This window comes from Natrinema sp. CRL1, from assembly GCF_059162405.1.
Genome location: NZ_JBLVOY010000003.1, coordinates 277150 through 666793, shown reverse-complemented (window position 1 = coordinate 666793; position 389644 = coordinate 277150). Strand labels below are relative to the sequence as shown.

Sequence of the window (389644 nt, the reverse complement as noted above, 5' to 3'; positions counted from 1 at the left end):
CGCCGGCGATGAGGTCGGGTCTCCGGAGATCGGCCATCGACCGGAACGAGACGGCATTAGCCGAGCGGTAATTCATGTCATCGTTCACTTGCGGACACCGGGTCTTTCCCGACCGAGATCGCCCGTGAAGCGTCGCGTGTTCCTCGGCACGGTCGGGTCGGCGGCCTCGCTCACCACGCTGGCGTACGCGACCCGCCACCCGACCGAGACGCTCGCGGTCCGGATCTGGTTCTCGGAGCGGGCCGCGGCCTACGACGGGATCGGCGACCGCGTCCGCGAGTATCTCGGGGCGACGTTCGCCCTCGAGCACTGGGAACTCGACGTCTCCCTCGGCGGTTCCGTCTCGGTCTCGACCGAGGACGCTGCGCGGCTCACCGCCCGCGGCGAGTGGCCGACAGCCGTCGCGGCGGGCGCGCTCGGCCGCCGGGACCTCGAGCCGGTAGCGGATGCGAACCTGCTGGTGACCGACGGGGGGATGGAACGGGCACCGACCGGCTACGGGATCCCCCACATCGCCTCGGTCGGCGGGGCCCGACACATCGCCGCCCTCGAGCCGTTCGACGAACTGGTCGGCGACGACGCGCGCTCGATCGTTCCGTACGCGACGCCGACGCGGTCGATTCAGGTGCTCGTCCACGAAATCGGGCACGCACTCGGGCTGGAACACGACCACGGCATGGCGTTTCGCGACGGCGAGGCTGTCGTCGCGACGCCGATGCTCGGCAGTTACGTGTGGGACCCCGAATACGATACCGACCGCCCACATTGCGGGGCCGCGATTCCGAACACGGAGAACAGAACACGGAAACTCAGCCTCGCCTTTTCGTCGTGTGCCCGCCGCGAACTCGCGGCCTACGAAGGCGGACTCTTCTCGGATGGTACCCTACAGAGAGTCAAGCCGACGGCTCCCGGCGGCGCGGACCGAGACGCAGCGCCGAACGACCGGCAACGGGATCGGAACGGACTCGAGTAGTGCGCGTCGTTACTCGTCGGTGTCGTCGTCCTCGCCGCGTGCGAAGCTAGCCTGTGGCTCGCCCTCCTGGTCCGTGCCGGCGTTCGGCCCTTCGATAAGCGCTTCGAAGTCGTCGACCTCGTCGTACTGGTCTCGGTACACCAGCGCGGCCTTCCCCGCGGAGGTGATCTCGTAGAGCCCGGACCGTTCGGCGGGACCGATCTTGGTGACGAGCCCGTAGTCTTCGAGCACCGGCAGTCTGGTGTTGATATTCTTCCGGCTCTTGCCCGTGTGAGCAGCCAGATTCGTTGCGACATTTCGTCCCTTGTCCTCGAGCGACTCGAGGATCAGGAAATCAGTTGGTTGGCGGAGTTTCACTCTCGTTCACTCTCGTACCGCACTATATTTCCAGTGGTAACTAATACTTTCGGCTCGAGACCCGATGTTTTCGTCGGTTATTTCCATCCGTACTATTAAGTTGCCGTCCAACGTAGCCCTCGAGTGGGTGGGTCGAGCAACTCGCGACGGATCCCCCATCGTCGCACCCGAACCGAGTCCGGTTCACGACCCGTTGCTCCCCGGTATCGGGCTCGACCGCCACCTGCCCCCACTCGGCTCCCACCCCTCTCCCCCCATTGTCCTCCGTTTGTCGGGTATTACAGCAGAGCATCAACAGTACGGGCACCGGCGGAACCGTGGCCGGAATCGCGTCGCCACTCCCGGTCACCGGTATCAGTCGGCGGTCACGGCCGGCGATTCGTCGGCGGCAGTCAGTTCGGCCCCGGTCGAGCCGAGCCAGGAGAGAAACGACGCGACCTCGGCGGGGGACTCGACCCGATAGGAGGCATTCGAGGGACCGGCGCCGCCGACGCGGATCCCGATCCCGTCCGGCTCGACCGCCCGAAACGCCGATTCGTCGGTGACGTCGTCCCCGATGTAGACGACGGTCGTCGCCGGCGGCTCGTCGGCGGCGATCAACTCGACGGCGTTTCCTTTGCCCCACGGGAAGTCCGGCCCGATCTCGAGGATCCGTTTCCCGGTCGAAATCTCGACGGCATCGCCGCCGAAGCGATCGACGACTGCGCGCGTGATCCGGCGCACGGTCGGTTCGGCGGCCGGCGGCACGGATCGGAAGTGAACCGTGCCCGTCAGGCGCTTGTTCTCGATCCGGCAGTTCGGGACCGACGAGAGGGCAGTCTCGAGGATCGAGCAGAGGCGATCGATCCGGGCGGCGCGCTTGCGCGCGACCGGGTGGACGGCGATTGACCCGTTGCGGGCGAGTTCGAGCCCGTGGTTGCCGGCGTAGATCGCCGGGCCGTCGACGCGCTCGCGGACGTCCGTCAGCGCGCGGCCGCTGACGACCGCCGTCGTTATCCCCGGCATCGCCGCGAGGGTTGCCACCGCGTTCCGATTGCGCTCGATCGGTACCGCGGCGTCGGGATCCTCGACGATCGGCGCGAGCGTCCCGTCGAAATCCAGACAGACGAGGAGGCCGCCGGCATCCGCGAGACGGTCCCGAACTCGGGCCCGTCGCTCTGCGAGCGGCTGTGGCTGTGACTCGGTTTCAGTCATCGATTACGCTGGGGGCGTCGGTTCTTTCGAGTCTGAATCCGAATCTGTATCCGAGCCGGGGTCGGATCCAGCGCTGTTTTCCGCGCTCCCGTCGCCGGTCCGGCGGTCGCCGTGGACGCGTCTGATCCAGTCGAACTGCGTGTCCATCCACGCCTCGATGTCGCCGTTGAACACGCGCTGGCGAAGCGTGTTCATCCGCCGCCGGCGTTCGTACGGCGGCATCGAAAGCGCGTGCTCGAGCTGGGACGCGAATCCGTCGACATCGGTCGGATCGATCGTCAGGGCGTGGGAGCCGAACCGATCGTGTGCGCCGGTTCGATCGCTCAGCAGCAACGTCCCGTCGCCATCGACGCTGGCGGCGATGTACTCCTGTGCTACCAAGTTCATGCCGTCGATTAGCGGGCTCACGATCATCGTATCCGCGCGCCGGTAGAGTGCATAGAGGTCCTCCTCGGGTAGCACGTCCTCGGTGTAGACGATCGGTTGCCAATCGTCGGTCTCGAAGCGGCGGTTGATCCGCGTTACTTCGCTGCGGACGAGTTCGCCGTACTCCTCGTAGGTATCGATCTCAGTACGCGACGGCGTCGCCTTCTGGAGGAACGTGAACCCGCCGCGCCAGTCCGGGTTCCGCTCGAAGAAGCGCTCGAGAGCCGCAAGCCGCTCCGGAATCCCCTTGCTGTAATCGAGGCGATCGAGCCCCAACCCGAGCATGGTGTCCTGGTCAATCCCGTACTCGTCGAACAGGTCGGAAAGCCGGTTGGGATCGGTCGATCGCGCTCCCCGGTCGTACGATTCGGCGTCGACGCCCATCGGCGTCGCGACGACCCGGGTCGTCGTCCCCTCGTATCGGACCGTTCGGTGAGCGTAATCGACGGCGGCTGCGGGCAGGAATCGGTCGACACAATCCAGGAACTGATCGGCGTACCGCTCGACGTGGAAGCCGAGCAGATCGTTGCCGAGCAGTCCCTCGAGGACCGGAACGCCGACCGAGCAGTGCCGAAACGTCGACGCCGACGGCCACGGGATGTGCCAGAACTGCGCGACGGTCGCGCCGGCCGGAACCGATTCCCTGATCATCCGCGGCGCGAGCGCGAGATGGTAGTCCTGCAGCCAGATCACCGAGTCGTCGGTCGCGTGGTCGGCGACCGCCTCGGCAAACCGCTCGTTGACTGTCTGGTACCACTCGAAGTCGTTCGCTCGATCCTCAATCAGGGCGGGAAAGTCGTGACAGAGCGGCCAGAGAACCCGATTGCTGAAGCCGTAGTAGTAGGAGTCGACGGCTTCCTCGGAGAGATCGAGGCGGCGCAGCGTGTATGCTTCCTCCTCCGGCGGGACGGCAACGCAGTTCCGCTCGTCGGTCACGTCGAAGTCGGCCTCGCCGTCGCCCCACGCGATCCACGTGCCGTTGGTCCGTTTGACGACGGGATCGAGGCCCGCCGTCAGGCCGCCGGTCGGTTCGTCGACCGTAATCGATCGCGCGTCGGCCGTCGAACGAGTGCCACCGTTGGCCCCCGTCGGCGGGGAGTCGTCACCGCTCGCGGAATCGGCGTCCGCCGCCGGAGCGTCGTCTTCGTACTCGTGACGATACGGTTGCCGGTTCGAGACCACGATCAACGAACCGGGACAGCTCGGACCGCTCGAGCCGGATGCTTCGTCCGTTCGGCCGCGGCCGTCGGCCCGCCGCTGTCGTTTGCGTACAGTCGTCGACGACAACCGCTCGGTAACTCGCATTCGCTGAAATAGCACAGCCTCCCGACGGGTTGCCTCGCGGCCTGCGATCGCCGGGGGGTTAATACGTTCCTGTTACCAACCGGGCTATCCGGACTGTTCGGCCTGCGTGAAAGTCACCGAGCTAGTATTCCATAATCACCTTCCAACCAAACGTTGATTTTCCGCTCGATCGAACTCTCCCCCATGGAATCCCCGTTCGAGCGCCGGATCGCGGCCTGTCAGCGCCGACTCGAGCGCGACGGAGCCGATCTGGTCGTCTGCTTTCCGAGTCCGAACCTGACCTATCTGACCGGCTTCGAGGAGTCGCCGTCCGAACGGCACCTGTTGCTGTTCGTTCCCGACACCGGCGACCCCGCGCTGGTCGCGCCGGCGATGTACGAAGAACAACTGTCCGAGCTTTCGGTTTCGGATCTCCGACTGCACTGTTGGACCGACGCGGACGACCCGCTCGAGGTCACCGAAGACGTACTGACGGCCTATTCGCTCGGGGGGACGGGCCCGGCGACCGTCCTCGTCGACGACCGGATGTGGGCGACGTTCACGCAGGATCTCCGGGAGCTGCTGCCCGACGCCGAGTTCGGTCTCGCGAGTACCGCTCTCGAGCCGCTGCGAATTCGCAAGGACGACGTCGAACTCGCGGCGCTCCGGCGCGCTGGCGACCTCGCGGACCGCATCTCGGTCGAGATCCGCGCACGCGGGAACGATCTACTCGGGATGACCGAATCGGAACTGGCGAGTGAGATCGACCGACTGCTCGCTGCGGCCGGTGGCGAGGAGCCAGCCTTCGAGACGATCGTCGCTGCCGGCCCGAACGGTGCCCGGCCCCACCACCACGGCGGCTCGCGGGAGATCGAGGCCGGCGATCCGATCGTCTTGGACTTCGGCGCGTTCGTCGAGGCCGATCTCGAGGCCGGGACGGCGCGCTATCCCGGCGACCAGACGCGGACGATCGTCGTCGGCGAGCCGCCCGCCGAGTACGAACGGGTCCACGACACCGTCAGGGAGGCCCAGCAGGCCGCGATCGACGCGATCGAGCCGGGTGTTACGGCCGGCTCGATCGACCGCGCGGCCAGAGCGGTCATCGAGGACGCCGGCTACGGCGACGCCTTCGTCCACCGAACCGGCCACGGCGTCGGCCTCGAGGTCCACGAACCGCCATACATCGTCGCGGGCAACGACCGCGAACTCGAGCCCGGCATGGTCTTTAGCGTCGAACCCGGGATCTACCTCGAGGGCCAGTTCGGTGTCCGAATCGAGGACTTGATTGCGGTGACCGAGGACGGTGCCGAGCGACTGAACGACACGCCACGCGGGTGGGAGACCGGCCGCTGAGCGAGGTACCATCGCTGAGTAGGGAGCCACCGCTGAACGTGATGACGTATCGATCGCTCGAGTTGGCAAGCGACCCGGGACACCGTGTTTCCGGTGAAATGTCGGCTCGTTGCCCACTGAACGGTGCTAATAACGTCGAAATGACTCGGCAGTTTCTGGCGTGGCTCGGCGGTTCGTGGCGCTAGGACTCGTCGGTCTCGATGAGGACCTTTCGAACGACCTCCGGATCCTCGAGCAACTGGTGTTCGGTGTAACTCCCCTCGGCGCTGCCGCCGCTCCGGCGGGCCTGCTCCAGGATGTCGAGGAACGCGTGCTCTTTCAGCAGGTCGCGCACCCGTCGGAGCGAGAGCGGCTCGGAGCGCTCCTGTCGGCAGATTTCCTCGTAGACGTCGTAGATCTTCGTCGTCCGGAACCCGTCCTCTTCGGTCGCGTTGAGCGAGAGCACCGCGAGCGCCTGCAGGACGTACCGAGAGTGGGGGGTCGAACCGCGGATGAGTTCGCGGAAGCGATCGGTTTCGGCCCGCTCGCGGGCCTGCACGACGAATTCCTCGCGAACGGTCTCGCTGCCCTTCGACTGAGCGATCTCGCCGGCGTAGCGGAGGATGTCGATCGCTTTCCGCGCGTCGCCGTGTTCGCGGGCCGCGAGTGCGGCCGCCCGTGGGATGACGGAAGGCTCGAGGACGCCGTCCTTGAACGCGTCGCTGCGGGCCTGCATGATGTCCCTGAGTTGGTTTGCGTCGTAGGGCGGGAAGACGAACTCGCGCTCACAGAGGCTGGATTTGACCCGCTCGTCCAGTCGATCCTTGTACTTGATCTTGTTACTGATGCCGATCACCCCGATCTTGCACGACTCGAGCTTGCCGGCTTCGCCCGCACGCGAGAGTTGCATGAGAATGTCATCGTCGTCGAGTTTGTCGACCTCGTCGAGAATCACGAGGACGACGTCGTACTGGGAGTCGAGTACGTTCCAGAGACGCTTGTAGTACGTCGAGGTGCTGAGTCCCTTATCGGGGATTCGCACGTCGGTGCGTGCCGGTTCGTTCAGCGCGTGGGCGATTGTCTGGACGGCTTGGGTCTCCGTGTTGTCCTGGGCGCAGTCCACGTAGGCGAACGCCGAGGTGACGTCCTCGTCGCCCGCGACGCGGACGGCCCGTTCCGAGATATACTTCGCACAGAGGGACTTTCCCGTCCCCGTCTTGCCGTAGATGAGAAGGTTGCTCGGGCTCTGGCCGAAGATCGCGGGGTTGACCGCGTTCGCGAGCTCCGAAATCTCGTCGTCCCGGCCGACGATCCGCCCCTCCGCGGGGAGGTGATTGATCTCGAGTAGCTCCTTGTTCTCGAAGATCGGGTCGTCGCGCGTAAACAGGTCGTCACCGGAACTCGACATGGTCGAACACCGGGTTTCCGGTGAAATAGTGTTTCCGTTTGGGAGCGCGGACTCGAGTCCGAACGGAGACGTAGCGCAGGAGTTCTGAAACGCGTAGAATCGGCTGCTCAATTCTCATTTGATCGGCTCGGTTGGATCCCGTGCGTTGACTGCCTCCGGTTATCGACCGGGTGTGGACACACACCGTGTTTCCGGTGAAACGGGAAAATGGCGGGTGAGAGGTGCAGTTGAAACGGAGGTTTCCAAGTCACAAACCGAGAGAATAGGAGACGAAAGCACCGGTAGAGGCGGGAATCACCGATTACGACTAGTGGCGAATGCGACTATCGACTCGAGTGGACGGTTACTCTGACTACTATCTAAATAGAATTCTGATTCACTTAATGAACTATACACACAACATATTCATATATGTACCTATGTCGGATCGAAATCGGACCGTCATTCGCGGATACCGGCTGAGGCGGAGTTGACCAGAGAGTGGAGTTGATTCAGTCGAGTTCTCACCACCAGTATGCTGCTCACGACGGAGGTTCCCTTTGGCGACTTTCACCGGAAACCCGGTGTGTGGCCGCTGAACCCTCCGCCGAACGACGCGGTGTGGCATTTCGGTTCCACTACACGCCGTATCCCCTTTCACTGCGCCTTCCGATTTCTCCGGTTCTATTTTGCCCCACCCACTGCTATTGTCCGACCCGCTTCGTGCCGTTTCACCGGAAACACGGTGTGCGTGCAGTCGCCACAAACGATTCGCTCAGGGATCGTTCGCTCGAGGCTCGATTCGCTCCCCCCGATCACCGAAAGCCGGATTCACCGGAAACCCGGTGTGTCCGCCCGCGATTGACTCGTCCGTCGAGAACACGTTCTCCAGTGACGGGAATACACCGGAAAGACGGTGTCCGTGCAACTGGTTCTGTTCTCCGCCACCCACGGTCTTGACTATCGAAACCGATCGCCGCACAACTTTCACCGGAAACCTGGTGTGTTGCACTGTCATGGCCTTGCTGGCTCTTCCGTCCCGATCCGCGTAATTTTCACCGGAAACACGGTGTGGGCCTCAATGCGGCCGATGCGGAGATCTCTTCGGATGGAGTAACGACTCGCGATACCGTTCACCGATCGATCGGTGATCGGCCGGAGTTCGCGCTCACCGGCCGAATCTGCCGCATAGTGTTCGTTCGGCGGTGCCTACTGGACCGCAGCCCAGTCCCGGTTTCCCGGGTCGTTCAATAGTAATAGAGCTCGAGTTCGTGACCGCAGTTCCGACACTGGGTTTCCTTCCCCAGCAGTCGGTTCGAGTCGCTCTCCGCGTGGATCCCCGGTCCCGGGGGAACGGACGCGTCGACTGTTGCGTCACACTCCGGACAGCCGATATGCATATCTGCGTGACCTGTGCGAGACATCGCTCGAGCGTATGCCGTGATCCCGGATAGTTATCGGAGCCGTACGGAATCGCTGGCGCTCCCTTCCGATCGTTCGCGCGCTATAGCATCGGATTTACGCCCCACACGCCGGAGCCGAGTAGCCGCTCCTTTCGGCCGTTCCCTGGCCGTTCGAATCCATCCGTAGATCGTTTCTGACTGAAAGCCGGTGTTTCCGGGATCGAAATCGACCGCCGCGGCGCGACGACTCGGAGTGTGGCGCGGCTACACGGTGTACGTGATGTCTTCGAACTCGAAAAAGGCCGTCTCGTAGCCGTCGTGGCGGGAAACCTGCGGCGGCGCGTCGACGGTCACCGTCACGCGGTCCCCGGTCGCGAGGTCGTCGACCGCAAGCCCGTAGTGATACCCCACCTCGTCGTCGAGCGCCTGCGAAAGCGGACCTTCGCCGACCACCGTCCCGTCGCGTTCGATAGTCGCGGACAGCGAGGTAAGCGGGAGGAGCACGTTGTTGTACGGCGTTCTGGGAGACACTGCCAGATACGAGCCGCCGTCAGCGAACCGATCGGCGTCGGTCGCGAGCGCGGCGAACGCCGCGTCGCCGCTGCGCTCGGTACCCAGCGACTGGCCGGCGAGGTCCTCGAGCGCGGGGGCCTGTCCCATCGGTGGCGGACCGAGTTCGCCGTCGGCGTGTCCGCCACCGTTGCCGTGCCCGGACTCGTGATCGCTGCTATTGCCGTCGCCGCCGTCACCGCCGTCGCCGTGGTCCATCAGCGACAGCGCACCCTCCTCACCCCACCGATCCTCGTCGATCGTCTGAAACGAGAGGCCGTTGATGTCCGAGCGGGCGTACTCGAAGTCGACCTCGAGCGATCCCTGCGATTCCAGTCGGCCCTCGAAGCTACCGGTTCGCTCGAGGCTGCCCCCGACCGGACCGGCTCGAACGCGGACCGTGTACTCGCCCTCGCCGGGCAGTTGGACGTTGTCACCGTAGTGAAAGCCCATCCGCTGGGAGATCATGGGCCACGGCGAGGAGATGCCGTCGTCAATCGGGGAGCCGTCCCGTCGGATCTCGAGTTGCATGTCCGTCGGCAGGACGGTTCGCGTTTCGCGGTCCCAGACGGTGACCATGAGGTGCAGAGTGTCGTCGGTGCCGACCTCGACGAGTTCCGTTTCGTCGCCGTTGACGAGCCAAAAGCGGTGCGGGAAGGTATACGAGAGCGCGACCGCGTAGTCGCCGTCGGCGGCCATGCCGTAGCTCCGCATCTCCTCGCGTGAAGAGGGGAGATAGACCGCGTCGGGTCGGTTCTCCACGAGCGGCGGGTTCGCCCACGCGGACTCTTCTTCGAAGCCGAGTCGCTCGAGACAGCCGGCGAGCCCGACGGTTCCGACGGCACCGATCCCGGCTGCCCCACGGAGGAAACCCCGACGATTCATTAGCGGTCGTTGGGCACCGGCGACAAAACGCCTGTTGGTTCACCGCTCGAACGGGCACAACGCCGCCGTCCTCATTGGCCGACAAACGATTCAGTCTCTCAGAGATACAGTCTCGATGACTGTTCCTCCTTCGTGAATCGAACCAATGAACCTTTGATTCGGCGCTCCTTGGCTCCATACATGGACCGGCGGACATATCTCGGCGGGGCCGCGATAACGGGGCTTACCAGCATTGCCGGCTGTCTCGGCCAGACGCTCGGCGGAGACGGGGGAGACGAGGGACATCCCGATGCTGTACTTGCCCCTCCGGAACAGGACTTGAGCGAAGCGTCGCATCCGAGCTACGGCGACGAATATCCGGCGACGACGCTTCCAGATCCGCTGTCCGGAGAGACGATCTCGACCGATCAGTTCGAGGGCGACCGCACCGTCTTGATGACCTTTCTCTATACGAGCTGTCCGGACGGAATGTGCCCTGCACTGGCCCTACGTCTGCGACGCGCACAGGAAGTCGCGGCCGAGAACGGGTATGGGGACGAGGCCGCGTTCCTCGCGATGACGTTCGATCCCGAGCGGGACACCGAGGAGACGCTTCGGACATTCGCCGAGGAACGCAGCGTCGACTTAGAGGCCGGTAACTGGCACTTCCTGCGACCGGATCGGTACGAGAAAGCACGATCGGTTATCGACGAGACGTACGGACTACCGAAGGAATCGCTAAAGAAGAACTACGACAACCCCTACGACGACCTCGAATACACCTTCCCGCATCTCCCCTACATCTTCCTCGTAAACGAGAAGGGGATCGTCGAACGCGTCTACGTGAAAGGGCACACGGTGGATATCCAACAGCTCGTCGACGACTTCGAAACGGTGGTGACGGGGTAGATGCGTCGGCGCGACGTCCTCGCCGGAGTCGGGAGCCTCGCCGTGATCGGTAGCGGAGGCGCAGTGGCGATACACGGACTGCCGTCGCTCGACGGGGCAGACGACGAGAAACCGGTCGCCGAGCCGCAGACGGTCGAGACAATCGACGCTCCGGGCAGCGACGCCGGCGACGTACGCGTCCCGGCAACCGATCGAGCGACGTTCGTCGACTTTTTCGGAACGTGGTGTGAACCCTGTTCGAAGCAGATGCCGGCTCTGATCGAGGCCCACGAGCGTCTCGGTGACGACGTGTTGTTCATGTCCGTCACGAACGAGGATGTCGGAGGATCGGTGACGAAAGACGAAGTCGTCGACTGGTGGGAAGAGCACAACGGGAATTGGACGCTCGGCATCGATCCGATCGCCGAACTGAGCGCCGCGTACTCCATCGGCGGGGTCCCCTACGCGGTCGCGATCGACGCTGACGGACGGATCCAGTGGTCGGACGGCGGTCGGAAGTCCGCGGACGAATTAGTCACCGGTATCGAACGAGCGCTCGAGGACAGGGACGAATAGCATGATCGATTCGGCACTCGTGACGTCGCTCTCGTTCGGATTGATATCCGGTGTTGCGACCTTTTTCTCACCGTGTTCCTATCCGCTCCTCCCGGGGTACGTCGGCTTCTATGTCAGCCAGACCGAGGGCGATCGGGCGTCGCTGAGCGGTGCGCTGAGTCGCGGATTGGTCGCCGGTCTCGGCGTGCTCGTCACCTTCGGCGTCCTGCTCGGGGCGACGTTCTGGATCGGACACGAGACGCTGTCGGCCGTTACGTGGTTCGAACTCGTCGCCGGAATCGTCCTGATCGCGTTCGGACTTCTGGTCGTCGTCGGCCGTGCGCCGTCGCCGTCGATCGCGCTTCCGAAGCGCCGCTCGAGCGTCCTCGGATTCGCGATCTTCGGCGTCGGCTACGCGCTGGCGGCGGCGGGCTGTGTCGCACCGGTTTTCTTCGGCGTAGTCACCCGTTCGTTATCGCTCCCGACGACTCCGGCGGCGATCCTCCTCGGAACGTACGTCGGAAGTTTCGTCGTGCTCATGGTCTCGCTGACCGTCGCGACGGGAATGGGGCTCGTCGCCAGTGCCGGCCGGCTCGCGGCCTACACCGGCACGCTCAAACGCATCGCGGGCGCGGTCATGATCGTCGCCGGCGTCGGGCAACTGTATCTCGCCATCGTCGTTCTCGACGTGCTCTGACCGCGACCGCGCGAGGCTCCCCACGGCCGCGTTTACCGACCGTCGCCCGAACCCGTCCCCAGTGAATGTGATCGCTGGGACGGTTTTGAAACGAATGTGTGTTTTGCTTAATCCAAAGTGAGAGGGCAAGCTCTTTATTTCCGATCGTCCCCAGTATTCGGCTCGTGAGCCGATATCGGTGTCCCGAATGTCTCGAGGAGGCGGCCGCTGAGGTTGACCGAGCGGTGACGGACGCCGGATTGAAACGGTGCTTCGAGTGTCGGAACTGCGAACACGCGTGGGACGTCGTCTTCTAACGAGCGAACGGGACCTCGGCAGGCAACGGCAGGTCAGGAACCTATCCCGCCGTCTCCCGAACGAGTACGCAAGCGATGTATCAGGATTTGCTGCTCGCGACGGACGGGAGCGACGCCGCCGACCGAGCGACCGATCACGCGATCGAACTGGCGAGCCAACTCGACGCGACCCTGCACGTCCTGTCCGTCTCCGAGGACGGGCCACAGGCCGCGAACAAGGAGGATAAGCTGCGTTCGGACCCGGAAAACGAAGCCGAGCGGGCCGCCGAACGCGCCAGAGACGCGGCGTCGCAAAACGGCGTCGAGGTGACCGGGGACATCCGCCACGGCGTCCCACAGGAGCAGGTCGTCGACTTCGCAGAGACGAACCCGACCGATATGATCATCGTCGGGACGGCCGGCCGGTCGGGGCTCGATCACCTGATCTCGGGGAGCGTCGCCGAGGAAATCGTCCGGAACGCGCCGGTGCCGGTCCTCACCGTTCGCGAACGACCCTGACCGTCGCCGTCCGATAGCGTGACCGAACCGGTGGTTCGGACTCAACCTTCCGTGTTATACGCGAGTACGAAACAGATACTTAATCGGCGTGAGAGCGACGGGAGCGCTATCGTGGTCGCTCGTCTCGCAAGCGCGCCCGTCGACTCGCAGATCCGGATCCGGCGCATTCGGCTGGAGCGACAATCCGAGGTGTGCTCCCCGTGAGCGACAGCACCGCGACCGTCGTCGGCGACGCGCTGTGTGTACTCGTCGCCGGCGACTCCGACCCGGCCGACGACGCGATGGCCGCACTCGCCGCGCGGTTCGACGGCGTCTCGCTGCTCAGGGAGCGAACGCTTGCGGGGGCCCGCGAGCGACTCGCCGAGCGGGAGGTCCACTGCGTCGTCTGTCCGTTCGGGGCGACCGACGACGGACCGGCGGCTGCCGGCGCGACCCTCGAGCGGCTCGCGGCCCGGGCCGACGACCGGCCGATCATCGCCGTCACAGCCGCAGAAGCCGCCGACCGGGCGCTCGAGGCCGGCGCGAGCGATGTCGTCGAGCCCGACGAGTCCCCGGCGGTACTCGCCGCGCGCGTCGGGAACGCCGCCGAGCGAGAGCGGTATCGGCTGGCCACCGAGAAATCCGACCGCCGCCACCGGGCGATCCTCGAGCACGCCGCGGCGGCGGTCTGGATTTGCGACGCCGAGGGAGAGATCGAGTACGCGAGCCCGGCGGTCGAGTCGCGGATGGGGTACACACCGTCCGAACTCGAGCGGACGGCGATCACCCGGCTGGTCCACCCGGACGATCGCGAGGCGGTCCGGGAGACGATCGCGTCCGCCGCGGCGGCCCCGATCGGGACGACCGACCAGGTTACGTGCCGGCTGGGCCACGCCGACGGCACGTGGCACGTCGCGGACCTGGTCTGTACGAACCGGCTCGCTGATCCGGCTCTCGAGGGCGTCGTCATCACCCGATCCGGCCCCGGAACGGCGACCGACGCGACGGCCGACAGTGACGACGCTCGAGCGGGACTCGAGCGGTTCGAAGATGCGTTTTTCACCCTGGGCCCGCGGGGCGAGATCCGGTATGCAAACCGAGCGGCCGGCCGACTGCTCGCCGACATCGCGGACCGATCGATCGACGGCGATATGCAGACGGGAACGGTCGTCTGGGAACTGCTGCCCGATCGGTTCGGTACGACGCTCGCCGATCGGGTCCGCGAAGCCGAAACGACGGACTCGGTCGTCGAGTTTGAGACGAGCGACTCTGAACTCGAGGCCGATCTCTTCGTCGCCGTCCATCCCGGCGACGACGGCGTCTCGGTCTACGTGCGAGAGGTGTCACCCGATGCCGCGTCCGACGCGGCTGCGACTGACCAGGACCGTCTCGCGCTCTTCGAGTCGGTCGTCGACGCGTTAGACGAGGGAATCGCCGTCCTCGAGGGCTCGACGGTTCGGCTGGCGAACCCAGCCCTGCTGGACCTCGCGGGGACGGACTCGCTCGTCGGCCGGGACCTCGAGGCGGTGTTCGACGACGATCTCGCGGCGACGATCCGGGAACGTGCCCGCTCGCCGGTCGTCAGGTGGATGGACCCCGTGACGGGTGAACTCGCGACCGACGCGACCGCCTCGGTCGACGTCTTCGTCGCGCCCTTGCCCGATCCCGAGCGAACGCTCTGTGTCGTCCGCGACAGGCGGGATTCCCGCGCCGCCGCGCTGTCGACGATCCGGCGGACCGTCGCGACGCTTCGCCGCGCCGAAACGCCGGCCGCCGTTCGAGAAACCGTCACCGACGCCGTCCGCGAGTGTGCCGATGCCGACGCGGCCGTCTGGTACCGCGCCGACGACGACCGCCTCCGACCGGCAACAGTGACGACGAGAGAGACGGCGACGAAACGGCCTCCCAGCGGCGACCGGCCGACGCTCGAGCCGCCGCCGATCGATCCCGACGACACGCCGCTCGCGGGGCTCCTCGAGAACGGCGAACCGACCGTCTACGACCGCGCGGAATTCGGCGACGCGCTCTCCCGGGCCGGCCTCCGCGCCGAGCGGATTCTCGCCGTGCCGGTCGCGAATCGCGGGCTCGTTCTCGCGACGAGTACGGAGCCGATGGCGTTCGACCGGATCGAGATGGAATCGCTCGAGACGCTCTCTAACGCCGCTGGGCCCGCGCTTGTGGCCCTCGAGTGCGCCGAGCGTCTCCGGACATGTCGCCGCGACCGGGAGCGAGTGCGGAGCGCCGCGGAGCGGGCCGAGCACGTGTGGGACGATGCGCGATCGTTACTCGACGCCGACACGCGCAAAGCGGTCGAGCGGCGTCTCTGCGAGGCGGTCGTCGCCCTCGAGCCGGCCGAACCGGCCGACGGGATCGAACTCGCATGGGTCGGTCGCGTGGACGAGACTCGCGAGCGGATCGTCCCCGAGACGTGGGCCGGTCGCGACGGGGAATTCCTCGAGTCGATGACGGGTCCGCTGGATCGGGCCGCCGACTCGCCGAACGAGAGGGCCGCGACGACCCGCGAACCGGTCGTTGTCGAGACTCTCGAGCCGGACGCTGCCGGTCGGCCGCCGGATGGCGACGAGGACGGTCGGCGCAACCGCTTGCTCGAGCGCGGGTTTCGGGCTGTACTGCGCGTCCCGATCAAATCGGGCGACCGACGGTACGGAACGCTCACCGCGTACGCGGGGCGGTCCGCGGCGTTCGATGACGCCACCCGCCGCGCTTGCGATCGCCTCGCGACGATCGCCGGCGAAACGATCGCCGCGATCGAGACGAGACGTGCACTCCTCGCCGACCGCGTCACCGAACTCGAGGTCGTCTGCCGGGACGACGCGGAGCCGCTCTCGGCGATCGCTCACCGGCTCGGCCGACGGATCGACGTTCGGGCCGTGATCCCGCGGTCGTCGGGCGGCTCGACGGTGTTCTGCTCGCTCCCCGAGGCTGCGGTCGATGCGGAGACAGACACGATTCATGAGACCGTCGGCTCGCTGCCCGCGGTCGACTCGCTCTCGATCGCCGGCCGCGGGCCCGGTGAGACCGTCCTCGAGATCGGGCTGGCCGAGTCCGCCGAGCCGTCCGTCGCGCGGACGATCGCGGACCACGGCGGCGTCCTCCGCTCGCTCACGCCGGTCGACGACCGGACCAGACTCGCGATCGACCTTGGGGAGCCGGTCAGTGTCCGGTCGTTCCTCCGGGCGCTCGAGGCGGTCCACCCCGGAACGGAACTGGTCGCACGGTGCGACCGGGATCGGCCGCCGCGGGCGACGCGACCGTTCGAAACGCTCGCCGCGGATCTCTCGGATCGACAGCGTCGCACGCTCGAGGCGGCCTACTACGGCGGCTTCTTCGAGTGGCCCCGCGAGCGCACCGGCGAGGAAGTCGCCGAGTCGCTCGGCGTCTCACAGCCCACGTTCAGCCGGCATCTGCGGATCGCGCAGCGAAAGCTGTTCGCGCTGTTGTTCGACGAGCACGGCGGCGAGTGAGCCGTCGCGGCCGCTCGGTAGTACGCTCTTACCGGCTGTTCGGCCGCGATAATTTACGCTTTTCCTTTCAGCGAAAGCGGATGGCTCGCTGATAAATGAATCAATATAGCAGTCGTGCTCGGCTCGGGTTCCGTGTATAGCGTCCACGACCATGTACTCGGCTCGTAATACGTCGTTCAATGAGTGCGTTCGAGGTAAAAGGTAATTACGGCGGTCATCTCCCCGGATGGCGGGTGTGCCGATGAGTATCGATATTGCCGACACAGAGGAGGTAGCCGATACCGAGGGTGTGACCGAGACCGAGGACGTAACCGATATCGACGCCAAAACCGCTGTCGAAACCGGCAGTCAGTCCGGAATCCCGTCTGAGGCCGAGGGCGGAATCGTCGCCCAACTCCGGCTCGATCACCCGGACCTGTTCCTGCGCTCGGCGCTGCGACGCGCCTCGGATATCACTGTCGAACCCGAATACTGGACCACCGTCGAACCGGGACGGACCCTCGTCTTCGTCACCGCCTACGGCTCCGTCTTCGATGACTTCGAAGCCGCCCTCGAGAGTGATCCCACCGTCGCCGAACCGGTCCTCGTCGATCGCTATCCCGACCGGCGCGTCTACCGCGTTGCGGTCACCGACTGCGCGCGCACCTTCACCGCCGAAACCGCCGCCGTCGGCGGCCGGGTCCTCGAACTCTCGAGCGCTCGGAACGGGTGGCTCGTCCAGCTCCGATTCCCGGATCGCGAGCGCCTCGTTTCGTTCAACGAGTACTGTCGCGAGCGAGATATCTCGGTCACGGTCGATCACCTCCGCGTCTCCGACGACGAGGGCGACGGCGTCGTTGCCCTGACCGACAAGCAACAGGAGTTACTCGCCGTCGCCCACGAGGAGGGGTACTTCGACGTTCCCCGCGGCATCTCTCAAGACGAACTCGCGGACCGGCTCGATGTCTCGAAGTCGGCCGTCTCCCAGCGGCTCCGGCGGGCGATCGGCGAACTCTGTGCGGCGACGCTCTCCTGAACGCAGATCGGCTGCAGTCGACCGGTTTCTCGGAGTCGGCCTCGAGACGAACCATACCCAGCGCTCCGTGTCGAGTCTGAAATGAGAAAATCGAACGACGGACCGAGTCGATCGGAGTCGGACGGGGCGTCTCGAGGCGGTGTCGAACGAGTGCGGCCGGGCTCGCGTTGACACCGCTCCCCTCTCCCGGATCGGCTTACTCTTCGTCTTCTTCGTCGTCTTTCATCGAGCCGAGCTGGTCGACCAGCTCGTCCGTCGAGACGTCGGACTCGAACGACATTTCGCCCTGATGATCGTTTTCGTGGACGTTAACGGCTTCTACGTCCTCGTCGTCGGTCGTCTGCTCTTGTTGTTCGGATTCGTCGTAGCTACCAAAACCCATACGTGGTAGTCCCGCGCCACCCCAAAAGGTGTGGCGGTTTATTCCATCTCGACGCGCTCCACACTGCGCGGCCGGCAGCGCGATCGACGCGATCTGTTCCGGTCGTCCGTGGCGGCCTCACAGTCCGCTCGAGGCCGCTCGAAGCCCGTTCGTGGCCGGTTCGGACCACCGAGCGGTCAGCCTCCTCGACCCGCCGATCGAACGGCGCTTGTTCTCCCTCCCTACCGCTGGTTGGCGACGAATACCGCTCGTTCGTCGCTCCGTACTCGAACATCGGGTGGCTGTTCGGTCGGCATACGGTTCCGACGACCGCGCCAACACCCGGAAATCCGACGCGTGAGCCGTTCTGAGAAATTCACTGTTGGTGATTAATGATAGAAATATCGTCACCGCGCAGTATTTGATATTCCCGTCATGACTGGCCAGCGGCGGAGTACACGCGGACTACAGGATTCAGTAGTCCGTCTATAGTAATGGGTTCGGGAGGTTTGAAATTCGATTATGGTTGCGTACCGCCCACCCTCTCGACCGAACGCTGTGGACCGCCGGACCGCTGCATCTCATTCGCGCTCTCCGCCGGAGGCCGGAGGGTCCGACGGCGCGTCGTCTGCAGGAACCGCTCTCGTGTCCGGGTCGCACGTCAGTCTCGAACGGCCCGACGGTCGGTGATCAGCAGATGTGTGGAATCATCGGCCGCGTCGGCGACGGTAACGCCCTCGAGTCGCTTCTGACGGGACTGGAGAACCTCGAGTATCGGGGCTACGACTCGGCCGGCGTCGCCGTCCAGAACGGCTCCGGAATCAAGGTCCAGAAGCGGTCCGGGCGAGTTGAGGAACTGAAGGAATCGATCGGCGACCCACTTACGGGCGAAGTCGGGATCGGCCACACGCGCTGGTCGACCCACGGGCCGCCGACCGACGCGAACGCCCACCCGCACACAGACGAAAGCGAGGACGTCGCGGTCGTCCACAACGGGATTATCGAGAACTACGCCGCGCTCCGGGAACGGCTGGCGGCCAACGGCTACGAGTTCACGAGCGATACCGATACCGAAGTCATCCCCCACCTCGTCCAGTACTACCTCGACGCGGGCTTCGACAGCGAGGCGGCGTTCCGGCAGGCGATCGACGAACTCGAGGGCAGCTACGCCGTCACCGCGATGGTGTCGGGCGAGCACGTCCTCTACGCCGCTCGGCAGGGTTCTCCACTCGTGGTCGGCATGGAAGACGGCGAGTACTTCCTCGCAAGTGACGTGCCGGCCTTCCTCGAGTACACCGACAGCGTGGTCTATCTCGAGGACGGTGACGTCGTCGTCGTCGACGAGGACGGCGTCGAGTTCACCGACCTTGAGGGGAACTCCGTCGTGCGCACGCCCGAGACGGTCGAGTGGGATCCCGAGCAGGCGGGGAAAGGCGAGTACGATCACTTCATGCTCAAGGAGATCAACGAACAGCCGACCTCGCTGGCCCAGGCGATCGAAGGGCGGGTCGATTCCGCGACCGAACGGATCGCTCTGTCCGATTTCGAACCGGGCACCTTCGCGGATATCGACAGCGTCCAGTTCGTCGCCTGTGGGACCTCCTATCACGCCGCGCTGTACGGCTCGCTCACGCTGAATCAGGCCGGCGTGCAGTCGACCGCGCTGCTCGCGAACGAGTACAGCGTGTCCGCGCCGCCGATCGACGACGACACGCTGGTGATCGCGGTCACCCAGAGCGGCGAGACGGCCGATACCCTCACTGCGCTTCGACGGGCCGACGCCGAGGGCGCTCGCACGCTCACGGTGACGAACGTCGTCGGCTCGACGGCTGCCCGCGAGGCCGATGACGCGCTCTTCATCCGTGCCGGCCCGGAGATCGGCGTCGCTGCGACGAAGACGTTCTCTTCCCAGGCCGTCATGCTCACGCTGCTCGGCCAGCGCATCGCGGGCGACCTGCGGAGCGAGCCGCCGGCCGACCTCGAGTCGCTGTTGCCCGAACTCGAGTCGATGCCCGGCCGGATTGACGACCTACTCGCGGAGTCGGCCGCCGAGTCGATCGCCGAACAGTACAGCGACAGCCAGTCGTACTTCTTCATCGGCCGCGGCCTCGGGTTCCCCGTCGCACTCGAGGGGGCGCTGAAGTTCAAGGAAATCACTTACGAACACGCCGAAGGCTTCGCCTCGGGCGAACTCAAACACGGGCCGCTGGCGCTGGTCACGCCCGACACGCCGGTGTTCGCGATCTTCACGGGTCAAGAGGACGAGAAGACGCTGAAAAACGCCGAGGAGGCCCAAACCCGCGGCGCGCCCGTCATCGCGGTCTGTCCGGACGACCACCCCGCCGTCGAGGCCGCCGACGAGCACCTCTCGATTCCCGAGACCGAGCCGGATCTGGCGGGGCTGCTCGCGAACGTCCAGCTCCAGCTTGTCTCCTACTACGCGGCCGACTTGCTCGAGCGGCCGATCGACAAGCCGCGAAACCTCGCGAAGAGCGTCACCGTCGAGTAACGTGGTGATTTCTCCCCAGAGCTTATGCGATTCACTCCCGGCCTGTTCGCTCCTCGGTTCCGACACCTGTCGGAACACTCGTGGCTCACGGGAAGGGCGGGGATTCTCTCGCTGAATCAAGATCGCGACGGGGCACAGTTCGGTTCTGCCGCTCGCTCTTTTCGTTTCGCTTTCGGCGTTTTCAACATTCGAGCCGTTGGGCTCGAGCGTATCCAGACACGCCAGAACGACAATCGGACTCGAGTAGGGGTCAGCGAGGCCGCAGGACCCGAGACCACCCCCGTAGCCCGGTCCGCACGGCGTCGGTAACACGACCCGTACTCGAACGATGTCGGAATCGAACGTGGAGGGTCACTGCGGTGATCGAACAGTCCGATGGCGACACCACCGGAGTCACGGGTATCGACCGATACCCTCCAGTTGGACTAGGTGTTCGATACGATATAAAGGGACTACCTGATAGCCGTGGTATATCAGATTTCATAGGCAAAACGAGAGTCCCGAGAGACCCGGCCGCAACCGGCTCGAGCCCCGCCTACCGGTCTCTATCGGCCGTTTCGCCGGGGTCGATCACCGCGCCAGCCTCGAGTTTCAGGCCGGGTGCCAGGCTCGAGTTGTTGCCGATCCTGACGCCGTCACCGGCGACGACACCGAAGTTTCGACGCCCCGTCGAGAGCCGCTCTCCCTTGACGGTGAATTCTACGTCCGCGTCGTCGCGGCGGCGGTTCGCCACGGTCGTCCCCGCTCCGACGGTGACGGTTCGTCCGAGGACGCTGTCCCTGACCGACGAGCGGTGATCGATCGACGCCCCCCGCGAGAGGACGCTGTTTTCCACGTCGACGCCAGTACCGATCGAGACGTCTTCGCCGATCAGCGTCGCGCCGCGAACGCACGCGTTCGGTCCGACGGTTGCCCCCGATCGAATCAGCACCGGACCCTCGATCACCGTCCCGGGTTCGATCGTCGCGCCCGCTTCGACGACAACTGGGCCTTCGAGGTGGGCCGCGTCGCTGACCGCGCCGTCGATCCGGTGCTCGAGGTCTTCAAGTGTCCACTCGTTTGCCTCGAGTAACTCCCACGGCCGGCCAACGTCGAGCCACCGCTCGAGGGTCACCGGCGTGACCGCGTACTGCTCGACGACCCGCGCGAGCACGTCCGTGATCTCGCGTTCGCCCCGCTCGCTCGCGGGGACCTCGAGCCATTCTTTCGCGTCCGCCGGGAAGGCGTACGCGCCGGCGTTGGCGAGATTTGTCGGTGGTTCCGCGGGCTTTTCGACGATGTCCGTGACGGTGCCGTCGGTCGTGCTGAGCACTCCGTAGTTTCGCGGGTTGTCGACTTCGGCGGCACAGACGGCCGGGCACTCCGCGAACAGGCGGTCGATCGCTGCCGGATCGTAGAGGTTGTCGCCGTTCAGCACGGCGAAGGGACCGTCGATATGTTCGCGGGCGGCGGTGACGGCGTGGGCCGTCCCCGCCTGTTCGGTCTGGACGGCGTAGGCGATCGGCACGCCTCGATACTCTTCGCCGAAGTAGTCTCGGATCGTCTCGGCCTCGTAGCCGACCACGAGGACGATTTCGTCGGCCCCGGCGTCGACGGCGGTATCGATCGTCCGGGCGACGAGCGGTCGATCGCCGACGGGGAGCATCGGTTTCGGACGGGACGCGGAGAGCGGCCTGATCCGTGTCCCCTGTCCTGCCGCGAGAACGATAGCTTTCATCACGCTCAGGTACCCTGATCCGGCGGATAATTATACGTCTGTTACAGCCACAGAACCAAATTGATTGATTTTTGACTGATTTCTGGGCTGCCGACGGCATCGACTTCCCACCCACTTCCGGTCGGTTTCGAATCCGAGTCATCCTCGAGTCCCCGCTCTCGTCGGTTCAGGTCGGCGGGGTCGGATCTGCTAGTCAATTTGCCATTCATCACCGGTGAAAGGTCGAATTACCGTCTCGAAATATCGTATTTCTCACGAAAGAGGCGCTGAAACTCTCGATACTGGGACTGTCTCTCCGGCCGGTCCAACCCCGCCGAAATCCTCGACTAACCATCGCGAGGTGAATTATGCGGTCTATAGTAAATACCGTTCTGTCGCTACGGGTTGTTGATGTCGACGGATCCATCCGCCAACTGGACGCCCATGACGTCCGGCCAGCAAACGACTGCCCCTCGATGTGTCAACTGTGGCAACCAGGTAACACGTCAGTTCGCTCGCGTTTTCGGTGACAACCGCGACGTCGTCCACGCCTGTCCCGACTGCGCGACGTACCGCGAGATGAAGACCTCCGATTTCATCCCGAAAGAAGCGAGATAACCGTTTCGTACGTCCACCCCGCCTCGAGCGCCGTCCAAAGGCCTTTGCTCGCCGTCGAATCGTGAATTTTGCGGGACAGCACGCCTCTCTCAGGCATCCACCGTAACCATCTCGGTGACGAGCGCCCGCGCAGTTTCGAACAGTTCCTCGGCGTCGGCCGCCGACCGCGCCTCGGCGGTCACGCGGATCAGCGGCTGCGTGCCGCTCGCACGGAGCAGGAACCAGCCGCGCTCGGTTTCGACTCTGACGCCGTCGAGCGTTTCGATGTCGTCGTATCGCTTGCGAACCCGCTCGGCCACGTCGGCCATCACTGCCGCTTTGTCCTCGACTTCGATCGACGTTCGTCGAATCGGATACTGCTCGATGCCCGCGACGAGATCGGACAGCGACCCTCGTTCGGCGACCAGTTCGACCAGCTTGCAGGCCGCAAGCGGGCCGTCCGGACAGCGGGTTTCTTCCGGCCAGATCCAGGCACCGCTGGGCTCGCCGCCGAAGACGACATCGGGCTCGGTCGTCCGCTCCGCGACGTAGACGTCCCCGACCTGTGTGCGCGTCAGCGACGCGCCGACGCCGGCCAGCGCGTCGTCGACGGCGAGACTGGTATCGACCGGCGCAGCGACGCGGTCGCCGTCGCCCGCCGCCTCGCGGGCGAAGATGGCGAGGAGCGCGTCTTTCGGCACGAACGTTCCCGTTCCGTCGACAGCCAGCATCCGATCGGCGTCGCCGTCGTGGGCGACTCCGAGCTCGGCATCCGTCGCCGCGACCAGCGTCGACAGCGTCTCGAGGGTCTCTTCGGTCGGCTCACTGGGTCGTCCGGGGAACGAGCCGTCTTCCTGGCCGTTCAGGGTCCGAACCTGACAGCCGAGATCGTCGAGCACCGCCGCCGTGATCCCGCCGGCACCGTTCCCCACGTCGACGACGACGCTGGGTTCGCGCTCGAGGTCGACCGCGTCTCGGAGGGCGGCGACGTGGTGGTCCCGGACGCCCTCGCGACGGTAGCGGTCGCCGACGCCGTCCCAGTCGGCCAGTTCGTAGTCGTCCTCGCGGATCCGCCGTTCGATCGCCGCGCGCTGGTCGGGTCCGAACGCCTTCCCCGAGGGGTTCCAGAGTTTGATCCCGTTGTCCGTCGCCGGGTTGTGCGAGGCCGTCACGACGACGCCCGCGTCCGCCTCGAGGTGGTCGATCGCGCGGGCGATCGTCGGCGTCGCCTCGACGTCGACCGTCAGCACGTCCGCGCCGCACTCACGCAGTCCCGCGCCGACCGCGTCGACGAACATCGATCCGCTCTCGCGGACGTCGCGACCGACGACGACCCGGTCGTGTCCCTCCGAGGCGACCGCGCGGCCGACCGACAGTGCCACGGCCGCCGTCACCTCGTTGCCGACCCGTCCGCGGATTCCGCTGGTTCCAAACATACCTTCCTCTGACAGCGGCGAGCGCCTTACTATGCACGGGTTAATCCGATTGTCCGTCCGAAACGGAGCCAGATCCCGGTCTCGAGGGCGCTTTGGCATCGTCTGTGCCGTTCGACAGCGACCGCTCGCAGCAACTGTCGCTCGCTGGCGGCCGGGGGTCCTATCGTTAGTTCCTCCCTGTCGTTCTGAACTGTCAGTGCCGTATATATGAGTCACACCGGTACGCTCGAGTGAGAATGAAACCGGCACAGCATGCCGCCGACGGACGGAATCCGATAGCTGACGAGAGCGCGACTCCGCTCCGACCGACCGGGACGAGGAGCGTCGATCGATCGCCGACTCGAGCGCCGCGATCCGAACCCACACCGGCCGACTCTCTCGACCACCGCCAATGAGCGCGACCGAACCCGACCCCGAGATCGACGAGGCCGCCGAGTCCGGCGAGAGCAGCGACGCCGGCGACGACGCGACCGACGACGGCGCGCTCGCCGAACTCCCGCCGAGCGCGAAACTGGTCTACAAAGTCCTCGAGTACGAAGCGCCGCTGACCCAAGAGGGGATCGCGGCCGAATCCCGGCTCTGTCCCCGGACCGTTCGGTACGCGCTCGGGAAATTAGCGGATCGAGATCTCGTCACCAGCCGGGTCTGTCTCGAGGACGCCCGGCAGTCGAAGTATCGGCTCGCCGAGTGATGGGTCCTCGTCGCGACCCCATTCATCGAATTTCAATTAGATATAAAATACTAGCGCGCCGACAGATAGTCGGAAGTCAGTGCCAATGGACGAGGGCGTGCGTCGAAACGCCCCGGGTGGTAGGACACCCGAGACTGGCTTCCAAACCGGTGCGGTCTCGAAGCCATGTTTCACTTGCTTCCTCCGAGACATAAACGTCTCGCACGACGACAGTACCGCGTTCGAACATCGAGCAGACGCCAGTGGCCACGCCGAGGGCTGGCCCCCACTCGTAGTTGGAGGGACGGATGAGCGACGACACCGAATCGTCCGCGGACGACGAACTCACGCTCGACGGCGACTCGATCGCTGCGAACACCTCACAGACGGGACGACAACCGGTCCACTGTCCGCGCTGTGATACGCCCATCGCGCTGGTCGTGAGCTACGGCCCCACGACCCACGAGGCCAGCCCCTGTGGTTGTCGGGTTTCCGGCGATATCCTCGAGCGGAGCGGGGCCAGTTCCGAGTAAGGGAACGGACGACGCGGCATTTTTTCGCGGCGACGCTGACCCGACAGTACCGGACTCTCGAAGACGAGCCTGTTCTTTCGGCTGACCGGCGCGAAGAAGACGACGTATTCGCCGACAGGGCCCGTACTATCGGTGTTTCTGGTACCGATCGACCAGCAGGTCGACTCCGAAGGAGCCTGACGTGATCTCGTAGTGGGTCTCGAGGCGCGGGTTGAACTTCGCCTTGTATCGGTTGATGCTCGGGACGCCGGCTCCGACGAGGTCGTACGCTTCGATCGAGCTGTGCAGGCCGTCTCGCATGACGTGCCAGTCCAACAAATCGTTGATCGCGATATCGACATCGGCATCCGGTTTGACGCCGCCCTGCCACCGATACCGCGTCCGCTCGGACTCGACGACCAAGATGCCTCCGAGAAACTCGCCGTCGACGCGACAGACGTAGGGCCGGATCGCCCCGTCGGGAAGCGTCTCGTAGACCGAGCGAGCGAAGTCGGTACTCAGCCGGAACGGTTGGTTCTGGCTCTCGTAGCGTTCCCGAACCTTCTCGACGATGCGTTCGACGTCGTCGCCGTCACCCTCCTCGATCGTGTACTCGTCCTCGTCGGCGTTCCGGATATTGCTCCGCGCATCGCTGCTGAACCGCTTCAGCAGGTCGTCCTCACTGCCCTCGAGGTCGACGATATACGTGTGTCCGGGTTCGACGTCGTACTCGCTCCAGACGAAGGGTCGGATGTCGTCGAACTCCGCCGTGACGAACTTGCAGTACAGCGGCGATATCTCCTCGTCGATCCACTCGAGACAGCCCTCGATAAACCGCTTGGTTCGGCGGTCGGCCTTGCGCTGTTTGAGTTTGTCGACGTTCAGCAGCGACGGACCGAGATAGGAGGTCCACGAGTGGGGTGCCGGCGAGAACGCCCCGGTGACCGGCCCCTTCGTGTACTCGAAGACCGGGAAGACGCCGACCGGTTCTTGGCCCTTGAAGCCGGCGAGTAGATGCGGCGTCGACCCGGTGTCCTCGGCCTGCAACCGGAGCGCTTCGGCCCGGAAGAACGGGTTCGTGCCGTCGGATCGTTCGACGTAGCGGTTCCATTCGTCGGCATCGGTTCGCGGATCAAGGACGCGTATCTCGATACTCATAGATAGCCAAGGTCGGACAGTCGGTCTTCGACGGTCCCGTCGTCGGTCGCCGTGATCGGCTCCCGGTCGTAGGCCGGGTACGTCTCCTCCGCGCTCCCGTCGACGACCGGGAGCGCCTCGCCGTCCATCGCGGCGTCGATCGGCACGTCGAACAGCGAACAGATCGTCGGTGCGACGTCGAAGATCGACGCCCCCTCGAGCGAGGCGGAGCCGTCGAACGCCGGCCCGGCGGCCGCGACGACCCCGTTTCGCTTGTGATTCCACGATTCCATCGGCTCGCCGAACCGCGCTTTGCCGAGGTCCGCATCGAGTTCGTTGTCGAACCCCGCGGGAACCGTTACGATATCGGGGGCGTCGTCGACGTGGTCACCCTCGAAGTACCGCTCGCGGGGTTCGACGGCGTCGAACATCGGCTTCTCGTCGGGTGTCCGCACGGCCGAGAGCGTCTCGATGAGGTCCTCGCGGACGGACTCGTAGGCCGATTCGGGCACCTGCCCGTTCGGCTCGCGGCCGGCGAGGTTGATTCGGACGCCGAGTTCGCTCTTCGAGCGGACGTAGGCTCGGGACGCCGGGAAGTCGACCTGTTCGCTCGCCGCCCGGATCATGTCGTTCGGCACCCGCGTGCCGATCGTCTCTTTCAGGCCCACGCGGTCGAGTGCGCTCGCGACACGCTGGGTCGTGAGCCCGGCCCTCGCCGCGACGTTCATCGCCCGCTCGAGCGCGCTCGGCTCGCTGTCGCCCGTTTCGGATCCCTCGAGAAGGTCGTTCTCCCACGACTTCGACCAGTTCGGCATCCCCTCGCCGCCGCTCCGAGAGTGGACGTAGCCCTCGTCCCGGAGGAACTCGTTGATCCGGAACGCCTCGCCGGAGACCTTCCCCATGCCGTGGTCACTGACCACGAGGACGTTGTCGGGGTCGGTCCGCTCGAGCGTCTCGGCGAGCTGGCGGTCGACCTCGCGGTAGACCGCCTCGATCGCTCGCTTGTCACCGGGTCGCTCGTGGAACACGGAGTCGGTCTGCTGGAACTGCAGAAAGCCGAAGTCGGGTGCCATCCGGCGGCAGAGATACCGGAACGCCTTCCCCCGGAGTTCGATCGTCCGTTCGTACCCCTCGATCGAACGGGCCGGTGCCGGCCCGCTCCGGGGGTAGAGCCAGTAGTCGCCGCCGCAGGCGAGCTTGACGTCCTCGAGGATTCCCTCCGGATGGCAGTCCGGATCCTCGGGGGCGGTCAGCCCCGGAATCAACGCGCCGTCGAAGGCCCGTGCGGGATGGGTCACGGGAACGTTGACGACGACGCTCGAGAGGCCGTGATCGCTTAAGAGTTCCCAGACCGGGCGCTCCCGGACGTGAGTCCCGTTGACGACGCTCCAGTCGTAGCCGTCGAACGAAAGGAAGTCGTAGACGCCGTGCTTGCCAGGATTCTTGCCCGTGTACAGCGACGGCCACGCACTCGCCGTCCACGGCGGAATCTGGGACTCGAGCGGCCCCGCCGCCCCGCCCTCGAACACACCCTGAAGGGTCGGAAGATCGCCCGACTCGAACAACGGCTCGAGCACCGGTAAACAGCCGGCGTCCAGCCCAACGACGAGCAGACGAAGGTCTTTATCGCCGGTCGAACCTGCCATAGAAGCGTTGTCCGGTCGGGTCGGCTTTGTTATGCAACGTGCTTACCGGCGGTAAGCTCTTGCTGCCGGCTCTACGGTCCGGATAGCAATTCAGCTCGCGTGACTGTCTGGTCGAGTCGACGTGTGTACGCGGTGGTTTCTACGCGATCGGCGGCTGTACCCTCCCTATCACTAAGGTCCCGCTCGTCACCGTATTACGCCGATGACCGTCGCTACTGCTTCCGTCTCTCCGGACCGATCTCAGGCATGATCAGCGCTACCCCCTCCGTGTTCGATGTCTCCGTCTCGCGGTCGGGGCCGGGGATCGACCGATTCGTCGATCAACAGGCCCCCGACAGCGTGCACACCTACTACGGTGCCGGGAAGGTCGCGCTTCGGGACGGCCTCGCCGGTCTCGTCGAACCCGGCCAGAACGTCCTCGTTCCCGCCTACCTCTCGCCGGCCGTCGTCGAACCGCTCCACGACCTCGGACTCGAGTCGCGGTTCTACGCTATCGAGGAGAGCCTCGCGCCGGATTTTGCCGACCTCGAGGCCCGGATCGACGACGACACCGTCGCGGTGATGTCGGTCAACTACTTCGGGTTCCCACAGCCCGGCCTCGAGCGACTCGCGTCGCTTTCCGACGAGTACGACTGCTATCACATCGATGATAACGCCCACTCGCCGCTCAGTATTCACGACGGAACGCTGCTCGGCACCCACGGCGACCTCGGCATCACGACCCTGCGGAAGCTGCTGCCGGTCCCCGACGGCGCGTTGCTCTACTGCACTGACGACGAGGTCACATCGCAGTTTGCCCCCTCCTCGCTGGCCGGCCGCTCGGACCGGATCGGGACCGTCGACTGCCGGTACGTAGCCGCCTCGGTCACCGAACGCGTCCTCGAGACCAGCCCGTCGCTCCACCGATCAGTCGAAGACTTCCTCTCCGACGGAGCTGAGGACTCGTCGTCCGTGGACCCGAGCGGCCGGTACGAGGCCGCGAAAGTCCCCATGTCGCGGTTCTCGGCGATCGTCGCGGACGCCGCCGATCCCGAGGCGATCCGGACCGCTCGCCGGGAGAACTTCCGGACGTGGCAGGCAATTCTAGACGGGCGCGACGATCTGACCCCGCTTTACGATCGGTTGCCGACGGGAATCAGCCCGTACGAATTTCCCGTGCGGGCGAGCGACGCCGAGGCGCTTCTCGGGGAACTCGAGGACTGCGGCGTCGTCGGTGCCCACACGTGGCCGATCCTCCGTCAAACCGTCCGCGAGGACGAGACCTACGAAACGTCGACTCGGCTCGCGGACGAACTCGTCGCGCTGCCGGTCCATCAGGGGATCGAGCCGTCGGCGATCGAGGTCGTCGGCGATCGATTGGGGCGGTGAGAGCGGCGCTTTTGCCGCGGCAACCGATCGGACGCGAGTTCCGTCCGGTCGAACGGACCGGGTCCCGCGCTACCGATCGGCGGCCGCCGCCGGCAGCTCCGCGCGAACGTCGTCGCTCAGCGCGTACGTCCGTTCGGCCGACCGCTCGAGCAGCCCCTCGGTGCGAAGCTCCGAGACGAGACTTTGGACGGCGACCCGCGAGCGGTCGACCCGATCGGCGACCGTCTCCGTCTGGAGGCGGCCCTCCGTCGCGAACAGCCCCAGAATCGTCTCGGCCGTCTCGGCCGAACACTGCGACCCCTCGCACGCGCGGTCGACCCGGTCGCTGATCCACGACACCTCGAGGAGTTCCGACAGTTCGCGCTCCTCGTCCGCGACGACGAACCCCGCGTCGTCCGCCGTCGTCTCCCGATCGGGCTCCTCGTCGGCGGGCGTGTAGCCGAACTCGATGTCGTCGCCGCCGGCCTGGACGATCGACGACGCCGAACCGTCGTCGGTCGCGGCGTTCTCGTCCTCATCGGTCGCCGGTTCGCCTTCCTCGCTCTCGAGGTCGCGGACGACCCCGCGCAACTGTTCGTTTTCCGATCGGAGCCGATCGACTTCCGCCGACTGTCCCGCGAGTCGATCTTCGAGGTGCTCGATTCGCTCGTCGCGTGCCTCGAGTTCGTCCTGTAGTTCGTCCCGCTCGGCCTCGAGGTCGGCGATCTCCTCGTGGAGCCGGCGCAGGTCCCCGCTCTCGCCGGGGAGTTGCGACTGGACGGTGTCCGTGTTGCTCAGCGCGTCGGCCATCTGTCTGGCCGCACTCGAGACGTCCCGCGCCGACGAGAGTTCGTCTTCGAGGGTCTCGATCCGTTTCTCCTTCTTCTCGAGTTCGGTCTCGAGTTCGTTGATCCGGTCCTGTTCGCGCTCCTTGCGTTCGGAGATGTTCTGGAGGTCGCCGACCAGCGCGTCGGAGACGGACTTGAGTTCGGGCCGTTCGAAGTCGTCGAGACCGGGGGTCGCGCCGGCGTCGAAGGTCCGCTTGCGGCGGAACTGGATCTTCCGGACGTCGACCTCGGTCCAGTCGGTCTGGACGAACGCCTGCCCGTCGTCGAGATCCGAGACGAGTTCCTTGTACTCGGTGTCGATGATCCGGCCGACGACTTTCGTGTCGTTGTCCCAGGTCAACCGGTGCCAGACGAGCCAGTTCGCCTGCGTGATGAAGTCCTTCTTGACGTCGGCCGGACGCTGGCTGATCCCGACGATGCCGAGGCCGTGTTTGCGCCCGCGCTTGCTGATCTTGATCAGCAGGTTGCCCGTCTCGCCGACGCCGCCGCCCTCCGGGATGTACTCGTGGACCTCCTCGACGACCAGCAGGAACGGCTTTTTCATCTTCTTTTCCTTGACGAACAGCTGGCGGGCGACCTCCCGCAGTAACTCGTCTGCCACGTCCTCGTCGAGATAGCCCGAGACATCGAGGATGACGGGGACGTTCTCCTCGAGGGCGATCGTGGCCATCTGCTCGGCGTGTTCCGGCCCGATCTGGATATCGCACTCCTCGTCGGCCCCCGCGTGGAGCATCTCGTACTCCTCTTTGAGTCCGTAGTACTCGCCGTCCGTGTCGACGATCAGGAGTGGGTAGCCGGCCTCGAGCAGTTCCTCGGCGATCACCGACGCGGTGTTCGATTTGCCCGAGCCCGATTTCCCTGTCACGAACCCGCGCCCGGTCAGCAGTTCGACGACGGGCAGTTTGAGGTCGGCACCGCTATCGGTCTCGCCGACGAGGATCTGTCGCTGCTTGGATTCCTCGTCGCTCACCGACCCACCACCTCGCGTCCGCGCGGCTCGTTCATACTATCAATACAGTTCGAATACGCGACCTTCAATATTGGCCTCGACTCAGCCTCGATAGCTGCCTGACCGCTCGGCTTGGGACTCGAGTCCGCTCAGTCCTCGCCGCGCTCGACCGTCTGCTCGCGGACCGTCATCCCCTTGCGGCCCAGATGCTGGAGTTGCTTTCGGGCGAAATCCTCCTCGCGCGTGCCCCGCGTCGCGAGCACGTAGACGAGCGCGCCGCCGGCAGGGCGCATCGTCCGCCCGGCCCGCTGAGTCCCCTGCCGGCGGGAACCGCCCAGTCCGGACGCGACGATGGCCAGATCGGCGGTCGGCAGGTCGATCCCCTCGTCGCCGACCCGGGAAATGAGCAACAGATCGCGCTCGTCCCGGCGGAACTCGTCCATCAGCCGCCGGCGCTCGTGGTGGGGCGTCTCCCCGCTGAGGAACGGGACCTCGAGCGCCTCGGAGAGTTCCCGGCCCTGCTCGAGGTAGTCGACGAAGACGATGGCCTTCGCGTCGGGGTGGGCCGACAGCAGGTAGCGGACCTCGTCGATCTTGCCCCGGTTGCGCGCGGCGATTCGGTACTTCTCCCGGCCATCGGCCGAGCCGTAGGCGTTTGCCTGCTCGTCGTCGCCCCACGGTACGTACCGGATCTCGAGTTCGGGTTCGGCGACGTGACCCGCGTCGAACAGCGCCTCCCAGTCGGTGCCGATCGGCGGGCCGACCAGCGTGAAGATCTCGGTCTGGCGGTCGTCCTCCCGGATGGGGCTCGCTGAGAGCCCCAGGCGGTGCTTCGACTGCAGGTGCGTGCTTCGCCGGTAGACGTCCGAGGGGACGTGCTGGCACTCGTCGAAGACCACCAGCCCCCACTCGCGGTCGTCGAACAGCGAGCGGTGGCGGTCCATCCCCGCGATCTGGTAAGTCGCGATCGTCACCGGCCGGACCTCCTTGCGGCCGCCGTGGTACTGGCCGATCTGGTGGGCCTCGAGCGACGTGTACTCGAGGATCGTGTCGGCCCACTGCTGGGCGAGGTCTCGGCTCGGCACCAAGACGAGGGTCTCGCCCTCGACGTGGGCCATCGCACCCATCGCGGCGACGGTCTTCCCGCTGCCCGGCGGCCCGACGAAGACGCCCTCGCCGGCCTCGGCGAAGCGGTCGACCCACGTCCGCTGGTAGTCTCGCAGCGACACCTCGAGATCGATCGGCAGTTCCTCGCCGGACTCGAGTTCGCGGTGGTCCTGGACCGGATAGCCGGCCTCGTAGAGGATGCGCTTGATCGCGGCTTCCGACCCCTCCTGGACCCAGTCTTCGGTCTCGGAGATCGGCGCGTGGACGTGTTCCTCGTCGAGTTTCTGCCGGGCGACGTTGCCCATGATCTCCGCGCTTTGGCCCTCGAGGACGGTGTAACCGTCGTCGTGGGTCACCAGTCGGAACTGGTGGGCCCGGTCCCACTGGCTCTCGACCCAGTCCTCGAGTCGCTCCGAGCGCTGGCCGAGCGCCTGCCGCATCGTCCGCGCGAGATCCTCGAACGAATCGTGTGGGGTCCCCCAGATGTCCGCCGGCCGGACGACGTAGCGATAGCCCTGTTCGCCGTTGCCGTCCGCGAGGTGGGCGAACTGCGAGAGTTGCGCGCGCGTGAACTGATCCGGCCGATCGACGACGATTTCCCGGCGCTTCGGGAAAACGACTACCCGCTCGCGATCGGTGAGATCCTCGAGTTCGGTCGGATACCAGACCACCGGATCGGTCGAGACGGCGTGGCGCTGTAGCTCGCCCCGCTCGGCGAGGACCTCGAGTCGATCAGTGGCGTCTTCGTGGGGGATCTCGAGGGCTCGAGAAACGGCCGCGGCGGTGAGGACCGGGCGGCCCTCCCGCTGGCTCGCGTCGTGGAAGTCGGCGATCGTGAACTCGAGGGCGGCCTCGTTGTCGCCGTCGGCTCCCTCGTTGCCGGCGTCGGTCGGCTCCGGGTCACCCGGCGCTGTGGGATCGCCTCGCTGCTCGTCTGCGGGGGTCGGAGAACGATCGTCGGTCACTGCCCGGCCCTAACGGCGGTGCGGATAAACGGATTTCGCTCGCCGACGGCGGCTCACGATCGGCCCGTGCCGAGCTCCGTTCCAGCGGGGCCTCGAGCCCGGATAGCTATATTTGGCTGGACGACATCGGATCCCAGTATGTACCGTGCGATCCTCCCCGAGGGACAGATCGAATGCGACCGGTACGACCGGAGCGAAAACGGCGTCGACCTCTACGATGCCAACGATGCGTTCATCGCGTTCGTGCCCTACGCCAACCTCCACGCGCTGGCCGACGAGGACCTCTACACCGGAGACGCGACCGAGGAGGAGCGTTCGATCATGTAGCCGGCTGCTGATCGATCGCCTCGAGTTGCTCGCGATAGCGGTTCCGAACCGTGACGACGGTCGTCTGGGCGGTGTCGGCGACCGCTCGCTGCGGGATGGTCTCGTCACAGAGCAGTCCGGCGGCGTAGATGGCCGCGGCGGCGAACCCGGTCGGTGATTTGCCGGAGTGCAGGCCCTGCTCGGTCGTCCGGTCGATGATCTCGATGGCCTTGGTTTCGACGTCCTTGTCGACGTCTAACTCCGAGCAAAACCGCGGGACGAACTGTCGGGGGTTCGTCGGCTCCAAGTTGATATCCAGTTCGTCCGCGATGTACCGGTAGGTCCGGCCGATCTCCCGCTGGTCGACGCGTGAAACGGCCGTTACTTCCTCGAGGCTCCGGGGAATGTCTTCCTTACGACACGCCGTGTAGAGCGCGCTGGTCGCGACGCCCTCGATCGAACGCCCGCGGATGAGGTCCTGCTCGAGCGCCTGCCGGTAGATGACGCTTGCAGTCTCTTTGACCGGCTTGGGGACGCCTAACGCGCTTACCATGCGGTCGATCTCGGAGAGGGCGTACTTGAGATTGCGTTCGCCCGCGTTTTTCGTTCGGATTCGTTCCTGCCAGACTCGGAGTCGATGGAGTTGCCCGTGTTTATCGGCCGACATCGAGTGGCCGTTGGCGTCCTTGTTTCGCCAGTCGATGGTCGTCGTCAGCCCCCGGTCGTGCATCGACTGGGTCAGCGGCGCGCCGACCCGGGAGAGTTCGTCGTGTTCCTGTGCGTTGAACGCACGCCATTCCGGCCCGTAATCGATGGGATCTTCGGTAAGGACGAGGCCACACTCCGCACAGACCTGTTCCCCGCGGTCCGGATCGTGAACGATCGTGTCGGTCTCGCAGTCGGGACACAGACCGGTCTCGACCTCCTCGGACTGTGATTCGGTGCTGTGTTGATCGATGATAGACCGCGTCATCAGTACCGGAGAGAAGTCATGCTGCCACTGTAAGGGGTTCACATGGTTTCGCGGGAAACACCGACTTACGAACCCACCGGCTGTCGGTCAGTGTGTCGATTCATCGGACCGATCACGGCGACTCATATACCGGGAATCGTCGGTCTGTTCCGGTCGATCTCTCCAAAGAGAGGTAGATGAGCGATACGACCGTCAACTGCCTCGAGCGAACAGAGACGACGGTCGTATCGCGACCGTGTCCCATCGGTCGTGTCCGGGCGAAACGGCCGTCAGCCGGTCGTTTCGACCCATCATGGTCAATGTGTGCATGACACATGAAAGCTGCCGATCGTTGTGCCGACCCGGTCCCGTAAATCGATGATTCACGGAGTAAATCCGTCGTTCGGCTGTGAACTGTCGTTCGACTTTATCTTGATCGGTTCGAACGTTCGGTACCAGTGCCGTGTTTGAAAACAGTCCGTCGGACCGCACCAGCGTCGAGTGCCCCCGCAGACGGGGTGTGCGTACGCCGCCGATATACGACCGCAATCAGGTGATACCGAGCGGCTTCGACGGCGACCGGAACCGCACGTCACAGCGCCGGTCAGGCGGTGTGGCGACACCGTCTAGAAGTCGTCCCGTACCTCCTTTGCAGCCGGTGCGAAACGTGGCTGTGCTTAAGAGTATCTCTGTTGGTGTTCAACTTGGTGTGTCAATCGTGATTTCGACCTGCCGTTCGAACGTACAGCGGTCGCCGTTGGGCCGACGCTTCGGGACGACGAAGTCTCGGTGTCAGTGGACCCCCAGCTCGAATGGAGTCTATACAGCCGGAGGGGCGGCATAATGTCCTCGATCGATACGTCGCTCCCGGACGAGATCGCGTCGGTCGCCGACGCCGACGAGGACGAACGGCTCTCCAAGGACGTTATTTTCGAGCTCTTAAAGAATCGCCGTCGCCGGGAAGTCCTCGCGTACTTGCTGGAAGCCGACGAAACGGTCACCCTCGGCGAACTCGCCGAACAGATCGCGGCGTGGGAAAACGACACCGAGGTCAACGCGCTCAGCTCCGACCAGCGTAAACGGGTCTACGTCGCCCTCTATCAGACCCACCTGCCGAAGATGGACGACGCCGGGATCGTCGAGTACGATCAGGATCGCGGGCTGATCTCGCTTGCGGACAACGCCGACCTGCTCATGATGTACCTCGACACCGACACCCACCGACAGGACCGCTGGGATCGGTGGTACGCTGGACTCAGTGTGGTCGGTGCTACCCTTCTCGGCGCAGCGCTTCTCGGTGCGCCGCTGCTTGCGGCCGTGCCGCTTGCCGCCCTCGCGGGCGTCGTCGTCACCGCCTTCCTCTGTCTCTCGACCGCACACGTCGTCCGGAACCGGTCTCAAGAACGCAATGTCGACGGCAAACTCTCCCGGATCGAGTGATCCGGCGATCACGCTGACAGTCCGTTTCGTACATACAACCGGCCGGCCGGAGTACTCCTCTCGTTCGTCTCGAGTCCCGTGATGGGTGTTCGGTCCTCGAGTCGCTCAGCCACCCGACCACGTCTCAGTGTCATCTCCCACGAACATCGGACACTCCCAGCGACGGCGGTGACCGGCGACCGCTGTTGTCGGATCGCTAAGAAGGCTTTTTAATACCCGATTCCGTACGTTCAGACGGCTCCCGACGACCGTCATCCACTACCGGAACAGTCGCGTGCCAGCAGCTGTTCCTGGCGCGGGAGCCGCTTTTCGAGCGCACATCGCTCTCCGCCTCGAGCGTCGTCTCTGACCCGATCGGAAACCCGCTCGACGGTCGGGCTCGAGTCCCGGATTTCGGTCCCGTCTCACTACGTCCCCGCGGGAACGAGCTGACGGCATCCACGCGCGTTCGTCGCTGGCGGTGGCACCGGTATCAGTAACAGGTCCATACCCGGCCGACCCGCCGCGGGATGGTTAGCGGTCGTGAAGTAATCGGTCTAAAACTAATGATCGGAGTACTGTCCGCTTCGTCATGGTCGTTCGAACCGCAGTCGTCGGCGCAGGAACGGTCTCGCGAGCGCATCTCGCGGGCGCGCAGAACAACCCAGACATGGAACTGGTCGCGGTCTGTGACCTCGACGAGGAACTGGCCCGGGAGCGGGCTCGAGAGTTCGGGACGATGGCCGTCACGGACTTCACCGAACTCCTCGACGAACTCGATTGCCTGCACGTGTGTACGCCGGTCCAGACCCACTTCGAGATCGCCCGGCAGGCGATCGAGGCCGGCGTCGGCGTCATCATCGAAAAGCCCGCGACCGTCACGGCCGAGGAGGTCGAGCAGCTACAGACGCTGTCACGCGAACACGACACGCCCGTCACGGTCATCCACAACCACCTGTTCTACCCGGCGGTCCGCAAGGCCCGCGAACTGATCGACGCCGGGGAACTCGGCCACATCAAGTCCGTTGACACGCTCTATGCGGGACTCACCCCGCCAGATCAAGTCAACCGGGGGTCGTGGGTGTTCGAGCTTCCCGGCGGCGAGTTCGAGGAGGGGCTGCCCCACCCGATCTACTCGGTCCTCGGCATCGGCGGCTGGCCCGAACGCGATGACGACATCTCCGCACAGACCGTCCTCTCGGAACAATACGAGGAGGACTTCGAGTACGATCAGGCCCAAGCGCAGTACGTCTCCGAGGACGGCGCGCTCTGTAACGTGACGATGCTCTCGGGGACGCTGCCCCAGCGCCTCCACGTGATCACGGGCACCGAAAAGTCGCTCATCGTCGACGAGATCAACCAGTCGCTCTACGAGGTCGACGAGGACTACACCTCCTCGGTCATCGCCCGCTCGAAGAAGAGCCTCGACGTCTCCCTCGCACAGGCCTCGAGCACGCTCGAGAACGTCAAAGCGGTCGCGACCTCGCGGTTCGACGACAGCTGGGAGTCGGAGACCAAGACGAACTCCCACTGTGCGATCTTCGACGAGTTCGTCGACGCGATCGAGGGCGACGCCGAGGTGCCGGTCCCCCTCGAGCAGTCGAAGTGGACGATCCGAATCATGGAGACCATCCGCGACGCCGCCCAGCCGAGCCGCGAGGAGAGCGCGGGGGAGACGGCGGAGCCGTCAGAAGCGGCCGACGCCACGCCCGCGGCAGAACCGGCCACGCCGGACGACGAAGAATCAGTCCCGGCCGACCTGTAGCGAGCGCGAGAGCCGCCCAGTTCCTCGTTTCAAATGTCACTCTCACAGCGTCTCGTCCGCGGAGTCAAGGCCACGTTCGGTGCCGAACTGCTTCGACTCGGCGCGCAGGGCGCGATCACCCTGTTGCTCACGCGGGTGTTCCTCTCGCCCGACGAGTACGGGCTGATCTTCCTCGCCATCGCCGTCTTTTCGATCGCGACCCTGTTCGGAACCCTCGGCATCCCGAAATCGATGGCGCGGTTCGTCACCGAGTATCGAAACACCGACGAGTCCCAGATCCGCCACATCGTCCGCTCGTCGATCGCGTTCAACGCCCTCACCGTTGCGATCGTCTGCGTCCTGTTCTTCCTCTTTCGGGGCGCGATCGCGGCCGCCTACGGCGAGCCGGGACTGGAACCGCTACTGGCCCTCGGCGTCGTCTACATCGTCGTCAAGGTCGCCCACGGCTACCTGCTGATCGCGTTTCAGGGCTTTGGCAAGGTGACCCTGACCGCGGCGACCAGTACGGTCTCGAGCGTCGGGCGACTCGGCTTTATCGTCCTCTTCGTGGTCGCCGGCTTCGGCGCGTACGGCGCGCTGGCCGGCTTCGTCGCCGGCTACCTGGTATCCGTACTCGTCGGGAGCTATTTCCTCTATCAGATCCTCGCGTCGTATCCGACGACCGACGGCGGCGAACCTGGCCTCTCGAAACGCATCGTCAGGTACAGCCTGCCGCTGACGGCGTCACAGGGCGCAAACACGTTATACAAACGCGTCGACACGTTGATGGTCGGCTTCTTCCTGACCCCGGTCGCGGTCGGCTTCTACGAACTCGCCAAGCAAGTCTCGACGTTCGTGATCGCGCCCGCGGACTCGCTCGGCTTTACCGTCGCGCCGACGTTCGGCGAGCACAAGTCCTCCGAACAACTTGAGCGGGCCGCCCGCGTCTACGAGCAGTCCCTCGAGTACGTCCTCCTGTTGTACCTGCCGGCGGTCGCCGGGATCGTTCTCCTCGCAGACCCGGGTATCCGGTTCGTCTTCGGCGAGGCCTACGCCGGCGCTGCGCCGGTCTTGCAGGTGTTTAGCGTCTACGTCCTGTTTCAGGCGATCGATAAGATCACCAACGACAGCCTCGATTACCTCGGCCGGGCGACCGAACGCGCGGTCGGCAAAGGGATCACCGGCGGGTTGAACTTCGGTCTGAACCTCCTCTTGATTCCGGCGATCGGCGTCGTCGGCGCGGCGACCTCGACGGCGCTCTGTTACGGCCTCATGGTGGTGTACAACGTCTATCTCATCGACCGCGAACTCGGGCTTCACTGGCGGCGACTCGGGAAGTCGATCGGAGCCGCCGGCGGCGTGACCCTCGCGATGACCGTCGCCGTCGTCGCCTTACAGCCGTTCGTCACCGGGATCGCGACCCTGCTCGCCGTCATCGCCGCCGGCGTCGCGGTCTGGGCGGTGCTGTCCGTCGCGAGCGGCCTCGTGGACGTTTACGAGATCAAGGCTCACATCTAACCCGACGCCGGCTATCGGCGGTACCACGCCGGCTTTGTCGCGTCAACGGTCGTTGTACTCGAGTCGGCTGATTCGGTCACCCACGTGAGTCGCTGCTCGCGGGAGTTCCGTCGACCCCTGCGATCGCTTCGCTCTGCTGTTCCACTGTCCCCTTCTGAGTGCAGCGGGTTCTGACGCGCAAACACAGTATTTCTTGACTGTGACGTGAACGGACTCGATAGCCGCCGACTGCCGCAATCGGCGTTCGGTCGGCGTTCAGTTTTGTCCGTATTTTGCAACTTATCGCCGGTGTAGACGGTCCGAGTATCCGGATGAACGGGCGGTAATAGACTATTACCTCGGTGCCGTCTATCGATTCTAATATAAAACAATCGTGCTATAATACAATATATTAAACAAGAAAAAGACATGAATCCGTGATAGTCTGTTTATTTTATACAGAATTAAGCGGAAAGTTTATGGGGGCATACTGTCGTTACCCGAACGCATGGCACGCGACAATTCGGTATTGGATGACGACGAATCTGCGGATAGCAGCCTCGAGGGCGGCAATTCGGGCGGTAATACTAGATTACTCGACCGTCGCTCGTACCTGAAGCTGACGGGTGCGGCGTCCGTGGTCGGCGGCGGGTTGGCCTCCGGTAGTGCAGCCGCTGCCGAGGACTACGAGGTCATCGAGGCCTCCAACGAGTGGTACCGCATCGACGACGGCGAGGTCTTCGAGAACAAGCTCATCGACTTCTCGAACGGCAACTGGTTCGGTCTCTACGCTCGAGAGTCGACGAACTGGACGATCCGGAACGTCGGCTTCGTCGGGACTCACCGCCACGACAGGCACGCGATCGCGGTCGCCGACGTCGGCGGCAACACGTCGACGATCGAAAACGTCTACATGGGAGACGGCTGTATCCGGCCGAGCAGCTACAGTTCCCACGGGCAGTGTGGCATCTGGGTCGCCCCGGAACACAGCGGCCACATCGACATTCGGAACTGCAACGTCCAGGACTGGCCAAACAACGGGATCTACGCGTCCGCCCCCGGCTACAACGGCAACGGCGGTACCGTCCATATCGACAGTTGCTACGCGGCGAACAACTACGTCTCGAGCTACCGACTGAGCTCGGACGGCTCGAAGTGTACGAACTCCGTGGCGTACAACGACGGCAACGGCCGGTACAACGGCCGCTGTTTCTGGGGCTGGAACCCCGGACGGATGGTCGTCTCGAATTGTGACTTCAGCTCCGGCTCCTACACCAACGCGATTCACCTCGGCCGGAGCGGCGAAACGACGCGAATCAGCATCGACAACACACGATTCGACGGGATCAGCCAGCGCGGGAACGTCCAACTCTCCCGCGGGAGCGGGCTCGGGTCTAACCCCGACCTCTCGATGCCCGAGGGCGTCCCGACCTCCGCAGAAGAGGCCGCAAGCGGTGGCTCTTCCGAGCCCTCGCCCAGCCCCGAACCGGGGCAGGACGCATCCGAACCGTCGCTGGCGAACACGATCGTCTTCGACGGGAACGGCACGGCCGAGACCACGAGCTACGAGTTCGTCGTCAGCGATACGGTCGAGGCGAGTACCGACGAAAACGCGACGATCGACGCGGCGGCGTCGGTCGACGATACCCGCGCAAGCGGCACCGTCGCCGACTACCTCGACGCGTTCCGGTTCGACGGCCAGATCGAGCGCCTGTCAGTCGACGGTGACGCGACCGTCCGCGTCAACGGCGTCGAGATCGACCCCGCCGACATCGACGACATCCTCCAGAATATCATCCTCATCAACGGGAGCGACGAGGATTCGACTCGCTACGAGTTCTCCGTCAGCGGCGAGGTCGAGCGAAGCAGCTACGACGGTGCCTCGATCGACGACGAGGACGCCATCGAGGGCGGCACCGTCTACGGCGGCGTCGCCAACTGGAAAGACGCCTTCAAATTCAGCGGCGAGATCGAACAGTTGACCCTCGACGGCCCCGGCACGGCCTCCGTCAACGGCGAGCAGGTCGATCCCGCCGACTTCGGCGCGGACCTTCCGCACGTCCTCGAGGTACACGGGCCGGGCGTTCCGGTCGGCTTCGAGATCACGGTCGACGGCGAGATCGAATTCGCGGGCGACGACGAACCCGAGGACGAAGCGACGACCATCTCGGGCTCGACGGTCCAGAGCACCGTTACCAGCGACAGTCTCCGTTTTCGCTTCTCCGGGGCGCTGACTGACATCACGATGTCCGGCGGCAAGGCGACGGTCACGGTCGACGGCGAGGAGATCGACCTCGAGGAGTACGGCGATCCCGAACTCCTTCCACACGCGATCGTCTTCGACGGTACCGGTGCCGGACCGAGTACGTACTCGTTCCGCGCGACGGACAAAGTCATCAAGGCGGAGTACCGGGACGCATCGATCAACGACGCCGACATCATCGAGGACACGACGGTCCGTGGCGGCGTCGACGGCTGGCTCGACGCCTACTGGTTCGACGGCGATATCGAGGACTTCAAAATCCTCGGCGATGCCACGGTTGACGTCCAGTACAACGCGCGCGAACAGTAATTCCGTCGCGGTTTCGACGACGGTTCGGCTCGGTTCGGTCTATTTCGGCGCTCCTCTCGATTCTCGGCCCGTGAGAGCCTGATACGTCACGATTTCCGACTCGAATAAACCGTTTCGTCCTGTTCATCCGTGGGCGATTGGCACCGCTCTCCGACTCTCGATATCGTCATGACCGGTCTCGTCTCGGCTTCGACTTTCCAACCCGGTCCGTTTCTGGACGTGACTCGAGTAGCGAGAAGACACACGCTGGTGGGTCGAACCGTGCCGGCAGTTCGCCAAACAGTCAGTCCGGGTTTGAGCTCTCACGGACTCCGGACGAGCGTGGCAATTTGCCGGCCGGCCGACTCGAGTGGACCGATGGCCTCGAGTTCGATACTCGAAGTACTAATCCGAGTCCCCGCGCTGCATACCGTCGGGTCGATACCGCGTTCTCGACGAACGCTGGGCGACAATTATCGGGCCCCCGGTGGGTATCGACGCACCGGTCGAAGAAAAGCAGTAGTACGAAAAACGAGTCAGCAATCGCGTGCGGTGAAGCCGCATGCACACCATCACGCGGCGGAGGGAAAGGGTGCGTCAGCGGGGACTGCAGCGGCGTGGAGTGGGAGGTTGCGTCAGCGGGGAGGCGTCAGTGGATCGGTGGAGGGAGTCAGCGGGACCGCGGCGATACTCGTGTTAGTTCTGGGAGCCGGCGGCCGCCTCTTCGGGGCTGGTCGGCACGCCCTTGGGGATGAACGCCTCGGGATCGGTGCCGACGCTGTCGCCGAGTTGGACGGTCGAGCCGGCCTCTTCGGAGATCCCGGCCTGCTCGTCGTAATCGGTTTCCGCGACGGTGACCTCCGTCGGGTTGCCGTTCGCACCAGCGACAATGGCGTTGTTCTGGCCGTTCATCTGGATCTGACAGCCCTCGACCTCGATCGTGCCGGGGGCCCACGCCCAGATACCGCGGCCGACGTAGCCCTCGCTGCTGTCGACGTAGACGCTCGAGTTGGTGATCTTACTCCCTTCGGTGCCGAGACGGAAGTGCGAGACATAACAGTTCGCGGCAAAGCTGCTGTCGATGTGGATCGTGCCGCCGCCCTTGTTGCCGGGGGCGGAGCCGTAGATCGCGTTGTCCGAGAAGTTCTGGATATTGACGTTCTCGAAGTCGATGTGGCCGTTGTGATCCGGGGCGACCCAGAAGGCGGTCTGCCCGTGGCCGTTCGGATTGGTGTTGCCCGTGCTCGCGCCGTCGCCGAGGTAGACGTTTTCGACGGTGGACGTGCCGCCGCCCGTATCGGAGATGCCGAACGTGGCGGTCCCGGTACCGGAGGTGTTCTCGCCTTTGAAACCGACGTTCCGGATCGTCCAGTCGCTGCTGTGGGCGGTGACGATGATGTCCTGGCCGGTCGTCATGTCGATGAGTTTGTTCTCCCAGGTCTCGCCTTCCTCGAGGGTGATCGTCTGTCCCTGGGCTTCGATGACCTCGTAGTCGTCCTGGGCGGCGGCGGTGCCGGCACCGCCGATCGCGGTTGCTGCAGTCGCCACCGCGGCGAGCGAGCGAACGTAGTTACGGCGGGTTAATCCGCTGTTACGGCCTGCAGTCGGAGTAGTTTCCGTGTCGGACGTACGGGGGTTCTGCGCCATACAATTCCGTAACACCAACTTACACCCATAAACTTTTCCTTGGAGATATGGCTTAAATTTACAGACAGTATTTCTAACACTGGAGAATCGCACACAATCTACCGGCGTTCACTCACGAAGATACGAACGAATTGATGGCAAACGCCTGCTTCGTAATCAGATTATTTCCGAGGAAATACGAGAATATCCGACGGAGAGCCGATCTCGATGCGGTATTCGACGGTCAGAACGTAACCGGACGCTCAGCAGAGATACAGCCGTTTCGTCCGGACAGTATCGTGTTTCTCGAGCCGTAATCGTCTTTTACCGGCCGATTTGCCCCGTTTCGGTCGGTCCGCGGCCGGTCGGATGGCCTCGACCGCTGCGACAAACAGACTGCGGTTTGCAGTCAATTCTCAATCATCTGTTACTCGGTCGCAGTTCGAGCGGCTATCGTCCGAGCGGGTACGACTGATCGGTCGGGACCTCGAGCAGCGTGTGGTCGCTGGCCGGCCCGATCCGGGATCGACTCGAGGAAGAAGCAAGTCGACGAGCGGGCCGAACCCGGCTCTCGTTTCGACGAACTGAGACGCAGCAGCCTCGACGGCGAACCGCGCGGCGTCACGAAGGCGGGGAAGGCTACGGCTCGCTGCTGACCGCGTACATCTCGAACTCGTCGTTCGAGATCACCTTGTTCGCGCCCGGTTCGGTATCGAGGCCCTCGAGGGCGGCGTTGCGGTAGTTGAGCTCATCGTAGACGGCGATCTCTTTCGTCTTGTCCCACTCCGTGACGGTGAAGTAGTACTCGTCGGTCGGATAGGCCCCACTGTAGTTGCCCTCCGAAAACGCGGTGGCGTTGACGGAGCCGGTGGCCGCCGACGCGCCGCCGATCCGGTCGCCGCCGCCGGAGATACCGTTGATCCCGTGATCGTACCGGTAGGGATCGTACCCCATGCCCGCGTAGGGAACGTCCTCGGCCCCGTGGTCTAACCCGCTTTCGTACCCGCTCATCATTTCAGGGGTCACGTGCTGACCCGGATTGTAGATCAGCGGCGAGGCGAACACCGTCATCAGCCCGAGGACGAGACAGGCCCCGAGTACCAGCGCCGTGACCGCGTTCGCCCCCGGCCTCGAGATCACGCCCGAGAGTCCGCCCACGAACTGTGCCAGTGCGACCCCGGCGAGGATAGTCAGGAGCACGTAGATAAAGCCGACCTGTCGGAACGCCATCGTCGGGGTTCCGACGAAGTAGACGGCGAACAGCCCGCCGAGCGGGACGAGCGCGAGCGCGATGTAGTTGACGAAAGCCCTCGTCTCGCCGTCGAGTCTCGTCCGGCCGAGCCAGACGGCCAGTACGAACAGGCCGACGATGAGGCCGATGATCGCCGCGTCGAGGAAGAGTTTGACGAACAGTTCGGTGAGACTGCCGCCGATATCGGTGAGCGACCCGCCCCGCTGGTCGACCTCGGCTCCGGCACCGATATCTTGCATCAACAGACCGGAGACGAGCCCTGACGCGGCGCTCCTGAATCGCTCGTTGCCGAGCGCCCAGAGCCCGAACATCCCACCGAGCGTGATCGTGTGTGCGTACGTCGTCGGGTGCTCGAGCATCGGGTGGTCGTCGAACCGCCGCCGGGCGAGGAACTGAACGCCGCTGATCGCGCCGACGAGGATGACGATATTGAACATCTGTTGGGGATGAACCAACAGGAGCGCGAGCGCGGTCAGATAGACCAGCGCGCTGAACGGTGACAGTCCGAGGGGGAGTCGCTCGAGCGTCGACCGCCGCCGGAGGGAGGCGACGAGCGCGAAGACGACGGGCGGGACGAGAAACAGCGCGTTCGAGTTGGTGTGGACGCCCATGAACGTCGCGATATTATTGACCGGTAACACCATCCACGAGACGATTGCGGCGAGGCCGACCGCCAGTCCGCCGCCGGCCATGCCGCGGACGGTCAGCGGGACGAAGACGGCGAACGGGACGAACAGGACGACCATCCCGATCAGGAGGCCGCGTTCGATCGGGACGCCCCCGAGGAAGTGTAGTACGGTCGCGATAGCGTGGAGTCCCGGATAGAACAGTTCGTGGGGTGCGGTCCCGCCGCTGACGATGTCCCGCGTCCAGCCCAGATGCGTGAGCGCGTCGCCCATGCCGGCGAACCGATAGTTTCGGATCACGGGCAGACTCACGATGGCCGTCACCGTCAGCGCGCCGAGTGCGATTCCGAGCCCCTGCTGGCGGCCGCGACAGGAGAGGGCCGTCCCGACCGCGATGGCCAACGCGAGCGCGAATCCGGCCCAGACGACCGTCGGCGACCCCACGTAGACCGAGGACTCGTAGGCCGTCGCCGGGTTCGCTCTCGCCACGAGAACGCCCGCCGCAACCGCAAGAAACCCGGCCGCGATCGTCGCGTTGAGCGTCGCCCGTCTCATGTCCTCTCACCGTGCTCGTCCGGGCCAGTCTCGAGATACATCTTGCCCGTGAGGTCGGCGCTGGCGTGGTTTGTTATACGGCTCCTACCGTCGAAACCGCTGGCCGGCAGCGCCCTCCGATCGCGAATCCGAGTACCGAACCGGCTTCGATCCCCACGATTCCGCGACTCGAGCGGCAATTCGTCCCCGCAATCGGAGCGACTGCCCCGTACCCGGACCGCACTGGCGTCACTATCCGCCACAACCGAGGTATGCTGTTCCTATCGATTCCGAACAGTCGGCTATGGATTGCGTTCTCGATTTCGGACCGATCAACGGTTCTGGTGGTTTTTGTAGCCGGTCGTGATCCGCTCACTCGAGAGCGACACACCCTTCACATATGTCATCGATTATCATTGATCGGATCACCGCCGACGACGGGACCCTCGAGTGCTCGGTTCGCTGCTCGGCCGACCTCGAGCGGTTCTTCAGCGACGAATCGTTCCGGACCAGCTACGACGTGTCGATCGCGGACGTGCCCGAGGGGGTGCTCGCGATTCCGGTCCTCGCACAGGTCTGTCCGGTCGCGTGGGCCAACGGCGCGGACGTCTACGTCGACGAGGTCGACGCGACGTTCGCCCGAGCGCTCGAGGACGTCAAAGCGTCGCTGTGCGAGATGCACGACTTCCTCGAGGGGGGGACCCTCTACGCGCGGCGGACGATCGAGCCGGAGCCGGCGACGGGCGACGAGAGCGGCCTGCTCTTTACCGGCGGCGTCGACTCGACGTGTTCGTACGTCCGCCACCGCGAGGAATCGCCGACGCTGGTCAGTATCCGCGGCTGGACGATCACCCCCGACTCCGCGGACGACGAGAAGTGGGAGGCCCTGCGATCGCGCGTCTCGAACTTCGCCGCCGATCACGACTGCGAGACCGCGTTCGTCGAGTCGAACATGCTGTCCTTTCTCGATCACCCCATGCTGTTGGCCCACTACAAGCGCCACGTCGACGGCGGCTGGTACAGCTCCGTCGGCCACGGGCTCGGGCTGCTCGGCCTTTGCGCTCCGATGGCCTACGCCCGCGGCATGGCGGATCTCTACGTCGCCGCGACCCACTGGGACGGGATCGACCTCGAGTGGGGGTCCCGACCCGACATCGACGAGCACGTTCGGTGGGCCGGCACGCAGTGTCACCACGACGCCTACGAACTCACCCGACAGGAACGGATCGATGTCATCGCCGACTACATTCGAACCGAAGACCCCGACCTCCAACTGCAGACCTGCAACGATCAGATGGCGGGCAACTGCGGCGAGTGCGAGAAGTGCTACCGCACCGCCGTCGGCCTCCGCCTTTCCGGGCTCGAGCCCGCAGATCACGGCTACCCGTTCGCCGACTCGGACTATCACCAACTCCGCCGTTCCCTCGAGCGTGGCGACTGGGTCCTCGGTGAGGACGAGCGACACATGTGGGCGGACATCCGCAAGCGCGCCGGCGAGACCGAACCCGCGACGCCGGCCGAACGGACGTTCTTCGAGTGGCTCGAGACCGCCGAACTGGACGAACTGATCTCCGCCTCGGAGCCGCCGCTCTCCCACCGGCTGCTCCGGGCCGGCGCGAGAAATGCGCCGAATACCGTCTACAATACCGTCTACCCGGCGTGGATCACGGCAAAAACCGGCCTCCGCCGCGTCCGGTCCGATCGGTAATCGTTCGGTTCGGCCGGGGGACCCGTCCGCTGTCGTCGTCTCGCGATCCGTGTCTCTCTTCCGGCTTCCATCGACGGGCGAACGATTGCTTCCCGCGGGCGGCTTCCCGCACCGCCCGCCACGCTTTTCTTCGCGCTATGTGAACGTACCGCGCAGTGGGACGATGCACGTTGATATCGGCGATCTGGCCTCGATCCTGCTCGAGCACGCCCAGGACAAACTCGCCGTGGTCGACGAGTCGGGGGAGTACCTCTACGTCAACGACGCGAGCACATCTATTCTCGGCTACGAACCCAACCAACTCGTCGGCGAGCGTGCACAGGACTTCGTCCATCCCGACGACACGCAGGCGGTTGCGGACCGATTCGAGCAGCTCGACGCCTCGGGCGACCGGTCGTCGACGGTCCGGTATCGTCACGCGACACGGAGCGGCGGGTGGGTGTGGCTCGAGAGTCGCTTTACGGCCCTGCCGGACGATGTCCTCGACGGCTACGCCGTCAGCTCGCGTGACATCTCCGATCAGGTGGCCGCGGAGCGGGAGCGCCGGGACGCCGAAAGCCGGCTCCGAACGATCGCCGGCACCGTCGGCGACGTGCTCTGGATGTTCGACGGCGACTGGTCCGAGATCCTGTTCGTCAACCCGGCCTACGAGGACATCTTCGGCCAATCCGTCGCGGACCTCGAGGCCGATCCACAGCAGTTTCTCGAGGTCGTCCATCCCGACGACGTTGCCTGCGTTCGCGAGGCGATGGCCCGCGCTTCGAGCGGCGAGTCAGTGGAGGTCGAGTACCGCGTCGACCCGACCACCGACTACAGCCGGTGGCTCTGGGTGCAGGCCGAACCGATCGTCGAGGACGGGGCAGTCGTCCGGATCGTCGGCTTCACTCGAGACATTACCGATCGTCGGCGGCGGGAGCGCCAGTTGGCCGTCATGGATAACCTCCTCCGGCACAACCTGCGGAACGATCTGGCGGTCATCCTCGGTAACGCCGAGTGTATCGCCAGCGAAGCCGACGAACCCGCTCGTGGGCGCGCGGAGATCATCCGCCAGCAGGGCGAAGCCCTCCTCGAGAGCGCCGACAAGCAACGCGAGATCATCGATCTGCTCACGGCGCGGGCGATCCCCGACGAGATCGATCTCGTCCCCGTCGTCGCCGACGCGGTCGAAACGGTCCGCGAGGCGTCTCCGAACGCGACGATCGAGACGGTGCTTCCCGACTCGGCCACCGCGAACGCACTGTACGAGATCCAACTGGCCGTAACCGAACTGCTCGAGAACGCGATCGACCACGCGCCGGCGGGGTCGCCGGAGATCTCGGTTACCGTTCGATCTCGGCCGGAGACGGTCGATATCGAGATCCGGGACAGTTGTCCGCCGATTCCGGAAGTCGAGTTCCGCGTCCTGACCGGCGACTGGGAAATGGACGATGTCTATCACACGTCGGGACTAGGGTTGTGGCTCGTTTACTGGGTCGTCGACCTCTCGGACGGCCACATCGCGTTCGAACGCATCGAGACGGGAAACGAGATCACCGTGACGCTGCCCCGCGGCCAGCCGTAGTCCGCAGTCCAACGGCTTCCACCGAAGAGCCGGACACGGACCCCGACAGCGGGGGCGTAGAACAGTACTCGAACCGGTCGTGGTTGCCGATCGGCCGCGTTACTCCATGTACCCGAGGCCCTTCAGCCGGTCCTCGACGTCGTCGAAGTCCTCGTCGACCTCCTCGTCGGTCTCAATCTGGGTCAGCGTCGTGCGCTCGACTTTGGTCCGTGCGGGCGTGCCCGCCTCGTCGAAGGCGTCGAACAACACCCGCCCGTCGGCGTTCTCCGGGACCGGTTCGCCGATCCCGTGGAGCAGGGTCGGGGCGACGTCGACCACTCGAGCCCCGCGGAGTTCCGCCCCGGGGGCGATCGACGGCCCGCGACAGAGGACGATTCCCTCGCTGCGGTGACTCGCGTCGTAGGTCCCGGTGTCGCCGAGCACCTCGTCTGCCATCCCGCTGCGGGACTCGTAGACGCCGCGGCCGCTGACCACCAGGTCCGGCGAGTCCTCGTCCGTCGGGAACAGTTCGTCGCCGTCGTGGACCTCGAGCAGCGCCTCGCCGTCGTCGTCGGTCGCCGACTCGAATGCGGCGCGGATGTCGGCTTTTACCTGTGGCACTTCGCTCGGCGAGACGACGCCGTTGTCGAAGCGCTCGGTGTCGTTGATATAGCAGTTGCCCGTGTCGTGAACGAAGGCGACGGTCCGGTCGTAGTCGACGTCGTAGAGGGCGTGATCGCCGGGGATCTGTTCGGCGACGGAGTCGACCAGCCGTCGGGGCAACGACTGGACGAGCGTCTCCTCGGTGATCCCGACCCGATTGAGCGCCCCGGTGATGGCGTCCCGGGAGATGCCGAGGCTCGCGAGCGCGCCGCGGGTGCCGTCGTCCTCCCGCCGGAACAGGTAGCCCTCCTGTTCTAAGATGCGGTTGACGTAGACGAGGTCCTCGATCGGACCGAAGCCGTGATCGGAGACGACGTAGAGGTCCGCGTCGTGGTCGTCCGTGTACTCGAGAACTTCGCCGAGGATCTCGTCGAGTTTCTTGTAGTGAGCCAGCAACCGATCCATATCCCAGATGAGGTGTTGGAACCGGTCGGGGGCAGTGTAGACGAAAAAGAACAGCTGCCAGTCGTCGCCCGCCCGATCCATCTGGGTTCGCATCAGTTCCCGCCGCTTCGCGAGCATGTCGTCGACGGCGACCTCGAACTCGTCTAACCGATCGGCGTACTCCGGATAGTCGAGGCTGATGTCGTAGTCGGGGATGCGGGAGTCGATCTCGTCTTGCAGGTCGGGCGGATGAGCGAACTCCCGATCCGTCGAGGGCGTCATCATTCCCGTGACCATGGTCCCGTCGATCTCGCGGACCGGATACGTCATCGGGACGTTCCCGACGTGGGACGGCCCGAGCTGGTCCCACAGGGCCGGCTGTGCCAGATCCTGGCTCGTATACATCTCGTGGCTGTATTCCGACGAGAGGTTCTGGAAGCCGTATATTCCGTGTTTGTCCGGCCAGACCCCCGTAGCGATCGACGGCCACGCAAGCGGCGTCGTCGGTGGGCGAGTGCTATCGAGCGTTCCGGACGCGCCTTCCTCGCGCATCCGAGCGAAGTTGGGGAGTTCCCCCTCGTCGCTCCATCGCTCGATGAGTCTCCACGGCACGCCGTCGAGTCCGAGCACGAACGCTCGCTCGGAGGGAGTCGTAGATCCGCTCATATTTATTGTATGAGACGTCGAAGACGCCTGCTGTCCTGTGCGTTTCCCGATGAGCGCTTTGTTATAGAGAGGTTTCAGGGCTCTTCCCGCTCGAGTCGTCCCTGTTCGGTGTCGTTACCGGATCGCTCTGCGTTCGTCCGTCTCCCGGCGCTGTGTCGTCCGCTCGCGTGCCCAGCGGCGTCCGGTTGCGATCCCGACAAGGGCTCCATAACAAAGCCATCCAAACGCGACCGTTCGGATATGAAACGCGTTCAATCGTGGTGGGATCAGTGGGCAGCGTCATAATTTCCCTCGATGCCGAACTCGGCTGGGGATTTCACGATCTCGCCGAACCGCCGAGTGACCGCGTCGAGGCCGGCCGCCGCGGCTGGTCCGTCATGGTCGAGTTGCTAGAGGAGTTCGACGTGCCCGCGACGTGGGCCGTCGTCGGCCACCTCATGCTCGACTCCTGTGACGGCAGCCACGCCGACCATCCGGCTCCCGACGGCTGGTTCGAACGCGAGCGAACCGACTGGGCCGACCGCGAGGACCTTCGGTTCGGTCCCGACCTCGTCAACGACATCCTCGAGTCCGATGTCGACCACGAGTTCGCCAGCCACTCCTTCTCACATGTCCTGTTCGGTCGTCCGGAGACGGACCGCGAACTCGCCGTCGCCGAACTCGAGTGCAGCCGCGAGATCGCGGCCGACTGGAACCAGTCGGTCGACTCGTTCATCTATCCGCGCAACGACATCGGCCACCGCGACGTGCTGGCCGAGCAGGGTATCCGGGCCTATCGGGGCAGATCGCCGACTCGAGACGGCGTTCGCGGCGTCTTCGACTCGACGATCCGGGATCAGTCGATGCTGGTCGAACCGGCCGTCGACGAGCACGGGCTGGTCAACGTCCCCGCGTCGATGTTCCTCTTCGGATTCGAGGGGCCGGCGCGGACGGTCGCGGAATCGATTTGGGAGGACCCCATGGTCGCGCTGGCCCGCCGCGGGATCGACGAGGCCGCACGCACAGACGGGCTCTTTCACATGTGGCTCCATCCGAACAACCTGACCCGCGAGCGGGACGACAAGCGGATGCGAGCGATCCTCTCGCACCTCGAGCGCCGGCGTTCTGCGACCGATCTCACGGTGGAGACGCTGGCCGACGTCGCCGACCGGATCGTGGGCCCGGCAGGTTTTGACGAGCAGGCGACGGTGAGTTGGAACTGACCGCCACCCGGCGGTCGAATGGGAGTGCTACTCGCCGTCGCGAACGGGTATGACGACGATAACAAAGCCCGCAGGCGACCCGTTTTCGGACAGATGGCACTACCGCTTCTGAATCGATGGACCGACTCGAGTGCACTGTCTCTTGGGATCCTCGGCGTCGGCAACATCGGGCTGGTACACCTGAAATCCGCAGTCGCGATGCCTGGCGTCGAGGTCGTTGCGGCCGCCGACACCGTTCCCGGAAACCGCGAGCGAGCCGAACGCGCCGGCGTGTCTCGTACCTACGATGACTACGCGACGCTGCTCGAGTCCGAGGAGTTAGACGCAGCGGTCGTCGCATTGCCGCCGTTCCTCCACGCCGAGGCCGTCGAGCGGGCCGCCGAGGCCGGCATCGACGTCTTCGTCGAGAAACCACTCGCGCGCTCGACCGAGGAAGCAGACGAGATGCTCGAGACCGCCCGCGAGGCGGGCATCGCCGTCGGCGTCGATCACACGCTGCGCTACCAGCCCGACATGGCCGGCGTCAAGCAGGCCTACGACGAGGGCGGCGTCGGCCACGTTCCCTACGCCTCGATCACGCGGCTCAACGACCATCCGCTGGGGAAGCCGCCCGCCGACGAGGCACCGCCAGAGTGGCCGATGGACCCCGACGCCAGCGGCGGCGGCTCCCTCGTCGAACTCGGCGTCCACTGTTTCGACCTCCTCGAATGGCTGTTCGGCGAGCTCGAGGTCGAAGACGCCTCGATGGGGCGAACGCTCGAGACCGAGGCCGAAGACGCCGCGACCGTACTCATGACGGCCCCGGAGACGGAGACGACGATCACGCTCCACTGCGGGACTTACCAGTGGGAGCAACTCCCGGAGGTCAACACCCGGCTGCGTCTCGAGGGAGTGACGGGAACGATCAGCAACCAGGAGCACCTACCCGAGAACTTCTATGCCGGCGCGGCCGCGTCCGCCCTGTCGAACGTCGCCGGCCGACTCACGAACGGCGAGCCGGATGTCTTCGGACCGACCTTCTACTTGCAGGCCCACTACGACGCGCTGGCGGACTTCTGTGACGCGATCCGCGCAGGCGAGCGGCCGCCGGTCGACGGAGCCGACGGCCGACGAACCATCGAGCTCGCCGAAACGGCCTACGAACTGGCCGCCGAGAGCGACGACGAGGCGGCCGAACCCGAGACCCCGGAGGTGACCCTATGAGCGCGATGCCGGTCCGCGCGACCGCGGTCGACGCCGCCGATCGGCGCGGCAGCTGGATTCCCGACATCGATGCCCGGATGGCGGCCCTCGAGTCGCCCGTTCGGGACCTCCTCGAGCCCTCTCTCGAGACGCTGTCCGATGCCGATCGGATCACGCTCGTCCCGGACGCCCACTACCCGTTTCACCCCTCCTCGGGCATGGTCACCGATCCCGCCGTGATCGGGGCGATCGTCGACCGCCTCGAGCGGCGGACGGACGCCGAGATCGCCGTTGCCGGCGCGAGCGACGACCGGATCGCCTTCGATCGGACCGCCGCGTATCTCGGCTACGCGAGCCTGTTCGAGCGTTTCGACGCGACCCTCGTGGATCTGGCCGACGATCACCGCGTAGACGACATCTGCGAGGTCGATCGGAATCCGACCGCGGTCTCGGTCCCGAGCCGGCTCGCCGAGAGCACCGCGGTCGTCGTCCCGTCGCTGCGGCCGTCCGAGGACGGACCGGTCGCGGGCGCGATGCGAACGCTCGCCAGTACCGTCGACTGCGACGCCGATCCCGCGCGGGTACCGGTCGCGGCGACGCGCGCCGTCGATCCCGCGCTCGCTGTCCTCGATGCGACCACCGTCTACGGCGGCGAACCCGCTGCGGGCGATACCCTGTTCGCGGGCCCCCCCGTCGACATCGACGCCGTCGCGGCCGCGCTGCTCGGGCGCTCGCTCGAGGCCGACGCGGCCCTCGAGATCGCTCGCGGTGACGACGGTCCGATCTCCGTCGAAGGTGACGTCGATTTCGACCGACTCCGCGATCGAATCCCGGACGGCGAGTTGCCGCCGCCGGACGAGACCCATCCCGCCGTCTCGACCGCCTACCGCGTCTACGCCGCGGTGGCCGGCGACGCCGTCCCGCCGCAACTCGAGGGCGGTCGATGACCGCGATGACCGACGCACGCACGGCCGCGGTCACCGGTGCCACCGGCTTCCTCGGCTCGCGGCTCTGTGACCGCCTGCTCGCGAAGGGCTGGACCGTCCGCGGGCTCAGCCGCCCGACCTCGGACCGGGGCGACCTCGATGGCGTCGAGTGGTACGTCGGCGATCTCTCCGACCGGGAGACACTGCGCGATCTCGTCGACGGAGCCGACGCGGTCTTCCACCTCGCGGGAATCGGTCTCTGGAACGCCGGTCCCGAAACCGTCTGGGCGGTCAACCGCGACGGGACCGAGCGCGTGCTCGAGGCCTGTCGCGACGGCGACGCGGGCCGTGTCGTCTTCACCAGTACCGCCGGCACACGCCGGCCGCCGGCAGACGCCGAACTCGCCGACGAGACGGACGTGGCCGAGCCCATCGGTGCCTATCAGGCGTCGAAGGCCGAGGCGGAGAGCTTGGTCGATCGGTACGCCGACACGGGCGGGGATGCCGTTACGGTTCATCCGACCTCGATCTTCGGCCCCGGTGACGAGGAGTTCACCGCCCAACTGCTCTCGATGGGCGTCGACCGGACGATGCCCGCCCACCTCCCGGGCGGCCTGAGCATCGTCGGCGTCTCGGACGTCATCGACGGGGTTCTCGCCGCGTACGAGCACGGGACCAGCGGCGAACACTACATCCTCGGCGGCGAGAACCTCTCCTATGAGTGTGCCGTCTCCCGGATCGCCAACGCCGCCGACGGCTCGCCCGCCCGAATCCGCGTCCCGGCGACCGCGATTCGGGCCGCCGGCCCCGTCGCCGAGGTCGTCGACGCCGTCGCCGACCGCCGGATGTTCCCCTTCGACCGGCAGATGGCGAATCTGGCGACCCAGCGGCTGTTCTACAGTTCGCGGAAGGCAAGCGAGGAACTGGGCTACGAGTACCGGCCGATCGAAGACCACGTGCCGGAAGCGATGGAGTGGTATCGGACGGAAGTACAGTAGCTATCTCTTCTCGCTTCTGAGATCGGCGTGCGAGAAGCCCCGTTCGTCCGGAACTGATCCTCCGCAGAAGTAGCGATCTCTCGTAGCCGTGGGCTTCACTCGAGCCCGGCCGCGCCCTGAACCCGCTTTTTCTCACCGCTAGATTCCGTTTCAATTACCGTCCCGGCGACCCGCTCGTAGACTGCGAGCATTCGATCGGCCGTCCGCTCGATGCTGACCTCGCGGGCGGCCTCGCGGCCGTTCGATCGCTCGCCGCGCTCGAGGACGTCGATCAGCCCCCGAACGAGGTCCTCGTCGTTCGTTGCGACGTGGGAGGGGTCGACGCCGGCCAGTCGCTCTCGAACGTCGCCGACGTCGACGGCGACGACGGGGAGGTTACAGGCCAGCGCCTCCTTGACCGAATTGGGCGAGCCCTCGCTGTCGGAGGTCAGGACGAGCGCGTCGGCCGCGTTCATGTAGTCCGAAACCGCGTCGTGATCGACGCCGTAGACGGTCCGGAGTCGGACCGGCCGCTCGAGGAGGTTGTCGACGACGCTCACGACGCGTTCAGCCCGCGAATAGTTTTTCACCCCGCGTGCGGGCGAGTACGGGAACAACACGTTATACGCCGACTCGTCGTCGTCCCAGCCCACGGTTTCTTTCGCACGCTCCTGTGGCTCCGGCCGGAACATCTCCAAGTCGACCCCGTCGGGGATCACCGTACAGTCGCGCCCGAGTACCTCTCGCATCTCCTCGGACATGACGACGACCTCGTCACAGAACGGCGCAGAGGCGCGGCTGACGGGAGCGATGGGGCCGTGGACGTCCGATCCCCACAGCGAGAGGACGACCGGCTTGCGGAGCTGTGCGATCGCCATCGGTGCCGTCAGCCCGTAGTGGGCGTGGATCAGGTCGTAGCCGTTCCCGGCCTCCCTGATGACCGCCGGCACCGTCCGGATGTAATCCGCCGGGCTCCGGTCGGTGTCGGCGGCGACTTCGCCGGCTACCGGCACCGTAGTAAAGGAGACGCCTCGCTCCTCGAGTGCCGCCATCTGCTGGTTCATGAAGGGAGCGTCGGCGTTCGCGGTGAGCGTGAGGACGTGCATCTCGGTGGGTACGGAGACGACCTCGCGGCGTTTTGTTATCCGCAGGGCCCGCTCGAGTTTTCTTCACGTACACCTAGACGTGCGGGCCGTATCCGGCGACTTCCGCGCGAGGCCCCCCGTAGCGATGCTATTACAAAGGGTCGACGAGGGATAGCTATCCTCGATGCGGATCCTCGTCTTGGCGAATACGCCAGCACACGTCCACCTGTATCGACACGCCGTCGACCGCCTCGAGCGAGCGGGACACGACGTGCTCGTGCTGACCCGGGAGTACGCCTGTACGACCGACTTACTCGACTATTTCGACATGCCCTACCGGGTGTACGGCCACCACGAAACCGACGGCTACTCGGCGCTCGGGTTCGCGCGCGAACTCGGCGGCCAGTTCCTCACCATCGGGACCGAAGCGGTCCGGTTCGATCCAGACGTGATCTTCGGTCGGGGCCCCTACGCGGCCTACGCCGGCACGCTCTCGCGGTCGCCGGTCGTACTCGTCCTCGACGACGAGCCGGGCGACTTCAACCACACCGTCTCGCGACCCTTCGCCGACTGTATCCTCTCCCCGGCAGTCACGCGCCGCGATCTCGGCGACGCCCACTACACCTTCGACGGCTTCAAGGAGTGTGCCTATCTCCACCCCGAGGTCTTCGAAGCCGACGGCGATGTCCGGGAGTACCTCGACGTCGACCCCGACGAACCGTACGTCATCGCCCGGTTCAACGCCCTCGACGCACTCCACGACACCGACCTCGAGGGGTTCCGTCCCGAACAGCGACGGGACCTGATCGAGCGCCTGAGCGAGGATGCGACGGTCTTCGTCTCCGACGAGGGCGGCGAGATGGACCTTCGGGACCTCCCCGCCCGCTCCTACGACCTCCACCCCGCGCTGATTCACGACGCGATGGCCGAGGCCGACCTGCTGGTGGCCGACACCGGCACGATGGCCACCGAGGCCGCGCTACTCGGCACGCCCGCCTTTCGCTACCGCGGCACCGACGACCACGAGTACGGCGAGTTCCAGGAACTCGAGCGCGCCGGCCTCGCCGAGCAGTTCGATTCCTACGACGCGGTCCGCGATCGCTCCCTCGAGATCCTCGCTGCCGACGACGCGGACGCCCGGTGGCAACGCAAACGACGGGAGTACGCGGCCGATCTCGTGAACCTCACCGACCTGCTCGTCGACGTGGCCACCTCCCGCGGGGAACTCGAGGGACTCGACCGCTCGACGAAGCGAGTGTTGCAACCCCGTTCGCGGTCGATGTAGCGGTGCTCGACCGGATTTCGCGGCGATATCGGCGATCCCGTCGGTTCGCCGGTCACGAAACACTTTTGGCCATCTCCGGAAAAGAGCCGACTAGTCCCCCCGTTCTATGAGTCTCTCTACACTCCTCAGTGAGCTGTTCTCCGGCGATGAGACAGCCGCTGAATCACCCGATACAGCCCCGGAAGGCGGCGAGAACGTGCCGTCTGTCACGGTCGTCCACGAGTGCCGCAACTGCGGGACGAACGTTTCGGCCGGCACGACGCAGTGTCCCGCCTGCGAGGCCGATGACATCGTGACGTACTCGATCGAGTGACCGACACCGACGGCAGTCGGTCGGACTCCCGGGAGAGGGGTCACTCCGTCGTTCGACCCGTCCGCAGAAATTCTCGTCGTCGGCCACAATCGCGCGACGTTCGAACGGACTCCCGTACTCCTGCTCGTCCGTCTTCCGCTCGAGGACCCCGTTATCGCGGCTCGCTCCGCGCCGGCACTCGCTCGTCGCGGTCCCCGTCGGGTTCGTCAGGCCGGTCCTGTTCCGTCGCGTCGGCACATTGAACCTCGAGGTCCTCGTTGGCCTCGGCGTCGAGCCTGATGGCAGTACCCAGTGAAACCAGCCCGAGCAGGCCGGCGACGAACGAGGCGATGCCGGCCGTAAAGCCGTCGTTGCCGTCGATCGCACGCGCGACGGAGCCGAGAACGCCCGCCGCGCCGCCGACGAGCCCCGCGGTCCCGGCGGCGTAGTAGACGACGGCCGGGTTGAACGACCGGACCACGTACCGCGTCTTCAGCCGCCAGCAGAAGCTCCGGAGCAACAGCAGCGAGACAAACCGGACGAAGGGCACGTACTTGATGCTGCTCTCCTCGTCGCCGTAGACCGCGGACATGGGTACGTCCGCGACCCGACAACCCGCCACGTTGAGGTGGGTCAGGAGGTGATTGAGGAAGCCGTACTGATCGGTGATCGACTCGAGGTCGAGTGCCTCGATCGCCTCGCGCGAAATGGCCGTGTAGCCGTTCTGTGGGTCGCCGATCGACCAGTAGCCCGAGGCGAACTTCGAGAGGCCGGTGAGCATCGCGTTTCCGACGAAACGGAACGTCGACATGTCCTCGCGGTCCTCGGCGCTGCGCAGCCGGTTGCCCTTGGCGTAGTCGGCCTCGCCGGTGACGACGGGGTCGATGATCCGATCGAGAATTTCGGGGTCCATCTGCCCGTCGCCGTTCATCACCGCGACGACGTCGATCCCGTCCTCGGCGGCGCGCCGGTAGCCGGTCTTGACCGCCGCGCCGTAGCCGTGGTTTTCCTCGTGGCGGATCGGCACGACGCGCCGACCGTCGCCGCCGTCGGCCACCGCCAGTTCCGAGTCGGCGGTCTCGTCGTTCGCCCCCTCGTTGAGCCGGTCGGCGATCCGCTGGATCACGTCCCAGCTCTCGTCCGGCGACCTGTCGTCGACGGCGTAGATCCGGTCGACGAAGTCGGGCACGGTTTCGATGACACGGCCGACGAAGGCCGCCTCGTCGTAGGCCGTCACGACGACGCCGATCTGCTTGCCCTTATACATCGTTGCCTCCGTCCGTCCGATGGGCAGCCGGTTCGCCGTCGGCGGCCGCCGATCGTTCGGTCGGTTCCGCCGAGCCGGTCTCGCCCTCGCCGTCGGGCGACCCTCGCGGCGGTCGACCGTCGCTCGAGCCGCCGAGATCGTACTCGCGGTGGGCCGTCGCCGAGAGGTCGACCGCGTCCCGGCCGTCGACGACCACCATGGGCTCGAGGGCGGGCCAGTCGATCCGGTCGAAGTCCGCGTGCGGGGTGACGATCACCGCAGCGTCGAATTCCTCGTCGGCGATCTCGTCGATTCCCACGGCTCGAGCGCCGTAGTCGGCCGGATCGACGAGCGGATCGACGCCCGCGACATCGGCTCCTCGCTCGCGCAGGCCGTCGATGACTCCCAGCGCGGGCGATGCGCGGGTCTCCTCGACGCCCGGTCGATACGTCACGCCGAGGACGACGACCGAAGCCTCCGCGAGGTCGGTACCAGTTGTGGCGAGTTCCCGCCCGAGGCGGTCGACGACGACTGCTGGCATCTCATCGTTGACCCGGCGCGCCGTCTCGGTCACGGCCATCGGCTCGTCGGTTCGGCCGAGCAGGAAGTGCGGGTAGTACGGAATGCAGTGGCCGCCGACGCCCGGGCCGGGGTCGTGGAGTTGGCACATCGGCAGGTCGTTTGCCGTGTCGATCGCCTCGCGAACGGAGATCTCGAGTTCGTCCGCGAGCCGCCCTAGCTCGTTTGCCAGTCCGATGTTCACGTCGCGATAGAGCCCCTCGAAGACCTTGACGGACTCCGCGGTCGTCGCGTCCGAGACCGGGTGGACGTCGTTGTCGGAGAGTTCGTCGTAGACGACCGCGGCCGCGCGCGTGCTCTCCTCGTCGACGCCACCGACGACCTTCGGGTACTGGCCGCGGATGTCCCGCAGCGCCGTCCCCGAGGACGTGCGCTCCGGACAGAACGCGAGCCCGAACTCGTCGGGCTCGAGGCCGCTTTCGCTTGCGAGGTGGGGCCGGAGGACGTCCCGGCAGGTTCCCGGCGGGAGCGTCGATTCGGCGATCACCAGATCGCCGGGCGCGAGGCCGGCCGCGATGTCGTCGGCGACCGACTCGACCGTCGCGAGGTTCGGCTCGTTGTCGTCGTCCAGCAGCGTCGGGACGATGATGACGTGGATTCGCGCGGCGTCGGCCGCCGCCGGCCCGTCGGTCGTCGCCGCGAGCCGGCCGGCCGCGACCTGTTCGGCGACCAGGTCCTCGAGGCCGGGTTCGCCGACGACGTGGCTCTCGCCGTCCGAAACCGTCTCGACAACGGCCGGATCGACGTCGACGCCGGTCACGTTCCCCGTCGTCTCGGCGTAGACCGCCGCGAGCGGGAGCCCCATCTTGCCGAGCCCGTAGACGGCGACCGGAACCTCGCCGCTCGTCACCCCGTCACGCTGCCGGCCGGGCGACTGGCTCGAGCCGTAGATCCCCTCGATCGAAGCGTCGGCCATCAGGCCTCCACCTCCGGTTCTCGGGGCTTCTCGTCGTCGGTTTCGTCTCCCGGCCCCGTGGCGAGCCGGTCGATCAACTGGACCGTCTCCAGGGCCGCGATGCCGTCCTCGGCAGTAACCTCCGGCTCGGAGCCGTCCCGAGCGGCCGCGACGAACGACTCGAGTTCGTTCCGGAGCGGTTCGCCGGTGTCGACGCGGGGCCGCTCGACGACGCTCTCGTGGCGGTACCGGGACTGGCCGTCGTCCGTGAGGTACTCGGGATAGGAATCGCGGTGGATCAACACCGACTGCTCGAGGTAGTCGACCTCGACGAGACACTCGCGGGCGGTGACGGTGAGTTTGCGCACCTTCTTCTGGGTGACACGGCTCGCAGTCACCGACGCGACCACGTCGTCGTACTCGATGGTCGCGGTGGCGTACTGGCCGCTTTCGGTCCCCATGGCGGTGACAGAGTGGGGCCGCTCGCCGAGGATCGAGCCGACGATGTCGACGTCGTGGACCATCAGGTCGAAGATGACGTTGCCCGGTGCCGTCCGATCGATCGGCGGCCCGAGTCGCTCGGCGTCGACGCTGATCACGTCCAGATCGTCGATCAGGTCCGCGACGGTCTGGACCGCCGGATTGAACCGCTCGATGTGGCCGACCTGTAAGACCAGTCCCGCCTCGCGGGCCTGTTCGGCGAGTCGCTGGCCCTGTTCGACGGTCTCCGCGATCGGTTTCTCGACGAGTACATTGACCCCCGCCTCGAGACAGGTCGAGACCGTCTCGTAGTGGGCGTGTGTCGGCACCGCGACCGTCACGACGTCACAGCGCTCGAGCAGCGTCTCGAGGGCGACCGGTTCGGTTCCGTACTCGGCGGCGACCCGCCGAGCGATACCCTCGTCGCGGTCGGTGATGCCGGCGAGTTCGACCGCCGGGAGTTCGTCGTAGACGCGCGCGTGATTCTCGCCCATCGAGCCGACGCCGATAACGCCGGCTCGGATCGGTTCCTCGGTCGTTTCGTCCGTCCGTCGGGTAGTGCTCATTGGCTGGTGAAGTGATCGCGGACTGCTTCGACGACGGTCCGTCGGTCGCGCTCGGAGAGGCCGGGATGGACCGGCAGCGAGAGCACCTCCTCGCCCGCCCGCTCGGCCTCGGGCAACGAGGCCGCGGCCGTGCTGACCGTCTCGTAGGCCGGCTGGCGGTGGATCGGCGTCTCGTAGTAGATGCCGGTCCCGACGTCCCGCTCGGAGAGGGTTTCCTCGAGCGCATCTCTGTCGTCGGTTCGAACGGTGTACTGGTGGTAGACGTGGCGGGAGCCGGTCGGCTCCGTCGGCGTCTCGAGCGGGAGATCGGCGAGGCGCTCGTCGTAGAAGGCGGCGTTGTCGCGACGCGCGCGGTTGAATTCGGCGATCCGCTCGAGTTGGACGCGGCCGATCGCCGCCGCGACGCTGGTCATGCGGTAGTTGTGGCCGAGGGCGACGTGGTCGTAGCCGCCGGTGCCGCTCATATCCCGGCCGTGATTGACGTAGCTCGCGGCGCGGTCGGCGATGTCCTCGCGGTCGGTAACGACCATCCCGCCCTCGCCGGTGGTCATGTTCTTCGTCGGATAGAACGAGAAGCAAGCGGCGTCGCCGAACTCGCCGACTCGTCGGCCGTCGATCTTCGCCCCGTGGGCCTGACAGGCGTCCTCGATGACGAACAAGTCCCGCGCGTCGGCGATGTCACACAACGCCGGCATGTCGGCCGGCAGGCCGTAGAGGTGAACCGGGAGAATGCCGACGATATCGTCCCGCTCGTCGAGCACCCGTTCGACATCGGCCGGGGACAGCGTGTACGTCTCGGGATCGATGTCAGCGAAGACCGGTTTCCCGCCCGCCAGCCGGATCGCGTTCGCGCTCGCGACGAAGGAAAACGGCGAGGTGATCACCGCGTCGCCGTCCTCGAGTCCGACGGCCTCGAGCGCGGCGTGGAGCGCGGTCGTCCCGTTTGCGGTCGCGACACCCGCTTCGGTCCCGCAGTAGGCCGCGAATTCTTCCTCGAACGCCCGGACTTCCGGCCCGTCGGCGAGCCGTCCGTTCTCGAGGATCGATTCGACTCGCTGGACGGCGTCGGCGCTGAGTTCGGGATCGGCGATCGGCACCGGCGTCGTCGTCTCCCGTTCGGGGTCGATCTCGGCCTCGGCCGTGTCGGCTCCCGCCCCGGAACCGGTGCCGGCGTCGATGCTCGTCTCGGTCTCGGCGTTCGTCTCGGTGTCGGTCATGCGAGTTGGTTCGCCCCCTCCAGTGGCTCCGGGAGCGTTTGGATGGTCGCCGGCGACCCGACGGCCATGCTGTCGGCCGGCACGTCCTCCGTGACGACGGCTCCGGCCGCGACGAACGCGTTCTCGCCGATCGTGACGCCGGGCAACAGCGTCGCGTTCGCACCGATCGACGCGCCGTCCTCGATCGTCGGCCCCTCGAGTCCGTCGTCGGTCCGGACGGGGTACCGGTCGTTCGTCAGCACGGCCCCCGGTCCGACGAAGACGTTGTCGCCGATCGTCGTCTGGGTCGGGACGTAGACGTTCGTCTGGAGGCTGACGTGCGAGCCGATCGTCGTCTGCCCGTCGATGACCGTCTTAGTGCCGACGAGCACGTCGTCGCCGATCGACGTTCCCTCGCGGACGAGCACGTCGTGTCCCGTCGCGAAGCCGTCGCCGATCGTCACGTCGCCGTAGATAATCGACCCGTCCCTGATCGTCGCGTCGTCGCCGATCCGCGTCGGCTCGTCGAACTCGCCGTAGCCGACCGTCGCGTCCTCGATCGTACAGTCGTCGCCGCGGACGACGTCGCGAATCGCCTCGCTCATCGCGGACCACCGCCGTTCTGACGGGCGTCGTTCCGGGCCTCGCTCGAGCGAACGCGACATCGCGTCATCGCGTCCGTTCGGACCGCTGATCGACATCGTGGTCGGTCGCGTATTCGTTTCATAGTGAATCGATACCCGCGTGGGCAATCGTGCTGACACAGCCGGTAACGAGGCTTTGTTATCCCCGGCCTGAGGGTCCCGTAGCCGCGAACTACAGCCTCACCGAGGGGGAAACGCGCGATCACTGCGAGCGGCCCGCCTGCAGCCGTGATCGTCAGTTGACACTCGTCTCGAGCGTTGAAACATCGGCGTAGGTGTCAGTCATCGCCGCTAACTGGTACAATTCCCTTTCGGACGGGTAGCCGAGTGATAGTAAAGTGTCATAGGCTGGCATCCGGTAGTGTGAGGAATCCGACTACACCCGTCAGACGGGAACGGGATCCGATCCGAGACGACGAGGACACACATGTCTGACAGCGAACTCACGCAAGCCAAACTGTTCGACGTATTCAGCAACGCACGCAGGCGGCGCACGGTCCAGTTCCTGAAACGACAGGGCGGTTCCTGCGATCTCGCACCGCTCGTCGAGCAGGTCGCTGCCTGGGAGAACGACACCGATCCCGACGACGTGACCCGGACCCAACGCCGGCGGGTCTACATCTCGTTGTACCAGACCCACCTGCCGATGCTCGAGGATCACGGGATCGTCGACTGGGACCCGGACGGACACGAGATAGAGCTCTTGCCAAGCGAAGACCGCTTCGAGCCGTACCTCGATCGCCACCTCGAAGACCAGCGCCAGTGGCACCGACTCTACGCCGCCGTGACCGCGGTCGGCGTCGTCGCGTTCGGGCTCTCGGCGCTTGCAGTCGGTCCGCTGACGACGGCCGCCGCGCCGGTCGTCGCACTGGGGCTCTGTTTCGCCGTCCTCGTTCTCTCGGTCGTACAGCACGTCTCGCGTCGTCCGGGACTCGCCCGTTCGTTCGGCCGCGCGAGCCGATAACCGCCGCTCTGTGTCCACCTCGGTCCTCGTCATCACCTCCTGCAGTCTCCTCCGTGTTTCGTTACCGGGCCCGCTCAGCAGCGGCGCTCGAGACGGCGAGGCGGCGACACTGACGATTGACCGCGTCCTACCGCGCCCTGCTGACGCTCGTCGCGTTCGACAGTAGTCTCCCGACCGCGACCCCATCGACTACCGGATCGTCGACCCCATCAAAAACAGACACCCGAGTCACACTGCGGCCGTTATCCGTCCGAATACGACGCGCCGACGGCGGCTCGAATCGTCCGGCGGCGCGTTACTCCCCGGTGACCGACACCCAGAAGTGGGTCGTCTCGTCCGCGTTCTCGTTCGTCGGCGTCGCCGGCGGCTCGTCCGCGTAGAGCAACACGCTGATCCGAACCGTCTCGCCCGATTCCGCCGTCGGCGCTATCGACCGCTCTCCGGTCCCGGTCGCGCCGTCCGAGACGCTCGCATCGATCCGCCGTAATTCGGTTCGGTCAACGACCTCCCTGTCCTCGAGGCGCTGTTGTTGGACGACGACCGTGTAGTCCTGATCGGTTCCCTCCTGATTCTCGATGGCGATCGTCAGCGGGATCGACTCGCCCGACTCGACCTCGCTAGGCAGCTCGCCCGCGACGATCTCCCCGTCTTCGTCTTCGCTATAGAGCGCGAGTTCGGTGAATCCGCCGCCAGACGCGGGCACTAGAAACGCCACGAACAGCGCGCTGACCGCCGTTCCAACCGCCAGTACGAGCAGTATCGACGAGGCCGTCGCGACCGCGCTCTCGCCGCGTCCGAACGATCCGAGGGTCGCGATCGGCGAGACCGAAAAGCGCTCGCCGGCCGGCGTTCGAAGTCGTCGCAGCGCACCGATCTGTGCGGTGACAACCGTGATGACGACGAGGGCGGCGGCGATCGACGTCGCGGTCAGTGCTACTCCTGCGAGCGGCAATGCTACAACGACGAGCGGAACGATCGCCAGCGACAACACGAATCCGAGCCCCGCTCGCTCGGTGGCATCGATCCCGCGGGGGCGACTCTCCGTGACCGTCGTCGCCGTCTCGCTCGCGTCTCGCGCGCCGGCCGGGAACAGGACCGAAACGAGCGCATAGCCCGGCAGAAAGAGGGCGAGCGGAAACGTCACGGCCAACCGCAGCGTGCTCTCGCTCGCGAACGATGTCACGACGAGAGACGCGATTACCGCGCCGATCGAGACCGCTGCGAGGTCGACGGGATAGCGACGAATGGCCCCGAATCGCGTCCAGCTACTCGTCCCATGACTCATCGACGATACACCGGCGTTCGCCGTTCGGCGTTCGATCTACGTGCTGACCTTACGAATGCCATTCTCGTGGCATCGCTCCACGCTTCGGTGCTTTGTTATGACCGGGTTACCGTCCAAACCGGTCGCTGACGCCCTCAGAACGCGATAGAGTGTACTCATCGGAACGCTGGCTCTCCGTTTGAACCGGCCTCTTCCTAAAAGTCGACGTACTGTGCCTCCCATTCCCGGCGCTCTTCGATCCGCTGTCGACCGGCGTCTGTGATCGCGTAGTAATTCGTTCGTCTGTCGAGTTGTCCCTTCTCGACCAGCTCCTTGTTGACGAGCGTGTCCAAATTCGGATACAGCCGCCCGTGATTGATCTCCGAACTGTAGTACTTCTCGACTTCGTCCTTGACGGTCTGCCCCGACGGTCGGTCAGCACCTGCGATCACGTACAACAGATCACGCTGGAAGCCGGTCAGGTCGTGCATTGCTCAATCACACTGACCGTTCTACTGAATAGATATTTGTTATCCGTCTCATACAGGTTCCGTTCGTTCCATTCAGACGAAATTACCCGAGCGAAACTGACTGTTCCGCAACTGGTCGGGAGTTCGAAAACACGATCGGTTCCGGACTCGAGTCGATCGAGAGGCGATAGTGACCGAGACGAACTCGTCCCCATATGCCGGGTAACCGTTTCCGAGACCGACGAGCGCTTACTCCTCCGTATCCGAAACCGCAACATCGATCCCATCCGCGCCGATCCGAACGCGGAGAACGTCGACGGTCGCTTCGTAGGCGGTTGTATGCGACCCATCGTCGTCGAACCGTACGCACTCCGCGATGAGGTCGCTCTCGAGGAGATTGTTGATTCGTCGATACACCGTCGCCGACGAGCTATCCGTCCGTTTGGTCAGCTCTTTTGCCGTCTTCGGACCGTCGCTCGTCGCCATGAGGATCGTCCGGGCACAGTCGTCCCCGAGGACATCGAGCTGGGCCGATGGGTCGACAGTCGACTCCGATCGCGTGTTCGTGTTACTCGCTTGCGTTGACATAGTCGTAGTCACCCGTCGATGACGGGCAGGCTCCGTTCGCTCTCCGTGAGAGGTGACGATTCGAAACGGTCGGCAGTTGGACCACCACTGTCCGGGGTTCCACCATTACATTCCAGCACAAAAATCGGTAAGCGATAGTGGTATTTTATAACGATGTACCTTACCGTCTGGCGCTATTTCGTTGCGCGACGTAAGATCATATTTCGATCCGGAAACCACGGCTTTCGGTCCATTTCCGGCTCGGTCAACTCAGCCTTTGACCGCCCAACACGGCCCAATACGACTGAATTCGGATTGAGGTCGATCGAACGATTATCCCCTATTCCGCGGTTTTAAAACGTCTCGCGGGATATATCGGCCGGAAAGAGGGTGTTTCTCGGTTCCCATGCCGCCGCCGCGAGTGAACGGTCAGCGTCCTTTATTCGCGTTTGCTCCCCTCGATACGATGATGCCCGGACGGGTATCGCGTCGAGTCGACGGTCACCGTCGACTCGAGGCCGTCGCGGTGGACACCGATCGTTCCAGTCCACGCGGCGGGATACGCGTCCGAGTACACCCCCCAAACCATGAACTCCACACAACACGACTGGAAGCCCATGGAATCGTCGACAGCCGGCGCTCGGTGTCGAAACTGCGGGACACACGTGACACAGCAGTTCGCCCGCGTCTTCGGTGATAACGGCGACATCGTCCACGGCTGTCCGTCCTGTACGACTTATCGGGAGATGCAATCCGGCGGGCATCTCCCCGGCGACTGAACCCCGCGCTCACCTGTTTTCGGCTGCCACACTCACATTCGACTCCCCTCGGTTAGCTGCCAAGCCCCTGGGCCGACCGGCTCGAGGCCGCACACCGGTTCGCCCCGCTTTTGCCGTCCCATCGGCTGCGCCATTATTTGTCACGTCCATTCGTGGTTGTCTCCCCACCAGAAGCGATTCGATCGCTCGATCCCGCGGCGTCGTCGCCCGTACCTGCTCCCTACTGTCGCCCGCGAATCCTGCTTGCTCGCCACGGGAACCGAACGAGGCCGTAACCTGCAAAAGTTAAAGTTAGTGGTGAGTGAAGTGGGATACATGGTCACTGGTGGTGGATTGTCCGTCGAGCGCCTGTTCCCCTTCTCTCTAATCGATGTCAGTTCAAACGGACAGAACTGAACCGCTCGCGGAGAGTGAGGTGTTTCACATCCTCGGCAACGACAGACGGCGGGCTATCGTTCAATTGCTCGCCGAGGAGGGCGGACAGATCGACGTCTCCGATGTTGCGACCGAGATCGCCGCGACCGAATCCGAGACGACGCCCGTCCCGAACAACCTCTACAAGAGCGTCTACGTCTCGCTCCAACAGACACACCTTCCCCAACTCGAGGAAGACGCCGTAATCGAGTACGATTCCGACGCGAAGACGATCCAACCCGGTCGCCACTTCGACGAGGTGCTTCAGTACGTCGACGGCCACGCCGCCGATCACTCGCAGATTCTGCGACTCCACCTCGTGCTCTGTGTCCTCGGCCTCGCCGTCATCGCGGTGGCCGGACTCAACCTCCCGCTTGCCTCGAGCATCGATCCGGTGCTCTCGAGCGTGCTCGTGTTTCTCGTGGTCGCCGCGAGCAGCCTCTACCGGCTGCTCGGGTAGGCCACGGCACGGTCGGGTCCTCGGTGGACTCGCCGGTTCGATACCCGCTCGAAGCGGAGTTGTATCGACAGCCGCGCTACCAGTCCGGCGACACCGCTTTCGGATAGCCGATGGTGGGATCGTCGAAAAATCGTGTTCCGGTATCGCCGCACCGCGACGGCGTAAAAAGACGCGCTGTCCGTTGGATCGCTCTCCTTAGGCGACGACGAATCCGATCGCAGCGGAGTCGTCGGTCGTCACACCGTCAGTCTCGTTGTCGGTGTCGAGACCGTCGTCGGTCTCGTTCGTTTCGTTCTCATCGATTCCGAATTCGGACTCGTTAGACTCCGTGTCGTCGAGTCCGTCCTCGGTCTCCTCGGTCAGCTCGATCATCGCGACTTCACCGGACTGATCGGTCAGCACCATGTGGATGTAGCTGCCGGCCTCGAGATCGGTCGTGTCGACCTCGAATTCGACAGTGTCGCTCTCGCCGCCCTCGAGTGTCACGTTCTGCTCGGCGACGAGGTCACCGTCGAGACGGAACTGGGCCGCCTCGGTGCGCTCCTCGTCGGTCGGGTTCTCGACCGTCGCCGTTACCGTGAGCGTGTCGCCAACCGTGGCGGTCTCGGGTGCCTCGAGATCAGTGACGTTGAACGAATCGGCCGTCACTGCTTCGTCAGCGGTTTCGTTGTCGTCGGTTTCGTTGTCGTCGATCGGCTCTTCATCGACGGGCTCCTCGTCGACCGGAGTCTCGTCGGTTTCGTTGTCGTCGGTTACGTTGTCGTCGATCGGTTCTTCGTCGACGGGCTCCTCATCAACGGGCTCGTCGTCGGTTACGTTGTCGTCGTCCGGTTCTTCAACGACTGGCTCCTCGTCGGTGATGTTGTCCATGCCGTCCGGCAGATCGTCGGCGCTGAGATTCTCACCGACGACGAGGACGTAAACGCTCGCGTTTTCGACGTTCAGATTTTCGATGTTTAGCTCCTCAACCGTGACGAAGATCGGACGATCCTCGGCGTCGATCGGCATTTCGTCCATCGGTTCTTCGACGGTTACGTTATCGTCGATTGGCTCTTCATCGACGGGTTCCTCGTCGACAGGCTCTTCGTCGGTTTCGTTATCGTCGATCGGCTCTTCATCGACGGGCTCATCGTCGATCGGAGTCTCGTCGGTTTCGTTGTCGTCAACCGGTTCTTCGTCAGTTTCGTTATCGATCGGTTCTTCGTCAACGGGTTCCCCGTCGACCGGAGTCTCGTCAGTCTCGTTATCGTCGACTGGCTCTTGGACCGGTTCGTCGACGTCGGTCTCGTTATCGTCGACTGGCTCTTGGACCGGTTCGTCGACATTGGTCTCGTTATCGTCGACCGGTTCCTCGTCAGTCGGTGCTTCGTCGTCTACCCCGCCGACGGTAACCATCGCGTCGTCGGTCACGGGCTCGTCCTCGGGCGTGACGAACGGTCCGTCAGCCTGCCCTTCGGTTTCGACGAAATCGTACTGCTGGTTGTCGTTCGTATCGCGGTGTGGCATCGCGATCAGCGTCTCGTCCTCCTCGAGCGGCTCGTCGAGCGTGACCTCGACGCTCTCGTACGTGCCCGCCTCGAGGTACTCCGACGTACCGATGACGCTCTCGAAGACGTTGCCCACGAGGAGGCTGCTGTCGTGGATCGTCACGAAGCCGTCACTCGCGAGGGAGACGTTCTCGACGACGACCGTGTCGTTCTCGATCGTCTGGTCGTTAAACGTCACATACGCGCCCTGTTGGCCGTCCGACTCCGTTTCGTTTTCGAGCCCGGTCTCGCCGGTGTCGGACTCGGTATCGTTCTCGCCCTCCTCGAGTCCGGTCGCCGTGTCCGCGCTCTCTGCCGTCGCTACTGATTCGTTCGTCGATTCGGTGTCTGTTCCGTCATACTCGTCCTGACTGACGTCGCTGCTCTGGGTCCCGCCGGTCGCGGCCGCCGCGACCATCGCCCCGCTCGAGCAGACGAGCATCAGTGCGGTGAGTACAACGAGTAACTGATTGCGTGCGTTCATAGTTGCCGTGATGGCATCACTCTCGTCGTTGGTTTGGCGGATAAACCGGCAGAACCATTACGCTGAGAAATTGGATACTACGGCCCGACAGTGCCGGGTTCCGTTGTGTGGCCACCGACGGAAAACAACGATTGCTGATAGGAACGGCCGGCCGGTTAGTCGTCGTTTGCCTGTTCGGGCGACTTCGACGCCGTTGGTTCGTGTCCCGGCAGGCAGACCAAATTCTCGCGCCCGAGTCGCAGTTTAGTTATCTGACCATCGTCCTCGAGATCGGCGAGCAAGCGACTGACTTTGGCTTTCGACCAGTCGACCGAATCGACGATATTCGACTGTTTCATCCGCCCTCCGTTCTCCGTGAGGAGTTGGCGCACCCGCTCGCGGTCGGTCACGAACTTCTCGCGGTTCGACTCGGTCTCGTTTGCGAGCGAGTCCGGTTCCTCGTATCGGTTGCGAGCAACGAGTAGTCCCCCAAGCAGTGCGAGCGCGGCCATTCCGACCAGAGCCACGAGATGGGCACCGCCGTCCAGTTGGAGCGGCTGGGTGACACTCGGGACGTACTCGGACCACGCGGGACCGATCGACGCGACTGCACCGGTGATCGACCACCCCCTCGAGTCGGAGCGAATGGAACCCTCTCGTCCGATAGTCATGGCTTCGAACGGTCTGTAGTCGCGTGATTCATGTCCAGTACCGTCGTGACCGCTCTACAAATCGGTTTTTATAAGGCAGGGACTGATAGTCCCCGGCGAGTATATCACGACAACTGTGATATCGACGTAGACGGCCACTCCGACGCTGTAGGCGTCGTTTGACCGGCGAATTCGATGGCGGCGGTATCGGAGCAACGCGGTTCGTGAGGATGGTACTGCAACACTCGCCAGGCATGGTATAGGCAGCCTTTGCTCGACGGATTGAATAAACTCGATCGGACGTTTGGAACGGCTAGCGCGGATTCGTCCCGGATTCAGCCGGTAAGACAATGTTAGCGAGAGTCTCCGGTGATCGAACACGACCGCGGCCGCAAGCTACTCGCTTCGAGTCGCCTTAACTGTACGAGCTACCCTCGCGATTCGGCTCGAGCGCGGTCCCGGTCTCCATGTCGGCACCATCGGACCGCCCGTCGCCGACCAGTGATCGAATGCCCGACTCGAGGCCGACGCGGGCATCGAATCCGAGATCGCGAGTCGCCTTCGCCGTGTCCGCGCCGCTGTGTCTGATATCGCCGGCCCGCGGGTCGCGGTTGACGATCGTCGAGGACGAACCGGTCGCATCGCGGACCGTCTCGGCGAGTTCCCGAATCGTCGTGCGCTGGCCCGTCCCGATATTGTACGCCTCGCCGACCGCGTCCGTCGTCGCCGCCCGCAGGTTCGCCCGGACGACGTCGCTGACGTGGACGAAGTCGCGGCTCTGCTGGCCGTCACCCTGAATGGTGATCGGCTCGTCTGCCCGCGCCTGCTCGAGAAACGTCGAAATAACGCCGCTGTAGGGCCCTTGCTGGCGGGGGCCGTAGACGTTGAAGTACCGCAACGCCACGGTCTCGAGCCCGTACAGCTCCTCGTAGAGCCGGGCGTACTGGTCGAGCGCGAGCTTCTGGATACCGTAGGGCGAGGTCGGCTTCGTCGACGCCGTCTCCGGCACCGGCAGCTCCTCGGGGTGGCCGTAGACGGCCGCGCTCGAGGCGACGACGACCCGAGCGTCCTCCTGGCGGGCCTGCTCGAGGACGAGGAGGCCCGCCTCGAGGTTTGTCCGGTTGCTCTGGCGTGGCTCGTCGACGCTTTGGGTAACGCTGACGACGGCGGCGTGGTGGAAGATCACGTCGACACCACGGGCCGCTCGCTGGAGCGCGATCGGATCGCGAACGTCACCCTCGATGATCGTCACGTCGTCGGGGACGGTAGCCCGGTCGCCGGTCGTGAAGTTATCGAGAATCCTGACATCGTTGCACGGTGCCAGCGCGTCGACGAGGTGGCTGCCGATAAAGCCTGCACCGCCGGTCACGAGGATCGTCTTATCACTGATTACTGGCGAGTCCATTTGCCGGGCCAACCAGTTCCTCGCTGTTTAGTATCACATTCGTACCCCCGCTAACCCCGCGGCTGTGTACGCGTAGGTAGTGCTTACGGTCGCTCTCGTCGGTGGCTCGGTCCCGACCGCCGGGACGATCGCAACAAGCTATAAGTCACGTCGTCGGACATGGTGGGTCAATGTCGATCGCCATCGGCCACTTCGCGTTCGGGGCGGCGATGACGACGTTGCTCGTCACCTATCTCGTTCCGACCGACCGTTATCCGCGAACGATCGTCCTATTCGGTGGTGGATGGGCGATGCTACCCGACTTCCACTGGATTAGCCCGATCGCAGCCGAGCGGCTCCGGGAGCTCCACCAAACGTCGGTGCTCACCGATCTCTTCTGGCTGCACCGGACATGGGACCGGGTCGACCCGACCGATTCGAAACTGGTCGCCGCGGGACTCCTCGCGTTCCTTTTCGCTGCGACGGCGGTCGCGGAACGCCGGGAGTATCAGGTCCCGCAGGCGGTCGAAACGACCTACCAGGAGTATCTGAACGTCGACTCGGGGGAGTGAGTCACCGAATCGATTCCGTATCTCCGACTCGGTCGGTTCCCCCGCTCGAGATTCCGTTGTCGCCGCCGGGGCGGACCCGTTTGGGGAAGCTATATGCGCGGCCCTCGGCAATCCCACGCCAATGACCGTCGACCTCGTCGTGCGCAACTGTACCGTCGTCACGCCCGCGGGTCGCTCGCCCGACTCGGGAGTCGCCGTCGAAGACGGCCGAATCGTCGCCGTCGGCCGAAGCGACCGGCTCCCCGACGCCGACCGTATCCTCGACGGCGAAGGGAACGTCCTCGTGCCCGGCATCGTGGACTGTCACATCCACAACCGCGAGCCCGGACTCGAGTACAAGGAAGACTGGGAGTCCGCGACCCGGGCGGCCGCGGCCGGCGGCGTGACGACCGTCGTCGGAATGCCGAACACGGACCCGGTCATCGACCGGCCCGAGCACCTCGAGATCAAGTTCGAGCGCGGCGAGGCGTCGGCCCACGTCGACTTCCAGAGCTACGCGGTCGTCACGAGCGAGAACCTCGATCTGCTCCCGGAAATCGACGAAACCGGCGCGCTCGGATTCAAGGTATTCCTCGGCTCGACGGTCGGCGACGTACCGCCGCCGAGCGACGGCGAGATCATAGAGGCAATGGAGAAAATACGGGAGACGGGCAAGCGGCTCGGCTTCCACGAGGAAAACGGCGAGATCATCGACCACTACACGGAGCGATTCAAAGCCGAGGGGCGAAACGAGCCGATCGACCACTCCCACTCGCGGCCCGTCATCGCCGAGCAGGAAGCGGTCGAGCGGATGATCACCTTCGCGGAGGAGACCGGCGCGAAGATTCACATGTTCCACGTTTCGTCGGGCTCGGCCGCCGAGGCCGTTGAGCGAGGGAAAGACCGTGGCGTCGACGTGACCGCGGAGACGACGCCCCACTACCTCTGGTTCACCGAGGACGTGATGCGCGAGAAAGGAAATGTCGCTCGAGTGCAGCCACCCATTCGGAACGCCGAGGAACACGACAAACTCTGGGACGTGGGTATCGACGACGGCGCGATCGACTGCATCGCCACGGATCACGCGCCCCACACCCCCGAGGAGAAGAAAGTCGACGACCCCTTCGGCAACACGTGGGAGGCGATCTCGGGGTTCGTCGGCCTCGAGACCGAAGTCCCGGCTATGCTCAGCTTCGTCGACCAGGGTCGATTCACGCTCGAGGAGTGGGTCCGCCGACACTCGACGCGCCCGGCCCAAGTGTGGGGAATGTACCCCCAGAAGGGGTCGCTGCAGGTCGGCACCGACGCGGACTTTACGATCGTCGACCCGGACCGCGAGTGGACGCTCGAGGACCGGCGGGATCTCCACTCGAAGAACTGCGTCACGCCGTTCGAGGGCGAATCGTTCACCGGGAAGGCGGTCGCGACGGTCGTCCGCGGCAAGCCGGTCTTCGAAGACGGGGCGGTCGTCGGCGAGTCGGGGTACGGGACGCGCGTCGACGTCGACTGATCCGAGTTTCGGTGCCGATTTGCCGGCACATCCCCGACTCCGGGTCTGTGCCGGCAATGACAGACAGCAGACCGTCTGACCCACGAACCCGTTGAACCGGCGGGTCGTCGGTACCGTCCGCCGCGACTCTTTTCAGATCGTGAAAGCGGCGGTCGGTTTATATTCTCGTCCCGCCCGTCCGACCGCAATGAAGATCACTCGCCATGACTGAAACAGCATCCGAGCCGGACGAGCAGGCGGAATCGGACGGACCGACCGAAACGGACAAGACCGAACAGCTCAGGTCGGTGTTCCTCTCGGTTACCGACGGCGACGCGGAGCCGGTTGTCGAGTCCCAACGCGAGGACACCCGCACGCGAGAAATACGCGAGGACCGGAGCGACGAGGTCGTCGGCCCCGCCGAACACCACGGACTCGAGGACGCGCTCGACGATCCGGAGCCCGCGGACTGACCGGGCCCGCTCACTCGAGGTCCGCGCCCACCGCATCCTCGACGGACGAAAAGCCGTCGCGCTCGAGCAGCGCCGAGAGCCCTCGATTGATCCGTTTTGCAGTCGACGGCCCCTCGTAGACGAACCCGGTGTACAGCTGAACGAGCGAGGCACCGGCGCGGATCTTCGCGTAGGCGCTTTCGGCCGAGTCGACGCCACCCACACCGATAATCGGGAGGTCGCCGTCGGTGTACTCCGCGAGCGAGCGGATGACCGCCGTCGAGCGAGCCTCGAGCGGCTTCCCGCTGAGTCCGCCCCACTCCTCTTGCCGGGGCGAGTCGAGTCCCTCGCGACTTGTCGAGGTGTTCGTCGCGACGATGCCGTCGAGGTCGAACTCCCGAACGATATCGACGAGATCGAAGACGGACTCTTCGGGCTCGTCGGGGCCGATCTTCACGAGTATCGGCACGTCGCGGTCGTTTTCGGCCTCGAGCGTCTCGAAGATCGCCCGCAGGTGCTCGGGCGAGCCCTCGTCGAATTCCTCGGGCGTGTTCGGACAGGAGACGTTCACCACGACGTAGTCGGCAAAGGGCGAGAGCCGGTCGAAGACACGGCGGTAGTCCTCGATGGCCTCGTGCTCGTTCGAGGAGTTCATTTTGCCGACGTTGACCCCGAGCGGGATCGAGGGAGTGCCGTCGGCCTCGAGTCGCGATTTGACCCGCTCCATTCCCTGCCCGTTGAATCCCATCCGGTTGACCATCGCCTCGTCCTCGCGCAGGCGGAAGAGCCGAGGTCGGTCGTTGCCCGACTGTGGGTAGGGCGTGACGGTTCCGATTTCGACGAAGCCAAAGCCCAGTGCCGCGAGCGCGTGGGTCACTTCGGCGTTCTTGTCGAAGCCGGCGGCGACACCGACCGGGTTCGGAAACGTGGTGTCGAACAGGTCGACCTCGAGAGCGGGGTCGTCGTACTGATACGCATACGAGAGCGCCGCCCGCGTTGGCCGCGTCGATTGGGCCGCCCGGAGCGTTCGTTTGCCGAGATCGTGGGCCGTCTCGGCCGGGAGTTTGAACGCGAGGGGGCGGACCCGCGAGTACAGCGTCATTGCAACCACGTGCGGACGGCCGATAGGTAAACGTCCCGAAGCGCTCGAGGTCGTGTCGACCGCGGCTTCCCAAAAACGGACTGCCAGGAACTCGGGGCGAAATGCCGTGCCGTCGTGCCGTCGTCCGCCGGCTCAATCCTCGCCGCGAACCCGCGTCGCGTCCGGGCCGAACTCCGACTCGAGGAGGTCGGGGACCGTCTCGGGGGTCACGTCCGAGTACCAGGTGTTTCGCGGCTGAATCGAAATCGCAGTGCCGTCCTCGCTGCACAGCCCCAGGCAGTCGGTTTCGCTGACCGAGACCGCCGTCCAGAAGGCGTCCCGTTCGCGGAGCCAGTCTTTGACTGCCGCGACCGTTTCCTTGGCTCCGACCGCGCCACAACTCGCGTACTCGCCGTCGCGATCGTTGGTACAGACGAAAACGTGCGCCTCGAGGCGCTCGCGGTGTTCCTCGGTCCGGTCTTTCATGGACTGGTCAGGAGGTCGTCGCGTCGCTCGGCGGTCGAACGTACGCCGGCCCGCGTCTGGAGCCAGCCGAAACAGCCCGCGACGAGTGCCCAGAGCGCGGCCTGGCTCAGTGCGGTCAGTCCGCGGAAGGCGGTCACGAGTTCGGCCGGCATCGAGCCGGACTCGACGATCGTCGGTGCAGCAATCGCGGTGACCGCTACGAGTACGACGATCGGGACCGTGGCTGCGACTCCCCCGAGCGGTCGGCTGCGCACCGAGACGCGCCGGTAGCCGTAGATCGAAAGGGCGGCGACGAGTGCGCCGACGGCCATCAGTCCCGCATACATTGCGATCCGGAGCGTAGGATCGAACGCCTGTTCGGCACCCGGCGTCGTCGGCGGGAGCACCAGCCACGGCGCGACCGAGACGGTGAGGAAGCCGGCACCGGCTAGGACGTAGGGCTTGACTCGCCCGCGACCGGGCAGAGCTGGCTCGAGGAAGTAGAAGGCGAGCGCGAAGACGCCGCCGAGCAAGATCCCCCAGAGGACGCCGCTGCCGACGCTCACTGCGGCGGTCGTCGCTTCGCTCACCGCGTGAGCGTGCTCGCCAGCGGCGTGGGCGTGCTCCCCGGCCTCGTGGGCATGTTCGCCGGCGTGGGTGTGCTCGCCGCCCTCCGCGACCGTCTCCATGTAGCCGATCATCGGGTTCGCAACGACCGCCATGTAGGCCCCGTATGCGATCCCCGCAATCGCGCCGGCGAGTACGCCTCGCTCGAGGTAGTCGACGAGCATCGGTCTCAGTGACAGACGACGCCGGCGGCGTGTCGGAAGTTGTGCATCGAGTCGTGGATCAGCGGCTCCTGGAGGAACAGCAGCGCGAACGAAAGCGCCGCAGCGAACGCGAAGACGGCCAGTAGCTGTGCTGTCGTAAGGTCGTCACGGGCGGCCCCGATTCGACCGTGAACGGTTTCGGTCGTCATGCAAGTCAGATTTCTCTACTGAAACTGTGCTTGTAAAGATACCGATCGCAAAGCGACGACAGCGGATCGCGCTCGTACCGACCGTTCGACGGAGAGACGACCCAAACCTCCAACGTCTGTCAGGACCTCACCGGTGAACGCGTCGGAATCCGTGACTACCGGTGGATAACGAAATCGTTTTCCTACGGCTACCGCTTGATTCGACTACCAACGAGAGCCATGAGTACCCAATGTCGGTCCCCTGGAGGGAGACGCCGTGGCGGCTAACCGCCTGCTCGTCCCGTTGTCTGATACGGTAACCGTCAGGCAAACGGTCGGCTACGCCGTCCAATCCGGGCTCGAGGCAGCCGATTCGCTCGAGTGCCATCTCGTGGTCGCGCTCCCCTACGACGCCGACGTGCCGGAGAGCGACCAGCAACTCGAGGATGCCGAGGGGCTGCTCTCCCGGGCGCGAAACTGGGTCGAAGAGGACGCCGGCGACGCCGACGTGACAATCGAAACCGCGACGCTCGGTGCCGACGAGTACCTCTTCGGCCCGCGAGATTATGCCGAAATCTTCGACGCCTACGCCGACGAACACGGGATCGACCGGGTCGTCATCGATCCGGAGTACCAACCCGGCGTCACCGCACAGCTGCTCCAGCCCCTCGAGCGCGAACTCGAGCGCATCGGGCTGGCCTACGACGAGGCCCCGGTCGAGCGCTCGGCTCGACACGGCCGTCTCGCCGGCGGCACCGAGGATTTCGACCGCCTGTTCGCGACGTTCCTGATCTCCTACGGCTTCTATCTCGTGTTGGGCGATCCGACCTACTGGTTCGATCTCCTCACGGGCGCGGCGGTCGCCGGCATCACCGCGATCTCGCTCGCGCGGGTCACGTTTACCGTGCCGCTCGACCGCGTTCAGTCGCCGATCCGCGTCGTTCGATTCGTGTTCTACATCCCCTATCTGCTCTGGGAGATCGTCAAGGCCAACATCGCGGTCTCGGCGGTCATCCTCCGGCCGTCGATGCCGATCGAGCCCTCGCTGACGCGGGTCAACACCCGCGTCCGAAGCGGGCTGCCGCTGACCGCGCTGGCAAACAGCATCACGCTCACCCCGGGCACGCTGACGGTCCGGGCCAACAACCAGCAGCTGCTCGTCCACACGCTGATTCCCGCCGCTCGAGACGACCTCTTCGACGGTGGCTTGGAACGGGCGATCCGCTTTGTTTTCTACGGTCGCGAATCGGCGGCGATCCCATCGCCGCGCGAACGCGACGACACCGAAATCGTCGGGGGTGACGAGCTGTGATGCCGACCTCGCTCGAGAACGCCTTCCTCGTCGCGGCCGGCCTGTTCGTCGTGCTGGCGATTGCGGTGTTCTATCGCGCCGTCGTCGGGCCGACGACCCAAGACCGGCTGCTGGCGGTCAACGTCCTCGGGACGAACACGGTCGTCATCCTCGCCCTGCTGGCAGCGGGGCTCGATCAGTCGTGGTTCCTCGACGTCGCGCTGATCTACGCCCTGTTGAACTTCCTGATGTCGATCGCCATCTCGAAGTTCACCGTCGAACGGGGTGGTGTGCTGTGATCGAGCCGATCGCGCTCCAGTCGACCGTCGGGACCGTCCGGTTCTGGGCGATCGTCGTCCTGCTCGGACTCGGCGTGTTCTTCACGCTCGTCTCGACGGTCGGCGTCCTCCGTCTTCCGGACATCTACGCCCGGGCCCACACGGCCTCCCAGACGGACACGCTCGGGGCGGGTTTCGCACTCGCCGGCGTCGCTCTGGCCTTCGGCTGGCAGCACGCGGCGGTCTACACCGTCTTACTGCTGTTTTTCGTGTTCATCACGAACCCGACGGCGGCCCACGCGATCGCCCGCTCGGCCGCGGAGACCGGCGTCGAGCCCGTCCTCGCGGACGAGGGTGCCGCCGAACCCGAATCGTCCGCTGAACGCGACGTCCCGACCGAAACCGACGGTGAGACCCGATGAGCCTGTTCGCGTACTCGCTCGTGATCTTCATCCTCGCGACGGCCGTCGCGACGGTGTTGTTCCGGGACGTGCTGTCGGTCATCATCGTCTTCGGCGCGTACAGCCTCGGGATGGCCATCCTCTATACGTTCCTGCTGGCACCCGACGTGGCGATGACCGAGGCCGCGATCGGTGCTGGCGTCACGACGCTGTTGTTGCTGTTGACGATCGCACGCACGACCCGGCCCACGACCGACGCGCTCAGAGAGCGGATTCACGTGCCCGCGGTCGTCGTCGTCGGCGCGTTCGTCCTCCTGCTGTGTACCGCAGTGCTCCCCGAGATGTACCCGGTCGGGAGCACGTCCACGCCGGTCTGGTCGAACCCCGACGTGACCCAACACTACATCACGGAGACCTACGAGCAGACGGGCGTCGAAAACGCGGTCACGTCCGTCCTCGCCGCCTACCGTGGGTTCGACACCTTCGGCGAGGCGGTCGTCGTCTTCGCAGCCGGCGTCTCGACTCTGCTCGTCCTGAAACGCGAGGTGTTCGCCTGAATGTCCGACTACGACGATACCTACACCGAGAGTCAGGTGATCATGACCGCCGTCAAGATCATCGCACCGTTTACGCTCACCTACGGGCTGTTCATGACCTTCCACGGTGCCGACGCTCCTGGCGGCGGGTTCCAAGGCGGGACCATCGTCGGCGTCACCGTCCTCATGCTCGCCTTCGCCTTCGGCATCGAGCCGACCCGACAGTGGCTCAAAAATTCCGTTATCACCGGGCTCATCGCCGGCGGCGTCGTCATTTTCGGAGCCGTCGGCCTCGGGATGATCGCGCTGGGCGGGAACTTCCTCGAATTTACCATGCTCAAGGAGGTCTTCCACATCAAACCGAAGTGGGGGCTCGAGGCCGTCGAGATCGCCGGCATCTCGCTGATCGTCTCGGGGGTCATCATCAGCCTCTTCTTTACGATGGCAGCCGGCTTTTCGCCGGAACGGCCGAGCGGGACCGGCGGCATCAGCAATGCCAACAACGCCACCGAGGGTCCCGATTCGCCCGTCGCGGAGGTGAACGACGATGATTGAACTGTTGACCGAGCGCTACACCTACGTCCTGATGTTCGTCTTGCTGGGACTTGGCATCTACATGGTGATCGCCAGCGAGAACCTCGTCAAGAAGCTGATCGGGGTGAGTCTCTTTCAGACGGCCATCTTCCTGTTTTTCATCTCGATGGCCTACATCAACGTGGAGGGCGCGTCGGCACCGATCGTCCCCCACCACGGGGAACCCGGTGAAGTCATGGTCGCGAGCCCGCTGCCGCAGGTCATCGTGCTGACCGCCATCGTCGTCGGCATCGCGCTGACGGCGGTCGGGTTGGCGCTGATCATCCGCATCTACGCGGAGTACGGAACGCTCCGCGAGGACACCCTTCGGGAGGTGCGCGCCGATGAGTAACGTCGATCTGTTGCTCCCGCTGCTGATCGCCGTGCCGATCATCGCGGCGACGCTGCCGGTCGCGCTCGGCCTGCGGTTCGACCGAACCGGTTGGTCTATCGCGACGATCACGACGACCGGCCTGTTCGGTGCTGCCGTGGTCCTCGCAACCGTCGTTTACGCCGGCGGAGAAGCGATCTATCACCAGCTCGGCGGGTATCCTCGGCGCTATGGGATCGAACTCGTCGCCGACGAGTTCTCGATGCTGATCGTTCTGCTCGTGACGGGGGTCGCCGCCGGCGTCCTCGCGTATACGCGTCAAGGTGGGCCGCGCGGCAACACGTTCTACACCGCCTACCTGCTGCTGGTCGGCGGCCTGCTCGGGATCTCGCTGACCGGCGACGTGTTCAACCTCTTCGTCTTCCTCGAGATTACGAGCCTGGCAACCTACGCGCTGGTCGCCAGCGGCGACGGTCCCGAGTCGGCGGTCGCGGCCCTGAAGTACCTGATCTTGGGCACCGTCGCCGCGTCGATGTACCTGATCGGCGTCGCCTTCGTCTTCATGGCGACGGGGACGCTCAACATGGTCGAACTCGCCGAGGCGATTCCGGGGGCAGAGGCACAGACCTTGATCCACGCCGGCTTCGCGTTCATGGTCGTCGGCTTCGCTGTCAAGGTCGCTCAGTGGCCGCTACACACGTGGCAGCCGAGTGCCTACCAGCAGGCACCCGACGGCGTGACGCCGCTGATCGCGGCGCTCGTCTCGACGGCGTCGGCCTACGCGTTCGGCCGGCTGATCGTCACCGTCTTCGAGGTCGAGTACCTCGCCGCAATGCCCAACGCCGCCGCGGTCGTCCTCGCGATAGGCTGCGTGAGCGTCCTCGCGGGCACCGTCCTCGCCGTGATCCAGACCGAGGTCAAACGCATGCTCGCGTACTCGTCGGTCTCGCAGTTCGGGCTGGTCGTAGCCGCTTACGGGGTCGTCATCGCCGGCAACTCCGAGACCGCTTTCGTCGGTGCCGCGATCCACCTCGTCGGCCACGGCCTGCTGAAAGCCGGCCTCTTCCTCGGGGCCGCACTCGTCGCGGCGAGCTACGGAGCCCGCACCGTCGACGAGTACGCCGGCCTCGCCACGGAGCGCCCGATCATCGCCGGGTCCATGGCCGTGCTCCTGTTCGCGCTCGTCGGCGTCCCGCCGGGCGTCGGCTTCGTCGGCAAGTGGTACATCGCGCTGGGTGCCGTCGAGTCCCAGCTCTGGCCCGTCGCCGCCGTGATCTTCCTCAGTACCATGCTCACCTTAGCCTACGCCGCCCGCCTGCTCGAGAAAATGTACTTCACGCCGTCCGCAGTGGTCGACCGGCCGCACGCGTCGGGTGCGGTGGCGACCGACGGCGGTGATGCCGATAACGACGACTCCAACGCCACCGATCCCGGCCTCGAGGGAGACGGAACCGCGACCGCTGCCGCCGCGATCCGCGGCGGGGAGACGCGGGATCCCGTTTCGACTGGCATGGTCGCGATCGTCGTCGTCGCCGCGCTTGGTGCCGTCGCGCTCGGGTTCGCCGGCGGCACGCTCGCAGACTTGCTCTCGCCGTTCCTCACGGAGGTGTTCAACTAATGGTTGCAGACATCCGACCGCTCGCCGCCGTGTTGGTCTCGGCGGTCGCCATCGTCCTGATCGTCGCGTCGCATCGCCGACCGAACCTCCGCGAGGGCTGGTCAGTACTGGCCGCCCTCGCGAAGTTCGCCATCATCGCAAGCATGCTCCCCGCGGTCATGGACGGCACCGTCTTCCGGTGGAGTCTCGCGGATTCGACGGGGATCCAGTTCCTCGAGGGGATCGACTTCGCCCTGCGGGCCGATCCGCTTGGGATCTTCTTCGCCCTGCTCGCGAGCTTCCTCTGGATCTTCACGTCGTTTTACGCGACGGGGTACATGCGCGGGCTCGACGAACACGCCCAGACGCGGTTTTTCGCCTCATTCGCGGCCAGTCTCTCAACAGCTGTCGGGATCGCCTTCGCGGCGAACCTGGTGACGATCTTCGTCTTCTACGAGCTGCTGTCGCTCGTGACCTACCCGCTGGTCGCCCACAACGAGGACAGCGAGGCCCGCATCGCCGGTCGCAAGTACTTGACCTACACGTTCTTCGGCGGCGGGGTCTTCCTGCTCGCCGGCACCGTCATGATCTACTGGTTGACGGGGCTGGTCGGGAGCGGGCCGACGCTCGCCTTCGAGGCTGGCGGAATGGAAGCACTCGCCGCGGCCGCACAGGTCGAGCCGGTCTACGCGCAGGCAGCCTTTTTCCTGCTCATCGCCGGCTTTGGCGTCAAGGCCGCACTGATGCCGATCCACTCCTGGCTCGCCGACGCGATGGTCGCGCCGACCCCCGTCTCCGGGCTGCTCCACGCGGTCGCGGTCGTCAAGTCCGGCGCTTTCGGCATCGCCCGCGTCATTCTCGAGGTCTACGGTCCGGGGCTGATCCACGACCTGCCGCTCGACGTCCCCGGAATCGGCGAGGTCGGGCTGAATATCCCGGTTGCCCTCGTCGCCGCGTTCACGCTGACCGCGGCGAGTATCATCGCATTGCGCAAGGACCACCTCAAGCGCCGGCTCGCCTATTCGACGACGGCACAGCTGTCCTACATCGTGCTCGGGCTCTCGATGTTACATCCCTACGCGATGGTCGGGGCGCTGTTTCACATTCCCGCACACGCGTTCGCGAAACTCACGCTGTTCTTCTGTGCGGGCTCGATCCACGTCGAGACCCACACGGACTACATCAGCGAGATGGCCGGCATCGGCAAGCGGATGCCGCTGACGATGACCGCCTTTACCGTCGGTGCGGCCGGGATGGCCGGGCTGCCGCCGCTTGCCGGCTTCGTCAGCAAATTCTACATGCTGATCGGGGCCGGCTACATGGGCGGCGAGTACTGGCTGTTCGCCGGCGCACTGTTGCTGTCGGCCGTGCTCAACATCGGCTACTTCTGGCCGGTCGTCTACACCGCCTTCTTCGAGAGCGAGGACCGCCACAACGCCAAACCGTTCCTCGAGTTCCCGCGAGGCGGCCTGCGCCAGTCCTACGGGAGCGAGCCGGACGACGGCCACGTCGCCACCGACGGGGGCGAACGACCCGATAGCGAACGCGAGCGAAGCGAGACGGCCGAGGAAACGGATGCTGACACCGCGGGAGACGAAACGTTCGAGTACGCCGTCGACCAGAACCCGAGCGACCACACGGTTTCCGACGGGAGCGAGACGACGGGTGAGTCCGTCGACGCCACGGATCATCACGGCGATCACGACGACCACCTCACCGGCGGCCCGCCGGCCGACGGCTGGCAACGCCACTCGCCGTTCACCGAGAGCACGTGGCTCATGCTCGCGCCGATCACGATCATCGCGACGGGCGCGATCGTCCTCGGCGTGGTCCCGGACTACGCCGTCTTCCTCGATCTGGCGACCCGGATCGTCGAGGGCGTCTTCGGGATGCCGTTCGAGGAACTCGGGAACGTCCCGTTCGATGAACTCGTCACGGAGGTGAGCCGCTAATGGAACTCGAGTTCCTCTCGCTGGCCTACCCCCCGCTTTTGATCTTTGCGGCGGCGCTGCTCGTCCTCATCTTGCCCCGGATCGCCGGCTTCGCCCTCGGCGCGGTGAGTCTCGCGGCCGTGCTCGCGATCTCGCTGGTCGCGCCGGAGGGCCAACACCTCGCCGGGACTTTCCTCGGGTTCGAGGTCGTCCCGTTCTACGTCGACGGCTTCTCCCGAATGGTCGGCATCGGGCTCGGCTTCCTCGGCGTCTGTAGCGTTATCTACGCCTACTCGAGCGAGGCCAGTAAGACGCTGGTCGCGTTCGCGCTCGTCTACGTCTCCTCGTCGATCGGGGCGGCCTTCGCCGGCGACTGGCTCGTGCTCTTGTTCATGTGGGAGCTGATGGCCGTGACGAGCACGCTGGTGGTCTGGCAGTACGGCGGCGAGGCGGTTCGCGCCGGCTTCCGGTACGCGCTCTTCCACGGTACCGGCGGCGTGCTGGTGATGCTTGCGGTCGCCGTCCACTACGTCGAGGTCGGGTCGTTCCTCTATACGGCCACCGACGGGATCGCCACCGGAATCCCAGCCATACTCGCGGTGCTCGGGATGGGCGTCAACGTCGCCTTCATCGGCTTCCATACGTGGCTGCCCGACACCTATCCGCGTCCGCACATCGCGGCCTCGGTGTTCCTCTCGGTGTACACGACCAAGACCAGTGCGTTCGTCCTCTATCGGGCGTTCCCGGTCGAGGGAGCCCACGACGTATCCATCTACGTCGCGTACATGGGCGGGTTGATGGCCGTCTACGGCGCGACCTTCGCTCTGTTGCAACACGACATGCGGGCGCTGCTGTCCTACCACATTCAGGCCCAGCTCGGCTACATCGTCGCTGGAATCGGGATCGGATCCCAGCTGGCCGTCGCCGGCTCGATGAGCCACCTGTTCAACAACGTGTTGTTCAAGAGTCTGCTGTTCATGGCCGTCGGGGTCGTCATCTATCGGACCGGCGAGGAGGATCTCTATCACCTTGGCGGGCTCTGGCGCGAGATGCCCCTGACTGCAATCGGATTCGGGCTCGGCGCGCTCTCGATCACCGCGATTCCGGGATTCAACGGCTACGTGAGCAAGGGGATGATCTTCGACGCCGCTGATCCGGGCTACTACGGCCAGCCCGAGTATCAAGCGCTGTACTGGCTGCTCTGGCTCGGCGCGATCGGAACCCTGCTGTCGTTCATCAAGCTCGGCTACTACGTCTTCTTCCACGGCGAGAGCGACGTCGAGGTCGCCGACGCCAAACCCGGCCAGACCGTCGCGATGCTCGGGCTCGGCGGTGCCTGTCTCCTCTTCGGGGTCTGGTGGCAGGGACTCGCCGACCTCGCGCCGACGCTCCACGGCCACGGCGGCCACTTCACGTTCTCGTATTACGGCGGCGAGAGCGAACTCCATCCCTACAGCCTCTCTCACCTCGAGACGGCGGGAATCCTGACGGCGGTCGCCGCCGTCACGTTCGTCCTCGTCCGAAAACCGCTCTCGAAACTCGATCTGGGCGATCCGGCGATGATCATCTATCCGGTGACGTATACCTTCAGCCGCTGGACGATGCTCGCGGTGACCGAAACCTATGCTGCCGTCGATAGAGCGGTCGTCGGCGGGGTCAAACGCTGTTACTGGCTCGGCAACAATCCCGTTCTCGCGGTCGACGCGGCCGCGGGCCGACTCCCCGACTGGATGGTCGATGTCGACGAACGACAGCCGACGGATGGCGGCCGCCCGTCCACAATTCACCTCCGAACGGGCATCGGAACCACCGTCTTACTGCTGACGCTCGTTCTGACGGCGATCCTGTGGCTCCTCGTGGTCTGAACGCAATATCGACACCGACTCGCACGCCGTCGCTTCCGATTTCGGTATCCGATTCGCTTCGCGTCTCAACTGCGGTCCGGCTGCTCGTCTCGCGACTGCCCATCGTCGTCGACGACTGACGGCTGTTCTCCCGAAACGACGATCGACTGCTCGAGTACCGACGCCCGAAGCGTCGGTTTCGACGCCGACGCTTCGCGGCGGTACGCGTCATCGTCGCCGTCGTGCCGCACGCCCCGCGGCGTCAGGTAGTTGCCGTCGATGTCGATGCCCGCGTCCTCACAGAGCCGTTTCAGAACTGAGCGCGCGCCTTCGGTGGTAATCGCCGGCAACGCGATGGCGTACTCTCGAGCGAGTTCAGTCGCCGTCGCGCTCTCGAACAGCGTCTCGATCTCGCGCTCGTCGCGACCCCGGTCGCGAAGCACCGATCGAACTCGCGCCGCGATCGACGGCGCGTGACCCGTCGGAAACAGCGGCCAGTCGTTCGACGGCGGGTCGAGCACCACCCGATAGCGACGCAGCGGCGTCCGTGCGCGGGCGGGGAGCGGGACGTCCTCGAGACGCTGGGACTTTCCCAGCACGCGGATCGTCCCCGTATAGAAGTCGACGTCGTCCCACGTCGCACCGGTTCGCCGGTCGTCTTCCGGTACCCGGAACAGTTCGGACCCCCGGACGTTCGAGTGGGCGAGTACGGCGACCATCGCGTACTCGCGTAACCGGGCCCGTCGATCGCTCGTCGAGGAGGCAGTCCCGAGCGCTCGCTCGCGGACGGTGCGCTCGAGTTCGCGCCGTTGTCGTGCGGTCCACGAGTCGCTTTCCGAGCGCGTTTCGGCGGTCGGCAGCGCGGTCTCCGCGCGGTCGGCCGCGGCGGGGTTGTCCACGAGAATCCCCCCACGGACACACCACGAGAGGAACGCGCGGACGACCGCGTAGTAGGTGCCGGCCGTCGAGGCGGTGTACTCTCCGCGGTCGGTCCGTCGGCGGAGTTCTTCCGCGTACGCGCGCATGTGTTCGACTTCGAGTGCGAACAGCACAGTGAGGTCGTGTTCTCGCTCGAGCCAGTCGGCCCACCGCCGGAGGATCGATTCCGCGTTGGCTGCGTAGGCTCCGGCACCCGGCCCGTCGGGGTCCCCGACGGCCTTCCGCTGGAGATAGGCGTCGACCGCGTCCGTGATCGCGACCTCGGTCACGGAGCGATCACCCGTCCGGTTACCGCGCGACGACACGGCGTAGACCGTCGCCTCTCGCTTCGGGCGCTGGCCGGCCGCTCGAGGCGGCGACCACCGCGGCGAAGGCGGAACGGGTAGGTGTCGCCACGGATCATCAATTCGTCCCATACTGTTCCGCGAGCCTAAATCCGTGTTTCGGTCCCACGGGGTCGGAACGAACGCGATCGGCCGCGACCGGCGTGTAGTTGTTTCCGGCTGAAGAGGACTGATCCTCGAACGGGGGTTAGCCCGGCGTTCGCGTCTACAACCGGTCAGCAGCGTCTCGCACCGACGGTTATCCTTTCGGTGGTTACTGGCTCGAGAGCGGTCGATCGAGGTCACAGTGACGACCGTTCTGGGAACTCACGATATTCGGTATATCGAAATATGATTTATGGTTCGTTGTTTGACGGTATCGACCGTGATTTCGACCGTCGCTTAGGATGGGTGTTGGTGTCTGATCTTTTCCGCCGTCATCCCCGGGACTGGCGTCCCGCAGTCTTTGCACTTCCACTTCGGCGTCGGCCTTCCGCGTTCCTTCTCGAGGTCCTGTTTGAACTCGAGGTGTGCACCACACGGACACCGATAGGTCGTGCGGGTCATGGCCGAGCTAACCCAGCGAGAGCGATAAACGGTTCGCCGAGCACTGGCGAGATAAATTGGTCGTTCGAGGCTGATCGGCGGTCGTGAGGTCGCGCTCCGCTGATTTCGACGTGAACGTCCCTCGAGCAAATTCGACCGCTCTGGAGAGTCGATCGCAATGAGCGGTCGACGAACGGTCCGGACTCGCCAACGGACCCAATCTTTGCCGTCTCGGGCCCGGGGTCTGTGCGCTCGTAAACCACTCCGCTCGATGAGGTCGCCCCATATTTATCGCTTCTCCGATCGAACAGCCCTCCGAGTTTGCTCATACGGTGACACCGCCGGGTTCAACTCGCGAGTCGCGGAAAACGGGTAACCGCGGCTCCGAAAGTAGTCGTTGCGAACCGCCCGACCGTATCATACTCCGACCGAGGTGGGGTTGCAGAGTGGCAGCACTCGATATCGTTGTGGGAGACGTCGCGATCGATTCGTTTCGTCAACATTTCACAGTGTCCGAATGGGACCTGCAGCGGCGCTACCTCTGGTTCGAACACTCGTTTCGCTGTCCTCGCGGACTCGAGGCGGTTATATCCCACCGCTGAGCGAACCGGCGGTTCGCGATGTACGCGAATCTTCGAGTCGCTTGACTCGGGAATCCTCGCTCTTCAGCGCGGGGAGGATGTCAACGGTGCAGATTCGTCAGTCGCGGTGTTGATCGTGGCTGAAATCGCGTGCCCCTACCGAAGCGAATCGATTCGTTGGTATCGCCTGCTAAAACGGCCGTCTATCGGCTCGAGCCTCGTCGTAAATCATATAACGCGATATGTAATCTGTCGGAATCTGTCGCATGATTCCGGATGTCGGATCATCGTCCGTATTACCGCTTATCACCGTTTTGGGGCCGAGTGGGGTCCCGAGACTGCGTATCTCGACGGATGTACGACCCCGTAGCGAGGTGTTTTCTCGTTCAGAAAAACCGGACTGCTTTTGATAGTTATACCGGAACGAACAGTTATACCAGTGAGTGAGGAACCTGACCTGTCTACATTGCTCGCGGTCCTCGACGACGAGTACGCACGGGATATCCTCACCCACACGAGCGTCGAACCCATGTCTGCTAGTACACTGAGCGAACGGTGTGACGCGTCCCTCCCGACGATCTACCGGCGACTCGACCGTCTCGAGGAGTGTCACCTCGTCACCGAAGAGACGGAACTCGCACCGGACGGCAACCATTACAGCGTCTACAGTGCGAACCTCGACCGACTCGAACTGTCGCTGGAGGACGGCTCGTTCGCCCTCGAGTTGACGTACAGCGAAGAAGACGTCGCCGACAAGTTCACTCGCATGTGGGAGGGGATGCGATGAGCCGGAGCGTCGTTCGGATCGACGAGGCGACGTTGTTCGAACTGTTGACCGTCACGAGTCTCTTCCTCGTCGCTCTCTTCGGGGCGGTGATCGCCTATCAGGCCTACCGTGGGTACCGACGCAACGGTGCGTCGTCGATGCTCTATCTCTCGATCGGGCTCCTCCTGTTGACGATGTGTCCGTTCCTCGTCAACGTCGCGGTCGCTACGCTAGTCAGTCCGGATCAAACGGTCATCGCACTGCTCGAGAACGTGAGTAGACTGATCGGACTGGTTGCGATCACCTACTCGCTGTACGGGCAGCATTGAGCGAGTATGGCGATCGGTGAATGGTAGGGCCGAAGCGATCCCGAGACACCGTTTCTGCGAACAGTGAGAGGGTGGGTGCGACGCCGATGTCCCCGCGCGAGGGGGGCTCGCGGGGACTGGGGCTGGCGTCGCACCGGTGGGGATGATCGGATGCGGGGATGCATCGGGGGACCATCAAGGCGTGCGGGGCTGACCTCTCGTCCCCCGCTTGGATCGTTTCGTGCCGACCTATTAGTGATACGAGCGCGTTTTCTGGGTCGGAAAATCCATGTGCCGACGATTGCTCGCGTGTGGTTCCACAGCTTTCTTCGATCTCGTCGCCGTAGGGCCGCTATGCAGTACCTTCTCGGCACCGACTCCGTTCACACGACGGCGGCGATCTGTGACTATCTCGGCGATCGAGTCACCGCCGATGACGCGGTGACCGCGATTGCGGTCGCCGACGACGCGACGACGCGCCGCGACGGCGAGGAGGCGTTGAATGTCGCGCCCGTTCGACTCGCGGTTGCGGGCGATGTCGAGACTGACCTTCGATCGGGCACCCCCGCAGAGACGCTCCTCGAGGCGGCGGCGGAGTTCGACGCCGACGAAATCGTGATCGGCACCCACAGCGGTACTCCCGGTTCGACCGGTGGTCTCGGTTCGACCGCACGGCAATTGCTCGCCGATGCGAGTCGGCCGGTGGTCGTCGTTCCGGTTCCGGATCTCTAACGCTGCGAGCGGTGTGCTCTCGGAAGCGAAGGCGGTCGGATCAAGTTGATCACAGGCTGCTGTCGGCTGGATCGTATCGCTACGGAAAACGGTTGTTGTGGCTACCTTACCCGACGGGAAAACAGGGACCGATTAGAACGGGAACAGCGAGTCTGCCTCGAGATCACGCTCGATGAGTTCGATCTCGTGGCCGTCCTGATCTCTCGTGAACGCGTACATGTTGTCGTTGCTCTCGGGGTCGCGGTAGTCGTCGGCTCCGCGCTCGAGGAGTTGCTCCCAATCGTCTTGGAGGTCATCGATACGAATACAGAGGTGACCCCACGCGTCGCCCATGTCGTACGTGCGGCCGTCGTAATTGTAGGTGAGCTCGACGGACATCGCCTCGTCGGGGGCATCGCGGGGCTCGACGAAGTAGTTCGCGAAGGTATCGGACTCCCATCGGCCGACCTCGTCGTACTCGAACTTGCGGGTCCAGAAGCCGAGCGCCTCGTCGGCGTCCTCGACGCGGATCATCGTGTGATCGAGCGACCAGAGCGCCCCCGTCTCACGCTGGACGATCTCGACCTCGTGGCCGTCGGGATCTTTGACGAACGCGTAGTCGCCGCCGCAGGATTCGGGATCGCGGTAGTCCTCGACGCCTTCATCCATGAGCTGCTGATAGTGGCTCTCGAGTTCGCCCTCGGGGACGCGGACGGCGATATGGCCCCACGCGTCGCCTACCTCGGGCTCTTCGCCTTCGTTATGGGTAATCTCGAGCATCGCTCCCTCGTCGTGCATCTCTTCGGGGCCGAGGTAGACGATGGTAAAGCCGTCGCCCTCGAAGCGGTCTTTCTCCTCGTACTCGAGGTGGGTCTGATACCAGTCGAGCGATGCCTCGAGGTCAGCGACGCGGATCATCGTGTGATCGAGCGTTCCGTCCATACGCTATCTCTGTCTTGCGGACGGCAAAAATATGGCGGAGACGGCGGTCTAGTCGAGGTCTTCCGGGGTCGATCCGGGTTCGGCCTCGGTCTCTCGACCGGTGCGGTCGACGTCGGCCGAAGAGGCCCTGGGAGCAAGCCCTTTGCGCTGGGCGTCGATCTCCGAGAGACCGTAAACGAATCCGACCAGCAGGACGACTCCGAGGGGGAGGAACACCACCCACGGAACGCCGAAGAAGCCGTAGAGGGCATAACAGACGACCACGACGAACAGGACGGTTCCGGCATAGTAGAGCTGCGTGCGGATGTGATCGATGAGGTCTGCACCGGTGAACGTCGCCGAGAGGACCGAGGTGTCGGAGATCGGTGACGAGTGATCGCCGAAGATCGCACCCGAGAACACCGCCCCGACCATCACCGGCATGAGTTCGAACGTGCCGGTGAGCTCGTAGGCGACGCGGATCGAGATCGGAGTGACGATGCCCATCGTCGCCCACGACGACCCCATGGTGAACGCGACGAAGGCGGAGACGAGCAACACGACGATCGGGAGGACGGCCGGCGAGACGACCCCTTCCGCGACGCCGGCGACGTAGCTTCCCGTACCGAGTTCCTCGGCGACCGCACTGATCGACCAGGCTAGCACCAGAATCGTCACCGCGGTCAGCATCAGGGAGAAGCCATCGAGAATCGTGTCAACACTGTCACCGAGGTCGAAAAGGTCGTAGGCCAGTCCGATGAGGATCAAGGTCGCGACCATCGCGAACGAGCCCCAGACGAGCGCGGCCGCGAAATCGCCCGCGCCGACGACGTCGACCAGCACCTGGACGACGCCGTCGTTTCCGATGGCGGTCTCGAGCGACGTCGTCGCACCCGCCTCGGCCTGCTGGTCGAGCCACGACTGATAGCCGGTCCAGAACGCACCGGAGAGCGTGACCGCGATCAGCACGACGATCGGTGCGAAGAACGTCCGGAGCATCGGTCGGTCCTCGATCGGCGCGCCCAGATCCTTCTCGACTTCCTGAAGGGGCTGTGCCTCGTCTCGGTTTACTTTTCCAGTCTGCCACGATCGGTGCTCGGCGTCGAGCATCTCCCCGTAGTCGCGCTGGGAGAAGACGATGATGCCCACCATGACGATTGCGAGTAGGGAGTAGGTATTGAACGGAATCGAGCCGACGAACGTCTCGAACGCACCCGGCGTGTCAGCCGCGGTGACGGCGTAGTCGTCGCTCTCGACGAGGGCGGTGTATCCCTCGTCGATCATCGAGAGCTGGAACGCGACCCAGCTCGAGAGCCCGATCGTCGCGACGGGCGCGGCAGTCGAGTCGACGATGTAGGAGAGCTTTTCGCGGGAGATACGCAACTGATCCGAGATCTCGCGCATCGTACTGCCGACGATCGCCGTGTTGGCGTAATCGTCGAAAAACAGGAGGATCCCCAGTATCCACGTCGCTGCACCGGCGGTGCGCTGGGTCTCGAGCCGGCTGGTCGCCCAGTTGCGGACGGCGCTCGCACCGCCGAGTCGCCAGATCAGTGCGACACCCGATCCGAGCAGCAAGGTGAACACCAGGATATTCGCGTGGAACACGTCCGCGATGGATCCAGTGATCCACTCGAACGTCTGTCCGATGCCGATGCTTCCGGTGGCGATGACTCCGCCCGACCAGATTCCGAGGAACAGCGACAGGATCGGTCGCCGCGTCCAGATCGCGAGGACGATCGCGAGCAGCGGCGGAGCCAGCGAGAGCGCGCCGAATTCAGCCATACGTACCTAGTCTTCGGGCTGTCGTATATTCTTCACCGTTCCGATTCGAATCCGGTCAAATCAAACATTTTAGCCTGAGGAAAATATCGGAGAGTGAGCACCTCGGACACCATCTACTCCACCTTTCGAGACGATCGTGGACGGTGTATGTTGGATGCACTTCTGGACCGAGCGCGGTGACGGGTATGCGCGAGCGACGGGGCCGAACCGGTTATCGCCGCAGAATCAGCTTCAGCACGTCTTCATCCTCGAGGACGTGATCCGTTCCGACCTGCTGTTTGTCGTGGGCCGCGCTGGGTCCGGTCACCCGGGCGAAGCGGAACCGCTCTTCCATCTCGCCGCCGAGTTTTTGGATGGCCTCGCCGACTGTCGAGCCCCGCTCGATCACGAGCGGTTCCTCCCAGTCGATGCCGCGGCCCGGTTTCTCCATGTAGACTCGGATGAGACCGAGGTTCTCCCAGATGCGGTCCTTGAGCGCGTCGAGGCCCTTCTCCTCTTCGGCGCTGATGAAGGTCACGTCCGCGGGCTCGAGGTCGCGCTGGCGCAACTGCTCGTCGACCGTCTCCTTGTAGTCGGGATCGATCAGGTCGACCTTGTTGACGCAGGTGATCGAGGGGATATATTCCCGGTTATCCATCAGGCCGTCGACCAGCCGGTCGATAGAGACGTTCTCTTGGAGGTTCAGATCGGCGTTGACGTAGCCGTGCTCGCGGAGGACGTCTTTGATCGTCTTTTCGTTTAGGTCCTGATCGGTGCTCGAGGTGATCTTGATGCCGTCTTTGATCTTCGGGCGGACGGTGACCTGCGGGGGCTCCTGATCGATGCGGATGTTGATGTCGTAGAGTTCCTCGCGCAGGCGGTCGTACTGCTCGATTTCGAACACCGAGAGCATGAAGATGATCAGGTCGGCGTTGCGGACGACCGCCAGCACCTGCTGGCCGCCGCCCTTGCCCGCCGCCGCGCCCTCGATCAGTCCCGGCACGTCGAGCAGTTGGATGTTGGCACCGCGGTGGTTCAGCATGCCCGGATTGACGTCGAGCGTCGTGAACTCGTAGGAGCCCGTCTCGCTTTCGGCGTTGGTCAGCGAGTTCAACAGCGACGACTTCCCGACGCTCGGGAACCCGACCAGCGCGACGGTCGCGTCGCCGTGTTTCTCGACGGAATACCCGCCGCCGCCGCCCGACCCGGACTGTTGTTTCTCGAGTTTCTCCTTTTTCTCCGCGAGCTTCGACTTCAGCCGGCCGATGTGGGCCTCCGTCGACTTGTTGTAGGGCGTATTGGCTATTTCGTCTTCGATTGCCTCGATTTCATCCTCGAGCCCCATTTGTCAGTATGCAACCGGTCGCGCCGAAAAACCCTTTCGAGACACGCGTTGAGAACGCGCGGCGGCAGCCGTCGGCAGACCCTTCCCCGCAACTGGAGTGAACTGCCTGTGGTCTCGAGACTGCGTTTTCTGCCGAATTGGATAATCGTTTCCTCGATTACGTTTCCCTCGTCAATGTTGTATTAGCTATACCATCCTGTGAGACATATGATAGCATATGCGCAGGCGAGAATACGTTACGGCAGTGGGGAGTAGCGTGGGCGCGCTCGCGGCGACGGGGGTGGGACACGCCCAGACGGGATCGCTCGAGCGGGTCTGTCCGGCGGCGACCACGACGGCCGTCCGGCCCGGTGACGACATCGTCTTCGAAGCCGCGGCGTCTCCGGGCGTCGAACCGCAGGCGGCCGACTGGCGGATCGACGGACCGAGCGAGGACGCGATCACGCCGTACGACCCGTTTTACAGTTACACCTACATCACCGGGAATCCGGCCGCCTACGGGCAGTTCGATGAATCGGGGACTCACGAGGTCCGCGTGACCGTCGACGGGACGACCGTCATCTGGACGGTCGAGGTCACCGAGAGCGCGCCGGCCCCGCCGGACGCCGACGTGACGTGCGATCCGGCTCCGGACGCCACGATCACGGTCCGCGACGAAGTCGACGTGACCGCGTCGGCCGCCGACGATTCCGGGACGCTCCATCGGCTCTTCTGGCAGGAGGGGCGCAACGCCACGTACGTCGACCGGGTCGACCTCTCGGGCTCGACGGGGACGGTCACGTATTCGACGACCGGCGGCAACGCGATCTGGTTCATTGGCGACTATCCGATGATCGCGTGGGTCGCCTGCCTGGACGGCCGATTGGCGTCCGTCCGCACGGACGGGCCGTCGGTCGTCGCGTTCCAAAACGTCGCGATCACCGACACGAACGCGCCGGTTCTCGCGGGCGAAGATCTCATTATTGAGGCCGAAATCGATGTCGAAGGCAACTCCACCTATCACGGGTTCGTCGACGTCGAAGCCGATCTGATCGTCGGCCACGACCCCACGCACGTCGACAGTCGGACAGTCGAGGTGTTCACCGCCCGGACTGAGACCGTCGACCTCGAGTTCACGACGGCGACCGTCCGCAACACGCAGACGTTCCCGGCTCGCGTCGAGACGGCCCACGCCGCCGCGGAAACGGACGTGACCGTCATCGGAACGGAAGACGACGGGTCGCAGGGCCACCTCGAGGTGACCGGCCTCGAGACGAACGCGCCGGTAACGGGTGGCGAGTGGCTCGAGGTGACGGCGACACTCGCGAACACGGGCGACGGACCGGCCGACCGCGATGTCGAACTCGTCGTCGGTCATGATCCGACGACGGTCGATACGCAGAGCGTGACTATCGGCACGGGCGAGACGACGACGGTCTCGCTGGGCTACGAGACCTACTCGGTCCGAAACGACGACGAGTTCCCGGTACGGGTGAGAACGGGCGACAACACAATCTCGCAGACCGTGCTGGTCTCCGGACGCGACGGAAACGACGGTGATTCGGGTGAGTCGTCGTTCGCGGTGTCGATCACCGGAACGAACGCGCCGGTGACCGGCGGCGACTGGCTCTCGGTGACCGCCGCTATCGAAAACGTCGGCGACGCCGCCGGCACGCACGACGTGGAACTCGTCGTCGGCCGCTCGCCCGAAGTGGTCGACGCCGCGAGCATTGGTCTGTCGCCCGGCGGGAGCGAAACAGTCTCGCTCGGCTACGAGACGTATCCGGTGACCACCGACGACGTGTTCCCGGTAGTGGTTCGATCGCCTCATGCGAGCGACACGCGGACGGTGACGGTCCACGGAACGGGCTGATACCGCCGGCGGTCGCTGGCCGGATGCGGATCTCGAGGCCGGACTTGAGTCTCGGAACGGGCCGGTCTGCCGGCGAGTTGCGTTTTCAGGCCGACGGTTCGGGCTCGGCGGTCCACTGGCGGGCCGTAGCGGTGCGTCACGACGAATGGATGAATCTTCACGCGTTACTATCCCCTTCGGGGAATCCTCGCCCTTTAGGGCGGGGAGGATGTCAAGCCACCGAACGTCGACTCAACTACGCTATTTCCTGCAGCTACCACACCCGTCCATTACCAATGCCAACAGACTTCGATACACATAAACGGCAGGCGGCGGGTGCTAGCTGTATGTCGAACGCGTCGCAGCTGCGTGATAGCACCCAGATCGTCCTTCCGCGGGCGGCACTCGAGGGGCTCGAGCCGCGGCTCGACGACGAGTTCACGGTCTCCGTCGTTCCCCACGGCGAGGACCGCTGCCGGATCATCGGCAGCCCGGTCGAAATCAAGGAAGCGAGCGAGTTTCTCGCCCGCCACGGCGTCACCGTACGCTGATCGGGTTTCCGTCGCGCACGGCGGAATTTGTTCGGTTCTGTTTTCGAGTCTCTCCGGCCGCAGTCTCGCCGTTACCGCTCCGGATGCGTCGGTGCGTCGAACCCGCCCCGGACGAGCGGCTTCGCGATATGCCGACGCGCACACGGGGGAACTTCGTACCAGCCCACCTCGAGGTCGCGCTCGAGCGGCTGTGTCGCTTTCCCCGCCGTCTCGGTTCCGCAGTCCCGACAGCGATAGCCCTGATTCCGGCCCGCGCTCTTCATCGTCCGCCCGCAGTCGGGACAGGTCGGCGTGACCCGCTCGGTCCGAACGAGGTCGCGGACGGCAAATTTCTCGAGTTTGAGCGTTCCGCTTGCAACCTCGCCGCAGGCGGTGATCCGGTCGCCGACGCGTAGCGCCCGCACTCGATCGCGGAATCGCTTGGTCGGCTCGAACGCGGCACAGGTGAGCCGATCGGGTGCGGTCTCGCCGGCCTTGTCTTCCCTTCCCCCATCCGTCGGTTCCGGCGACTCGAGGGCGACGAAGACGTGGCCCCCGCGTCTGGTTTCGGGCTCGGTCGCGACTCGCCCCTCGAGCCGGTAGGCGCGCCCGTTCGCGACGGCTCCGATCGAACCGTCTCGGAGGTGGCTGTCCGTCCCCTGATTCGTCAGAAATAGCTGGCTCGCGGCGACGGGTTCGCTCTCGATCCGCTCTGCGACCGATCGAACCGCGGCCGCTTCGTCGCCGCGGATCCCGTACAGGATCGGGCCGGGCGTGTGCGGCACGCAGACGGTCTCGTCCTCCCTGCGATCGACGGTGTCCCAGACTGCGGGATAGCCCCGGTCGGCCGCCGCGAAGACGCTCTCGTGATCTACCTCGCGGGCGGTTCCCCAGCGCTCTTCCTCGCGATAGGAGATGTACTCGTGGGTCCACTCCTCGAGGGCCGCCCACGCGCCGACGGCGGCCAGCGCGCCGATCCGGCCGCGGCCGTTCCCCGCGTGCCACGATCGATAGCCCTGGCGCTCGATCGCCGCCGCGGCGTCGGCCGGCTCGAGGTGGTCGCGAATCGCGTGCCACGCGAATTGCCCGATCTCGTCGGGGATCGCGCTCGTGTCGGCGGTGTGGTCCGCGACGACGAGCCCGGGATTCGTCCGCTCGTCCGCAGTTTCGGCAAGCGACTCGAGGCGTTCGCGGGCGACGGCCTCGGCGCGGTCGGGATCGCAGTCGGTGTGGATCGCCAGCGCGGCGTTCCCTCGCGTTTTGTACTCGACGGCAGGGTTGAGCCGGACGAGGAGGAGCCGTTCGATCGTCCCCCCCTCGCGGCGCAGCCGCTCGGCGATCGTCGCGGCGACGTAAGTCGTACACATCCCCCGCTCTCGCGAGTCGGTATCGTCGATCCCGACGACAGTCATCGGCGACTCTTGACGGGGGATCGGGTAACCCCTTTCGGGACGCCGCGCCGTCGCCGATCAGCAGGACCTGATATATAAGTATACTCCTGATACACGATCGAATCGCGACACGGCACTCGGTCATCGCGGGGAAAACGTCTTATAGGAGGACTCGCTTACAACCCCGTATGTCCCGCTCCGCGCTAGTCGGCAACGTGACCGCGATGTTAGAGGACGCGGGATTCATGGTCAGCGAACGGTGTGCGATTCGACCGAAGAGCTTCGATATCGCCGCGCGCTGTGGCGAGGATCTGATCCTCGTTAAAATCCTCGCGAACATCGACGCGTTCAACCAGGCGACGGGCCAAGAGATGCGGCGACTGGGGACCTACCTCAACGCGACGCCGCTCGTCATCGGCCTGCGCAGCCGCGACGAGGATCTGAAACCGGACGTCGTCTACTTCCGACACGGCGTCCCCGTCTTCAGCCCCGATACGGCGTACAACCTGTTCATCGAAGAGGTCCCGCCGCTGATCTACGCCGCCCCCGGCGGCCTCTACGTCAACATCGACGGTGACCTGTTAGCCGACGAGCGAGAGGACCGCGACTGGAGTCTCGGCCAACTCGCCAGCGAACTCGGCGTCTCCCGGCGGACCGTCTCGAAGTACGAAGACGGGATGAACGCCTCCGTCGAAGTCGCGATGAGCTTAGAGGAGATGTTCGACGCGCCGCTGACGAGCCCCGTCGACGTCCTCGAGGGAGCCGACGACGTCCACGAGAGCGAGACGACGCCGGACGACCCCGAGGCGGACCCGGACGACGAACAGGTCGTCGCCGTGCTCACGCGGGCCGGCTACAGCGTCCACCCGACGGCCCGGTCGCCGTTTACGGCCGTCAGCGAGGACGAAGACGACAGCGAAATCGTTCTGACGGGCCACTCGAAGTTCACGAAGGCCGCGGAGAAACGCGCTCGGATCATGAGTTCGATCGGGCAGGTCACCCGCACGCGATCCGTCTACGTCGTCGACCGCGCCAAACAGGAGTCCGTCGACGGCACCGCGCTGGTCGAGCGCGACGAACTCGCGACGTTCCGGAACGCCGACGACCTCCGGGACGTCATTCGGGAGCGCTCCGAGCACGAAGAAGCGGCCTGAGAACCACCTCGATACCCGTATTTGAGCGGACCAGAACCTCTTCGATAGGTACTGATGGAGACGAACGTTGCCGTCGATATCGTCAGCAAACGCCACGCACTCCTCGTCTGCTTATCGCGGTGCTCGGAATCGTGTTCACCTACGGCACGACCGTCACGACTGTCACCGATGCAGCGCTCTTCTTCGCCGTCTCCGTCGCGATCGGCTATCTCCTGTTTATGCTGTTCAGCCTGCTCCCATCGATTCTGGTTGGATCGATAATCGATGCTATCGCTGGAGAACGGTCGGCGATTAAACTGGGATCGAGCCTTCGGATTCAGGCCGCGCCGCTGCCGTACGTTTCCTCGAGGTACTCGACGATGTCGTCGCTTTCGGGCATGCCCTCGACCCCGTGTGCCTCGTCGACGATGACCGGGACGCCGGTCTGACCGCTTACCTTTTCGACTTCGGTGCGCTCGTCGTGCGAGCGGGGGACCTCGATGATGTCGTAGTCGAGCTCGAGGTCGTCGAGTTTCGAGCGGACCTTAGCACAATACGGACAGCCGGGAAGCTCGTACATCGTGATGTCTGCCATGCGGGGTTATTGCCGCGGAAGACGTATCAGCCCACCGGTCGACCGGGCGATTGCCGGAGTCGAGCTGAGCCGAGCGAACCCGACGTTCGACCGCTCGAGGCGCGTATTGACGAGCAAAAGCGGACCGAACTGTCCCGTCAGAACGAGAGCATTTCGGCGTCGACGGCGAAGAAGACGGCGAAGTAGAGGATGAATGCGATGGCGAGTGCCCACTGGCCGAGCGAGACGTCGTCGGCTTCGCCCATCGAGGCTTTGACGAGCGGGTAGCTCATGATCCCGGCGGCGAGTCCGTTCGAGATCGACGCGGTCATCGGCATGACGGTGATCGTCAGTCCGCCGGCGATCGCCCACGCGGGGTCCTGCCAGTCGATGTCGGTGACTCCCTGCAGCATGATGATGCCGACGACGACCAGCGCGAGGTAGGACGCGTACTGCGGAATCGCGCTGATCAGTGGCACGAGCAGCAGGGATAGCACGAAGAGGAGGCCGACGACGAGCGCGGTAAAGCCGGTCCGGCCGCCCTCCTCGACGCCGGTCGAGGATTCGATGTAGGTCGTCACCGTCGAGGTCCCGATCATCGCGCCGACGGTGGTTCCGACCGCGTCGGCCATCAGCGGCTTCTCGATCTCGGGGAGATCCCCGTTCTCGTCGAGGAAGCCCCCGATCTGGGAGACGCCGATGAGCGTCCCGGCCGTATCGAAGAAGTCGACAAAGAAGAACGTGAAGACGACTAGGACGAAGACGAGCGGATCGTCGGTGATCATCCCGAGTCCGTCGATGAAGCCGGCGACGAGCGGCGTGAAGTCGTACTGAACGCTCGCGATCAGGCTCAGGATGCCCTCGTTGGTGACCTGCTCGTAGCTCCCCGGCGGCGTGAGCGTCCCCGGCGAGACGACGTCGAGGGCCGTCAGCAGCCAGCCGGCGACGGCCGTGGCGAGGATGCCGATGACGATCGAGCCCCGAACGCCGCGGGCATGAAGAATGAGCATCAGCGCGAGTCCCACGACCGAGAGCGCGGCGACGGCGCTCGTCGCGACGTTGCCCATCGTCACGAGCGTTTCAGGGTCCGCGACGACGATCTGCATCTCCTGCAGTCCCAAGAAGAGCAGGTAAACGCCGATACCGGCCCCGACGGCGAACTTGACGGGTTCCGGGAAGAGTTCGATGATGTACCGTCGCGCGCCGATCGCGGTCAGCACGATGAAGACGACCCCTTCGACGAAGACGGCCGCGAGTGCGACCTGCCACGGGACGCCGAGCCCGAGGACGACCGTGAACGCGAAGAAGGCGTTCAGCCCCATCCCGGGTGCGAGGCCGAACGGCCTGTTCGCCCAGAACGCCATCACGAAGATCGCGACCGCCGACGAGAGAATCGTCGCGACGGTGATCATCTGCGTGACTTCGCTCGAACTGTAGCCCTCGAGCGCGATCGCCTCGCTGAGGATGGCCGGATTGACGACGATGATGTAGGACATCGCCAAGAACGTGGTCAACCCCGCGATGGATTCGGTCTCGAGGTCGGTATCGTGCTCGTCGAAGCCGAAGAACGTTACGAGTGTCTCGATAGCCCCCATGTTGGATGCTCGAGCATAACCACACGGGTTAGTTAAACGTTCTTGTCCGCATTGATGCCCAGAGTATGCACGTTTGTGAATAGAGAGTGAGCGATCCCGACGGTTCGATCGCCGATCGACTCGAGCCAGTGAGCGTCGACGGGACGAACGTATTTTACCCCCGAGCGCGTACCGTGGTACCATGAGGTTTGTCATCGTGGGATACGGTCGGGTCGGCTCGCGGACGGCAACTATCCTCGCCGAAGAGGGCCACGAGGTCGTTATCGTCGACGACGACGTCGACCGCATCGAGCGCGCGAGCGACGAGGGGTTCGAGACGGTGCGAGGCGACGGGGCCGACGAAGACGCCCTCGTCGATGCGGGGATCGAGGCCGCCGACGCCATCGGCGCGTTCACGCCCGACCTCAACGTCAACTTCGCGGCGTGTATGGTCGGCACCCATCATGGCTGTCGGACCGTCCTGCGGATCGACGAGGACTACCGCGAGGACATCTACGAGAAGTACGCCGAGGAGGTCGACGAAATCGTCTACCCCGAGCGACTGGGCGCTGCGGGCGCGAAGACGGCCCTGCTCGGCGGCGACTTCAACGTCGTCGCCGACCTCGCCGCCAACCTCCAGTTGACTGTCCTCGAGATTCAGGAGGGATCGCCGGCGGTCGGCAAGCGAATGAGCGAACTCGAACTGCCGGAATCCGCACGGATCTACGCACACGGGCGCGCACGTGAATCACTGACGATCCCGCTGCCGGGCACCGAACTTGCGGTCGGCGACGAGGTCGCGATCATCACCGAGACCGATCGCGCGTCCGCGGTTCGGTCCGCGCTGTTGCCTGTGAGCGCCTGACTGTGCTTTCGACACGGTCTTGTCGCTACGATCGAGCGCAGCTACTGCCGTTTAGGAAAGGGTAGAAAACCGGGAGCAGGCGCGCTGACGGCTGGGATGGGGGGAGGTGGGGAGACCGTCGCGCGCCTGTTCCTTTCGTCACACCGGTAGCCAATAAAACCGCGTCAGACGATCGGCGGACGAGAGTCAGACATCGACGCCGGCACGCTCCCGAACGCGGCTCAGGCCCCGTCCTCGAGCCGGAAGACGAGCACGTTCTGGTGGACCATCGAGGGGACAAAGGAAAAGGGGTAGCCGTAGACGTGGAGGTCCTTCGTCGGGTCATACCAGATCAGATTCGCCGCGAGCGTGAGCGGTGCGGTTGACTCGATCGCCCGCGCGAGATCCGCCGAGAGGAACTGGTAGGACTGCTCGCGGTACATGTCGCCGATGAAGACGACGACGTGGCCGTCCGGCGCGACGGCCTCGGTGAATCGGTCGAACTTCGCGGCCATGTCGTCAAGCCACTCCGCTTTCGTTTGGTGGTCGTCGGACCCGTCGGCCGCCTCGAGATCGGTGTCCGTAGCGTCGGCGGCGTCGGTAGCGGTCTCGTCGAACGACCCCAGTTTACTCTCGCGGGTCTCGCGTTCGTTGCGCGTCTGCTCGAGTTCGTCCATGTGCCAGTAGGGGACGTCGGTCAGCAGGAGGTCGACGGAGTCGTCGGGGACGTCCTCGATCAAGTCGGCGCAGTCGCCGTGTCGGAGGTCCTGTTCGGCCAGCGGCGGCTCGCCGCGGGCCCGGCGCTCGTCGTTTTCCGCCGCGAGGACATTCCGGTAGATCTCGATCCACCGTTCGGTGCGCTCGAAGCCGATGGCCTCCCGGAGTCCGGTGCCCTCGTGCTCGCAGAAACTCGCGCCGAGCAAGGTGCCGCCGACGCCCGCGAAGGGGTCGAGGACGGTATCGCCGTTCTTGCTGAACCGGTCGATCAGGTCCGCACAGAGCCGCGGCGGTTTCTGGCCGCCGTGTTCGCTGCGCAGCTCGTGTTGAACCGCGGGCGGGTAGCGCTCGGCGATCACGGACTTCGTGGCGAACTTCCACTCCTTGCCCGTGAGGTCGTTGACCCGATTGCGCTCGTCGTAGACGCCCCGACCCTCGATATAGCGCTGGTGGTCGGCCAACTCGTCGGTATCGATCACCTCGCCGTCCTCGACCGGCAGGGATTCCCCCCGCGCACGGTCCGCGTCGAAATCACCATCTTCGTCCGTGAACAGGCGGCTCTGGCGGTGTCGATCCCCGTCGTCTGCCATACCTCGAGTGCTCACGGGAGTCGCTTAAACGCTTATCTTCGATCATCGCCTCGAGCGTGGCGCGGATCGACGCGGCGCAGGTGCCGGACTATTTTCAGGGCTCCGTGCGAAGGAGTTCGCCACGATGGTGCCTCTCGGAGACGTGGCCTCGCTCGTCCTCGGCGTTCTCGCTCTCTGGATCGGTGCCCGCCTGCTCGTGACCGGTGCCTCGAGACTTGCTGGCGCGGCCGGCGTTTCGGCGCTCGTCGTCGGTCTCACGGTGGTCGCGTTCGGGACCTCCGCGCCCGAGATCGTCGTCTCGACTGGGGCGGCACTCGAGGGGCGAGGTGACGTCGCAGTCGGGAACGTCGTCGGGTCGAACGTCTTCAATCTCGGTGTGATCCTTGGGACCGTCGCCGTCCTCTCGCCGTTTCGCGTGACCGAGTCGCTGCTCCGGCGAGACGCGGTCGCGATGGCGGCTGCGACGGCTGTTGCGACCTTCGTCCTTGCAAACGTCGTGGTCTCGCGGCTCGAGGGAGTGCTCCTCCTCGCCTTGCTGGGTTGCTACCTCGGCGTGCTCGGCGTCGCGATTCGGAACGCCGACCGCGCGGACGACGCGGCAACCGACCCGCTCGAGCCGGCGGACGTGCAGACGGCGTCCCCCGTCACGTCGAACGGCGGCGAGCGGGAGGTTCGTCTCGGGCGGGAGACGGTCCGCGTCCTCGCCGGCCTCGGACTCGTGATCGTCGGGGGACGCGTGTTAGTCGACGGAGCGGCCGGGCTGGCGTTGGCCGTCGGTATCTCGGAGTGGGTCGTCGGCGCGACGATCGTCGCGGCCGGGACCTCCCTGCCGGAACTCGTCACTTCGGTCGTGGCTGCACGCGGCGGCGACCTCAGTATCGCTGCGGGGAACATCATCGGCTCGAACGTGTTCAATGCCCTCGGCGTGCTTGGGATTACGGCAGTAATCAGCCCACTGACGGTCGATCCAGCCGTCTTTCTCGGGCTGGCGTGGCTCGCCGTCGTAACCGCCCTCTCGACGGTGGTACTCGCAACCGGGCGGACGCTCACCCGACTCGAGGGGGTCGTCCTCGTCGCGCTCGGCGGGAGCTACTGGGTCGTCAGCGTTGCCGTCTGACTCGAGGACTTGTGCGGTCGGCGATTCGTTGCCCCAGTTCCGAGGGCGGTGACGCGAGTGTTAGCGAGACCATTTGAACGTCCCGCCCCTATCTGGGGTATGAACATGCTCGTCGACGGCGAGTGGCGGACGGACGCATACGAGTCGACCGGTGAGGACGGCTCGTTCGAACGCCAGACGACGCCGTTCCGCGACGAAATTCGCGACGATCCGGACGCTCGATTCCAACCCGAGGCGGGTCGGTATCACCTGTACGTCTCTCTGGCCTGCCCGTGGGCGCATCGAACGCTCGTGACGCGAGCGCTGAAGGGCCTCGAGGACGCGATCTCGGTCTCGATCGTCGACCCCTACCGCGGCGAGGGCGGTTGGCAGTTCACGCCCGAGAAGGAGGGCTGTACGCCGGATCACGTCCACGACGCGGAGTTCCTCCGGGAGCTATACGTCCGCGCTGATCCGGATGCGACCTGTCGTGTAACGGTACCGGTGCTCTGGGATACGCAAGAAGACACCATCGTCAACAACGAGTCCGAAGAGATCATGCGGATGCTCGACACCGAGTTCGACGAGTACGCCGATCGAGATGTCGATCTCTACCCAGAGGGCTACCGCGACGAGATCGATCGGGTCATCGACGAGATTTACGATCCGATCAACAACGGCGTCTACCGCGCCGGCTTCGCCACGAAACAGGGACCCTACGACGAGGCGGTCGACGACCTCTTCGCCGCGCTCGACCACTGGGACGAGGTATTGGCGGAGCAGCGTTATCTCGCCGGAGACCGGCTCACCGAAGCCGACATCGCGATGTTCACGACGCTCGTCCGGTTCGATAACGTCTATCACACGCATTTCATGTGTAACGTCCAGTACATCCGGGAGTACGACAACCTCTGGCCGTATTTGCGGGACCTCTACCAGACGCCGGGTGTCGCCGAGACCGTGAACATGGACCACATCAAAGAACACTACTACACGACCCATCCCGACGTGAACCCCCACCGGATCGTCGCCCGCGGGCCGAACCTCGCGTTCGAGGCACCTCACGACCGCGACGAACTTCCGGGCGGCCCGCCGTCGGACCTCGTCCCAACGGCGAACGCCGACGACTAACGGAGAGTCGGCCTCGAACGAGCGAAACGAAAGCGCGGTAAAAACGACGTGGGCAGACAGCTTACGATTCGGCTGCCGTCTGATCGGCGTCGGCCTGGTCTGCGTTTTCGGCGTCAGTTTCCGGGGCATCTCCCTCGTCAGCGGCTGGCTCGGTATCGGCTGCGTTCGCGTTTCTCGAGCCGTCGTGACCGGTCTCGCGCCGCCAGGTCTCGAAGCTGTGTTCGAACTCGTCTTCGGCTACGAACACCTTCCAAAGGATCCAGACCGGTACGAGCACCGGGATCAGCGGGATCAGGATAATCACAAGTACCGCCGCCATGATATAGCCGAACAGGGACATCTGGGTGTTCGGCCCGTAGCCCGACGACTCGGACACCTTGATTGACATGTGGTGCGCTACGAACGTGTCGGTATTCCGTCTTTCGATTCGATGGGTCCTCGCGGGAACGAACTCGGCTGAGGGGCCGTCGATTCGTGACAGTTCGGCAGCAGCCACCGACAGTCCAAACGGATTCGGATGACTCGAGTTCGTTTCCCGCTCAGTCGTCGCCCAGAACCGCCTCGGAGTCGTCTTGCGGGCGGTAGCCGAGGTCGAGCATGGTCTCGGTAAGCGAGAGGAAGCGTTCAGAGTTGTCGGACACGCCGTGGGCGATCAGGGGCGAGTCGTCGAGCGTCGTCGTCGCCGCCGCGTTGAGCACCCGGCGGCAGTCGCCGGGGCTGAGCCACATCGCGCGGGCGTAGCGCTCGCCGGCGGCGTCTCGCTCGTCGCAGATCTCCCGGAGTTCGTCGCGGGTGAGCAGCCAGCCGATCCGCAGGCTCACCACGTCGAACCCGTGTCGCTTGGCGTAGTACGACCCCATCGCCTCGCCGAAGACCTTCGTGACGCCGTAGTGCGTGTCGGGGTTCGTTGGATCGTCCGGCCGGACGGCCTCGGGGCTGCCGCCGGTCGATTCCGACCGATTCACCGAGGCGATGTTCCCCATGTTGACCGCGTGGTTCGAACTCGCAAAGACCACCCGCTCGAGGTCGTTTTTCTCGGCGGCCTCGAAGGCGTTGTACACCCCCTCGACGTTCGGCCCGCTGAGTTCGTCCCACTCGGCCCGCGGCGAGGGGTTGGCCGCGAGGTGAATCAACACGTCCTGGCCCTCGAGGGCGTCGATAAATTGCTCGCGATCGGTGATCTCGAGAGGCTCCGCGTCCAGGTCCTCGGTCTCGCTGTGGGTAAAGAGTGTCAGGTCGTACTCGTCATCCGGGAATGCGTCGATAGCTTCCCGTCCCACGTTACCCGCCGCGCCGGTGATGGCGATATTCGTCATACGGAATGTACAGCACAGGTGTAGAAATAACTCGGGGCGGCGCGTTCCGGTCTCGAAAGCGCTGCTCGTTGCCGCCCGGCGGGTAGCAATACGGGCTGTTGGCCCAATCTGCGGTCGCGTCGCCGCCGCTCGGCTTACGGCTCGACGACGATCTTGCCGACGCTCTCGCGGTCCTGCATCGCCGCAAAGGCCGCGTCGGTGTCCTCGAGCGCGTACGTTTCGTCAATTTCCGGCCGAAGCTCGCCGTCGGCCACGAGATCGATGAGTCGCCGCAGATCGTCCTGGGTGCCCATCGTGGAACCGACGACGCGCTTGTGGCCGAGAAAGAGGTTCGCCACGTCGATCGTCGACTCGTTGCCCGCCGTCCGGCCACAGATCGCCATCGTTCCGCCGCGGCGCATGACTGCCTGTCCGAGTTCGGTAAACTCGCCACCCAGGTGGTTGATAACCGCGTCTGGCGCACCGATCTCTCCGACCGCCGCACGAATCTCGTCGATAGCCGTCGATTCGACTCCGTGATCCAGTCCGAGGTCGCCCACCCGCTCGAGTTTCTCGGCCGACGAGGACGTGCCGATCGTCCGCGCACCGAGGATATCCGCGAGTTGGACCGTCGCAACGCCGACACCGCCGGTCGCACCGGGCACGAAGACGAGGTCGCCGGGACCGACCTCGGCCCGCCGGAGCATGTGGAAGGCGGTCATGTACGCCGTCGGAACCGCGGCGGCGGTCGTCGCCTCCACGCCGTCGGGCAACGGAATCAGTCGATCGGCTGCCACGCGGGCAGTTTCGGACAGCCCGCCGTGATAGAGCGAGAACTGCTCGCACATATTTTCCGGCCCCTCGCGGCAGAACCGACAGGACCCACACGTCTCGTTCGGGCAGAGAACGACTCTGTCGCCGGGCTCGAGGCCCTGTACGTCCTCGCCGATCTCGCTGACGACGCCGGCCACGTCGAGCCCCGTGACGAAGGGCAGGTCGTCGGCGTCGACCATCGCCGAATCGCCCTCGAGGATCCAGAGGTCGTGGCGGTTGATCGCGCAGGCCTCGACGTCGACCAGCGCCTCGCCGGGCCTCGGGTCGGGCTCGTCGCGGTCGATCACGCGCACTCCCTCGGGACCGATCAGATCGGTAAACGCTGCGGCTTTCATCGGTTTTCGGGTCGGTCTCGAGGGCAAAGACCCTAGGGAAGGCGGCACTGGGATCGGAAACGCGAGTCTCGCCGCTCGATCGGCCGCCGTTAGGCCGAGTCCGGATTCGGCTCGGGAAGGGCCCGGAGCCCGCGGGGCGGCACGAGGTAGTTCGCCCGGTTGCGGACCCTGATGTACTGGAGGATACCGTTGTTCGTCCGCGAACTGACCGATCCCTCGGTGAGGTCGCTCCCGGTCATCGCCTCGCGCGTTTTCACGAAGTCCGCGATCGAACGCTGCAACGAGAGGAAGTGGGTGGCCGCCGCGTCGTCGTCGGTCGAATCGAAGTCCCGGCGGAGGATGATCGGCTCGCCGTCCTCGCGGGCTCGCGCCGCCTTCTGGGCGTGGCCGACCGTTCCGCGTCGCGCGTCCTCGGCGGCGTCGCCGCCGACTTCGGCGATACGACTCGAGTCGCCGAGGTTGTCTCCGGCCCCGTCGATCAGCCCCTCGTCGGCGTGGGTCGGCGAGAACATTTTGGAGACCCGAATCTCGCGGCTGTCCTGTTCGTACCACTGGTGGAGGTGCAGCCGGATCTTCGAGAGGTGGATCGTCGTCCCGCCGGCGAAGGGACCGTCCTCGATCGTCACGCGGTCCTCGCTCGCCTGCGTCTTCCTGAAGCCGGATTTGAACCCCATGAACATCGGCGCGTCCTCGGGAACCGGCTCGCTGTCGGGGATGCCGCTGACGCCGGACTGGCGCTCCGCCGGGAGGCCGCGGCCGATGAATCCCGTTCGGCGCTCAGCCACGTCGAAGACACCCTCGAGGGTGCCCTCGACTTCGAGCCCGTTGAGGTCCTCGAGTTCGCCGTTCAGCGCCTCTTCGGCGCTCAGCGTGACGTGGCCGTAGTCGCTGGCCAGATGGAGCAGGGCGTCGTACTCGTCGAGTTCTGGGTCCTCGATCGGCGCGAGCGCTTCGGGATCGGGCAGGTCGACGCTCTCCGGTAAGTCGGCCTCGAACCGGTCAAAATACGCCGGGCCGTAGCCGATGGTAAACGCCAGTCCCTCGTTTCCGCGTTTGTAGGCCGTCTCGAGGGTTCGGAACGCGGCCTCGAGTTGTTCGCGTTCGCCGTCGGCGTCGGCCGGCCCGTCGCCGACGTACTCGAGGCCGAGCAGGAGGTGGTGTTCGGGCGGTTCGATGTTCCCGTGGTCGTCGGTCGCGAGGAACTCGTTCCACGCGTGCTGGCGATCGGGAAGTTCTGCGGGGTTGAGCGCGGCCTGTGGCACGTCTTCGGTCTCCTCGCGCTGGAGGCAGGCTGCGAGGGCGCTCGCACCGCCGATTGCGACGGCGCTGCGGACGAACGCGCGACGTGAGAGTCCGCGGTCCGAACCGTTCATACACGCCCCTCGGGGGTTCGCGACTAAGGGTATTGCGGTCACTTCGTCCGGAGCACTCGGTGACGCGGCTCTCGACGACCCGCGGTTCACCGACAGCGCGGAAGCGACAGCAGTGGTCGCGACGGCACCCTCGCTCGAGGTCCCGCGGTCGGACTGCGGTGCCCCCGCTGCCAGCCGACGGCGTCTGGACCGGTACAGCCATCCGTCCGAGCGTGGTAGAATATGGCATGATACAGGTCGAAGTCTTCGCCGAGATCGATGCCCCGCCGTCGGTCGTCTGGGACGCGCTGCTCTCGTTCGACACCTATCCCGAGTGGGATCCGATCGGTCGCACGATCGAGGGCGTCGCCGTCGAGACGACGGCGGGTGCGGGCAGCGCCGAGTCCCCGGATTTCGCTCGGCTACTCGACGGCCCGATCGCCGTCACCGTCGACCCAGGGAGGCGGCTCGCGTGGCTCGACCGACTCGTCGTTCCGTTCGCGTTCGACCGCTATCACGAGTTCCACCTCGTAGCGATCGACGGCGGCGAGCGAACGCGACTCCTCCAGCGGGAGACAGTCCGGGGCGCGTTCGCCCCGCTCGCGTTCGACGAGGCCCGCGTCGAACGGGCGTTCGTCGAAATGAACGACGCGATCGCGGCCCGCGCCGAACGCCGGGCGAGCGCGAACGCGATCGCCTGATTCCCGATCCGTAATCGATCCCCGACTGCCGAATCGACCCCGCCCGAGCGATCAGACCAACTCGAGTAGCGCGTCGAGGGACTCGATTTCGTGTGCCGGCTCGCTCGAGAGGGCGTACTCCCTGCGGTGATCCCGCCGGATGAACGCCGCGTCGATGCCGGCCGCGTCGGCCGCAGCGATGTCGACGCGGCTGTCGCCCACGAACAGCGGGTTTTCGACCGCGAGGTCGGCGAGCGCCTGCTCGAGGTAGTACGGCGTCGGTTTCTTGCGCTCGATGCCCTCGAGGGTCGGCTCGCGACCGTACCAGACGTCGACCGCGAGGTCACAGTGCTCGAGAACGTTCTCGATCGTCTCGTGTTGGTTGTTGCTGACGATCGCTGTCGGAGTCGACAGTGACTCGAGGGTCACGACATCGTCGTAGTGGCGTTTCCGACCGGCCCGAAGCTCGGCGAGTTGGGCCGCGATCGCGGCGTCTTCGCGGGCGCGCCAGAGCTCGCCGGGATCGATGCCGTGGCCGTCGGCAATCTGCTGCAGCGAGAACACGTCCGGACTGAGCAACGTCTCGATGTGATCCGCGGACGGATCGGCGACGCCGACGCTCTCGAAGGCGTCGGCCATCGCGTCGATCAGTACGTCTCGATCCGTCGGCGTCGTCAGGACGCCGTCGTTGTCGAAGATGACCGCGTCGTACGCCGTTCGAGTTCCCATGTAGATTATCGTAGAACACGGAGGGATTTCGGCGTTGTGTCCGACAGCGACCGAGGTTTCTCTTCACTTGCTCGACCGACCTGACAGCCGGCCTTGAGCCCCATCGATCGGCTGAAGCAAAATACTTATACATCGCTTGACAATCGGCCAGCCGCTTCACTAATTCCGCTATGACAGCCGCCCCTTCCGATTCCGCGACGCCGACCGACGACTCGGTGACGACACTCGAGTCGGTCCGAGCGGTCGTCCGGTCGCGTCTCGGGATCGATCCGCGGGCGCTTGCCGCGTTCCGGATCGGGCTGGGACTCGTCGTCCTGGGCGATCTCCTCGTCCTCCGGCTTCCGGGGCTAGTCACGTTCTACACGGACGCGGGCGTCCTCCCGCGCTCCGCCCTCGAGCAAATCTCGCCCGCGCTCGCGACGTGGTCCCTCCACGCTTTGTCGGGGTCGGTGTGGGCACAGGGACTCTTGCTCGCGCTCACCGGCATTTTCGCGACGTGTGTGCTCGTCGGCTACCGACACCGGCTCGCGGCCGTCGGCACGGCGCTGCTCCTCGCGTCGCTTCACGCCCGCAACCCGTATCTGGTCAACGGCGGCGATACGATCCTCATCTCGTTGCTCCTCTTGGCGGCCGTTCTCCCGCTCGAGGCCCGGTGGTCGCTCCGTTCGCGTCGGCTCGAGTCTCGGTCCGCGAGCGGGGAGCGCCGCGACGATTCCCGGGTGGTTTCGACGGCGACCGCGGTCCTCTGTCTTCATATCGTCGTCATCTACGCCATCAACGCGATTCTCAAGTTCCGGAGCGACGCGTGGCTGTCCGGCGTGGCTGTCCAGCAGATCTTCCGACTCGAGGACTTCATCGACCACGTAGGGCCGACGGTCGCGGAATTTCCTCCCCTCCTGACCGCGATCAACTGGCTCTGGATCGGAGTTCTCGCCGCGTCGGTACTGCTCGTGGTTGCACCCGGTCGGCTCCGAACCGCGACCGTCGCCGCCTTCGTCGGCGCTCACCTCAGCATGGCGGCGACGATGCGACTGGGTGCCTTTCCGTTCGTCATGGTCGCTGTCCTGCTCGTCTTCCTGCCGCCGCGAGTCTGGGACCGCCTCGAGTCCCTCGTTTCGGCACGTGGGCTCGAGCAGTACCTCGCGTCCCTCGTGAGGGGTGAGGCAACCGGAAAAACGAGTACGGAAGCGGCCGCGAGCGAGAGGAACGGGGGGACGGGTCTGGAGGCGGCGAACGCGGAAACTGGCTCGACTGCAGCCAATTCGAGGGTCTCTCCCCGTGTTCGGCGCGGTGGACGACTCGCTGCGGCGGGGCTCCTCGTCTGTCTGTTCCTTGCCATAGTTGGCTGGCAGGTCGCCGCAGCGGGGCTCGTCGATACCCCGGCCTCGAGCGACGACGGCGCGCTAGGGAGTGCGAGTTGGGCCTTCTTCGCGCCCCAGCCGCCCGACTCCTACAGCTGGTACGTCGTCGAAGCGACCGGCGAATCCGGGACCGCAACCGATCTGGTCACCGGCGAACCGGCGACGTTCGAGCGACCGGACAACGCCATGGATCGGTACCCGACGACGCTCTGGAAGCGGTACGGGACGAAAGGACAGGGCGCGGGCGACGCCACACTCGAGTCCGCGGGCGCGTACTTTTGTGACCGCGCTCCCGACGGAACCGAGTCGGTGACGATCTATCGCGTCGAACAGCCGGTCGACGCGGATGGGCCGGTCGGCGAGCCGATTTCCCACGAGAAAGTCGCGCGGTCGTGTTGATACCCGGGTTCGGTGACGAAACGGGCGCTGACACAGGACCACTGCTCCCGTCCGGAGGTTCAAGTACCGGCGGGCGACCAGAGCCGCCGTGAGCTACGAGATGAGTCCCGAGGCGCGCGTCGCGCAGTCCGATTCACGCCGTTCCGGCCGGGTGGACGATGGGCCATAGGGCGCTCGTCGCCTACCGGCGGCCGGACCGTCTCTACGACCTGCGGTACAGCCACTGGGGCGGCGAGACGCTATCGCTGGCCGACGAGATCACGGGGGCGACTCCCCTCGCCGACGGCGCGGTCGAGGGGTCCCTGCTGGCGGACTCGATCACTCGCGATCGCATTCTGCAGGACTTCCTCGATCCCTGTGTCCACGAGGCCCTGTACCTCGTCACGCCGACGGTAGACTACGAAGTCGACGCCTACCGCGTCTGCTGGCTCGAGTGGGGTGACGGCCGCGACGACGGCCGAGGTGCGATCATCGCCGCTCGGTCCGACGACGGGGACGGAGCCGGGTCGGGGACCGGTAATGAGGGCGAGCGTATCGAGACCTGGTTTCGCGCGACCAAGACCGCGCTGGCCGACATCATCGAAATGGGCGCACTCTCACGGCGGGCCGCACAGGCGTACCTCGAGGCTCGCGTCTGCGAGGATCAGGACGGCATTCTCTACACGTACGGCGATTCGATCGACGAGGAGTCGTCGTACACGCCGACGCCCGATCGCTGGTCCGAGGATGTGAGCCGAGAGACCGACGAGCGGACTGGCGGCGGGGGCGAACCCGACGAGTGAGCGGGGCAAAGTCGAGACGGCAAACGCGGCTGGCTTCGGACTCACTCACTCGCTGGTGGTCCAGCGCGCGTCCGCGAGCGTCCGCTGGACAACCTCGTTTCCGACCGCGTCCGCCAAGGTCTCGAACCCGGCCCGCTCGCTCCGGTCGCTGGCGTTTGCGACCAGCCGCGAGACGATGAACTCCGGTGTCGAGCGGCCCACGGTATCGAACCGGGGCTGGTAGTCGACGAGCAACTCGAGGTCGGGGTTGAGCCCCTCCGCGAAGATGCCGTCCACCCGCGCTTCCGGCGGGAGCGGCTCTAAGTCGTCCGCGAGGTGGGTGACGAACACGGCCAGCGCCTCGCGGTCGACCGAGAGCGTGACGAGCCCGTGGAGCAGGTCGGCCGCGCTGCCCGGTTCCGTGATCGCCTCGAACTCGTCGACCAGCATCAGCGTGCGCCCGCCCGTCGAGAGCGGCGGGACGATCGATTTGAGCGTCGACTCGAGGACGCCGGCGTTGAAACTCGCGTGCCGGCGGTGGAAGACCAGCGAGTCGACGGGCGTCACCTCGGCCCGGTCTGCGGGGACCGGCAGCCCCATCGCCGCCAGCAGGACGACCTGACACAGCGTCTCGAGTAGGGTCGTTTTCCCGCCGCTGTTCGCGCCGGTGAGGACGGCGACGCGGTCCCTGCTCGGGACCGAGTCGACGCCGGCCGGGACGCTCGTCACGCCGTGCTCGCCGAGCCCGTAGGTGACCGGCTGTACCGACTCCCCGTCGCGTGCGGCGAGCGTGAGGTTGCGCGCGTTGACGACGGACACTGCGGCGTCGTCGCGGTCAACAAAGACCGGACGGGTGCAGTCGTACTCGAGCGCAAAGCGGGCCAGCGAGAGGTGTAGTGCGATGTCGTCGACCGCTGCGACGGCCCGATCGATCGCGTCGCGGGCCGTTGCGAGCGTTTCCTCGAGGTCGCTCGCGACGGTCCGTTCGCGCTCGTCGACCGCTTCCGTGAGATCGGCACGGAGCGTTCGCAACGTGTCGCCGACGAAGTCGGTCGCGTCCGTTGCGTCGGCGGGCATCGCGTCTCGGACCCGATCGATCGTCGCGTCAGTCTCGGTCAACACGTGGTCCTCGAAGGACTGCCGGAACCCCTCGGCGTCGCGGACGCCCGCCGAGCGCAGATCGTCGATCAACGCGAGCGCGTTCGCGTCCATGTCCTCGACCGCGCCCAGATCCGCCCGGAGCCGGTCGAGTTTCTCGTCGGCACCCTCGCGGACCCTGCCGCCGTCGAGTGCCGCCAGCGCTTCGGCGGCTTCCCCGAGCGTTTCGCCGTCGAGGTCCGCGATCGCGACGAACGGGCCGGAGTCGACCCCGGCCTCGAGCAGCGCCAGCGCGGCCTCGACGGCCGCGTGCTCGCTCCCGTCGCGCTCGTCGTAGCGCTCGTAGGCCTCGAGTACAGCCTCGCGGTCGGCCTCGGCGAGGTCGGCCCAGGCATCCCGGGCCGCGAGCACGTCGTCGAGTCGCGATTCCATCGCCTCGCGGCCGTCGAGGGGCGTGAGGACACGGATTCGATCGGCCGCCCGCTGGGTGACTGCGTGTTCGACCGCAAGATCCAGTAGCTCCTTGTATGCCGACCGCGCGTCGCTGGTCGACAGGATGTCCATGCCAGCGCCGCCGGTCGCCCGCCGGAGGATACGAGTCGCGCGGCCGCGAGCGAGTCCGGCGTCGGCAAGCGCCCGCACGTCGCCGCTTTCGATCGCCCGGATCGCCGCCTCTCTGCCTAACTCGTCGACCAGCGTCTCCCGCGTCTTCGGGCCGACCCCCCAGTACTCCTCGAGTCGCATACGCTGTTGACTCGCGGCGAGTGTCTTGAACGCTGTGTCATGTTTCCTCGCACCGGTCACGTGGACGCTACTGCTATCGACCGCTCCCGTTCGGAACGATCGGTTCCCGCTCGAGCGAACCGGCCGGCTGTGCGTTGGCGTGTCGGTACACGTTCGCTCGCAATATATACACGAATATGGGTATGATCTTACTCGAGGGAGAGTCGAAGCAGCACAAACACGGGGATTTTTATCGACTCGGTGCCCTACTGACTCCCATGACTGATGGGCGGGGCGAAACTCCCCGGCGAACAGGGATGACCGAAAAGTGTGGCGTCGTCGGCGTCTCACTGGACGGTCGAGACGCGGCACGACCGTTGTACTACGCGCTCTATGCACTCCAGCACCGCGGGCAGGAGTCCGCGGGGATCGTCACCCACGACGGGTTCCAACAGCACAGCCACGTCGAAATGGGGCTCGTGGGCGATGCCTTCGGCGAGGGAGACCTCGATGCGCTCAACGGGTCGGCGGGGATCGGCCACGTCCGGTATCCGACGGCCGGCTCGGTCGACTCTTCGTGTGCACAGCCCTTCTCCGTCTCGTTTAAGAGCGGCTCGCTCGGCCTGAGCCACAACGGCAACCTCGTCAACGCCGACGAGATCCGCGACGAACTCGCCGCCGCGGGCCACGCCTTTACCAGCGACGGCGACACCGAGGTCATCGCCCACGATCTCGCACGCAATCTGCTCGAGGAAGACCTCGTCCGCGCCGTCAAGCGCACGATGGGGCGGATCCACGGCTCGTACTCGCTGACGATCACCCACGACGACACGGTCCTCGGCGTGCGCGACCCCCAAGGGAACCGCCCGCTCTGTATCGGGGAACTCGAGGACGGCTACATTCTCGCCTCGGAATCGGCGGCGATCGACACCTTAGACGGGGATCTCGTCCGCGACGTTCGGCCGGGCGAACTGGTCGTCCTGCAGGAAGACGGCGCGGGCTTCGATACCTACCAGCTCGTCGAGAACGAGCACACCGCCCACTGTTTCTTCGAACACGTCTACTTCGCGCGACCCGACAGCGTCATCGACGACACGCTGGTCTACGAGGCCCGGCGGAACCTCGGTCGCAAGCTCTGGGAGGAAAGCGGCGTCGAGACCGATGTCGTGATGCCGGTCCCCGACTCCGGACGCGCGTTCGCATCGGGCTACGCCGATGCGGCGAGCGAGACGACCGCCGACGGCGAGGCTCGCGACGCGGACGACGACGGCGTCGAGTTCGCTGAAGGCCTGATGAAGAACCGCTACGTCGGCCGCACCTTCATCATGCCGACTCAGGACGAGCGCGAACGCGCGGTCCGACTGAAGCTCAATCCGATCAAATCCACGATCGAGGGCAAGACCGTCACCGTCATCGACGACTCGATCGTCCGCGGGACGACCTCGACCCAGCTCGTCCAGCTCCTCAAGGACTGCGGGGCCAAGGAAGTCCACGTCCGCATCGGCGCACCCGCCATCGTCGCCCCCTGTTACATGGGCATCGACATGGCCACCCGCGAGGAACTCATCGCCTCGGACAAGTCCGTCGGCGAGATCCGGGACGAAATCGCCGCCGACAGCCTCGCTTACCTCTCGACCGACGCCGTCGCGGACGTGCTCGGCAAGGAACGACTCGACCTCTGTCTGGGCTGTGTCACCGGCGAGTATCCCTACGACATCGAGGGCGAAGAAACCGACCGCGACGTCAGTCGACCCGACGTGGGCGGCACACAGCTCCCGGCGGACGACTAGAACAACGAAATTTTACTCTGCGAGCGCGGCAAAGCCGCGCTCTCGGTAAAATTTCGATCAAAAGCACTCTTCCCTCCCCTCCAGCCGCGCGTTGCGCGGCTTTCGGGTCAGTCGTCGGCCCGCTCGCGCCGCCGGCGCTCGCGGTCGCAATCGGTGTCCTCCCGCTACCTATCCTTGGAACGCATCCACGAACTCCGTCGGGAGCGTTCCGATATCGATCCCCCACGCGATCGGGAGCCAGCCGACCGCGACGAGTGTGATCAGGACGATGCCGATGACGTTGAGCCCGACGCCGATCTTGGCCATCTGGGGCAGCGTGATGTAGCCGCTGCCGAAGACGATCGCGTTCGGCGGCGTCGCGACCGGGAGCATGAATGCGAACGAGGCGGCGGTCGCGCCCGCGATCATCAACCCGAACGGGTGGACGCCGATCCCGACCGCGACGCCCGCGAGGATCGGCATGAGCATCGCCGTCGTCGCCGTGTTCGAAGTCACCTCCGTCAGGAAGATCGTCATCACCACCACGGCGAACAGGATCGCGATCATCGGTACCCCCTCGAGGAGGCCGAGTCCCTCGCCGATCCACGCCGCGAGGCCGGTCTCGCCGAAGGCGTTGGCGATCGAGAGCCCCCCGCCGAACAGGAGGATGACGCCCCACGGGATGTCCACGGCGTTCGTCCAGTCGAGCAGGAAGGTGTGGTCGCCTTCGGCGGTCGTCGTCGGGAGCGTAAACAGGACCAGTGCGCCGCCGATCGCGACGATCGTGTCGGCGTCTTCCGGCGGCGTGACGCCGAGGAGCGGATCGAGCAGGCTCGAGCCGATCCACGCCACGGCCATCCCGACGAAGACCACGGCGACCAGCCGCTCTTGCGTACTCATCGATCCGAGCCGCTCGAGTTCGCGGTCGATCGTGTCCGCACCGGCGGGCAGTTCGTCGAACTGGGGTGAGACGGCTCGAGTGACGTAGCCATAGACGGCGACGAGGCCGACGATCGAGATGGGGACGCCGTAGAGCATCCACTCGGCGAACGACACCGATTGACCGAACAGCGCGTCGGCCTGTCCGGCAAAGAGCACGTTCGGAGGGGTCCCGATCAGCGTCGCGACGCCGCCGACCGAGGCCCCGTAGGCGATACACAGCATCAGCGCGATCCCGAACGAGAAGTTCCCTTCGCTGGTGTCGACCTCGAGACCGGTTTCATCGACCAGATCGGCGGTCTGGTAGATGACCGCCAGCGCGATGGGGACCATCATCATCACGGTCGCGCTGTTCGAGACCCACATCGAGAGGAAGGCCGTCGCGAGCATGAACCCGAGGATGAGCCGCGAGGGCTCGGTGCCGACGGCCTTGATCGTCCGCAGGGCGATTCGCCGATGGAGTCCCCACCGCTGCATCGCCATCGCGAGGAAGAACCCGCCCATGAAGAGGAAGATCAGCGGGTGGCCATAGGACGGCGTCGTCTCCGCGACGGGGAGCGCCCCAGTCAGCGGGAACAGAACGATCGGCAGCAGCGATGTCGCGGGGATCGGAATCGCCTCGGACATCCACCAGACGGCGACCCACGCGGTGACGGCGGCGACGGCCTTCCCCGCGGCCGAGAGTCCGTCCGGTGTCGGCGAGAGGAAAATGAGCGCGAACAGGACGGGCCCGAGGACGAAACCGATCCGCTGACGGAGTCGATAGGTGCCGCCGACATCGAACGGCGAGCCGCCGTCGTCGCCACGGTCGCCGCGGTCACCACCGCCAGAGCCGTCGGAGTCCTCGCCGCTGGGGGTCTCGCCGCCGGATCGAGTCCCCTCATTCGTCGCCCGATCGCGACCGCCGTCGGGGAATACCCGCCGTGCGAGGCGTCGTTCTTCGGCCGTCAGATCGTCCATGCCCGCGATCATAGCCGGCGCGTCGAGCGCGAGATACGCCTTCGTCCGAGCGTTGACGGTCCACAAGTACGCCCACAACCGCCGAGAGGCCGATTCGGTGGCCGACTCTCGCTCCCTCACCATTCTCCGCGTTGCTCCCACGAGGAGCCGTATAAATAGTGATCGCTTACGTTACCGAACCGAACGGAAACGAACGAACAGGACACACAAGACGCTGGCCGGACAAGCCGAGCTATGCCACTGTTGCAGTTCGAGACGACGCTGTCGCTGTCGGGCGCGGAGAAAACCACCATCGCTGACCGGGTCACGGACCTCTACACGGACGAGATGGCGACGACCGCGGGCCACGTCGCCGTGACGATCCGGGACCGCGATCCCGGGGATCTCCACCTCGGGCGCGCCGTCGACGACCCGCTGGTGTTTCTCGACGCCGAGATTCGACAGGGCCGATCACTCGAGCGCAAACGCGCGTTCGCGTTGGCGACCATGACCTATCTCGGGGACACCTTCGACGTCCCCGACGAGAACATGAAGGTCGTGTTCACCGAGCATCCGGGCGAGTCGATGATGGGTGTCGACCGCGTCGGCGGCGAGTGGGACGAGGACGGCGATGGCGAAGGAGACGACTGAGCCTCGAGAGTACCGGACAGACGACGGTACAGACGACCGCTGAAACCACTATCCGTCTCGATCTCGAACGGAGATACATGTACCGCGTGTTGCTTCCCGTCGACGAAACCGAATCGCGAGCGCGGGCCCAAGCGGTGGCCGTCTGCGATCTCCCGGCAGCGGCGACCGAGGTCTCGGTCGACGTGCTCCATGTCCGCGACGACGCTGGCGGCACGGACGCCGAGTGGGCGGCGGGCGGGTTCGCCGAGGAGTACGCCGACGAGATGGAGCGCCTACAAGGAGACGAGGCGCTCCCCGGATCGGTCGAGGCGGCGGTCAACGTACTGGAGGACGGCGGTCTCGAGTGGACGGTCCGAACGGCGACGGGCGACTCCGCGGAAACGATCCTCGAGGCAGCCGCGGAGTACGACAGCGACCTGATCGTCGTCGGCGTCCGCAGTCGGTCGCCGGTCGGCAAGGTGCTCTTCGGGAGCGTCGCGCAGGCGGTGATTCTCGATAGCGATCGACCGGTAACGGTCGTCCCCGTGGAGTGACTCGACGTAGCCTCGACCTGACGGCGTCCGCCGGCAGTCGTCCGAGCCGTCGCTTCTCGCCGAATCTCGTCTCGACGGCCGGAGCCGACTCGGGTCCGGCCGCTCAGGTCGCTATCCACTCCGACTTCTCGCGCCCGTTACCACCGCCAGCGTCCGGTTGGGTACTCGGGCGGTTCTGAGGTAGACGCGGGCGTACGCGAGTCGGACGATCGGACCGACGAACGCGGCGAGAACGGCCGTGACGGCGACCGCGGAGCTACCGCAGACAGGCCGCGACGACCTCGAGCATCCCCTCTCCGCGGACCTCTTCGGCAAAGAGGGGAACCCGCCGAACGTCGGTGCCGCGGAAGAGGTCCTGGGCCTCGGCCAAGGCACCCTGCTGGACGTCCCACCGCCGCTGACAGAATTCGCAGTCGTCGAGGTTCGGCTGCAGGAACTCGCCGTCGACGTCGTCGGTGACGTTCGACAGCGGCTCCATCACCCGGTTGACGACGACGGTGCCGACCGGAATCTCGAACTCGCGGAGCTGCTGGCGCAGCCGCTTCGATTCGAAGACGCTCATCTCTTCTGGGACCATGACGATCCGGAAGTCCGTCCGCGCGGGATCTCGCAGAGCCGCTCGCAGGCGCTCGATGCGCTCGCGCAGTACCTCTAAATCCTCGAGGTCGCTGTCGTCGTCGAGATCGTCGCCACCGCCGAACATCCCCTTGACGCCGTCGAGCATGCCGCCGATGCGCTGGCGGAATTTCACGAGCCGGCCCATCATGGTATCCATGATCTCGGGCAACTGCAACAATCGGAGGGTGTGGCCCGTCGGGGCCGTGTCGACAATCACGCGCTCGAAGCGCTCGTCGTCCATGTACTCGAGCAGGAGTTGCATCGCCGCCGCCTCGTCCGCGCCGGGCATCGCGCCGCCGAAGAGGGCGTCCATCGGCGATTCGCCGCCGAGCATCTCGCCGAGGCCGCCGAGGGGACCGCCCTCGGCTCCCTCGCTGCCGGGGAAGGGTGAACTCTCGCTGCCGAGCCCGTTCGCGCCGCCGGTGAAGGGGTCGTCCGCGTCTGTGCCCGCATCTGCCTCGGCTCCCGCGCCACCGAACGGCGTCTCGCCTCGCTCCATGGCGGCCTCCGGATCGATCTCGGCCGCGTAGAGGGGAATGTCGTCGCGGATGCGGCCGGGGTCGGACGGGATATCGGTCTCGAACGTGTCCGAGAGCGAGTGGGCCGGGTCGGTCGAGACGACCAGGGTTCGGGTGCCGCCGCGAGCGCTATCGAGCGCGGTCGCGGCTGCCATCGTCGTCTTCCCGACGCCGCCTTTCCCGCCGTAGAGGACGTACTCGGGGCCGCCGATCGGTTCGTCGGACGGTTCGACATCGACGGTCTCGCGCTCACTCGTCTCCGCGTCGTCGACCGAGTCGGTCGGGGTCACCTCGATAGAGTGTGCGTCGCCGTCGCTCTCGTCTCGCTCCGCTTCGTCGACCGGTTCGACGTCGATGCCGCTCATGCGTCCCGGTTCCCGGTCCGAACACGAGTATTCGTCGGTTGCTTGCGGTCGCTAACTCGGCGATCGTGGGCTATCGCTTGGGCGTCACGTCGAACGTCGGCGCGACGCCGCGGACGGCGTCGATCAACGCCAGACAGACCGGAACGGCCCACAGCGTCGCGTACAGGGCCTGCGTGAACGGATTCGAAACCAGCGAGTACCGGAGTCGCCCCCATCGGCTCTCGAAGCCGACCGCCTCCCAGGCCGCACGATAGGACCCCCAGCTGTAGTAGCACCAGACGACGCCGTTGAACAGGACCAGCGGGAGCAATGCCGCCGGAACGACGGTTCCCGCCGAGCCGGTGAGGGTCAGCCACAGGATGGCCAGCCCGACCGGCAGCCCGAGGACGTTCGTTACCGACAGAAGTTGGGTCAACACGGTTCCCGCCCAGAACCGCCCGCGCTCGAGGCCGGACCAGCCCGGCGTCAGCAGGTGCCTGTATGGACCCCGAACCCAGCGGCGTTTCTGTGTGATCCAGGCCTCGAGGTCCGCGGGACAGAGGTCTTGGACGTAGCGGTCCATGACACCGAGCGTATAGCCCCGTTCGTGGGCCGCGACGCCGAGGGCCATGTCCTCGGTCACGGCATCGAGTTGCCACCGGTCGAGGTCGTACAGTACGCCGGCCGAGACGAAGTAGGCCTTTCCCAGCAGTTGGTAGGGGCCGCCGGTCGAGTTGGCATAGACCAGGTCCGACCACGCCGCGATCCCCATCGACTCGAGCAGCGGGAGGGGGCCGTCGTCGACGTTTCGCGCGGTCTGTTTGGCTTGGACAATGTCGTATTCCGTGAGACCGGCGGCAGCGAGTTCGAACGTGTCGAGGGGCACCTGTGTATCCGAGTCGAAGACGGTCACGACGTCGTCGGCCGAAAACGAGAGCGTGGTAAAGGCGTAGGTCAGGGCGGCGGCTTTCGTCCGCGGGACGCCCGTCCCGCTGAAGGTCCAGTCGCCGGGCGAGCGGTCGGCCGCGAGCGCCGCCCGGTCGACCGCGACGAACTCGACGGCAAGGTCGTCCTCGCGTGCGGCGACCGCCTCGCGGACCGCCGGTACGGTCTCGTCGTCGGGCTCGTAGATCACGTACACGGAGACGCTCGCGGTCGGGTATCGCTGGGCGGCGATGTTGTCTAGGGTCGCCTCGAGGACGGCCGGTCGCTCGCGGTGGATCGGGACCAGAACGCGGATTCGACGGACCGTCGACGCGGGGAGCCGACAGTTCGACGTGGCCCCGGACCGGGGCCCGTCTGCCGGCCGTTCCGTCCCCATCGGCGAGGGTGCGATACCTGCACCCGAACCACCGTCAGCTCTCGCCAGTGGCCGCTTCCGGTCGCGTTCGGTCGCCTCGGCGACGACCCGCTCGAGGGTGCCGTCGTCGATGACGGCATCGGATCGGCGAACGAGCAGCGTCACCAGCGCGCAGTTGCCGACGAAGTACGCCAGTTGGGTCAGGATGAATACCGCGACAACGGCCGCGAGCAGCATTACCGGGAGAGTTGCATTCCCGCCGTATCGGTATTTCGGCCGGACTGTCACCGTCGCCGATCGGTCGGCATCGGCCGGTCATACGGTTTACTGTACGTCATTTCCGGCGCAACCGCGACCCGGGCGGCGATTGCGCCGGTACATCGGTACAGCAATCCGTATCAGTCGAAGTACGCCGCCAACCGCTCGGCCGCCTCCTCGACGCGCGGGGTCACGAGGGCAAAACGCAGCCATTCCGTTCGCGAGTCGCCGAAGGCCTCACCGGGCATCCCGGCCACGCCGGCCTCGTCGATCAGTCGCTCGACGTTCGCGAGCGTGCCGGGATAGCTGTCGAAGCGGGCCATCACGTAGAACGATCCCTCGGGACGGGTGTACTCGGCACCCGCCGCCTCGAGCGCGTCGGTAAACGTCGCGACGCGTTCGCGGAGGCGCTCGCGGTTGCGCTCGTAGTAGTCGGGCCCCGTCTCGCGTAACGCCTTCAGGATCGCGTACTGGCCGGGGCGGGTAGTCGCGACGTTGACCAGCATGTGGCGGCTCTTGGCGTCGTCGACGAGTTCCGGCGGGAGGATCGCGTACCCGACCCGAACGCCGGTGATCGCCATGGACTTCGAGAACGCGTTCGTGACGATCCGGTTGGCCGAATCGGTCTCGAGGGCGCTCGCGAACGCACCCGAGAGGTCGTAGTGGTCGTAGACCTCGTCGCTGATCAGGATGGCGTCGTACGCCTCGGCGACGGCGACGAGTTCCCGCATCGTCTCGGCGGGGTAGACCGCGCCGGTCGGGTTGTTCGGCGTGGTCACGACGATCGCAGCGGTCTCCTCGGTCGCGGCCGCGCGGACGGCGTCGGGGTCGAGTTGGCCGTCGTCGTCGGTCGTGACGAACCGCTGGGTTCCGCCGAGCATCGTCGTCTTCCCGGGATAGTAGGGATAGACGGGATCGGTCAGCAGGATCTCGTTCCCGCTGTCTCGCTCCAGGGCCCGCGCCATCGCGAGGTAGTTCGCCTCGCCCGCGCCGTTCGTGACGATAATCTGCTCGGCGTCGACGCCGCGCCGGGTTGCGATCTCCTCGCGCAACTCGAGCAGCCCCTCACTTGGCGGGTACTGGAACCGATCTGGCTCGAGGTCGGCGTACTCGCGCAGGCCGTCCCGGAGCGCCTCGGGGGGCTCCCAGTCGGGGTTCCCGCTGACCATGTCGATGACATCGCGGTCCGCCGCGTCCGCGTACTCCATGACCTGGAAGAAAAGCGGCGTCTCGTAGTTCATGGTGGGTACTGGGCGGCCGCTGCTGGTTTGGCTTTTCGTTTCCGCACCGAGCGCGAGGAATTCGGCCGCTCGAGTTCGGCCGAACCAGTTGAGCAGTGACCCGCACTGGGCCGGCAACCCTCGCTTTCACAACGATTCCGCCCCTCGATTCGAGCATGAACGACGAAATCGACCGCGAGCTACCGATGGGCATCGCCGACGCCTTGCGGGACGCCGAGGAGACGCTGGCCGTCGCCGAGTCCTGTACCGGCGGCCTGATCGGTGCCGCGATCACCGCCGTCCCGGGCGCGAGCGACTACTTCGATTCGGGGCTGACGACCTACGCCTACGACGCCAAGCGTCGCTACCTCGGCGTCAGCCGGGAGTCCCTCGACGAACACGGTGCCGTCTCCGAACCCGTGGCCCGCGAGATGGCGCGGGGCGTCCGCGACGTAGCGGACGTAACGTGGGGAGTCTCGACGACCGGCGTCGCCGGCCCCACCGGCGGCACCGAAGCGAATCCGGTTGGCACCGTCTACATCGGCGTCTCCTACGCGGGGCCGTGGGGGTCCGAAGACTCGTACGCGACCGTCTCCCGCTACGTCTTCGACGGCGACCGCGCGGACGTCCGCGCCGCGACCGTCGAGCAGGCACTCACGGACCTGCTCGCGGAACTCGAGGCGCGCTGAACTGGAGAAACGGGTCCGTCCGACCTCGATTTCGGAGCCGTCGCGCAGCCGAATTGACACGGATCAGTGACAGTCTCGAGAGTAAACTATTCCCCCGTCGGCTCCCCAGATGCGGGTAGATGAACAAGAAGGGTCACGTGCTCAACGCCGTTCTGTTGAGCATCGGACTGGGGTATCTGCTCGAGCCGGCGGGGGATCTAGAGACGTTTCGAACGATGATCATGATCGGCGTGCCGGTCTCGCTGGGGGCGCTGTTTCCGGACGTCGACACCGCCTTCGGCAAGCACCGGAAGACGCTGCACAATCTGCCGATTCTGGCGGCGTTCGTCGCCTTTCCGTACGTGTTCGGCAACCTCGAGTACGTCTGGATCGGCGTGTTGACCCACTACGTCCTCGACGTGGCGGGGAGCAAGCGGGGGATCGCGCTGTTCTACCCGCTCTGGAAGAAGGAGTTCGGGCTGCCGATCGGCGTCGCGGTCAGCAGCAAGCGCGCCGATCTGATGATGGTGCTCGTCACCGTCGCCGAACTGGTACTGGTCGCTCTGGTCGTCTTCGAGATCCCCCAGTGGGGCTTCGAGATGGGCCGGAAGACGCTCGGTATCTAAGCTCGCGCCGGAAGCGGGCGCGGTCGACCGTCCCGCGGCGCGGCCGTCGCGGTCGGAGTGGAGACCGCTTTACCTAAATCGAGGCGCTAATGCCCCTTCCTCAGCGAGCGCCGAAGGCGCGAGCAGGGAGGGGATACAGCGTCCCCAGAAATCGAAGGTTTCTGGTGTGCGAACGAGACGCTCCGCGTCTCGTCAACGCCGCTCGTCTTTCTTGGACTGTTCTACAGCAGGCCCGCAGGCCCACACCATCGGTAGTTTTATGTTTCTACTCAGTTTAAACATTGGTAATGGATCGGTACGAGGTTGAAGGCCACGAAGTCCACGAAGCCGAAGTCAAACCAACCGGTAACGGGGCTCACGTGCTCGTTCCCAAGCGGTGGCGAGGTAGCACTGTCAAAGTCGTCCGCGTCTCCGATCCAAACGACGAAGACGAGTAAACCATGCGCTACAACTACAGGTATCGGCTCAACCCGACCGACGAACTCCACGAACGGTTAGCGTGGACTGTCGATACCTGCAGACAGGTCTACAACCACTTTCTGCACCGCCTCAACCGAGAGAACGGAACCTCGGCATACTCCGAGCAGTCAGTCCTTCCCGACCTCAAGAACTGGTGGACCGACCTGAAACAAGTCCACTCGAAGGTGCTGCAGAAGGTCGTACAGCGACTGTACGACAACCTCTCGACACTGAAGGCGCGAAAGAACAACGGCTACCGCGTCGGCGAACTCAAGTGGAAGCCCCCGCAGGAATATCGCTCGATCAAGTACAGTCAAACCGGCTTCAAACTCAAAAACACGAGTGGCCGTACTGTACTTTCTCTTTCCAAAATCGGCGATATTCCGATGGTCTACCACCGCGACGTTCCCGACGACTCCACGATCAAAGAGGTCGTCGTCAAGCAAGAACCGACCGGCGAGTGGTTCGCCGTTCTCGGAATCGAAACCGAGGACGACGCACCGCCGAAGCCCAAGACACTCGAGGACTGTGTCGGTATTGACGTGGGCATCCTGAAGTATGCTCACGACAGCGACGGAACAGCCGTCGAGTCGCCGGACCTTTCCGACGAACGCGAGCGACTGGAGCGCGAGCAACGCAAGCTCTCGCGGAAAGAACACGGGTCGTCGAACTACCGCAAGCAACAGCGAGTCGTCGCCAAACGTCACGCCGACCTGAAACGAAAGCGCCGCGACTTCTTGCACAAACTCTCGAACCACTACGCTCGAGAGTACGATCTCGTGGTGGTCGAAGATCTCGACGCGAAGGGGTTGATGGAGCTCCCGTCGAACAGCCGGAACCGTGCCGGAGCAGCGTGGGGAACGTTCCTGCGGATGCTCGAGTACAAGTGCGAACGCGAAGGCACGCACTTCGTCGCCGTCGATCCGGCCGGAACGACCAAAGAGTGTGCGCCCTGCGGTGTCTCGACCGACAAACCGTTGTGGGTCCGCGAACACTCCTGTCCTTCCTGTGGCTTCACCGCTGACAGGGACTGGAACGCGGCCTACAACATCTTGGTACGCGGACTGAAGCAAGTAGGGACGGGCTGTCCCGAATCACCGCCTGCGGAGACTGCGCTCCCTACGGGAACCCATTCGGTTCCTGCAAAGCGCGTCGTAGAAACAGGAAGCCCCATCTGCTCACGGGCGCGAAGCGCCCGTTCGCATGGTCCGTGAGACCTTTGGTCTCACGCTACCCTCAAGGAGCGAACCGCGTCAGCCGTGAGCGAGTAGGGTGGGGAGGAAGTCACCGGCGGTTCGGCGACCACTCGTCGCAGGCGTCCATGTCGTCCATCGCCGTCTCGTGGCGGGCACAGTAGGGAACCATCCCCTCCGAGGAGCGGACGTACTCGAAGTGCTCGCAGTTCCCGCAGTAGCGGTCCGTCGGTTCGGCCGGCGTCTCGGTCGCCGACTCGACAATTTCCGCGTCGTGGCCGTCGCCCGTCTCGAGCGGCGAGGAGAGGTCCGAGGCGGCGGAGCCGCCGTCGCTGGTCGCAGCGCCGACGGTCCGGCCGGGAGTCGATCCGGTTGCAGAGCCGCCCGACGCTCGCGACGATCGGCCGGTGGACGAGCCCTCATCGTATGAGAGCGTCGTTCGGTCGGTTTCGGACGCGTTCCCGTCGTCGGCGTTGGTCTGCGTTTCGACGTCTCCGTCCGGCGTCCCGCCGAGGAAACCGATGCCGCCGAGTCCGCCCGCGTCGCTCGAGTCCTCGACCTCGAGGACGGTCTTGTTGTGACGGGTGACGTTCATCTGGAGGTTGCCGCCGGGATCGTTGCGCATCTTGAAGGTGGCGACGGCGCTGAACAGACACCAGATCGCCGGCAGGAGCCCGAGCAGGTAGATGGCTGAGACCTCGAGCGTGAGCTGGTTGCCGCCGTAGCGCCAGTGTTGGGGGTAGGCGTGCCAGAAGAGCGCGACGCCGAGCAGACAGAGGCTCGCGCTGATCGCGGCCGTGGCCTGGACGCGACGGCTGGCCGGCAGTACGACGAAGACGCCGACGAGGGCGGTCGGGACGCTGAGCCCGGCCAGTACGCCCGCGGCGCGGACGGTCGCGAACTGGGCGGCCAGCTCCCCCGAGAGCGCGACCGCGTACCCGCCGAAGAGATCGGTCGTCGCCACGAGTACGGCCACGACAGCGAGGACCGCGCCGAGGAGTACGAGTGATGTCCCCGCGTACAGTCGGCGACTCGTCACCCCCGGTGCCGTCCCGTCGTAGGCCTCCGTCAGGCTTGTCATAGACAGTCGTTCGGCGTCCCATCACAAAACGATACGTCAGACACACCTCGGTTGTCGGAGAGGTAACCGGTGTGTGACTCGATGGGACCCGCGGAAACGAAAGCTTGAATCGCCGCCCTCGCAAACGACCCCCTATGAGCGACGAGGACGAGGAAGCCGAGCCGGCAGTCTCGCTCGGAGAGAGAACCCCGGTCGAGGGCACGCCGCTCGCCCGCGTCAGTTCGCGACTGGCGTGGCCGAAGGAGAAGAGCGAGGTCGACCGACTCGAGGGCGACGCAGTCATCCGAACGCCCGACGGTCCCCGCGAGCTGTCGACCGTCCTCGAGTCGGTCGACGAGACGTACTTCCAGCGCCATCAGGAGTTCGAGGGCCACGTTCGGGACGTGATCGGGACCGGGCCGGTGCCGACCGCAGACGAGTAACCCGTGGCCTCCGAGCCGGGACAACGCGACGATCACTGGCTCCGCAAGCGCATGCGCCTCTCGTGGATTCAGCGGGCGTTGCTGGTCGGTGCCGTGGTGACGGTGCTGTGGATGCGGTTGGTTCCCAGCGATCTCGACCAGCGGATCGTCGTCGACGCTGTCCTCCTGATCGGGGGACCGCTCGCGCTCGGGCTCGCCCACGGAAACCGCATCGGCTGGCGTATCGATCGGACCGCGGTACGCAATACAGTCCTTCTCGGACTGTTCGTCGTCCCGTTTTACGTCGTCGGCTCGACGCTGCCGACGATCCGGGCGTTCTACCCGATCTGGGAGACCTCGGCCGCGCCCGGGTCGTTCGTCCCGCACGCGATCAAACTGTTCGTTCTCGCGCTGGCCGCCGAGACCTACTACCGCGGCCTGCTCTGTGTCGGCGTCAGGGAGATCGGGTTCGCCGCCGTCTTCATCAGCCCCGTCGTCTACATGCTCCACCACGCCTCGAAGCCGCCCATCGAGTTCCTGCTGTCGGGGCCGACGGATATCCTCTTCGGCGCGGTCGACTACAAGTCGAATTCGATCCTCCCATCGGTCGTCGCCCACGGCGGCGGCCTCGTCTTGCTCGACTGGCTCGTCCTGCACGATCCGCTGTTCGATCCGGCGGTCGTGATTCGGTTCCTCGAGTGGCTGCCGGTCCCGCTGTAGCAGGGACCCGGTGGTCGCCGCCCAACGAGTCGATCGACGGGACCGATTAAGGGCAGGGACGACCAACCGTGGCCTATGGCACTTCCCATCGACCCGACGCAGATCGAGCCGGCGGACTACGGCGAACACCGCGCGGTACTCGAGATGGACCACGAGGCGGCCATCGAGCACACCCGCGAGGTGTTCACCGAGGCGGGATTCGGCGTTCCGGCTGAGTTCTCCCCGTCGGAACTGCTCAACGAGAAGGTCGACGCGGACCGCGATCCGTACTACGTGCTCGGAGCCTGTAACCCCGAGATGGCGGATCGAGTACTGGACGTGACCGAGCAGATGGGCGCGCTGTTCCCCTGTAACGTCGTCGTCTGGGAGGAAGAACCGGGCCGGCAGGTCGTCTACCACGTTTCGATCATGAAGATCGCACGATTGCTCGGTATCGCTCCCGACGACGAGAACTGGCAGGAGATCGTCGAGACGACGAGCGAGATGGTCGACGAGGCCTACGCGAACCTCTAAAACCGGCCCCTGAGACCGTCTCGCTGGTCGTTCTCCGCATCGCCCTGTCGGTTCTCGAGTCTGCATCCCGTGACCGCGCTGGTGGCGTCGTCGGGGGCATCTCCCTCTTCGACGTCGTCGGCCCCGTGATACTCGCGGCGTTCAAAGCCCGCGTCCCCGTCGCCGATCGGCTCGAGCGGGCCGATTCGGACGACTCCGTACCCGGAACCGAACGAGAGCAATCTTTCGTCGAAGCAAAACAGTAGTGGCTGTGACGCCGACACGCGGCTCAGTCCGCGGTCTGGGTCCGCTCGGCCCGGCTGGTCGTCGGCACGCCGCGACCGGTCAGGGCCATCGCGAACAGCACGAGCGGCGAAAGGAAGCCGAACAGGTAGAACGGCGCGTACTCGAGGGTGGGGACGCCGGTCGCCGAGGCCATGAAGACGCCGCCGGCGTGCCACGGAAGAAGTGCGCCGGTGGGGGTCCCGGCGGCCTCGACGGCCCGCGAGAGTTCCTCGCTGTCGAGGCCGAACTCCTGGTAGAGGTTTCGCAGCGTCAGTCCCGGGAGGACGATGCTCATGTACTGCTGGGCGGTGAGCGCGTTGATGAGGATCGCGGAGAGCCCGGTGCCGGCGATCAGGCTGCCGGAACTCCCCACGCCCTGCGAGAGGCGGTGGGAGAGGACGGCCAGCACGCCGATGTGCTCGAGGAGGCCGCCGAGAGAGAGCGCGGCGACGACGACGGTGATCGTCCACGCGGAGCCGGTGAGGCCGCCGGTCGCGAGGAGTTCGTTCACGAGGTCGGTCCCGGTCTCGGGGGCGGTGCCGCTCATGAAGACTTCCCACGCGGCGACGAAGCCGGTGCCCTGGACGAGAATCGTGGTGAAGACGCCGGCGAAAACGCCGGCCACGAGCGTCGGGAGCGCGGGGTAGCCATAGAGCGCGAGGCCGAAAGTGACCACGAGCGGCAGGAAAGCGAGTACGGAGAGGTCGTACGTGCCCGCGAGTGCGGTCTGAATCTCGACGATGCGGCCGGCCGGGATCTCGCCGCCGGCCCGCAGGCCGAGCGCGGCGAATCCGAGTACCGAGAGGCCGAACGCGATGGCCGTCCCCGTTCGCATCCGGCGGATGTGGTCGTACAGCGGCGTATTCGTCACGCCGGCTGCGAGGTTGGTCGTGTCCGACAGCGGGGACTGCTTGTCGCCCGCGTAGGCACCCGAGATGACCGCACCGACGGTGAGCGGTCCGGAGACGCCGAGCCCCGCACCGATCCCGACGAACGCGACGCCGAGGGTCCCGACCGTCGTCCACGAGGACCCGATCGAGAACGCAACGACGGCGGCCAGGATCGCGGCAACGGGCAGGAACACCGTCGGGGTGAGCAACTCGAGGCCGTAGTACATCATCGCCGGGATCGTCCCGGCGTCGACCCACGTGGCGATCAGTGCGTAGATCGTAAAGATGATCAACAGCGCCTGTAGCCCCATCAGGAGGCCGCTCGAGATTCCGTCGGACAGTTCGGACCAACTGTAGCCCAGATAGCGACCGAACGCGCCGACGAAGACGATACTCCAGAGCAGCGGGACGTGCGGATCGAGGCCGAGAACGGCCGATCCGACGCCGAGGAAGGCGACGACCGCAAGCACCGGAACGAGCGCGAGAGCGAACGACGGCCGCCGTTCGGGCTCGAGGTCGTCGATCGTTGTCGGTGTGAAATCGGCTGACATCGGCTGTGGTATGCACTTGGGGAATAAAAGTAGAGCGGTTTATTACCCGAAGGTATGTTTCGCGATACCAGTGGCCACATCATTCCTGAGTGACAGCTGCTTAGCAGTCGGTTCGCTGGTCGGCATTCGATGGACCTGCGGCGAAAATAGCGGTCGACCGATTCACTCCGAGGTCGAGAACGCGCTCAGATTGGCCTGCAGTCCGGCCGCGAGTTCCGACTTGCGCCGCAATCGGGCGTAGGATACCGGCAGCCGGGTCGCAACCTCCGAGACCGCCTCGTGGAACGTCTCCGCCTCGCCGTACTCGCCCTCGAAGGCGTTGCGAACGCTCTCGCGGACCTGCCAGACGCCGACGGGGGCCCAGTAGTCATCGGAGACTTCGCGCAAGACGAGACACTTCGCCTGTCGGCCGATCGACTCGAGATACTCCAAGACGCCCAGTCGGGTGGCGTAGTAGGCTCCCGCGGTTTCCTCGACGTAGCTCGAGCGGCCCTCGTAGCCCTCCGAGGCGCTGGCCATCCAGATGTCGTCCTCGGGATTGGGGTTCCAGATGCTGCCCGGCGCTTTCATCTCGACGAGTTCGAATTCCCAGTTGCCCGGCGCGAGCACGATCCAATAGCGGTTGCCGACGTACTCGTTGGCCCAGACCTGCACCTCGTCGATGCTCGGCGCGTTACGGATGCGCCCGCGCAGGTACTTGCCCACGGTGTCGTCGACGGCCGTGATCGACCACCGCGTGGGAACCAGCCGGCGCTGTTTGGTCTGCCCGAGCGCGCCCGCCGAAAGGATCGAGTTGATTTCGTAGACATCGAAGCCACGCCGGTAGAGGTAGGTCATCGCGCCCTGTGCCTGCCAGTCGTCGTCCTCGAGGGTCTTTTTGACCGGTTTCGGGACGTAGGGGTTCTCCCGCAGTTCGGCGTTGGTCGCGTTGGCTCGTGGCCCGCGCGGGGTCGCTACGTCCGTGCCCGCGTCGAGTCCGAGGTCGGGCTTGTCGTCTAGGCCGATCTCGAGGTCGACCGGCCGGTCGGCGATGGCGACCTCCCGCTGGACGCCGACGAAGCCGTCCCAGACGTCGTCGACGCTGGGCGTCAGCCGGCTCGCGATGCTCGGGGAGTCGACGTTCGCGCGCTTGCTCGAGTTCAAGAGTCCGGTTCGGCGCTGGAGCACATCGTCGATGGCGTAGCCCTGCTGGTACCAGTTGCCGTCGGTGACGTACTCCGCGGCGTCGCCCTCGTCTCCGACCGGCGAGAGCAGTCCGACGGGGATATCCGGGTAGTTCGACCGCCCGACGAAGATCGACGGCGAGGTCGATCCGACAAGGGTATCGCCGCTCAAGGCGTCGTCGAACTTCCGTTCGAACTCCTCTAAGTGATCCGTAATCGCGTAGGACTTTTCCTTGGCGAGGCGGCGACGTTCGGCCTCCTCATCGGGCTCTAAGTCCTCGATATAGTCGCCGAGGCGCATTCACTCGAGCTAGGGTGGGGACGGTGTTGAATGTTGAGTTTCGGGCGGCCAAGCGCGCGTTCGGGATCCGACCGATCACGCTATTCGTGTGACTCCTCGCTCGGTTTCGGTCGGCAGAAGTGTCAGAGGCAGAGGTCCAGTCGCGTATGCAACCGAACCTCACTCACTGCTTCGAGCCGGGGTATAAAGTAGTCGCCAGTGCGTTTTCTGAGTCGGAAAACGCGCGGGAGATACGACATCCCCGACCGCACTCGAGGGCGAGCGGTGGCACGCGGCAGTCCGCTATCGAGTAGTTTAAAAACGCCGGGCGGAAAGGGATAGGTATGAGTACGACCGACGACCGAGAGACGCGTTCCTGCGTCTCCTGTGGGCTCAACATCGCGGGCACCAACGCAGCCGCGTTCAAGTGTCCCGACTGCGGCCAGCAGATCTACCGCTGTGCCAAGTGTCGCAAGCAGAGCAACCTCTACGAGTGCCCCGACTGCGGATTCACCGGCCCATAAGGTTTCACAATGGGAAAAGTTGCTGCCAAAATCAAGGTCATGCCGGACAGCCCCGAAATCGACCTCGACGCGCTCCAAGAGCGCCTCGAGAGCACCCTCCCCGAGGGCGCGAAGATCAACGGCGTCGAACGCGAAGAGGTCGCGTTCGGTCTCGTCGCGCTCTACCCGACCGTGATCGTCCCCGACGGCTCGGGCGGCACGGAAGCCGTCGAGGAGAGCTTCACTGAGGTCGACGGCGTCGAAAGCGTCGGCGTCGAAAACGTCGGCCGCATCTAACGCACGGCGTCCGTTTTCGCCGTTTCGACTCGAATCATCGGTGAGCGATGCGTTTTCCGCCCGGATTCGTGGTCCGATGACTGAGCAGCCGGTATCGCTCGAGAAGCGTCCTCGACCGGCTCTCGAGCGATCGAAGCGCGCGAGGAGAGCGGGAGATCGGCAAGTCGAGAGCGGGTACGAGAGCGGAACGCCAGACCGTGCTCTCGCAACCGCGATCGCGGGCGGGCCAGTCCGGCTCCGGTTACTGCTCGCGGTTCGCACCGAGGTCGGCCTCTGAGACGATCTCCGCGCCGATGGCCGAGAGGTCGACGGTCACGTCTGCGGTGACGGCCTTACTGATCTCGTCTAAGTTGCCGGCGAGAACCGTCAGTACGTCGTCGGGGCTGGTGTAGACCAGCATGTTGCCGTCTTTTCCCTCCGCCACGAGCTGTGTATCGTTCAGGACGACCTGATCCTTCTGAATCGTCGCCGAGACGACCGGCAGCGCCGCCGGCTTCCCCGGTTCGTCGTCTCTGACCTTGCGGATGTGAACCTCGTCGAGGTCGATGACTTCCTTGTACTCCCGTATCTGTTCGGCGCAGTCGACCATGTCGTTGAGCAAGGCGGTCCGCTTCTCGTTGCCGTGGTCGCCGTCGAGACAGTGCTGACAGACGCGGAGTTCGAGTCGCATTACGCGCCGATTGGGGTTGGATACCGATGAGAATTCCGCTTCTGTCCGTCGCCGCTCGCGCTCAGTCCTCTATAGTAGCCACTGAAAGTCATTGCACACCTGATCGCACGACTGCGTCGCGATCAGTGTGTAAATCGTTTCAGTGGCTACTATAGCTGCTCGTGGATCTCTCGAATCCGCTCTGTCCCCCGGTCGACGTATCCGCCGTGATAGCACACGGTGTGGTCGATCTCGAGGGCCGCCAGCGTCCCGACGGACTCGATTGCGCGGCCCATATCGGGCGTGAACTGCGGTTTCGGGCCGGCGAGGGGCTCGTCTCCGTCCGCGACCAGCGCGTCGCCGGCCACGAGCAGGTTCCCCGTCGGGAAGTACAACGAGACGTGTCCGGGCGCGTGGCCAGGTGTGGCGACGACCGCCATCGGCCCCGCGAGCGTCGGGATCCGGACGCCATCTGCCAGTTCGATATCGACATCGACGGGCGGATACCGGTCGCTGTCCCCACCCTTGATCGGTTCGCGCTCGCCGGACACGTACGGCGCTTCGTCACGATGGGTCGCGACGATCGCGTCGACTCGCTCGAGCAGTTCCGCGAGTCCGCCCGCGTGGTCCGCGTCGTGGTGGGTCAAGACGACGAGCCAGATGTCCGCGAGTTCGAACCCCATCCCCGCCAGATGGGTCTCGAGTTGGCCGACTGCGCCGGTCGGGCCGGCATCGAGCAACACCAGTCCGCGGTCCGTCTCGACCGCCGTCGGGGTAAACGTGTGTTCGCCGCCGCCGTACTCGAGGGTCAGTGGAAGTGCGTACACGCCGGGATCGTCGCGGTCGGTCATGCGGTTCGATTGGCGGGCCGACCCCAAAGGCGTAGCCCTCGAATTGACGGCACGACTCGAGTGTGGGGGAGAATCGGATGCTCGACGATTCAGGAAAGAACGCCGTCGATGGCTCCCTCGAGGTCGGCGATCAGGTCGTCGACGTGTTCGATCCCCACCGAGACGCGGATCAGGCTGTCCGAGAGCCCCGCTTCGATGCGCTCCTCGCGGGGAATCGTGGCGTGGGTCATCGGCGCGGGCTGTTCGATCAGGCTCTCGACGCCGCCCAGGCTCTCCGCAAGGGTGAAGACCTCGGTGCTCGAGACGACCTCGCCCGCCTCTTCTAAGCTCGCGTCGAGTTCGAAACTCAGCATGCCGCCGAAGTCGTCCATCTGTTCGGCGGCGATCCCGTGGCCGGGATGAGACTCGAGGCCGGGGTAGTAGACCCGATCGACGTCGTCGTGATCCTCGAGGAAGTCGGCGATCGCGCGGGCGTTCTCGCAGTGGCGGTCCATCCGGACGGGCAGCGTCTTGGTGCCTCGCAGGACGAGGAAGGACTCGAAGGGGCCGGGTGTTGCACCAACGGAGTTCTGATAGAAACCGAGTCGCTCGTCCAGGTCCTCGTCGTTCGTCAGGAGCGCCCCGCCGACTACGTCGGAGTGGCCGCCGAGATACTTGGTCAGCGAGTGCGAGACGATGTCGGCACCCAGATCGAGCGGCCGCTGGAGGTACGGGGTCGCGAACGTGTTGTCGATCGCACACAGCGCGTCGTGGTCGTGGGCAATTTCGGCTGCGCCCGCAATATCGACGACTGACATAAGCGGATTCGTCGGCGTCTCGAGCCACAGCAGCGCCGTCTCCTCGCGGAACGCCGCCTCGATGGCCTCGAGGTCGGTCATATCGACGAAGGAAAACTCGAGGTCGTAGTCCTCGTAGACCTGCGTGAAGATGCGGTGGGTCCCGCCGTAGACGTCGTTGCCCGTCACCACGTGGTCGCCGGCCTCGAGCAGGTTCAACACGGTGTTGATCGAGGCCATCCCGCTGGCGAACGCGCGGCCGTACTCGGCGTTCTCGAGGCTCGCGAGGTTTTCCTCGAGGTCGGTGCGCGTGGGGTTCCCGGTGCGGGAGTACTCGTAGCCGCGGTGGTCGCCCGGCGCGTCCTGCTTGTAGGTGGAGTTGGCGTGAATCGGTGTCATCAACGCGCCCGTGTCGGGATCGGGGTCTTGGCCGGCGTGAATCGAACGCGTCTCGATCCGGCGGTCGTTGTCGTCGTCCATATTGAAATAGGGGATTCGCGGTCGGATCACTGTTGGGGACAATATTGGCGGAACGGCCAGGCGAGTGCAAGTAATTGTACCGCGCGAGCGAAGCGAGCGCGGCCTTTTTTGGTCCAGATTTTTGTTCCCAACGCGGGACCTTCGGTCCCGCGAGCCGTGCGAACGGGTACTCCGTGCCCGTGAGCAGAGAGCGGTTCCTCGCACAGCGAGGAATCCCGAGGAGCAAAAAGGTGGGCGTAATACGTGTGTTTTATAACCGTCACCGGACAAAGCGGTCGTACGACTATGCCGAAATCTAATGGCCCTCGTCAGGGAACCCGACGAAAGCTCGCGAACGATCCTCGAGACCGCGGCGGCTCGCCGCCACAGCGTGCGATTCAGGAGTACGAGGCAGGTGAGAAAGTCCACCTGAAGATCGACCCGAGCGTTCCGGACGGTCGCTTCCACCCGCGGTTCGACGGACACACCGGCGAAGTCGTCGGTAAACAGGGTAGTGCCTTCAAAGTCGAGATCAACGACGGCGGCAAGGACAAGACCCTGCTCGTGACCGCGGCCCACATGCGCGCACAGAATCAGGAGAAGAACCGGATCTAATCAGGGATGACGATCTTCAAAGAGATCGTCGACGAGGAGTTCCTGACGGTCTCGGAGACGAAGGAGCTGCTCGCCGACATCGAAGCCGAACGCGCGATGGACGAGGATCGCGAGCTGCGCTACGAGCTCGCGCGAGCGATCGAACACGCGAACCGATTTGCGGTCCTCGAGCCCGAGGAGGCCCAAGCGCTGGTCGACGACCTGCAGGACATCGAGAAGGTCGACGAGCCGACAGCCTACAAGATCGCCAACCTCCTGCCACAGGACCGGGACGAACTCCGGTCGGTGTACGCACAGCAGCGGTACTCGCTGTCGGGGGACGAACTCGACGAGATTCTCAACACCGTCGCACAATACGCCTGAACACGGCCTTCGTGGCGTTGCGAAGCGGCTTCGTCACTCGCCGATGCGTAAGTAGCGGCAGCGCTCGAGGCCTCGTCTCCGGGCCGATTTCGATTTGTCCGTGACCGTCACCTACTGGCAGAGAGCGATGCGTTTGCTCTGAATCGGCGGTAGCGAGGACTGTGAACGACATCGACCCACACAGCCTGCGCTGTCAACACCTTCGGTGGGAGCCACACACAGCCACCTGCAAGCGGGCCGACTCTTTAAGTACGGCCTCGCCGTACTGTAAACCAATGAGCGAAGCTGATAGCGATGAGATGGACGTTCGTCGTGCGGTCGTGTTGGATTATCTCGCACATGGGCTATCGGACGACGGACGACCGCAGTACGCGAAGTCGCCGGCAGGCTACGCCGTCGGCGTCGAGGACTTTCAGCTCTATCAGGTCGCCTTCGACGAGGACGAGCGCCTGACTATCGGGAGCGAGGTCGTCGTCGAACCGGCAGCCGAGCGCGACATCGTCACCGAATGTCACCGCGTCGAGTACGAGGATCTCTCCTCGGGGGCCCAGTCCGAACTCGAGTACGTCGTCGCCGACCTCGTCGAGGAGAACGAAGAGCGATTCGTCGACTTCTACAACGACGCCCAGCCGATCACGCTGCGGCTCCACCAGCTGAATCTGCTGCCGGGCATCGGGAAGAAGCTCCGCAACGGCATTCTCGACGAGCGAAAGCGCAAGCCCTTCGAGAGCTTCGAGGAACTGTCCGAGCGCGTGTCCGGCCTCCACGATCCCGACGAGATCCTCGTCGAACGCATCCTCGAGGAACTGCGCGACGACGACCTCAAATACCAGACGTTCGTGGGCCGGCGCGAACAGGAACAGAACCAGTAACCGTTTTGCAGGGCCGTCGACCGGGTGGTTGCCGGACTGGCTCCCGAGCCTGAGACGGTGCGTTTACACCCGCCCCAGCCATAGCGTCGGCAATGAGAGACCCAGACGGACTGATCGCTCGGGCGGGCGTCCGCGGCGATCCGGACCGCGACCAGCACTTCCTCGTAGACGATCGCGTTCTCGATCGATTGCCAACCTATCTTGAAGAGACCGACGCCGACACGAGTCACCTCCTCGAGATCGGCGGCGGAACGGGCGCGCTGACCGATCGCCTGCTCGCGGTCGGCGACGAGGTGACGGTGGTCGAACGCGACCGCGAACTCGCCGACTTCCTGTGCGAAGAGTTCGCCGACGAGATCGCCGCCGGCGACCTGACCGTCGTTCAGGGCGACGCGCTCGAGGTCGATCTCCCCGAGTTCACCGCGTCGGTCTCGAACCTTCCCTACGGCGTCTCGAGCGAGATCGCCTTTCGGCTCTTTCCCGAAAAGAAGCCGCTGGTCTTGATGTTTCAACAGGAGTTCGCCGAGCGGATGGTCGCCGAGCCGAACACCGCGGAGTACGGTCGGCTCTCGGTCTCGAGCCAGCACTATGCGGACGTCGAACTCGTCGAGTCGATTCCGAAGGAGGCGTTCTCGCCGCCGCCGGCGGTCCAGAGCGCGGTGGTTCGGGCGATCCCGCGCGAGCCCGACTACGAGGTCGCCGAAGAGGACTTCTTCTTGCGGTTCGTCAAGGCCCTGTTCACGCAGCGCCGGAAGACGATTCGGAACGCGATTCGGAACACGGCCCACATCTCCGGACTCGCCGAACCGGAGGCGGTCGTCGATGCGGCCGACGAGGACGTGCTCCGAAAGCGGGCCGGCGCGATGGCACCGAGCGAGTTCGCCGCGCTCGCCCAACTCGCGAGGGACGTCGGCGAGCCCGAGACGTAGGGCTGGACCGCTCGCGTCGGATTCGATGGGCGCGGAGTCGCCGCTCGGACGGGGCGAACTAACCAACGGATACTCAAAGCTGGGCTGAAGACGGATCGAAGAGAACAGCATGTCCGGACTACTGACGCGGCTCGACCGGCTCTCGGAGGTGTTTCCGACGACGCCGCTCAAACTCGCGGTATCCCTCGTAGCGGTCGGGCTCGTCCTCGCCGTGTTGCTCGCGTATCGGCGGTTACACGGGCGCGTGGCCGAGCGGACGCGGCCGCTGTACGCGGACGTGGTCTCGGTGGCGGTGCTGATCGGAGCCTGTGCAGTGAGCGGGGGAATCGTACTGGGCGTCTGGGACCGTACGGACGAAGTTCGACAGCTCTTCGTGGGACTCGATCCGGGCGGCGACACCGTTCCGCGGGCGGTGTTTTCGTTCATTCTGATCATCGTGACGGTCATCGTCACCCGGTTTGCAAAGCGAGTGATCGAGGAGGTGATGGACTCGACGGCTGCGGTCACCGAACACCAGCGACAGATCACCCACCGACTCTCGCAGGTGATCATCTGGACTGTCTCACTGGTCGTGATCCTCGGCATTTGGATCGAGGACCTCGGGAGCCTGCTCGTCGGAGCCGGCTTCCTCGGGATCGTACTGGGCATGGCGGCCCGGCAGACGCTGGGGACGATGCTCTCGGGCTTCGTGCTGATGTTCGCCCGGCCGTTCGAAATCGGCGACTGGATCGCAGTCGATGACAACGAGGGAATCGTCACCGACATCTCTATCGTCAACACCCGCATCCGGTCGTTCGACGGCGAGTACGTTATGATCCCCAACGACGTGATCGCCTCGAGCATGGTCACGAACCGCTCGAAGCGGGGTCGCCTGCGACTCGAGGTCGAAGTCGGGGTGGACTACGGAACCGATATCGAACGCGCCACGGCGCTCGCGGAAGCCGCGATCGCGGACGTCGACGCGGCGCTGACCGCGCCGTCGCCACAGATCGTCGCCAAGTCCTTTGGCGATTCGGCGGTGATACTCGGCGTGCGGTTCTGGATCGACAAGCCGAGCGCGAGACGCTACTGGACGGCCCGGACCGCCGCGATCAGCGCCGTCAAGGCGGCGTTCGAAGACGAGGACATCAAGATCCCGTACCCGCAGCGCGAACTGTCCGGGAGGGCCGAGACCGGTAGCTTTCGAATCGCCGACGACGAAGCGACGCCGGCCGGGGAATCCGGCGGCGACGGCGAATCGCGCGAACACCGCATGACGACACCGGAGGACCGATAAATGACGCTCGAGGACCGACGCGACGAGGAACCGGACGTCTACCAACCCGCCGAGGACTCTCACCTGCTGGCCGAGGCGGCCTGTGACCGCCTCGAGGGTAGCGAGGTCGTCCTCGAGGTGGGAACCGGCTCCGGCTACGTTGCCAAACAGATCGCCGACGACACGGGGGCTCGCGTGATCGCGTCGGATCTGAACCCACACGCCGTACGGCAGGCCAGCACCGAGGGCGTCGAGGCGGTGCGGGCGGATCTCGCCTCGCCGTTTCGGGACGGAGCCTTCGACGCGGTGGCGTTCAACCCGCCGTACCTGCCGACCGATCCCGAAAACGAGTGGGACGACTGGATGGAACGCGCCCTCTCGGGCGGCGAGGACGGCCGCGCCGTCATCGATCCGTTCCTCGCACACGTCGGCCGCGTGCTCGCCCCCGACGGCGTCGTCTACCTGCTCGTCAGCAGCCTAACGGGGGCCGACGAGGTGGTCGAGGAAGCCGGCGAACACGGGTTCAGCGCCGTCGCCGTCGCAGACGAGTCGTTCCCCTTCGAGACGCTGACGGTGCTCGAGTTGCACCGATAGCGGTCGCGAAAGTCGACGAGGAGACGGACGCCTTACCTCGTCGAGGTGCTATCGTGAACTCGTAGCACAGTATTCGATTCGAATCTGTTTACTGACTTGTCGGAGCCGTTTCAGCCCCGTTTCCGACGGGTATTCCGCTGGTATCTACTGTCTGTCTCACGTTCACATCCATCTCGAAGCCCAGCCCAGAAATCGGCTGAAAGTCGGAGAATAACTCCGATGCATTAGTTTGGATGGAAAATATTAAGCGTCGGTATAGCCTAGCCGGGAGTACGATGACTGAGTACGTTTCGACCACGCCGGGGCTGTATCCGCTCCCGGACTGGGCGAAAGACGACCTTTCGGATCTGAAAGGACACCAGAAACACGACCTCATCAGCGGCGACGAGGACGAGGCGATCACCGCGGCCTACGAGGAGGCCCGCGACGAAGTGATCGGCGTCCAGCAAGACGCCGGCCTCGACCGCGTCGTCGAGGGGCAACTGCGCTGGGACGACATGCTCGCCCACCCGCTCGCGGTCGCCGACGCCGTCGAAACGCGCGGGATCGTCCGCTACTACGACAACAACAACTTCTACCGAGAGCCGGTCGTCCAGGACGACCTCGAGCCCACCGGTGATATCGCAGCGGAACTCGAGGCGACCGCGGAACTGGCCGCTGGCGACGACTTGCAGGCGGTCCTTCCCGGTCCGTACTCGCTTGCAGACCTCGCGACCGACGAACAGTACGGTGACGAGGCCGCGTTCCTCGACGCGATCGCCGACTTCCTCGAGGGCGAGGTCGACGCCTTCCCCGAGCACGAGACGCTGTTCCTGCTCGAACCCTCGTTGGTCGAGAACGCGCCCGACGACGGCCAAGACGAGCGCGCGAGCGAGGCGATCGATCAGATCGCGAGCGCGACCGACGCGGACGTGGTTGTCCAGCCCTACTGGGGCGCACTCGAGGAGAAGGTCTACGCGCACGTACTCGACGCCGACATCGACGCGGTCGGCTTCGACTTCGTCGCGAATCAGGACGACAACCTCTACAACATTCAGGAGTACGGCGCGCCCGACGACATCGCGCTCGGTCTCGCGGACGGGCAGAACACGCTCGTCGAGGATCCCGAAGCGATCCGCGATCGGGTCGAGTGGGTCGAAGGCCAACTCGGCGTCACCGAGTTCGAGACGATCTACCTGACGACGAACACCGAGACGTTCTACCTGCCCTACGGCAAGTACGTAGAGAAACTCGAGGTCCTTGCCGAAGCTGCGGACCTCGCGGAGGTGAAAGCAGCATGAGCACGAACGAGAACAAAGAGCAGTTCCGACCGCCCGAGCACGATTCCGACCACTTCCTGCTGACGACCGTCGTCGGCTCCTACCCCAAACCCAAGTGGCTCAACCGCGCGAAGGAACTCTACGAGGACGACGAGCACGGTTTCGACGCCGACGACTATCAGGAGGCCAAGGACGACGCCTCGCGGCTTATCACGAACGAACACGAGCGCGCCGGCTTAGACGTCGTCGTCGACGGCGAGATGCGGCGCAACGAGATGGTCGAGTTCTTCGCCCACCGCATCGACGGCTACGAGTTCAACGGCCCCGTCAAGGTCTGGGGACACAACTACTTCGACAAGCCAAGCGTCGTCAGCGAAGTCGAGTACGACGACAGTTGGCTCGTCGACGAGTACGAGTTCACCGCCGACGCCAGCAACCGACCGGTCAAGGTCCCGATCACGGGTCCCTACACCCTCGCGAACTGGTCCTTCAACGAGGCCTACGAGGACGACGACGAACTCACACTCGAGCTCGCAGACCTCGTCAACGAGGAAATCGAGAAGCTCGTCGACGCCGGCGCGCGCTACATCCAGATCGACGAGCCCGCGCTCGCGACCACGCCCGACGACCACGCCATCGTCGGCGAGGCCTTAGAGCGCATCGTCGCCGACCTCCCCGAGGAGGTCCGCATCGGCCTCCACGTCTGTTACGGCGACTACTCCCGAATCTACCCCGAGATCCTCGAGTTCCCGGTCGACGAGTTCGACCTCGAGCTCGCAAACGGCGACTACGACCAGCTCGACGTCTTCAAGGACCCCGAGTTCTCCAAGGATCTCGCGCTCGGCGTCTGTGACGCCCACGTCGCCGAGGTCGAGTCCGTCGAACAGATCGAGGAAAACATCAAGAAAGGCCTCGAGGTCGTGCCGCCGGAACAGCTCGTCGTCTCGCCGGACTGTGGCGTAAAGCTGCTGCCCCGCGAGGTCGCCTACGGCAAGATGGAAAACATGGTGCAGGCGGCCCGGAACGTCGAGGCCGACCTCGACGCGGGCACCATCGATATCGAGCGCGGTGCGCCGACGCCAGCCGACGACTGACGCTCTCCCGGTCGCGTGTTCGGTTTTCGCTTTTTTTGATCGTCGGTAGTGTGTCCTTCGTCCAGCACAACGCTCCTCGAGTCTCGACTCGCAGTCGACCCGGTCGATCCCGCCGGTATCAGAGAAGATCGATGCGTCCTGGGATTCCGCCACTCCTGACGACGATCGACCCGTCGCGGCGAACGATGATCCCGTAACTGAGCAGGGTACACTCGAACACCACGTCGTCATCCCGTCCGCCGTCGCTCCGGACCGACTCGTCGACGGCGAACGTGATCGACTCGAGACTCGAGGCGTCCGCCGGAAGCGCCGCGAACGTCTCCGACGGCACGTCTCGGATCTCTCCTTCGATGGTAAACGAGAGCACGTCGGGGCGCGGGTCGATCGAATCGGGTCCGCCGTCCGCGGACGACCGAAGGGCGTCGATCCCCTCTGCGAGCCCCTCCCGGTCCGGCGTCGCGACGCCGACATCGACGGTCTCGAGTCTGAGAGTTGCCGAGCCGGTCAGATCGAGTGCGACGGCGTCTGTGCCACCGCTCGACAGGGTCACGCGGATCGGATTCATCGTCGTTCCCGCGAATTCGCCGAGTACTGTCTCGGTCACGCTCAGATTCCCCTCCACCCTGAATTCGATCCCGTCGGGCGGTCGTGTTTCCACGATAACATCCGACAGCCGAATACTCTCCGCGTCGTCGAATCGGACTGTGTTGCTCATCGCTCCCTCAGTGAGCCTACGGTTCGAGCGGGGGAAACTGTACCGCCGAGACCCGGCGTGTACGGCGTAATCCACTGCGTACCCGTGTCTATCCGATTGCTACCCGTGGTGTGCCCGACATAGCTAGTTGTTACTCGCTAGATAGCTAGGAATTATTTATGCAGTACCGAGTTATGTTAGAAGTTTGCATGCCAAAGAGAAACGACCACGATGGCGTCGACGAATCGCGCAGAACGTTCATGAAGGCGACCGGGGCGGCGACGGCCGCGGCCGGACTCGGAACTACCGGTGTGGCGGCCGACGCCGGGAAGCGATCGACACGTCTCGAGGCCCTGATCGAGGCGATGACCCTCGAGCAGAAAGTCGGCCAGATGACCCAGGTCGCGATCGACGATCTCGGCGAGGGGTTCGGCCCCGAGACCGCGTTCAACGATCACGACGACGTAGACACGCTCGGCGGGTTGTTCTCCGAACTCCACGTCGGATCGATCCTCAACGGCGGTGCCACGGGACCGACCGCCGACGGCGAGGAGTTCGTCGAGGGACTCAACGGCCTTCAGGAGTACACCCTCGAAGTAAACAAGCCGGCGATCCCGTTCGTCTGGGGCTGTGACGCCCTTCACGGGAACTGCCTGCTCGATGGGTGTACGAGCTTCCCGCAGCGGCTCAACATGGGCGCGACGCGCGATATCGACCTCGTCGAGGCGGCGGCGACCCACACCGGCGACTCCGTCGCGGCGATCGGCGGCCACTGGAACTTCGGGCCGACCCTCGACGTCTTGCGGGACATGCGCTGGGGCCGCTACTTCGAGGGCCACAGCGAGGACGCGATGTTGCTCGGCGAAATGGGGAAGGCTCGCGCCCGCGGCTTCGAGGCCAACGGCCGGGTCGCCGCGACGGTCAAGCACTTCGCCGGCTACGGCACCCCGAACACCGGTTCCGACCGGACCCACGCTCGGACCTCGATGCGGGACCTGCGGACCCGCCAGTTCGAGCCCTATCGGCGCGGGCTCGAGGAGGCGGAGACGGTGATGGTCAACAGCGGCGCGGTCAACGGGAAGCCGGCCCACGCCTCCTCGTGGCTGCTGACGACGGTCCTGCGCGACCGGTTCGGCTTCGACGGGGTGGTCCTGACCGATTGGGACGACTTCGAGCGGATGATTTCCAACCACGAGTATCTGCCCGACACCGACGCGGGCTGGCGCGAGGCGGTCAGACGTGGTATCGAGGCCGGCATCGACATGCACATGTGCGGCGGCGAGACGGCACCGACCGAGTTCATCGACACCGTGATCGACCTCGTCGAGAGCGGCGACCTCTCCGAACAGCGCATCGACGAGTCGGTTCGTCGTATCCTCGAGCTCAAGGCCGAGCTCGGGCTGTTTGCGGACCCGCTCGCGCCGGAAGACGAGATCGACGAGATCGTCGGGGGCGCTGCCGACGTCTCCGAGCAACTCGCCAAGGAGTCGCTGGTCTTGCTGCAAAACGAGGACGACGCGCTCCCGCTCGAGGGTGTCGACGACCTGCTGCTGACCGGCCCCGGCGTCCGCGGGGGGACGGAAAACCGGTTCCTGATGCAACATGGCGGCTGGACACTCGGCTGGCAGGGAATCGAGGACGGCGACCTGACCCCGGACGGCCCGCGGCCGCGCCAGAATACGATCGAGGGCGAACTAGACGCCCGGCTCGGCGACGGGCTCACGCACGTCCCGACGGAGTACGTGCCGGCCGTCTACGAGAGCCTCTATGAAAACTTCGACAACGGCTTTTTCGACGTCACTGACGAGCAGGAAGCGGCGATCCGTGAGGCTGCACCGGGGTCCGACGCCGTCGTCATCGTCCTCGGCGAGGGGACGCACAACGAGGGCTTCGGCGACCGGGACAAGATGCGGTTCCTCGAGGCCCAGCGGGAACTCGTCGAACTCGTCGATAGCGAGACCGGCGACGACGTGCCGCTCGTCGGCGTAATCCTCGCCGGAAGCCCGCGTGGCACAGCGGAGACGTTCGAGCATCTCGATGCCGTGCTCTTCGCCGGCCAGCCGGGCAGCGATACCGGCGTCGCGATCGTCGACACGCTCTTCGGCGACTACAACCCCTCGGGAAAGCTCCCGTTCACGTGGGAGTCCCACGTCGGACACGTCCCTCAGATCTACGACGAGTATCCGCCGCGTCACCCCGACGGGGCGGGCGATCAAATGGTCCAGTTCGAGTTCGGCCACGGCCTCTCTTATACCGACTGGGCGTACACGGACCTCTCGCTGTCGACCGAGTCAGTGAAAAACCCCGCCTCGAGGCCGACCGTGACGGCTCACGTTACCGTCGAGAACGCCGGCGACACGGCCGGCGAGCACATCGTCGAGGTCTACAACACCGAGTCCGACGGCTCCGTACTCCAGCCCCACCGTCGCCTGATGGGCTTCGAACGGGTCGCCCTCGGGCCGGGCGAGCACGAGACCGTCGCCGTCGACCTCGATCTCTCGACGCTCGAGGTCGTTCCCGGCGACGTCCCCGGGTGGGCCCCGCGGGTCGTCGAGGCCGGCGAGTACGAACTGACCGCCGGCTCTGACTGGGGCGTGAACGCGAGCAACGAGGATGGCGGTGGCGGTGAGACGACGACGCTGACCGTCGGCAAAACGGCCTCCATCACCGATCCCGAGCCGACGCCCGGCCGCTACGATATCGACGGCGACGGGAACGAAGACTTCAGTGACGTGATGGAACTCCATCGACGGCTCAAACGCCGAGAGCGGTAACGGGCCATACCGTACCGGTATCCGTCGCGGGAACGCGACCGTCCCGCACCCGCTTCGACAACAACTAACTGTTGGCTCGGTGAACGAGCAGCCATGACCCTCGAGATCGGCGTTCTCGGCTATCGATTCATGGGGAAAGCACACGCGAACGCGATGGCGCGGCTGCCGATGTTCTTCCCGGACGCACCCGAAATCGAACGCAGCGTTCTCGTCGGCCGCGATGAAGACGCCTTGTCGGACGCCGCCGACCGACTCGGCTTCGAGTCGATCGCCACGGACTGGGCCGATGTCGTCGACGACGTGGACGTCTTCTACAACCTCGGCCCGAATCACGTCCACCGGGAGCCCTCGATCGCCGCGCTCGAGGCCGGAACGCCGGTTTTCTGCGAGAAGCCGCTCGCGCCGACGCTCGAGGAGGCCGACGTAATGGCCGAGACGGCCCGGAAGGCGGGCGACGACGTGCCAGCCGGCTGTGCGTTCAACTACCGGTTCGTGCCCGCGATCCAGTACGCAAAGCGGTTGCTCGAGGCGGGCGAACTCGGCGAGATTCGGCAGGTCCGCGGCCGATATCTGCAAGACTGGCTGGTCGACCCCGAGGCCCCGTGGTCGTGGCGCAACGACGAGGAGATGGCCGGCTCGGGCGCGCTGGGCGACCTCGGCTCGCACACGGTCGACCTCCTGCGATTCCTCGTCGGGGCCGACGACCTCGCGGGCGGGATCGAACGGGTCAGCGGCCACCTGCAGACGTTCGTCGACGAGCGCCCCGTAGAGGGCGGCGACGAAACCCGTCCCGTCACCGTCGACGACGCCTATACCGCCCAACTCGAGTTCGAGAACGGTGCCGTCGGCTCGCTCGAGGGGACGCGAGTCGCGGCGGGCCACAAGAACGATCACACGATCGAAATCCACGGCTCCGAGGGGAGCCTGAAATTCTCGCTCGAGCGGCTGAACGAACTCGAGGTGCTTCGGGACGGAAATCGGGGCTACGAGACGATTCTGGTCACTGACGAGGACGACCCCTACGTCGACCACTGGTGGCCACCGGGCCACGTGCTGGGCTGGGAGCACACGTTCATCCACGAGAACTACGAGTTCCTCAGCGCGGTCGCGAACGGGGACGCGTTCGAACCGAACTTCGACGACGGCCTCGCCGCCCAGCAGGTCCTCGACGCGATCGAGCGGAGCGACGAACAGGGCGAGTGGGTCGCCCTCGAGTAGGCCCATCGCCGGAGGCGTCGGATATTCCCGGCTGGCGACCCAACGACGACTCGCTATGGCTGCGGAGATGACTGCCTACGTTATCGAGGAGTACGGCGACCCGGATGTCTTTACGGCGACGACCCGCGAGGTTCCCGAGCCCGAGCCGAACGAGATCCGCGTCGCGGTCGCTGCGTCGAGTCTCAACCCCGTCGATTACAAGATCCGGCAGGGTGCGCTACCGGACTTTGCCCCCGAATTCCCGGCGACGCTTCACTGCGACGTGTCGGGCGTCGTCGACGCCGTCGGAGCAAACGTCGACCGGTTCGAGGAGGGTGACGAGGTGTACGGCATGCCCGGCGGCGCGGGCCGGCAGGGAAGCCTCGCCGACTTCGTCGTCGGCCACGCCGGCACGTTCGCGCACGCACCGGACTCGATCCCGCTCGAGGAGAGCGCCGCCCTCCCGGTCGTCGCGCTCACGGCGTGGGAGCTCCTCGCCGACAAGACGAGCGTCGACATCGACGAGGAGGTACTCGTCTACGGTGCCAGCGGCGGCGTTGGCCACATCGCGGTCCAATTGGCCCGCTGGTTCGGCGCGGATGTCACCGCGACGGGCTCGAGCGCGGAGAAACGCGATCTCGCGGAGCGACTCGGTGCCGATGCGACCGTCGACTACACCGAGACCGACATCGAGGCGTACGTCGACGAACATGCCTCCGGGGCCGGCTTCGACACCGTCGTCGACCCGATCGGAGACGACCACCTCGAGACGGCCTTCGACGCGGTCCGGCCCTACGGCACCGTCGTGACGACCGAGTCGAGCGCGGCCCAGGAACTCGACCTCGGCCCGATGCACGCGAACTCCCTCGAGCTCGGCGTCGTACTCGTTATCTTGCCCGTGTTGCTTGGCGACCGGCAGGAGCGTATCGGCGAGGAACTCGCCGACATCGCGGCACTCGTCGACGACGGGGCGGTCGAACCGCATATCGACGAACGATTCGCCTTCGACGACGTTGCGGAAGCGCACCGCCGCGGCGAGGCCGGTGATTTCCTCGGGAAGCTGCTGCTCGTCAACGAGTGAGCGGCGACTGTCGTAGCCGCTGACTGGGTTTACACACCGACCGAAACGCCGTCCGTCGGTCTGGTATGCAGCGATTGGCAGTGGCTACGGTAGCGCAGTGACTCGCGGCGGTCGGCCGATCGGCCTGTATTGATTCGAGGCCGCGTAGTTGGCTCCCTTATCGTGAGACTGCCCGAGCGCTACGTCGATTCGATTTTCCCGACCGTGTGAATCTCGTCGTAACGTACGCTGCCCTCGTCGAGCGGTTTGCCGTCGATCTCGAGGTAGCCGGGTTCGAAACTCGTCAGTTCGCCGGTGACATCGGTTTCGTGGTCTTCGGTCCGTTCCTCGCTGCGGACCTCGACGATATCGCCGATCTCGAGGTGTTCTCGGATGAGGGCTTTCCGCCGGTCCGCGTCGGTATCGGGTGAAATCTCTAGATCGGTCATCGTGTGTCGACGGTCCACGGCCACGCGGGTAGTAGTTGAGCCGGTATTCGCAACTCGCGGTCGTCGATCGAGCGGGCCGCCGCGCTCGGACGACCGTTTTTGTACGAACGGGCCGAAACGCGACCGATGAAGATCGTCAAGGACAGCGTCCACGACCACATTCAGGTCGACGGCGTCGCCCGCGACCTCCTCGACACGCCGGAACTGCAGCGACTCCGGCGAATCAGCCAACTCGGGACCGTCTCGCTGGTCTATCCCTCAGCCAATCACACCCGCTTCGAGCACAGCCTCGGCGTTTACCACCTCGCTTGCGAGGCCCTCGAGCAACTCGGCGTCGAGGGGCGGCAGGCAGAGCGGGTCCACGCTGCGGCCATGCTCCACGACGTCGGCCACGGGCCGTTCAGTCACAACATCGAGGCGCTCACGTACCGCCGGACGGGCCGCTACCACGACGACGTCCACGACCTGCTCGCGGACGGGGCGGTCGGGGGCGTGTTGAGAGAGCACGATTTAAAACCCGAAACGGTCGCGGATCTGGTCGCCGGCGAGGGCCGGTTCGGCCAGCTGGTCTCGGGCGAACTCGACGTCGATCGGATGGACTATCTGGTCCGGGACGCCCACCACACCGGGGTTCCCTACGGGACGATCGATCACGGACGGCTCGTCCGCGAACTCACCTTCGCGAACGGCGAACTCGTCCTCGACGAGGGGAACGTCCAGACCGCCGAGAGCCTGCTGGTCGCGCGGGCGCTGATGAACCCGACGGTCTACAGCCACAGCGTCGCCCGGATCAGCAAGGCGATGCTCCGGCGGGCGAGCGAACGGCTACTGGACGCTCCTACCACGGATATCGACGCCGAGACCCTCCAGCGGATGGACGACTACGATCTGACCGTCGCCCTGCGCTCGTGTGACGAAACGGCGGCGTTCTGCCGGCGACTGGACCAGCGCGATCTGTTCAAGCGGGCCGTGTGGGCCGAAATCGACGACGTGCCGGGCGGGATAATCGAGGCCGACCACGAGACGATCCGCGAGTTCGAACGGGAGATCAGCGACCGGGCCGGCGTCGATCCGGACCACGTCATCCTCGACGTGCCGAGTCGGCCGTCGATGACGGAGTCCACGACGCGCGTGATGGTCAACGGCGAGATCCGTCAACTGGGCCAGCAGTCGCCGCTGGTCGAGGCGCTGCGCGCGGCCCAGTACTCGCAGTGGCGGCTCGGGGTCTACTCGCCGCCGGACCTGCGCGACCGGATCGGCCGGGCCGCGGTCGACGTGCTCGGGCTCGATATCGACGGCGCGCTGGTCAGCGAGGTCCGAGACGGGCTGGATACGACGCTGGACCAGTTCGTCGACTAGCGAGACCGACGCGGCTACTGCGACCAGCGGCCGTCTATCAGTCGTATCGGTCACATCGACTGCATCGCCTGCGGACGACCGAGGTAGCCAATTCAGGGTCGCGGCTTATCCCCCGTCGGCGGAGAGTACTCGGTGATGAGCATATTTGTCAGTCGCCTGTCCGTACTCCTCGTCGTCGCGACCGCTATCGCCGTAGCACTGGTCGGCTGGGCCGGTGGTTTCCTCGCGATCGAATCGCTCGAGCGGTCGGAGTCGGCCGTCGTCGTCGGCCTCGCCTTGCTCGTCGTCTCCGGACTGCTTGCTATGCTGTATGAACCGCTCGAGATAGACGACGAATCGAACTGACGCCGACGCTGGCTGCCAGTTGCCCGCTGTCCGCCTTCGTCGCCTGTCGCTCACCTTCTCGGCTGCCCGCTGTCTACCGTCCGCTGGTCCGCCGTCGACGCCACCCCGAATCGTTGAAGGCGGTGACTGCAAACTACCTCGTATGGAACGAACGGGAACGATCCTTCGCGGCCGCGAGTTCGAACCCGTCGAGGGTCGGGTCGTCGTCGGCGACGACGGCCGCATCGAGGCCATCGAGGAAACGGCGGTCGAAAGCGACGACATCATTCTCCCGGCCTTTGTCAACGCCCACACCCACATCGGCGACTCGATCGCCAAGGAGGCCGGCGGCGGCCTCTCGCTCGAGGAACTGGTCGCCCCGCCCAACGGGCTGAAACACCGGTTGCTCCGGGACGCTGCCCGCGAGGAACTCGTGACCGCCATGGAGCAGTCGCTACGATTCATGCAGCAGGCCGGCACCGCCGCCTGTCTAGATTTCCGCGAGGGCGACGTGGCGGGGGTTCGGATGCTCGAGGACGCCGCGGACGGACTCGATATCGACGCGCTGTCGTTCGCCCGCGGCTCTGTCGACGCGATGCGCGCCGGCGACGGCTACGGCGCGAGCGGCGCGAACGACGACAGCTTCGACCGGGAGCGGGCGGCGACTCGCGAGGCCGGCAAGCCCTTCGGCATCCACGCCGGCGAGGTCGACGAGACCGACATCGACCCGGCTCTGGACCTCGAGCCGGAGTTTCTGGTCCACATGGTCCACCCCGAACCGAGCCACCTCGAGCGGGTCGCCGAGCAGGAGGTCCCGATCGTCGTCTGCCCGCGCTCGAACCTCGTCACCGACGTGGGGCTCTCGCCGTACGCGGACCTCCACGAGCGGACGACGCTCGCGCTCGGAACGGACAACGTGATGCTCAACTCGCCGTCGATGTTCCGCGAGATGGAGTTCCTCGCGAAACTCTCCGACCTCCCGGCGGCCGAAATCCTCCGCATGGCGACGATCAACGGGGCCGAAATCGCCGACCTCGAGTACGGCCTGCTCGAACCCGGCCGGGAGGCCAGACTGCTGGTGCTCGACGGCGATTCGGACAACCTCGTCGGCGCGCGGGACCCGGTTCGGGCGGTGGTCCGGCGAGCGGGTGTCGACGACGTTCGCGAGGTCATTTACGGCTAGCGCGACCCAGAGCGCAAGCGGCCGAACCGGCAGCGGCCTCAATCGAGTCGCTCGGACGTTTCCGCGTGCGCCCTCGCGAGTTCGACGTACCGGTCAGCCGTCGCCTCGAGCCCCGGATCGTCGATCTCCGTTTTCGGCTCGGCGGGCGCGCCGGCGACGAGCGTCGATGCGGGAATCTCGGTGTCTTCGGTGACGACGCTACCGGCGGCGACGACCGCCCCCTCGCCGACGTGAGCGCCGTCGAGGACGACCGCGTTCATCCCGACCAGCGCGCGCTCGGCGACGGTCGCGTCGTGGACGATGGCGCTGTGGCCCACCGTCGAGTAGGGCGCGAGTTCGGCGTCCTCGTGGAGGACGGCGTTGTCCTGGACGTTTGCTCCCTCGCCGACGACGATCCGGCCGTGATCGCCGCGTAGCGTGGTGTTGGGCCAGACGCTGGCCTCGTCCTCGATAATGACGTCGCCGATGACGACCGCGGCGTCGTCGACGTACGCGGAGTCGGCGACCCGCGGTTCGATCCCGTCGAACGATCGTAGCATAGCCGTTCCTGTCTCGAGAACCGTCTTGAAACTGCCCATCGGGATCGGCGGTGGTCGCACGAACTGATCGCTACGTCGGTCGTTTCCCGGACCGAACGAACTGTACGAACTGATTCCGTTCTAAAACCAATACAGTTTGGCATCACGGCTAATGCGCGGTCCGTGAAAAACGATACATGGCGGCATGCTGCCGTCCAGACGGACAGCGCCTGCCGCCGTGTCATCCCCCCGAACCACCCACGGTTCGGACTCCCCTTTCGTTTCTCTGCCCTACCCCTCCCGATCGGCGTCGGACAATCGCTCCGAGAGTCGGTCGAACCGTTCCCGCGCCGACTCTCGACGCTCTCGTTCCGCATCCTCGCGATACGTAGCCTCGAGTACCGTCTCCTCGTCGACGATTACCTCAAAAACGGCCCCCTCGTGTCGGCCGTCCGCCGGCAGGCGCTCGGCATCGACGAGGCGCTCGTCGACCGCGTCGCCGTCGTCCTCGAGCAGGAGGACCGCCGTCTCCCCGTCGACGATCCGATCGAGGACTGCAGTATAGCGCTCGCTCATGGTATCACCCTGCGGTACGCGTGCCAGCGCCATCAATCGCCGGTCGTTCACTACCGATCGTCGGTTGCAGACCGTCACCCGCCGCTCGCGGCTCGACGGTCTGAGGTGGGTCGAGCGACGACTGTGCGTCCCGTTTCCGCTCGAGCAACGCTTCCGGATCGGTTGGTGCGTCGCGTTCCGTCTCGACCGACGCGTCGGTACCGTCGCTCGTCAGGACGATATCGCCGTGGACGCCGGTCCAGTAGGTCTCGATCCCGCGGTCGGCGAAGGCCTGCAGGACCTCGTCGTGGGGGTGGCCGTACCGGGAGTCGAGCGCGCTCGAGATGATCGCCGTCTCCGGATCGACCGCCTCGAGGAACGGGCCGCTCGAGGAGGTCGACGAGCCGTGGTGGCCCGCCTGATAGGCGTCGGCGGCGAGGGTTTCGCCGTGGTCCTCGACCAATCGGCGTTCGGTGCTCGCCTCGATATCGCCGGTCGTCAGGTACGAGAACTCGCCGAACGAAAGCGAGAGGACGACGCCGTTGGCATCGACGCTGTCGCCCTCTCGGTCCTCGGGCGGATTCAGAACGGTTGCCTCGAGGTCACTCTCCTCGAGCGGCAGCGTATCGCCCGCCGCGACTTCGAACAGTCGGACATCGTACTCTTCGATCGTATCGAGGTAGTTGTCGTAGGTCGCGGTCGTGTGGGGCACGCCGGAGTCGTAGGCCGCGCCAACGCCGTCGCCCTCCTCCTCGAGATATTCGATGACCGCGGGGTGGCCGCCGATGTGGTCGGCGTGGCCGTGGGTCGCCACGAGGTGATCGACGCGGTCAATGTCGTGGGCTCGGAGATAGTCGATGACTGCCTGCCCGTCGTCGCGGTAGTCACCCGTATCGATCAAGATCGTCTCGTCCGCGGGGGTGACCACGAGCGTCGAATCGGCTTGTCCGGCGTCGATGTGGTGAATCTCGAGGTCGCCGCTGACATCGCTCGCCGGCCCGTCGCCCTCCTCGATACTGTCGATTCCACTGCTACAACCCGCGAGGACGAGCAGTCCCGCGACCGCCACGACCAGTACGCCTCGTCGCATTCGTGGTCCGGTCGACGGTCGCTGTGGATATGTGCGTTCGGACCTGCCAACAACTGTACTGTTCGGACAGAACCTATCACGGCTCTCGAGATCGAGTGTCAGAACGAAACATCGTAATCACGAACCGCGAATCGCAACTCGACTCGACGGCGGCCCCTCTCAGAAGGCGTCGCCCTCGAAGCTCGTCTCCGCGTGCAGGCTGTCTTTCAGCGCGTCGTGGACCTTGCAGAGTTCGAAGGCGCGTTCGATGATCTCCTCGCCGGTGTTGTCGTCGACGTCAGCTTCGACGCGGATATCGAACTGGATCGACTCGAGTTTGTCGTCGTCGTTGAGGTCGCCGTTCGCCTCGATTTCGATTCGCCCGAGGTCGTCGGCTCCGCGCTGCTGGCCACCGACGCGCAGTGCCGGCACGTAACAGGAGCCATAGGCCGCAAGCAGGGCCTCGAGCGTGTCGGGGGCCTCCTCGCCGTTGGCGTCGATCGTCGTCTCGAACTCCCGGATCTCGTTCGTCGCGCTGTACCCCTCCTCGGAGACGGTGGTGACTGCTTTCGCCATGCGCTCGAGACGTCCACGGGCGGTGCTGTAAACGTTTGGTGCCGATCGCTCCCGCGCGTCTGTGGCTCGGAACCCGCTCTCGAGGCCGTCTCTCCCGACCGAATACGGCCGTACTATGCGACGACTCGTCGACACCCTGCGTCTGCAGCGTGGCCCGACTTGGCGGTCGCGACACAACGGCTACGAACGGACGATGGCAACTCTCAACAGGAACTCGGCGAAGAAGCTCAGCATCGTGTCGACGGTACTCGACGCCGCGATGGCGTTCCGGCGCGGGCAGCGAAAGAGCGGTCTCCTCCTCCTCGTTGCGGCCGCGCTTTCCTCCCGCATCCCCGGCATTGGGACGGCCGTCTCGCTGTTCCTCAGAGTCGTTCGACGGCTCCGATAACTCGAGGCTATGGTCGACGTTACCGGGCATCTCGGGATAGCGCTGTTGTTTGCCGCACCGGCGTGGGCGGTCTGGGGCCGGCGCGGTGCGCTCGGATTCACGGCCTTCGCGCTGGCGACGGCGATGCTCCCCGATACCGATCTGGTGCTTCGACACGTGCTCCCGGTGACCCACCACGGGGTGACCCATACGATCCTGTTCGTCGTTGTGATAAGCGTTCTCGCTGGCATCGTCGCGGCCCGGTATCTCACTGACTGGTTCAACGCCAACCGCAGGATTCGAAGCTCCGAAATCGCGAGCGAGACCGTCTTCGTCTTCGCGACGGCGGGACTAACCGTGGGTAGCATCAGCCATCTCTTCGCTGATCTCCTCTCCGCACCCGATATCGCAGCGCCGCTCTCGCCGTTCTGGCCCGTCTATTCCGAACCGGTGATCATCGACGTGATCTACTACGATTCGCCGGTGTGGAACTTCGGCCTGTTCGCCGTCGCCATCGGTCTCCACGCGGTACTCGCCCGATACGAACGCTACCCGCTCGAGACTCGCTACCGGATCGGTACCGCTGCGGATTCCAACCGTCACGCGAGCGACGATTGATACCGAGCGCCCGACTTGTCTGCCCGCCGAAAAATAGCGCCGGCGATCGATCGTTTCCGTCTTCGACAGCGCTCCGATCAGGCCTCGAGTTCGAACGGCTCGTCGGCCTCGAGGACGTGAACGTCGGCGTCGCTACCCGTGCCGCGCACTTCGCTGGCGAAGTCTTCGGGATCCTGCTCGATCGGCGGGAAGGTGTCGTAGTGTTGCGGGAACGCGTGGTCGACGTCGAGCCAGTCGACGGCGATGGCTGCCTGCTGGGGACCCATCGTGAAGTGGTCGCCGATCGGGACGATCGCCGCGTCGGGCTCGAGATAGGGACCGATCACGTCTTTCATCTCGCTCATCAGGCTGGTGTCGCCGGCGTTGTAGATCGTCGTCGATTCCTCGTCTGCGACCTGGGTGGGTTTCGTATCGGAGATGACGAAGCCGGCCGGCATGCCGGCGCTCGTGTCGTTTTCCGTCATGATGCCGTTCGTGTGGTCGGCGCGGGTCATAGTGACGTAGGCGTCGCCGCACTCGACGGTGCCGCCGAGGTTCATCCCCATCCCGCCGACGGCGTCCTCGAAGCCGAACTCGTCCTCGCAATAGGAGACGAGTTCCGGGGTCGCGACCAGCGTCGCGTCGGAGAACTCCCCCGCGTGTGCGATGTGGTCAGCGTGGCCGTGTGTCAACAGGACGTAATCGGGTGTGTCGACGTCCGCCGGCTCGAGGTCGGTTTGTGGATTGTCGAAGAACGGATCGATCAGCAGCTCGGTCTCCCCCACGGTGACGTGCCACGTCGAGTGGCCGTACCAAGTAAGTTCCATAGCACCTGCGTGATTGGGGCGAATCCACCATAAAAGTGGGCGGGGCAACCGCCCGCTCCGTCTGCTCGCCGGCCGTGTTCGACCGTCCCCGTTGTCCGCAACGGCTGCTTGACGGCCGGCTGTGGATATGTACTATCACCAACGCTTATACGTCAGGTCCAGAAACGGGAGCATGCCGCAAGCGAACTGACACACCACGCATGCGGTCGGGAACGCCCCGTTTCGCCGCGATAGATCGCGGTCGTACTGTGACCGTTGCCGGAACCCCCGTGACCACCACTTGGCAATCCACCACTGCGTTCCGCCGGCAGCCACTGCCCGTGACGGCGATGCCGTGCCGTTTTTTACCCGGGGCCCGTACGCCGACTATGCTCGCACTCACGCTCGAGGAGTTTATGGTAGAGCTAAACGACGGCGCGATCAAGAACGTCGGCCCGAACAACAAGGCGGCGACTGTCAAGTTGTTCGACGTCGACAGCGCCGAGGCGCGGGAGTTCGGTGATAAACGCGTCAAACTCGTCTTCGAAGACGAGGACGACAACGAAATCCAAGTCTCGCTGTTCCCGGAGGACGTTCGGTCACTCGTCGACGATATCGAGTCGCTCGAGGAGGACTCGCCCGTTTTCGAGTGACGGCGGGGCGATATCGCCGTTCCGATCGCGGTTCCGTTCGCGGACGCATTTCGACAACCGTTTTAGGGCGAAACTGCTTGGTCCGAGTAGATGGGTAACTGTATCATCTGCGGCACACCCGTTGACGGCGAGATCTGTCAGAGCCACGAGGAGGATGCCCTTTTCGAATTTCGCGGCACTGCCGCCTCACAGCTCACTCCCGGCCGCTACTACCGGGGGACCGTCGACGGTTACGCCGACTTCGGTGTCTTCGTCGACATCGGAGACCACGTCACCGGCCTGTTGCATCGAAGCGAACTCGACCAGCGACTCGAAAGTCTCGACTGGGAACCGGGCGACGACGTCTACGTCCAAGTGCTCGACGTTCGGGACAACGGCAACGTCGACCTCGGCTGGTCGATCCGCCAGCGCGAACGCGAGTTCCGCGGCAAACTGATCGAGACGGCAGACGACGAGTTCCGACCCGAGGAGTTCGGGGACGACGCCGACGACTCGTCCGCTGAGACGTCCGACTCCGCCGGGGAGTCGACGACGGACTCCGACAGCGAGAGCGAGCAGGAACTCACCGACGACCGAGCCACGAAAGCCGGCAATTTGCAGGCGGCCGCCGAGGAGACCGAGCCCGACTCGGAGACGGACACCGTCGACGAGCAGCCCGCGGCCGCGGAAACCGCTGGCACCGTCACGAGCAGCGGCTCCGTCGCGACCGAGTCCGCCGCCGCCTCGACGCCCGCGACCGACGACGCCGCCGATTCTGAGCCGGAAGCCGAACCGGAACCCGCACTCAAACGAACGACCATCGAAGCCATCGAGAACCAGGTCGGCAGCGTCGTCCGCCTCGAGGGCGAGATCACCGGCGTCCGCCAGACCAGCGGCCCGACGGTCTTCGAACTGACCGACGAAACCGGCAGCGTCGAATGTGCGGCCTTCGAGGAAGCCGGCGTTCGCGCCTACCCCGAGGTCGAGGTCGACGACGTCGTCGCCCTCGAGGGCGAGGTCGAACACCACCATGGCGACCTGCAGGTCGAGACCGAATCCCTCGACGTTCTCGAGGATGAGGACCGTGAGACGGTCGTCGACCGGCTCGAAAGCGCGATCGAACGCGAGGCTCGACCGGCCGATGTCGCGCCGCTTGCCGACCACGAGGCAGTGGCAGCCGTCGAGGATAGTATTGCCGACGCGGCGACCGCGATTCGGCGGGCCGTCATGGAAGCGCGCCCCGTCGTCGTCCGCCACGGCGCGACCGCTGACGGCTACGTCGCCGGTGCCGCCATCGAGCGCGCCGTCCTCCCGCTGATCCGCGAGAAACACACCCGCGAGGATGCAGAGTACCACTACTTCGAGCGCCGCCCGCTCGACGGCCGCGTCTACGACATGGACGCCGCCACCAGCGACGTCACCTCGATGCTCGAGGCCCGCGAGCGACACGGCGAGCAACTGCCGCTCGTCGTCCTCGTCGACGCCGGCTCGACGATCGAGTCCGCCGACGGCTACGAGCTGCTCTCGCTGTACGACGCCGACGCGCTCGTCATCGACGACAGCCGAGCGGACGACGAGATCGCCGACGCAGTCGACGTCGCCGTCGCCCCGTCGATCGCCGGCGCTGACGTCACAGACGTCACCTCGACCGCGCTGGCGACCAACGTCGCCGCCCACGTCAACGACGACGTTCGCGACGACTTAGAGCACCTCCCCGCGGTCAGCTACTGGGAGAACACCCCCGCGGACTACCTCGAGCTCGCTACCGAGGCCGGCTACGACGAAACCGGCGTCTCCGAACGGCGCGAAGCCGTCGCGCTCGAGGCCTACTACCAGTCCTACAAGGACAAGCGCGAACTCATCATCGACCTGCTGTTCGACGACGACGGCGATCTGGCCGCCCACGTCTCCGAACAGTTCCGCGACAAACTCGAGACCGAACTCGAGACGGCGCGGGAGAACCTCTCCGTCCGCGGTGTCGACGGCGTTACCGTCTCCGTGCTCGACACGGACGCCTTCACGCACCGGTACAACTTCCCGACGACGATCCTGCTGCTGGATGCGCTCCACCGGACCGAGCGCGACCGAGCGGACCCGCCGTTCGTCACGCTCGGCGTCGGTGACGACGAACTCCACGTCCGCGCGACCGACCCCGTCAACGTCCGCGACCTCGGCGATGCGATCGCCGAAGCGGTCCCGAACGGCGGCGTCAGCGTCGTCGGCGGCCGCGACGGTCACGTCGAGTTCCTGCCCGGCGAACGCGACGCGGTTCGTGAAGCCGCACTCGAGGCGCTCGGCGAGACGCTCGCGTAAGACTCGCTCTTCCTCCGTCGTCCGCTGACCCCATAGCGGCGGCGCTCCCCGGGTCCGCGCTGATGGCATCGAGGCGCTCCCCCGTCGTGTGAGTGGGTCCACGCTATTGGCCGATCGAGAAGGAACGACCGCAAATACTTGACCCGATAACATATTTCCGGAGCCGAGCCGATGGCTTCCGTATGGATACTACCGAGGGGAGCGATCGCGGGCGGGGTGGGGACGATCCCCGGACCAGACTCCGCGAGAACGCGACTGGGATCGCGTCGCTGCTCGTGACCGGACTTTGGCTCGGCGGTTTGCTCGCCGATCAATCGTGGTGGCTCCCGGTGTTGGTCGTCGGATACGCCGCCGTCATCCCGCTGGTCGCGATCCTCTTCGGCGACGAGGACGACCGCCGAGAGTGGGTCGGTGACGACCCGGACGAGTCGGGGACGGTGACGGAATCGGACGCCGAGACGACCGCCGAACCCGCAGCCGACACACGTGACGCACTCGAGACCCTTCGCGAACGCTACGCCGCCGGCGAGTTGACCGACGAACAGTTCGAGCGTAAACTCGAGCGGTTGCTGGACACGGAGACGCTCGAGGACGCCGCGGACTGGTCTCGAGCACGGAAGAGGGATCACGAACGGGAACAGGATCGGGACCGAGACGGAACTCGAGAGCCGGAGTTCGAACGCTGATCAGTCGTCGGTCGGCTCGGCCTCGTCGGATCGCTCGGTGCGGTCGGGGCGCTCGACCGCCGACGGGTCGGGCCACGTGACGCTCCCGAGGAACGGAATCCCGATCCGCTCGGCGGCGCGGGCGATCATGTGCGAGCCGGTCGGCACCGTCAAGAAGAGGAAGACGATTCCGATGAGCGCGGTCAAACCCTCCGAACCGGGGCCGAACTCGACGAAGCCCGCGAGGAAGATCGCGGCAGTCCCGAGCGTCGTCGGCTTGCTCGTGGCGTGCATCCGGTTGTAGACGTTCGGCAGCCGCAAGAGACCGATCGTGCCGACGGTCAGGAAGAAGACGCCGACGACGATCAGCGCGACGCTGACGGCGGTCTGGATCATTCGATCACCTCGCCGTCGGTGACGAACTTGGCGACGGCGACGGTCGCGATAAAGCCGATGATCGCGAGCACGAGGCTCACCGTGATGAACAGGCCTCGGTCGGTCAGGAGCGCGAACAGGACCGCGATCGCGACGACGTTCGTGGCGATGGCGTCCAGCGCGACCACGCGGTCAGGGTTTGTCGGCCCGCGGATCACGCGGTAGCCACAGAGGACACAGAGCCCACTGACGAGAACCAACGCGGCCCGGATCGCCGTCTCGAGGACGGCGGGATCGCTCTCAGTCATCGTCGTCACCTCCGGGTTGGCCGCCCGTGGTACTGTCTCTTTCCCCGCCGGAGACGACGATCGGTCGCGGCTCGTCGTCGGGCGACGCGTCCTCGGCGAATATCTCGAGCGCGTAGTCTTCCCACGTGCGGATCGGTTCGGCGATCGCCTTGGGGTCGCGGCCGTTGACGCCGTGGACGTACAACGCGTTCGTCTCGTCGTCGTAGTCGAGGGTCACGGTCCCGGGCGTGATCGTGATGCTGTTTGCGATGACGGTGATCGCGAGATCTGATTCGACCCGAAGCGGGACCAGAATCACTTCGGGTTCGATCGGCATCCCTGGCGAGAGTACGCGGTAGGCGACGTCGATGTTGGCCCGCAGGAGCTCCCAGACGAACGCGCCGAGATAGAGCCCGGCGTAGGGAAGCGCCCGAACCCCACGCCCGATGTCGACGTACTTGCCGTACAGCCGCCGAAAGACGAAGGCGACCGGCAGGCCGACGAGCAGCCCCGCGAGCAGACCTCGGACGAGCGATATCGGCGTCAGGGGCATGCCGCGGACGAACACCCACAGCACGGCGAAGACGACGCCGATGACCGGCCACGTGCGGACCCGCATCAGTGCTCACCCCCGCTCGAGCCGAGCAGGTCGTCGGCCGCGTGCGGATCGACGGCGTCGACGTAGCCCTCGGTGTCGAGTGCCGCCTCCGCGGCCGTTTGCGCGAACTCGTAGACGGGCTCGAAGCCGATCCCGACGCCGACGATCGCCGTCGCGAGGACGACGAGGACGGCCACCTGTACGGGGTCGACCGTCGCCGCCTCCACGGCGGGCGTCCGGGCACCCCAGAAGCTCCGATTCCACAGGCGGGTCGCGTAGGCGATGGTCAACAGCGACCCGACGAGCAGGAGGACGATCGCGGGGCCGTTCCCCGCTCGAGCGGCGGCGTCGAAGACGAGGAACTTGCCGAAAAAGCCCGAGAGCGGCGGGATGCCGACGAGCGCGAGCGAGGCGATGAAGACGGAAATCGCCAGCGGCGGCGACCGGCGCGCGAGCCCGCCGAGGTCCTCGAGGCGGGTCGTTCCCGTCGCGGCCCTGACCGTCCCGACCGCGAGGAAGAGCAGCCCCTTCGCCAGCGTGTGGTTGAGCGCGAACACCAGTGCGGCGATGATGGCGAACCGGCGCAGTTCCGGGCTGGCTGTCGTCGCCGCGATCGCGACCGGGATCGCGATGAATCCGACCTGCCCGATGCTCGAGTAGGCGAAGACCCCTTCCATGGAGTCACGGCCGACGGCCCCGATGCCGCCGAGGAGGATGCTGGCGGTGGCCATGACGAACAGCGCCGCGCCGACGAACGGTAGCGGCGAGTCGCCCGCGATCGTCAGGCCTGCCAGCGGAACGGAGAGGTCGACGGCGACCTCCGCGCCGGCGAAGACGGTAAAGGAGAGCCGGATGATGGCGTAGATCCCGACCTTTTTCGTCGCGCCGGCGAGCAGGGCGGTGATCTGGGGCGGCGCGGCCCGGTAGGCGGTCGGGATCCAGAACTGGAAGGGCACCAGCCCGGCCTTGATCGCGAACACCGACAGGAGCAGACCGAGCAGGCCGACGACCGGCACCGGCTCGAGGCCGTAGGCCGCGGGGTCGGCGAGTCGCTGGGCCAGATCGGCCATGTTGAGCGTGCCGGTCGTCGCGTAGATGCCGCCGACGCCGAGCAGGAAGACGGCGCTGGCGAGCAGGTTGAGCGAGACGTACCAGAACGCGGCGCGGGTGTGCTGGGGACCGCCGCTGTAGGCGACGAAGACGTAACTCGCCATCAGCATCACCTCGAACCAGACGAAGAGGTTGAAGAGGTCGCCGGTGAGGAACGCGCCGGTGACGCCCAACGCGAGGAAGTGAAAGAGCGGGAAGTAGTAGCTGCGCCCCTCGCCGCCGGGGAGGTGTCTGGTCGAGAAGACCAGCGAGCAGACGCCGAGTATCGCGACCATGGTCAGCATGAACGCCGACAGCCCGTCGGCGACGAGCGTGATGCCGAAGGGGGCCGCCCAGTCGCCGACCTGATAGGTCGCGATTCCCGGCGCGTCCGGCGCGAGCACGATGTACCAGTCGATGGCGGCCACCGCAACCGCGTAGGCCGCGCCGCCGGCGAGGCTCACCGCGGCTCGAGCCCGGGGTCGACGGCCGAGCAGGAGCGAGCCGACGGCCGCGACCAGCACGATCAGCATCGGCGCGATCACGAGCTGTGATTCCGTGCCGACGGGCGGTGCGGTCATGGTCGATCACCCGATGCTGTGCTCATCGCCGTCGTTGGCTGCGCGTTCATCGTTCGCGATCACCGAGTTCCGAAACGTCGAGCGTGCCGTGTTCCTCGTAGACCCGATACGACAGGACGAGCGCGAACGCGGTCATGCCGAAGCCGATGACGATGGCGGTCAACACGAGCGCCTGCACCAGCGGGTCGGCGGTCGCCGGCACGTGATCGCCGTGGCCCGCGAGGACTGGCACCGAATCAGCGGTCGCCGGCGCGATGCCGCCCATCGCGAGCAGGTAGACGTTTGCGGCCTGACTGATGATCGCCAGCCCCCAGACGACTCGGACCAGATCCCGCCGCAGAAGCAGGAAGGTTCCGAGGGCAAAGAGCGCGCCGACCGCGGCCGCGAGGACGACCGCGGTCATTCGGCTCCCACCACCGAGAGGATCGTGAGCAGGCCACCGACGACCACGCAGTAGACGCCGAAGTCGAAGGCCAGCGCGCTCGCGACCTCGAGGTGGTCGTAGATCGGCACCCCCTCGAGCATGACGAACGTCTGCGTGAGGAACGGCTCGCCGAACACTAGCGGTCCGAGCCCGCTGGCGACCGCGATCGCGAAGCCGTAGGCGAACAGCCGGCGGTAGGCCACGACGACGCGGTCCCGCGAGGGTTCCTTGCCGGGGTCGACGTCGCGACCGAGGACCCCCCGCTCTAAGAAGTCCAGCCCGAAGGCCATGTAGATGATCGCGAAGGCCGTCACCGTGAGGACGCCGCCGATGAACCCGCCGCCGGGGAGGTTGTGGCCCTCGACGTACAGCGAGGTCGAGACGACGAGGACGATCGGGACGATCGCTCGAGCGGTCGTGCGCATGATGACGGTCGTCATTCGTTGCCACCTCCGGAGGTCGGGCTATCGCGCTGTGTTCCAGTTGGGTCGTCGTTTCTCGAGTCGTCTGCAGGCAGTTCGTCACCGGACGGAGTGTCGTCGTCGCCATCGTCGTGGTCTCGAGTGGCGGACCTGCCGCCCTCGCCGCGGCCGCGCATGACGATCAGCGTGAGGATCGAAATCGAGGCGAGCGCAACCACGGCGAGTTCGCCGAGCGTGTCGAAGCCGCGGAAATCGACGAGTGTCACGTTGACGATGTTCGTTCCGCCACCCTCCGGAACCGCTTGCTCGGCGTAGTAGCGGGCGATATCCGTCGGTCCGTTGGGACGTGCGCTCGTCGTGACCAGTACCGTGACGAACGCGGTCGCGCCGACGGCGACGGAGACGACGGCATCACGGACGCTCCGACCGACCTCGATCTGGTCGGACTCGGGGATTTCCTCGATCACGAGCAGGAAGATCACGAGTACGAGCGTTTCCACCACGAGCTGGGTCAACGCGAGGTCGGGCGCGCTCGCGAGGATGTAGAAGATGGCGACCATAAAGCCCAGGATCGAGAGGGTGAGGACGCCCGCGATGTGGGAGTCGGAAGTGACGACGGCCAAGCCGCCGATCACCGCGACGAGTAACACGAGCCCGATCGCGAGCGTGACCTCGAGGCCGAACGCGGCCGGCGCGATGGCACCCGCCGCGACGAACCCGGTGAGTGCGAGCGTACAGGTCGCTGCGAGCGTCCACGTCGCGTAGGTTCGCAGGAGACCGTTGTGAACGTACTCAGCGAAGGCTCGTCCCTCGTCGGAGAGGCCGTCGACGATCGTATCGTACCACCAGTTCGCGCCGATCGGCGGCACCGCCCGCGGGATCGCGCGGATGCCGTCGTGAAGCCGGCCGTAGGCCGGGAACGCGACGAGGCCGACGCCGATCGTGACCGCGCTCATCCCCACCGCGGGCGAGTACGATGTCGGGATGCCGACGTGCATCTCGTGTGGGTCGATCGCCGTCGCCTCGAGGCCGGATTGGATGATGGCACGGACGGCGAGTTCAGGGTCGACGCTGACGACGGCGGCGAGCAGCGCCAGCACGGCCGGCGGGATGAGCAGGGTGACGGGCGGGCGGTGGACGTGCCCGAGATCGGCGGGTCGCTCGCCGAAAAAGAGCGAGAGGAACTGCAGCGAGTAGAGGACGGTAAAGATGCTGCCGAAGACGGCGACGGCGGGGTAGAGCCAGCCCAACAGCCCGATATCGTGGTGGTGGCTCGCCTCGACGGCGGCCTCGAAGAGCAGTTCTTTCGAGTAGAAGCCGTTGAACGGCGGAATCCCGGCCATGCTGAGCGCGACGACGACGGTGATCGCCGCCGTCACCGGCAGGTCGTGGCGGAGCCCGCCGAGCTTGTCGATCTCCCGCGTCCCGGCTTCGTGGGCGACGATGCCGGCGACGAGGAACAGCGCGGCCTTGAACAGCGCGTGATTGAACAGGTGGAAGACGCCGGTCTCCGCGCCGTAGACGGAGGTAAATCCGAAGCCGGCGACCATCAGGCCCAGATGGCTCGCCGTCGAGTAGGCGAGCAGTTCCTTGATGTCCGTCGACGCGACGGCCATGATCGCACAGACGGTCATCGTCGTCAGCCCGAGCGTCGCGAAGAGAAACAGCCACTCCGGGCCGACGAGCATCGGGCGCACACGGCCGATGAAGTAGACACCGACTTTGACCATCGTCGCCGAATGGAGAAACGCCGAGACGGGCGTCGGAGCCGCCATCGCGTTCGGCAGCCAGAAGTGCAGCGGGACCTGTGCGGACTTCGTCCCCGCACCGATCGCGAGCAGCCCCAAGACCGGGAGGAACAGCCCTCGATCTCGAAGGGCCGCCGCCATCACGTCGGGCCGTTCCAGCATCGCGGACAGATCGAACGCCGAGGCCGGACCGATCACGTCGCCGGCGACGATCGACAGCAAGAGGAAGCCGACGAGCAGGAACAGTCCCCCGCCGACGGTGATGAGCATGGCCATGCGGGCGGCGTACTGCGAGGAGTCGTCGGCGGTGTAGTGGCCGATCAGGACGAACGAACAGAGGCTCGTGAGCTCCCAGAAGAGAAAGATCGCGATCAGGTCGGCGGCGAGTGCGACGCCGACAATCGACCCCATGAACGCCAGCAGGGCGGCATAGAACCTGACCAGCCCCGATTCGCCGTGCATGTACGCGGGCGAGTAAGTGAAGATGAGCGTCCCGATACCGCACGCCAGCAGCGCGAACAACAGCGCCCATCCGTCCACGTGAAATCGGAGCGCGATGTTCAACGAGGGGATCCACTCGAGCGCGACGGTTCCATCCTCTCCGTACTGGCTGGCGAGGAGTCCAAACGACGACAGCGCGACGAGGCTCCCCGCGAATCCCGTTCCCTCTCCGAGGACCCGAAAGAACAGTGGCGTCAGTGCTGCGGCGATAAACGGCAGCGCGACCGCGGCGACGACGATCGCCAGGTCGGGAGACATTCAGTACGCCGAGGGTAGGGCGAGACCATCCTTAAACAGTTACCTTTCGGTCGGTGCTGCCGTGTACGGAATCGCAGGCAGCGACCGCTCGCCGGCAGGCGTTGTGATCCGGACCGGTCTCGGATCGGCTGGGACCGTCGGCGAATCGGCGAGTCCGACACGCTTATTCGCGAACGGCCACGAATCACGTGTAGTGAGTACCGAGACGCCAGAACCGACCGAAACCGAAGCGTTCGAGCGGGTCTGTGAGACGCTCGTCGAGCGGATTCTCGCCGGCGAGGTCGAGCGCGACGAGGTCGAAAAAGCCAAGCTCGAGGCCTGTTCGGAACACTCGGCACCCAAGGTGCCCAAAAACTCCGAACTGCTGGACTACGCCCCCGAGGAGCACCGCGAGGACCTAGAGACCGTGCTCCAGCGCAAACCGGTCCGGACGGCCTCCGGCGTCTCGCCGGTCGCGATCATGACCTCGCCCGAGCGGTGTCCCCACGGCAAGTGTCTCTACTGTCCCGGCGGCCCCGACTCCGAGTTCTCGAGTTCGCAGAGCTACACGGGCGAAGAACCCGCCGCGGCCCGCGGGGTCCAGAACGACTACGACCCCTACGGGCAGGTCACGCTGCGACTCGAGCAACTGCGCCAGATCGGCCACCCCGTCGACAAGGTCGAACTAATCTTGATGGGCGGGACAATGACCGCCCGCAGCCACGACTATCAGGAGTGGTTCGTCAAGCGCGCGCTCGAGGCGATGAACGACTACGACGTCGACAAGGAGCCGGAACCGGCACAGGGAGTCAGCTTCGCCGAGGAGCCCGAGGAGTACGAGTTCGAATACCTCGAGGACGTCATCGCGGAAAACGAGACGGCAGACATCCGCAACATCGGGACGACCTTCGAGACGAAGCCGGACTGGTGTGACCCCGAACAGATCGACCGGATGCTCGACCTCGGCGGGACGAAAGTCGAGGTCGGCGTCCAGACCACCTACGAGCGGGTCAATCGCGACATGCATCGGGGTCACGGCGCGCAGGCGTCGATCGAGGCCAACCAGCGGCTGCGGGATTCGGCGTTCAAGGTCGGCTTTCACATGATGCCCGGCCAGCCCGGCATGTCCAAGGAGATGTGTCTCGAGGACTTCCGTCGGCTCTTCGAACAAGAGCAGTGGAAACCCGATTACCTGAAGATCTACCCTACGCTCGTGGTGCGGGGCACCGCGACCTACGACTGGTGGCACAAAGACGAGTACGAGCCGCTGTCGAACGACGAGGCCGCCGATCTAGTCGCGGAGATCAAGGACATGATTCCTCGGTACACCCGGCTCCAGCGGGTTCAGCGGGACATTCCGGCCGACTTCATCGACGCCGGCGTCTGGAAGTCGAACCTGCGACAGCTCGCCCGCAAGCGCATGGACGAACACGGCTGGACGTGTGACTGCATCCGCTGTCGCGAGGCCGGGATGCACGACGAGGAACCAGATACCATCGAACTCGACGTGCTGACCTACGAGGCCTGCGGCGGCACCGAGCACTTCATCTCCTTCGAGGACTTCGAGAAGGACCTCCTCGTGGGCTTCTGTCGGCTCCGGTTCCCGAACGATCCCGTCCGCCCGGAACTCGAGAACACGGCCCTGATCCGGGAACTACACGTCTACGGGTCGGAGGTCGCCATGGGCGACGAGGGCGAAACGGACCAGCACCAACATCAGGGCTACGGTCGTCGGCTGATGGAGCAGGCCGAAACCCTCGCCGCCGACGCCGGCTACGACAAGGTCAGCGTCATCTCCGGCATCGGCGCTCGAGAGTACTACCGGAACAAACTCGGCTACCATCAGGACGGGCCGTACGTCAGCAAGCGCCTGTAACGAGCCGAATTCACGGTGCGGACACTGGTCGACGCGCTCTCGCTCAATCGCCGCCGTTCTCTTCGATTTCCCCTTCGAGACGACGCAGTAGATCGATCGCCGAGACACCGAAAATTCATATAGGTAGGAACGGTAATAGCCAACGCCGACCTTCGTCGGCACCGTTGTCACCCATCCCCCACTCCGACAGCGGCACACCGATTGCCTCCTGCCAGAGCGCGCCGACACCACCTATCGCTTGCTCCCCCGACGCGACAGCCTCGGCGCGCTCGACACCCGTACTTGTGCCGGCACTCAACTGGGTCAAAGCGGTCGCTCTGTTCTCGTAATCGACTCGTTGTCACCTCGAGTCGGTGGGCTGTGCGTTGGACAGGCCGTCCGAATTCGGACCAGCCGGCTCGAGTTCAGACCGCGAGGACGGTGTCGACGAGCAGCATGATCGCAAATCCGAGCACGAACGTCGCTGTCGCGGTGTCGGCGTAGCCGTGCCCGTGACTCGAGGGAATGAGTTCGCGGAAGACGACGGCGATCATCGCGCCGGCGGCAAAGCCGGCGGCGACGGGGAACAGTCCGGAGACGACTGCGACCAGCGAGAAGCCGATGGCCGCGGCGATCGGTTCAGGAATACCGCCCGAGAGTGTGGTATAGAGCAGCGTCTTCGGTCCGGAGACGCCGGCTCGGACCGCAGGAACCGCCATCGCGAACCCGTCGGGGACGTTCTGGACGGCGATCGCCGTCGCGATAGCGACGCCGAGCGCCGTCTCGCCGCTGGCGAACGCGATGCCGACCGCCAGCCCTTCGGGAACGTTGTGGATGGTGACGGTGCCGCCGACCAGGGCCGCCCGGCGGAGTTCGTCACCCCCGTCGCTTCTTGGGTCGAGGTCCGCGTCCGCCTCGGCTGACGGCAAGTCGCCGGCAGGGTCGAACTTCGCCTCCGTCCCTTCGACGCGCTCGCCGCGAAACAGGAGATGCAGGTGCGGGAAAACGGCGTTAACCACGAGCAGGAACCCGCCGCCCGCGAGGATACCGGCGACGACCTCGAGGGGCGATCCCATCTCGAGGCCGGGGAGGACGAGCGCGAAGACGGCAGCGCCGACCATGATGCCCGAGGCGAGTCCGAGCGACCCGTCGTAGACGCGGTGGCTGATGCGGTCGGTGAGCAATAGCGGCAGCGCGCCGATCCCGGTCGTACAGCCCGCGATCGTCGCGACGATGACGACTTCACCGAAGGGTGACATATCGGTTCGGTTCGCCGCCGTCTCGAAAACGTTTGCGATCGGAAGGGACACGCGGTCACAGCGACGCTGAAGTGAGTCGCTCGATTACGGCTCGTCTCAGTTCGGGATCCGCGGCTGGTCAGTCGATCGTGACCTCGAGTTCGAGCAGGCCCAGATGCGGCGGTGCGCCGCCGCCGTTCGTACGGAAGTCCTCGGGCGTCGAGTTGACGACGCTGTAGAAGTCGTCCTCGCTGGTCGGCACCAAGGTGCTGCCGTCGTCGCGCTGGAGGAACGCCGGCGTGTCGGTCCCCTCGATGAGGTCGCGTTGCTCCTGCCAGTCCTCGTCGCCGTAGATGAAGGTGCCAAAGGAGAACCGCCCCGCGGCGAGCGCGTCGGATTTCGACATGAACATCCCGGCCTCTTCGGCGTTGTACTCCTCGTCGCTCACCCACGCGATCGCCGCGACGCCCTCGGACTCGAGGAGGTAGAAGTCCCACGAGAGCGTCGCGTCGAACACCGCCCAGACGCTGCGCGGGCCGACGGTGTGGAGTTCGACGCTGAACGCGGGCCGCAGCCGCGAGCCGTCCTGTTCGGGGACGAAGGTGGCGTCGTAGCCCGGTGACCGGATCCCGCGGTCGTGGTAGACGACGCCGTCCATGTCGACGTCAGCCTCGATTCGATCGATGATCCCGCTGACGGTGGCTCCGCCCTGATTCTCGAGGTGCTCGAGGAAGTCGGGGAACTGGGAGACGTTTTCCCACGGTCGGTCGTCGCCCGCGCTCATACGGCTCGCCCTCCGCGGAGATCGGTCGCTCGGTCTCGATGTCCGTGGCGCGGAGCCGTCCCGGCTGGATCGTGCGTGGTGCCGCCGACAGCGTCGTCCATATCCGATACTGGGGGACGGCGGGGATTAGGCTTTCCGACCTCCGATCGCTGCGTACTGAGTGGGCACTGATAGCGGCAATCGATCCGGGTTGTGATCTGTATCGGACACCCTCAGCGGGTCGTGCTTGACACAGGACGGTTCTCCGATAAAATTCCCTGCAGTTTCGTGACCGAATCGCCCACCACAGGAACGTACTCTTATGCCCGTTCGGCAGACAGAGGGCAGTAATCGATGAGCAGTCAGACGACGCTGGATTCGACGCCGTTCGATAACGCCGGTCTCTTCTCGGATCACTATCTGAAGAACACGGTTTCCGAAACGGAGCAGTGGGACTGTGATGCGGAGGCGGAAGCGGCGTTCGACGCCCTGACGGAGCTCTGGGAAGCGGAACGGGACGTCGTCGATTCGTATCTCGAGTCCGAGTTACAGGACGTGTGGATCGACGAGGTCGTCTCCCGTCTCGGATACGACGCCGTCACGGAGACCCCGATTCCGAGCGAACGAGGGCACGTCGACTACGTCTTGTTTAGTTCCTCGAGCGTCCGGCGACGCGCCCGCAGTCTCGACGACCTGAACGAGACGTACGCGAAATCGACCGGCATACTCGAAGCCAAACAGTGGGACGCCGATTTCGAGAGCGAATACGTTGATCGGCCGTATCGAAACGCCTCGTCGCAGATTCGCCACTATCTCGATCGAACGCCGGAAAACATTCAGTGGGGATTCCTCACAAATGGTCGCAAATGGCGGATCTACAGCAATCGCGTCTACGAGACGCAAATCTATTACGAGGTCGACCTCGTGGACCTCCTCGAGAACGGGAGCCTCTCCGAGTTCAAGTACTTCTATGCGTTCTTCCACCGGGACGCGCTGACGGGAGCGGTCGGCGAATCGTTCTTGGATACGGTCTACCGCGAGAGCGAGATCTACGCGGAGCAACTCGGTGAGGACTTGCAAGACAACGTCTTCACGGCGCTTCGCGTCCTCGGTGAAGGGTTCGTTGACTGCAACGACCTCGACGTAACGGCTGAGGGCGAGGCCGCCCGTCGCGATCTCAAAGAGCATTCCCTCGTCTACCTGTACCGATTGATGTTCGTTCTGTACGCCGAGGGCAAGGGACTCATCCATCCCGTCTCCGAGCGGGCCAAGCGGGACTACGAGAGCGAATTCTCGCTCGAACGCATCCGTGAGGATATCGTCGACCAAGCCGGCAGCGGCGAATATTTCGACGATTTCAGCGCTCACTCGCGAAGTTACTGGGACCGTCTCGACCGGCTCTTCGAACTGATCGATACCGGCAACGACGACCTCGGCATCCCGGCGTACAACGGCGGTTTGTTCGCCGTCGAAGAGCATCCGTTCCTCGAGGAGAACTACGTTTCGAACGACTATCTCGCGCGAGCCATCTACTATCTGAGTACGACGACGAGCGACGACGGCGACCTGATCTATGCGAATTACGGCGATCTCGACACCCGACACCTCGGGTCGGTCTACGAGGGTCTTCTCGAACACCGATTCGAGATCGCCGAGGAACAGTTGTGGGCAGTCGCTGCCGACGACGGGCAGGTTTGGGTCGATGAAGAGGCGTTCGCCGAGTACGATGCTTCCATCGATGTCGTCGAAAAGGGCGGCCTCTACGTCGTCAACGACGAAGGGGAACGACGGTCCACGGGGTCGTACTACACCCCCGATTACATCGTCCAGTATATCGTTTCGCAGACGCTCGACCCACTCATCGAAGACATCAGCGAATCGCTGGAAACGGACGGGTACGAGCCGGGGACCCACGAGTATGCCGGTGAATTCTACGCGCGGGTTCTCGAGCTCAATATCCTCGATCCGGCGATGGGCAGCGGTCACTTCCTGACCGCGGTAACGAGTTACCTCGCGGATCAGGTCCAGGAGGTAACGCTCGAGGCGGAGATTTCCGGCGTGATGAACGAAGAGGAGATTCGCCGAGCCATCGCCAAGGAGTGTATTTTCGGCGTCGACCTGAACGAGATGGCGGTCGAACTGGCAAAGCTCTCGATGTGGCTGGAGACCCTTGCGAGCAACAAGCCGCTTACGTTCCTCGACCATCATTTCAAGCAGGGGAATTCGCTACTCGGGGCCGACCTAGATGACATCGACGACCTCCCCGATTCGGACACGCGAACGGACGTCGCGGACGGGCAAGCGACGCTCGATCCGTTTCTGAACACTGTCCAAGACACGATCGACAGTTACCTGCGAGAATACGCCGCGTTCGCTCGGATGGACGACGACACGGTCGAACAGATCGGCAAGAAAAAAGCGAAGTACGAGGAGGAAGTCGAGGGAGAGGAAAAGCGCGAGCGATTGGACCAGCTCGCGAACGTCTATCTGGCGACCCATTTCGGCGTCGCCGTTCCCGACGATGCCTACGATAACCTGAAGCAGGCCCTTCGCGCCGACCACGAAACCCCGTGGGAAGCCTTCGAGGAGAAGTCGTGGTTCCAACGGGCACAGGACGCGGCCGCCGAGCACGACTTCTTCCACTGGAAACTCGAGTTCGTCGAGGCCTTCTACACCGACGGGCAGACGAAATCCGAACGGGGGTTCGATGCGGTCGTCGGTAATCCGCCGTACTTCAACCTCGAGACCGTGACTGACGAGAGGTTCAGCGACTGCCTCGAGCGACGGTACCCGGACATCTACGCCGGAAAAGCCGACATCCACTATTTTTTCTGTGGCCTCGGATTCGAACTCCTCAGAGATGGGGGACAGCTCGGATATATCGTCTCTCGATACTTCACTGAAGCACACTATGCACGAGGACTCCGCGAGTCGCTTAGTAGCAGCGCGGACATCCACGAAATCGTCGATCTCGGGAACAACCAGGTGTTCCCCGGTGTCGATACCTTGACCGTTATTATGCGCCTCGCAAAGGGGCGACCGGTCGACGAGACGACGATTACGTATCTCCGCGACGAACTGGAGTCCGATCCACGGACGATTCAGCAGACGATCGAGAAGATCGTCTCGGCGGAGGAAACCGACCTCGGCGGACAGTACACGATGGCCGAATCCTCGTTCGGAGCGGATCGATGGGGGATTCTGCCGAAATCCATCCTCGACATCAAAGAGACGATCCGGGACGCGGGGACGCCCCTCGGGGAGAATTACAGAACCGGGCAGGGACTGATGACCGGCCTGAACGAGGCGTTTACGGTCTCGCCCGAAGAGATCGACGAGTGGGGAATCGAGGACGAAGTGGTGAAACCCCTCGTCAAAAACGGCGATCTCAGGAAATACGAGTACAACCCGCGAGGGCTGGACGTCCTCTACTTCGAGGGGAAGCGTATCGAGGACTACCCGAACGCGATGGAGTACCTCTCCCAGTACCGGGAGCAACTGGACGACCGCGCCAAGGACTCCGTCGAATGGTACGAATACCTGAACCCGATCAACAAGGAGATCTTCGAAGACGAGACGAGAGAGAAACTCATCTGTCCGTTTACGGCGACCGAGAACCGCTTCTATCTCGACCAGACAGGGCTATACAACGATGGCGGCGACATCGAGGTCATCGTCCCCGAGGCTGACGGCGCGCCGGAAAACGAGTACGTGGCTTGTTTACTCAACTCCACGCTGTTGGAGTTCTTCCACCTCAACCACGCGAAATTGAAACGAGACGGCTACTACGAGTACTTCGGCAACTCGCTTCAGGCGATTCCGCTTCTCATGTCGCCGGAAGAGACGGACGCCGATACGGCGTCCATACCGGCTGACGCGTTCGATGATGGCGTCCCGGACGACATCGAAACAGCGCTTATCGGCGTCTATCACGAACTGGTCGACCTACTCGAGGAGCGACGCACTCTGCGTAAGGCACTCGATCCGTTCAAGTATCTCTCTCGTGACGCGCCGACCGAGGACTTCGAAGATGTCCTCGCCGAGGAACTGAAGTACGCGACTCGAGTCGACGAAATCGCCTTCGAGTCGCGACACGATATCGACCGGCTCGCGCTCGAGAGATCGGAAGAGTCCGATACGTGGCTCCTCCGCGCCCGGCTGAAACTCCGCGAGGCGACGGACGACGGGGACTACGACTGGAAACGTAACGAGGAGGGCAACGGGATCGTCCGTCGGTGGGTCGACCTCTACGAGTTCCCCGCCGATCTCGTCGATGAACCGCGACTCGAGAAATATGCAGTCGTGTTGGATCACTACGACGAGTTCGCGAACAAGAGTCCGAAGAACGGGTACCCCGGCGGGAAGACCCGAACGGTACAGCAGAAACTGGACCGAGCGGACCTCCCGGTCGTTGACGACGCCGATCTCACGCCGCACTTCGAGCTACGGGACGAAATCACGGCTCGAGAGGCCGAAATTCGGGAACTCTATCGCGCCGTCGACGACATCGTCTACGAGATGTACGAACTGACCGACGATGAAATCGAGACCGTCGAAGCGGAAACCGGCGTCGGGTTGACGTTAGAATAGAATAATGGGTGATGATACCATACTGATACCTGTCTTCGATCAGCCGGACGCTATACCTGTGCACTTACCGCAGTAGAATCCAAGCCAGAAACAGTACTGGAAAGACAATACCAACTAGAATCACTCCAAAGGAGACGATTTCTATAGAAATCATCGAAAAGAGCAGTATCCCAAGAATCGTAACTAAAAGTCCGATAATAATATTGAGCCTGAGTAATATCGGGTCATCATCCATTAGTTAAAGTCCAATAAAACAACACATGTATTTTGTGGATTACACTTGTTTATAGTCTACTGAGCGGCAACTACACGTGCGAATTGAACAGCCGTACTTCAGAAAACATTTACAGATAGTTTTCAATGAAAAGCCATGAGACAGCGAACAGTTCTTGGAGCAATCACGGCAACTATGGCTACAGTTTCTGGATGTATAACTCGTGTATCCTCTGAAAGAAAGAAGACTTTCACTGTAGAGAGTAGACTGAGTGAGACGGTATATATAACAATATCTATAAAAAGACCTAGATTTCTCCGGGGTGAAACTACTGTTGAAGAGACTAGTTTTACGATGGAGAAGAATACTAGGTACGAAAATCACGTCCCTATCGCAGAGAAGACAGGAGAGTATATAGCCGAAGTTACGATTGAGGACCGAGGGACTGTGACGGAAGAGTTTGACTATGGGGGGCCAGTTACTTCTCCTGTCCTAAATATTAGTGAGGAGATGCCATATGATGACTCGTTTTCCATATCTATAGATATGGCCCCAGATGCCTGATTCCTCACTGAAATAATAGTAGGTACTTTACCTGCACTAAGCGATATGTGCTTGTCCTGTACTTACCGATGGGGCAGCCCCTCTCACTACGCGGTCGTCCGGGATCAGGCGCTGGCGTCGGAGCGACACGTCTTTTTGACCGGGACTGGCAATTTCGGGTATGGATCCAAAGCGGGAACTCACCAGCGTCGACCTCGCCGCTCTCGTCGGGGAACTCGGGGCCTACGAGGGCGCGAAGGTCGACAAAGCGTACCTCTACGGCGACGACCTCGTCCGGCTCAAAATGCGGGACTTCGACCGCGGTCGCATGGAACTGATTCTCGAGGTCGGCGAGGTCAAGCGGGCTCACACGGTCGCCCCCGAACGGGTGCCAGACGCCCCTGGCCGGCCCCCGCAGTTCGCGATGATGCTCCGCAACCGCCTCTCCGGTGCGGACTTCGCGGGCGTCGAGCAGTACGAGTTCGACCGCATCCTCGAGTTCGTCTTCGAACGCGACGACGGGACGACCCGGATCATCGTCGAACTGTTCGGGCAGGGCAACGTCGCGGTCACCGACGGCGAGTACGAGGTGATCGACTGCCTCGAGACGGTGCGGCTCAAATCGCGAACGGTCGTGCCGGGCTCGCGCTACGAGTTCCCCGACACCCGGACGAACCCGCTGACGGTCTCTCGAGAGGCCTTCGACCACGAGATGGACGACTCCGATACGGACGTGGTCCGCACGCTCGCGACACAACTCAACTTCGGTGGCCTCTACGCCGAGGAACTGTGTGTTCGTGCCGGCGTCGAGAAGGGGATGGATATCGAGGACGCCGACGAGGGCGTCTACGAGCGGCTCTACGAGACGATCGAGCGACTCGCGCTCGACATCCGCAACGGGAACTTCGATCCGCGGCTCTACCTCGAGCGCGACGACGAGGACGACGAGGGCGAGGACGAGGGTGACGACGCTGACGCCAGCGTCGTCGACGTGACGCCGTTCCCGCTCGAGGAACACGACGACCTCGACGGCGAGGCCTACGACTCGTTCCTCTCGGCGCTGGACGACTACTTCTTCCGGCTCGAACTCGCCGAGGAAGAGGAGCCGGACCCAACCGACCAGCGGCCAGACTTCGAGTCCGAAATCGCCAAACAGGAGCGGATCATCGAGCAACAGCAGGGGGCGATCGAGGGCTTCGAGCAGGAGGCCGAGGAACTGCGCGAGCAGGCCGAACTGCTCTATGCCGAGTACGGGTTGGTCGACGACATCCTCTCGACGATTCAAGGGGCCCGCGAGCAGGACCGCTCGTGGGACGAGATTCGCGAGCGCTTCGAGGAGGGTGCCGAGCAGGGCATCGACGCCGCCGAGGCCGTCATCGATGTCGACGGCAGCGATGGGACAGTCACCGTCGATATCGACGGCGAACGGATCAACCTCGTCGCCGGACGGGGCGTCGAGCAGAACGCCGACCGGCTCTACACCGAGGCAAAGCGCGTCGAGGGGAAAAAGGAGGGCGCGCTGGCCGCGATCGAGAACACCCGCGAGGACTTAGAAGACGCCAAACGCCGCCGCGACGAGTGGGAGGCCGACGAGAGCGGGCCCGTAGCGGAACCCGAGCCCGACGAGGACGAAGAAGAGACCCAACGCGACTGGCTCTCGGAGCCGTCGATTCCGATCCGCGAGAACGAGCCGTGGTTCGACCGCTTCCGCTGGTTCCAGACCAGCGACGAGTACCTCGTCATTGGCGGCCGCAACGCCGATCAGAACGAGGAACTCGTCAAGAAATACCTCGAGCCCGGCGACAAGGTCTTTCATACGCAGGCTCACGGCGGCCCCGTCACCGTGCTCAAGGCGACCGATCCGAGCGAGGCGTCCTCGAGCGAGATCGAACTGCCGGAGTCGAGCATCGAGGAGGCCGCCCAGTTTGCCGTCTCCTACGCCTCGGTCTGGAAAGACGGTCGCTACGCGGGTGACGTCTACGCCGTCGACTCCGATCAGGTCTCGAAGACCCCCGAGAGCGGCGAGTACTTAGAGAAGGGTGGGTTCGCGATCCGCGGCGACCGAACCTACTACCGGGATACGCCGGTCGGCGCGGCGGTCGGCATTCAGTGTGAGCCCTACACCCGCGTCATCGGCGGCCCGCCGTCGGCGATCGAAGCGCATGCGGTGACGACGATCGAACTCGAGCCCGGGCGGTACGCGCAGGCGGACGCGGCAAAGCGGCTCTACCGCCAGTTCCGCGAGCGCTTCGAGGACGAGACGTTCGTCCGCAAAATCGCCAGCCCCGACCGGATTCAACACTTCATGCCGCCGGGCGGCAGCCGGGTCGCGGAGGACTGAGACGGGTTGCGGTCCCGATTTGTCGGCGAAGTCCCGACCGCTCTGGGGTTGAGCCGGCACTGACGGACAGCAGGCCGTCTGAGCGCGGATCGGCAGCGACCGCTCGGATAGATTCTTGCGGTTGAACTGCCCGGGACTGTCCGTTGCGGGGCTGACTGTAACCCCGATATGTACGGCTCAACGCTCATTGGTGTCCCCGGACTAGCGCGTTCGATGCTGTACCCATTCGAGGCGCTCGGCCCCGCGCAAGTCAGCGATGGGATCAACGGCCCGATCATCGTCACCGCGGTCATCCTCGTCGCGATGGTGGTCATGGTCGGATTCGTGGTGTTCCTCGCGCTCGGTCCCGGCACGCAGCCGTATCAGGCGGAGCACGCGGAACCGACGCCGACCGACGATAGCGGCGTCCGCGACGGCGACACGGAGGAATCGTCGGATGCCACGGCAGAGTCCGGGTCCGAGTCCAGCTCGGGCTCCGACTGACGAGTGCGAGTCGACGGTTGCTTTCTTGTACCCGTTTCTCATTTCGACGGTGAGGCTGCACGTGCCGGGTCCACGACTACACGGCAGACCGTGGACGCGACTCGCATGGCGGACATCGATACCGACACCGACACGGAACCGGATCTCGGCACCGCGACCATCGTCTACGAGACGCCCGGCGAAACCGACGAGCGGGCCACCGTGGACAACGATCGAATCGCCTACTTTCAGGATCACTGGCTGTTCGCCTACGGCACCGACGAGAACGGCAACGATGTCGTTCGCCGAGTTCCGAAAGAGCGCGTCCACTACGTCGAACGCTCCGTCGACGAGATCGAAGAGACGTTCGAATCCGGTCTCGAGAAGGCCAAAGGAAAAATCGAGGAGTTGCGGGACTGAGTCCCACCCGAACGCCGTCACCGACGAGGGCGAGCGACCGGCCCGTGAGTGCCGGCGTGGGTGAGGTGCCGCTCAGCGGTGTTCAGAAGCCGGTTCGTCGACGTGTGACTCTCGGATCGAGATACGGATGTCGGAGCCGTCCTCGAGGTCAGTCGTCGGCTGACCGGAGTTTCCCGGTTCGGACGAACCGCGGTCGACGGTTCGGAACCGTTCGCGTTCGGCGGCGTCGTACGCTGAACTCATCGCGATCAGGAATCCGACCATTGCCGTCACGAGCGCGACGACACCGATGGCGACGGCACCGATCGAGGCAACGGTACCGGCGAGGACTTCCCCGGAGACGAGCAGGGAGACGGCGGTGACGACCGCGATCAGGGTCAGGAGCCGGGCGAGTCGACCGGTGTCGAGGCCGCGGTAGGTCTTCTCACCGGTCGTGTCGGCCAACACGGACAGGACGCCGTCGTACGAGTCATCGGTTCGAGCGTTCCCGAGCGAGTGAGTCGACTGTGCGACCCAGACGCCGGCAGTGAAGTTCAAGAACGCGACGAACGATACGAGGCCGACCTGCCCGTCGACGAACAGTCCCGTTAGAATCGCACCCGTAAACGTCACTGCCATGATGGCGTGAGTCACGAGCGAGCGGGTGCCGAAGTCTTCCAATCGAGCTATGTGTCCCATGTTCATACCCAAATGAGGTCTGCAACGCGGATAGCGTCGCGCCCTTACTATGTTGATTGGTGACAATAACCACGATTTTCAGCGGTCGCTGATAGGTTCTGCCGCTCGGCCGACCGCAACGAGGACCGACCGGGCGAGGTCGAAAACCCGCGGACACACCGATCGCAGCCCACTTACCGCCACCCCGTGAACGAACCCCCATGCAGATCAAAGACCGGGAGCAGGTCGAGGGCGGCCGCGAGCGGATCACGGTCGTCCCCGAAAGCGTCGACGACCTCTGGCACCTGCAGTACGTCCTCGAACCCGGCGACCGCGTCGCGGGCGATACGACCCGGCGGATCCAGCGCAACGACGACCAGATGCGGGACACGGGCGGCGAGCGCGAGCACATGTGGGTCGCCATCGCCGTCGAGGACGTCGAGTTCCACAAGTTCGCCAACCGGCTGCGGATCGGCGGCGAGATCGTCGCCTGTTCGCGCGAGGATCAACTGAACTTCCACCACACGCTCAACGTCGAGGCCCGCGACGAGATCTCCATCGAGAAGCGGTTCAAACCCGATCAGGAGGCCCGCCTCGAGGAGGCAGAGGAAGCCACGGAGAATCCGGACGTGGCAATCGCGACCGTCGAGGAGGGCCAGGCCCACGTGCACACGGTCGCCCAGTACGGCACCGAAGAGCGGGCGACGATCACTGGGACGACCGGGAAAGGCGAGTACGCCCGTGGCCGCTCGGAGCTGTTCGAGGAACTCGCGACGGTCCTCAAACGACTCGAGGTCGACGCTATCATCCTCGCCGGGCCCGGCTTTACGAAACAGGACGCCTACAAGTACATCGAACAGAACGAATCGGAACTCACCGAGTTGATTACGATGGTCGACACGGCGGCCGTCGGCGACCGGGGCGTCCACGAGGTGCTCAAGCGCGGTGCCGTCGCGGATGTCCAAGAGGAGACCCGCATCGAGAGCGAAGCCGAATACATCGACGAACTCACCCGCCGCATCGCCGACGGTGCCAAGGCGGCCTACGGCCCCGAACAGGTCAAAAAGGCCGCCGAGTTCGGCGCGATCGAACGGCTGCTCGTCCTCGACGATCGACTGCAGAAAGAGCGCGGGCCCGACGGCGAGTGGGCAATCAGCGTCGACGACATCGTCCGCACGACCAAACAGAAAGGCGGCGACGTGACCGTCTTCTCGAGCGAGTTCCCGCCCGGCCAGCAGCTGTCGAACCTCGGCGGGATCGCGGCCCTGCTTCGGTACCGACTCGAGTGAGCGTGCGGAACCGGCCGCGACCCGAATCGCCTACTCGACCTGCATTTCGTCGCTGGCCTCGATCAGTTGGATTAACACGGTCGCGAACAGCGAGCCCGAACTCCAGATCGCTGTCTCGCCGCCCTCGCCGCCGAGGACGCTCAACAGGATGCCATCGTCGTCGGCGATGGCGATCCGGCCCGACCGCTGGTCGTCGGTTCGGTGGGCCGGGGGGTCCTCGACGGTAACGCCCTCGACGCCGGCGAACTGGCGCTGGATTTCCTCGCGCCGGCTGACGATGATCACCGCGACGCCGGCCGCCGCGCGCTCAGCGAGGGCTCGTTCGATCGGCTCCGTGATCAGTTCCGGGAGCCGGGTCCCGAAGACGATCCGCTCTTCGGCCTGTGAGAGGATGTCGACGGTCCGATCATCGACGCGGTCCCGGCCGCGGACCGTCCAGATGTCTTCCTGGGTCTCCTCGCCGGCCGGCTCGTTTTTGACGGTTTCGACGTACTCGAAGGCCCGGTCCTGCTCGTGCTCGAACCGGTCTCGGAGCGTGTCTCGAGCCTCTTCGACGCTGACCGGCCGGTACCGGATCGGGTTCGCCTGCTGGACCTCGAGCAGCCCTCGGTCCTCTAAGCTCTCGGCGACGCTGTAGACCTGCGATCGGGGAACGTCCGTGATCTCGGCGACGTCTCGTGCCGTCCCCGCGCTCAACTGGTGAAGCGCGATGAACACCTTGGCCTCGTAGCTGGTGAGTCCGAGTTGTTCGAAGGCGTCGACGGCTTCGGGTTCGCCGGTACTCACTCGCGGTCACCTCCGTTGGGCTCGGTCCCGCCGTCGCTCGCGGTCGGCGTCCCCGTCTGAGCACCCGACCTGTCGAACGACACGTCGGGGCCGAAGTACCGCGTCCACAGGACCAGCAGCGTTGGGAGCACGACGACGCTGGCCAGGAACGCGTAGGTGATCGTCAGTCCGGTGATGATCCCGAACTGGCGGAGCGCGGGGAGGATCGCGAAGGCGAGGGTCCCGAAGCCGCCGACGGTGGTTGCGGCGCTGCCAAGCAACGCCCCGCCGGTGCCGGTGACGGTCGTCCGCAACGCCGACCAGACGTTGCCTTGGCGCTCGAGTTCGAGCCGGTACCGTTCGCTGACGTGGATGCTGTAGGCGACCCCGAGCCCGACCGTGAGGCTCGTGATCATCCCCGTCAGGACGTTAAACGGCATTCCGATGAGGTACATCGTTCCCAGGATCCAGCTGACCGAGAACGCGACCGGAAGCAGGGTCACGGCCCCGAGCGTTGCGCTGCCGCCGGTCAGCCAGTAGGCCGCCGAAAGGAACAGGAATACCGCCACGAGGGTAATCACCAAGCTCTCGAGGACGGTATCGAGCAGGTCCTGTTCGACGATGTAGCTGACGATCGGGTCGCCGGTCGCAGTGGCGGTCCAGCGGCCGTCACCGCCGTCTTCGAGATCGGTTGCGATCGTGCGCATTTCTGACGTTGTCTCTGCGTTCGTGGCGTCGCCCTTAATGGCGACGACCAGCCGGGCCGATCGGTACTCGCCGTCGTCGGTCCGGGAAAGGACCTGACTGGCGGCTTCCTCGTCGATCTCGAAGAATTGGTCGTACAGCGCCGAGACGTTCTCGTCGGGAACACCGTCGTCGTCGGTGTCGGCCGCGTTGAACGACTCGTTGAACGACTCGTTTTGCCCGGCGACCTGCTCCATCGTCGAGAGCGGGTCTTGGATGTCAGGTTCGCCCGTCGCTAACGTGTAGGCGATGTCGCTCTCCGCGGTGTCGTTTCGCGTCTCGTTGACCTGTTCGAGGAAGTCGTCATCGTCTACATCACCGTCGACGAGGAGTTGGGCCTGGCGGTCCTGGCGCTGGAAGTGCTCGTTGACGTACTCGAGGTCGTCCTTGGCGTGGTACTCGCCAGGGGCCATCCCGCCCGGCAGGTTCTGGGTCCACGCGGGGGGACTCTCCGCGAGGAAGTCCTCCTCCTGGAAGCTGGTATCGACCTGCGTCGCGCCGTAGGCCCCGCCCGCGGTGAGCAGGGCGACGACCAGGAGGACGACGAGGGGGATCCGGCGAGCCGCGCTCGAGCCGATCGTCAGCACGTCGCTGAAGCGGCCGCCGCCGGTCCCGAACGCCCGTTTGTGTCGGTCGACGCCGCGGGCCTCGAGGAACTCGTCGATTTCGATTTTGGCGGCGGGGATCAGCGCGCCGAAGACGATCAGCGCGGCGACGATGCCGACGGAGCTGACGATGCCGAACTCCCGGATGGGGGCAATCGGGCTGACGAGATTCGAGAGGAAGCCGATGACGGTCGTGGCCGTCACCCAGACGAGGGCGGCACCCACGCCGGCCAGCGCGGTTTTCATCGAACCGCGGACGGTCCCGCGGGTACCATCTTCTTCGCGCTGCTCGCGATGCCGCATGAAGACGTGTATTGCGTAGTCGATCGACAGCCCGATCAGCAAGACCGGCACCGCGACGAACATCTGGTTGAACGCGATGTCGGCCCAGCCCATGAATCCGAACGTCCAGACAAGGACGGCGACGATGCCGACGACCCCGAGCACGATGTCGAGCGGATCGCGGTAGGCGATCAGCAACGCGACGACGACGAACAGCAACGCGAGCGGGCCGACGATGGCCAGGCTGTCGTTCATCGAACGGTCGATCTCGTCGGTGATCAGCCCGCTGCCGAAGACGAGGTAGTCCTGCTCCTGCATCTGTGCCAACTCGCGGATCTCGAGTTGACTGTCGATGAGTTGCTCGCTGACCGCGCTGCCGCCCATCCCTTGGCCCTCGTCGCTGGCAGTCGACTGGGTCAGCAGGGTCATCCGCGCCTCGGCTTCGGTACTGCCCGGCTCGTACGACGTCGACATCAACCCGATCGCTGCGCTGTCGTCCGACTCGTTCGACGACAGCGTGTTCTCGAGGGTCCGGTCGTACTCCTCGTCGCTCAGGTCCTCGAGGGCAGCGATCTGGTCGTCGATCGACGGACTCCCCTCGCCGCTCTGGAGGACCCCTGCCGTGGCAGCGCCGCGGGCTCGCTCGAGTTCCGCGGTGAGTTCCTGATACTCGGGATCGCTCTCGTCGAGGCCGTAGCGCTGGGATTCGATCGAGCGAATCCGGTCGATCGAGTCGGCGTACTGGGCGGTCTGGGTCTCGCTGAGGTTCGCGGTCGCCTCCTCGACGACGGCGTCGAACTGTGACTCGAGTTCGTCCGCTTGCGCTTGATATTCGGGGTTGCTCTCGTTATAGGACTCGTTTAACTGCTCGTACTCTCGCTGGAGCGCGATCGCCTCTTCGACGCCGGCACCGAGTTGTGCGCCGCGCTCTTCGTTGATCGCCGTGATCGCGACGACGTTTTCGACGCCGGTTATCGGCTGGTCTTCGACGAGCGTTTCGTTGATCGACTCGTTCGCTCGGAGTTCCCGTTGGAACTCGAGCGACGAGACAAGCGACTCCTTCGTGAGAACGTTATCGCCGCGTGCGATCACCTGGACGCGGGTCGTATTCTCCTGTTGTTCGCTCGTGAAGTTTCCATTGATTCGCTCGAGGGCTTTCGCTTCGTCGGATTCGCCCTCGAACTGGGCGAGCGACGAGTCGTCGTCGACCATCGGCATCCCCGCTCCCACGGCCGCCGTCAGGAGCAAGAGAACCACGAGCACGATCCGCGTGTGGCCAGTAATGGCGGTCGCGAGCCGTTCGGGTACGCTCATTCGATCACCGCGGTGTTCGTCCGCGAGAGTTCGGGAGGCATCTGTTGTTATGATCCTACAAACGCCGCTGTATATACGTGTTCGCCCTCCCTCTCACGAGCTGAATAGTCAGTCCCAGCGGCAACTCGAGGCTCTGTTCGGGGAACGAATCTGAGAAAATAGAACGCAAACGGACCTGTGCCGACGCCAGTGCAGTCACTCGATAGAGACGGTTTTGAGATCCTCGGCGAACCGCACGTCGCCGTCGTAGTGGGCACCGATCGACTCGAGCATCTCCTCGTGTCGGCCCTCGGTGTGGGGATAGAGGTGGGTCAGGTAGACGCGGCCGATTTCCCGGCCGGCCAGTTCCCGGCCGAGGGCGTCGGGCGTCGGGTGGTTCGAGACGTCGACGTCGTCGGGGAACGAACAGTCGTGGGCGAGGATCGCCGATCCCTCGGCGAAGTTCGCCAGCCCCGCGAAGGCCTCGCTGTCGCCGCTGAAGGTGAAGAGATCGCCGAAGCGGTAGGCCAGACACGGCAGCGAGTGGCGGGTCTCGTAGGCCGACACCTCGAACCCCGCGACCGAGAACTCGCCGGGGACGACCTCTCGGACCTGTACCTCGAGTTTGTCCTGCATGTACTCGTAGACCTCGAGGAGGTCGTCGACCAGGTTCTTGGTCCCCTGCGGGCCGACGATCTCGAGGTGTTCTTCGCCGGCGAGCCACCGGGCTTTCATCAGCGGCAGCAGGTCGGCGACGTGGTCGAGGTGGTGGTGAGTCAGCAGCACCGTCGAGACGGCCTCGTAGCCGACCCCGGACTGCTGGAGGCGCTGGAGCGCACCGGCTCCGCAGTCGACCAGCAGCGTCCGACCGTCGTCTTGGACGAGAATCCCCGCCTGAAAGCGTTCGCCGGTGGGCATCGCCGAGCCCGTGCCGAGAAAGGTGACACGCATACGCGGGCTTGGAACGCCCGGCCCGATAAGGGTACCTCTCGCCGCCGTCGCATGGCCGTCGGCCGCAGGGCGAACGGTATAACTCGCCGACCTCCGTCGTACCGGTATGCGCGCTGCAGTACTCGAGTCCTACGGCGAACCGCTCGCGATCGAGACGGTCGATCCACCGTCGCTCGAGCCCCACGGCGTCGTGGTCGACGTTGAGGCCTGCGGAATCTGCCGGAGCGACTGGCACGCCTGGCAGGGCCACGGCGAGTGGGCCGACGATCAGGTTCCGCTCGGCCAGATCCTCGGTCACGAACCCGCGGGCCGGATCGCTCGAGTCGGTGACAGAGTCGACACGCTCGAGGTGGGCGATCGGGTCGCGATTCCGTTCAATCTCGGCGAGGGATCGTGCTACCAGTGTCGCAACGGCCACGGAAACGTCTGCGAGGACGGCTACGCGCTGGGGTTCGAGTCGAGCGTTCCCGGCGCGTTCGCAGAACGGATCCACGTGCCCCACGCCGAGTTCAACGTCGCCCGCCTCCCCGACTCCGTCTCCGCGACCGAGGCGGCGGCGCTTGGCTGTCGGTACGTCACGGCGTTTCACGCGCTTTCCCACCGCGCCGACGTCGGCGGCGGCGACTGGGTCGCCGTCCACGGCTGCGGCGGGCTCGGACTGGCGGCCGTCCAGATCGCGGCGGCGCTCGGCGCGCGGGTGATCGCGGTCGACGTCCGCGACGAACCGCTCTCGATGGCGACGACCCTCGGTGCCGACGCGACGGTGAACGCGACCGATGTCACGTCCGTTCCCGAGGCGATCGAGGAAATCTCCGATCGGGGTGCACACGTCTCCGTCGACGCGCTCGGCCGCGCTGAGACCTGCCGGAACAGCCTCGACTGTCTCCGTGTCCGCGGGACCCACGTCCAGATCGGGCTCACGACCGACGCCGAACGCGGCGAGGTCGCCCTGCCGATCGACGAGGTGACCCGGTGGGACGTCACCGTCGTCGGCTCCCGCGGGATGCCGCCCTCGCGCTACGACGAACTCTTGCGGATGATCGAGGCCGGCCGCCTCGAGCCCGAGCGCTTGGTGACGCGCCGCGTCGCCCTCGAGGACGTTTCCGATCGGCTCGCCGCGATGACCGAGTACGAGACCAGCGGCCTCGAAGTCGTGACCGAATTCTGAGCGATGGGGTGTCCTCGAGTCCCAGTCTCAACCCTGAATCCTGACTCCTCGAGCGGTGATCTGTACACTCAGTCGATCGACCGACTCGAGGACCCGCGGTCGCCGTCCTCGTCGGCCGCCGGCGGGTCGGTGCCGAGAACGCGGTACCTCTCGTTGCCGCAGGCACAGCGTCCATCGATGCCGATCGGCTGGACGGTTTCGTCTCGCAGTATCCGGACTGCGATCACGTTGTGACACTGGGTACAAACCGCGGCCGCCCGGCGAGCCTCGGTATCCATTGGCGCATGTACTGTGGCCCCGTACTTCAGGCTAATTCAGGCGGACTAGCCAGTCACTGTCGCTGACGCCACGACTCGAGCCGAGCGGCGTCGATGGCGTCCCGACGGCCCGGTCCCGATCGGAACAGAGCGCACGATCGGGGCTTTTATCGCCGCATCCGTCCGACCGAAACGTACGAACCCATGACTGTCGTTCTCGCCGGCGTCGGTGCTGATAGCACGAACGTCGGCGCGTTGGCTCCCCTGTACGACGACGGGCGCTTCGAGTACGTCCCGATCCCCGAGAAAACGCGGGCCACATCCGAACCCGAAACCCTCGGCTCGTGGGAGTTACGAGCCGGCGACGGCGTCGCGGCGGACCTGACGACTCGAATCTCGCCCCAACCGGTCCGCGGCGGGGCAGAAACCGTCACCGGCGACGACCTCGAGTCGTGGCCCCTTCACCGCGATCCGAACTTCGAGGCGCTGACCTACGGCGAGCACCGGACCAGCGGCTACGTCTCGCGGCTGCGGGCGCTCGAGTCGGGCGATGTCGTCGGCTTCTACGCCGGATTGCGCCGGCCCGACGGAGACCGAGCGCACCGCTACCTGATCGGCTACTTCACCGTCGACGACGTGGCCGTCGTCGGCCCCGACACGCCGCCGGCCGAGCGCGAGGCGATCCTCGCAGCCCACCCCGAAAACGCCCACGCGAAGCGCGCTCGAGACGGCGACCTCTATCTCGAGAAGCCGGTCGTGATCGTCGACGGCCGCGAGCCCGGCGGGCTCTTCGAGCGGGACCCGATTCGGCTCAGCGACTACTACGTCAGAGACGGCAACGAACGGGCCCAATACTACCTGCGCGACGAGATCGAGTCCGACTGGGACGTTCGGGCCGGCGGCGCGAACATGATGTACAAGCCGGCCTATCGCTGTGGACTGTCGGGCGCTGCGTTCCGGGAGCTGGTCGGTCGTCCCGGATCACGTTCGGCCGACCGACCCGAGCGCGTCTGAGAGTGTGACCGCTCATTCCCGGCAATCAGTTCTCGAACTCGTCCGCTCACTGCCCCCGTCGACCGTGTCGTCGTCGAACCGCTCGAGGCGTTCGACGAACGGCTCGATCGCCTCGAAGTTCGACCCGAGCGTCACCTCGGTGGAGGACTCGTCGTACGCGACGATGTCGTGTTCGTCCAGTCGCGGGAGATGGTTGTGGACCAGTGTAGCGACGACGGCTTGTCCGGAGTCGCCGAGTGAATCCGGCTCGTCGGCATCGTGAGCATCTGACGTGAGGTGACAGGCCAACTCTCGAGCCGTCGCTTCCTCCGCATCGATGAGATAGCGGAGGACGGATCGACGCGTCGCGTTCGAGAGGAGCGCGAAGACGGCGTCGATCTCGTGTGGTTCCGAGCGGTGTCGTGACATAGGACACAGTTACCGCTGAGTGGAACGACAGTAACCCCTCACTGGTTAGGTCTCGCCGGGCCGCGACCGATGGCGATAGCCGCCCGTAGCTCGCAGATCGGTTCCGCATTGGTCGGTTTGATGTAGTGACGCGATAAACGTGCGTGCAGTGACTGGTTCCGACGAGACGACGCCGCGACACGACCGCGTTGAGCGTCACGCGACACCCGGGCCGCGCAACTCGCTTGCCCACTGGACCGCTGCTCGCAATCCGCTCCGGGTCGCGATCAACTACGTCGTCGTCTGGCTCGTCCGGATCTCGCCCAGCCTCCGGCTCAAGCGGTGGCTCCTGGGCTGTCTCGGGGTTACGGTCGGTGAGGGCGTCTCGTGGGGACTCGAGGCCACGCCGGACGTCTTCTGGCCCGAACTGATCACCGTGAAGGCGGATGCCATCGTCGGCTACGACGCGACGCTGCTCTGTCACGAGTTTCTCCAGGACGAGTACCGGACCGGCAAGGTCGTCGTCGGCGAGCGGGCGATGATCGGGGCCGGCGCGATCGTGCTGCCCGGCGTCGAAATCGGCGAGGGGGCCAGCGTCGCGGCGAACTCGCTGGTGACTCGCGACGTGCCAGCCGGGGCGACGGTCGCGGGCGTGCCGGCCCGACGAATGGGCGACGACGGCGGCGAGGAGGAGCCGACCGGGGCCGCGTGATCGACGGAATGCGCGCTGTTCGGCGTTCGAGATCGGCGGACCGATTGTCGGTTGTCTCCGCTGGAATATAGCGGCCGCTGTCGAAACGCTACTGCGAAGACGGGATCGAAACGAGAGGTTCAGGGACGAGTGGCGCGCTCTACAGCGACGACCAGGACTTTCGCGCCGCGTTCCACGAGGTGATGTCGGCGATCCAGCGAGCGGCGATCATCTTCTTCAAGTTCTGGGCCGGGAGACCGCCGAAGGTATCGACGGGCAGGGAGATGCCGAAGGCCGGCTTAACACCGTGGGCGACGGCCTTCTCGCCGACGGAGATGACGGTTCCCTTGTCCTCGTGCTCCCAGGTCTTCAGCGGGCGGTTCTCGATCGCGCGGGCGATGTTCTCGCCAGCGACTTCGGCGGCCTGCCACGCGGCCTGTGCCGTCGGCGGCGCGGGCTGGTCACCCTGATCGATGATCGCCGAGTCGCCGATCGCGAAGACGCGTTCGTTGGAGGTCTGGAAGTTCGCACCGGTGTTGACGCGGTTGTGTTCCTTCTCGAGGTCGGCGTCGTCGAGGGCGTCTCGGCCCGTGATGCCGCCGGTCCAGACGAGGACGTCGTGATCGAGGGGCTCGCCCTCGTCGAACTCGATGTGGTCTTCGGTGGCCTCGGTGATCGGGTCGTCCGTATGGATCTGGACGCCGGCTTCCTCGAGCAGGTCGCGCAGGGCCTGCTGAATTTCAGGGTCGTTGCCGGGGAAGATCTCCTCTAAGGCCTCCACGAGGTGGATCTCGATGGGGGCCCGGTGCTCGTCGCGGAATTCCGCGATCTCGCCGGCGGTCTGGATCCCCGAGAGCCCAGCGCCGCCGATGACGACCTGTGCGGGCTCGCCGCGGGTCGCCTCCCGACCGGCCTCTTTGACCGCCTCGTGAATCTCCATGGCGTCGTCGAGGCTCTTCAGGGTCAGGGAGTGCTCCTCGAGGCCCGGGATGCCGTAATAGGCGGTCTGGCTGCCGAGGCCGACGAGGACGTAGTCGTACTCGACATCGTCGCCGTCGGCGAGTTCGACGGTCTGGTCCTCGACGTCGAGGCCGGTGACTTCGTCCTGAATGAAACGAGTGGATGGGTCCGCGATCTGATTGACCGGGAACGTGATGTCCGAGCGGACGTCGGGGTCCCGAATCACGCGGTGGGACTCGTGTAAGACGAGATGATAGTCGACGTCAGCGATCCACGTTAGCCGCGCGTTGTCCCCGAGCTCCGACTGGAGCCTGTTGATCGCACCGGTTCCGGCGTACCCGGCACCGAGCACGACGACGTTCTCTGTCATATACCACAGTGCGAAACACTATGATACAAAGCTGTTGAAACCGGAACCAGTGTGTCTACTGTTGCCATACCGCCGAGTCGATCCGTACGCGGAACACCAACTGTCAGTGCCAGCCGCCGCTCAGAGAATGCGCTTTCCGAACGTGCTCGCGGTTAGTTCCGCCGCTAACGTCGCCGTCTCGTTAGCCTCGTCCAAGATCGGATTCACCTCGACGACATCCATCGATCGGAGCACCCCGTCGGCCTCGTCGCGCCGGGAGAGGGCCTCAAGTGCGGCGTGGGCTTCTCGATAGGTGACGCCGCCGCGGACGGGGGTGCCGACGCCGGGTGCCGTCTTCGGGTCGAGCCAGTCGAGGTCGAGGCTGACGTGGACGCCGTCGGTGCCGTCGGTCGCGATCGCGAGGGCCTCCTCGACGACCGTCGAGACACCCCGCTGGTCGATGTCGGACATCGTAAAGGCGGTCATCTCGCTGTCGCGGATCAGTTCGCGCTCGCGCTCGTCGATGCTCCGGAGGCCGACGTAGGCGATCGACGACTCCTGGAGGCGAGGCGCGGGTGCCCAGTCGGTCTCGCCGAAGGCACCGCGGCCGAGGGCCGCGGCCAACGGCATGCCGTGGACGTTTCCGCTCGGCGTCGTTTCGGGCGTGTTCAGGTCCGCGTGGGCATCGAACCAGATGGCACCGAGGTCGGCTTCGCGGGCCGAGCCGCCGAGCGAGCCGATCGCCACCGAGTGATCGCCGCCCAGTACGAGCGGGAACTCGCCGTCGGCCAGCGTCGCTGCGACTCGATCGCCAACCCGCGTACAGACATCCTCGACCTCCCGCAGAAACTTCGCGTTCCCACGGCTGGGCTGGTCGGCGTCCGGATCCCGTTCCTCCGCGCGCGGCATCGACAGGTCGCCGTCGTCGATCGGCTCGACGGCCGCGCGCTCGAGGCCGTCGGCCAGCCCGGCATACCGGATCGCGGACGGTCCCATGTCGACGCCGCGGCGGTTCGCTCCGTAGTCCATCGGCGCACCGATGATTCTGACGGTCCGTTCCATACGCCCGGTACACCGTCTGCCGGTTTGGTCGTGGCGATCCCGCGGCTCTCCCGCTGGCGATAGCTTTAGGGTTAGACGTGTCTAAATCCGGATCAGCATGATGCTGAGCGACGTGATGGAAGACTACCTCAAAGCGATCTACCGGCTCCAGCGGGAGACCGACGACCGGATCAAGACCTCGGAGATCGCCGCGGAGCTAGACGTCACGTCGCCGACGGTCACGAGCATGCTCGATAAACTCGAGGAACGGGAACTCGTCGACCGCGAGAAGTATCGCGGGGTGACCCTAACCGACGAGGGCGAGACCGTCGCCCTCGAAATCGTCCGTCATCACCGGCTGCTCGAGGCCTACCTCACCGAACACCTCGATTACGACTGGTCGGAGGTCCACGCGGAGGCCGACCGGCTCGAACACCACATCAGCGAGGACTTCGAGGCCCGCGTCGCCGACGCGCTCGGCGAACCGACGGTCGATCCCCACGGGTCACCGATCCCCAGCGCCGACCTCGAGCCACCCGAGCGGCCCGACGGGGAGTCCATCGCCGCCTTCGAGGCGGGGGATGTCGTGACCGTCGCCGAAGTCGCCGACCGCGACCCGGAAGTGCTCTCCTATCTCGCCGACCACGGCGTCGAGCCCGGCGTCGAACTCGAAATCCTCGAGATCGCCCCGTTCGGGATGGTGACGGCCCGCTCGAGCGAAGCCGACGAGCCCGTGTCGCTGCCGGAATCCGTCGCGGCCCACGTTTGGGTCGCGGAACCTGCGGAGCCGGAACCGTAGCCGGCAATCGGCCACCTCTCGAGTCCGAGCCGCGGTTCTGGTCGAACGAGGGCCGACCCGGTTGTCCATGGAGTGCGAGCGGGCTACCTTCTCACCGCTCGACCGCCAGCCGATATCGCGTCGGTGACGTGACCCGACCTCCGTGGCGAGATCCCGCTCGAGCGAGTTCTTATTCTGCTGTCGATCGAGAAATAAAACGGATACCGACCTCCCGCGACGGACTAAACAGAAACAGCTTCCTGTTCCCGATTCAAACGGGACAATCCTTCCGAAACACTCCGGCTCACCCGCCGGGTTTAAGGAAACCAAATACGAATCATAGTCTATGTCATCCATCGAACTCACACCCAGCCAGAAGAAAATCCTGCGTGCGCTCACGAACCTCCACAAGGAGACCGAAGACGCCATCAAAGGCGAGGATATCGCCGAACAGGTCGACCGGAACCCGGGGACGATCCGCAACCAGATGCAGAGTCTCAAAGCCCTCCAACTCGTCGAGGGCGTACCGGGGCCGAAAGGCGGCTACAAACCGACCGCGGCCGCCTACGAAGCCCTCGAGATCCAGCAGATGGACGAGCCCGCAGCGGTCCCGATGCAACACGAGGGCGAACCCGTCGACGACACCATCATCGAAGAGATCGACCTCTCGAGCGTTCACCATCCGGAACTCTGCCGCGCGGAGATCCACATTCAGGGCACGCTCAGCGACATTCACGAGGACGACTCCGTTACCGTCGGCCCGACGCCGCTCTCGAAACTGCTCATCGAGGGGACCGTCGACGGCAAAGACGACACGAACAACATCCTCATCCTGCGGATCGACGACATGGTCGCTCCCTCCGAAGAACCGGCCCACTGACTCGGCAGTCGTCCGCGTTCTCCGCTGTCTTCTCTAGTGTTCGCTCTTGCTCTTCTCGCTCGCTGTGGCTCGACTTGCCGCGTAAAATCGATCCGTGAGACGACTCGAAACGGGCTGGGTGTTCAGCGAGTTCAGTTCGCGTCGTCTGCGTCGGCAGCATCGATAGCCGCCGACGCGGGAATGTCGTCGACCGCGGCGACCGCATCGCCGTCCTCGACATCCATGACGATCACGCCCATCGTGTTCCGTCCGACCGTCGAGATCTCGTCGACGCGGGTGCGGACGATCTGTCCGCGCTCGCTCATCATGACGAGCTGATCGTCCTCGTCGACCGCCTTGACGGCCGTGACGGGACCGTTTCGCTCGCCGGTCTTGATGTCGATCAACCCTTTTCCGTATCGGGACTGCGTGCGGTACTCCGAGAGCAGCGTCCGCTTCCCGTAACCGTGCTCGGTGACCGTCAACAGCGCCTGTTCGTCGCCCTCGTCGGTCGCGACCAGCCCCGCGACGGCGTCGTCGCCTTGCAGTTTGATTCCATTGACGCCGCGGGCGTTCCGGCCCATCGCGCGGACCTCGTCCTCGTCGAAGCGGATCGTCATTCCGCCCTCGGTCGCGATGACTAGATCCTGCGAGCCGTCAGTGACCTCGACGTCGACGAGTTCGTCGCCCTCCTCGAGATCGGCGGCGATAATCCCCGTCGAGAGGATGTTGTCGAACTCCTCGCCCGCGGTGCGCTTGACGTAGCCGTTCCGTGTGGCCATCGTCACGAACTCGTCGTCCCCGAATGCGTCGGTGTCGACGATGGCCGTGATGTCCTCGCCGGGGTCGAGATCGAGAATGTTGACCGCCGATTTTCCGCGGGCGGTCCGGCCCATCTCGGGGATTTCGTAGGTCTTGAGCCGGTAGACCTCGCCCTGATTCGTAAAGCAGAGCAGGAAGTCGTGGGTGTTCGCCCGGAAGACCGTCGAGACGCGGTCGTCTTCCTTGACGTCCGCCCCGATGATCCCCTTGCCGCCCCGACCCTGGGGGTCGAACTGCTCGATCGGCATCCGCTTGACGTAGTCGTCTTCCGTCATGACGACGAAGACCTCCTCCTCGGGGATGAGGTCCTCGTGCGTGACGGTGCCCTGATCCTCGATGATCGAGGTCCGGCGGTCGTCGCCGTACTCGTCTTTGATCTCGCGGAGTTCGTCTTTGATGACCGAGAGCAGTTCCGACTCGCTCTCGAGGATCGTCGTCAGGCGCTCGATCTCGTTTTGGACGTCCGCGTACTCGTCTTCGATCTCGGCTGCCTCCATCGAGGTGAGGCTCCCGAGTTGCATGCGGACGATGTGGGTGGCCTGCTCCTCCGAGAAGTCGTAACTCTCCTGTAGCGCGGATTTGGCGGCCGAGCGGTCCTCGCTGTTGCGGATCAGTTCAACGACGTTCTCGGCGTTCTCGACGGCCGTCAGCCGACCTTCGAGGATGTGGGCCCGATCCTCGGCCTCCTCGAGGTCGTACTCGCTGCGCCGACGGACGACCTCGCGGCGGTGGGAGATATACTCCTCGAGCGTCTCCTTGAGCGAGAGCACCCGCGGCTGGCCGTCGACCAGCGCGAGGTTGATGACGCCGAAGGTTCGCTCGAGGTGGTTCTCGAGCAGTTTGTTCTTGACGACCTCGGCGTTTGCGCCGCGTTTGAGTTCGATGACGACGCGGACGCCGTCGCGGTCGGACTCGTCACGCAGGTCGGAGACCCCCTCGATTTCGCCCTCGTTTACGTCGTCGGCGATGCGTTCGACGAGGCGGGCCTTGTTGGACTGGAAGGGGAGTTCGGTGATGACGATCCGCTCGCGGTTCGATTGCCACTCCTCGACCTCGAACTCGGCGCGAACGCGGATGCGCCCGCGGCCGGTCTTGTAGGCCGAGTAGATGGCGTCCCGGCCGACGATGTTCGCGCCGGTCGGGAAGTCGGGGCCTTTGACGTGCTCCATTAAGTCCTCAACCGTCGCGTCGGGGTCGTCGATCAGTTCGATGGTCGCGTCGACGACCTCGCCTAGGTTGTGCGGCGGAATGTTCGTCGACATCCCGACCGCGATCCCCGAGGAGCCGTTGACCAGCAGGTTCGGGAACGCCGCCGGTAGTACGTCGGGTTCCTGCAGGCGGTCGTCGTAGTTCGCCGAGAAGTCGACCGTGCCCTTGTCGATATCCTCGAGCAGTTCCTCGGAGATGGGGGACATCCGGGCCTCCGTGTACCGCTGTGCGGCGGCCGGGTCGCCGTCCATCGAGCCGAAGTTCCCCTGGCCGTCGACCAGCGGATAGCGCATCGAGAAGTCCTGGGCCATCCGGACTAGGGTGTCGTAAATCGCGCTGTCGCCGTGGGGGTGGTAATCACCCATCGTCTCCCCGACGATCGAGGAGGACTTGCGGTGACTGCTGCCCGAGGAGACTCCCATCTCGTGCATCGCGTACAGGATGCGCCGGTGGACGGGCTTCAGGCCGTCTTCGACCCGCGGCAGCGCACGGCCCGCGATGACGGACATCGCGTAGTCGATATACGACTGTTCCATCTCGTCCTCGATACGGACGTTCTCTACGGCTCGCGCCTCTACATCGGTCGGTTCGGGTACGTCTGAGCTCATTCGTTCACTATGTGTCGTGGGTATCGCGGTTCGGTTGCCAAGCACTGCATCCGTGAGCGAGTTCGCCGTGTGAACTCGCGAGCGGGCCGACGAGCGACCGTCGGGAGCGAGGAGTGCTTTTCATCGACCTTTTGCACTGCGGGTGCGCCTTCGGCGCACCCTCGGCAAAACGTCGGTCGTTAGATATCGATCCACTCCGCCTCCGGAGCGTGATCTTTGATGAACTGCTTGCGGGGTTCGACGGCATCGCCCATCAGGACGGAGAACATCTTGTCCGCCGCGGCCGCGTCCTCGATCGTGATCTGTTTGAGGATGCGGTTGTCCGGGTCCATCGTCGTGTCCCAGAGTTGCTGGGGGTTCATTTCGCCGAGTCCCTTGAACCGCTGGACCTGCGAGGGGTTGCCGTCGCATTTCTCTTCGACGATCTGATCGCGTTCGGCTTCCGTCATCGCGTCGTAGGTCTCCCCGCGATACCGGATGCGATAGAGCGGTGGCTGGGTCGCGTAGACGTAGCCGCCCTCGAGCAGCGGGCGCATGTGCCGGTAGAAGAACGTCAACAGCAGGGTGCGGATGTGTGCGCCGTCGACGTCGGCGTCGGTCGCCATGATGATCTTCTTGTACCGGACGTCGTCGATGTCGAACTCGTCGCCGATCCCCGCGCCGATCGCGGTGATCATGTTCCGGATCTCGTCGTTCTCGAGGATGCGGTCGAGGCGGTGTTTCTCGACGTTGAGGATCTTCCCTTTGATCGGGAGGATGGCCTGGAACTCCGGATTTCGGGCCTGTTTCGCGCTGCCGCCCGCGGAGTCACCCTCCGCGATGAACAGTTCGGCTTCCTCCGGCTCTTTGGTCTGGCAGTCGGCCAGTTTGCCGGGCAGCGATGTGGAGTCGAGTGCCGATTTTCGGCGCGTCAGCTCCTCGGCCTTCTTGGCCGCCATCCGGGCCTTCGCGGCCTCGACGGCCTTCATCACGATCGCTTGGGCGGTGTCGGGATGTTCCTCGAAGTAGGTTCCCAGGCCCTCGTGCATGGCGCTCTCGACGATCCCCCGAACTTCGGAGTTGCCGAGTTTCGTCTTCGTCTGGCCTTCGAACTGGGGATCGGGGTGTTTGATCGAGATGACTGCGGTCAGTCCCTCGCGGATGTCCTCGCCCGAGAGGTTGTTATCGAGGTCGGAGAGGAGATCGTTCTCGTTGGCGTAGTCGTTGACCGTGCGGGTGAGCGCGGTTTTGAATCCGGTGAGGTGGGTCCCGCCCTCGCGGGTGTTGATATTGTTCGCGAAGGCGTGGATCGAGCCCTGCAGTTCCTGTGTGGCCTGCATCGCGACCTCGACCTGGATGTTCTGTTCTTCGTCCTCGAAGTAGATGATGTCCTCGTGCATCGCCGAGCGCGTCTCGTTGAGATACTCGACGAACTCGCGAATCCCGCCGTCGTACTCGTAAGTCTCGGCGACGGGCTCGTCGTCGTCGGCATCGATGCGCTCGTCACGGAGCGTGATGCGGACGCCGGAGTTGAGGAAGGCCAGTTCCCGAAGCCGGTTCGACAGCGTCGAGAAGGCCATCTCGCCGGTCTCGAAGATGCCCGTGTCGGGCCAGAACCGGATCTGGGTGCCCGTCTCCTCGTCCGGCTCCATGTTGCGGACCCGCTCCATGTCACCGACGGGTTCGCCTGCTTCGAACGCGTGGCGGAAGACGGCTCCGTCGCGTTTGACCTCGGCCTCGAGGCGTTCGGAGAGGGCGTTGACAACGCTGACGCCGACGCCGTGGAGGCCGCCGGAGACCTGATAGGACTTGTTGTCGAACTTGCCGCCGGCGTGGAGGACAGTGAGAATAACCTCGAGTGCAGGGCGGTCGTACTCCTCGTGGGTATCGACGGGAATGCCGCGGCCATCGTCGGCGACGCTCACCGAGCCATCCTCGTGGATGGAGACAGTGATGTCGTCACAGTGGCCGGCCAGTGCCTCGTCGATCGAGTTGTCCACCACTTCGTAGACGAGATGGTGGAGGCCTCGAGAATCGGTAGAGCCGATGTACATCGCCGGTCGCTTTCGCACAGCCTCCAGGCCCTCTAAGACCTGAATCTGTCCGGCGCCGTACTCGCTTTCCTGGGACATGTAAAACCTGCTTTCGGGTAGTGGTCCGGCCCTAATAAAAGTCACGTGTACGCGCGCGAGCGCGAACAGTCGAGCCGCTGCCAAAGCGATCGAACGAACGGGAAACGGCCCTTAGATGACCGCGTCGAAGTCGTTGTGACCCTGAATGTCGACGCCCTCGTCCGTGACCTCGGCGAGGAAGACGCCGTTGCCCGAACCGGTGTCGCGCTCGACGGCGCTTTTGATCGCGCGAGCCGCGACCGACTGGGCTTCCTCAAGCGAGAGGCCCTCCTCGTACTCCTGCTCGAGGAGGCCGTAGGCCAGTTGCATCCCGCTGCCGGTGACCGTGTAGTCGTCTGCCATCACGCCGCCCGCGGGGTCGATGCTGTAGACGTGGCTGCCCTCGCTGTCGACGCCGCCCAGGATGGGGTTGATCGCGCGGAAGGGGCCGCCGCGGGCGAAGTTGCCCGCGAGCGTGGCCAGTGCCTCGATCGGCATCGTCTCGCCGCGTCGGGATTCATAGAGGTTGACCTCGGAGCGCAGCGTTCGGATGAACGATTGTGCGCCGCCGACCGAGCCGACGAGGGTCAGCGCTCCCGTCGGGTGGATCTGCTCGACCTTCTGGACATCCTTGTTCGAGACGAATCGCCCGCCCAGACTGGCGCGCATGTCCGTCGCGATGACGACGCCCTCGTCGGTCGTGATGCCGATGGTCGTCGTTCCGGTCTTGTTGACGGTGTCACCGTGCTCGTCGCCCTGCGATCCGTTGGGGAGCGAGCCGAGTTCGGGGTCGTACGGCGACGGGTCGGCGTTGCCCTGCGGGCCCGACGCGCCGGTCCAGTTATTCATCGCTTTCCTCCGTCTCGATCTCCGCGATGATCGACTCAAGGCGGTCGTCGTCAACCGAGTGGAACGATTCGTCCTCGGTGGTGATCGTCGCGACGTCGACGTCTTCGGCGGCGACGACCTCGTCTTCGGGTTCGCTGAGCGCGCTCACGGCGAGTTCGAGGCCGCCGTCGACGTCGAGATCCTCGCGGTAGTTCTCCTCGAGGTAGCCCTGAATGACATCGCGGCTGCCGCCGATGGCGGCCGCCTTCCACTCGTAGTCCGTGCCCGAGGGGTCAGTTTCGAACAGTTTCGGCTCGCCGTCCTCGATCCCGCCGACGAGAAGGGCGACGCCGAAGGGACGCGCGCCGCCGGTCTGGGTGTACTCCTGAATGTGGTCGGTGACCGATCGGGTCAGCGTCTCGACGCCGATCTGCTGGCCGTAGCGGAGCTGTTCGCCCTGCGCGCGGCGGCGTGCGAGATCGACGAGCTGGCGGGCGTCGGCGACGTGACCGGCGCTTGCGACGCCGATGTGCTCGTCGGCCTTGTGGATCTTCTCGACGCTCGAGCGTTCCATGAGCGGCGAGCTGACCTGCCGGTTGGCGGCGAGGACGACGCCGTCGGGCGTGCGGAGCCCGACGCTCGCAGTCCCCCGTTTGACGGCCTCGCGTGCGTACTCGACCTGGTAGAGGCGTCCGTCCGGGGAGAAGATGGTGATCCCCCGGTCGTAGGCCTGCTGTTGGGATTGTCCTTGCATAGGTTTCGTTGGTCTTCACCTCGGGTAAGGGATAGTGATTTATAGGCCTTCTTCTGAAGGCAACTTCGGTCGTCCCGATACGAAACGGCCCCACTGTTCCCCGAGACGGCGATCGGTTCGGGCTGGCGACTCCGGGTCGGTTGCGATTTCCCATTGCCGACCCACCGCTATCGCATTTTCGTCGCCTCGACCCAGTAAGTATTGCTTACTCAGCCCATCTACTTGAAAGATTGGCTGCCATCTCAAGCTTTTCACTCAAACGAGTCCCGGTCGTTGGTTTCGGTACAGCGTTCCGTACCACAGTGAACGGATGACTACACCAACGGGTCCCCTCGAGCCCCCTGACGGCTGGGTCCGAGGGGAAAGTCATCTGCCGCTTTTCGGCCCCGACACATGAGAGAACACAGTACCGCGCCGGGTAGAAATGTCGAACAAGTGAATAAAATAAATCCGCGGAACGGCTTTAGTCGCTGCCTCAGGGCAACTAATTTCGGAGATACCCGTGTCACGATTCTAGATCACAACGGCGATCGCTCGAGCGCCGATCAGTCGGTCCCGCGGCTACCGGCCACCGTCGAGCGATCGACGCGTGGACCGTCCGCTGACGGCCTGTCGACTGTCAGCCCAGTCCTCGAGCGCCGGGGTGATCCCGCGTGAGCGAACAGTCGGCGTCCACCTCGACGGTCGTCGACGTCGTTCCCGGTGGCGAAGCGATTCACGGCGCGCTCTACAAATACGGACTGGGCGTCCTGTTCGCAGCGAACGTATTCGGTGCGGGCTCGGTCTATATCCTCGCCGACACGGGCGCGAACTTCGCGTTCTCCCTGCTGTGGGTGCTGCCGCTTGCCTTCCTCATCGACATCGCGCTCCACGACATGAGCGCGCGACTGGCGGTCACTGACGAACCGCTCGCCGACTACATCGTCGACGTTCTCCCGATCGGCGGCTCCGCCGTCGTGGTCCTGATGTCGCTGATGTCCGCGCTGTGGGCCGTCTCGAACTACGCCGTCGCGGGCGCGGCGCTCGCGTGGCTCCTTCCGGGCCTCGACAACGTGATCGTCGGCATCCTCCTCGCCGCCGGCGGGGGGCTCGCCATCGTCGAACTCAAAGTCTACGACCGCGTCGAGGCCGCGATCGCAGCCGCCGTCTTCGCCGTGTTCGGCTCGTACGGGCTGCTCCTCGTCGGACTTGACGTCCCGTGGCAGTCGGTCGCCGGCGGACTCGTGCCGATCCTCCAGAACGAAATCGGCTATCTCACGGCGGTCATCGCCCTGCTGGGGACGACCGTCTACTGGCCGAACTTCTTCATTCAGTCGAGCATCAAGCCGACGAAAGAGTGGGACGACATCTGGAAGTACCGCCGGGACAACGCCGCCGGCATCGCGACGACGCTCACCATCGGGAGCTTCGTGATGATCGTCTCGGCGGTCACGCTCTCGGAAGGCGAGATGACGCTGACCGGCCCCGGTGTTCCGCTGGCGGACATCCTCGGCCAGGGGGCGCTCGTCGTCTTCGTCCTCGCGGCGTTTCTCGCGAGCATCACGTCGGCGACCGGGACGCTGTTCGGTGCTGGGTTCATGGTCCCGCAGTCGCTCGGCCGCGACACGGTCTTCGGCGACGTCGCGTTCCGACGGACCGTCGTCAGCCTGATCGTCCTGTCGGCGATCATCGCCCTGGCGATGCTGGTCTACACCGGGTTCGGCCCCGTGGAGATGGCGATCATCATGCCGGCGGTCAACGGCGCGATCGGACTTCCGGTGACGGTCTTCGCGCTCATCGGAGCCGTGAACAAGTACTACGACATCGAGTGGTACGAAAACCTCGGGTTCGTCGCGGCGGGACTCGTCTTGCTGATCGGCAGTCTCACCACGATCCAGTCGCTCTACGAGACGATCGTGGGGATTCTCTGATCGCGACCCGAGGTATCGACCGTGCGAGCACACGATCGCTCCTCGAGTCCCGCGCTCGAGAACGCGGCCTCGTTCGATCGGCTGAGTCGGTCAGGAACTGACGACTGTACTCGATAATTTGATCCGTCGCTGACCCGAAAGGCCCGAAATCGGAAGGATTAGTTCGAGCGCCACGGACTACCGGATAACTCGCCCCTCGATGCTCGGATTGCCCTTCGACCTCTCGCTCGTCCTGTTGCTCGTCTCGATCGCCTTCTTCTCCGGTATCGGCATCACCACGATCGGTCCCGGTGGCATCTTCGTGACGATCGCGCTGTACTCGCTGACCCCGCTGGCCTCGAGTCAGGTCGCCGGGACCGCCCACGCGACGTTCGTGGTCACGGGGCTGGTCGGCAGCGCGGCCTACCTCCACTCCGGGGAGATGAACACCGGCGAGAGCCGCGCGATCGCGATCGTCCTCAGCGCCGCGAGCGTCCTCGGCGCGCTCGTCGGCGCGTACGTCAACGCCTTCGTGCCGCGCTCGGTGTTCGGGCTCCTACTCGGCGGCGTCGCGACGGCCGTCGGCGGGATCATCCTCTACCGGGAACGCCGCGGGTTCAGTCCGATCTACGACCTCGAGCCCCTGACTCGTTCCGGCAAACTCGTGTTGGCGGGCCTGGGCTTCGCTCTCGGGGTTTGCAGCGGCCTGTTGGGGATCGGCGGCCCCGTGCTCGCCGTCCCCGCGCTGGTGCTCGTCGGCGTGCCGATGTTGCTCGCCGTCGCGGTCGCGCAGGTCCAGTCGATCTTCATCGCGACCTTCGCGGCGTCGGGCTACTTCCTGCAGGGGAACGTCCTCGTCCCGCTCGCGGTCGTCGTCGGCACGCCGCTGCTGTTCGGCGTCGTCGTCGGTTGGCGGGTCGCCCACGCCATCGACCCCGAGAGACTGAAGGTGGCACTCGGGGTCGTCCTGCTGGGCGTCGGCCCCTATCTCGCTCTCTGAACCGCGGGGACGATCCGGCGGACGCGGCATCCACGGACTGCCGGAACCAGACTGAAGGGATCGCGGAGCGACGTTGACGACCATGGCACCGCGGATCCTCGTCCCGTTCGACGACTCCGACCCCGCCGACGACGCCCTCGTTCACGCCTTCGACCTCTTTCCCGACGGCGAGTTCGTCGTCCTGACCGCCGTCGACACCACCTCGCTCCCGTACATCCCGAACACCGCCGACCCCGACCCGGACGAGAACGAGGCGCTGTTCGGCGAAGCCGCCGACCGGCTCGAGGCGGCCGAGGAAATCGCCGCCGAGCACGGGATCGGGATCGAGACGCGGGCGAGGATCGGAACCCCGGCACAGGAGATCCTCGAGTACGCCAAAGCGCAGCCGGTCGATCACATCGTCATCGGCAGCCACGGCCGGTCTGGCGTTGCGCGGATCCTGTTGGGAAGCGTCGCCGAAGTGGTCGTCAGACACTCGCCGGTACCGGTCACCGTCGTTCGGTGAGGCTGCCGCGACGGGCGAGCCCCACCGGTCCCGCGGACCCTGCAAACACGGGCAGCGAACTCTTTGCGCCGAGGGGCCGACTGCGACTCGAGAGCACGATGAGCGAGTACGACGGCACGGAAAATCCCGAAACGCCGTGGCGGGGCGACGAGGACGGCGCGTCCGAGGACAACACCCGCGGCGACGAGGGACTGACTGGCGGGGACAGAACGCCGTTCGCACCGAACCCGGACGAACGAGGGAAACGGCCGTCGGCGGTCGCCGGCCTACTCGGGCTCGCGCTGGTCACACAGGCCGTCGCCCTCGACCTCGCCGCGGGCCAGTTCTTGAACGACGTGCTCGTCGGAGCAACGCTGTTCGTCGCCGGCGCGTACAACTACTACCGCCGGTCGAACGAGACGTTCGGGAGCCTCGGCGTCGCCGTTCTCGTCGCGCTCCTCGGGCTGTGGCTCGTCGCGTCGCCGTTCCTGTTCGGCGCGGGATCGGGCGTCGCCGAGATCGCCACCGGCCTCGGGTTCTGGTCCGACATCGTCGTCGGCCTGCTCGCGTTCGGGGTGGGGTCGTACGGTGTCTTCCGAATCCGCGAACGCCGCCGGGACGCGGACGTGCGGCGGACGGCGACCTGACGCGGCGACGGTTCGCAGAGCCGGTATCGGGGCGGCTCCTCTCGCGGACCGTGACTGTGGCATACTCCGGCAAAATCCACTTATTCCCCGTTCTGGTAGGGTGGTCCGATGCTTCCGCTCGTCGCGATAGTGCTCGCACTCGTCGTCGGCGCGGTGATTCTCGAGGTCGTGTCGTATCGAGCGCTCGAACGGATTCCCTCGGTCGCCACCGAGGAGTTTCCCGAGATCGACCGGGAGCTACTGGGGAAGTTCAGCAGCTTCGATCCCGAACTGGGCTGGTGTCCGCAGCCAAACCGGGAGAAACAGAAGGACACGGGCGACCACCTCCCCGGTGAGGAGGTCCGCAGCGTCGTCACCTACTCGACCGACGAGTACGCGAGCCGGGTCTGCCCGGCGAGAGAGCGCGATCCCGACGCCGACCTCACCGTCTCGACCTACGGCGACTCCTACTGTTTCTGCCGGGAGGTCGACAACGATGACACCTTTCAGCACTACCTCGCGCAGGAACTCGACACGCACGTCGCCAACTACGGCGGCGGCAACTACGGCCTTGATCAGGCGCTGATGCGGCTCAAACGCCAGTATCCCGACGATCCGACCGACCACGTCTTCATGGTCGTCACCGCCTCTTCGATCGCGCGCATCCTCTCGGTCTGGAAACACTATCAGGAGTTCGGCAATATCCTCGCGGTCAAACCCCGATACGTCCTCGAGGACGGCGACCTCGAGCGCATCGAGAGCCCCGTCGACGAGAAAGAGGAGTTGCTCGACCTCGAGTCGAAGGCAGACTTCCTCCGGGAGTACGACTTCCACTACGACCACTGGTTCAACCCCCATTTCGCGACGCGGCCCTACGCGGCCGATTTCCTCGAGAAGGACGAACACCTCCGGTACGCCGGGTATACGGCCGGAAAGGAACTCGAGCGCCGGCTCGGGCGGTCGATTCCGGGGATCGACTTCGATCTGGCCCAGACCCAATCTGCGCTGCGGCTCGAGCGGCCTCGCGTGCGATACCACGAGCGCCTGTTCGACAGCCACGAGAATCTCTTCGACGCGCTCATCGCGGAGTTCGTCGACTACGCCGACGAGCAGGATTTCGAGCCGATGTTCGTGATGGTCCAGCAGCTTCGGTACGCGACCTACGAGTCCGAACACGGCCCGATCTACGGCGACCTGATGGACCGGCTCGACGACCGGTACGACGAGCTGACGACGATCGACATGGCGACCCACCTCTCGCCCGCGGACGGCGACGTCGAGTCGCTGTACGTCGAGCGCGGGGAGGGCGGTCACTACAGTCCCGAGACCAACGCCGAGATCGCGCAAGTGCTCGCGGACGTCGTCGAGGAGCGAGCGGTCGTCGAATGAACCCGGTTTACCTCGTCGTCGGTATCGCCATCCTCGTCACCGCGATCGTCGACATCATCTGGACGACGCTGTGGGTCGACGGGGGCTCCGGGCCGGTTTCGGGCCGGCTCACGACCGCCGTCTGGAAGGGGCTCCGCGCCGCGACTGGGGACCGAGACCGCGCGCTCGGCCTCGCCGGGCCGCTCACTCTGACGCTCACGCTCGCGACGTGGATCGGCCTCATCTGGCTCGGCTGGACGATAATCTTCGCGAGCGATCCCTACGCCGTCGTCAACAGCCGCACCGGCGGTCCTGCAAACTGGTGGGGCCGGCTCTACTACGTCGCCTACACCATGTTCACCGACGGCAACGGGGATTACACCCCGGTGTACGGCGGCGACGTCTGGGAGATCGCCAGCGCGCTGACGACGGCTACCGGGATGGCCTTCGTCACCCTCGGCGTCTCCTACGTCCTGACCGTCCTCGGTGCCGTCTCGGACAAACGCTCCTTTGCCAGCACCGTCACCGGGCTCGGCGATCGCAGCGAAGCGTTCCTCCGGGCCGGCTGGAACGGGGAGGACTTCCGAGGCCTCGAGTTGACCGTCGAGACCCTCGCGGCGGACCTAAGCACCCTCGCCGAGCAGCACAAGTCCTATCCGATTCTGCACTACTACCACAGCGAGCAGGCCGATCGGGCCTCGGCCGTCGCCGTTCCGATCCTCGACGAGGCGCTCATGCTCTCCCGATACGCGCTCCCGGAGGGCGAGGGGCTCGACCCGGCGATCGTCGAGACCGGCCGCTCGAGTACCGAAAGCTACCTCGAGACGTTGGACGCGTCGTTCATCGACCCCGCGCCGTCGGTCCCGCGGGCACCGGACCTCGAGCGCCTGCGCGAAGACAATATCTCGACCCGCTCCGACGAGGCGTTCGCCGACGCGCTCGCCGATCTGACCGACCGGCGACGGCGGCTCCTCGGCGTGGTCGAGGCGGACGCGTGGGAGTGGCCGCCGGTCGAGGAGTAGTACAGGGGCAGCTCGCGGTAGTTCTCCGAGACCACCGGACGGGATTCCGCCCGGGCTCGGCAGAAACGCGGCCTGATATTCATGGCGTTCGGAGTCGTTTGCCACCCATGGAGGAGTACGACTTTCTCGTCATCGGCTCCGGATCGGGACTGGACGTGGCAAACGCGGCGGCGAATCAGGGGCAGTCGGTCGCAGTCGTCGAGAAGGGGCGACTCGGCGGGACCTGCCTCAACCGGGGCTGTATCCCCTCGAAGCAGCTGCTGTACCACGCCGACGTGCTGGAGACGATCGAACGGGCCGACGTGTTCCACATCGACACGACCGTCGAGGACGTAGCGTTTGCCGAAATCGTCCGCGAGGTCACCGCGGACGTTCACGGCAGTTCCGACGCGATCGAGCGCGGCCTCTCTTCGTCGGACCGCCACGACCTGTACCGAGCGGAGGGCCGGTTCGTCGACGAGCGGACGATCGAACTCGTCGGCGGCGACCACGACGGCGAGCGGCTCACCGCCGGCACCGTCCTCGTGGCGGCCGGGACCCGTCCGGCGATCCCGTCGATCGACGGCATCGAGTCCGTCGACTATCTCACCAGCCGGGAGGCGCTGCAACTCGAGTCCCCGCCGGATCACCTCGTGATCGTCGGCGGCGGCTACATCGCGGCCGAACTGGGCCACTTTTTCGGCACCTTCGGCAGCGACGTGTCGATCGTCGGCCGGCGGCCGAATCTGCTCCCCGACGCCGACGAGGAAGTAGCGGCCGAGTTCACCGAACGGTACGCGGACAGATTCGACCTGTACACCGGCTACGAGGCCACGGCGGCCGTACAGTCCGGGGGATCGATCACCATCGAGGCGCGGCCCTTTTCGGAGTCCGACGGCGACGCGGACGCGGAGACGACCGAGCCCGGCGAGACGGTCTCCGTCACCGGCGGCGAACTGCTCGTAGCGGCCGGCCGCGTCCCCAACACGGACACGCTGAACGTCGAGACCGCCGGTATCGAGACCGACGCGGCCGGATTCGTCGAGACCGACGAATACCTGCGGACGACCGCTGACGGCGTCTGGGCGCTCGGCGATATCGTCGGCGAGTACCTGCTGAAACACAACGCGAACCACGAGGCCCGAGCCGTCGCGCGAAACCGCTTCGGTGAGGCCCTCGAGCCGGTCGACTACTCCGCGATGCCCTTCGCCGTCTTCGCCTCGCCGGAGGTCGCCGGCGTCGGACTCACCGAGCAGGAACTGCGCGCAGACGGACGCGAGTACGCCAAACGAACCTCCCGCTACGAGGAGACCGCTCGCGGGAGCGCGATGAACGCCGAGGGGTTCGTCAAGTTGCTCATCGACCTCGAGGGCGAGATTCTGGGCTGTCACATCATCGGGCCGGCGGCCTCGGATCTGATTCAGGAGGTCGTCGTAGCCATGACGGCGGGTACCGGGACGGTTCGGGACGTTCGGGAGTCGGTCCACATCCACCCCGCGCTCTCGGAGGTCGTCCAGCGGGCGTTCTCCGGGGAGTTCACGCGCGGCGGGGGCCACGATCACAGCCACTGAGACGGCACCGCGAGTCTGCCCTCCCGACTCGACTCTCGAGACCGTTCGGGGCGTCGAACTATCGCGGCCGGCGACGGCTTTGCACCCGTTATGCACGACCGCAGGTTCCTTTTGTGACCCCGCGGCATACGACCGTTCGTAATGACGAACGCTGCGATTATCATTCTGGCAGGCACCGAGTCGCACAGCGACACCGGCCGTCTCGTCAACGGCCTCGAGGCGGCAAAGGAGTTCGCCGAGAACCCCGACGACGAACTCGAACTCATCTTCGACGGTGCCGGGACCCAGTGGATCCCGGAACTCGAGGACGAAGACCACGACTACCACGACCTCTATCAGTCCGTCAGCGACGAGGCGGCCGCCTGCGACTACTGTGCCGGCGCGTTCGGCGTCGGCGAAGCGGTCGACGATGCCGGTGTCGTCACGATCGACGACAACGGCGGCCATCCGAGCGTCCGCTCGCTGGTTGGCGACGACTACGAGATTATCACCTTCTGAGCCGGACCCTTCCCCGATCGCGGGTCGAATCGCCATCGAGCCATCGCGGACCCCGTTACGGATCCACTTTCACTCCGGTAGCACACAGCTTTTAGCCCCGCCGTTAGTATGGGAGGACGATGACGTCGTTCCAGTCGACACTCGGTGACGAGCCGGGGATCGCCGAGGAGCTGGCCGAGAGCCAGCAGTCGATCTCCATCGCCGAGTTCTTCGAGAAGAACAAGCACATGCTCGGCTTCGATAGCGGTGCTCGAGGCCTCGTCACGGCCGTCAAGGAGGCCGTCGACAACGCCTTAGACGCCGCCGAGGAGTCGGGAATTCTCCCGGATATCTACGTCGAGATTCAGGAAGCCGGCGACTACTACCGCCTGATCGTCGAGGACAATGGCCCGGGACTCACGAAAGAAACGCTCCCGAAAGTTTTCGGGAAACTGCTCTACGGCTCTCGCTTTCACGCACGCGAACAATCCCGCGGTCAGCAGGGGATCGGTATCTCTGCTGCAGTTCTGTACGCCCAGCTGACCAGCGGGAAACCCGCGAAGATCACCAGTCGGACGCAGGGCTCCGAGGAAGCCGAGTACTTCGAACTCATCGTCGATACCGACAGCAACGAGCCCGAGATCAGCGTCGAGGAGACGACCACGTGGGACCGCCCTCACGGCACCCGCATCGAACTCGAGATGGAGGCCAACATGCGCGCCCGCCAGCAACTCCACGACTACATCAAGCACACGGCGGTCGTCAATCCCCACGCCCGCCTCGAGTTGCGCGAACCGCAGGAACACTTCAAGTTCGAGCGCGCGACCGACCAGCTTCCCGAGGAGACCGAAGAGATCCGCCCTCACCCCCACGGCGTCGAACTCGGCACCGTGATGAAGATGCTCACCGCGACGGACTCCCAGACGGTCTCCGGGTTCGTCCAGGAGGAGTTCACCCGCGTCGGGAAGAAGACCGCCGACTCGATCATCGACGCGTTCCGCGACCGCCACTACGGCCGCGAGATGCGCTGGCGGCCACCCGCCTCTCACGAATCGATCGACCTCCACGCCGCGGTCGAGGACGCGACCGCGAACAAGGGTGCCGACGCGACGGCCGCGTTCGCCGACGCCATCGCCGACGCGGTCGCGGACGCCGATCGCATCGCCCACTTCGAACTGCGCGAGGCCGTCGAGTCGGCCGCCGAGGCGGTCGAGGACGACCACGGAACGACGTTCGGCGACACCGTTCGGGAAAACGCCGTCGAGGCCGTCTGGCTCGAGCTAATCGACGCCGCCGAGGCAGACGGTGACGCTGCAGCCGAGACGGCCGACGAAAGCGAGACGCCGACCGACGCCGACGGCGACTCGAGGCTCGTCGCCGACCTCTACGATCTCGCGGACGGCGCGACGAGCACCCGCAAGGACGACGAGGTCATCCACGCCTTCGCCGACCGGCTTGCGGGCAAGTTCGAGGATCCCGAGGACGTTCGCCACCGGTTCACCAACGAGGCTCTTCGAGAGTTCGTCGACCGGGCCGCGGACCTCACCGAGGAGTACGACGACGTCTCATTCGGCGAGACCGCCCGCGAGAACGTCACGGAAGCCATCTGGGACGTGATGGCCACCGTCCCGGACGACCCGCCGCTCGTCCGCGAACTCGACGGCGACCGCGACGCCACCAGCAACCTCGTTGACGCGATGCGCGCGACCGACATCATGGCACCGCCGACGCGGTGTCTCGCACCCATTTCGGAGGACCTGATCACCGCCGGCCTCGAGAAGGAGTTCGACGCCGACTTCTTCGCCTCGGCGACCCGCGACGCGGGTGTCTCCGGCGGCGATCCGTTCATCGTCGAGGCCGGGATCGCCTACGGCGGCGACCTGCCAGCCGAGGGCACCGGTGAGGTCATGCGCTTTGCAAATCGGGTCCCGCTGGTCTACCAGCGGGGTGCCTGTGCGACGACGGACGTAGTCAAGTCGATCGGCTGGCGCAACTACGGCCTCGACCAGCCCGGCGGCTCCGGCCTGCCCAACGGCCCGGTCGTGATCATGGTCCACGTCGCCTCGACGAACGTTCCCTTTACCAGCGAATCGAAAGACGCCGTCGCGAACGTCCCCGAAATCGAAGACGAGATCGAACTCGCGATCCGGGAGGCCGCACGCGACCTGAAGAGCTACCTCAACAAGCGCCGGTCGATGCAACAGCGCCGGAAGAAACAGAACGTCCTCGGGAAGATCCTCCCGGAGATGGCCGAGAAGGTCGCCGAAGTCACCGGCCGCGACGAACCCGACATCGACGACGCGATCGCTCGCATCATGAACAACGTCCTCGTCGAGCGAGAGGTGGCGGCAAACGGCAACGGACAGGCCGTCTCCGTCGTCGTCGAGAACAACTCGGGGACGAACGAGTCCCTCGAAATCACCGACATCGTCTCGGCCGAGCCCACCGATCTCTCCGACGGCGCGACCGTCGTCGAGATGGACGGCGAGTGGTTCGTCAAGTGGGAGCCCGAGGTGAAAAGCGACGACGAGGCGGCCCTCGAGTACGAGGTACCGGACGACGCGACGTTCGATCTGGATGTCAAAGGCGTCGAGAGCGAGAAGTTGACGGTGAAACAATGAGCGCAGACGATACCGAACAGGCACGAGAGCAGTTGATCGATCTCGCGGCGCAGTTCTACGATCAGTTCGAACTGGGCGAGATTCCACACATGTCCGTGCCGACACGGACGAAGAACAACATCGAGTACGACGAGGAGATGGACGTCTGGGTCTACGGCGACCGCGAGTCGACCCGGTCTGCCAACTCCGTCCGCGGCGCGCGGAAGCTCCTGAAGGCGATCTACACAATCGAGTTCCTCTCGGAACAACTCGAGGAGGACCGCTCGTCGACCCTGCGTGAACTCTACTACCTCTCGGAGAGCTGGGACAACGACGAGGCCCAATTCAACGATCAGGACGAGTCGAACAGCATGGTCGAGGACTTAGAGATCGTCTCGGGGGTCACCCGCGAGGACTTCCACATGCGCCCCGAGGAGTCGGGCGCGACGATCATGGGGCCGCTGTATCTGCGAGAGCAGACCCGCCGCGGTGAGCGGAAGATCCACTGTCAGGAAGACGTCGGCGAGGGCGGCTACCAGATTCCGAACAACCCCGACACGATCGACTTCCTGGACTGTGACGCCGACTTCATCCTCGCGGTGGAGACGGGTGGCATGCGCGACCGACTCGTCGAAAACGGCTTCGACGAGGAGTACAACGCGCTGATCGTCCACCTCAAGGGCCAGCCCGCACGGGCAACCCGCCGCATCACGAAGCGACTCCACGACGAACTCGACCTGCCGGTGACGGTGTTCACTGACGGGGACCCGTGGTCGTACCGCATCTACGGCTCCGTCGCCTACGGCTCGATCAAGTCCGCCCACCTCTCGGAGTACCTCGCGACGCCCGAGGCGGACTTCATCGGCATCCAGCCCGCCGATATCGTCGAGTACGAACTGCCGACCGATCCGCTGGCGGACTCCGACATCAACGCCTTGGAGAGCGAACTCGAGGACCCGCGCTTCCAGACCGACTACTGGGAGGAACAGATCGAACTCCAACTCGAACTCGGAAAGAAGTCCGAACAGCAGTCGCTGGCTTCTCACGGGCTCGACTTCGTGACGGATACGTATCTCCCTGAACGGCTCAGCGAGATGGGCGTCCTGTAGGCACCGCTTTCCTCGAGTCATGATCTTATCGTCCGCTCAATTGGGGAGCCGAGCGTCGCGCACCCGACTCGACTCCATCGATAGTCGAGAGACGAGAGCCGAAAGAATCGATCGCGGCGTCGACGGCCGCGAGTTCGGATCGAACGCGGTCGCCGACTACCCGATGAGTCCGAGTCGAACGGCCGCGCCCATCGCGCCGAAGACGAGCACGAGGACGAGGCTGACGACGTAGTAGGCGTGCCACGCTCGCGACGGGCGGAACGGCTCGGGGAGGTTCTTCTCGACGACGTACCAGTTCGCGGGGTAGAAGAAGATCTCCGTGACCGCGAGGAGGGCGGCGACGTAGAGCAACAGTGTCACCGGCACCTCGCCGAGTGCGAGGACCATCGCGCTGCTGCCGACGACGGCACCGAGGACGACGAGTTTCCGGACCCGCTCGCTGTCGATGTCGTCGTTTTCCAGCGCCATCGGCAGGATGTCGCCGGTGGCTCGGGCGGCGCCGTCGAGCAGCGTGATCACGGTCGAGTACAGCGCCGCGAACCCACCGATTAGCATGGCGTAGTACGACCACTCGCCGAAGGAGTCGCTCAGTACCGACCCGATCGCGACGGCGAGGTTCGCGTCCGTCGGCGGCTCGGGATAGAGGACGTTCGACGCGAGGACCACCATCGCCACGATCAGCAAGAAGCTAAAGACGTACCCGATATTGAAGTCGCGGCGGCCGGTTTGGATCCACGCCCGGATGTAGTCGTGGTGTTTCGGATCGTCGGGATCGAGCCCGCGTTCCTCGAGTTCGCTCGCGCCGTCGCCTTTCGCCATGCTCCAGCTGCCGATCAGGATGCTCGTACTGAATCCGGTCGGCGCGAAGCCGGCGGCGGCGGCGAACAGGCCGACGAAGACCGGCCCAGTCAGGTCGGGCACCGTAAAGGCCGTTTCGGCGACGATGTCGCCCGACGGCGGTCCGACGATCACGCCCACCAAGAGGATGACTCCCAGCGCGACGGTAAAGGCGATCAGCACCGTCTCGAGCAGGCTGTACCGCGAGAACGTGACGAGCAAGCCCGCCCCGCCGACGAGGGTGATGTACGCGGCGGTCGCGGTGAACCACTCGGGAGTCAACGCGGCGGCAAAGGCCGCGGTGTTCATCCCGACGCTGGCGGTGATGAACGTATACATGCCCGTAAAGACGAGGATCGTCACCCACAGCGCCCAGTTTTTGGGACCGGGAAGCTGGTCGTAGGCTTCGATCGGGTTCGCGCCGACGCCGTAGTTGTACCGGATGCCGAGTTCCCACGCCCCGTATTTTGCGACGTAGATGAGCCCGAACATCCAGATCGCCACGAGTCCGAAGCTGCCGCCGAGCGTGGGTGCCAGGACGATGTGGCTGCCGCCGATACTGATCAGCGCCCACAGCATCGACGGGCCGAAGTGTTCCTTGAAGAACCCGCGCCAGTCCCGCTCCGGGTACTCAAGGCTCGGCTCGGGAACCTCCGCGGCTTCCTCACCGGCCATCGTGATCACCGGCTGTGTGCGGTCTCGTCTCGAGGCCCGAGACCGTTCCAGTGGGCCGTCTCCGTTTCACTGTGGTAACGCCAGTCATGAGTGTCGGAGAATTCCCCACTGCGTACTTATATCGTGCGAATCGCGGGTATCTCTGTGAAATCCCTGTCATGACGGAAACGCTCGATGCGGGTGGCGGTCACACCTTGGCTGCGGGCACTGACCGTCTCGGTCGCGTTCTCGCTCGCCCTGTGTCTGCAGGTACAACCGGTACCCGTCTGCGAGGCCACTCACCGTCTAGAATAGTGACATGGCGGACGACAAAAACGACGAACGGCCGTTGCACAGCGACCCCGACGAGGGCGCGATAGACGAACCGACGACCTCCAACGCCCAAGAAGCCGACGAGGCCGCGTGGATGATGAAAGAGGGGATCACGGTCGGGTTGATCGCCATCGGTGCCATGATCCTCCTCGGGCTCGGCCTCTTGCAGGGGTCCGGTCTCGTCGACTTCTTCGCCCCGATCGCCGACTCCGGGTTCGGGCAGTGGATCGCACTCAGCGTGCTGGCACTGGCCGCAATCGCGCTCTTCGCCTGGTCTCGAGTCGGCGTGTGAGAACGGACCGATGTGCCTACTCGTCGAGGACGACCGGGACGCCGCGTCTCGCGACGTCGATCACGAACGCGTCGACATCGATTTCGCCCGCGTGGACGGGATCGTAGCGGACCGGCAAGACGAGATCGGGGCCGATGTCGGCGGCCAGCGACGCGGCCTCGTGGCGATCCATCGTGACCGTCCCATCGATCGGCGAGAGCAAGAGATCGGCGTCCATCTCCCGGTGAAACGGCAACACGTCGGTGTCGCCGGGCCAGAACGCGGTGATGCCGTCGACGGTGACGCCGAAGCCACAGCCCTGTCCCTCGGGGTGAGCCGCCCTTCCGTCCTCGTCCGTGTGCGGGCCGGTCGGATCGTTGTACGCCGGCGTCGTGAACAGATCGAGCGGCCCGAGGACGAACGATTCGTCGGCGCGGACGCGTTCGACCTCGAGCGGCAGTGCTTCCGGCCGTTCGTCGACACTACCGCTCTCGCTTGCAGCCGTCGCGACCGACTCGTGGACGACGACCAGCGCGTCCTCGCGGGCGACCCGCTCGATCGAGTCGGGATCGTAGTGGTGGTCGTGACTGACGAGAATTAGGTCTCCGTCTCGAGGGTCTTCATCCTCCAACACGCCGTCTCGACCCAGAACCGGGTCGACGTAGATGACCGCGCCGGTTTGGCCCTCGAGTCGGACGGCCGCGTTGCCCAACCAATCGATCGTCACGGCGTCGAAGCTGACGGTCATGCGTACTCGTTCTGCGAGCGAGCCGAAAAGTGTTCGACTCCCGGTCGGCTGTGACCTCGAGCGATCCGAGCGTCCGATCCGAGAGGGTCGGCCTCGAGGTGCCGGTTCGGGGTACCGATCTCAGGGAATTCGAACTGAGTGCTCGAGCGTGCCGACGCCGTCGATTTCGATCTCGACCTTGTCGCCGTCGGACAGCGGGCCGACGCCTTCGGGCGTGCCGGTCGCGATCACGTCGCCGGGCTCTAAGGTCAGATAGGTCGTGATCTCGGCGATCAGTTCCGGGATCGAGAAGATGAGTTGCTCGCGGGAGCCGTCCTGTTTGAGCTCGCCGTTGACGCGCGACGTGACGGCCGCGTCCTCGGGAACCTCGTCGGGCGTCGCGAGAACCGGGCCGAGCGGTGCGGCTCCGTCGAAGGCTTTCCCGCGAATCCAGTTCTGTTCCTGACGCTGATCGTCGCGGTTGGAGATGTCGTCGACGCAGGTAAAGCCCTCGACGACGTCCATCGCGTCAGATTCCGGCACGTGACGACACTGCTCGCCGATGACGACGCCGAGTTCGGCCTCGTAGTCGATCCGATCCTTGCCGGCGGGCGCGGTGACGGTGTCGCCGTGGCTCGCGACCGCGTTCGGCGGCTTCAGGAAGAGGAGCGGTCGGTCGGGGAGATCGGAGCCCATCTCGTCGGCGTGGTCGGCGTAGTTGCGGCCGATACAGACGATTTTCGACGGCTCAGACGGCGGGAGCACGTCGATTTCGTCGCTCTCGAGCGCGTAGCTCTCGTTCGCGAAGTGGACTGTGCCGTTCTCGTACTCGCCGCGACGGACCGCGCCGGCGGGGTCGCGGAAGCGGACGTATTTCACGCTCGGTGGAATGGTCGCAGGGGGTAAAAAGCATTGAGGAGGCGGCCGGCTCGAGGGTGTTCTCGACCGGCGGCGGGCTACGGGTCCCTCTCGAGTTCCGCCATCGCCTCCCGCGCCGCGCGGTCGGGTTCGTCGGGGTAGGTGTAGAGTTCCAGCGTGGCAAAGCCGTCGTACTCGACGTCCGCGAGCGCGTCGAAGATCGCCCCGAAGTCGAGGTCGCCCTCGCCGGGGATCCGGTGGTAGTGTTTCCCACGGCAGCCGCCCGCGATGTCCTCGAGGTGGATGCCCGTGATGGAGCCGGCGCTGGCGCGGATGCTCTCGGGGACGTCCTCGCCGTAGACGGCCGCGTGGCCGATATCGAGGTTGATCCCGAGGGTGTCGCGACCGATCTCGTCGAGCAACTCGAGCGCTTCGTGGGTGTTCTCGATCAGCAGTTCCGGTTCGTACTCGATGCCGACTTCGACGCCGCGGGGGTCGGCGTAGTCGAGGATCTCGTGGAGCGAGTCACGGAGGTACTCGCGGGCCGCCTCGGGCGGCGTCCCCGGAAGCGGACGGCCGGTCGCCAGACAGACGGCCGGCGAGCCGACGGCCTCGGCGAGGTCGATCGCCCGCTTCGTGTACTCGATGCGCCACTCGCGGGCCGCGTCGTCGGCTCGAACGATGCTCGGCTCGAAGAAGGCCGACGGCGGCGCGTCGTCGTAGTAGCCCATCGCCGTGTTCGCGTTGACGTTCGAGACGGCGAGCCCGGTTTCGGACAGGGCCTCGAGGAGCGCCTCGCGGTCGCCGTCGCCGAACTCCGGAAAGTAGGCGTGGGGGGCGTCGCCGAGCAGTTCGACGCCGGCGTAGCCGTGGTCGGCGATACGGCGAACCGCCTCCGGGAGGGTGTGGCGCGCGTACGCGTTCGTCGAAAAAGCGAGTGTGACCATCGATCTGCGTGTCGTACGGCGGAGCGCCACTAATTCGTTGGCCCGTCACATTCGAGGGGCGACCGGATCAGGTCACGTCGAAGGCACGCGAGAGGCCGACCGCCGGGACGAGGAACACGCCGGCGGCGACCGCCCAGCGGAGTCCGGTCGCGGCGGCGAAGGCCGCGTCGAGCAAGACGAGGCCGAGTATACAGGCCCCGACCGCCGGCCCGACGGTGCTCGGTACCGGCTCGGCGCGTGCGGCTCGCAGGGGCCGGCCGACCCACCAGCAGAACGCGGCGACGAACGCGAGGGCGACGACGGTCTCGAGCCCCGACGGGCCGACAGTCACGAGATACCAGCCGACGGCGAGCACCGCCGCGATCGCGCCCGCGGCGGCGACCCCGACAGCGCTCCGGTTTCCGCCCTCGGTCTCTCGAGCGGCCATGAACGTGACCGCGGCGATGTAGCCGGTGACGACCGCGGGGACGGCGAGTAATCGGGTCGGAGACTCGAGGAGCACGCTGCCGGCCGCGGTCGTCCCGAGGACGACGTTCAGCCCGCGCGTCGCCCCCATCGCGAGGAAGCCGGCGGCGGTCCCCTTCAGGAGGCCGTCGTAGGCGACGATCGCGAGGGCGATCGATCCGGCGGCGACGGCAGCCGGCCCGCCCGCGACGACGCCGGCGAGGACGACAGCGACGAGCAGCAACCCGACCCCCAGCGCGAACGCGGTTCGCCGCGAGACGCGGCCGGACGGAATCGGCCGTTCGGGCCGTTCGCGCGCGTCGATCGGTGCGTCGAACGCGTCGTTGAGCGTCGTGCCGGCGGCGTAGAGGAGGACCGAGCAGCCCGCGAGTCCGCCAACCGTACCCGGCTGCGGATCGGAGCCGACGGCGGCCACGAGCGCGGCTCCGAGGATCACGTCCGGCGGCGCGGTAAAGAGGTTCGGGACGCGGATCAGCGCCGCGTACGTGCCGACGGTGGCCCGCAGACCGGCGTCCGCGTCGGGCTCCCCGAGGGCGTCCGACTCGCCGTTTCCGTCGGTTCCCGACCGGACGCCGCCGGCCACCCTACGCCCACCCGCGTTCCTCGAGGTAGTCCATCGCCTCCCGCGCAGTCTCGATCGGCGTCTCCTCGTAGGGGTAGAGTTCGACGGTGACGAAGCCGTCGTAGCCGCGGTTCTCGAGTTCGTCGAGGAAGGCGTCGATCTCCATCGCCCCGTCGCCGAGTTGCGTGTGTTCGTGGGTCCGATCGGCCGGGATGTCCTCGAGGTGGTAGTGGGCCGTGTGCTCCCAGAGCGGCTCGACCAGTTCGGCGGGGTCCTCGCCGACCGCGTAGAAGTGGCCGGCGTCGAAGTTACACTTCACGCACGGGGAGTCGATCCGCTCGAGCAGTTCGAGGAACTCCTCGCCGGTCTCGATCAGCAGGTCGGGTTCGGGTTCGACGAGCAGGTCGACGCCGAGTTCCTCCGCCGTGGGGATGACTTGCTCGAGACTGCCGACGAAGGTGTCGAGCGCCCACTCGCGCGATTTTTCCTCGGGGATCGGGCCGCCGGGTTCGATCGAGATGTAGTCGTGACCGAGATCGGCCGCGGTCTCGAGCGCCGCGAGGGTGTAGTCGATTCGCCGCTGTCGGTACTCCTCGTCGGGTTCGATGTAGGAGGGGTGGTGAAAACCCTCGATGGCGGTCAGCATGAACGCGTTGGCGTTGCTGATGGAGATCCCGTGTCGTTCGAGGACTTCTTCGACGCGCTCGCGTTCCTCGTCGGTGGCGTCGGGCGGGTACAGGTGCGGTTCGTCGAGCAGGATCTCGACGCCGTCGTAGCCCGCGTCGGCGATCGACTCGATGGCGTCCTCGAGTTGGTACTCCCGAAACGCGTTGGTGGAGAAGCCAAACTGCATCGTCAGGCCTCGTAGTCGAAGTTCGGCGACTGGTCGAAGAACTCGTAGGGGTTCTCGAAGACGACTTTCCGCACGTCCTCGCGGTCCCAGCCCCGGTCGAGCATCGTATCGCGGGCCTTCGGCACCGCGAGCGGATCGGAGGGATCCCAGTCGGCCGCGCTATTGAAGATCATGTTGTCGGTGCCGTACTCCTCGAGCAGGTCGATCGCCGACTCGGCCTCGATCTTGCCCGGATAGAGCGTGAAGCCGATCCAGCAGTCGGTCCGCGTCGAAACGTCGATCGTGTTCTCGGTGTTGTGATCGATGATGATCCGCTCTTGGGTGACGCCCATCTCCTCGATAATGTCGACGATGCGCTCGGTTCCGGACGGCTTGTCCGTATGCGGCGTGTGGACGATAACCGGGAGTTCGCGTTCTTCTGCGATCTCGAGCTGGCGGCGGAACGCCCACTCCTCGTCGTCGGTGACCTGATCGAAGCCGATCTCGCCGACACCGACGACGGGGTCGCGGTCGAGATACTCCGGAATCCGGTCGACGACCTTTTCGGCCATGTCGCGGTAATTGGCTTCCTTGGGCTCTAAGCCGATCGTGACGTAATGGTCCATGCCGGCGGCTCGCTCGGCTCGGTCGGTCTCGTGGTCGATGATCTGCTCGAAGTAGTCGAAGAACGAACCCGCGTTGTGTTTGTCCTGCCCGCTCCAGAACGCGGGCTCGATATAGCACTCGATGCCGGCCCGTCGCGCTCGTCGGTAGTCCTCGGCCGAGCGCGAGACCATATGCATGTGCGGGTCGATAAGTCGCATACCGGCCGTGCCACGAGCGACCGGTTTGGTGCTGTGATCGTTCGATCGGCAAACGCGAGGTTGCGAACGGCGAATTGGCTGCTTCTACGGCCGGGATACGGTGTTACAAGCGACTAACACCGGATTACTCCCGCTACGCGAGTCATAACGAAAGCCGTCCGGACCGCACCATCGCGGGAATGACTGCACGAACGAGCGACGGCCGCGACGGCAGTCCCCCGGTCGGGATCGACGAGCACGACTTCTCCCGGCACCCGGGCCGCCCGACCGACTGCGCCGAACAGCACCGCTGATGCGTCTGACCGCTCCGTTCGATCGCACGACTACGACATCCGATTCCGAAATCCGATGACAGACCCCATCGTTCCCGAGACGACCGACAGCGTCGGCCGCGTGATCGTCCTCGATATCGTCGGCCTCCAGCCACAGCACATCGACGCCGAGCGAACGCCAACCCTCGAGTCACACTTCCCGTCCGAATCGGTGACCGACCTCCGCCCGCCGTTCCCCGCGGTGACGGTGCCCGCCCAGACGACGCTGGCAACCGGACTCGGTCCCGCCGAGCACGGCGACGTCTCGAGCGGCGAGTACGATCGCGAACGCGAGACGGCGGCGTTCTGGGAGCGCGACCGCGACGGTCGGGACCGCATCTGGGAAACGGCCGGCGAGGAGACGGGGTTGACCACCGGCGTCCTGAACTTCCAGCACCTGATCGGGACCAGCGCCGACGTCGCGCTCACGCCCTCGCCGATCGAGGACGAGGACAACACCATGCTCGAGATGGACTGCTGGACCAACCCGGACGGCTTCTACGACGACCTCCGGGACGAATTGGACCACTTCCCGCTGCACAACTACTGGGGGCCCGGTGCGAACGAGGCGGGGAGCCGCTGGATTCTCTCGGCCGCGAGCGAGGCGATCGAGCGGTTCGATCCCGACCTGCTCTGGGTCTACGTCCCGCATCTGGACTACGTCGGCCAGAGCAACGGCCCCGGAAGCGACGCGTTCGACGAGGAACTCGCGGTCGTCGACGACCTCCTCGCGGACTTCCTCGCCGACCTGTCCGGGACCGACCGCTGGGACGAGACCCTCCTCACCCTCGTCAGCGAGTACGGCTTCCACGACGTGGATCGACCGGCGTTCCCCAACCGCGCGCTCCGCGAAGCCGGGCTGCTCGAGACGGACGAGGACGGCGATGTCGACATCCCCGGTTCGGACGCGTTCGCCATGGTCGACCACCAAATCGCACACGTCTACGCCGACCCGGGCTCGGCGGCCGACGCCCGCGACGCGCTCGAGGGACTCGAGGGAATCGACGCCGTACTCGAGGGCTCGGGCAAGGCCGAGTACGGAATCGATCACCCCCACGCGGGTGAGATCGTCCTCGTGGCGGATCGGGACGCGTGGTTCCAGTACTACTGGTGGGACGATCGCGCGGCCGCGCCCCCGTACGCGACCGAGATGGACATCCACAAGAAGCCGGGCTTTGACCCCTGCGAACTGTTCTTCGGCGACGAGGGACTCGTCTCGCTCGACACCGCGAAGGTCGGCGGCTCCCACGGCCGCGTCGACGAGTCGGCGTTCGGCGCGTTCGGCCTCGGCGGCCCGGCCGCGCCCGCACTCGAGGGCGACGAGCCGGTCGACGCGACCGACGTGACGCCGACGATCGCGGATCTGCTCGGACTCGAGGGCGATCTCTCGATGGACTTCGACGGCGCGTCGCTTCGGCAGGGTGACTGAGCGGGAGACGTGGACGGCGTTCTCGAGGCGACGACAGTGTTTGTTGTCGGCAGAACGAGGGGTGCAACGTGCGTGATATGATGCCATTGCCGCCGCGGAACGGAACGCTTTTCATTAGGCCTCAGCAAGAAAGAGTTGCGAGACGCGCTCCGCTGGTTCGCTGAACACAGTGGTGCGGGGACCGTGTGAGCTCCGTTGGTGTAGTCCGGCCAATCATTTCGGCCTTTCGAGCCGATGACCTGGGTTCAAATCCCAGACGGAGCATACCCTTCTGGGTTTAGATGCCCAAACGACCTTCGATAGCAACCGGTCTCTCTACGACCGCGATTTCGGAGGTGAGTGCGGGTGCAACTGATCGAGACCGCACCCCACGAGTTCGCGGCACACTTCCTCTTTGCCGAGCACGGTCTCGATCCGTTCTTCGCGTGCGATAGCCGGATCAAGGACGGCGACGGGAGTCAACACGCCGAGTTCGAATTCGAGGGTGAGCCGTGGCACGCGACGCTATCCTATCGTGACTCCGGGCTCGAGCATCCAGGCGACCAGCTCCCGACGGGAACCGAGTTCCGACTCGCGGAGATGCGCGAATTCGAACTCAGCGTAGAGAGCGGCGACGATGTTGTTGGTGAACGGTCGTTCCACACTCATATCGCTCCGCGCTGGCAGGGAATGCGGAGCAAGGGCGGTGGGACGATCTCCATGCCCGACGATCTTGAGGAAGGGGTGAACCTCCACGTTCAGGGGTCGAATATCGAATTCGATCGCTATCAACCGCTGATCCAGCGGGCGATGCGTGCAGTCGGAATCAATAGCCGATACTTCGACAAGCTGCACGAGTTTTCGACGATCCTCGATGCCGAGCGATACGTGCGCATCGACAAGAACGAAAGCGGCCCAGTGCATGCTCGAGACGGTCCGATAGCCCAACTGGGTCACCTGCTCGAGAACGACCGCACGGGGCGACGCAAACTAGTTCAGTACGACAGCGATGAACATGCTCGAGATCGCCCCGGATACTATCACACGGCGACTCTCGGCCCACGACGTGTCCGTGAGGCGTTTCCATCGCACGAGCTACCGAAGGAGGTGAAGCACTACTACGCGCAGCAGGCGGTGAGCCTGGACAACAATCGGTCGATCGCGCATCCGAAAGTCGGTGTGTCCTACCAACGATCGTTCTGGAAGGAGCAACTCGATGCGTCCCCAGCCGATCTCGAACGTCTCAATCGTGAACTCGAGGAGACGCTTCTCAGCGTTCTCGCGGAAGCGGGCCTTCCACTTCGATCGGGGGCTGGAACCTACGTCGACGATGCATACTTCGTGGCCGAGGACTCCGACCGCGACCGCGATATCATCGAACTCGACTTCACGCAAATCAAGCACCGTCAAGAGTCGGTCGTCATCAAGCACCTCGCGGACGGCATCGCCCCGACGGCGTGGGAATCCCTCGAGGTTCTCGTCACGGACGGTGGCGAGGTGAGTCCACAGGATATCGCTGACGAGACGGGCCGCCATCCAGGGAGTGTCCGTAGGGCCCTAAACAGAATTCCGGAGCTGGTCGAGCGGGAGTATGGACGGGTCTCTCTTCGATCGAAGTACATCGCGGATCTCGTCCACGACGCAGTGAAAGAAGCCAAGGAAGCAACGAGACGAGCTGCGGAAGCCGGTGCCAAGGCGATCGAAGCGGCCGAACGCGGACTCGATCAATCGACGAGCGCGTTCATCGCATGGGCTGCAAAACACGATATCGATGTCCGAGACCGGGATGGAGAGGAGCTGCGACTGGAGTTCGGTGTCGTAGACGATATCAAGCGAAAGATCCGAGAAGGCTACGAGTTGTGGACTGCTGCCGATATGCCCGAGGACCGGTACCGGATGGCCAAGATCCAATACGAGAAGGAGATCGACTCTGGTCTCCGGTCGATCGATAAGACTGAGACGAAATCATTTGTCTCAGTGGCGTGGCACCACCTCGGCTGAACCCGCCTCGGTAGTGGCAACACTATCTAGCGCGGCGATTTCGCAGCAAACTCTGCTTCTTTCTGTATAGCTCGGTGTTCCACCCCCCAGGGGTACGGCACGGGAAGGCAGGAATGTGTTTTGCTGAAGTCCCCCTTAGGGACACACCTAAGATAGAATCTAGCGATGACCGTTAATTTTCATCTGTTATCCGATTTGTTTGACTTTCTCAATTACCGAGGAACTTCCAGCACCATCTCTCAATTTCACAGTAACTCTCATTCCGTTTTCTAATTGAGCTAACTCTTTCTTCTCTTCTTCATCTATCTCCGCATCGGGGAGATGGCAAGTGAATTTATTATCAGGGCCAGGACTAACTTCAGACAGATATAATGTTCCATGAATATCCCCGGCACCCTCAACTACCATTAGTCGTTTTGTTTTTTCTGCTTCTCTAACCTTATTCCTTCTCTCCTGCTTCTCAGTTTCGTACTTAGCGGACGAAATTGCATTCTTTGCTCTCTCAGTTATAGTATATCTCTTTGGAGTCTGTATGAAAGATATGCGTCCGATCTCGTCTGTATTGAATCCCGACTTTTCTAATGCAGTAATACTCGCATTCAAACGATCTATCTTCTCACTATCATCCGTGTCAGACAAGAATTGCTCAACAGAGTCTGTCGTTATCTTCAGTTCATGAGCCAGTGCTCTTTTTGCATCCTCATTTTCATTCACTTTCTCCAGTAGCCTGTCAATTTCCTCCTGAGCCTCCTCATCTACTGAATGGATGATTTCGGCTGTTCTTTCATTGAGCGCAACCACCTGACGAATGCCAGTCTCGCTCAATAAACCACTTTTAACCAGACGCTGGATTATAGATGGTGTAAGTGCAATATCCGTATCTTCTAATGCGGATTCTGCGTCATCGTACCTGAATTGTTCCTCACCAAAGATCTCATAAAGGGCTAAGAGCAGACGCGCTCGAATCTTTGGGATCCCTTCTATACCTGTCAGTATATCTGATGTTTTGTCTACCTCTTCAATTTGGCTTTCAGAGATCGTCCTCGAAGAAGTAGATGTAATTTCGCCTTCTTCCTCTTTCTCCTGCTCTTCGATCCTATCAAGCAAATAACTAGTAAGATATATTGATAAAGATGCAGATCCAATACGAGCAGACATGTCCACTGCTCTCTTCACCATAGATGAATTCATTCTTTCCTTTAAATCAAAAGGGGAGCTTATTTTCGACCAAGCCAGACGGGGCACAATTATATTACTCTGGCCAGATATTATAATATAAATAACCAGAACAATTGCGATTCCGGTCTGTAAACTCATATAGTCTTCTGGTGTACCAGACTCAGCAATCGCAAATATCAGGAAAAGAATAGAACTAAGAGAGAATCCAATTGCTATAGATAATAGACCAGTCAGCTCATCAGTTTCTTCTTCGTACTCCTTCTTTCCATCTGCAATATCTTGTTTAAGAGTACTCCGGCCATATCCATTAGAGATAGCATCTTCTAGAGGGGAGAACTGATCTATTGAACTTGATCTCGTTCGCCGAAAAACGTATGTTAACGAGATGACTGCCAATGCCCAGAATCCCAATCCGAACTTGCCGAAATCCGATAAGACAACAGTACTAATTTTCTCGATACCTCCTTCCAAGGTAGAGAATATCGGTGTGAAAAGACCCAGAACTAAGAGGTTGATTTTTATAAGTTCAATAGAATTATTAGCGAGATCCTCCAATCTGCCTGCTCTATGATCTAAAAGGACATCGGTTTCACCACTTAACTCATCCTTCGCGCTTCCCATTGAGTAGTATATAAAATTGGATAGTGTGTTTCAATAATAGTTTCTACTTACCTTTTCCTCAATGTTCATCACCTATCATATCCTTCCGGAAAAGAGCAGGTCGACATTCACAGGATAGTTATCGTGTCCGGTTTGCAGAGATCTCGGACAATAATCACCAAAGGTCTGGATTATTCAACGGTACTCAAGGACAAAAACGGATAATTCTGTCCGACTTTCCCCGAATTCTCGGACACTCCTACGAATGCAGCATCGGGGTCAGTGGTATCCCTTGAGGTGTTAGCAGCTGGCAGTTCCTCAGTCCAGGAGCCTGTCGTGGGTGTCAACTGGGTCGGCTGCCCGAGGGACGAACCGACCATCTGTAATCTTCTTCGCCACCTCGTGGGTGTCGATGTCGTGCCGTCAGATACTCAAACGCACTCTATGGCGCGGAGAAGTTCGTGCTTCCGAAAAGTAAAGAATGGGAGGTTGTCTTGATGTAGTAAATGGACCCCATTGAAGACGCCCTCGATAAAGCCAATACCTCCGCTAGCGATGATTTCGGTTTCCGGTCAGCCTTACATACATTGAAGCGGCAAATCGATGGGGAAATCCAGAATGAACTTCTCTACAATATCGCTCTTCTCGAATCCACCGACGCCGAACACCCGTTACTGGAAGCACTTCGAGGCTACCAACGTTGGGAGAACGAGCAAGACTACGAGAACGGAGCAGAGTACGCCTTGAAGAACTACGAAGAAGGAATCGACCAGACCCTTGATGACTGCTGGTTTCACGTAGCGAGCTGGTCCCTCGCCGCGTACATCGATCTCGCCGACTCATTGAACCACGAAGACCGATTACAGCAGGCCGTCGACGACGCTATCGAGTTGATCGAAGAGCAGTATTCAGAGTTCGATACAGACGAGGGGAGTGCGGGACGCATCTTGGATGCAATCTCGGAAGCGGACCTTCGATCGATTGATTCAGCAACGCTTGATCGACTTGTCGAGTTCACTTGGACTCGTGCGGAGTACACCAACAAGCAACACAACTACCATGCGCAGCGGAATTACCTCCATCGTATCCGTCAAATCCAGGAACAGAGGGACGAATCCATCGAAGATGTCCAAGAGGGACTAATTGAGTCCTATGAGGACGAGATTGAGTTCCAGAAGACGAGAGGTCACTTAGTGACTGCAACGACGATAGAGGGAGCACTGAAAGAGTGTGAGTCGTTTGCCGATGAGGATACACTCAATCGATGGCGGCTTGGAAAACGCAAGGAGAACCGAAAGGGAATCGAACAGGAGATGGAGCCCGTTGGTAGTGAGGTCCCTGATGAAATTATTGAGAATTTCACTTCTACCGCGAACACGTTGGTCGAAAACTTCGAAAATGCTGCCAACGAGTTCTCACCCGAACAAGCGTTCTTGGGTCTCGTGAAAGTCCCTGTCTTTCTTCCTCACCTCGATGACGAACCCTCTGACTCTGGGTCGCAGCCCGAAGAAAAGGCAGAAGGGGAGAATTTGTTTCCAACGGCTTCGCTTACCGAGATCTTCCCACGGCGGTATATGACTCATGAGGGAGACTCGGTCTCCAGCGAAACGTCAGATATTGATGTTCCCGATTGGTATTCCGCTGAGGCAAGATTATCGGTCGGACTGACTGCACGGGTGTTGTATAAACTCATCAATCAAGGGTTGATCAAGGAGCATAACTTCTTCACATTGCTTGAATCGATTGACGGGGCAACTGTCGATGACAAAGCCTTCCTGACGGATTTCATCATCGCGTTCTTCGAGAACCGGCATGCAGAGGCGGTCCATCTCGGGATGTCCCGTCTCGAGGGAGCAATAAAACACCAGCTGGAGGCCTCGGGCACTGCGATTACTGCGTCCATTCGCGGCGAAGATCTTCCGAAGACGTTTGGTGGATTGATGAATCGGTTGGACGGGTTGCTAGACGAGGAGTATGTGACGTTTCTACGGTTCAGATACCACGACGCTACTGGGGGGGCGCTGCGGAATCGTACTGCGCACGGTGAACTCCGGTACAAGGAGGCTCACTACGATTTCTCGGCGTCCCTGCTTGTGGAGATCTTCCGGAGTGCGGTGTATATCAGCGAATTAGACCAAGAGTAGTTATCCGTAATGAGGAAAGCCACTACGTGTCGGAACAGAGGCAGCAATTCGTGGATTGTATGGATACTGCTGCTTGTCATGCACTGCTCTGTGGATTGTCTTTCTCAGATCTGCTTCAATTGGCCACTTCCTCAGGTACAGACGGAATAGAGACGCCACACGAGTTGGCTAGACGACTACGGAGCCTTAATTTCGAGACTATCATTGACACTGTAATAGCGCAGATTAAGCAGACTAATTAATAATTCCGTATCCTAACTTGAATTTTTAGTTTGTATTCTATCGTACCTTCCTAGGGGTTTTATTAGCTGATTGGAACAAATATGTGTCATGAGTCAGTCTAGGGGTGCGTCGGATTACGGTGTTGAAGATGCGCGAAAAATTGCTGGCGAAATTCGACGAGATATCAATACTGCCGTTCGAGTCATTCAAGATGCATCGGAAGCAGACACCATTCGATATCTACTGAACGAGTTAGAGGAACCGTTTGGACCTGACCCAGTCGATATTCACCACGATGGCCAACGAGGGATCGGTCAAGTCCGACAGGCTATTTTTGAGAGTCAACTGATCTCGACTGAGTTGAAACGGGATGTTATCACTCGAGTTGATGACCCGCGAGATCACAATGTCGCCGTCCCCGATTCAGTCTGGAACAACGCCCTCGCTGCTCTTGCAGTCGGTAAGCCTGTTGTCCTGTATGGTCCAACAGGAACAGGAAAGACCACACTCGCCAAGCAGCTTGCTATGGAGACAGCTGTCGGCTACGATATTGAAACCGCCGCCCCCTCGTGGACAGACCAGGATATCATCGGGAAAATCGCACCAGACTACGATGACAATGAAGTTGAATACGTCAAAGAACCAGGCTGTGTACCACACGCAGTCCTCCAGACTGAAGCATATAATGAGGATTGGGGACTCATCATCGACGAGTTGACTCGGGCAGATATATCTCGTATTTTTGGTCCGCTCTATACTGCGATCGAGAATCGATCCCAGACTCTATTCGTGACTGACAATGATGATTCAGTCACACTCTCGCCGCGAGTAAAAATCATCTGCACGATGAATGTCTCTGATCGAACGGTTAACGAACTTGATGATGCGATTACCCGTCGGTTCGCGATGATCAAAGTTGGAGGCTACGACTACGACAGCCGTGACCAACTCTTTCGTGACTGGGTGAACACCTCATTGGCTAATTTGCCGATTGATTCAGATGCACTCATTTCGCTATTCCATGCCGATTACGAGGGTCTCAACTTTACTGACGAAGGCGAGGGGATCCATCAGTTCGGTCCGATGCATTACCGAGACGTCGTCGATTTCCTCGCGAAAGCTACGGATCCAAATCCCGATCCTGATTCTGATTCTGGCGTAGGGGTCTATAGTGCCCATCCAGAGCGAGCTGTCGGTGAAGCGTTCAAAATCTACATCCTACCACGATTGTTGAACGACGCCACCTTCTCGCAGATCCAGGAGCTCCCGACGCACTATCGAGACTTAAATGAGCAGTTCGATTCATTTGATCTGCAGCCAGCAGTTGACCTCGCCGAACAGCGGCATCAAAGTGAGGAACAGCGTCTCAGCGGCCGATGAGTACACGCAACCATCGTGGTACGGGAGCATCTGGACGCGATATCGACGGCGCTTTAGCCCCTCATATCACCGTCGAGGAAAAAGGAAAGCGAACCCTTGAGGAGTATCCAGAGGATATCGTCGACCAACTTAAGAGGGCGGCCTTTTCAGAAGCCAAGGCTTCGAACACCTACGTTAAGCGTGTTCGCCCGACAAACGATGCCAGCGACTCAAAGGTTGTCACTGTCGAGATTTCTGAGAAGGAACTCGTCATCGAAGCCGAAGATGTCGTCGGTATTGTGAACCTCACACCCAATGCAACGCTCCAGATCGACCCGAAAATTGGGTGGAGTGAGATTTTAGAAATGTTCCTCGATGTCGGCGAACGAGGCCGCACCCTCGAATATCGAGGAATCCCTATTCGGGAGTTTCTGGCTGACGATATTGGAATTGAGGATATCTTCGTTGTCGTCGCCCTCAACTATCTCGATAGCTTAGACGATATCTTTCGTCACGGGTTTATGCGTTCATTTAAGAAGGAGCGGACTCAGGGACTCCAAGGCCGTGGTCGAATCGATATCGAACAGAGCCTCATGAACTTTGACCTCCCAAATGGGGTACCGAAACATGAATTCGTCGAAAAGAAGGTCGAATATAGTATTCCTGTCAATGATATTATCTTCAATGCCGGAGTTGAACTTGAGCGTCTCTTTCATTTTTATTCTGACTCCGATGCGACCAGTAGTTACACCCGAATTTTTTCTCGACTTGAACGAGCAGTAAACCGTCTCAAAAACAGAGGAATAACCGGTGAGAGTATCTCCATCGGAGATGTTCCCAAAATCAATTCCGACGATATACCGCGGCAACGGCACTACTACACTGATGCACTTCAAATCTCGAAAACCATTCTTTCATCAACAATTGGCCAGCCCCTTGATGAAGGTCGTGAGGAACTTTTGATGGAGTACATCATCGGGATGGAGTCACTGTTTGAGGAGTACGTTACACTTTCGTTGAGCGATGAAATTGAGCAACTTCAGAAGATGCCTTCAGTCACTGGCCTTGATGATATTTCTATTGAGAAGAAGTCATACCAAATCTTCGACGACGAGGATCTCACTTTCTCGAGTCAACCCGATCATGTCGTCCTCAACGAAGAAGTTGACGTAGAAGCGGTCCTTGACAGCAAGTACTATGCTCAAGACAAGAACCCACTTGAGGGCAGCTGGGCTCGATCCCGGTTACTCTCCTACGGATTCCAACTCCAAACTGACTGTCTTGGGGTGATAGCTCCGCTCGCAGAGCCAGCCGAGTACGCTTTTAAAGATAGACCTGGGACGCTTCACCTTATTGCCCCTGAGGAATCACAATTTACTACCGAAGGCCTCAGAAACGCAATTCGCACCTTTTTGCGGGAATCAATCAGTGAAGAGAGAGATATTCAGGCTCTCGATGACATCAAACGGCTCGGCATCAGTCATCCAGATGTCGATACAACCCGTCTAGACAAGGCGTTAGACTCACCTTCTCTTCAGGGCGATATCATTACCAACGAGTCACGGATAATTCTCAAATACATTACAATCGAGGCACGCCTTTCTGACGAAGTTCATCCAAGAGGCACACCATGGATGGGTCCTATGAGAAAGTTCCAGTCATATCTCTCTGAATATGTGAGTGACTACGATGTCGCTATTCCCGTGTTCATCAGCAGTAACGATCCAGAAGCAACTAAGATTCGAAATGAAAAAGACGATTCTTACGATCAATATGATGAGTCAACCGAGTTTATTCGTTTCCATTGCTTTAATCTAAATGATGATGGATCTCCACTTAAATATACAACACCTGAACCATATAGTATAAACTGGTGATTGTACAAATCTAAGGATACTTCTCCTAGCCGATATAATTACTTGAACAATACATAACTATTCCTACTATATTCTTGAACGAGTTTTAGGCCGGGACGTTCATATTGTTGGGATATATTCAACTAAGAAATGCCAGTCGTTGAAAGCGCCCTTATCACAATTGGTGCCGAAATTGGCACTCGAGGCTACGATTGGCTCCGTGAATCGAGTGCGCAGGCAAGTGCCCCACTACAGGCAGCGCGGGCCGCAACACATGGAACCGACGTAACTGTCGATGAGTTGTGGAATGCGTTTGCGCGGGCATCGGAGGATCAGACCGTTCAAGAATTTGGATCTCGACCGGCAAACGAGGCTATCGATGAGATCGTTTCAGAACTTGACTCTGATGGAGATGCTGTGTCCCAGGCAGTTGTCGAGATGTATCTCGAGGAGTTAGAGAACCGCCTTGTTGGAGAGTCAGATCATGAAATATTGTTAAAATATTTACGAGCGATCGAAGACGATCTTGAGAGTTTGATTGCTGATCTGGAACAAGCGCGATACTATCGAGCATTTGAACGCGGTGGATTAGAGGAGGTGATTTCCCAGCTTCGAGACCAGTTGGGGCTGATTGATACGATGGAGTTTGTTGGCCGGCCGGAATTGCCAGCAGACCTTTCGCAGAAGCATCTGATTGTTGGACGGAAGGGCAGTGGAAAGTCACGTGCCCTTCTTCAGTATGCGAAACAACGGCTGGACCGGCGCGATATCGGAACAGTGCTGCTACCCTCACCAGCTGTACAACGGCTTGATGATATTCAAGCAGCGTTGACACGTGAATACCGAGGTGATGTATTGTTGCTGTGGGATGACATTCATAGTATTAATCGGGCTACTGAGAACAGCGTATTCTACGAGTTCGTACAGAAACTGGAAGCGAACCTGGAGACAGATCAGCAGTTGCACGTGATTGCAACGTGCCGAAGTGAAGACCAAGGGAACCTCCAGCACTACAATCACTGGAAAGAGGACCGGGTTTGGCGTGAGTTTGACCGTACTCGTCTACAACCGCTTGAAAATGAAACGCTCGAAGCGATGATCGATCAAGTGGTTGAAACTTATGATCTCAACTTTAACGAGGGGGCTCGTGAGCGGTTTCGGAAGTTTGTCGGAACTGGTAGCCCAAGTCCGTTCTATCTATCTTCTGCAGGTTATTTTTTGGCTTCAGAGAAACAGCCGGAGCCTCCTGAAGGAACAGTTACGCGTGCGGAGATTCTCGACATTCCACCGTACGGAGTTGCAGTCTGGAAGGAACAGTATGAACAGGTCTGTCATGAATTCAATGATGCACGTTATATTCTACTGGCAGTGAAGCTCCTCGACCGAGTTACTACCCAGTATGATCGTGAGCTTGTCCGCGGGCTCTTCGTGGAGGTGTTTAATAGCGAGTCGTTTGACTTTGACCGGGCACTTCAGCAGTTGCGGGATCGCCAATGGGTGACACTCGGTGACTCAGGGAAGATCTTGCAACTTCACGACATCCAGATCGCTGGAATCGATGACGATATCGATCATCTGTCTCATGAATTTGCCATTTTTCTTGCCGAGACGGCACCTCAGTACATAGATCAAGAGGTTGCAGTAGGACTTTGTCAGAATTTCCTGTTAGATTTGCTCATGAATCCGTCTCTAGAAGATGAGTCGGTTATCGAAGAGACGACCGAGAAGTTATTGGGTAGTGATTTACTCGAAGATATTCAGCCGAAAGTCAGATGGATGATATATGTCAACTATAGTGGGTATCTACATTCCAATAGTCAGTCAACTGAGGCGCTTGAATATACGACGAAAGCAATCCAAACACAGCCAGAGAAAGCAGGAGGCTACATAAATCATGCATCGGTGGCTGCGTATGCGGGTTTAGATAAAATAGCAGAAGGCGCATATCGCCGTGCGATTGAACTCAGTGAAGATGGATCTAAACGCGCGTTCTTTCGTACGCGGTTCGCCGAGTTTCTCAGTTCTCAACAACGGGCCAATGATGCGACAGAGATGTTCTTAGCAGCGATCGAAGAATCGAATCAAGACCCGCAGATCTGCCAGCGATATGCGCAGCATCTGGAGCATGTTAATCAGATTGGGAACGCTCGTAATTGGCACCGAACCGCACTCAATGAGAGTGATGGGTTGATACCGAAGGCTCGCTACGCATCGTTCCTTCGTCGACATGGACCTACTGAACGACTTGAAAAAATAGAAACGGAGTTGATTCAGTTGGCTCCCGCTGGGTTCAATTCGTTGGATGATCTCTTGAAAGCTCTACATCAACCACAGTTGCAGATACACCCAGAGACACATAATCAAGTATCGCTAGAGGAACGGGAAGACTATCTCACATCAAAAGAGGCAGAAGATATTGCAGATCAAGAAGGACCAAAAGCGGCGGCAGAATGGTTGGAAGACCAGATTAACGAATTTGAGTCACCGCCCCTCTATGGAATACTGGGAGATTACTGGGCTGCTGCTGGAGACCCCGAGCAGGCGCTGAAAGCCTACAAACAGGGTCTTACTCTTTCGAATGAACAGAGTGAGCCCCAAACAGTCGTTCAAGTAGCACAGCGATCTTGCATAGAACTTGAGGAGGCTGGAGCGGAGGAGACCGCTGTCTCACTCTGTGATTTCACACTGGATCAACTAGAAGGCAAGGGACGCCGAACATGGGTAGCGAGAAGCCAGCTTGGTCGATTCAGATGTACGCTCGAAGCAGTAGATGACGAGCAAGCTCTCATCAGTACTTACGTAATCGGTCGCCGGCATGTGCTTGCCGGTGACATCGAAAATGCAGTCAATTGTTATCTCGATACGTGGGGACGACGCAATATACTTGGCGAAGATCACGACTTCAGGATTGAGTATGGAGTTCCAGCTGGTGTCATGGTGCTTGCTGTCGTAGCAGACAACGATCTCTACGGAGAGGATGTTCCGCTTGATGAAATCCGACAATTCGTCGCGAACCATATCGAGGAGGCTGATGAAGAAATAAAATGGCTGTATGCCGAAGTCCAGCACCAAATCGATGATGAAAATCCAATACTGCCCTGTGATCGGATTCCAACCGCGGAGTATACCCACCCACAGGACATCAAATTGGATAATGAGGAGTATGAGTTCCCCGAGATGGTTCAGGAAGACAAAGCGGCATTTCAGACTATGCTTGCCTACTTACAGGGCACTCATAACGTAAACAAAACAATCAGTGAGGAGGGGTTCTCATAACTGACTTCCATGGATAGTTGGGTCTCATCGCTGTCCTTGATCTACAATTTTGTCCCAACAGACCATGAAGAATGGGGGTTTCAGTGCAGTAATTGGACCGGAATTCGAAATAAATTGTCCTCGAAGACAGGCTTCGCGGACAGTTTGATTAGGTAGGTAACCTATAAGTTTACGTGATCAGATCGTTCCCACATTAGATCAAAGAGTTCTATAGCCTCCTCTACGGGTTCATCCGCTTCGGTATATAGTCCAGTATTGTAATAGTCTACGAGTTGGTCACGAGTCAGATCAGCTGTCGTTACCAGAAGTCGTGATTCATCAGCAAGAAGCATTCGGCTATGAAGAGGTGGTGTACTTCGTACGTTTCCTTCGGTTGCTTTGATCAGCTCTCTTATCACTGATTTTTTAATCGATTGACGGTTGCCGCTATCAACATCGCTTGGCGGCCGTGAAAGGATTCTTATATCAGGCCCATTAGGCTGTTCGGAAGCATCAATGATCTCTTCATATACCATATCGATATATAGTGAGGATATCCGAAGTGAATCAGTTGCGTTAGTAACCATCTTAATTGCCCGATCCCGGATAGATGTTTCGCGGGATGACAAATTCGTAGCAGGAATTGTTGCAACTAGGTCCGGAGTTGCCTTCGATAATTGTTGTTTTTGCACATTCTGCTTCCAACGAGCTTCAACACGAGAGACTCGAGGTCCTCGGCCTGCTGCGGCCAGTCCAAGACCGATCCGTGCTAGTGTAGTTGCTGGTGATGTGACTATATTTTTAGTGGTGACTGATGAAAAGTCGCCAATTTCAGCATTGGATTTCAAGCTGCTTATAGCTTCTTCTGATGGATTTTCTATCTGATCGTCAACCAAACTGGAATCAAACGGATTTCTTAATTCTTGGGCTGCTAATTCTTTTTTCAATTTATCGTTATCACCTAGGTATTTGAAGTTCTTGACGATATTAGTAGATGATATCTGATTGGCAAACTCGGTAGTCAAACTCTGTTCAGAATCTGTTCTTGAAAGAGACCAAGTAGCAATTGATATATCTTTTAACTCACGGAGTTGGAGGATATATTCTCTGGATGCCGATTGGGTGTCTGAATTATTAATTAAATCGACGATTGCAGAGGCAACTCTTTTCGGATTTTCCTGCTTGCTGATCTCCTCTGCTATTGCTTCCACTTTTTCCCTATTATCTTGGAAGTCATATTCTGCTAGGAATAATAGAGCAAGAGGCTTATTGAATAAATTATCTGGATTTGAATTGAAGCTCTTCAGAACATAGTTAGCTGCCAAATCAAGCGCTTCATCGTTACTTGATGCAATATTTAGAATCCGTGCGTTTCCTTCTGTTCCACCTTCCCCCATTATTTGTCCATCGCTTGTTTGAATTCTCTCAAGAGAATTGATTGTATCTTCAATTATGTCGTGATCATATAGATCTATACCATATTTATCAAGCAATTTGAGTAAGAACCAGTAAGTATGTGGATCTTCTTGTGAAGTAATCTCCCAGGAGGGTCTGCTAGAGAGTTCGTTGACATAATCATCAACTTTCTCTGAATCACACAGGTCCAATAGATAGAATATATCTGCATGTTTCGCCTCATATTTTGGAATTGTGTTAGTCAAACCATCCAGAATACTGTGTATTTCTTGAAAAGTATTTGAACTGGATTTTAGTAATGGATCAGTCATGGATTCCATCTTTATACTATTTATGACTATCAACTTGCTTGATTAGTTGATTTACGATATAGGGCTATGCTGTTAATCTCTTACTCGCATACAGTCTCTCGCAATTCCTCGACGAGTTCCGGATGATGTTCTTCTAGAACTTCAATATCTTTCTCGAGTTCATCAAATCGGTCCCGAACCCGTGAGATAGCTTGATACCTCTTGCTTTCATCTTCCACATTACCTGATATGTATTTCCGTTCAGTCGCTGTCATCAATGCTCTTGTTCTTGCCATATTGTAGTAGTCGTGTCTACAGCTGTATATGTACATACGGTTTGATTTGCCAATGATGCTATATTATGAAAATTATAATACATTTGCAAATGAGTAAAGTTCAAGGGATTGGATAATAGAATAGCGACTAAGCGCGGGAGTTCGGCTGAGGAAATGGCCGACGGGTGCTGCCACACCCTCGACCGTGCTGGAGAAACCAGCATGATACCTTACGAGAACGACTCGGATAAGTCCAGCGTACAGATTCAGGAGTTCTGGGGAATCGTTGCACGGGGGCATAGTACCAATGAATAATCGTGGGTTAGAGGATACTGGTCGAAAATTGCTCCAGAAAGAACTTGAGCGGATAAGCGAAGAAGTCGCCCGAGACGCCTTTTCGACATCGGCACGTCGCCTCGATCGAGGCGAAGAGCTACGAGCAGAGGACATCTACAGAATGCGCGCAGCGATCGACGAATTGCAAGAGATCACTGAACTGGCTGCTGAGGCGACACAGGGAGTTGCACCACTCCCCGATGTCTGGGACGTTCTCGATGAGGAAGCCCGACTACGGTACGTCCAGCGCACTCGAGAGCTACGCTCGAAGACGAAAGACGAGTAGCAAGAGCAAACCAGGTAACAGCAAAAAGCTCTACTACCAGCACTCGATCTCGCTGGTCGATTCGCTTTCGATCTGCTCGCGGTAAACGAGTTGGTGAGATAGGCCCCTTCTTTCCCCTTCTATCCCTGCTCGATGTTGCCTCCTGCCCCTTCGCCGTCCCTTGCTTTTCGCTGGCTATCGCTGGTCTCTCACTGCTTGAGTGGAGAAATATCCCCTTGACCACCTGCTACCCACCCCCTGAACCCCCTCGTTTTTGCTGGTCGTCTCTGTCTTGAACCCCCTTGCCGTCCCTTGCTTTTCGCTGGTCGTTTTGCCTCGATCAGAGCGACCGCCCCTCGAGCAGCCGCTACCACCCCCTTGTTGCCTGGTCGTTGCTGCTCTTTCGCTGCTCGGGCCGGGCAAGGTGTCCCCGACCGACTCCTACCACCCCTTCAGGGCCCCCTTCTGACTGCTCGAAAGTTGCTCGTGTCCCCTTGCCTTCTCCGCCTTTTGGCTGGTCGCCACTGGTCGTCTCTCCCAGAACCGTTCCGACCAGTCGTTCGACCAGCCATGACCACCCCTCAAGGGCCCCCTTTCTAGCTGCTCGAGACTGGGTCGTATCCCCCTGCCGTCTCTGCCTTTTCCCGGTCGTTTTGCCCCGATCGAGATGGCTGCCCCTCGACCAGCTGCTACCACCCCCTTGTTTGCCTGGTCGTCGCTGCTCTTCCGCTGGTCGAAGTTGCTCTACACGTCCTTGTTCCTACCTCAGAATTGGCCTCATTCACCTGAGATCGATCGGAGGGCTTCCCACTCTTCGTCAGTGAGATCAACGTGACGTACTAGACCAGCGATTTCGCTATCGCTCAGCGGTTCGTCCTGTCTCAACTTCTCACGAGCTCCCTCGTAATCGATCTCCCAAACGCTCCAATCCACATCGATATTCACGGTTGCCTCTGCGGTTAGCCTGTTTCCGCGCGAGTCGGTGTGTTCTCGGTATGAACTTGCCTGTTCGATACCTTCCTCCACGATGTCCTCGAAGTCCACGGAGGTCTGTGTACTAATCGCGTGATAAAGAAACCCGATAGTGAATGCCGCCCCATCGTAGACTTCGGGCCCCCTCGACTGATTCGGAGCTGGCGGGGGAGTCATGTCGCTGAATATGGTCTCAATCTCCTGCTCGTCCAAACAGCCTAAGAGTAGTTCGAAGTCCAGCAGCCCGTTCCTGATGCGATCACGGAGTCGTTGGCGTGATTGGGCCTCGACGTGTTCCTCGAAATCTTTTTGACCGAACAGATACTCGCGATCGTTGTATGTGAGGAGTCCAGACGGACGGCTGCGCGGCTCGTCGGTATAGCGCAGTTGCAGTTTCCGCTTTTCGACTGCCTCCTCGTCCTCATCGTCGTAATACGGCATTAGCCATAGATACTAACGGTGTAATATAAAAAACTAATTAGGAAGCGCACATTGTGGCTGATATGTCGTCGACCGAGTGGACGAGTATCCCAGTACACCCGGACGTACGAAACGAGATCCGCGAGGAGAAACCGGCCGGAGAGTCCTATACGGAATTCCTGCAAGGTCTCCTCACTCAGCAATCGGCTGACGACGAGAAGACACAGTAGCAGGCATATACCAACGGCTCAGCGGTGTTGGTCCACGGCGACAGAACACTGGAGTGCTGGAACACTCCAGGGCTCTCCCCTTCATCCGGGGCGGGTGTCGCCGGCGAAGCAAATGGATGCTGGAGCCGATCAGGAAGATCGGAACCCCGTACCAGCTGATACGCAATCATTGTATATCAGCATTCGGGTTCCTTCTGGGCTCCGGCTCCGGTCTGGCCGGCCGACTCGGCTGCGAAGACTGGACGCATGCACGCAACCCACGATGATAACGCGGAACGTAGTCAGGTCGACTCGAGCGACGAAATTAGTAGCCATACTAGCGACGAGATTGGAAAGCGAATCGAGCGATTCGGCCACGACAAGATCCGGCTCGTCGAGTGCCCGGTCTGTGGTGTTGGCCTCAGAAACAAGAAGACCGCACATCACATCGAGAAACACTCTCCTTCCGATTTCGGGCTAACCGGGGGTGAGTTCCTATGAGTGGGACCGCTTCCGATCCGGATCGGTACGTCCAGGAGAACAAGGACACGCTCGTCCGTATCATCAAACACGGCGACGACAAGTTCGTTCGAGGGCTCGCTCTCGCGGCGATAATCCGCTATGGAGACGAGCCGCTCCTCCACGATATCGAGCACGAAATCGATCGAGCGAAACAGGACATGGAGGGCCGCGTCTAATGACGACCTCAGTCCGTACTGGCGTCGGCGAACTCTCGGGCCTCCCGGAGTACCCCGGGATTCTCGTCGGCGAGTTCGATGAACTGCTCTATTCGCTCGAGATCGTCGAGCAACTCGGGATCGTCACGGGCGATCTTGAGGAGTTCAGTCCGCGTCTCCTGTTGTCGCTCCTCGATCTCTTCAACTGCCCCGTGTTCCATCGCTTGACCACACCATACACAAATCGATTCGTTCCGTGGGGTATCGTTGTGGCAGCGGGGACAGGTAAGAGGTGCGATCGGATCGGTCTCGTCTTCCTCAACGTCAGCACCATGCGCCTTAGCAACTGCTCGGTCATTGGCATCACCGAATACAGCAACGTATCGAGAAGCCACGTCGGAACCACGAGACCACCCATGGTGGTCTTCCAGATGCGCCTGATTAACGCCCTCCGAAGCGAGATAGGAGGCCGAGGATTTCCGCATCTGAGTAAACGTTACCTCAGTATGGTTGATTCCCGCCTTTCGGGCCGCTCCCTTCAGAATTTTCAGCTTCATTTGATAGCTGACATCCTCGGGAGTGTTGATTTTCGACCAAAGAGGTGCCTCTGGGTCGTCTGGAGAGGGATGAGAGTTCAACCACTGTCGAAGATATGGGACAGACGGGATCAAGGTGATCGTCCTCTCACCGACCTTTCCGTCGACAGAGATTCGCAACCCGTACTGGTGGTCGGAAACATCACCAACAGTGAGATTGCGGATCTCCCCACTTCGGGCACCCGAGTCCCACGCGACCGCGATGAGGGCTTTGTCTCGGGGCTGCCGACACTCGTCGAGCATCGGCTTAATGTGCTTGTCCCACCAGAGCATCTCGGCGGGATCAGGAGTCGGATTGTAGTTGCGAGCCGTAGTCGTAGGAATCCAAGAGAGGGAGTCCGGGATGTCATCTCCCTCCGTAACGTGTTTTCCGAACAGTCGGAGGGCGATTCGATAATCTCGATTCGACTCTTCGTTGTCGTAGGTATCGTGGATCCAGCGGACGATTTCCTCAGCAGCACCCTCGTCGTCAAGAGTAGCTGCAAGGTCGCCTACTTCTTCGGCCATCCGAACGCAGTGTCTGAGCAACTTTTCACGTCGTTGCTTACCATACTGGCTACCGAGAAGCGTGAGCTGTTTATCGAAGTCTTTGAGCGCCTTTTGATCGTCTCCAACCATGTCTTCGCCGCGTTCGATACGCTCCTGCAACCTCCCGAGTCGACGATCAACGTTTCGCGTCATCCATCTTGGGGATTATCAGATGAGCATGTAAACCACCGGTTGGAATCCCAGACGGAGCATTTTTCGACGAACAAATTCGTGAGCCGAAAGTGTGGGCTGTGAGTTGAATGGGAGAAACGTGAGCGGTACGAGCGGTTCGCGTAGTTCAAGTCCCAGGCTGGACACTTCTACGGCGGTCTTCGGCGGATTTGAGCGCGATCCCTATCAGTCGATGAAGCGAAACTGATCACTTTCTGCCGGTATACGGGTGAAGTCGGTACGTGAGGTCTCGTCGCTTCTACGGAGTCGACAGAGCCGGGATTTCGAACGGGAAGCGGTGTAGTGCTCCTATCTGGGTCCGAAGGCCGCGATATCGGCCCCCACCGTCGCCAGTGCGTCGGCGGGATTCGGGTCGCTGTCTGCCAGATGCGTGTACCGATGGTCCGGAACGCTCGAGAGTGCAGCCCTAACGGCCTCGCTGTACGTCTCGACGCCTGGCTCTGTCGGGCCGTTGCCACCCCAGACGTCTCGGATGACGGTCATCGAATCGATGCGTACCTCGAGTTTGCGTGGCTCGTAGCGAGCTAATAGTTCGGAAAGTCCGAGCTGGAGGGCGACGTATTCGGCGGTGTTGTTCCCCGCCCTGGAACCGACGGGTCGGCCGAGACGAGCGAGTTGGTCCTCCCCAGCGTCCATGATGACAGCGCCCGCCCCAGCGGGACCGGGGTTGCCGCGTGAACTGCCGTCGACGTAGAGGACGAATGCGTCGCTCGTCGGCTCGGGGACGGATGGCCGGGTGAGTCCCGACTCCAGCAGGGCCTCGAGTGCGCGACGCAACTCCTCTGGGGTGGTTTCGGGGTCGAAGAGACCGCCATAGCCGGGGACAGCGTCATTGATCAGGTCGGTGGCGGCCGTCATTTCGTAGCCGACGCCCGCGAGTACCTCGTCGACGAGCGCGGCCAGCGGCGAGAGGTGTTCGGACGGGAGCGGGTCGTCGGTCATGGTACGTGTCGCTTCGGGCTTCGGTTCCGAGTGATCATACCCTCGGTCCCTGACGATCTCGTTGGCTTGGTCCACCGCTGCATATCGGTTCTCGGTGGTCGAGCGGGATAATCCCTTCCGGTACACCGGTGGCTGGCCGCGTTGAATCGGTTGGACTCTCGAGAGAACCGATGACGGAAATAAAGGCCTGCCGAATAGAGTGGCGGAGTTCAGCATGGCCGAACGGTTTTCGTCCCGCTTTTTGACGCTGAGAACCGCCCCCGTTCTGTACAGTTGCCGCCAAGTTACTGTGAGTGCAGTAATTCGCACCTCTACAAGCGTTGTCCGCGCACACTGCAACACCGACTTACCGGACGCGGATAGAACTGGATATTCGTAAACTCCTAGTAGGTGGAGTGTGTCATACCACTCAATGACCTACGAACACCTGGACTCGGATCTGGTAAACGAACTGCTCAACGACGGCCGCGCGAGCCTGCGCAGCCTCGCCGAAGAACTCGATGTCTCCGTGACGACGGTCTCGAATCACCTCTCCGATCTCGAGGAAGAGGGCGTGATCGAGGGCTACACGCCGAAGGTCGACTACGACGCGGTCGGCTACGACGTAACCGCCGTCATGCAGCTCAAAGCTGAGGGGAACGCGCTGCCCGAGATCACCGAGACGCTGAAAGACCACCGCCAGATGATCTCCGTCTACGAGGTCACCGGTGACTACGACGTGATCGCCATCGGGAAGTTCGAGGACACCGACGACATGAACGATCAGATCAAGACGCTGATTACCGATCCCGACATCAACCAGTCGAACACGAGCATCGTGCTCAACGCCGTCAGCGAGAACGAACAGTTCGAACTCGATACGGAGTAAGAACGGATCGCCGTCGAGCCGCGGCGAGACTCTACTCCTTCTGCTCGCCGGTGACTGTCTCCTCGTGAGCCGCTGCTAGCAGCCCGAGACCGGCCACGAAAAGCGTCGCAGTCGATCGGGGCCGTTCGGCTACAGATAGTTCGCGATCCAGTAGGCGATATAGAGGCCGAACAAGACGATGCCGCCGACGCGGGTGACGCGACCGCGGGCAAGCATGGCCGTCACGACGAGCAGACAGCCGGCGAGAAACGGCCAGTGGAGGGTCAACACGTCTCCGCCGGACCCGATCGGATGGAGGGCCGCGATGATGCCGACGTTCGCAGTCATGTAGAAGACGGTACTGCCGACCACGTTGCCGACGGCGAGTTCGGGGCGGTGTTGTCGCACCGGTTCGACGGTGAGCGCCAACTCCTCGATCGAGGCGATGAAGCTCAACACCGTTGCGCCGAACGCCAGCCCCGAAATGCCGAGCGCGACGAAGATCCCTTCGGCGCTGACCACCGTGATCCCGGAGCCGATCGTGAGGCCGATCGTCGCGAGGACGGCCACACCCAGATTGAAGCGCCCGCTTCGATGCTCGAACGACGGGACGAGATCGTCGAGATCGAGATCGAAAGCCGAATCGCGTGCTCGATTCACTCGCCGGTCGGGTTCGTCGCCGCCGTTCGTGGCCTTCGTTTCCCTCCCAGTCCTCGCATCCGGTTCGGCCTCCAGACCGACCACCTCCTGTATCTCCTCTGCAAGTAGATACGTCGTTTCGGAACGCCCCTCGCGCCAGAAGATCGCCGTGAGCAGCGGGACGAACAGGGCGAGGAGCGCAGTTCCCTCGAGTAGGCCGATCGTTCCGTCGAGGGACATCGCGAACGCTGGGACGGGGACGAGAACGAGCATGAGCAGATACAGCCGCGGAACGTCTATCCGAAACGGAACGAGGAGCCCCGCGAGACCGACGGCGACGGCGAGGACGAACAGCGACTCCCCGAACACCGTTCCGAGCGCGAGCGCCGGGAGTTCGACGAACGCCGCGGTGACACCGAGGACGGCGTTCTCGAGGTCGACGCCGGCTAACACGACCGCGAGAAGGAAGCCGGAAACCCCGAGCGAGACGGCGCTCTGGGCGACGGCCTCGATGAAGACCTCTACGCACCAGATCACCAGCACGACGCCGACGAGAAACAGCCCGACGAGGGCGATCGGGGAACTCGGAACGACCATGTCTCCGCGTCTACACCGCTCTATCACTTATTATCAAGTGTCGGCCTTCGAGGCGATCAGCGAACGCCGGCCTGCTCACAGCGCTTCGGGAATCGGGATGCCGCCGAAGAAAAGAAGCGAGCACAGCCAGTAGACGACGTAGAGGGCGACGAGCGCGTAGCCGTGGTGTCGGCGAACCCGTCCGGTCGAGATGACGGCCGCGGCGACGGCCGTGAGGATGGCGACGGCGGGCAGGTGAAAGAACAGGACCTCGCGCGGAATCGTCACGTCGGCGACGTACGTGATGACGCCGACGTTGGCCGTCACCGAGAAGATGACGCTCCCGATGACGTGGCCGATGCCGATCTCCGGAATCCCGCGACGGACCGGCTCGATCGTCAACAGCAGGTTTTCGACGGTCAACACGAGTGTCAACACCGTCGCGCCGAAGACGGTTTCCTCGATCCCCCACGACTCGATGATCGCCTCCGAGCCCGTCTCGAGGAGCAGCGCACCGGCCATCACGCCGACCAGTGCCACGCCGGCGAACCCGAGCCAGAAGACGCCCTCGTAGCGTCGCTCGGCGACGTAGCGGTCTTCGGGGATGTCCTCGAGGACGGTCCTGCTGTCGACGTCTTCGATGGCGAGTTCGTCGATGGGGACGCCGCCGTCGGCCTCGATTCGCTCCGCGATCTCCGAATCTCTGAAGACGGGCACGTCGCGTTGGAGTTCCCGGACTACGATGTAGCCAAAGAGCGCGACGAAAATGCCGGTGAGAACGAGCCCGTGTCCGAGCGTGAGGGTCTCGACGATGACGAACGGAATCAAAAGCAGCGGGGCGATCGCGAGTAGCAGCAGGTAGTCGCGGGGAACCTCGACCGGGAACGGTCTGTAGATCGCCGCGACGGCAAGCGTGATGCCGGTGATCGCGAGAGCAGTCCCGAGCGCGGTGCCGAGCGCGACCTGCTCGAGTTCGCCGGCACCGAACACGAGCGCGACGACGGTGTCGTCGAATTCGATCCCGGTGAAGACGATCGCCAGCGCGAATATCGAGACGCCAAGCCCCAGCGCCGCCCGCGTGAGATAACTGATGAGCTTTTCGACGCTGTAGGTTAGGACGATCGCGCCGATAGCGAGGACGAGGTACGCGGCCCACAGCCCCTGTGCTTCGACCACGCTCTCGACGGCCGCTTCGATCATGTCCATGATCCACGGTAGCTGTTCACATATAGCTAACAGGCCGGGAATGGATTTCCGTGGGAAATGTATACACGCTCGAGCGATCAGAACGCAGTTTGCCGTCGGTGGATGGCTCCGTTCAGTCGCTCGCGAGCCGATCTGTCTCGTCGACATCATCGGCCTGGAGAACGAAGGTCCGTTCGGGCGGCGGGGTGATCCGTAACTCGACGCTGCGGACGAGTTCGTAGTATTTCTTGTTCCCGCGCCGGTAGTGTACGACCAGTCCCGCCTCTTCTAGCGTCGAGAGGTGGTGGACGGCCGTCTTGCCGTCCATCCCGGTCGCCTCTGCGAGCTCCGAGACGTACATCGGCTCCCGCGAGAGTTCCCTGAGGATGGCGAGGCGCGTCCCGTTGCCCAACGCGTCGAGCAGGTCCATACCGCTAGATATCGGGCGCTGCACACAAGAAGGGTTTCGGCGATCAGTCTAGATTCGCGGCTCGAGCCCGGCCTCAAGGTCGACGTATCGAACGGCGTGAACGAGGCTTTATTTCCGTTGGCATGTCACTCTGTCCCATGAGCGATCGCGTCGACTTTCCGGACGAGCGGACCAGCGACCGGCGGACGATCACGAGCGGCTTTTTCGAACAGGAGGTGTATCTCTCCCGCGAGGAGACGGCGGCGTTCCTCCACGATCTCGCCGACCAGCTCGAGGCCGGCACCTCGTTTACGATCTCCGCGTCGGAGTGGGAGATCCCCTTCGACTACAGCGATCCCGTCGAAGTCGAGGTCGAGTTCTCCGAGCAACGGGACCGCGAACTCGAGATCGAACTCGAGTTCACGGAGCCGAGCGGGGGTGACGACCTCTCGGTTCGGTAGTCCGTCTGGTGACCACGACATCTTGTCGTCCTCGATCGGTGAAAATCGGCCGTAAAGCACCCTACCAGTATTTGGATGGCGAGTTCGTGAGTGACCGATCCATTTCTCGGGAACCGATCTTGCGCTGTACGGATTTCCGGCGGGCCGATCCGTCGAGTATCCACGACTCCCGAGACCGTGACTGAGACGGGAGTCGGCGGCGTTCGGTCGGGGTCCGCTCGCCGATCGGTACCGAGAGTATCGCCGCGACGGACGTGTCGGCGGGGTTCCCGCCGGGGACGAGTACCGGTGACGAACGCGACCCGACGACCGGTCGTTCGTCGCCGATCTCGTCGGCTGGTTCGTTTCCCGTCTCGATGGACGACCTTGGCCATTTTCGTCTTTCAGCCCCTGGTTTCCGTTGGCAATTATTATCGGCCACAGATCCTTCGAAAGCTATTAATACAGCGGTGTGGCGGTAGATAGCAATGGATCAATCCCTCGCGGTCGATGCCGACGGGGTACACGAACGGATCGTCACCGGAGTCGCGGCACTCGAGGGGGTCGATCCGCTCTCGCTCCCGCCGCTGTTCGACGCAGTTGATCCCGACGCACTCGCGGCTCTCTTCGCGACCACGGAGTCGGGCGGCCCCCGATCCGGCCACGTCGGCTTTACCTACGTCGACCATCAGGTGACGATCGAGTTCGACGAGACCGATACGCCCGTCGTGACGATCGATTGACGGCCCGGCTGGCCGACCGGCCCGCCGGCCGTCGATCGGGAGAGGCTGCCAGTGGGGCGTTTAGCCGGGGCGGCCCGATTTCGTTCGAACGAAGACTAATGCTGGCTCGGCTGATACGTGTCGCCGATGGCAGAACTCGAGCGGCTTCGCACGTATCCGGTGAAGGGACTCGACGGGATCGACATCGAGGCGGCTCCAGTGCTCGAGGGCGGGACGATCGCCCACGACAGGGAATTCGCCCTGTTCGACGCCGACGGCGACGTTCTCAACGGCAAACGGACCGACCGAGTACACGTTCTCGATACCGATTTCGATCCGGAGCGGGCCGTCCTCACGGTCGACCCGCCGGCGGGAGAGACGCGCCGGTTCGATCTCGACGCCGACCGCGAGACCGCCGCGGCGTGGTTCAGCGAGTTCTTCGACGCAGACCTCTCGCTCGAGCGAGACGCTTCGCTGGGCTTCGTCGATCGGCGCGAAATGGGGCCCTCGGTAGTCAGCACGGCGACCCTCGAGACTGTCGCGTCGTGGTTCGACGGGATGACCGTCGAAAGTGCGCGGCGGCGGATCCGGGCGAACGTCGAGGTGTCCGGCGTCGCGCCCTTCTGGGAGGACCGGTTCGTCGGCGAGGACGCGCCGGCGTTCGAGATCGGCGGCGTTCGACTCGAGGGGATCACGCCCTGTGGCCGCTGTGTCGTGCCCCAACGCGATCCCGACACTGGCGAACCGATCGAGGAGTTCCGGAACCGATTCATCCGGAAGCGGGAGGAAACGTTCCCCGAGTGGGCCGACGCGGCCGCGTTCGATCACTACTACTCGCTGATGATCATTACGCGCGTCGCCGAAAGCGACCGCGGGAACACGCTTCGCGTCGGTGATCCGGTCGAAGTCGTCTAACGGCTCCGTCTCAGTGGTCGATTCCGGGCCGTTGGAACGTCGTCTCGGCCGACTCGTTCCCGCGGGTTGGTCCGTTCAACGCGTCCTCGAGTTCCGGTGCGGCGAGCACCTCGTTTCGCTCGGGTTCGTCCGGTCGACGGAAGTAGTAGGTGTCCGCACAGCCGGCAACCAGTTCGGAAAGCGGTCGATCCTCGTCGTGGACGACCGAGACGAGGTCACCCGTCACCGCGACCAACGCGGCGTCGTCGGGTTTGTAGAGCGCGTCTCGGAGTTCGCTGACGGTACTGTCGGCCGGTAGCTCGAGGGTAACGCCGTCGACGGTCGTCCATCGCGTCTCCATGTCCCGCTCTTTGGCCGTATTGCTCTATACGGTTGTGCCCGCAGACACAGGCCGGCCGCCGGCCCTCGGTCTGAATCGGGGTCGTTCGCGGCCCTCGTCCCGACGCCGTCCCGGCGATTACCGCCCGCGGGGCCAGTGCGATAAAGTAGGTTCGCTTGATTAACCAGACGTGATGACCGATCGAAAGGGGGACGCGATCGAAACGCTCGAGTACGTGGCGCGCTCGTCGAGTCGGGTGCAGATCCTCGAGACGCTGTCCGCGGAGGGTGCCGTTTCCAGAGACGCGTTGCGGGCCGAGGTCGACGTCGTGCGAACGACGCTGCAACGCAACCTCACAGGGCTGATCGAACGGGGGCTGATCCGCGAGCGCGATCGGCGCTACGAACTCACGTCGGCCGGCTCGCTCGCGACGGCCGGGCTTTCGACGGCGATCGAGCGGATCGACGGGGCGGAGCGCTTGCGACCGGTGCTCGAGCGGATTCCGGCGACGGAACTCGACTTCGATCTCGAGTGGCTGGTCGACGCAACGGTCGTCGAAGCCACCGCGGCGAATCCCTACGGCCCGGTCGAGTACCACGCTGCGAGCCTTGCGGACGCGACGCGGGCCCGAGTGTTGCTGCCGGCGACTGGGGCCGAGCCAATCGAACGGACAAAGGAGGCCGTCGAAGCGGGCGCGGTCTTCGAACTGATCGTCACGGAATCGGTCGCCGAGACGCTGCGGACGGAGCCGTCGATCGCGGACTCGTTCGCGACGGTCGCCGCATCCGACTCCGTTTCCGTCTCCGTCGTCGAGCGCGGGATTCCGTTCTATCTGGGCGTCGTCGACGATGCCGTCCAGATCGGTGTCGACGACGAGAACGGCCTTCCGACGGCACTCCTCGAGTCGACCGATTCGCGGGTTCGAAAGTGGGCGATCGATCGGTTCGACTCCCTCGCGGCACAGGCCACGGCGATCGATTTCGAGGAGTAGTCGTCTGGGTCGGACCACCGTCGGGCGGGTGGGAACTCGAGCCGACGCGTGCACGCCGTGCACATGCTGTGCGGGATACACTGATACGGGCTCGCACCGGAGAGTACCGATGCGGTAGGTGGTAATTCGCGCGGCACTGACGGTCAACGGATGGGGGGAGCATTCGTCGACGGGCCGCGACGCCGATCGCACGACACCGACGCCGGTTCCGGCCCGCCCCGGGACCGCTTTTCGACCTCGAATGGCGCGCCCTCGAGATGCCTCTCCGTTCCGCGGGCGCTCGATTCAGGAAACGCTTAGGATGTCGCGTCCGGAACGCAGCATGTGAGCGAGAATCGAGTCGTTCAGGGGCGAATGGTCACAGCGGAAAAACTCGCGGAACTGGTCGAAGGCGACTCCGTGATGGAAGTCGATTCGATCGTCGAGGCCGACACGGAGTGTCCGGACTGTGGCGGAAACGTACTGAAAGTAGTGTACATGCCGTCGGTTACCGAACTCGTGACCGGCTGGAAGTGCCAAGACTGCGACTGGAGCGAGGACGACCGGGACTGAGCCCGTCTTTGGGTTGGGAGGCCGGCCGACTTCGGAGAGCGATCGGTAGAGCCGCAGCTTCTTAGAGTGTGATAGCGACCAGGCCGAGGATCGCACTCGCATAGAGGGCGACGACGACGATCGAGTCGAGTCCGAGTCGTGCGAACACGTAGCGAGGCCGAAAGATGAGTCCCGTGACATAGACCGCCGTGAGTAGGCCGCCGAGGCCGGCGAGATAGACGTTACCGGCGGAGAGATTCGGCAGGACCGCTCGCCCCGTAACAATCGACGCGAGCACGAACAGCACCGGAAGAAACGTGTTCCCGCCGAAAACGTCGCTGACGGCGAGCTGGTAATCGCCGAGCCGCACTGCTGTCACTCCGGTCGAAATCTCCGGCAGCGCCGTCACCGCGGCGAGTGCCGTCGCCCCGAAGACCGCGCCGTCCACCCCGAGACTCGCCGCGAGCATCGAACTGCTTCGCTCGAGTGCGAGCCCGCCTACAAGGGCCACCGCCGCTGCGAGACAGAACAGGGCGAGCGTGTGGCTCCGAACGTATCCCGCCGCTCGCGTCAGTTTCTTCCGTCGCGTGACGCCTCGCGGTTCCCGTTGTCCCTCCGGCGGCGTCCCCTGTTCGTGCCACGGCAGATCCGTGCGCGCCTCCGAAACGAGCCAGACGCCGCCCGCCCACAGCAGCGCGATCAACACGCCGGGCGGCGTCACCCGAGCGACCACGAGCGTCCGCGGCAGCTGGCTGCCCATGATGACGACGAACAGAATGGCGATCACGAGGACCCCCTCGAGGACGAGAACGAGCGACGCGGCACGGTAGGTCAGCGTTTCCGAGGGTCCGACGACGCCGTCCAGATAGACGAGGACGACGAGTTGTATCGCGACGCCGCCGAGAATGTTGCCGATCGCGAGCGGGAGGGTCCCGTTGAGCGCCGCACTCGTCGTAATGACGATCTCCGGCAGGTTCGTCACGATCGCGAGCAAGACGAGTCCGCCGAGTTCTTCGCCGAGCCCCCACCGAACGACGAGGATGTCGGTGGTATCCGAGAGGCTGACGCCGGCCAGATACACCGCTACCGCCGCGACGACGAAGACGACCGTCGGAACGAGTACCGTCACTGTCGGTTCACCGTACTCGAGATTCGCGTCTCGCTCATCGATCAGCACACCGAAACCTCGGACGATTCGTCGCGCCCGTGTGCCGCCCGCAGGCACCGGTCGACCCGTCGCATCCGACGGTCCATTCGGGGAGGAGACCGAATAGCGTTGGCCCTGTCACCAATGGTAGATCGACGAACGCCCGCGGTCGCCGATCACAGCGCAAGCGATTGGCTCGCGGGTTCGACCACAACCGGCTGGGAGCAGTCACCACACCAGCCACTCGAGGGCCACCACGACGGCGGCGAGGAAGACGTGTTCGCCGTCGACGACGAACCCGTAGTACAGCGGACCGCGATCGGGGGTCGCGAAGGGGATGTACGCACAGACGTAGGCGTTCATCGCGAGCACGACGAGGAACGTGTCGGGGAGCACGCCGGTACTGACGAGGACGATGACCGCGGCGGCGACGGCGACGGTCGAACACAGCGCGAGGAGCCGAGTCGACTGCGGGCCGAACAGGTTCGGAACCGTCGGGATACCCTCCGCGCGGTCGCCCTCGATGTCCTTGACGTCGAAGATCGCCGCGGCGATGGTGATCATGGTCGTGACGTAGGCGAACAGAAACAGGATCTCGAGGGCGTACAACTGACCGTAGTAGTAGCCGACGCCGAGCGGGATCGCGCCCCACGCGAGGCCGACGACGAGGTTTTTCACGAGGAAGATCCGTTTGACGCCGCCGACGGAGTAGAGGACGACGACGGCGAGCGGGAGGAGCATGTACGCCGCGCCGGGCAGGCCGAGCGCGACGGCGACCCCGATCGCGGCCACGTAGAGACCGATCCCGAGTGCGAGCCAGAGTCGGCCATAGCGCTTCGTAAACGCCGCGCGCCGCGGGACGTTTTGCTCGTCCTCCTCGAGGTCGGTAAAGCGATTGACCGTGTAGACGAACATCGTGGCCGCGAAGACGATAAACAGCGGCAGGGCCTCGAGTGGAAGCGCCGCGAGCAGGACGGTCGTGACGACGACGCTGACCGTGGCCAACGAGATGAAGAGGTTACTGTGAACGAGAAATCGGAGGGCGGCTTTCACCGATGACACCCAACCCGAGGATCGGTGCGTTGCGGTGGGGTTCGTCACAGCGGGTGCGCCTCGTGGCAGTAGTAGGGAGAGGCGACGTTTGAATGCTGTGTCGGAGTGCCAATCGCCTCGGACTCGAGTCGGAGCGGTCGACGGTCAGGAAGTGAAAAAGCGGTGACGGGCTCGAGCAAAACGCGGTCTGCAATCTGGGCATCCGGATTTTATCGCACTGGAAAATCAACTACTCTCCGTGGCGATTTGGCGGCGAGTTCGGACGTGCGGGTAGGTCACACCCACCTTCGATTGAAAACCCACAGAAAGACGGCGGCCTGGAAAACGAGACGCCGGTGACGAAGCCGGTCGAGTCGATACACGTCGATGGATATCACGTGACGAGCGGAAACTGGCAGGATTTAAGCAAGGGCGGAACGCCCGTTCGAATGGCATGAAATTACACGAGTATCAGGCGAAGAGCGTCTTCGCCGATGCCGGGATTCCGACGCCGGCTTCGGAGCTCGCCTCCGACGTCGACGGCGTCGTCACCGCGGCCGAGGAGATCGGGTATCCAGTAGCGGTGAAAGCGCAGGTACAGGTCGGCGGCCGGGGGAAGGCCGGCGGAATTAAACTCGTCGAGGACGAAGACGAGGCACGCGAGGCAGCGGAGTCCATTCTCGGGATGGATCTGAAGGGGTATCACGTCGACCGCGTGCTCGTCGAGGAAGCGGTCGACTTCGTCAACGAACTCTACGTCGGGATCACGATGGACCGCGGCGAAGGCAAACCCGTCGCGATGGTCTCGACCAAGGGCGGCGTCAACATCGAGGAAGTCGCCGAGGAAGACCCCGACGCGATCGCCCGCGAACACATCGATCCCGCCTTCGGGATGCACCCATACCAAGCGCGGAAGGCCGTCTACGACGCCGGCGTCGATCAGTCGATCGCGCGCGACGTCTCGAGCGTGCTCACCACGCTCTACGATCTCTGGGACGAGAAAGACGGCGCTGACGCCGAGATCAACCCGCTGATGGTCACGGCCGACGACGAGGTCATCGCGGCCGACGCCGTGATGAACATCGACGAGGACGCGTTGTTCCGCCAGCCCGAACTCGCCGAGATGGAAGAGGAGGCAGCCGGCGGCGACGAACTCGAGCAGAAGGCCGACGAGTACGGCTTCGACTACGTCCGTCTCGACGGCAACGTCGGCATCATCGGCAACGGTGCCGGCCTCGTGATGACGACGCTGGACCTGGTCGACCACTACGGCGGCCAGCCCGCGAACTTCCTCGACGTCGGTGGCGGCGCGAAGGCCGCCCGCATCGCGAACGCGCTCGATATGGTGTTCTCGGACGATAACGTCGATTCGGTCGTCTTCAACATCTTCGGCGGGATCACACGCGGCGACGAGGTCGCCCGCGGGATCAACGAGGCACTCGAGCAGTTCGACGAGATCCCCAAGCCGGTCGTCGTCCGACTGGCCGGCACCAACTGGGAGGAAGGCATGGAAATTCTCAACGAGGACCTCGTGACGGTCGAACAGACCCTCGAGGACGCGGTCCAGCGTGCGGTCGAGTACGCTGGGGAGGTGAACGAATAATGAGCGTACTAGTCGACGACGACACGCGCGTCGTGGTACAGGGCATCACCGGCGGGGAAGGAAAGTTCCACGCCGAACAGATGATGGAGTACGGCACGAACGTCGTCGCCGGTGCGGTCCCCGGCAAGGGCGGGCAGGAAGTCAGCGGTGTGCCGGTCTACGATACGGTCCACGAGGCCGTCGACGAGGAGAACGCCGACACCTCGGTCATCTTCGTCCCGCCGGCGTTTGCCGGCGACGCGGTCTTCGAATCGCTCGACTCCGATCTCGACCTCGCGGTCGCGATCACGGAGGGCATTCCGACCCAGGACATGGCGCGGGTCAACAAGCGCCTCTCCGAGACGGACACGCGACTCATCGGCCCGAACTGTCCCGGCCTCATCACGCCCGGCGAGGCCAAGCTCGGCATCCTGCCGGGGAACATCTTCTCCGAGGGGAACGTCGGTCTGGTCTCCCGCTCCGGGACGCTGACCTACCAGGTCGTCGATAGCCTGACTAATCGTGGCATCGGGCAGACCACCGCCATCGGTATCGGCGGCGACCCGATCATCGGCACCGACTTCGTCGACGCCCTCGAACTGTTCGAGGACGACCCCGACACCGACGCCATCGTCATGTGCGGCGAGATCGGCGGCGAGGACGAGGAGGAAGCGGCCGCGTTCATCGACGACTACGTCGACACGCCGGTCGCCGGCTTCATCGCCGGCCGCACCGCCCCCCCGGGCAAGCGGATGGGCCACGCCGGCGCGATCGTCTCCGGCTCCGGAACCGGCACCGCCGAGAGCAAGATCTCGGCGCTCAACGACGCCGGCGTTCCCGTCGGCGACACCCCCGAAGAAGTCGCCAACCACATCGAAGAGTTCCTCTCGTAACGCTTCGATCCCGCGATAGCCTCGGCCCGTGATCGCGTTCGCGGGCCGTGTTGCGCTATTTTACACTCGATTCGATCGACACGTCTCCTCCTCGAGCAACTGCGCTCTCGCCCCGCTGTCCGACTCGCAGTGTCCGTCGTATTCGCGCAGTAAAACCACAGACGCGGGGCAATCGTCCGTCTGCCGGGCTGGCTCGAGTGTGCGAACTGCGGGGACGAACACTGCAGTCCGGAGAGCCGCCGATCCGGAAACGGGCGGCACGCAGTGTCCCGAGTGCGGCGCAAAATCGTACGTGGTTCGACGGGAGAGACTCGCGTGGCACCCCGGACCGTGACCGCTCTGGAGGGCAATCGAAACGTGAGAATAGATCTGGGGACACTCGGGCTAAGCGGCGCGAATCGACGGGCATCCGCAACGCGCGATCACGGCTGGCCCGTCGACGGGGACGGTCGACCGAGCGGGTCAGAACAAGCCGCCGAGCGACGACCGAAGCCGACCGAGCGGCCCCGACGACTCGTCATCGTCAGCCGTCGCGTCCGCATCGTCGTCGGCCGCGTCCTCGGCTCGATCGGGGTCGGCCTCCGTCTCGAGAGGCGCGTCGTCGGCCGCGGTATCGGCTTCTAGATCGTCGCGTTCGCCGTCCACTGCCGTCTCCGTACTCGAGTCGGGGTCCGTCTCCGGGGCAGTATCCGCATCGTCTATCGCGGTCGCATCTTTCCTAGCCTCTTCCGTCGTGTCGGCTGGGTCGGCCTCGAGACCGTCCCCGGACTCGCTCTCGACACCGGACTCGCGTTCGGACGGCTTGGCAACGGGTTCGGCATCGCTCGAGGTCGTCTCGTCGTCGGTAGCGCTGGTTGCGTCGGTAGCAGCCACCTCGTTAGCGTCGGCGTCGTTCTCGGCGGCCGACGGGTCCTCGTCGGCTGACTCTGTACCGTCCGCCGTCGCAGCCGGGTCGCCGGTCTCGTCGTCCTGCGAACCGTCGGACGCGTCCGGATCGATCCAGAGGAACTCCTGGTCTTTCGTGCGCCCGGTGAGGAGCAGATCCGTCAGTTCGTCGTCGTCGGCCAGCAACTCGTCGTCGACGTGCGTCTCCGGCTCGGGATCCGGCTCGTCCGCACTTGCGATGATGTCGTCGGGACTCTCGTCCGCGAGCACGTCGTCGGCACCCCCTTCGTCGGCCGCGTCCGCGCGGAGTTGATCGAAAACATCGGCGGCCGTCCTGTCCTCGACGCCGTCGCTCCCGTCGTCGGCTCGGTCCCCGTCCGTCGGTTCGGACCGGCGATCGTCCCCCGAATCGACGCCGGTCTCGACGTCCCCGAACAGGTTGTCGACGCTCGAGCCCACCTCGAGTGCCCCGTCGCCCGGATTGTCTGTTGTACTATCTGTCATGAAGGCCCTTCTATGCTAGTGGATTATCACGCGACTTTAATTTTTGGAATTTTCTCAGTCACGATAGATGAGAGAAGTAACGTATTAGTGTACTGGCCGTTAGACGGAGTCGACGATATCGGAAGTTGACAACCGACTAGTGAACGGGGCTATCGGGTGACGAGACGAACAATCACGGGTTGCGATAGGATAGAGTCCGTTACGGCCGACCGACAGCAGACAGGAGGTGGGAAAATCGCGTCGCCGGCGACGATCTCGGGTCTCTTAGCGGGTCGATGGCGTTCGATCGACGAAGTCGACGATGTGCTCGGCGATTTCCTCGCCGGCGTCTTCCTGGAGGAAGTGGGCGGCCTCGTCGATCCAGATGTCGGGCTGCTCGCTCGCGGTCGGGATGTGGTGTCGGAGCGGGTCGCGGTCGTGAGACGTGATCGGGTCGTCCCGCCCGAACAGGACGAACGCCGGTTTCTCCCACTCGCCGAGGCGCGCTTGGGTTTCAGCCATCAGCTCCGCTCCGGGATCGTCGGGGGATGTGGGAACGAGACCGGGAAACGTCCGCGCAGCGGCCATGTATCGCTCGTCCGGGAACGGGGCGCGATAGGCGTCGACCACCGCCTCGGAAAGATCTCGGTAGCAGCCGTTTCGGACGAGTCTACCGATGTCGAGGTTGTCGGCGGAAGCCACCATTTCGGCGAATTCGTGCCATCGGTCGCTCATCTCCTGGGTTCCGTCCGGGACGCCGGTGTTCATCGGGACGAGGCGCGCGAACCGGTCGGGTTCGTGGGTCGCAAGCGCCAGTCCGAGGACGCCGCCCCAGTCCTGGCAGACGAGCGTGATGTTCGTCAGGTCGAGTTCCGTGACGAAGGTCTGCAGCGCGTCGTAGTGCATCTCGACCGTGTACTCCTCACGGTCCTCGTACCGATCGGAGCGGCCGCAGCCGATCAGATCGGGAACGACGACGCGACCGCGTTCGGCCAGGATAGGTATCATCTTCCGATAGAGGAACGACCAGGTGGGTTCGCCATGGAGACAGAGGAACGTCTCCTCGCCCTCGTCGACGCTCTCATCGGCGGTTTCGACGTAGGCCATGCGTAGCCCGCCCACGTCGACGTACCGTGGCTCGTAGTCGAAATCGGGAACCGCCGTGAACCGTTCCTCAGAAATACTGACAACCATACGCCACGATACCACATACCACTATTCAAAGATTCGGGAACTGAGATGAATTCGTCTTTCGTTTCTGGACGGGACGCTCGAGACGCAGAGACACTGCCGACTCCTGTACTCACGTCGGGACGCTATTTCGGCCTTGTCGAACAGTCTCGCCCCCATCTGCGAGTACTGATTGGCCTCGAGCACCGGTCGACTGAGAGAACCATCCAAAAACATTATATTCTCGTTAACCACTTCTAGAATCGTGGTTTACGAGACTGGCAACGAGACGGTCGACGACGCGCTCGAGCGGGTGCTGGCCGGCGAGGTGCTCGATCGAACGGACGGGCTCGCGCTGATGGCCCAGCCGGTCGACGCCCTCACCGAGGCCGGCGCGGCCGTGCGTGATCGCTTCGGCGACGGCACGGTCGACGCCTGCTCGATCGTCAACGCGAAGGCGGGCAACTGCGCCGAGGACTGTGGCTTCTGTGCGCAGTCGGTCCACTTCGACACCGGTATCGATACCTACGATTTCCTCGGTCCCGAGAAGATCCTCGAGGCCGCAAAACGGGCTGAACGTGACGGTGCTCAGCGCTTCGGCATCGTCGTCGCCGAGAAGGGCGTCTCGAAAGAGCGCCGACCCGAGGAGTGGGAGGAGGTCCTCGAGTCGATCCGACTCGTCCGCGACGAGTGCGACCTCGAGGTCGACGCCTCCCTCGGGATACTCACGGAAGAAGAGGCCGCGATCCTCGCCGACGAGGGGATTAACCACTACAATCACAACATCGAGACCTCGCCGAACTACTTCCCAGAGATCGTCGACTCACACAGTTTCGAGGACCGGGTCGAAACGCTCGAGGTGGCCAAGGCGGCCGGGATGGACCTCTGTGCCGGCGTCATCCTCGGCATGGGTGAGACGCCGACCGATCGGGTCGAGGCCGCAATCGCCCTGCAGGACATCGGGATCTCCTCGCTTCCGGTCAACGTCCTCAACCCGGTCGCGGGGACGCCGCTGGCCGAGCAGGGGGTCGACATCAGCACCGAGGAGATCGTCAAGACGGTCGCGGTCTACAAACTGCTCCACCCCGACTCGCGGGTCCGCCTGACTGGCGGCCGCGAGGTCAACCTCGCACCCGACGAGCAGCACCTGCCGCTCGAGGCCGGGGCTGACGGGCTCCTCACCGGCGACTATCTGACGACCGAGGGCCAATCGCCCGGCGAGGACATCGAAATCATCGAACGCGCCGGACTCGAGCCCAACCGGGAGACCAACGAGTTCGACCCCGAGGCGGTCAAGGCCCGCCACAGCGGATCGGCGGAGACCTCGACCGACGGGACGGCGAGTACGGGCACGGAACCGAGCGACGACTGACGACGCGAGACGCGAAGTCAACAATACATCGACAGAGATGAACGAAATCACGTTTGCGGTACTCGGAACCGGCGGTATCGGCCGACGAGCACTCGAAGTGAGCCAGCACAAGGACGCGCTCGAACCCGTCGCGGCGTGCGATCGCCACGGCGTCGCGTTCGACGGCGACGGCCTCGACGTGGACGAACTGCTGGCGGCGACGGAAGGCAATATCGACAGCGAGCCACGAGACGACGAGGTGGCGACAGATGGCGGATCGGGAGCGACGGCCGCTGAAAGTGGGGTCAAACAACACGGTGAGCAGCGGGGTGTCGTCGCCTCGAGCCAGGCCCGTCCGAGCGAAGACCCCATTCGGGAGGTCATCGACCGCGGCGACGGAATCGACGCCGTCCTACTGGCTCTGCCGAACTACGAGCACGACTTCATCCCGCGGACCGCCGACCGCTTCGTCGAGGGCGACTATTCGGGCGTACTGGTCGACGTGCTCAAGCGCTCGCGCGTGATCGGCATGCTCGACGACCGCAGCGAGGACTTCGAAGAGGCCGGCATCACCTTCATCTGCGGCGCGGGCGCGACCCCCGGGCTGCTGACGGGCGCGGCCGCGCTGGCCGCCCAGTCGTTCGTCGAAGTCACCGCCGTCGACATCCACTGGGGCGTCGGGCTCAAGTCGGGCTACGAGGACAACCGCGGGACCGTCCGCGAGGACATCGCACACCTCCCCGAATACGACATCGAGACTGCGCGTGACCTCTCCGAAGCGGAGATCGAGGCGATCATCGACGACCACGACGGCGTCATCGAGTTCGAGGACATGGAACACGCAGACGACGTCCTGCTCGAGCGGGCGGGCGTCTGCGACGCCGCGGACGTCACGGTCGGCGGAGTTCTCGACGTTCGCAACGACGAGAAGCCGACGACGACTACGGTTCGCGTGACTGGGCGAACGTTCGATGGCGAGACGGCGACGAACACGTTCGAACTCGGCGACGAGACGAGCATGGAAGCGAACGTCAACGGGCCCGCATTGGGTTATCTCAAGACCGGTGTCCGGCGGAACCGCGCCGGCGAGTACGGCGTCTCCGGCCCGGCGGATCTACTGCCCGGCTTCTGAGTTTCGGCCCGGAACGGGCTCGCTGACGTTCGATCGCACATGATACCGATACTGCAGAATTCACGGCGTATCAACCGTCTCGAGCCGGCCGCGCCGGCCGCTCCGAGTCGAACCGACCGGTCGATGAGAACCGTGAGAGTCAAACCGTGGCGTTGAGTTCCCTTACCCGAATGGCCGACCGCGGGTTCGACCTCGAGGACCGACTCGACACCCTCGAGGAACACGACTTGAAACGCGCCCTCTCGCCAGTCGACCGAGTTGCCGAGCGGGGCTACTTCGCCGAGCCCTCGGGCGGCGAGTTACCCGTCCTCGAGTCGGCGGAGGCGCTCGTCTTTGCCTCGAACAACTATCTGGGACTAACGGACGATCAGCGCATCCAAGATGCGGCCCGACAGGCTGCCGCGACCGTCGGGACCGGGGCCGGAGCGAGCCGCCTCGTTACCGGCGACACGATGGTCCATCAGGACCTCGAGCGACTGCTCGCCGAGGTCAAAGGGACCGAGCGCGCGCTGACCTTTTCGTCGGGCTACGCCGCGAACGTCGGGACGATCACCGCCCTCGAGCCGGACGTCGTCTTCTCCGACGAGTTGAATCACGCGAGCATCGTCGACGGCTGCCGGCTCGCGGACGCCGACACCGTCGTCTACGACCACTGCGACGCCGCGAGCCTGCGGTCGGCCCTCGAGGAACGGGCCGACGCGGCCGCGCGGGAGGGCCGAGACCCGACCGACGAGTCGTGGCTGATCGTCACCGACTCAGTGTTCAGCATGGACGGCACCGTCGCGCCGCTCGAGGCCATCTGTGACGCCGCCGAGGCCGTTGGCGCGTGGGTGATGGTCGACGAGGCTCACGCGACGGGGCTCTACGCGGACGGCGGCGGCGTCGTCCAGGCCGAGGGGCTCGAGGACAGGATCCAGATCCAAATGGGCACACTCTCGAAGGCGCTGGCGAGTCAGGGCGGCTACGTTGCCGGCAGCGCGGACCTGATCGAGTGCATGGTAAACGACGCGCGCTCCTTTGTCTTCTCGACCGGCCTCGCCCCGCCGGCCGCCGCGGCCGCGAGCGAAGCCTTACACGTCGCCCGACACGGCGACGCGCGCGAGCGACTCTGGGAGAACGTCGCTCACCTCCGCGACGGCCTCGAGACCATGGGATTCGATATCTGGGGTGACTCCCAGATCCTCCCGCTGGTCGTCGGCGATCGGGAAGATGCGATGGCCCTCGCCGACGGCATTCGGGAGCGCGACGTCGTCGCGCCGGCGATCCGGCCCCCGACGGTCCCCGAGGGAACGAGCCGGCTCCGCGTCGTTCCGATAGCAACCCACGACGAGAACGACATCATCGACTGCCTCGAGGCGTTTCGCGCGGCGGGCGAGGAGGTCGGGCTCCTGTGACCGCGACCCGACCGATCGCCGTCGTCGGCACCGGGACCGGCGTCGGCAAGACGGTCGTGACGGCCGGACTCACGCGACTGCTCCGCGAGGCCGGCCGCGACGCGCGGGCGATCAAACCGGCCCAGACTGGCCATCCGCCCGATGACGATGCCGGGTTCGTCGCCGCGGCCTGTGACGATCCCGCGGCTGCGACCTGCCCGCGCTATCTCGAGCCGGCGCTCGCACCTCGCGTCGCCGCCGAGGTCGCGGGCGAGGATCTCTCCTACGAGACGATTCGCGCGGCCTGCGAGCGCGAGATCGAGGCGACGCCGGTCCCGATCGTCGAAGGAATCGGCGGCCTCCGGGTACCACTGGCCGGCGACCGCGAGGTGATCGATCTCATCGCCGACCTCGAGGCCGCAGCGGTCGTCGTCACACGCTCGGGACTCGGCACGCTCAATCACACCACGCTCTCGGTCGACGCGCTCGAGGCCCGCGAGATCGATATTTGCGGGATCATCCTCAACGAGTACGCCGGCGAGACGGTAGCCGAACGGACCAACCCCGACGAACTCGAGCGGATGACCGGCCATCTCGTCGAGACGGTCCCGCCGGTGGACGACGATATGCCTGCCGGAGAACCCGACCCGCGTCGCCTCGCTGCCGGCGTCGGCGATGCACTCGCTCCAAAATTTCTGGCGTCGCTTCCAGTAGCCGGTCGCTAAGGTACGTCGCGGTCAGTCGGCGGACGGTGCCGGGAGCTCGTCGTCGACTGTCGTCCGTTCGCGTTCGGACGACAGATCGGCCCCCGCCGCGTCGAGTTCGACCAGTCGGGCGACGACCTCGGATTTCCGGTGTTCGACCTCGAGGTGGACGCGAAGGTCGTTCCGGTCGTCGTACGACTCGGTACAGAGCGGGCAGCTACGGGAGTCTGTCATTCGGTCGGTCACCACGAGATGGCACACCGTTCATCGACGTAATAGTGTCGTCAGTCGATGAATTGATATGTTCGATGGGAAAGAACCTCGGTTCGCAATTCCCGTCACGTCCCCGGTCCATTCAACCGGCGGCGTCGGCGAACGGCGACCTCGGGGGGTCAGAAGAAGTCGTCTAACCCCGACTGATCCTCGTCCGGGTCCTCGACTGCGGACGCGTCGTCCGACCGCTCGCCGTCGCTTCCTTCTTCGGCCTCCGTCCCTGCGAGCGCCCGTGGGGAACTCGAGTCGTCGGCGGCGTCGGCGAACGGCGACCTCGGGGGGTCAGAAGAAGTCGTCTAACCCCGACTGATCCTCGTCCGGGTCCTCGACTGCGGACGCGTCGTCCGACCGCTCGCCGTCGCTTCCTTCTTCGGCCTCCGTCCCTGCGAGCGCCCGTGGGGAACTCGAGTCGTCGGCGGCGTCGTCGTCAGCGTTCGCATCGGACCCCGACTCGGCGGCGTCCGCATCACTCTCGCTCGAGCCTTCGGCCTCGAAGAAAGCGTTGCCCGAGTGTTCGACTGCTTGCTCGGCTTTGCGTTCTGCGGCGTCCTCGACGATCGACTGGACCTTGTTAGTGTCTTTGCCGCTGCCGGTGACGAAAGAGAGTTCCGACTCGTCGAGGTCGTATGCCGCGGCCATCCGGACGGTCAGGTCGCGGTTCTTGCAGTGGTGGGTCATCGCCGAGAGGAACGGCATGAGTTCGCGGCGGGCCGTCGCGACGCTTGTCCCCTCCCGTTCGGCGATACGCTCGGCGATCGAATCGCGGGTGTTCCGAGTCCCCTTGGTCCGGCCGAGTTTCGACCAATAGCTTGGCGGGCCATACCGTGTCCAGCCGCCCTTATCGCCGCGTCTCGAGGCGGCGACGCCGGCGGTCATGTTGTCCGTCGCGTACCGCCAGTAGGAGTAGTCCTGGGTCGCCCGCACCCGACCCAGCCAGCGGTCGGCGTTCGCGAGGAACCCGTAGGCGTCGGCCAGTTCCGCCCCCTGGTAGTCTTTCGGGACGTTGTCCTCGATCCAGTTGAGCAGGTCGTCCGGCGTCTCGTCGACATCGTAGGAGGCCCGCAGCGCCCCTTCGGCGTCTTTCTCCTTGATGAGTTCGTCGAGGAAGTCGAAGATCCCTTCCGTCGTATCACGTTGACCGGTCACCACGTCGTCGACGGTCAAGCGTTCGGTCTCCTCGGCGACGGCCTGCAAGTCGTTGACCGCCGAACGCAAGTCGCCGCTCGTCGATTCGGCGATTTTCTCGAGTGCGTCCTCCTCGAACTCGACACCCTCGCGGCGGCAGATGTCTCGCAGCACGGGAACGATTGACCGCTTCGAGACGTCGCGGAACTCGATCGTCTCGCAGGAATTGCGCAGCGACTTGCTCATGTCGTAGAACTCGTTTGCCACGAGGACGATCGGCTGGTTCGCGTCCTTGACGACGCGGGTGACCTCCCGCGAGCCGCCGTAGTCGGCGTTGCCGTGGAAGTTGTCCGCCTCGTCCAAGATGACGAGCCGACGGCCCGCCTCGCCGCCGGTGAGCGTGCCGCTCTTTGCGGCCTCGCCGGCGACCTTCTCGATGACGTCGGCCCCGCGGCTGTCGCTGGCGTTCAGTTCCATGACGGGCCAGCCCATGTCGTTCGCCAGCGCGTGGGCGGCGGAGGTCTTCCCGATTCCGGGACTGCCGTGGACGATCACCGACTGCCGGTGGTCGTCCCAGCTCTCGGCCCACTCCTCGAGTTTGTCGCGGGCCTTGTTGTTTCCGCGCACCTCCGACAGCGTCGTCGGGCGGTACTTCTCCGTCCAGTCGGTCATTGGAGACAGGTTGGTGCGAGTCGCGTTTAGTGGTTGCGGACGCTACTCTTCGGTGACCGTCTTCAAGTCGAGACGAGGCGTAACCTCCTCGTATGTGTCATCGCTCGAGACGATAGTCTCCCCGTTGGATTCGACGAGGTGAAGCGCGTCGAACGGTGTGAACCCGTGGTCTTCCACGTACGTCGCCGCCGTAACGACCGTCTCCGCGTCACCACGTACCTCGACGAGGTTGGCTGCGTTCGAAACGACTCGTTCGGTATCACGGTCCTCGCGGTAGGCAACTAAAAGGAGTTCGATGAGCGTGAATTGCGACGTCCACAACTCGTCCCGTCGGTCTCGGTATACCGCTTCGGCGGCGTCTCCGAGCCAGTCTTCATTCTTGATGAGCGCGAGCAGAAAGTCAGTTTCCGCATACATTTACTGTCCGGCCTCGTCGAGCGCTGCTTCGCGTGCTTCTTCACGAAGTTCGTCGGCCGACTTCTCGACATCCGCAAACTCGTCTCTGAGTGCCTCGAGCGGGTCGTCAGCGAGCGGAACCAATTTGACTCCGTCTGGAAGCTGAACAACGTGATATCGGTCCCCGTATCGCTCTCGGACCTCCTTCGGGAGCGTGAGACGACCGCGGTCGTCCAGCGCTACGTCTGACATATCTTGGCGTACGGTGGGCGAAAATAAAAATGTTCCCCGATATACAGAGATACCCATTCTATCTCCACTGGTCGGAATTCATCTCCGCATCGACGAGCGAACGACGAGACATATTCGATGTTCTCAGTACATCGAATCTACATCGTATTTTCCGGACTTCTCGGTCCAGTCAGTCATTGGCTACTGTAGGTGTGAGTCGCGTTTAGTGGTTGCGGAGCTCGGATCCGCTCGGTCCGGTTCCGGGACGATTCGCTCTCCGAGTCGCTCACTCGAGGGCAAGCGAGCAGATGCCGTCACGCGTTCCCGCGATCACGTCGCCGTCCACGGCAAACTGCTTGATCTGGGCATCGACCGAGGCGGCCCCCGTTACGTCGCCGGTCGGATCGAGCCGAGAGAATCGCGTGTCGTCGATCCGTGCGATCACACTGTGTGTGTCTGTATCGCCGTTGTCGGCGATCTGAAGCGACTCGACCGATGCCGAGTCGGTGATCGATTCGTGCCACAGTTCGTCGCCGTCGGCTATCCCGTACGCCCGTATCCGATCACCCGCGACGTATATCCGGTCGTGGGGAACCGAGACCGTTGCCCGGTCGACTCCCTCGATCGTCCACTGTCGGTCGCCGGTTTCGACATCGAGCCCGACGAGTTTGTCGCCGGCGTCGACGACGACCCGTTTGGTATCGACGGCCCTGATCGACCGGTACGATTCCGAATCGGCGTGCCAGTGTTCCTCCCCGTCAGCGATTGCGGCGATACCCTTCCGGGTCGAGACGTACGCGATCCCGTCGCCGATCGTCGCATCGCGGATTCGATCGTCACCATCGCCGTACGTCCAGCGGACGCTCCCGTCGTCCGGATCCAGTGAGAGGAGTCGTCCAGTCGTCACGTAGACGTTGTCCGTCACAGCGGCGACCGTTACCTTCCGTGACGACGTCGCCGGTTCGGAGACCCGCTCGCTCCAGCGCGTCGTCCCGTCGTCCGTCGCGAACGCGTAAACGACGCCGTCGTCACCGCCGACGTAGACGGTATCGTCCGCCACTCGCGGGCGGGAGTAGACGCTGCCGGTCTCCCGTGACCACCGCAACTCGCCGTCGTGTTCGATTGCAATCGTCTTGCCGATACCGTTGCCGATCACATCGTCGCCGTAGCCGGCGTAGACGGCGTCGGTCACGGTCGGTTCCGTATACATTGAGTACATACCGCTAGAGCCGTGCGTCCACAGGTGATCGCCGGTTTCGCGGTCGAGGGCGAAGATACCGCCACCCAACCGCTCGGACTCCTCGAGCAGGCTGTTTTCGGTACCGAACACGGTTCCGTTCGCGACGATATCGACCCGGCCGCCGACATCGTGGTACCACTCGTATTCGCGATCGCTCTCGCCCTCGCCGCCGTCGGTATCGCTCGAGTCGCTGTTCTGTTTCGCGACAGGCGTCTCGCTACTGTTCGTGGCGAGTCGCTTCTCGCTGTCGAAACAGCCGGCGAGTGCAGCGATGCCCGTGCCAGCGGCAGCAAGTAGCGTTCGTCGATTCATACCAATAATTTTGGACATGATATAATGTATTTTTTCATGTGTGTATATTGACCCTACCGAATGAAAGGAAGAATGCGAGCAACTTGTTCGGCTGCCCAGCGGAGACGGGCGCGTCTCCGTCAACTCGGCGAGGTGGACCGCGCCGAAGGTCTTCGCATATCGCTGTGATCCGCGAGGGGAATGCCGGTCGCGCGTTTCGGGATTTCAGTTCGTGCCGTAGACGAGAACGGTGTGCTCGGCCGCGTCATCGTCCGATTCGATGCGGATGGGAAACTCCTGATCGGCGTCGACCATCGTGGTTCGATACCCCATCGTGAGTCCCGTCTGCTCGCCGGCCTCGAGGCTTACCGAGTGCTGTTCGACCTGCTCTGCGCTGTGGCCGACGATCAGCGCGAGGTTCTGCGTGCCGGCGGCTCCGCCGGTGTTTGCGACCGTCGCGCTCACCTCGAGGAAGTCGCCGGCGTCGACCGGGGTATTGGTCTCGAGGCTCGTCACCGAAAACGTCGCGCTTCCCTCGCCGGCCCCGTCGCCGGTCTCGTCCGGTTCAAGCTCGCGCAGACACTGCTGGGCATTCGGGTTTCCGTGTGTGGTGCTACCGGTCCGATACTCCATCTCCTCGGTCGCGAGTCCCGAAATGACGGTGCCATCACTGCCGTAGCCCGGGATCTCGACGGTGATTTCGCCGTCGCCCTCGCGTACGGTGGAGTCGCTGCCGATTTCGAACACCACCGTTCCAGAGAACGGCGCGTCGACATCCTCGCCGAAGACGAACCCGTCTTCGAGCATGGTGTTGCCGTACAACCCGTCGTCGTAGAACCCCGTGCTCGCGAAGGCGACGTCGCCGGCTTCGAAAGTTCCCGTGATCTCTGCGCGGGTACAGGACGGAAACGAGACGGTCGGCTCCGAGCCCCCGCTTTCCTCGTCGGATTCGGTGTCGTCGTCTTCCGCGGTGTCGTCGGACGCTCCATCGGACCCGTCGGTATTCGAATCGCCGTCCGATGTGGTCTCATCGCTGGTCGAGGAGTTCGCGTCACTGAACGACTCGTTCGTGGTCTCGCCCGTTTCGTTCCCGGAGTCCGGCTCGGCCTCGGCGGCCGAACCGTCAGACTCCGCGTTGAGACAGCCCGCGAGTCCGAGTCCAGCACTCGAGACGCCGATAAAGGTCCGTCGTTGCATAGCCGGAGGAAGCACAGCTCACCGCATAAAGATGTCGCAGATATGTTATATCTGATTACAGTCATGGTCCCGTGAGAGACCGTCCACAGTAGCGGACCGTCGGCTCGAGAGCGAATGACCCACGAGATGATATCCCACGGAGAATTGGTCGGCCCCGACGCGACTCACATCGCGCTTGTGCGGCGGCTCAGTCGGTCGACTCCTCGGCCTCCGGGGCGACCTCGCTTACGGTCACGCTCGAGATACGCGTCCCCTCCACGTCCTCGACGGCCACCTCGTAGCCGTTGACTTCGATCGAGTCACCGGTTTCGGGGGCGCGACCGAGGCGGCTCAACACGAGGCCGCCGATAGTGTCGAACGCGTCGCTCTCGAACTCCGTTCCGAGGAGTTCGTTGACCTCCTCGAGCGAGACGCCGCCGTCCATGGTATAGCTTCCGTCGGAGAGTTCGTCGACCGAGGGCTCCATCTCGGCGACGTCGAACTCGTCTTGGATCTCGCCGACGACTTCCTCGATGACGTCCTCGATGGTCAGGATCCCCTCGAAGGCTCCCCACTCGTCGATGACGACGGCCAACTGGACGTTCCGGCGGCGGAACTCCGCGAGGATCTCGTCGATCCGGCGGGTCTCGGGGACGATGAGTGCCTCTCGAACGAGGTCGCGTGCGGTCGGTTCGGCGTCCGCGCCCTCCCTGTCCGCGGCCTCGATGGCTTGCAGCACGTCTTTGGCGTGGACGAAGCCGATGACGGGTTCGTCGGCCTCCTCGTCGACGACGGGGAACCGGGTGTAGTTTCCGCCCGCGGCGACGCCTCTGAGTTCGGAGAGGGGCATTCCGGCGCGGACGGTCACGACATCCGGACGTGGGATCATCACTTCTCGAGCGATCGTATCGCTCAGATCGAAGACCGCTTCGATCATCTCGACTTCGTCCGTATCGACGGCTCCCTGATCGCCCGATCGCGAGACGATCCGCATGATCTCTTCGGGGCTGTGGCTCTCGTCGCGCTCGGAGGCCGGCGCGACGCCGATGAGTCCCGTAAAGAAGTTCGCCGTTCCGTTGAACACGATGATGCCGGGAACGAACACGTAGTAGAAGAACTTCATCGGCCGGGCGACCAGCAGCGAGATCCGTTCGGCGTCCGCGATGGCGAGGGTCTTCGGCGCGAGTTCTCCGAAGACGACGTGGAGGAAGGTGATGACGCTGAACCCGATCGCGATCGCGACCAGATGAACCGAGCCCGCGGGGAGCACCGAACCCAGGACGGGCTCGATGAGCGAGGCGATGGCGGGTTCACCGACCCACCCCAGCCCAAGCGAGGCGATCGTGATGCCCAGTTGCGTCGTCGCGAGATAGTCGTCCAAGTTGTCCTCTATCTCTTGGATGAGTTCCGCCGACGACCGCCCCTCCTCGACGAGCGTCTCGATTTGCGTCGACCGAATCCGAACCAACGCGAACTCCGCCGCCACGAAAAAGCCGTTCAGGAGGACCAGAAAGAGGGCGAAGCCGAGCCGCCCCAACGAGAAGGCGATGTCTACCATCGCTGCCACCCTGCCGATCGTATCCGAGCCGGCACTGCCACCATCGCGCCGACGCCGTCCTGTGACCGACTAGCCGACCAACGCATCGGCGCGCCCGCTCGGATTCCGAGCGGGCGCGCACGACACGAGAGACGAGATGTGCCGACACATCCGCCACCAGTGAAAATGACCATACCGTCACTTGGCACACGACTTACAAAACCGTGGCGCTGGCGATCGGCAAATGTCGGCCTCGACCGGCGTCCTCGCATAGTCCCGGCGATCACTCGAGCGCTAGCCGAGAGCGAGGCGAGCGTCGCGGCGCGACGACCGATCGCGTTCCAGAGCCGATAACTGCCCGGGAATCCAAGGCCGAGTATGAACGTCGCGATCGTCACCGTCGGCGACGAGATCCTCGCGGGATCGACGACCAACACCAACGCGTCGTGGCTGGCCGAGCGGATCACCGAGCGCGGCGGCACGGTCGGACGGATTCTGACGATTCCCGACGACCGCACACTCATCGCCGACTACGTCGCCCGCTGGCGCGACGAGTTCGACGCCGTGATCGTCACCGGCGGCATCGGTGGCACACCCGACGACGTAACCGTCGAAGCCGTCGCAGATGGCCTCGAGCGCGACCACGTCGTCCACGGCGAGATCCGGGAGCGGCTGGTCGAGAAGGCGGCCGCGTTCCGCGACGAGAACCCGGAGATGGTCGAGGAGTACGACCTCCGGCTCGACATCGACGCAGCGGCCTCGATCCCCGAGGGAGCGACGCCGATCGTCACCGACGAGGGATGGGCCCCCGGCTGCATCGTCGAAAACGTCTACGTCTTCGCCGGCATCCCCGACGAGATGCAGGCGATGTTCGAGGCGGTCGCCGACGAGTTTCAGGGGGCATCGACCGCGCAAACGCTGTACACGCCGGCACCCGAGGGATCACTCCACGAGGTCCTCGAGGGTGTCACCGAGCGCTTCGATGTCGCCGTCGGGAGCTACCCCCGAAGCGAGAATCGGCCGGGCCGAATCCGCGTCTCGAGTACCGATCCCGAGACGGTCGAGGCCGCGATCGCGTGGCTCCGCGAGCGCGTCAAGACGACGGCCCCGCCGTCCACGAGCGACGAGTCGGCCGAGTAGGTCGTCCGCTCGTCCGCGGCGACGCTGCTCTCCTCGTCAGTTCTATCGGCGTTCCTCGACGATGCGGACGACGACCGCAGTGAATCCGGCAAGCGTGAGGACGAACCGTTCGCCGGTCGCCGCAATGGGGAAGATCCGCTCGACGGCCGTCGCCGGCTCGTCGCGGGTGGGGTCGAACCCTGTTCTGTAGTGGGTGTTTTCGGTTGTTCCGCGGGCCGTCGACTCGGCGAGGGCTCCGGCGTCGAGTTCGACGAAGGTCTGGACGAGCCCGCGCTGATCGGTCACGAGCAACGAGCCGGACAGGTCGTAAAACCGGTCGTGGAGCGGCCAGAAGAGATTGACGCCGTTAAAGAAGGCGTCGAACAGGATGTGGGCGAACAGCACCGCCGCCACGCCCGTCCACGCGACGCGGCGGCCGTAGGGTCCCCACCGTTCGTCGACGACCGACCGCTCGCGGAGCACGCCGTCCCACAGCAGGACGGCGGCGGGAACGAGGACGATCCAGACGTTGTGCAACGCCGCGCGGTGGGTGCCGGGAACGACGATGCCGATCAGCGTATCCAGATCGAGGAGGGCAGCACAGCCCATGACGACCAGAATCGCCCGGGTATCGAACTCGTCGCCGAGCAACGCGACTCCGAGCAGCCCTGCGAACGCGACGTGGACGACGGTCGATGGCATATCCCGGCGACTCGAACCGCGGGGGCTTGACTGTTGGGGCGCTCGAGCGATCGATCCGTCTCCGGTAGCTACTTGGCCCGACCGGGCGACCCTCGGGTATGAGCGGACGCGGACCGAAACGGGAACTCGCGGAGAAGATCGCCGGGGAGATCACGCTGAGCGACGACCCCGGTGCCACGCTGCGGAAGTGGCGCACCGACTTCGACATCTCACAGACCGATCTCGCGGCCGAACTCGAGGTTTCGTCGTCGGTGATTTCGGACTACGAGAGCGGCCGCCGGGAGAGCCCGGGGATCGGCGTCGTCGGCCGCCTCGTCGAGGGACTGCTCTCGATCGACGAGCGCCGCGGCGGCGAGCGCATCCGACAGTACGGCCGCGTCCTGTCGGCGGGCTTCGACAGCGACGTCGTCTACGACCTGCGGGAGTACGCCACCTCGCTGCCCCTCGAGCGACTCCACGACGATCTCGAGGCGACCGAAGTGGCCGCGGGGGGCACCGATCAGGTCAGCGGCCACACGGTCATCGACAGCATCGAAGCGATCACGCGCCTCTCGACGGAGGAGTTCTTTCGACTCTACGGCCAGAGTACGAACCGCGTGCTCGTGTTCACAAACGTCACCCGCGGCGAGGGCGTCGGCATCGCCCTCCGAATGGTCAACCCGACGCCGAACGCCGTGATCCTTCACGGCCTCGAGGTGGAGAACCTCTGGGATCACGCGGGGGAACTCGCACGCATCGACGGCTACTCGCTCGCGGTCACGTCGGCACCGCTCGACGACGTTCTCGAGCACCTCGTCACCCTCGAGTAGCGCCGTCGGGCGGATCGGCGCTGGGCGGCGAGCGACGCCGCGTCGATCGGCAGTATCGTACGATCGTTCGGTTCGTGTTTCTCGTTTCGACGAAACGGATTTTCGATCCGGTATTGATGGGAACGTATCCCACATCGATCGGAAACCCCTGGGTTTATTTCGTTGTCGTCGCATTTCACTCGTAAGCGAGTATCCGGCTTCTGGATACCGTCTCACGTCTCTCTTGTTTCGGGTCCCTCGAGCAATGCGTCGTTTGGCGGGCCGACGATCGGACTCGGGTGAGAGACGAGACGCACTCCGGCGCTGGCCGCACGATCCCCGACCCGGGCGACTCGCGGCCTCGCTACACGACACTCATCTCCAATGACAAAAGACCTCGAACGAGACCTCGGACTGCCGTCGGTGATGGCGATCAGTATCGGTGCGATGATCGGAAGCGGGATCTTCATCCTGCCGGCGTTAGCGATCAAAATCGCCGGCCCGGGCGTCATCGTCGCGTACCTGCTCGCGGGACTGCTCGTTGTCCCCGCCGCGTTGAGCAAGTCGGAAATGGCGACGGCGATGCCCGAAGCCGGCGGCACGTACATCTTCATCGAACGCGGCATGGGGCCGATACTGGGAACAGTCGCGGGCGTCGGTACGTGGTTCTCGCTCGCGTTCAAGGGCGCGCTGGCGCTCGTCGGCGGCGTTCCCTACCTCGTGCTTCTGTTCGATCTGCCGGTCAAACCCGTTGCGCTCACCCTCGCGGTAATCCTCATCGCCGTCAACGTCTTCGGGGCGAAACAGACCGGCCAGTTGCAGGTCGCGATCGTCGTCGTCATGCTCGCCGCGCTGGCGTGGTTCGTCGGCGGCGGGGCGACGGGAATCGACCCCGGCCAGTTCGACGGCTCGTTCGACGACGGCATCGGCGGCCTGCTCGCGGCCACCGGCCTCGTCTTCGTCTCCTACGCGGGCGTCACCAAAGTTGCGAGCGTCGCCGAGGAGATCGAAGATCCCGGCCGAAACATCCCGCTGGGCATCCTCGGCTCGCTGACGTTCACCACGATTCTGTACGTTCTCATCGTCGCGGTGATGGTCGGCATCTCGCCGCTCGAGGCTCTCGCAGATTCGGAGACGCCGATGGCGATCGCCGCCGAGGGCGCGCTCGCCCGACCCGGCGTCATCGCCGTGGTGCTCGCGGCGATCCTCGCGCTCGTCAGCACCGCCAACGCCGGGATCCTCTCCTCGTCGCGGTACCCCTTCGCGATGAGCCGCGACGACCTCGCGCCGCCCCGCTTTGCGACGGTCAGCGACCGGTTCGGCACGCCGACGACCGCCATCACGCTCACCGGCGGCGTCATGCTCGTCCTGATCGCGTTCGTCCCCATCCTCGAGATCGCCAAGCTCGCGAGCGCGTTCCAGATCCTCGTGTTCATCCTGATCAACGTGGCCCTGATCGCGTTCCGCCACGCCGATGTCGAGGAGTACGAGCCGAGCTTCGAGTCGCCGCTGTACCCGGCGATGCAGCTCTTCGGGATCGCGAGCGGCTTCGTCCTGCTGACCCAGATGGGGACCGTCGCCCTCGCGGGCGCGGCCGTTATCACCGCGGGCAGCATCGGCTGGTACTGGGTCTACGCACGTCCGCGGATCGACCGCGCCGGAATCGCCGTCGACACGGTCCGCCGAACGACCGGTCGCTCGGCCGTCGACCGAACCGAAGACGCGCTCGAGTCGACGACCTCGAATGTACTCGTCGCGCTGACCGAAGGGACCGGCGAGGCCCGCGAGCGCCAACTGATCCGCATCGCCGCGGACGTCGCGCGCGAACGCGGCGGCGGCGTCACGGTCATCCAGTTCGACGAGGTGCCGGATCAGGTGTCGCTAGGCTACGCCTCCGAGACGCAGTCGCCGGCGGATCTCCAGTTCGAGGAACAGACCGGGGAACTGTGTCAGGAGTTCGATGTCCCGATCACGTACGGGGAGATCGTGAGCCACGACACGAAACACGCGATCGTCAACTTCGCGGCCCACGAGGGGGTCGACGCGCTGTTGATGGAACGCCAGCCCGGCGGGCTCCGCCACCAGTTCATCGGGAGTCCGATCGAGTGGATCCTCCACCGCGCCCCCTGTGACGTCGTCCTCGTCGAGGACCGCGACTTCGACGCCGTCGATGAGGTAACGGTGCTCACCGATCGGAGCCCGTTCGATCCGTCGAAAGTCAGGATCGCCGACGCGCTCGCCACCGAGTTAGACGCGACGGTCCGGCTCGTGTACGCGATCGAGTCGTCGGCGTCGGCCGACCTCAGACGGACGATCGAGGACTATCAGGACGAACTCGTCGAACTCTGTTCCGCGCCGGTCACGACCGAAATCATCGAAACGGACGGCTCGGTCGAGGGACTGATCGGGATCGCACAGACCGCCGAGTTCCTCGTCATCGGGCGCGACGGCGGACGGCTGCAACCCATCCTCGGGAACGACCTCGCGGACCGGCTCATCGACGCGACCGAGTCGCCCGCGCTCGGCGTACACGCCCACGGCACTCATCGGCCGGGACTACTCGGCCGGATCGTCGAACGGTTCGTTTTCTGACCGCAGTCGATCGACTCGGGTCGCGCCGGCTTGCCCCCATTTCTACCGCCTCGAGGGCACCTCGAACCGTCCTCGAGCGCAAAAAGAGAGAAGCGGCAGAGAGTGAGGAGTGTGAAGAGAACGACCGCTGTCGAGGAACGATAGCTGACTCGCGGCGAAAACGAACCGGGTCAGGCGATCTGTGCTTCGTACTCGTCGGCCGAGAGGAGCGCCTCGAGGTCGTCGAGATCGTCCGGTTCGATCTCGAGCATCCAACCCTCGCCGAAGGGGTCCTCGTTGACGAGTTCGGGGGCGTCGAACAGGTCGTCGTTGATCGCGACGACCTCGCCGCCGACGGGCGCGTAGAGATCGGAGACGGCCTTGATCGATTCGACAACGCCGAACTCGGCTTCCTGTGCGAGTTCGTCGCCCTCGTCGGGGAGTTCGACGAAGACCACGTCGCCGAGTTCGTCCTGTGCGAAGTCGGAGATACCCACGCGGACGACGCCGTCGGTCTCGAGTGCCCACTCGTGCGATTCCAGATACCGTCTATCGTCGGGAACGTCGAAGCTCATTATACTGTGTCGATGAAGGGTGTGGTTTCAACTCTTGCTTTTTTCGACTGGCCGCGGACGACCACCTGCAGGGTGGTCCCTGGCTCTGCGTACTCGACCGGAACGTAGCCGAGGCCGATCGGTTTCTCGAGGGTCGGGCTCATCGTGCCGCTGGTGACGGTGCCGATGACCCGGCTTTCGGTGGTCGTGATGTCGTAGCCGTGGCGCGGAACCCCGCGGTCGATCAGCTGGAAGCCGACGAGTCGCTCCTCGACGCCGCGGTCCTCGATCGCAGCCAGCGCGTCTCGTCCCACGAACTCGGTATCGAGGGCCACGGTGAAACCGATGCCGGCCTCGTAGGGCGTCCGCGGGTTCGACTCGGGGTCGAAATCCTGCCCGGCGAGTAGCAGGCCGGCCTCGATGCGGAGCGTATCGCGGGCCCCCAGCCCGCAGGGCTGGCAGTCGATGGCCGTCCAGATTTCCTCGGCGGCCGACCACGGGACGATCAGTTCGAAGCCGTCCTCACCAGTATAACCGGTTCGAGCCGTCCAGCAATCGACGCCGTCGATCGTCGCATACTGGGCCTCGAACCGGTCGAGATCGGTGACCGGTTCCTCGGCAACGCCCTCGAGCAGGTCGGCCGCGTTGGGTCCCTGAACGGCGAACATCGCGTACTCGTCGGTCCGGTTATCGACGGTCGCCTCGAGGTCCCAGTCGTTGCGGTAGCTGAGCCACCGTTCGTGGGTCGCCTCGTCGGTGCCGGCATTGGGGACGAAGAGGTAGGTCGGATGGGACTCGTCGGGAAGCCGATAGACGACGGTGTCGTCGATGATGATCCCGTCCTCGTCGGTGATGGCGGCATACTGGGAGTCACCGACCGCCAGCCGGGACACGTCGTTCGACGTCAGCCGTTGCATCAACGCCGTCGCGTCCGGGCCGGTGACGTGAATCTGGCCCATATGCGAGACGTCGAAGACGCCGACGTCCTCACGGACGGCCGCGTGCTCGGTCTGAATCGAATCGAACTCGACCGGCATGTCCCAGCCGCCAAACTCCGTAAACTTCGCCCCGCGATCGTCGTGTATCCCACGTAACGGCGGCGTCTGAAGCGGCATACCCGGAACGTCATCCGCGGAGTAGTAATGTCTTTTCGTCGCTCGAGCACGCTCGGCCGCTTGAGGCGGAGCTGGAGACGGCAGGAGAAGGGAGTCAACGGCCGGCGTCGAAACCGATCGCCCGCAGGCGGAGTAACTGATTCCGATTACAACGCGAGGGGCTACCGTCTCCGGTTGCCGAAAACATATGGCTGAAAATAACGTAGCCGGAAGACAGTATGAGTGCCCCGACGCTCGAGCCACAGGCCGACTGGACCCAGTTGTACATCGACGGCGAGTGGCGCGACGCCACCGGCGGCGAGACGATCCCCGTCGAGAACCCGGCGAAACAGGAAGTCTTTACCAACGTACCCGCCGGGACCGAGGCGGACGTCGACGCCGCCTACGAGGCGGCCGAGGCCGCACAGTCGGACTGGGCGGCGACGCCTCGAGCGGAGCGCAACGAGATCGTACAGAACCTGCTCGAGGAACTCAACGCAAACTTCGAGGAGATCGCTGGCCTGCTCGCGACCGAGGCGGGCACCCCCGGCTACCGCGCGATGGGCGAGTTCGCCACCGCGACCGGCGACGTGGAGATGGCACTGGAGCTCGAACCGCCCGAAGAGGAGGTTCGACCCTCGTCGTCGATCGACGACAAGGACAACCACATCGTCTACGAACCGGTCGGCGTCGTCGGGATCATCTCGCCGTGGAACTTCCCGCTCCATCTCTCCTTGCGAGCGCTCGCACCCGCGATCGCGCTGGGCAACACCGTCGTCCTGAAGCCGGCGACGGACACCCCGATCACCGGCGGGCTGCTGATCGCGACGCTCTGTGAGGCGGCGGGTGTCCCCGACGGCGTCGTCAACGTCGTCACCGGCCGCGGCTCGGAGATCGGCGACCGGATCGCCAACCACCCGATTCCGCGAGTCGTCTCCTTTACCGGTTCGACGCCCGTCGGCAAGGGCGTCGCCGAGCAGGCCGGCAAGAACCTCGCGCTGCCCGCCCTCGAGCTCGGGGGCAACGCGCCCTTTATCGTTACCGACGAGGCCGACCTCGAGCGGGCCGCTCGCGCCGGCGCGTTCGGTTCCTTCTTCCATCAGGGACAGGTCTGCATCTCGATCAACCGCCATCTGGTCCACGAGGACCGCTACGACGAGTACGTCGACCTGCTCGTCGATCACGCCGAGTCGCTCGTCATCGGCGACCCTTCCGAAAACGACGATGTCACCTTCGGCCCGGTCCAGAACGAAACCCAGCGCGACGATCTGGTCGAATTCATCGAGGGCTCGCTCGAGGCGGGCGCGACCCTCGAGACGGGCGGCGAGGCCGACGGCCTGTTCGTCGAGCCGACTGTCCTCTCGGACTGTACCAACGACATGCCGACGGCCTGCAACGAGCACTTCGGCCCCGTCGCACCCGTGATCCCGTTCTCGGACGACGAGGAGGCGATCGAACTGGCCAACGACACCGAATACGGCCTCTCGGCGGCCGTCTTCTGCGAGGACGAAGACCGCGCTCGCGACCTCGCCGATCGCGTCGAAGCGGGCATGGTCCACATCAACGACCAGCCGATCAACGAGGACCACAACGCGCCCTTCGGCGGCGTCAAACAGTCCGGGCTCGGTCGGTATCACGGCGAGTGGATCACCCGGGAACTCACCGAACCCAAGTGGATCTCAGTCCAGGGAGAGGAGCGCGATTACTTCATTTTCGAGTGATGCGGTGAGTGGCCGGCTGCGTCTCCGTCGGCGCTACCGTCCCCGTTCTTCGAGTCCCAACGTGTACTCGCCGCGGCCGCTGGTCGCGTAGACGTAGAACCGGAACGTCTCGTCGCCCTCGAGCGAGAGGGTCATCGACTCGACCGCATCCGTTCCCGTCAGCGACTCGTCGTAGCTCCACCGATCGGGTTTGCTGCCGTCGGCGGTGACGAAGAGGTCGACATCGCCGTCAGGAGAATTCTCGATTGAAATCGTGATCGAGCAGGGATCGGCGGTGTTCAACCCGTAGCTGTAGCGATCGCTCTCGCCCCACCAGCCGCTGCCGTCGAGCGTCCCACTCGCGCTCGCGGTGACGGTCTCGTCGCCGCACTCGCCGCCAGACTCGTCCTCGCTTTCGGCGTCGCCGCCGTCCGAAAACGGATCGGTTTCGACCGCTGCGGCCGCGTCGACGCGGCCGTGGCCCTGTTCGTCCGCGCTGAGGCCGATGTCGACCGCGGTTGCCCGCAGGTGCTCGCGGAGTTCTGCCCGCGAGAGGTCTGGATGGGCCGAGAGCGCGAGCCCCGCTACGCCCGAGACCACCGGCGCTGCCATCGACGTCCCAGACATCCGGGCGTACTCGTTCCCGGTCACGCTCGAGACGAGCCGAGACCCGGGCGCGGCGAGTTCGATCGCCGACCCGGTGTTCGAAAAGGACGCGACCGAATCCTCGTCCTCGAGCGCGGAGACGGCGACAACGGTGTCCTCCGCCGCGGGCGAGAAGACGCGGTCGCTGCCGTCGTTCCCGGCTGCGCCGACGAGGAAGACGCCGCGGTCGGCCGCGTACTCGCAGGCCGCGGTCAGCGTGTCGTAGGTGCCGTCGACGCCCAGCGAGAGGTTGACGATGTCAGCCCCGACATCGGCCGACCACTGAATCGCGTCGGCGATGTCCGAGAGCGATCCCACGCCGTTCTCGTCGAGCGCGCGGGCCGAGAGCAGCGAACAGTCGCTGATGCCCGCGTGGCCGGTGCCGTCGTCGGTCCCGCCCGCGGCGACGCCACTGACGTGGGTGCCGTGGTTCGCACCTCGAGCCGGGTACGGATCACCGTCGCCGTCGATGAAGTCCTCGCCGATCCGGTCGTCGACACACGCCTCGAGCGCGGGGTGGTCGTACTGGATTCCCTGATCGACGACGGAGATGACGACGTCGTCGCTGCCGCGGGTGGTCTCCCAGGCGGTCTCGCAGCCGATCTGCTGGGGGGCGTGTTGGCGGTCGTAGTAGGGGTCGTCCGGCTCGAGGAGCGACTGGACAGTCGCGTTCGGCTCCGCGTACTCGACGGCCGGCGAGTCGGTGATCGCGTCGATGAACGCCTCGCGAGCGTGCTCGGGTGCGTCCGTCGGAAACTCCACGACGGCGTAGCGGATCGTCTCGTTCGTGTGCACGACATCGGCGTTGCCCGGAACGGCGGCGCGGGCTTCCGCCGCCACGTCCGCCGCCGACGGGGAGACGCCGACCAAGATCTCGTCCGTCTTCGGCCCCGGATCGCGGCCGGGCGTCGCACTCGCGACGCCGCTCGAGCCGAGGAGGCCGCCGACGGCGATCGAGCCGGCACCGGTCAGAATCGTTCGGCGGTCGCAGGTTCGGTCGGGGGTGTCGTCGAGGGGACCGTTCTGTCTCATTCGGACGACAGTCACCAGTACCTGAAATTAGTAAACTCTTATCGAACTCGAGATTGTTTCGTTGGACAAATATCACATCCATTCGGTTAGAACCGAAGAACGATCGCACTTATACGGAGGATATGTGCAGGGCAGTGCTGAAACGTCGGTGAGCGCGCCGAGAAACCGCCGCGGTGTTTTCGAATTCCCGACCGGAAACGGACTGGTACGCCGCGGCTCGCCCACCGCCGCGTTTCGTCACATCTATCTCGCGGCCACGGGAATTCCGGGATATGTTCGACCGCGTTCGCGCCCGTCTCGCCCAGTCCGGCGACCCACAGCACGACGCCGAGCCGGCGGTGGGCCTGTTCGTCGACGGGCCGAACGTCTTCCGCGACGAGTTCGACGTCGACCTCGACGATCTCCGCGACGCGGCCCGCGACCTCGGACGGGTCGGCGTCATCCGAGTCTACCTCGACGAACACGCCACGCCCGGCCTGATACAGGCCGCCGAGGCCCGCGGCTTCGAGGTTATCGTCACCAGCGGCGACGTCGACGTGAAACTCGCCGTCGACGCGACCGCGCTGGCCGGCGACGGCACCGTCGATCGGCTCGCGATCGCCTCACGGGATACCGACTTCAAGCCCGTCCTCGAGTACGCGGGCACCGTCGGCGTGGAAACGATCGCGATCGCGCCGGGGTCACACGGTCGCTCGGACGCGCTGCAGAACGCGGCCGACGATGCGATCACGCTCGATCCGTGAGGCGGCGCTGCAGCGTTGAAAACGAGGAAAAACCAATTTTCCGGAGCGCTACCGGTCGTACGAGCTCTCGCCGACGACCTCGACAAACTCGCCGCGACCGCTCGCGGCCGCCTCGTCGAACTCCGTGACGCGGACCCGTACCTGCTTTTCGATGCAGTCCGGCCCGGCACCCTCGACGATCAGTTCGGTATCGCCGATATAGGCACGACCAGACGTGCCGTTCGATTCCGCGATGAAGACGTCGACCTCGCTGCCCTGCTCGAGGGCGGGCCGGGACGTGCGGAAGCGCCAGCCCTTGAAGTACTTGCCGAGGAGGCTCATACGCGAGCCACCTCCTCGGTCTCGCGGTCGGTTATGTACTCGCGGCCGAAGCCGGTCAGCGCGGCGACGATGAAGACGGCGACCAACAGCCAGCCCTGAAAGACGTACGGGACGACGTCGATCGGCGTGACGACCATCGACTGCTCGAACCACTCGAGGTCGCTAGGCAGTTGCTGCATCGCGCCGTAGGCGGCGAGAACGCCGCCGGACCACGGGAAGATGTAGCCCATGGCGGCGGTCTGGCCGTCCAAAATGTTCGCTCGGCGGTAGCCGTTCAGGTTGAACCGCTCGCCGACCTTCGAGATGTAGGGCCCGATCGCGACCTCGGCGGCGGTGTTGATCGTGATGATCGCGTTGATCAGCGCCGCGGTGCCGACCATCGTGAGTTCGGCGTTACGGACGTTCGTCGCGAGGTTCTCGATGGACCACTCGAGCAGTACCTCGAAGGCACCGCCGCGGATCATGATCTGGGCCGCGCCGATGATCAGGAGGACGAGAATCGAGAGTTCGAGGAACCCAGCCACGCCGTCCATCAGGCTCCCGCCGACGCCGACCGCGTCGGGCTCCTCGACGATCGTGAGGATCGGTAGGGACTCGAGCGGGCCGGCCAGCGGTGCGTCTTCGGGCGCGTTGAACATGACGATATCGCCGAGGCCCGTCAGGCCGAAGACGAGGTTGAAGACGATCGCGATGACGATCCCCCACGAGATCGCCTCGACGATGTGGCGGCCGGCGACGGCCGCGCCGATCACGGCGAGCATCGAGATCACGTGGACGAGGCCGATGGCCTCGCTGCTCTCGAGGAAGATCGCTTGGGCCTCCGCACCGACGTCGAGGCCACCCATCATCCCGCCGGCGACGACGTAGCCGGCGAACGCGATGACGGCGGCGACGATGACGTACTTGAACCGCGAGGCGACGACGCCGCCGATATCGGCGTCCTGCGTGACGGCGCTGACGATCGTCGTGTCGCTGACGGGTGCGAGGTTGTCGCCGAAGATCGCTCCCGAGAGGATCGCGCCGAACAGCAAGACGGGGTTCGCGCCGAGCAAGACGCCCGCCGGGAAAAAGAGGCCGACGAATGCGACGCTCGCCCCGTAGCCCGTCCCAATCCCCGTCGTGAAGACGGCGGCGAGGACGAACGTGATCGCCGGGAACAGCGCCGCGCCGACGCCGGCGGCGTCGGCCAGCCAGACCAGTCCACCGACGAAGCCGCCGTCCTGTAGGAGCTGGGCGAACATGCCGGCCCAGATCCACGCCACGATCGCCGTCACCGCGACGGGCTGGGTCATCCCCTCGAAGATCGTGTTGGCGTAGGACTGCCAGTTCCCCCGGACGAAAAACATTCCGAGGATCAGCCCGACCAGGATGCCGACGATGAGGCCGCCGGTGTCGCCGATTCGCCAGAGCGCGGTCTGAACGATAGCCCAGACGATGAAAAACGCGATCGGAAGGGCGCTCATCCCGCGGCCGCCGTAGAACTCGACCGTCGGCCCGCCTTCGGTTTCGCCGCTGATGAACTGGTCGGCCGCCCCCTCGTCGGACGGCGATTCTCCGTTCGTACTCATAATCGATCACTCATACTGAAACACATTCGTCCTAACTGGATGGGTCATCATAACTATTGTTGACAGAATCGTCCAATTCGATAGTCGATCGGTATCAATCCTTTACTCAGTACGGCCGAAGGTTGTGATTTACCTATCGAATTCCGATCGGATCCCGGCCGGTCTTCGATCGGTTTCCGTACTCGCTCGCGACCGTCACTCTCCGTACCGAAGTCGGTGACCTTTCCAGCGCGGACCGCCCAGTAGCGGCTATGATCGACGAGACGCCGATCCTGGACGACCACCTCCACCTCGATCCGGACCACCACCGCGGTATCGACGCCGTTCGGGACTTCGCTCGGCTTGGCGGCACCCACCTGCTCGTAGTGAACAAACCCTCCTGGCACCTCGGCGTCGAGGCCGAGTCCGGCGAGGACTTCCGCGAGGTCTTCGAGCGAACCATCGACATCGTCGCCGACTCCTCGAGCGAACTCGAGGGCCGCGCGTGGCCCGTCCTCGGGGTCCATCCGGGACTCGTTTCGCGGCTGGTCGACGAGCGCGACTTCGCGCCCGAAGAAGCCCGAGATTTGATGCAGGCTGGGATCGACGTCGCCGCCGAATACGTCGACGCGGGCGAGGCGCTGGCGCTGAAATCCGGCCGGCCACACTACGAGGTCGACGACGCGGTCTGGGACGCCTCGAACGCGGTCATGCGCCGCGCGTTCGAACACGGGGCCGACCTCGAGTGTGCCGTCCAACTCCACGCAGAGGCCAGCGAGGACATGACCGCGGTCGCCAACTGGGCCGAGGACGCCGGCATGCCGGCTCACAACGTCGTCAAACACTACGCGAGCGGCCGGCTCGAGGGGCCGACACCGAGTGTGATGTGTGATAAGGACCGCCTCGAGACCGCCGTCGAGCGCGGCGAGCCGTTCTTGATGGAGACCGACTACATCGACGACCCCGATCGGCCGGGCGCAGTGCTCGGTCCCAAGACGGTTCCCCGACGAGTCCGGTGGCTCCTCGAGAACGGCCACGACGAGGCGGTCCGGAACGCCCACGTCGAGACGCCGAAGCGGGTGTACGGAATCGATACGGAGGCGACCCTCGATCGAACGGCGTAATCACTGCTTACGTTTGCTCGAGTGCGGACAACAACGCAGCGACAGGCAAGTGGCAAGACGACGCGAGAGCGGGGCTGTAACTGCGCCTGAGCGGTTTTTCCCCGTCGGTCAGACGGTCACGCGAACCGTCCAGTGTAGAGAAAGGCCTTTCAAGCGGCCGGTGTAGGTGTCTGTATGAGCAATCCCCCGACCGAGTTCTACTCGGAGGAACGCTGGCAGAACTGGATCGATCGAATCAAAGACGAAGACATCGATCCGGAGGACGAAGACTCGGCTCGACTCCTGCTCAACCTGCAGGACGACACAGCGATCGCGATCGCCAAGATCGTCGCGGCCTACGACGACGGGGAACTCGGCGAGGAGGAAACGCTCGAGGAGATCAACGACGTTCGCGAGATCGTCCTGAGCGAAGTCGACATCGAGGACGAGGAGAAACTGATCCTCGTCGACGGCGTCCAGACGAGTCTAGTCTGTGTCTTCTTTGCGGCAGAAGAGTACGTCGCCAACGGCCCGGCCGAGGAAGGCACCGTCGGCGACTACCTCAGCGCGGCGGCCGACGCCGAGGCCGAGGAGGACTTAGACGCCGCCCTCGGCTATGCGGCACAAGCGGGGACGCTGATCATCGACGAGCAGGACCTCGACATGACCGTCGCCGAGGACCTCGACTACGGCCTCGTGACGGAGTGGATCAACGGCCTCGACAGCCTCCAGAGCGCGATGAGCGATCCCGAGGTCGTCGAGGAAGACGAATAACTGCGTTCGCGGGCGCGAGGTCGCGTATTCTCGACGGACAGTACCACAGGTCAGATAGCCGTCGGTGAGTCTCTCTGAGCGACAGTCCACGCGCTGTGGGCGGAACGCAACGCGTCCCATCGCAGCCTCGTCGACTCGAGCACAGCCGGGTTTCATCGACAATCGTCGAAATTCTGAACGACAATACCTTGTATCATCACCTGTATTGACCAGACATGACTGCAGTCGGTATCGACGCCGTCGAAATTTGGACCGGGAACCTCAAACTCGATCTCCCCGGTACGTTCGCCCCCGAAAAGGGCGAAGACCCGGAAAAGTACACGAAGGGGCTCGGCCTCAACGCCAGTTCGTTCCCCGACAGCTACGAGGACATCGTCACGATGGGCGCAAACGCCGCCCACCGGTTGATGGAACGCAAAGGCCTCGAGCCCGACGATATAGGTCGAATCGACGTCGCGACCGAGAGCGCGTTCGACAACTCCAAGCCGGTTTCGACGTACGTCGCTGGCTGTCTGGAGCAGGTCTACGAGGGCGACTTCCACCACGCGAACAAGGGCGAACGGAAGTTTGCCTGCATCGCGGGGACCCAGAGCTTAGACGACGCGTACAACTGGATCCGCGCGGGCCGCAATCGCGGGCGCTCGGCGCTGGTCATCGCGACCGACACCGCACTCTACGCCCGCGGTGACGACGGGGAGGCGACCCAGGGTGCCGGTGCCGTCGCGATGCTGATCAGCGAGGACCCGAACCTGGTCGAACTCTCCGCCGAACAGGGCTACGGCTCGGCCGACGAGACGGACTTCCTCAAACCCAACCAGCAGTTCCCGAGCGTCGACGGCAAACGCTCCGTGCAGGTCTACCTCGCGCGGATGCGCGAAGCCCTCGAGGACTACGAGAGCGTCGCGGGCGAAGTCCATCCCGACGACCTCGTCTTCGCCCCGTTCCACACGCCGTTCCCGGGGATGGTCCGGAAGGCCGCCTTGCTCGCCTACCGCCACATCACCCGCAACACGGAGTACGAGGACGAACTGGCCGAAGAGATCGGCCGCCAGCCACGGCCCGAGGCGTTTGACTCCGACGACGAGTACCGTGACGCCCTCCGGGAGTACATGGACCTCCTCAAGGACACCGAGCAGTACGCCGAGTGGTACGAGACGACCATCGATCCGACGCTGACGATCGCCCGCGAGGTCGGCAACTGGTACACCGGCTCCGTCCACGTCGCCCGCGCGAGCGCGCTCAAACACGCCCTCGAGCAGGACCGCGAGATGACCGGCGAGCAACTGCTCGTCGGTTCCTACGGCAGCGGCGCGCAGGCAGAGATCCACTCCGAGACGGTTCGGGAGGGCTGGGCCGAGGAGATCGAGGCCTTGAACGTCGACGAACAACTCGCCGAGCGCTACGAGATGTCGTGGGACGATTACGAGGAGATCCACGACGCCCACAACCACGAGATGGACGTCGACGTCGAGGAGTTCACCACGCCCGACGAGGAGTTCGTCTTCGACGGCTGGGGCCGTATGGGCGAACGGAAGTACCGATACGTCGAGTAGCGGTTTTTTAGCGTAGATTTTTGCGAGCGAGCGCTTGCGCGAGCGAGGAAAAAGGTACGTCGGTATGGGCGAACGGAAGTACCGATACGTCGAGTAGCGGTTTTTTAGCGTAGATTTTTGCGATCTCGCAGCGGGAATCGTTGCAGTGGACTAATCTATCGGGACGTTGCAGCCGGGAGTATGGCAGACCGTCCCGAGCCGCCGGCATGGGTCGTCGAACAACCCGCGCTGACCGCGCTCGCGCTGGTCGGGATCCTCCTCGGGCTGCGTATTATCCTGCCGTACCTGCAGTACGTCCTCTTCGGGGTCGTCCTCGCGTACATCCTGTTGCCGCTCCAGCAGCGTCTCGAGCGGTACTTTCGGTCGATGATCGCGGCCTCGATCACGATCGTGATCGCGGTGATCGCCATCTTGATCCCGATCGTCTACATTCTCAGCGTCGCGCTCAGGCAGACGGGCCAGCTCGTGACCGCGGTCCGGAACGGGGAGGTCGACCTCGAGATGATCGAGTCGATGGTCGCCGAAACGGGATACGATGTCGATCTGACGGCGTTCTACGAGTCCTATCAGGGCACGATTACGGGCGGGCTACAGGGGCTGGCGACCGGCGCGCTCGATGTCGTCGGCGGGCTGCCGGGGATCGCGATCGGGCTGACGATCACGCTGTTCGTCTGTTTCGCACTGTTGCGCGACGGCGACCGGCTGATCGAGTGGCTGTACCGGGTCGTCCCGATCGACGACGACGTCCAGCGGGAACTATTCGAAGAACTGGACCGGCTGATGCAGGCGTCGGTCGTCAGCAACGTCCTCGTCGCGGCGATTCAGGCCGTGATGCTGGGCGTCGGGCTCGCGATCCTTGGGATCCCCGCAGTCGTGTTGCTTACCGTCCTCACATTCTTGCTCACGCTGTTGCCTCTCGTCGGCGCGTTCGGCGTCTGGGTCCCCGTCTCGATCTATCTCGTTGCGACGGGGCGGACCGTCGGCGCGGTCGCGATCGCGGTCTACGGCCTCCTGGTCACCCTCTCGGATACCTACCTCCGGCCCGCGCTCATCGGTCGGACGGGCGCGATCAACTCCGCGATTATCGTCGTTGGCATCTTCGGCGGGCTTATCACGTTCGGTGCGGTCGGCCTGTTCATCGGCCCCGTCGTCCTCGGCGGCTCGAAGGTCGTCCTCGACATCTTCGCTCGAGAGCGGGTCGACGGCTCGGCGGGCGAGACGGAGTCGGAGCCTCCTGCTGAGCCGTCCGAGGACACGGCCGCCGGGTCCGGAGCGACGGCCGACGCCGACGGGGACGGGGACGGCTGAGCGCCCGGTCGCCGGTCGATCAGTCGTTTTTCCAGTCGCCCGGCTCGACACCGTGGATCTCGCCTTTCGCCTCGCGTTCGCCCGGCCAGAGGCCGACCGCGAACACGGCCGCAAAGAACAGGACGAGGGCGCCCGCGACGAACACACCGGGGACTCCCGGCAGTTCGGCGGCCTCGGTCCACTGCTGTTCCGGGGTAAACAGCGTGATTTTGAACAGCCAGCCGATTCCGGCCACCGAGAACAACAGCCCGTACACCCGACGGATCCGTCGGGAGAGTGCCTCTCGAGTCGAGACCTTGAACGTAGGGTATCGGAGGTCGTCGCTCAACTCCTCGCGCCAGGCCGAGTGTTCGACCCCAGTCGGCTCTAAGGCGTTTGCGAACACGTTCTCCTGGACGAAGCGAACGCGGGCGCGCCAGTGGTCGTAGAACTGGTACCGACGGACCTCGAAGAACAGGAAGATCGACAGGACGAAGATTCCGATCAGGAGCAAGAACGCGGGCATGTTCTGACCCGAGAAGACGAGCGAGAGGACGGCAGCGAGTAGCGTGATCGCCCAGTCGGTCGTCCGGTCGATCCGATCCTGCGCGCTGTTGGCTTGGCTGACCTCGCCGCGGTAGAAATGGGGCAGCACGTCGAGCAGGAACTCGGATTCGTTTGCGACGGCCGCGCCGATCTCTTGATCGTCGGGATCGAGCGGGCCGTCCTCGTCGGTATCGGCTGAATCGTCGGTCATGCCACCCCCCGACACCGCGGCCGTGTATAGTGGTCAGTGTGGCGATTGCAGGGCTCGGAACCCCGACCGTGGCCGCGGCTACCGGTCGGTCACGCCGAAACGGGTGCGTTCATTACCCCCTGCCCGCTAGAGGCCAGTATCGTGTCTCGGATCGAACGCTACGATCGGCGCGGGTGGGGCGCGAACGGCTCGATCGATCGAGACCACTCTTAGTCATGCACGGATCACACGCCACGGGGAGCCCGTACGCTCCCCACACGAAGGAGGACCGCACGGCGATGCTCGAGGCGGTCGGCGCGGATACTGTCGAGGATCTCTTCGACATTCCCGCCGCCGTCCGATTCGAGGACAGTTTCGACATCGACGCGCGAACGGAGCGGGAGACGCGGCGGCTGGTTCGCTCGGTGCTCGGCCGCAACGACGACCTGACCGAACTGCTCGGACGCGGCCACTACGGCTACTACATCCCGTCGTTGGTCGACCACCTCGCGGATCGCTCGGAGTTTCTGACGTCTTACACGCAGTACCAACCCGAGATCTCACAGGGGTTCCTGCAGGCCCTGTTCGAGTACCAATCGCTGCTGGTCGAACTGACCGGCCTCGAGGTCGCAAACTGCTCGATGTACGACGCGGCGACGGCACTCGGCGAGGCCGCGACGCTGGCCGATCGCATCCGCGACACCACTGGTCACCGCGTGCTCGTCCCCGAACGCCTGCGCGCGGAACGGCGGAGCACCCTCGAGAACTACGTCGCCGGCACCGACCTCGCGGTCGAGACCTATCCGGTCGATGACGGCAACGTCGATCTCGGGGCGCTCGAGGAGACAGTCGACGAGGAGGTCGTCATGCTCTACGCCGAAAACCCGACGGTGCGGGGAACGATCGAGGAGCACCTCGATGCGGTCGGCGACCTCGCCGACGACACCGACGCCCTCTTCGTCCTCGGTTCCGACCCGATCGCGCTCTCCGTGTTGCAGCGACCCGCCGACATCGGTGCCGACGTCGTCATCGGTGACGCGAGCGTACTCGGTCTCCCGACGAGCTACGGGATGGGGCTGGGCCTGTTCGCGACGCGGGAGGAGTACCTCCGGCAGGTTCCCGGCCGACTGGTCGGGGCCAGCGAGGACGCGACGGATCGCCGGGCGTTCACGCTTACCCTGCAGACCCGCGAACAGCACATCCGCCGGGAACGGGCGACGAGTAACATCTGTACGAATCAGGCGTGGGTCGCACTCCGGACCGCGATGCACGCCGCCGTCCTCGGCCCGAGCGGGATGGTCGACCTCGCGGAGCGCGACGTGCGGCGAGCGCGGGACCTCGCGGCCCGCCTCGACGACATCGTCGGCGTGAAAGCACCGGTCCACGACCGCCATCACCTCCGGGAGTTCGTCGCCCGTGTCGACCAGCCCGCGACGGCCGTCGCCGAGGACCTCGAGCGACTCGGCTTCGCGGTTCACGTCGTCGGAGACCACGAGATCCAGCTCTGCGTCGCCGGGGTGCCCGACGACCGCCTCGATCGGTTCGCCGGGGCCGTCAAGGAGGTGGCGCGATGAGCGACGACCGACCCGCCGGCGACGCGAATTCGCGCTACGATCAGGCTAGGTATATCGAGAACGGCGAGTACGAGCCGCTGCTCTCGGAGAAGGATCTGACGCGAGTCGAGATCGGTGGCAGCGACGGTGGGGACGGCGACGAACGCAACGGCGATACCGACGCCTCACCGCTCCCCGACGACCTCACCCGGGACTCTCTCGAGCTTCCGGAACTCTCCGAACCCGAACTGGCTCGCCACTACACGCGGCTCTCCCAGATGATCTACGGGATCGACAGCGGCCCGTACCCGCTGGGATCGTGTACGATGAAGTACAACCCGAAGTTCACCGAAGACGTGGCCGCGCTGCCCTCGGCTGCCGTCCACCCGGACCGGTCCGAAGGGTCGGTTCAGGGCACCCTCGAGTTACTGTACCGGCTGCAGGACTATCTGGGTCGGATCGGCGGGATGGACGCGGTGACACTCCAGCCGCCCGCGGGCGCGGCCGGCGAATTCGTCGGCATTCGCGTCGCCGCGGCCTACCACGAGCACAACGGTGAGGGCCACCGGGACGAGGTCATCGTCCCCGAGAGCGCCCACGGGACCAACTTCGCGACCGCCGCGCTGGGCGGCTACGACGTCGTCTCCTTGCCCAGCGACGACGAGGGCCGGGTCGATCTCGAGGCGCTCGAGGCGGCCCTTAGCGAGAATACCGCGGCGCTGATGCTGACCAATCCGAACACGCTCGGCCTGTTCGAACGCGACATCACCGAAATCGCTGAGATGGTCCACGACGTCGGCGGGCTGCTCTACTACGACGGCGCGAACCTGAACGCCCTGCTCGGCCGCGCGCGACCGGGCGACATGGGCTTCGACGTAATGCACTACAACGTCCACAAGACGTTCGCGACGCCCCACGGCGGCGGCGGACCGGGCGCGGGACCGGTCGGCGTCGTCGACGAACTCGCCCCGTTCCTGCCCGCGCCTCGAGTCCGGGAGCGTGACGAACAGTCGAAGTCCGGTGACCCGGTCTACGAACGCTTCGAGCCCGAACACACCATCGGCAAAGTCCACGGATTCGACGGCAACTGGCTGGTGCTCGTCAAGGCTTTCGCCTACATCGCGCGCCTCGGCGACGAGGGGCTCGCGGACGCGAGCGCCTCCGCGGTGCTCAACGCCAACTACCTCGCAGAACAGGTCGAGTACGACGTGCCGTACGGCCCCTTCCACCACGAATTCGTTGCCAGCGCGGGAGACCAGGACGCGGCCGACGTGGCAAAGCGGATGCTCGACTACGGCGTCCACCCGCCGACGACCAAGTGGCCCGAGATCGTCTCCGAGGCGCTGATGACCGAGCCGACCGAGGTCGAGAGCAAAGACACGCTCGATCGGCTCGCCGCTGCGTTCAACGCCGTCGCCGGCGAGGATACGGAGACACTCGCAGATGCACCCGAACGGACCACCGCGCGTCGGATCGATCAGACGAGCGCCGCGCGGACGCCGCGGCTGTCGTGGCAGTCGCTTTCGGAATAAGCGTTCGTCTCCGTTCGGTGACCCCTCCGATCGCGACAGACCCGGTGAGACGGAGTGGGATAGCCGATTCCTGCTCCTCGAGTTCCAGCGAGGTCAGTGAGTCGAGCGACTCGGACGTGGCGTCGTCTCCGGAAGTGATACGGAAATCGAGAAAAACGACTGAGTTACGCCGTACTCGAGTCGACGGCGGTACCGTTGTCGCCGATGCGGACGAAGCCGTAGTCACAGTCCGGGCAGTGCCATTTGACCTTCTCGCCGAGGTGAAGCGTCGTGCTGGCGGCGCGGTAGAACGTCTTCTCGCCCCCGCAGTCGGGACACTCGTGGTCGAGTTCCAGAGCCATACCCGACGGTAGTGAGCGAAGCGAGTTTAACGTACTGATTCCGCGGGCTGCCTTGGGGCCGCCGAACGCGGCTTGGGGGCTCGAGTGACGGGGAAGTTAAGTGAAATCCCGCCATCGGTCCAGCCATGTCGATTTACACCGGCCGCGGCGACGACGGGGAGACTGATCTCCGGGACATGACCCGCGTCTCGAAGTCGAGCGCCCGTATCGAGGCCTACGGGACCGTCGACGAACTCAACGCTCTGATTGGGACAGTTCGGTCGACCGGGTACGACGATATCGATGACCGCCTGTCCGAAATCCAGAACCACCTCCACGTGGTGCAGGCGGACTTCGCAAACCCCGACCCTGACGAGGGCGACCCCGAAATCCGTCCCGCCCACGTCGAGACCATCGAGGACTGGATCGACGAGTACGACGAGGAACTCGAGCCGTTGACCTCGTTTATCCTGCCGACCGGCAGCGACGACGGGGCGGCGTTACACCACGCCCGAACCGTCTGTCGGCGCGCCGAGCGGCGGGCGGTCGCCTTGGCGACCGAAGAACAAATCAATGAGGATGCAGTCCAGTACCTCAATCGCCTGTCGGACGGGCTGTTCACGTTCGCCCGCGTCGTCAACGCTCGCGACGGCGAACCGGAAGAAGCGCCCGAATACTAGGCAGCGGATTCCGGGCTCACGCCGGCCTGATCCGCGCGAAGTCAGCGCCGAGGGAGAGGTGACTACGCGGTCTCGACCGACTGCGGCAACTCGAGTGCGACGAGTTCGTGTCCCGTCTCGTGCCGGTGGTCGGCTCCGATTCGTGTCGCCTCCTCGCGACCGTTGGCCGCCTGCTCGTACGAACAGCCGTCACAGTCCACGAGGAACCGCTTCGTTTCGTCGCGAGTGGGGACCGCGGCGGTCTCTTTCGTTGCCATACCCCGTCAGTCGCCAACCGACTGCTTGAACCGTCCGCCAAAAGACGTTGGAACTCGCCGCCGAGCACCGTCGAGCAGACCCGACTGATCGTCCGAGGACGTTCGCGTAGCCCGAGGTCGTGAGTTTCAGCGCGGGAATCCCGGGGAACGTGAGCGTCTGGAGTCAACAGCAGCCGCTCGATACCGACGCCGCTCTCTCGAAACGCGTCCTCGAACGTGCTTGTGGTTCGAGCGCGCTTATGGTCGTTCTATAGTAGCCACTGAAACGATTTACACACTGATCGCGACGCAGCAGTGCGATCAAGTGTGCACTGACTGTCAGTGGTTACTATATTGTCCGTTCGAATCGATCCGAATTGTGTTGCCGACGAAAGAACTATATTCTCGCCCGGCCTCTCTATGGGAGAGAATAACATGAACAAGCACTTCGACGACAGCCGTTACTACCTCTCCCGCGCCGCCGAACACGCCCGTCTTGGCCTTACCGAAGCCCTCGAGCCGGTCACGGATCGCGTCCGAACGCGTCTCGGTTGGGACCCCAAACCGGAACCCGAATCCGGCCGCCTCGACGGCGTCCGCGAAGACGTGACCGCACTCGAGCGTCGCGCCGAGACGCGGGCCCGCGGGGCGCTCGGCTCCGTTCGCAATCGGGTGGCAAGGGATCGCTCGCTCGAGGCCGACGGCGACCGGTGAAAGGAAGTCTTAAGTCGACCGCACGGGAACCACCTCGTGCGGGTTGGTGATCTAGTCCGGTTATGATACCTCCTTCACACGGAGGAAGTCGGCAGTTCGAATCTGCCCCAACCCATCAAATTCCTTACTGGTTTTGAAGGATGGCATAGCGGAGCCGCCTTGCGATTTTCTGCTGTAAGTGGATTCGATTTCATGTAGTCGGCACCTCTTTTCGTCCGAACCGGGTGACGGGATACGGTTCGCTCGAAGGACACACTCGAGGTTATAGAACCTTTCCTCTGTTTCAACCGAATAGTCTTAGACCACGATAGCGGCTGCCGCCTTATCGAGGCGAAAGAAGTAGGATTGCTACAATAAAGTGAGTCCATTGGGAACGGAGGCGATCAATACACATACACGCACACACGTAGTTATCGTTCAGTACAGGACAAGTAGTTAGCAGATAAGATATATGAAGGAATAGTTAAAACACCTATACAATGGGCAATAAACAGATTATCTTCCGCCTCAATCTGATTATCGCACTGCTGCTTAGCAACCTTGTGCTGCTGCTTATCTTTATTCTCCCGCTGGAATTGTTACTTCTCGGTGGGTGTTTGATTTTGTTCCTCTGTCCTATCGTGATTCTATTAACAATGCGACTGCTTCGATAAGTTCGCATATATAATGAACGGGTGTTTCAAACTCGAAAATAGAAAATAAACTGAATTTCAATATCGCCGGATTAACTGTTGTTCATCTCAAAGACTTCGGCACGAAGTTCTCGCTTCTCACCCTGTGTTCGTGCATCGTAGTGCTTTTCCAGAGTTTTCGTGCTGACGTTCATTCGGTCGGAGAGGAGTTCTTTGCTATGGCCCTCATTCAACCACGCTGTGATGGCACTTCGACGGAGTGCATGTGGTGGCACTGACGACGGACACCGCTGAGCTTGCTCCACTGTCGTCGCTTCGCAAGTTTCGAGATCTCGACCATGGGGGCAATCACCGGAATAGTGACAGGGCCGAGTCAATGCGTTGATGTTCGCACGAAGGTTGGAGCTCACTGGACGGCCATGTTGAGTAGTGAGCAGCGGCTCACGTCCATTCTCATCCGTCACGTCGTCTCTGTGAATCTTTATGTAATCGTTCAGCACTTCACAAACCCAACCGTGTAAATTCACTTCTCGCTCGGCCTTGACCTTGTTTTTGAGCGGCGTGCCCGTATCGGGTCGATGATGTACTTCAACGTACTTTTCATCAGGATGGTAGTCACGAAGATCGAGAGTTCGAATAGTTCCAAGACGGAAGCCGGTGTCCCACAGTACGGCGAATAGAGTGTGACGGAGAGTTGCGTACTCGAACTTTTCCAAGTATTCCAGGATCTCCTCGGCGATGTCCGGCTCAATCTTATCACTTCGTGCATCATCGTCGGGATTGGGGACAACCATATTTTCCGCTATATCTGAGTCTACAACATCCAGACTTCCTAACCAGCGGACGAATACGCGGATCACAGAGAGATTGTTGGAAAGAGTGACTTCGTTGATGTCACCGTTCTCCCGGCGGTGAATCTTGAAGTCATGGATGTGAAACCCATCAAGCTCCGAAATATCATCCAGACCCGCCTTATCGGACCACTCCATGAACTGGTTTAGAGCGTATTTGTGATTTCGATGGGTGGATTTCGAGACTTCAGGCTTCCGTTCTTTGAGATACCGTTCAACTGCCTTAGTGACCATCATGCTTCGTGACATTATTGGGACGAATCACCAGGCGAAGTGGTAATTGAGGAAGTGGTTATTGCACCTCCTATTGGCGAGGAAGGTTGTGCGGTGCGTTGCGGTCCGCGAGCGAAGCGAGCGCGGCAGTCGAATCTGCCCCAACCCACTAATTCTGCTGCGAGCAATCCGTGAGCAGCAAATTCGTTACGTTGGGCAGATTCGAATCAGGGAGTGACGCGAACGGAGTGAGCAAAACGACCGTGGTTCGAATCTGCCTGAACCTACTTCTTTACGAGGAGCCATAGACACCGCTGGTGCAGTCAACGAAGGAGAAGAAAAGAGTTACGTGGAGAAGAGTAGCCGGTTAACCGACTATTCTTCCAGATCATGTGAGGTGCGTTCTCCTCTCGAGCAAGCAGCAGCGAAACTTAAGCGCTCTCGAGTGCTACTACTCACCATGCCCTACCAGCTACAGTGTGACAGGTGCGACCTCGGTCGCGAGTACACGGATTGGGCCGACGCGAACCGGGACGCGAGCGATCACGAGGCCGAGTACGCCGACCACTGGGTGAGCATTATCGAACTGCAGGGGGCCTGACCGGCCGCCGAGGCAACCAAACGTCGGGACTGTTCACCACCGAGCCGCCGAGTTGCTACTGGTCCTCGAGTCCGGGTCCGTGCTCTCGAGCGAGAGACGCGGACAGGATGGCGGTGTGTACCGTTCGACTGTCGGTCTCCTGAATCGTGGCGGCCGCCTGAAAGCGTTCGCGGGCGCGGGTCACCGTCTGTGCCTCGGCGGCGAGGTGGGCGAGGACGAACGAATCGGATGCGACCGCTCGAGCGGCCTCGAAATCCGCCTCGTCGTAGAGAGCGGCGAAGTCGGCGACCACGTCCGAGACGAGTTGGTTGGTCGCGTCGGCACCGGGATCGCCCGCCGGGACCGCGTCGGTCCCGTCGAAGTAGTTGCCGTAGTCGACGACGCCGGCTTCCTCGTAGAGATGCGACTCGAGCGCGTCGAAGACCGACTCGGAAAGGTATACGCCGAATAGTTTGTATCGATCGTCAGTCGTCATTACTCGAATCCCTGCGTCTCTCGCGACCAACGGCCTCGAGTACAATAAAGCCGAACGACATCGAGCGCTCGAGTCGTGGGCTCGGTCTCGATCGAACTCGGCCTCGAAGCCCGGAGATCGACAGTGGTCACCGGCAACCCTCGGGACCGCTCAGGCGTTGGCTTGCTCGATCCAGCGCTCCGCGCGGGTCTCGGTGATGCCGGCGGCCTCGGCGACTGTCTCGGCGTCCGCTCGAGCGAGGTCGGAGAGCGAGGTAATGCCCGCGTCCGCGAGGCGCTCGCGGTTGGTTGCGTCGAGCTCGTCGACGCGTTCGAGTCGGCCGCCGACCGCGCGCTCACCAGGTGTTGCCATCGCGGCGGCGACTTCGAAAGGCGCGCTGGCGGCCGTCTCGAGAAGTGATATCTGCTGGCGCTGCAGCGCGACCTGTCCGGAGAGGGTCCGCCGAGCGATCTCCCGATTGAACTCGAGGCCGCGCTCGAGGGCGTTCGCCCCCGGCTTGAGCGCCGCTCGCTGGGCGGCGACGGCGGCCGAAAGCGGCCCGGATGCTCGACTCCGATCGCCGTCGGTCGACGTCGCTTCGCCTGCCGCGGCTTCGGACTCCGACTCGATGCTCTCGAGGGCTGTTCGATCGCGGTCGCCTGCCGTCTCGGCGGGCTGGCGGTCGATGCCGTCGGTTTCGTCGGTCACGATTCGGCGGTCGACCGCCCCGACGCCGCCTTCGGTATCGGTCGGCTCCCCTTCGATCGCGTCGGGGTCGATGCCAACGCCGGGGTCGCGATCCGCTTCGGTGACCGATTCGAGGTCGGGGCCCGTCGCTACCTCGGCGGCCAAATCGGTCTCCGCGGTCGTACTCGAGCCCGCAGCGCCCTCGACTTCGTCGGAGTCGTCGTTTTCGACGACCGACTCGAGGTCGGAGCCGCGATCTAGTCGGTCGGCAGTGTCGCTCGCGTCGGCACCCGCTTCCGTCTCGACGGCGTCCGTTTCAGCACCGTCGGCGCTGCCGACTGACTCGATGTCGACCCCAGTGTCCAATTCGGCCGCCAGATCGGCGTCCGCGGTCGGACTCTGTTCGTCAGCCTCGGCCAGCCCGTCGCTAACGTCCTCGAGCGACCCGCCGTCGACACCGCCGGTGACCGCCTCGTCGGACTCTCCCTGTTCCCCCCGATTCCCCTGGTCGGGAGTGTCCACCACCGAGTCGCTCGCTGTTGCTGTCGTCGCTGTCTCGTCGCTCGGGGACGGCTCCTCGGAGTTATCGTCACCGCCCGACTCAGCGGTCCGATCGGTTCTTTCGACCGCAGTTGACCTCGCAGTCGACTCCGGCACACCCGTGGACCCGGTTTCGTCGATCACGGCGGTCTCCTCGAGTCCGTCTCTCTCGTCGGTGTCAACCGACTCGTCGGTCGCGCTCGAGGCCTCGAACGACGCTCGTTCGTCGGTTCGAATCGGGTCGGCGTCGACTCCTGACTCGTCGGATTGGCTTCCCGGCTCATCCGCGGCGGTGTCCGCCGCAGGGTGCGTCTCGTCGGCTCTCACTGGATCGTCAGCGCCGCCTGCCTCCGTCGTCTGATCCCTCGATTTAGGTCGTTCCGCTTCACCCGACGGTCCCGCACGTTCGACCTCAGTAATCCCCTCGTCGCGAACCCGATCTCGATCTGTGTCGATATTTCGCTCGAACTCATCGGAACCCTCGGGATCGCTCCCGGTCTCGAGGCTCAGATCCGTCTCGGCACTGTGAGCCTGCTCATCGGTTCCGGCCTGCGTGTCCGGCGCTTGGGGGTCCGACTCGAGCCGAATTACGTCGTCGCTGACCGTTTCGATCGCGTCCTCGTGGATCATCACCGTGTCCTCGTGTGCCCGTTCCCAGCCGAGGGCTGCCCTGATCGAATCCATCACGCCCGGGTTCGGTTCGACGACGGCGGTGTCCCCTTCGACCTCCGCGACGGTCCCGACCACCTCGCCGTTCGCGCTCTCGACCGTTTTTCCGACGGCCGACTCGGAAAGCCGTGTGCTCATGTCCGTGGGTGGGCCGCTCCGGGATAAGCCAGTGCTGCCTGCACCCGCGCGTCGACCGCGACGGGTGACAGCGACAACTCGAGGCGGGACCCCGTCGCTGGCCCGCCCCGAGACATATTGACGTGGGATAATACGTGACCGACTCACTCGCATACTGCCGGTAATGCCGTCGATAGCGGGTTATCGACCATGACGTATCGCTGAGGTATAAAACGTTTTAGCGCTGAGGCCTGAAGACTCGAGCGTGGCTTCTCGAGTGCCGAATCCGTTCCGTTGGCTCCTGCTATCGATCGGCTATCTGCTCGCGCGGGCCGGGATCGTCGACACCCGTCGCGTCGAGCGGACAACCGATCTGGCGTGGCCGCGGATCGTCACGGGAATCGCCCGGATGTCGAAGTCCGCGGCGGACGTGGCGATGGTCGGGATCGCCCTCGGCCCGGCAGCGATCGCTGGCGTCGGCTTCGCGACCCCCTTCTGGGCGATTACCTTCGGTGTCGGCGGCGGGATCGCCGGCGCGACGATCAGTCTGGTTTCCCAGCGCTACGGCGCGCAGGCGACCGAAGAGCTGTCGCTCGCGGTGACGACGAGTGCGCTCGTCGTCGTCGCGATTACGGTCCCGCTCGCGGCACTCTACTGGACTGTTCCGGAACGGCTGATCTCGCTTGTCGGTGACGATGCCGCGTCGCTTTCCTACGGCGCGGACTACCTCCGGGTTGTCGCCCTCGGGATTCCCTTTGCGGGCCTAAATCTGATCGGGAGCCGGACCCTCGTCGGGGCTGACGACGCGTGGACACCGATGGCCCTCCGGACGGGCGGTGCCGTCGTCAACGTCGCCGTCAACGCCGTCCTGCTGTTCGTCCTCGAGATGGGCGTCGTCGGCGCGGCGATCGGGACGGTGCTGGCGAACGTCCTCGTGCTGGCGGCATTTATTACCGGCTTTACTCTCGGGCGACTGCCCCTGATCGGCGAGTTCCCCGTGACGATCGCCCTCTCGCGGCCGTACACGACCCTCGAGGACGTCCACGACGTGATCGATATCGGCGCACCGCTGTTGTTTACGAACGTCGCCCGGCGGGCCGCACAGTTCCCGATGCTCGCCATCGTCGCGCTGTTCGGGCCGAACGTGGTCGCGGCCTACGTCATCGCCCGCCGGGTCCGGGACCTGATGGACACGCCCGGCTGGGGCTTCTCGCTCGCTTCGAGTAGTCTGGTCGGACAGGAACTCGGCACCGGCGACGAGGGCAACGCCGACATCTACGGCCACGAGGTGCTCTGGTTCGGCGTCGCCGTCTACCTCTTCAGCGCGACTCTCGTGCTCGTCTTCGCCGAGCAGGTGGGCCGGCTCTTCGTCGACGATCCGTCGATCCTGCCGCTCGTGACCACGTTCATCGTCGTCGCCTGCGTGAGCGTCATCTTCCGCGGCGTCAGCGGCGGCGCGACCGGCCCGCTCCGAGCGAGCGGTGACACGCGGTGGCCGTTCTACGGCCAGCTACTCGGGCTGTACGTGTTCGCACTCCCCGTCGCCGCCCTTGGTGCTGTCTCGGTCCCGCTCCCTGTCCTCGAGCTGATACCCCCGCTCGGAATCGGGGCGCTCTACGCGGCGCTGGTCTTGGAGACGCTCGTCCCCGCCGTCGTCACGTACTACCGGTTTGCCGCCGGCCATTGGAAGGTTATCAGTCGCGGCTACCGTCCCGAAACGTCGCCGAGCGACTAATACGGTTTACTGTACGTCATTTCCGGCGCAACCGCGACCCGGGCGGCGGTTGCGCCGGTAAATCGTTACAGCAATCCGTATGAGTCCCGAGTCACAGCAGATCACCGCTCCCGCGAGCCGACGGATTGCGCTCGAGCGACGGAATATCGCCCGTCTCGACGAGGCTCTTGAACCGGCGAAGCGCCTTCTCCGCGACGGTTTCGGGAACGATGCCGAGTCGCTGAAACGCGGCGGCACCCAGACTCCCGGCCGGCGGGTCGAACTGCAGTCGGAGCGTGACCACGGTTCCTCGGTCGCCCGCCGCCGATCGGAAGCGGATATCGCCCTCGTGGGGGATCGTCGCTCCCTCGAGCGATTTCCAGCGCAGGGACTCGCCGGGTTCGTCGGCCGTGATCTCCGTCTCCCACGTCAGGTTCGGTCCGCGCGGTGTCTTCATTTCCCAGTGGAGTCGGTCCGTGCCGGCTCCGGTTACCTCGGCGAAGGGGCCCATAATCTGTGTCAACTGCTCCGGGTCGCGCCAGTACTCCGAGAGTTCATCGGCGGGCGCGCCGACCGTTATCGATCGCTCTACGGTCGGCATCCCCTCGGGGACGCCGGCCCCGACACCGTCCCGGTCGCGGATCGCCGAAGCGAGCGTTCGAATCGGCCGATCGGTCCCGCTGAGCCCACGAGCGACCAGCCAGCCGCCGCCAACGGCCAGTGCCGTCCCGCCGAGGGACCGTCGCCTGAGTCCGGCAGCGAGGAGGAGTCCGCCGGCGGCCGCGGTGGCCATCCGCTTCGCTCGGCTATCGCTCCCATCCGCCGCCGAGTAACTCTGCACGATCGCTCCCGACCGCAGCGTTTCAGGGACCGCGGTCGACAGTGCGCTACGCATGTTCGACCACGTGACTCCTGACTCGAGCGAGCCTGTGCTCGTCTCTGTGCTCGTCCCGATTCGCCAGTCGCGTCAGCCTCAGGTTCCTCGAGCGTCTCGAGGTCATCGAGTAATAGTTCACACGACAAACAGGACGAGGGAGATATTGTAGCTTTCAACTGCAAATGCAACGCCCGCCAGCCGCTCGTCTCGGCAGCGTTTGGGCGCGTCACGCGTCGCACGCCGCTTGCCGAAATGGGCCGGCGTTTCGGTATCGCTACCGCCGCTCGAGCGACGCGTATCATTTCTGACGATCCGCCTGGATCGAATATTCACGGCGTGTTCTCGCATTCGATAGTAGTTTTGTAATACGATATGTCTTGCAAATGGAATCACAGTCTGGATAGATTGTGCTTTCGAGAGACGCCCATAAAATTCCACTTTGAAGCGCTTTTCGGGCCTTTTGGCCAAAGCTTGTCGAAACTCCTATAACTGCAGCCACCTCCACTATATCTGTCGTATGCGCCTTTTTGGTGCCTATCTGCCCGGATAGGAGCGATCTGAGAGAGACACCGAAACCGAAGCTATATACTCAGATATATCTCCCTGAAAGTATTCATATATAGGATACTATCTAGTTTCGTTCATATGCGACGGATACCCAAGCAATGGTTCGGACAGACGGCCGATCGGGAGCAAAACGCAAGCCAAAAAGCGCGCAACCGCGATCGAATCGAGGATCGGATAGCGCTTGCGGATTAGATCTCTTCGACGTACGCGTACGATTCGGACAGCGCCTCGGCGTCCTCGCGCAGCAGGGCAACGACGAGGCAGTCGACGTACTCCTCGAAGTACTCGACGAGGTCCGCGATCCGGTTCGAGTCGATCGCCTCGAGGGAGTCCAAGAGCATGAACGGGACGACCTCGTAGACATCGTGGACCAGATAGCCCGCGAGCGCAAAGACCAGTCCGGTGACCTCGCGTTCGCTCTCCGAGAGGTGGTCGACGGTGTCCTCGTAGGTCCGACCGTCCTCGGTCGTCCGGACGATGTGCAGGTCGAACGCGGTCCGCTCGACCTTCCGGCGGCCCTCCCGGACCGTCTTCTCGCGCCGTTCGATCCAGATGCGGTCGATATTCCGGTACTCGAGGATCGAGAGGATCGACTCCATGTGGTCGTTGAACGCGTCGACGGCGTTGGCTTCGATCCGGTCGACGCGAGTCCGGAGATCGGTCAGTTCGTCCTCGATGGTCTCGCGGCGGTCCTCGACCTCGCCGCGTTCCTCGATCTTCGCCTCGATCTCGTCGATCCGGTCTTGGACCTCGTCGCGTTCCTCCTCGAGATCCTCGAGGTCGAGTTCGAGCCGGTTCAGGTCGCGGTGAGCCTCGATAACGTCGCCGTACTCGGCGTCCTCGAACGTCTCGGCATCCGATTCGAGTTCGTCGACGCGTTCCTGCTGGTCCTCGAGGTCGGCCTCGAGTTCCTCGATGCGCTGTTCGCGGCGCTCGAGTTCGTCCTCGATCGCCTCGAGTCGCGTCTCGATCCGGCCGCGTTTTTGTGTTTGCTGGCGGAGTTCCTTCCGTCGGGTCGAGAGGTCGTCGATCTGTTCTTGCAGGTCGCTTCGTTCGTCGAGTTTCTCCTGGCGGAGCGAGCGCAGTCGATCGAGCGTCGAGTCGATCCGTTCGCGCTCGACCTGCGATCCGCACGTCCAACAGACGACGTCGCTCGAGTCGCCGAGGAGTTGCTCGGTGATGTCGCCGTCGCCGTTGCCCTCGTCGCTCGAGTCGACCGATCCCTCGAGGTCGAACTCGAAGCCGTCGTCCTCGAGGCGCTCCTCGTTGAATCGGATCACGCTCTGGAGTTCGCTAACGGTCGTATCGAGCGACCGCTTTCGGGAGCGAAGCTCCTGGACTCGCCCCTCGAGTCGCTCGGGGGACTCTTGGGTGTCGTCGACCTCCTCGAGCTCTGCCTCGAGTTCATCCTGTTCCCGTTCGAGTTCCGCGTAGCTCTCCCGTTCAGTTTCGAGGTCGTACTCGATGGATTCGAGTTCGGTTCGTGCTTCCTGTAGGTCGGCGAAGGCCGACTCGATTTCCGCTTTGCGCTCGCGACTCGCTTCAACGTCGAGGTCGAACTCGTCCAGTTCCGCCTCGAGTTCGTCGATCCGTTCGGTCGTGGTCTCGATCTCGTTTTCGAGTGCGACCCGCTCCTCCTCGAGGTCGGGCAGCTCGGCGTCGAGTCGCGAGAGTTCCTCGAGACGCTGGTCTACGTCGCGTTTTTCGCTCTCGAGCCGGCTGATCTCGGCCTCGATCTCGTCCGTATCGATCGGCCGCATGATGAGTTCGCGGAGGTCGTCGCCGGCTCTGACGGCTCGGCGCGCCTCGTTCGACTCGAGCAGGAACGCAAAGAGGTCCGCGAGTTCCGGATCGTCGAGATAAGGGTCGCCGTCGAAGACGACCTCGCCGTTGCGCCGCTCGAGATATCGCGTGTACTGTTCGTTGTCGAAGGCCAGTTCGACGCTGCCGGCGTCCGCGTCGCCTTTCAGCGAGGAGCGCCGGCTGCCGAGCGCCGCCATGATCGTCTGGAGAAACGACGTCCGGTTCGTCGCGTTCCGGCCGGTCAGGACGTTGACGCCGGGTTTGAGTGTGACCTCGGTGCTATCGATCCCGCCGATATTCTCCGCCGCGACGGTAATCGCCGATGATACTGACTCCGGAGATGACATACGAATCGTTTCTCGCCGCTGAATATAAATGCTATTTGGTTACGGCCGTTTTCGGACTGTCGATCAGGCGGGCTCCGTCTCGTCGCAGTCACAGCCACCTTGATCGAGCAGTTCGGCGATGGGGTAGTCGGCTCCGCACTGTCCGCAGATGGCACGGACATCGACGAATACCTCGTAGTCCTTGTCTGTGAGCTCTCCGGCATTGCGCAACTCGTCGAGCGTGGATTCGGTGATGACCTGGGTGCGGCCTGCGAGTCGCTGGACGGTTTCTTTCTTCCGTTCGATGCGATCCTCGCTGTCCTCCTCGGGAAGCGAGGCGTCGCGAACGTTCGTGAGATACGTGTAAATCGTCTGGTGGGTGACGAAGTCCGATCGAACGTCGTCGATGTCGACTCCCGATCGTTCGAGCTCGCGGCGTTTGCGAACCGCGTCGGATCGGGACGCGTCGTCGTCGGTCAGCGTTCGGTAGAGAGAGTCGATATCAGTATCGAGCACGGACGCACCCGCCTCGCGCACCGCCGCCCGAAGCACGGCCTGATTGAATTCGGTCGCGAGATCGCGCAGGCTCGTCCGCTCCGTCCCGTCGCCGATCCACTCGGCCTCCAGGCGCTCTCCCCACTCCTCGAGCCCGTACTGGTCCATCACTCGCTCGACTTTCGTTCGTCGCCCGCCACTCGAGTCGTCTGCCATACCGGATGTCACTGAGGCCTATCGTACAAGTGTTGTGGTTGATCGTTGCCCGACGACTAGCCGTCGGTATCGAGAACGGCGCGATTCCTCGACGCGACTTCCGAAACCCATCAGTATTCGATCATCAGATTGCTACGATTACCTGTCGCTCCGAACCGTATTATCAGTCCACAACTCGGCCCGTACGCGGCGGTACGACTGTTCGGGAGTGGCGAATAGGTCGCTGATCTGGACGACATATCGGATGACACTGAATTGCGGGTCACGTTTTACTCGAGGTACTGATGAGAGCGGGTCCCGATACGAACCAATAGGTGGACGGGAGCGGTCTCTCCGGAGTGTGATTCAATGGCAAAATAATGATGAATATAAGCAGTTACAAAGATATGCCTGTAAATAGCCGGCTCGCGCCGCCGAACAACCGACCCGTTCGCTGCCCGGGGTGGGAAACGCGGCTCACTTATCGCGGACGAGGGGAAAGAGTAGGGTCGTTTCGAGCAAAATGGAGCGATAGAACGGGGCCAAACGGCGACGAGGGGATCGTCCACAAGAGAGAGAGTCGCGTTCACCGGTGACGAACTCCGTAAGAGCGTGTTCGCACAGGAGCGCCTATCCGATCGAACGCAGATACGGATACGAGCAGGTAGTGGCGTCGGTACCGGCGGTCATTTACGACCGATCGTTCGGCCGCCGCGATCGTCGATCGGAATTGATTGTTTTTTATTACATAACGACTGTTCGACTCGACACTCGAGTCACACTGCCGACGCGAACGACGCACCCAGTTCTCGATCACGGTTCGTGGTCCATTAGCAGCGGTATTGGGGGAGAAGCTTTAACATGGCCTCCGCCGAAGAGCGAACGATGACTGAGCGCCAGCAGCCAGCCGTACAACCGTCTAGATGTCCCGACTGCGATGGCGACCTCATGTTCGGCGGCAAATCGTGGCAGTGCATCGATTGTGGCCACATCCCGCGCCACGCCGCGGATTGATCGGGACGCGGTCTCACGACTGTGTTCGAACGTCGTGATCGCGAGCCGTTTCCACAGTAAAGGATTGCCGAGTAGTTCCTCGGTAGTCGGTTCCGTCGCGTCGTGGGCGGGCCTACGCGATGTCGACCGGTTCGCCCCGTTCGGCGGCTTCGTGAAGCGCTTCGATGATCCGCATGTCCTGGAGCCCGTGCCGGCCGTCAGGGTAGATTTCGGCGTCACCGAGGAGGCGGTCGGCGAAGTAGTCGAACTCCGCTTCCATCTCGCGTTCGGCGTCGAAGCTGTCGTGTTCGATCGTGACCGAGAGCTCGCCTCGAGACAGGTGCAGCGAACACTCCCCGTGGAAGGCAGGCCGCAACTCGATCTGGCCGTCCGTCCCCGTGATCTTGAGGTGCGTGTCCTCGTGGGCGTTCTGGCTCGAGGTCGAAGTCATCTGCACGTCGTCCTCGAAGCGCAGTAGCGACGAGGATCGCTCGTCCGGCACGTCCCCGAACGCTTCGTGGTTCGAGGCCATCTCGGATTGCACGCTGACGGGCTCGCGATCCAGCAGGAATCGGGTGGTGTTGATCGAATAGATCCCCAAGTCCATCACCGAGGTGCCGTAGCCGCTCAGTTCGGGATCGAGTCGCCACTGGTCCGGATCGGGAATCATCTCGAGCAAGGGCTGCGTGTTGTGGCCGTAAACCGACACCGGCTCGCCGAGGAAGCCGTCCGCGATCAGTTCGCGGGCCCGGCGTACCGCCGGATCGGTCTGCATGCGGTAGGCGATCATCAGCGGAACGTCCGCTTTTTCGCAGGCCTCGACCATCGCTTCGGCGCGCTCGACGGTCGACTCCATGGGCTTCTCACAGAGGATCGCCTTGTCCAGTTCGGCCGCGGTTTCGACGTACTCGAGGTGGTAGGCGTTCGGCGTGCCGACGTAGATCGCGTCGTAGGCGTCGCTTGCCGCGCCGTCGTGGAATTCGTCGTAGCTGATGCCCTGGGCCACGTCGTTTTCGTCGGCGAGTCGGGTCGCCTTCTCGGTCGAACTACTGACGAGGACCGAAACCTCGCCGAGGTCCGACGATTCGATCGCCGGGAGCGCGACGTCGATCGTCCACCAGCCGAGCCCGATCAGGGCGTATTTGACGGTCCCGCTTTCGGTCGTCTGCCACGTCCGTTCCTCGTACTTGTCGAGCCAATCGATCATGCTCGTCCCTATATCCCGACCTGATAAAAAATGACCGATGGCAGTGTGTGACGATGGCACTGACCGCGATCGGTAGCCGTGCTCCGAGTCGGCGTCGACGGTGCCGCTCCTCGCCGATCGACATCTACACCGGTCGTCAGCAGGAGTACGTGAACCGAAAACGGCGTTTCAAATCTCGAAGGATCGAATCGACCGGGGCGATTCGAGCGACTATTCGTAGGTGTGAACGCTACCGGTCGTGTTCTCCTCGATGTACTCCCAGTCGTAGTCGACACCGAGGCCCGGCCCGTCGGGAACCGGGACGGTTCCGTCGTCGTCGACCGCATCCATCAGATCGGAGTAGCCGCCCTGATAGACCGGCGGCTGGGTGTTCTGGCAGTCGGGGTGGACCAGCGCCAGTTCGTAGTAGTTCGAGTTCCGGCAGGCGGCGATACAGTGTCGTTGGGCGGGCCCGGGCGCGTGAAACTCCACGTCGAGCCCGAACGCCTCGGCCATCCGTGCCACTTTGATCGCGCCGGTAATCCCGGCGTCGTACTCCGGATCGGCCCGCAGGAAGTCCGTCGCCTCGTTGGCCGCGAAATCGGATTTGCTCTCGAGTCCCCGGACGTGTTCGGTCTGGAGGATCGGCGTCTCGAGTTTCCGGGCGAGCTTTCGGTGGGCGTGCTGGGAGATGCCGCCGTCGCGGAACGGGTCCTCGTACCAGAAAAATCCCGCCTCGTCGAGCGCGCGCCCGAGTTCGAGCGCGTCGGCGAAGGTCTCCAGTTCGCAGGCGGGGTCGTGCATGAGGTCCATGTCCTCGCCGACGGCGTCACCGACCGCGCGAACGGCCTCGATTTCTCGAGTCAGGTCGCGAGCGTCGTCGCCGCCACCCCAGCCGTGTATTTTGAACCCGCCGAAGCCGCGGTCGCGACAGTCCTCGGCGAAGTCGGCGAACGCGGCGGGCGAGTCGAGGCCGCCCGCGTCGTCGCCGTGATACGTCGAGGCGTAGGCGGGGATGCGCTCGCGGTAGGTGCCAAGCAGTTCGTGGATCGGCGCGTCGTAGTACTTGCCCGCGAAGTCCCATAGCGCGATGTCGATGGGACCGATCCCCATCCGATCGTACTTCCGCAGTGCGCGTTTGACCTCCGACCAGTGTTTTTCGCGCTGCAGCGGGTCTTTCCCGATCAGGTACTTCGCGATGATGTTGTACTGGGCCGCCGCCGGCGAGTTCCCGCCGACGTACTCGCCCGTGATTCCCTCGTCGGTGTAGATCTTGATCCCGAAGAGCTTCCGCATCGTCGTCTCGCCGGGTTCGTAAACGAGGTTGAACCCGTGCTCGTCGGTCCCCACGTCCTCGAGGGGATACTCGAACTCCCGGCTTTCGATCTTCGTGATCGTCGGTGTCATGTTCGTCACCTCTCCCGGGTGCCAAATAAAGATTCGGCGTTGCGGTTCGCCGTCGACGGGGTTGTCGTCACCGGACCGTTCCCAATTTCGGATCGGTGTTCGGTAATAGGAAACAATCGTTTCCGGAAGCTGTGCAGTGGATCGGAGAGCACGCCGCTTCGGGCAGAGAACCCTGCCGCTATTGGGGCTCTCGATGCGGACCCTCTCTTTGCAGCCACGTACTGTTGAATTGACTATCAATAATTGTTGAACACTCGTGGCAGTGATCGATCACTACCGATGGGTCGATGTTTCCACCCGATCGCATAAGATCGTGCCGGAAGTCACCGTCTCGGGCCTGTTTGTCGACGAATACGCTGGTATCGACCCACACAGATTACAGCGCTATGGGTGTGAGGGAAGCGGTGGCCACTCCGAACACACACCACGATGTTCAGTATTACATAACGGAGGGCTGGTCGTAGGAAACGCGGCTGGACGGCACGATACGCCGGTTGGTCGCGATCGAACGGCCGAACCGCTGACTCTCACCCGGTGTGGCGCTATACTGAACGCCGTTCTGTCGTGCACTCGGTGTGCCATCCGATCAATACCTGATCGCCGAAAAAGAACGTCTTCGCCTGCGACTCAAGAGGGGTAGCGGATCAGTAGTTGTCGTAGACCGTCTTGCTGATGCTGTAGAAGTCGAGGCCGGCGTCGCCCTGTTCGCGGTAGGTCTCGCTCGAGGAGTCTTTCATGCCACCGAAGGGCACGTGGAGTTCGAGGCCGGTCGTCTTCTCGTTTACCTTGACGACGCCGGCTTCGATCTCCTCGACGAAGCGGTTCGCTTCGGTGTGGTCGTCCGTGACGACGCTCGCGGAGAGCCCGTAGTCGACGTCGTTGGCGACGGCGAGCCCTTCGTCGAAGTCGCTGACGGGGATGACCGCCAGGACCGGGCCAAAGATTTCCTCCTGTGCGAGGCGCATCTCGTTGTCGACGTCCGAGAAGACCGCGGGCTCGACGAAGTAGCCCTCGCGGTCGAGTTCGCTCCCGCCGAACTCGAGGGTCGCGCCCTCCTCTTGGGCGATATCGACGTACTCGAGCGTGCTCTCGAGTTCGGATTCGCTGACGTGGGGGCCCATGCCGGGGTCGTCGAGCCCGTGGCCGTGGTCGATTGCTTCGGCTTGGTCGACGACGGCGTCGACGAACTCGTCGTAGACGTCCTCGTGGACGATGGCGCGCGAGGCGGCCGTACACGCCTGGCCGGTCACGCCGAACGCGCCGTCGGCGACGATCTGGGCTGCCTCCTCGACATCGGCCGTGTCGCTGACGAGCGTCGGGTTCTTGCCACCCATCTCGAGTTGGACGCGCTTGCCGTCCTCGGTTGCCGTGTCGTAGACGGTGTTGCCGACCGCCGTGCTGCCGGTAAAGGAGATGGCGTCGACGGCTTCGTGGCTGGCGATCGTCGCTCCGACGTCGCTGCCGGGACCGGTGACGACGTTGAGCACGCCGTCGGGCAGACCGGCTTCCTCGAGTGCGCTGGCCATCTCGTGGACGACGCCGGGCGCGAGCGAGGCGGGCTTGATGACGACCGCGTTACCCGCGGCGAGGGCGGGTGCGATCTTCCATGCCGGGATGGCGATGGGGTAGTTCCACGGCGTGATCAGGCCCGCGACGCCGAGGGGCTCGGTTTTCGTATAGAGGTTCGTGTCTCGAGCGCTCGAGCTCTTGACGGTGCCGCCGATGTCGCTGGCCTTCGAGCCGTAGTAGTGGAAGATGTCGATCGCGCGCTGTACTTCACCGCCGGCCTCGCTTCGGGTCTTGCCCTCTTCGCGTACGAGCAGTTCGGTCAGCTCTTCCTTTCGCTGATCGAGGAGCGAGCCGGTCTTCGCGAGGATTCGGCCGCGCTCGGGGCCGGGGGTCGACCCCCAGTCGTCGCTGGCGTCACTCGCCGCTTCGATCGCTTGCTCGGTGTCTTCGGCATCGGACTGGGGATAGGTCGCGACGACCTCCCCGGGGTTTGCGGGATCGGTCGTTTCGAACGTTTCGCCGGTGTGCGATTCGGTCCACTCGCCGCTAACGTAGTTCAATCGCTGGTCTGCCATACGTGTGTACGTCGTTCCGTCTGCTCATAATTCTTGCCGTTCCGACCCTTCGACGCGGGGGACTCAGCCGGGGACGGGACATTTATAATGGTTTAGGTAGTTGGTGCCTGCATGCGGTATCAGCGCCTATCGACTGGCGACCAGTATAGACTAATCGCTGTCGACGACGGGACAGCGTTCGATCTGACGGCCGTCAAACCGCGGCTGGACAGTTTCGGGGACCTCGCGGCGGCGGCGGATATCGCGGACGTCGGCGTCGACGAGTTAGCGAGCGAGATTACAGACGAGGCACCGACGGTCTCTCCTGACTCGCTTCCCGACGGAACGCTGCCAGTCGTCCCCGAAGAGGTCTGGGCCGCGGGTGTCACCTACGAAATCAGCGAGGAGGCTCGGGAGGAAGAGAGCGGGATGCCGGAGATGTACCTGCACGCCTACGAGGCCGATCGACCGGAGATCTTCTTCAAGGCGACGCCGAGCCGAACGGTCGGTCCGGGCGAAGCCGTCGGGATCCGCGCGGACTCCACGTGGGACGTCCCCGAACCGGAACTCGGAATCGTCCTCTACGACGGTTCGATCGTCGGCTACACGATCGGCAACGATATGAGCAGTCGCGCGATCGAGGGCGAAAACCCGCTGTACCTGCCCCAGGCGAAAATGTACGAGCGGTGCTGTTCGATCGGTCCCTGTGTCGTCTCCGCCGAGGAGATCGGCGATCCCCACGAACTGACGATGTCGATGGAGATCTCCCGCGATGGCGAGGTGCTCTACGACGACGAAACCTCGATCGGCAACATGGCTCGTAGCTGCGAGGAACTGGTCGAACATTGGCGGGATCACGACGTGGTGCCCGAACTCGGCGTCTTGCTAACCGGTACCTCGCTCGTGCCTGACGACGGCTTCACCCTCCAGCCTGACGACGAGGTCCACATCGAAATCGACGAGATCGGAACACTCTCCAATTCGGTTATCGAAGTCTAATCGCCACCGATATCTCGAGGCCCCGGCGAGCCGAACTTGCCCGATCGTGGCTCTTCTATCCGAATTCGGTCCATGTCCCGCTCTCAGTCAGGTAGCGCAGTCACTCGAGGCCTGTGCCGACGGCTCCGATGGGTCCGTGCTCGGAGAGAACGGGAGCGCGCCTGACGAAACTCGAGTGAGAGTCGGCGCCGGACCGACTGTGAGGAGGGCTCGAGACGGCGACTTGAAGCTTTCACACCAGCAATCGTCCGTTGTGCCGCTTTGACCAGTTCCACTGGAGTTATTATTTGGCCATACAGGTTCGGAATGATTAAAAACTATAAAATATAATGGTTATCTATACCGGACTGTGATGTTCAATAGCACCGTATTGCAGTTGGGTGGGCAAGCACCCCTCGTCTCGCTTGTCGCAGGTATCGTCGCAATCATCCTATTGCTCGTCGTGCTCGACTTGCCGGCGTTTATATCGCTCGTTATCGCCGGCTTTACCGTCGGGATCGTCGCACCGGAGGTCGCTTTCGCCAATGTCCCCGGCGAGTTCGCGACGGCGTTCGGTAACAACATGGCCGGGATCGGTATTCCGATCCTGATGGCCGCGATCATCGGAAAGGCGATGGTCGAAAGCGGCGCTGCGAACCGAATCGTCCGCGGGTTCACGAGCGTGTTCGGCGACGAGAACACGGAACTCTCGCTGTTCACTAGCAGTTTCGTGATGTCGATTCCCGTGTTCTTCGACAACGTCTTTTACCTGCTCGCGCCGCTCGCACGGTCCGCTCGAGCGCGTATCGGGAAAAACTACACCCTATACATCGTCGCGGTCGGTGCGGCCGGCGTCGTCACGCACGGGTTCGTGCCGCCGACGCCCGGTCCGCTGCTCGCCGTCGAGGAGTTCGATGCCAACCTCGGGAGCACGATCATGATCGGCGTGCTCGTCGGCATGCCGACCGCGATCGTGTCGGGGCTGGGATACGGCTACTGGATCAACCGCCGCCTCGATATTCCGCTCCGCGATTCGATGGGTACAACCGTCGAGGAACTCGAGGCCCAAAACGAAGTTTCGACGAGTTCGCTGCCGAATATGTTCGAGGCGCTGCTGCCGATCCTGCTTGCCGTGCTCCTCGTGACCGCGGATACGACGGCACAGACGCTCGTCGGTGAGAACGCACCCATCACGGACATAACCGGCTTCTTCGGCGACCCGAACCTCGCGCTCACGGTGGCCGCCCTCGCCGCGGCGCTGACCTACTACCGGATGAGCGACCTCGGCAGTGACGCGTTCTCCGACGAACTCACGGATGCACTCAAAAGCGGCGGCAACATCGCCGCGATCACCGCAGCCGGCGGCGCGTTCGGTGCGATGTTGCAGGCGGCCGGTGCCGGGATGTACATCGCCGACAGCCTCGAGGGGATCGGCCTCGGACTGCTCGTGACGGCGTGGGTTATCGCCGCCGGCGTCCGCGTCGTCCAAGGCTCTGCGACGGTCGCGATCGTCACCACTGCGGGGATCATGGCCCCGCTCGCGAGCGGCCTCGACGTCAACGTCGCCTACCTCGTCATGGCCATCGGCGCTGGTGCGTCGTTCTGTTCGTGGTACAACGACTCCGGCTTCTGGATCGTCAAGGAGATCGGCGGGCTCACGCAGACAGAGACGCTCAAGACGTGGACGGTCGCGACGACCCTCATCGGGCTCACGGGTCTGCTCAGCACGCTCATCTTCTCGACGATCCTCCCGCTCGCCTGAGTCGTCTTGTCGCGTTTGAAAAGTAGTCGTCCCGCAGTCACACTCCTTTTTCGATCCGTCTTCGAAAACGCCGATTCGCTTACGGGAGGACGCCGTCGGCCGTCCCGGTAAACGCCAGTCGGCGGTTCTTGACCGCCGCCCCGCTCTCGGCATCGAAGAGATGAATCGCCTCTTCGGGGAACTCGACGGTGACTCGATCGCCGTCGCTGACGGCGGGAACACCCTCGGTCGTCGCGATGAACTCCTCGTCGGCCGTCGCGCCGGCGAACTGAAGGTGGACGATGTTCTCGTTACCCATCGGCTCGACGACCGAGACGGTCGCTTCGAATCCGCGAGTCGCCGATCGGTCGCCAATGCGGATATCTTCCGGCCGGATCCCGAGCACGAGGCCGCTTCCACTGTCGAGGTCCGTGGCCAGTTCCGCGGACAGCGGATACTCGAAGTCGTCGGTCACCAATGCGTCTCCCTCGAGGGTGCCCTCGAAGAAGTTCATCGACGGCTCGCCGATGAAGCCCGCGACGAACAGGTTGTTTGGTTCGTGGTAACACTCGAGGGGCGTGCCGACCTGCTGGAGTTCCCCCTGATCCAGTACTGCGATCCGGTCGCCCATGGTCATCGCTTCCGTCTGATCGTGGGTCACGTAGACCGTGGTCACGCCGAGTTGGTCCTGGAGATGTTGGAGTTCCGTGCGCATCTCGGCGCGCAGTTTCGCGTCTAAGTTCGACAGCGGCTCGTCCATCAGGAACACGTCGGGATCGCGGACGATTGCGCGGCCGAGCGCGACCCGCTGTTGCTGGCCGCCCGAGAGTTCGTCGGGCTTGCGATCCAGCAGGTCGTCGATTCCCATCAGGGCCGCCGTGTCTTCGACCGTCTCGTCGATCTCCGCGTCGGAGAGATCGGTCGACTCCTCGAGGCCGAAGGCCATGTTCGCCCGCACGGATTTGTGGGGGTACAGCGCGTAGGACTGGAAGACCATGGCGATGTCACGGTCCTGTGCCGACACGTCGTTGATCGTCCGGCCGCCGAGTTTGATCTCGCCGTCGGTAACCTCCTCGAGGCCGGCGATCATGCGTAGCGTCGTCGACTTGCCACAGCCCGAGGGGCCGACGAGGACCAGAAAGTCGCCGTCGGGAACCTCGAACGAGACGTCTTCGACCGCCATGACGCTCGTCTTGCCGTCCTGATACACCTTGGTTACGTCGTCGAGTTCTAAGCCCGCCATATTACACCTGTGTGAGTTCGCGTTCGGTTTCGAGCCGACGGTTGCAAAGCGCGTCGCCGGTCGTTCCGTCGAAGACGTGGATCGCGTCGGGATCGAGCGTGATCACGACCGAATCGCCCGGTTCGACGACGTGCATGCCGTCGGTCACCGCCTGCAAGACGTCGTGTTCGTCGGTCGCATCGGCATGCGTGAGGTGAATCACGTTCTGATCGCCGTGTGTCTCGGCGACGGACACGGTCATCTGGAACTCGTGATCGCCGAGTTCGCCCGCCGCCCCGTCTCCCTGCCGGACGTCGACTGCCTCGGGACGGATCCCGAGAACGAGGTCGTCGGCGTCGCCGACGGCGGCTGCGAGCCGGTCGTCGAACGGGTAGTCGATGTAATCGCCAGCGAACCCGTCCTCGGACCGGTGGCCGGACAGGAAGTTCATCATCGGCTCGCCGATAAAGCCCGCGACGAACTGGTTTGCGGGCTCGTGATAGCACTCGAGGGGGTCGCCGACTTGCTGGAGGCGACCGTCGTTGAGGACCGCAATCCGGTCGCCCATGGTCATCGCTTCGGTCTGGTTGTGCGTGACGTAGACCGTCGTCACGTCGAGGTCGTTTTGCAGATTTTGGAGTTCGGTCCGCATCTGCGCCCGGAGTTTGGCGTCGAGATTGGCGAGGGGTTCGTCCATCAGGAAAACCTCCGGATCGCGGACGATCGCGCGACCGAGTGCGACCCGCTGTTGCTGGCCGCCCGAGAGTTCGCCGGGCCTGCGGTCGAGGAGGGACCCGATTCCGAGGTCGGCGGCGATCTCCTCGACGCGCGCGTCCATCTCGTCGGTGGTGTAGCCCTCCTCTTCTTCCAGTCCGAACCGGATGTTCTCCCGGATCGTCATGTGCGGGTAGAGGGCGTAGTCCTGAAACACCATCGCAATGTCCCGGTTCTGGGGCACGCGATAGTTCATGTGATCGCCGTCGATGTAGAGATTCCCCTCCGTCGGCGTCTCGAGGCCGGCGATCATGCGCAGTGTCGTCGATTTGCCACAGCCCGAGGGGCCGACGAGGACGAGGAACTCGCTGTCTTCGACGTCGAGGGTGATGTCCTCGACGGCCACCGCGTCTCCGAACCGCTTCGTTACGTGATCAAGTTGAATTCGTCCCATCGATTATCCACTCTCCGTGCGCAGTCCTTTCGCGAACTGTTCAGCGAACGCGACATACAGGATGATCGTCGGCAGTGCCGCGAGGAAGGCGGCCGACATCCGGATTCCGAAGTCGATCCCGGAGGTCGACGCCCCGATCGCCGGCAGGATCAGCGTCACCGGCGCTGCGGGATGGTTCGACCCGGTGATGAGGGTAAACGAGAACAGGAACTCGTTGTAGATCTGGGTGAACTGGTAGATGAAAACGACGCCGAACATCGGCTTCGAGATGGGCAACACGATGCGTCGGTAGATCTTCGTGATGCTCGCCCCGTCGATCTTGGCCGCCTCGACGTAGGAGTCGGGCATTCCCTTGTAGTACGACCGAAAGAGAACGGTACAGATCGGGATCCCGTAGGCCACGTGAGTGATGATCAGCGGGACGAGTTCGGAGTGATACCCCTGGAACAGCGGGAGGGCGGCGAAGAACGGCTCGAGCATTCGGGCGAGCGGGAACAGGTTGTTCCAGAACCGCGCCAGTGGCACCAGTACGGCCTGATACGGAACGAAGACCCCGATCAGGAACAGCGACAGGACCGCGAGTTGGCCCCGCCACTTGACCATCGTCAGGCCGAAGGCGGCCATGCTGGCCAGCAAGACGTTGATGATCGTTGCCGGGATCGCCATCAACAGCGAGTTGACAAAGGAGTTCGTCAACTGGCCGAACGCGTAGCTGAGGTTCTCGAAGGTAAAGCCCTCGCCGACGGGCGGCGCAAACGGCAGCGACCGGGCGACGGACTCGTTGGTCTTCAACGCGGTCATGATCCCCGTCTCGATTGGGACGAGGAAGAACCCGAGGAACAGGATGACCAGCGTGTACTGGCCGATCCGCCTGAGATTGACGTCTTCGACGAGCGATACCACGTCGATGTTCGGATCGGACGTTGATTGAGACATGTCAGAGACTCCCCTGTCGGTGCTGGTAGATCAGATACGGTGCGATAACGCTGAGCGCGAGCAACAGCAACATCGTCGCGATCGCGGCCCCGTAGGCCCACTTTCCGAACTTGAACGCCTGCCGGACCATCAGCGTGGCCAGGATGTCGGTCCCGTTCGGGGGCCGGTACTGCCCGACGAGGGCATAGAGGAAGGTAAACGCCTTCAGGGCGAACACGAGCAAGACGACGGCGGCACTGACCGACGACTCCTTGAGCTGCGGGATGATGATGCGCAGGTAGGTCCGGATCGTACTCGCACCGTCGACGCGCGCGGCCTGGAACTGATCGCGCGGAATCGACTGGAGTCCCGCTAAGTAGACGACCATCGCGTACCCGCTGAACTGCCAGACCAACGCGAAGATGACCGCCGCGAGCGCGATATCGGGGTTGCCGAGCCAGTCGATCGGCTCGAACCCGAGCGTCGTGACGATGACGGTGAAGACACCGCTTTCCTGGTTGTACATCCACAACCACAGCTGTGCCGTCACGACGAACGACAGCGCCATCGGCAACAGGTAAATCGTCTGAATCTGGTCTTTGTACCTGATTCCGTGATCGAGCAGTACCGCCAGGAACAGTCCCAGCGCCAGCGAAATCGTCGTAAACGCGACCAGCAGCACGAAGTTATTGAACGCGGCCTCGCGGAACGCATCGCTTGCCAGCGCCGTGCGGTACATCTCGAGGTCGAGACTGCCAAACGTCGGTCGGGCGATCCCTGCGTAGTCGGTAAACGAGATCGCGACGTTGTAGCCGATACCGCCGTAAACGGCGATCCCCATCAGGATAAAGGGGATCCCCCAGTACGGCGACGATCGAACGAAGTCGCTGTTCAGGAAATATCTGAGCTTTGTTTGCCAGTCTACCACCTCCTCTGTCGGTGCTGTAGTCGGTTCTGTCGGCTCCTGTGTTGCCATCACCCACACTACTCTATCCCAACGTAATAAAAATTGAGTTATGTCTCCGTGCTTACTGGGAGACCGCGTCGAGCAATCCGTCTGCAGCCGCTTCGGCGTCGTAGGGGTCCATAAAGTTGTTCCCGATGGCGCTCTTGCAGTCGTTGAGCTGTTCGGGCTCGACGGCGAGCCCGTGGGCGATCGTCGGCGGGTACGCCTCGGAACTCGTGAGGTCCTCGTAGGTCATCGCCAGGAAGTCAGTCAGCTCGCTCGAGTCGATGTCCGTTCGGAGCGGGACCGATCCCTTGAGGTTGTTGAAACCGATCTGGGCCTCCTTGGAGCCGACAAACTTACCCCACGTGACCGTCTGCTCTTGGCTCGGGTTGTCCGCCGGCATGACGAACGCGTCGACGTGGTAGAAGTACAGCCCCTCGGTTCCCGGGAACGGGACCCAGTCCCACTCCTCGCCGAAGTTGAAGTCGTCGTCGTTGCGGAACATCCCGTAGAGCCAGTTGCCGCCGTGCATACAGGCCGCCTCGTCGGCGATGAGCTTCTGAGCGGCCTCCGTGTATCCGATCGAAGACGCGTCGTCGTTGATGTAGTTCTCCTGGATCTCCTGAAGCGACTCGAGCGCGTCGATAATGGCGTCCCTATCACCGTCGCCCTCGATGAAGTTCGTGTAGGCGTCGACGCCGTGGTCGCTCGTGAGGATCTGTGCCCACGTCTGCAATCCGAGGAACGGCGCGCGCATCCCGTGTGCGAAGGGGATGTAGTCCGTCTCCGAGTCGATCGTCTCGAGGGCGTCCATGAGGTCCGAAACGCTCCCGAGGCTCTCGGCGTCGATGCCGGCCTCATCGAACGCCGCCGTGTTGAAGAACAGGTTGTTCATCCGGTGGGAGCCGATCGGGACCGCCGGCATCTGATCGTCGAACGTACAGATTTCGACGACACGGTCCTGCATGCTGTCCTTGAACCCCTCGGCGTCCCAGACGTCTTCCTCAAGGTCCATCAGGCTCCCGCGGTACCGTTCGAGGTTCTTCCCCGGCCAGTTGGCGAACGAACTCATTTGGTTCGCGTTCGTCAGTCGGCGGAGGACCGTCGTGTTCAACTCGACGTTCCCGTCACCCCCGACGGCCTGAAAGTTCGTCTCCATGTCCGGGTGATTCTCTTTGAACGTACTGGTCAGTTCTTCGACGGCGGCGGCCCCGTCTCCGCCCGTCCAGCCGTGAAGCACCTCGAGTTCGCCCGAGTCGGAGCCGCCGCCACCCATGCAGCCGGCGAGTCCGAGCGCACCGCTCGCTGCGATCCCCGTAAGATACGTCCGTCTATCGATGCTCCCCACTGCATTGTCATTATCAACCATGCTGCTTGTCAAATTCTACCACTGAGATATAAAGCTATCGAATCTATCATTATTATATGGCGGCATCACGCAGTCGTCTCGACGTTCCGAACTCGGCAATAGCGCTCCAAACGCAGCAACAGCGCTCTCGTGTACAGGTCAGCCTATCGGCTCGTAGAACAGCGATCGGTGCGAAGGCGAGTAGTGGGACAGACCCTCGCACCCGTCGTTGGCGGTCTATTCAAGTTCGGCTCATCAAACACAGACGACCCGGCTCGAGGGCACGCCTGGTCAAACGACGCGAATCGGAGCTTTGCTCCGTGAGTTTGACTTCGGCGTACACCTCGTCAAACAACGCTGAGCGGAGCTCAACGAGCTCGAGGAAGCTTACGCCTCGTCAAACGACGCAAACTCCGATTTGCGGGCTCGACGAACCTTACGCTTCGTCGAACAACGGAAGACTCGCGACGCTCGTCTTCCGAGTTTGATTTCGGCTTACGCCTCATCAAACATCTCGGCACCGTCTGCCAGATGTTCCTCGACGGCGTCGAGATCGAGTGTGATCCCAAGGCCCGGCTTCTCCGGCACTTCGGCGTACCCGTCCTCGATGATGTCTTCCTCGACGAGGTCCGACCACCAGCCGAGTTCGTAGGAGTGGTACTCGACGGCGAGCGAGTTCGAAATGGACGCACCGACGTGAATGCTGGCCATCGTGCCGATCGGCGAGGAGACGTTGTGCATCGCGACCGGGACGTAGTACATGTCCGCGAGGTCGGCGATCTTCCGGGTCTCGCGCATGCCGCCGACGCGGGGCACGTCGGGCGCGACGATGTCGACGGCCTGTTCCTCGAACAGCCGGCGGTTGCCGTGGTTCCGGTAGACGTTCTCGCCGACCGTGATCGGCGTCGAGGTTCGCTTTGTGACCTCCGCCTGAACGTCGTGGTTCTCCGGCGGGATCGGGTCCTCGAGCCACCAGACGTCGTACTCCTCTAAGCGATCCGCGAGGCGGTGTGCGCTGCCGGAACTGAACGACCAGTGGCAGTCAAAGGCGACGTCGGCGCGGTCGCCGATGCGCTCGGTGACCTTCTCGACGATTTCGGCCTTGTGCTCGATCTCGGGGCCGCGCAGATGGCGGTTCGCGCGGTCTTTCTCGTGGCCCGAGGGAACGTCGAGGTCGAATTTGAGGGCGTCGTAACCGAGGTCCTCGACGACGCGTTCGGCCTCGTCGGCGCAGGCGTCGGGGTCGGCCTCGTCTTCGGTGTGACAGTCACAGTACATCCGCATCTCGTCGCGGTACTTGCCACCGATGAGCTGGTAGGCCGGCACGTCGAGAATCTTCCCGGCGACGTCGTGCAGTGCGAGTTCGATGCCCGAAATCGCGGAGATCGCTTTCCCGGCGATCGACCCCTCACCGGAGAGCTTCTGGACGAGGTGCTCGTAGAGACGGTCGATATCGAGCGGGTTCTCCCCCTCGAGGAACGGGGCCATCCGCTCGATGATCTCCCGTTCGCCGGCACCCCAGTAGGACTCGCCGTTGCCGACGAGGCCGGCGTCGGTGTAGACTCGGACCAGTGTCCACGGATAGTTCCCGTCGACGATGGTCGTCTGTACGTCCGTGATCTCGACGTCGCGCGGCCCGCGAGAGTTGGAAACGCCCATCGTCTCCGCGGAGAGGTCCCGCATCGTATACTCTGCGTTCGGGTCGGATAGCTGTCTGTAATCCATCGACAGTGGTAGATTACAACAGGCACTACTAAAACTTCCGTCTCAAACGGCGCAGTCGACAGAATATCCGAGGGATCCTCAGTCGCGCAGTACCGAGACGTCGAAGACTGGTTTGCACGTGCCGCCGCTGACGAACGTCTCGAAGGCATCGTCGGCCTCGAGCAGGCTGAAGCGGTCGTCGATGAACGTCTCGGCGTCGACGTCGCCCGTGTCGATCAGGCGCAAGGCGTTCTCGAAGTCCTCGTACTTCGACGCGTAGGAACACTGCAGGTCGATCTCCGCGCGGACGAGCGGCGAGTAAGGCATCGTCGTCTCGCCGGTCTGTCCGACGAGGACGATCTGACCACCTTTCCGGACCTCGTCGACGGCCGACGGCAGTCCCGAGGGGTGGCCGGTCGTGTCGAAGACGACATCGTAGCCGATCCCGTCAGTCCGTTCGTCGCGGACGGCGTCGACATCGTCCTCGGCCACGTTGATCGTCTCGAAGCCGAGTTCCTCGGCCAGCGGGAGGCGGTACTCGGCGTCCTGACCGACGCCGCTGACGACGACCTCGCCGCCCTGTGCGCGGGCGACTTGGGCGGTGAGGAGCCCGATTGGACCGGGCCCCTCGACGAGGACCCGCGTGCCGGCTCGCACGCGAGAGTTCTGGATGACGGCGCGGGTAGCGATGCTGGTCGGTTCGACCATCGCCGCGTGTTGCTGTTCGACGCCGTCGGGGACGGCGTGGAGCGCGTCCTCAGGGACGGCGAGATAGGGTTCGTAGGCACCGTCGTGGTCGACACCCGTGATGACCGAGTTCTGGCAGACGTTCGATTCGCCGATCTCGCACTGGTAGCAGTCGCCACAGCCCCGAATCGGCCGCTCAACGACCCGGTCGCCGACCGCGAACTTCGTCACGGCGTCGCCGACCTCGACGACGCGACCCGAGTACTCGTGGCCGATGACGGTCGGCAGTTCCATTCGTTCGAACGCCGATTCGAACTCGTAGATCCCCGCGTCGCTCCCACAGAGACCCGCGTAATCGACTTCGATCAGCGCCTCGTCCGGGCCGGGTTCGGGCCGCTCGCGGTCGATGAGTTCCATAGCTCCCTGGCTGCGACTGGTCTTGGCTAATCCACGCATGATATGCGCAGTCGTTCGCCCGCAGTTATAATTCTGTGGGGTTTGCCGACAGGCCGAGTGGGATACCGCGCCGAGTTCCGTCGGAAACGGGATCCGTGCGTCTGTGCGAGCAGCCACTACAACCTCGGCTACCGTTACTAATCGTCACGCTCGACGTGGACGGTTCCAGTTTCCGAGAGACGAACGTAACATCCCGAATACGTGAATTGGACTTCCAGCGACGACCCATCGGTCGTGGCCGAATCGATGACGGCGTCGAGTGCGTCCGGATCGATCGTCTCGTATAGGGGCGGTAACGCAGTCACCGTTTGACCCGTGACTGCCGCAACGTGCTGGACGACTTTCGTCGACACAGCGGGCTCTATCGTTTGAGACACATTGCTCATGTGTTGCTCAAGCCCGACGAGAGAGGAATATAAAACTGTTTTTACGAAAACGGTGGAACGTTGTCCTATTCCAGTCGTAGATTGCTTCTCCGAACAATACCGTGCTACCGCTGCTATGAACCGCTACCGAATACGATCGACGGTCCTCGTCGACTGCATCCGGTCGCCTCCTCCGCACTCACCGCCGGGCTCGCTCGAGAGGGGAAACATAATGAGGTCGGACGGTCTCGCTTGCGGTATGGTCGATTACCAACACAGCCCAGTGACCGTCAGTGGTAAACGAGCCGTCGTCATCGGCGGGACGAGCGGAATCGGACAGGCGATCGCCCTCGGCTTCGCCGAGGAAGGTGCCGATGTCATTGCGACGAGCCGCAGCGAGGAGAAAGTCGACGAAACCGCGGCCGAGATCGAAGCCCGAGGCGTCGAGACCGCGCGGATCACCTGCGACGTCACCGAACCGGACTCGCTCGAGGCCGTCCGCGAAACGGCGGTCGAGGAACTCGGCGGCATCGACGTCGTCGTCGCGTCGCAGGGAGCGATCTCTCGAGCATCGGTCCAGGACATCACCGACGAGGAGTGGGACTTCGTCACCGACGTCGCGCTCGACGGTGTCCGCCGCGTGACCCAAGCCTTCGCCCCGGCGATGGACGAAGGCGGGTCGATCATCAACATCTCCTCGCTGACGGCACAGCTCTCGATGGCGAACCTGCCGGCGTACACCGCCGCCAAAGGCGGCGTCGAAGCCTTCACGCGCGCGGCCTCGAAGGAACTCGCACCCGATATCAGGGTCAACGCGATCGCACCGGGCTTCGTCATCACGCCCCAGAACGCGGACACGTACGCCGAGGGAACCGAGAAACGCGAACGCATCGACGAGCGAACGCCGATCGGCCGGGTCGCCGAGCGCGAGGAGATCGTCGGCCCGGCGATCTTCCTCGCCAGCGACGCCGCCTCGTTCGTGACCGGCGAGGTCGTCACCGTGGACGGCGGCTTCGCGGACAGCGCGTTCTGAGCGGCCTCGGAGCGGTTCGATATCGTCAACGCATATCCGTTGTCGAAACACGTCACAGCGCCCGTCGATCGCGGTGCCCTCGAGAGCGCGGCGGCAGACAACGTGGCCGCGTGGCATCGATCGTCACGCCCCGTTCGTCATTCCTGAACAATAGTTTGTGTGGGTCGGTAACGAGGAGGTCGTAGTGACCGATCAGGAGTACGTGAGGTTCAGTTCGATGACGTTCGCCGCGCTCTTGAGGAGTTCTGGGAGTTCGGACTCGAGTCGCTCCCCTTTCATCCGGCTCGTCGGCCCGGCGACGCTGAGCGCCCCGATCGGTCGGTCCTCGAGGTCCAAAATCGGCACGGCGGCACAGCAGAGGCCGCCGATACGCTCCTCGCGATCGAACGCCACGCCGCGGTCGCGGATCTCCGCGAGTTCGTCTTTGAGTTCCCCGCGATCGGTAATCGAGTGTTCGGTATCGGCCGACATCCCGTGATTGTCGATGATTTCGTCGACCCGGTCCTCGGGCAGGTACGCGAGGACCGCCTTCCCGAGGCCCGTGTTGTGCAACGCGACGCGGTGACCGGTCCCCGCGGCGACGTTAACGGCTTGATCACCCCGAACCCGGCACACGTAGACGCCCTGTCCGTGTTCCTCGACGAGCAGATTGACGAGTTCGTCCGTCTCCTCGGCGATCGATTCCATCTCGGGCCGGGCCGTCTCGTAGAGGTCGTCACGCTCGCGGACGTACCGACCGAGATCGAGAAATCGAAGCCCGAGGTGGTACGTTCCGTTTTGCTTGACGACGTATTCCTCCTGCTCGAGCGTGCTGAGATAGTTGTAAACGCTACTTTTCGGGAGGTCGAGTTCGTTCGAGAGTTCGGTCACACCGGCCCCGTCGAGCCGACGCAGCGTCTGGAGGATGTCAAACGTCGTCACAACCGACTTTACCGGATTGTTCGCTCGCTTGCCCATACAACGGCTAGTAGACGTTTCCTATAAATATCTATGTGTTCATCATTCCCGAACGGCAGGTCGTGTGTACAAACTGGACTTTCGGACCACCGCCTGCTGGTCGCCGTCCGAGATTCGGTATTTGTCCCATTGGGACATCGCGGCCGTCTCCGCCCGGTTCGAATGCCGTTCAGTTATAGGGAACGCGTGTTCTTATATAGGGTGTGAAACTAGTAGCCACCGTCTGAATCGGCCTCGAGCGTTGTGTCCGCGGGTTCTCTCGTCCGGTCTCTTCTCGGATCTCGGATGATTCGGTGTGAAAACGGCCTTGAGAAGCGAGTAGGTGGGTCATCGTAACAGAATCGTATTGCCTGGTTGTTTTTCATTACATAACGCCCGTTTGTTCCTGGCGGGCGGTCATATCGGGTCCGCTGTCTATCTCTCCGTCGTGACCGAACGGGAACGAAACCGTCGATGAGTTGGCCGTCTCCGGCAGGTCAGGTCTCGCGTTCGACCATCGATTCGTCCCGAGAGGAGCAGCGCAGTATCGCAGAGGAGTTACAAGCGTATGTTTGTAACGACTTTATCGATGTCGTATTCGCCGTCAATGATCCGCGTCGGAGCATAGCCGTCCTCGAAGCCTCATTTCACCGTTTAGTGAAGTATTCATATTTATAATATACTGGTTCCGACTTCGAGGTCTCTTTTTGTATACATGCATTCTACACGCTAGAAGTCATAAATACAACTTTATCTACCTTATTATACCCCATTCAACCACTATTTGCTCTCATTTCTTTTTGGTGAATATGGCAAGAACTATAGCATTAACTTGTTTGCTCTCATCATTGTCACTATATCGATCGGGCAATGATCGGGGCACTCACTAGCGGTGTACGCAACAATGTCGGCATCGCAGCCAGAAACGCACTTGGCGGCTGATAGGTCGGTGAACGATCGGCGAATCGGATCGTGAACGGTGAGTTGAAGTCCGCGCGTTCGAAACGTGGCGTCAGTATGGACGATCGAGAAGGACGGCAGCGACCATGAGCGAGGGGTCGACGAGGGAGAGCGACTATACGTCCGGTGAGATCCGGACAATCGCGCTCGCGGTCATCTCGGGAATCTTCTTCGGTGGCGTCGCAACCGGCGTCGCTTTCCCCACCTTGCCGTTGCTCGACGAAAAACTCGTCATCTCCGCGGTCATGCTGAGCGTCATTCTCTCGGCGAACCGCATTGCCCGGCTGGTCATGAATACGCCCGCCGGGACGATCATCGACCGCGTCGGCGCGCGGACCCCGATGATCTTCGGACTCTTCACCCAAGCACTCGCACCCTTTGGCTACATCGCCGGCCTGAACGCACCGCCAACCGTCATCGGCTCGCTCCCGGTGTTCGGCGAGGTGTCGCTGCCGGGGCTGATCTTCGTCCTCTCGAGGCTCTTCTGGGGGGTCGGCAGCGCCTTCGTCTTCATCGGCGCGTTCGCGACGATTACCCACGTTACCACCGCGGCGAATCGGGGCCGGTGGGTGGGCTACATGCGCGGCGGCCAGTCGCTCGGGTTCCCGACCGGACTCATCGTCGGCGGTGTCCTGACTGATATCGCCAACATGCAGACCGCGTTTCTCGCCGCGGGCGTGCTCGCGCTGATCGCCGGCACGATCGCGACGCTCGTCCTCCCGGACGTCCACGGCGGCGCGGAGAGCCAGTCCGCGGGCCTCCGCGAACTCCCGTCGCTGCTCGCCGGTCGCCCCGTCGTCCTCCTGATCGGGTTCGGGAACTTCACCGTCCAGTTCCTCTGGGGCGGCGTCATCCTCTCGACGCTCGCCCGCTATGCGAACGTCTACGACCTCGAGATCGCCCTCCTCAGCGCGGCGGGGGTAAGCGGCGTCGTCATGGCACTCGGCGTCCTCACCTCGGGGGCGACGACGCTTGGCACGAGCTGGATTTCGGACCGGATGAGCGATCGCACGCTGTTGACGATCCCGGCGTTTCTATCGATGGGCGCGGGATTCCTGCTCATCGGCTACGTCCCCGCGATCGAAGCGTTGCTCGCGGCGATCACCCTCATCGGCGGCGGGATGGGCGTCGCAGCCCCTGCGCTGATGGCGATCTTGGGCGATGTCACCCCTGGCGACGAACTCGGACGGATGGGCGGCGTCTACAACGTGATGGGCGATATCGGTCTCAGCCTCGGCCCGCTCGTCGCGATTCCGGCTGTCGACGGCTGGTTCGGCTACCAGTGGACGTACGTGCTCTGTGCCGTGCTCGTGGCGAGCTGCCTGCTGGTCGTCTCACTCCCGCTGTTGCGCGATCCCGCGGTTACGACCGCCGCGGTGAAGGCGGATTGAGCACGTTACGGACTCCGTCGTGGCGGTCGGTACGTACTGCTGGCAGATCCTCTTGAAAACTATATGATGGTAAGTAACTAAGGTCTTAGATTGAACATATTTGTCTGGGCCGGTCGCCGGTGTCATTTATCCCAACGCTTTACTACTCGAACACAGCTCTCATAGCGTTCTAACACACGAAATAGCGATTGAGACGGTGACGTTCGGTTGCCGAACGATCGTTTCACTCGAGTCGTGATCCGGAACGACCAATACTCCGGCAGAGATGGCCGTCTGAACCGATACGGGTTGAAATCCACATACTAGTCGTGCCTGATCTTGAATTATTAGAATCAAATATGTCGACTATATTTTTATTATTAGTGACTGTTACATATGCGACAATCACGAACGACAGCGCGCCGATCTCGAGTCCGGCCAGAGACGGACTAAACGAGTCGTACGATAGATCAGATCGACCGTCCAACTCGGATACCTCTGCTGTCTTATTCATTAGCGATTCGTTGTTACCGCCCTCTCTGGTCTCTTCGTATTTAGTCCGGAAACGGCCTGTGCTGACAACTGGCCGTTAGAACAACAGTAGAAAACCCACGGTATGTTTATGACAAATCTAACCCAATTCGGCCACACTTTTATATTCGTTGGCACTACCCGTAGACCATGAAAGCGGCCGTAATCGAGGAACATGGGGAACCGCTCGCGGTCAAAGACGTCGACTGCCCGGAGCCGGCTCCGGATCAAGTCATCGTCGAAACCGAAGCTTGTGGCGTCTGCCGCAGCGACTGGCACGCGTGGCAAGGCGACTGGAGCTGGATCGGTGCTGGCGTTCCGGAAGGCCAGATCCTCGGCCACGAGCCCGCGGGCATCGTCTCAGCCGTCGGGGACGACGTCGAAACGCTCGAGGAGGGCGATCGCGTGGCGGTGCCGTTCCACCTCGGCGACGGGACCTGTACGCACTGCCGCGAGGGGCGTGCGAACAACTGCGAGACGGTCATCCCGCTCGGCCTGTCGGAGTACGCACCGGGGGCGTTCGCGGAGGCGTTCCCCGTCCGAGAAGCCGACTTTAACTGCGTGAAACTCCCCGACGAGGTCGACTTCGCCGAGATGGCCGGGCTGGGCTGTCGGTTCATGACGGCCTACCACGCGCTGGCCGACCGCGCGAACCTCCGCCCCGGTGACTGGGTCGCCGTCCACGGCTGTGGCGGTGTCGGCCTCTCGGCGATCCACATCGCACAGGCCCTGGGCGCACACCCGATCGCGATCGACGTCCTCGACAGCAAACTCGAGCGAGCCGCGGAACTCGGAGCCGTCGAGACGATCAACAGCACTGAGGTCGACAGCGCGCCCCGGGCGGTCAAGGCACTCACCGGCGACGGTGCCGACGTCTCGATCGACGCACTCGGGATCGCCGAGACCTGCCAGAACTCGGTCAACAGCCTCGGAACCCGCGGCAGCCACGTCCAGGTTGGACTGACGACCGGCGAGGAGCAGGGCCAGATCGACCTCCCCGTCGACGTGATGACGATGCAGGAGATCGACTTCCACGGCTCTTTCGGCATGCCACTGGTCCGCTACGAGGAACTGTTCAACCTGATCGCACAGGGGACCCTCGAGCCGAGCAAGATCATCGGTGAGACGCTGTCGCTCGAGGAGGCACCGGAGACGCTGGCCTCGATGGACGACTACGAGACGGTCGGCATTCCGGTCATCACGGAGTTCTGAGCGGGATTCGGGGTTCGAAATCGCACGACCGCGATCGACCGCGCTGTTTCTTCCGACGTGAGCTACCGGCTGTCGGGTGTGAGTACATCGAGAACCCGGAGCCGTCGCTGTCGGTCGATCGTGAAACCCGGGCGGGGCGGGAACCGCCCTGGGCGTGAGAGACATGAGCGTACTCGAAGTGGGGGCGAGACCACGTCCGAGCGATCCGGGCATGAACGCACGCAATCGGCTGGTCAGCGCGTCGCGTCGGCCGAGCGTGTACCCGGCGGGGTCGTTCCTCCCCGCATGGTGGCAAATGTGCGGTCCGGGTATTGTTATGCGGCCGTTTGGCTCCCGGTAGCGTTCCCGGTCCGATCGCAGGCACCGTCTACCCCGACCGTAGCCCCGTGCTACGGGTCGATTTATCGCGTGTGCCGACTCGCGGTCAGGCGAGTGTTCGCTCGACGTACTCGAGGATGTTCTCCGACTCTGCCATCGTCACGCCGTGGTCCTGGTCGATGAGCACGGGGACGGCCCGCTGCCCCGAAACTCGCTTGACCTCGTCCCGACCCGAGTGAAGCGCCGGGACCTCCTCGCGCTCGTAGTCGATCCCCGCCTCCTCGAGGCGGTCGGTGACGGCCTCGCAGTACGGACAGCCCTCGAGGACGTACATCGTGATGTTGCTTGCCATACGGGGAGTTCCCGGCGCGGACGGAAAGGGTTAGCGGCGGGTCGCCGCGATGGGCCGGAAACGACTGCCGCCGATCCGGCAGCGATGCTTGCCTGCGACGACTCCAGAAGGATACCACTGGAAATCGTGGGGCACCGTATGAGCGACGGCGCGACGCCACGGCCGCTTCGGCTCGGTATCGTCGGTCTGGGATACATCGGGACGACAGTCGGAGGTCAGTTCCACCGCCATCCGGACGCCACCGTCCGAGCACTCTGTGACCTCGATCCGGATCGCCTCGAGCGGGTCGGCCGGGAGTTCGATGTGCCCGATGACCGCCGATATGCCGAGTACACGGCGATGCTCGAGGACGGAGTCATCGACGCGGTTCTCGTCGGGACGCCCCACACGCTGCACTACGAGCAGGTCGTCGCCGCTCTCGAGCGGGACTGTCACGTCTACTGCGACAAACCGCTGACGACCGACCTCGAGCGGGCTCGCAACCTCGCGAATCGGGCCGAACGGAGCGACCGGACCGTCATGGTCGGCTATCAGCGCCACCTCCAGACGGCGTTTCAAACGGCCCGCAACCGGTTCGCCGACCGCGAGCCGACGTGGCTGACCGCCTCGATTACGCAGGACTGGATCGACGACTCGCGGGGCACGTGGCGGCTCGATCCCGACCTGTCCGGCGGCGGCTTCCTGTACGATACGGGCAGTCACGTCCTCGATGGCGTCTGCTGGACGACCGGCCTCGAGCCGGAGTCGGTCGCCGCGAGCATGGACTTCCACGACGACGAAAAGCGGGTCGACCGCCGCGCCCACCTCGACGTTGCGTTCGCAAACGGGGCGACCGGGACGTTTTCCTTCCACGGCGACGCGCCGTCGGTCCGGGAGCACGTCCACCTCTGGGACGACGAGGGCGCGGTCTCTCTGGAGGGCACCCAGTGGGGGTCCCGTGAGGTCCGCGTGATCGATTCCGACGCCGGCGAATACGTGCCGTACATCGACCCTCGCAACGAGCGGTCCCGCGCCGACGCCTTCCTCGAGAGCCTCGACGAGGGGACCGACCCGCCGGCGACGGTCCGGGACGCCCTCCGGGTGACGGCGCTGACCGAGGCGGCGTACGACGCGGCCAGAACCGGTGATCGAGTCGCGGTCGACCGTTGAGAATCGCCTCGAGAACGGCGATCGGCCGCCGGCTCTCGTCGCTCGGAGCGGGCAGGGATGCCCCGACTTTTGTCGGTCGAATCGGGTCGAAAGACGGCCACAATGGCGGCTGTTAATACCGACGTTTCAGTAGGAAAGACGGTTTTTCGTCGGGCCAATCGCTGCATAAACTGCACGTTCGAAAACCGATTTAGTCTTGCGGTTATGGGGTAGTTACCCGCGGTCGGTCGCACTTGAACGGCGGCGAGTGTCGACCGGGGCCGCCCCGTTGACCCGAGACGATTGCCGTGGCGGTAAGGGCGTTATAGTCGCGCTCCCCCTTCGGTTACAAGCCGGATAACTACAACCGGTCGTGGCTATCGAACGGGTATGATCACCTGCACTAACTGCGAGACCGCCCAGTTCCTGCAGATCACGCAGAGTCGCGTCTACTTCGAGGACGGCGAGATGATCAACGAAATCTCCGAGACCTACGAGTGTACCCTCTGTGGCGGGACGGGCCAGTACGTCTACGACGACGACAGCGACGAGGAAACCGTCACCGGCGACGTCGAACACACGACGGAGCGCCCGAAGTACGCCTGACCGCCGGCCTCGGGCAGGGCCGGCAACCAGTCCGAGGGTCGAACCGCCCCGATCGACAGCCACACCTCGCGTCTCGCAGGCTCCGGGATCGCCGCCTCGAGTCGCCCGCTCATTTGGTCTACTCGTTCCCGTCTCGATCCCCTCCGTCCTCGTGAGAACTGCCGACGCCGAGTTCGGTCATCTCCTCGAATGCTGGGTCCGGATCGGGGTCGGCGTACTGGCGGCGGCTGACGGCCGCACGCCGGCGCTCGGCGTCCCACTCCTCGAAGAGTCCGTACTCGGTCATCGTCTCCATGCCGGCGATGGCCGCCGTGAGCTTGATGCCAACGAGCGGGATCTCCGCGACCGAGACGATAACGTCCGCGCGGAGGATCGCGCCGTCCCTGAGCAACACGTCGAGCACGTCGACGAGCGCGTCGTCGTCCTTTCGCGGCCTCATGGCTGTGAGTTCGTACTGTCGCTTGCGGTCGGCTTTCCGCCGTCGTCTCCGCCGTCGAGTTCCGGCGCGAACGTGTACGGCGGCCACGGCCCGGTGAACCTGACTTCGAGGCCCTCGTTTGCGGCCACGTCGTCGAGTATCGAGCCGATCGCTCCCTCGTCGTTCTCGTGGGCCAGCAGCGTCAGGCGACAGAGCGTTTCGCCGCCGTCATCGCCGCTCGAGTCGTCCGATCCCGAGCTATCCGTCACGTCGTCGGACAGTTTCGCGCTCGGCGAGCGCTCGAGGGCGTGGACCTCCCGCGCTTTGGCGGCCAGTCGCTCCTCGAGGTCGGCGGTCAGCGACTCCCGTCGCGCGGCCCGGAGTTCCGTGAGCCGCTGGTCGAACTTCTTCTCGAGCAGGAACGCGGTCCCCTCTCCGGAGTCGCCGATCTGCTCGTCGAGTTCGCGAAGGCGCTCGTCGCGCTCGATCAGCGACTCGTCGCTGATGGGGTCGATTTCGACGACCTCGACGCGGTACTCCCAGTGGCCGGCGAGTCCGTCCAGCGCTTGCTCGAGGGTGTCAGACTCCTCGCGGAGCCACTCGCGGACGCGGTCGTCGTCGCCCCGGAGGATCGTGTCGAACTGGAACGGAATCGGGGTCCCGAAGGCCTGCCCGGCCTCGTCGACGACCGTTTGATGGCGGACGAGCCAGCGGCGGACCTGCGCGAGGTTCGCCGAGTCGTAGATGCCGTCGCAAGCGTGGACGACGGCACCGATGCCGTCCTCGACGACGACTGAGACAGACTCGCCGTCGACGCCGGTCGTCTCGAGGGCGGTTTCCTCGTCAGTTCGAACGATGCAGTAGAGGTATCGCCCCTCGTCGATCGACGGCGGCTCGGCCGACTCGCCCGCGTCGGGATTCTCGAGGCTCCCGTGTTCGGATTCCGCAGCGGGACTGCCGGAGCCGTCGCGGCTCATTCGTCCTCACCTCCGAAGACGGAGTAGCCGGGTTTACGCATGGCTGTCGGCTCGCCCTGGAGCTGCTGGATCGCGTCGTTGACCAGCCCGTCCAGATCGCCGCGGAGGTCGTCGACGCCGTCCTCGATCCCCTCGTCTTCTTTGAGCTGTTCGATCTCGGCCTCGATCGTCGCGAGCTGTTCGCCGAGGCGTTCGATCTCCTCGTCCGAGAGGTTCCCCGACTCCATGCGCCGGACCGCCTCGCGCTCGAGGGCCTCGATCAGGAGCTCGACGACGGTGATCACGAGGGTGATGAGTCCCTGGCGCGCGTCCTCGCCGTCGCCGACATCGATCGTGCTCACGACCTCTCGCCCTCCGTTTCGGCCTCCGCAGTGGCCTCGTTCTCTTCGGCGTCGCCGTCGTCTGATTCTGACTCGTCGTCGCTCGAGGCAGCGCCTGACTCGGCGTCGTCGCTGAGCAGGTCGAAGCCGCCGCTGGTGGGCCGGTCGGGGTTCGGTCTGGCACCGAGGCGTTCGCTCACCAGTTCCTCGTCGCCGACGGCCAGATCGCTCGCGTCGGACTCGCTGTCTCCGGTGCTATCGCCATCATCGGTGCCGCCAGCGCTCGAGTCGGACGCCGCGTCGTCTTCCGCGGTCACGTTGACGCCGCGGGTCGGATCGATCACCGGGTTCGGTCGGTCCATCTCCGCGAGTTCGGGCTCGTCGACCGCTTCGGCGACCCGTCGCATGTCCGTCCCCTCCGGGAACTCGAGGCCGTACTTCGCCGCGGTCTCGAAGGAGGCGATCGCGGCCCGGACCTGTACGCCGAGCAGTTGGGTGTCGCCGATCGAGACGGCGATGTCGGCGTTGATGACGATCCCCTTGTCGAGCAGCATCTCGACGACCTCCGCGAGGTCTGCCTTCTGCCGGCTGGGCTGGAAGTCATCTGGCACGGGTCTCACCCCCGATCTGTCCGGCGTCGAGACCGGATTCGGTCGTCGCACTCGCTTCGCGTCCGCACCGTCGTCGTAGTGGTGGGTCAGTCATCGTTGGGGCTCTCCTGTCGTTGCTTGCGCCGCTGTCGTTCCCGCTCGAGTTCGAACCGGCGGCCGTAGATCCGCTTCCGAGTCGGTGCCGTCGAGAGTTTGACCTCCTGTGGGACCGTCGAATAGCGGGCACCGCCGCCGAGGTCGCGCCGTTCGGTCGGGATCGTCGCCGCCGCCGTCGGGTTCCGGGAGTTCGTGCTCGTGTCCTGCCGGCGCATCTTCTCGCGGTTGAACTCGTAGAGATTCTCGAACTCCTCGTGGGTCTCGAGCAGCGCCGAGCGGAAGGCGTCGATCCCTTCCATCGCCTGCTGCTGGATCGCCACCTGATAGGCCTCCGGGTCCTCCGCGACGTCGATGTCGCCGAGGGCTTCCTTCGCCGCGGCACCGGCGTCCATCCCCGTATCGAGGACGCCGTCCTCGTCGTCGCCGAGCAGTCCGTCGCCGTCATTCTCGTCGCCGTTCGCGATGTCCGACACTGCGTCCTCGAGCATCCCCGCGTCGTCGCCGTCCCCGAGGGCGTCCGTGGCGTCGTCGAGTTCGCGTTTCGCCTGCCACACGTCGGTCAGGTCCGCGGCGTTCCACGCGTTCAGCAGATCGATCGCGTCGAACAGTTCCGTGAAGTCGACGAGTTCAGTCACGCCGTGGTCGTCGTCGGCTAACACATCGGGAATTTCGCCGAGTTCGATCGCGTCGAGGAGTTCGTCCCCGTCGATCGCATCGGGCAACTCGCTGAGATCCATCGCCTCGAGCAGGTCGCCGACCTCCTCGGCGACCCGCACGAGGGTGTCGAGGTCGCCGACGACCGTCTCGAGGGTGTCGTCGTCGAGATCGTCGATCGCGTCGCTCTCGCCGAGGGTCTCCTCGAGCCGGCCGAGGCTCTCGGTCGCGTCCTCGAGCAGCGCGTCAAACGAGTCGCCGGCCTCGGCGTCGCTCATCCGTCGTCCTCCGTCTCGTCCGAGGGTTCGGGTTCCGACCGCTCCGGTCGGATCTGGACGGTGAGCACGCCGTTCTTGAGCACTGCGTCGGCCGTCGTCTCCCGCCATGGGACATCGACGCGGTCGAGTTCGTTTCCCTCGACGGCGATGACGAGCGTCGCGTCGTCGAAGCCAACCGTCACGTCGTCCGGGTCCGCGCCGGCGACATCGGCGGTGACGAGCAGTTCGTCCTCGTGGGTCCGGGTCGCAACGTGGTGGTCGCTCGAGGGGCTCGAGGATCGAACGCGACGCTTTCGAGATCGGTGGCTGTCGCCGTCGCCGTGGTCGTCGCCGTTCCGACCGGAGTTCCGATCGACGGAGCGATCGTCGAACGGGCCCCGATCGAGCGGCGACTCGCCCGCGAGGTCGTCGGCCGATCGGATCGAGATGTCGTAATCGAAGACCGCCCGGTCGCCCCGCCTCCGTCCCGAAGTCGAGGCCGGGCCGCTCTCGAGCGATTCCAGCGCGGACAGCAGGCTCGAGAGCCAGTGGTCGCTCTCGTAGGCGCGGTCGTCGGCCGATTCGTCGCGGTCGTCGTCGGGGTTGCTGTCGCTCATTTATCGTTTCACCTCTACGCGGCCACTCGAGAGCCGTTCGTGGACATCGCGAGCGGTTTCGAGTTCCGCCTCGAGTTCTTCCTTGCGGCGGCGATACTCCGCCTCGGAGCGCTCGCCGAGTTCGTACAGCAGTTGGTTCTCCTTGAGTTCGTCCTCGAGAGCCTCCACGTCGTACATCTCGTCGAGCGCGATGGAGTGGAGCGCGTCGACGATGCCGACGAACGGCCGGAACAGGAGGTCATCGAGGATGAACATGGTTATTGCTGGGCTCCGATTTTCACGTCGACGAAGCTGTACGGCGCGAACGGCCCGGTGTACTGGACCATGAGTTCGTCGTGGTCGTCTTCGAACGCGGCGACCGCCTCGTCGAACGTCTCGCGCTCTTCTTCGTCGACGAGATACGAGCGGTTGAGAACCAGCCGGTCACTGAACAGGTCGTTCGCGACGGACTGTGCGGCGATGGGCTCGAAGCGTTCCGCGACTTCCTCCTCGAGTGCCTCGCGGTCGATGTCGGCGTCTTCCTCGCGGACGAGTTTGAGGCCGAGCTCGACCCTGCCCTCGATGTCGTTCATCGCGCGACGGAACGCCGGTCGCGCCCCGCGAAGGACGTTCTTTAGCTCCCGGTCGCCTTCGAAGGCCATGCCGAACTGCATGGGCACGATGGTCGTGCCGCCGTCGTAGTCCATGATCTCGCGCAGGACCTCGTCGTGAAGCTGGGCGTCCTCGTCGGTCTCCTCGGGATCGGTCGTGTCGATATCGGAGACGACGGCACCGAGCCGGCGGTGGGAGATCGTGTAGACGCGGTCGGCACCGGCGACGGCGTCGGTCTCGAACTCGACGGTATCGGAATCGACGATGCCGTAGACGTACCGGTTACTCATCGATGGATCACTCGCGTAGTGTGCATGGGGTTCGGTCCTCCCTGCCCCGCGCTCATTAGTCGACGCCCGTTACTGCTCCGTCGCCGGGACCTACGGGTCGATAAACGCGTGCGTACTACGTCTCGGTCGGCGCTGGGACAGGTGGCTGACATGGGACTGCGATAGGTGGCGTGTCGCGCGGTCGAGCGGGGATCGCGACGAACACTCGAGTATCGTCACAGAGGATTCGTCGCCGCGGTGGGTTACCGTGGTGCTTGCAGTCGCAGCCCATCAGCTCGATTTGCTCAGTTCGCCCACGGACTCTCGATAGGGGCCCCGCGTCACCCGACTTGCAGTCGCAGTGCAAGCCGTGTTACGAGCCGGCGGCCAAACTGGAGACGGTATGGCACAACCGCAACGAAGACCCGACTCCTCGAGTCTGGCGGAAGTACTCGACCGCGTACTCGACAAAGGCGTCGTCATCGACGTCTGGGCGCGCATCTCGGTCGTCGGGATCGAGCTACTGACGATCGAAGCCCGCGTCGTGGTCGCCTCGGTCGACACCTTCCTGCACTACGCGGAGGAGATCGCAAAAATTGAACAGGCCACCGCAGAGGGCGACCTCGACGAACTCGAGGAACTCGAGGTCGAACCGCGTCCCGAATCGTCACCGAAGTCGGCATCGGAGTAACCCCCGATGGCCGACGACACGTCGCGCAAGCGTAAGGTCCGCGGGCGGAAGATCAGGGCCAGTCGCGAGCAGAAGGAGGGCCGGAGAGCGAAGAAAGAGCTCGCGCGAGCGGCATCGAGCGCCGGCGAACGCGACGGCGATACTCCCCTCGCCGATCCCGGCGAGGTCGTCCCCGAACCGTTCGTCGAGACCGACGCGGTCCGGTCGCTCCGAGGCCGGATCAACGGCTGGCTCGAGGCGGACCAGCCGGTCCACCTGATCGGGCCGACGGGCTGCGGGAAAACGGCGCTCGCCCTCTCGGCAGCCGCCGAACGCGGCCGGCCGGTCGTCTGGCTCAACGGCGACGAAGCCGTCGACACCGCCGCGCTCGTCGGCTCTCACGCTGGCGGCGAGCGCTACAAGGAGGACGACCGGTTCGTCAGCGGCGTCAGCAAGCAAACCGAAATCGTCCGCGAACGGTGGGTCGACAACCCGCTCTCGGTCGCGGTCCGGGAAGGCGCGACGCTCGTCTACAACGAGTTCTCGCGCAGCGACCCCACGGCCCACAACGTCCTGCTCTCGGTCTTCGAGGAGGGCGTCCTCGAGCGACCGGGGAAACGCGGCGCGGATCGGACGATCGACGTCCACCCCGAGTTCCGGGCGATCCTCACGTCGAACGACGTGGAGTACGCCGGCGTCCACGAACAGCAAGACGCGCTGCTCGACCGGTTCATCGGTGTCCACGTCAACTACTACGACGAGGAAACGGAGCGCGAGATCGTCGGCGCACACGTCGACCTCTCGGCAGACGACATCGCGACGATCGTCGCGAAGACGCGAGCGCTCCGGGACGATCTCGATATCGTCGTCGGTACCCGCGCGGCGATCACCGCCGCGAAGGGACTCGCCGTCTTCGACGGCCACGACGGCGACGGCGAGTTCGACGACGAGACGTTGACCCACGTCTTCACGGACGTCCTCGTCCCGAAAATAGCCGGCGAGAACGGCGACGACGTCGACGAACTGCGATCGCAGATCGACGAGACCGTCTGACCCGCACGGACGATCGATCGAACCGTACGGTCTCCATAACGAACCGAATCCAGACCAATGGCCGAAGCCGACGCGCAATCACGCGAGCAGTGCAAGGCACTGACGACGGACGGCGAGCGCTGCTCGCGGCCAGCCCGAGACGACGGGTTCTGCTACCAACACGACGAGAGTGATCCAACAGTGAGCGACAGTCAAGCAACCGAACAGGAGTCGGAGGAGGAACAGGCCGAAAACGACGTGGAGGAGCCACAGTCCCGCGGAACGGTCAGCATGACCGCCGACGAGATGACCGATCCGGAGGAAGTCGACAAAGATGTCGACGTCGACCAGGAGGAGATCGCCGGCATCCTCGCGGTCCGCAAGACGGTGCAGTCGACCGCCGGTCAACTCATCGGCCATGAGTTCGACGGCGTCAGCGAAATCTCGCCGACCGACGAGGGCTGGCGCGCCGTTGTCGAAGTCGTCGAACGCCGCGCCGTCCCCGACACGCAAGACATCATCGGCCGCTACGAAATCGAACTCGACACCGACGCCACCGTCCACGGCTACCGCCGACTCGACCGCTACCGCCGCGGCGACACCACCGAGTTCGAGTAAGTGGTGCGTGCTCGAGTTCGGGTTGGTGTGGGCTCGGCTCGAGTGACAACGCTGTCGCTCGCTGTCGTCTCTTTTCGTAGTGTGTTCGTTCACCGACTACGCAGCTATGAGGCATTTCTTCGATAGCGCCGCACTATTGTCCCACCTCTCCTCGAGTCAGACACGGACTGCTCTCGAGATCGATAGGGCAATACTCGCGAACACGGTACGTTGTACCTCGACTGTCGAAGCGTCATGCGTTCCACCGTCGTGATGGCGAATCCGATGTCGGTGAGTACCTCCACGAATATCCGACGATAGCCGCATCAACTCCGGATGAATCCCAACCCACGAGCCCGATCACCAACCCACCACAACACCGAAGCACCCGCCGGCCCTCGAGTCACGCGTGCAATCGATCGGCAGCCACACGGTCCACGGCGTCGAGGTCGATCCGGAAACGCGGTGCGCTCACTACGACACCGACCGCGACGTGGTCGCCTTTAAATTCGCCTGCTGCGAGCGCTACTACCCCTGTTTTCGCTGCCACGAGGAATCGACGAGCCACGAGGCCGTCCCGTGGCCGCGCGGGCGGTTCGACGAGCCGTCCGTGCTCTGTGGCGCTTGCGGGACCGCACTCACCGTTCCCGACTACCGCGCAGCCGACTACAACTGCCCGGCCTGTGACGCCCCGTTCAATCCCGGTTGTGCGAACCACGCGGAGCTGTACTTCGAGACTGACGATTCGGACTTAGAGTGAAAACTGACTCGAGAGAAACTGCAAACAGCGTCAGTCGTCGGCCGGAGCCCGCTGCGAGTCGGCCTCGGGCGTCAGCTCGTCGCGCAGCGCCGCCTCGACCCGCGCGGGCAGTTGGTTGACGATCGATCGGCCGTCCTTCTCGCGGACGACCAGCCTGTCCTCCTCGAGCGCGGCGAGGTGATGGGACACCGTACTGGGATCGCGCTCGAGTTCCTCGGCGAGCCGGCCGTTGTGTGCCTGCCCGAGGTCGGAAAGCGCCTCGAGCACGTCGCGTTTGGCCGGCTCCGCGAGGGCGGCTCGGAGTTCGGCGTCCGTGTCCTCGAGGAAGTACCGGCGCTTTCCGTTGTGCTTGATCGCGGTGACCAGGTCCTCGTCCTCGAGAATTCGGACGTGATAGCGGACCGTCGAGAGGGGGATGTCGGCCCGGTCGCTGACCCGCGAGAGGTAACAGCCGGGGTCGGCCTCGATCGTCTCGTAGATCGCCCGACGGCGGTCGTGCTCGAGCGGGTCGGAGTCGTCGTACTGGCTGTACCTGAACAGCGGAAATGCCTTCCAGAGATCCGTCCCGGCCCGCCGGAGCGATCCCGCATTGCGGAACTCGCTGAGCCACCCGATCGACGCCGCGCCCGCGCTTCCGGCGGCCCCGGACGTGCCTGCACCGCCGGCTGCCCCAGTGCTGGCCGCCGCGCCGGAGGCGGTGATTGCTCCCAGCATCCCGACAAGTACCGCATCGGTCGCCGTTTCGGTGGAACCGGGTGTCTCCGACGAGTCGGACCCGTCGTCGCTTCCGCCCGCGGAACTCGCGTTTTCGGCTGCGGACTCGTTCGCGCTCGCGCCTGTGGTATCGTCGCCGTCGGCACTCGAGGACTGGCCGTCGACGCCGGACCCGCCCTCGAGCGAGGCGTCGAGCCCGATCTCGTTCTGAGTGGTATCGACGATGTCATCCGTTCCGTCGATCGCTTCGGTTCCGTTCGAGACGGTGCCGTCGACGGTGTCTCCAGTTTCGGTGACTGTTCCGTCGACCGCGTCGGTCCCGCTCGAGACGGTATCGTCGACCGTCTCCGTCGTCTCGTTGACTGTCGCGTCGGTCGGGTCATCCGAGCCGTCACCATCGGTTGTCGCGTTCTCGAGCCGGTCAGTCGTGCTCTCGGTCGTGTTTTCGGCGGTATCGGTGGTACTGTCGGTGGTATTTTCGACAGTGTCCGTCGTCTCCGCAACGGTATCCGTCGTGTCGTCGGTCTCGAGGAAGTCGTTGAGAGCGGCCCCAGTCGTACTCGTCAGTACCGGCCCCGTACTCGATGCTCCCGCCGCGACACCCGCGAGTCCGCCGCCGAGGAGCGTCACGGCGAGGAGGCAGGCGACCACACGCATTCCGACCGACGATTCCCCGTTCATCCCGGTCGTCCGACCATCCGTGATCGACCGTAATACGCTTTTTCCGTTTCTTGACAGTCACGTAACCTGAGAGGTGGGTCTCGAGCCAGCAGCGGGGCCGATCCAGCAAGGTATTTCAGCGCCGGGCGGCCGAATTCGGGTATGGACCAGGCGCTTGGCCCGCCCGCCGCGATGGCCGAAAAGCGCGACGAGCTGACGCCCATGATGGCCCAGTATCACGACCTCTGTGCGCGCTACGACGACGCCATCGTCCTCTTTCAAGTGGGGGACTTCTACGAGACGTTCTGCGGCGCGGCCGAACGCGCCGCGCGCCTGCTCGAGATCGCCCTGACGAGCCGCGAGGACTCGACCGGCGAGTACCCGATGGCCGGCATCCCGATCGACAACGCCGAATCGTACATCGAGGAGTTGCTCGAGGCCGGCTATCGGGTCGCCGTCGCCGACCAGGTCGAGGAACCCGGCGAGACCTCGGGCGTCGTCGAGCGAGCGGTCACGCGCGTGATTACGCCCGGAACGCTCACCGAGGACGAACTGCTCGCGAGCGACGACAACAACTTCGTGGCCGCTGTCGCCCGGGGCGAGGGGGCCGCCGGCGATGCCGACCTCGCGCTCGCCCTGCTCGACGTGTCGACCGGCGACTTCCTCGCGACGAGTTCGACCTCGAGGGAGGCGATCGCGGACGAAGTGAGCCGGTTTGCCCCCGCCGAAGCCGTCGTCGGGCCAGACGCACCCGACATCTTTCCGGAGGATTGCATGGTCACACCGTACGACGCGGGCGCGTTCGACCGCGACCGCGCCGGCGCGAAACTCTCGACGTACTTCCGGAACCCCGATGCCCTGCTCGCGAGCGACGCCGAAATCCGGGCCTGCGGCGCGTTGCTCGCCTACGCGGAGTACGTCCGCGGCGGCACGCACGAGGGCGAGCGCGGTGAGGCGGACGACGGTGAGACGGGCGATAGCGAGGCGAGCGGTGGGGCAGAGATCGGCGAGGCAAACGACGACGCCGAGGACGAACCGCCATCCGCGGAAAGCGACGCACACCTCGAGTACCTCACCCACCTCACGCGGTACGATCCCCGCGAGTACCTGCTGCTCGACGCCGTCGCCCTGCGAAGCCTCGAGTTGTTCGAGCCCCGGGCCGTCCACGGCCGGGGCGAGGCCACGCTGGTCGGCGTCCTCGACGAGACCGCCAGCGCGCTCGGCGGCCGCAAGCTGAGAGACTGGCTCCGGCGACCGCTGCTCGAGCCCGACCGGATCGAGGCGCGACTCGACGCCGTCGAGGAACTCACGGGCGCAGTGCGGACCCGGGAACGACTGCACGAGCGCTTGCGGAACGTCTACGACCTCGAGCGGCTGATCGGGCGGATCTCCCGCGAGCGGGCGAACGCGCGGGACCTGCGCTCGCTACGGGACACCCTCGCCGTCGTGCCCGACGTTCGGGAGGGACTCGCCGACGCCGACTGCGAGCGACTGCGGCGGCTCCGGGAAGCCCTCGATCCGCTGGCGGACGTCCGCGAACTGATCGAGGACAGCATCGTGTCGGACCCGCCGATCGAGATCACCGAGGGCGGGGTCATCGCCGAGGGGTACGACGCGGATTTAGACGACATTCGGAGCACCGCTCGGGACGGCAAGCAGTGGATCGACGACTTGGAGGAACGGGAACGCGACCGGACCGGGATCGACTCGCTGAAGGTCGGTTACAACTCGGTCCACGGCTACTACATCGAGGTGACGAACCCGAATCTCGAGTCGGTGCCCGACGATTATCAGCGCCGCCAGACGCTCAAAAATTCCGAGCGGTTTGTCACGCCGGAACTCAAGGAGCGAGAGGATCAGATCGTCGGCGCTGAAGAGCGCGCGGACGAGCGCGAGTACGAACTCTTCTGTGACGTGCGCCACGAGATCGCCGACGAGGTCGAGCGCGTCCAAGGGCTCGCCGACGCCCTCGCGACCCTCGACGCACTCGTCTCGCTCGCGACGGCCGCCGCCCAGTACGACTACTGCCGGCCCGACATCCTCGAGCGCGACGGGAGTCAGACCCTCGAGATCGAGGGTGGTCGCCACCCCGTCGTCGAGCGCACCCAGGAGTCGTTCGTCCCGAACGACGCCCGCTTCGCGAGCGATCGACGGCTGGCGGTGATCACGGGGCCGAACATGTCTGGGAAGTCGACCTACATGCGGCAGGTGGCTCAGATCGTCCTGCTGGCGCAGGTCGGGAGCTTCGTGCCTGCGAGCGCCGCCCGGCTGACGCCGGTCGATCGGATCTTCACGCGCGTCGGAGCCAGCGACGACATCGCCGGCGGGCGCTCGACGTTCATGGTCGAGATGGACGAACTCGCGACCATCCTCCGGGAGGCCGACGAGCACTCGCTCGTCCTGCTGGACGAAGTGGGCCGGGGGACCTCGACGGCCGACGGGATGGCCATCGCGCAGGCGATCACCGAGCACCTTCACGATCGGGTCGGCGCGACGACGCTCTTTGCGACCCACCACCACCCGCTGACCGAACTCGCCGACGACCTCGCGGCCGCGTTCACGCTCCACTTCGAGGTCGAGCAACGGGACGGCGAAGTCGTCTTCCACCACGAGATCGCGCCCGGCGCGGCGACGGGCTCCTACGGCGTCGAGGTCGCGACTGCAGCCGGGGTCCCTGAGGATGTCGTCGAGCGCTCGCGGGAATTGGTCGCGGACGCGGCCGATGACGAACCGACGACTGACTCGAGCGAGAGCGAGGAACCGGCTCCCGAACCGAACAAAGTCACGCAATCACCGGCGACTGCGGACGGTGGCGACGTGCCGACCGACGTGGCCGCGGAACTCCGCGCGCTCGATCTCGCCCACCTCACTCCCGTCGAGGCGCTGACGGAACTCGATCGGCTGAAGCAACTGCTCGAGTGACGACCGGTATCCGTCGGCGAATCGTCTGCCGGCTCCCACGCCGAGTGAGTGGTATCGTGATGTGAAAGCAACAGTGATGGGACGGGTTCTCCAGTTGCGATGACCGGCACAACGCACAACCGCTTTGGCGACAATATAGCGGTATGACATACCGAACGACGATCGGGTGGTCGCTCATTACGTCGGGCATCGTCACGCTACTGCTGGCGTATCTCCCGGGACAGTCGTGGATGTGGGGGATCGGACTGCTCGTGCTGGGAATCGTCGTGTTCGTCGTTCGCCGGTAATCGGTCCGCGACGGTGGCTCGCCGGAGACTGCAGCCCAATTGTCCGGGAGCCGCTTTTCGTCCGATGTGTCTCACTCGGCCGGCGGCTCGAGCGAGACGAACTCGAGGCCGTGGTCGGACAGCAGCCGGCTCGCGCGGTCGGTCACCGAGGGTGCCACCAGAATTCCACGAACGGCGGCGTCAGCGTGGAGGTCGCGCTCGAGCGCGTCGACGTAGCGCCGGAGCTGGCCCGCCGCGTCGGGGCCGACCCGCCGGCGCTTCAGTTCGACGACGACCGCCCGGCCGGCCGAGTCCTCGCCGTAGATGTCGACCGCACCCGCGGGCGTGTCGCGCTCGGTCGCCAGCGGCGTGAATCCGGTCTCGAGCAGGTCTGGATCCTCGAGGATTCGCTGGCGGAGGTCCTCCTCGGTCCCGACGAGCGCGAGTTCGTTCTCGTCGGACCCCGAAAAGGCGGAGACCTGCAGCACCTCTTGAAACCGAACGCACAGCCGCTCGTCCGGCGTCGATCGCAGGCTCTCGAGGACGAGTTCGCCGTCCGCACAGGAGACCGCGTGGTCACAGCCCGGCGGCTGCCAGTTGACCGGCTGCTGGCCCTCGTCGGTGTGGACCAGCGCTGCGCCGTCGGGCTTGAGCATGACGTGGCGATGCCCCGCCTCGAGGCGACTCGAGGCCCGGCCCTCGTAGTCGACGGTACAGCGACCGTAGGCGGTCACGATGGCGTCGCGATCGATCCCGCGTGCGATCATGTCATGGGCGGCCGCCGGCGTCGGCCCCTGTCGGGTTTCCGTTCGCTGACCGTGCTCTGAATCCGTCACTGGCCGATCTTGGGCGGGGACGGACAAAAGGTACCCGCTGTCGGGCGGATACCGAGTGGCAGCGACGCGCTCGTCGCGGGCCCAACGCAGAAGGTATATTTTCGTTCGTCCCCGCGTCAGAGACGATGACGGACCTCTCGACTCGCCGTAACTTCCTCGCACTGGCCGGTACAGGCGCGGCCGCGTCGCTCGCCGGCTGTTCCCAACTCGACTCGTTGACGCAGTCGGACGAGTCAGGGGGCGATCCGGTCACGGTAGCCGTCTCTCCGGACCAAGAGGACCTCTCGAGTCTCAATCAGGAGTACCAGAGCGGAAACCTCACCCAAGAAGAAGCAGTGGCACAACAGCGCGAGTTGATCGAGCAGGCCGGGAGCGAGTTCGAGGACTCGGCGTCCGACCGCGATTTCACGATCGAGGACTCCGAGCCACAGTACGGCCTCTTCCGCGTCACCGGATCCGACGAGGCGATTATGGGCACGCTTCGAGACGGCACCGTCGACGGCATCTATCCCGGTGATCAGTACGAGGTATTCGTCCAGCAACAGCAACAACAGCAGGCGATGCGCGAACAACAACAGCAACAACAGGAGCAGGCAGCGGGCAACGAGACCAACAGTTCCGATGGCGGCAACGAGACGGAGTTGGGCAACGAAACGGCGAGCTAACTCACACTCGGCACATCCGAGGTACCCACCGTCCCCAGTGGTCGTCACGCTCTCGCCGGCGAGAGCGGTGGAGATTCAATGGTGGCTCAGCGCTCGAGGGCGAAGGGACTCTCCCGTTCGGTCCAGTTCCAGCCGGGCAGTCGCTCCTGAAACCCGGCGGCCAACGCCGCCTCGCAGTCGTCGATACCGGCGTTTTCGTCGGCATCGCCGTGGACCCGAACGTCGGCGTAGTGGAAGGTAGCCTCGCCGAGCGTTCGCAGCGGCTGCGGGCCGGCGATCGTCGCGGCCAGTTCGCGGCCGAGGAGTTCGTCGACTACAAATCCCGGATAATCACCCTCCACGTCGAGGGTTCGCAAAATCGCGACCATCGCGGCGACGTTGACGCCCAGATCGCCGTCCGCGAAGACGGCGTCGACTTCCTCGCGATAGCCTGCCTCGGAGACCGAATCGACATCCGTACCGAAGACCTCGCCGAGGTCGTCGCGAACGTCGTTGATGAGCGGGACGACGGTTTCGGCGCGGTCGAAGACCCAATCGCGTTCCTCGGCGACTCGAGCGGGTGAAACGTACATGTGCAGGTGGCGACTACGGTCCCCACGGCCCTGGTTTTTGCGAAGGCTTTTATACCACGCAAAGAATAGCGTCGAGTAAGCGGGTTCTCCCTGGAATTGTCCCGCACGGACCAGGATAACCGATCCGGGAGCATGTTCGTCACGACACGGAGTTGGATACGATGATTCGGGAGACGAACCGGCAGACGAGCGCCGTCGTCCCCCGCGGGCGATGCGGTGCGCTCTCGATTCCGGTACGGCGGCCGTCGGTTGGCCGCCGTCGAACCGATCTCTCTCGGCCGTCTCCGATCTCCGACTCCTGTCCTGACATCGTGTCCGGTTCCGGACGGTGAGTTCACGCAATCCACATTCGGCGACCTATGAGCACTGTAGAGCAGCAACTCGACGATCTCAAAGCACAGATCACGAGCGAGTTACCGAGCGATATCTCGGTCTCCTCGGTGAAATACGAAGGCCCGGAACTGGTGGTCTACACGCGCGATCCGAAGAAGTTCGCCCAGCAGGGCGATCTGATTCGGCAGCTCGCGAGCAAGCTTCGCAAGCGGATCACCGTCCGACCGGACCCGAGCGTCCTCTCGCGACCCGAACAGGCTCGCGAGGAGATCATGAACGTCATCCCCGAGGACGCCGGCGTCACCGACCTCGACTTCCACGCCGATACCGGCGAGGTCGTCATCGAGGCCGAAAAGCCCGGCATGGTCATCGGCCGCCACGGGTCGACGCTCCGCGAAATCACCAAAAACGTCGGCTGGACGCCTGAAGTCGTCCGCACGCCGCCGATCGAATCCTCGACCGTCTCGAACGTTCGCAGTTTCCTCAAGCAGGAACGCGACGAGCGCCGGGACATTCTCGAGAAAGTCGGTCGACAGATCCACCGCGAGGAGATGTCCGACGACGAGTACGTCCGCATCACGACGCTTGGCTGCTGTCGCGAAGTCGGTCGGGCCTCCTTTATCCTCTCGACACCGGAAACGCGGATCCTCATCGACTGCGGTGACAAGCCCGGCGCGGAAGGCGAGGTGCCCTACCTCCACGCGCCCGAGGCGCTCGGCGCTGGCCCACAGACCATCGACGCGGTCGTACTGACCCACGCCCACCTCGACCACTCCGCGCTGATCCCGCTCCTGTTCAAGTACGGATACGACGGCCCGATTTACTGTACCGAGCCCACACGAGACATGATGGGGCTGCTGACGCTTGACTACCTCGACGTCGCGGCCAAGGAAGGCCGCAGCCCACCCTACGAGAGCGAGCAGGTCCGCGAAGCGATCAAACACTGCATCCCCCTCGAGTACGGCGACGTCACCGACATCGCGCCGGATGTCAAACTCACCTTCCACAACGCCGGCCACATTCTGGGCTCGGCCGTCTCGCACTTCCACATCGGCGACGGCCTCTACAACGTGGCCTTCTCCGGTGACATTCACTACGACGACACCCGCCTGTTCAACGGTGCGGTCAACGACTTCCCGCGGGTCGAGACGCTCGTCCTCGAGTCGACCTACGGCGGTCGCAACGATTATCAGACCGATCAACAGGACTCCGAGGGGCGGCTCAAGGAGGTCATCAACGAGGCCTACGAACGGGACGGCAAAGTCGTTATTCCCGCCTTCGCGGTCGGCCGGTCACAGGAGATCATGCTCGTCTTGGAGGAGGCGATGCGCAACGGCGACATCCCCTCGATGCCGGTCCACTTGGACGGCATGATCTGGGAGGCGACGGCGATCCACACTACCTACCCCGAATACCTCCGCGACGATCTACGCGACCGCATCTTCCACGACGACGAGAACCCCTTCCTCGCGGAGGAGTTCAACCACATCGACGGCGGCGAGGAAGAACGACAGGACGTCGCCGACGGCGATCCGTGTATCATCCTCTCGACCTCCGGGATGGTCACCGGCGGCCCGATCATGTCCTGGCTCGGCCACATCGGTCCCGATCCGGACTCGTCGCTCGTCTTCGTCGGCTACCAGGCGCAGGGGACGCTGGGCCGACGCATCCAGAACGGCTGGGACGAGATTCCCACCAGCGAGGTCGGTGCCATGGGTAGCGGCGACGGCCGCGGCACCCTCTCGCTGAACATGAACGTCGAAACCGTCGATGGCTTCTCCGGCCACGCCGACCGCGCCGGCCTCGAGAACTTCGTCAAGACGATGAACCCACGCCCCGAGAAGGTGCTCTGTGTCCACGGCGACGAGCGCTCCACGCAGGACCTCTCGTCGGCGCTCTACCACGACTACGACATGCGCACCTTCGCGCCGAAGAACCTCGAGACCTTCCGCTTCCTCTAAAGAAAGCCCTCGCGAGCGCCTGGCGGCGCTCGCGTCGCCCTTTTCATGTCCACCAGGCCGCACCGCAGCGCGGCGCGCAGGTTCGCGCGCCGCGCGGTCGGCCTGCCCTCCCCCGTGACTCGAGCGCTCGCCGATTCGGCGAGCGCTCGAGACGGCCACTGCACTGCTCGTAGCCACTGTCACAGGATTGCTGCCGGCTGCTCGAGTTCACTACGCTACCGACTGCTCGAGTCGGTCTGAGACCGCGTAAAAAGGAGTCGAATCGGAAACGGCCGATCAGGACAGCTGTTTCGAGAGCCAGTCCAGGTTCGTGGCGATCGTTGCGATCACGATCGCGATGAGCGAGATGATGATGAGAAACGTCGAGACAACGCTCACCATCGGATCGAGCGACTGTCGGATCTCGGTCCAGGCGACGACCGGGATGGTCTCCGTGCTCCGACTCGAGAGGAACAGCGCCATCACGAACTCCTGGAGGCTGATGATGAACGCGAGCAGCGCGCCGACGAAGATCCCGTGTTTGACGTTGGGGAGGACGGCGTAGACGAACGACCGGATCGGCCCCGCGCCGAGGTCCTTCGCGGCGTCGAGGAGTTGCCAGTCGAACCGGCTGAACACCGATCGCATCACGAAGTAGACGAGCGGCGTCGCCCACAGCGTGTGCGCGAGGACGATGCTCAGGTACGACGCCTCGAGGCCGGCCCTGACGAAGTAGACGCGCATCGAGATCCCGAGGATGATCGGCGGGATCAGCAGCGGCACGAGGACCAGCGGCGCGAGCACCTGTCCGGCGCGGCCGTCGTCGATTTCGTGGCCGAACGCGGCCGTGACCCCGAGCGTGGTCGCGACGATCGTCGTCCCGACGCCGACGAGGAGGCTGTTGTCGAAGGCCGACAGCCAACGGGTCTGCTCGAAGAACGCGCGGTAGTGGACGAGCGAGTAGCTCTCGGGCGGGAACACGAGGTTCCCCGACTCCGCAAAGGAGGTCACGACGACCACCGCGAGCGGTAACAGCATGAACGCCAGGATCGCCAGATAGCCCGCCCGGAACAGGGCGTTCTCGAGTTGTTCTCTATGCATACTCGAACTCACCTCCGAAGTAGTTGAGCGTAGCTGTAAGAAGGACGACACTCACGAGCATCAGGAGCAACATGACGACCGCGTACGCGGTCGCAACCTCCCACTGGAGGTTCGACAGCAAGCGCTGTTCGACAACCAGTGCGAACGCCTTGGCCTTGTTCTGTCCGTCGCCGAGGAGCCCCGGCGCGGCGTAGGCACCGACGCTCCACGCAAAGGAGATCACCGTCGCGACGATGATGCCGGGCATCGCCTGGGGCACGACGACCTCGAGCACCGACCGCGGGCGGCTCGCGCCGAGGTCGCGAGCGGCTTCGACGATCCCCCAGTCCATCGTCGCGAGAACGCTGTAAATCGCCAGTACGGCGTAGGGCAGGACGATGTAGACCTGCCCGACGACGACGCCGACTGTCCCGGGGACGAACTGGATCGGCTCCGAGATGAGGTTCAGCGACAGCAGGACGTCGTTGAGCGTCCCGTTGGGCGAGAGCAGCGGCATGAACGCGTAGGTCTTGATGACCAGCGTCGTCAGCAGTGGCAAGATGACCGAGAACAGCAGCGCCGACTTGACGACCCCCTCGGACCGCCAGATCGCGTAGGCGTAAAACGTCGCGATCACGACCGTAATCGCCGTCGCGAGCAGCCCCAACTTGATCGAGTAGGTGATGGCGTTCAGCAGTACGTCGGTCGTAAACACCTCGCTGTATCCGGAGATCGACCACGTTCCCGGCGCGTAGCGGAGATCCTGTGACCCGTCCGTGAGGCTGATCCGCAACAGGATCAGAAACGGCGCGACGAACAGCAGCAACTCGAAGACCAACAGCGGGGCCATCAACAGCAGCGCTCGCTTCGATCGGGATCGCTCCCGCAGCGACTCCCAGAGTCGCGCGATCGGGGCCGGCAGCGCAGACGACGAGTGCGTTCCTGACATCGTTACAGGTCGACCCTCGAGCCGTCGTCACGGAATGCGAGGACATCCGCGCCGTCCCAGCTGATCCGGATCTCGTCGCCGGCGTCGAACGCGCCGGAGTCGGCGACAGTGCGTTCGACGAACACCGACGTGTCTTCGACCGCGACGGAGTAGCGGACCGTCGAGCCCCGATAGAGGACGTTCTCGATCGTGCCGACGACGGCGTTCGTCGTGCTTCCATCGGTTCTGACCGGCTTCGCCTGATCCGCGTCCGATCCGCTTTCAGTCCCGTTCGAGTCCGCCGACTCGATCGAGAGCACTTCGGGACGGAGCGACAGCGCCACCGACTCGCCCTCGGCGAGGGCGTCCGCGTCGTCTGCGTCGCCCGTCGTCGGGAGAACGACGTCGCGACCCAGTTCGGTTTCGACGGAGACCGACTCCGCCGTCGTCCGCCCGACCTCGCCGCCCACGAAGTTCGTATCCCCGAGGAAGCCCTCGATGAACCGGTTCTTCGGGTTCTCGTAGACCTCGTCGGGCTCGCCGACCTGCACGAGGTTCCCGTCGGCCATGATGCCGATCCGGTCGGCGAGGGTAAACGCCTCGTCCTGGTCGTGAGTGACGTGGACGAACGTCTCCTCGAGTTCCTCGTGGATCTCGCGGAGTTCGATCTGCATGTCCTCGCTGAGCCGCTTGTCGAGGTTCGACAGCGGCTCGTCGAGCAACAACACGTCGGGGTTGACGGCGAGCGCCCGTGCGAGCGCGACGCGCTGTTTCTGCCCACCGCTCAGGTTCATCGGGTCGTCGTCGGCGTACTCGCCCATCCGAACGCGCTCGAGCATCTCGCGGGCGTGCTCGCGGCGCTCGTCTTTCCCCTTCCCCTGCATCTTCAGCCCGAAGGCGACGTTCTCGAGGACCGTTTTGTGGGGGAACAACGCCCAGTCTTGAAAGACCGTCGCGGTGGTGCGTTCGTAGGCCGGGCGGTCGGTCACGTCCTCGTCGCCAATGTGTATTTCGCCGTCGGTCGGCGTCTCGAGGCCGGCGAGCATCCGCAGCGTCGTGGACTTACCGCTGCCACTGGGCCCGAGCAGACACAGTAGTTCGCCGTCGTCGATCGTCACCGAGACGTCCTCGACGGCGAGCGTGTCTCCGTACCGTTTCTCGAGTCCGGAAAGCGTGATTTCAGACATGAATGTAGTGGCGGTGGCGACCGGTTAGGCGTTCGACTGCAGTTCGGTGAAGTCGTCGGAGAGGTCGCCGCTGTGATCTGCGAGGAACTCCCAGTCCGGGAAGGCGATGTTCCGTGCCTCCTCGCTGTTGCTCGGCAGATCGTCGGCCAGGTCGCCGGCATACTCGGTGTTCTCGTTACAGAACAGGGTGGGCATCTCCTCGGACCACGCCGTCTGGACCTCGGAATCCATGAGGAAGTTGATGAACTCCTCGGCCTGATCGCGCTTGTCGGTGCCCTTGACGACACACCAGTGGTTCAGGTAGCCGGTCGTCTCCGCCGGCATCGTGTGGGTCAGGCCGTCGTAGTCGTCGATATCGTAGGCCGTCTGCTCGTAGTACCACTGGGCGACGTCGATGACATCGTTCTGGAACGCCTGCCAGATATCCTCGCCGGAGCTCGCCCAGCTCTCGACGGGCCACTCGCGGACGGTCTCGAGGACGTCGTCGTGGAGGTCGGGGTCGTGCATCTCCTCACCGAGTTCGGCCTCGTCCATACCGACGGCGGCGGCGTACATCGGGTACCACCAGAAGCCGGTATCGACGCCGACGCCGTTGCTTTCTGCCACGGCCGCAGACGAGAGGTCGGCCCACGAGTCAGGCTCGAAATCCATCCCCTCGCGGTGGATAATGGTACAGGGAGCGCCGTCGACCGGCATTCCGTACTCCGTGTTTCGGAACTCCGTGTAGTAGTCGATGACCTCGTCGAAGTTGGGAACGTTGTCGGTCCTGATCTCGTGGAAGAGATCGTCCTGTCGGCCGTAGTAATAGAAGTTCCCCTCCGTGATTGTCACGTCGTACGGCGGGTCGTCGTCCGGCGCGGTCTGAATGTCGCTGAGGATGTTGTTCCACCCCGGCTCGAGTTGGATCTCCGCGTCGAACTCGTCTTCGTATCTCGAGACGACCGATTCTTCGAACCGATCGGCGTAGTTTCCGCTCCAGACGCTGACGCGCAGCGGGTCGCTGCTCCCGCCGGAGAGGAGTTCGGTACAGCCGGCGAGGGCGGTCGCCGAGCCGGCCGCAGTCGCCGACAACAGCCGTCGGCGCGAGACGGCGCTTCGCGCTCGGTCAGTCGTCGAAGTCGACTCGCACCCGCTCGTCTCTGCATCCCGATCTGGGCCTGCAGGCATTGGTACCCCGGGTCTACCCCGATACCGACATATAACCGTTGTGAAGTCCAGAAAACGTGTCACGAATCACGCATGGAAACCTGAAGCCCCCGACTACGGCGGTATCGACCCCGTCCACGGTTCGACTTCCCGTCCGGAATCGTGGCACGGAAAACCATGCCGTATCGAAGGTGACAGCGTCGAATCGGCGGTCGAGCGACTCGAGCAGCGACATAGATCAGCCCGGCCGCGGGATCGAACGAACGCTCGTTGTGAACCACTCACAGATCTGTCGCGTTTCCCCGCTCTCGTCCTCTATTCCACCCCATCAGCGTCGCCTGATCCGCTCGGTACATTCTCGACCGGGACGGCTCGTGATCGAGTCCCATCCAAATATCAGTACAGATACTCCGCCCGAACGGTTTACAAACAGCGTACAGGAACGGTATGGACATGACCGCGACAATCGTCGAGCAGACCGAGGCGTACACGATCAAACGGGCTGACGGGCTCGGTGTGCCGATTTTCACGTACAACGAATACCTCTCGGGGGAACGGCTCCGGGATGTCGCCCGCAGATGGGAGGCGATCATCGAAGCGGCGGGCGTCGAACGGTACGTCGTCAACACCGAGGAGTTCATGGCCCACAAAGAGGAGGACAAGCAGTGGCTCGGCGAGACCTGGCTGCCGAACCTGATCGACCACGGCGTCAGGGCGGGGGCCGGGGTGTACGCAGACTCCGCGATCTCGAGTCTGGATATGGGGCGCATCGAATCGACTTTGAATGCGATCGACCCCGACTTCGAATACCGCACGTTCGGAAGCGAAGCGGACGCGGTGGCGTGGCTCGCGGACCAGTAGCGAATCTCCTCTTCTGTTCGCGTCGTTGCGAGCCGGCATTCGGGAGTTGGCGACGGTCACACCCGGTCGCGAAAGCGCGGCTATCGTAGCGCGTGAAAGTCACCGCACACCCGATCGCAGGCTAGCGTTGCGTCCGGTGTGTAAATCGTCTCGAGCGCTACGATAGTAACGGATCGGCAGGCCATCTCGAGCGCTCACTCGCTTTCGGGAGCGGCGGCGGGATCGACGACCTCGTCCGTCGCGGGATAGACGCCGACCTGCTCGCAGATATCGGCCATCGGACAGGCGTCCGGGTCCTCGAGGCAGGCGGGTTTGCGCGCCGTGCAGTACTCGCGGCCGAACTGGATGGTGGCCGTGTGGCCGAATCCGCACTTTTCGGCGGGCACGTCGCGCTCGAGGACGGCCCGAACGGCTTCGTGGTCCGCGTCCGGCGGTGTGATCCCCATGCGGCGGTAGATCCGGTGGACGTGCGTGTCCACTGGAAAAACGCCGCCGCGGCCGCCTGCGAAGAGCAGGACGCAGTCGGCGGTCTTCGGCCCGACGCCGCGGACGGAAAGCAGCGTCTCGCGGACGATCGAGGGCTCCTCGTCTTTGACGAAGGTATCGAACGCGGCGGCCGAACCGAACTCCGCGAGGACCCACTCGGCGGTGTCGATGAGCGTCTCGGACTTCTGGTTGTACAGCCCCGCCCCGCTGATCGTCTCGGCGAGGGTCGACTGCTCGGCGTTCGCGAGCGATTCGGCGAGGTCGACGCTATCTGATCGCGGTTGCCCGCTCACGGCTTCGCCGTTCGCGTCATCGAGGCCCTCACGCCGTTCGCGCCTCGCACCGCTCGCGTTGTCTGCGTCGCGTTGCGACGCACTGCCATCGTACCGCTCGATCAGCGCGTCGTGGGCCGGCTGGCTCGCCTTGTCGCTGGTGTTCTGGCTCAAGATCGTCCGGACGAGACAGGTGAAGGCGTCTCGACCGCCGTACTGTTTCTGCCAGAACAGTTGCCCCAGTCGGTCGACGACTTCCTCCGCGCGGGTGTCCGCGGTCGCGGGATCGAACTCGGCCGCGACGCCGCCGCCAGTTGCCCCGCCGCTGATGTTGACTGCGGGCTCCGGATCGTCGCTCATATCGCCGCATTAGGGCCGCGGGGTCAAAACCGCAGCGGAGCCGGGGGCTCGAGCCCGCGGCCACTGACCGACCTGCGAGCGATCACTCGACGGAAATCGTCACCGTCGCCTCGGCTCCCTCGGCCAGCGCGTCGACGAGGTCGCGGTCGAAGCCCTCGGCCGCGAACTCGGCATCCACGACGATCGTCCGGTCGTCGACGTACTCGCTCGTGCGCCCGACCGCGCTGCGCTCGTTCGTGAACTCGAGGTCGGGATCGCCGCGTCCCTCGACGGTTTCGGTGTGGCCGTCGGCCTCGACGGTGACGGTGATCGTCGCCGTTTCGTTCTGGCAAGCCGCGACGAATTTGGGGTCGAAATCGGCGGGAGTGCGGTCGGCTTCGATCGCGAGGATACAGTCGCCCGCGGGAGTGAGGTAGTCGTCGGTCGTCACTTCGAAGGTGCTCGCGTGCTCGGCGCTGACGTGCTCGTGGCCGCGAGCGTGAATGACTTCGTCCATGGACGGCGGTTCGTTGCCGGGCGGAAAACGCCCTCGAATCGCGGTCGGCACCTCGTGTGCTGCCAACTCGCGATCCGCGGATCGATCGGTCGGGTGTGGATCGGTTCTGCTGGTGCTCCTCGTCGGCGAGCCCACGGTGCCAGCGGGACTGCCCAGCTTACGAGCCGGACCGATAGCCGGCCCGAAACTCCCGCACGGCGGCCCCGAGCAGGTTCCCGACCAGGACGTACATCAGGAGTACGATGAACCCTGTTCCCCAGTCCGCGTGCAGCGAGTCGCGGACGAGACCACCGAGGACCACGATCGCGGCACCGGCGGCTGCGAGAATGGCCAGTCCGAGTTGAAGGGGGGACCCGCTCGTTCTGTAGAGCAGGTACTGCGGGAGGCCGACGCCGACGGCCAGATAGATCGCGATTCCGGCCCCCGTGATCCCGAGCACTGCGGGGCTCCCGGTGATCGCGCCGACGGTGCCGGCGAGCACGATCGCGGCGACGAGGCTGCTCCCGACGGTCAGGGTATCGTTCATATCCGGACGTGACTATCAGCGGAGAAATGCCTACTGGAGCTCAGCTCGTCACTTAGATGAGACTCGCGCCGTCGAAATCGCCGCGGCTGTAGTCGATGTTCATCAGGTCGAGGATCGTCGGCGTGATATCGAACAGGTCGGCGTCGTCGATCGTCGCCTCGGGGTGGTCGATGTACAGCGACGTGTTGTCGAAGCTGTGCATCCCGTTTCGCGGTCCGGTAGTGAAGATGTCGGAGTCGGCCTTGAAGCCGGACTTGAGATCGAAGCCCTTGTTCGGAATCGCGACCAGATCCGGCGCGATATCGTCGTGGTCGCCGCGGAAAGCCTCCTCTTTCTCGACGACGCGCTCGACGACCTTGTTCCCGTTCGGCCCCTCGAGGGCCTCGAGATCGGCCTTGAGTTCGTCACGGACTGCGTCGTACTCGTCTTCGGGGACGGACCCGCGGGGCTCGCGGCCCTCGAGATTGATGTAGAAGCGGCCGGGGATAAACGAGTAGGCCGTGGTGTCGTCGGAGATATCGCCCAGTTCCTCGGGGTCGTCGGTCCCGAAGGAGAGCCACCCTTCCTGGCGGAGCCACTCGTTGAAGTGGACCTCGTAGTCGAGGCTGGTAAAGCCGTGGTCGGAGGCGACGATCATGGTCACGTCGTCGGGCAGCGATTCTCGCAGGCGGCCGATGTAGTCGTCGACCTTCTGGTAGAACTCGATGAACGCGTCCTTGTTCTCGCCGTCGCGCTCGTAGTCTTTGAACAGGAAGTGGTTGACCCGGTCGGTCGTCATGAAAACGCCGAAGAACAGGTCCCAGTCGTCCTCCTCGATGTAGTGCTGGAAGGCCTCGTACTGGGCGTCGACCGTGGCGTGGGCGTCCTCGATGAACTCGGACTTGTCCGCCTGATGGCCGAGTTTTGGATTGACGTCGATCCGGTAATCGAGCGTCTCGAGGTAGTCGCGGACGTCGTCGGGGTAGGCGGCCTTGTCGAGGCCGGGCGAGAGAAAGCCCGAGACCATCCGCTGGACGTCGCGCTGGGGCGGGAAGGTAACGGGGACGTTCATCACGGTGGCCTTGCGGCCGTCCTCCTGGACGCGGTCCCAGACGCGGTCGGCCTGGACGTCCCGGCCCATCGGGACGTAGGTGTCGTACGTGCCGACCTCTCGGTCTTGGAAGCCGTAGACGCCCGTCTCGCCGGGGTTCATGCCGGTCGTCAGCGACGGCCAGCAAGCGCTCGACTCCGGCGGAACGATGCTCGAAATTTCCGCGGCGGTCCCGTCATCGGCGAGCGCAGCGAAGTTCGGGAACAGTTCCTCGTTCTCCGATAGGAGACTATACGGTACGCCGTCGACCCCGATAAATGCGACCCGGGGGTCGCCGTCGCCCCGCAATCGATCGAACAGACCCATGGACGGACGTAGTTCGACCGCATACAAGAAGGTTCGTTTCGAGATAGTGTTTTGCGAACCGCTGACACTCCGTGTGCTGGTATCCCACTGTCCGGCGCTACAGTGATGTCAGATTTCGCATCTCAGGGCGAACTGAGCGAGAGACGCCGACCCGGAGTCTCGGCAATCCCCGGGCAGGGATTATTCGTCCCGGTCGCTCGAGTTCTCGGGATCGAAGTTGGCCGGGACGACTGTGGGGTGGGCCATGCCGGCGGCGGAGTCGACTGCGTCGTCGGCCGACGGTGACGGTCGCGGGGAAGGGTCGGGTGCTGCCATACAGGACCGACTACGGCGTGTTCGGGGATAAAATTACCCATGCTCATAATGCATCTCCCGAACGGGCACGGATAACTCTCGGGAATCGACTCGAGTCGCCGGCGGTCGCAAAAACAGAATCACCGCGTCTGCGGTGACTCCGTTGGTGACCGTATTACCGTCGCTACTCTAGAAGTTCTCGTCGTAGAGGTCCTGTGCGTGCTCGATCGCATCGTAGGCCGCCTGCTTGTCCTCCCAGCCCAGCGTCTCGACTTCCTTGCCTTCCTCGAGGTTCTTGTAGCTCGAGAAGAACTCGTCGATCTCGTCGAGTTCCTGCTGTGGGATGTCCTCGAGGTCCTCGATGTGGTCGTAACGCGGGTCCTCGCTCGGGACGGCGATGACCTTGTCGTCTTGCTCGCCGTCGTCGTCCATCTTCATCAGGGCGACGGGACGGGCTTCGATAACACAGCCGGGGAACGTCTGGTCCTCGACGAGGACGAGAACGTCGAAGGGGTCCTCGTCGTCGTAGTACGACTGCGGGATAAAGCCGTAGTCGCTCGGATAGTGGACGTTGCTGTGGAGCACGCGGTCCAGCACGACGCCGGGGACGTCCTTGTCGTACTCGTATTTGTTTCGCTCGCCCTTGAGACACTCCACGACGGCGTAGATCTCTTCTGGCGGATTCGGTCCGGTTTCGAGGTCTTCCCAGAGGTTGACCATGTACCGGAGCATCCACCGTCGATCAAAAAGTACTTTCGTAATCGAGTGTCACTATTGACGCGACGGTTGCCAGATAATCGACAGACACGAATCGGACACGTACACCGGTGTCCGGCGGTGTAGCGGTCGGTAACGGCCTGTCCGGCCGACTGATACGAAGGAATAGTTGACAAGTCTTAAATAGTCTGGTGACATTTGCATACGTATGTCAGAGGCACAATCAATCACCGGCGAACAGAGTATTGCACGCGAACTCACAGCGTTCCAGAACAACATCCTCGTCATCCTCGCCAAGGAACCGATGTACGGCCTGGCGATCAAACGCGAACTCGAGGATTACTACGGGACCGAAGTCAACCACGGCCGACTCTACCCCAACCTCGACGAACTCGTCGATCTCGGGCTGGTCGAAAAGAGCGAACTCGACAAGCGAACCAACCAGTACTCGCTGACCGACGACGGCTACGACGCCGTCCTCGACGGCATTCAATGGTCGCTCTCGAAGATCGTCACGGGCGACGACCGCGCCGACGAGATCAGCGAGATCGTCGAAAACAGCTACTAGAATCGGATCTCCGGGACCGGCTCTTCGGCGGTCTCGAAGACGAGTTCGATCGAATCCGCGATCACTTCCTGTTGTTTTGCCGACGGCCACGCGTTCCGAACCACGTAGTCAGTGCCGAATTCATCGAGTTCTTCGCTCGTCAGCGATTCCATCGGCTTCGCGTAGTGATTGCTCGCGAAATCGGCGAGCATGGCTGCGTTGTCGCCGTGTACGTCGCCGTGGGCTTTCCTCACTGCTTCGACGAGATCGCGATTCCGCTCGTCGACGGCCGCCCAATCGTCCGGGTCGGCCGTCCCCTCGAGCGGGATTTCGACCGCGCGATCGATGTCGTCGATCCGCTCGATCCTGATGACGCCGTTTTCCTCGTCGTGCCACGCTGCGGGATGGCAGACGAGCACGTCGTCGCCGTCGTCGTCGCGGATGCGGGCCGTAAAGTCGTGTTCGTCGAGCAGGTCGTCGCGTCGGTCCTCGTAGGCCTCGACTTCGTTTTCGTCCACTGCGCTGCGCTCGAGGCGCGTTAGCCGTTCGACTTCGTCGACGACCTCCCGTGGAAGCCCGTCGTCGCTCGCAGCGTCTCCGTCCTCGGCAGCGTCGCTCGCGTTCGACTCGGTCATAGGAGCGTCTACGTGCTCGAGCGGTTTTGCGCTTGACGATCCGATCCGACGTGTCGGGCAGGGGAAGACGGACAGCGGCGGGGCCCTCCCGCCGTTCCTTTCTGGCGTCAGTCGTCGACCGACTCGAGGCCGACGATATCGAACCGCGCACCGCCGTGTGCGCTGTCGGAGACGGTGACCGACCAGCCGTGGGCGTCGGCGACCTGCTCGACGATCGAGAGCCCGAAGCCGGTTCCCTCGGCCGCCGTCGAGTAGCCGTCGCGGAACACTTCTTCGCGCTCCTGTTCGGCGATTCCCGTCCCGTCGTCCGCGACGTAGAACCCGTCCGACCGCTCCCCGACGGTGATCGACACCTCGTCGCCGCCGTGTTCGACCGCGTTTCGGAACAGGTTCTCCAGTAGCTGTGCCAGTCGGCTCGGATCGGCTCGAACCGTTCTATCGACGTCGGTCCGGACGGTCGCGTTCGCCGTGGCGACGTTTCGCCAACAGCGTTTGACGGTCGCCTCGAGATCGACCGACTCCACGTCGCCAATCCGAGCGCCCGCACGCGAGAGCGCTAGCAGATCGTCGACCAGCGCCGCCATCCGTTCGTGGGCGCGAGCGACGTGCTCGAGGTGCTCGCTGTCGTGTTCTTCGCGAGCCGACTCGAGGTAGCCCTGCGCGACGTTGAGCGGGTTCCGAAGGTCGTGACTGACGATGGAGGCAAAGCGCTCCAGTTGCTCCTCGCGTTCTTTCCGATCGGAGATGTCCCGTGCGATGCTCAAGACGACCGTGTCGCCGTGATAGGGGATCAGACTGGAACTGATTTCGACGGGGATCCGCTCGCCGTCTTTGGTCTCGTGGACGGTCTCGAAGACCTGTATCCCGTCGGCCGGCATGGTTTCGATGAGTTCCGAGAGTTCGTCCGCGTCGAGACCGACGTCGAAATCGTGGGGAGTCATCGAATGGAGTTCCTCGCGCGAGTAGCCCATCGTCTCGACGGCGGCGTCGTTCACTGCGAGGATCGTGCTGTCGATATCGAGGACCCACGCGGTGTCGTTCATGCCGTTGATCAGCGCTCCGTACTCCTCGCGGGCCCGCCGGAGCTCGCGTTCGCGGCGCTTCTGTTCGGTGATGTCCGTGATGAACCCCTCCAGTGCCTCGAGGTCGTCGTCATCGTCGTAGATGCCGCGCCCTCGCTCCCAGACCCACTTCGTGGTCCCGTCGGCTGTGACGATCCGGTAGGTCACTTCGAAGGTGCCGTCGGCTGACAGCGATTCTTGGATCGCCTCCCACACCTCTGCCTGATCGTCGGGATGGACCACCGAGTCGCCCCACTTCACCTCGTTGCGTTCCAGTTCGCCGGCGGTGTACCCGGAAAGCGATTCGACTTCGCCCTCGACGGTCTCCATGGGCCAGTTGGGCACGTTTCGACACCGGTAGACCATCCCCGGAAGGTTGCTGGTCAGCGTCTCGAGGCGGCGCGTTCGCTCGGTGAACAGCCGTTGGTAGCGCCGGGCCTCGACGACGTTTGTGATTCGGTTCGCGAGGATAGCGTACTGGTCGGTGCCGCGTTCCTTCTGGAGGTAATCCGTGACGCCGGCAGAGATGGCGTCGCTGGCGACCGCTTCGGACCCCTTCCCCGTGTAGAGGATAAAGGGGAGCTCCGGATCGTCGCTTCGGACGGCCTCGAGAAAGTCGAGGCCGTCCCGATCGGGCATGTCGTAGGCAGAGACGATACAATCGATGTCGCTCTCGGCGAAAGAGGCCAGCCCCTCGCCGACGGTTGGCTCGGTCGTGACGTCGAACCGATCGTCTTCGCGCTCGAGGAACCGTCCGACCGACTCGCAGAACTCGGCGTCGTCGTCGACGTGGAGAACCCGGATCGGATCATGTCCGTGGCCCATCGTAATGGGAATAGGATACTCAGGTAACGCTTAAATCGATACTGGCTCCGTATGTTTTGTCTCGCGCCCAGACCCGGTCGCGATCGACCCGTCGACTCGGACCGAGCACACCGAGGTCATCGAACCGGCAACCCTAGGCTTGATCCAACGCTTCGTTGACGAGGCCGTCCGCGCGGTCGTTGACCTCTCGTGGGACGTACTCCAGCGTCCACTCGTCGAACGCGCGCAAAATTTCGTGGGCAGTGACCCGCTTCTCGCGGAGTTCGGGGTTGTTGGTGTCGTACTCGCCGCGGACCTGCTTGACGATGAGTTCGGAGTCGCCGCGGACGTGGACCTCGTCGTAGCCGTAGTCGCGGGCGGCCTCGAGGCCCGCGATCAGCGCCTCGTACTCGGCCTGATTGTTCGTCGCCGTCCCGATGGTCTCGCCGTCCTCGGCGACGATCCCGTCGCCGGTGACGATCACCCAGCCGATCGCGGCCGGGCCGGGGTTGCCCCGCGAGCCGCCGTCGAAGTAGACGTGTGCGCGCCCGCCGTCCTCGCGGAGCAGGGCCTCGATCTCCCGCGGCTCGGCGCCCTGAATGACGACCTTGTCGTCGTAGGCGACGGCGGTCGCACCGCCCCGACTCGCCCGCCAGCGCTCGTGGTCTGTGTTTCCCGGGTCGACGGTGACGTCCGCCGCCTCGAGTCGTTCGCGAGCCGCCTCGACATCGCACTCGATAACCGGCATTCGTCTCCGTGATCGGCCATATCCGTATAAAGGCTTTCCGGTACCGAATCGTAAACTACGGCCTGTAACGCTTGTACTCGCTGTTTTCGGCAGATACCCGTCGGTGGTGCAAAACTGCTACCAAATATTTATATAGCGTGGTGATACTACTATAAAAGTGCGATGACACGGTCCACCCGCCAGCGGGAGCGAACGCGCGAGACGGACGAGACCGAGGATCAGGAGGGGGTACGTGCCTGCCCCGAGTGTGAATCGGATAATCTCGTTAAGGACTCCGACCGGGGTGAGCTCATCTGTGAAGACTGTGGGCTCGTCGTGGAGGAAGAACAGATCGATCCTGGCCCGGAGTGGCGGGCGTTCAACCACCAGGAACGACAGGAGAAGTCCCGCGTCGGCGCGCCGACGACCCAGACGATGCACGACAAGGGACTGACGACGACGATCGACTGGAAGGACAAGGACGCCTACGGACGCTCGATTTCTTCGAAAAAGCGCAGTCAGATGCACCGGCTGCGCAAGTGGCAGGAACGCATCCGTACCAAAGACGCCGGCGAACGCAACCTGCAGTTCGCACTCAGCGAAATCGACCGAATGGCCTCCGCGCTCGGTGTTCCGCGCTCGGTTCGCGAGGTCGCGTCGGTCATCTACCGCCGCGCGCTCAAGGAAGACCTCATCCGCGGCCGCTCCATCGAGGGGGTCGCGACCTCGGCGCTGTACGCCGCCTGTCGAAAGGAAGGGATTCCGCGAAGCCTCGAGGAAATCTCGGAAGTCTCCCGCGTCGAACGCAAAGAGATCGGTCGCACGTATCGATACATCTCGCAGGAACTCGGCCTCGAGATGCGACCCGTCGACCCGAAAAAGTACGTCCCTCGGTTCTGTTCCGAACTCGAACTCTCCGAAGAGGTCCAGACCAAGGCCAACGAGATCATCGAGAAGACGGCCGAGGAAGGGCTCCTCTCGGGCAAATCGCCCACCGGCTACGCCGCGGCCGCGATCTACGCCGCCTCGCTGCTCTGTAACGAAAAGAAGACCCAGCGAGAGGTCGCCGACGTCGCACAGGTGACCGAGGTCACGATCCGGAACCGGTATCAGGAACAGATCGAAGCGATGGGCATTCACGGCTAGACGGTCGCCGTCTCGGACTCGTCTTTTTTGCGTCGTCGGATCGGATCGCTAGCGCGAGGACTCGAGTCACTTGCAGTCAGCACCAGACCAGCGCCGCCGCTCGAGACGGTCTCGAGCGGTGAACCGAACGAGTGATCGGGAGCGGCGGCCGCGGGGCTACTCGTCTTTGCCGACGCTGATGACCTGCAACAGCGAGTAGACGGGGACGCCCTCGAGTTCCTCGAGGCCCTGCTTGTCCGCGAGGACGACGCAGGCGAGCGGTTTCCCGCCCTCGGCGCGGATCGCTTCGATGGTCTCGCGCATGGTGGTCCCGCTAGTGACGGTGTCGTCGACGATGTAGCACTCGCGGTCGCGAATGCCGGCGAAGTTCCGCGAGAAGGTGCCGCCGAGTTCGTCGATGTCGCCTTCCTCCCACTGGTGTTTCGCGGGAGTGTAGGTTCCGAGGTCGGTCTCGAGTTCGCGGGCGACGAGGGTGGCGATGGGGCCGCCGGCTTTCTCGATCCCGATCGTTAGGTCGACGTCCTCGCCGTGTTTGGCGAGCATGTCGGCCATGGCCTCCGCGATGGCACCCATCCGTTTGCTGTCCCGACCGACCGCGGACCAGTCGACGTGGATGTCCTGCGGGCTGCTCCCGCCGTTGTCGGGTCGCTGGGTCGATTGATCGGCCGGCTGTGGGCTCGTGCTGCTGCGCTCGACGAGCCAGCTTGCGGTCTCTCGAGAGACGTTCAATTCGTCTGCGATTTCGCCCTTCGAGAGTCCCCGGGCCGCGAGCTCGGCCGCGCTCTCGATCAGGTCGTCAACGTTTTTCATATGCGCGTGAATTCGACCGCCGTTTTTATAGTCGTATCGTCATCCACGGTTCCTGCCGACCTGCGGCCGCCCGCCGGAACGCGCGCGGTCGCTTCGGGGAACGCCCGGTCGACCGACTCGAGATCGTAGACGCCGGAGACGATCCCCTCGAGCACCCACTTGGGGAGGTCGGCGAGGGTGTCGATGGCTGCCTCGAAGTGACCGCGATTCGAATTGACGCTGCCGACGAGGGACTTGTTGTGAAGTACGAGTTCGCGATGGAGGCGGCCGCCGTCGATCTCGAACTCCCAGTCGCCGGGGACGCCGAGCAGTGCCGCGACGCCGTTCGGCGCGAGCGCGTCGATCGATTCGAAGGCGTGTTTCGCGTAGCCGGTCGCCTCGTAGACGACGTCCATCGGTTCGTACGCGGCCGGGATCTCCGGTACCGGCGTCTCGCGGGAGTCGATGTACGTCGCGCCGAGTCGTTCGACGATGTCGACCGTCGGATGCGCCCGATCCTTTCGCCCGAGACAGTAGACCCGGTCGTAGCCGAGGGTCTCGGTGAACATCGCGGCGGTCAGCAGCCCCAGCGAGCCGGTGCCGAGCACGAGGGCGGACTCGGGGTGCCAGTCGAACGCCGAGCGCGTCGCGCGAGCGTGCTCGAGGGCCTTCTCGGTGATGCTGATCGGCTCGACCAGAAACCCCCACTGTGCTAGTTCGTCGGCGATCGGCACGAGGTCGGCGGCCGGGCTCGTAACGTACTCCGCCATGAACCCGTGGGCCCCGACGATGCCGCGTTCGACGTACTCGCCGTCGGGTGCCATGTCGGGTTCGCCGCGCTCGAAGTAGGCGTTGGTCTCGACGCCGGCGGGGGGCCGCCGAACCGTTGGCACGACGTACTGGCCCTCCTCGAGGGCGGTTCCATTCGCGTCCTCGACGACGCCGACGGCCTCGTGGCCGAGAATCAACCGGTCGTCGCCATCCGGGAGCCCGCCGTGAGAGCCCTCGATAACCTCGTAATCGGTTCCGTCGACGCCCACGCGACAGATCCGCACGAGCGCCTCGCCGGAAGCCGGCTCGGGAACGGGCCGCTCGACGACTTCGGGGACACCCGCTCCGGGCGCGACTGCGATGGCTTTCATACGAACCCGGTAGGAACCGTGATGTTAAATATTTATTCCTACTCGAGTAAATCGCTGTGGAGTCGGACCGGTGGTTCGACAGTTCCGCGTGCGTCGGCGGTCGTCGGGCGACCGATACTGAAAACGATTATCCGACTGCCCCTGCCTGTAGGTCACATGGAACGATACGATCTCGTCTACCAGCTCTACGACGAGTACGACACGAAGACGCTACGGGAGTACCAGGAGTTCGTCGACATCTTCCCGGCCGTCGACTCGCGGGTCGCCCTGGAGCACTGGCAAGGTGCGACCGAGGAACTCGAGGACCGCAAGGACGAGATCCGCTCGGCGTTTGCGGCCGGCGAAACGTTCGCCGAGGTCGCCGCGCGGGCGACCCGAGATCAGGCCTTTACCGCACTCGACCTCGAGGCAAAGTACGGCCGCGCGGTGAACGTGCTCGTCCTCGACGTCGACGAGACGCTGCGCTCGGCCGGCGGAACCGACAACGAGATTCCCCGGGAGACGCTGCACCTCCTGACCGAGTTCTACGATGCCGGCGTTCCGATCGTCATCTGTACGGGCCAGACCTTGGAGAACGTCAAGGGCTTTGCGATTCAGGGGCTTGGCAGCGAGATCGTTCACTCGGGGGACCTCTCGATCGTCTACGAGGCGGGAACCGGCGTGTTCACACCGGGCCACGGCGCGGAGACGAAGCAACTGCTTTACGAGGACTTAGAGGAGTCGATCCGAACCGTCTTCGACGACGTGCGCTCGCGCGTGCTCCCCGAAGCGCCCGAGGAACTCCGCCGGGGCTGTCACCTGCAGGGCAACGAGTTCAACGTCACGATGAAACCCAACTACGAGACCGGCTCCACGGACGCTCGCGCGGTCATCGACGAGGCGCTGGTCTATCTCATCGACCTGCTCGCGGACGCTGTCGGGACCGCACTCGACGGCAGCAACGACAGCACGGAACTAGCCGACGAGGCGGTCGTCGACTGGACCCGCGCGTTCTACGCCGCACAGGACCCGGAGATCAGGGCCGTTCTCGAGGGGGAAGGCGCGTATCCCGACATCGAGGTCGACGCGGTACCCGAGGAGCTCGCGGCGCTTCTCGAGCGGATCGACGTGGCCTACTACGAGGCCGACGCGGCCGAGATCGGCAGCCTCGAACTGAACAAGGTGGTCGGCGTCGAGCGAGCACTGGACGTGCTGGGCGTCGACGATCCCTTCGCGCTCGTGATGGGCGACTCCAAGAGCGATCTGCGGGTCATGGAGTGGGTCGCCGAGACCGATGCCGGGATCGCAGCGGCCCCGGAACACGCCTCCCAAGACACCTTAGAGCACGTCCTCGAGACGGACGAACTCGTCTTCGATCGCGGGAAAAGCGGGGACGTGCTCCGGACGGTCTACGCGTTGAATCGACTCGCCCGACTCGGGTGAGCCCACCCGCCGAATGACTTCGCCGAAATCGGCTTCTGTCACGGGATTCTGACCGTCGCGACGGGTGACGTGCTCTCTTAAACGGCCGGAACACAAAGGCCCGCTCATCAACCGTCTCGGAATCCTCCCTTCTATCAGCACGATCCGAGCGAACGGGGTCGGCAGCGACAGCCTCACGGCCCCTGGCGGCCCGTTCGTGACGAGACCGAGCGGATCGGCGACACTGACGAGATGACTCGAGTCCCCGCACCCACAGCGGCGTCGTTTGCCCGTCGGACTCGAGCCAGCGCTACGAGGTGACCCCAATGACGACGATCGCAGAACTTTCGCTTTCGACGGCCGAGTTCGCACTCGCAGAGACCTTCCAGCAACTACCGGCCCTCGAGGTCCGCGTCGAAAGCGTCGTCGCGGAGGGGCCGTCCCGAACGGTCCCGCTCGTCTGGTTCTCGAACGTCGACCGGGACGATCTCGAACCCGTTCTCGCGGACGATCCGACCGTCGCCGAGCACCGCCAGTTGCTCGAGAACACCGAGGACGGCGAACTGTTCTACCGGCTCGAGTACACCGAGGAAGTCGGGTCGGTCTGTTGCTGTGTCTACCGACACGGCGGGACGGTCCTCGACGCCCACATCTCGGACGGCCAGTGGACGCTTCGCCTGCTCTTTCCCCACCGCGAGGAACTCTCGAGTGCCGTCTCGGCCATCGAAGAGCGCGGCGTCCGGATCGATGTCAAGCGCATGGTCGAGGCCGGACAAGACGAGGGCCTCGAGACGACGGCGGCGCTGACCGACCCCCAGCAGGAGGCCATCGCTGAGGCCTACCGGCAGGGCTACTACGACGTGCCCCGCGAGATCTCGCTCGAGGAACTCGCGAACGAACTCGATATCTCTCATCAGGCCCTCTCGGAGCGACTCCGCCGGGCGAACCGCGTGCTCGCGGGCGAACAGTTAGACGAGCCGGCGGGCGAGATGGCGACCCCCGATTGAGTCACCCGAGGCGGGCCGACGACGGGCGTTTTTTGACCGTGCCGGGCGGAGGGGCGTTCATGGCGAATCACGACCCCGGTGTTGCCGATCCGTTGTCGCTTCACGGTATCGTCCCGCCGACTGTCACCGCGTTTCATGAGGACGAGTCCGTCGATTACGAAACGACCGCCGCACACGCTCGGTTCGTCGTCGACCGGGGGGCTCACGGCGTCTTTCCGCTGGGAACCAACGGCGAGTTCCCGCTGCTGTCAGGCGAGGAACGCGACCGGGTCGTCGACGCCGTCGTCGACGAAGTCGGCGGTGAGGTACCGGTCATTGCCGGCGTCGGCGCACCGAGTACCCACCAGACCGTCGGCCACGCCGAACACGCCGAGTCCGTCGGCGCGGACGGCATCGTCGTCGTCACGCCCTACTACTACCCGCTGGACCGCGAGGGAGCCCTCGAGCACTACCGCCGGGTCGCCGAGGCCGTCTCCCTGCCGGTCTACATCTATCACATCCCGAGCAAGACCGGGAACGAACTCTCGCTGGACACCCTCGCCGAACTCACCGAAATCGACGCCGTCGCCGGCGTCAAGGACTCGAGCAAGAACGTGCCGTGGCTCGCACAGGGGATCGATTCCCACCCAGACCTGACCTTCCTCGCCGGTTCTGACTCGCTGATCTTCACCGGGCTCGAGGTTGGCTGTTCGGGCGCGGTCAGCGCCGTCGCGAACGCGTTCCCGGAACTCGTCGTCGACTGTTATGACGCCTACGACGCGGGCGACGAGGACCGCGCGCGAAAACTGCAGAGCAAGATTTTCCAGGTGAGAGACGCATTCAAGGCCGGCGGCGCGTACATGTCCGGCGTCAAGACCGCGCTCCGCATACGGGGCTTCGACGCCGGCCCGCTGCGGAGCCCGCTCCGGCTCAAAGACGACGAGGGCGCGGCGGAACTGCGCGAAGAACTTCAGGCGCTCGAGCTCGAGGGAGTCTGAGTTCAGCCCGCGTCCGAGTCGAGTCCGAGAGCGATACTGTGACCGAATTCGACACGGAGGTTTTTGCCACGGCCGTCGAATGGCCGCCATGGAACTCACCGCGGAACAGGCGGCGGTCCGTGATGTCGTCCGGGAGTTCGCGCGCGAGGAGATCGAGCCGACCGCGCTCGAGGCCGACAGGGACCAGCGGTTCCCGGAGGAGGTCTGGGACGGGCTCGCCGACCTCGATCTGACCGGGTTGACGGTGCCCGAGGAGTACGGCGGCTACGACGCGGACCCGGTGACGGCCGCCGTGGTCAACGAGGAAGTCGCCTCCGGGATGTTGGCCGTGGCGACGGCGCTGTCGGTCCACTCGCTTGCGACCTCCTGTATCGCGGAGTTCGGAAGCGAGGCCCAACGCGAGCGCTGGCTCCCCGAAATGGCTGCGGGGCGGCCGGTCGGTGCCTTCGCGCTCTCGGAACCCCACGCGGGATCGAACCCCGCAGAGATGTCGACTGAGGCTACTCGAGAGGGCGACGAGTACGTCATCGACGGCGAGAAGCAGTGGATCACGAACGGGCAGCGAGCGGGCGTCTACGTCCTCTTCGCGAAGACCGACCGGGACGATCCGGACTCTGTCACGCAGTTTCTGGTCCCCGGCGACGCCGACGGGCTGACTGTCGGCGAGAAAGAGGACAAACTCGGCCTACGCGCGAGCGACACCACGAGCCTGACCTTCGACGGCGTTCGGATTCCGGCCGAAAACCGACTCACCGAGGAAGGAAAGGGGCTCTCGGCTGCATTCCACATCCTCACCGGCGGCCGGATCGCCATCGCCGCCCAATCCGTCGGGCTCGCACGCCGCGCGCTCGAGGAAGCGATGGCCTACAGTCAGGAGCGCGACCAGTTCGGCGGCCCGATCGCGGATATCCAGACGATCCGGCACAAACTCGCGGAGATGGCGACCCGAACCCGTGCCGCGCGGCTACTGACCCGCAACGCAGCTCAAAAGCGGGCGGCCGGGGACGCTGCGCTCGAGGCGAGCATGGCGAAGTACTTCGCAAGCGAGGCGGCGATGTTCGTGACGAACGAGGCGGTACAGATCCACGGGGGCTACGGCTACGTCACTGAGAGTGAGGTCGAGCGGCTCTACCGCGACGCCAAGATTACCGAGATCTACGAGGGGACGACGGAGATCCAGAAGACGGTGATCGCGCGGGAACTGCTCGAGTGACCGTGTCGGTTCGGCGGGGCGCGACCACCGAGCGGACAGTCGGGAGATTCATTCGTCGCGAGTGACAACCACGACGCGATGGACGCCGATCGACGGGCCGAAACGATCCTCGACGGTCTCGAGGACGAAGCGCGGACCAGAGCACGGCTCGAGGAACTCGACCGTCTCGCAGACGAAGTAGACGATTCAGCGCTCGAGAAACAGCTTACAGCAGAGATCTACGCGTGGCTCCACGACGAGCCGGCGCTGTTCGTGGCCGATCCCGAGGCGTTTTTCGCGGAGTTACGCACGACCGACGGGTTCGAGGACGGGATGCTCGAGACGTTCAGCGCGGTCGCCGAGGAGCCGCCCGCGGCCTTCAAAGCGTACGTCGACGAACTGCTCGCGCTGGTCGCCGAGGGCTCCGAACTCAAGCGCGGTCTCGCGCTCCGAACGCTCTATCACCTCGCCGCGCGGCAGCCGCGAGCGGTCGCGGGGGCGGCCCACGCGTTCCGGGCGTCGCTCGACGATCCGAACCCGCGGATTCGGGGGACAGCGTGTCTCGCACTGGGGTATCTCACCGCGGTCGACGCACGATCCGCGCTCGAGGCCCGACTACACGACGACTCGCAGTACGTCCGCGAGGCGGCGGCGTGGGCGATCGATCGCCTCGAGGGTCAGTCGACGGAGACGGACCCGGCCGACTCGTGGACAGACGCGGCGTTCGAGGACGTGTCGCCGACGGCGTTCGAAACGCTCGTCGCGGACCTCTGGGACGCCATGGGATATCGGACGGAAGTGACCTCAGCATCTCGAGACGGTGGGATCGACGTAATCGCCGCGACGGACGACGAGCGGGTCGCGATTCAAGTGAAGCGGTTCTTGGCGGGCCCCGTCGGGAGACCGGACACCCAGCAGATCGCGGGCCAACTCCAGCTCGACTTCGACCGCGCCACACTCGTGACGACCGCGTCGTTTACCGGGCCGGCCGAACGGTTCGCCGCCGATGCGGCTGCCGTCGAACTCGTCGACGGCGTTTCGCTCCGCGAACTCCTCGAGTTACACGGGATCGATCCGAGATCGTATCGGGACTCGGCGTGACCGAAGTTCCTATTCTCCTGCCGCCCGTATAGCCGGCTGTGACCGACTACGACGCCGTCGTCTACGATCTGGACGGGACCCTCGTCGATCTCGACGTCGACTGGAACGCCGTCGCCGTCGATGTCCGCGAGGTGTACGACAGCGCGGCCGTCGACCCACCGAGCGACGGGCTCTGGGACATGCTCGAGGCCGCGGCTGGCGTCGGACTGGCCGCCGAAGTCGAGGCCGCGATTGCCGCCCACGAACACGACGGTGCGCGGACCGCCGACCGACTCGCCCACGCCGACGAGTTACTCGAGCGATCGCTGCCGGCGGGCGTCTGCTCGCTGAACTGCGAGCGGGCCTGTCGGATCGCGCTCGAGGAACACGCGCTGACGCCGGCGGTCGACGCCGTCGTCGGCCGGGATTCGGTCGGAACGTGGAAGCCCGATCCGGAGCCGTTGCTCGCGACCGTGAGCGAACTCGGGGTCGAACCAGAGCGGGCGCTGTTCATCGGTGACTCCGCACGGGATCAGCGGACGGCAAAACGAGCGGGCGTGGACTTCGAGTACGTCGGCGAGGGACCGTCCGGTGTCTGAGTCCGAATCCGAGCTCGCGTAGCCGAGTGGCTACGTCTGTTTTCGTTTCGCGTAAGCGAACACCGCGATCGACGTGACTAACCAGACGGGGGCACCGACCCGGATCGCGAACTCGAGTCGGTCGGCCCACGTGGGGAGGGTCGCGGTCGTCGATAGCGCGGCGACGAGCGGCGCGCCGACGATGATCGTCGCGACGAAGGTGGTCTGCATGACCCAGCCGTAGTCGACGCCGTCGGGCGAACTCGTCTCGACGCGTTCTGGCACGCGTGAGTATGGCGACCGGTCCCTCTTAAGCGCGCCGGGTCGCTTCGGATCGGCGCGCCGAGGAGTGACACGGCGCTCGCGGTCGATCGATTGCCGGAGAACAACGACGTTTAATCACGGGGGACCGACCTGTGGGTATGCCTAGCGTGCGGGATCTCAGAGCGAAGGCGGGCGAGGAACCGATCACGATGCTGACGGCCTACGACGCGCCCACGGCGTCGATCGTCGACGAGGCCGGCGTCGACATCATCCTCGTCGGAGACAGCCTCGGGAACACCAGTCTGGGCTACGAGGACACGCTCCCGGTGACCGTCGACGACATGGCTCGCCACACCGGCGCGGTCGCCCGTGCGACCGACGACGCCCTCGTCGTCGCCGACATGCCGTTTCTCTCCGTCGGTGTCGACGAGAGCGCGAGCATCGAGAACGCCGGGCGGATGCTCAAAGAGGAGGACGCCCACGCGGTCAAACTCGAGTGTGGCCCTCACACTGTCGACCTCACGGAAACGTTGGTCCAACTCGGCATCCCGGTGATGGCCCACCTTGGCCTGACCCCCCAGCACGTCAATCAGTACGGCGGCTACCCGCGACAGGGGACCGATCAGGAGGCCGCCGAACGGATCCTCGAGTTAGCCGAAGCCCACGAGGACGCGGGCGCGTTTGCGCTCGTCGTAGAGCACGTGCCGTCGAACCTCGCGGCCGACGTGACGGCGGCACTGGACATCCCGACGATCGGGATCGGTGCCGGCCCCGACTGCGACGGACAGGTGCTCGTCGTCGACGACGCGATCGGGCTCAGCGAGTGGACGCCCTCGTTCTCGAAGCAGTTCGGCGACGTTCGCGGGGAGATGGAGTCCGCGATCGGCGCGTACGTATCGGCCGTCGAGTCCGGCGAGTTCCCTGCCGACGAACACAGCCACGAGGAGCGCGACCTCGAGAACATCTATTGAGAGCGGCGCAAAGAGGCGGCGTCTCGGGCTGTCCTCCGACGCTCAGTACCAGTCTCGGCTGCGATCCTCGCTGACGGTCGCCAGAAAATCCTCGATGGCTGCGTTGAACGCGGTCGCTTGCTCGACCATCGCCAGATGAGCCGCGTCCTCGATCTCGGCGAGGCCGGCCCCGTCGATCTCGTCGGCTAGATACTCGTGGAACCACGGCGGCGTCAGCTGATCGTACTCCCCGTAGACCGCGAGGACGGGGACCTCGATCTCGCCGACGCGGTCGCGGACGTCGAACCCGTGGCAGGTAAGGAAATCCCGCCGCGTCACCGCCTGTCCGCAGTCGTGCATCCGCTCCATCGAGCGCTCTCGGATCTCGGAATCGGGATCGTGAAAGAGCCGATCCGGCCCGTGGAGGAACTCGACCGCCCGCTCGAAGTCCGACTCGAGCCACGACAGCAGGTCCTCGAGAACGCCGAGTCTGGCACCGGTTCCCGTCAAGACGGCCGCCTCGGGGGAAAACTCGCGCTCGAGCAGGATCTGTAAGACGACGGCACCGCCGAGCGAGTTTCCGACGAGGATATCGGCATCGGTCGTTTCTGCGACGGCCAGGACGTCGTCGGCGTAGGCCGAGAGCGCCGTGTAGCCGGCGCTCGCATCGATGTCGTCCGACTCCCCGTGGCCGCTGAGGTCGACCGAGACGATCGGGTGGTGGTCCGCGAGCGGGTGTTGGCCGGTCCAGACGTCGCGTGAACCGCCGCTGCCGTGGACACAACAGATCGGCGGGCCGTCGCCGCCGCGGTCGACGACGTCGTAGGCCGTCTCCCGTCCGTGGTGTGATACCGTTTCCATACGAATGGACACGAGCGGGGCGGGCATAAAGACTCGATTCGTTACCACTGGAGTACGCCAGCAACGGGGCTATGCTCCTGGCGGACCGAATAGTAACTACTGCTTGACTGACCAGCGCGGGTATTATCGCTGTGAACTACGAACAAAGGACTACAGATGGACCGTATCGCCTTCCTGCGATTAGCCGGCGAAAGATTTATATACTAACAGTGCTTACCTTGGGTTAGTTACAGCATGACTCTCGAACAATTCACCCGCGAAGAGGGGCAAGTGGCCCGTCGATACGACTACGAGGACGGCACGGTGATGGCCGTCGACTTCGGAACCGAGGAGGCTGATGCCTCGGTTGACATCGTCGATGGAACCGTTATCGTCGTCCTCGCGGACGATCAGTACGAAATCGAACTCCCCGAGACCGCCGCGAACGCGCACACGTTTATGAAAAACGGCGTTCTCACTGTCGAACTGGAGGAGGAACTATGAAGCTCACCGTCAAACCACTGAAACAGAAAGACGCCGGCCGCGGACTCGCCGCGATCGACCGCGTCTCCATGAACGAACTCGACCTCGAGAACGGCGATTACATCGTCATCAAGGGGAAGGGTGACAGTCAGGCCGTCGCTCGCGTCTGGCCCGGCTACCCCGAAGACGAAGGACGCGGCATCGTCCGCATCGACGGCCGTCTGCGCCAGGAGGCCGATGTCGGGATCGACGACAACGTCACGATCGAACCCGCCGACGTCAAACCCGCCACGTCGGTCACCGTCGCGCTGCCCCAGAACCTCCGCATCCGCGGGGACATCGGCCCGCTCGTCCGCGACAAGCTGTCCGGACAGGCCGTCACCGAGGGCCAGACGGTACCGTTCTCGCTCTCGTTCGGTCCCATGGCCAGTTCCGGTCAGTCGGTGCCGCTGAAAATCGCGAGCACCTCGCCGTCGGGCACCGTCGTCATCACGGACTCGACGAGCATCGAGATCTCCGAGACCCCCGCCGAACAGGTCCAATCCGGCAGCGGCGCGTCCGCCGAAGGCGTCCCGAACGTCGCCTACGAGGACATCGGCGGCCTGGACGACGAACTCGATCAGGTCCGCGAGATGATCGAGCTGCCGATGCGCCACCCCGAGCTGTTCCAGCAGCTGGGCATCGAGCCGCCGAAGGGCGTGCTCCTGCACGGCCCGCCGGGCACCGGCAAGACGCTGATGGCGAAAGCCGTCGCCAACGAGATCGACGCCCACTTCGAGACGATCTCCGGCCCGGAGATCATGTCGAAGTACTACGGTGAGTCCGAAGAGCAGCTCCGCGAGGTCTTCGAGGAAGCCGAGGAGAACGCCCCCTCGATCATCTTCATCGACGAGCTCGACTCCATCGCGGCAAAGCGCGAGGAAGCCGGCGGTGACGTCGAACGACGCGTCGTCGCCCAACTGCTCTCGCTGATGGACGGCCTCGAGGAACGGGGCCGGGTCACGGTCATCGCCGCGACCAACCGCGTCGATGCCATCGACCCTGCGCTCCGGCGCGGCGGACGCTTCGACCGCGAGATCGAGATTGGCGTCCCCGACAAGGAGGGCCGCACGGAGATCCTGCAGGTCCACACCCGCGGGATGCCGCTCAACGAATCGATCGACCTCGATCACTACGCCTCCAACACCCACGGGTTCGTCGGTGCCGACCTCGAGTCGCTCGCACGCGAGAGCGCGATGAACGCGCTCCGGCGCATCCGCCCCGAGCTCGACCTCGAGTCCGAGGAGATCGACGCCGACGTTCTCGACTCGCTGGAAGTCTCCGAACGGGACTTCAAGGAGGCGCTCAAGGGCATCCAGCCCTCGGCGATGCGCGAGGTCTTCGTCGAAGTCCCCGACGTCACGTGGAACGACGTCGGCGGACTCGGCGAGACCAAAGAGCAGCTCCGCGAGACGATCCAGTGGCCGCTCGACTACCCCGAGGTGTTCGAGCAGATGGACATGCAGGCCGCCAAGGGCGTCCTCATGTACGGTCCGCCGGGCACGGGGAAGACCCTGCTCGCCAAGGCCGTCGCCAACGAGGCCCAATCGAACTTCATCTCGATCAAGGGCCCCGAACTGCTGAACAAGTACGTCGGCGAGTCCGAGAAGGGCGTCCGCGAGGTCTTCGAGAAGGCGCGGTCGAACGCACCGACCGTGATCTTCTTCGACGAGATCGACTCGATCGCGGGCGAACGCGGCCAGCGTCAGGGTGACTCCGGCGTCGGCGAACGCGTCGTCAGCCAACTGCTCACTGAGCTCGACGGGCTCGAGGAACTCGAGGACGTCGTCGTGATCGCCACGACCAACCGACCGGACCTGATCGACAGCGCCCTGCTCCGTCCCGGACGGCTCGACCGCCACGTCCACGTGCCGGTCCCCGACGAGGACGCCCGCAAGGCGATCTTCGACGTCCACACCCGCAACAAGCCCCTGGCCGAATCCGTCGACCTCGAATGGCTTGCCAGTCGGACGGACGGCTACGTCGGTGCCGACATCGAAGCGGTCTGCCGCGAGGCGTCGATGGCCGCCAGCCGCGAGTTCATCAACTCGGTCGAGCCCGAGGACATGGACGACACCATCGGCAACGTCCGCATCAGCCGCGAACACTTCGAGACGGCGCTCGAGGAAGTCAACCCGAGCGTCACCCCCGAGACCCGCGAGCAGTACGAGGACCTCGAAGAGGAGTTCCAGCAGGCCGAGCCCGGACAGGACGAACAGCTCGGACGGACCTTCCAGTAAGGTCGCTACGCGGTCACGGGCACGTGACCGCTCCCGGGCCCGTTCTACTTTCGTCTCTCATTCTTCGCAGGCCGTACACTCCGCGTTCCCCTCGTCCGAGTCGACCGGCTCGCCGGCTTCGAACGCGACCGTCGCTAATCGTTCCTCGAGGACGTACCGGAACCAGACGATCAGGCCGTGGCCGCGTTCGCTCGACCAGATTCCGGTCTCCGCCGTTTCGCGCGGAACGAGTCCCGCCGTCAGCGCGCTTATCACGACCGTCTCCCGGTCGACGAAGAGGAGACGGCCCAGCGACCGCTCCGTCGGCCCTTTTGAATCGAACGCAAAGTCGGTGACGGAGACGTGCGCCGTCTCGGCGGCCTCCCGAACGGTGTGCCGGGCCGATTCCGACGGCACCTCGATGAACACCGCGACGCCCCGATCGCGAGCCGCGGCGAGTTCCGCGAGGAGGGCTGGCTCGAGCAGGTCTTCGTCCGCCACGAGCAGATAGATCTCGCTCGTCGCGTCTTCGACGGCCGCGGTCGTCCGGTTTGACAAATCCCGCTGGTCGGCGACCTTCCAGACGCCGTCGCCCTCGGTCGTCCGCCGCTCGAGTTCTCGGAGGTTCGTGGTCGCGGTCTCGAGGTGTTCGCGGTACTCTTGTCGGAGTCGTTTTCGGGCGATGTCCACGGAGACGACGGTGTATCGCCGCGGGTCGGACGCTTGGACGTCGACGAGCCCGAGTCGGTGCAACTCTTCGACGACATCGTAGACGCGCGATTGGGGGACATCGGCGACCTGACTGATCTCTTTTGCCGTTCCCTCAGAGAGCTGCGTCAGCGCCACGAAACACTGGGCCTCGTACGCGCGAAGTCCCAGTTCCTCCAGTGCTTCGATGGCATCGGCTTCAGACATGGGTGAACCGACCGCTCGTTGAGGGAGCCATAGTGTGGGTGTAATCGGCGCGAAACGCGGAAAAGCTGTTCCACTTCTTCAGTCCGGTAAAATCGAGCCGAGCGGCCGGCAAGCGGAGAGTAGCATCTGCTTACTCGAAACGGCAGACGGCGCGTGTCACGAAGCGAATAACAACAGTGGTACGTCGATCGGACTCACCTATTCAAGCCAAAGCTTGGTAGTAGCCGATCGGCTACCACTGGTAATGGTCGGACAACTGATCGACCGGATCGTGGAGGTCGACGAGCGACGAGCGAACCGCCGGAGGCCGATCGGCTAATGTCCGGACCCGATCGCGATCCCACGGACGAACGGCCGGTGCTGGCCGAACGATCCCACGACGAGACGACGCCGGCCAGCATCGCCGTCGTCTACGCGATCGCCGCCGCGTTCGATACCGATCCGATCGAGTGTACGACCGAACACGGCTTCACGCTGTACGACCATCTCGATCCCGAGGCCCTCGATTCGTTGATGGGTGACAATCGACAAGCGGAGTCCGTCACCGTCGAACTGCGATTAAACGAGCACCTGCTCCGCGTCTCCGATCGGGGTTCCGTTCGCGTTCTGGGTCCGACCGACGCTGACGACGAGGCAACCGACTAACGTCGGACCCGGAAACGGATCGTACCCCGACCCCGTCAGTGGGTGATGTCTGCCGGCTCGAGGTCCTCGAGGTCTTCGAGGAGGTCGTCTGCGTGGCCCTCCGGCGAGACGCCCTCGTAGGTCGCCTCGATCCGGCCGTCCGGACCGACGACGTAGGTGTTCCGGAAGACGCCGTCGAAGGTGTTGCCGAACATCTGTTTTTCGCCGTAGGAGTCATACAGCGTCGCGACCTCGCCGAGTTCGTCCGACAGGAGATCGAACGCGAGGTCGTAGTCGTCGGCGAAGTCAGCGAGGTCCTCGACGGGGTCGTCGCTGATGCCGACGACCGACACGTCGCGGTCCTCGAACTGCGACAGCGCGTCGTTGAACCCGCAGGCTTCGGTGGTACAGCCTTCCGTGTTGGCGCGGGGATAGAAGTAGACGACGAGCCGCCGCCCCTCGAAATCGGAGCGGCTGACCGTCTCGCCGTGTTGGTTTGGCAGTTCGAACTCCGGCGCTTCGTCGCCGACATCGAGCATGGATTCGACTTGGCGACCGCTGCCGTATACGTTGCGATTTTACACGGCGACGCGCTCACGGAACACGGCTTGTGGACAAAAACGGAGCGGAGAACACGGCGAGGGTGCTCGAACGGCGACTCACTCGAGCCGTTCGGCGGCCTCTCGGTCGACGAGGGGAGCGGCGTTTTGCTCCGGGAGCGTGACGACGTCGTCGCTCGTCAGCGTGTACTCGCGGTCGTCGACGCCGAGGATCGAGCCGATGTCGCTGGTGATCCGAACCGTCGTCCGATCGATGTCGGCAGTTTCGTCATCGTCCCGTGTGCCAGCCGCCGAGTCAGCGTCGGGATTCGGCGGGGTCGGCGCGGAATCCGGTCCGGCGGCCCCGTCGGGCCCACCCGAACCCTGCGAGGCGTTGGAGCCGTCCGGCCGGTCGTTCGACGGGTCGGCGGACCCGCTCCGGTCGGCGGCGTCCGCCTCCGGCGCGTCCGTCGGCGGTCCCGCTCCGCCCATCACGTCGGCGGCAGAGACGCCGCTCGAGTCGTCCGTTCCCGGGTTCCCGCCCGCTCCGGGGGCTTCGGGTCCTGCCGGTTCCTCCGGCGGTGTCGGCGGGGTCTCGTCCGCGGTCGCGCCGGGCGGTGACGGGTCACCGGGACGAGACTCGCGACCACTGGGTCCGCCGGTCGCGGTGGGATCGGAGCCGGCCGCGGCGTCGGTCCCCGCGTCCGGTTCGGTGGCCGCCCCCTCGACGCCCTCGAGAACGTCGAGCACCCGGCTCTTGTTCGAGCCGATACGGTCGACCAGATCGTCGAAGAGGTCGGCCTCTTCAGCGGTCAGTCCCTCGTCGTTGGCCGCCATTCCGGCCGCGGCGAGGCTGGCCTGTTTGACGAGTTTGCCCATCCGGCGCTCGTAGATCGCCTCGACGACGTCCTTGGCGGTCTCGATCTCGTCGGTCAGCCGACCGACCTCGGGCGCGGAAAAGGGGTCCTCGGCCTGCTCGGCGACGCGGTCGCGTTCGTCCTCGAGATCGGCGATGTACTCGCCGACCTCTTGATAGAACGAGGGGCGAAGGTTCTGGAGGCTGTCCTTCTGGCGCTCCTTGCTCTGGACCGAACGCAGTTCGTCGAGGTTCATTCTTTCTCCTTCTCGGCGCGGCCGCGTGCCATCAGGAACACGGCGACGTACTCGGGTAGTGACTGGTCACCCTCGGAGACCGTAAAAGTATCTCCTCCGAGTTCGACCTCGCCGCCGTCAGCGACGTCGACCGTGATCTCGTGACCGACGAACGTCTCGGGGACGGCGTCGACCAGCGGGTCGAAATCGGCGATTTCGTCGCGCTCGAGTCGGACCGTTTTCAGCCCGCTCCCGCCGTGGAGACTGCCGGGGAGCCGGATGAGCCGGTTCGTGTCGGTCGTGACCGGTTCGTCGATCGGCGCGTTGTCCCGTTCGACGGCCGTGCTCGCGAACCGTTCGGCCAACTGCGCGACGGCGGTGTGGACCGTGACGTTACCCGCCTCGAGTTGCTCGCGATTGTTCCGGGCCGCGTTCAGCGTGGCCTGGGCTTTCCCCTCGCCGATGCCGTCGAACGCCTGCAGTCGCTCGAGAGCGTCGTCTTCCTCGGCCGCGAGCAGGTCGTCGATGAAAGCCATGAAATGGCCGTGGATGCGAGCGCCCCAGCCGCCCTCGACCTGCAGCGTTCGGCGTTCAGTCGGCGTCTTCCGGCCCAACCCGGCGACAGTCTCGGTCTCGATCAACTCGTCGAACTCGAGGCCGATGCCCCGAACGTAGTCGACGATTTCGCGTCGGTGCTCCCGATCGAGTTCCAAGACGTTCGTATCGCGGACGTGGACGTGATAGCCGCGGCCGCCGGAAAAGACGATCTCGAGGTCCTCGAAGGCGAAGTCGTCCTCGAGGAACTCGAGCAGTCGGAGCAAGGCGTCCTTACACTGGGCGAGCATCTCGGCGTAGCTGTCCTCGCCGAGCGTGACGCCCGGCAGGTGGTCAGCGTCGAGGTCGAAGACGAGGTCCGCAGACTGCCAATCTTTCTCGTGCATCGAACTCGCGCCCGGATCGCGAAAGCGCCCCGCCGAAAAGTAGACGTGGCGCGGGCGTTTCCGGACGAGAAACTCCGAGAGGTCGCCTAACTCGAGCAGCGAACGGTGGCGAACCATGGTCGTATCGGGACCCTCCGTCCACGGGATAAAGCCCCACTCGCGTTCGTTGGCCGCGGGCGGCGGCGTGATCGCTGTCCGTCGATAGTGATCGCGGAACCGGCCCCGCAGATAGGCCCTCGTTCGCTCCTCCATGCGCTTCGGGTAGTCGTCGGTGGTGGTGTATAACCCTGCCGAATGGGATGGAGTCGTGACTTATCCATGTGTGACAACGCGACGGCCGACCCAACTCATCGACGGATCAGGTCGGAAATTCGGTCGGCGAGGCCGACGTCAGCGCCGAGTTTCAGGTAGTAGGCGTCGCCGCCGTCCTCGTAGTAGTTGTCGATCCGGCGCTTGATCTCGAAACCGAGGTGTTCGTAGAACTGCAGCGCGTTCTCGTTGCTCGTACGGGCATGACACGTGATCGTGTCGTGGTCGTCGGCGACGTGGGCGACGAGTCGTTTCCCGATCCCCTCGCCGCGACAGTCGGGGGAGACCGCCAGAAAGAGAATGTAACCGTCGCGACGAACGGCGGCGAATCCGATGAGTTCGCCGTCCTGAACGTAACAGTGGACCGTCGACCGGCGATACGCGTCGGTAAAGAAGTCGTGTCGCTGTTTGAGCACATCCTCCTGACGGTTGATCTCCTCCTTTAGCTGCCAGGCTTCGTCGACGAAATCGTCGCTCCCCGGGGCGACGACGCGACTGTCGATGTTGACGCTCACTAGCGTGGTATACCACCGTCGTCAATATAATTCCACCGGCAGTCGATCCGCCGGAACGTCAGACGGAGCCGACATGTCGGTCTCGGTTCTCGTTCGATGGCGGATGAATCGCCGGCGACGCGTCCGAAACGACGGGCATAGAAGGGCCGCCGTCGAAGAGCGACCAGATGGGGTTCGAACTGCGCGATCACACGGCCGACGTCGCGGTGGCGGCGACCGGACACTCGCTCGAGGCGGTCTTTGCGGCGGTCGCCGACGGCCTCGCGGCCGCGTCCTGCGACGAGATACCCGCCGAGACCGGCGACCGCTTTTCGCTCTCCGTGACCGCCGAGAGCCGCGAGGCGCTCCTGTTCGACTACCTCGACGAACTGATCTATCTGCGGGACACTCGAGTGGAACTACCCGTCGACCACCGCGTCGACTCGATCGCCGGACCGGTCGCGGTCGACGGCTCGGGCCCGGACGACAGACCGGAAGAGTGGCACCTCGAGGCCAGCGCCCGCGGCGTCCCCCTCGCTGCGATCGACGCCCGCGAGGTGAAGGCGGTGACCTACTCTGAGATGCGCCTCGAGCGGGTCGGCGAGGGCGAGCCCGGCGGCTGGGAGGCGTATGTCGTCTTCGACGTCTAACACGCGGCGAGTGCGAAGGAGACAGCGGGCGACGAGAAGGGGCCAGTTAGGAGAGTTCGTAGCTTATCGTGACGCGCTTTCCCTTCTGCATGCGCTTGTAGCCTAAATAGATGAGCGGCACGCCGATGACCAGCCCGATGGCCGTAAGAGAGACGAGGATTCCGGCACAGATCGTGAGTTGCCCGTCTCGAGTGAGCTTCTGTCCGGGGTCGTACCCGCAGGCCGAACAGGCAGTCGCTCCCGCCGGTGCTGTCGTCTTGCACTTCGAACACTGTTCGTCTCCACCGGCGTCGACATCGGGATTCACGGCTCCGCCCCCTCGAGATCCCGCGACACGTTCGGTCCTCGGATCACTGCCCACTCTCTGATGGGGCCTCGACCGCCGCACTCACATCGGATCGTCATTCACACCACAGCCCGACTGTCTCTTGTGTAGACATAGACCGGATAGGGGCGAAGAGAGCGTATGTCTTCTGGTCGATCGAACAGCGGCGAGCATCGCTGTCACGGCCGGACAACGGTTGCCGCGAGTAGATGGCGGTAGGCGGAAGGAGCACGAGCGACGACATCGGCACGGCTATCGTACTCAGTCCGACAGGCTCCGATGGAGAGACGAACATCTTTCATCGCTGGGGTTCGAGTCTCGAGTATGACTACTTACGACGCAAACGGCATCACGCTAGAGCGGGTGCGCGAGCACGTCTGGGAGATTCCACAGGAGGGCGACATGCGCGCCCCCGCACGAGTGCTGGCGAGCGAGGCACTGCTCGAGGAGATTAAAGCGGACAAAAGCCTCGAGCAGATCACGAACACGGCCCACCTGCCCGGCATTACCAACCACGCGATCTGTATGCCCGACGCCCATCAGGGCTATGGCTTCCCGGTCGGCGGAGTGGGGGCACTCGACGCCGAAAACGGCTGTATTTCGCCGGGAGCGGTCGGCTACGACATTAATTGTGGAGTTAGAATGATGAAAACAAACCTAACCTACGACGAGGTCCAGGGCCACGAAGAGGAACTCGTCGACTCCCTCTTCGCGAATATTCCGTCGGGACTGGGCGGCGGCGGCATCGTCGAACCCGGCATCGACGCCGTCGACGAAATCCTCGCCCGCGGCGTCGACTGGGCGTTCGAGAACGGCCACGCCGTCGAGGAGGACCTGCTTCATTGTGAGGACGAGGGAATGCGCGAAGGTGCAGCCCCCGAGAAAGTGAGCCAGAAAGCGAAAGACCGCGGAAAGAACCAGATCGGCTCGCTGGGCTCGGGCAACCACTTCCTCGAGGTCCAGCGCGTCACTGATGTCTTCGACGCTGGCGTGGGCGAGGCCTACGGGCTCGAGGAAGACCAGATCGTCGTCTTGATTCACTGTGGCTCCCGCGGACTGGGCCACCAGACCTGCAACGACTACCTGCGGAAGATCGAACAGCAACATCAGGGACTGCTGGATCAGCTGCCGGACAAGGAACTCGCGGCCGCGCCCGCGGGGTCACAACTTGCCGAGGACTACTACGGCGCGATGAACGCGGCGATCAACTTCGCGTGGGTCAACCGCCAGCTGATCATGCACCGCACGCGGCAGGTCTTCGAGCGGGTCTTCGACCGTTCCTGGGAAGAGATGGACATGCACCTGCTGTACGACGTGGCCCACAACATCGCGAAGAAGGAGACCCACGTCGTGAACGACGACGGCGACGAACGCGAACTCTACGTCCATCGCAAGGGTGCGACGCGGGCGTTCCCGGCGGGCCACCCCGAGGTGCCGAAAGCCTACCGCGATGTCGGGCAGCCAGTGATCATCCCCGGCAGCATGGGCGCGGGTAGCTACGTCCTCCGTGGCGGCGAAAACTCGATGGAGCTGACCTTCGGCTCGACCGCCCACGGTGCGGGACGGCTGATGAGCCGCACGCAGGCCAAAAACGAGTACTGGGGCGGCGACGTTCAACAGGACCTCGAGGATCAGCAGGCGATTTACGTGAAGGCACAATCGGGAGCGACGATCGCCGAGGAAGCGCCGGGGGTCTACAAGGACGTCGACGAAGTCGTCCGCGTCTCCGACGAGTTAGGGATCGGCGACAAGGTCGCACGGACGTTCCCCGTGTGTAACATCAAGGGCTGATCGATCACGGGGCGGTCGGGATTCGTCCGTTCGAATCCTACTTCAGCCGGTACGGGTTCCCGTCGTCTCCGCCGTCATCGTCGTCGTTTTCCTCGCCTTCGTACGGTTTCCGCGCGGTGATGGTCACCGTCGCTTCGGGGTCGTCCTCGTCGGCCCACGGGCTGTCGTAGGCCGACAGCTCGAGGTCGGTTACGTCCCATCCCTCCTCCTCGACGAGTTCCACGAGGCGACGCTGGTCTGCGAGCATGTCCTCGTCCATACCGCTTCTTTCGAGCGTGGGCGGGGTAGGTCTTCCGCCGGCCGGGGACCGGCTGCGGATCACTCGTTTTCGTCGCGCGCAGCTGACTCGCCGACATCGATCATCTCCTCGACGAGCGTGCGGTGTGCGCGCCGGAGTCGCTCGGAGAGCGCCTGATGGGAGATGCCGAGTTCGGCGGACAACCCGTCCATGTCCATCCCGCGCGGAATCTCGTAGTAGCCGCGCTCGAGGGCCGCGACCAGCGTCTCGTACTGAGGCTCGGTGAGTCCGAACCGACCGTGGCGGTTCTCCTCGAGTCGGTGAATCTTCTGAATCTCGAGGCTCAACCCCTCTTCGGTCGCGAAGTCGTAGGTCCGGGAGAGCGCCTCTCGTTCCGGGAAGAGGACGCGGAACCGCCACCGTTTGCCCGCCACGTGCGCGTCGAGGACCGTCGCCTGTTCCTCGGTCAGCAGGTGGAGAATGACGGTCACGTCGTCCACCCAGTTCATCCGGTAGAGACACTCGTCGCCGAGGTCCGTAAGCCGTTCTGCTGCCTCGACGCTGGGGTCGTCCGCCAGCGCATCGTCGACGGTCTCGAGCGTCGATTGAGAGCCCGAAAACCAGACGTAGGGCATGACGTGACCCGGATCGTACGCGACGACGCGTTCGATCTCGACGTCGAGGTCGTCCGTCGCCTCGAGCGTATGTCGGAGGGCAAAGGCCGCGGCGGGCACGGCGAGTTCGGCGATAGTACTCATGCGGACCATCACCACGCGGACGACCAAGAGTGTCCGACTCCATTGGACCCTAGGCGTTCTCGACTTCTACCCCATCGTTAAACCGAGCTGACAGCATTCGGCAACCGAAAACGGTTACGACCCCTTCAAATTCCCGGCGTGCTTAAGCGGATCCGGCTGCAACTCGGTAGCATGCTCACCGACGATTTCGGGCGGGAGGTCTCCGGGGTTCGCGTCTCCCTCACCGATCGGTGTAACTTCGACTGCGTCTACTGTCACAACGAGGGGCTCGGCGATACCCGCGGACCGATGGACCCGCAGGACGACGAGATGTCGACCGACGACGTCGTCCGGTTCCTCGAGGTCGCCGCCGAGTTCGGGGTCGACGCGGTCAAATTCACCGGTGGGGAGCCAATGCTCCGGCAGGACTTAGAGGAGATCATCGAACGCACGCCCGACCAGATGGAGGTCTCGCTGACCACGAACGGGACGTTCCTCCCCGGTCGGGCCGAGGCCCTTGTCGACGCCGGACTCGAGCGGGTCAACGTCTCGCAGGACGCGCTCGATCCGGAGGACTTCGCCGCGGTGACCAAAAGCGGAGCCTACGAGAAGGTCCTCGAGGGGGTCGACGCAGCGCTCGAGGCTGGACTGGATCCGGTCAAACTCAACATGGTCGTCTTCGAGCACACGGCGGGATACGTGCCGGAGATGGTCGACCACGTCGCGGCAAACGACGGGCTCCAGTTGCAGTTGATCGAGTACATGCCCGAGTTGACGGGCAAGCCGGAGTGGAACATCGATATCCAGCGAGTTCACGACTGGCTGGCCGACCAGGCCGACGAGATCGAACACCGCGAGATGCACGACCGCAAGCGATACTGGGTCAGCGACGGCTCGACCGATGCGGCCGACGCCGGACCGGACGCCGCCGGCCGCGGGATGGTCGAAATCGTCGACCCCGTCGAGAACCCCACCTTCTGTGCGAACTGCCACCGCGTCCGCGTGACTCACGAGGGCTATCTCAAAGGCTGTCTCAACCGCAACGACGACCTCAAGACGATGGGCGAGATGACCAAGCCGGAGATCCGCGAGGCGTTTCGAGACGTCGTCGCCAACCGAGTGCCCTACTACGGCGAGTACATGATCCAAAACGACGAGGGCGAGTGGGAGATCAACGAGAAGTACATCGAGGAGTACGCCGGAGCCTGATTCGCGGTTCGATTTTCGGTCGCCGACTCGAGTCGAATCTCCGGGACTCGAGCGGGGGAGAGTACGAGAGTGGGGCACACGATCTGCCGCCACCTTTCGTTGCCCTTAAGTAGAAGACGGGGGTAGGACCGAGTGCGTTACGTGTAGGGGAGCGATCCCCGAGTCCGCGAGGGCGACGATAGACCGACGGTGTTGTGGTAGCCAAGCGGCCCAAGGCGCATGGTTGCTAACCATGTGGCGTCAAGCCTCCGGGGTTCAAATCCCCGCCACAACGTCGGACATTTGCTGGCGATTTCCCGCCAGTCAATTTGCAACGCACGCAGACCAGACACAGATACACGACACATGAGCGCCGAAGAACCTCAAGAACAAGAAGACGACGAAGATCTTCGATACTTCGTCCGCATCGGGCAAACGGACCTCGATGGGACGAAGTCCGTCGAGCGCTCGCTCTCGGAGATGAACGGGATCGGTCGCCGAACCGCCCGGCTCATCGCCGAGGAAGCGGGTGTCGACCGAACGGCGACGTTCGGCCGACTCGACGACGACGTCATCGATGGCGTCATCGAGGTCGTCGAGAACTACGCTGACGAAGTCCCCGACTGGCTCAACAACCGACAGGACGACTTCTACAGCGGCGAGACGACCCACGAGATCGGCAACGATCTCCAGTTGACTCGACAGCACGATATCAACCGGATGAAGATGATCGACTCCTACAAGGGCACGCGCCACAAGCGCGGCCAGAAGGTTCGCGGTCAGCGAACCAAGTCCACCGGTCGTACGGAGGGCACCATCGGGGTCAACGTCGAAGAGATCCGCGAAGAACAGGCCGAGGAGGCCGCCGCCGAAGAAGAGGACGAGGGTGAATAATGCCACTCGGCACTGACACCAAGCAATACGAGACGCCGAACCACCCCTACCAGGGTGAACGCATCGCAAGCGAGCACTCCCTCGTCGACCGCTACGGTCTCAAGAACAAGGAAGAACTCTGGCGAGCACAGTCCGAGCTTCGCTCCTACCGGCGCGAGGCCCGGGAACTGCTCGGTCAGGCCCAGGACGACGAAACCGTCATCCGCCGCTCCGAGGAGTTCCTCGATCGGCTCAAGCGAGTCGGCATCCTCGACGAAACCGACGAGCTCGGCGACATCCTGTCGCTCGAGATCGAGGACGTCCTCGAGCGCCGACTCCAGACGGTTGTCTACCGCTCCGGACTGGCGAACACGGCCCAGCAGGCCCGCCAGTACATCACGCACGGACACATCGTCGTTGACGGCCAACGCCACCGCGTTCCGTCCTACGTCGTCGACATCGACGAGGAGGATCTGGTGGCCTTCGACGAGAACAGTCCGCTCGCGGACGAACTCCACCCCGAACGCGCGGAGGGTCAGTAACATGAGTCAGGACGACGAGAAATGGGGCATTGCCCACGTACACGCATCGTTCAACAACACCGTCATGACCGTGACCGACCTCACGGGCGCGGAGACGATCGCCAAGTCCTCCGGTGGGACGGCGGTCAAGCAGAACCGCGACGAGGCGTCGCCGTACGCGGCCATGCAGATGGCCGAGTCCGTCGCCGAGGAGGTCAAAGCAGCCGGCATCACGGGCCTGCACGTTCACGTGCGCGGCCCCGGCGGCAACCTCCAGAAATCCCCCGGTCCGGGCGCGCAGGCAACGATTCGCGCGCTCGCCCGCTCGGGCATCGAGATCGGGCGCATCGAGGACGTCACGCCGATCCCCCACGACGGATCGCGCGCTCCGAAAGGCAAGGGCGGCTACTAGATCATGACTGAGGAGTACGACGTCGAGTTCGTCGAACGCGAGGATCGTGAAGCGCGATTCCTCGTTCGCGGCGTGACACCCGGGTTCGCCAACGGCATCCGTCGAGCGATGGTCGCCGACGTGCCGACGATGGCGATCGATACCGTCCGGTTCGTCGAGAACTCGTCGGTCATGTTCGACGAGCAACTCGCGCTCCGAATGGGGCTCGTCCCGCTGACGACACCGCCGGTCGGCGAGTTTGGCGACGACGATACCGTCACGCTCTCGATCGACGTCGAAGGGCCGGCGACCGCCTACTCCGGTGACCTCGTCTCCGAAGACGAACTCGTCCAACCCGCGGACGACAACGTCCCGATTATCGAACTCAAGGACGGCCAGCGCCTCGAGGCCGAGGCGGATGCCGTTGTCAACCGCGGAAAGAACCACGCCAAACACCAGGGCGGGGTCGCGGTCGGCTACCGACACCTCCAGCGCGTGGAGGTCGACGGTGATCTTCCCGAGTTCGAAGACGAAGAGAGCCGGATCATCCGTGGCGTCATCGAGGACGACGGCGAACTCGTTGCAACGAGCGAGTTCGACCACGACCTCTCGAATCGCTATCCGGGCAAGGAGGTCCGGGTCGAGGACGTGCCAAACGCCTTCGTCTTCCACGTGGAGACGGACGGCTCGTTCCCGATCGAAGAGCTCGTGACGCGAGCCGCGGACACGATCGCGGCGCGTGCGACTGAACTCGAAGACGCAGTACAGCTGTAGATATGAACCGACGCCCCCAACCCAATTCGGGCACGCCGCTCGCCGACGCCGTGAGCGACGAGACCGGCGATCGCGTGTCCACTGGAATCGAAAGGGGTTTGAAGGGGCGACGGGTAGACGGAAGTGCGAGCAGGGATAGCCAAGTCAGGCCAACGGCGCAGCGTTCAGGGCGCTGTCTCGTAGGAGTCCGCAGGTTCAAATCCTGCTCCCTGCATCACTTCTCTACTGCCGACCGACAGTCCGTCTCCGGCAGCTCGCAGATCGGCTGCGAGCACCGCGGACGCGTCGGCCGTCAGGACAACAATTTCGATTCCATCGTCGATGGCGCAGTTCCTCGCGTCATCGATCAGTTAGCAGTTGGAGGATACCAATGAGTAGCAAGACTAATCCGAGGCTCAACGATCTTATCGCCGAGCTGAAGTCGACGTCCCGCGAAACGGACGCCGACATCTGGCGAGACGTTGCGGATCGACTCGAGAAGCCCCGGCGCACCCACGCTGAGGTGAACCTGGGCCGCATCGAGCGGTACGCACGCGAAGAAGAGACTGTCGTCGTTCCCGGCAAAGTGCTGGGCTCCGGCGCACTACAGAAAAACGTCACCGTCGCCGCCGTCAAGTTCTCCTCGTCCGCAGAGACGAAGATCGAACAGGTCGGCGAGTCGGTCACCCTCGAGGAAGCCCTCGAGGACAACCCCGAAGGGTCTAACGTCCGGGTGATTCGATGAGTCTCGCAGAGTTCGACGCAGATCTCGTCGTCGACGCACAGGACTGTATTCTCGGCCGAGTCGCAAGCGAAGTCGCCCAGCGCGCGCTGGACGGTGACCGCGTTGCGATCGTCAACGCCGAGGACGCGGTCATCACCGGCGACGAAGACGACATCTTCGAGACGTACCGCACGCGGCAAAACCTGGGCTCGGACCGCGGGCCATACTACCCCAAACGACCGGACATGATCTTCAAGCGGTCCGTTCGCGGGATGTTGCCGTACAAGAAAACGCGTGGCCGCGAGGCACTCGACAGCGTCCGCGTCTACGTCGGCAACCCCTACGAGAACGACGACGGCCACGAGTCGGAAGTCCTCGAGGGGACGTCGCTGGATCGGCTGTCGAACATTCGCTTCGTCCACCTACACGAAGTGTCCGAACAGTTAGGTGCTAACGTCACATGGTAACCAACACGAGTGGCAAGAAAAAGACGGCCGTCGCTCGCGCTACGGTGCGCGAAGGCGAGGGTCGAGTTCGAATCAACTCCCAGCCCGTCGAACTGGTCGAACCCGAGATGTCCCGGCTCAAGATGCTCGAGCCGTTCCGCATCGTCGGCGACGACCTGCGCGGCGAGATGGATATCGACGTTCGCGTCGAGGGTGGCGGTATCAGCGGTCAGGCAGACGCCGTCCGCACCGCCATCGCGCGCGGTATCGTCCAGCACACGAACGACGCCGAACTCCGCGACGCGTTCATGGAGTTCGACCGCTCGCTGCTGGTCAACGACGTCCGCCAGTCCGAACCGAAGAAGTGGGGCGGCCCGGGCGCTCGGGCGCGCTACCAGAAGTCCTACCGCTGAGGTGATTCAAGCATGATGGTACCGGTCCGGTGTTTCACCTGTGGCAACGTCGTCGCCGAACACTGGGAGGAGTTCGACGAGCGAGCCAACGAGGGCGACGAGGACCCCGAACAGGTTCTTGACGAACTCGGCGTCGAGCGCTACTGCTGTCGGCGCATGCTCGTCAGCCACAAGGACCTCGTCGACGTCGTCTCCCCGTACCAGTAACAATGCAACAACAACAGCACAACCGCTACGAGAAGGCACGCATCCTCGGCGCTCGAGCGCTGCAGATCTCCTACGGCGCACCGGTGCTGACCGAGACCGAGCAGACCCAACCGATCCTCATCGCCGCCGAGGAGTACGACGCCGGCGTGTTGCCGTTTACCGTCAAGCGGGGGAGCGACCGAAAATGACGCTCATCACCGACATCCGGCTGCGTCGGATCCTCGACTCCCGGGGCAATCCGACAGTCGAGGCCGATGTCGTAACCGAGAGCGGCGGGTTCGGCCGTGCCGCGGCACCGAGCGGTGCCAGCACCGGCGAGTACGAGGCCGTCGAGCGGCCGCCGGGCGAGGCGATCGCCGCTGCCCGGGAACACGCCGTTCCCCGACTCGTCGGTGAGGTCTACGCGGGCAACCAGCGCGATGTCGACGCCGCATTGCACGCCGCCGACGGCACCGACGACTTCTCGGAGATCGGTGCCAACAGCGCGGTCGCGATCTCGATGGCCGCCGCGAAGGCCGGTGCCGACGTGCTCGGTGCCCCGCTCTTTCAGCATCTCGGCGGGACGTTCCGTGGCGAGAATTTCCCGATTCCGCTCGGAAACGTCGTCGGCGGCGGCGAACACGCAGCCGATGCGACCGACATTCAGGAGTTCCTCGCCGCACCAGTCGGCGCGCCAAGCGTCGCCGACGCCGTCTTCGCCAACGCGGCCGTCCACGCCGCCGTCGCGGACCTGCTCGAGGAACGCGACGTTCCGTGTGGCAAGGGCGACGAGGGCGCATGGGCACCGTCGATCGACGACGGCGAGGCGTTCGAGGTCGTCGCCGAGGCGGTCTCGAGGGTTCAAGACGAGGTCGGGTTCAACATCGGCTTCGGACTGGACGTCGCCGGCGCGGAGCTGTACGATTCCGAGTCCGGAACGTACGAGTACAGCGACGTGAGCCGCGACACCGACGAACAGATCGAGTACATCGCCGAGTTGGTCGAGGAGTACGACCTCGTCTACGTCGAGGATCCCCTCGACGAGGACGATTACGACGCCTTCGCCGACCTCACGGACGAGGTCGGGGATCAGACGCTGATCTGTGGTGACGACCTGTTCGTCACGAACACCGATCGGCTCATCGAGGGAATCGATCGCGGCGCGGCAAACAGCATCCTGATCAAGCCAAATCAGATCGGGACGCTGACCGACGCCTTCGACGCGATCGAACTCGCGACGGAGAACGGCTACGACTCGGTCGTCTCCCACCGGTCGGGCGAGACCGAAGACGCGACGATCGCACACCTCGCCGTTGCGACCGACGCGCCCTTCATCAAGACGGGTGCCGTCGGCGGCGAGCGAACCGCAAAGCTCAACGAGCTCATTCGAATCGCAGACGACGCGACATGACAGAGAACGACGCAACCCAGGAAGGGCTCGACGCCGCCGAGGAGGCGATCGACGAGGAGCCAGCCGAAGGGGCTGGCCCCGCCGCCGACGCCGACGACGTCGAGCCAGTAGACGAACAGCCCGCCGACGCCGAGGGATCGCCCGCGGCCGACGCAGAACAAGCCGACGACGCCGAGGACGACGCCGGTCCGACCCTCGACGACGACGTGATGTCCGACGAGGAGGCGGACCTGCTGATTCCCGTCGAGGACTACCTCGGCGCTGGCGTCCACATCGGGACCCAGCAGAAGACCGAGGACATGGGCCGGTTCATCCACCGTGTCCGGACCGACGGGCTCTACGTGCTCGATGTCTCGAAGACCGACGGCCGTATCCGCACGGCCGCGGACTTCCTCGCGAACTACGACCCCGAGCAGATTCTGGTCACGTCCTCGCGCCAGTACGGTCGGTTCCCGGCGGAGAAGTTCGCCGATGCCGTGGGCGCTCGCGCCCGCACCGGTCGCTTCATCCCGGGTACCCTGACGAATCCGAAGTACGACGGCTACATCGAGCCGGACGTACTCGTCGTCACTGACCCGATCGGCGACGCCCAGGCCGTCAAGGAGGCCATCACGGTCGGTATCCCGGTCATCGCGATGTGTGACTCGAACAACCAAGTCAGTAACGTCGACCTCGTCGTCCCGACGAACAACAAGGGTCGCAAGGCGCTTTCGGTCGTCTACTGGCTGCTCGCCAACGAGGTCCTCGACCGACGCGGTGCCGAGCCGTCCTACTCGCTCGAGGACTTCGAGAGCGGCGTCTAACGCGTTCGATATCGATACTGTTCGTTTTCTCACGACGGTTGCGTGCCTAGCGATTCGCTCGGCGTTCGAAGCGGGAGCGACGATGCAATCGAGGAAGCAAGCGTCGTAGTTGCTATGTCAACTGACACCTCCCCACAAGGTTTACCGTGTGGTAGAAAGGTAATAATCGTATGGATGGTTCACGGTCACACGTCGCTGACGATACAATTCGTCGGTGGGACCGCGCGTTTACTGCACTCTCGGCCGAACCGCGACGGCAGATCGTCGAATCGTTGATCGATGTCGCCGCCGGCGAGCCCATCCGGTTGCCCGAAGCCGTCTCGAACTCGAGCATGGCGACGGAGTTCGATCAGTTGCGGATTCGATTGCGCCACCACCACCTCCCGCTGTTAGAGAAGGCGGGGCTCGTCCAGTGGGAGGACGATCCGTTGCGCGCCTACCGCGGTCGCGATTTCGAGGAAGTAAGCGTCATCATCGAGAGCCTGTACGCGAACGCCGACGAGATTCCCGACCGACTGGTCAGTGGCTGTCGGACCCTCGAGCAGAAACGCGAGGGCGGCAGTTCCGAATGTGGTCTCAGCGGGTGATTCTGCCTCGAGACGCTGTTTCTGCGATCGGGTGTGCAGTGACTTTCACGCGCTACGATAGGGTGACTACGGCCTAGATCGGAAGCCAATAACTGGTTACGACGCGGCCGTCTCGAGCAAGGTGTCGATCAGTTCAGCGGCGTCGGCGGCCGTCGCGCCGAAAACGTAGGTCGCGGGTTCGATCCCGAACGCGCCGCGGTGGTAGGCGACGCGGGGGACCGTTCCGCGGTCCGCAAACTGGCGACGGAGGTGCTCGCCGCGGTCCTCGTAGTCAGCGTCGAACTCGAGTGGATCGAGTCCGCGTTCTCGGGCGGCCTCGAGCAGGTCGTCGTCGGTGGCGATATTGATAGCGCCCCGAACTTCGGGTTCGACGGCGTTTGCGGCGATGACAGCCGTCGCGACGTGTTTCGACGCGCCGAACTCCGGATTCGCCGGGATTTCAATGCGACCGCCCATGGCGTAGATCCGGCCGGGGATCGCGGCCACGTCGGTTTCGTCACGGGGATCGGGCAGGCACATGCCGACGTTCGTCCCGACGTTCGGCACGGCGTCGACCATGCCGGGAACCGAGGCGAGGGTCCGTGTGGCAGTGCGGACGTTCGCGAGCACGTCCCGCTCGGCCCGCACGTCAGGGTCGAGCCCGCGAACACAGAGGTCACAGCCCAGTCCGCGCAGTTCGGGCATCTCTTCTTCGTGAAGCTCACAGATCGGGCCTCGATCCTCGAGGCTGCGGACGAGCGAGAGGAGTTCGGCGAGGGCGTCGTAGCCGTCTAACTCGCCGCTGGCGAGGCCGTCCGCGATACGTTCGACGGTCGCGACGGTTTCGGGATCGTCCCGGAACCGGTCGTCGCCGCCGCTTTTGCCGCCGACGTACTTGCTGACCGCGGCTTGAGTCACACCGAGTTCGTCGGCGATCTCCCGCTGGGTCAGTCCGCGCTCGGCGAGCCGGGCGGCCAGCATCGCCCGCACCGTCGGCAGGAACCGATCGACGACGAGTTCACTCGGCAAGACGAGCGACATACGACCGAGGTTCGACTGCAGGCACATAAGTCCCCTCCGCCGGCACGGGATCGGTGGACTGTCGGACGACGGTCGCGGGCGGGCGGCAGCGACGACAAAGATAGCTATTAACCGTCGTCGGACGAACGGCCGGGCATGACACTCTCGAGCGCTCCCGGGAAGGTGTATCTATTCGGGGAGCACGCAGTGGTTTACGGCGAGCCCGCCGTTCCGTGTGCGATCGAGCGACGAGCACGGGTCGAGGCGACCCGACGGGACGACGGCCGCCTCCGAGTCAATGCCGAGGATCTCAGCCTCGACGGGTTTACCGTCGAGTACGGCGCAACCGCGGACAGCCGGCCCGACGTCGACGTGCCGGAGTCGCTGGTGACGGCGGCGACCCAGTACGTGGACGGCGCGATCGAGCAGGTCCGGGCGGTCACCGGCGAGGACGACGCCGGCTTCGACGTCACGATCGAGAGCGACATCCCGCTGGGTGCCGGACTCGGTTCCTCGGCGGCGGTCGTCGTCGCCGCCATCGACGCTGCGACCCGCGAACTCGGCGTCACGCTCGAGCCGGAGGAACTCGCGAAGCGGGCCTATCAGACGGAGTCACAGGTCCAAGAAGGACAGGCCTCGCGGGCCGACACGTTCTGTTCGGCGACCGGCGGCGCGGTCCGCGTCGAGGGCGACGACTGCCGCTCGCTCGAGGCACCCGACCTGCCGATCGTGATCGGGTTCGACGGCGGCGCGGGGGACACCGGCCGACTGGTCGCGGGCGTCCGCTCCCTGCGCGAGGAGTACGATTTCGCGGCCGACACGGTCGAAGCGATCGGGGACATCGTCCGGAACGGCGAAGACGCGCTCGCCGACGGCGATGTCGAGGAGATCGGGCGGCTGATGGACTTCAATCACGGCCTCCTCTCCGCGCT

At 64.2% G+C, this 389644-nt stretch carries 367 protein-coding genes and 4 tRNA genes (1 of these 371 cut by a window edge); 191 read left to right on the top strand and 180 right to left on the bottom strand.

Going from position 1 to position 389644, the window contains the following annotated elements; all coding sequences use genetic code 11:
• Positions 1-124: 124 nt before the first annotated feature.
• Complete coding sequence (locus ACJYUO_RS14105; RefSeq protein ID WP_494345983.1) at positions 125-973, top strand: peptidase M10A and M12B matrixin and adamalysin; 849 nt, start codon at positions 125-127, stop codon at positions 971-973.
• Positions 974-982: 9 nt separating this feature from the next.
• On the opposite strand, the gene ACJYUO_RS14100 is transcribed toward ACJYUO_RS14105, so the two are convergent.
• The 3 genes from ACJYUO_RS14100 to ACJYUO_RS14090 form a co-directional block, all read right to left on the bottom strand.
• On the bottom strand, positions 983-1330 hold the full coding sequence (locus ACJYUO_RS14100) for a winged helix-turn-helix domain-containing protein (RefSeq protein WP_494345982.1): 348 nt from the start codon (positions 1328-1330) through the stop codon (positions 983-985).
• A 354-nt stretch (positions 1331-1684) separates the two neighbouring features.
• Positions 1685-2524: a trehalose-phosphatase gene (gene otsB / locus ACJYUO_RS14095; RefSeq protein ID WP_494345981.1), complete on the bottom strand. Its 840-nt coding sequence runs from the start codon at positions 2522-2524 to the stop codon at positions 1685-1687.
• Between the two features lie 3 nt (positions 2525-2527).
• Positions 2528-4255 carry an alpha,alpha-trehalose-phosphate synthase (UDP-forming) gene (locus ACJYUO_RS14090; protein WP_494345980.1) on the bottom strand — a complete coding sequence of 576 codons (1728 nt, stop codon included), beginning with the start codon at positions 4253-4255 and terminating at the stop codon, positions 2528-2530.
• A 183-nt stretch (positions 4256-4438) separates the two neighbouring features.
• Between ACJYUO_RS14090 and ACJYUO_RS14085 the strand changes: the two genes are divergently transcribed.
• The gene (locus ACJYUO_RS14085) at positions 4439-5587 is read left to right on the top strand and encodes a M24 family metallopeptidase (RefSeq protein WP_494345979.1); all 1149 of its coding nucleotides are present in this window, start codon (positions 4439-4441) and stop codon (positions 5585-5587) included.
• 181 nt (positions 5588-5768) lie between these two features.
• On the opposite strand, the gene ACJYUO_RS14080 is transcribed toward ACJYUO_RS14085, so the two are convergent.
• The 3 genes from ACJYUO_RS14080 to ACJYUO_RS14070 all read right to left on the bottom strand — a co-directional run bounded on the left by ACJYUO_RS14080 (position 5769) and on the right by ACJYUO_RS14070 (position 9790).
• Complete coding sequence (locus ACJYUO_RS14080) at positions 5769-6974, bottom strand: Cdc6/Cdc18 family protein (protein ID WP_494345978.1); 1206 nt, start codon at positions 6972-6974, stop codon at positions 5769-5771.
• A 1226-nt stretch (positions 6975-8200) separates the two neighbouring features.
• Entirely contained in the window at positions 8201-8377 is a 177-nt protein-coding gene (locus ACJYUO_RS14075; RefSeq protein ID WP_160163642.1) for a hypothetical protein, read from the bottom strand.
• 243 nt (positions 8378-8620) lie between these two features.
• Positions 8621-9790 (bottom strand): DUF7350 domain-containing protein, encoded by a 1170-nt coding sequence (locus ACJYUO_RS14070; RefSeq protein WP_494345977.1) that lies wholly within the window; start codon positions 9788-9790, stop codon positions 8621-8623.
• Between the two features lie 180 nt (positions 9791-9970).
• Between ACJYUO_RS14070 and ACJYUO_RS14065 the strand changes: the two genes are divergently transcribed.
• From ACJYUO_RS14065 to ACJYUO_RS14040, 6 genes are all read left to right on the top strand, one after another.
• Positions 9971-10678: an SCO family protein gene (locus ACJYUO_RS14065; protein WP_494345976.1), complete on the top strand. Its 708-nt coding sequence runs from the start codon at positions 9971-9973 to the stop codon at positions 10676-10678.
• Positions 10679-11233 (top strand): TlpA family protein disulfide reductase, encoded by a 555-nt coding sequence (locus ACJYUO_RS14060; protein ID WP_494345975.1) that lies wholly within the window; start codon positions 10679-10681, stop codon positions 11231-11233. It abuts the gene before it with no gap.
• 1 nt (position 11234) lies between these two features.
• Positions 11235-11909 (top strand): cytochrome c biogenesis CcdA family protein, encoded by a 675-nt coding sequence (locus ACJYUO_RS14055; RefSeq protein WP_494345974.1) that lies wholly within the window; start codon positions 11235-11237, stop codon positions 11907-11909.
• Between the two features lie 371 nt (positions 11910-12280).
• A complete protein-coding gene (locus ACJYUO_RS14050; protein WP_494345973.1) occupies positions 12281-12703 on the top strand; it encodes a universal stress protein in 423 nt (140 codons plus the stop codon).
• A gap of 200 nt (positions 12704-12903) precedes the next feature.
• The gene (locus tag ACJYUO_RS14045; protein WP_494345972.1) at positions 12904-16167 is read left to right on the top strand and encodes a bacterio-opsin activator domain-containing protein; all 3264 of its coding nucleotides are present in this window, start codon (positions 12904-12906) and stop codon (positions 16165-16167) included.
• 241 nt (positions 16168-16408) lie between these two features.
• Positions 16409-17182, top strand: coding sequence for a helix-turn-helix domain-containing protein (locus ACJYUO_RS14040; protein WP_494345971.1), 774 nt, complete (start codon positions 16409-16411; stop codon positions 17180-17182).
• Positions 17183-17378: 196 nt separating this feature from the next.
• Here the strand turns inward: ACJYUO_RS14040 and ACJYUO_RS14035 are convergent, their stop codons facing one another.
• Positions 17379-17564 carry a DUF5786 family protein gene (locus ACJYUO_RS14035; RefSeq protein WP_494345970.1) on the bottom strand — a complete coding sequence of 62 codons (186 nt, stop codon included), beginning with the start codon at positions 17562-17564 and terminating at the stop codon, positions 17379-17381.
• Between the two features lie 676 nt (positions 17565-18240).
• On the opposite strand from ACJYUO_RS14035, the gene glmS reads away from it, so the two are divergent.
• Positions 18241-20052, top strand: coding sequence for a glutamine--fructose-6-phosphate transaminase (isomerizing) (gene glmS, locus ACJYUO_RS14030; protein WP_494345969.1), 1812 nt, complete (start codon positions 18241-18243; stop codon positions 20050-20052).
• Between the two features lie 535 nt (positions 20053-20587).
• On the opposite strand, the gene glmU is transcribed toward glmS, so the two are convergent.
• Entirely contained in the window at positions 20588-21769 is a 1182-nt protein-coding gene (gene glmU / locus ACJYUO_RS14025; protein ID WP_494345968.1) for a bifunctional sugar-1-phosphate nucleotidylyltransferase/acetyltransferase, read from the bottom strand.
• Between the two features lie 390 nt (positions 21770-22159).
• Here glmU and ACJYUO_RS14020 point away from each other — a divergent pair, with 390 nt between their 5' ends.
• On the top strand, positions 22160-22366 hold the full coding sequence (locus tag ACJYUO_RS14020) for a DUF7563 family protein (protein ID WP_066296984.1): 207 nt from the start codon (positions 22160-22162) through the stop codon (positions 22364-22366).
• An 89-nt stretch (positions 22367-22455) separates the two neighbouring features.
• Here the strand turns inward: ACJYUO_RS14020 and glmM are convergent, their stop codons facing one another.
• A complete protein-coding gene (glmM, locus tag ACJYUO_RS14015; protein WP_494345967.1) occupies positions 22456-23781 on the bottom strand; it encodes a phosphoglucosamine mutase in 1326 nt (441 codons plus the stop codon).
• Positions 23782-24172: 391 nt separating this feature from the next.
• Here glmM and ACJYUO_RS14010 point away from each other — a divergent pair, with 391 nt between their 5' ends.
• Positions 24173-24472, top strand: coding sequence for a MarR family transcriptional regulator (locus ACJYUO_RS14010; protein ID WP_494345966.1), 300 nt, complete (start codon positions 24173-24175; stop codon positions 24470-24472).
• 287 nt (positions 24473-24759) lie between these two features.
• Positions 24760-24984: a hypothetical protein gene (locus tag ACJYUO_RS14005; RefSeq protein ID WP_494345965.1), complete on the top strand. Its 225-nt coding sequence runs from the start codon at positions 24760-24762 to the stop codon at positions 24982-24984.
• A 126-nt stretch (positions 24985-25110) separates the two neighbouring features.
• Here ACJYUO_RS14005 and ACJYUO_RS14000 read toward each other — a convergent pair whose 3' ends face one another.
• On the bottom strand, positions 25111-26121 hold the full coding sequence (locus tag ACJYUO_RS14000; protein ID WP_494345964.1) for a lipid II:glycine glycyltransferase FemX: 1011 nt from the start codon (positions 26119-26121) through the stop codon (positions 25111-25113).
• Complete coding sequence (locus ACJYUO_RS13995; RefSeq protein ID WP_494345963.1) at positions 26118-27746, bottom strand: alkaline phosphatase family protein; 1629 nt, start codon at positions 27744-27746, stop codon at positions 26118-26120. The genes ACJYUO_RS14000 and ACJYUO_RS13995 overlap by 4 nt, the downstream gene beginning before the upstream one ends.
• A 246-nt stretch (positions 27747-27992) precedes the next feature.
• On the opposite strand from ACJYUO_RS13995, the gene ACJYUO_RS13990 reads away from it, so the two are divergent.
• The gene (locus ACJYUO_RS13990; protein WP_494345962.1) at positions 27993-29114 is read left to right on the top strand and encodes a DegT/DnrJ/EryC1/StrS family aminotransferase; all 1122 of its coding nucleotides are present in this window, start codon (positions 27993-27995) and stop codon (positions 29112-29114) included.
• Between the two features lie 69 nt (positions 29115-29183).
• Here the strand turns inward: ACJYUO_RS13990 and ACJYUO_RS13985 are convergent, their stop codons facing one another.
• Positions 29184-30911: an ATP-binding protein gene (locus ACJYUO_RS13985; RefSeq protein WP_494345961.1), complete on the bottom strand. Its 1728-nt coding sequence runs from the start codon at positions 30909-30911 to the stop codon at positions 29184-29186.
• 128 nt (positions 30912-31039) lie between these two features.
• On the bottom strand, positions 31040-32962 hold the full coding sequence (locus ACJYUO_RS13980; protein ID WP_494345960.1) for a DEAD/DEAH box helicase: 1923 nt from the start codon (positions 32960-32962) through the stop codon (positions 31040-31042).
• 138 nt (positions 32963-33100) lie between these two features.
• Between ACJYUO_RS13980 and ACJYUO_RS13975 the strand changes: the two genes are divergently transcribed.
• The gene (locus ACJYUO_RS13975) at positions 33101-33289 is read left to right on the top strand and encodes a hypothetical protein (protein ID WP_494345959.1); all 189 of its coding nucleotides are present in this window, start codon (positions 33101-33103) and stop codon (positions 33287-33289) included.
• Here the strand turns inward: ACJYUO_RS13975 and ACJYUO_RS13970 are convergent.
• Positions 33282-34241, bottom strand: a complete 960-nt coding sequence (locus tag ACJYUO_RS13970) for a transcription initiation factor IIB (protein ID WP_494345958.1) — start codon at positions 34239-34241, stop codon at positions 33282-33284. The two genes, ACJYUO_RS13975 and ACJYUO_RS13970, sit on opposite strands and share 8 nt — an antisense overlap.
• An 822-nt stretch (positions 34242-35063) precedes the next feature.
• On the opposite strand from ACJYUO_RS13970, the gene ACJYUO_RS13965 reads away from it, so the two are divergent.
• The 4 genes from ACJYUO_RS13965 (at position 35064) to ACJYUO_RS13950 (ending at position 41452) form a co-directional block, all read left to right on the top strand.
• Positions 35064-35660 (top strand): DUF7344 domain-containing protein, encoded by a 597-nt coding sequence (locus tag ACJYUO_RS13965; protein WP_494345957.1) that lies wholly within the window; start codon positions 35064-35066, stop codon positions 35658-35660.
• Between the two features lie 571 nt (positions 35661-36231).
• The gene (locus ACJYUO_RS13960) at positions 36232-37404 is read left to right on the top strand and encodes a Gfo/Idh/MocA family protein (RefSeq protein ID WP_494345956.1); all 1173 of its coding nucleotides are present in this window, start codon (positions 36232-36234) and stop codon (positions 37402-37404) included.
• A 33-nt stretch (positions 37405-37437) separates the two neighbouring features.
• Positions 37438-38901, top strand: a complete 1464-nt coding sequence (locus ACJYUO_RS13955; protein ID WP_494345955.1) for a flippase — start codon at positions 37438-37440, stop codon at positions 38899-38901.
• 487 nt (positions 38902-39388) lie between these two features.
• The gene (locus tag ACJYUO_RS13950) at positions 39389-41452 is read left to right on the top strand and encodes a right-handed parallel beta-helix repeat-containing protein (RefSeq protein WP_494345954.1); all 2064 of its coding nucleotides are present in this window, start codon (positions 39389-39391) and stop codon (positions 41450-41452) included.
• A gap of 675 nt (positions 41453-42127) precedes the next feature.
• Here ACJYUO_RS13950 and ACJYUO_RS13945 read toward each other — a convergent pair.
• Positions 42128-43078, bottom strand: coding sequence for a hypothetical protein (locus tag ACJYUO_RS13945; RefSeq protein WP_494345953.1), 951 nt, complete (start codon positions 43076-43078; stop codon positions 42128-42130).
• Between the two features lie 618 nt (positions 43079-43696).
• Positions 43697-45490 carry a hypothetical protein gene (locus ACJYUO_RS13940; protein ID WP_494345952.1) on the bottom strand — a complete coding sequence of 598 codons (1794 nt, stop codon included), beginning with the start codon at positions 45488-45490 and terminating at the stop codon, positions 43697-43699.
• Between the two features lie 379 nt (positions 45491-45869).
• On the opposite strand from ACJYUO_RS13940, the gene ACJYUO_RS13935 reads away from it, so the two are divergent.
• Positions 45870-47177: a hypothetical protein gene (locus ACJYUO_RS13935; protein WP_494345951.1), complete on the top strand. Its 1308-nt coding sequence runs from the start codon at positions 45870-45872 to the stop codon at positions 47175-47177.
• Positions 47178-47340: 163 nt separating this feature from the next.
• Positions 47341-48738, top strand: coding sequence for a PAS domain-containing sensor histidine kinase (locus tag ACJYUO_RS13930; RefSeq protein WP_494345950.1), 1398 nt, complete (start codon positions 47341-47343; stop codon positions 48736-48738).
• A gap of 99 nt (positions 48739-48837) precedes the next feature.
• Here ACJYUO_RS13930 and ACJYUO_RS13925 read toward each other — a convergent pair whose 3' ends face one another.
• Positions 48838-50430 carry an alkaline phosphatase family protein gene (locus ACJYUO_RS13925; RefSeq protein ID WP_494345949.1) on the bottom strand — a complete coding sequence of 531 codons (1593 nt, stop codon included), beginning with the start codon at positions 50428-50430 and terminating at the stop codon, positions 48838-48840.
• Positions 50431-50699: 269 nt separating this feature from the next.
• Here ACJYUO_RS13925 and ACJYUO_RS13920 point away from each other — a divergent pair, with 269 nt between their 5' ends.
• The 4 genes from ACJYUO_RS13920 (at position 50700) to ACJYUO_RS13905 (ending at position 54738) form a co-directional block, all read left to right on the top strand.
• Complete coding sequence (locus ACJYUO_RS13920; RefSeq protein WP_494345948.1) at positions 50700-51632, top strand: polysaccharide deacetylase family protein; 933 nt, start codon at positions 50700-50702, stop codon at positions 51630-51632.
• A gap of 93 nt (positions 51633-51725) precedes the next feature.
• Complete coding sequence (locus tag ACJYUO_RS13915) at positions 51726-52835, top strand: Gfo/Idh/MocA family protein (RefSeq protein ID WP_494345947.1); 1110 nt, start codon at positions 51726-51728, stop codon at positions 52833-52835.
• Positions 52832-53761, top strand: a complete 930-nt coding sequence (locus ACJYUO_RS13910) for a DUF362 domain-containing protein (RefSeq protein WP_494345946.1) — start codon at positions 52832-52834, stop codon at positions 53759-53761. The genes ACJYUO_RS13915 and ACJYUO_RS13910 overlap by 4 nt, the downstream gene beginning before the upstream one ends.
• Before the next feature lie 5 nt (positions 53762-53766).
• A complete protein-coding gene (locus ACJYUO_RS13905; RefSeq protein WP_494345999.1) occupies positions 53767-54738 on the top strand; it encodes an NAD-dependent epimerase/dehydratase family protein in 972 nt (323 codons plus the stop codon).
• 95 nt (positions 54739-54833) lie between these two features.
• On the opposite strand, the gene ACJYUO_RS13900 is transcribed toward ACJYUO_RS13905, so the two are convergent.
• Positions 54834-55823 (bottom strand): glycosyltransferase, encoded by a 990-nt coding sequence (locus ACJYUO_RS13900; RefSeq protein ID WP_494345945.1) that lies wholly within the window; start codon positions 55821-55823, stop codon positions 54834-54836.
• A 163-nt stretch (positions 55824-55986) separates the two neighbouring features.
• On the opposite strand from ACJYUO_RS13900, the gene ACJYUO_RS13895 reads away from it, so the two are divergent.
• Together ACJYUO_RS13895 and ACJYUO_RS13890 are read left to right on the top strand one after the other, a co-directional pair.
• Complete coding sequence (locus tag ACJYUO_RS13895) at positions 55987-57087, top strand: DUF354 domain-containing protein (protein WP_494345944.1); 1101 nt, start codon at positions 55987-55989, stop codon at positions 57085-57087.
• Positions 57088-57193: 106 nt separating this feature from the next.
• Complete coding sequence (locus ACJYUO_RS13890; RefSeq protein ID WP_494345943.1) at positions 57194-57400, top strand: hypothetical protein; 207 nt, start codon at positions 57194-57196, stop codon at positions 57398-57400.
• A gap of 151 nt (positions 57401-57551) precedes the next feature.
• Here ACJYUO_RS13890 and ACJYUO_RS13885 read toward each other — a convergent pair whose 3' ends face one another.
• From ACJYUO_RS13885 to ACJYUO_RS13865, 5 genes are read right to left on the bottom strand one after another with little or no spacing between them, the layout of a single operon-like run.
• Complete coding sequence (locus ACJYUO_RS13885) at positions 57552-58646, bottom strand: glycosyltransferase family 2 protein (RefSeq protein ID WP_494345942.1); 1095 nt, start codon at positions 58644-58646, stop codon at positions 57552-57554.
• Positions 58639-60120: a nucleotide sugar dehydrogenase gene (locus tag ACJYUO_RS13880; protein ID WP_494345941.1), complete on the bottom strand. Its 1482-nt coding sequence runs from the start codon at positions 60118-60120 to the stop codon at positions 58639-58641. The genes ACJYUO_RS13885 and ACJYUO_RS13880 overlap by 8 nt, the downstream gene beginning before the upstream one ends.
• Positions 60120-61145 (bottom strand): Gfo/Idh/MocA family oxidoreductase, encoded by a 1026-nt coding sequence (locus ACJYUO_RS13875; protein ID WP_494345940.1) that lies wholly within the window; start codon positions 61143-61145, stop codon positions 60120-60122. Before ACJYUO_RS13875 ends, ACJYUO_RS13880 begins: the two co-directional genes overlap by 1 nt.
• Positions 61142-62362, bottom strand: coding sequence for a DegT/DnrJ/EryC1/StrS family aminotransferase (locus tag ACJYUO_RS13870; protein WP_494345939.1), 1221 nt, complete (start codon positions 62360-62362; stop codon positions 61142-61144). Before ACJYUO_RS13870 ends, ACJYUO_RS13875 begins: the two co-directional genes overlap by 4 nt.
• Positions 62359-62946, bottom strand: a complete 588-nt coding sequence (locus ACJYUO_RS13865) for an acyltransferase (RefSeq protein WP_494345938.1) — start codon at positions 62944-62946, stop codon at positions 62359-62361. Before ACJYUO_RS13865 ends, ACJYUO_RS13870 begins: the two co-directional genes overlap by 4 nt.
• A gap of 466 nt (positions 62947-63412) precedes the next feature.
• Here ACJYUO_RS13865 and ACJYUO_RS13860 point away from each other — a divergent pair, with 466 nt between their 5' ends.
• Positions 63413-63949: a DUF7344 domain-containing protein gene (locus ACJYUO_RS13860; RefSeq protein ID WP_494345937.1), complete on the top strand. Its 537-nt coding sequence runs from the start codon at positions 63413-63415 to the stop codon at positions 63947-63949.
• 295 nt (positions 63950-64244) lie between these two features.
• Here ACJYUO_RS13860 and ACJYUO_RS13855 read toward each other — a convergent pair whose 3' ends face one another.
• The 4 genes from ACJYUO_RS13855 to ACJYUO_RS13840 form a co-directional block, all read right to left on the bottom strand.
• Complete coding sequence (locus ACJYUO_RS13855) at positions 64245-65234, bottom strand: DUF1616 domain-containing protein (protein WP_494345936.1); 990 nt, start codon at positions 65232-65234, stop codon at positions 64245-64247.
• A 194-nt stretch (positions 65235-65428) separates the two neighbouring features.
• A complete protein-coding gene (locus tag ACJYUO_RS13850; RefSeq protein ID WP_006431458.1) occupies positions 65429-65704 on the bottom strand; it encodes a PadR family transcriptional regulator in 276 nt (91 codons plus the stop codon).
• A gap of 228 nt (positions 65705-65932) precedes the next feature.
• Positions 65933-66271 carry a helix-turn-helix domain-containing protein gene (locus ACJYUO_RS13845; protein ID WP_494345935.1) on the bottom strand — a complete coding sequence of 113 codons (339 nt, stop codon included), beginning with the start codon at positions 66269-66271 and terminating at the stop codon, positions 65933-65935.
• A gap of 418 nt (positions 66272-66689) precedes the next feature.
• The gene (locus ACJYUO_RS13840) at positions 66690-66869 is read right to left on the bottom strand and encodes a hypothetical protein (protein ID WP_494345934.1); all 180 of its coding nucleotides are present in this window, start codon (positions 66867-66869) and stop codon (positions 66690-66692) included.
• Between ACJYUO_RS13840 and ACJYUO_RS13835 the strand changes: the two genes are divergently transcribed.
• Positions 66868-67029, top strand: a complete 162-nt coding sequence (locus ACJYUO_RS13835; RefSeq protein ID WP_007109247.1) for a DUF7563 family protein — start codon at positions 66868-66870, stop codon at positions 67027-67029. The genes ACJYUO_RS13840 and ACJYUO_RS13835 overlap by 2 nt on opposite strands.
• Before the next feature lie 370 nt (positions 67030-67399).
• Positions 67400-67903 carry a DUF7344 domain-containing protein gene (locus ACJYUO_RS13830; protein WP_494345933.1) on the top strand — a complete coding sequence of 168 codons (504 nt, stop codon included), beginning with the start codon at positions 67400-67402 and terminating at the stop codon, positions 67901-67903.
• A gap of 195 nt (positions 67904-68098) precedes the next feature.
• Here ACJYUO_RS13830 and ACJYUO_RS13825 read toward each other — a convergent pair whose 3' ends face one another.
• The 3 genes from ACJYUO_RS13825 to ACJYUO_RS13815 all read right to left on the bottom strand — a co-directional run bounded on the left by ACJYUO_RS13825 (position 68099) and on the right by ACJYUO_RS13815 (position 71947).
• Complete coding sequence (locus tag ACJYUO_RS13825) at positions 68099-69913, bottom strand: DUF7282 domain-containing protein (protein ID WP_494345932.1); 1815 nt, start codon at positions 69911-69913, stop codon at positions 68099-68101.
• A 155-nt stretch (positions 69914-70068) separates the two neighbouring features.
• Positions 70069-70563, bottom strand: a complete 495-nt coding sequence (locus ACJYUO_RS13820) for a helix-turn-helix transcriptional regulator (RefSeq protein ID WP_494345931.1) — start codon at positions 70561-70563, stop codon at positions 70069-70071.
• 394 nt (positions 70564-70957) lie between these two features.
• The gene (locus ACJYUO_RS13815; protein ID WP_494345930.1) at positions 70958-71947 is read right to left on the bottom strand and encodes an NAD-dependent epimerase/dehydratase family protein; all 990 of its coding nucleotides are present in this window, start codon (positions 71945-71947) and stop codon (positions 70958-70960) included.
• Between the two features lie 170 nt (positions 71948-72117).
• Between ACJYUO_RS13815 and ACJYUO_RS13810 the strand changes: the two genes are divergently transcribed.
• The 3 genes from ACJYUO_RS13810 (at position 72118) to ACJYUO_RS13800 (ending at position 74439) form a co-directional block, all read left to right on the top strand.
• Positions 72118-72498 (top strand): hypothetical protein, encoded by a 381-nt coding sequence (locus ACJYUO_RS13810; RefSeq protein ID WP_494345929.1) that lies wholly within the window; start codon positions 72118-72120, stop codon positions 72496-72498.
• Positions 72499-72619: 121 nt separating this feature from the next.
• Positions 72620-73987 carry an allantoinase AllB gene (allB, locus tag ACJYUO_RS13805; RefSeq protein ID WP_494345928.1) on the top strand — a complete coding sequence of 456 codons (1368 nt, stop codon included), beginning with the start codon at positions 72620-72622 and terminating at the stop codon, positions 73985-73987.
• Positions 73988-74190: 203 nt separating this feature from the next.
• A complete protein-coding gene (locus ACJYUO_RS13800; protein WP_494345927.1) occupies positions 74191-74439 on the top strand; it encodes a hypothetical protein in 249 nt (82 codons plus the stop codon).
• Positions 74440-74449: 10 nt separating this feature from the next.
• Here ACJYUO_RS13800 and ACJYUO_RS13795 read toward each other — a convergent pair whose 3' ends face one another.
• The 4 genes from ACJYUO_RS13795 to ACJYUO_RS13780 form a co-directional block, all read right to left on the bottom strand.
• Positions 74450-75520: a quinone-dependent dihydroorotate dehydrogenase gene (locus ACJYUO_RS13795; RefSeq protein WP_494345926.1), complete on the bottom strand. Its 1071-nt coding sequence runs from the start codon at positions 75518-75520 to the stop codon at positions 74450-74452.
• A gap of 132 nt (positions 75521-75652) precedes the next feature.
• Positions 75653-75985 carry a (2Fe-2S) ferredoxin domain-containing protein gene (locus tag ACJYUO_RS13790; RefSeq protein ID WP_494345925.1) on the bottom strand — a complete coding sequence of 111 codons (333 nt, stop codon included), beginning with the start codon at positions 75983-75985 and terminating at the stop codon, positions 75653-75655.
• Positions 75982-76755: a CbtA family protein gene (locus ACJYUO_RS13785; protein WP_494345924.1), complete on the bottom strand. Its 774-nt coding sequence runs from the start codon at positions 76753-76755 to the stop codon at positions 75982-75984. Before ACJYUO_RS13785 ends, ACJYUO_RS13790 begins: the two co-directional genes overlap by 4 nt.
• A 5-nt stretch (positions 76756-76760) precedes the next feature.
• Entirely contained in the window at positions 76761-76943 is a 183-nt protein-coding gene (locus ACJYUO_RS13780; RefSeq protein WP_006431470.1) for a CbtB domain-containing protein, read from the bottom strand.
• A gap of 256 nt (positions 76944-77199) precedes the next feature.
• Between ACJYUO_RS13780 and ACJYUO_RS13775 the strand changes: the two genes are divergently transcribed.
• From ACJYUO_RS13775 to ACJYUO_RS13735, 9 genes are read left to right on the top strand one after another with little or no spacing between them, the layout of a single operon-like run.
• Positions 77200-78234 (top strand): monovalent cation/H+ antiporter subunit E, encoded by a 1035-nt coding sequence (locus ACJYUO_RS13775; protein ID WP_494345923.1) that lies wholly within the window; start codon positions 77200-77202, stop codon positions 78232-78234.
• The gene (locus tag ACJYUO_RS13770) at positions 78234-78512 is read left to right on the top strand and encodes a cation:proton antiporter (protein ID WP_494345922.1); all 279 of its coding nucleotides are present in this window, start codon (positions 78234-78236) and stop codon (positions 78510-78512) included. The genes ACJYUO_RS13775 and ACJYUO_RS13770 overlap by 1 nt, the downstream gene beginning before the upstream one ends.
• On the top strand, positions 78509-78913 hold the full coding sequence (mnhG, locus tag ACJYUO_RS13765) for a monovalent cation/H(+) antiporter subunit G (RefSeq protein ID WP_494345921.1): 405 nt from the start codon (positions 78509-78511) through the stop codon (positions 78911-78913). The genes ACJYUO_RS13770 and mnhG (ACJYUO_RS13765) overlap by 4 nt, the downstream gene beginning before the upstream one ends.
• Complete coding sequence (locus tag ACJYUO_RS13760) at positions 78910-79449, top strand: DUF4040 domain-containing protein (protein WP_494345920.1); 540 nt, start codon at positions 78910-78912, stop codon at positions 79447-79449. Before mnhG (ACJYUO_RS13765) ends, ACJYUO_RS13760 begins: the two co-directional genes overlap by 4 nt.
• Positions 79450-79983 carry an MnhB domain-containing protein gene (locus ACJYUO_RS13755; protein ID WP_494345919.1) on the top strand — a complete coding sequence of 178 codons (534 nt, stop codon included), beginning with the start codon at positions 79450-79452 and terminating at the stop codon, positions 79981-79983. It abuts the gene before it with no gap.
• Positions 79976-80353 (top strand): cation:proton antiporter subunit C, encoded by a 378-nt coding sequence (locus ACJYUO_RS13750; RefSeq protein WP_494345918.1) that lies wholly within the window; start codon positions 79976-79978, stop codon positions 80351-80353. The genes ACJYUO_RS13755 and ACJYUO_RS13750 overlap by 8 nt, the downstream gene beginning before the upstream one ends.
• Positions 80346-81950, top strand: a complete 1605-nt coding sequence (locus ACJYUO_RS13745) for a proton-conducting transporter transmembrane domain-containing protein (RefSeq protein ID WP_494345917.1) — start codon at positions 80346-80348, stop codon at positions 81948-81950. The genes ACJYUO_RS13750 and ACJYUO_RS13745 overlap by 8 nt, the downstream gene beginning before the upstream one ends.
• On the top strand, positions 81950-83881 hold the full coding sequence (locus ACJYUO_RS13740; protein ID WP_494345916.1) for a proton-conducting transporter transmembrane domain-containing protein: 1932 nt from the start codon (positions 81950-81952) through the stop codon (positions 83879-83881). The genes ACJYUO_RS13745 and ACJYUO_RS13740 overlap by 1 nt, the downstream gene beginning before the upstream one ends.
• Positions 83881-85725, top strand: coding sequence for a Na(+)/H(+) antiporter subunit D (locus ACJYUO_RS13735; protein ID WP_494345915.1), 1845 nt, complete (start codon positions 83881-83883; stop codon positions 85723-85725). The genes ACJYUO_RS13740 and ACJYUO_RS13735 overlap by 1 nt, the downstream gene beginning before the upstream one ends.
• A 65-nt stretch (positions 85726-85790) precedes the next feature.
• Here the strand turns inward: ACJYUO_RS13735 and ACJYUO_RS13730 are convergent, their stop codons facing one another.
• Together ACJYUO_RS13730 and ACJYUO_RS13725 are read right to left on the bottom strand one after the other, a co-directional pair.
• Positions 85791-86912 carry a tyrosine-type recombinase/integrase gene (locus ACJYUO_RS13730; protein WP_494345998.1) on the bottom strand — a complete coding sequence of 374 codons (1122 nt, stop codon included), beginning with the start codon at positions 86910-86912 and terminating at the stop codon, positions 85791-85793.
• A 456-nt stretch (positions 86913-87368) separates the two neighbouring features.
• Positions 87369-87533, bottom strand: a complete 165-nt coding sequence (locus ACJYUO_RS13725; RefSeq protein WP_494345914.1) for a hypothetical protein — start codon at positions 87531-87533, stop codon at positions 87369-87371.
• Between the two features lie 999 nt (positions 87534-88532).
• On the opposite strand from ACJYUO_RS13725, the gene ACJYUO_RS13720 reads away from it, so the two are divergent.
• From ACJYUO_RS13720 to ACJYUO_RS13710, 3 genes are all read left to right on the top strand, one after another.
• Positions 88533-88880 (top strand): ArsR/SmtB family transcription factor, encoded by a 348-nt coding sequence (locus tag ACJYUO_RS13720; protein ID WP_049890811.1) that lies wholly within the window; start codon positions 88533-88535, stop codon positions 88878-88880.
• On the top strand, positions 88877-89188 hold the full coding sequence (locus tag ACJYUO_RS13715) for a DUF7521 family protein (RefSeq protein ID WP_494345913.1): 312 nt from the start codon (positions 88877-88879) through the stop codon (positions 89186-89188). Before ACJYUO_RS13720 ends, ACJYUO_RS13715 begins: the two co-directional genes overlap by 4 nt.
• A 333-nt stretch (positions 89189-89521) precedes the next feature.
• Entirely contained in the window at positions 89522-89899 is a 378-nt protein-coding gene (locus tag ACJYUO_RS13710) for a universal stress protein (RefSeq protein ID WP_494345912.1), read from the top strand.
• Between the two features lie 132 nt (positions 89900-90031).
• On the opposite strand, the gene ACJYUO_RS13705 is transcribed toward ACJYUO_RS13710, so the two are convergent.
• The 3 genes from ACJYUO_RS13705 to ACJYUO_RS13695 form a co-directional block, all read right to left on the bottom strand.
• Positions 90032-90820 carry a VOC family protein gene (locus tag ACJYUO_RS13705; protein WP_494345911.1) on the bottom strand — a complete coding sequence of 263 codons (789 nt, stop codon included), beginning with the start codon at positions 90818-90820 and terminating at the stop codon, positions 90032-90034.
• A 48-nt stretch (positions 90821-90868) separates the two neighbouring features.
• Positions 90869-92584, bottom strand: coding sequence for a Na+/H+ antiporter NhaC family protein (locus ACJYUO_RS13700; RefSeq protein WP_494345910.1), 1716 nt, complete (start codon positions 92582-92584; stop codon positions 90869-90871).
• A 211-nt stretch (positions 92585-92795) separates the two neighbouring features.
• The gene (locus ACJYUO_RS13695) at positions 92796-93908 is read right to left on the bottom strand and encodes an OBG GTPase family GTP-binding protein (protein ID WP_494345909.1); all 1113 of its coding nucleotides are present in this window, start codon (positions 93906-93908) and stop codon (positions 92796-92798) included.
• 217 nt (positions 93909-94125) lie between these two features.
• Between ACJYUO_RS13695 and ACJYUO_RS13690 the strand changes: the two genes are divergently transcribed.
• Positions 94126-95760, top strand: coding sequence for a hypothetical protein (locus tag ACJYUO_RS13690; protein ID WP_494345908.1), 1635 nt, complete (start codon positions 94126-94128; stop codon positions 95758-95760).
• Positions 95761-96086: 326 nt separating this feature from the next.
• Entirely contained in the window at positions 96087-96290 is a 204-nt protein-coding gene (locus ACJYUO_RS13685; RefSeq protein ID WP_494345907.1) for a VNG_1110C family protein, read from the top strand.
• Positions 96291-96361: 71 nt separating this feature from the next.
• Here ACJYUO_RS13685 and ACJYUO_RS13680 read toward each other — a convergent pair whose 3' ends face one another.
• Positions 96362-97681, bottom strand: coding sequence for a TiaS agmantine-binding domain-containing protein (locus tag ACJYUO_RS13680; protein ID WP_494345906.1), 1320 nt, complete (start codon positions 97679-97681; stop codon positions 96362-96364).
• A 167-nt stretch (positions 97682-97848) separates the two neighbouring features.
• Here ACJYUO_RS13680 and ACJYUO_RS13675 point away from each other — a divergent pair, with 167 nt between their 5' ends.
• Positions 97849-98814, top strand: coding sequence for a transcriptional regulator (locus ACJYUO_RS13675; protein ID WP_494345905.1), 966 nt, complete (start codon positions 97849-97851; stop codon positions 98812-98814).
• 316 nt (positions 98815-99130) lie between these two features.
• Here the strand turns inward: ACJYUO_RS13675 and ACJYUO_RS13670 are convergent, their stop codons facing one another.
• Both ACJYUO_RS13670 and ACJYUO_RS13665 read right to left on the bottom strand, forming a co-directional pair.
• On the bottom strand, positions 99131-99388 hold the full coding sequence (locus tag ACJYUO_RS13670) for a glutaredoxin family protein (RefSeq protein WP_006431501.1): 258 nt from the start codon (positions 99386-99388) through the stop codon (positions 99131-99133).
• Between the two features lie 137 nt (positions 99389-99525).
• The gene (locus ACJYUO_RS13665; protein WP_494345904.1) at positions 99526-100962 is read right to left on the bottom strand and encodes an NCS2 family permease; all 1437 of its coding nucleotides are present in this window, start codon (positions 100960-100962) and stop codon (positions 99526-99528) included.
• Between the two features lie 181 nt (positions 100963-101143).
• Between ACJYUO_RS13665 and ACJYUO_RS13660 the strand changes: the two genes are divergently transcribed.
• Entirely contained in the window at positions 101144-101806 is a 663-nt protein-coding gene (locus ACJYUO_RS13660; RefSeq protein ID WP_494345903.1) for a potassium channel family protein, read from the top strand.
• Positions 101807-102027: 221 nt separating this feature from the next.
• Here the strand turns inward: ACJYUO_RS13660 and ACJYUO_RS13655 are convergent, their stop codons facing one another.
• Entirely contained in the window at positions 102028-103092 is a 1065-nt protein-coding gene (locus ACJYUO_RS13655; RefSeq protein ID WP_494345902.1) for a DNA methyltransferase, read from the bottom strand.
• A 124-nt stretch (positions 103093-103216) separates the two neighbouring features.
• Here ACJYUO_RS13655 and ACJYUO_RS13650 point away from each other — a divergent pair, with 124 nt between their 5' ends.
• Positions 103217-104209: a calcium/sodium antiporter gene (locus ACJYUO_RS13650; protein WP_494345901.1), complete on the top strand. Its 993-nt coding sequence runs from the start codon at positions 103217-103219 to the stop codon at positions 104207-104209.
• Between the two features lie 99 nt (positions 104210-104308).
• Positions 104309-105319, top strand: coding sequence for a glutathione S-transferase family protein (locus ACJYUO_RS13645; RefSeq protein ID WP_494345900.1), 1011 nt, complete (start codon positions 104309-104311; stop codon positions 105317-105319).
• A 61-nt stretch (positions 105320-105380) separates the two neighbouring features.
• Here the strand turns inward: ACJYUO_RS13645 and ACJYUO_RS13640 are convergent, their stop codons facing one another.
• The 4 genes from ACJYUO_RS13640 to ACJYUO_RS13625 all read right to left on the bottom strand — a co-directional run bounded on the left by ACJYUO_RS13640 (position 105381) and on the right by ACJYUO_RS13625 (position 109156).
• Entirely contained in the window at positions 105381-105707 is a 327-nt protein-coding gene (locus tag ACJYUO_RS13640; protein WP_494345899.1) for a DUF7535 family protein, read from the bottom strand.
• A gap of 151 nt (positions 105708-105858) precedes the next feature.
• The gene (locus ACJYUO_RS13635) at positions 105859-106635 is read right to left on the bottom strand and encodes an NAD-dependent epimerase/dehydratase family protein (RefSeq protein WP_494345898.1); all 777 of its coding nucleotides are present in this window, start codon (positions 106633-106635) and stop codon (positions 105859-105861) included.
• Between the two features lie 134 nt (positions 106636-106769).
• Positions 106770-107783 (bottom strand): alcohol dehydrogenase catalytic domain-containing protein, encoded by a 1014-nt coding sequence (locus ACJYUO_RS13630; RefSeq protein ID WP_494345897.1) that lies wholly within the window; start codon positions 107781-107783, stop codon positions 106770-106772.
• Between the two features lie 89 nt (positions 107784-107872).
• Positions 107873-109156 carry a DUF7405 family protein gene (locus tag ACJYUO_RS13625; RefSeq protein ID WP_494345896.1) on the bottom strand — a complete coding sequence of 428 codons (1284 nt, stop codon included), beginning with the start codon at positions 109154-109156 and terminating at the stop codon, positions 107873-107875.
• A 227-nt stretch (positions 109157-109383) separates the two neighbouring features.
• Between ACJYUO_RS13625 and ACJYUO_RS13620 the strand changes: the two genes are divergently transcribed.
• Positions 109384-109836, top strand: coding sequence for an SRPBCC family protein (locus ACJYUO_RS13620; RefSeq protein ID WP_494345895.1), 453 nt, complete (start codon positions 109384-109386; stop codon positions 109834-109836).
• A 51-nt stretch (positions 109837-109887) separates the two neighbouring features.
• Here the strand turns inward: ACJYUO_RS13620 and ACJYUO_RS13615 are convergent, their stop codons facing one another.
• Positions 109888-110544 carry an HAD family hydrolase gene (locus tag ACJYUO_RS13615; protein ID WP_494345894.1) on the bottom strand — a complete coding sequence of 219 codons (657 nt, stop codon included), beginning with the start codon at positions 110542-110544 and terminating at the stop codon, positions 109888-109890.
• A gap of 170 nt (positions 110545-110714) precedes the next feature.
• On the opposite strand from ACJYUO_RS13615, the gene ACJYUO_RS13610 reads away from it, so the two are divergent.
• Entirely contained in the window at positions 110715-112304 is a 1590-nt protein-coding gene (locus ACJYUO_RS13610) for an HTTM domain-containing protein (RefSeq protein WP_494345893.1), read from the top strand.
• A gap of 158 nt (positions 112305-112462) precedes the next feature.
• Positions 112463-113086, top strand: a complete 624-nt coding sequence (locus ACJYUO_RS13605; protein WP_494345892.1) for a DUF6735 family protein — start codon at positions 112463-112465, stop codon at positions 113084-113086.
• 45 nt (positions 113087-113131) lie between these two features.
• Here the strand turns inward: ACJYUO_RS13605 and ACJYUO_RS13600 are convergent, their stop codons facing one another.
• A complete protein-coding gene (locus ACJYUO_RS13600) occupies positions 113132-114907 on the bottom strand; it encodes a MutS-related protein (RefSeq protein ID WP_494345891.1) in 1776 nt (591 codons plus the stop codon).
• Between the two features lie 296 nt (positions 114908-115203).
• Between ACJYUO_RS13600 and purF the strand changes: the two genes are divergently transcribed.
• Positions 115204-116676, top strand: coding sequence for an amidophosphoribosyltransferase (gene purF, locus ACJYUO_RS13595; RefSeq protein ID WP_494345997.1), 1473 nt, complete (start codon positions 115204-115206; stop codon positions 116674-116676).
• 168 nt (positions 116677-116844) lie between these two features.
• On the opposite strand, the gene ACJYUO_RS13590 is transcribed toward purF, so the two are convergent.
• Positions 116845-118677 (bottom strand): SLC13 family permease, encoded by a 1833-nt coding sequence (locus ACJYUO_RS13590; RefSeq protein ID WP_494345890.1) that lies wholly within the window; start codon positions 118675-118677, stop codon positions 116845-116847.
• Between the two features lie 111 nt (positions 118678-118788).
• On the opposite strand from ACJYUO_RS13590, the gene ACJYUO_RS13585 reads away from it, so the two are divergent.
• A complete protein-coding gene (locus ACJYUO_RS13585; protein ID WP_494345889.1) occupies positions 118789-119184 on the top strand; it encodes a tautomerase family protein in 396 nt (131 codons plus the stop codon).
• A gap of 77 nt (positions 119185-119261) precedes the next feature.
• Entirely contained in the window at positions 119262-119717 is a 456-nt protein-coding gene (locus ACJYUO_RS13580) for a universal stress protein (RefSeq protein ID WP_494345888.1), read from the top strand.
• 256 nt (positions 119718-119973) lie between these two features.
• Here the strand turns inward: ACJYUO_RS13580 and ACJYUO_RS13575 are convergent, their stop codons facing one another.
• The 3 genes from ACJYUO_RS13575 to ACJYUO_RS13565 all read right to left on the bottom strand — a co-directional run bounded on the left by ACJYUO_RS13575 (position 119974) and on the right by ACJYUO_RS13565 (position 123996).
• A complete protein-coding gene (locus tag ACJYUO_RS13575; protein WP_494345887.1) occupies positions 119974-121218 on the bottom strand; it encodes an ArsA family ATPase in 1245 nt (414 codons plus the stop codon).
• 70 nt (positions 121219-121288) lie between these two features.
• Positions 121289-122734, bottom strand: a complete 1446-nt coding sequence (locus tag ACJYUO_RS13570) for a glycosyltransferase family 2 protein (protein ID WP_494345886.1) — start codon at positions 122732-122734, stop codon at positions 121289-121291.
• A 161-nt stretch (positions 122735-122895) separates the two neighbouring features.
• Positions 122896-123996, bottom strand: coding sequence for a pyridoxal phosphate-dependent aminotransferase (locus ACJYUO_RS13565; RefSeq protein ID WP_494345885.1), 1101 nt, complete (start codon positions 123994-123996; stop codon positions 122896-122898).
• A 155-nt stretch (positions 123997-124151) separates the two neighbouring features.
• Between ACJYUO_RS13565 and ACJYUO_RS13560 the strand changes: the two genes are divergently transcribed.
• The 4 genes from ACJYUO_RS13560 (at position 124152) to ACJYUO_RS13545 (ending at position 126942) form a co-directional block, all read left to right on the top strand.
• Positions 124152-124664: a CinA family protein gene (locus tag ACJYUO_RS13560; RefSeq protein WP_494345884.1), complete on the top strand. Its 513-nt coding sequence runs from the start codon at positions 124152-124154 to the stop codon at positions 124662-124664.
• A gap of 119 nt (positions 124665-124783) precedes the next feature.
• Entirely contained in the window at positions 124784-125269 is a 486-nt protein-coding gene (locus ACJYUO_RS13555) for a metal-dependent hydrolase (protein ID WP_494345883.1), read from the top strand.
• 287 nt (positions 125270-125556) lie between these two features.
• Entirely contained in the window at positions 125557-125706 is a 150-nt protein-coding gene (locus ACJYUO_RS13550) for a DUF2080 family transposase-associated protein (protein ID WP_494345882.1), read from the top strand.
• Positions 125707-125709: 3 nt separating this feature from the next.
• The gene (locus ACJYUO_RS13545) at positions 125710-126942 is read left to right on the top strand and encodes an RNA-guided endonuclease InsQ/TnpB family protein (RefSeq protein ID WP_494345881.1); all 1233 of its coding nucleotides are present in this window, start codon (positions 125710-125712) and stop codon (positions 126940-126942) included.
• A 70-nt stretch (positions 126943-127012) separates the two neighbouring features.
• On the opposite strand, the gene ACJYUO_RS13540 is transcribed toward ACJYUO_RS13545, so the two are convergent.
• Positions 127013-128002: a cell division protein CdpA domain-containing protein gene (locus ACJYUO_RS13540; protein ID WP_494345880.1), complete on the bottom strand. Its 990-nt coding sequence runs from the start codon at positions 128000-128002 to the stop codon at positions 127013-127015.
• Between the two features lie 134 nt (positions 128003-128136).
• On the opposite strand from ACJYUO_RS13540, the gene ACJYUO_RS13535 reads away from it, so the two are divergent.
• The 3 genes from ACJYUO_RS13535 to ACJYUO_RS13525 all read left to right on the top strand — a co-directional run bounded on the left by ACJYUO_RS13535 (position 128137) and on the right by ACJYUO_RS13525 (position 129636).
• Positions 128137-128424, top strand: a complete 288-nt coding sequence (locus ACJYUO_RS13535) for a DUF5789 family protein (RefSeq protein WP_494345879.1) — start codon at positions 128137-128139, stop codon at positions 128422-128424.
• 51 nt (positions 128425-128475) lie between these two features.
• Complete coding sequence (locus ACJYUO_RS13530; protein ID WP_494345996.1) at positions 128476-129123, top strand: CPBP family glutamic-type intramembrane protease; 648 nt, start codon at positions 128476-128478, stop codon at positions 129121-129123.
• Positions 129124-129198: 75 nt separating this feature from the next.
• Complete coding sequence (locus tag ACJYUO_RS13525) at positions 129199-129636, top strand: DUF302 domain-containing protein (RefSeq protein ID WP_494345878.1); 438 nt, start codon at positions 129199-129201, stop codon at positions 129634-129636.
• Here ACJYUO_RS13525 and ACJYUO_RS13520 read toward each other — a convergent pair.
• The 3 genes from ACJYUO_RS13520 to nreA form a co-directional block, all read right to left on the bottom strand.
• Positions 129633-129899 carry a hypothetical protein gene (locus ACJYUO_RS13520; RefSeq protein WP_494345877.1) on the bottom strand — a complete coding sequence of 89 codons (267 nt, stop codon included), beginning with the start codon at positions 129897-129899 and terminating at the stop codon, positions 129633-129635. The two genes, ACJYUO_RS13525 and ACJYUO_RS13520, sit on opposite strands and share 4 nt — an antisense overlap.
• Before the next feature lie 5 nt (positions 129900-129904).
• Positions 129905-131341, bottom strand: coding sequence for an arginine/ornithine antiporter ArcD (gene arcD, locus ACJYUO_RS13515; RefSeq protein ID WP_494345876.1), 1437 nt, complete (start codon positions 131339-131341; stop codon positions 129905-129907).
• Between the two features lie 162 nt (positions 131342-131503).
• The gene (gene nreA, locus ACJYUO_RS13510; RefSeq protein WP_494345875.1) at positions 131504-132805 is read right to left on the bottom strand and encodes a DNA repair protein NreA; all 1302 of its coding nucleotides are present in this window, start codon (positions 132803-132805) and stop codon (positions 131504-131506) included.
• Between the two features lie 323 nt (positions 132806-133128).
• Between nreA and ACJYUO_RS13505 the strand changes: the two genes are divergently transcribed.
• The gene (locus ACJYUO_RS13505; RefSeq protein WP_006184530.1) at positions 133129-133308 is read left to right on the top strand and encodes an HVO_2753 family zinc finger protein; all 180 of its coding nucleotides are present in this window, start codon (positions 133129-133131) and stop codon (positions 133306-133308) included.
• Positions 133309-133317: 9 nt separating this feature from the next.
• Positions 133318-133584 carry an elongation factor 1-beta gene (locus tag ACJYUO_RS13500; RefSeq protein WP_006431540.1) on the top strand — a complete coding sequence of 89 codons (267 nt, stop codon included), beginning with the start codon at positions 133318-133320 and terminating at the stop codon, positions 133582-133584.
• 241 nt (positions 133585-133825) lie between these two features.
• Here the strand turns inward: ACJYUO_RS13500 and ACJYUO_RS13495 are convergent, their stop codons facing one another.
• The 3 genes from ACJYUO_RS13495 to ACJYUO_RS13485 form a co-directional block, all read right to left on the bottom strand.
• Positions 133826-134254 carry a hypothetical protein gene (locus tag ACJYUO_RS13495; RefSeq protein ID WP_006431544.1) on the bottom strand — a complete coding sequence of 143 codons (429 nt, stop codon included), beginning with the start codon at positions 134252-134254 and terminating at the stop codon, positions 133826-133828.
• A 149-nt stretch (positions 134255-134403) separates the two neighbouring features.
• On the bottom strand, positions 134404-135084 hold the full coding sequence (locus ACJYUO_RS13490; RefSeq protein WP_494345874.1) for an MBL fold metallo-hydrolase: 681 nt from the start codon (positions 135082-135084) through the stop codon (positions 134404-134406).
• 89 nt (positions 135085-135173) lie between these two features.
• Positions 135174-136340, bottom strand: a complete 1167-nt coding sequence (locus tag ACJYUO_RS13485) for a cystathionine gamma-synthase (RefSeq protein ID WP_494345873.1) — start codon at positions 136338-136340, stop codon at positions 135174-135176.
• Positions 136341-136625: 285 nt separating this feature from the next.
• Between ACJYUO_RS13485 and ACJYUO_RS13480 the strand changes: the two genes are divergently transcribed.
• The 8 genes from ACJYUO_RS13480 to ACJYUO_RS13445 all read left to right on the top strand — a co-directional run bounded on the left by ACJYUO_RS13480 (position 136626) and on the right by ACJYUO_RS13445 (position 143300).
• Positions 136626-136934 carry a 50S ribosomal protein L21e gene (locus ACJYUO_RS13480; RefSeq protein ID WP_494345872.1) on the top strand — a complete coding sequence of 103 codons (309 nt, stop codon included), beginning with the start codon at positions 136626-136628 and terminating at the stop codon, positions 136932-136934.
• A gap of 6 nt (positions 136935-136940) precedes the next feature.
• The gene (locus ACJYUO_RS13475) at positions 136941-137297 is read left to right on the top strand and encodes an RNA polymerase Rpb4 family protein (RefSeq protein ID WP_494345871.1); all 357 of its coding nucleotides are present in this window, start codon (positions 136941-136943) and stop codon (positions 137295-137297) included.
• Between the two features lie 275 nt (positions 137298-137572).
• On the top strand, positions 137573-138169 hold the full coding sequence (locus tag ACJYUO_RS13470; protein ID WP_494345870.1) for a DUF655 domain-containing protein: 597 nt from the start codon (positions 137573-137575) through the stop codon (positions 138167-138169).
• Between the two features lie 92 nt (positions 138170-138261).
• Positions 138262-139098, top strand: a complete 837-nt coding sequence (locus ACJYUO_RS13465; protein WP_494345869.1) for a 16S ribosomal RNA methyltransferase A — start codon at positions 138262-138264, stop codon at positions 139096-139098.
• Positions 139099-139207: 109 nt separating this feature from the next.
• On the top strand, positions 139208-140374 hold the full coding sequence (locus ACJYUO_RS13460) for a mechanosensitive ion channel family protein (RefSeq protein WP_494345868.1): 1167 nt from the start codon (positions 139208-139210) through the stop codon (positions 140372-140374).
• Positions 140375-140947, top strand: coding sequence for a HemK2/MTQ2 family protein methyltransferase (locus tag ACJYUO_RS13455; protein ID WP_494345867.1), 573 nt, complete (start codon positions 140375-140377; stop codon positions 140945-140947).
• Positions 140948-141222: 275 nt separating this feature from the next.
• Entirely contained in the window at positions 141223-142227 is a 1005-nt protein-coding gene (locus ACJYUO_RS13450) for a 5-methyltetrahydropteroyltriglutamate--homocysteine methyltransferase (protein ID WP_494345866.1), read from the top strand.
• Positions 142224-143300, top strand: a complete 1077-nt coding sequence (locus tag ACJYUO_RS13445; protein WP_494345865.1) for a methionine synthase — start codon at positions 142224-142226, stop codon at positions 143298-143300. The genes ACJYUO_RS13450 and ACJYUO_RS13445 overlap by 4 nt, the downstream gene beginning before the upstream one ends.
• A 118-nt stretch (positions 143301-143418) precedes the next feature.
• Here the strand turns inward: ACJYUO_RS13445 and ACJYUO_RS13440 are convergent, their stop codons facing one another.
• Positions 143419-144015, bottom strand: a complete 597-nt coding sequence (locus tag ACJYUO_RS13440) for a hypothetical protein (RefSeq protein WP_494345864.1) — start codon at positions 144013-144015, stop codon at positions 143419-143421.
• Between the two features lie 188 nt (positions 144016-144203).
• Here ACJYUO_RS13440 and ACJYUO_RS13435 point away from each other — a divergent pair, with 188 nt between their 5' ends.
• The 3 genes from ACJYUO_RS13435 to ACJYUO_RS13425 all read left to right on the top strand — a co-directional run bounded on the left by ACJYUO_RS13435 (position 144204) and on the right by ACJYUO_RS13425 (position 149046).
• Positions 144204-146768 carry a beta-glucosidase family protein gene (locus ACJYUO_RS13435; protein WP_494345863.1) on the top strand — a complete coding sequence of 855 codons (2565 nt, stop codon included), beginning with the start codon at positions 144204-144206 and terminating at the stop codon, positions 146766-146768.
• A 93-nt stretch (positions 146769-146861) separates the two neighbouring features.
• Entirely contained in the window at positions 146862-147986 is a 1125-nt protein-coding gene (locus ACJYUO_RS13430; protein WP_494345862.1) for a Gfo/Idh/MocA family protein, read from the top strand.
• A 55-nt stretch (positions 147987-148041) separates the two neighbouring features.
• Positions 148042-149046, top strand: coding sequence for a zinc-binding dehydrogenase (locus tag ACJYUO_RS13425; protein ID WP_494345861.1), 1005 nt, complete (start codon positions 148042-148044; stop codon positions 149044-149046).
• A gap of 179 nt (positions 149047-149225) precedes the next feature.
• On the opposite strand, the gene ACJYUO_RS13420 is transcribed toward ACJYUO_RS13425, so the two are convergent.
• Entirely contained in the window at positions 149226-149474 is a 249-nt protein-coding gene (locus ACJYUO_RS13420; RefSeq protein WP_494345860.1) for a hypothetical protein, read from the bottom strand.
• A gap of 126 nt (positions 149475-149600) precedes the next feature.
• Between ACJYUO_RS13420 and ACJYUO_RS13415 the strand changes: the two genes are divergently transcribed.
• The 3 genes from ACJYUO_RS13415 (at position 149601) to ACJYUO_RS13405 (ending at position 152340) form a co-directional block, all read left to right on the top strand.
• The gene (locus ACJYUO_RS13415) at positions 149601-150833 is read left to right on the top strand and encodes an HD domain-containing protein (RefSeq protein WP_494345859.1); all 1233 of its coding nucleotides are present in this window, start codon (positions 149601-149603) and stop codon (positions 150831-150833) included.
• Between the two features lie 135 nt (positions 150834-150968).
• Positions 150969-151178: a hypothetical protein gene (locus ACJYUO_RS13410; RefSeq protein ID WP_494345858.1), complete on the top strand. Its 210-nt coding sequence runs from the start codon at positions 150969-150971 to the stop codon at positions 151176-151178.
• Positions 151179-151320: 142 nt separating this feature from the next.
• The gene (locus tag ACJYUO_RS13405) at positions 151321-152340 is read left to right on the top strand and encodes an amidohydrolase family protein (RefSeq protein WP_494345857.1); all 1020 of its coding nucleotides are present in this window, start codon (positions 151321-151323) and stop codon (positions 152338-152340) included.
• Between the two features lie 38 nt (positions 152341-152378).
• Here ACJYUO_RS13405 and ACJYUO_RS13400 read toward each other — a convergent pair whose 3' ends face one another.
• The 4 genes from ACJYUO_RS13400 to ACJYUO_RS13385 all read right to left on the bottom strand — a co-directional run bounded on the left by ACJYUO_RS13400 (position 152379) and on the right by ACJYUO_RS13385 (position 155058).
• Entirely contained in the window at positions 152379-152879 is a 501-nt protein-coding gene (locus ACJYUO_RS13400; RefSeq protein ID WP_494345856.1) for a gamma carbonic anhydrase family protein, read from the bottom strand.
• Between the two features lie 270 nt (positions 152880-153149).
• Positions 153150-153434 (bottom strand): DUF3006 family protein, encoded by a 285-nt coding sequence (locus tag ACJYUO_RS13395; protein WP_494345855.1) that lies wholly within the window; start codon positions 153432-153434, stop codon positions 153150-153152.
• A gap of 4 nt (positions 153435-153438) precedes the next feature.
• Positions 153439-154503 (bottom strand): ComEC/Rec2 family competence protein, encoded by a 1065-nt coding sequence (locus ACJYUO_RS13390; RefSeq protein WP_494345854.1) that lies wholly within the window; start codon positions 154501-154503, stop codon positions 153439-153441.
• Between the two features lie 159 nt (positions 154504-154662).
• Entirely contained in the window at positions 154663-155058 is a 396-nt protein-coding gene (locus ACJYUO_RS13385; protein WP_494345853.1) for an OsmC family protein, read from the bottom strand.
• Positions 155059-155251: 193 nt separating this feature from the next.
• Between ACJYUO_RS13385 and ACJYUO_RS13380 the strand changes: the two genes are divergently transcribed.
• Both ACJYUO_RS13380 and ACJYUO_RS13375 read left to right on the top strand, forming a co-directional pair.
• Positions 155252-155446, top strand: coding sequence for a hypothetical protein (locus ACJYUO_RS13380; RefSeq protein ID WP_494345995.1), 195 nt, complete (start codon positions 155252-155254; stop codon positions 155444-155446).
• A 9-nt stretch (positions 155447-155455) separates the two neighbouring features.
• Positions 155456-156043 carry a metal-dependent hydrolase gene (locus ACJYUO_RS13375; protein ID WP_494345852.1) on the top strand — a complete coding sequence of 196 codons (588 nt, stop codon included), beginning with the start codon at positions 155456-155458 and terminating at the stop codon, positions 156041-156043.
• A gap of 77 nt (positions 156044-156120) precedes the next feature.
• Here the strand turns inward: ACJYUO_RS13375 and ACJYUO_RS13370 are convergent, their stop codons facing one another.
• Positions 156121-156849 carry a metal-dependent hydrolase gene (locus tag ACJYUO_RS13370; RefSeq protein WP_494345851.1) on the bottom strand — a complete coding sequence of 243 codons (729 nt, stop codon included), beginning with the start codon at positions 156847-156849 and terminating at the stop codon, positions 156121-156123.
• Positions 156850-157217: 368 nt separating this feature from the next.
• Between ACJYUO_RS13370 and ACJYUO_RS13365 the strand changes: the two genes are divergently transcribed.
• The 3 genes from ACJYUO_RS13365 to ACJYUO_RS13355 all read left to right on the top strand — a co-directional run bounded on the left by ACJYUO_RS13365 (position 157218) and on the right by ACJYUO_RS13355 (position 160459).
• Complete coding sequence (locus ACJYUO_RS13365; protein ID WP_006431573.1) at positions 157218-157481, top strand: hypothetical protein; 264 nt, start codon at positions 157218-157220, stop codon at positions 157479-157481.
• A 90-nt stretch (positions 157482-157571) separates the two neighbouring features.
• On the top strand, positions 157572-159773 hold the full coding sequence (locus ACJYUO_RS13360) for a DHH family phosphoesterase (protein WP_494345850.1): 2202 nt from the start codon (positions 157572-157574) through the stop codon (positions 159771-159773).
• A 182-nt stretch (positions 159774-159955) separates the two neighbouring features.
• Complete coding sequence (locus ACJYUO_RS13355) at positions 159956-160459, top strand: SHOCT domain-containing protein (protein WP_494345849.1); 504 nt, start codon at positions 159956-159958, stop codon at positions 160457-160459.
• Here the strand turns inward: ACJYUO_RS13355 and mnhG (ACJYUO_RS13350) are convergent, their stop codons facing one another.
• From mnhG (ACJYUO_RS13350) to mbhE, 7 genes are read right to left on the bottom strand one after another with little or no spacing between them, the layout of a single operon-like run.
• Entirely contained in the window at positions 160460-160834 is a 375-nt protein-coding gene (gene mnhG / locus ACJYUO_RS13350; protein WP_494345848.1) for a monovalent cation/H(+) antiporter subunit G, read from the bottom strand.
• Entirely contained in the window at positions 160831-161121 is a 291-nt protein-coding gene (locus ACJYUO_RS13345; protein WP_006431577.1) for an MrpF/PhaF family protein, read from the bottom strand. Before ACJYUO_RS13345 ends, mnhG (ACJYUO_RS13350) begins: the two co-directional genes overlap by 4 nt.
• Complete coding sequence (locus ACJYUO_RS13340) at positions 161114-161719, bottom strand: Na+/H+ antiporter subunit E (RefSeq protein ID WP_494345847.1); 606 nt, start codon at positions 161717-161719, stop codon at positions 161114-161116. Before ACJYUO_RS13340 ends, ACJYUO_RS13345 begins: the two co-directional genes overlap by 8 nt.
• On the bottom strand, positions 161719-163368 hold the full coding sequence (locus ACJYUO_RS13335; protein WP_494345846.1) for a complex I subunit 5 family protein: 1650 nt from the start codon (positions 163366-163368) through the stop codon (positions 161719-161721). The genes ACJYUO_RS13340 and ACJYUO_RS13335 overlap by 1 nt, the downstream gene beginning before the upstream one ends.
• A gap of 46 nt (positions 163369-163414) precedes the next feature.
• Entirely contained in the window at positions 163415-163771 is a 357-nt protein-coding gene (locus ACJYUO_RS13330) for a sodium:proton antiporter (protein ID WP_494345845.1), read from the bottom strand.
• A complete protein-coding gene (locus tag ACJYUO_RS13325; RefSeq protein WP_494345844.1) occupies positions 163768-164232 on the bottom strand; it encodes an MnhB domain-containing protein in 465 nt (154 codons plus the stop codon). The genes ACJYUO_RS13330 and ACJYUO_RS13325 overlap by 4 nt, the downstream gene beginning before the upstream one ends.
• The gene (gene mbhE / locus ACJYUO_RS13320) at positions 164229-166721 is read right to left on the bottom strand and encodes a hydrogen gas-evolving membrane-bound hydrogenase subunit E (RefSeq protein WP_494345843.1); all 2493 of its coding nucleotides are present in this window, start codon (positions 166719-166721) and stop codon (positions 164229-164231) included. Before mbhE ends, ACJYUO_RS13325 begins: the two co-directional genes overlap by 4 nt.
• Before the next feature lie 193 nt (positions 166722-166914).
• Here mbhE and ACJYUO_RS13315 point away from each other — a divergent pair, with 193 nt between their 5' ends.
• On the top strand, positions 166915-168576 hold the full coding sequence (locus tag ACJYUO_RS13315) for a tRNA uridine(34) 5-carboxymethylaminomethyl modification radical SAM/GNAT enzyme Elp3 (RefSeq protein WP_494345842.1): 1662 nt from the start codon (positions 166915-166917) through the stop codon (positions 168574-168576).
• A gap of 404 nt (positions 168577-168980) precedes the next feature.
• Here ACJYUO_RS13315 and ACJYUO_RS13310 read toward each other — a convergent pair whose 3' ends face one another.
• Together ACJYUO_RS13310 and ACJYUO_RS13305 are read right to left on the bottom strand one after the other, a co-directional pair.
• Positions 168981-169814 (bottom strand): ZIP family metal transporter, encoded by an 834-nt coding sequence (locus ACJYUO_RS13310; RefSeq protein WP_494345841.1) that lies wholly within the window; start codon positions 169812-169814, stop codon positions 168981-168983.
• Positions 169815-169932: 118 nt separating this feature from the next.
• On the bottom strand, positions 169933-170577 hold the full coding sequence (locus ACJYUO_RS13305) for a hypothetical protein (RefSeq protein ID WP_494345840.1): 645 nt from the start codon (positions 170575-170577) through the stop codon (positions 169933-169935).
• A gap of 333 nt (positions 170578-170910) precedes the next feature.
• Between ACJYUO_RS13305 and ACJYUO_RS13300 the strand changes: the two genes are divergently transcribed.
• The 5 genes from ACJYUO_RS13300 (at position 170911) to ACJYUO_RS13280 (ending at position 179126) form a co-directional block, all read left to right on the top strand.
• Positions 170911-175146: an Eco57I restriction-modification methylase domain-containing protein gene (locus tag ACJYUO_RS13300; RefSeq protein ID WP_494345839.1), complete on the top strand. Its 4236-nt coding sequence runs from the start codon at positions 170911-170913 to the stop codon at positions 175144-175146.
• 370 nt (positions 175147-175516) lie between these two features.
• Positions 175517-175924, top strand: coding sequence for a hypothetical protein (locus ACJYUO_RS13295; protein WP_494345838.1), 408 nt, complete (start codon positions 175517-175519; stop codon positions 175922-175924).
• A 160-nt stretch (positions 175925-176084) separates the two neighbouring features.
• Positions 176085-178244, top strand: coding sequence for a ribosome rescue protein RqcH (rqcH, locus tag ACJYUO_RS13290; protein WP_494345837.1), 2160 nt, complete (start codon positions 176085-176087; stop codon positions 178242-178244).
• A gap of 213 nt (positions 178245-178457) precedes the next feature.
• The gene (locus ACJYUO_RS13285; protein WP_494345836.1) at positions 178458-178727 is read left to right on the top strand and encodes a hypothetical protein; all 270 of its coding nucleotides are present in this window, start codon (positions 178458-178460) and stop codon (positions 178725-178727) included.
• A 105-nt stretch (positions 178728-178832) separates the two neighbouring features.
• A complete protein-coding gene (locus ACJYUO_RS13280) occupies positions 178833-179126 on the top strand; it encodes a hypothetical protein (protein WP_494345835.1) in 294 nt (97 codons plus the stop codon).
• Positions 179127-179198: 72 nt separating this feature from the next.
• Here ACJYUO_RS13280 and ACJYUO_RS13275 read toward each other — a convergent pair whose 3' ends face one another.
• Entirely contained in the window at positions 179199-179810 is a 612-nt protein-coding gene (locus ACJYUO_RS13275; protein ID WP_494345834.1) for a hypothetical protein, read from the bottom strand.
• Between the two features lie 194 nt (positions 179811-180004).
• Between ACJYUO_RS13275 and ACJYUO_RS13270 the strand changes: the two genes are divergently transcribed.
• Positions 180005-181072: an mRNA surveillance protein pelota gene (locus ACJYUO_RS13270; protein WP_494345833.1), complete on the top strand. Its 1068-nt coding sequence runs from the start codon at positions 180005-180007 to the stop codon at positions 181070-181072.
• A gap of 30 nt (positions 181073-181102) precedes the next feature.
• Here ACJYUO_RS13270 and ACJYUO_RS13265 read toward each other — a convergent pair whose 3' ends face one another.
• The 3 genes from ACJYUO_RS13265 to ACJYUO_RS13255 form a co-directional block, all read right to left on the bottom strand.
• On the bottom strand, positions 181103-181858 hold the full coding sequence (locus ACJYUO_RS13265; protein ID WP_494345832.1) for a TrmB family transcriptional regulator: 756 nt from the start codon (positions 181856-181858) through the stop codon (positions 181103-181105).
• Positions 181855-184782 carry an efflux RND transporter permease subunit gene (locus ACJYUO_RS13260; protein ID WP_494345831.1) on the bottom strand — a complete coding sequence of 976 codons (2928 nt, stop codon included), beginning with the start codon at positions 184780-184782 and terminating at the stop codon, positions 181855-181857. The genes ACJYUO_RS13265 and ACJYUO_RS13260 overlap by 4 nt, the downstream gene beginning before the upstream one ends.
• Positions 184783-184977: 195 nt before the next feature.
• Complete coding sequence (locus tag ACJYUO_RS13255; RefSeq protein ID WP_494345830.1) at positions 184978-185712, bottom strand: MBL fold metallo-hydrolase; 735 nt, start codon at positions 185710-185712, stop codon at positions 184978-184980.
• Positions 185713-185818: 106 nt separating this feature from the next.
• Between ACJYUO_RS13255 and ACJYUO_RS13250 the strand changes: the two genes are divergently transcribed.
• Entirely contained in the window at positions 185819-186880 is a 1062-nt protein-coding gene (locus tag ACJYUO_RS13250) for a zinc-dependent alcohol dehydrogenase family protein (protein ID WP_494345829.1), read from the top strand.
• A 68-nt stretch (positions 186881-186948) separates the two neighbouring features.
• Here the strand turns inward: ACJYUO_RS13250 and ACJYUO_RS13245 are convergent, their stop codons facing one another.
• On the bottom strand, positions 186949-187158 hold the full coding sequence (locus ACJYUO_RS13245) for a hypothetical protein (protein WP_494345828.1): 210 nt from the start codon (positions 187156-187158) through the stop codon (positions 186949-186951).
• A gap of 183 nt (positions 187159-187341) precedes the next feature.
• Here ACJYUO_RS13245 and ACJYUO_RS13240 point away from each other — a divergent pair, with 183 nt between their 5' ends.
• Entirely contained in the window at positions 187342-188151 is an 810-nt protein-coding gene (locus tag ACJYUO_RS13240) for an Nmad3 family putative nucleotide modification protein (RefSeq protein ID WP_494345827.1), read from the top strand.
• A gap of 12 nt (positions 188152-188163) precedes the next feature.
• On the opposite strand, the gene ACJYUO_RS13235 is transcribed toward ACJYUO_RS13240, so the two are convergent.
• Positions 188164-188559, bottom strand: coding sequence for a DUF7344 domain-containing protein (locus ACJYUO_RS13235; protein WP_494345826.1), 396 nt, complete (start codon positions 188557-188559; stop codon positions 188164-188166).
• 148 nt (positions 188560-188707) lie between these two features.
• Between ACJYUO_RS13235 and ACJYUO_RS13230 the strand changes: the two genes are divergently transcribed.
• Positions 188708-189250 (top strand): acyltransferase, encoded by a 543-nt coding sequence (locus ACJYUO_RS13230; RefSeq protein WP_494345825.1) that lies wholly within the window; start codon positions 188708-188710, stop codon positions 189248-189250.
• Positions 189251-189389: 139 nt separating this feature from the next.
• Here the strand turns inward: ACJYUO_RS13230 and ACJYUO_RS13225 are convergent, their stop codons facing one another.
• The gene (locus tag ACJYUO_RS13225; protein WP_494345824.1) at positions 189390-190559 is read right to left on the bottom strand and encodes an NAD(P)/FAD-dependent oxidoreductase; all 1170 of its coding nucleotides are present in this window, start codon (positions 190557-190559) and stop codon (positions 189390-189392) included.
• A gap of 120 nt (positions 190560-190679) precedes the next feature.
• On the bottom strand, positions 190680-191600 hold the full coding sequence (gene rocF, locus ACJYUO_RS13220) for an arginase (protein ID WP_494345823.1): 921 nt from the start codon (positions 191598-191600) through the stop codon (positions 190680-190682).
• Between the two features lie 97 nt (positions 191601-191697).
• On the opposite strand from rocF, the gene ACJYUO_RS13215 reads away from it, so the two are divergent.
• Entirely contained in the window at positions 191698-192378 is a 681-nt protein-coding gene (locus ACJYUO_RS13215; protein WP_494345822.1) for a metal-dependent transcriptional regulator, read from the top strand.
• A 325-nt stretch (positions 192379-192703) separates the two neighbouring features.
• Positions 192704-193237, top strand: coding sequence for an Rrf2 family transcriptional regulator (locus ACJYUO_RS13210; protein WP_494345821.1), 534 nt, complete (start codon positions 192704-192706; stop codon positions 193235-193237).
• 131 nt (positions 193238-193368) lie between these two features.
• Here the strand turns inward: ACJYUO_RS13210 and gyrA are convergent, their stop codons facing one another.
• The 4 genes from gyrA to psmA all read right to left on the bottom strand — a co-directional run bounded on the left by gyrA (position 193369) and on the right by psmA (position 199527).
• Positions 193369-195855 (bottom strand): DNA gyrase subunit A, encoded by a 2487-nt coding sequence (gene gyrA / locus ACJYUO_RS13205; RefSeq protein ID WP_494345820.1) that lies wholly within the window; start codon positions 195853-195855, stop codon positions 193369-193371.
• A gap of 179 nt (positions 195856-196034) precedes the next feature.
• Entirely contained in the window at positions 196035-197966 is a 1932-nt protein-coding gene (gene gyrB, locus ACJYUO_RS13200; protein ID WP_494345819.1) for a DNA topoisomerase (ATP-hydrolyzing) subunit B, read from the bottom strand.
• 111 nt (positions 197967-198077) lie between these two features.
• The gene (gene psmB / locus ACJYUO_RS13195) at positions 198078-198794 is read right to left on the bottom strand and encodes an archaeal proteasome endopeptidase complex subunit beta (RefSeq protein WP_494345818.1); all 717 of its coding nucleotides are present in this window, start codon (positions 198792-198794) and stop codon (positions 198078-198080) included.
• A complete protein-coding gene (gene psmA, locus ACJYUO_RS13190) occupies positions 198787-199527 on the bottom strand; it encodes an archaeal proteasome endopeptidase complex subunit alpha (protein WP_494345817.1) in 741 nt (246 codons plus the stop codon). The genes psmB and psmA overlap by 8 nt, the downstream gene beginning before the upstream one ends.
• A 653-nt stretch (positions 199528-200180) precedes the next feature.
• Here psmA and ACJYUO_RS13185 point away from each other — a divergent pair.
• The 10 genes from ACJYUO_RS13185 (at position 200181) to ACJYUO_RS13140 (ending at position 211652) form a co-directional block, all read left to right on the top strand.
• Positions 200181-201437 (top strand): divalent metal cation transporter, encoded by a 1257-nt coding sequence (locus ACJYUO_RS13185; protein ID WP_494345816.1) that lies wholly within the window; start codon positions 200181-200183, stop codon positions 201435-201437.
• A gap of 199 nt (positions 201438-201636) precedes the next feature.
• Positions 201637-202416, top strand: coding sequence for a sulfite exporter TauE/SafE family protein (locus tag ACJYUO_RS13180; RefSeq protein ID WP_494345815.1), 780 nt, complete (start codon positions 201637-201639; stop codon positions 202414-202416).
• A gap of 82 nt (positions 202417-202498) precedes the next feature.
• On the top strand, positions 202499-202921 hold the full coding sequence (locus ACJYUO_RS13175; protein WP_494345814.1) for a universal stress protein: 423 nt from the start codon (positions 202499-202501) through the stop codon (positions 202919-202921).
• Positions 202922-203019: 98 nt separating this feature from the next.
• The gene (locus ACJYUO_RS13170; RefSeq protein ID WP_494345813.1) at positions 203020-203547 is read left to right on the top strand and encodes an SPW repeat domain-containing protein; all 528 of its coding nucleotides are present in this window, start codon (positions 203020-203022) and stop codon (positions 203545-203547) included.
• Between the two features lie 108 nt (positions 203548-203655).
• The gene (locus ACJYUO_RS13165) at positions 203656-204915 is read left to right on the top strand and encodes a hypothetical protein (RefSeq protein WP_494345812.1); all 1260 of its coding nucleotides are present in this window, start codon (positions 203656-203658) and stop codon (positions 204913-204915) included.
• Entirely contained in the window at positions 204912-205916 is a 1005-nt protein-coding gene (locus tag ACJYUO_RS13160; protein ID WP_494345811.1) for a two pore domain potassium channel family protein, read from the top strand. The genes ACJYUO_RS13165 and ACJYUO_RS13160 overlap by 4 nt, the downstream gene beginning before the upstream one ends.
• 107 nt (positions 205917-206023) lie before the next feature.
• Entirely contained in the window at positions 206024-207466 is a 1443-nt protein-coding gene (locus ACJYUO_RS13155) for a dihydrolipoyl dehydrogenase (protein ID WP_494345810.1), read from the top strand.
• A gap of 141 nt (positions 207467-207607) precedes the next feature.
• The gene (locus ACJYUO_RS13150; RefSeq protein WP_494345809.1) at positions 207608-207964 is read left to right on the top strand and encodes a DsrE family protein; all 357 of its coding nucleotides are present in this window, start codon (positions 207608-207610) and stop codon (positions 207962-207964) included.
• Between the two features lie 119 nt (positions 207965-208083).
• On the top strand, positions 208084-210564 hold the full coding sequence (locus tag ACJYUO_RS13145; protein WP_494345808.1) for a DNA topoisomerase VI subunit B: 2481 nt from the start codon (positions 208084-208086) through the stop codon (positions 210562-210564).
• The gene (locus ACJYUO_RS13140; protein WP_494345807.1) at positions 210561-211652 is read left to right on the top strand and encodes a DNA topoisomerase IV subunit A; all 1092 of its coding nucleotides are present in this window, start codon (positions 210561-210563) and stop codon (positions 211650-211652) included. Before ACJYUO_RS13145 ends, ACJYUO_RS13140 begins: the two co-directional genes overlap by 4 nt.
• Before the next feature lie 156 nt (positions 211653-211808).
• Here ACJYUO_RS13140 and ACJYUO_RS13135 read toward each other — a convergent pair whose 3' ends face one another.
• Positions 211809-213164, bottom strand: coding sequence for an Nramp family divalent metal transporter (locus tag ACJYUO_RS13135; protein WP_494345806.1), 1356 nt, complete (start codon positions 213162-213164; stop codon positions 211809-211811).
• A 298-nt stretch (positions 213165-213462) separates the two neighbouring features.
• Between ACJYUO_RS13135 and ACJYUO_RS13130 the strand changes: the two genes are divergently transcribed.
• Entirely contained in the window at positions 213463-213768 is a 306-nt protein-coding gene (locus tag ACJYUO_RS13130; RefSeq protein ID WP_494345805.1) for a hypothetical protein, read from the top strand.
• A gap of 16 nt (positions 213769-213784) precedes the next feature.
• Here ACJYUO_RS13130 and ACJYUO_RS13125 read toward each other — a convergent pair whose 3' ends face one another.
• The 6 genes from ACJYUO_RS13125 to ACJYUO_RS13100 all read right to left on the bottom strand — a co-directional run bounded on the left by ACJYUO_RS13125 (position 213785) and on the right by ACJYUO_RS13100 (position 218962).
• The gene (locus ACJYUO_RS13125; RefSeq protein WP_494345804.1) at positions 213785-214495 is read right to left on the bottom strand and encodes an MBL fold metallo-hydrolase; all 711 of its coding nucleotides are present in this window, start codon (positions 214493-214495) and stop codon (positions 213785-213787) included.
• A gap of 120 nt (positions 214496-214615) precedes the next feature.
• Positions 214616-215353 carry a fumarylacetoacetate hydrolase family protein gene (locus tag ACJYUO_RS13120; RefSeq protein ID WP_494345803.1) on the bottom strand — a complete coding sequence of 246 codons (738 nt, stop codon included), beginning with the start codon at positions 215351-215353 and terminating at the stop codon, positions 214616-214618.
• A gap of 77 nt (positions 215354-215430) precedes the next feature.
• Positions 215431-216279, bottom strand: coding sequence for a sugar phosphate isomerase/epimerase family protein (locus tag ACJYUO_RS13115; RefSeq protein ID WP_494345802.1), 849 nt, complete (start codon positions 216277-216279; stop codon positions 215431-215433).
• 67 nt (positions 216280-216346) lie between these two features.
• On the bottom strand, positions 216347-217327 hold the full coding sequence (locus ACJYUO_RS13110) for a UbiA family prenyltransferase (protein ID WP_494345801.1): 981 nt from the start codon (positions 217325-217327) through the stop codon (positions 216347-216349).
• Position 217328: 1 nt separating this feature from the next.
• Positions 217329-218159 carry a sugar phosphate isomerase/epimerase family protein gene (locus tag ACJYUO_RS13105; protein ID WP_494345800.1) on the bottom strand — a complete coding sequence of 277 codons (831 nt, stop codon included), beginning with the start codon at positions 218157-218159 and terminating at the stop codon, positions 217329-217331.
• 2 nt (positions 218160-218161) lie between these two features.
• The gene (locus ACJYUO_RS13100; protein ID WP_494345799.1) at positions 218162-218962 is read right to left on the bottom strand and encodes a TatD family hydrolase; all 801 of its coding nucleotides are present in this window, start codon (positions 218960-218962) and stop codon (positions 218162-218164) included.
• A gap of 348 nt (positions 218963-219310) precedes the next feature.
• Here ACJYUO_RS13100 and ACJYUO_RS13095 point away from each other — a divergent pair, with 348 nt between their 5' ends.
• From ACJYUO_RS13095 to ACJYUO_RS13085, 3 genes are all read left to right on the top strand, one after another.
• Positions 219311-220702, top strand: coding sequence for an alkaline phosphatase family protein (locus ACJYUO_RS13095; RefSeq protein WP_494345798.1), 1392 nt, complete (start codon positions 219311-219313; stop codon positions 220700-220702).
• A gap of 189 nt (positions 220703-220891) precedes the next feature.
• Positions 220892-220966 (top strand) — tRNA-Glu (locus ACJYUO_RS13090).
• An 81-nt stretch (positions 220967-221047) separates the two neighbouring features.
• Positions 221048-222682 carry a DUF7845 domain-containing protein gene (locus ACJYUO_RS13085; RefSeq protein ID WP_494345797.1) on the top strand — a complete coding sequence of 545 codons (1635 nt, stop codon included), beginning with the start codon at positions 221048-221050 and terminating at the stop codon, positions 222680-222682.
• 186 nt (positions 222683-222868) lie between these two features.
• On the opposite strand, the gene ACJYUO_RS13080 is transcribed toward ACJYUO_RS13085, so the two are convergent.
• Complete coding sequence (locus tag ACJYUO_RS13080; RefSeq protein ID WP_494345796.1) at positions 222869-224482, bottom strand: hypothetical protein; 1614 nt, start codon at positions 224480-224482, stop codon at positions 222869-222871.
• Positions 224483-224967: 485 nt separating this feature from the next.
• Here ACJYUO_RS13080 and ACJYUO_RS13075 point away from each other — a divergent pair, with 485 nt between their 5' ends.
• The 4 genes from ACJYUO_RS13075 to ACJYUO_RS13060 all read left to right on the top strand — a co-directional run bounded on the left by ACJYUO_RS13075 (position 224968) and on the right by ACJYUO_RS13060 (position 233318).
• On the top strand, positions 224968-226605 hold the full coding sequence (locus ACJYUO_RS13075; RefSeq protein ID WP_494345795.1) for a hypothetical protein: 1638 nt from the start codon (positions 224968-224970) through the stop codon (positions 226603-226605).
• A gap of 330 nt (positions 226606-226935) precedes the next feature.
• Positions 226936-228207, top strand: a complete 1272-nt coding sequence (locus ACJYUO_RS13070; protein ID WP_494345794.1) for an AAA family ATPase — start codon at positions 226936-226938, stop codon at positions 228205-228207.
• The gene (locus tag ACJYUO_RS13065) at positions 228204-230063 is read left to right on the top strand and encodes a 5-methylcytosine restriction system specificity protein McrC (RefSeq protein ID WP_494345793.1); all 1860 of its coding nucleotides are present in this window, start codon (positions 228204-228206) and stop codon (positions 230061-230063) included. Before ACJYUO_RS13070 ends, ACJYUO_RS13065 begins: the two co-directional genes overlap by 4 nt.
• 129 nt (positions 230064-230192) lie before the next feature.
• The gene (locus ACJYUO_RS13060) at positions 230193-233318 is read left to right on the top strand and encodes an NACHT domain-containing protein (protein WP_494345792.1); all 3126 of its coding nucleotides are present in this window, start codon (positions 230193-230195) and stop codon (positions 233316-233318) included.
• A gap of 161 nt (positions 233319-233479) precedes the next feature.
• On the opposite strand, the gene ACJYUO_RS13055 is transcribed toward ACJYUO_RS13060, so the two are convergent.
• Positions 233480-235033 carry a phospholipase D-like domain-containing protein gene (locus tag ACJYUO_RS13055; RefSeq protein ID WP_494345791.1) on the bottom strand — a complete coding sequence of 518 codons (1554 nt, stop codon included), beginning with the start codon at positions 235031-235033 and terminating at the stop codon, positions 233480-233482.
• Positions 235034-235735: 702 nt separating this feature from the next.
• Here ACJYUO_RS13055 and ACJYUO_RS13050 point away from each other — a divergent pair.
• Positions 235736-235900, top strand: a complete 165-nt coding sequence (locus ACJYUO_RS13050; protein WP_494345790.1) for a hypothetical protein — start codon at positions 235736-235738, stop codon at positions 235898-235900.
• Between the two features lie 756 nt (positions 235901-236656).
• Here ACJYUO_RS13050 and ACJYUO_RS13045 read toward each other — a convergent pair.
• Positions 236657-237292: a DUF8102 family protein gene (locus tag ACJYUO_RS13045; protein ID WP_494345789.1), complete on the bottom strand. Its 636-nt coding sequence runs from the start codon at positions 237290-237292 to the stop codon at positions 236657-236659.
• Positions 237293-237747: 455 nt separating this feature from the next.
• On the opposite strand from ACJYUO_RS13045, the gene ACJYUO_RS13040 reads away from it, so the two are divergent.
• Together ACJYUO_RS13040 and ACJYUO_RS13035 are read left to right on the top strand one after the other, a co-directional pair.
• On the top strand, positions 237748-237981 hold the full coding sequence (locus ACJYUO_RS13040; protein ID WP_494345788.1) for a hypothetical protein: 234 nt from the start codon (positions 237748-237750) through the stop codon (positions 237979-237981).
• Entirely contained in the window at positions 237978-238178 is a 201-nt protein-coding gene (locus tag ACJYUO_RS13035) for a hypothetical protein (protein ID WP_494345787.1), read from the top strand. Before ACJYUO_RS13040 ends, ACJYUO_RS13035 begins: the two co-directional genes overlap by 4 nt.
• Positions 238179-238186: 8 nt before the next feature.
• On the opposite strand, the gene ACJYUO_RS13030 is transcribed toward ACJYUO_RS13035, so the two are convergent.
• Together ACJYUO_RS13030 and ACJYUO_RS13025 are read right to left on the bottom strand one after the other, a co-directional pair.
• On the bottom strand, positions 238187-239434 hold the full coding sequence (locus tag ACJYUO_RS13030; RefSeq protein ID WP_494345786.1) for a site-specific integrase: 1248 nt from the start codon (positions 239432-239434) through the stop codon (positions 238187-238189).
• Between the two features lie 327 nt (positions 239435-239761).
• The gene (locus tag ACJYUO_RS13025; RefSeq protein ID WP_494345785.1) at positions 239762-240415 is read right to left on the bottom strand and encodes a ribonuclease HI family protein; all 654 of its coding nucleotides are present in this window, start codon (positions 240413-240415) and stop codon (positions 239762-239764) included.
• A 412-nt stretch (positions 240416-240827) separates the two neighbouring features.
• Here ACJYUO_RS13025 and lrp point away from each other — a divergent pair, with 412 nt between their 5' ends.
• A complete protein-coding gene (gene lrp / locus ACJYUO_RS13020) occupies positions 240828-241283 on the top strand; it encodes an HTH-type transcriptional regulator Lrp (protein ID WP_006431641.1) in 456 nt (151 codons plus the stop codon).
• Positions 241284-241412: 129 nt separating this feature from the next.
• Here the strand turns inward: lrp and ACJYUO_RS13015 are convergent, their stop codons facing one another.
• The 3 genes from ACJYUO_RS13015 to ACJYUO_RS13005 all read right to left on the bottom strand — a co-directional run bounded on the left by ACJYUO_RS13015 (position 241413) and on the right by ACJYUO_RS13005 (position 244092).
• Positions 241413-242498, bottom strand: coding sequence for a sodium:calcium antiporter (locus ACJYUO_RS13015; protein WP_494345784.1), 1086 nt, complete (start codon positions 242496-242498; stop codon positions 241413-241415).
• A gap of 75 nt (positions 242499-242573) precedes the next feature.
• Positions 242574-243677: a sodium:calcium antiporter gene (locus ACJYUO_RS13010; RefSeq protein ID WP_494345783.1), complete on the bottom strand. Its 1104-nt coding sequence runs from the start codon at positions 243675-243677 to the stop codon at positions 242574-242576.
• 118 nt (positions 243678-243795) lie between these two features.
• Positions 243796-244092, bottom strand: a complete 297-nt coding sequence (locus ACJYUO_RS13005) for an ArsR/SmtB family transcription factor (protein WP_494345782.1) — start codon at positions 244090-244092, stop codon at positions 243796-243798.
• Between the two features lie 137 nt (positions 244093-244229).
• Here ACJYUO_RS13005 and ACJYUO_RS13000 point away from each other — a divergent pair, with 137 nt between their 5' ends.
• The 3 genes from ACJYUO_RS13000 to ACJYUO_RS12990 all read left to right on the top strand — a co-directional run bounded on the left by ACJYUO_RS13000 (position 244230) and on the right by ACJYUO_RS12990 (position 246148).
• Positions 244230-244532: an amphi-Trp domain-containing protein gene (locus ACJYUO_RS13000; protein ID WP_494345781.1), complete on the top strand. Its 303-nt coding sequence runs from the start codon at positions 244230-244232 to the stop codon at positions 244530-244532.
• A 467-nt stretch (positions 244533-244999) separates the two neighbouring features.
• Positions 245000-245254 carry a HalOD1 output domain-containing protein gene (locus tag ACJYUO_RS12995; RefSeq protein ID WP_494345780.1) on the top strand — a complete coding sequence of 85 codons (255 nt, stop codon included), beginning with the start codon at positions 245000-245002 and terminating at the stop codon, positions 245252-245254.
• 126 nt (positions 245255-245380) lie between these two features.
• Positions 245381-246148: an MOSC domain-containing protein gene (locus ACJYUO_RS12990; protein WP_494345779.1), complete on the top strand. Its 768-nt coding sequence runs from the start codon at positions 245381-245383 to the stop codon at positions 246146-246148.
• Positions 246149-246158: 10 nt separating this feature from the next.
• On the opposite strand, the gene ACJYUO_RS12985 is transcribed toward ACJYUO_RS12990, so the two are convergent.
• Complete coding sequence (locus ACJYUO_RS12985; protein WP_494345778.1) at positions 246159-246488, bottom strand: hypothetical protein; 330 nt, start codon at positions 246486-246488, stop codon at positions 246159-246161.
• 172 nt (positions 246489-246660) lie between these two features.
• Between ACJYUO_RS12985 and ACJYUO_RS12980 the strand changes: the two genes are divergently transcribed.
• Together ACJYUO_RS12980 and ACJYUO_RS12975 are read left to right on the top strand one after the other, a co-directional pair.
• Positions 246661-247458, top strand: coding sequence for a helix-turn-helix transcriptional regulator (locus ACJYUO_RS12980; RefSeq protein WP_494345777.1), 798 nt, complete (start codon positions 246661-246663; stop codon positions 247456-247458).
• 324 nt (positions 247459-247782) lie between these two features.
• Positions 247783-248010, top strand: coding sequence for a DUF5795 family protein (locus ACJYUO_RS12975; protein WP_494345776.1), 228 nt, complete (start codon positions 247783-247785; stop codon positions 248008-248010).
• 61 nt (positions 248011-248071) lie between these two features.
• Here ACJYUO_RS12975 and ACJYUO_RS12970 read toward each other — a convergent pair whose 3' ends face one another.
• Both ACJYUO_RS12970 and ACJYUO_RS12965 read right to left on the bottom strand, forming a co-directional pair.
• Entirely contained in the window at positions 248072-249166 is a 1095-nt protein-coding gene (locus tag ACJYUO_RS12970) for a sodium:calcium antiporter (RefSeq protein ID WP_494345775.1), read from the bottom strand.
• Positions 249167-249364: 198 nt separating this feature from the next.
• Complete coding sequence (locus ACJYUO_RS12965; RefSeq protein ID WP_494345774.1) at positions 249365-250237, bottom strand: UbiA family prenyltransferase; 873 nt, start codon at positions 250235-250237, stop codon at positions 249365-249367.
• A gap of 385 nt (positions 250238-250622) precedes the next feature.
• Here ACJYUO_RS12965 and sucC point away from each other — a divergent pair, with 385 nt between their 5' ends.
• Positions 250623-251771, top strand: coding sequence for an ADP-forming succinate--CoA ligase subunit beta (sucC, locus tag ACJYUO_RS12960; RefSeq protein ID WP_494345773.1), 1149 nt, complete (start codon positions 250623-250625; stop codon positions 251769-251771).
• Complete coding sequence (sucD, locus tag ACJYUO_RS12955) at positions 251771-252643, top strand: succinate--CoA ligase subunit alpha (protein ID WP_006431659.1); 873 nt, start codon at positions 251771-251773, stop codon at positions 252641-252643. Before sucC ends, sucD begins: the two co-directional genes overlap by 1 nt.
• Before the next feature lie 462 nt (positions 252644-253105).
• On the opposite strand, the gene ACJYUO_RS12950 is transcribed toward sucD, so the two are convergent.
• On the bottom strand, positions 253106-254032 hold the full coding sequence (locus ACJYUO_RS12950) for a hypothetical protein (RefSeq protein ID WP_494345772.1): 927 nt from the start codon (positions 254030-254032) through the stop codon (positions 253106-253108).
• A 264-nt stretch (positions 254033-254296) separates the two neighbouring features.
• Entirely contained in the window at positions 254297-255205 is a 909-nt protein-coding gene (locus tag ACJYUO_RS12945) for a haloalkane dehalogenase (protein ID WP_494345771.1), read from the bottom strand.
• Positions 255206-255446: 241 nt separating this feature from the next.
• Between ACJYUO_RS12945 and bioB the strand changes: the two genes are divergently transcribed.
• The 4 genes from bioB (at position 255447) to bioD (ending at position 259762) form a co-directional block, all read left to right on the top strand.
• A complete protein-coding gene (bioB, locus tag ACJYUO_RS12940) occupies positions 255447-256553 on the top strand; it encodes a biotin synthase BioB (RefSeq protein ID WP_494345770.1) in 1107 nt (368 codons plus the stop codon).
• A 37-nt stretch (positions 256554-256590) separates the two neighbouring features.
• Positions 256591-257664 (top strand): (S)-8-amino-7-oxononanoate synthase BioU, encoded by a 1074-nt coding sequence (gene bioU, locus ACJYUO_RS12935; protein WP_494345769.1) that lies wholly within the window; start codon positions 256591-256593, stop codon positions 257662-257664.
• A gap of 170 nt (positions 257665-257834) precedes the next feature.
• Positions 257835-259058 carry an aminotransferase class I/II-fold pyridoxal phosphate-dependent enzyme gene (locus ACJYUO_RS12930; RefSeq protein ID WP_494345768.1) on the top strand — a complete coding sequence of 408 codons (1224 nt, stop codon included), beginning with the start codon at positions 257835-257837 and terminating at the stop codon, positions 259056-259058.
• Positions 259055-259762 carry a dethiobiotin synthase gene (gene bioD, locus ACJYUO_RS12925; protein ID WP_494345767.1) on the top strand — a complete coding sequence of 236 codons (708 nt, stop codon included), beginning with the start codon at positions 259055-259057 and terminating at the stop codon, positions 259760-259762. Before ACJYUO_RS12930 ends, bioD begins: the two co-directional genes overlap by 4 nt.
• Positions 259763-259774: 12 nt before the next feature.
• On the opposite strand, the gene ACJYUO_RS12920 is transcribed toward bioD, so the two are convergent.
• The 7 genes from ACJYUO_RS12920 to ACJYUO_RS12890 form a co-directional block, all read right to left on the bottom strand.
• On the bottom strand, positions 259775-259975 hold the full coding sequence (locus tag ACJYUO_RS12920; protein ID WP_494345766.1) for a hypothetical protein: 201 nt from the start codon (positions 259973-259975) through the stop codon (positions 259775-259777).
• Between the two features lie 321 nt (positions 259976-260296).
• Positions 260297-261811 (bottom strand): replication factor C large subunit, encoded by a 1515-nt coding sequence (locus tag ACJYUO_RS12915; RefSeq protein ID WP_494345765.1) that lies wholly within the window; start codon positions 261809-261811, stop codon positions 260297-260299.
• A 42-nt stretch (positions 261812-261853) separates the two neighbouring features.
• Positions 261854-262228 (bottom strand): PIN domain-containing protein, encoded by a 375-nt coding sequence (locus tag ACJYUO_RS12910; RefSeq protein ID WP_494345764.1) that lies wholly within the window; start codon positions 262226-262228, stop codon positions 261854-261856.
• Positions 262229-262459 (bottom strand): AbrB/MazE/SpoVT family DNA-binding domain-containing protein, encoded by a 231-nt coding sequence (locus ACJYUO_RS12905; protein ID WP_494345763.1) that lies wholly within the window; start codon positions 262457-262459, stop codon positions 262229-262231. It lies immediately after the preceding gene.
• A 265-nt stretch (positions 262460-262724) separates the two neighbouring features.
• Positions 262725-263990, bottom strand: coding sequence for a PQQ-binding-like beta-propeller repeat protein (locus ACJYUO_RS12900; RefSeq protein WP_494345762.1), 1266 nt, complete (start codon positions 263988-263990; stop codon positions 262725-262727).
• A 204-nt stretch (positions 263991-264194) separates the two neighbouring features.
• Positions 264195-265166, bottom strand: coding sequence for a hypothetical protein (locus ACJYUO_RS12895; protein ID WP_494345761.1), 972 nt, complete (start codon positions 265164-265166; stop codon positions 264195-264197).
• 187 nt (positions 265167-265353) lie between these two features.
• Entirely contained in the window at positions 265354-266703 is a 1350-nt protein-coding gene (locus tag ACJYUO_RS12890) for a hemolysin family protein (protein ID WP_494345760.1), read from the bottom strand.
• A 357-nt stretch (positions 266704-267060) separates the two neighbouring features.
• Between ACJYUO_RS12890 and ACJYUO_RS12885 the strand changes: the two genes are divergently transcribed.
• Positions 267061-267822, top strand: a complete 762-nt coding sequence (locus ACJYUO_RS12885) for a competence/damage-inducible protein A (protein ID WP_494345759.1) — start codon at positions 267061-267063, stop codon at positions 267820-267822.
• A gap of 42 nt (positions 267823-267864) precedes the next feature.
• Here the strand turns inward: ACJYUO_RS12885 and ACJYUO_RS12880 are convergent, their stop codons facing one another.
• Complete coding sequence (locus tag ACJYUO_RS12880; RefSeq protein ID WP_494345758.1) at positions 267865-268503, bottom strand: metal-dependent hydrolase; 639 nt, start codon at positions 268501-268503, stop codon at positions 267865-267867.
• A 98-nt stretch (positions 268504-268601) separates the two neighbouring features.
• Between ACJYUO_RS12880 and ACJYUO_RS12875 the strand changes: the two genes are divergently transcribed.
• Positions 268602-269312 carry a helix-turn-helix domain-containing protein gene (locus tag ACJYUO_RS12875; RefSeq protein WP_494345757.1) on the top strand — a complete coding sequence of 237 codons (711 nt, stop codon included), beginning with the start codon at positions 268602-268604 and terminating at the stop codon, positions 269310-269312.
• A 363-nt stretch (positions 269313-269675) separates the two neighbouring features.
• Positions 269676-271883 (top strand): universal stress protein, encoded by a 2208-nt coding sequence (locus tag ACJYUO_RS12870; protein ID WP_494345756.1) that lies wholly within the window; start codon positions 269676-269678, stop codon positions 271881-271883.
• Between the two features lie 170 nt (positions 271884-272053).
• Here the strand turns inward: ACJYUO_RS12870 and gcvH are convergent, their stop codons facing one another.
• The gene (gene gcvH, locus ACJYUO_RS12865; protein WP_494345755.1) at positions 272054-272437 is read right to left on the bottom strand and encodes a glycine cleavage system protein GcvH; all 384 of its coding nucleotides are present in this window, start codon (positions 272435-272437) and stop codon (positions 272054-272056) included.
• Entirely contained in the window at positions 272437-273531 is a 1095-nt protein-coding gene (gene gcvT / locus ACJYUO_RS12860) for a glycine cleavage system aminomethyltransferase GcvT (RefSeq protein WP_494345754.1), read from the bottom strand. The genes gcvH and gcvT overlap by 1 nt, the downstream gene beginning before the upstream one ends.
• 218 nt (positions 273532-273749) lie before the next feature.
• Here gcvT and ACJYUO_RS12855 point away from each other — a divergent pair, with 218 nt between their 5' ends.
• Positions 273750-275231 carry an aldehyde dehydrogenase family protein gene (locus ACJYUO_RS12855; protein ID WP_494345753.1) on the top strand — a complete coding sequence of 494 codons (1482 nt, stop codon included), beginning with the start codon at positions 273750-273752 and terminating at the stop codon, positions 275229-275231.
• A gap of 33 nt (positions 275232-275264) precedes the next feature.
• On the opposite strand, the gene ACJYUO_RS12850 is transcribed toward ACJYUO_RS12855, so the two are convergent.
• Positions 275265-276887, bottom strand: coding sequence for a S8 family serine peptidase (locus tag ACJYUO_RS12850; RefSeq protein ID WP_494345752.1), 1623 nt, complete (start codon positions 276885-276887; stop codon positions 275265-275267).
• A gap of 272 nt (positions 276888-277159) precedes the next feature.
• Here ACJYUO_RS12850 and ACJYUO_RS12845 point away from each other — a divergent pair, with 272 nt between their 5' ends.
• Positions 277160-277630 (top strand): NYN domain-containing protein, encoded by a 471-nt coding sequence (locus ACJYUO_RS12845; protein WP_494345751.1) that lies wholly within the window; start codon positions 277160-277162, stop codon positions 277628-277630.
• Positions 277631-277678: 48 nt separating this feature from the next.
• Here the strand turns inward: ACJYUO_RS12845 and ACJYUO_RS12840 are convergent, their stop codons facing one another.
• Positions 277679-277951: a DUF7513 family protein gene (locus ACJYUO_RS12840; protein ID WP_006431680.1), complete on the bottom strand. Its 273-nt coding sequence runs from the start codon at positions 277949-277951 to the stop codon at positions 277679-277681.
• Positions 277948-279519 carry a Na+/H+ antiporter NhaC family protein gene (locus ACJYUO_RS12835; RefSeq protein WP_494345750.1) on the bottom strand — a complete coding sequence of 524 codons (1572 nt, stop codon included), beginning with the start codon at positions 279517-279519 and terminating at the stop codon, positions 277948-277950. Before ACJYUO_RS12835 ends, ACJYUO_RS12840 begins: the two co-directional genes overlap by 4 nt.
• A 251-nt stretch (positions 279520-279770) precedes the next feature.
• On the opposite strand from ACJYUO_RS12835, the gene ACJYUO_RS12830 reads away from it, so the two are divergent.
• The 4 genes from ACJYUO_RS12830 to ACJYUO_RS12815 all read left to right on the top strand — a co-directional run bounded on the left by ACJYUO_RS12830 (position 279771) and on the right by ACJYUO_RS12815 (position 284236).
• Positions 279771-280622 (top strand): TatD family hydrolase, encoded by an 852-nt coding sequence (locus ACJYUO_RS12830; RefSeq protein WP_494345749.1) that lies wholly within the window; start codon positions 279771-279773, stop codon positions 280620-280622.
• A gap of 174 nt (positions 280623-280796) precedes the next feature.
• Positions 280797-281375: a DUF2150 family protein gene (locus ACJYUO_RS12825; protein ID WP_138244811.1), complete on the top strand. Its 579-nt coding sequence runs from the start codon at positions 280797-280799 to the stop codon at positions 281373-281375.
• Positions 281376-281590: 215 nt separating this feature from the next.
• Positions 281591-282928 (top strand): hydroxymethylglutaryl-CoA synthase, encoded by a 1338-nt coding sequence (gene hmgB, locus ACJYUO_RS12820; protein ID WP_494345748.1) that lies wholly within the window; start codon positions 281591-281593, stop codon positions 282926-282928.
• A gap of 180 nt (positions 282929-283108) precedes the next feature.
• On the top strand, positions 283109-284236 hold the full coding sequence (locus ACJYUO_RS12815) for an AI-2E family transporter (protein WP_494345747.1): 1128 nt from the start codon (positions 283109-283111) through the stop codon (positions 284234-284236).
• 19 nt (positions 284237-284255) lie between these two features.
• Here the strand turns inward: ACJYUO_RS12815 and ACJYUO_RS12810 are convergent, their stop codons facing one another.
• Positions 284256-284972: a DUF2270 domain-containing protein gene (locus ACJYUO_RS12810; protein WP_494345746.1), complete on the bottom strand. Its 717-nt coding sequence runs from the start codon at positions 284970-284972 to the stop codon at positions 284256-284258.
• 215 nt (positions 284973-285187) lie between these two features.
• Between ACJYUO_RS12810 and gcvPA the strand changes: the two genes are divergently transcribed.
• Positions 285188-286525, top strand: a complete 1338-nt coding sequence (gene gcvPA, locus ACJYUO_RS12805; protein WP_494345745.1) for an aminomethyl-transferring glycine dehydrogenase subunit GcvPA — start codon at positions 285188-285190, stop codon at positions 286523-286525.
• Positions 286522-288036, top strand: a complete 1515-nt coding sequence (gene gcvPB, locus ACJYUO_RS12800) for an aminomethyl-transferring glycine dehydrogenase subunit GcvPB (RefSeq protein WP_494345744.1) — start codon at positions 286522-286524, stop codon at positions 288034-288036. Before gcvPA ends, gcvPB begins: the two co-directional genes overlap by 4 nt.
• 164 nt (positions 288037-288200) lie before the next feature.
• Here the strand turns inward: gcvPB and ACJYUO_RS12795 are convergent, their stop codons facing one another.
• Positions 288201-288377 carry a DUF7838 family putative zinc beta-ribbon protein gene (locus tag ACJYUO_RS12795; RefSeq protein WP_494345743.1) on the bottom strand — a complete coding sequence of 59 codons (177 nt, stop codon included), beginning with the start codon at positions 288375-288377 and terminating at the stop codon, positions 288201-288203.
• 125 nt (positions 288378-288502) lie between these two features.
• Between ACJYUO_RS12795 and ACJYUO_RS12790 the strand changes: the two genes are divergently transcribed.
• Positions 288503-289036 (top strand): cob(I)yrinic acid a,c-diamide adenosyltransferase, encoded by a 534-nt coding sequence (locus tag ACJYUO_RS12790; protein ID WP_494345742.1) that lies wholly within the window; start codon positions 288503-288505, stop codon positions 289034-289036.
• Positions 289037-289098: 62 nt separating this feature from the next.
• On the opposite strand, the gene ACJYUO_RS12785 is transcribed toward ACJYUO_RS12790, so the two are convergent.
• The gene (locus tag ACJYUO_RS12785) at positions 289099-289293 is read right to left on the bottom strand and encodes a hypothetical protein (RefSeq protein ID WP_494345741.1); all 195 of its coding nucleotides are present in this window, start codon (positions 289291-289293) and stop codon (positions 289099-289101) included.
• Positions 289294-289707: 414 nt separating this feature from the next.
• On the opposite strand from ACJYUO_RS12785, the gene ACJYUO_RS12780 reads away from it, so the two are divergent.
• Together ACJYUO_RS12780 and ACJYUO_RS12775 are read left to right on the top strand one after the other, a co-directional pair.
• The gene (locus ACJYUO_RS12780; protein WP_494345740.1) at positions 289708-289986 is read left to right on the top strand and encodes a DUF7553 family protein; all 279 of its coding nucleotides are present in this window, start codon (positions 289708-289710) and stop codon (positions 289984-289986) included.
• A gap of 40 nt (positions 289987-290026) precedes the next feature.
• Positions 290027-290101, top strand: a tRNA-Val gene (locus tag ACJYUO_RS12775).
• Between the two features lie 609 nt (positions 290102-290710).
• On the opposite strand, the gene ACJYUO_RS12770 is transcribed toward ACJYUO_RS12775, so the two are convergent.
• Positions 290711-291718: a tyrosine-type recombinase/integrase gene (locus tag ACJYUO_RS12770; protein WP_494345739.1), complete on the bottom strand. Its 1008-nt coding sequence runs from the start codon at positions 291716-291718 to the stop codon at positions 290711-290713.
• A 424-nt stretch (positions 291719-292142) separates the two neighbouring features.
• On the opposite strand from ACJYUO_RS12770, the gene ACJYUO_RS12765 reads away from it, so the two are divergent.
• On the top strand, positions 292143-292283 hold the full coding sequence (locus ACJYUO_RS12765; protein ID WP_494345738.1) for a hypothetical protein: 141 nt from the start codon (positions 292143-292145) through the stop codon (positions 292281-292283).
• Between the two features lie 55 nt (positions 292284-292338).
• Here ACJYUO_RS12765 and ACJYUO_RS12760 read toward each other — a convergent pair whose 3' ends face one another.
• Positions 292339-292758, bottom strand: a complete 420-nt coding sequence (locus ACJYUO_RS12760) for a hypothetical protein (RefSeq protein ID WP_494345737.1) — start codon at positions 292756-292758, stop codon at positions 292339-292341.
• 150 nt (positions 292759-292908) lie between these two features.
• Complete coding sequence (locus tag ACJYUO_RS12755; RefSeq protein ID WP_494345736.1) at positions 292909-294771, bottom strand: helix-hairpin-helix domain-containing protein; 1863 nt, start codon at positions 294769-294771, stop codon at positions 292909-292911.
• Between the two features lie 256 nt (positions 294772-295027).
• Here ACJYUO_RS12755 and ACJYUO_RS12750 point away from each other — a divergent pair, with 256 nt between their 5' ends.
• Positions 295028-296485, top strand: a complete 1458-nt coding sequence (locus ACJYUO_RS12750; RefSeq protein WP_494345994.1) for an MATE family efflux transporter — start codon at positions 295028-295030, stop codon at positions 296483-296485.
• A 91-nt stretch (positions 296486-296576) separates the two neighbouring features.
• On the opposite strand, the gene ACJYUO_RS12745 is transcribed toward ACJYUO_RS12750, so the two are convergent.
• From ACJYUO_RS12745 to xacF, 6 genes are all read right to left on the bottom strand, one after another.
• Positions 296577-297359 carry an SRPBCC family protein gene (locus ACJYUO_RS12745; protein ID WP_494345735.1) on the bottom strand — a complete coding sequence of 261 codons (783 nt, stop codon included), beginning with the start codon at positions 297357-297359 and terminating at the stop codon, positions 296577-296579.
• 737 nt (positions 297360-298096) lie between these two features.
• A complete protein-coding gene (locus ACJYUO_RS12740) occupies positions 298097-300058 on the bottom strand; it encodes an archaea-specific SMC-related protein (protein WP_494345734.1) in 1962 nt (653 codons plus the stop codon).
• Between the two features lie 63 nt (positions 300059-300121).
• Complete coding sequence (gene rdfA / locus ACJYUO_RS12735) at positions 300122-300748, bottom strand: rod-determining factor RdfA (RefSeq protein ID WP_494345733.1); 627 nt, start codon at positions 300746-300748, stop codon at positions 300122-300124.
• A 1105-nt stretch (positions 300749-301853) separates the two neighbouring features.
• Complete coding sequence (gene gfo6 / locus ACJYUO_RS12730) at positions 301854-302927, bottom strand: D-xylose 1-dehydrogenase Gfo6 (RefSeq protein ID WP_494345732.1); 1074 nt, start codon at positions 302925-302927, stop codon at positions 301854-301856.
• 210 nt (positions 302928-303137) lie between these two features.
• Positions 303138-304313, bottom strand: a complete 1176-nt coding sequence (locus ACJYUO_RS12725) for a mandelate racemase family protein (protein WP_494345731.1) — start codon at positions 304311-304313, stop codon at positions 303138-303140.
• Positions 304314-304957: 644 nt separating this feature from the next.
• Positions 304958-306397, bottom strand: a complete 1440-nt coding sequence (xacF, locus tag ACJYUO_RS12720; RefSeq protein ID WP_494345730.1) for a 2,5-dioxovalerate dehydrogenase — start codon at positions 306395-306397, stop codon at positions 304958-304960.
• A 111-nt stretch (positions 306398-306508) separates the two neighbouring features.
• Here xacF and ACJYUO_RS12715 point away from each other — a divergent pair, with 111 nt between their 5' ends.
• Together ACJYUO_RS12715 and ACJYUO_RS12710 are read left to right on the top strand one after the other, a co-directional pair.
• The gene (locus ACJYUO_RS12715; protein WP_494345729.1) at positions 306509-307375 is read left to right on the top strand and encodes a fumarylacetoacetate hydrolase family protein; all 867 of its coding nucleotides are present in this window, start codon (positions 306509-306511) and stop codon (positions 307373-307375) included.
• 352 nt (positions 307376-307727) lie between these two features.
• Positions 307728-309116: a GntP family permease gene (locus ACJYUO_RS12710; RefSeq protein WP_494345728.1), complete on the top strand. Its 1389-nt coding sequence runs from the start codon at positions 307728-307730 to the stop codon at positions 309114-309116.
• A 79-nt stretch (positions 309117-309195) separates the two neighbouring features.
• Here ACJYUO_RS12710 and ACJYUO_RS12705 read toward each other — a convergent pair whose 3' ends face one another.
• The 8 genes from ACJYUO_RS12705 to ACJYUO_RS12670 form a co-directional block, all read right to left on the bottom strand.
• Entirely contained in the window at positions 309196-310338 is a 1143-nt protein-coding gene (locus tag ACJYUO_RS12705) for an ABC transporter ATP-binding protein (protein WP_494345727.1), read from the bottom strand.
• Between the two features lies 1 nt (position 310339).
• On the bottom strand, positions 310340-311485 hold the full coding sequence (locus tag ACJYUO_RS12700; RefSeq protein ID WP_494345726.1) for an ABC transporter ATP-binding protein: 1146 nt from the start codon (positions 311483-311485) through the stop codon (positions 310340-310342).
• Between the two features lie 3 nt (positions 311486-311488).
• Entirely contained in the window at positions 311489-312421 is a 933-nt protein-coding gene (locus tag ACJYUO_RS12695) for a carbohydrate ABC transporter permease (RefSeq protein ID WP_494345725.1), read from the bottom strand.
• Between the two features lies 1 nt (position 312422).
• Entirely contained in the window at positions 312423-313376 is a 954-nt protein-coding gene (locus ACJYUO_RS12690; RefSeq protein WP_494345724.1) for a carbohydrate ABC transporter permease, read from the bottom strand.
• Positions 313377-313428: 52 nt separating this feature from the next.
• Positions 313429-314718, bottom strand: coding sequence for an ABC transporter substrate-binding protein (locus tag ACJYUO_RS12685; RefSeq protein WP_494345723.1), 1290 nt, complete (start codon positions 314716-314718; stop codon positions 313429-313431).
• A 474-nt stretch (positions 314719-315192) separates the two neighbouring features.
• Entirely contained in the window at positions 315193-316428 is a 1236-nt protein-coding gene (locus ACJYUO_RS12680) for a mandelate racemase/muconate lactonizing enzyme family protein (protein ID WP_494345993.1), read from the bottom strand.
• Positions 316429-316500: 72 nt separating this feature from the next.
• Positions 316501-317544, bottom strand: coding sequence for a zinc-dependent alcohol dehydrogenase (locus ACJYUO_RS12675; protein WP_494345722.1), 1044 nt, complete (start codon positions 317542-317544; stop codon positions 316501-316503).
• A gap of 137 nt (positions 317545-317681) precedes the next feature.
• Positions 317682-317930 carry a HalOD1 output domain-containing protein gene (locus tag ACJYUO_RS12670; RefSeq protein ID WP_494345721.1) on the bottom strand — a complete coding sequence of 83 codons (249 nt, stop codon included), beginning with the start codon at positions 317928-317930 and terminating at the stop codon, positions 317682-317684.
• A 238-nt stretch (positions 317931-318168) separates the two neighbouring features.
• Between ACJYUO_RS12670 and ACJYUO_RS12665 the strand changes: the two genes are divergently transcribed.
• Positions 318169-318942 (top strand): SDR family NAD(P)-dependent oxidoreductase, encoded by a 774-nt coding sequence (locus ACJYUO_RS12665; RefSeq protein ID WP_494345720.1) that lies wholly within the window; start codon positions 318169-318171, stop codon positions 318940-318942.
• 192 nt (positions 318943-319134) lie between these two features.
• Here the strand turns inward: ACJYUO_RS12665 and ACJYUO_RS12660 are convergent, their stop codons facing one another.
• Positions 319135-319899 carry an IclR family transcriptional regulator gene (locus ACJYUO_RS12660; protein ID WP_494345719.1) on the bottom strand — a complete coding sequence of 255 codons (765 nt, stop codon included), beginning with the start codon at positions 319897-319899 and terminating at the stop codon, positions 319135-319137.
• Between the two features lie 1025 nt (positions 319900-320924).
• Between ACJYUO_RS12660 and ACJYUO_RS12655 the strand changes: the two genes are divergently transcribed.
• Positions 320925-322229 carry an MFS transporter gene (locus tag ACJYUO_RS12655; protein WP_494345718.1) on the top strand — a complete coding sequence of 435 codons (1305 nt, stop codon included), beginning with the start codon at positions 320925-320927 and terminating at the stop codon, positions 322227-322229.
• A 660-nt stretch (positions 322230-322889) separates the two neighbouring features.
• The gene (locus ACJYUO_RS12650) at positions 322890-323951 is read left to right on the top strand and encodes a zinc-dependent alcohol dehydrogenase family protein (protein ID WP_494345717.1); all 1062 of its coding nucleotides are present in this window, start codon (positions 322890-322892) and stop codon (positions 323949-323951) included.
• A 424-nt stretch (positions 323952-324375) separates the two neighbouring features.
• On the opposite strand, the gene ACJYUO_RS12645 is transcribed toward ACJYUO_RS12650, so the two are convergent.
• Positions 324376-324621 carry a glutaredoxin family protein gene (locus ACJYUO_RS12645; protein WP_494345716.1) on the bottom strand — a complete coding sequence of 82 codons (246 nt, stop codon included), beginning with the start codon at positions 324619-324621 and terminating at the stop codon, positions 324376-324378.
• A gap of 138 nt (positions 324622-324759) precedes the next feature.
• Between ACJYUO_RS12645 and ACJYUO_RS12640 the strand changes: the two genes are divergently transcribed.
• Both ACJYUO_RS12640 and ACJYUO_RS12635 read left to right on the top strand, forming a co-directional pair.
• Positions 324760-325770: a Gfo/Idh/MocA family protein gene (locus ACJYUO_RS12640; protein WP_494345715.1), complete on the top strand. Its 1011-nt coding sequence runs from the start codon at positions 324760-324762 to the stop codon at positions 325768-325770.
• Positions 325771-326139: 369 nt separating this feature from the next.
• On the top strand, positions 326140-326355 hold the full coding sequence (locus ACJYUO_RS12635; protein WP_006432768.1) for a hypothetical protein: 216 nt from the start codon (positions 326140-326142) through the stop codon (positions 326353-326355).
• A gap of 118 nt (positions 326356-326473) precedes the next feature.
• Here ACJYUO_RS12635 and gvpM read toward each other — a convergent pair whose 3' ends face one another.
• The 8 genes from gvpM to ACJYUO_RS12595 all read right to left on the bottom strand — a co-directional run bounded on the left by gvpM (position 326474) and on the right by ACJYUO_RS12595 (position 331186).
• On the bottom strand, positions 326474-326794 hold the full coding sequence (gene gvpM / locus ACJYUO_RS12630) for a gas vesicle protein GvpM (protein ID WP_494345714.1): 321 nt from the start codon (positions 326792-326794) through the stop codon (positions 326474-326476).
• Positions 326791-327750 carry a gas vesicle protein GvpL gene (gvpL, locus tag ACJYUO_RS12625; RefSeq protein ID WP_494345713.1) on the bottom strand — a complete coding sequence of 320 codons (960 nt, stop codon included), beginning with the start codon at positions 327748-327750 and terminating at the stop codon, positions 326791-326793. The genes gvpM and gvpL overlap by 4 nt, the downstream gene beginning before the upstream one ends.
• Positions 327747-328091 (bottom strand): gas vesicle protein K, encoded by a 345-nt coding sequence (locus ACJYUO_RS12620; RefSeq protein WP_494345712.1) that lies wholly within the window; start codon positions 328089-328091, stop codon positions 327747-327749. Before ACJYUO_RS12620 ends, gvpL begins: the two co-directional genes overlap by 4 nt.
• Complete coding sequence (gene gvpJ / locus ACJYUO_RS12615; protein ID WP_494345711.1) at positions 328088-328681, bottom strand: gas vesicle protein GvpJ; 594 nt, start codon at positions 328679-328681, stop codon at positions 328088-328090. The genes ACJYUO_RS12620 and gvpJ overlap by 4 nt, the downstream gene beginning before the upstream one ends.
• A gap of 86 nt (positions 328682-328767) precedes the next feature.
• Positions 328768-329709, bottom strand: a complete 942-nt coding sequence (locus ACJYUO_RS12610) for a hypothetical protein (RefSeq protein WP_494345710.1) — start codon at positions 329707-329709, stop codon at positions 328768-328770.
• Positions 329706-330305 (bottom strand): DUF7127 family protein, encoded by a 600-nt coding sequence (locus tag ACJYUO_RS12605; RefSeq protein ID WP_494345709.1) that lies wholly within the window; start codon positions 330303-330305, stop codon positions 329706-329708. The genes ACJYUO_RS12610 and ACJYUO_RS12605 overlap by 4 nt, the downstream gene beginning before the upstream one ends.
• Positions 330306-330560, bottom strand: a complete 255-nt coding sequence (gene gvpF / locus ACJYUO_RS12600) for a gas vesicle protein GvpF (RefSeq protein ID WP_494345708.1) — start codon at positions 330558-330560, stop codon at positions 330306-330308.
• A 2-nt stretch (positions 330561-330562) separates the two neighbouring features.
• On the bottom strand, positions 330563-331186 hold the full coding sequence (locus tag ACJYUO_RS12595) for a GvpL/GvpF family gas vesicle protein (RefSeq protein ID WP_494345707.1): 624 nt from the start codon (positions 331184-331186) through the stop codon (positions 330563-330565).
• Between the two features lie 382 nt (positions 331187-331568).
• Here ACJYUO_RS12595 and gvpA point away from each other — a divergent pair, with 382 nt between their 5' ends.
• The 4 genes from gvpA (at position 331569) to ACJYUO_RS12575 (ending at position 334224) form a co-directional block, all read left to right on the top strand.
• The gene (gvpA, locus tag ACJYUO_RS12590; protein WP_494345706.1) at positions 331569-331856 is read left to right on the top strand and encodes a gas vesicle protein GvpA; all 288 of its coding nucleotides are present in this window, start codon (positions 331569-331571) and stop codon (positions 331854-331856) included.
• A gap of 6 nt (positions 331857-331862) precedes the next feature.
• Positions 331863-332888, top strand: coding sequence for a gas vesicle protein GvpN (gene gvpN / locus ACJYUO_RS12585; RefSeq protein WP_494345705.1), 1026 nt, complete (start codon positions 331863-331865; stop codon positions 332886-332888).
• A 57-nt stretch (positions 332889-332945) separates the two neighbouring features.
• Positions 332946-333485, top strand: a complete 540-nt coding sequence (gene gvpO / locus ACJYUO_RS12580) for a gas vesicle protein GvpO, halophile-type (RefSeq protein ID WP_494345704.1) — start codon at positions 332946-332948, stop codon at positions 333483-333485.
• 388 nt (positions 333486-333873) lie between these two features.
• Positions 333874-334224: a CHY zinc finger protein gene (locus ACJYUO_RS12575; protein WP_494345703.1), complete on the top strand. Its 351-nt coding sequence runs from the start codon at positions 333874-333876 to the stop codon at positions 334222-334224.
• 30 nt (positions 334225-334254) lie between these two features.
• On the opposite strand, the gene ACJYUO_RS12570 is transcribed toward ACJYUO_RS12575, so the two are convergent.
• A complete protein-coding gene (locus ACJYUO_RS12570; protein ID WP_494345702.1) occupies positions 334255-335619 on the bottom strand; it encodes a winged helix-turn-helix transcriptional regulator in 1365 nt (454 codons plus the stop codon).
• 141 nt (positions 335620-335760) lie between these two features.
• Between ACJYUO_RS12570 and mutS the strand changes: the two genes are divergently transcribed.
• Both mutS and ACJYUO_RS12560 read left to right on the top strand, forming a co-directional pair.
• Positions 335761-338520, top strand: coding sequence for a DNA mismatch repair protein MutS (gene mutS / locus ACJYUO_RS12565; RefSeq protein ID WP_494345701.1), 2760 nt, complete (start codon positions 335761-335763; stop codon positions 338518-338520).
• A 143-nt stretch (positions 338521-338663) separates the two neighbouring features.
• Positions 338664-338807: a hypothetical protein gene (locus ACJYUO_RS12560; RefSeq protein WP_494345700.1), complete on the top strand. Its 144-nt coding sequence runs from the start codon at positions 338664-338666 to the stop codon at positions 338805-338807.
• 71 nt (positions 338808-338878) lie between these two features.
• Here the strand turns inward: ACJYUO_RS12560 and nucS are convergent, their stop codons facing one another.
• Complete coding sequence (nucS, locus tag ACJYUO_RS12555) at positions 338879-339622, bottom strand: endonuclease NucS (protein WP_494345699.1); 744 nt, start codon at positions 339620-339622, stop codon at positions 338879-338881.
• A gap of 125 nt (positions 339623-339747) precedes the next feature.
• On the opposite strand from nucS, the gene ACJYUO_RS12550 reads away from it, so the two are divergent.
• Complete coding sequence (locus ACJYUO_RS12550; protein WP_494345698.1) at positions 339748-340287, top strand: hypothetical protein; 540 nt, start codon at positions 339748-339750, stop codon at positions 340285-340287.
• A gap of 86 nt (positions 340288-340373) precedes the next feature.
• Here ACJYUO_RS12550 and ACJYUO_RS12545 read toward each other — a convergent pair whose 3' ends face one another.
• Positions 340374-340859: a DUF7984 family protein gene (locus tag ACJYUO_RS12545; protein WP_494345697.1), complete on the bottom strand. Its 486-nt coding sequence runs from the start codon at positions 340857-340859 to the stop codon at positions 340374-340376.
• Between the two features lie 359 nt (positions 340860-341218).
• Between ACJYUO_RS12545 and ACJYUO_RS12540 the strand changes: the two genes are divergently transcribed.
• Positions 341219-343153, top strand: coding sequence for a beta-CASP ribonuclease aCPSF1 (locus ACJYUO_RS12540; RefSeq protein WP_494345696.1), 1935 nt, complete (start codon positions 341219-341221; stop codon positions 343151-343153).
• Positions 343154-343429: 276 nt separating this feature from the next.
• Here ACJYUO_RS12540 and ACJYUO_RS12535 read toward each other — a convergent pair whose 3' ends face one another.
• Genes ACJYUO_RS12535 through ACJYUO_RS12520 form a run of 4 tightly spaced genes read right to left on the bottom strand, consistent with a single transcriptional unit; the run spans position 343430 to position 347494 of the window.
• Positions 343430-344233, bottom strand: coding sequence for an ABC transporter permease (locus ACJYUO_RS12535; protein ID WP_494345695.1), 804 nt, complete (start codon positions 344231-344233; stop codon positions 343430-343432).
• The gene (locus ACJYUO_RS12530) at positions 344226-345161 is read right to left on the bottom strand and encodes an ABC transporter permease (RefSeq protein ID WP_494345694.1); all 936 of its coding nucleotides are present in this window, start codon (positions 345159-345161) and stop codon (positions 344226-344228) included. The genes ACJYUO_RS12535 and ACJYUO_RS12530 overlap by 8 nt, the downstream gene beginning before the upstream one ends.
• A gap of 2 nt (positions 345162-345163) precedes the next feature.
• Positions 345164-346327 carry an ABC transporter ATP-binding protein gene (locus ACJYUO_RS12525; RefSeq protein WP_494345693.1) on the bottom strand — a complete coding sequence of 388 codons (1164 nt, stop codon included), beginning with the start codon at positions 346325-346327 and terminating at the stop codon, positions 345164-345166.
• A gap of 24 nt (positions 346328-346351) precedes the next feature.
• Positions 346352-347494 (bottom strand): ABC transporter substrate-binding protein, encoded by a 1143-nt coding sequence (locus tag ACJYUO_RS12520; protein WP_494345692.1) that lies wholly within the window; start codon positions 347492-347494, stop codon positions 346352-346354.
• 432 nt (positions 347495-347926) lie between these two features.
• Between ACJYUO_RS12520 and ACJYUO_RS12515 the strand changes: the two genes are divergently transcribed.
• The gene (locus ACJYUO_RS12515; RefSeq protein WP_494345691.1) at positions 347927-348334 is read left to right on the top strand and encodes a hypothetical protein; all 408 of its coding nucleotides are present in this window, start codon (positions 347927-347929) and stop codon (positions 348332-348334) included.
• Between the two features lie 194 nt (positions 348335-348528).
• On the opposite strand, the gene ACJYUO_RS12510 is transcribed toward ACJYUO_RS12515, so the two are convergent.
• The 6 genes from ACJYUO_RS12510 to ACJYUO_RS12485 all read right to left on the bottom strand — a co-directional run bounded on the left by ACJYUO_RS12510 (position 348529) and on the right by ACJYUO_RS12485 (position 352884).
• Complete coding sequence (locus tag ACJYUO_RS12510; protein WP_494345690.1) at positions 348529-349452, bottom strand: endonuclease III domain-containing protein; 924 nt, start codon at positions 349450-349452, stop codon at positions 348529-348531.
• 82 nt (positions 349453-349534) lie between these two features.
• A complete protein-coding gene (locus ACJYUO_RS12505) occupies positions 349535-349948 on the bottom strand; it encodes a DUF371 domain-containing protein (RefSeq protein ID WP_494345689.1) in 414 nt (137 codons plus the stop codon).
• A 157-nt stretch (positions 349949-350105) separates the two neighbouring features.
• Positions 350106-350474, bottom strand: a complete 369-nt coding sequence (locus tag ACJYUO_RS12500) for a hypothetical protein (RefSeq protein ID WP_494345688.1) — start codon at positions 350472-350474, stop codon at positions 350106-350108.
• Between the two features lie 52 nt (positions 350475-350526).
• Positions 350527-351870 carry an alkaline phosphatase family protein gene (locus ACJYUO_RS12495; RefSeq protein WP_494345687.1) on the bottom strand — a complete coding sequence of 448 codons (1344 nt, stop codon included), beginning with the start codon at positions 351868-351870 and terminating at the stop codon, positions 350527-350529.
• Between the two features lie 180 nt (positions 351871-352050).
• Positions 352051-352185, bottom strand: coding sequence for a hypothetical protein (locus ACJYUO_RS12490; protein ID WP_494345686.1), 135 nt, complete (start codon positions 352183-352185; stop codon positions 352051-352053).
• Positions 352186-352353: 168 nt separating this feature from the next.
• The gene (locus ACJYUO_RS12485; protein WP_006432455.1) at positions 352354-352884 is read right to left on the bottom strand and encodes an inorganic diphosphatase; all 531 of its coding nucleotides are present in this window, start codon (positions 352882-352884) and stop codon (positions 352354-352356) included.
• Between the two features lie 205 nt (positions 352885-353089).
• Between ACJYUO_RS12485 and ACJYUO_RS12480 the strand changes: the two genes are divergently transcribed.
• Positions 353090-353449 (top strand): PadR family transcriptional regulator, encoded by a 360-nt coding sequence (locus ACJYUO_RS12480; protein WP_006432457.1) that lies wholly within the window; start codon positions 353090-353092, stop codon positions 353447-353449.
• Here ACJYUO_RS12480 and ACJYUO_RS12475 read toward each other — a convergent pair.
• The 3 genes from ACJYUO_RS12475 to rnhA all read right to left on the bottom strand — a co-directional run bounded on the left by ACJYUO_RS12475 (position 353446) and on the right by rnhA (position 356676).
• On the bottom strand, positions 353446-354063 hold the full coding sequence (locus tag ACJYUO_RS12475) for a DUF7108 family protein (RefSeq protein WP_494345685.1): 618 nt from the start codon (positions 354061-354063) through the stop codon (positions 353446-353448). The two genes, ACJYUO_RS12480 and ACJYUO_RS12475, sit on opposite strands and share 4 nt — an antisense overlap.
• Before the next feature lie 107 nt (positions 354064-354170).
• Entirely contained in the window at positions 354171-355949 is a 1779-nt protein-coding gene (locus ACJYUO_RS12470) for a PAS domain-containing sensor histidine kinase (RefSeq protein WP_494345684.1), read from the bottom strand.
• A 133-nt stretch (positions 355950-356082) separates the two neighbouring features.
• Positions 356083-356676, bottom strand: coding sequence for a ribonuclease HI (gene rnhA / locus ACJYUO_RS12465; RefSeq protein ID WP_494345683.1), 594 nt, complete (start codon positions 356674-356676; stop codon positions 356083-356085).
• Positions 356677-356838: 162 nt separating this feature from the next.
• On the opposite strand from rnhA, the gene ACJYUO_RS12460 reads away from it, so the two are divergent.
• Positions 356839-357801, top strand: coding sequence for a transcription initiation factor IIB (locus ACJYUO_RS12460; RefSeq protein WP_006184711.1), 963 nt, complete (start codon positions 356839-356841; stop codon positions 357799-357801).
• A gap of 156 nt (positions 357802-357957) precedes the next feature.
• Here the strand turns inward: ACJYUO_RS12460 and gfcR are convergent, their stop codons facing one another.
• Positions 357958-358611, bottom strand: a complete 654-nt coding sequence (gfcR, locus tag ACJYUO_RS12455) for a transcriptional regulator GfcR (protein ID WP_494345682.1) — start codon at positions 358609-358611, stop codon at positions 357958-357960.
• Positions 358608-359732, bottom strand: a complete 1125-nt coding sequence (locus ACJYUO_RS12450; protein WP_494345681.1) for a glucose 1-dehydrogenase — start codon at positions 359730-359732, stop codon at positions 358608-358610. The genes gfcR and ACJYUO_RS12450 overlap by 4 nt, the downstream gene beginning before the upstream one ends.
• Positions 359733-359888: 156 nt before the next feature.
• Between ACJYUO_RS12450 and ACJYUO_RS12445 the strand changes: the two genes are divergently transcribed.
• The 6 genes from ACJYUO_RS12445 (at position 359889) to ACJYUO_RS12420 (ending at position 365988) form a co-directional block, all read left to right on the top strand.
• Positions 359889-361154, top strand: coding sequence for an HAD family hydrolase (locus ACJYUO_RS12445; RefSeq protein ID WP_494345680.1), 1266 nt, complete (start codon positions 359889-359891; stop codon positions 361152-361154).
• A 305-nt stretch (positions 361155-361459) separates the two neighbouring features.
• The gene (locus ACJYUO_RS12440) at positions 361460-362140 is read left to right on the top strand and encodes a helix-turn-helix domain-containing protein (RefSeq protein ID WP_494345679.1); all 681 of its coding nucleotides are present in this window, start codon (positions 361460-361462) and stop codon (positions 362138-362140) included.
• Between the two features lie 59 nt (positions 362141-362199).
• The gene (locus ACJYUO_RS12435; protein ID WP_494345678.1) at positions 362200-363117 is read left to right on the top strand and encodes a dihydrodipicolinate synthase family protein; all 918 of its coding nucleotides are present in this window, start codon (positions 362200-362202) and stop codon (positions 363115-363117) included.
• 88 nt (positions 363118-363205) lie between these two features.
• Positions 363206-364330, top strand: coding sequence for an acyl-CoA dehydrogenase family protein (locus ACJYUO_RS12430; protein ID WP_494345677.1), 1125 nt, complete (start codon positions 363206-363208; stop codon positions 364328-364330).
• 78 nt (positions 364331-364408) lie between these two features.
• Complete coding sequence (locus tag ACJYUO_RS12425; protein ID WP_494345676.1) at positions 364409-365410, top strand: restriction endonuclease; 1002 nt, start codon at positions 364409-364411, stop codon at positions 365408-365410.
• Between the two features lie 38 nt (positions 365411-365448).
• Positions 365449-365988, top strand: a complete 540-nt coding sequence (locus tag ACJYUO_RS12420) for an HAD family hydrolase (RefSeq protein ID WP_494345675.1) — start codon at positions 365449-365451, stop codon at positions 365986-365988.
• Positions 365989-366018: 30 nt separating this feature from the next.
• Here ACJYUO_RS12420 and ACJYUO_RS12415 read toward each other — a convergent pair whose 3' ends face one another.
• Complete coding sequence (locus ACJYUO_RS12415) at positions 366019-366252, bottom strand: DUF5822 domain-containing protein (protein ID WP_494345674.1); 234 nt, start codon at positions 366250-366252, stop codon at positions 366019-366021.
• A 137-nt stretch (positions 366253-366389) separates the two neighbouring features.
• On the opposite strand from ACJYUO_RS12415, the gene panB reads away from it, so the two are divergent.
• Positions 366390-367202: a 3-methyl-2-oxobutanoate hydroxymethyltransferase gene (gene panB, locus ACJYUO_RS12410; RefSeq protein ID WP_494345673.1), complete on the top strand. Its 813-nt coding sequence runs from the start codon at positions 366390-366392 to the stop codon at positions 367200-367202.
• Between the two features lie 42 nt (positions 367203-367244).
• On the opposite strand, the gene ACJYUO_RS12405 is transcribed toward panB, so the two are convergent.
• Positions 367245-368042 (bottom strand): alpha/beta fold hydrolase, encoded by a 798-nt coding sequence (locus ACJYUO_RS12405; RefSeq protein WP_494345672.1) that lies wholly within the window; start codon positions 368040-368042, stop codon positions 367245-367247.
• A 234-nt stretch (positions 368043-368276) separates the two neighbouring features.
• Here ACJYUO_RS12405 and ACJYUO_RS12400 point away from each other — a divergent pair, with 234 nt between their 5' ends.
• Together ACJYUO_RS12400 and ACJYUO_RS12395 are read left to right on the top strand one after the other, a co-directional pair.
• On the top strand, positions 368277-368525 hold the full coding sequence (locus ACJYUO_RS12400) for a DUF7127 family protein (RefSeq protein WP_494345671.1): 249 nt from the start codon (positions 368277-368279) through the stop codon (positions 368523-368525).
• Positions 368522-370783 (top strand): CDC48 family AAA ATPase, encoded by a 2262-nt coding sequence (locus ACJYUO_RS12395; protein WP_494345670.1) that lies wholly within the window; start codon positions 368522-368524, stop codon positions 370781-370783. Before ACJYUO_RS12400 ends, ACJYUO_RS12395 begins: the two co-directional genes overlap by 4 nt.
• A gap of 57 nt (positions 370784-370840) precedes the next feature.
• Here ACJYUO_RS12395 and ACJYUO_RS12390 read toward each other — a convergent pair whose 3' ends face one another.
• On the bottom strand, positions 370841-371677 hold the full coding sequence (locus tag ACJYUO_RS12390) for a TrmB family transcriptional regulator (protein ID WP_494345669.1): 837 nt from the start codon (positions 371675-371677) through the stop codon (positions 370841-370843).
• Between the two features lie 318 nt (positions 371678-371995).
• Here ACJYUO_RS12390 and ACJYUO_RS12385 point away from each other — a divergent pair, with 318 nt between their 5' ends.
• The gene (locus ACJYUO_RS12385) at positions 371996-372322 is read left to right on the top strand and encodes a HalOD1 output domain-containing protein (protein ID WP_494345668.1); all 327 of its coding nucleotides are present in this window, start codon (positions 371996-371998) and stop codon (positions 372320-372322) included.
• A 35-nt stretch (positions 372323-372357) separates the two neighbouring features.
• On the opposite strand, the gene bcp is transcribed toward ACJYUO_RS12385, so the two are convergent.
• The 4 genes from bcp to ACJYUO_RS12365 all read right to left on the bottom strand — a co-directional run bounded on the left by bcp (position 372358) and on the right by ACJYUO_RS12365 (position 375697).
• On the bottom strand, positions 372358-372840 hold the full coding sequence (bcp, locus tag ACJYUO_RS12380) for a thioredoxin-dependent thiol peroxidase (protein ID WP_494345667.1): 483 nt from the start codon (positions 372838-372840) through the stop codon (positions 372358-372360).
• Between the two features lie 120 nt (positions 372841-372960).
• Positions 372961-373953 carry a DNA replication complex subunit Gins51 gene (locus ACJYUO_RS12375; protein WP_494345666.1) on the bottom strand — a complete coding sequence of 331 codons (993 nt, stop codon included), beginning with the start codon at positions 373951-373953 and terminating at the stop codon, positions 372961-372963.
• Positions 373950-375125, bottom strand: coding sequence for a DNA primase small subunit PriS (gene priS / locus ACJYUO_RS12370; protein WP_494345665.1), 1176 nt, complete (start codon positions 375123-375125; stop codon positions 373950-373952). Before priS ends, ACJYUO_RS12375 begins: the two co-directional genes overlap by 4 nt.
• Before the next feature lie 95 nt (positions 375126-375220).
• Positions 375221-375697 carry a GNAT family N-acetyltransferase gene (locus ACJYUO_RS12365; protein WP_494345664.1) on the bottom strand — a complete coding sequence of 159 codons (477 nt, stop codon included), beginning with the start codon at positions 375695-375697 and terminating at the stop codon, positions 375221-375223.
• 167 nt (positions 375698-375864) lie between these two features.
• Here ACJYUO_RS12365 and ACJYUO_RS12360 point away from each other — a divergent pair, with 167 nt between their 5' ends.
• Positions 375865-376326 (top strand): archease, encoded by a 462-nt coding sequence (locus tag ACJYUO_RS12360; protein WP_494345663.1) that lies wholly within the window; start codon positions 375865-375867, stop codon positions 376324-376326.
• Positions 376327-376372: 46 nt separating this feature from the next.
• Here ACJYUO_RS12360 and ACJYUO_RS12355 read toward each other — a convergent pair whose 3' ends face one another.
• The gene (locus ACJYUO_RS12355) at positions 376373-376633 is read right to left on the bottom strand and encodes a hypothetical protein (protein WP_494345662.1); all 261 of its coding nucleotides are present in this window, start codon (positions 376631-376633) and stop codon (positions 376373-376375) included.
• Positions 376634-376975: 342 nt separating this feature from the next.
• Here ACJYUO_RS12355 and ACJYUO_RS12350 point away from each other — a divergent pair, with 342 nt between their 5' ends.
• Entirely contained in the window at positions 376976-378442 is a 1467-nt protein-coding gene (locus tag ACJYUO_RS12350; RefSeq protein WP_494345661.1) for an RtcB family protein, read from the top strand.
• A gap of 37 nt (positions 378443-378479) precedes the next feature.
• Here the strand turns inward: ACJYUO_RS12350 and ACJYUO_RS12345 are convergent, their stop codons facing one another.
• Positions 378480-378701: a hypothetical protein gene (locus ACJYUO_RS12345; RefSeq protein ID WP_494345660.1), complete on the bottom strand. Its 222-nt coding sequence runs from the start codon at positions 378699-378701 to the stop codon at positions 378480-378482.
• Between the two features lie 59 nt (positions 378702-378760).
• Positions 378761-379438 (bottom strand): helix-turn-helix domain-containing protein, encoded by a 678-nt coding sequence (locus ACJYUO_RS12340; RefSeq protein ID WP_494345659.1) that lies wholly within the window; start codon positions 379436-379438, stop codon positions 378761-378763.
• A 171-nt stretch (positions 379439-379609) separates the two neighbouring features.
• Here ACJYUO_RS12340 and moaA point away from each other — a divergent pair, with 171 nt between their 5' ends.
• From moaA to ACJYUO_RS12265, 15 genes are all read left to right on the top strand, one after another.
• A complete protein-coding gene (moaA, locus tag ACJYUO_RS12335; RefSeq protein ID WP_494345658.1) occupies positions 379610-380626 on the top strand; it encodes a GTP 3',8-cyclase MoaA in 1017 nt (338 codons plus the stop codon).
• Positions 380627-380817: 191 nt separating this feature from the next.
• Positions 380818-380900, top strand: a tRNA-Ser gene (locus ACJYUO_RS12330).
• Positions 380901-380971: 71 nt separating this feature from the next.
• Positions 380972-381499 (top strand): 30S ribosomal protein S13, encoded by a 528-nt coding sequence (locus tag ACJYUO_RS12325; RefSeq protein ID WP_494345657.1) that lies wholly within the window; start codon positions 380972-380974, stop codon positions 381497-381499.
• A complete protein-coding gene (locus ACJYUO_RS12320; RefSeq protein WP_494345656.1) occupies positions 381499-382020 on the top strand; it encodes a 30S ribosomal protein S4 in 522 nt (173 codons plus the stop codon). The genes ACJYUO_RS12325 and ACJYUO_RS12320 overlap by 1 nt, the downstream gene beginning before the upstream one ends.
• Position 382021: 1 nt before the next feature.
• Complete coding sequence (locus ACJYUO_RS12315) at positions 382022-382411, top strand: 30S ribosomal protein S11 (RefSeq protein ID WP_006184686.1); 390 nt, start codon at positions 382022-382024, stop codon at positions 382409-382411.
• Between the two features lie 3 nt (positions 382412-382414).
• On the top strand, positions 382415-383164 hold the full coding sequence (locus tag ACJYUO_RS12310) for a DNA-directed RNA polymerase subunit D (protein WP_494345655.1): 750 nt from the start codon (positions 382415-382417) through the stop codon (positions 383162-383164).
• A 129-nt stretch (positions 383165-383293) separates the two neighbouring features.
• Positions 383294-383378, top strand: a tRNA-Leu gene (locus ACJYUO_RS12305).
• A gap of 156 nt (positions 383379-383534) precedes the next feature.
• Positions 383535-383888, top strand: coding sequence for a 50S ribosomal protein L18e (locus ACJYUO_RS12300; protein ID WP_494345654.1), 354 nt, complete (start codon positions 383535-383537; stop codon positions 383886-383888).
• The gene (locus ACJYUO_RS12295) at positions 383885-384334 is read left to right on the top strand and encodes a 50S ribosomal protein L13 (protein ID WP_494345653.1); all 450 of its coding nucleotides are present in this window, start codon (positions 383885-383887) and stop codon (positions 384332-384334) included. Before ACJYUO_RS12300 ends, ACJYUO_RS12295 begins: the two co-directional genes overlap by 4 nt.
• The gene (locus tag ACJYUO_RS12290; protein WP_006432490.1) at positions 384328-384726 is read left to right on the top strand and encodes a 30S ribosomal protein S9; all 399 of its coding nucleotides are present in this window, start codon (positions 384328-384330) and stop codon (positions 384724-384726) included. Before ACJYUO_RS12295 ends, ACJYUO_RS12290 begins: the two co-directional genes overlap by 7 nt.
• 12 nt (positions 384727-384738) lie before the next feature.
• Complete coding sequence (locus ACJYUO_RS12285; protein WP_494345652.1) at positions 384739-384933, top strand: DNA-directed RNA polymerase subunit N; 195 nt, start codon at positions 384739-384741, stop codon at positions 384931-384933.
• A gap of 2 nt (positions 384934-384935) precedes the next feature.
• Positions 384936-385121 (top strand): DNA-directed RNA polymerase subunit K, encoded by a 186-nt coding sequence (locus ACJYUO_RS12280; protein WP_494345651.1) that lies wholly within the window; start codon positions 384936-384938, stop codon positions 385119-385121.
• Positions 385118-386323 (top strand): phosphopyruvate hydratase, encoded by a 1206-nt coding sequence (gene eno, locus ACJYUO_RS12275; RefSeq protein WP_494345650.1) that lies wholly within the window; start codon positions 385118-385120, stop codon positions 386321-386323. The genes ACJYUO_RS12280 and eno overlap by 4 nt, the downstream gene beginning before the upstream one ends.
• Positions 386320-387126 (top strand): 30S ribosomal protein S2, encoded by an 807-nt coding sequence (gene rpsB / locus ACJYUO_RS12270; RefSeq protein ID WP_006432494.1) that lies wholly within the window; start codon positions 386320-386322, stop codon positions 387124-387126. The genes eno and rpsB overlap by 4 nt, the downstream gene beginning before the upstream one ends.
• 170 nt (positions 387127-387296) lie before the next feature.
• Positions 387297-387713: a hypothetical protein gene (locus tag ACJYUO_RS12265; RefSeq protein ID WP_494345649.1), complete on the top strand. Its 417-nt coding sequence runs from the start codon at positions 387297-387299 to the stop codon at positions 387711-387713.
• A 96-nt stretch (positions 387714-387809) separates the two neighbouring features.
• On the opposite strand, the gene ACJYUO_RS12260 is transcribed toward ACJYUO_RS12265, so the two are convergent.
• Positions 387810-388733, bottom strand: coding sequence for a thiamine-phosphate synthase family protein (locus tag ACJYUO_RS12260; RefSeq protein ID WP_494345648.1), 924 nt, complete (start codon positions 388731-388733; stop codon positions 387810-387812).
• 135 nt (positions 388734-388868) lie between these two features.
• Here ACJYUO_RS12260 and mvk point away from each other — a divergent pair, with 135 nt between their 5' ends.
• On the top strand, positions 388869-389644 hold the 5' portion of the coding sequence (gene mvk, locus ACJYUO_RS12255) for a mevalonate kinase (RefSeq protein ID WP_494345647.1). 211 nt of this gene lie beyond the right edge of the window; only the first 776 of its 987 coding nucleotides appear in the window; it begins with the start codon at positions 388869-388871; its stop codon lies off the right edge, out of view.

Coding starts and splice junctions, on each gene's coding strand:
- otsB (WP_494345981.1), bottom strand. CDS start 2,524: ATGACTGAAACCGAGTCACAGCCACAGCCGCTCGCAGAGCGACGGGCC.
- ACJYUO_RS14090 (WP_494345980.1), bottom strand. CDS start 4,255: ATGCGAGTTACCGAGCGGTTGTCGTCGACGACTGTACGCAAACGACAG.
- ACJYUO_RS14085 (WP_494345979.1), top strand. CDS start 4,439: ATGGAATCCCCGTTCGAGCGCCGGATCGCGGCCTGTCAGCGCCGACTC.
- ACJYUO_RS14080 (WP_494345978.1), bottom strand. CDS start 6,974: ATGTCGAGTTCCGGTGACGACCTGTTTACGCGCGACGACCCGATCTTC.
- ACJYUO_RS14075 (WP_160163642.1), bottom strand. CDS start 8,377: ATGTCTCGCACAGGTCACGCAGATATGCATATCGGCTGTCCGGAGTGT.
- ACJYUO_RS14070 (WP_494345977.1), bottom strand. CDS start 9,790: ATGAATCGTCGGGGTTTCCTCCGTGGGGCAGCCGGGATCGGTGCCGTC.
- ACJYUO_RS14065 (WP_494345976.1), top strand. CDS start 9,971: ATGGACCGGCGGACATATCTCGGCGGGGCCGCGATAACGGGGCTTACC.
- ACJYUO_RS14060 (WP_494345975.1), top strand. CDS start 10,679: ATGCGTCGGCGCGACGTCCTCGCCGGAGTCGGGAGCCTCGCCGTGATC.
- ACJYUO_RS14055 (WP_494345974.1), top strand. CDS start 11,235: ATGATCGATTCGGCACTCGTGACGTCGCTCTCGTTCGGATTGATATCC.
- ACJYUO_RS14050 (WP_494345973.1), top strand. CDS start 12,281: ATGTATCAGGATTTGCTGCTCGCGACGGACGGGAGCGACGCCGCCGAC.
- ACJYUO_RS14040 (WP_494345971.1), top strand. CDS start 16,409: ATGAGTATCGATATTGCCGACACAGAGGAGGTAGCCGATACCGAGGGT.
- ACJYUO_RS14035 (WP_494345970.1), bottom strand. CDS start 17,564: ATGGGTTTTGGTAGCTACGACGAATCCGAACAACAAGAGCAGACGACC.
- glmS (WP_494345969.1), top strand. CDS start 18,241: ATGTGTGGAATCATCGGCCGCGTCGGCGACGGTAACGCCCTCGAGTCG.
- glmU (WP_494345968.1), bottom strand. CDS start 21,769: ATGAAAGCTATCGTTCTCGCGGCAGGACAGGGGACACGGATCAGGCCG.
- ACJYUO_RS14020 (WP_066296984.1), top strand. CDS start 22,160: ATGTCGACGGATCCATCCGCCAACTGGACGCCCATGACGTCCGGCCAG.
- glmM (WP_494345967.1), bottom strand. CDS start 23,781: ATGTTTGGAACCAGCGGAATCCGCGGACGGGTCGGCAACGAGGTGACG.
- ACJYUO_RS14010 (WP_494345966.1), top strand. CDS start 24,173: ATGAGCGCGACCGAACCCGACCCCGAGATCGACGAGGCCGCCGAGTCC.
- ACJYUO_RS14005 (WP_494345965.1), top strand. CDS start 24,760: ATGAGCGACGACACCGAATCGTCCGCGGACGACGAACTCACGCTCGAC.
- ACJYUO_RS14000 (WP_494345964.1), bottom strand. CDS start 26,121: ATGAGTATCGAGATACGCGTCCTTGATCCGCGAACCGATGCCGACGAA.
- ACJYUO_RS13995 (WP_494345963.1), bottom strand. CDS start 27,746: ATGGCAGGTTCGACCGGCGATAAAGACCTTCGTCTGCTCGTCGTTGGG.
- ACJYUO_RS13990 (WP_494345962.1), top strand. CDS start 27,993: ATGATCAGCGCTACCCCCTCCGTGTTCGATGTCTCCGTCTCGCGGTCG.
- ACJYUO_RS13975 (WP_494345959.1), top strand. CDS start 33,101: ATGTACCGTGCGATCCTCCCCGAGGGACAGATCGAATGCGACCGGTAC.
- ACJYUO_RS13970 (WP_494345958.1), bottom strand. CDS start 34,241: ATGACGCGGTCTATCATCGATCAACACAGCACCGAATCACAGTCCGAG.
- ACJYUO_RS13965 (WP_494345957.1), top strand. CDS start 35,064: ATGTCCTCGATCGATACGTCGCTCCCGGACGAGATCGCGTCGGTCGCC.
- ACJYUO_RS13960 (WP_494345956.1), top strand. CDS start 36,232: ATGGTCGTTCGAACCGCAGTCGTCGGCGCAGGAACGGTCTCGCGAGCG.
- ACJYUO_RS13955 (WP_494345955.1), top strand. CDS start 37,438: ATGTCACTCTCACAGCGTCTCGTCCGCGGAGTCAAGGCCACGTTCGGT.
- ACJYUO_RS13950 (WP_494345954.1), top strand. CDS start 39,389: ATGGCACGCGACAATTCGGTATTGGATGACGACGAATCTGCGGATAGC.
- ACJYUO_RS13945 (WP_494345953.1), bottom strand. CDS start 43,078: ATGGCGCAGAACCCCCGTACGTCCGACACGGAAACTACTCCGACTGCA.
- ACJYUO_RS13940 (WP_494345952.1), bottom strand. CDS start 45,490: ATGAGACGGGCGACGCTCAACGCGACGATCGCGGCCGGGTTTCTTGCG.
- ACJYUO_RS13935 (WP_494345951.1), top strand. CDS start 45,870: ATGTCATCGATTATCATTGATCGGATCACCGCCGACGACGGGACCCTC.
- ACJYUO_RS13930 (WP_494345950.1), top strand. CDS start 47,341: ATGCACGTTGATATCGGCGATCTGGCCTCGATCCTGCTCGAGCACGCC.
- ACJYUO_RS13925 (WP_494345949.1), bottom strand. CDS start 50,430: ATGAGCGGATCTACGACTCCCTCCGAGCGAGCGTTCGTGCTCGGACTC.
- ACJYUO_RS13915 (WP_494345947.1), top strand. CDS start 51,726: ATGGCACTACCGCTTCTGAATCGATGGACCGACTCGAGTGCACTGTCT.
- ACJYUO_RS13910 (WP_494345946.1), top strand. CDS start 52,832: ATGAGCGCGATGCCGGTCCGCGCGACCGCGGTCGACGCCGCCGATCGG.
- ACJYUO_RS13905 (WP_494345999.1), top strand. CDS start 53,767: ATGACCGACGCACGCACGGCCGCGGTCACCGGTGCCACCGGCTTCCTC.
- ACJYUO_RS13900 (WP_494345945.1), bottom strand. CDS start 55,823: ATGCACGTCCTCACGCTCACCGCGAACGCCGACGCTCCCTTCATGAAC.
- ACJYUO_RS13895 (WP_494345944.1), top strand. CDS start 55,987: ATGCGGATCCTCGTCTTGGCGAATACGCCAGCACACGTCCACCTGTAT.
- ACJYUO_RS13890 (WP_494345943.1), top strand. CDS start 57,194: ATGAGTCTCTCTACACTCCTCAGTGAGCTGTTCTCCGGCGATGAGACA.
- ACJYUO_RS13885 (WP_494345942.1), bottom strand. CDS start 58,646: ATGTATAAGGGCAAGCAGATCGGCGTCGTCGTGACGGCCTACGACGAG.
- ACJYUO_RS13880 (WP_494345941.1), bottom strand. CDS start 60,120: ATGGCCGACGCTTCGATCGAGGGGATCTACGGCTCGAGCCAGTCGCCC.
- ACJYUO_RS13875 (WP_494345940.1), bottom strand. CDS start 61,145: ATGAGCACTACCCGACGGACGGACGAAACGACCGAGGAACCGATCCGA.
- ACJYUO_RS13870 (WP_494345939.1), bottom strand. CDS start 62,362: ATGACCGACACCGAGACGAACGCCGAGACCGAGACGAGCATCGACGCC.
- ACJYUO_RS13865 (WP_494345938.1), bottom strand. CDS start 62,946: ATGAGCGAGGCGATTCGCGACGTCGTCCGCGGCGACGACTGTACGATC.
- ACJYUO_RS13860 (WP_494345937.1), top strand. CDS start 63,413: ATGTCTGACAGCGAACTCACGCAAGCCAAACTGTTCGACGTATTCAGC.
- ACJYUO_RS13855 (WP_494345936.1), bottom strand. CDS start 65,234: ATGAGTCATGGGACGAGTAGCTGGACGCGATTCGGGGCCATTCGTCGC.
- ACJYUO_RS13850 (WP_006431458.1), bottom strand. CDS start 65,704: ATGCACGACCTGACCGGCTTCCAGCGTGATCTGTTGTACGTGATCGCA.
- ACJYUO_RS13845 (WP_494345935.1), bottom strand. CDS start 66,271: ATGTCAACGCAAGCGAGTAACACGAACACGCGATCGGAGTCGACTGTC.
- ACJYUO_RS13835 (WP_007109247.1), top strand. CDS start 66,868: ATGGAATCGTCGACAGCCGGCGCTCGGTGTCGAAACTGCGGGACACAC.
- ACJYUO_RS13840 (WP_494345934.1), bottom strand. CDS start 66,869: ATGGGCTTCCAGTCGTGTTGTGTGGAGTTCATGGTTTGGGGGGTGTAC.
- ACJYUO_RS13830 (WP_494345933.1), top strand. CDS start 67,400: ATGTCAGTTCAAACGGACAGAACTGAACCGCTCGCGGAGAGTGAGGTG.
- ACJYUO_RS13825 (WP_494345932.1), bottom strand. CDS start 69,913: ATGAACGCACGCAATCAGTTACTCGTTGTACTCACCGCACTGATGCTC.
- ACJYUO_RS13820 (WP_494345931.1), bottom strand. CDS start 70,563: ATGACTATCGGACGAGAGGGTTCCATTCGCTCCGACTCGAGGGGGTGG.
- ACJYUO_RS13815 (WP_494345930.1), bottom strand. CDS start 71,947: ATGGACTCGCCAGTAATCAGTGATAAGACGATCCTCGTGACCGGCGGT.
- ACJYUO_RS13810 (WP_494345929.1), top strand. CDS start 72,118: ATGTCGATCGCCATCGGCCACTTCGCGTTCGGGGCGGCGATGACGACG.
- allB (WP_494345928.1), top strand. CDS start 72,620: ATGACCGTCGACCTCGTCGTGCGCAACTGTACCGTCGTCACGCCCGCG.
- ACJYUO_RS13800 (WP_494345927.1), top strand. CDS start 74,191: ATGACTGAAACAGCATCCGAGCCGGACGAGCAGGCGGAATCGGACGGA.
- ACJYUO_RS13795 (WP_494345926.1), bottom strand. CDS start 75,520: ATGACGCTGTACTCGCGGGTCCGCCCCCTCGCGTTCAAACTCCCGGCC.
- ACJYUO_RS13790 (WP_494345925.1), bottom strand. CDS start 75,985: ATGAAAGACCGGACCGAGGAACACCGCGAGCGCCTCGAGGCGCACGTT.
- ACJYUO_RS13785 (WP_494345924.1), bottom strand. CDS start 76,755: ATGCTCGTCGACTACCTCGAGCGAGGCGTACTCGCCGGCGCGATTGCG.
- ACJYUO_RS13780 (WP_006431470.1), bottom strand. CDS start 76,943: ATGACGACCGAAACCGTTCACGGTCGAATCGGGGCCGCCCGTGACGAC.
- ACJYUO_RS13770 (WP_494345922.1), top strand. CDS start 78,234: ATGCCGACCTCGCTCGAGAACGCCTTCCTCGTCGCGGCCGGCCTGTTC.
- ACJYUO_RS13760 (WP_494345920.1), top strand. CDS start 78,910: ATGAGCCTGTTCGCGTACTCGCTCGTGATCTTCATCCTCGCGACGGCC.
- ACJYUO_RS13755 (WP_494345919.1), top strand. CDS start 79,450: ATGTCCGACTACGACGATACCTACACCGAGAGTCAGGTGATCATGACC.
- ACJYUO_RS13750 (WP_494345918.1), top strand. CDS start 79,976: ATGATTGAACTGTTGACCGAGCGCTACACCTACGTCCTGATGTTCGTC.
- ACJYUO_RS13745 (WP_494345917.1), top strand. CDS start 80,346: ATGAGTAACGTCGATCTGTTGCTCCCGCTGCTGATCGCCGTGCCGATC.
- ACJYUO_RS13740 (WP_494345916.1), top strand. CDS start 81,950: ATGGTTGCAGACATCCGACCGCTCGCCGCCGTGTTGGTCTCGGCGGTC.
- ACJYUO_RS13735 (WP_494345915.1), top strand. CDS start 83,881: ATGGAACTCGAGTTCCTCTCGCTGGCCTACCCCCCGCTTTTGATCTTT.
- ACJYUO_RS13725 (WP_494345914.1), bottom strand. CDS start 87,533: ATGACCCGCACGACCTATCGGTGTCCGTGTGGTGCACACCTCGAGTTC.
- ACJYUO_RS13715 (WP_494345913.1), top strand. CDS start 88,877: ATGAGCCGGAGCGTCGTTCGGATCGACGAGGCGACGTTGTTCGAACTG.
- ACJYUO_RS13710 (WP_494345912.1), top strand. CDS start 89,522: ATGCAGTACCTTCTCGGCACCGACTCCGTTCACACGACGGCGGCGATC.
- ACJYUO_RS13705 (WP_494345911.1), bottom strand. CDS start 90,820: ATGGACGGAACGCTCGATCACACGATGATCCGCGTCGCTGACCTCGAG.
- ACJYUO_RS13700 (WP_494345910.1), bottom strand. CDS start 92,584: ATGGCTGAATTCGGCGCGCTCTCGCTGGCTCCGCCGCTGCTCGCGATC.
- ACJYUO_RS13695 (WP_494345909.1), bottom strand. CDS start 93,908: ATGGGGCTCGAGGATGAAATCGAGGCAATCGAAGACGAAATAGCCAAT.
- ACJYUO_RS13690 (WP_494345908.1), top strand. CDS start 94,126: ATGCGCAGGCGAGAATACGTTACGGCAGTGGGGAGTAGCGTGGGCGCG.
- ACJYUO_RS13685 (WP_494345907.1), top strand. CDS start 96,087: ATGTCGAACGCGTCGCAGCTGCGTGATAGCACCCAGATCGTCCTTCCG.
- ACJYUO_RS13680 (WP_494345906.1), bottom strand. CDS start 97,681: ATGACTGTCGTCGGGATCGACGATACCGACTCGCGAGAGCGGGGGATG.
- ACJYUO_RS13675 (WP_494345905.1), top strand. CDS start 97,849: ATGTCCCGCTCCGCGCTAGTCGGCAACGTGACCGCGATGTTAGAGGAC.
- ACJYUO_RS13670 (WP_006431501.1), bottom strand. CDS start 99,388: ATGGCAGACATCACGATGTACGAGCTTCCCGGCTGTCCGTATTGTGCT.
- ACJYUO_RS13665 (WP_494345904.1), bottom strand. CDS start 100,962: ATGGGGGCTATCGAGACACTCGTAACGTTCTTCGGCTTCGACGAGCAC.
- ACJYUO_RS13660 (WP_494345903.1), top strand. CDS start 101,144: ATGAGGTTTGTCATCGTGGGATACGGTCGGGTCGGCTCGCGGACGGCA.
- ACJYUO_RS13655 (WP_494345902.1), bottom strand. CDS start 103,092: ATGGCAGACGACGGGGATCGACACCGCCAGAGCCGCCTGTTCACGGAC.
- ACJYUO_RS13650 (WP_494345901.1), top strand. CDS start 103,217: ATGGTGCCTCTCGGAGACGTGGCCTCGCTCGTCCTCGGCGTTCTCGCT.
- ACJYUO_RS13645 (WP_494345900.1), top strand. CDS start 104,309: ATGAACATGCTCGTCGACGGCGAGTGGCGGACGGACGCATACGAGTCG.
- ACJYUO_RS13640 (WP_494345899.1), bottom strand. CDS start 105,707: ATGTCAATCAAGGTGTCCGAGTCGTCGGGCTACGGGCCGAACACCCAG.
- ACJYUO_RS13635 (WP_494345898.1), bottom strand. CDS start 106,635: ATGACGAATATCGCCATCACCGGCGCGGCGGGTAACGTGGGACGGGAA.
- ACJYUO_RS13630 (WP_494345897.1), bottom strand. CDS start 107,783: ATGAAAGCCGCAGCGTTTACCGATCTGATCGGTCCCGAGGGAGTGCGC.
- ACJYUO_RS13625 (WP_494345896.1), bottom strand. CDS start 109,156: ATGAACGGTTCGGACCGCGGACTCTCACGTCGCGCGTTCGTCCGCAGC.
- ACJYUO_RS13620 (WP_494345895.1), top strand. CDS start 109,384: ATGATACAGGTCGAAGTCTTCGCCGAGATCGATGCCCCGCCGTCGGTC.
- ACJYUO_RS13615 (WP_494345894.1), bottom strand. CDS start 110,544: ATGGGAACTCGAACGGCGTACGACGCGGTCATCTTCGACAACGACGGC.
- ACJYUO_RS13610 (WP_494345893.1), top strand. CDS start 110,715: ATGACAGCCGCCCCTTCCGATTCCGCGACGCCGACCGACGACTCGGTG.
- ACJYUO_RS13605 (WP_494345892.1), top strand. CDS start 112,463: ATGGGCCATAGGGCGCTCGTCGCCTACCGGCGGCCGGACCGTCTCTAC.
- ACJYUO_RS13600 (WP_494345891.1), bottom strand. CDS start 114,907: ATGCGACTCGAGGAGTACTGGGGGGTCGGCCCGAAGACGCGGGAGACG.
- purF (WP_494345997.1), top strand. CDS start 115,204: ATGACCGAAAAGTGTGGCGTCGTCGGCGTCTCACTGGACGGTCGAGAC.
- ACJYUO_RS13590 (WP_494345890.1), bottom strand. CDS start 118,677: ATGGTGAGGGAGCGAGAGTCGGCCACCGAATCGGCCTCTCGGCGGTTG.
- ACJYUO_RS13585 (WP_494345889.1), top strand. CDS start 118,789: ATGCCACTGTTGCAGTTCGAGACGACGCTGTCGCTGTCGGGCGCGGAG.
- ACJYUO_RS13580 (WP_494345888.1), top strand. CDS start 119,262: ATGTACCGCGTGTTGCTTCCCGTCGACGAAACCGAATCGCGAGCGCGG.
- ACJYUO_RS13575 (WP_494345887.1), bottom strand. CDS start 121,218: ATGAGCGGCATCGACGTCGAACCGGTCGACGAAGCGGAGCGAGACGAG.
- ACJYUO_RS13570 (WP_494345886.1), bottom strand. CDS start 122,734: ATGCTGCTCGCGGCCGTTGTCGCGGTATTCATCCTGACCCAACTGGCG.
- ACJYUO_RS13565 (WP_494345885.1), bottom strand. CDS start 123,996: ATGAACTACGAGACGCCGCTTTTCTTCCAGGTCATGGAGTACGCGGAC.
- ACJYUO_RS13560 (WP_494345884.1), top strand. CDS start 124,152: ATGAACGACGAAATCGACCGCGAGCTACCGATGGGCATCGCCGACGCC.
- ACJYUO_RS13555 (WP_494345883.1), top strand. CDS start 124,784: ATGAACAAGAAGGGTCACGTGCTCAACGCCGTTCTGTTGAGCATCGGA.
- ACJYUO_RS13550 (WP_494345882.1), top strand. CDS start 125,557: ATGGATCGGTACGAGGTTGAAGGCCACGAAGTCCACGAAGCCGAAGTC.
- ACJYUO_RS13545 (WP_494345881.1), top strand. CDS start 125,710: ATGCGCTACAACTACAGGTATCGGCTCAACCCGACCGACGAACTCCAC.
- ACJYUO_RS13540 (WP_494345880.1), bottom strand. CDS start 128,002: ATGACAAGCCTGACGGAGGCCTACGACGGGACGGCACCGGGGGTGACG.
- ACJYUO_RS13535 (WP_494345879.1), top strand. CDS start 128,137: ATGAGCGACGAGGACGAGGAAGCCGAGCCGGCAGTCTCGCTCGGAGAG.
- ACJYUO_RS13530 (WP_494345996.1), top strand. CDS start 128,476: ATGCGCCTCTCGTGGATTCAGCGGGCGTTGCTGGTCGGTGCCGTGGTG.
- ACJYUO_RS13525 (WP_494345878.1), top strand. CDS start 129,199: ATGGCACTTCCCATCGACCCGACGCAGATCGAGCCGGCGGACTACGGC.
- arcD (WP_494345876.1), bottom strand. CDS start 131,341: ATGTCAGCCGATTTCACACCGACAACGATCGACGACCTCGAGCCCGAA.
- nreA (WP_494345875.1), bottom strand. CDS start 132,805: ATGCGCCTCGGCGACTATATCGAGGACTTAGAGCCCGATGAGGAGGCC.
- ACJYUO_RS13505 (WP_006184530.1), top strand. CDS start 133,129: ATGAGTACGACCGACGACCGAGAGACGCGTTCCTGCGTCTCCTGTGGG.
- ACJYUO_RS13500 (WP_006431540.1), top strand. CDS start 133,318: ATGGGAAAAGTTGCTGCCAAAATCAAGGTCATGCCGGACAGCCCCGAA.
- ACJYUO_RS13495 (WP_006431544.1), bottom strand. CDS start 134,254: ATGCGACTCGAACTCCGCGTCTGTCAGCACTGTCTCGACGGCGACCAC.
- ACJYUO_RS13490 (WP_494345874.1), bottom strand. CDS start 135,084: ATGACCGACCGCGACGATCCCGGCGTGTACGCACTTCCACTGACCCTC.
- ACJYUO_RS13485 (WP_494345873.1), bottom strand. CDS start 136,340: ATGGACGACGACAACGACCGCCGGATCGAGACGCGTTCGATTCACGCC.
- ACJYUO_RS13480 (WP_494345872.1), top strand. CDS start 136,626: ATGCCGAAATCTAATGGCCCTCGTCAGGGAACCCGACGAAAGCTCGCG.
- ACJYUO_RS13475 (WP_494345871.1), top strand. CDS start 136,941: ATGACGATCTTCAAAGAGATCGTCGACGAGGAGTTCCTGACGGTCTCG.
- ACJYUO_RS13470 (WP_494345870.1), top strand. CDS start 137,573: ATGAGCGAAGCTGATAGCGATGAGATGGACGTTCGTCGTGCGGTCGTG.
- ACJYUO_RS13465 (WP_494345869.1), top strand. CDS start 138,262: ATGAGAGACCCAGACGGACTGATCGCTCGGGCGGGCGTCCGCGGCGAT.
- ACJYUO_RS13460 (WP_494345868.1), top strand. CDS start 139,208: ATGTCCGGACTACTGACGCGGCTCGACCGGCTCTCGGAGGTGTTTCCG.
- ACJYUO_RS13455 (WP_494345867.1), top strand. CDS start 140,375: ATGACGCTCGAGGACCGACGCGACGAGGAACCGGACGTCTACCAACCC.
- ACJYUO_RS13450 (WP_494345866.1), top strand. CDS start 141,223: ATGACTGAGTACGTTTCGACCACGCCGGGGCTGTATCCGCTCCCGGAC.
- ACJYUO_RS13445 (WP_494345865.1), top strand. CDS start 142,224: ATGAGCACGAACGAGAACAAAGAGCAGTTCCGACCGCCCGAGCACGAT.
- ACJYUO_RS13440 (WP_494345864.1), bottom strand. CDS start 144,015: ATGAGCAACACAGTCCGATTCGACGACGCGGAGAGTATTCGGCTGTCG.
- ACJYUO_RS13435 (WP_494345863.1), top strand. CDS start 144,204: ATGCCAAAGAGAAACGACCACGATGGCGTCGACGAATCGCGCAGAACG.
- ACJYUO_RS13430 (WP_494345862.1), top strand. CDS start 146,862: ATGACCCTCGAGATCGGCGTTCTCGGCTATCGATTCATGGGGAAAGCA.
- ACJYUO_RS13425 (WP_494345861.1), top strand. CDS start 148,042: ATGGCTGCGGAGATGACTGCCTACGTTATCGAGGAGTACGGCGACCCG.
- ACJYUO_RS13420 (WP_494345860.1), bottom strand. CDS start 149,474: ATGACCGATCTAGAGATTTCACCCGATACCGACGCGGACCGGCGGAAA.
- ACJYUO_RS13415 (WP_494345859.1), top strand. CDS start 149,601: ATGAAGATCGTCAAGGACAGCGTCCACGACCACATTCAGGTCGACGGC.
- ACJYUO_RS13410 (WP_494345858.1), top strand. CDS start 150,969: ATGAGCATATTTGTCAGTCGCCTGTCCGTACTCCTCGTCGTCGCGACC.
- ACJYUO_RS13405 (WP_494345857.1), top strand. CDS start 151,321: ATGGAACGAACGGGAACGATCCTTCGCGGCCGCGAGTTCGAACCCGTC.
- ACJYUO_RS13400 (WP_494345856.1), bottom strand. CDS start 152,879: ATGCTACGATCGTTCGACGGGATCGAACCGCGGGTCGCCGACTCCGCG.
- ACJYUO_RS13395 (WP_494345855.1), bottom strand. CDS start 153,434: ATGAGCGAGCGCTATACTGCAGTCCTCGATCGGATCGTCGACGGGGAG.
- ACJYUO_RS13390 (WP_494345854.1), bottom strand. CDS start 154,503: ATGCGACGAGGCGTACTGGTCGTGGCGGTCGCGGGACTGCTCGTCCTC.
- ACJYUO_RS13385 (WP_494345853.1), bottom strand. CDS start 155,058: ATGGCGAAAGCAGTCACCACCGTCTCCGAGGAGGGGTACAGCGCGACG.
- ACJYUO_RS13380 (WP_494345995.1), top strand. CDS start 155,252: ATGGCAACTCTCAACAGGAACTCGGCGAAGAAGCTCAGCATCGTGTCG.
- ACJYUO_RS13375 (WP_494345852.1), top strand. CDS start 155,456: ATGGTCGACGTTACCGGGCATCTCGGGATAGCGCTGTTGTTTGCCGCA.
- ACJYUO_RS13370 (WP_494345851.1), bottom strand. CDS start 156,849: ATGGAACTTACTTGGTACGGCCACTCGACGTGGCACGTCACCGTGGGG.
- ACJYUO_RS13365 (WP_006431573.1), top strand. CDS start 157,218: ATGCTCGCACTCACGCTCGAGGAGTTTATGGTAGAGCTAAACGACGGC.
- ACJYUO_RS13360 (WP_494345850.1), top strand. CDS start 157,572: ATGGGTAACTGTATCATCTGCGGCACACCCGTTGACGGCGAGATCTGT.
- ACJYUO_RS13355 (WP_494345849.1), top strand. CDS start 159,956: ATGGATACTACCGAGGGGAGCGATCGCGGGCGGGGTGGGGACGATCCC.
- mnhG (WP_494345848.1), bottom strand. CDS start 160,834: ATGATCCAGACCGCCGTCAGCGTCGCGCTGATCGTCGTCGGCGTCTTC.
- ACJYUO_RS13345 (WP_006431577.1), bottom strand. CDS start 161,121: ATGACTGAGAGCGATCCCGCCGTCCTCGAGACGGCGATCCGGGCCGCG.
- ACJYUO_RS13340 (WP_494345847.1), bottom strand. CDS start 161,719: ATGCGGGTCCGCACGTGGCCGGTCATCGGCGTCGTCTTCGCCGTGCTG.
- ACJYUO_RS13335 (WP_494345846.1), bottom strand. CDS start 163,368: ATGACCGCACCGCCCGTCGGCACGGAATCACAGCTCGTGATCGCGCCG.
- ACJYUO_RS13330 (WP_494345845.1), bottom strand. CDS start 163,771: ATGACCGCGGTCGTCCTCGCGGCCGCGGTCGGCGCGCTCTTTGCCCTC.
- ACJYUO_RS13325 (WP_494345844.1), bottom strand. CDS start 164,232: ATGACGACCGTCATCATGCGCACGACCGCTCGAGCGATCGTCCCGATC.
- mbhE (WP_494345843.1), bottom strand. CDS start 166,721: ATGTCTCCCGACCTGGCGATCGTCGTCGCCGCGGTCGCGCTGCCGTTT.
- ACJYUO_RS13310 (WP_494345841.1), bottom strand. CDS start 169,814: ATGTCACCCTTCGGTGAAGTCGTCATCGTCGCGACGATCGCGGGCTGT.
- ACJYUO_RS13305 (WP_494345840.1), bottom strand. CDS start 170,577: ATGAGCGCGGGCGACGACCGACCGTGGGAAAACGTCTCCCAGTTCCCC.
- ACJYUO_RS13300 (WP_494345839.1), top strand. CDS start 170,911: ATGAGCAGTCAGACGACGCTGGATTCGACGCCGTTCGATAACGCCGGT.
- ACJYUO_RS13295 (WP_494345838.1), top strand. CDS start 175,517: ATGAGACAGCGAACAGTTCTTGGAGCAATCACGGCAACTATGGCTACA.
- rqcH (WP_494345837.1), top strand. CDS start 176,085: ATGGATCCAAAGCGGGAACTCACCAGCGTCGACCTCGCCGCTCTCGTC.
- ACJYUO_RS13285 (WP_494345836.1), top strand. CDS start 178,458: ATGCTGTACCCATTCGAGGCGCTCGGCCCCGCGCAAGTCAGCGATGGG.
- ACJYUO_RS13280 (WP_494345835.1), top strand. CDS start 178,833: ATGGCGGACATCGATACCGACACCGACACGGAACCGGATCTCGGCACC.
- ACJYUO_RS13275 (WP_494345834.1), bottom strand. CDS start 179,810: ATGAACATGGGACACATAGCTCGATTGGAAGACTTCGGCACCCGCTCG.
- ACJYUO_RS13270 (WP_494345833.1), top strand. CDS start 180,005: ATGCAGATCAAAGACCGGGAGCAGGTCGAGGGCGGCCGCGAGCGGATC.
- ACJYUO_RS13260 (WP_494345831.1), bottom strand. CDS start 184,782: ATGAGCGTACCCGAACGGCTCGCGACCGCCATTACTGGCCACACGCGG.
- ACJYUO_RS13255 (WP_494345830.1), bottom strand. CDS start 185,712: ATGCGTGTCACCTTTCTCGGCACGGGCTCGGCGATGCCCACCGGCGAA.
- ACJYUO_RS13250 (WP_494345829.1), top strand. CDS start 185,819: ATGCGCGCTGCAGTACTCGAGTCCTACGGCGAACCGCTCGCGATCGAG.
- ACJYUO_RS13245 (WP_494345828.1), bottom strand. CDS start 187,158: ATGGATACCGAGGCTCGCCGGGCGGCCGCGGTTTGTACCCAGTGTCAC.
- ACJYUO_RS13240 (WP_494345827.1), top strand. CDS start 187,342: ATGACTGTCGTTCTCGCCGGCGTCGGTGCTGATAGCACGAACGTCGGC.
- ACJYUO_RS13235 (WP_494345826.1), bottom strand. CDS start 188,559: ATGTCACGACACCGCTCGGAACCACACGAGATCGACGCCGTCTTCGCG.
- ACJYUO_RS13225 (WP_494345824.1), bottom strand. CDS start 190,559: ATGACAGAGAACGTCGTCGTGCTCGGTGCCGGGTACGCCGGAACCGGT.
- rocF (WP_494345823.1), bottom strand. CDS start 191,600: ATGGAACGGACCGTCAGAATCATCGGTGCGCCGATGGACTACGGAGCG.
- ACJYUO_RS13215 (WP_494345822.1), top strand. CDS start 191,698: ATGATGCTGAGCGACGTGATGGAAGACTACCTCAAAGCGATCTACCGG.
- ACJYUO_RS13210 (WP_494345821.1), top strand. CDS start 192,704: ATGTCATCCATCGAACTCACACCCAGCCAGAAGAAAATCCTGCGTGCG.
- gyrA (WP_494345820.1), bottom strand. CDS start 195,855: ATGAGCTCAGACGTACCCGAACCGACCGATGTAGAGGCGCGAGCCGTA.
- gyrB (WP_494345819.1), bottom strand. CDS start 197,966: ATGTCCCAGGAAAGCGAGTACGGCGCCGGACAGATTCAGGTCTTAGAG.
- psmB (WP_494345818.1), bottom strand. CDS start 198,794: ATGAATAACTGGACCGGCGCGTCGGGCCCGCAGGGCAACGCCGACCCG.
- psmA (WP_494345817.1), bottom strand. CDS start 199,527: ATGCAAGGACAATCCCAACAGCAGGCCTACGACCGGGGGATCACCATC.
- ACJYUO_RS13180 (WP_494345815.1), top strand. CDS start 201,637: ATGCTCGGATTGCCCTTCGACCTCTCGCTCGTCCTGTTGCTCGTCTCG.
- ACJYUO_RS13175 (WP_494345814.1), top strand. CDS start 202,499: ATGGCACCGCGGATCCTCGTCCCGTTCGACGACTCCGACCCCGCCGAC.
- ACJYUO_RS13170 (WP_494345813.1), top strand. CDS start 203,020: ATGAGCGAGTACGACGGCACGGAAAATCCCGAAACGCCGTGGCGGGGC.
- ACJYUO_RS13165 (WP_494345812.1), top strand. CDS start 203,656: ATGCTTCCGCTCGTCGCGATAGTGCTCGCACTCGTCGTCGGCGCGGTG.
- ACJYUO_RS13160 (WP_494345811.1), top strand. CDS start 204,912: ATGAACCCGGTTTACCTCGTCGTCGGTATCGCCATCCTCGTCACCGCG.
- ACJYUO_RS13155 (WP_494345810.1), top strand. CDS start 206,024: ATGGAGGAGTACGACTTTCTCGTCATCGGCTCCGGATCGGGACTGGAC.
- ACJYUO_RS13150 (WP_494345809.1), top strand. CDS start 207,608: ATGACGAACGCTGCGATTATCATTCTGGCAGGCACCGAGTCGCACAGC.
- ACJYUO_RS13145 (WP_494345808.1), top strand. CDS start 208,084: ATGACGTCGTTCCAGTCGACACTCGGTGACGAGCCGGGGATCGCCGAG.
- ACJYUO_RS13140 (WP_494345807.1), top strand. CDS start 210,561: ATGAGCGCAGACGATACCGAACAGGCACGAGAGCAGTTGATCGATCTC.
- ACJYUO_RS13135 (WP_494345806.1), bottom strand. CDS start 213,164: ATGGCCGGTGAGGAAGCCGCGGAGGTTCCCGAGCCGAGCCTTGAGTAC.
- ACJYUO_RS13130 (WP_494345805.1), top strand. CDS start 213,463: ATGGCGGACGACAAAAACGACGAACGGCCGTTGCACAGCGACCCCGAC.
- ACJYUO_RS13125 (WP_494345804.1), bottom strand. CDS start 214,495: ATGACCGTCAGCTTCGACGCCGTGACGATCGATTGGTTGGGCAACGCG.
- ACJYUO_RS13115 (WP_494345802.1), bottom strand. CDS start 216,279: ATGGTCACACTCGCTTTTTCGACGAACGCGTACGCGCGCCACACCCTC.
- ACJYUO_RS13105 (WP_494345800.1), bottom strand. CDS start 218,159: ATGCAGTTTGGCTTCTCCACCAACGCGTTTCGGGAGTACCAACTCGAG.
- ACJYUO_RS13100 (WP_494345799.1), bottom strand. CDS start 218,962: ATGCGACTTATCGACCCGCACATGCATATGGTCTCGCGCTCGGCCGAG.
- ACJYUO_RS13095 (WP_494345798.1), top strand. CDS start 219,311: ATGACAGACCCCATCGTTCCCGAGACGACCGACAGCGTCGGCCGCGTG.
- ACJYUO_RS13080 (WP_494345796.1), bottom strand. CDS start 224,482: ATGGGAAGCGCGAAGGATGAGTTAAGTGGTGAAACCGATGTCCTTTTA.
- ACJYUO_RS13075 (WP_494345795.1), top strand. CDS start 224,968: ATGGACCCCATTGAAGACGCCCTCGATAAAGCCAATACCTCCGCTAGC.
- ACJYUO_RS13070 (WP_494345794.1), top strand. CDS start 226,936: ATGAGTCAGTCTAGGGGTGCGTCGGATTACGGTGTTGAAGATGCGCGA.
- ACJYUO_RS13065 (WP_494345793.1), top strand. CDS start 228,204: ATGAGTACACGCAACCATCGTGGTACGGGAGCATCTGGACGCGATATC.
- ACJYUO_RS13060 (WP_494345792.1), top strand. CDS start 230,193: ATGCCAGTCGTTGAAAGCGCCCTTATCACAATTGGTGCCGAAATTGGC.
- ACJYUO_RS13055 (WP_494345791.1), bottom strand. CDS start 235,033: ATGGAATCCATGACTGATCCATTACTAAAATCCAGTTCAAATACTTTT.
- ACJYUO_RS13050 (WP_494345790.1), top strand. CDS start 235,736: ATGCGCGCAGCGATCGACGAATTGCAAGAGATCACTGAACTGGCTGCT.
- ACJYUO_RS13045 (WP_494345789.1), bottom strand. CDS start 237,292: ATGCCGTATTACGACGATGAGGACGAGGAGGCAGTCGAAAAGCGGAAA.
- ACJYUO_RS13040 (WP_494345788.1), top strand. CDS start 237,748: ATGCACGCAACCCACGATGATAACGCGGAACGTAGTCAGGTCGACTCG.
- ACJYUO_RS13035 (WP_494345787.1), top strand. CDS start 237,978: ATGAGTGGGACCGCTTCCGATCCGGATCGGTACGTCCAGGAGAACAAG.
- ACJYUO_RS13030 (WP_494345786.1), bottom strand. CDS start 239,434: ATGACGCGAAACGTTGATCGTCGACTCGGGAGGTTGCAGGAGCGTATC.
- ACJYUO_RS13025 (WP_494345785.1), bottom strand. CDS start 240,415: ATGACCGACGACCCGCTCCCGTCCGAACACCTCTCGCCGCTGGCCGCG.
- lrp (WP_006431641.1), top strand. CDS start 240,828: ATGACCTACGAACACCTGGACTCGGATCTGGTAAACGAACTGCTCAAC.
- ACJYUO_RS13015 (WP_494345784.1), bottom strand. CDS start 242,498: ATGGTCGTTCCGAGTTCCCCGATCGCCCTCGTCGGGCTGTTTCTCGTC.
- ACJYUO_RS13010 (WP_494345783.1), bottom strand. CDS start 243,677: ATGATCGAAGCGGCCGTCGAGAGCGTGGTCGAAGCACAGGGGCTGTGG.
- ACJYUO_RS13005 (WP_494345782.1), bottom strand. CDS start 244,092: ATGGACCTGCTCGACGCGTTGGGCAACGGGACGCGCCTCGCCATCCTC.
- ACJYUO_RS13000 (WP_494345781.1), top strand. CDS start 244,230: ATGAGCGATCGCGTCGACTTTCCGGACGAGCGGACCAGCGACCGGCGG.
- ACJYUO_RS12995 (WP_494345780.1), top strand. CDS start 245,000: ATGGATCAATCCCTCGCGGTCGATGCCGACGGGGTACACGAACGGATC.
- ACJYUO_RS12990 (WP_494345779.1), top strand. CDS start 245,381: ATGGCAGAACTCGAGCGGCTTCGCACGTATCCGGTGAAGGGACTCGAC.
- ACJYUO_RS12985 (WP_494345778.1), bottom strand. CDS start 246,488: ATGGAGACGCGATGGACGACCGTCGACGGCGTTACCCTCGAGCTACCG.
- ACJYUO_RS12980 (WP_494345777.1), top strand. CDS start 246,661: ATGACCGATCGAAAGGGGGACGCGATCGAAACGCTCGAGTACGTGGCG.
- sucC (WP_494345773.1), top strand. CDS start 250,623: ATGAAATTACACGAGTATCAGGCGAAGAGCGTCTTCGCCGATGCCGGG.
- sucD (WP_006431659.1), top strand. CDS start 251,771: ATGAGCGTACTAGTCGACGACGACACGCGCGTCGTGGTACAGGGCATC.
- ACJYUO_RS12950 (WP_494345772.1), bottom strand. CDS start 254,032: ATGACAGATAGTACAACAGACAATCCGGGCGACGGGGCACTCGAGGTG.
- ACJYUO_RS12945 (WP_494345771.1), bottom strand. CDS start 255,205: ATGGTTGTCAGTATTTCTGAGGAACGGTTCACGGCGGTTCCCGATTTC.
- bioU (WP_494345769.1), top strand. CDS start 256,591: ATGAACGAAATCACGTTTGCGGTACTCGGAACCGGCGGTATCGGCCGA.
- ACJYUO_RS12930 (WP_494345768.1), top strand. CDS start 257,835: ATGGCCGACCGCGGGTTCGACCTCGAGGACCGACTCGACACCCTCGAG.
- ACJYUO_RS12920 (WP_494345766.1), bottom strand. CDS start 259,975: ATGACAGACTCCCGTAGCTGCCCGCTCTGTACCGAGTCGTACGACGAC.
- ACJYUO_RS12915 (WP_494345765.1), bottom strand. CDS start 261,811: ATGACCGACTGGACGGAGAAGTACCGCCCGACGACGCTGTCGGAGGTG.
- ACJYUO_RS12910 (WP_494345764.1), bottom strand. CDS start 262,228: ATGTATGCGGAAACTGACTTTCTGCTCGCGCTCATCAAGAATGAAGAC.
- ACJYUO_RS12905 (WP_494345763.1), bottom strand. CDS start 262,459: ATGTCAGACGTAGCGCTGGACGACCGCGGTCGTCTCACGCTCCCGAAG.
- ACJYUO_RS12900 (WP_494345762.1), bottom strand. CDS start 263,990: ATGAATCGACGAACGCTACTTGCTGCCGCTGGCACGGGCATCGCTGCA.
- ACJYUO_RS12895 (WP_494345761.1), bottom strand. CDS start 265,166: ATGCAACGACGGACCTTTATCGGCGTCTCGAGTGCTGGACTCGGACTC.
- ACJYUO_RS12890 (WP_494345760.1), bottom strand. CDS start 266,703: ATGGTAGACATCGCCTTCTCGTTGGGGCGGCTCGGCTTCGCCCTCTTT.
- ACJYUO_RS12885 (WP_494345759.1), top strand. CDS start 267,061: ATGAACGTCGCGATCGTCACCGTCGGCGACGAGATCCTCGCGGGATCG.
- ACJYUO_RS12880 (WP_494345758.1), bottom strand. CDS start 268,503: ATGCCATCGACCGTCGTCCACGTCGCGTTCGCAGGGCTGCTCGGAGTC.
- ACJYUO_RS12875 (WP_494345757.1), top strand. CDS start 268,602: ATGAGCGGACGCGGACCGAAACGGGAACTCGCGGAGAAGATCGCCGGG.
- ACJYUO_RS12870 (WP_494345756.1), top strand. CDS start 269,676: ATGACAAAAGACCTCGAACGAGACCTCGGACTGCCGTCGGTGATGGCG.
- gcvH (WP_494345755.1), bottom strand. CDS start 272,437: ATGAGCTTCGACGTTCCCGACGATAGACGGTATCTGGAATCGCACGAG.
- gcvT (WP_494345754.1), bottom strand. CDS start 273,531: ATGCCGCTTCAGACGCCGCCGTTACGTGGGATACACGACGATCGCGGG.
- ACJYUO_RS12855 (WP_494345753.1), top strand. CDS start 273,750: ATGAGTGCCCCGACGCTCGAGCCACAGGCCGACTGGACCCAGTTGTAC.
- ACJYUO_RS12850 (WP_494345752.1), bottom strand. CDS start 276,887: ATGAGACAGAACGGTCCCCTCGACGACACCCCCGACCGAACCTGCGAC.
- ACJYUO_RS12845 (WP_494345751.1), top strand. CDS start 277,160: ATGTTCGACCGCGTTCGCGCCCGTCTCGCCCAGTCCGGCGACCCACAG.
- ACJYUO_RS12840 (WP_006431680.1), bottom strand. CDS start 277,951: ATGAGCCTCCTCGGCAAGTACTTCAAGGGCTGGCGCTTCCGCACGTCC.
- ACJYUO_RS12835 (WP_494345750.1), bottom strand. CDS start 279,519: ATGAGTACGAACGGAGAATCGCCGTCCGACGAGGGGGCGGCCGACCAG.
- ACJYUO_RS12830 (WP_494345749.1), top strand. CDS start 279,771: ATGATCGACGAGACGCCGATCCTGGACGACCACCTCCACCTCGATCCG.
- ACJYUO_RS12825 (WP_138244811.1), top strand. CDS start 280,797: ATGAGCAATCCCCCGACCGAGTTCTACTCGGAGGAACGCTGGCAGAAC.
- hmgB (WP_494345748.1), top strand. CDS start 281,591: ATGACTGCAGTCGGTATCGACGCCGTCGAAATTTGGACCGGGAACCTC.
- ACJYUO_RS12815 (WP_494345747.1), top strand. CDS start 283,109: ATGGCAGACCGTCCCGAGCCGCCGGCATGGGTCGTCGAACAACCCGCG.
- ACJYUO_RS12810 (WP_494345746.1), bottom strand. CDS start 284,972: ATGACCGACGATTCAGCCGATACCGACGAGGACGGCCCGCTCGATCCC.
- gcvPA (WP_494345745.1), top strand. CDS start 285,188: ATGCACGGATCACACGCCACGGGGAGCCCGTACGCTCCCCACACGAAG.
- gcvPB (WP_494345744.1), top strand. CDS start 286,522: ATGAGCGACGACCGACCCGCCGGCGACGCGAATTCGCGCTACGATCAG.
- ACJYUO_RS12795 (WP_494345743.1), bottom strand. CDS start 288,377: ATGGCTCTGGAACTCGACCACGAGTGTCCCGACTGCGGGGGCGAGAAG.
- ACJYUO_RS12790 (WP_494345742.1), top strand. CDS start 288,503: ATGTCGATTTACACCGGCCGCGGCGACGACGGGGAGACTGATCTCCGG.
- ACJYUO_RS12785 (WP_494345741.1), bottom strand. CDS start 289,293: ATGGCAACGAAAGAGACCGCCGCGGTCCCCACTCGCGACGAAACGAAG.
- ACJYUO_RS12780 (WP_494345740.1), top strand. CDS start 289,708: ATGAACAAGCACTTCGACGACAGCCGTTACTACCTCTCCCGCGCCGCC.
- ACJYUO_RS12770 (WP_494345739.1), bottom strand. CDS start 291,718: ATGTCACGAAGCATGATGGTCACTAAGGCAGTTGAACGGTATCTCAAA.
- ACJYUO_RS12765 (WP_494345738.1), top strand. CDS start 292,143: ATGCCCTACCAGCTACAGTGTGACAGGTGCGACCTCGGTCGCGAGTAC.
- ACJYUO_RS12760 (WP_494345737.1), bottom strand. CDS start 292,758: ATGACGACTGACGATCGATACAAACTATTCGGCGTATACCTTTCCGAG.
- ACJYUO_RS12755 (WP_494345736.1), bottom strand. CDS start 294,771: ATGAGCACACGGCTTTCCGAGTCGGCCGTCGGAAAAACGGTCGAGAGC.
- ACJYUO_RS12745 (WP_494345735.1), bottom strand. CDS start 297,359: ATGCGTAGCGCACTGTCGACCGCGGTCCCTGAAACGCTGCGGTCGGGA.
- ACJYUO_RS12740 (WP_494345734.1), bottom strand. CDS start 300,058: ATGTCATCTCCGGAGTCAGTATCATCGGCGATTACCGTCGCGGCGGAG.
- rdfA (WP_494345733.1), bottom strand. CDS start 300,748: ATGGCAGACGACTCGAGTGGCGGGCGACGAACGAAAGTCGAGCGAGTG.
- gfo6 (WP_494345732.1), bottom strand. CDS start 302,927: ATGATCGATTGGCTCGACAAGTACGAGGAACGGACGTGGCAGACGACC.
- ACJYUO_RS12725 (WP_494345731.1), bottom strand. CDS start 304,313: ATGACACCGACGATCACGAAGATCGAAAGCCGGGAGTTCGAGTATCCC.
- xacF (WP_494345730.1), bottom strand. CDS start 306,397: ATGGCAGACCAGCGATTGAACTACGTTAGCGGCGAGTGGACCGAATCG.
- ACJYUO_RS12715 (WP_494345729.1), top strand. CDS start 306,509: ATGCGGTATCAGCGCCTATCGACTGGCGACCAGTATAGACTAATCGCT.
- ACJYUO_RS12710 (WP_494345728.1), top strand. CDS start 307,728: ATGTTCAATAGCACCGTATTGCAGTTGGGTGGGCAAGCACCCCTCGTC.
- ACJYUO_RS12705 (WP_494345727.1), bottom strand. CDS start 310,338: ATGGCGGGCTTAGAACTCGACGACGTAACCAAGGTGTATCAGGACGGC.
- ACJYUO_RS12700 (WP_494345726.1), bottom strand. CDS start 311,485: ATGGGACGAATTCAACTTGATCACGTAACGAAGCGGTTCGGAGACGCG.
- ACJYUO_RS12695 (WP_494345725.1), bottom strand. CDS start 312,421: ATGTCTCAATCAACGTCCGATCCGAACATCGACGTGGTATCGCTCGTC.
- ACJYUO_RS12690 (WP_494345724.1), bottom strand. CDS start 313,376: ATGGCAACACAGGAGCCGACAGAACCGACTACAGCACCGACAGAGGAG.
- ACJYUO_RS12685 (WP_494345723.1), bottom strand. CDS start 314,718: ATGGTTGATAATGACAATGCAGTGGGGAGCATCGATAGACGGACGTAT.
- ACJYUO_RS12675 (WP_494345722.1), bottom strand. CDS start 317,544: ATGCGTGGATTAGCCAAGACCAGTCGCAGCCAGGGAGCTATGGAACTC.
- ACJYUO_RS12670 (WP_494345721.1), bottom strand. CDS start 317,930: ATGAGCAATGTGTCTCAAACGATAGAGCCCGCTGTGTCGACGAAAGTC.
- ACJYUO_RS12665 (WP_494345720.1), top strand. CDS start 318,169: ATGGTCGATTACCAACACAGCCCAGTGACCGTCAGTGGTAAACGAGCC.
- ACJYUO_RS12660 (WP_494345719.1), bottom strand. CDS start 319,899: ATGGGCAAGCGAGCGAACAATCCGGTAAAGTCGGTTGTGACGACGTTT.
- ACJYUO_RS12655 (WP_494345718.1), top strand. CDS start 320,925: ATGAGCGAGGGGTCGACGAGGGAGAGCGACTATACGTCCGGTGAGATC.
- ACJYUO_RS12650 (WP_494345717.1), top strand. CDS start 322,890: ATGAAAGCGGCCGTAATCGAGGAACATGGGGAACCGCTCGCGGTCAAA.
- ACJYUO_RS12645 (WP_494345716.1), bottom strand. CDS start 324,621: ATGGCAAGCAACATCACGATGTACGTCCTCGAGGGCTGTCCGTACTGC.
- ACJYUO_RS12640 (WP_494345715.1), top strand. CDS start 324,760: ATGAGCGACGGCGCGACGCCACGGCCGCTTCGGCTCGGTATCGTCGGT.
- ACJYUO_RS12635 (WP_006432768.1), top strand. CDS start 326,140: ATGATCACCTGCACTAACTGCGAGACCGCCCAGTTCCTGCAGATCACG.
- gvpM (WP_494345714.1), bottom strand. CDS start 326,794: ATGAGGCCGCGAAAGGACGACGACGCGCTCGTCGACGTGCTCGACGTG.
- gvpL (WP_494345713.1), bottom strand. CDS start 327,750: ATGAGCCGCGACGGCTCCGGCAGTCCCGCTGCGGAATCCGAACACGGG.
- ACJYUO_RS12610 (WP_494345710.1), bottom strand. CDS start 329,709: ATGAGCGACGCCGAGGCCGGCGACTCGTTTGACGCGCTGCTCGAGGAC.
- ACJYUO_RS12605 (WP_494345709.1), bottom strand. CDS start 330,305: ATGAGCGACAGCAACCCCGACGACGACCGCGACGAATCGGCCGACGAC.
- gvpF (WP_494345708.1), bottom strand. CDS start 330,560: ATGTTCATCCTCGATGACCTCCTGTTCCGGCCGTTCGTCGGCATCGTC.
- ACJYUO_RS12595 (WP_494345707.1), bottom strand. CDS start 331,186: ATGAGTAACCGGTACGTCTACGGCATCGTCGATTCCGATACCGTCGAG.
- gvpA (WP_494345706.1), top strand. CDS start 331,569: ATGGCACAACCGCAACGAAGACCCGACTCCTCGAGTCTGGCGGAAGTA.
- gvpN (WP_494345705.1), top strand. CDS start 331,863: ATGGCCGACGACACGTCGCGCAAGCGTAAGGTCCGCGGGCGGAAGATC.
- gvpO (WP_494345704.1), top strand. CDS start 332,946: ATGGCCGAAGCCGACGCGCAATCACGCGAGCAGTGCAAGGCACTGACG.
- ACJYUO_RS12570 (WP_494345702.1), bottom strand. CDS start 335,619: ATGAACGGGGAATCGTCGGTCGGAATGCGTGTGGTCGCCTGCCTCCTC.
- mutS (WP_494345701.1), top strand. CDS start 335,761: ATGGACCAGGCGCTTGGCCCGCCCGCCGCGATGGCCGAAAAGCGCGAC.
- ACJYUO_RS12560 (WP_494345700.1), top strand. CDS start 338,664: ATGACATACCGAACGACGATCGGGTGGTCGCTCATTACGTCGGGCATC.
- ACJYUO_RS12550 (WP_494345698.1), top strand. CDS start 339,748: ATGACGGACCTCTCGACTCGCCGTAACTTCCTCGCACTGGCCGGTACA.
- ACJYUO_RS12545 (WP_494345697.1), bottom strand. CDS start 340,859: ATGTACGTTTCACCCGCTCGAGTCGCCGAGGAACGCGATTGGGTCTTC.
- ACJYUO_RS12540 (WP_494345696.1), top strand. CDS start 341,219: ATGAGCACTGTAGAGCAGCAACTCGACGATCTCAAAGCACAGATCACG.
- ACJYUO_RS12535 (WP_494345695.1), bottom strand. CDS start 344,233: ATGCATAGAGAACAACTCGAGAACGCCCTGTTCCGGGCGGGCTATCTG.
- ACJYUO_RS12530 (WP_494345694.1), bottom strand. CDS start 345,161: ATGTCAGGAACGCACTCGTCGTCTGCGCTGCCGGCCCCGATCGCGCGA.
- ACJYUO_RS12525 (WP_494345693.1), bottom strand. CDS start 346,327: ATGTCTGAAATCACGCTTTCCGGACTCGAGAAACGGTACGGAGACACG.
- ACJYUO_RS12520 (WP_494345692.1), bottom strand. CDS start 347,494: ATGCCTGCAGGCCCAGATCGGGATGCAGAGACGAGCGGGTGCGAGTCG.
- ACJYUO_RS12515 (WP_494345691.1), top strand. CDS start 347,927: ATGACCGCGACAATCGTCGAGCAGACCGAGGCGTACACGATCAAACGG.
- ACJYUO_RS12510 (WP_494345690.1), bottom strand. CDS start 349,452: ATGAGCGACGATCCGGAGCCCGCAGTCAACATCAGCGGCGGGGCAACT.
- ACJYUO_RS12505 (WP_494345689.1), bottom strand. CDS start 349,948: ATGGACGAAGTCATTCACGCTCGCGGCCACGAGCACGTCAGCGCCGAG.
- ACJYUO_RS12500 (WP_494345688.1), bottom strand. CDS start 350,474: ATGAACGATACCCTGACCGTCGGGAGCAGCCTCGTCGCCGCGATCGTG.
- ACJYUO_RS12495 (WP_494345687.1), bottom strand. CDS start 351,870: ATGGGTCTGTTCGATCGATTGCGGGGCGACGGCGACCCCCGGGTCGCA.
- ACJYUO_RS12490 (WP_494345686.1), bottom strand. CDS start 352,185: ATGGCAGCACCCGACCCTTCCCCGCGACCGTCACCGTCGGCCGACGAC.
- ACJYUO_RS12485 (WP_006432455.1), bottom strand. CDS start 352,884: ATGGTCAACCTCTGGGAAGACCTCGAAACCGGACCGAATCCGCCAGAA.
- ACJYUO_RS12480 (WP_006432457.1), top strand. CDS start 353,090: ATGTCAGAGGCACAATCAATCACCGGCGAACAGAGTATTGCACGCGAA.
- ACJYUO_RS12475 (WP_494345685.1), bottom strand. CDS start 354,063: ATGACCGAGTCGAACGCGAGCGACGCTGCCGAGGACGGAGACGCTGCG.
- ACJYUO_RS12470 (WP_494345684.1), bottom strand. CDS start 355,949: ATGGGCCACGGACATGATCCGATCCGGGTTCTCCACGTCGACGACGAC.
- rnhA (WP_494345683.1), bottom strand. CDS start 356,676: ATGCCGGTTATCGAGTGCGATGTCGAGGCGGCTCGCGAACGACTCGAG.
- ACJYUO_RS12460 (WP_006184711.1), top strand. CDS start 356,839: ATGACACGGTCCACCCGCCAGCGGGAGCGAACGCGCGAGACGGACGAG.
- gfcR (WP_494345682.1), bottom strand. CDS start 358,611: ATGAAAAACGTTGACGACCTGATCGAGAGCGCGGCCGAGCTCGCGGCC.
- ACJYUO_RS12450 (WP_494345681.1), bottom strand. CDS start 359,732: ATGAAAGCCATCGCAGTCGCGCCCGGAGCGGGTGTCCCCGAAGTCGTC.
- ACJYUO_RS12445 (WP_494345680.1), top strand. CDS start 359,889: ATGGAACGATACGATCTCGTCTACCAGCTCTACGACGAGTACGACACG.
- ACJYUO_RS12440 (WP_494345679.1), top strand. CDS start 361,460: ATGACGACGATCGCAGAACTTTCGCTTTCGACGGCCGAGTTCGCACTC.
- ACJYUO_RS12435 (WP_494345678.1), top strand. CDS start 362,200: ATGGCGAATCACGACCCCGGTGTTGCCGATCCGTTGTCGCTTCACGGT.
- ACJYUO_RS12430 (WP_494345677.1), top strand. CDS start 363,206: ATGGAACTCACCGCGGAACAGGCGGCGGTCCGTGATGTCGTCCGGGAG.
- ACJYUO_RS12425 (WP_494345676.1), top strand. CDS start 364,409: ATGGACGCCGATCGACGGGCCGAAACGATCCTCGACGGTCTCGAGGAC.
- panB (WP_494345673.1), top strand. CDS start 366,390: ATGCCTAGCGTGCGGGATCTCAGAGCGAAGGCGGGCGAGGAACCGATC.
- ACJYUO_RS12405 (WP_494345672.1), bottom strand. CDS start 368,042: ATGGAAACGGTATCACACCACGGACGGGAGACGGCCTACGACGTCGTC.
- ACJYUO_RS12400 (WP_494345671.1), top strand. CDS start 368,277: ATGACTCTCGAACAATTCACCCGCGAAGAGGGGCAAGTGGCCCGTCGA.
- ACJYUO_RS12395 (WP_494345670.1), top strand. CDS start 368,522: ATGAAGCTCACCGTCAAACCACTGAAACAGAAAGACGCCGGCCGCGGA.
- ACJYUO_RS12390 (WP_494345669.1), bottom strand. CDS start 371,677: ATGTCTGAAGCCGATGCCATCGAAGCACTGGAGGAACTGGGACTTCGC.
- ACJYUO_RS12385 (WP_494345668.1), top strand. CDS start 371,996: ATGTCCGGACCCGATCGCGATCCCACGGACGAACGGCCGGTGCTGGCC.
- bcp (WP_494345667.1), bottom strand. CDS start 372,840: ATGCTCGATGTCGGCGACGAAGCGCCGGAGTTCGAACTGCCAAACCAA.
- ACJYUO_RS12375 (WP_494345666.1), bottom strand. CDS start 373,953: ATGAACCTCGACGAACTGCGTTCGGTCCAGAGCAAGGAGCGCCAGAAG.
- priS (WP_494345665.1), bottom strand. CDS start 375,125: ATGGAGGAGCGAACGAGGGCCTATCTGCGGGGCCGGTTCCGCGATCAC.
- ACJYUO_RS12360 (WP_494345663.1), top strand. CDS start 375,865: ATGGGGTTCGAACTGCGCGATCACACGGCCGACGTCGCGGTGGCGGCG.
- ACJYUO_RS12350 (WP_494345661.1), top strand. CDS start 376,976: ATGACTACTTACGACGCAAACGGCATCACGCTAGAGCGGGTGCGCGAG.
- ACJYUO_RS12345 (WP_494345660.1), bottom strand. CDS start 378,701: ATGGACGAGGACATGCTCGCAGACCAGCGTCGCCTCGTGGAACTCGTC.
- ACJYUO_RS12340 (WP_494345659.1), bottom strand. CDS start 379,438: ATGAGTACTATCGCCGAACTCGCCGTGCCCGCCGCGGCCTTTGCCCTC.
- moaA (WP_494345658.1), top strand. CDS start 379,610: ATGCTCACCGACGATTTCGGGCGGGAGGTCTCCGGGGTTCGCGTCTCC.
- ACJYUO_RS12325 (WP_494345657.1), top strand. CDS start 380,972: ATGAGCGCCGAAGAACCTCAAGAACAAGAAGACGACGAAGATCTTCGA.
- ACJYUO_RS12320 (WP_494345656.1), top strand. CDS start 381,499: ATGCCACTCGGCACTGACACCAAGCAATACGAGACGCCGAACCACCCC.
- ACJYUO_RS12315 (WP_006184686.1), top strand. CDS start 382,022: ATGAGTCAGGACGACGAGAAATGGGGCATTGCCCACGTACACGCATCG.
- ACJYUO_RS12310 (WP_494345655.1), top strand. CDS start 382,415: ATGACTGAGGAGTACGACGTCGAGTTCGTCGAACGCGAGGATCGTGAA.
- ACJYUO_RS12300 (WP_494345654.1), top strand. CDS start 383,535: ATGAGTAGCAAGACTAATCCGAGGCTCAACGATCTTATCGCCGAGCTG.
- ACJYUO_RS12295 (WP_494345653.1), top strand. CDS start 383,885: ATGAGTCTCGCAGAGTTCGACGCAGATCTCGTCGTCGACGCACAGGAC.
- ACJYUO_RS12290 (WP_006432490.1), top strand. CDS start 384,328: ATGGTAACCAACACGAGTGGCAAGAAAAAGACGGCCGTCGCTCGCGCT.
- ACJYUO_RS12285 (WP_494345652.1), top strand. CDS start 384,739: ATGATGGTACCGGTCCGGTGTTTCACCTGTGGCAACGTCGTCGCCGAA.
- ACJYUO_RS12280 (WP_494345651.1), top strand. CDS start 384,936: ATGCAACAACAACAGCACAACCGCTACGAGAAGGCACGCATCCTCGGC.
- eno (WP_494345650.1), top strand. CDS start 385,118: ATGACGCTCATCACCGACATCCGGCTGCGTCGGATCCTCGACTCCCGG.
- rpsB (WP_006432494.1), top strand. CDS start 386,320: ATGACAGAGAACGACGCAACCCAGGAAGGGCTCGACGCCGCCGAGGAG.
- ACJYUO_RS12265 (WP_494345649.1), top strand. CDS start 387,297: ATGGATGGTTCACGGTCACACGTCGCTGACGATACAATTCGTCGGTGG.
- ACJYUO_RS12260 (WP_494345648.1), bottom strand. CDS start 388,733: ATGTCGCTCGTCTTGCCGAGTGAACTCGTCGTCGATCGGTTCCTGCCG.